At 40.0% G+C, this 378206-nt stretch carries 365 protein-coding genes, 6 tRNA genes, 1 other RNA gene and 1 pseudogene; 184 read left to right on the top strand and 189 right to left on the bottom strand.

The window, feature by feature from the left end; genetic code table 11:
• The 7 genes from EHS11_RS08520 to EHS11_RS08490 all read right to left on the bottom strand — a co-directional run.
• The coding region (locus tag EHS11_RS08520) for an IS4/Tn5 family transposase DNA-binding protein (protein ID WP_135763939.1) at positions 1 to 413 on the bottom strand (413 nt) is incomplete at its 3' end.
• Positions 414 to 745: 332 nt separating this feature from the next.
• Complete coding sequence (locus EHS11_RS08515) at positions 746 to 1672, bottom strand: CPBP family intramembrane glutamic endopeptidase (RefSeq protein WP_135763938.1); 927 nt, start codon at positions 1670 to 1672, stop codon at positions 746 to 748.
• A complete protein-coding gene (locus tag EHS11_RS08510) occupies positions 1673 to 2572 on the bottom strand; it encodes a lysophospholipid acyltransferase family protein (RefSeq protein ID WP_135763937.1) in 900 nt (299 codons plus the stop codon).
• Positions 2573 to 2590: 18 nt separating this feature from the next.
• A complete protein-coding gene (locus EHS11_RS08505) occupies positions 2591 to 3115 on the bottom strand; it encodes a phosphatase PAP2 family protein (RefSeq protein WP_135763936.1) in 525 nt (174 codons plus the stop codon).
• Entirely contained in the window at positions 3115 to 4425 is a 1311-nt protein-coding gene (hisS, locus tag EHS11_RS08500) for a histidine--tRNA ligase (protein ID WP_135763935.1), read from the bottom strand. Before hisS ends, EHS11_RS08505 begins: the two co-directional genes overlap by 1 nt.
• 31 nt (positions 4426 to 4456) lie before the next feature.
• Positions 4457 to 5584, bottom strand: coding sequence for a DUF1577 domain-containing protein (locus EHS11_RS08495; RefSeq protein WP_135763934.1), 1128 nt, complete (start codon positions 5582 to 5584; stop codon positions 4457 to 4459).
• 1 nt (position 5585) lies between these two features.
• Positions 5586 to 7604, bottom strand: coding sequence for an OmpA family protein (locus tag EHS11_RS08490; RefSeq protein WP_135763933.1), 2019 nt, complete (start codon positions 7602 to 7604; stop codon positions 5586 to 5588).
• Between the two features lie 97 nt (positions 7605 to 7701).
• Here EHS11_RS08490 and folP point away from each other — a divergent pair, with 97 nt between their 5' ends.
• Positions 7702 to 8511 carry a dihydropteroate synthase gene (folP, locus tag EHS11_RS08485; protein WP_135763932.1) on the top strand — a complete coding sequence of 270 codons (810 nt, stop codon included), beginning with the start codon at positions 7702 to 7704 and terminating at the stop codon, positions 8509 to 8511.
• 44 nt (positions 8512 to 8555) lie between these two features.
• Here the strand turns inward: folP and EHS11_RS08480 are convergent, their stop codons facing one another.
• The 3 genes from EHS11_RS08480 to EHS11_RS08470 all read right to left on the bottom strand — a co-directional run bounded on the left by EHS11_RS08480 (position 8556) and on the right by EHS11_RS08470 (position 11752).
• Positions 8556 to 9740 carry a Fic family protein gene (locus EHS11_RS08480; protein ID WP_425460563.1) on the bottom strand — a complete coding sequence of 395 codons (1185 nt, stop codon included), beginning with the start codon at positions 9738 to 9740 and terminating at the stop codon, positions 8556 to 8558.
• Positions 9741 to 9931: 191 nt separating this feature from the next.
• Positions 9932 to 10846, bottom strand: coding sequence for a tetratricopeptide repeat protein (locus EHS11_RS08475; RefSeq protein WP_246047700.1), 915 nt, complete (start codon positions 10844 to 10846; stop codon positions 9932 to 9934).
• 9 nt (positions 10847 to 10855) lie between these two features.
• Positions 10856 to 11752 carry a tetratricopeptide repeat protein gene (locus EHS11_RS08470; RefSeq protein ID WP_135763930.1) on the bottom strand — a complete coding sequence of 299 codons (897 nt, stop codon included), beginning with the start codon at positions 11750 to 11752 and terminating at the stop codon, positions 10856 to 10858.
• 108 nt (positions 11753 to 11860) lie between these two features.
• Here EHS11_RS08470 and mpl36 point away from each other — a divergent pair, with 108 nt between their 5' ends.
• From mpl36 to EHS11_RS08455, 3 genes are all read left to right on the top strand, one after another.
• Entirely contained in the window at positions 11861 to 12766 is a 906-nt protein-coding gene (mpl36, locus tag EHS11_RS08465) for an RlpA family plasminogen-binding lipoprotein MPL36 (protein WP_135763929.1), read from the top strand.
• A gap of 146 nt (positions 12767 to 12912) precedes the next feature.
• Complete coding sequence (locus EHS11_RS08460; RefSeq protein WP_135763928.1) at positions 12913 to 16140, top strand: SpoIIE family protein phosphatase; 3228 nt, start codon at positions 12913 to 12915, stop codon at positions 16138 to 16140.
• Between the two features lie 187 nt (positions 16141 to 16327).
• Positions 16328 to 16852, top strand: a complete 525-nt coding sequence (locus EHS11_RS08455) for a DUF2147 domain-containing protein (protein WP_135763927.1) — start codon at positions 16328 to 16330, stop codon at positions 16850 to 16852.
• Positions 16853 to 16891: 39 nt separating this feature from the next.
• On the opposite strand, the gene dcd is transcribed toward EHS11_RS08455, so the two are convergent.
• Complete coding sequence (gene dcd / locus EHS11_RS08450; RefSeq protein WP_135763926.1) at positions 16892 to 17416, bottom strand: dCTP deaminase; 525 nt, start codon at positions 17414 to 17416, stop codon at positions 16892 to 16894.
• Between the two features lie 3 nt (positions 17417 to 17419).
• Positions 17420 to 18193 (bottom strand): enoyl-CoA hydratase-related protein, encoded by a 774-nt coding sequence (locus EHS11_RS08445; RefSeq protein ID WP_135763925.1) that lies wholly within the window; start codon positions 18191 to 18193, stop codon positions 17420 to 17422.
• Between the two features lie 72 nt (positions 18194 to 18265).
• Here EHS11_RS08445 and EHS11_RS08440 point away from each other — a divergent pair, with 72 nt between their 5' ends.
• Entirely contained in the window at positions 18266 to 18958 is a 693-nt protein-coding gene (locus EHS11_RS08440; RefSeq protein ID WP_167884385.1) for an LIC10067 family putative lipoprotein, read from the top strand.
• Here the strand turns inward: EHS11_RS08440 and EHS11_RS08435 are convergent.
• Complete coding sequence (locus tag EHS11_RS08435) at positions 18955 to 20439, bottom strand: hypothetical protein (RefSeq protein ID WP_135763924.1); 1485 nt, start codon at positions 20437 to 20439, stop codon at positions 18955 to 18957. The two genes, EHS11_RS08440 and EHS11_RS08435, sit on opposite strands and share 4 nt — an antisense overlap.
• Before the next feature lie 44 nt (positions 20440 to 20483).
• The gene (locus EHS11_RS08430; protein ID WP_135763923.1) at positions 20484 to 20837 is read right to left on the bottom strand and encodes a VOC family protein; all 354 of its coding nucleotides are present in this window, start codon (positions 20835 to 20837) and stop codon (positions 20484 to 20486) included.
• A 148-nt stretch (positions 20838 to 20985) separates the two neighbouring features.
• Between EHS11_RS08430 and EHS11_RS08425 the strand changes: the two genes are divergently transcribed.
• A complete protein-coding gene (locus EHS11_RS08425; protein WP_135763922.1) occupies positions 20986 to 21450 on the top strand; it encodes a hypothetical protein in 465 nt (154 codons plus the stop codon).
• A 6-nt stretch (positions 21451 to 21456) separates the two neighbouring features.
• Complete coding sequence (locus EHS11_RS08420) at positions 21457 to 22431, top strand: hypothetical protein (protein WP_246047698.1); 975 nt, start codon at positions 21457 to 21459, stop codon at positions 22429 to 22431.
• A gap of 18 nt (positions 22432 to 22449) precedes the next feature.
• Here EHS11_RS08420 and EHS11_RS08415 read toward each other — a convergent pair whose 3' ends face one another.
• Positions 22450 to 23703: an MFS transporter gene (locus EHS11_RS08415; RefSeq protein WP_135763921.1), complete on the bottom strand. Its 1254-nt coding sequence runs from the start codon at positions 23701 to 23703 to the stop codon at positions 22450 to 22452.
• A 117-nt stretch (positions 23704 to 23820) separates the two neighbouring features.
• Here EHS11_RS08415 and EHS11_RS08410 point away from each other — a divergent pair, with 117 nt between their 5' ends.
• Together EHS11_RS08410 and EHS11_RS08405 are read left to right on the top strand one after the other, a co-directional pair.
• Positions 23821 to 24603, top strand: coding sequence for an SDR family NAD(P)-dependent oxidoreductase (locus tag EHS11_RS08410; protein WP_135763920.1), 783 nt, complete (start codon positions 23821 to 23823; stop codon positions 24601 to 24603).
• 5 nt (positions 24604 to 24608) lie between these two features.
• Entirely contained in the window at positions 24609 to 25844 is a 1236-nt protein-coding gene (locus EHS11_RS08405) for a pyridoxal phosphate-dependent aminotransferase (RefSeq protein WP_135763919.1), read from the top strand.
• Here the strand turns inward: EHS11_RS08405 and EHS11_RS08400 are convergent.
• Positions 25793 to 26782 (bottom strand): patatin-like phospholipase family protein, encoded by a 990-nt coding sequence (locus tag EHS11_RS08400; protein ID WP_135763918.1) that lies wholly within the window; start codon positions 26780 to 26782, stop codon positions 25793 to 25795. The genes EHS11_RS08405 and EHS11_RS08400 overlap by 52 nt on opposite strands.
• Positions 26758 to 27042 carry an LIC_11321 family protein gene (locus EHS11_RS08395; protein WP_135763917.1) on the bottom strand — a complete coding sequence of 95 codons (285 nt, stop codon included), beginning with the start codon at positions 27040 to 27042 and terminating at the stop codon, positions 26758 to 26760. The genes EHS11_RS08400 and EHS11_RS08395 overlap by 25 nt, the downstream gene beginning before the upstream one ends.
• A 348-nt stretch (positions 27043 to 27390) precedes the next feature.
• Here EHS11_RS08395 and EHS11_RS08390 point away from each other — a divergent pair, with 348 nt between their 5' ends.
• Together EHS11_RS08390 and EHS11_RS08385 are read left to right on the top strand one after the other, a co-directional pair.
• A complete protein-coding gene (locus EHS11_RS08390; protein WP_135763916.1) occupies positions 27391 to 28347 on the top strand; it encodes a YjgN family protein in 957 nt (318 codons plus the stop codon).
• A complete protein-coding gene (locus EHS11_RS08385; protein WP_135763915.1) occupies positions 28348 to 29529 on the top strand; it encodes a M48 family metallopeptidase in 1182 nt (393 codons plus the stop codon).
• Here EHS11_RS08385 and EHS11_RS08380 read toward each other — a convergent pair.
• Positions 29519 to 30424, bottom strand: a complete 906-nt coding sequence (locus EHS11_RS08380) for a GDP-mannose 4,6-dehydratase (RefSeq protein WP_210413660.1) — start codon at positions 30422 to 30424, stop codon at positions 29519 to 29521. The genes EHS11_RS08385 and EHS11_RS08380 overlap by 11 nt on opposite strands.
• A gap of 93 nt (positions 30425 to 30517) precedes the next feature.
• Between EHS11_RS08380 and EHS11_RS08375 the strand changes: the two genes are divergently transcribed.
• The 4 genes from EHS11_RS08375 to EHS11_RS08360 are packed head-to-tail and all read left to right on the top strand — an operon-like array spanning position 30518 to position 34844.
• Positions 30518 to 31537, top strand: coding sequence for an LIC_10202 family protein (locus tag EHS11_RS08375; protein WP_135763913.1), 1020 nt, complete (start codon positions 30518 to 30520; stop codon positions 31535 to 31537).
• A complete protein-coding gene (locus EHS11_RS08370; RefSeq protein WP_135763912.1) occupies positions 31537 to 32598 on the top strand; it encodes a glycosyltransferase family 4 protein in 1062 nt (353 codons plus the stop codon). The genes EHS11_RS08375 and EHS11_RS08370 overlap by 1 nt, the downstream gene beginning before the upstream one ends.
• The gene (locus EHS11_RS08365; RefSeq protein ID WP_135763911.1) at positions 32595 to 33647 is read left to right on the top strand and encodes a glycosyltransferase; all 1053 of its coding nucleotides are present in this window, start codon (positions 32595 to 32597) and stop codon (positions 33645 to 33647) included. The genes EHS11_RS08370 and EHS11_RS08365 overlap by 4 nt, the downstream gene beginning before the upstream one ends.
• Before the next feature lie 6 nt (positions 33648 to 33653).
• Positions 33654 to 34844, top strand: a complete 1191-nt coding sequence (locus EHS11_RS08360; protein ID WP_342775426.1) for a glycosyltransferase family 4 protein — start codon at positions 33654 to 33656, stop codon at positions 34842 to 34844.
• On the opposite strand, the gene EHS11_RS08355 is transcribed toward EHS11_RS08360, so the two are convergent.
• From EHS11_RS08355 to EHS11_RS08345, 3 genes are read right to left on the bottom strand one after another with little or no spacing between them, the layout of a single operon-like run.
• The gene (locus tag EHS11_RS08355; protein WP_135763910.1) at positions 34825 to 35637 is read right to left on the bottom strand and encodes an inositol monophosphatase family protein; all 813 of its coding nucleotides are present in this window, start codon (positions 35635 to 35637) and stop codon (positions 34825 to 34827) included. The genes EHS11_RS08360 and EHS11_RS08355 overlap by 20 nt on opposite strands.
• Positions 35637 to 36509, bottom strand: coding sequence for a magnetosome magnetite crystal formation protein family (locus EHS11_RS08350; RefSeq protein ID WP_135763909.1), 873 nt, complete (start codon positions 36507 to 36509; stop codon positions 35637 to 35639). Before EHS11_RS08350 ends, EHS11_RS08355 begins: the two co-directional genes overlap by 1 nt.
• Positions 36510 to 36511: 2 nt before the next feature.
• The gene (locus EHS11_RS08345; RefSeq protein WP_135763908.1) at positions 36512 to 37582 is read right to left on the bottom strand and encodes a toxic anion resistance protein; all 1071 of its coding nucleotides are present in this window, start codon (positions 37580 to 37582) and stop codon (positions 36512 to 36514) included.
• A gap of 204 nt (positions 37583 to 37786) precedes the next feature.
• Here EHS11_RS08345 and EHS11_RS08340 point away from each other — a divergent pair, with 204 nt between their 5' ends.
• The 4 genes from EHS11_RS08340 (at position 37787) to EHS11_RS08325 (ending at position 40920) form a co-directional block, all read left to right on the top strand.
• Entirely contained in the window at positions 37787 to 38410 is a 624-nt protein-coding gene (locus EHS11_RS08340; RefSeq protein ID WP_135763907.1) for a site-specific integrase, read from the top strand.
• Positions 38411 to 38464: 54 nt separating this feature from the next.
• Positions 38465 to 38803: an STAS domain-containing protein gene (locus EHS11_RS08335; RefSeq protein WP_135763906.1), complete on the top strand. Its 339-nt coding sequence runs from the start codon at positions 38465 to 38467 to the stop codon at positions 38801 to 38803.
• Positions 38804 to 38915: 112 nt separating this feature from the next.
• Positions 38916 to 40286, top strand: coding sequence for an ArnT family glycosyltransferase (locus tag EHS11_RS08330; protein WP_246047688.1), 1371 nt, complete (start codon positions 38916 to 38918; stop codon positions 40284 to 40286).
• Entirely contained in the window at positions 40267 to 40920 is a 654-nt protein-coding gene (locus tag EHS11_RS08325) for an SGNH/GDSL hydrolase family protein (protein ID WP_246047686.1), read from the top strand. Before EHS11_RS08330 ends, EHS11_RS08325 begins: the two co-directional genes overlap by 20 nt.
• Here EHS11_RS08325 and EHS11_RS08320 read toward each other — a convergent pair.
• Entirely contained in the window at positions 40906 to 41709 is an 804-nt protein-coding gene (locus EHS11_RS08320; RefSeq protein ID WP_135763903.1) for a type III pantothenate kinase, read from the bottom strand. The two genes, EHS11_RS08325 and EHS11_RS08320, sit on opposite strands and share 15 nt — an antisense overlap.
• Positions 41710 to 42465: a biotin--[acetyl-CoA-carboxylase] ligase gene (locus EHS11_RS08315; RefSeq protein WP_135763902.1), complete on the bottom strand. Its 756-nt coding sequence runs from the start codon at positions 42463 to 42465 to the stop codon at positions 41710 to 41712.
• A 61-nt stretch (positions 42466 to 42526) separates the two neighbouring features.
• Here EHS11_RS08315 and EHS11_RS08310 point away from each other — a divergent pair, with 61 nt between their 5' ends.
• Both EHS11_RS08310 and metF read left to right on the top strand, forming a co-directional pair.
• The gene (locus EHS11_RS08310; protein WP_135763901.1) at positions 42527 to 43342 is read left to right on the top strand and encodes an SDR family NAD(P)-dependent oxidoreductase; all 816 of its coding nucleotides are present in this window, start codon (positions 42527 to 42529) and stop codon (positions 43340 to 43342) included.
• A 12-nt stretch (positions 43343 to 43354) separates the two neighbouring features.
• Positions 43355 to 44242 (top strand): methylenetetrahydrofolate reductase [NAD(P)H], encoded by an 888-nt coding sequence (gene metF, locus EHS11_RS08305; protein WP_135763900.1) that lies wholly within the window; start codon positions 43355 to 43357, stop codon positions 44240 to 44242.
• A gap of 31 nt (positions 44243 to 44273) precedes the next feature.
• Here the strand turns inward: metF and EHS11_RS08300 are convergent, their stop codons facing one another.
• From EHS11_RS08300 to prfA, 6 genes are all read right to left on the bottom strand, one after another.
• Positions 44274 to 44909, bottom strand: a complete 636-nt coding sequence (locus EHS11_RS08300) for a hypothetical protein (RefSeq protein ID WP_135763899.1) — start codon at positions 44907 to 44909, stop codon at positions 44274 to 44276.
• A gap of 30 nt (positions 44910 to 44939) precedes the next feature.
• Positions 44940 to 46643: a S8 family serine peptidase gene (locus EHS11_RS08295; protein WP_135763898.1), complete on the bottom strand. Its 1704-nt coding sequence runs from the start codon at positions 46641 to 46643 to the stop codon at positions 44940 to 44942.
• A 435-nt stretch (positions 46644 to 47078) separates the two neighbouring features.
• Entirely contained in the window at positions 47079 to 47693 is a 615-nt protein-coding gene (locus tag EHS11_RS08285) for an MORN repeat-containing protein (protein WP_135763897.1), read from the bottom strand.
• A 29-nt stretch (positions 47694 to 47722) separates the two neighbouring features.
• Complete coding sequence (locus tag EHS11_RS08280) at positions 47723 to 48337, bottom strand: hypothetical protein (RefSeq protein WP_135763896.1); 615 nt, start codon at positions 48335 to 48337, stop codon at positions 47723 to 47725.
• A 20-nt stretch (positions 48338 to 48357) separates the two neighbouring features.
• Positions 48358 to 50091, bottom strand: coding sequence for a S8 family serine peptidase (locus tag EHS11_RS08275; RefSeq protein ID WP_135763895.1), 1734 nt, complete (start codon positions 50089 to 50091; stop codon positions 48358 to 48360).
• A 65-nt stretch (positions 50092 to 50156) separates the two neighbouring features.
• On the bottom strand, positions 50157 to 51218 hold the full coding sequence (gene prfA / locus EHS11_RS08270; RefSeq protein WP_135763894.1) for a peptide chain release factor 1: 1062 nt from the start codon (positions 51216 to 51218) through the stop codon (positions 50157 to 50159).
• Positions 51219 to 51284: 66 nt separating this feature from the next.
• Here prfA and EHS11_RS08265 point away from each other — a divergent pair, with 66 nt between their 5' ends.
• On the top strand, positions 51285 to 51905 hold the full coding sequence (locus tag EHS11_RS08265) for a hypothetical protein (RefSeq protein ID WP_135763972.1): 621 nt from the start codon (positions 51285 to 51287) through the stop codon (positions 51903 to 51905).
• Entirely contained in the window at positions 51902 to 53041 is a 1140-nt protein-coding gene (locus tag EHS11_RS08260) for a hypothetical protein (RefSeq protein ID WP_246047684.1), read from the top strand. The genes EHS11_RS08265 and EHS11_RS08260 overlap by 4 nt, the downstream gene beginning before the upstream one ends.
• On the opposite strand, the gene EHS11_RS08255 is transcribed toward EHS11_RS08260, so the two are convergent.
• From EHS11_RS08255 to EHS11_RS08225, 7 genes are all read right to left on the bottom strand, one after another.
• Positions 53038 to 53235 carry a hypothetical protein gene (locus tag EHS11_RS08255; RefSeq protein ID WP_135763893.1) on the bottom strand — a complete coding sequence of 66 codons (198 nt, stop codon included), beginning with the start codon at positions 53233 to 53235 and terminating at the stop codon, positions 53038 to 53040. The genes EHS11_RS08260 and EHS11_RS08255 overlap by 4 nt on opposite strands.
• Positions 53236 to 53333: 98 nt before the next feature.
• On the bottom strand, positions 53334 to 54407 hold the full coding sequence (locus tag EHS11_RS08250) for a carbon-nitrogen hydrolase family protein (protein ID WP_246047683.1): 1074 nt from the start codon (positions 54405 to 54407) through the stop codon (positions 53334 to 53336).
• A 94-nt stretch (positions 54408 to 54501) separates the two neighbouring features.
• Complete coding sequence (locus EHS11_RS08245) at positions 54502 to 54924, bottom strand: NUDIX domain-containing protein (protein WP_135763891.1); 423 nt, start codon at positions 54922 to 54924, stop codon at positions 54502 to 54504.
• Positions 54921 to 57374 (bottom strand): hypothetical protein, encoded by a 2454-nt coding sequence (locus EHS11_RS08240; protein ID WP_135763890.1) that lies wholly within the window; start codon positions 57372 to 57374, stop codon positions 54921 to 54923. Before EHS11_RS08240 ends, EHS11_RS08245 begins: the two co-directional genes overlap by 4 nt.
• 16 nt (positions 57375 to 57390) lie before the next feature.
• On the bottom strand, positions 57391 to 58833 hold the full coding sequence (locus EHS11_RS08235) for an MDR/zinc-dependent alcohol dehydrogenase-like family protein (protein WP_135763889.1): 1443 nt from the start codon (positions 58831 to 58833) through the stop codon (positions 57391 to 57393).
• Complete coding sequence (locus EHS11_RS08230) at positions 58833 to 59495, bottom strand: rhomboid family intramembrane serine protease (protein ID WP_135763888.1); 663 nt, start codon at positions 59493 to 59495, stop codon at positions 58833 to 58835. The genes EHS11_RS08235 and EHS11_RS08230 overlap by 1 nt, the downstream gene beginning before the upstream one ends.
• 6 nt (positions 59496 to 59501) lie before the next feature.
• Positions 59502 to 60338 (bottom strand): adhesin OmpL37 family surface protein, encoded by an 837-nt coding sequence (locus tag EHS11_RS08225; RefSeq protein ID WP_210413653.1) that lies wholly within the window; start codon positions 60336 to 60338, stop codon positions 59502 to 59504.
• A gap of 96 nt (positions 60339 to 60434) precedes the next feature.
• Between EHS11_RS08225 and EHS11_RS08220 the strand changes: the two genes are divergently transcribed.
• Together EHS11_RS08220 and EHS11_RS08215 are read left to right on the top strand one after the other, a co-directional pair.
• The gene (locus EHS11_RS08220) at positions 60435 to 61046 is read left to right on the top strand and encodes a hypothetical protein (protein WP_135763887.1); all 612 of its coding nucleotides are present in this window, start codon (positions 60435 to 60437) and stop codon (positions 61044 to 61046) included.
• A complete protein-coding gene (locus EHS11_RS08215) occupies positions 61046 to 62083 on the top strand; it encodes a zinc-binding dehydrogenase (RefSeq protein WP_135763886.1) in 1038 nt (345 codons plus the stop codon). The genes EHS11_RS08220 and EHS11_RS08215 overlap by 1 nt, the downstream gene beginning before the upstream one ends.
• Before the next feature lie 6 nt (positions 62084 to 62089).
• Here EHS11_RS08215 and EHS11_RS08210 read toward each other — a convergent pair whose 3' ends face one another.
• A complete protein-coding gene (locus EHS11_RS08210; protein WP_135763885.1) occupies positions 62090 to 64057 on the bottom strand; it encodes a PP2C family protein-serine/threonine phosphatase in 1968 nt (655 codons plus the stop codon).
• On the opposite strand from EHS11_RS08210, the gene EHS11_RS08205 reads away from it, so the two are divergent.
• Positions 64029 to 64394 carry a hypothetical protein gene (locus EHS11_RS08205; RefSeq protein WP_246047682.1) on the top strand — a complete coding sequence of 122 codons (366 nt, stop codon included), beginning with the start codon at positions 64029 to 64031 and terminating at the stop codon, positions 64392 to 64394. The genes EHS11_RS08210 and EHS11_RS08205 overlap by 29 nt on opposite strands.
• Positions 64391 to 65332 carry an NAD(P)H-dependent flavin oxidoreductase gene (locus EHS11_RS08200; protein WP_135763884.1) on the top strand — a complete coding sequence of 314 codons (942 nt, stop codon included), beginning with the start codon at positions 64391 to 64393 and terminating at the stop codon, positions 65330 to 65332. Before EHS11_RS08205 ends, EHS11_RS08200 begins: the two co-directional genes overlap by 4 nt.
• Before the next feature lie 453 nt (positions 65333 to 65785).
• On the opposite strand, the gene EHS11_RS08195 is transcribed toward EHS11_RS08200, so the two are convergent.
• The 4 genes from EHS11_RS08195 to thyX form a co-directional block, all read right to left on the bottom strand.
• Positions 65786 to 67069: a protein-disulfide reductase DsbD family protein gene (locus tag EHS11_RS08195; protein ID WP_135763883.1), complete on the bottom strand. Its 1284-nt coding sequence runs from the start codon at positions 67067 to 67069 to the stop codon at positions 65786 to 65788.
• Between the two features lie 4 nt (positions 67070 to 67073).
• Positions 67074 to 68474, bottom strand: a complete 1401-nt coding sequence (locus EHS11_RS08190; protein WP_135763882.1) for a hypothetical protein — start codon at positions 68472 to 68474, stop codon at positions 67074 to 67076.
• A complete protein-coding gene (locus EHS11_RS08185) occupies positions 68474 to 69181 on the bottom strand; it encodes a FecR family protein (protein WP_135763881.1) in 708 nt (235 codons plus the stop codon). The genes EHS11_RS08190 and EHS11_RS08185 overlap by 1 nt, the downstream gene beginning before the upstream one ends.
• Before the next feature lie 82 nt (positions 69182 to 69263).
• Positions 69264 to 70187, bottom strand: coding sequence for an FAD-dependent thymidylate synthase (gene thyX, locus EHS11_RS08180; protein ID WP_135763880.1), 924 nt, complete (start codon positions 70185 to 70187; stop codon positions 69264 to 69266).
• 80 nt (positions 70188 to 70267) lie between these two features.
• Here thyX and EHS11_RS08175 point away from each other — a divergent pair, with 80 nt between their 5' ends.
• A complete protein-coding gene (locus EHS11_RS08175) occupies positions 70268 to 72148 on the top strand; it encodes an alpha/beta fold hydrolase (protein ID WP_135763879.1) in 1881 nt (626 codons plus the stop codon).
• A gap of 2 nt (positions 72149 to 72150) precedes the next feature.
• Here EHS11_RS08175 and EHS11_RS08170 read toward each other — a convergent pair whose 3' ends face one another.
• Entirely contained in the window at positions 72151 to 72675 is a 525-nt protein-coding gene (locus tag EHS11_RS08170; RefSeq protein ID WP_135763878.1) for an SRPBCC family protein, read from the bottom strand.
• Between the two features lie 52 nt (positions 72676 to 72727).
• Here EHS11_RS08170 and EHS11_RS08165 point away from each other — a divergent pair, with 52 nt between their 5' ends.
• A complete protein-coding gene (locus EHS11_RS08165; protein WP_135763877.1) occupies positions 72728 to 73204 on the top strand; it encodes a nuclear transport factor 2 family protein in 477 nt (158 codons plus the stop codon).
• Here the strand turns inward: EHS11_RS08165 and EHS11_RS08160 are convergent.
• Genes EHS11_RS08160 through metG form a run of 4 tightly spaced genes read right to left on the bottom strand, consistent with a single transcriptional unit; the run spans position 73201 to position 77508 of the window.
• Positions 73201 to 73557: a rhodanese-like domain-containing protein gene (locus EHS11_RS08160; RefSeq protein ID WP_135763876.1), complete on the bottom strand. Its 357-nt coding sequence runs from the start codon at positions 73555 to 73557 to the stop codon at positions 73201 to 73203. The two genes, EHS11_RS08165 and EHS11_RS08160, sit on opposite strands and share 4 nt — an antisense overlap.
• A gap of 3 nt (positions 73558 to 73560) precedes the next feature.
• Positions 73561 to 74169, bottom strand: a complete 609-nt coding sequence (locus tag EHS11_RS08155; protein ID WP_135763875.1) for a phosphoribosyl-AMP cyclohydrolase — start codon at positions 74167 to 74169, stop codon at positions 73561 to 73563.
• Positions 74170 to 75459 (bottom strand): adenylate/guanylate cyclase domain-containing protein, encoded by a 1290-nt coding sequence (locus EHS11_RS08150; RefSeq protein ID WP_135763874.1) that lies wholly within the window; start codon positions 75457 to 75459, stop codon positions 74170 to 74172.
• An 18-nt stretch (positions 75460 to 75477) separates the two neighbouring features.
• Positions 75478 to 77508 (bottom strand): methionine--tRNA ligase, encoded by a 2031-nt coding sequence (metG, locus tag EHS11_RS08145; protein ID WP_135763873.1) that lies wholly within the window; start codon positions 77506 to 77508, stop codon positions 75478 to 75480.
• A gap of 121 nt (positions 77509 to 77629) precedes the next feature.
• Between metG and EHS11_RS08140 the strand changes: the two genes are divergently transcribed.
• The 4 genes from EHS11_RS08140 (at position 77630) to EHS11_RS20465 (ending at position 81740) form a co-directional block, all read left to right on the top strand.
• Positions 77630 to 78121, top strand: coding sequence for a TerB family tellurite resistance protein (locus EHS11_RS08140; protein ID WP_246047681.1), 492 nt, complete (start codon positions 77630 to 77632; stop codon positions 78119 to 78121).
• A 52-nt stretch (positions 78122 to 78173) separates the two neighbouring features.
• Complete coding sequence (locus EHS11_RS20010; protein WP_210413652.1) at positions 78174 to 80846, top strand: Tim44 domain-containing protein; 2673 nt, start codon at positions 78174 to 78176, stop codon at positions 80844 to 80846.
• Entirely contained in the window at positions 80843 to 81505 is a 663-nt protein-coding gene (locus EHS11_RS08130; protein WP_135763871.1) for an HAD family hydrolase, read from the top strand. The genes EHS11_RS20010 and EHS11_RS08130 overlap by 4 nt, the downstream gene beginning before the upstream one ends.
• Before the next feature lie 97 nt (positions 81506 to 81602).
• Positions 81603 to 81740, top strand: coding sequence for an IS4 family transposase (locus tag EHS11_RS20465; RefSeq protein ID WP_425460562.1), 138 nt, complete (start codon positions 81603 to 81605; stop codon positions 81738 to 81740).
• Positions 81741 to 81810: 70 nt separating this feature from the next.
• Here EHS11_RS20465 and EHS11_RS08120 read toward each other — a convergent pair whose 3' ends face one another.
• Complete coding sequence (locus tag EHS11_RS08120) at positions 81811 to 82494, bottom strand: class I SAM-dependent methyltransferase (RefSeq protein WP_135763870.1); 684 nt, start codon at positions 82492 to 82494, stop codon at positions 81811 to 81813.
• Between the two features lie 194 nt (positions 82495 to 82688).
• A complete protein-coding gene (locus EHS11_RS08115) occupies positions 82689 to 84365 on the bottom strand; it encodes an acyl-CoA dehydrogenase family protein (protein WP_135763869.1) in 1677 nt (558 codons plus the stop codon).
• Positions 84366 to 84483: 118 nt separating this feature from the next.
• Here EHS11_RS08115 and EHS11_RS08110 point away from each other — a divergent pair, with 118 nt between their 5' ends.
• The gene (locus EHS11_RS08110) at positions 84484 to 85014 is read left to right on the top strand and encodes a crossover junction endodeoxyribonuclease RuvC (RefSeq protein WP_135763868.1); all 531 of its coding nucleotides are present in this window, start codon (positions 84484 to 84486) and stop codon (positions 85012 to 85014) included.
• On the opposite strand, the gene EHS11_RS08105 is transcribed toward EHS11_RS08110, so the two are convergent.
• Complete coding sequence (locus EHS11_RS08105) at positions 84972 to 86006, bottom strand: arylesterase (RefSeq protein WP_135763968.1); 1035 nt, start codon at positions 86004 to 86006, stop codon at positions 84972 to 84974. The two genes, EHS11_RS08110 and EHS11_RS08105, sit on opposite strands and share 43 nt — an antisense overlap.
• A 105-nt stretch (positions 86007 to 86111) precedes the next feature.
• Here EHS11_RS08105 and EHS11_RS08100 point away from each other — a divergent pair, with 105 nt between their 5' ends.
• A complete protein-coding gene (locus EHS11_RS08100) occupies positions 86112 to 86405 on the top strand; it encodes an LIMLP_16025 family protein (RefSeq protein WP_135763867.1) in 294 nt (97 codons plus the stop codon).
• Between the two features lie 92 nt (positions 86406 to 86497).
• Here EHS11_RS08100 and EHS11_RS08095 read toward each other — a convergent pair.
• Both EHS11_RS08095 and sixA read right to left on the bottom strand, forming a co-directional pair.
• Positions 86498 to 86569, bottom strand: a tRNA-Pro gene (locus EHS11_RS08095).
• A gap of 84 nt (positions 86570 to 86653) precedes the next feature.
• The gene (gene sixA, locus EHS11_RS08090) at positions 86654 to 87142 is read right to left on the bottom strand and encodes a phosphohistidine phosphatase SixA (protein ID WP_135763866.1); all 489 of its coding nucleotides are present in this window, start codon (positions 87140 to 87142) and stop codon (positions 86654 to 86656) included.
• Positions 87143 to 87245: 103 nt separating this feature from the next.
• On the opposite strand from sixA, the gene EHS11_RS08085 reads away from it, so the two are divergent.
• The 4 genes from EHS11_RS08085 to EHS11_RS08070 are packed head-to-tail and all read left to right on the top strand — an operon-like array spanning position 87246 to position 89753.
• A complete protein-coding gene (locus EHS11_RS08085) occupies positions 87246 to 87731 on the top strand; it encodes an RNA pyrophosphohydrolase (RefSeq protein ID WP_135763865.1) in 486 nt (161 codons plus the stop codon).
• Between the two features lie 35 nt (positions 87732 to 87766).
• Complete coding sequence (locus EHS11_RS08080; protein ID WP_109021565.1) at positions 87767 to 88054, top strand: acylphosphatase; 288 nt, start codon at positions 87767 to 87769, stop codon at positions 88052 to 88054.
• Between the two features lie 9 nt (positions 88055 to 88063).
• Positions 88064 to 89080: an aldo/keto reductase gene (locus tag EHS11_RS08075; protein ID WP_135763864.1), complete on the top strand. Its 1017-nt coding sequence runs from the start codon at positions 88064 to 88066 to the stop codon at positions 89078 to 89080.
• A gap of 31 nt (positions 89081 to 89111) precedes the next feature.
• Complete coding sequence (locus EHS11_RS08070) at positions 89112 to 89753, top strand: hypothetical protein (protein WP_246047680.1); 642 nt, start codon at positions 89112 to 89114, stop codon at positions 89751 to 89753.
• Here the strand turns inward: EHS11_RS08070 and EHS11_RS08065 are convergent.
• From EHS11_RS08065 to EHS11_RS08045, 5 genes are read right to left on the bottom strand one after another with little or no spacing between them, the layout of a single operon-like run.
• Positions 89746 to 90462, bottom strand: a complete 717-nt coding sequence (locus tag EHS11_RS08065; protein WP_135763863.1) for a histidine phosphatase family protein — start codon at positions 90460 to 90462, stop codon at positions 89746 to 89748. The two genes, EHS11_RS08070 and EHS11_RS08065, sit on opposite strands and share 8 nt — an antisense overlap.
• Positions 90463 to 90873, bottom strand: a complete 411-nt coding sequence (locus tag EHS11_RS08060; RefSeq protein ID WP_135763862.1) for a DUF6285 domain-containing protein — start codon at positions 90871 to 90873, stop codon at positions 90463 to 90465.
• Positions 90863 to 91906 carry a phosphotransferase family protein gene (locus EHS11_RS08055; protein WP_135763861.1) on the bottom strand — a complete coding sequence of 348 codons (1044 nt, stop codon included), beginning with the start codon at positions 91904 to 91906 and terminating at the stop codon, positions 90863 to 90865. The genes EHS11_RS08060 and EHS11_RS08055 overlap by 11 nt, the downstream gene beginning before the upstream one ends.
• A complete protein-coding gene (locus EHS11_RS08050) occupies positions 91907 to 93082 on the bottom strand; it encodes an acyl-CoA dehydrogenase family protein (RefSeq protein WP_135763860.1) in 1176 nt (391 codons plus the stop codon). It abuts the gene before it with no gap.
• A 46-nt stretch (positions 93083 to 93128) separates the two neighbouring features.
• Positions 93129 to 94022, bottom strand: a complete 894-nt coding sequence (locus EHS11_RS08045) for a LysM peptidoglycan-binding domain-containing M23 family metallopeptidase (RefSeq protein WP_135763859.1) — start codon at positions 94020 to 94022, stop codon at positions 93129 to 93131.
• Positions 94023 to 94111: 89 nt separating this feature from the next.
• Between EHS11_RS08045 and EHS11_RS08040 the strand changes: the two genes are divergently transcribed.
• Both EHS11_RS08040 and EHS11_RS08035 read left to right on the top strand, forming a co-directional pair.
• On the top strand, positions 94112 to 95011 hold the full coding sequence (locus tag EHS11_RS08040; RefSeq protein WP_135763858.1) for a CPBP family intramembrane glutamic endopeptidase: 900 nt from the start codon (positions 94112 to 94114) through the stop codon (positions 95009 to 95011).
• Positions 95008 to 95751, top strand: coding sequence for a hypothetical protein (locus tag EHS11_RS08035; protein WP_135763857.1), 744 nt, complete (start codon positions 95008 to 95010; stop codon positions 95749 to 95751). The genes EHS11_RS08040 and EHS11_RS08035 overlap by 4 nt, the downstream gene beginning before the upstream one ends.
• Here the strand turns inward: EHS11_RS08035 and EHS11_RS08030 are convergent.
• Positions 95748 to 96083: a hypothetical protein gene (locus EHS11_RS08030; protein ID WP_135763856.1), complete on the bottom strand. Its 336-nt coding sequence runs from the start codon at positions 96081 to 96083 to the stop codon at positions 95748 to 95750. The genes EHS11_RS08035 and EHS11_RS08030 overlap by 4 nt on opposite strands.
• 21 nt (positions 96084 to 96104) lie before the next feature.
• Here EHS11_RS08030 and EHS11_RS08025 point away from each other — a divergent pair, with 21 nt between their 5' ends.
• A complete protein-coding gene (locus EHS11_RS08025; RefSeq protein ID WP_135763855.1) occupies positions 96105 to 96521 on the top strand; it encodes a DUF423 domain-containing protein in 417 nt (138 codons plus the stop codon).
• Here EHS11_RS08025 and EHS11_RS08020 read toward each other — a convergent pair.
• Together EHS11_RS08020 and EHS11_RS08015 are read right to left on the bottom strand one after the other, a co-directional pair.
• Entirely contained in the window at positions 96491 to 96820 is a 330-nt protein-coding gene (locus EHS11_RS08020) for a hypothetical protein (protein WP_135763854.1), read from the bottom strand. The genes EHS11_RS08025 and EHS11_RS08020 overlap by 31 nt on opposite strands.
• A 10-nt stretch (positions 96821 to 96830) precedes the next feature.
• Positions 96831 to 98339 (bottom strand): carboxypeptidase M32, encoded by a 1509-nt coding sequence (locus EHS11_RS08015; RefSeq protein ID WP_135763853.1) that lies wholly within the window; start codon positions 98337 to 98339, stop codon positions 96831 to 96833.
• Positions 98340 to 98422: 83 nt separating this feature from the next.
• Here EHS11_RS08015 and EHS11_RS08010 point away from each other — a divergent pair.
• Positions 98423 to 98493 (top strand) — tRNA-Gly (locus EHS11_RS08010).
• 155 nt (positions 98494 to 98648) lie between these two features.
• Here EHS11_RS08010 and queC read toward each other — a convergent pair.
• Genes queC through purF form a run of 3 tightly spaced genes read right to left on the bottom strand, consistent with a single transcriptional unit; the run spans position 98649 to position 101183 of the window.
• Entirely contained in the window at positions 98649 to 99365 is a 717-nt protein-coding gene (queC, locus tag EHS11_RS08005) for a 7-cyano-7-deazaguanine synthase QueC (protein WP_135763852.1), read from the bottom strand.
• Between the two features lie 13 nt (positions 99366 to 99378).
• Positions 99379 to 99753 (bottom strand): 6-carboxytetrahydropterin synthase QueD, encoded by a 375-nt coding sequence (gene queD, locus EHS11_RS08000; protein WP_135763851.1) that lies wholly within the window; start codon positions 99751 to 99753, stop codon positions 99379 to 99381.
• Between the two features lie 2 nt (positions 99754 to 99755).
• Positions 99756 to 101183 (bottom strand): amidophosphoribosyltransferase, encoded by a 1428-nt coding sequence (purF, locus tag EHS11_RS07995; protein ID WP_135763850.1) that lies wholly within the window; start codon positions 101181 to 101183, stop codon positions 99756 to 99758.
• Between the two features lie 41 nt (positions 101184 to 101224).
• Between purF and EHS11_RS07990 the strand changes: the two genes are divergently transcribed.
• From EHS11_RS07990 to EHS11_RS07965, 6 genes are all read left to right on the top strand, one after another.
• Positions 101225 to 102442: a ribonuclease D gene (locus EHS11_RS07990; RefSeq protein WP_135763849.1), complete on the top strand. Its 1218-nt coding sequence runs from the start codon at positions 101225 to 101227 to the stop codon at positions 102440 to 102442.
• Positions 102442 to 103068, top strand: coding sequence for an NUDIX hydrolase (locus EHS11_RS07985; RefSeq protein WP_135763848.1), 627 nt, complete (start codon positions 102442 to 102444; stop codon positions 103066 to 103068). The genes EHS11_RS07990 and EHS11_RS07985 overlap by 1 nt, the downstream gene beginning before the upstream one ends.
• 32 nt (positions 103069 to 103100) lie before the next feature.
• On the top strand, positions 103101 to 104156 hold the full coding sequence (locus EHS11_RS07980) for a vWA domain-containing protein (protein ID WP_246047679.1): 1056 nt from the start codon (positions 103101 to 103103) through the stop codon (positions 104154 to 104156).
• A 23-nt stretch (positions 104157 to 104179) separates the two neighbouring features.
• The gene (locus EHS11_RS07975) at positions 104180 to 104698 is read left to right on the top strand and encodes a tetratricopeptide repeat protein (protein ID WP_246047678.1); all 519 of its coding nucleotides are present in this window, start codon (positions 104180 to 104182) and stop codon (positions 104696 to 104698) included.
• Positions 104699 to 104779: 81 nt separating this feature from the next.
• On the top strand, positions 104780 to 105991 hold the full coding sequence (locus EHS11_RS07970; protein WP_135763847.1) for a Crp/Fnr family transcriptional regulator: 1212 nt from the start codon (positions 104780 to 104782) through the stop codon (positions 105989 to 105991).
• A 48-nt stretch (positions 105992 to 106039) separates the two neighbouring features.
• Positions 106040 to 106345: an STAS domain-containing protein gene (locus tag EHS11_RS07965; protein WP_135763846.1), complete on the top strand. Its 306-nt coding sequence runs from the start codon at positions 106040 to 106042 to the stop codon at positions 106343 to 106345.
• A gap of 46 nt (positions 106346 to 106391) precedes the next feature.
• On the opposite strand, the gene gmd is transcribed toward EHS11_RS07965, so the two are convergent.
• A complete protein-coding gene (gene gmd / locus EHS11_RS07960; protein ID WP_135763845.1) occupies positions 106392 to 107420 on the bottom strand; it encodes a GDP-mannose 4,6-dehydratase in 1029 nt (342 codons plus the stop codon).
• A gap of 237 nt (positions 107421 to 107657) precedes the next feature.
• Here gmd and EHS11_RS07955 point away from each other — a divergent pair, with 237 nt between their 5' ends.
• Complete coding sequence (locus EHS11_RS07955; RefSeq protein ID WP_135763844.1) at positions 107658 to 108920, top strand: porin; 1263 nt, start codon at positions 107658 to 107660, stop codon at positions 108918 to 108920.
• Positions 108917 to 110659 (top strand): PA14 domain-containing protein, encoded by a 1743-nt coding sequence (locus tag EHS11_RS07950; RefSeq protein ID WP_135763843.1) that lies wholly within the window; start codon positions 108917 to 108919, stop codon positions 110657 to 110659. The genes EHS11_RS07955 and EHS11_RS07950 overlap by 4 nt, the downstream gene beginning before the upstream one ends.
• A gap of 3 nt (positions 110660 to 110662) precedes the next feature.
• Here EHS11_RS07950 and EHS11_RS07945 read toward each other — a convergent pair whose 3' ends face one another.
• Together EHS11_RS07945 and EHS11_RS07940 are read right to left on the bottom strand one after the other, a co-directional pair.
• Complete coding sequence (locus tag EHS11_RS07945) at positions 110663 to 111982, bottom strand: DUF1501 domain-containing protein (protein ID WP_246047677.1); 1320 nt, start codon at positions 111980 to 111982, stop codon at positions 110663 to 110665.
• On the bottom strand, positions 111972 to 113765 hold the full coding sequence (locus EHS11_RS07940) for a DUF1553 domain-containing protein (RefSeq protein ID WP_342775424.1): 1794 nt from the start codon (positions 113763 to 113765) through the stop codon (positions 111972 to 111974). Before EHS11_RS07940 ends, EHS11_RS07945 begins: the two co-directional genes overlap by 11 nt.
• 145 nt (positions 113766 to 113910) lie before the next feature.
• Between EHS11_RS07940 and EHS11_RS07935 the strand changes: the two genes are divergently transcribed.
• The 3 genes from EHS11_RS07935 to EHS11_RS07925 are packed head-to-tail and all read left to right on the top strand — an operon-like array spanning position 113911 to position 116579.
• Positions 113911 to 115023: a zinc ribbon domain-containing protein gene (locus EHS11_RS07935; protein WP_135763841.1), complete on the top strand. Its 1113-nt coding sequence runs from the start codon at positions 113911 to 113913 to the stop codon at positions 115021 to 115023.
• 3 nt (positions 115024 to 115026) lie between these two features.
• A complete protein-coding gene (locus EHS11_RS07930) occupies positions 115027 to 115557 on the top strand; it encodes an LIMLP_15305 family protein (RefSeq protein WP_135763840.1) in 531 nt (176 codons plus the stop codon).
• A 23-nt stretch (positions 115558 to 115580) separates the two neighbouring features.
• Positions 115581 to 116579, top strand: coding sequence for an SPFH domain-containing protein (locus tag EHS11_RS07925; RefSeq protein ID WP_135763839.1), 999 nt, complete (start codon positions 115581 to 115583; stop codon positions 116577 to 116579).
• 175 nt (positions 116580 to 116754) lie between these two features.
• Here EHS11_RS07925 and EHS11_RS07920 read toward each other — a convergent pair whose 3' ends face one another.
• From EHS11_RS07920 to EHS11_RS07905, 4 genes are read right to left on the bottom strand one after another with little or no spacing between them, the layout of a single operon-like run.
• A complete protein-coding gene (locus EHS11_RS07920) occupies positions 116755 to 117771 on the bottom strand; it encodes an HD domain-containing phosphohydrolase (RefSeq protein WP_135763838.1) in 1017 nt (338 codons plus the stop codon).
• Between the two features lie 4 nt (positions 117772 to 117775).
• Entirely contained in the window at positions 117776 to 121120 is a 3345-nt protein-coding gene (locus EHS11_RS07915; protein ID WP_135763837.1) for an MHYT domain-containing protein, read from the bottom strand.
• Positions 121121 to 121155: 35 nt separating this feature from the next.
• Positions 121156 to 122910 carry a patatin-like phospholipase family protein gene (locus EHS11_RS07910; RefSeq protein ID WP_135763836.1) on the bottom strand — a complete coding sequence of 585 codons (1755 nt, stop codon included), beginning with the start codon at positions 122908 to 122910 and terminating at the stop codon, positions 121156 to 121158.
• 15 nt (positions 122911 to 122925) lie between these two features.
• The gene (locus EHS11_RS07905) at positions 122926 to 124221 is read right to left on the bottom strand and encodes an MATE family efflux transporter (protein WP_246047676.1); all 1296 of its coding nucleotides are present in this window, start codon (positions 124219 to 124221) and stop codon (positions 122926 to 122928) included.
• Between the two features lie 128 nt (positions 124222 to 124349).
• Between EHS11_RS07905 and EHS11_RS07900 the strand changes: the two genes are divergently transcribed.
• The 9 genes from EHS11_RS07900 (at position 124350) to EHS11_RS07860 (ending at position 132324) form a co-directional block, all read left to right on the top strand.
• The gene (locus tag EHS11_RS07900) at positions 124350 to 125633 is read left to right on the top strand and encodes an amidohydrolase family protein (RefSeq protein ID WP_425460560.1); all 1284 of its coding nucleotides are present in this window, start codon (positions 124350 to 124352) and stop codon (positions 125631 to 125633) included.
• Between the two features lie 13 nt (positions 125634 to 125646).
• A complete protein-coding gene (locus EHS11_RS07895; protein WP_135763833.1) occupies positions 125647 to 126342 on the top strand; it encodes a hypothetical protein in 696 nt (231 codons plus the stop codon).
• A gap of 44 nt (positions 126343 to 126386) precedes the next feature.
• The gene (locus EHS11_RS07890; protein ID WP_425460561.1) at positions 126387 to 128153 is read left to right on the top strand and encodes a TrkH family potassium uptake protein; all 1767 of its coding nucleotides are present in this window, start codon (positions 126387 to 126389) and stop codon (positions 128151 to 128153) included.
• Between the two features lie 2 nt (positions 128154 to 128155).
• A complete protein-coding gene (locus tag EHS11_RS07885) occupies positions 128156 to 128851 on the top strand; it encodes a potassium channel family protein (protein WP_135763831.1) in 696 nt (231 codons plus the stop codon).
• 2 nt (positions 128852 to 128853) lie between these two features.
• The gene (locus EHS11_RS07880; protein WP_135763830.1) at positions 128854 to 129633 is read left to right on the top strand and encodes a cobalamin-binding protein; all 780 of its coding nucleotides are present in this window, start codon (positions 128854 to 128856) and stop codon (positions 129631 to 129633) included.
• A 393-nt stretch (positions 129634 to 130026) separates the two neighbouring features.
• Complete coding sequence (locus EHS11_RS07875; protein ID WP_135763829.1) at positions 130027 to 130875, top strand: MotA/TolQ/ExbB proton channel family protein; 849 nt, start codon at positions 130027 to 130029, stop codon at positions 130873 to 130875.
• Between the two features lie 12 nt (positions 130876 to 130887).
• Positions 130888 to 131307 carry an ExbD/TolR family protein gene (locus EHS11_RS07870; RefSeq protein WP_135763828.1) on the top strand — a complete coding sequence of 140 codons (420 nt, stop codon included), beginning with the start codon at positions 130888 to 130890 and terminating at the stop codon, positions 131305 to 131307.
• Positions 131304 to 131729 carry an ExbD/TolR family protein gene (locus EHS11_RS07865; RefSeq protein ID WP_135763827.1) on the top strand — a complete coding sequence of 142 codons (426 nt, stop codon included), beginning with the start codon at positions 131304 to 131306 and terminating at the stop codon, positions 131727 to 131729. The genes EHS11_RS07870 and EHS11_RS07865 overlap by 4 nt, the downstream gene beginning before the upstream one ends.
• A gap of 1 nt (position 131730) precedes the next feature.
• A complete protein-coding gene (locus EHS11_RS07860; RefSeq protein WP_135763826.1) occupies positions 131731 to 132324 on the top strand; it encodes an energy transducer TonB in 594 nt (197 codons plus the stop codon).
• Between the two features lie 11 nt (positions 132325 to 132335).
• Here the strand turns inward: EHS11_RS07860 and EHS11_RS07855 are convergent, their stop codons facing one another.
• The 3 genes from EHS11_RS07855 to EHS11_RS07845 all read right to left on the bottom strand — a co-directional run bounded on the left by EHS11_RS07855 (position 132336) and on the right by EHS11_RS07845 (position 135051).
• The gene (locus EHS11_RS07855; RefSeq protein ID WP_135763825.1) at positions 132336 to 133169 is read right to left on the bottom strand and encodes an LBF_0142 family lipoprotein; all 834 of its coding nucleotides are present in this window, start codon (positions 133167 to 133169) and stop codon (positions 132336 to 132338) included.
• 100 nt (positions 133170 to 133269) lie between these two features.
• Positions 133270 to 133647, bottom strand: a complete 378-nt coding sequence (locus EHS11_RS07850) for a phasin-related domain-containing protein (protein WP_135763824.1) — start codon at positions 133645 to 133647, stop codon at positions 133270 to 133272.
• A gap of 111 nt (positions 133648 to 133758) precedes the next feature.
• Positions 133759 to 135051 carry a malic enzyme-like NAD(P)-binding protein gene (locus EHS11_RS07845; protein ID WP_135763823.1) on the bottom strand — a complete coding sequence of 431 codons (1293 nt, stop codon included), beginning with the start codon at positions 135049 to 135051 and terminating at the stop codon, positions 133759 to 133761.
• Positions 135052 to 135192: 141 nt separating this feature from the next.
• On the opposite strand from EHS11_RS07845, the gene EHS11_RS07840 reads away from it, so the two are divergent.
• The 6 genes from EHS11_RS07840 (at position 135193) to EHS11_RS07815 (ending at position 139552) form a co-directional block, all read left to right on the top strand.
• Positions 135193 to 135909: an MIP/aquaporin family protein gene (locus tag EHS11_RS07840; protein ID WP_135763822.1), complete on the top strand. Its 717-nt coding sequence runs from the start codon at positions 135193 to 135195 to the stop codon at positions 135907 to 135909.
• Positions 135910 to 135924: 15 nt separating this feature from the next.
• Positions 135925 to 136596, top strand: a complete 672-nt coding sequence (locus EHS11_RS07835) for a hypothetical protein (RefSeq protein ID WP_135763821.1) — start codon at positions 135925 to 135927, stop codon at positions 136594 to 136596.
• Between the two features lie 68 nt (positions 136597 to 136664).
• Complete coding sequence (locus EHS11_RS07830) at positions 136665 to 137516, top strand: methylated-DNA--[protein]-cysteine S-methyltransferase (RefSeq protein WP_135763820.1); 852 nt, start codon at positions 136665 to 136667, stop codon at positions 137514 to 137516.
• Between the two features lie 13 nt (positions 137517 to 137529).
• Entirely contained in the window at positions 137530 to 138243 is a 714-nt protein-coding gene (locus EHS11_RS07825; protein ID WP_135763819.1) for a 2OG-Fe(II) oxygenase, read from the top strand.
• A gap of 48 nt (positions 138244 to 138291) precedes the next feature.
• Positions 138292 to 138930, top strand: a complete 639-nt coding sequence (locus tag EHS11_RS07820; protein ID WP_135763818.1) for a M949_RS01915 family surface polysaccharide biosynthesis protein — start codon at positions 138292 to 138294, stop codon at positions 138928 to 138930.
• A gap of 16 nt (positions 138931 to 138946) precedes the next feature.
• Entirely contained in the window at positions 138947 to 139552 is a 606-nt protein-coding gene (locus EHS11_RS07815; protein WP_135763817.1) for an alpha-ketoglutarate-dependent dioxygenase AlkB family protein, read from the top strand.
• Between the two features lie 12 nt (positions 139553 to 139564).
• Here EHS11_RS07815 and EHS11_RS07810 read toward each other — a convergent pair whose 3' ends face one another.
• Genes EHS11_RS07810 through EHS11_RS07790 form a run of 5 tightly spaced genes read right to left on the bottom strand, consistent with a single transcriptional unit; the run spans position 139565 to position 143491 of the window.
• Positions 139565 to 140554 carry a M14 family zinc carboxypeptidase gene (locus tag EHS11_RS07810; RefSeq protein ID WP_135763816.1) on the bottom strand — a complete coding sequence of 330 codons (990 nt, stop codon included), beginning with the start codon at positions 140552 to 140554 and terminating at the stop codon, positions 139565 to 139567.
• A 5-nt stretch (positions 140555 to 140559) separates the two neighbouring features.
• A complete protein-coding gene (locus EHS11_RS07805; protein ID WP_246047675.1) occupies positions 140560 to 140982 on the bottom strand; it encodes an LA_2478/LA_2722/LA_4182 family protein in 423 nt (140 codons plus the stop codon).
• Positions 140979 to 141713 carry an OmpA/MotB family protein gene (locus tag EHS11_RS07800; RefSeq protein WP_135763815.1) on the bottom strand — a complete coding sequence of 245 codons (735 nt, stop codon included), beginning with the start codon at positions 141711 to 141713 and terminating at the stop codon, positions 140979 to 140981. The genes EHS11_RS07805 and EHS11_RS07800 overlap by 4 nt, the downstream gene beginning before the upstream one ends.
• The gene (locus EHS11_RS07795) at positions 141714 to 142361 is read right to left on the bottom strand and encodes an FFLEELY motif protein (RefSeq protein WP_135763814.1); all 648 of its coding nucleotides are present in this window, start codon (positions 142359 to 142361) and stop codon (positions 141714 to 141716) included. It lies immediately after the preceding gene.
• A complete protein-coding gene (locus EHS11_RS07790; protein ID WP_135763813.1) occupies positions 142358 to 143491 on the bottom strand; it encodes an LIC13341 family surface-exposed protein in 1134 nt (377 codons plus the stop codon). The genes EHS11_RS07795 and EHS11_RS07790 overlap by 4 nt, the downstream gene beginning before the upstream one ends.
• Before the next feature lie 94 nt (positions 143492 to 143585).
• Between EHS11_RS07790 and ssrA the strand changes: the two genes are divergently transcribed.
• Positions 143586 to 143935: a transfer-messenger RNA gene (gene ssrA / locus EHS11_RS07785) on the top strand.
• 454 nt (positions 143936 to 144389) lie between these two features.
• On the opposite strand, the gene EHS11_RS07780 is transcribed toward ssrA, so the two are convergent.
• Positions 144390 to 144971, bottom strand: coding sequence for a TetR/AcrR family transcriptional regulator (locus EHS11_RS07780; protein WP_135763812.1), 582 nt, complete (start codon positions 144969 to 144971; stop codon positions 144390 to 144392).
• Positions 144972 to 145072: 101 nt separating this feature from the next.
• On the opposite strand from EHS11_RS07780, the gene EHS11_RS07775 reads away from it, so the two are divergent.
• From EHS11_RS07775 to EHS11_RS19795, 5 genes are all read left to right on the top strand, one after another.
• Entirely contained in the window at positions 145073 to 146092 is a 1020-nt protein-coding gene (locus EHS11_RS07775) for an alpha/beta fold hydrolase (protein WP_210413651.1), read from the top strand.
• Between the two features lie 494 nt (positions 146093 to 146586).
• Positions 146587 to 148266 carry a peptidoglycan DD-metalloendopeptidase family protein gene (locus EHS11_RS07770; protein WP_135763811.1) on the top strand — a complete coding sequence of 560 codons (1680 nt, stop codon included), beginning with the start codon at positions 146587 to 146589 and terminating at the stop codon, positions 148264 to 148266.
• A gap of 134 nt (positions 148267 to 148400) precedes the next feature.
• On the top strand, positions 148401 to 150245 hold the full coding sequence (locus EHS11_RS07765) for a carbamoyltransferase family protein (protein ID WP_210413650.1): 1845 nt from the start codon (positions 148401 to 148403) through the stop codon (positions 150243 to 150245).
• Positions 150246 to 150251: 6 nt separating this feature from the next.
• Entirely contained in the window at positions 150252 to 150659 is a 408-nt protein-coding gene (locus EHS11_RS20105) for an SxtJ family membrane protein (RefSeq protein ID WP_135763810.1), read from the top strand.
• Positions 150660 to 150669: 10 nt separating this feature from the next.
• Entirely contained in the window at positions 150670 to 150822 is a 153-nt protein-coding gene (locus EHS11_RS19795; protein WP_167884383.1) for a DUF5989 family protein, read from the top strand.
• 16 nt (positions 150823 to 150838) lie between these two features.
• Here the strand turns inward: EHS11_RS19795 and EHS11_RS07755 are convergent, their stop codons facing one another.
• Both EHS11_RS07755 and EHS11_RS07750 read right to left on the bottom strand, forming a co-directional pair.
• Complete coding sequence (locus tag EHS11_RS07755) at positions 150839 to 151771, bottom strand: response regulator (protein WP_246047674.1); 933 nt, start codon at positions 151769 to 151771, stop codon at positions 150839 to 150841.
• Complete coding sequence (locus EHS11_RS07750) at positions 151768 to 153378, bottom strand: sensor histidine kinase (protein ID WP_135763809.1); 1611 nt, start codon at positions 153376 to 153378, stop codon at positions 151768 to 151770. Before EHS11_RS07750 ends, EHS11_RS07755 begins: the two co-directional genes overlap by 4 nt.
• A 105-nt stretch (positions 153379 to 153483) precedes the next feature.
• On the opposite strand from EHS11_RS07750, the gene EHS11_RS07745 reads away from it, so the two are divergent.
• Positions 153484 to 154560 carry a quinone-dependent dihydroorotate dehydrogenase gene (locus EHS11_RS07745; protein ID WP_135763808.1) on the top strand — a complete coding sequence of 359 codons (1077 nt, stop codon included), beginning with the start codon at positions 153484 to 153486 and terminating at the stop codon, positions 154558 to 154560.
• Positions 154560 to 155735, top strand: coding sequence for a 23S rRNA (uracil(1939)-C(5))-methyltransferase RlmD (gene rlmD / locus EHS11_RS07740; RefSeq protein ID WP_246047673.1), 1176 nt, complete (start codon positions 154560 to 154562; stop codon positions 155733 to 155735). Before EHS11_RS07745 ends, rlmD begins: the two co-directional genes overlap by 1 nt.
• A gap of 33 nt (positions 155736 to 155768) precedes the next feature.
• Here the strand turns inward: rlmD and vapC are convergent, their stop codons facing one another.
• The 5 genes from vapC to EHS11_RS07715 are packed head-to-tail and all read right to left on the bottom strand — an operon-like array spanning position 155769 to position 159700.
• Positions 155769 to 156197, bottom strand: a complete 429-nt coding sequence (gene vapC / locus EHS11_RS07735) for a type II toxin-antitoxin system VapC family toxin (RefSeq protein ID WP_135763806.1) — start codon at positions 156195 to 156197, stop codon at positions 155769 to 155771.
• Between the two features lie 23 nt (positions 156198 to 156220).
• Positions 156221 to 156415, bottom strand: coding sequence for a type II toxin-antitoxin system VapB family antitoxin (locus tag EHS11_RS07730; protein ID WP_135763805.1), 195 nt, complete (start codon positions 156413 to 156415; stop codon positions 156221 to 156223).
• Between the two features lie 56 nt (positions 156416 to 156471).
• On the bottom strand, positions 156472 to 158025 hold the full coding sequence (locus EHS11_RS07725) for an FAD-dependent oxidoreductase (RefSeq protein WP_135763804.1): 1554 nt from the start codon (positions 158023 to 158025) through the stop codon (positions 156472 to 156474).
• Entirely contained in the window at positions 158026 to 158580 is a 555-nt protein-coding gene (locus EHS11_RS07720) for a hypothetical protein (RefSeq protein ID WP_135763803.1), read from the bottom strand.
• A complete protein-coding gene (locus EHS11_RS07715) occupies positions 158564 to 159700 on the bottom strand; it encodes a carbon-nitrogen hydrolase family protein (RefSeq protein WP_246047672.1) in 1137 nt (378 codons plus the stop codon). Before EHS11_RS07715 ends, EHS11_RS07720 begins: the two co-directional genes overlap by 17 nt.
• 80 nt (positions 159701 to 159780) lie before the next feature.
• Here EHS11_RS07715 and EHS11_RS07710 point away from each other — a divergent pair, with 80 nt between their 5' ends.
• From EHS11_RS07710 to EHS11_RS07685, 6 genes are read left to right on the top strand one after another with little or no spacing between them, the layout of a single operon-like run.
• Positions 159781 to 160992 carry an argininosuccinate synthase gene (locus EHS11_RS07710; RefSeq protein ID WP_135763802.1) on the top strand — a complete coding sequence of 404 codons (1212 nt, stop codon included), beginning with the start codon at positions 159781 to 159783 and terminating at the stop codon, positions 160990 to 160992.
• Positions 160992 to 161474, top strand: coding sequence for a pantetheine-phosphate adenylyltransferase (coaD, locus tag EHS11_RS07705; RefSeq protein WP_135763801.1), 483 nt, complete (start codon positions 160992 to 160994; stop codon positions 161472 to 161474). Before EHS11_RS07710 ends, coaD begins: the two co-directional genes overlap by 1 nt.
• A 19-nt stretch (positions 161475 to 161493) precedes the next feature.
• Positions 161494 to 163602 (top strand): cation:proton antiporter domain-containing protein, encoded by a 2109-nt coding sequence (locus EHS11_RS07700; protein WP_135763800.1) that lies wholly within the window; start codon positions 161494 to 161496, stop codon positions 163600 to 163602.
• 42 nt (positions 163603 to 163644) lie between these two features.
• Complete coding sequence (locus EHS11_RS07695; protein WP_135763799.1) at positions 163645 to 164058, top strand: nucleoside-diphosphate kinase; 414 nt, start codon at positions 163645 to 163647, stop codon at positions 164056 to 164058.
• Positions 164059 to 164104: 46 nt separating this feature from the next.
• Complete coding sequence (locus tag EHS11_RS07690) at positions 164105 to 165049, top strand: polyprenyl synthetase family protein (RefSeq protein ID WP_135763798.1); 945 nt, start codon at positions 164105 to 164107, stop codon at positions 165047 to 165049.
• A complete protein-coding gene (locus tag EHS11_RS07685) occupies positions 165030 to 165809 on the top strand; it encodes a TlyA family RNA methyltransferase (RefSeq protein ID WP_135763797.1) in 780 nt (259 codons plus the stop codon). Before EHS11_RS07690 ends, EHS11_RS07685 begins: the two co-directional genes overlap by 20 nt.
• Here EHS11_RS07685 and EHS11_RS07680 read toward each other — a convergent pair.
• Together EHS11_RS07680 and EHS11_RS07675 are read right to left on the bottom strand one after the other, a co-directional pair.
• Positions 165802 to 166164 (bottom strand): response regulator, encoded by a 363-nt coding sequence (locus EHS11_RS07680; protein ID WP_109021758.1) that lies wholly within the window; start codon positions 166162 to 166164, stop codon positions 165802 to 165804. The genes EHS11_RS07685 and EHS11_RS07680 overlap by 8 nt on opposite strands.
• 46 nt (positions 166165 to 166210) lie before the next feature.
• Positions 166211 to 167080: an alpha/beta fold hydrolase gene (locus tag EHS11_RS07675; protein WP_246047671.1), complete on the bottom strand. Its 870-nt coding sequence runs from the start codon at positions 167078 to 167080 to the stop codon at positions 166211 to 166213.
• Between the two features lie 28 nt (positions 167081 to 167108).
• On the opposite strand from EHS11_RS07675, the gene EHS11_RS07670 reads away from it, so the two are divergent.
• The 4 genes from EHS11_RS07670 to EHS11_RS07655 are packed head-to-tail and all read left to right on the top strand — an operon-like array spanning position 167109 to position 172698.
• Positions 167109 to 169475, top strand: coding sequence for an ATP-binding protein (locus EHS11_RS07670; protein ID WP_135763796.1), 2367 nt, complete (start codon positions 167109 to 167111; stop codon positions 169473 to 169475).
• Positions 169468 to 170964, top strand: coding sequence for a hybrid sensor histidine kinase/response regulator (locus EHS11_RS07665; protein WP_135763795.1), 1497 nt, complete (start codon positions 169468 to 169470; stop codon positions 170962 to 170964). The genes EHS11_RS07670 and EHS11_RS07665 overlap by 8 nt, the downstream gene beginning before the upstream one ends.
• Before the next feature lie 22 nt (positions 170965 to 170986).
• A complete protein-coding gene (locus tag EHS11_RS07660) occupies positions 170987 to 171979 on the top strand; it encodes an aminoglycoside phosphotransferase family protein (protein ID WP_135763794.1) in 993 nt (330 codons plus the stop codon).
• Complete coding sequence (locus tag EHS11_RS07655) at positions 171976 to 172698, top strand: NTP transferase domain-containing protein (RefSeq protein WP_135763793.1); 723 nt, start codon at positions 171976 to 171978, stop codon at positions 172696 to 172698. The genes EHS11_RS07660 and EHS11_RS07655 overlap by 4 nt, the downstream gene beginning before the upstream one ends.
• A 23-nt stretch (positions 172699 to 172721) precedes the next feature.
• Here EHS11_RS07655 and EHS11_RS07650 read toward each other — a convergent pair whose 3' ends face one another.
• The gene (locus tag EHS11_RS07650; RefSeq protein WP_135763792.1) at positions 172722 to 174071 is read right to left on the bottom strand and encodes a glucose-6-phosphate isomerase; all 1350 of its coding nucleotides are present in this window, start codon (positions 174069 to 174071) and stop codon (positions 172722 to 172724) included.
• Positions 174072 to 174156: 85 nt separating this feature from the next.
• Here EHS11_RS07650 and galK point away from each other — a divergent pair, with 85 nt between their 5' ends.
• Both galK and EHS11_RS07640 read left to right on the top strand, forming a co-directional pair.
• Positions 174157 to 175323, top strand: coding sequence for a galactokinase (gene galK, locus EHS11_RS07645; RefSeq protein WP_135763791.1), 1167 nt, complete (start codon positions 174157 to 174159; stop codon positions 175321 to 175323).
• Positions 175320 to 175712, top strand: a complete 393-nt coding sequence (locus EHS11_RS07640) for an STAS domain-containing protein (protein WP_135763790.1) — start codon at positions 175320 to 175322, stop codon at positions 175710 to 175712. The genes galK and EHS11_RS07640 overlap by 4 nt, the downstream gene beginning before the upstream one ends.
• Here the strand turns inward: EHS11_RS07640 and mtnP are convergent, their stop codons facing one another.
• Positions 175713 to 176576: an S-methyl-5'-thioadenosine phosphorylase gene (mtnP, locus tag EHS11_RS07635; protein WP_135763789.1), complete on the bottom strand. Its 864-nt coding sequence runs from the start codon at positions 176574 to 176576 to the stop codon at positions 175713 to 175715. It abuts the gene before it with no gap.
• A 93-nt stretch (positions 176577 to 176669) separates the two neighbouring features.
• On the opposite strand from mtnP, the gene EHS11_RS07630 reads away from it, so the two are divergent.
• The 3 genes from EHS11_RS07630 (at position 176670) to EHS11_RS07620 (ending at position 179050) form a co-directional block, all read left to right on the top strand.
• Complete coding sequence (locus EHS11_RS07630; protein WP_135763788.1) at positions 176670 to 178109, top strand: DUF4139 domain-containing protein; 1440 nt, start codon at positions 176670 to 176672, stop codon at positions 178107 to 178109.
• A gap of 97 nt (positions 178110 to 178206) precedes the next feature.
• On the top strand, positions 178207 to 178665 hold the full coding sequence (locus EHS11_RS07625; RefSeq protein ID WP_135763787.1) for a MarR family winged helix-turn-helix transcriptional regulator: 459 nt from the start codon (positions 178207 to 178209) through the stop codon (positions 178663 to 178665).
• Positions 178658 to 179050, top strand: a complete 393-nt coding sequence (locus tag EHS11_RS07620; RefSeq protein ID WP_135763786.1) for a hypothetical protein — start codon at positions 178658 to 178660, stop codon at positions 179048 to 179050. The genes EHS11_RS07625 and EHS11_RS07620 overlap by 8 nt, the downstream gene beginning before the upstream one ends.
• Here the strand turns inward: EHS11_RS07620 and EHS11_RS07615 are convergent, their stop codons facing one another.
• Entirely contained in the window at positions 179051 to 180325 is a 1275-nt protein-coding gene (locus tag EHS11_RS07615; protein WP_135763785.1) for a formylglycine-generating enzyme family protein, read from the bottom strand. It lies immediately after the preceding gene.
• Between the two features lie 95 nt (positions 180326 to 180420).
• Here EHS11_RS07615 and EHS11_RS07610 point away from each other — a divergent pair, with 95 nt between their 5' ends.
• Complete coding sequence (locus EHS11_RS07610) at positions 180421 to 181032, top strand: hypothetical protein (protein WP_135763784.1); 612 nt, start codon at positions 180421 to 180423, stop codon at positions 181030 to 181032.
• On the opposite strand, the gene EHS11_RS07605 is transcribed toward EHS11_RS07610, so the two are convergent.
• Positions 181029 to 181691 (bottom strand): hypothetical protein, encoded by a 663-nt coding sequence (locus tag EHS11_RS07605; protein ID WP_135763783.1) that lies wholly within the window; start codon positions 181689 to 181691, stop codon positions 181029 to 181031. The genes EHS11_RS07610 and EHS11_RS07605 overlap by 4 nt on opposite strands.
• A gap of 145 nt (positions 181692 to 181836) precedes the next feature.
• Between EHS11_RS07605 and EHS11_RS07600 the strand changes: the two genes are divergently transcribed.
• Both EHS11_RS07600 and EHS11_RS07595 read left to right on the top strand, forming a co-directional pair.
• Positions 181837 to 183120 carry a homoserine dehydrogenase gene (locus EHS11_RS07600; protein WP_135763782.1) on the top strand — a complete coding sequence of 428 codons (1284 nt, stop codon included), beginning with the start codon at positions 181837 to 181839 and terminating at the stop codon, positions 183118 to 183120.
• Positions 183121 to 183139: 19 nt separating this feature from the next.
• On the top strand, positions 183140 to 183514 hold the full coding sequence (locus EHS11_RS07595; RefSeq protein ID WP_135763781.1) for an STAS domain-containing protein: 375 nt from the start codon (positions 183140 to 183142) through the stop codon (positions 183512 to 183514).
• Here EHS11_RS07595 and hflX read toward each other — a convergent pair.
• Positions 183511 to 185205, bottom strand: coding sequence for a GTPase HflX (gene hflX / locus EHS11_RS07590; RefSeq protein WP_246047704.1), 1695 nt, complete (start codon positions 185203 to 185205; stop codon positions 183511 to 183513). The genes EHS11_RS07595 and hflX overlap by 4 nt on opposite strands.
• On the opposite strand from hflX, the gene EHS11_RS07585 reads away from it, so the two are divergent.
• On the top strand, positions 185184 to 187106 hold the full coding sequence (locus EHS11_RS07585) for a HEAT repeat domain-containing protein (RefSeq protein WP_246047670.1): 1923 nt from the start codon (positions 185184 to 185186) through the stop codon (positions 187104 to 187106). The two genes, hflX and EHS11_RS07585, sit on opposite strands and share 22 nt — an antisense overlap.
• 3 nt (positions 187107 to 187109) lie before the next feature.
• Here the strand turns inward: EHS11_RS07585 and EHS11_RS07580 are convergent, their stop codons facing one another.
• The 4 genes from EHS11_RS07580 to EHS11_RS07565 all read right to left on the bottom strand — a co-directional run bounded on the left by EHS11_RS07580 (position 187110) and on the right by EHS11_RS07565 (position 191243).
• Positions 187110 to 187511: a response regulator gene (locus EHS11_RS07580; protein WP_135763779.1), complete on the bottom strand. Its 402-nt coding sequence runs from the start codon at positions 187509 to 187511 to the stop codon at positions 187110 to 187112.
• Positions 187508 to 189403, bottom strand: coding sequence for an ABC transporter ATP-binding protein (locus EHS11_RS07575; protein ID WP_135763778.1), 1896 nt, complete (start codon positions 189401 to 189403; stop codon positions 187508 to 187510). Before EHS11_RS07575 ends, EHS11_RS07580 begins: the two co-directional genes overlap by 4 nt.
• Positions 189400 to 189972 carry an anthranilate synthase component II gene (locus EHS11_RS07570; RefSeq protein ID WP_135763957.1) on the bottom strand — a complete coding sequence of 191 codons (573 nt, stop codon included), beginning with the start codon at positions 189970 to 189972 and terminating at the stop codon, positions 189400 to 189402. The genes EHS11_RS07575 and EHS11_RS07570 overlap by 4 nt, the downstream gene beginning before the upstream one ends.
• 104 nt (positions 189973 to 190076) lie before the next feature.
• The gene (locus EHS11_RS07565) at positions 190077 to 191243 is read right to left on the bottom strand and encodes an acyl-CoA dehydrogenase family protein (RefSeq protein WP_135763777.1); all 1167 of its coding nucleotides are present in this window, start codon (positions 191241 to 191243) and stop codon (positions 190077 to 190079) included.
• 126 nt (positions 191244 to 191369) lie between these two features.
• Between EHS11_RS07565 and EHS11_RS07560 the strand changes: the two genes are divergently transcribed.
• Positions 191370 to 192113: a YebC/PmpR family DNA-binding transcriptional regulator gene (locus EHS11_RS07560; RefSeq protein WP_135763776.1), complete on the top strand. Its 744-nt coding sequence runs from the start codon at positions 191370 to 191372 to the stop codon at positions 192111 to 192113.
• Positions 192114 to 192168: 55 nt separating this feature from the next.
• Here the strand turns inward: EHS11_RS07560 and EHS11_RS07555 are convergent, their stop codons facing one another.
• A complete protein-coding gene (locus tag EHS11_RS07555; protein WP_135763775.1) occupies positions 192169 to 192414 on the bottom strand; it encodes a GlsB/YeaQ/YmgE family stress response membrane protein in 246 nt (81 codons plus the stop codon).
• A gap of 130 nt (positions 192415 to 192544) precedes the next feature.
• Between EHS11_RS07555 and EHS11_RS07550 the strand changes: the two genes are divergently transcribed.
• The 4 genes from EHS11_RS07550 to EHS11_RS07535 all read left to right on the top strand — a co-directional run bounded on the left by EHS11_RS07550 (position 192545) and on the right by EHS11_RS07535 (position 197677).
• Positions 192545 to 193855: an EAL domain-containing protein gene (locus EHS11_RS07550; RefSeq protein ID WP_210413656.1), complete on the top strand. Its 1311-nt coding sequence runs from the start codon at positions 192545 to 192547 to the stop codon at positions 193853 to 193855.
• A gap of 27 nt (positions 193856 to 193882) precedes the next feature.
• Complete coding sequence (locus tag EHS11_RS07545; RefSeq protein WP_135763773.1) at positions 193883 to 194764, top strand: response regulator; 882 nt, start codon at positions 193883 to 193885, stop codon at positions 194762 to 194764.
• Positions 194761 to 195543, top strand: coding sequence for an enoyl-CoA hydratase/isomerase family protein (locus EHS11_RS07540; protein WP_135763772.1), 783 nt, complete (start codon positions 194761 to 194763; stop codon positions 195541 to 195543). Before EHS11_RS07545 ends, EHS11_RS07540 begins: the two co-directional genes overlap by 4 nt.
• 193 nt (positions 195544 to 195736) lie before the next feature.
• Positions 195737 to 197677: a M23 family metallopeptidase gene (locus tag EHS11_RS07535; protein ID WP_135763771.1), complete on the top strand. Its 1941-nt coding sequence runs from the start codon at positions 195737 to 195739 to the stop codon at positions 197675 to 197677.
• Here the strand turns inward: EHS11_RS07535 and EHS11_RS07530 are convergent.
• On the bottom strand, positions 197664 to 198431 hold the full coding sequence (locus tag EHS11_RS07530; RefSeq protein ID WP_135763770.1) for a glucose 1-dehydrogenase: 768 nt from the start codon (positions 198429 to 198431) through the stop codon (positions 197664 to 197666). The genes EHS11_RS07535 and EHS11_RS07530 overlap by 14 nt on opposite strands.
• 110 nt (positions 198432 to 198541) lie before the next feature.
• Here EHS11_RS07530 and purB point away from each other — a divergent pair, with 110 nt between their 5' ends.
• A complete protein-coding gene (gene purB / locus EHS11_RS07525; RefSeq protein WP_135763769.1) occupies positions 198542 to 199843 on the top strand; it encodes an adenylosuccinate lyase in 1302 nt (433 codons plus the stop codon).
• A gap of 279 nt (positions 199844 to 200122) precedes the next feature.
• On the opposite strand, the gene EHS11_RS07520 is transcribed toward purB, so the two are convergent.
• The 4 genes from EHS11_RS07520 to add all read right to left on the bottom strand — a co-directional run bounded on the left by EHS11_RS07520 (position 200123) and on the right by add (position 202780).
• Entirely contained in the window at positions 200123 to 200431 is a 309-nt protein-coding gene (locus EHS11_RS07520) for a HigA family addiction module antitoxin (RefSeq protein WP_135763768.1), read from the bottom strand.
• Between the two features lie 11 nt (positions 200432 to 200442).
• On the bottom strand, positions 200443 to 200724 hold the full coding sequence (locus tag EHS11_RS07515; RefSeq protein WP_135763956.1) for a type II toxin-antitoxin system RelE/ParE family toxin: 282 nt from the start codon (positions 200722 to 200724) through the stop codon (positions 200443 to 200445).
• A gap of 312 nt (positions 200725 to 201036) precedes the next feature.
• Positions 201037 to 201348, bottom strand: coding sequence for a hypothetical protein (locus EHS11_RS07510; protein ID WP_135763767.1), 312 nt, complete (start codon positions 201346 to 201348; stop codon positions 201037 to 201039).
• 76 nt (positions 201349 to 201424) lie between these two features.
• The gene (gene add, locus EHS11_RS07505; protein WP_135763766.1) at positions 201425 to 202780 is read right to left on the bottom strand and encodes an adenosine deaminase; all 1356 of its coding nucleotides are present in this window, start codon (positions 202778 to 202780) and stop codon (positions 201425 to 201427) included.
• A 154-nt stretch (positions 202781 to 202934) separates the two neighbouring features.
• Here add and EHS11_RS07500 point away from each other — a divergent pair, with 154 nt between their 5' ends.
• Positions 202935 to 204128, top strand: coding sequence for a DegT/DnrJ/EryC1/StrS family aminotransferase (locus EHS11_RS07500; RefSeq protein WP_135763955.1), 1194 nt, complete (start codon positions 202935 to 202937; stop codon positions 204126 to 204128).
• Here EHS11_RS07500 and EHS11_RS07495 read toward each other — a convergent pair.
• From EHS11_RS07495 to EHS11_RS07485, 3 genes are read right to left on the bottom strand one after another with little or no spacing between them, the layout of a single operon-like run.
• Positions 204117 to 204989 (bottom strand): hypothetical protein, encoded by an 873-nt coding sequence (locus EHS11_RS07495; RefSeq protein ID WP_246047668.1) that lies wholly within the window; start codon positions 204987 to 204989, stop codon positions 204117 to 204119. The genes EHS11_RS07500 and EHS11_RS07495 overlap by 12 nt on opposite strands.
• Positions 204934 to 206346: an NHL repeat-containing protein gene (locus EHS11_RS07490; RefSeq protein ID WP_246047667.1), complete on the bottom strand. Its 1413-nt coding sequence runs from the start codon at positions 206344 to 206346 to the stop codon at positions 204934 to 204936. Before EHS11_RS07490 ends, EHS11_RS07495 begins: the two co-directional genes overlap by 56 nt.
• Before the next feature lies 1 nt (position 206347).
• Complete coding sequence (locus tag EHS11_RS07485) at positions 206348 to 207274, bottom strand: site-2 protease family protein (protein WP_210413649.1); 927 nt, start codon at positions 207272 to 207274, stop codon at positions 206348 to 206350.
• Positions 207275 to 207364: 90 nt separating this feature from the next.
• Here EHS11_RS07485 and EHS11_RS07480 point away from each other — a divergent pair, with 90 nt between their 5' ends.
• Entirely contained in the window at positions 207365 to 209137 is a 1773-nt protein-coding gene (locus EHS11_RS07480) for a methyl-accepting chemotaxis protein (protein ID WP_135763765.1), read from the top strand.
• 5 nt (positions 209138 to 209142) lie between these two features.
• Complete coding sequence (gene cysE, locus EHS11_RS07475; RefSeq protein WP_135763764.1) at positions 209143 to 209868, top strand: serine O-acetyltransferase; 726 nt, start codon at positions 209143 to 209145, stop codon at positions 209866 to 209868.
• Here the strand turns inward: cysE and EHS11_RS07470 are convergent.
• Complete coding sequence (locus tag EHS11_RS07470; RefSeq protein WP_135763763.1) at positions 209865 to 210704, bottom strand: SHOCT domain-containing protein; 840 nt, start codon at positions 210702 to 210704, stop codon at positions 209865 to 209867. The genes cysE and EHS11_RS07470 overlap by 4 nt on opposite strands.
• 17 nt (positions 210705 to 210721) lie before the next feature.
• On the opposite strand from EHS11_RS07470, the gene EHS11_RS07465 reads away from it, so the two are divergent.
• Both EHS11_RS07465 and EHS11_RS07460 read left to right on the top strand, forming a co-directional pair.
• Positions 210722 to 211228, top strand: coding sequence for a TlpA family protein disulfide reductase (locus EHS11_RS07465; RefSeq protein WP_246047666.1), 507 nt, complete (start codon positions 210722 to 210724; stop codon positions 211226 to 211228).
• Positions 211203 to 212435 carry an LIC10025 family lipoprotein gene (locus EHS11_RS07460; RefSeq protein WP_135763762.1) on the top strand — a complete coding sequence of 411 codons (1233 nt, stop codon included), beginning with the start codon at positions 211203 to 211205 and terminating at the stop codon, positions 212433 to 212435. The genes EHS11_RS07465 and EHS11_RS07460 overlap by 26 nt, the downstream gene beginning before the upstream one ends.
• Here EHS11_RS07460 and EHS11_RS07455 read toward each other — a convergent pair.
• The 6 genes from EHS11_RS07455 to EHS11_RS07430 all read right to left on the bottom strand — a co-directional run bounded on the left by EHS11_RS07455 (position 212412) and on the right by EHS11_RS07430 (position 218942).
• Complete coding sequence (locus EHS11_RS07455; protein ID WP_135763761.1) at positions 212412 to 213029, bottom strand: anthranilate synthase component II; 618 nt, start codon at positions 213027 to 213029, stop codon at positions 212412 to 212414. The genes EHS11_RS07460 and EHS11_RS07455 overlap by 24 nt on opposite strands.
• Positions 213030 to 214415 (bottom strand): anthranilate synthase component I family protein, encoded by a 1386-nt coding sequence (locus tag EHS11_RS07450; protein WP_135763760.1) that lies wholly within the window; start codon positions 214413 to 214415, stop codon positions 213030 to 213032.
• A 117-nt stretch (positions 214416 to 214532) separates the two neighbouring features.
• Positions 214533 to 215108: a superoxide dismutase gene (locus tag EHS11_RS07445; protein ID WP_135763759.1), complete on the bottom strand. Its 576-nt coding sequence runs from the start codon at positions 215106 to 215108 to the stop codon at positions 214533 to 214535.
• A gap of 91 nt (positions 215109 to 215199) precedes the next feature.
• Positions 215200 to 216045, bottom strand: coding sequence for an inositol monophosphatase family protein (locus tag EHS11_RS07440; protein WP_135763758.1), 846 nt, complete (start codon positions 216043 to 216045; stop codon positions 215200 to 215202).
• Positions 216046 to 216053: 8 nt separating this feature from the next.
• On the bottom strand, positions 216054 to 216953 hold the full coding sequence (locus EHS11_RS07435; protein WP_135763757.1) for an LIC_10030 family protein: 900 nt from the start codon (positions 216951 to 216953) through the stop codon (positions 216054 to 216056).
• Entirely contained in the window at positions 216954 to 218942 is a 1989-nt protein-coding gene (locus EHS11_RS07430) for a beta-galactosidase (protein WP_135763756.1), read from the bottom strand.
• Positions 218943 to 219018: 76 nt separating this feature from the next.
• On the opposite strand from EHS11_RS07430, the gene hslO reads away from it, so the two are divergent.
• Genes hslO through EHS11_RS07410 form a run of 4 tightly spaced genes read left to right on the top strand, consistent with a single transcriptional unit; the run spans position 219019 to position 223155 of the window.
• Complete coding sequence (hslO, locus tag EHS11_RS07425) at positions 219019 to 219870, top strand: Hsp33 family molecular chaperone HslO (protein ID WP_135763755.1); 852 nt, start codon at positions 219019 to 219021, stop codon at positions 219868 to 219870.
• Positions 219867 to 220313, top strand: a complete 447-nt coding sequence (tsaE, locus tag EHS11_RS07420) for a tRNA (adenosine(37)-N6)-threonylcarbamoyltransferase complex ATPase subunit type 1 TsaE (RefSeq protein ID WP_135763754.1) — start codon at positions 219867 to 219869, stop codon at positions 220311 to 220313. Before hslO ends, tsaE begins: the two co-directional genes overlap by 4 nt.
• Positions 220310 to 220984 carry a tRNA (adenosine(37)-N6)-threonylcarbamoyltransferase complex dimerization subunit type 1 TsaB gene (gene tsaB / locus EHS11_RS07415; RefSeq protein WP_135763753.1) on the top strand — a complete coding sequence of 225 codons (675 nt, stop codon included), beginning with the start codon at positions 220310 to 220312 and terminating at the stop codon, positions 220982 to 220984. Before tsaE ends, tsaB begins: the two co-directional genes overlap by 4 nt.
• Entirely contained in the window at positions 220984 to 223155 is a 2172-nt protein-coding gene (locus tag EHS11_RS07410) for a ribonuclease R family protein (RefSeq protein ID WP_135763752.1), read from the top strand. The genes tsaB and EHS11_RS07410 overlap by 1 nt, the downstream gene beginning before the upstream one ends.
• A gap of 3 nt (positions 223156 to 223158) precedes the next feature.
• Here the strand turns inward: EHS11_RS07410 and EHS11_RS07405 are convergent, their stop codons facing one another.
• A complete protein-coding gene (locus EHS11_RS07405) occupies positions 223159 to 224832 on the bottom strand; it encodes an alkaline phosphatase family protein (protein WP_135763751.1) in 1674 nt (557 codons plus the stop codon).
• Here EHS11_RS07405 and EHS11_RS07400 point away from each other — a divergent pair.
• The gene (locus EHS11_RS07400) at positions 224789 to 225889 is read left to right on the top strand and encodes a CapA family protein (protein WP_135763750.1); all 1101 of its coding nucleotides are present in this window, start codon (positions 224789 to 224791) and stop codon (positions 225887 to 225889) included. The two genes, EHS11_RS07405 and EHS11_RS07400, sit on opposite strands and share 44 nt — an antisense overlap.
• Positions 225890 to 225910: 21 nt before the next feature.
• On the opposite strand, the gene EHS11_RS07395 is transcribed toward EHS11_RS07400, so the two are convergent.
• Genes EHS11_RS07395 through EHS11_RS07385 form a run of 3 tightly spaced genes read right to left on the bottom strand, consistent with a single transcriptional unit; the run spans position 225911 to position 227491 of the window.
• Positions 225911 to 226537, bottom strand: a complete 627-nt coding sequence (locus tag EHS11_RS07395; RefSeq protein ID WP_135763749.1) for an L-threonylcarbamoyladenylate synthase — start codon at positions 226535 to 226537, stop codon at positions 225911 to 225913.
• A 7-nt stretch (positions 226538 to 226544) separates the two neighbouring features.
• Positions 226545 to 227282, bottom strand: coding sequence for an SDR family NAD(P)-dependent oxidoreductase (locus EHS11_RS07390; protein WP_135763748.1), 738 nt, complete (start codon positions 227280 to 227282; stop codon positions 226545 to 226547).
• Positions 227279 to 227491, bottom strand: coding sequence for a hypothetical protein (locus EHS11_RS07385; protein WP_135763950.1), 213 nt, complete (start codon positions 227489 to 227491; stop codon positions 227279 to 227281). Before EHS11_RS07385 ends, EHS11_RS07390 begins: the two co-directional genes overlap by 4 nt.
• A gap of 69 nt (positions 227492 to 227560) precedes the next feature.
• Between EHS11_RS07385 and EHS11_RS07380 the strand changes: the two genes are divergently transcribed.
• The gene (locus tag EHS11_RS07380; RefSeq protein ID WP_135763747.1) at positions 227561 to 228136 is read left to right on the top strand and encodes a Maf family protein; all 576 of its coding nucleotides are present in this window, start codon (positions 227561 to 227563) and stop codon (positions 228134 to 228136) included.
• Between the two features lie 10 nt (positions 228137 to 228146).
• On the opposite strand, the gene EHS11_RS07375 is transcribed toward EHS11_RS07380, so the two are convergent.
• Positions 228147 to 228377, bottom strand: a complete 231-nt coding sequence (locus tag EHS11_RS07375) for a hypothetical protein (protein ID WP_135763746.1) — start codon at positions 228375 to 228377, stop codon at positions 228147 to 228149.
• Between the two features lie 51 nt (positions 228378 to 228428).
• Between EHS11_RS07375 and holA the strand changes: the two genes are divergently transcribed.
• Complete coding sequence (gene holA / locus EHS11_RS07370; RefSeq protein ID WP_135763745.1) at positions 228429 to 229535, top strand: DNA polymerase III subunit delta; 1107 nt, start codon at positions 228429 to 228431, stop codon at positions 229533 to 229535.
• Here holA and EHS11_RS07365 read toward each other — a convergent pair.
• Both EHS11_RS07365 and EHS11_RS07360 read right to left on the bottom strand, forming a co-directional pair.
• Positions 229514 to 230395, bottom strand: a complete 882-nt coding sequence (locus EHS11_RS07365) for a helix-turn-helix domain-containing protein (RefSeq protein WP_135763744.1) — start codon at positions 230393 to 230395, stop codon at positions 229514 to 229516. The genes holA and EHS11_RS07365 overlap by 22 nt on opposite strands.
• Positions 230376 to 231941, bottom strand: coding sequence for an LIC10012 family protein (locus EHS11_RS07360; protein WP_135763949.1), 1566 nt, complete (start codon positions 231939 to 231941; stop codon positions 230376 to 230378). Before EHS11_RS07360 ends, EHS11_RS07365 begins: the two co-directional genes overlap by 20 nt.
• Positions 231942 to 232092: 151 nt before the next feature.
• Here EHS11_RS07360 and EHS11_RS07355 point away from each other — a divergent pair, with 151 nt between their 5' ends.
• A complete protein-coding gene (locus EHS11_RS07355) occupies positions 232093 to 232671 on the top strand; it encodes a lipoprotein LipL21 (RefSeq protein WP_109021705.1) in 579 nt (192 codons plus the stop codon).
• Positions 232672 to 232760: 89 nt separating this feature from the next.
• Here EHS11_RS07355 and EHS11_RS07350 read toward each other — a convergent pair whose 3' ends face one another.
• The 10 genes from EHS11_RS07350 to EHS11_RS07305 form a co-directional block, all read right to left on the bottom strand.
• A complete protein-coding gene (locus EHS11_RS07350) occupies positions 232761 to 233144 on the bottom strand; it encodes a PilZ domain-containing protein (protein WP_135763743.1) in 384 nt (127 codons plus the stop codon).
• A 15-nt stretch (positions 233145 to 233159) separates the two neighbouring features.
• Positions 233160 to 234176 carry a tRNA dihydrouridine synthase gene (locus EHS11_RS07345; RefSeq protein ID WP_135763742.1) on the bottom strand — a complete coding sequence of 339 codons (1017 nt, stop codon included), beginning with the start codon at positions 234174 to 234176 and terminating at the stop codon, positions 233160 to 233162.
• A gap of 2 nt (positions 234177 to 234178) precedes the next feature.
• Entirely contained in the window at positions 234179 to 236701 is a 2523-nt protein-coding gene (gyrA, locus tag EHS11_RS07340) for a DNA gyrase subunit A (protein WP_135763741.1), read from the bottom strand.
• A 19-nt stretch (positions 236702 to 236720) separates the two neighbouring features.
• Entirely contained in the window at positions 236721 to 238640 is a 1920-nt protein-coding gene (gyrB, locus tag EHS11_RS07335) for a DNA topoisomerase (ATP-hydrolyzing) subunit B (RefSeq protein ID WP_135763740.1), read from the bottom strand.
• Positions 238641 to 238711: 71 nt separating this feature from the next.
• Positions 238712 to 239041 (bottom strand): DciA family protein, encoded by a 330-nt coding sequence (locus EHS11_RS07330; protein WP_135763739.1) that lies wholly within the window; start codon positions 239039 to 239041, stop codon positions 238712 to 238714.
• The gene (recF, locus tag EHS11_RS07325) at positions 239038 to 240141 is read right to left on the bottom strand and encodes a DNA replication/repair protein RecF (RefSeq protein WP_135763738.1); all 1104 of its coding nucleotides are present in this window, start codon (positions 240139 to 240141) and stop codon (positions 239038 to 239040) included. The genes EHS11_RS07330 and recF overlap by 4 nt, the downstream gene beginning before the upstream one ends.
• Positions 240141 to 241259: a DNA polymerase III subunit beta gene (gene dnaN / locus EHS11_RS07320; protein ID WP_135763737.1), complete on the bottom strand. Its 1119-nt coding sequence runs from the start codon at positions 241257 to 241259 to the stop codon at positions 240141 to 240143. Before dnaN ends, recF begins: the two co-directional genes overlap by 1 nt.
• A gap of 244 nt (positions 241260 to 241503) precedes the next feature.
• Positions 241504 to 242829: a chromosomal replication initiator protein DnaA gene (dnaA, locus tag EHS11_RS07315; protein WP_135763736.1), complete on the bottom strand. Its 1326-nt coding sequence runs from the start codon at positions 242827 to 242829 to the stop codon at positions 241504 to 241506.
• Positions 242830 to 242981: 152 nt separating this feature from the next.
• Positions 242982 to 243920: a hypothetical protein gene (locus EHS11_RS07310; RefSeq protein WP_135763735.1), complete on the bottom strand. Its 939-nt coding sequence runs from the start codon at positions 243918 to 243920 to the stop codon at positions 242982 to 242984.
• Between the two features lie 9 nt (positions 243921 to 243929).
• Positions 243930 to 244853 (bottom strand): branched-chain amino acid transaminase, encoded by a 924-nt coding sequence (locus tag EHS11_RS07305; protein WP_135763734.1) that lies wholly within the window; start codon positions 244851 to 244853, stop codon positions 243930 to 243932.
• A gap of 154 nt (positions 244854 to 245007) precedes the next feature.
• Between EHS11_RS07305 and mnmG the strand changes: the two genes are divergently transcribed.
• Both mnmG and EHS11_RS07295 read left to right on the top strand, forming a co-directional pair.
• Positions 245008 to 246882, top strand: a complete 1875-nt coding sequence (gene mnmG, locus EHS11_RS07300; RefSeq protein WP_135763733.1) for a tRNA uridine-5-carboxymethylaminomethyl(34) synthesis enzyme MnmG — start codon at positions 245008 to 245010, stop codon at positions 246880 to 246882.
• A 139-nt stretch (positions 246883 to 247021) separates the two neighbouring features.
• Positions 247022 to 247456, top strand: coding sequence for a hypothetical protein (locus EHS11_RS07295; protein WP_135763732.1), 435 nt, complete (start codon positions 247022 to 247024; stop codon positions 247454 to 247456).
• Between the two features lie 92 nt (positions 247457 to 247548).
• Here the strand turns inward: EHS11_RS07295 and EHS11_RS07290 are convergent, their stop codons facing one another.
• Positions 247549 to 248373, bottom strand: coding sequence for a hypothetical protein (locus EHS11_RS07290; protein ID WP_246047662.1), 825 nt, complete (start codon positions 248371 to 248373; stop codon positions 247549 to 247551).
• A gap of 56 nt (positions 248374 to 248429) precedes the next feature.
• Between EHS11_RS07290 and EHS11_RS07285 the strand changes: the two genes are divergently transcribed.
• Genes EHS11_RS07285 through EHS11_RS07275 form a run of 3 tightly spaced genes read left to right on the top strand, consistent with a single transcriptional unit; the run spans position 248430 to position 250825 of the window.
• The gene (locus EHS11_RS07285; RefSeq protein ID WP_135763731.1) at positions 248430 to 249173 is read left to right on the top strand and encodes an RsmG family class I SAM-dependent methyltransferase; all 744 of its coding nucleotides are present in this window, start codon (positions 248430 to 248432) and stop codon (positions 249171 to 249173) included.
• Entirely contained in the window at positions 249166 to 249927 is a 762-nt protein-coding gene (locus tag EHS11_RS07280; protein ID WP_109021691.1) for a ParA family protein, read from the top strand. Before EHS11_RS07285 ends, EHS11_RS07280 begins: the two co-directional genes overlap by 8 nt.
• A gap of 4 nt (positions 249928 to 249931) precedes the next feature.
• Entirely contained in the window at positions 249932 to 250825 is an 894-nt protein-coding gene (locus tag EHS11_RS07275; RefSeq protein ID WP_135763730.1) for a ParB/RepB/Spo0J family partition protein, read from the top strand.
• Here EHS11_RS07275 and EHS11_RS07270 read toward each other — a convergent pair.
• Genes EHS11_RS07270 through EHS11_RS07255 form a run of 4 tightly spaced genes read right to left on the bottom strand, consistent with a single transcriptional unit; the run spans position 250808 to position 254401 of the window.
• On the bottom strand, positions 250808 to 252571 hold the full coding sequence (locus EHS11_RS07270) for an ABC transporter transmembrane domain-containing protein (RefSeq protein WP_135763729.1): 1764 nt from the start codon (positions 252569 to 252571) through the stop codon (positions 250808 to 250810). The genes EHS11_RS07275 and EHS11_RS07270 overlap by 18 nt on opposite strands.
• Before the next feature lie 4 nt (positions 252572 to 252575).
• On the bottom strand, positions 252576 to 253043 hold the full coding sequence (locus EHS11_RS07265) for a YaaR family protein (protein WP_135763728.1): 468 nt from the start codon (positions 253041 to 253043) through the stop codon (positions 252576 to 252578).
• Positions 253044 to 253058: 15 nt separating this feature from the next.
• The gene (locus tag EHS11_RS07260; protein WP_135763727.1) at positions 253059 to 253406 is read right to left on the bottom strand and encodes a bactofilin family protein; all 348 of its coding nucleotides are present in this window, start codon (positions 253404 to 253406) and stop codon (positions 253059 to 253061) included.
• On the bottom strand, positions 253406 to 254401 hold the full coding sequence (locus EHS11_RS07255; protein WP_135763726.1) for a M23 family metallopeptidase: 996 nt from the start codon (positions 254399 to 254401) through the stop codon (positions 253406 to 253408). The genes EHS11_RS07260 and EHS11_RS07255 overlap by 1 nt, the downstream gene beginning before the upstream one ends.
• 104 nt (positions 254402 to 254505) lie before the next feature.
• Between EHS11_RS07255 and EHS11_RS07250 the strand changes: the two genes are divergently transcribed.
• The 5 genes from EHS11_RS07250 (at position 254506) to EHS11_RS07230 (ending at position 260309) form a co-directional block, all read left to right on the top strand.
• Positions 254506 to 255312 carry a TatD family hydrolase gene (locus EHS11_RS07250; protein ID WP_135763725.1) on the top strand — a complete coding sequence of 269 codons (807 nt, stop codon included), beginning with the start codon at positions 254506 to 254508 and terminating at the stop codon, positions 255310 to 255312.
• Entirely contained in the window at positions 255305 to 256561 is a 1257-nt protein-coding gene (serS, locus tag EHS11_RS07245; RefSeq protein WP_135763724.1) for a serine--tRNA ligase, read from the top strand. The genes EHS11_RS07250 and serS overlap by 8 nt, the downstream gene beginning before the upstream one ends.
• A 32-nt stretch (positions 256562 to 256593) precedes the next feature.
• Entirely contained in the window at positions 256594 to 257853 is a 1260-nt protein-coding gene (locus tag EHS11_RS07240; RefSeq protein ID WP_135763723.1) for an OmpA family protein, read from the top strand.
• An 86-nt stretch (positions 257854 to 257939) separates the two neighbouring features.
• A complete protein-coding gene (locus tag EHS11_RS07235) occupies positions 257940 to 258764 on the top strand; it encodes a substrate-binding periplasmic protein (RefSeq protein WP_135763722.1) in 825 nt (274 codons plus the stop codon).
• Between the two features lie 6 nt (positions 258765 to 258770).
• The gene (locus EHS11_RS07230; RefSeq protein ID WP_135763721.1) at positions 258771 to 260309 is read left to right on the top strand and encodes a hypothetical protein; all 1539 of its coding nucleotides are present in this window, start codon (positions 258771 to 258773) and stop codon (positions 260307 to 260309) included.
• 10 nt (positions 260310 to 260319) lie between these two features.
• On the opposite strand, the gene recR is transcribed toward EHS11_RS07230, so the two are convergent.
• The 8 genes from recR to EHS11_RS07190 form a co-directional block, all read right to left on the bottom strand.
• Positions 260320 to 260913, bottom strand: coding sequence for a recombination mediator RecR (gene recR, locus EHS11_RS07225; protein ID WP_167884386.1), 594 nt, complete (start codon positions 260911 to 260913; stop codon positions 260320 to 260322).
• Positions 260906 to 261250, bottom strand: coding sequence for a YbaB/EbfC family nucleoid-associated protein (locus EHS11_RS07220; RefSeq protein WP_246047659.1), 345 nt, complete (start codon positions 261248 to 261250; stop codon positions 260906 to 260908). Before EHS11_RS07220 ends, recR begins: the two co-directional genes overlap by 8 nt.
• Positions 261251 to 261295: 45 nt before the next feature.
• Positions 261296 to 262768 carry a DNA polymerase III subunit gamma/tau gene (gene dnaX, locus EHS11_RS07215; protein ID WP_135763718.1) on the bottom strand — a complete coding sequence of 491 codons (1473 nt, stop codon included), beginning with the start codon at positions 262766 to 262768 and terminating at the stop codon, positions 261296 to 261298.
• Positions 262769 to 262780: 12 nt separating this feature from the next.
• Positions 262781 to 262864, bottom strand: a tRNA-Ser gene (locus EHS11_RS07210).
• 45 nt (positions 262865 to 262909) lie between these two features.
• The gene (locus tag EHS11_RS07205; RefSeq protein ID WP_135763717.1) at positions 262910 to 263362 is read right to left on the bottom strand and encodes a nucleoside deaminase; all 453 of its coding nucleotides are present in this window, start codon (positions 263360 to 263362) and stop codon (positions 262910 to 262912) included.
• Positions 263354 to 263427 (bottom strand) — tRNA-Arg (locus EHS11_RS07200). Before EHS11_RS07200 ends, EHS11_RS07205 begins: the two co-directional genes overlap by 9 nt.
• A 392-nt stretch (positions 263428 to 263819) precedes the next feature.
• Positions 263820 to 263907 (bottom strand) — tRNA-Ser (locus EHS11_RS07195).
• 11 nt (positions 263908 to 263918) lie between these two features.
• Positions 263919 to 264002: transfer RNA gene (locus tag EHS11_RS07190), tRNA-Ser, on the bottom strand.
• A 70-nt stretch (positions 264003 to 264072) separates the two neighbouring features.
• On the opposite strand from EHS11_RS07190, the gene EHS11_RS07185 reads away from it, so the two are divergent.
• A complete protein-coding gene (locus EHS11_RS07185) occupies positions 264073 to 265215 on the top strand; it encodes a class I SAM-dependent RNA methyltransferase (RefSeq protein ID WP_135763716.1) in 1143 nt (380 codons plus the stop codon).
• Positions 265216 to 265261: 46 nt separating this feature from the next.
• On the opposite strand, the gene EHS11_RS07180 is transcribed toward EHS11_RS07185, so the two are convergent.
• The 4 genes from EHS11_RS07180 to EHS11_RS07165 are packed head-to-tail and all read right to left on the bottom strand — an operon-like array spanning position 265262 to position 267845.
• Positions 265262 to 265474 (bottom strand): YgaP family membrane protein, encoded by a 213-nt coding sequence (locus EHS11_RS07180; RefSeq protein ID WP_135763715.1) that lies wholly within the window; start codon positions 265472 to 265474, stop codon positions 265262 to 265264.
• 36 nt (positions 265475 to 265510) lie between these two features.
• A complete protein-coding gene (locus EHS11_RS07175; RefSeq protein ID WP_135763714.1) occupies positions 265511 to 266398 on the bottom strand; it encodes an alpha/beta fold hydrolase in 888 nt (295 codons plus the stop codon).
• Positions 266398 to 267348 (bottom strand): CE1 family esterase, encoded by a 951-nt coding sequence (locus EHS11_RS07170; RefSeq protein ID WP_246047657.1) that lies wholly within the window; start codon positions 267346 to 267348, stop codon positions 266398 to 266400. Before EHS11_RS07170 ends, EHS11_RS07175 begins: the two co-directional genes overlap by 1 nt.
• Positions 267349 to 267371: 23 nt before the next feature.
• Positions 267372 to 267845: a WbuC family cupin fold metalloprotein gene (locus EHS11_RS07165; protein ID WP_135763712.1), complete on the bottom strand. Its 474-nt coding sequence runs from the start codon at positions 267843 to 267845 to the stop codon at positions 267372 to 267374.
• A 316-nt stretch (positions 267846 to 268161) separates the two neighbouring features.
• Here EHS11_RS07165 and EHS11_RS07155 point away from each other — a divergent pair, with 316 nt between their 5' ends.
• Complete coding sequence (locus EHS11_RS07155) at positions 268162 to 268425, top strand: DoxX family protein (RefSeq protein WP_281282561.1); 264 nt, start codon at positions 268162 to 268164, stop codon at positions 268423 to 268425.
• 4 nt (positions 268426 to 268429) lie between these two features.
• Here EHS11_RS07155 and EHS11_RS07150 read toward each other — a convergent pair whose 3' ends face one another.
• Positions 268430 to 269527: a glycosyltransferase family 4 protein gene (locus EHS11_RS07150; protein WP_246047655.1), complete on the bottom strand. Its 1098-nt coding sequence runs from the start codon at positions 269525 to 269527 to the stop codon at positions 268430 to 268432.
• A gap of 154 nt (positions 269528 to 269681) precedes the next feature.
• Here EHS11_RS07150 and folE point away from each other — a divergent pair, with 154 nt between their 5' ends.
• On the top strand, positions 269682 to 270233 hold the full coding sequence (gene folE / locus EHS11_RS07145) for a GTP cyclohydrolase I FolE (RefSeq protein WP_135763709.1): 552 nt from the start codon (positions 269682 to 269684) through the stop codon (positions 270231 to 270233).
• 95 nt (positions 270234 to 270328) lie between these two features.
• Positions 270329 to 272296: an acetate--CoA ligase gene (gene acs / locus EHS11_RS07140; protein ID WP_135763708.1), complete on the top strand. Its 1968-nt coding sequence runs from the start codon at positions 270329 to 270331 to the stop codon at positions 272294 to 272296.
• Here the strand turns inward: acs and EHS11_RS07135 are convergent.
• Positions 272293 to 273456 (bottom strand): tetratricopeptide repeat protein, encoded by a 1164-nt coding sequence (locus EHS11_RS07135; protein ID WP_135763707.1) that lies wholly within the window; start codon positions 273454 to 273456, stop codon positions 272293 to 272295. The two genes, acs and EHS11_RS07135, sit on opposite strands and share 4 nt — an antisense overlap.
• A gap of 70 nt (positions 273457 to 273526) precedes the next feature.
• On the opposite strand from EHS11_RS07135, the gene EHS11_RS07130 reads away from it, so the two are divergent.
• The gene (locus tag EHS11_RS07130; protein ID WP_135763706.1) at positions 273527 to 275674 is read left to right on the top strand and encodes a sodium-translocating pyrophosphatase; all 2148 of its coding nucleotides are present in this window, start codon (positions 273527 to 273529) and stop codon (positions 275672 to 275674) included.
• 57 nt (positions 275675 to 275731) lie between these two features.
• Here the strand turns inward: EHS11_RS07130 and EHS11_RS07125 are convergent, their stop codons facing one another.
• From EHS11_RS07125 to EHS11_RS07085, 9 genes are all read right to left on the bottom strand, one after another.
• Positions 275732 to 276184, bottom strand: coding sequence for an Ig-like domain-containing domain (locus EHS11_RS07125; protein WP_135763705.1), 453 nt, complete (start codon positions 276182 to 276184; stop codon positions 275732 to 275734).
• A gap of 24 nt (positions 276185 to 276208) precedes the next feature.
• Positions 276209 to 276532: a TRL-like family protein gene (locus EHS11_RS07120; protein WP_135763704.1), complete on the bottom strand. Its 324-nt coding sequence runs from the start codon at positions 276530 to 276532 to the stop codon at positions 276209 to 276211.
• 3 nt (positions 276533 to 276535) lie between these two features.
• Positions 276536 to 276781, bottom strand: coding sequence for a hypothetical protein (locus tag EHS11_RS07115; RefSeq protein WP_135763703.1), 246 nt, complete (start codon positions 276779 to 276781; stop codon positions 276536 to 276538).
• Complete coding sequence (locus tag EHS11_RS07110; RefSeq protein WP_246047654.1) at positions 276778 to 277020, bottom strand: TRL-like family protein; 243 nt, start codon at positions 277018 to 277020, stop codon at positions 276778 to 276780. Before EHS11_RS07110 ends, EHS11_RS07115 begins: the two co-directional genes overlap by 4 nt.
• A gap of 68 nt (positions 277021 to 277088) precedes the next feature.
• A complete protein-coding gene (locus tag EHS11_RS07105; protein ID WP_246047653.1) occupies positions 277089 to 277967 on the bottom strand; it encodes a hypothetical protein in 879 nt (292 codons plus the stop codon).
• Between the two features lie 5 nt (positions 277968 to 277972).
• Positions 277973 to 278833 (bottom strand): SGNH/GDSL hydrolase family protein, encoded by an 861-nt coding sequence (locus EHS11_RS07100; RefSeq protein WP_135763701.1) that lies wholly within the window; start codon positions 278831 to 278833, stop codon positions 277973 to 277975.
• A 6-nt stretch (positions 278834 to 278839) separates the two neighbouring features.
• Entirely contained in the window at positions 278840 to 280087 is a 1248-nt protein-coding gene (locus tag EHS11_RS07095) for a dicarboxylate/amino acid:cation symporter (protein ID WP_135763700.1), read from the bottom strand.
• A 39-nt stretch (positions 280088 to 280126) separates the two neighbouring features.
• Entirely contained in the window at positions 280127 to 282970 is a 2844-nt protein-coding gene (locus EHS11_RS07090; RefSeq protein WP_135763699.1) for a DEAD/DEAH box helicase, read from the bottom strand.
• Positions 282970 to 283680, bottom strand: a complete 711-nt coding sequence (locus EHS11_RS07085; protein ID WP_135763698.1) for a 7-carboxy-7-deazaguanine synthase QueE — start codon at positions 283678 to 283680, stop codon at positions 282970 to 282972. Before EHS11_RS07085 ends, EHS11_RS07090 begins: the two co-directional genes overlap by 1 nt.
• Before the next feature lie 80 nt (positions 283681 to 283760).
• On the opposite strand from EHS11_RS07085, the gene EHS11_RS07080 reads away from it, so the two are divergent.
• A complete protein-coding gene (locus tag EHS11_RS07080; protein ID WP_135763697.1) occupies positions 283761 to 285407 on the top strand; it encodes an anti-sigma factor antagonist in 1647 nt (548 codons plus the stop codon).
• On the opposite strand, the gene EHS11_RS07075 is transcribed toward EHS11_RS07080, so the two are convergent.
• Together EHS11_RS07075 and EHS11_RS07070 are read right to left on the bottom strand one after the other, a co-directional pair.
• Positions 285404 to 285625 (bottom strand): transcriptional coactivator p15/PC4 family protein, encoded by a 222-nt coding sequence (locus EHS11_RS07075; protein WP_109021658.1) that lies wholly within the window; start codon positions 285623 to 285625, stop codon positions 285404 to 285406. The genes EHS11_RS07080 and EHS11_RS07075 overlap by 4 nt on opposite strands.
• Position 285626: 1 nt before the next feature.
• Positions 285627 to 286550: a ferredoxin reductase domain-containing protein gene (locus EHS11_RS07070; RefSeq protein ID WP_135763696.1), complete on the bottom strand. Its 924-nt coding sequence runs from the start codon at positions 286548 to 286550 to the stop codon at positions 285627 to 285629.
• Between the two features lie 190 nt (positions 286551 to 286740).
• On the opposite strand from EHS11_RS07070, the gene EHS11_RS07065 reads away from it, so the two are divergent.
• The 3 genes from EHS11_RS07065 to EHS11_RS07055 are packed head-to-tail and all read left to right on the top strand — an operon-like array spanning position 286741 to position 288249.
• Positions 286741 to 286968 carry a hypothetical protein gene (locus EHS11_RS07065; RefSeq protein ID WP_135763695.1) on the top strand — a complete coding sequence of 76 codons (228 nt, stop codon included), beginning with the start codon at positions 286741 to 286743 and terminating at the stop codon, positions 286966 to 286968.
• A 2-nt stretch (positions 286969 to 286970) separates the two neighbouring features.
• Entirely contained in the window at positions 286971 to 287462 is a 492-nt protein-coding gene (locus EHS11_RS07060) for a DUF3015 domain-containing protein (protein WP_246047651.1), read from the top strand.
• 7 nt (positions 287463 to 287469) lie between these two features.
• Entirely contained in the window at positions 287470 to 288249 is a 780-nt protein-coding gene (locus tag EHS11_RS07055) for a DUF7840 domain-containing protein (protein WP_167884382.1), read from the top strand.
• On the opposite strand, the gene EHS11_RS07050 is transcribed toward EHS11_RS07055, so the two are convergent.
• Complete coding sequence (locus EHS11_RS07050) at positions 288246 to 288914, bottom strand: hypothetical protein (protein ID WP_246047649.1); 669 nt, start codon at positions 288912 to 288914, stop codon at positions 288246 to 288248. The two genes, EHS11_RS07055 and EHS11_RS07050, sit on opposite strands and share 4 nt — an antisense overlap.
• Positions 288915 to 289142: 228 nt before the next feature.
• Here EHS11_RS07050 and EHS11_RS07045 point away from each other — a divergent pair, with 228 nt between their 5' ends.
• Complete coding sequence (locus EHS11_RS07045) at positions 289143 to 291572, top strand: sensor domain-containing protein (RefSeq protein WP_135763693.1); 2430 nt, start codon at positions 289143 to 289145, stop codon at positions 291570 to 291572.
• A gap of 30 nt (positions 291573 to 291602) precedes the next feature.
• On the top strand, positions 291603 to 292592 hold the full coding sequence (locus EHS11_RS07040; RefSeq protein WP_135763692.1) for a M23 family metallopeptidase: 990 nt from the start codon (positions 291603 to 291605) through the stop codon (positions 292590 to 292592).
• 3 nt (positions 292593 to 292595) lie between these two features.
• Here EHS11_RS07040 and EHS11_RS07035 read toward each other — a convergent pair whose 3' ends face one another.
• Positions 292596 to 293675: a hypothetical protein gene (locus EHS11_RS07035; RefSeq protein WP_246047647.1), complete on the bottom strand. Its 1080-nt coding sequence runs from the start codon at positions 293673 to 293675 to the stop codon at positions 292596 to 292598.
• On the opposite strand from EHS11_RS07035, the gene EHS11_RS07030 reads away from it, so the two are divergent.
• The 4 genes from EHS11_RS07030 to EHS11_RS07015 all read left to right on the top strand — a co-directional run bounded on the left by EHS11_RS07030 (position 293674) and on the right by EHS11_RS07015 (position 297356).
• Complete coding sequence (locus tag EHS11_RS07030; protein ID WP_135763691.1) at positions 293674 to 294246, top strand: hypothetical protein; 573 nt, start codon at positions 293674 to 293676, stop codon at positions 294244 to 294246. The genes EHS11_RS07035 and EHS11_RS07030 overlap by 2 nt on opposite strands.
• The gene (locus EHS11_RS07025; RefSeq protein WP_135763690.1) at positions 294243 to 294923 is read left to right on the top strand and encodes a response regulator; all 681 of its coding nucleotides are present in this window, start codon (positions 294243 to 294245) and stop codon (positions 294921 to 294923) included. Before EHS11_RS07030 ends, EHS11_RS07025 begins: the two co-directional genes overlap by 4 nt.
• Positions 294923 to 296764 (top strand): sensor histidine kinase, encoded by a 1842-nt coding sequence (locus EHS11_RS07020; protein ID WP_135763689.1) that lies wholly within the window; start codon positions 294923 to 294925, stop codon positions 296762 to 296764. The genes EHS11_RS07025 and EHS11_RS07020 overlap by 1 nt, the downstream gene beginning before the upstream one ends.
• 238 nt (positions 296765 to 297002) lie before the next feature.
• Positions 297003 to 297356 carry a hypothetical protein gene (locus EHS11_RS07015; RefSeq protein ID WP_135763688.1) on the top strand — a complete coding sequence of 118 codons (354 nt, stop codon included), beginning with the start codon at positions 297003 to 297005 and terminating at the stop codon, positions 297354 to 297356.
• Between the two features lie 170 nt (positions 297357 to 297526).
• Here EHS11_RS07015 and EHS11_RS07010 read toward each other — a convergent pair whose 3' ends face one another.
• The 3 genes from EHS11_RS07010 to EHS11_RS07000 form a co-directional block, all read right to left on the bottom strand.
• Complete coding sequence (locus EHS11_RS07010; RefSeq protein WP_135763687.1) at positions 297527 to 298480, bottom strand: MBL fold metallo-hydrolase; 954 nt, start codon at positions 298478 to 298480, stop codon at positions 297527 to 297529.
• A gap of 11 nt (positions 298481 to 298491) precedes the next feature.
• A complete protein-coding gene (locus EHS11_RS07005; RefSeq protein ID WP_135763686.1) occupies positions 298492 to 299082 on the bottom strand; it encodes a TetR/AcrR family transcriptional regulator in 591 nt (196 codons plus the stop codon).
• Between the two features lie 116 nt (positions 299083 to 299198).
• On the bottom strand, positions 299199 to 299720 hold the full coding sequence (locus tag EHS11_RS07000; protein ID WP_135763685.1) for a DUF1564 family protein: 522 nt from the start codon (positions 299718 to 299720) through the stop codon (positions 299199 to 299201).
• 101 nt (positions 299721 to 299821) lie between these two features.
• Between EHS11_RS07000 and fliG the strand changes: the two genes are divergently transcribed.
• Positions 299822 to 300835 (top strand): flagellar motor switch protein FliG, encoded by a 1014-nt coding sequence (gene fliG, locus EHS11_RS06995; protein WP_109021642.1) that lies wholly within the window; start codon positions 299822 to 299824, stop codon positions 300833 to 300835.
• 233 nt (positions 300836 to 301068) lie between these two features.
• Positions 301069 to 302025: a glycerophosphodiester phosphodiesterase gene (locus EHS11_RS06990; protein WP_135763684.1), complete on the top strand. Its 957-nt coding sequence runs from the start codon at positions 301069 to 301071 to the stop codon at positions 302023 to 302025.
• Here EHS11_RS06990 and EHS11_RS06985 read toward each other — a convergent pair.
• The 4 genes from EHS11_RS06985 to EHS11_RS06970 are packed head-to-tail and all read right to left on the bottom strand — an operon-like array spanning position 302012 to position 306590.
• Complete coding sequence (locus EHS11_RS06985) at positions 302012 to 302374, bottom strand: TRL-like family protein (protein WP_135763683.1); 363 nt, start codon at positions 302372 to 302374, stop codon at positions 302012 to 302014. The genes EHS11_RS06990 and EHS11_RS06985 overlap by 14 nt on opposite strands.
• A 9-nt stretch (positions 302375 to 302383) precedes the next feature.
• Complete coding sequence (locus EHS11_RS06980) at positions 302384 to 302746, bottom strand: TRL-like family protein (RefSeq protein ID WP_246047645.1); 363 nt, start codon at positions 302744 to 302746, stop codon at positions 302384 to 302386.
• Positions 302713 to 305349: an aminopeptidase N gene (pepN, locus tag EHS11_RS06975; protein WP_135763682.1), complete on the bottom strand. Its 2637-nt coding sequence runs from the start codon at positions 305347 to 305349 to the stop codon at positions 302713 to 302715. The genes EHS11_RS06980 and pepN overlap by 34 nt, the downstream gene beginning before the upstream one ends.
• A 14-nt stretch (positions 305350 to 305363) precedes the next feature.
• Complete coding sequence (locus EHS11_RS06970) at positions 305364 to 306590, bottom strand: peptidoglycan recognition protein family protein (protein ID WP_246047643.1); 1227 nt, start codon at positions 306588 to 306590, stop codon at positions 305364 to 305366.
• Positions 306591 to 306732: 142 nt separating this feature from the next.
• Between EHS11_RS06970 and EHS11_RS06965 the strand changes: the two genes are divergently transcribed.
• Genes EHS11_RS06965 through EHS11_RS06955 form a run of 3 tightly spaced genes read left to right on the top strand, consistent with a single transcriptional unit; the run spans position 306733 to position 310551 of the window.
• Positions 306733 to 307227, top strand: a complete 495-nt coding sequence (locus EHS11_RS06965; RefSeq protein ID WP_210413648.1) for a hypothetical protein — start codon at positions 306733 to 306735, stop codon at positions 307225 to 307227.
• A gap of 15 nt (positions 307228 to 307242) precedes the next feature.
• Positions 307243 to 308853 (top strand): GMC family oxidoreductase N-terminal domain-containing protein, encoded by a 1611-nt coding sequence (locus EHS11_RS06960; RefSeq protein WP_210413655.1) that lies wholly within the window; start codon positions 307243 to 307245, stop codon positions 308851 to 308853.
• A gap of 27 nt (positions 308854 to 308880) precedes the next feature.
• On the top strand, positions 308881 to 310551 hold the full coding sequence (locus EHS11_RS06955; protein ID WP_135763679.1) for a tetratricopeptide repeat protein: 1671 nt from the start codon (positions 308881 to 308883) through the stop codon (positions 310549 to 310551).
• On the opposite strand, the gene EHS11_RS06950 is transcribed toward EHS11_RS06955, so the two are convergent.
• Genes EHS11_RS06950 through EHS11_RS06935 form a run of 4 tightly spaced genes read right to left on the bottom strand, consistent with a single transcriptional unit; the run spans position 310505 to position 313233 of the window.
• Positions 310505 to 311227, bottom strand: a complete 723-nt coding sequence (locus EHS11_RS06950; RefSeq protein ID WP_135763678.1) for a type I 3-dehydroquinate dehydratase — start codon at positions 311225 to 311227, stop codon at positions 310505 to 310507. The genes EHS11_RS06955 and EHS11_RS06950 overlap by 47 nt on opposite strands.
• Positions 311228 to 311229: 2 nt before the next feature.
• A complete protein-coding gene (locus EHS11_RS06945) occupies positions 311230 to 312198 on the bottom strand; it encodes a KpsF/GutQ family sugar-phosphate isomerase (RefSeq protein WP_135763677.1) in 969 nt (322 codons plus the stop codon).
• A complete protein-coding gene (locus EHS11_RS06940; protein WP_135763676.1) occupies positions 312195 to 312734 on the bottom strand; it encodes a UpxY family transcription antiterminator in 540 nt (179 codons plus the stop codon). Before EHS11_RS06940 ends, EHS11_RS06945 begins: the two co-directional genes overlap by 4 nt.
• A complete protein-coding gene (locus tag EHS11_RS06935) occupies positions 312721 to 313233 on the bottom strand; it encodes an LIC_10042 family TonB-like protein (protein ID WP_135763675.1) in 513 nt (170 codons plus the stop codon). The genes EHS11_RS06940 and EHS11_RS06935 overlap by 14 nt, the downstream gene beginning before the upstream one ends.
• A gap of 76 nt (positions 313234 to 313309) precedes the next feature.
• Here EHS11_RS06935 and aroC point away from each other — a divergent pair, with 76 nt between their 5' ends.
• The 8 genes from aroC (at position 313310) to EHS11_RS06895 (ending at position 321825) form a co-directional block, all read left to right on the top strand.
• On the top strand, positions 313310 to 314446 hold the full coding sequence (gene aroC / locus EHS11_RS06930; protein ID WP_135763674.1) for a chorismate synthase: 1137 nt from the start codon (positions 313310 to 313312) through the stop codon (positions 314444 to 314446).
• Positions 314447 to 314453: 7 nt separating this feature from the next.
• Positions 314454 to 315188, top strand: a complete 735-nt coding sequence (locus tag EHS11_RS06925) for a response regulator transcription factor (protein ID WP_135763673.1) — start codon at positions 314454 to 314456, stop codon at positions 315186 to 315188.
• Positions 315189 to 315240: 52 nt separating this feature from the next.
• Positions 315241 to 316689: an NADH-quinone oxidoreductase subunit G gene (locus tag EHS11_RS06920; RefSeq protein ID WP_135763672.1), complete on the top strand. Its 1449-nt coding sequence runs from the start codon at positions 315241 to 315243 to the stop codon at positions 316687 to 316689.
• The gene (locus tag EHS11_RS06915; RefSeq protein ID WP_135763671.1) at positions 316676 to 317203 is read left to right on the top strand and encodes a NuoI/complex I 23 kDa subunit family protein; all 528 of its coding nucleotides are present in this window, start codon (positions 316676 to 316678) and stop codon (positions 317201 to 317203) included. The genes EHS11_RS06920 and EHS11_RS06915 overlap by 14 nt, the downstream gene beginning before the upstream one ends.
• 20 nt (positions 317204 to 317223) lie before the next feature.
• A complete protein-coding gene (locus tag EHS11_RS06910; RefSeq protein ID WP_246047642.1) occupies positions 317224 to 318264 on the top strand; it encodes a hypothetical protein in 1041 nt (346 codons plus the stop codon).
• Positions 318265 to 318332: 68 nt separating this feature from the next.
• Positions 318333 to 319550, top strand: a complete 1218-nt coding sequence (locus EHS11_RS06905) for an acetyl-CoA C-acetyltransferase (RefSeq protein ID WP_135763670.1) — start codon at positions 318333 to 318335, stop codon at positions 319548 to 319550.
• 69 nt (positions 319551 to 319619) lie between these two features.
• Positions 319620 to 319958 carry a Zn-ribbon domain-containing OB-fold protein gene (locus EHS11_RS06900; protein ID WP_135763669.1) on the top strand — a complete coding sequence of 113 codons (339 nt, stop codon included), beginning with the start codon at positions 319620 to 319622 and terminating at the stop codon, positions 319956 to 319958.
• A 421-nt stretch (positions 319959 to 320379) separates the two neighbouring features.
• Entirely contained in the window at positions 320380 to 321825 is a 1446-nt protein-coding gene (locus tag EHS11_RS06895) for an Ig-like domain-containing domain (protein ID WP_167884381.1), read from the top strand.
• A 6-nt stretch (positions 321826 to 321831) separates the two neighbouring features.
• Here the strand turns inward: EHS11_RS06895 and EHS11_RS06890 are convergent, their stop codons facing one another.
• A complete protein-coding gene (locus EHS11_RS06890; RefSeq protein ID WP_135763667.1) occupies positions 321832 to 323454 on the bottom strand; it encodes an alpha-glucosidase in 1623 nt (540 codons plus the stop codon).
• A 2-nt stretch (positions 323455 to 323456) separates the two neighbouring features.
• On the bottom strand, positions 323457 to 326006 hold the full coding sequence (locus EHS11_RS06885) for a [protein-PII] uridylyltransferase family protein (protein ID WP_135763666.1): 2550 nt from the start codon (positions 326004 to 326006) through the stop codon (positions 323457 to 323459).
• A 46-nt stretch (positions 326007 to 326052) separates the two neighbouring features.
• Here EHS11_RS06885 and EHS11_RS06880 point away from each other — a divergent pair, with 46 nt between their 5' ends.
• The 3 genes from EHS11_RS06880 to EHS11_RS06870 are packed head-to-tail and all read left to right on the top strand — an operon-like array spanning position 326053 to position 328659.
• A complete protein-coding gene (locus EHS11_RS06880; protein ID WP_135763665.1) occupies positions 326053 to 326538 on the top strand; it encodes a hypothetical protein in 486 nt (161 codons plus the stop codon).
• Complete coding sequence (locus tag EHS11_RS06875) at positions 326535 to 327734, top strand: glycoside hydrolase family 172 protein (protein ID WP_135763664.1); 1200 nt, start codon at positions 326535 to 326537, stop codon at positions 327732 to 327734. The genes EHS11_RS06880 and EHS11_RS06875 overlap by 4 nt, the downstream gene beginning before the upstream one ends.
• Positions 327727 to 328659 (top strand): sensor domain-containing diguanylate cyclase, encoded by a 933-nt coding sequence (locus EHS11_RS06870; protein ID WP_135763663.1) that lies wholly within the window; start codon positions 327727 to 327729, stop codon positions 328657 to 328659. The genes EHS11_RS06875 and EHS11_RS06870 overlap by 8 nt, the downstream gene beginning before the upstream one ends.
• Positions 328660 to 328677: 18 nt before the next feature.
• Here EHS11_RS06870 and EHS11_RS06865 read toward each other — a convergent pair whose 3' ends face one another.
• Complete coding sequence (locus EHS11_RS06865; protein ID WP_167884380.1) at positions 328678 to 329856, bottom strand: MFS transporter; 1179 nt, start codon at positions 329854 to 329856, stop codon at positions 328678 to 328680.
• Between the two features lie 73 nt (positions 329857 to 329929).
• Between EHS11_RS06865 and EHS11_RS06860 the strand changes: the two genes are divergently transcribed.
• Positions 329930 to 330397, top strand: a complete 468-nt coding sequence (locus tag EHS11_RS06860) for a MaoC family dehydratase (protein WP_135763661.1) — start codon at positions 329930 to 329932, stop codon at positions 330395 to 330397.
• On the opposite strand, the gene EHS11_RS06855 is transcribed toward EHS11_RS06860, so the two are convergent.
• The 4 genes from EHS11_RS06855 to EHS11_RS06840 all read right to left on the bottom strand — a co-directional run bounded on the left by EHS11_RS06855 (position 330371) and on the right by EHS11_RS06840 (position 333118).
• Positions 330371 to 330907: a winged helix-turn-helix transcriptional regulator gene (locus EHS11_RS06855; protein ID WP_135763660.1), complete on the bottom strand. Its 537-nt coding sequence runs from the start codon at positions 330905 to 330907 to the stop codon at positions 330371 to 330373. The two genes, EHS11_RS06860 and EHS11_RS06855, sit on opposite strands and share 27 nt — an antisense overlap.
• 39 nt (positions 330908 to 330946) lie before the next feature.
• The gene (locus tag EHS11_RS06850; protein WP_135763659.1) at positions 330947 to 332131 is read right to left on the bottom strand and encodes a thiolase family protein; all 1185 of its coding nucleotides are present in this window, start codon (positions 332129 to 332131) and stop codon (positions 330947 to 330949) included.
• Positions 332132 to 332196: 65 nt separating this feature from the next.
• Positions 332197 to 332661, bottom strand: coding sequence for a GNAT family N-acetyltransferase (locus EHS11_RS06845; RefSeq protein WP_167884379.1), 465 nt, complete (start codon positions 332659 to 332661; stop codon positions 332197 to 332199).
• Between the two features lie 7 nt (positions 332662 to 332668).
• Positions 332669 to 333118: a MarR family winged helix-turn-helix transcriptional regulator gene (locus tag EHS11_RS06840; protein ID WP_135763657.1), complete on the bottom strand. Its 450-nt coding sequence runs from the start codon at positions 333116 to 333118 to the stop codon at positions 332669 to 332671.
• Between the two features lie 215 nt (positions 333119 to 333333).
• Between EHS11_RS06840 and hrcA the strand changes: the two genes are divergently transcribed.
• From hrcA to EHS11_RS06780, 12 genes are all read left to right on the top strand, one after another.
• Entirely contained in the window at positions 333334 to 334365 is a 1032-nt protein-coding gene (gene hrcA / locus EHS11_RS06835; RefSeq protein WP_135763656.1) for a heat-inducible transcriptional repressor HrcA, read from the top strand.
• Positions 334366 to 334378: 13 nt separating this feature from the next.
• The gene (grpE, locus tag EHS11_RS06830; RefSeq protein ID WP_135763655.1) at positions 334379 to 334975 is read left to right on the top strand and encodes a nucleotide exchange factor GrpE; all 597 of its coding nucleotides are present in this window, start codon (positions 334379 to 334381) and stop codon (positions 334973 to 334975) included.
• Positions 334976 to 335003: 28 nt separating this feature from the next.
• Positions 335004 to 336935: a molecular chaperone DnaK gene (dnaK, locus tag EHS11_RS06825; protein WP_135763654.1), complete on the top strand. Its 1932-nt coding sequence runs from the start codon at positions 335004 to 335006 to the stop codon at positions 336933 to 336935.
• Positions 336936 to 336953: 18 nt separating this feature from the next.
• Positions 336954 to 338072, top strand: coding sequence for a molecular chaperone DnaJ (gene dnaJ / locus EHS11_RS06820; protein WP_135763653.1), 1119 nt, complete (start codon positions 336954 to 336956; stop codon positions 338070 to 338072).
• A 24-nt stretch (positions 338073 to 338096) separates the two neighbouring features.
• Positions 338097 to 339059 (top strand): Gfo/Idh/MocA family protein, encoded by a 963-nt coding sequence (locus EHS11_RS06815; protein WP_135763652.1) that lies wholly within the window; start codon positions 338097 to 338099, stop codon positions 339057 to 339059.
• On the top strand, positions 339059 to 339622 hold the full coding sequence (locus tag EHS11_RS06810) for a YqgE/AlgH family protein (protein ID WP_135763651.1): 564 nt from the start codon (positions 339059 to 339061) through the stop codon (positions 339620 to 339622). The genes EHS11_RS06815 and EHS11_RS06810 overlap by 1 nt, the downstream gene beginning before the upstream one ends.
• Positions 339623 to 339649: 27 nt before the next feature.
• Complete coding sequence (locus EHS11_RS06805) at positions 339650 to 340417, top strand: SDR family NAD(P)-dependent oxidoreductase (protein ID WP_135763650.1); 768 nt, start codon at positions 339650 to 339652, stop codon at positions 340415 to 340417.
• Positions 340418 to 340629: 212 nt separating this feature from the next.
• Complete coding sequence (locus EHS11_RS06800; protein WP_135763649.1) at positions 340630 to 342054, top strand: circularly permuted type 2 ATP-grasp protein; 1425 nt, start codon at positions 340630 to 340632, stop codon at positions 342052 to 342054.
• Positions 342055 to 342073: 19 nt separating this feature from the next.
• Complete coding sequence (locus tag EHS11_RS06795) at positions 342074 to 343042, top strand: alpha-E domain-containing protein (RefSeq protein ID WP_135763648.1); 969 nt, start codon at positions 342074 to 342076, stop codon at positions 343040 to 343042.
• Positions 343043 to 343046: 4 nt separating this feature from the next.
• A complete protein-coding gene (locus tag EHS11_RS06790) occupies positions 343047 to 346301 on the top strand; it encodes a transglutaminase family protein (RefSeq protein WP_135763647.1) in 3255 nt (1084 codons plus the stop codon).
• Positions 346302 to 346314: 13 nt separating this feature from the next.
• On the top strand, positions 346315 to 348849 hold the full coding sequence (locus EHS11_RS06785; protein WP_135763646.1) for a circularly permuted type 2 ATP-grasp protein: 2535 nt from the start codon (positions 346315 to 346317) through the stop codon (positions 348847 to 348849).
• The gene (locus tag EHS11_RS06780; protein ID WP_135763645.1) at positions 348842 to 349732 is read left to right on the top strand and encodes a transglutaminase family protein; all 891 of its coding nucleotides are present in this window, start codon (positions 348842 to 348844) and stop codon (positions 349730 to 349732) included. Before EHS11_RS06785 ends, EHS11_RS06780 begins: the two co-directional genes overlap by 8 nt.
• Before the next feature lie 13 nt (positions 349733 to 349745).
• Here the strand turns inward: EHS11_RS06780 and EHS11_RS06775 are convergent, their stop codons facing one another.
• Positions 349746 to 350102, bottom strand: a complete 357-nt coding sequence (locus EHS11_RS06775) for a Spx/MgsR family RNA polymerase-binding regulatory protein (protein WP_135763644.1) — start codon at positions 350100 to 350102, stop codon at positions 349746 to 349748.
• 50 nt (positions 350103 to 350152) lie between these two features.
• Here EHS11_RS06775 and EHS11_RS06770 point away from each other — a divergent pair, with 50 nt between their 5' ends.
• Both EHS11_RS06770 and EHS11_RS06765 read left to right on the top strand, forming a co-directional pair.
• The gene (locus EHS11_RS06770; RefSeq protein ID WP_135763643.1) at positions 350153 to 351235 is read left to right on the top strand and encodes a UDP-N-acetylmuramate dehydrogenase; all 1083 of its coding nucleotides are present in this window, start codon (positions 350153 to 350155) and stop codon (positions 351233 to 351235) included.
• Positions 351236 to 351377: 142 nt separating this feature from the next.
• Positions 351378 to 352490, top strand: a complete 1113-nt coding sequence (locus EHS11_RS06765; RefSeq protein WP_135763642.1) for a WD40/YVTN/BNR-like repeat-containing protein — start codon at positions 351378 to 351380, stop codon at positions 352488 to 352490.
• Here the strand turns inward: EHS11_RS06765 and EHS11_RS06760 are convergent.
• A complete protein-coding gene (locus EHS11_RS06760; RefSeq protein WP_342775428.1) occupies positions 352481 to 353032 on the bottom strand; it encodes a uracil-DNA glycosylase family protein in 552 nt (183 codons plus the stop codon). The genes EHS11_RS06765 and EHS11_RS06760 overlap by 10 nt on opposite strands.
• Positions 353033 to 353150: 118 nt before the next feature.
• Here EHS11_RS06760 and mltG point away from each other — a divergent pair, with 118 nt between their 5' ends.
• From mltG to EHS11_RS20000, 3 genes are all read left to right on the top strand, one after another.
• A complete protein-coding gene (gene mltG, locus EHS11_RS06755) occupies positions 353151 to 354173 on the top strand; it encodes an endolytic transglycosylase MltG (protein ID WP_135763640.1) in 1023 nt (340 codons plus the stop codon).
• Positions 354173 to 354427, top strand: a complete 255-nt coding sequence (locus EHS11_RS06750; RefSeq protein WP_135763639.1) for a hypothetical protein — start codon at positions 354173 to 354175, stop codon at positions 354425 to 354427. Before mltG ends, EHS11_RS06750 begins: the two co-directional genes overlap by 1 nt.
• A 180-nt stretch (positions 354428 to 354607) precedes the next feature.
• Positions 354608 to 354865, top strand: coding sequence for a hypothetical protein (locus EHS11_RS20000; RefSeq protein WP_210413647.1), 258 nt, complete (start codon positions 354608 to 354610; stop codon positions 354863 to 354865).
• A gap of 283 nt (positions 354866 to 355148) precedes the next feature.
• Here the strand turns inward: EHS11_RS20000 and EHS11_RS20100 are convergent, their stop codons facing one another.
• On the bottom strand, positions 355149 to 355265 hold the full coding sequence (locus EHS11_RS20100; RefSeq protein ID WP_246047702.1) for an AbrB/MazE/SpoVT family DNA-binding domain-containing protein: 117 nt from the start codon (positions 355263 to 355265) through the stop codon (positions 355149 to 355151).
• 332 nt (positions 355266 to 355597) lie between these two features.
• On the opposite strand from EHS11_RS20100, the gene EHS11_RS06735 reads away from it, so the two are divergent.
• The 3 genes from EHS11_RS06735 (at position 355598) to EHS11_RS06725 (ending at position 361137) form a co-directional block, all read left to right on the top strand.
• Entirely contained in the window at positions 355598 to 357379 is a 1782-nt protein-coding gene (locus EHS11_RS06735; RefSeq protein WP_135763638.1) for a hypothetical protein, read from the top strand.
• Positions 357380 to 357447: 68 nt separating this feature from the next.
• On the top strand, positions 357448 to 358026 hold the full coding sequence (locus tag EHS11_RS06730; RefSeq protein WP_135763637.1) for a hypothetical protein: 579 nt from the start codon (positions 357448 to 357450) through the stop codon (positions 358024 to 358026).
• A 120-nt stretch (positions 358027 to 358146) separates the two neighbouring features.
• A complete protein-coding gene (locus EHS11_RS06725) occupies positions 358147 to 361137 on the top strand; it encodes a TonB-dependent receptor domain-containing protein (RefSeq protein WP_135763636.1) in 2991 nt (996 codons plus the stop codon).
• Between the two features lie 83 nt (positions 361138 to 361220).
• Here EHS11_RS06725 and EHS11_RS06720 read toward each other — a convergent pair whose 3' ends face one another.
• Positions 361221 to 362036 (bottom strand): prohibitin family protein, encoded by an 816-nt coding sequence (locus EHS11_RS06720; RefSeq protein ID WP_135763635.1) that lies wholly within the window; start codon positions 362034 to 362036, stop codon positions 361221 to 361223.
• 125 nt (positions 362037 to 362161) lie between these two features.
• Here EHS11_RS06720 and EHS11_RS06715 point away from each other — a divergent pair, with 125 nt between their 5' ends.
• From EHS11_RS06715 to EHS11_RS06700, 4 genes are read left to right on the top strand one after another with little or no spacing between them, the layout of a single operon-like run.
• Positions 362162 to 362551, top strand: coding sequence for an ankyrin repeat domain-containing protein (locus tag EHS11_RS06715; protein WP_246047639.1), 390 nt, complete (start codon positions 362162 to 362164; stop codon positions 362549 to 362551).
• 47 nt (positions 362552 to 362598) lie between these two features.
• On the top strand, positions 362599 to 363201 hold the full coding sequence (locus tag EHS11_RS06710) for a tetratricopeptide repeat protein (protein ID WP_167884378.1): 603 nt from the start codon (positions 362599 to 362601) through the stop codon (positions 363199 to 363201).
• A complete protein-coding gene (locus tag EHS11_RS06705; RefSeq protein WP_135763633.1) occupies positions 363188 to 364246 on the top strand; it encodes an ABC transporter substrate-binding protein in 1059 nt (352 codons plus the stop codon). Before EHS11_RS06710 ends, EHS11_RS06705 begins: the two co-directional genes overlap by 14 nt.
• Positions 364243 to 367341 carry an ATP-binding protein gene (locus EHS11_RS06700; protein ID WP_135763632.1) on the top strand — a complete coding sequence of 1033 codons (3099 nt, stop codon included), beginning with the start codon at positions 364243 to 364245 and terminating at the stop codon, positions 367339 to 367341. The genes EHS11_RS06705 and EHS11_RS06700 overlap by 4 nt, the downstream gene beginning before the upstream one ends.
• A 10-nt stretch (positions 367342 to 367351) precedes the next feature.
• On the opposite strand, the gene EHS11_RS06695 is transcribed toward EHS11_RS06700, so the two are convergent.
• From EHS11_RS06695 to EHS11_RS06670, 6 genes are read right to left on the bottom strand one after another with little or no spacing between them, the layout of a single operon-like run.
• Positions 367352 to 368290 carry a Crp/Fnr family transcriptional regulator gene (locus EHS11_RS06695; protein WP_135763631.1) on the bottom strand — a complete coding sequence of 313 codons (939 nt, stop codon included), beginning with the start codon at positions 368288 to 368290 and terminating at the stop codon, positions 367352 to 367354.
• Positions 368291 to 368332: 42 nt separating this feature from the next.
• Positions 368333 to 369883 (bottom strand): tetratricopeptide repeat protein, encoded by a 1551-nt coding sequence (locus tag EHS11_RS06690; protein ID WP_135763630.1) that lies wholly within the window; start codon positions 369881 to 369883, stop codon positions 368333 to 368335.
• A complete protein-coding gene (locus tag EHS11_RS06685; RefSeq protein ID WP_135763629.1) occupies positions 369862 to 371964 on the bottom strand; it encodes an urea transporter in 2103 nt (700 codons plus the stop codon). The genes EHS11_RS06690 and EHS11_RS06685 overlap by 22 nt, the downstream gene beginning before the upstream one ends.
• Positions 371961 to 373295, bottom strand: a complete 1335-nt coding sequence (locus tag EHS11_RS06680) for an alanine racemase (protein WP_135763628.1) — start codon at positions 373293 to 373295, stop codon at positions 371961 to 371963. The genes EHS11_RS06685 and EHS11_RS06680 overlap by 4 nt, the downstream gene beginning before the upstream one ends.
• Positions 373288 to 374355, bottom strand: coding sequence for an ATP-grasp domain-containing protein (locus EHS11_RS06675; RefSeq protein WP_135763627.1), 1068 nt, complete (start codon positions 374353 to 374355; stop codon positions 373288 to 373290). Before EHS11_RS06675 ends, EHS11_RS06680 begins: the two co-directional genes overlap by 8 nt.
• Positions 374352 to 374597: an HPr-rel-A system PqqD family peptide chaperone gene (locus EHS11_RS06670; RefSeq protein WP_135763626.1), complete on the bottom strand. Its 246-nt coding sequence runs from the start codon at positions 374595 to 374597 to the stop codon at positions 374352 to 374354. The genes EHS11_RS06675 and EHS11_RS06670 overlap by 4 nt, the downstream gene beginning before the upstream one ends.
• 285 nt (positions 374598 to 374882) lie before the next feature.
• Between EHS11_RS06670 and EHS11_RS06665 the strand changes: the two genes are divergently transcribed.
• The 3 genes and pseudogenes from EHS11_RS06665 to EHS11_RS19790 all read left to right on the top strand — a co-directional run.
• A complete protein-coding gene (locus EHS11_RS06665) occupies positions 374883 to 375479 on the top strand; it encodes a hypothetical protein (protein WP_135763625.1) in 597 nt (198 codons plus the stop codon).
• A gap of 222 nt (positions 375480 to 375701) precedes the next feature.
• Entirely contained in the window at positions 375702 to 377411 is a 1710-nt protein-coding gene (locus EHS11_RS06660; RefSeq protein WP_135763624.1) for a methyl-accepting chemotaxis protein, read from the top strand.
• A 501-nt stretch (positions 377412 to 377912) separates the two neighbouring features.
• A pseudogene (locus EHS11_RS19790) lies at positions 377913 to 378206 on the top strand (transposase); the annotation flags it as partial.

Genomic DNA, 378206 nt, shown 5'->3' with positions numbered 1-378206 from the left:
ACTGCCAAAGTAGGATGATAGAAAAAACCTTTTACATGCTTTGAATCATTTATGTATCCAAGTCCCTCTATATCGTTACCATTCTGAAATGAGATGTCTGTGGTATCTTGAGGTGCCAGGATGATTTGTCTGTCCTCAAAACGTCCCACCGTTGCACTTCGATGAGAATCTAAAATCAATTGAGGTTCAGCTTTTTCATTTGAGAAAAAACGATACGCGCCTTTTGTCTTTGCCCAGGAGTTCATCGAAGTCGGGATAGAACTTTGCGGGTTTTTCATCTTTGAATCCAGAATCATACCCAATCGCTTACCCAGACGTTTGTCGCCTAGATACAAATCCAAAAATTCCTCTTCATACCAACTGACATCACCTGCCTGGAATGCCTTCAGTCGTTTCTCTTGCTCGTTTTCCATAACAACAGATCACTAAATGCTATACCACGTACAAGAACTTTATGGGTAACGGGATGGTTTCCACCCGCCACCCAATGCGCTCCATTTACCACACCACCTTCTCTTTGTAAAGCGAAGTGTTCGACTCTAAAAATTTTCTAAGAATAAGTTCGCCTTTTTACCTTTATTCTCCGGAAAATACCCGATCCTATCATCATTTTAGATGATTCCCCCGACCAGGGATACGAAGGGCCTGGTCGCAGGAGCGACCGAGCGGGAATCCGCGAGCCCGTAGTAGCCCGGTCCCGATCCAAAGGATCGGGAGGTCGCCTAATTCCGAAAAATAAATTAACTTATGTTATACGTAATAAAACTGGTATGATCTCCATAGCAAGTGCGATCCCTACATGGATGAGCACACCGCCTCGGATCTTACCTGTATAATAAGAATAAATTCCCAATGTAAATCCGCCGACCGAAGAGCTGATCGTTTCCAAGATTGGTTTTTCAAAATGGATCGCTACATAAAGAACCGTCATCAGTAACACTGCATTTTTTCCGAAGAAAGGATGTAGGATTCGGATCACAAAACCACGAAAAAACCATTCGGTGGCAACAAACGCAAGGGCATAAAAGATTTCGAATATAAGTATGATCGGCAAAGAAGTTTGAAAACCGATCATAGGCTGATCCCTGGGCGCCCTAGGATAATAATTTTGAAAGTCTTCCCCCAAGGCGGCCAAGAATACAACGATTACCATAGGTCCGAGCAAAAGCAAATAAGAAGTGATGGGAATCTCCGCCTTCCTTTCCAAATCCTCCAGCTCTCTCGAATTTTTTTTTAGAAAACGCAATACCGCATAACAAATCAATGGTGGTATTCCGTAAAAGATCCAGATCTTAAGTTGTATCGCAAATTTATATGCTGCGTATCGATTCTCTACGGCAACGGTGTCTCTAATCAATATCGTGATGATCTTTACATTTTCGCTGATCACAAGTGCAGTGATGATACAGAAAAAAATCGTCCAAAATCGAGACGATCCGAAAATCCAAAAACTTTTATTTCGGAACGAATGAAGAAGGATTAGTAAAAAAAAAGGAATGGAATAGTTTAGAGTAACACCTAATACAGGATAGGTGTTACCGATTTCGAAAGTATATTCGGCCGTTATCGATAAGGCGATGATAAAATAAGTAAATAGAATGAAAGGATAATCGGGATTTTCCTTTTTGTAGATACGAAACGGTTCGAGTAAAGTAGAAAGTTTTTCTTTCATCTATACATCGACTTTCGGTTGAGTTCTCCACCTGCGATGCACCCAAAAATACTGTTCCTGAAAAAGTTTCACTTCTCCTTCCAGGGTATGAGTCCAAAGTTCGGTGTAATGGCGAAGCACCTCGTCTTTAGTAGGAAATTTCTTTTTGTCTACAAAGCCCAGATCTTTCACCCGAACGATTACCTTTCCGTCTTCACCGGATAACACTGAATAGTATAACATCTTGGCACCAGTGAGATAAGCCATAAGAGCCGGACCTACAAAAGTCGAAGCCTGACGGTTCAAAAAAGGCACAAAGATTCCTGCATTCCCTGCGTTCTGGTCGGAACCGAATCCCACCCAATACCCTTGTTTCAACATCTTGATAACCTGCGTAGACTCTTCCACAGGGACAAGAACGATTCCGTTTTTAGATCGCATCTTTCGCAGCAGCCAGTCCACAAAAGGGTTACGGATTTTTTTATAAATCCCTCCGCCTTTCATTCGAATTCCCAAAAACTGAACCAAGACTTCCCAGGTTCCGAGGTGACCTGAAATCAGCACAACACCTACTCCTTGTTTTTTGGTCTCTTCTTCGATCCTTAGACTCTCTTCATCCAAAACCAAATATTTGTTCAACCATTCCTTTGTCATGCGAGGTGCCCAAAGAGTATGAGCCAACAGATGACCTAAATGCCTGAAATGTTTTTTAATTAAAATCTGAATCTCTTCTTCCGATTTTTCCGGGAAGGCGAATTTTAAATTTTCGGCTGCGATTTTTCTGTGCTTTTTTGCCAGAGGAAAAATCAGCTTTGTGAGAAAAACACCGTAAGACAAACAAATCTTGTAAGGTAGGATCTTAAACGGAAAATAAAAAATATAAACAAGACAGAATGACAATAGATGAGTGATTTTTTTCATCTCTTCCCTCCCCTTCTATTAAAGATACAATCGTAAAAATACTAACGCGCCGACGCCCAAGAGTCCAATCAAAAAACCGATGATCCAACCGCCTACGATATCGCTTAAAAAATGATGAAGTGTCAACAACCTTCCCACACCGGCAAATACGCTGAAAAAATAAAACCAAACTGTTTCCCCGAAACCGAATACAAGAATGGTTGCGACTACCGCAGAATTGGCGCTATGTGCCGAAGGAAAAGAATGTTTCATGTCTGGGTTGGAATCATTTTTGCCCATTACACTGACTAAGGGCCGTTTGCGGGAAAAGTATTTTTTTAAAGATAAAACCAACCGATCCGTTCCGTAAGTAAAAATCAAAACGACAGGAAGGGAGATATAAACCGGTTTGTACAAAGGGCTAATAAACATCAAAGGCACGAGAATCAACGCAAACATCTCTCCTTTATTGATTCTAGACAGTACCCAACTCAATCTTTGGCTATGCAGATATGTCTTTATCCAAATCGAAAACTTTTGATCAATGACGGATATAAAATTCATTAGGACAGTTCAGTTCGAACTTTTTGTAAAGCATCGTCCCATTTAAGTTCTTCCTGGGATCGATGAACCATATCCTTTAAAGTTACTGTTTGATTTTTGGTTTCTTCTTCACCTAGAATCAGAATCCATCGATACCCTTTTTTTTCAGCATAAGAAAGTTGTTTTCCCATCTTCTGGCTTTGCAAGGAAAGATCAACGGCAACACTTGCAGCTCTGAACTGTTTCGCCAAAGTCTGAGCGGCGAAAAAAGAAGTATCATCCAAGAGAGGGATATAAACCGTATTTGCGTTGGATAAATTCGGCAATAGTCCGTGTGTTTCCAAAAAGTTTTGCAAAGTGACATCACCCAGTCCGAAACCGATTCCGGAAAGCTCTTCATTGGAAAAAAGTCCGATCAAGTTATCATAACGGCCGCCACCGTATAACGAACGCTTGTTTTTTGGACTTGTATCAAAAATTTCAAATATAAATCCGGTATAATAGTCAAACCCACGTACTACGGACGGATCAAAGTCGACTATATCTGACAGTCCCAGATCCTTCAACCCCGAGAACAGATCGTTAATCTTTTGGATTGTTTCGCCGGTCAGACCCGGAATGGTTTGGATATTTTCCACAGTTGCCGCGAGGAACTGATCAATCTTTGATACGGCAGTAGCATCTTCGGGAATGGTTTTCGAAACAAGTGCAACGTATTCGTCCCCGGTGATTTTATTCTTTTTATCCAGGATCTTGGAAACTTCCTGTCCCTGTTCCGGTTTTAATTTCAATCCTGATTTGAAAAATTCATCCAGAAGAGAACGATGAGATACTTTGACCCGAAAGGAATTTCTGGAAGCGCCGAAAGCAAATAGAATGTCACAAGCTAAAGAAAAAATTTCAAGCTCAGCTCGGAAATGATTCACTCCGAACATATCCACATTGAGCTGCCAGTGTTCTCTTAAGCGTCCATGTCCAGGTTGCTCATATCTCCAAAGATTAGGAATGGAAAACCAGCGAATCGGTCTTGGCAAATCCCTGAGTTTGCTTGCCACCATACGAGCGACAGTTGGAGTCATCTCGGGACGTATGGCAACCTCACGGCCACCTTTATCAATAAAATTATATATCTGTTTGCCTACGATTTCTTCACCTGTTTTGGCACGGTAAAGATCCAAGGATTCGATCATGGGGCCGTCGTATTCTTCGTATCCGTAGGAAACAGCAACCTGTTTCATTACGGAAAACAGATAGTTGCGCAATCTCATATCTTCGGGAAAAAAATCCCGAGTGCCTTTGTAATTCGCAGTGGTTAATTTTTGTTCTTTCAAATCAGGACTTTGCCTTTAATATAATGTTTGTTTAGCGAAAAAATTCGATCAAACTCTCGTAAATTTCTTTGCCGCGTTTATCGCCACCACTCAATCCTATGATGCGGGTGCCTACAACATAGAAGTCATGAATCTCTTCCATATGTCGAAGCTCCATTGCCATACGAATGGGTGCCTGCATCTTAAAATTGATATCGATAGTCATCGAAGGTTTGATCATCAGGGATCTGATAATCTCGGGATCTCTCACTTCGATAGCAACTCCGCCTTTGGATACATTCAAAACATTTTGTTTCAAATTCAATATATGCGTGTTTGAATCCATGATTCTCTCTTGGAAGGTGATTTCAACTTCTTTAAATAGCTCGAAAACTGCAATGGGAATCGGGGACTTTTCATACTCCAAAGTAAGATATGCAAAAAAATGCAGATCGTTCATTTTGATAAAGATAGGGTAATATAGAAAAGAGCTCATTTTTTTTCTTTTGTATTCTGCAATCTTATCATCCAATAAAAAATCTTCTTCGAAGCCTTCCTTCGGATCGTAAACTTCCGGGAGAGGAGCCGATTCCATGACTTGCGTATTGATCAAATAGAGAGGCTTTTTATACAATTGCATCAATTCTACTTCATCATTCGCTCCGGAAGAAGAGATAAAAACGACCTTGGACTGAGGGTAATCCTTCAATAGATTTCTATGGATATCGGTAAGAATGACTTGAGAACTAACGCCCGTTAATTTAGAAAAATCTATATCGGTTTTTGCTACTAGAAAATTAGAAGCTAAAACGCTTCCGTATACCTTTTCATTTCTTGGGTCCTGTCGAACGGCAAAGGATTGTCTTTTTTCAATCAACTTACCCAATAAGAGATTGTCTTTTTGACTTAAGATCTGATAGTCCACTTCCACTTGGAAAGAAGGAGTAGTATAAACGGTAAAACGTTCGGTCGGAAAATCCGGTGTCGCTTCCATTTCAAAAATATGCGAACCGTCCGGACGTTCTCCCTTAAAACGCACTCTGATTTGAGTATCGTAACCTTTCAGGTAAAGTCCTTCCGCATTCATCATCTGCTTGTACAGATCTTGAATGTTAAGAGACTCTTCCATGGGAGCCCATTCCCTTTCGGTTTTGTAATGTGTCTTTGGGATACTAATCATATCAGTCTATTTTTTTGAAATTTACCCGTCTGTTTCTAGCCCGGCCTTCTTCTGTCTCATTATCAGAAATAGGTTGCGAATAATAATATGCTTGTATCTTCATTTTCTCTTTGGCTACGCCTTTGTCACGAAGATATTGATAAACCGAATTTGCTCTGTCTTCACTCAAAGTGATATTATATTCCCGTTTTCCCACATTATCCGTATGCCCGCCGATTTCCACTTTTTCATTTTTATGCTGAATCAGATAATCCGCAAACAAATCCAGTCTTTTCTTATCTTCAACACGCAACGATCGTTCGTTAAATGGAAAATAAATCACGGTATTGTACAGTTCGTCAAAATCGCTTAAATTTCTAAGATACAATACCGTCTCTTTGCCTACCATATCTTTGATCACTGTGTCAGGATATAAGAAGGTCTCTTCTTTATAACCTTTTGCCTTTGCTAAAATTTCAAATGCATACGTAGGTTCTTTTTCCAAATGGAAAGTATTATCTTTGGAAATAATCACCTTACCCTTTCGGGTCAAATCATCAAAGTAAATAATTTCCGCATTGGGAATCACCAGATCTGTTTTTCTATCTTTTACGACAAAACGAATTCCTTGGATGGTTTTATTCGGGCGATCGTCTTTTACAGGACGAATCGGTTGTAAAACGATACGAGAGTATTGTTCTTTATTTTTCCCCACATTCCCGCGTAGATCAATCAGTAGTTCTTGTGGATGAAATCCCGGCGAGGAAACTTCCACCCGATAAAGTTTGCCTGTTTTTAAAACCGTTCTGAAATTTTCCAAATCTTCACTGCTCAAATCTCCTCCGATCCGTTTGGAAGTAATGATTTGAATCGGCTTGGTTTCATCATAAATTTTTAAAGTGGCATCCAAACCGATCATGATTGCTTCCGATCCGTCCAGAACCAAACCACGAAATAAAAATTCATAAGACCTTCTCAGATCTTCCGGTACTTGCGTACGATAAATATCAAATTGACCTTCTCCTCCCGGACGGTTGGAAGAAAAATAAAACCAAAGATCATCATGAGTGACGGAAATCCCTTCATTATCACTTTCTTCCCATAAACTATAAGTGGAATAATCCGCAGGAGTATCGAAAGGATAACCGGTGGAATCCGCACTTAAACCTTGTTTGGTGTTAAAAGGAGAACCTAGAATTTCCGGTTTTTGAAACAACGCTGTTTCCAAATTCATTTCTGAAAAATAAAAACTGAATTTTTTATTTTTATCTTCCCTATTGGAACTAAAATAAATCCGATTTCCATCCCAATGGTAGGAAGGACTGATTTCATCATCCTTGGAATTGATAACATCACCCAAAGCAATAGGTTTTTGCCAAATTCCATCCCTGCAAAAAAGACTCGGCTTATCCAAGTTTGGTTGTTTTATTTCAGGAACGGTTAAGGGATTTCTTTTGGAAATCCAAAGATCGTAACCGCCTCTACCTCCCGGACGGTTGGAAGAAAATATCATTGAACAACCATCAGGTGATATCGCAGGCATTTTGTCTTCGAAACTGGAATTGATTTCGTTTAAAGCGACGGGGGCCGACCAAAGTCCGGTTCTATGATTGATTTTTGTATAATATATATTTAATCCGTCGTATCCTTCCCTATTTTTTTTAGGGTCGTTTGCATCTTTATTTCTTACGGAAGTAAAGTACAGTTCGTACGGTTTTTCGTCTTCATCGAAAAGTATCGAAAACATTCCTTCAAAATTCGGAGTATTCAATTCACGAAAATTTTTAGGTGCGTCCCATTCCGGGTATTTCATCCGGTCCGGAAAACTTTTATTTTCAGAAATCCAAATGTCCATACCGCCTTCCCCACCGGGACGATTGGATTGAAACACCAAATACTTTCCCGAAGGGGAGATAATGGGATTGTATTCCACATTTTGAGTATTCAGAGGTTGATTAAAGCGAACATCTTTCACTTTCGGGAGAGGTTGGGCCCAGAGAGCGAGACCAAAAAGGGGTAATAGAAAAAAGTATCGTTTCATTTGGCTCTTCCTTCATTCTATCGGTTTAAGGGAAATTTCTGCCAAGGTAAAAAAGAAGGATTTGTCACCTTCCGCCTTAGCATTTGAAATGAATCCAATGAGTCAAATCTTCGGAATTCTCAATATAACAACCGATTCCTTTTCGGATGGGGGCCAATTCTTAGATCCAGGATCAGCCATCAAACAAGGGCAGAAATTGCGAAATGACGGAGCCGATTATTTGGATATTTCCGGACAATCTTCCAATGTAAAATCCGCTCTCGTTTCAGAAGAATCCGAATGGGAAAGGATCGAACCTACACTTCGCCATTTTGTCTCATTGGGAGTGCCCACTAGCGTAGACAGTTTCCGTCCGAATGTACAGGCCAAGGCTTTGGAAGCAGGCACTCAGATACTGAACGACATCACAGGATTCACTCACCCGGATGCAAAACCCATCTTACGGGATGTTTTCCTTGCGCGAAGTGAAACAAAACTCATAGTGATGCACTCGCATACTCTTGGTATTGCGAAGGAAAAATCAGAACTCACACCTGAAAATGTGGTACCTACTATACTGAATTTCTTTCGGGACCGAAAATCCGAACTTACTTCCTGGGGAATTGCAGAAGAACGGATCTATTTTGATCCCGGGATGGGATTTTTCCTGGGAGAAGATCCCGAACTGTCCTTCACGGTGCTTCGTAACATCGACCAAATTTTATCCGAGTTTCCCCGATTGATGTTAGGCGTTTCCCGAAAATCCTTTTTAGGAAACGTGTTAGGCGGTTTACCTCCGAAGGAAAGGGAAATGCCTACTCTTACTACTGAGATCTATTTACTCCAAAAGAAAGTGCCCCTGATCCGAACTCATGACGTTTTGAAACTGACTCAGGCAAAAAAGATTTGGGGGATGTTGGAAAGATGAACACCTGACCACTCAAAACCGATTATGAGAGTAACTTTTGAAAATCATATAATATCTCTACCTTTTACGGAGGCAGGCAATGTTCCCGTTAGAATTTGAGAATTTGCTTTAAAACGATCATTCTCTGTTTTGGAAATCAGCTTCATATCAAGTAAGGACTCTATATCCCTTTGTAGGGTTCGTTTTGACTTGCCTACATAATGAAGTCTGATGGCATCGTTCGTTTCGGAAATTTCTTCAAGAGTATATTCATTTTCAAGTTCCATGGAAAGTATCAAGGATAAGCGTCTTTTATTTACTGGGTCGGATTTTCCGGAGTAAACACTAGTGTGAAAAACTTCATTTACGTAATTTTTCCAAGCCTGTTCTATTTGGCTCTGGTTTACAATATTAAATACTTCTTGTAGACCATCCTTAAAACCTTGCAAGGCGTAATTAATAAATTGTGTTAGATCACCTCCATTTTTCGAAGTTTCAGCTAACTGTCGATAGTATTCACTCCTAGTCGCATTATAAAAATTCGATAGTATATGAGCAGCAATATCAGGAACTCCTGCCCTTAACAAAAGATAAAATTCAAGCAAGCGAGCTGTTCGACCGTTACCATCTCCAAAAGGATGTATCCATGCGATATAGACATGGGAAACGATAGCTTGAATAATTGCTGTCGAAAATGTTTGTCCTCTTTCATAATGAAATTCGGTCTTGCTCCATTCACAAAATGAATTTATTAAACTTTCTATTTCACCATAATCAGGTGCCCTATAGACATGACCTACAGTAACATTGTGTCGACGAAACTCACCAGGAATCGCGGCAAAGTTTGTTCCTAGACCTGATCCTATTAATTGATGAAACTCTTTGATTAGATTTTGGTTTAAAAGTTGCGTATTACAATCTATGACAATCCTGTCTCGAAGTGTATTCAGCGCTGTTAAAACATTCCTTACTTCGATTTCCATATATTGTTTCGATGCTGACAAAGATCTCCCTTGATGAATCAATGCTATCTCTTCTTCCGATAAAGTATTTCCTTCAATTGCCGTCGTTGCAAGAGCGCCTTTAATCAAATTTACTGAATAGATTTTTGACCGGTACGACGGCATCAACGGTGTGCTGGAGATCGCTTTGATTAACGACTTGCTCTGCCCTAATTTAAACCAAGCATCATCATTGATTGACCACGTTTTTCTAAATGAAATGAATCTATGGGAATCAGAACGCGGCATGACAAATTTATCGTCAAATATCACATACTATTTGTCAATGTTTTTGTCATAAAGAACGATGCTGATTATGTCACAAGACCACTTGTCAGTTGTTAAGTACAAATGGCACGCGAGGTAAGTCCTTACAATACAAAACGATAACACAGATAATTTGTAGCCTAAAATCACGCCAATGCTCGAATCTTTGTCCACTATTCTCTTCCCGTTCGAATTGCTTTTCTCGCTTCCCGTCCCGAAGCATCCAAAGTAGGAAAAAAAACGGATTCCGGAACCGCATAACCTTCTGCGACCGCTTTTCGGTAATAAGGAAGAAGAGGATTCCAATTGGGTTTATCTTTGGAAAGCAGAAGCAAATCCCGCCAAACTTCTAAAAACGAGATTTGCGATTTTTCTTTGTCCGAGGCATTCTCAACCCATTTAAGCCCTTCCGCATAACGCCCCAATTCATAATTGGCTTTCAGTAAAAAATAATGAAAATCTTTATTTTTTTTAGCAGCGACTACCAAAGACTTTCCATAATCCAAAACGGAATACCATTTCTCATTATGAGTTTGAATTTCCGTCATCCCGAAAAGTGCGTCTTCATGGAACGGATTGATTTCCAATACTTGGTTGTAATAGGATTCGGCGAAGGGAAAATTTCCCTGATGGAGATAATAATTTGCCAATTCTTCATAAGAATACAATTCCCAACCTCTGACCCGGGAAAGAGCATCGAGGACAATGACCCTTTCTTCCCAACGCAAAGTATCGTATAACTCTTGTACTATTTTTGTATAAACCGGAGAATTCCTGGCAGGGGAATCCGATTCGATTTTTCTCTTAATAATTTCGTATTCTTCCAAAACATAATAAAACCTAAGCCTATTTAGGTGGATTTGGTAGCTCTGAAAAAATTCTTTTGCGCAACCGTCCCAAGCCAGCTCCGCCCGGTTCAGATCGCCTTTTCTAGCATAATGGAGAGACTCCTGATTGCAGCGGAAAGCAGGATCCGTTTCACTCAGTTTTATAAACTTCTGATCCGATTCCAAAGCCTCCTGGTTTCGGACGGAGTAAGAACAAAAACTGGAACTGAATAGAACGAAAAGAAGAAGGGTATTTTTCAAAAACAAACCTTAAGTTTCTGTATTTTCCTTCATCTTTTGAGCAAATACCAAATACTGCATCGCTTTTTCCGGATTTCCGTTAAATAGATAAAGCAAACTCAAATCCATAGCTTCCTGGGGGTCAGGAGGTAAAAATTCTTCCGGGTTTTCGCGGGAAAGTTCCAATTTGGTTTTGAATTCCTTTAGTTTCTTCTTAGCGTTCCCTTGAATTCGATGCAAACTTTCCTTTGCCAAAGCATCTTCTTCTCCCCATGCCTTTTCCAAGGTTTGGTTAAAAGAAACAAATCCGGAATCATGTGTTGCTATCTCCGTGAGAAGAGTGGCAGAGGCTTTGTAATTTCCCTGTTTCGCCAAAATATCAGATTGGATCAGTCTCAACTGCGAATTGCCCGGATAAAGCAAAAGATACCTTTCCAACATTTTCAAACTTTCCGGATAACGATTCCTTTCGTAATAGAACATAGCCAGCCCTCCTAATGCCGTTTTGTGGTTCGGATCAATCTTCACCACATTGGTAAGATACACTTCCGTCTTTTCATCATTTTCATTGATTTGATAAATCTGTGCTAGTAATAGATGCGCCAAAACGAACTTCTTTTCAAACTTTAACGCCTGTTTTAAGAAGTGAATTGATTTTTCCAATTCTTTCAAACGAAAGAAGGAAACGGCGATATTGTAACAATTTTTGAAATCGGGATGGATTTTAACCGCTTGGGAAAAAAACTGAGTCGCCCGCACATGATCATTCTCTTTCACATAAATCACGCCTAAATTTTGATAGGCGAGATAATAAGCGGAATCTTCCTGAATGATTTTTTCATACAAACGTTTCGCTTCCGCCGACTGACCTGATTTTTCCAGTCGAACCGCATCATTGAACCAAGATTGTAATCCTTCGGCGCCCATTATAGAATCTTATCGAATCAGAAAAACCATTACCAGCAAAGAAAAATGTAAAGGAGAATCGAAAAACTCTCCGAAACTTTCTATAGATTCCAAAAGAAGGGGATAGTTATGCAAAAACTGATATTCTTTTCAGTAGTATTATGCCTTATTTCGTGTTCTTCCACAGAAGCCACACGAAGAAATTACAGTGCTTCCGGCGATCCGGAAGATATATTTTTCGAAAGATCGCAGAAAAATAGATCCACAGCTTCCTCAGACGAAGCCGTCACCAAATCCATCCTGGATGATTTAGATTCTAAACCTAAATCTACGGGAGAAGGTTTGGCATTGCCTGAGAAAAAAGCAAATGCTTCGGGGAGTTTTGATGAAGTAGGACTCTCTTCCTGGTATGGTCAAAAGTTCCAGGGAAGACCGACTGCAAGTGGAGAACCTTTCGATCGAATGAAACTGACGGGAGCACACAGAACGTTGCCCATCGGTTCTCTGGTCAAGATTCAAAATTTAGAAAATAATAAAGAAGCTGTCGTTCGCATCAATGACCGAGGGCCCTTTGTAGATGAAAGAATCGTAGATGTTTCCGAAAAAACGGCAGAGCTTCTAGAATTCAAAGACAAAGGGATTACCAAAGTAGGAATCCGAGTTCTCAAAAAAGGAGAATCGGTGAGCGAAGATCTGGACGGTGCCGATTTGGATGATACGGAACTTTTAGATGATGTTCCCGCCAAACCGGAAAAATTGACTCCCGTGAAACCTGGAAATCTGACTTCCAAACCACCCGCTTCTTCACAAAACCCAAAAGGTTATACGGTGCAAGTCGGTGTGTTCAACGAACAGGAAAGAGCTCTCAAATATAAGGAAACTTTAAAAACGGATTATAAGCAGTCGGTTTTTGTTTATCCGCGAGAGGGCAAATACGTGGTCCAAGTAGGAGATTTTTCCGATCGAACTAAGGCGGAGTCTCTCAAAACACGTTTAAAATACGATGGGATTGATTGCTTTATTCCTAATAAGTAATCGAAGAAACATCCTATCCCTAGAATCCAACCAAGACATTTTGGTGCACTGCACCCAAATGTCTTTTCTATTGAAAATGTATTGCTTTACGATGTAATTTTGTTACGATTTTGCAGGATATCCCCCACTTATAGAAGTCCCCCATTATGACTGAAAATATTTTCTCCACTGAACACGTATTAACCAACTACTATACCTTCGGAAGTCTCATAGTCACCGTCCTGACAGGCATTTTAGCGACCTTCTTTCTCACCTTAAGAGACAAAACTCCCGCCACAAAACAGTTAGGCCTTGCCTGCGTTTACCTCTCTTTATTTCAGTTGGGTTACTTTGTCGCTGCATTTTACTACCATCCTATTGCAGCTTACCATCGCTGGTTGACGGGGGGACTGATTCTTTTCGGTATCGTACACTTCGGGCAGTTTTTCTTTCGGTTTCCGAATGATGCGGATAAGAAAATGGCGGATATGTTTCTGTACATTATGTACGCTGTGGCAAGTATCGTAGTTCTTTGGTTTTTCTATCAAACATTCATCAGCGAAAAGAAATACCACTTCACCGCACATCATTGGGACTTTAACGCGGAAGGCGCAAGTAAAATCCTAGGGATATTCATTGTAGGATTTTCCTTTATTACTTTCGTTTTTCTTCCGGGGTATCGCCTTTATAAAATGGAAAAAGGCAAAAGAAAAGCGCTTTTGGCAATGGTACTTGCGGGATTGATTGCCGCGATCGTTCCTAACGTAACGAATGTTATGAGCCGTGACGGAGCTATGGAAAGATCAACTTATCTGACAGCTCTCGTGTTACTTTTCACTTTGGCATTCTTTTCCATTACAATTGTGTTCATCAATACGAGCAATGAACGTACCACTTTCATGGTTAAAATCGTGGGGATCTCTTTTGTTACCATGCTTCTGGTCATGCAGACTTTCAGTTACTTGGTAGACCAGGAAAAAGAAGCTGCTTACGATAACGCAACAATTCAAAAAACATTGCGCGCTCTGGAAGGAGGGGAACAAGCAAAAGACATTGTATTTATTTTGGAATACGACGTCGCCTCCCAGAGCCTCAGAAAAAAACATTACCCGGAATCAATGAGTTTGGATTTACCTTTGGTCCAAGCCGACTTGTACAATACTTATCTTTATAAAGAAATTGCAAGTTTGGATTCTACAGGTTATCGCAAAGCTTTGATTGGGATTTTAAACAAAGCTCCTTCTTATTTTGAAGGTTATAAAAATTCAATCCTCGCCCACTTGGAAGAAAATGTTTCTTTGGACAACCAAGAGTTGAAAGAATCTGTCAATTTACTGGTCGAAAAGCTCAACAAAAGAACTTTTATCAATACCAATAAACTAACAGATATTAATGCTTCTAATTTCTGTGAAGAAGGAACTTCTTATATTCAAAAAGTAAAGAATGTGGATACGTTCCGTGACTCTATTTTAAAACATATAGACAATTGCCAATGGGACGGAAAAGAAATTTCAGGAAAAGATCTGAAACTTGAATTTTTGAAATACTTCCGTTATTTCAAACCTGACTTAACACGCCATTACCGCCAGGACTTGGACGGACTCTCTCATTATGTGGCCTATATCGCCTATGATGCGAAGAAAAAAATCAATTATGAAGTAGGATATTACTACAAAGATTACCGTGCTTACATGCACAAGTCCGCAAGATTGGAGTTAGTCATTCTTGCAATTGTTCTTGTTGTATTGCTCGTTATTTTCCCTCTTTTCTTCCGTGCAACACTTGTTAACCCATTATACAGTTTGCTTTCCGGTGTGGAAAAAGTAAACCAGGGAAATCTAGAAGTAGAAATCCCCATTCAGGTAAATGATGAGATCGGATACCTCGCAGAATCCTTCAACGGAATGGTGACATCTATCCGTGATGCAAGAAGAGAACTCCAGGATTATGCGGAAAACCTGGAAGCAAAAGTAAAAGAAAGAACCAAAGAACTCCAGGAAAAAATGGATGAGATCCATAAATTGAAAGTTCAGCAGGACGGGGACTATTTCCTTACTTCCCTTTTGGCAAAACCGCTTTTCTTCAACGCAAACAAATCTACCAATATCAAATCCGATTTCTTTGTTCACCAAAAGAAAACCTTCGAATTTAGGAACAAAACGGGAGACTTGGGGGGAGATATTTGTATCACAGGTAATCTAAAGCTGGGAAAACCGGATGACTTCAGACGTTTTACAATGGTGATGAACGGTGATGCCATGGGCAAGTCGATGCAGGGTGCCGGCGGATCGCTTGTTATGGGAGTCGTTATGAACTCTATCATCGCAAGGTCAGCGGGAAACAAACGTATCTTAAACAGAACTCCCGAAGAATGGCTAACTGATGTTTATGAAGAGGTGAATTCCGTATTCAAATCCTTCAGCGGAACAATGGTAATCTCTGCAACTGTAATGCTCATTGACGATGAAACCGGAAAAATCTGGTATTTCAATGCGGAACATCCTTTCAGCATTCTTTACAGAGACGGAAAAGCCAGCTTTATCGAAACCGAATTAAAATTAAGAAAACTAGGTTTGGATTCTGAGTATCCTTTCGAAGTTCAAACCTTCCAATTGTTAGCCGGTGACAACCTGATCATCGGTTCGGACGGACGTGACGATATCGATCTTACTCCTGACGAAGACGTTCGTACGATCAATGAAGATGAATTCCAAGTTTTAAAATACATAGAACAAGCAAACGGAGATATTTACAAAGTAGAAGCCCTTATCAAAGAATCAGGGGAAATTACAGATGATATTTCCATGATGAGTATCATATTCAAAGATGATAAAGCGGGAATCGCCAGACAAAACGATGACAACTCCATTATGGATGCTCCGGTTGACGAATACTTTGAACCACAATCGGAAGATTGGGACAAGACGCTTACCACTTCAGGTGCATTTGAAGAAGGCAAAAATTTCTACCAAAATGGAGAGATTGAACGTGCTATCAGTGTAATGAAAAAAGCCTTTCTTTCGGATTCCTCCAATCAAAAGCTGAACAAGTTTTTGGGACTCGTTAGTTACAAAGGCAAAGACTACGATGTCGCGGCGAAAGTACTGACAGAGTTCCTAAGAGAAAATGAAACTGTTTCCGAATATTGGTACTATCTTGCAATGTCTGAAAAAAAATTAGGAAATTATGAAGGAGCTTTGAAAGCAGCACAAGAAGCTTTGAAATTGGATCCTGAAAATTTTCAAAATCTGATCAATCTTGCGGATGTGAGTCGGTTGATGGGGAATGTAGATCGTGCACTAACATATGTGACACGTGCGCAAGGGATTGATCCTGACAACAAGAACGTTGTTAAACTGACAAAACTTTTGGACAAAGCAACTAGCTTAAACTAAACCCTCACTCTTAAATCCTCGGGAACTTTCCCGGGGATTTTCAAAACCCAATCCCGTCTCCACTACTTCTCTTCATTTTTTATTACGATTCGGTTTATATATTAATCATAATAAAAACAAAGCTTGCCATCTTTTTGGCTTTTTTATAAAATATGGGAATTAATTCTCTATAAGAATAAGGATGATTATGAATTACAGACATGCCCTATGTATTGGTTTAGTATCCATCGGAATCACCGCTTCTATTTCTGCACAAGAAGCTGATGCTGCTCTTGGCAAATATATTCCACCGGAAAAAGACGCGGTAATCGAAATTTTCAAATGTGGTGACAAGTACTGCGGAAAGACAATTTGTATCAAAGACAATGCTTATCCCGAAAAAGACAAAGACAAAGGTGTTCCCGGCACTCCTTATCTGGATCACAACAATGAAGATCCGAAACTTCGCACCCGCCCTAACTTAGGAATGCAATTTATTTCCGGATTCAATTATGAAGGAGAAGGTCTATATAAGAACGGAAAAATTTACAACCCACGTGACGGTAAAACCTACTGCGGTAAATTCACCGTGTTGGAAGGCGGCCAAAAACTGGATCTCAAAGGTACACTTTGTTCCCTTACATTTATCGGAAAAACAAATACTTGGACCAGACTTTCCGGTGTGAATTTGGACGACCCTAGATGGGATTGCGTAGACAAAAAGAAAAAATAACTTAATATATATTAGGGGGTTTTCGCCCCCTTTCTTTTTTTACTTCTTCTCAAAATCCTTATACAATAAAGAAGGCTGAATCCCCTGGTTGCCTTGGTATTTTCCCGATTTATATTCTTCAATCTCACCTGCAACAGTATGATAAAAAATCTGGCAAATCTGAACTCCGGAATACACCCGCAAAGGATGGATCACTTGGATTTCCAAAGTCCAAAAACCTTTGAATCCCACGTCGCCGAACCCAGCGGTGATATGAACAAACATCCCCAACCTTCCGATGGAAGATCTTCCTTCCAACATGGGAACCAAGTTATGAGTTTCCGTATATTCAATCGTTCTACCTAAGTACAACTTCCCCGGTTCCAAAAGTAATCCTTCTTCGGGAATGGTCAGTTTTTCCACAGGGTTAGGTTTTTTCATGTCCAAAGGAAATGAGGAATAAACCAACAAGTCTTTGTCCAAACAAAGGTTATATGAATTCGGGTTAAGCAAATCGGGATTGTATGGTTCGATTTTTATATCAGTTCCCAGTTTTTTTAATATTTCGCGTCCGGTTAAAATCACAGATCATTCTCCAATAAATTTCGGTTTTCTTTTTTCTTTAAATGCAAGTAAAGCTTCCACTCTATCCTTGGTGGGTAAAGTTTCCGCATAACAGAGTCTTTCCCAATCCAAAGCGGATTTGCCTTCATAAACAAGCGCACCGTTTACTGCTTTTTTGGCGGCTCTCACTGCAATAGGCGCGGATTCTGCAATATCCAATGCAATGTCAAAACAGGATTTGTCCAATTCGGAATCCGGAAAAATTTCCTGATACAAACCCTTTCTCAATCCTTCGGAAGCACTGATTCTTTTTGCCCGAGTGATCCATTCCAAGGCGGTAGACTTACCCAAAAGTTTGGTCAATCTTTGGGTTCCGCCGGCACCAGGAATGATTCCCAGTTTGGTTTCTGTAAGACCGACAACGGCGGATTCTCCCGCATAACGAATGTCGCAGGAAAGGGCAAGTTCCAGACCTCCTCCAAATGCAAACCCATTGATACATGCGATCGTAGGCTGAGGCAGATTTTCCAATTCTAAAAAACAATCCCTAATATCGTTTAGAAATTGTTTCACTGCCGTAGGAGACATAGTAATTCTTTCTTTTAAATCAGCGCCTGCTGAAAAGGAATCACCCGAACCTTTGACCAGCACAACCCTTGCGGAACTGTTCCTGATCTCTTTCATCTGGCTCCAAATGGAATCCAGTAGAGCCACAGAAAGTGCATTCTTAGACTCAGGGCGATTTAATTGTAAAATGGCAATCCCGTCGGGTGTAATCGTAAGTGTAGAAAAGCTCATGGAATTTTTATCCTAGGAAAAAATAGAAATGAAATCATGCAATGAATTCCGATAATGGAAGGGGTTATGGGAATGAAGAAACTTTACTTTTCCGTTTTTCAGGTAATTGCTTTTGCTTCGCTTTTCCAGTGCCAGGCAAAATCCAGCGTGGACCCCTTGTTGGCCGCTCTTGCGAGTCCTCCGTCCATTTTTACCGTTACCCCGCAAATCGGAACTCCCACCCAAAACAATCTCAATGCAGTCTACCCTGCCACGGAAGTGGTGATCAAAGGGGAAAATTTCGGCCTGGATGCCGTGGTTAGATTCAATGAAACCCAAGCAACTATCTCGGCCAATTTAGGAACAGAACTTTATGTGAGCGTTCCCGATGGCACCTACTCAGGAGTTGTCACTGTTTCCAAATCAGGCGGCTCCTGCTTGCCCGGTTTAAAAACAGGAACCAATTGCATTGGAACCGATTTTTTTATAGATTGTTATGCGGTGACGAACAAACAGTATGGCGACGAAATCGAAATCAAACAAGGCCAGAGCCAAAATATCAGTTTTGACGGAATCCAAACAAAAGCATTTCGTTCCAATGTGATTACCGGAGGCGCTTCCATTACCATTGGTTGCGACAGTATCGTCACTTTAAGGGTATTTAGTAGAAGTTGCCAAGCAACGGATTATGTACTTCAAAAAGATCCGACAGTTGCCATTCCTGCAAATATCTCCACTCAGTTTTATTTAACTGCGGGTTCTGCAACCTGTGGAATCTCCATCTAAAAAGATTTATTTTTTACAAACCGTTTGAATACAATGATGTTTGCCGCACCCATCCATTGATTCATATATTCCCTGAATAGTTGAACCCTTGGCTTGGAGGCTTTGATCTCTGACGGCAGATCTTCGTAACATTGGATGGTATGTGCGGAAACTTCTTTGTAACAATTTTCAACGACTTCGCTTAACCTTTTCAATATGGCAAGATTGTTCTTTTCTTCTCCCACATTCGGCAGTACAACCCGGTTCCAATAATCGATTACGTTTTTTTTAACTACTTCTGTAGGGATAACCCTGGAAACTTTTTTACCATCTAACGATCGAAGATGCAAAAACCCGGTATTTACTTCCGTTAAAAATTTCTTTGCAATCATATAAAAATGGGAAGGTCCGATATGAAATAAAAATACCCATTTCAATTGGCTGGGAATATTGATATTCATCATGATTATGTTTTCACAAAAATCGAAAAAACGATCTAAAAAATTAAGATAATCTTTTTCCAACTCTTCCGCCGATTTGGATTTTCTTTCCAGGCTCGTTAGGGAGCGAATCAATTCGGAACGTAAAATTTGTTCATCCGCTCCCATATGCAAGTCCATACTAATCGTTTGTTTGAAATAATCTTTTTCTTCCTTGTACTTATCCGTTTCAAAACGAAAAAAGTAATGCTGGTCCGAATTCCAGGAATACTTTCCATATGCTTGTATGTAATTGACTATGGATTCTTTTCTCGGAGTCGTTTTTTTCGATTCCGGAATTTCTTGGGATTTGGTTTCAGGTGGAGATTGTTTTTTCTCCAAAGGTTCTTCCGGAAAAGGAGAATGTGTCATCACTTCCTGGAACTCAGTCTGATATAGACTTTCCGAAAAGACAGAAGACAAACGATAAGTTACATTCTCCTTAAACTTCGGTTTGGTGGCCCTGGGCTCCCAGATGGTTTCCGGTTTTTCAATTTGAAGAACATGAGACATACGTTTCAAAAAAATAGATAAAGAAACCAATCGATCCAACGCAGGAATGACTCTGAATCCGAGAAGCGAGTCATTTCTAAATTCGTTTTCATGAAAATTGGCAGACTCAATTGCCTTTTTGATTTCTTCCCAGCTTACCTTGGATTCGATATAAAAATTCCGAAGCATTTCGAATATAATATGAAATTGAACGAATTCATTCCGGGCTTCATCCGCAAGTCCTGCGGGGAAATAACGATTGTATTCCTTTTTCATATAAGGATACAGGTGTTTCTCATCCAAGTTGATGATGATGTCTTTGATCTTTTTTTGGCTTTTGTTCAGCTCTGAGTCCAAGAGCTTTCGAAGAGGGAGCAAGTCCCTTTTATTTCCTTCCGAAATATTCCCGGAAGTCAGGAATTGAAGGAAGGCGCCGGAAAGGCTTTGCAAGCTGGAAAGGAAGTAGATGTATCCTTTTCGAAAATCTTGAATTTGGAGAAGTTCTCTTTCTTCCTCTTGGACGGCTGGCATACCAAGAGGAACGTTATGTTAAATAACGAACAAAATCAACTCAATTAGTTTTCGTAGTAAATCTCGATTAAATTTTGGTTGGGGTCGGCAAAAGTTAAGCTTTCTCCTGAATCGGTACCTTCTGGACCACGAACGATTTTTACGTTCTTTTCTTCCAATTCTGTGATCGCCTCAGTGAAATCATCCACATCCATTACAAAGCTAAGTGCTGCCAGAGTTTGATCCGGGGCGATGGTGGATTTAACCAGTCTAATTTTAAAAGAATCCAAGGAAAGAATGGCCTCAGCGTCTTTTTTGGTCTCGACTTCGAAATCGAAAATTTCCCGGTAGAACTCAATGGAAGCGTCTAGCTGGGTAACTGGAATGTTGACATGGCCGATGCCTTCTACGATGATCATACTATTTCTTAACCTTGATTGACTTTTCTGTCATCATGCTTGAAAAACTGGCTTTGTCGACAAAAAAGCAAGTGGAAAACTCTAACTAACCTTGTTTTAGTTAAAAATTTGAATCCGAGATTATCCCCAATTTGGAATGTATTAAAATATGAAGCTTTTTATTTCTCTCACACTCGTGAGCATTTTCTTCCTTGGTCAATGTAAGCCTGCCGAAGTGCCATATTCAGAGAAAGATATCTCTCTTGTTTCGAAATTATTCGAAGCAAATCAAAAATTGCATGAGGGATTGTTATTAGATTCCCCATCTCTTTCTTTGGTTGAATTCAAATCCGCTTTGGATTCTCTGGCAAGTTCAACTCACCCTCGTTTGCTGGAATGGAAGTCGAAAATAGAAGGAAATTTTCCTAAAAATCCCAAAGATTTGGATGCCTCTTTCGAAAATCTCTCTCAAATTGCACTGGTTCTTACCGATATAAAAAAAGCGATTCCGGCATTGGAAAATTTTAATCAGTTTTATTGTCCAATGGTGGAAAAGTACTGGGTCGCAAAAGGCAAATTAGTTCAAAATCCTTATGCACCTGAAATGAGAGCTTGTGGAGAAATGTTGCCCTAATTGTTCATGGATTCAAATATAAGAAAGTGTTTTTTGGATAGATCCGTTCATGAAGCCTGTCCAAATAACTGCAAACAGATTTACGGCGGAAATACTTTGCTTGGCCGGAGAGAAACAAATTGTCTCGCAAAAGAGAAGTTAGTTTTCTTTTCGGAAAACAAAGTAACATTCAATGTCGGAATTTCCGCCTTTTACCAAGCACATTATAAAATTCTGGAAGAGTTTCTTTCCGAATCACAACAGAATCAAGAGTTAGTCTCTTATTTTCTTTATATCAGCGAGCCCCAAGTTGTAAAAGAAATCATAGAGTCTTTTTCAGCCAAAACGCTTGCAAATCTGTTTAGAACGGATTATTATACTTTCCTTGCCATTCGGGAGAGTATGAATAAGGAAAAACGCGACAAAAATATATTTAAAGTCAAAAGTTATCGTTATTGGACTTATTTGAATTTTCAAAAGATATGCAATGTAATTGTTTATTTGGTTCGTGAATCTAATGAACCTGAACTCGCCTGTCAATTTTTAGTAATCCTTCCTTCCATCATCGTATCCGATATAAGAGATTATACAGGCTTTTCTCCTGAAGAAGAGAAAATTCTTTATCGGGCATTAGGTGATGCTATCTACGAATTGCCGATTCAATCTCCCAAAATCTACGATCATATGCTTGCTTTGTTTGCAGACGATATGGAGATCTCTATCGTTTTATCCACGATGGAAATTCTGATCAGAAGACAGGAACAGATCTTGGATCTTAGTGAAAGACTGATTGACTACATCAGCAAAAATAGAATCGATCTGAACATTCAGTACATTTATTCGGAATTAAACGGATTGGAACTGGGTTCTGCAAATGAAATACTCAACCAATTGCAAGAGAGACAGATGTTATCTGCCTCTCAAAAAGATTTGGTTTTGTCCTTTCTGGAAAAAGGAAATCTGGATATTCTGAAAGCCTTAAAAATCGAAATCATCAGGTAATGATAATCGATTTCAATCTTACCTTTTTACAGCATGTCCGTCGCTCGGAATCGTAATCTTCGAAGCCAGATAAACGCTAAATAACAAACAGAAAACCGCAATCATCCCTACGATTTCAAAATTTACAAGCTCTCCGCCTGTTTCTTCGGTTAAAATATAACCGGCAAGAATGGAAGCAAGAGCCGAAGCAAATTGTTGGATCGCGGAATTGAAGGACATAAAACTCCCTCTGATCTTCGGTTCTACTGAAGAAGTAACAAGAGCAAATGCAGGTACCATACGTCCGGAAACGATAATCATAAATACAGTTGTAATGGTCAATGTAACGGCTAAGGGAGTTTTACCTAAAGTCGTAATGATGGAAACAGGAATCACTGCAAGAATGGCAAGGACGGCGTACGTATTGTACTTTCCGTAACGGTCGGACAGGATTCCTATATAACGGCTTGTAAAAAAAGTAAATAACCCGCCGAAAAAATAAAGATAAGGAAGTTGTTCTTTTGTCATTCCCACGTTGGAAACCAAAAAGGGAGCAAGGAATGGAATGATAGTGAAGCCGCCGAACATAAGCATACTCATGAACGCAAAAGAAAAATAATGCGACTTTCGGGTAAAAACCGCACGAATGGATGCCCATTTGGATTCATCCAAGTTCTTATTGTCCAAATGCACCCGAATGTTCGGCAACACTTTGTAGGCAATCGGCAATAATAGAAAACTAAGAGCTGCAAGTCCTAAAAACGGACTATGCCATCCGAATTTATTGGCAAGAGACAAACCTATGGGAATTCCGATCACTGAAGCAAGTGAAAATGCAGACATCACGATTCCCGTTGCTTTCCCTCTGCGGAAAATAGGAATAATATCTCCGATGATGGATAATACCAAAGTTCCGATGGCACCTCCGAATCCTCCTGCCACAACCCGAGCAATGATCAGAGTATTGAAGGTAGGTGCAAATGCGCAAAGTAACGTACCTAATGCGAATCCGAAGTATACAATCAAAAGTGCGGGTTTGCGATCAAAACGATCTAAGAAGAAAGTCCCTATCAATCCGAAAAAACCTGCACTCAGTGTATAAGAGGCGACAAGTAGTCCGAATTGGGACGCGGTGATTTTGAAGCTTTCCTTAAATACGGGTCCAAGGGGCATCATAATAACAAAGTCCAGTATGTGTAAAAATTGAAGAGCGGCCAAGATAAAGATGATCGCTTTTTCTTTTTGGATAGTATGGAGAGGATGATGGTCAGGATTAAGAAGATCTTTTTCCATAAGATAATGCCATTCTGGACCAGGTAGTCAGAAAGAAACTTCATTTTCGGAATTAATTGCCCGAAACTTGTCTAAATTAAAATATAAACACGGGAACTTAACCCCGGGGAAAGAGAAATGAAAACAGTTTTAATCACTGGAGCGTCCACAGGTTTAGGAAAGGATTTTGCAGAACTTTTTGCAAAAGACGGATATTCTTTGATCCTTGTCGCTCGTAACAAAGGGAAATTGGAGTCCTTAAAAAATGAAATCAAAATCAAATACGGACAGGAATCCCATGTATCCGTAAAGGATCTTTCCCTTCCAGGTTCCGCGAAAGAGCTCTTCGGAGAAATCAAAAAGAAAAACCTAAACATAGATAGTTTGGTAAATAATGCAGGGATCGGGTTAAACGGTGCATTTGCTGAAAATGAACTTGTTAAAGAAACCGAGTTGCTTCAATTGAATGTGGTTACCTTGGTAGAACTCACTCATCTTGTTTTACCTGAGATGATCAAACGAAAGTCAGGCGAAATTCTGAACATTGCATCGACTGCTGCTTTCCAACCCGGACCTTACATGAGCGGATATTATGCGTCCAAGGCATATGTGCTTTCTTTTTCGGAAGGAATCGCGGAAGAAGTAAGCCAATACGGAATCAAGGTGTCAACGCTTTGTCCAGGTCCTACCAGAACGGAATTTTTCAATAGTGCGGATATGAATGAAAGCAAACTTGCCTCCAATCCCATCCTGACAATGGATTCCAAAACTGTTGCCAAACAAGGGTACAAGGCTTTGAAAAAGGGACAGGTGGTAAAGATTGCGGGACTCTTGAACTTTCTTTTGGCACAATCAATTCGTATTTCGCCCAGATTTATGATTCGTAAAATTGCAAAAGGTTTGAATTATATTAAAAAGTAACCGCCATGAAAGTTTCTTTTTCTAAAAAAATCAATGATCTGGGACTGGGAGAAGAAGAGAATCTTTTGTCCCGAATCAAAAAGGAAAAAGAAAAAAACAAAACCCATATCATCGATCTTACAATTTCCAATCCGACTCAGGTAGGATTGGATTTTCCTTCCGACGTTTTTTCCCATAGCTTGGAAAAAGAACCTTTTTCCATCTACGACCCCAATCCCCAAGGTCTTCTAACAGCACGTAATGCGATTGCAAAGGATTATCGAATAAGAGGATCGGAACTCAATCCGAATGATTTGGTTCTGACATCAAGTACATCCGAAGCCTATAGTTTTTTATTCAAACTGCTTTGCAATCCGGGAGATGAAATTTTAGTTCCGGCTCCCGGTTATCCGTTATTTCATTTTTTGGGAGAACTGGAAAACGTAGAAGTAAATGAATACGACCTTCTTTGGGATGAGTCCGAAAAGTCCTGGGAGTATTCCCTTGCTCTTATGCAAAAGAAATTGAAACCTTCCACAAAGGCAGTATTGCTTGTTTCTCCTTCCAACCCCACAGGTTCGATTTTGAAAGAAAGGGATTGGCAAGAATGGTTTTCATGGTCGGAACAGAAAGGAATCCCTTTGATTTTGGATGAAGTCTTTGCCTCCTATATCTTCGAAGAAAATAAAGTGCAGGAATTGAACTATTATCCCAATACTTCCAAAGCACCATTCTTTGTGCTAAATGGAATCTCTAAAATGTTGGCTTTGCCGCAAATGAAACTGAGTTGGATCCATGTACAAGGAGATGCCGATTTCAGGGAAAAATCCCTCAGCGGCTTGGAGATCATCGCAGATACGTTTCTTTCCGTAAATACTCCGATCCAATATACATTGAACGATTTATTTTCCTGGAAGTCAATGATCCAGAATAAAATATTAAGCAGAGTTAGGCGAAACTTGAAATTTGCGAAAAACTGTTTTGAGCCTGAGGAAAATAATACGGCAAACGGGCAGTCTGCTCATTGGACCCACGGGAAAGCTGGCTGGTATGGAATGGTTGAAATTAAAAATTCGAAATTGTCCGACGAAGAGTTCGCCGAACAAACTTTAAGCGAAAGTAATATTTACATGCATCCAGGAAACTGGTTCGGCTTTCCCGAAGATAGAACTGTTTTGGTTGTCAGTCTGATTGTTCCGGAAGACCAATTTCAAATCGGCATAAAGGAACTGGCATCTCTTTGCAAAAATTCCAAAATCTGATGTTTTTGCGCCCTGGCATCTGCTTTGCCCAATTCGAAAGTATCTCTTAAGCCAGCTGGATTCGTATAATCGAAGGAAGTGATTGTCAAAGGTCGGGAAGGCCGCATCAAATAAGTTTTTTTTAAAATCTCAGTATCTTTGTCTACTATGGTTGAAGACTCGTAGTGAATGCCTATGATCTTTGCTCCCGAAGAAAATTTTTCAATCACTAGATTGTTGGTGAGCCCTCCATCCAAATAGTATTCTCCGTTTACTGACTGAAAGTCCACAATCGGAGGTATAGAAGAAGAGTTTAGAATAAATTGTTCAATGACTTCCGGATTATGAAAATCTTTTTCCGTAAAATATACATCTTGCATTTTCCATTTTTTTACAATTTCCGAAATCCTATTTGCAGACTTGCCTTCACTGCGATCCCTATCATCCAGTAAAAACGCTCTTCCCGTTTCACTGATAAGCCTTGCTAGGCGAAATTTATTTTTAAGGGAATTTTCCTGAGGGTAAGCTCGAACCGTATGAATGAACACCTTTGCACCGGAAGCAAGAATACGATCAAATCGCAGCCCAAAACGAATGCCTCTTCGATACATTTCTTCATGAGGAAAAGTCGGTTCTCCTCTCAATAGATTGGAAAAATGAAAATTACTGGAATTGCGGCGCGTGATTTCTTCAAAATACTCAACTGTTTCATCTTCGGATTCGGAGAGAATACAAAGTGCCATTGCGGCTCCTGCCGAAACTCCGGATACTTCATTGAACCGAACTCCCCACTCTCGCAAAACTCTTCCTACTCCTAAACCGTAAAGAGCCTTGCAACCTCCACCCGCGATGGCCAAAGAAACCTCATATAAAGGAATAAAGCGATTGATGGTCTGTAGTAGCTGGTCCTTCACCTCAGTGAAGTTAGGCAAATCTAATCCTCTTCCCAACGAAGGCATAATGTATTGTTTTCTCCTAAATACCTATCAAAATATAAACTACTGCGACAAGCTTCCTCGGTAGCGAGAAAAAAATCGTAACCTCCCGCCGGATATTTTATTTTGCAACAGCCCTTCTTTTCTTTCCTCTCGGGAGGTTGGATGACGGAACGATCCTGTCCTTTTAAGTCCCCGGCTGTCGGAGGCAATTCTGACTGCGAAAATAAGGAAGCGGAAATCAGAAGGATAAATCCTAATGAGAAAAAAACTTTTGAAAACATATGTGGAAATCCTGACTCTCGGTCACTTAATTTAGACATCGAAAATCATCCGAAATCTGAAAATAAGTTATCTATTTTATAGTGCTGACACTAATTTAAAATCTCCCTTGAAAAGGGCAAACCCTTACTTATTTCTAGAAATTTAGCCTCACCTGAATCCCGTTCAGGAAGATTTTATTTTGAACCTAGTTCATTTCCCAATAGCATATTAGTAATTTATAAATCAGTGAATCTTCAACAAACTATAGTTAGCCAAAATATTTATTTATTTCAGTCAATATTTTTCTTTACCTTTTCAGGGACTTAGAGTTCAATTAGTCCCACAAGAATTCTATAGGCAGGTCACTGATGGACAATAAAAGATTTACTTATCATGCTACAGGGGGGGCGCTTTTTATGCTCTTGCTGAAGAATGGATTTCTGACTGTAGTCACCTTAGGTATTTATACTTTTTGGGCAAAGGCCAATACCCAAAAGTTTATGGCTGAAAACACCGAGTGGGCAGGAGAAAGGTTCTCTTTTCACGGAACAGGCAAGGAAAGATTCATCGGTTTTTTAAAAGCTTTGGCAATCCTGGTAGTTGGCGGAATCGTCCTTCAAATCCTTGGAAAAATTTTAGGTATGATCAGTCTTACACTCGCACAAATCATACCTCCCATCTTGCTCGCCGCATTTTTCCTCGGGGTCTTTCCATTCGTGATTGTCGGAAGTAGAAAATATCTCACTTCAAGAACCGGTTTCCGCAATCTTAGATTCGGATTTGACGGAAAAGGTTTGGAACTTGCAAAAATTTATCTAAAGGGTGGACTATTAACTATTGTTACTTTAGGAATTTATTATCCTTGGTTCTATGCTGAAAAAGAAGCCTACATAGCAAGCAAAACCCGTTACGGAAATGCAAACTTTGGATTCCAAGTAGACGGAAAAGAGATTTTCTTTATCTATTTGAAGGGTTTCTTTCTTTCTATCATCACTTTCGGAATTTATTCTTCCTGGTTTCTTGCCGATTTACAAAATTACATTTGGAATCATAGATCTTTTCAGGGAAAAAAGTTTCAATCCGACCTTACAGGCGGTAAAGTATTCCTCAACATTATCGTTGCTTATGCAATTGTACTTTTCACACTTGGATTCGGACTTGCTTGGGCAATTGTTCGCATATCCAAATTATTTTTAGAATCCATAAGTCTGGAAACGGAAGTGGATTTCGGAAGTATATCAGCTAAAGCAGACCCGACTGCTTCCGCAACAGCAGAAGGATTGGAAGCACTGGCTGAAACTTTAGAAGGCTTCCTTACTATTTAAGTGAATCAAAAATTAGAATTTAAAGCACGTTACTTTAACGGAAAGTCAGCGATCCCGGAATCCGGGGTCGCTTCTTTGCAAAACAATAGAATCAACTTTCAATCGGAAACATTGACTCAAAAATTTTCCATCGAAGGTCTGGCAAATTTCGAAACGACTCCTAATGGTTGTAAGTTTACGATTTTACCTGATGAAACGGCGGAAAGCCCGATCATCGAAATTTTTTGCACCAAAGAAGAAAAACAAAACATCGAATCTATCTGGTTTGAAAATAAGAAAAAGCAAGGTTTTTTTCAAAATCTTATCTATTCCTCCAAACAATTGGATCTGCGCACCGTATTTTTATTCGGTATTTTTTTTGCGGTAGTGATCGGTTCTTTTTATTATTTTATTTTATTAAAATTGTATGTGCTCTTCCCGACTCAGTTTGATGAAAAGCTGGGAAACGAAGTAAATAAACAGGTGGAATCCCAGTTTTCCATCTGTCATTCGGAAGAGGCTCAAAAGTTTTTAGAAGATGCTGTTAAAAATTTAAAGCCGAAAGATTCACCCTTTAACTACCAAATCAAAATCATAAACCGACCGGAATCGAACGCATTTGCATTGTCAGGCGGTAGAGTGTATTTCTTTTCCGGTCTCATCCGGAATGCAAGCACTCCCGAAGAAGTAGTCGGCGTCCTGGCACACGAACTTGCTCATGTGGAAAAAAGACACCATATTCGCAACCTAATCAAAGCAATGGGAACTGCTTTTGCCATCAGTGTAGTCGTAGGTCCCGGTTTAGGTGATTTTGAAATTATCGAAACAGTTTCCGAAATTGGAACTACCATCGCTGTTTTAAAATTTTCACGAGATTTTGAAGTAGAGGCGGATAGTTATTCCATTCAACTGCTTAAAAATGCGAATTACTCACCAGCGGGGCTTTATCTTTTTTTTCAGAGATTGGAAAAAGAAGAAAGTCTTGCGGAACATACTGAAAAAACGAAAAAGCCTGACAAAACGAGTGATTCCATTTCTAAGAAAATATTCGACTTTTCAAACTTTCTAAGCACTCATCCCCGTACGGAAGATAGAATGAAAGCATTCAAAGATATAGTTGCAAAGACGGATTCCCGAAAAACAAAAAAACTTGTATCTAAAGATAAATGGAAACGAATTCAAAAAGCATGTATCAATGACTGAATAAAGCTTTGTCATTTTCCATGGATGAATATATCTCTTTAAGAGTTTCAGGCAGATTGCATTTCGGAGCCCAACCTAGCTTCACGAGTTTATCATTATTTCCGAATACTCGGGAGGTCTCCGAAGCACGAACTCTATTTGCATCCACTCTATATTCCAATTGAACCCCGGAAATACTGATCAATTCCTCGACCATATAACGAATGCTTGTTTCTTTCCCAGAACAAATATTATAGATTTCTCCGGCTTCTCCCTTTTTCACTAGAGTCATATAACCGTTGACTATATCTTGCACATGGGAAAAATCCCTTGTAGGATTTAAATCTCCAACTTCTATAAAATCCCGTTTCTGAGTTTTTGCCTGGATGATCTGTTTGCAGAAATTAGGAATCACAAATTCCAATCTCTGGCCGATACCTATGTGATTGAATGGGCGGGCAATAACAACCGTCAGGTTTTTATCATAAGCGGAATATTGTCTGCAATAAGATTCGGCTGCTAGTTTGCTTCCCGAATAGGGATTGATCGGTTTTGGAATCAAAGTTTCCGACAAAGGAAGTGTTTCTTCTTTTTGAAAACCGTAAACATCGGCGGAAGAAACATAGAGCATCCTTACAGGCGTTCCCAAACGGTGAAGTGATTCCAGTAAATTCAAAGTACCTTTGACGTTGATTTCTTCGGTTTCCCAAGGATCTTCAATTGCGCGAGGAACAAACGGCTGGGCTGCCAAATGGAAAACGACGGAAGGTTTCGTTGAAAATACAACCCTTTCCGTTTCCGACTTGTCTCGAATATCCGCAGAAAAAAGAGAAATATCATATTCTCCACTCTGATTTAAGCTCGAAACGAGGTATTTTCCGACAAAACCCGTCCCACCAGTTATCAAAGCTTTTATTTTTTCCATATATAGGGGAATTTTCCGATCCAATTCTAAGATTTAGTTGCCATCATCCTAAAATTTCAAATCCTCTCAACAAGAAAGAATTCCGTGGAAAACGACCCTAGCTTAAGCCCCACGCCATTTTTGGAAATCAGAGACCCGCAAATTGATGTAAAAGAAATTATGCGCGAAATCGAATCCAAGATCCCCCTTCCTCCTCCGACAAAGCTCGAATTGGAAAGAATCTCCAAAATGCAATTCCAACCGGAATCTCCCGAAGGTTATAGAAAATTTGACCCTGCCGGAACTGCTCATTTATTCGAAAAGGGAATTGCGCCGCCCAAATTTACAAATCCGAAACTTTGGTTTGTAAAAGGACCGATTAAATTTTTATTCACACGATTCATCGAATTTTATGGGTTAGTCGACAAAAAATTATCTGAAAATAGAATCAAAGCTTTCTTTTCCGTATTACACGAGTTAATTCGACTGGCAAAAAGAATGCAAAACTTGGAAAAAAGATTCGAAAGCTTTTACAAGGATCATTTACTACAAGCTGATGTAAAAAAAATGAGCGGTGAACCTACGTTTGGTTGGGCGAACTACCAATTTATCGATGATGCGGGTTTGTCGGATGACTGGGATCTTGCAATTTCAGACATGAAAGAAAAGGGAAAGCTGGAAGTTATTTTTCCCGAATGGGGTTCCTTACTTAAAAAATTAACAATCGAATCCATTCCGTTTAATTCCTACACCGAAAGTAAAAACGAATTCGAATTTGTTCAAAAGAAAATCACATCCGATATCAAACTGGTGGATTCTTTATTTCCTCTAAAACATTTGGAAACAAATCACATCATCATCGGACTTTCTTTAAACAGATTTCCTTCCATTGTTTTGGAAAGGATATTTGCCGAAATTTCCGGTTGTTTGCAACCCGGGGGTTATCTCTACTTTTCCGTTCAATTGGAAAACGAAGACAACCATAGTCCGTTTCAAGACATTCAGTTGAGTAAAATCGATTTAAAAAAACTTCCGAATTATCTTAAAGCGTTCGGTCTTTCCGAAGAAAGAGATCTGACAAAATCTTCCTCCAAAAAAATCCTACGTTATAAAAAGATTTCCTAATGAACGTATTTCAGCACCTAGATGAGCTGAAAGATTCCGATGGAGTAGGCAATGATGCAAAAGGTCTAAGCAAGGAATTTAAAAACCTAGGCTGGAATTCTCATTTTGTGACAAGACTTCCTAAAAAAGGGGAAAAGGCGGAATCTTCACAATATCATCTTTGTCATTCGGATCTTCCTTTGACCAAAAACGATATTCATATCTTACATTATGCAGGGCAAGGATACCCTCTTGATTATTTCCAATCCCTTCCCGGAAAAAAAATTTTACGTTTTCATAATATAACACCTGCATTCTATTATAAAAATACGACGACTTCGGAAATTTACAACTCAATGGAACGTTTCGAATCCATTTCCTATTTGGAAATCGCTTCCTTGGCAATCTTTTGCGATGCTGCCTGGTGCGATTCACCATACAACGGATATACGATCGAAGAATACGGTTTTAAAAATATAATTACAATTCCCATTTGCAAATCCTATTATAGCTCCGACATTCATTTGGAAAATAATAATGACGGAGCCATTTGTTTTTTAGGCAGATTTTCGCCTCAAAAAAAATGGGAAGACCTGATTGATTTTTTTTTCGTCTGGGAGAAAACTCATCCGGATTCCAAGTTGTATTGTGTCGGTTCGGTGATTCATGCGTTCCATGGATATTTCGATTTGCTTTTAAAAAAAGTTTCAGATCTGAACCTGGAAGGAAAAGTTTTATTCCTACAAGGTCTTTCCGATGAAGAAGTATTGCAAGTCCTGTCCAAATCCGATGCTTTTGTTTCTATGAGCGAACATGAAGGATTTTGTTTGCCTGTTCTCGAAGCATTCGGAATGGGATTGCCTGTATTTGCTTACGAACAGGGTGCAATCGGATCGACAATGAGAGAAGGCGGAATCAAATTTCATTCCAAAGATTACAAGCGACTCGCTGAAAATATGGAGGATTGCCTTTCCGATTCTTCCAAACGCCTAATACTGATTCAAAACCAAAAAAAGGCTTTGAAATATTATAATTATTTCCCTTGGCAGAAACAACTTTCCGGTTTGGTATCCAATTTATGAGACCTCTCGTACATCAATTTTCCGCGGGCTTTCAAGTGGGAGATGCCATTTCCCAAGAAATGTTGGAAATCAAAAAACTTCTTCAAGTTCAAGGATACAGGGGAAATATATACTCGGAGAATGTAAACAAAGCGGATGATAAATATGCGGAAAAATATTTAAAGGCAAAAATATCACAGAACGATTGGCTTATCTATCACCACTCAATTCATTCCGGCATACTCCCTTTTCTACTCAAACAGCCGAATCCCAAAATTCTAATTTACCATAATGTTACTCCTCATGATTTTTTAGAGCCTTATGATCTTCATTTCACTTATTTACTAAGAGAAGGCAGACAGGATCTGCATACGATTAAAGAATATTTTCAAAATTATTTTGCAGTTTCAAATTTTAATAATTTGGAATTGTTGGAACTCGGTTTTCAAAATTCCAAAGTGATGCCTCTTCATCTGAATTTTGCAAAGTGGAACAAAAACAACATAGTTGTAGAAAAAAACAGACATCCGATTCAATTTTTATTCGTAGGAAGAATAGCACCAAACAAACGTCAGGATGACTTGATTCGATTTGCTAAAATCTGGAAGTTGAAAACAAATCGGGATTTCAGATTGAAGATGGTAGGCTTCTGCAATCCGAACCAACAGGCTTATCTGGACGAATTGCACTTGATGATCAAAACCTATGACTTGAGAAAAGAAGTTGAAATTGTTCCTTACGTAAACGAATCCATATTAACCAAATATTATCTCGAAAGTTCTTATTTTCTATCAATGAGCGAGCACGAAGGGTTTTGTGTTCCACTTTTGGAAGCGATGCATTTTGAATTGCCTGTAATAGCTTACGACGCGGGGGCAGTGTCTGAAACATTAAACGGGAACGGGTTATTGTTCGCCAAAAAGGATTTTGAAGTTTTGATCCAAAAAATAGAATCAATCGAATCTGATGAAAGCCTAAAAGCGGAAATCATTCAGAGACAATCGCAAAGATTGAAAGACTATATCAGTAAAATATCAATTGCTCCTTTGTTAGAAGTATTAGAAAAATAAAAACTGATGAACCTGAAAAAGATAGCAATCCTTGTTCCCAGATTCCATCCGAATATAGCGGGTGGTGCGGAAAAACTGGCATTGGATTATGCATTGATTCTAAAAGAGTCCCATCAAGTTCAAATTTTTACTACCTGCGCCAAAGACTATGTCAGTTGGAAAAACGAATTACGCGAAGGAGAAGAGGATTGGGATGATATAAAAATCCATAGATTCCCCGTAAAAAAAGAAAGAAATATAAACGTAATGAATCAAGTGCTGGAAAGTTGTTTGCGGAAAGGAAACAAAGTCAGTATTGAAGAAGAGGAAAATTTTCTAATTGAGCAAGGGCCATATTCTCCTAGTTTGGTGAGCCGGGTAATAGAAGTACAGAATCAATTTGATCTGATCATTTTAGTCGGATATCTGTATTACCCGATCGTCAAAGTTCTGCCTAATTTGAAAAAACCAACGCTTATCATTCCCACATTTCACGAAGAGCCTGCTTTTACATTGCCTCTTTATAAAAGAACCTTCTTACCTGATTATAGTTACTGTTTCAACGCTCCCGAAGAAGCGGATGTATACAAAAAACAAATTGGAGTTCTTCCTAAAAACTATTTCTATATAGGAACTTATGTGAGTTTGCCAAAGGAAGAAGTTCTGCAGCAAAATCCGATCTCGGTTGAAGAGGAGGGCATCAATCTTTTGACATTGGGAAGAATCGAACCGGCAAAAGGTTTTCCGGAACTGTATGCCCATTACGATTCCTGGAAACATTTTTTCCCAAAAGAAAAAATCCGGCTGGTCAGCATAGGAAACAATCATTTACCCAATGATCTGATTCCTATATCCGTTCATTTGCAAGGGTTTGTTACGCAAACGGAAAAAGAAAACCTACTTCAAAAATCACATTTGATTCTAAATCCGTCCGCTTTGGAAAGTTTTTCCATTGCCATTATGGAAGCTTGGTCTTTTGCAAAACCGGTTCTTGTCAATGGAAAGTCAGATGTTATGCGGGGGCACTGCCAAAGAAGCCAGGGAGGGCTTTATTACTCCGATGAGATTTCTTTTAGACGATCCCTCGAATATTTGATTCAAAATCCTGATATCAGGGAACGTTTGGGTAAAAACGGAAGAAAATACGTAGAGTTGAATTTTACAAAAGAAACGATAAAAAACAAATTAGAGTTAGTTGTTAGTAAACTACTCGATTGATCCCGCCTTCAAATTCATTCAAAAGAAAATCATGAAGTAGTCCGTTTGTTGCAAGCAAGCTGGGGATATATATGTTGAAATCATTACCGTCCATTGTAGACAATCTCCCTCCCGCTTCCTGTACAATCAAACCGGCAGCGGCCATATCCCAAGGCTTTAAGCCCAATTCATAATATCCGTCAAACTTACCTTCAGCAACCCAACAAAGATCCAAAGTAGCGGCACCTGTGCGATGAACTCCTCTCGATTTTTCCAAAATGGATTTATAATAAGCCATCAATACATCCAATGAATTTTTTCTGTCATAAGGAAAGCCTGTGACAAAGAGGGAGTCTTTCATCGATTTACGTTTGGAAACATGGATTTGTTTTTTTTCCCGGAAAGCCCCCTTTCCTTTGATTGCATAATAGAAAGTATTCAGCTCGGGAAAAAAAACCATACCAATTACAGGTTCTTTCGTCTCCTCCCATTCCAGGCCGACTGACACACCGTATAACGGTAATCCATGTGCATAATTCGTGGTCCCATCCAAAGGATCAATCACCCAACGGAATCCGCTTTTGCCTTGGTAGTCTCCGAACTCTTCCGACAAAAAACTATCTTGCGGATAAAACTTTCGAATCTCATCCAAAACCATTTTTTCAGAACCTAAGTCCGCTTCTGTTACCAAGTCATAAAGGCGTTTTTCATTGATCGAGAGATTCGGCGAATTGTGTTTTTCCGCCAGGAAGTTTCCAACCTGCGGTAAAAAATTTAAAAAATGATACGATCTATCTTTGAGTTCGGACTCCATCAATACCCACCGAAACCAATGTTTTTCTTCATGGCGGTGATTTCTACATCTAAATTTAAAGTTTCATCGGCCTTTAACTTTCCTCGAACCTGCTCTGTAGTTTTAATCACTTCTTGCAAAAGCTGGCTCAATTCCGTTTTTCGTTTTTCGTTGTCGCCGGCAAGAGACAAATCCCGACTAACATGATTGTACTGATTGAGTATCTTTGCAGTGGTTTCCGGAAAGTAATTCAAATACTGTTTTGCTTTTTTATAAGAAAGCGGATCTTCCGTCAACTTCACCCTCAGTTCACTTAAGGAATGCAAAAATTCATTTCCTAAAACTTGTAATCCGGCATCCGTCAACGATCTGACTTCCTTCTCAATGGAAAGTTTGAAAGAATCGAATTTTTCAATATAAGATTTGTATTCGTTGAACTCCACTTTGTCGGAAAATTGTTTTTTTAATGAATTCCAATTTTCCTTTGTGGATCTGGAAGCAAACAATAGAGGAAAAAAGCTAAATGGATAATGATGCGGTTTGCCAATGGTTGTGCGAAACACTCCAAATCCCAAAAGCAACAGATGCAAAAATCCTACAAACACGTAGGAAAACACAAACAAAACCCTATCTCCCGAAAAAGCATTGCCTAAACCTATATAACCGAAAGCCAATAAAGCCTGAAGGTACATCGCTTCCAACGCCTGCCCCGCCGAATAAGACGTCTTTTTTCTAGACAACCAAATGACGAAAGGGAAGACAAAAGTTCCCAAAACTTCCCAAGAAAATGAGAAAGGAAGTAGTGCCATAGGATAAGTAAGAAGCGTTGTTAAATGGACACGACGTGCCCATTTTTTTTCTTCTGCATCTATGATCTCCAGGTTGTTTTCCATATTTATTTTGCTTCCAGTAACTTCTGTTTGATATCGGATTCGATTTTAACCAACTCTTGCTCGGCAGCTTTTCTTTTTTGCCGTCCATCCTCTTGGATTTTAAGAGTTTCATTGATCGTGTCAATCAGCTGTTGGTTCACTTTTTTCAAAGTTTCGATCTCGATAATTCCTTTTTCCGATTCCTTTGCAATTTCCACTGTTCCTGTTTTTAACATTTCGGCATTCTTTTGCAGCAGATCATTTGTGGTTTTGCTGACTTCCTGTTGAGCCTGAAGCGCTTTCTTTTGTCGAAGCAACCCCAAGGCGATTACGATTTGATTTTTCCAAAGGGGAATCGTATTCAAAATGGAACTTTGGATCTTTTCAACTAACACCTGATTGCCATTTTGAATCAGCCGGATCTGAGGCCCCGTTTGAAGGGACAAAATCCTGCTGAGCTTCAAATCATAGATCTTCTTTTCAAAACGATCCGCCATCTGAACCATATCCTGGTATTTTTGAGAAGCCAGCGTATCGCCTTGCGCCTGTGCTTTTGCCAACATTTCAGGCAGGATTTTGTCTCTTACTTCCTTTACCTTTTGGTCGCCCGCAGCTATGTAGACCTGAATGTCTTTGAAATATTCCAAGTTTTTTTCATACAAGGCCTGGAGGAGAGTTATGTCCTTTGTTAGGTTGGTGCGGGCACTGTGGAGCTCTTCTACGATCTTTTCGATTTGCGAATGCAAATCCTCAAACTTGGCTAAAAACTTTTTAGCGCTGTTGAACAGCCCTCCGATGAGAGGGATCTTGGAAAGAGTTCCCCCTTCTCCCGTTAGGCTGTCCAAATCCAGGTCTTTTACCTTAAAAAGCAAATTATTGAGCAATTCGCCCGCATAACCGGCATCTTTCGTTTTTATTTCGGCAAGAACATTGTCCGCAAATTCGGAAACCCTGGCTTGGACGGAAGAACCATATTGAATAATATCGTTTGGATCGTTTAACTTGATTTGATCGGCAAGTTCCCGGACTTTTTTCAAGTCTTCGGGTGTTAGTTGCAACTCAGGGTCGTTCGTTTTTAACTCTAAAGAATCCATTTTTATTCTCTTCCTAATTCAGTTTTTATAAAATTTGAAATTTTTTCAAGATAGAATCAAGCAGAAAACAAAACGCAAAAAAAAGATGAACAAGTAAATTTATTTCAGATCATCTCTATCCGATAACTTAGAAACGCTAGGATCAAAACTTATGTTCTAACAGGAATTAAGGTTAGATCCTTTCGATAATTTGCGAGAAAGCTTATGAAAGATATAAAAATTCAGAAAATAATTTTTCCCTTCCTACCGCTGGATCTAGTGGTAAATTTACAAGAATTCGAGACTTGTTTGTTTACCAACGATGACCTACGGAAAATGTTCTTCTACTTGAGAAATAGTAATTATACTCATTATCTCATCCTTAAACTTTTGTTTTCTTCCGGAATGTCAATTCCGGATCTTATTTCTTTTAAAATCAAAAACTTTGAACCAAGTTCTGCCAACTTGAAGATTTCGGAACGTTGTAGATTGAAACATAGAAATATTCGTATATCCGATGATTTTGCCAAGGAACTTTATCGCTTCTGCCAAAGCGAAAATGAAGAAGTTCCTCTTTTTCCGGGGCAAAAAGGTTTCAGAGAGGAAAGATCCATTCAAAAAATCCTGCAAAAAGGATCGCAAATCATAAGGAAAGAAGTCTCCATTCCTTTGATCCGGGATTCGATCACCTTGTATTTTTTTAATCAGGGATTCCCAGCACGTGAAATCCAAACATTTTTAGGCCATCGCTCTCTGAAGTCGACAAAACAACGCATATCTCTCTATCCTAGTTTGGAAGAGATTTCAAATTCAGTGACTTTTGAGGATTTCGGAAGCGAAGCAGCGTAAAAATTTCTTGAATCCTATGATAATGCTTAGATCGTTGCTCTAAGTAGGCGCATTTTGGAAATCAAGACCAAAAAAATAGGCAAACACACTCTAGTTCATCTTAACGGACGCCTGGACATCACTCATTCCGATGAAGTCGAGGCGAAATTAGCTGACGATGTTCAAAGTGGAGAGGGTGATATCATCATCAATCTCGAGCTTATTTCCTATATCTCTTCTTCTGGAATCCGCATCTTCGTAGGTATGGTTCGAGAATTGGACAAACAAGGCCGTAAACTCAAGCTCTGTTGTATCACTCCTCCCGTGAAAAAAGTGTTCGATGTTGTGGAACTACTCGACCTTTTCGAAGTCTTTGAAACCGAACAAGAAGCCACCACTTCTCTTTCCAAGTAATCCAATCCTTACTAGACTTCCACAGGCTACCTTTTTAATCCTTTCTCTTTTTTTCTGGTTCTATTTCTTTACGCAAACAGCATCGATTCCTCCGATTTGGCCGGATGAAGTTTTGTTCTTTTCTCCCGCCCAGGCTTTTGCCAAGACAGGTCATCTAACAACGAATGTATTGGAAGGTTTGGTTCCGGGAATGGAATACAAAACACTTTGGATGCCTCCCGGATTTTTGATCTTATCTTCTCTATTTTTAAAAATCTTACCGGATACGATCTACAGTTTTAGATTTTTCAGCGCGCTTACCGTATTTTTATCCGCCTGGCTCTTTTACAAACTCCTGGTTCGGGAAAAGTTTTCCAAGTTCACAGCTATGATCGGTTTTGCGACAATCCTTTCCGAACCGCTTGTTTTTCGATTCGGAACTTCCGGAAGAATGGAAGGCTTGACCGCCCTTTTCTTTTTGACTAGCATATATGTCGCCGGTTCCAAGCGGGGAAATATATCAAAATCCTTTCTAACAGGTATCTTTTTGTCCTGTTCTGCCATGACACACCCGTTTGGTGCTTCATTCGGACTTGTGTCTTTGTTTTTCCTGGTAAGAGACAAGGATTCCACCTTACAAAAATTTTTTTTCTTTGTATTAGGAGGAATGATTCCCATCGGTTTGTGGGTTGCCTACATACATCCTGATTGGGATCTTTTAACGATTCAGTTCGGGGCACAGTTGATTCGAAAACAAATCCTATTCGGTAGTTTTACCGCCCTAACCAAATTAAAAGTTTTTTTATTCGGATTCGCATTTTCCAAGGTACGACTGATCATCATCATTACTCAAATCTTTACGCTTGTGCTTATTTCCATTTCACTGTATAAGAAAAAGCATGAATTGAATAGCAGACTGAATGTATATTGGATTTGGATTTTATCCGTTTCTTTTGCTTTATATTCGTCCTCGGAAGGATGGTACGTATTTCATTTTATATTTCCGTTCGCATGGGGAATGGCATTACTTGCGGAACAAAAATATTTCGGAAGAATTCTTTCTCTCGCAGGGGTCAGTTTGTCCTTTGTGGGATGGCTTCAAATCGTAAACATTCACTGGATTCAAACGGATTCCACTTCTATTTTAAATACGCAATTTCAAAAACTGGCAACCGTTCTAAAACCGCATAACAAGATATACTTACAGACCATCCCCGATCCTTATTTTTATTTGAGCGATATATATCCTAATAAAAAGTTTTTAGAATTCATTCCGGGAGAATTGGAATTCCCTTCCAATGAGTATACTCTGGTCATCGAATCGCAGGATGCATTTGTATTCTATAATGATTCCTTAAAAAATCAGGCAATCTCTTTGTTTTTATCCAGCCATCCCGAATGGATTCGGGAGGAATGGGACATCCCCGTTCCTAGCAATCATTGGTTGCATTTTAAAACTATCGTATATCATAAACCCACGGGGAATGAGCATGCGAGTCCATGATTTTTTTTTGAGACAAATTCCGATTTCTTTTGTTTTGCTTTTTATAGGATGTTATAGTTCCAAAAAAGACACACCGATCATACTCGCTTTGTTAAATCAGCCTACCAGTTCCTATCATATCACAATTGTCGGGGATTCACTTTCCCAATTATCCGACGGATTCGGTTTGAAATATAAATTACCAACCTCCTATTCGATCAGAGATATGTCGGTCGCCGGTTACGGGACGGAAGACTGGCTCGTGCAATCACCGGAGCTTGAGGCATTATCGACGGATATTTGGCTGATAGAGTTGGGAGTCAACGATGCCAATCTGTATGGAACGACAAATTTTTTAACAAGGTACAAAGAACTTTTGAGCCGTCTGGAAAAAAATTCGATTTCCCTATTTATATTAACAGCCGTTCCTCTAACCGACTATGTGGACTTACGTCCTTCCATCAAAACAAACAACCAGAGTATAAGAGATTTAGTTCAAACAAAGCCTAATTATAAATTAGCCGATATTGAAAAAGTATTTTCTACTTATTCAGGATTACCTCCTTTATATTCTCTAAATGACCCGGTACATCCGAATCAGCTGGGACTAGAAATTATGGGAAATGAATACCAACGGATTTTACTTGGGTTCTGAATTCAAATCAGCCAAAATTTTCAATCCCTTCAATGTCAACATGGGATCAATCAGATCAAAAACCTGATTTTGTGAAGAGGCGTGTATTGTGGAAACAAGTCCGCCTGTGCCGATCACAATGTAGTCTCCCGGCATCTCCCTCTTGATTTCCGATACTATCCCTTTTAAGAGACCGATCCATCCGTAATAAAACCCGGACTGGATAGATTCAATGGTTGAGCCGCCTAACACTTTTGATGGTGCCTCGAATACGATAGGAGGAAGCTGTGCCGTATTTTTTGTCAATGCGTCCATTGAGATTTTAAGACCTGGAGCGATAACACCGCCGATGTACTCGGGCTTTTCATTTAAAACGCAGAACGTAGTGGCGGTTCCCAAATCCACGAGGATTGTTTTTCTGCCGGGAAATGCCTTCACAGAATAAGCAGCATTCACCAATCGATCGGCACCGATTTCAAAAGGTCTTGGATAAGTGATTCCAAAGTTCAATTTCATCTGATAATGAACTCGTAAAGGATTTACACCGAACCAATCCTCTAACATCCGCTCGACGATCGGATTCAAGGAAGGGACAACGCTGGAATAAATTGCCGTTTTGATTCGATCCGATTTTACATTCTCCTGAGAAAGAAAACCTTTCAAAAAAAAACCGAGTTCGTCAGAAGTGCGTTCTCTGCGGGTTACGGTTCTTTTATGAAAATCGGGTATCTCTTGCCCTTCTTGGAATATCCCAAATACTGTGTTGGTATTTCCAACATCGACTACTAATAAAAGTGGCTTTTCATCCATTCATATCACCCGAAACGAAGGGGAGGTATCCATAAGCTCGATCTTTTCCCCTCTTTCGGTCAGTAAAATGAGAAATCCATATTCATCAAATCCCAAAACTTTCCCTCGAATCATTTTTGAATCCCATTCCGTCTCGATCGCCTTGTCTTTCAAAAAAGAATGATTTTCTATCCAAATGAGTTCTTTGAGTACTTGTCCTTGGTCCATAAGATGGATAAGATAAGAATTGATTTCTTGCATAAATTGAAATGTCAATCTTTCGGTCAGACCCTCCATCGGTTTCTCATCTAACAAATAACATGCTTTCGTATTTAAGTTTTGAGGCATCCCGTCTCCGAAAATATTCAAACCCATTCCGATGATGACGGTATAAATTCCGTTATGAAACTCGGACTCAATAAGTATTCCCGCAATTTTTTTTTCACCTTTGTAGATATCGTTCGGCCATTTGATTGAAATCTCTCCTTCCAAATCAGGAAAAAAAAACAAGATGGATTTTAATAATGCAGCGGATACAAACAGGGAAAATAAAGGCAAAGAAATATCATAAGAAGGCAGTTGGATTTTACCCGAAAAAATAATCCTTTCATCGCCTAACGAAATCCACTCATTGCTACCGCGACCTTTTCCTTTTGTTTGTTCATCCGCGATAACCCAGGAACCGGGTGCCCACTGGCTGTCTTTGATCCATTCATTTGTGGAATCCACACTAGCTAGATGATGACCAAGTTCCGGTTTTAAAAAATGATAAGACATAGATAACTTATCTTTTTCGAATTGGATTGACGAAAGTAAAAAATAAAGTCTTATCTGAACAATGGATATTTCCGGAAAAACAGTATTAATCACTGGCGCGGGTATGGGGATAGGTGCTTTGACTTGCATCGAACTGGCGAAGGCCGGAGCAAATATCATCGGAGTCGATGTCCAAAAAAAAGAAATGAACGAGACCAAAAAGCAGGTTGAAGCTTTAGGTCGCAAGTTTTTCCCCTATGCTTGTGATCTTTCCCGCCCTGACAATATCGATACTCTTGTCAGACAAATCGGTTACGACAAACTTACATTCCATATTTTGATCAATAATGCGGGGATTGCTCCTTCGGGACCTTACCTGTCTCAGAATTTTTCCACATGGGAAAAGGTTATCTCAATCAATATCAATGCTGTTGCCAAACTCACATATCTTTGTCTTCCGATTCTAAGTTCTCACCAAAAAGCACATATAGTCAATCTGGCAAGTATCGCTGGAAAATTCGGATCGGAAGGCACCGTGATCTATTCCGCTACCAAACATGCGGTGGTCGGATTTTCCCAGGCGCTTCGTATGGAGCTATATGATTCAAACGTCGGAGTCAGCTGGATTTGCCCGACTATGGTCAAAACCAGGATGATTGACGGAGTCAAGCCGTCAGCCTTTACCCCTATCATCGAACCTATCCAAGTGGTGAAGGCGATCCTAACCGCGATTCGAAAAAATCAAGGAGAAGTGATGGTTCCTTCCCGCCTCAGGTTTTCCATTGTGATTCTCCCGGCTCTTTTTCCGGGATTTTCTCTCTGGCTTGCGGTAAAGACGAAAGCTTCGAAAGGTTGGCTCTTGGCTAACAAGGGGCTTGAGAAAAATATTCCCAAATAAATATTTGTCCACATGCACATCTCTCAGGTTCTAGAACGTAAAAAGACTTCCATTAGTTTTGAATTTTTTCCTCCAAAAAACGAGGAAGCCGCAAGCGATCTATTTCAAACCATCCAGGATCTATCCTCTCTGAATCCCGCTTATGTCAGCGTTACTTACGGAGCGGGAGGTTCAACTAGAGACCTTACCCATGATTTGGTTGTTAAATTACAACAGCAAACAGGATTAATAATCGTTAGTCATTTGACTTGTGTAGGTGCGACCAAAGACGAAATCGGCCAGATTTTGAAACGGTATGAAACATCAGGAATTCATAATATTATGGCATTAAGGGGAGATCCTCCCAAAGGACAGACTGAGTTTCAAAAAATGGAAAATGGTTTCGAATATGCTGGCGAACTTGTCGCTTATATCAAATCCAATTTTCCCAAAATGGGAATCGGGATCGCAGGATTTCCGGAAGGGCACCCCGCCACTCCCAATCGTCTGAAAGAAATCGAATTTTTAAAATGGAAAGTGGACCAAGGCGCGGATTATATCTGTACTCAACTTTTTTTTGATAATAACGACTTTTATGATTTTGTAGAAAGATGTGAAATTGCCGGGATCAAAGTTCCGATCATCGCGGGGGTGATGCCGGTCAATTCCAGAAAAGGAATGGCGCGTATGGCAGAACTTGCTCTAGGTTCCCGTTTTCCTGCAAAATTACTCAAAGCGCTTTCCCGGGCAGAAGACGACAGTTATGCGGAGAACGTAGGGATTCATTGGGCTACCGAGCAAGTTAGGGGACTCTTGGATCATAAAGTGGCAGGGATTCACATGTACACACTTAACAAATCCAAGGCGACAAGAAAGATTTACGAATCTTTGGGAATTAGAAATTTCGATTCACTCAGTTAAATTTCTGTTTTCCCGCTTAAGTGTAAAAATACTACTTTGGCACAGCTTCTCTCCACCAATTAGGCGAAGAAGAGACTACGCCTTCTTGTCCAATTAATAAATTTGCAATGTTTAAAGACGCAATTCCTGCAGGAGTTTCTATTTCGTAAAAATTTCGTTCTGAAATATCCAGTTTTTTAATAGGTTTAAAGCCCTTTGTTGCCAGCCAATTTTCAATTTGATTATCGGACCAGTAAGAAAGAAATTCTATAACGATATTCCCGGGAAGAGCCATGATGAAACCGTTTTTTTTTGATCTAAAAACCGGAGAGTAGCGAATTTTTGGGGATTGAGTTTGATCTAGCAGTTTTAAAGCATCTGCGGATAGGCTATTTATATTTGTTTTCCAAATATTTGCCCGACCTTTCGATTTTACTAATTTTGCAGTATTGTCCAAAGACTGAAGGCCTAATTTCGATTCCGGAAAAGAATATTCTTTAGGAGCATCGAATTCAACAACCAAGCTCGAATCCAAATCCAAATCAATCCGTTTGTTTCCGTCATAATAATAAAATTTACTATGAGTTAAGTCTTGAGGGTAAATCAAATAGAGGATATCGACCGTAAAGAAAGTCAAAATCACTAAACTATGTTTGATTAAAGTTTTAAATTTACGTAGAATTTTCATAATTGTACTTCCTTCGGAATAATTTAATCATTACCGACCGTAGATTTTTAAAGACCAAGAATTCAAAGTGTGCGCATTGTTGTTAACTGAAAGCCTTGTAGAATTTATGGAATATCCTCCCCAAGTAGAACAAGAAGTGATTCCTCCAGAATAATTGCATAAATCGGATATCCTAAGACTCCAATTTCCATGAGCTGATTCATCAATGAATGTAGTAGCACCAAATCTCCAATTAGAATATGGGTTACACAATGAAAGTAATTCCAAAGAAAATGGTTCTCCACTACAGATATGGGGAACCGCAAGGATCGCTTTTGTTCCGCTAGGTGATATTAATTCAACAAGTAGGTCACCGGGATTTTCCGTCATAGAAGAAACATTTAAAGTCAACTCAACAAATTCCACTTTTGTAACGGAAGAAGATGAAAAAGCAGCAACATTGGTAATTCCTGTCGTATTATTGTTTGGAATCGAAGTTCCGTCTCCTATACCACCATTCACAGTTGCAGAAACTTGAATATTTCCAAAACTTCGCCAAGACCGAGCGGCTGTTACTGCAGAAGATGCGTCAACTGCTCCGAAACCATATTTATGATTAAAATGCAGCCCTGCTCCATTTATAATCCAACCAGGATCAGTAGGATCATTTTTTCTCGCCGTTCTGGCAAACAAAACTCTTACATCCCTCATCGTTAAATAAGGATTTGCCTCCAAAACCAAAGCTCCCACTCCGGCAGCCAGGGGAGTGGAGGAGGAAGTACCACTAAATGTATTCGTATAATTTGTATTAGTGTAATCGGACGAACTTTTACCTATATTGTATCCCCCGCCTCCAGTCACGTCTGTAGTAGTGATTCCAACTTCAGTATTGCCCAATGAATGAGCACTGACCAATAAATTTGCTCCATCTTCCGAATAAGAAGCTTTTTTTCCGTCATTGCCGATAGCAGCAATTGCAAAAGTACCATAATAATTTGCCTGCGAATCCTGATTGGAATTATCGAAATGGATCGGAGTGTCTACCCCGCCTTCTTGAACAGGGACTGCTCCGTTTCCCGCTGCCCAAAAATACAACGTACCTTTCCACGCTCGCCCCGTTTGAATACCTGAGTTTACTGCTGCTTGCCAAAGAAGCCCCCCAAAATAATCATCTGTTTTTCCAGTACCGTCGTCTGCCCCCCAACTATTGTTGGAAATCGAGATTCGACTGGAATTTTTCGACATTGCATCCGCATAGCTGACCATATCATTAACTAATAAAATATTTCTTGCACCGATCTTTACCAATGGGGCAACTCCTTTTCCTCCTCTTGCATTGTTTTCCACTGCACCCAAAACACCAGCAACAGAAGTGCCGTGACAACCATAACCGTCGCCATCTTCTTCAACGCAATTTTTATCAGTGGAATAAAATTTGTTTTGCCCGGTATAGTCGATAGTCAGAACCCTACTATGATTTCGTCTTAGATCCTCATGATTCAAATCCATACCATCATCATTAACAGTGGCCGTAATGCCCTTTCCTTTAATCCCCTGTGCCCAAACTGGTTCTACTTTTGCATCTTCACCGGCAAGAGCACCACTAGTATTTCCATGGTTTTTCAAATGCCATTGATATAGATAAAACGGGTCAGAACCAGTTGGTTCTGCAAATAACTGGTGGGCGAAATTAGTTTTACAATCCGAAAAAACTAAAGCAAGTGATGTAATTAAAACACCTTGAATTGTTTTCAAAATAAAGTCTCCTTATTGTATTGGTATCAATTCAATAAAAAACAGGCAAAACGGCTTTTGCGCCCCTCCTTATATAAAAAGAGCACTTCATTTCTTATGATGAGTCTTACGTTTTTCATGACAATAAATTAAATCTAACATAATAATAAAATAATCGAATATTCAAAAATACTAAATCACAATAAATACCGTCATTATTCTACTTAATTTAGAAAATCACTTAAAATATTTTGCTTGTAGTTGGTTAAACTTTCATTTTCAATCTAATGCTATGTGGAGAATGTAGGGATACATTGGACAACGGAACAAGTGAGAGGGCTACTCGATCATAGGATAGTGGGAATCCATATGTATACGGCTTAACAAACATAAGGCGACTAGAAAGTTTTACGAGTCACTTGGAATCAAAAATTTTGATTTATTATTTTAGTTAATTTAAAACGGATCAGTTGTTTCAGGGGGGTTGATTCCAAGGTACTCGTTGTTTTTCCAGTAACCTTCCAAGATCAACCAGCCTTTTGGATTTTTGATCGTGGCTTTGCCTTCCAGAAGATTGTCTTTCCAATTTCCTTCCAGGACATTCTTGTCTTTGAATGTGTATTTTCCGGGACCGTTTCGTTTCCCGTCCTTATAAAATCCATCAAACCGATCTCCATTGGCATAAAAATAAGATCCTTCTCCGTCCCGAACGCCTTCGGAATAATTTCCTTCAAAGATTTCCATTTCGGAATAGGTGTATTTTCCAGTACCATTGCGAACATCATTTACATATTGACCTTCGAATGTTTGTCCGTCTTTGTAATGATAAATTCCTAATCCGTTTTTCGAATCGTTTAAGAAAGATCCTTCAAATTCATCTTGATTCGGATAATTCAGTTTGCCCAGTCCTTCCCTGTTTCCGCCTGTGAAACTTCCTTCATAGACGGATTTAGACTCCATTTGCATTTTCCCGGAACCGTTTTCACATTCGCCTTCCATGCATCTGCCCTGTGCGCTTGCACAGCTAACAAATGCAAATGAAAGAACTAATAGAAACAATCTGATTTTCATAACCGCTCGTGCAAAAAGAAAAATGGATTCTATTTGGCTACTACGTCTCTCCACCAGTTAGGGGAAGAAGAAACAACTCCTTCCTGGCCATAGAGAGAATTTGCGATATTTAAAGAAGCGGCACCTGCAGGAGTTTCCACTTCATAATAATTATGACCCAACATTTCCAATTTGTTGATGATTCGTAATCCCTTCGAGGCTAGAAAATTTTCCACTTTGTCTCTGGACCAGGATGTTTGGAAATCAACAATGATATTGCCCGGCAGTGCCAAATAACTTGATCCCTGCATACTGGTAAATAAAGGAGAGTATTGAATGGAACCCGAGCCATTTAAGGCTTTTGATGCCGATACCGGGTTGCCTTTTGCTTTTGTTTTCCAGATACTTGCCGCTCCCGATTTTCTCAGGACGGTCGCAGTAGAATCCAAAGAACGAACGCCTAACGTAGATTTTGTTTCCGTGTATTCGGAAGGGGCACCGAATTCCGCAATCAGACCGTCATGAAGTTGCAACTCTATCCTTTTGTTTCCATCGTAATAATAAAGATCGCTTGGTTTCAAATCCTGAGAGTAAGCAGGTTGAGAAACGCAAGCGGATAAAAAAAGACCGATGAATATGATTTTAAATGTTTGAATTTTTTCCATAAATAGCTCCTGTTTCAATTTTAGTTAGCTCGTCCCCTGATGTTCATAGACCAGGAGGAAATCGTATGTGTTCCGTTATTCGTTAGACCCGGAGATACTTGCCCCCCCCATGCGGTGCAAGTACGCGTAGTTCCCGATGGCGCATTACACAAATCCGAAACTTTCAAAGACCAGGTTCCGTCTGCGGATTCATCCATAAAGGTAGTTACCCCGAAACGATATCCTGTAAAGTCCGTACATCTTGTAAAAGCAGGTGTTGAATTGATGCATGCCCTTGGGATCGACAGGATTGCCGTTTTTCCGGAAGGGGAAGTCAATTCTATCTGCAAATCACCAGGGTCATCGGTTGCACCGGTTGTAACCGTTAGAGTCAAATCTACGAATTCCACTTTTCCAATCCCTGACGAACTGACGGCCACCGTATTTGTCGCTCCGGTAGCGCTATTATTCGCAACGGATGCGTTAGTGGTCGAACCGGTCACGGCTTTTTGAACTTCCGAACCAATCAGTGCCCATGATTTAGCAAGTGTTACTGCTGCATTTGCGTCAGCGGCTCCGAAACCGTATTTATGATTGAATTTTAATCCGGCACCATTCGTAAACCATCCCGAATCGGAGGGATCATTTTGTCTTGCGGATCTGGCTAAAATCACCCGAACATCCCTCCAGGTTAGACTCGGATTGGCATCTACAACGAGTGCACCTACCCCGGCGGCAAGAGGAGAAGCTGCGGAAGTTCCGCTAAAGGAACTGGTATAGTTCAAATTTGTAGGTTCGGTGGAACTAGTTCCACGATTGTAACCACCGGTAGAAGATACATCGGTTGTAAAGATTCCGACACTGGTGTTTCCAAGCGAATGTGCGCAAACGAGAAGATTGGCACCGTCTTCCGAATAGGAAGCTTTTTTACCGTCATTTCCGACGGCACAAACGGCATTGACTCCGTAGTAGTTCGCCTGACCGTCGTAATTCGAATTGTCCGTATAGATATTCGTGCTATTGGCTAGGCCGTAATACGCGGTTAACGATCTGCCCCCGTTTCCTGCAGCCCAGAAGAAAACTGTTCCTTTCCCGTTTCTACCGGTGGACAATGCAGTGTCTATCCCCGATCTCCAAAAACTTCCGGAAGGAAACAACAATCCCATATTGTCCGCGGCTCCCCAACTATTATTTGAGATGAAGACTCCGACGGTATTTGTTGACATCGCATCACCGGAGTTTACATCCGTGGCATTAAAAAGGACGTTACGAGGACTTACTTTTGCTTTGGAAGCAATTCCGACGACACCCAAAGAATTTTGCTCTGCAGCCATAATTCCCGCGACGGCTGTTCCGTGACACCCCGTCGAAGAAGTGCAAGTGCCGGTACTATAAAAACTTCCCCCGTATAATTTTTGATAACTGGAAGTGTAATTGGATTTAAGATCCTCATGATTTGTATCCATACCGTCATCAACGACCACAATGTTTACACCGCCTCCTTTGCAACCTTGGGCCCATGCGCCAACTGCTTTGGCATCCTCTCCTGAAAGGGAACTGGCCGTAGAACCGGTATTTAAAAGATGCCATTGGCTTGAGTAAAAACTATCCGAAGGAGTATCGGTAGAATCCGCGCAAGGCGCGTCTTGACTTCCTAGTAAATTTTGCAAAAGCAAAAGTGTAAAAAGATCCTCGAAAGGATTTTTTTTATCCTTCTTGCAATGACTGAAAGAAAGAATAAAAAATAAAAGTATTATATATTTTAAGACCTGCAAAGTATCCTCCCGGAACTTACGTTGAAAAATCGTAGAATTCACGAAATATATTGCAAGCCACTTTTTTACGCTTTCGCCTCAGCTAACCTTTTTGCACGATCCTCTTGCACCAAAGCGTCAATCAATTCATCCAGATCTCCTTCCATAATGGCCGGTAGGTTATGGCTGGTAAAACCCACTCTATGGTCAGTGCATCTTCCTTGGGGAAAGTTGTAAGTTCGAATCCTTTCGGAACGATCTCCCGATCCTACTTGTGCTTTTTTCAAAGCATCTGCGCTAAGTTTGGCGGACTCCGCAAGCTGATCGGCAATTCTTGCACGAAGCATTCTCATCGCCTTATCTCTGTTTTTGATTTGCGATCTTTCTTCCTGAGAGGCTGAGACTATCCCGGTTGGGATATGTGTGATCCGAACCGCAGAGTCCGTAGTGTTGACGTGCTGACCACCCGCCCCCGAGGAACGGTAAACATCGATTCGAAGATCACTTTCCTTGATATCTATTTCTTTTTCTTCCGCTTCGGGAAGAACAGCAACCGTGACTGCAGAAGTATGAATACGTCCACCGGATTCCGTATCAGGTATCCTTTGAACCCGATGAGTACCTGATTCGAATTTGAACAAATCATAAGCACGATCATCATCCAAAGCAAAAACGATTTCTTTGAACCCGCCGATCCCTGTCGGGCTGGAATCAACGACTTCCACTTTCATCCCCACTTTATCCGCATACTTATTGTACATTCGGAAAAGATCTGCGCAAAACAATCCGGATTCTTCTCCTCCCGTTCCGGCACGGATTTCAACCAATATGTTTTTACCGGAATTGGGATCAGGGGAAAGCAGCATGATTTCCAGTTCTTTGGAAAGGGATTCCAATTTTGCTTCTCCTTCTTCCACTTCCGATTTCAACATGGAATGCATGTCTGAATCGTTTTCCGATATGAGAAGGGATTTTGCGTCTTCGATGTCTTGTGAAATTTTAAGATAATCGGCAGCTTTGCTATATACAGGCGTTAGGCGAGATCTTTCTTTGGAAAGACTCTTCAATTGGTCGGGTAAAGTCGCCCGTCCTAACTCATCTTCAATGCGAAGGTATTTTTCTTGTATTTTTTTCAATCTGTCTATCATGTCTATGGAAAGGCTATAGAATGCCTAATTTTGATAAACTAAAAACTATTACTTATTTTGCTTAAGGTGAACGAAAACAAATCCCCGATTCCATCCAATGGCTTTTTAGAGAGCCTGATCGACCTATTTGCAGGTTTGGAGCAATACAGAAGCCCTTATGCCCCGACAGTTCAGGCTCCCGATGAAATGGTAGAACAATTGGTGCAAAACGCCGCATTCAAAACCGGGCTGGTCAGCGCTACCTGCTCTCTTCCTCCGGGCCCCCTCGGGCTACTTAGCATTCTTCCGGAATTGTTGGTTATTTACCGTATCCAAGGCCATTTGGTTTTGGATATAGCAGCACTTCACGGAAAAGAAGTTCACGTGACCCGGGAGCTGCTTCTATATTGTTTGTTCAAACACGGAAGCGCGCATGTATTCAGAAAAGTAGTCGAAGAAACATCTTTAAAAATCCTGATTCGCCCGACCACGGTGTTGTTATTTCAATCCTTATTGGAAAAGATCGGATTATTGATCACCAAAACGGTTCTTCGCAAACAATTTGCTAGGTGGATACCTTTGGGAGGTGCCGTAGTCACGGGAACTTTTGCCTATTTTGATACAAAAAAAGTCGGAAAAACCGCCCATGCTCTTTTTTCCAAAGAAATAGAAACTTGGGATCATATAACAGATTTGGAAGCAGAGTGAATTTTTTTAGATTCGTTTTTATAATTAACCAACTATTATTCCTACTTACGATCTCTTGCAAGTCAGAACATGAAAATCTAGTCGCTGATATTGATGATTTGATCGCAAGAGAAAAGTATGAAAAAGCACTCAGTCTTTTGGAAGAAAGGCTTTCTGGCAACCGAAGTTCTGCGGAAGTTCTTTCCAATTCAAAACCGAACCAACCCCGATTATTTCAAGCTTCGGAAGACAGAACAAAAATCGTTTGGACGGAAAACAAAACCGTATTTTATAGAGATCTGATTTTAGACAAAAGCGAAGAGAGAGAATTGAAAATCCGCCCGGACAATTTCAAAATATCAGCTAATGGAGAATATGCGATCATGCAGTTTCCGTTAAAACAAAAAGGGGGTTGTGCGATTTTTGCCTATTCTTTGACAAACTCATCACTCGAATACGAATCAGGTGCTCATGTTCCTTGTAAAACGGGAATGGGAATCACATCCGATGGAAGCAAAATCTATTATTTCTTTGAGAACGATCTGTTTGAAGAAAAAACTTCCTTGCCGAAAAATCCTAAAAAATACATTTCAGGGGAAGAGTTTCCTACAACTTTTCCCAAATTGAAAGCAAACTACCAATTGGCATCCCTGGGAGACGATTGGTTGTTGTGGTCGGGAACAGGCGGATCGTATAACCTATATTATATTAACTCGTTTCATAAACGAATTTCCCTTTTTACAAGAGACATTGTTCTACCTAGGATTTTATACCATAACGGAACCACCGCTTACCTGGTAGGCGGTAAGATAGGAGATCTCTTCCTAAAAGAAGTCAATTATTTGGGAAACAAAAGTCCTTCTATTTCGAGAGGAACGCCCATCAACGCGAGAGAAGCCGTTTCCTACAGACTCACTGCAAAAGATGAATTTATATCTCCCAATCAGTCCGAACCTTTGCAACCGATGAAATGGAAAATCTTGGGAAAAAAAGAACATCTTCCTTTCTTTTTGGAAAGATTTTGGGGAGTTTCCGGGGACCGAATCGTTTACGAAAACAAAAAAGGAGAACTCGTAATAGACAATCTCCTATTTACAAAAGAAGACTGGAGTATGTGGAATTATTACAAAGAAGTGAAGAAAAAGAACGATGGTTAGGCGGCTTGTTCGTTGTCATTACGATTTACAAAGAAAGAACAGTTTTTGTATTCTTCAGTTATGCAATGAGATGTGAGCAAATTCACATCATCTGTCTGCAATCTGTCTTTAGAGCTAGGGCATACTTTCAACCCTTGCGTATAAAGAGGACATTTAACGTAAAACTCGTTGGCAGAAGATCCTATTTTTGACATAACTCCTCAAAATTCTTTTAAGTTTTCTTTCCATGTCAAATGGATTTTAATTTAAAATGCAAAAAAACTGATTTAGATTAAGTCTCTTAATTCTTTTTTTAGAAATATAAATTTAAGATCCTCGGTTGTGATTCCGAACCGGATTCATCTTTATTTACAAAGTCACGTATGTTAAATGTTTTCCCGTTTGTTTCTTCTTCGAAAAATTTTCCATGAAGAAACACTTGTACCGACTCTACGGCACGAGTGATTTTGATATGTTTTGAAAGACCGTGTTTGATCCAAATTTCATTTTCAGACAAAGAATCGATTTCAGGATCGTTGATGTAACTTTTCATTTTTTCAACATTCAATTTAGGAAAGGAAAAAGCCGGGGATACAAGCCCGTCCAGCGGCCTGCCTCTCAATCGTTCATAAAGTGCTGAATTAAAAACTTCATGCCCTAAAAATACGGCTACCTTCCAACCGGGAACTACCCAAGTTCGATCTTGCGCCACATCCCCCGGCTCCAAAATCATTTCTTCTTCTTCCGTAAGCAAAGTCTTTCTAACCAACGGATCCATCACACGACCATCGGCAGAAAATGAAACGGACACATTGTACAAAGGACCTTTTGGATCAACGGTCAGTTTGCCTCCGACAATTTTAGGAGACGGTAGAATAATAGATCCTGCAAGAATAGGAACTGAATACTGTTTTGCTAACCTAGCAAATGTTAATTGATATGTGTCCGCCATTAATTGGGATTGATATCGAAACGCAGCTTCCCATTTCGGTTTTATTTTTTTGGAAAATTCCAAATGAGGAGATAATTCGGCTTCATGTTGAATCACAAAAGTATCGATTGCCGATCTCCAATCAGGGCTGTTAAACACCCGTTCCGTTTGTCCTAAGAATACGAGCCCGGTACCAATATGCTCCGGAAATATAATGATTGTTTTACGGTCATAAATATTTGCGTCTTTTCCGGTTTCGAGCAGCTCCTCTATTCTTTCCGCCCACCACTCTTGTTTGGAAAAATCACTACTGTCAAAGTAAACCTGCATCGAAATGATGTTCCCGTATTTTCTATCGGCACCGTTGGTTTGAATGGGAATCGTAGTCCAGGATTTCTCCACTCTCGAAACCTCGTTTTCCTCATACGTAGGAATGGGAAGCGAAGGTACCGGCACGCTCACTCCCGTACTATGAAAAGAATGTGCTGCAAAAGAAGTGATGCCGACAAGAAGTAGAAAAAAAATAATTCGAGATTTAGAAACGTAGAAATTATGCATATTCTTTTAAGTAAACCTTTACTGCATCCAACATATATTCAGTAAACAAAGGGGATGGATCGTAATTTTTCACCGATACCCATTCCATAAAATCATGCTCATCGGAAATAACAATTTCACCGCCCAAAAATTTCGCCTGATAAGCGATGATAATACAAGGATAATTTCCTTCATTGACACGATGTTTATGAACGAAGATAGGTTTCGGATTAATTTCCACCCGGACAGATTCGCCTAACTCCTCTTTTACTTCCCGGTGAATACTCTTCATCCAGTCCTCAAAAAATTCGTCTTCGTTCATTCTTCCGCCGGGCAAATCCCCATAACCTGATTTGCTATCCCGCATGATGAGGAATTTATCACCGTCTCTTAAAAATAATTTTTGAGTGATTTGGAAAGAACCGTGTTTGCTCATAATGGATTTCCCCATTTATCGATTTGATGATCCACGGCATAAAGAGCAGGCGTAGGAAGAGAATTTGTTTTGTACAATGCAACCATGCCCAAAGCAACCGTTGTGAGTTGAGTGATGATAGGATCCATGGATTCCGTAGGAACTCCGTAAAACAAAAAATTGATCGGACTACCATCACTTAACAAGAAGAATGTTTTTTCAATCGGCTTATTCCCGGACTCGAATAGAAAGCTGACTTTTCCACCCAAATCCATTCCGGTTTGCGGATCGATGATCCGATCGATGACCAATTGGATGGGAATGCCTCCGACGGCAGGTGCTGCAGACTGATACAAATCACTCAACCATTCGATCAGATCCGTGAATTCCGCCGTTTTTGTAGAACCGGAAGCAACGTATAAATTAGGATTTTCACTGTTTAAAATCCAATTTTCCCAATCTTTTTGTTTGAGAACGGACTCGCCGGTGACACCTATGATCAAATCAATGCGAAGAAATTCTTCGGCGGGTAACTTGGAAAAACCGGAATATTGATGGCTTCCATCCTTTTCAAACTTAAGATCTATTTGTGAAATCACCCGATTGGATTCATGCAATCGACCGTCCACAAGGTACGTATTTAAAAATCCACCGATGTTTCCAAGAGAACCCAGAAGCAAAATTTTTCTTTTGGAAAGTACCTTACCCAAACCATGCAAACTGTTTTCTATGGCGTTTAATATGGAAAAGGCGACTTCTTTGGATTCCTCTTTTGTTTTCTCATTCGAAACGGCAATGGTAAATGCGGGAAGTGTAAGTTGGTTTTCAACACCCGCCGTTTTTTTCAACCGATCGAATCCGTTGCGAGTATGTTCCACTGTTCCGATTACGGTTTTGGAAATGAAAGAAGACAATTCTTCCGAAGAAAATTCCGACGGGCAATCCGCCCAAAATTCGGAAGCAATTTCACCGATTGTTTTATTTTCTTTGCAGCGTTGATTGATGATGGGAGCTACATATCCGCCGTCTTCCACGAGCAGAATCTTTTCTCCCGTCTTTCTCAATTTGAATAATTTGTTTAAAAACAAATTGGTTGCAAGATATTTCATCGCATCGAAAAATCCAAACTTTGCTTCTTCCAGTTTTGCTGCAAATTTTCTATGAGGAGAAGAATCGCTATAAAGAGGAGAAAGTCCGTAATAAGGACGATTGTTTTTTGTGAGTTTGAATTCCAAACCCGCCATAAAAAAGGATTCTGTGGGAATATCGAGCAGTATGTCCAGATAAACCGGAGGGATATTTCCTCCGTATTTTACAAATGCTACATCCAGCGACTTTATCTCCAATCTTCTCAATGTTTCTATCATGGAGATGATTTCCGAAGTGATATGATGGATTAAAAAAATATGCGTATTTTCAAAGTTATGCGAATGCTCTTTTTTATCCGCAATCGCTTCCAGAATGGGCATCCGTCTCAGATAAAAACCGGAATCGATTTGAGTTCTTTTTCTGTTGAAACTGAAATTAAGTACCCGATCCAATCTGGATAATTCCACATACACTTGTGCCCTTCCCAGTTTTGCCAATATGGTATGGCCTTCTTTGATGGTTTGAGAGATATCGGCATCTTCCAAAAGCAAAAATAATTTCTTCATCAAAGGTAGTGTATTCTGAGGATCTGTAGCCAGGATCATTGTACGGAAACTATCTTCCCAATAAAAATGAATATGAGTGAGTTTACCTACAGGTGTTTTTTCCAGTTGCTCGAACACTTTGCTGAAATGTCTGTTTTCCTCTTCGAAAAAAGTTTCCCCTTTCTGTGCTGCGCCTATGATACTGTTGTTGAGGGATTCGCTGATCTTGGAAGCACCTGCGATATAAGTTCTTTTACCGATTTCGTCCACCACCTCATGTTTGATACCATTCAGGTTCAGAACGGAAAAATCAATGGCATCTATTGTTATGCGGATGAAAAAATCCCCCACATTGATCTGACTGGTAACTCTTTCCATCAGAATTTGATATCTGCCGTCCGCATCACTACGGTTTTTATAAAAGGGAAAGAGTAAGGCGATAGAAGGATTTAATTTCGGATCTTCTCCGTAAAATTCGGGATGAAGTTTTTTGGCGATTGATTGTCTTTGAAAAGTCCCGAATACGGATCTTAAGTCTTCTTCAAACTGATCTCGAAACAAAAGCCAATCATTCAATATACCCGATCTTGCATGCACCTGAACATAAGAGATATGCATATCAATCAATTCATGATTGATATTGGGGTTTATCTTTTGAATGAAAGAAATATCACCTGGCAAACTGTGAAGATTATTTGTAATCTCTTCACTTAACGAACGGGATAAAATAGAAAGTCCGAAAAAAATTCTCAGATTGGATAAGTCGATCTCCCAAAGATGAGATTCTTTTTTGGTTAAAGTAGGTCCGATGGAAGTTGCGATTTCAGATGGAATCATTTTTTTCTATTCCCTCTTATGGAAAACTAACTACGACTTTTACGGAAGAAGGATCTTTTGCTTTTGCATAAGCGGATTCCAAATCTTTTGCAGGGAACATATGAGAAATCATATTTGTTTCCAATGCGGAAGCAACATCGGGATTTTCCTTTAGAAGTTTCAATGCATAATGAAAATCCCCGCAGCGGGAAGTGCGAATCACTTTGCCCTCTTGAAAGAACTCCTTTAAAAGTTTAGAATCATTTTGCCAACCGGATTCAGAAGAAGTATCCGCCAAAATCGCACTTCTGGGACGAACAAGGGATGTTTCCGATTTCGGATTGGGGCGAATGGCAAGCCCGACTTCTTCCGAAGTCCCTGCGATCACCAGATCAAATCGGGGAAGCCTGTCAGCAAATGCATCGGATAACAAAATGGCTTCGCCTTCGTAAGCACTCCCTTCAAAGACTTTGATATCGGGCGATATGAGTTTTTTCCATTTGTCCGCAACGGAAGAAAATAAAAATACAGTTTCATTTTTTCTATTTTCCCTTGGCCAATGAAAGGAAAGATTTTCCAAGGTTGCAGGTAGTATCGACAATTCGTCCACCACAAGTTCGGTTAGGTGAGAAAGTCCGCCCATAGCTTGTCCGTTAGTTGTTTTTAGATGCAGTTCTCTTTTGGAAAATCCTATGGCAGATTCAAATCCGCTGACTGTACTTGTAGTATCATAAACAATATCGAAAGATCTGCGCAAGGACCCAACATCCGTATTGCGAAGATCCACCACATCATCGGCACCCATTTTTTTGGAAAGTTCGATCAGATGATCATGTCTAGTAATCGCAGTTATGCGAAAGTTGATTTTCTGAAATTGTCGATGGGCTTTCAATGCGGCAAGAACCAAACTTCCCAACCGACGCGGACCCAGAACAGCAACATGATCCCCTTCCTTGGGTGGAGATGCAAGGATCGCTTGCAATGCCGCCGCAAACGGTTCCATAAGAACCGCTACTTTTTCGGAAATACCTTCCGCTTCAATGGCTGCATTTTGAGGAGCTAAAATATAAGAGCCGAATCCGCCGGGCAATCTATCGATTCCAAGTACTCTTCTTTCCGGGGAATGCGTAGGAAGTCCCACCGTGCAGAAAACATCGGTTTCTTTGTTTCCCCTCGCTTCGAAAGTGTCGTTGATCTCGACTACATATTGTTTTTTGGGATTTTCTTCAACGCTTTCGGCCACTAACTCATGTCCGATGATCTGCGGAAGAGGATGAGGTAAAAATCTGCGGTCGATATCCGTAGAACAAACTCCGCAGAATTTTGTTTTTAATAATTTATAACCGGGACCAAGGGTAAGATAATCGGCACCGTTGCGGCGGATTTTCCAACCAGCTTCCAAACTACCATCATACTCATATTCTGATGTTTCAAAACTGTCGTCAGCTTTGTAATCCAGAGCATTAAATCTAATTTGCATTACCTATTGTTGATAAAAAAGAGAAGAATCACAGTCAATGTAAAAAAGGTGAAGTTCACAAGAAAGCCTTTCCTGATCTCGGAACGCTCCTTTTGACTGAGCATATAGGCAGTTACAAAGACGGAAAAAAATCCGCCTATATGCGCCCAATGGGCAACATGATCACGTGCAAATAGATTTGTCATATCCGAATAAATCATAAACCAAGCGAATAAAAAAACTGGAAAAGGAATCGCCTGTTTTTTGGAAATGGGAAATCGAAACGGAGAAAGTAAGGCTGCAACCGATGCCAATCCCGAAATCGCACCGCTTGCTCCGAGCACAGGAGTTCTGTCTCCTATGAAAAAACCTCTCACAATCCAGTCACCTAATACGGATAAAAAACCGGCCATAAAATAAAACAAAAGCCACTTTGATCTACCGACTCTATATTCGACTACACGACCCAAGATCAGTAAAAAGAACATATTGGAAAACAAATGTGCAAATGATCCGTGAAAGAATGTGCTGAGTATCCAGTTGATAGGTTGCAATTCACCGGGAGTTGCTAAAAAATATTCATCAACTGCCGTTGGAAAAAAAACCATCACGGTAGGATATAAAATCACCATTCCTGAAACAAAGCATGCGGTTAAGGGAAATTCCCAGATAAAAGATCTCATTTGATTTTAAGGTTTTGTGGAATCCGCAGAAGTAGCCGGAGGACTTGCTTCTTTCGGATTGCGAACATAACTAGGATCAAAACTAGGGATACCTTGTGCAAGCTCAAACATATCCGGTTGTTTCCAAACCATTTCATAAAAATTAATCGCGTTGTAAGAATCAAACTGACTGTCGTATAAAAGTCTTAAATATTTTTCCGTATCATTTACTATGATACGATTCACTTCTGCAACCAAACCGGGAAAAGTTTTAGCTTCCGGGGCAAAATCGTCAATAGAATCATGCAGTAATCCAAGCAATACAATGTACTTTTCGGCCTGTTTTAAAGACTTAAGAGAGTAAGCCAATTCCTGTAGCTTCATCAAATAAAGATATGGGCGGATGTTTTTTCCTACCATAAGTCTTTGTTTGGCAACCGCGATTTCCCTATATCCCAAACGTAAATAGAGTTTGCTTTCTGTTTTTTCCTTTCCATTTGCCAGCCGAGCCAAACGACTCAATTCTATTTCCAGATCTTCCACTTCTTCATCCAGAATCAGAATGTACAGTTTAATCAGTAGACCTTGCGTTCTACGTAATTCTGCATAAGAACGACCGAGATCCATTTGAAGGTGAAGGATTTCCGATTCGATATGATGCTGAATGCATCTCTTATAATATTTTTTTTGATCTTCCGTTCCTCTGTTGGTAACAGTAGAATTTAGAATTCTTAAGAATTCGTAATTGTCCTTCAATCCATAACTAACTCTTATTAGCTGAGTTGCCTTGGAACTGGATTGGTCGGGGGACGACTCAGTCCAGGCAATTGCCATCAGGATGAAAAATGACAGTATTCGTAACATCTATGTCTCTATTCTCGGTTCAGCTTTCTAATCGGCAGGAAGATAAAAAAGAAAAGACAGCCTAGTATCTTTTCTAAAGATTATGTCTATAGTGTTATGGCTCCCACGTTAGATACATTGCCTTCTTCCCCTACGGAAACAATCGAGATCCTAAAGACCGAGATGGACACGCCCTTTTGGGAAAAAAGATTGATCCAATTGATGAAATCCGCCGCAGAAGGGGATAAAAATGTCTGGGCGCTGATCTATCAACTTGTTCGGGAAGCAGATTCGGGACGTTTGAGCTGGGGTTATCATAAATCCATTCTGAGTGGAATGGTTTACATACTTTCCTATGTCGGGGATAGCAAAAGTTACCGAATTCTTATGAATTATGTCAAATCTTTGGATCGAACCGTCCCGATCGGAGCCATCGAGCTCATAGCGGATATGATCGCAACTTTCAAAGAATTGGATGTGGAAGAAGTCTTTCAAATCGCAAATCATATTGATGAATTAAAATCCGCTTTCGGAGTGATGGCTCTCACCAAACTTGCATTAGAAAATCGACTTGCCGAAGAACAGAAAGTCCGAACAAGAGAATTTTTATCCACTTACAAAAATCGAAAATATTATTTGGACGGAATTATAGAAACGACTTTGGAATATTTGGAAGAGCCTAAAGAAGAATCTTCGGACCTATTGAGCCAACTGGACGGTATGTTTTAATGAAAGCTGCGATTTTGCATAGTGGCCAAAGGTCGCTCAAAATCGAAGAAGTGGAATTACCCGAACTTTCCCCTAACCAAGTAAAGGTGAAAATAAAAGCCTGTGGAATCTGCGGTTCCGATATTCATTTTGTTTTGCATGGTAAGATGAAATCCACATATTCTCCTTGCATCCCGGGCCATGAGATGTCCGGAGAAGTGATTCAATTAGGAGAAACTGTCACAAAATTCAAGCTAGGTGACCGCGTGGTCGTAGGTGCGGGAACCAGTTGCGGAAAATGTTCTTATTGTCTGGCAGGTAGGGAAAATCTTTGCGAAGAGATCGGAGTATTCGGATTCAACCGAAGCGGTGGTTTTGCGGAATTCATTCATGTAGAAGAAAGATACCTTCATAAACTTCCCGATTCCATTCCGTTTCCGCAAGGCGCAATTCTCGCCGATGCGGTTTCCACACCTTACCACGCCATCAAATACCAAGGTGAGCTAAAACCGGGCGAAACAGTAGTAGTCATAGGTTGCGGCGGTTTGGGGATTCACGCAGTCGCCATAGCAAAAGCGTTAGGTGCCGGTAGGATTTTTGCCGTGGACATAGACAGAGGTTCTCTTGACAATGCTTTGTCTTACGGTGCGGATGAAGTGATCCTACTTGAAAAGAATATGCAATTGGGAAAGATTTTAAAAGAGAAAGCAAAGGGAATCGATTTGATCGCAGACTTTTCCGGCTTTATGGCAAACATCGAAAGCAGCATCCGCAGTATGAACCGCGGAGGAAGGATCGTGCTTGTAGGAATAGGAAGAAACAAATTGGAAATCCCAATGCCTTTTTTTCTAATTGAAAGACAGATCCGGATTACAGGTTCTTACGGTTCCGACAGTCGTGCCATCCCCGAACTCATTCAGCTTTATACTGATAAAAAAATCGATCTAACCCGATCCATCAGCGGTGTTCATAAACTGGAAGACGTAAACGAATACCTCCATGCTTTAGAGGAAAAAAGAGAAAATCCGATTCGTTTTATCATCAATCCGGAACTATAATCATAATCAACCGTTTTTATATTCGATAATGATAAAGGAAACATCATCTTCCTGATGTTCCCAGGATTTGCAAAAATCGGATAAGGAATTCTGGACGGTCGTCTTTAGATTTTGAATCGGTAAGTTTTTATTTTCCCATAACAACTGTTTGAGTCTTTCTTCGTTGAATGACTCGTTTTTATCATTGTTTAGGTCCAATACACCGTCTGTGTAAAGAAAAATCTTATCTCCCGACAACAGTTGTGTGGATTCTTCCTTATATTCGCTTTCTCCAAAGACACCCAATGGTTTTCCTTTCGCACGATGTTCCAGCAAAGCGGCCGAATTATTGCGTAAGATGAAAAAACCCGGATGTCCTGCATTGGAATAAACCAGTTTGCCTGTCTCCGTATCTATAAATAAATAAGATGCTGTAATGAACAATCCTTTGGTTTTTCCGGAAAGATGTCTGTTCATGAAATTAAAAACTCTGGTCGGATATTGAATGTATGCCTTAGCACCGGTAAAAGCCATCTTGGACATTGCCGCAACTACCGCCGAAGAAATCCCATGACCTGCAACATCGCATAACAAGATCCCCCAATTACCGAGACTATCGCAATCATGATCGAAATAATCTCCACCAATGCTGTGTAAGGATTGTGTGAAAGCGACTAAGTTGATGTTTTCATCTTCTTTGATATGATCGGAAAGAAGAGATCTTTGCAATTCCTTTGCCAAAGCCATATCTTTATCAATGGCGAACAACCGTTCCAAGTCTTTATTTTTTTTCTGAAGTTCCTTATTGAAACTATCAATGGAATTGAGAATATTCCAATAATAGCGAAATACAAAAAAACCAAAAAGTAATATCATCATCCAAAAACCCTGATGGATAATCCTTTGCTTCCATGGAAATACATTCATATCCACAAGCGTGTCGTGAGAACCGGTGATTACAATGGCAAGCAAACCCCAAGTAACTAACTTGAGTTTGGAATCCCCACGAATCAAAACATAGATAGAAATTAAAATGGCGATGATCCCTTCCAAAATCACCCACCAGCTGTAATTCCATTCTGCGTTTAAAAAGGAAATCCCGCTATTCCAACTTGCCAGCAAACTGTATACATAAACAAGGACATGAACAAAAATCATAATCTCGAAAAGGTTTTTAAAAAAAACAGGATATATCTGTTTCAGAAATAACAATAACAGAATGGGATAAATTGCAAAATTAATATATATTAGGGGAATTGTAATTCTGGAATAATTAAACAACGAAAAAGCAATGAATCCGTTCATGACTTCAACGATTGCACTGCTCAAAAGTAAAATCGAGAAATACAAATAAATCCGCTCTTCCCATCTCAAAAAAAACAAACCTAAAAATAGGAGGGAAAGAACAACCAAAACCGGAGAAAGAAATGTACGTGCCGCATTATCACGCAATAACTGAATCCATGATTGAGAATATTCTTCCAATCTGACTTTTCCGTCCAGACCAATATAACCTTTGTAAGATGATTTACAATGAATGTAAATGTAACCGCCGGGTTCGCCCGAAAGCGGAATGATATGAGGAAACACATAATCCCTTTCACGAAAAGAATAAACTTTCTTATCGTTCTGATAAACGGTCGGCGATTCCAAAGCTATCTCGATAAATAAAGCAGGGTTCTTGTATCGAAAAAGCTGGTGGTCCGGAAAACGAATCCAAAGATCATTTCCCGGAATGGTTACCATTCCCATTCGATGGGTCTCAAATTGTTTCCAGGAATCTTTCGGCAGGGAAGACGGATTGATTTCCTGTAAATTGGCAGGAACAGTTAAATATTCCGCCTTTGACTCGGAAACGGAAAAAGAAGGAGGATCCTCAAAACCGTTTCCATATTGGGTATGGCAAGAAACAAAGAAGGCTAAAATGACCGAACAAAACCATTGAAAGAAAAAAATCTTTCTCTCATTGAATATTGTATTAGGTTTGACTTCCATTTGTTTCAAAATCCATTATGAAGAAGAAGGTTCAATGTACATGAATCCCAATCGTTTCCTAATCTTTTTTTGTTTGTTAGCGATCAGTTTTTCCCTATCAAAAAACATAAACGCGCAAACACCCGTAACCCCCCCGGAGCTGATCAACCAAGATAAGATGGAATGTTATTCTATTCCTACGGAGATTGATGGTTTGGAGTTTGAGAAAAGCTTGAAATGTATTACTAAAGATTCCATCTGTTACGTTTTAAGAGGTGTAGGTATCAGTTGCGTTCCTCGCAATGGAAAATACCCTCCCGAACTTCCCAATCTATCCCCAACAAAGACGTATCCATGAAAATAAATACCCCTATCACTGAAATGCTAAAGATCGATCTACCGATCATAGCAGCTCCCATGTTTTTAGTTTCTTACCCTGAACTAGTTGTCGCCGTTTCGGAAGCAGGAGGAATCGGATGTTTTCCTTCCCTCAATTATCGCACCCCCGAACAACTGAAAGACGGACTGCAGGAGATTCGGTCCAAAACCAAAAAGCCGATCGGTGTAAATATCATTCTCCATAAAGATCATAATCCGAATTGGGCAAAACAATTTGAAGTAGTAATGGAAATGAAAGTAGAACTGATCATTACAAGTCTCGGAACTCCCAGGACCATTGCAAAGGAAATCAAAGCCAACGGAGCGCACCTTTTTTGTGATGTTACCACTTTGAAACACGCAAACATTGTTGCCAAGTCCGGGGCTGATGCATTGATCACTGTTGCACAAGGTGCAGGCGGCCATGCGGGAAACATAACACCATTCGCACTCATTCCTTATCTCAAAAAAGAAACCGGACTTCCTGTCATCGCTGCGGGTGCAATCTCCGGTGGAGCACAAATGGCAGCAGCACTTGCATTAGGTGCTGATGCGGTCTATGTAGGAACAAAATTCATTGCTACCAATGAATCACGTGCCCAGAATGAATACAAACAAATGTTAATTGATTCTGTTCCCGAAGAAATCATCTATACTGAAAAAATTTCCGGGATTCCTGCAAACTGGCTGGAAAAATCGGTTAAAAAGTCGCCTGAGCTTATGGAGAGCAGTCCGAGAAAGATTGCCGAAGGCCATGCCGGAGGCGAACACGCGATGGAACAAGAATACAAACGCTGGAGAGACATCTGGTCTGCCGGCCAAGGTGTTGCACAAATTGAAAACGTGCGTCCTGCCAAAGATGTCATCGATGAAATGGTGAAAGAGTATTTGGAAATCGTAGGTAAATTACCAAGATAAAAATTAACAGCGGCCAGGTGCCAAAACACCTGACTCAAATCAGCCATTCCAATTTCATAGATTCCCCAAAATACATTCCGAATTTTAGCTTCCGATTCAATCGCAAAATGCGTAAAATCATGTAAAAGGAAACTTTTAGTTTCCAATTCCCTTTCTTCGGTCGTCCGATCGAAACGAGTGATTTTAAGTCGTGTTCGGTTTGTGTAAGTTTATGAAATTCGATTAACATCATGTTGTTGGATAAAAGGCGAACTTATTTGAAGAAAAATTTCAAGAATTGAACTAAGATTCGACGGAAAGGAAGATTTGTATTAGGTGGTTGATTGCAGCCCACGAGCCTCACCCCCCAACCCCTTTGAGCGCCAATAGAAGCGAAAAGTATTCGGAGAATCATCAGCGAAGCTGATCAACAGGGCGGGGGCTTTCAGGATTCCCGCGAAAATCTTATGTCGCTTACTTTTTCCCCTCAACTGCGCCAACCATTCCCTTAGTATCCAGATAGTCTGTGGTTTTGAATAGAACCGTTCCATTTTCATCCAGGACCAAAAAGAAAGGCAAACCGATCTTTAGCTCCGTAAATCTAGGATCAATTGCAAATGTTTCAAAGACAGGATCTGTATCGTATATTTTCCATAAGATGGCATTATTCTTTAAGGTTTGATTCAAAGTAACATCGGACAGAGAGAGTTTTTGAAATTCCTTACAATTGGTACACCAGTCTGCATAAAAATCCACAAAGATAGGTAGTTTTTCTTTTCGGGAAAGATCATAAACTTTTTTTTCAGTGCGATACCATCTTAGATTTTCATGATCTTCCCAGGAAGATTCGCTCAAAGATGGATTTTCACTCCACCCTTTCGACTTTGAAACAGCAACCAATAAGGAAATACTAACTATAATTAAACTGGAAAGTGCCAACGCAGATTTCATCCGAACCGGTAGATAGTCCGAAGGATTTTGCAAGAAGAAAGCAGCGGTTAAAAGCAAAGTCCATAAAACAAAAACTTCAAGTGTATTTGTTTCGTTCCATCCGAATCCGGCACCCGCTTTTAAAAGATAAGTATAAGAAAAGTAGAAAATCACAATAGCAAGCGCCCATTGCACGTAACGCATCCACTTGCCCGACTTTGGAAGAGAAAGACCGAAAACTCCTATTGCCAAAAAAGGAAGTCCCACACCTAAACCGAAAGCGAACATCTTGAACGATGTCACAACCAAAGTCAAAATTTCCAAAGAGCCGTTGCTTGCAGTTACAATTTGCAAAAGGACTGCGACCACGACAGGACCGACACAGGGAGAAGATAACAGACCTGCCCCCATTCCCAAAAGAAAACTGCCCGTATAACATGAATTTTGTGTTGATACGGCATTTTTTCCGAAAAAAGGAAGCTGAATGAACTCAATTGACGAGAGTCCCAGAATGAATAATAAATAAGCCAATACCAAATTGGTTTCGGGGAATCGCAAAAACTGATTGAATAGCCCTCCGGTAAATCCCGCAACAACACCAAATAACAAATAGATGAATGCAAGTCCAAAATAATATAATAACGGATGAATCCATTTGTTTTGCCCTTGTCGATTGCCAAGAATTCCTGCCGTAATCGGGTATAAAGGATATACACAAGGAAGTAGACTGGCAAGAAATCCGCCTAACGCCAACAAAAGGAAAATAGTGGGGTGAATGCCGTTGCCGGCTAACTGGGATTCTATATATAGTTGTAATTCTGAAATCATAAAATTAAAATTGAAGGGATGCTTTGACTAAAATATTACGATCCAATCTTCCATATTCTGAAATTTGTGCAAGTGAAGGTTTGCTAAATTGTTCTGTGTATTCGGAAGCGGTTCGTTCATTGGACAAGTTGTCAATGTACCATTTGTTAGGCGAACCTAATGTGTCATAGGAGCGAAGTTCCTGATATCCTATACCAAGCCTTGCCGACTCGGACCAGAAATATTCTAAATAGACTTGTTTGGAAATATAATAGGATTTATCCGAATAGGCAGGAGATTGTAAATTTCCAGTATTGGAGACCCTGACCCATGGTTCTTGGGAATTTGTTTCCGTAGCCCTAAGTCCTTGCGCAGCACCGCCTGTCGCCACTTCTCCACGAAATACAATCCGAAACATACCGTTTCCCAAACCAAACCAGACATAACTGCCGCGACCATATTTCTCCTGAACATATTTGGGAAATTCAGTAGGAATCATTGCATTGCTGTATTGACCGCCAAATTTCTTTTTAGCCATTCCACCCAGTCCCATATTCACATACTCTCTCCATATGAAGTTAGACTCCACAGCATAGGAATCTTCCTGAGAAAGTCGAACGTCACCACGAAGTGCCGTATTGGGATCATTGTCATTCGGAATACATTTTGATTTGCCTTCAAAGCACTCATTCCCTGCATATCCGAAGGCATTGGCGCGTCTACCTAGGAAATGTAAACCTGCTTTAAAATCATCCAGGAACTTTTGTTCCCAACTCAAACGAAGAATGGAATCATAACCGCTGCCGGTGGCATTTTGTATGCTTCTGTATCCTTCCCCATTAACAACTGCCAAATGAGCAGTCAAAGATTTCCATTGGGCAATATAGGAAAGTCCAAGGTCTACAGGATCGGGAGAAAATCCAAGCGATTCAAGAGGAGACCTCTCCATATAACGCCAGTCATAGTATCCTCCCCAAATAGAGTGCATGTGGGGAAGCTCTTGCATTCCGAAAACAAGTGTGTGTTTGGTATTTCCCAGCTCCCATTTTTTTTGAACGTTTGCTCTACGAATGGCAAACATCTGAGGATTGGATTTATTTCCGCCTGTTGTGGCGTTGGTATCATTGGAAAGAACGCTGCTTCGGATCACTTCCCCCCAAAATTCAACCTTGATCCCCTTATCATCCCACTCTTTCGAAATGGAAACAAGAGTCCAAGGCATGGAAAATCCCGTTTTTTCCGATTGAGTGGTATCTGAAACACCTGATGCGGCGTCTCTTACCCTATAACCGAAGGTAGGTGTAACAATAGCTCCCAGCTTCAAACCGAAATAGGCGTCAGGCTCTTCTTTTTTTGTAGTTACTAGTTCTTCTGCAAATAAAGAAGAGACACTGAATAAAGCCGATAAAAAAAATTTTCTAAGCACTAGTTACCATATTTTTGATCCGGGATGATTCCTTTAGCTTCCCAACCAACCGGTTTGTGGCAAGACAAACAACTCGTCAACAAAGGGGAATCCTTCAATTTCTTTTCGAATTGTACAGTTGCTCCTCCTGGAAATCCTTTTTTTTCAGATTTTACAATCAGGTCTTTGTAATCATTGGTTTCAATTTGATCGGATCCAAGTGCTACAGTGCCGCTTGTTCCTTGGGAAAAAACTTTACCGTTTACGTCGACCTTTCCCTCGCAAACGCAAGTGAGAGTTTTTTTGTCTTTTTCCTCATAGTAGACTCCGAAGGCGGTTCCACGAACACCTGCCGTGGTGGTCGGACTTCCAACTTCAAATCCCTTTTTGAAATCTTTTACCTTAAACCAAGCGGCACCTTTTTCCAGATAACCTTTTGAAATCTGTTCTTTGGGATTCCACTCTTTCAAGGTAAAACTAGAATTAGGTTGGATTCTAAATTCTGTTTCTTTAAAAACGAGGTCAACTTTAGACCCGTTTCCGGTTTGGATGGTATCTCCAGGCTTTAGAACATCATTAACTTTGAATGTTTTCCAAAGTTTGGCTGTGTCATCTGCAGAGAGGACACTGACCTTTCCCTTCACATAACCCGCAACGGCGAATTCGCCCGCATGAACCGAGAAGGTGAAGGCCAGTAGAAATAATATTTGTATAGTTAAGTGGCGCATGACCAAAACTATAGGATTTCCCCTAAGTCTTACAAGAAATATTTTTCCTAAGGGGAAAAACAAATCCGGGTTTAGAATTTATTTACCAAGGGATGGCGAAGCCCAAATCGGATAATTTTAATTCCAACTCATCACGTTCCCTACTCTTTTTGGAAGTTGTCCCGGATTCATCTAATAGCCCAAATTGAATGGCTAGCTTTTTTGCTTCTTCCTTTCCGGAACGATTGATTGCCGCAATGATATCTTTGTCATACTGTGTTAAAGAAAGAGAACGAACACGATAATCCAAAAATGCTTCCCAGGCATTAGGCACCCATTTGCTGACGATTTCTTCTCCGATCGTTTTGGCAAAAAGACGGATTTCAAGTTGAGCATGATCATCCATTCGAAGAGCCAGGAAATGCAATAAATTATGTAGATCTATTTTCCAATAAGCTTCCGTATAAGTGGAAAGCGGTAAATCTTTACGCGCTTGTTCGCGGGCAACTCCCAAATCCAATCTTTCTTGGTAAATGGAATTTGCCAAAGATTGAAGCTCTTTTTCTTTCTCTGTTAGGTGGTTCCCTTTTTCCAGATCAAGATAACCGCCACTGCCTTGTCTGTTTCCTACGGATTGGACTCTCCATTGACCCGGATCGGTAGCTTGGGCTGAATCGATTGCTACGGAGTAACGCGTAGAGTATTCGTTGACATTTGCCATTCTATGGCGAATCCATTGTCTCCAAGTATCCATAGGGACCCGAATGTGAAATTTCACTTCGCACATTTCGAAAGGAGTGCTATGTCTGTGTCTCATAAGATAACGAATCAATCCTCTGTCTTCGCTAACTTTTTTTGTTCCTTTTCCGTACGAAGTGCGTGCCGCTTGCACAATCGCCTCGTCAGATCCCATATAATCGACAAGTCTAACAAAGCCATCATCTAAAACTGGAAAGGGTTTCCCCAAAATAGAGTCTAGGGAAGGTACGGAAATCCGTGAAATCGGCTCAAAGTCAGATTGTTGCATATTTGCTTTATTTTTTAGTTCTCATGCATCTGAAAAGTCGAAAATAGGTCATAAGTATTTATACAAATAGAAGGATACTGATGGCGATCGAAGAAACACCTTACTGGGATGACCGGTTAATAAAGAATTCAGCAAGAGGCTCGAGCAAAAGCCTAATGGTGAATCCGGAAAAAATTTATATCTTTCCTGTACCCAAACCTACCTTTCAGTTTATCGAAAATATCTGGCAGTCTTTTACCAATAAAATGGTGTCTCTGATTCATTTTGATGATGAACCGGTTTTTAGCTTTTCCATCTTCGAAGTAATTGATAATGACCAGATGAAAATAGTTTCTACTGCTACTCATTTCAAACTAAAAGAGATCGCAGAGAGAAGAAGAATTCCAGGCTTTGATGAATACATCAAAAAGTCCAGACCTATCCCGCTAAGCGATCCACGAAACGAGTCCGCACGTTTCGTTCAAAAAGCAATCATTGATTTTAATAAAGGACTTCGACCAGAAATCCAAATCATAAATCTCAAAGAAGCCGAAATTCACCCTGAGAAGAAAGTACTTCTTTCCGATACAATGAACTACGCCGTAGGACTGACGTTATTCGTTAATGAAAATCCGATTGGGATTCTTTGGGGAATTACGAAAGATCCGCTCAGAGAGGATGAGATCCGTCCTCTTATGTTACAACTTTATTCGCTTTTCGATGTAATCAGTTTTGTCACTGCAAAGGAAATGGAAACCGGCAGTGATCCTTATATTGCTCAGAAGAATATTGAAAAAGCGGATACTGTTTCCAATTCCAGAAACTTATTCTATACGACTACGAAAGATCAGAAAGAGCCCGTTACTTCCATCATATTCAAATCGCATCAGTACAATATGGAATATAGGATGGATGCTTCCTTTATTATCCCAACTACTGAAGGTTATGCGGTTTCCTTAAAAAGTCTTATACCGGAAAAATTAAACAGCACTGGAAAAAACTTACTTCTGATTCCCGGGTTTTTTTGTCGCCGTTCCGTGCTGGACAAACTCGCCAAAGAACTGGCGCTAAAATACGGATATCGCGTTTTCCTAATGGATATGCGCGGGCGTTCCAGACAGACGATGCCCAAACACGGAAAGAAGGAAGGGTGGACTGTAGACAATTACATCCAAGACGATTTCCCGGAAGTACTCCGATGGATTCGTTGGCATTACCCGAGTGAAAGAACCGTTGTAGTAGGGCATAGTATGGGAGGAATGATTCCCCGCTTTTATGCATCTTCATATGATATTATCAAAGAGCTAAAGGAAGAATTCAATCTACCTCGCCCGGAAGAACATCTTGCAGGAGTCGTTTCCATCACCTCGCCGAATTATATCAGCTTAAAATCGAATTTTATCGGATTGGATACGATCAAAAAGGGATTCGGTCTTATGCCTCACCAAATGATCAGCGATATGATCTTGAGTATGGCTTCGTTTTCCATGCAAGCAACGATTCAAACAATCGACTTGAAAAAGTTTTTCAAATTCTTGTTGAATCTGCATTCCAGCTTACGAACGTTTAGTTATGATTTGGGAACAAAGGTTCTTACCATCAAGGACTTTGTCGGTTATAAAGAAATCACTCCGCCGGAATGGTATTTTTTAATGGAGGATGTATTCTGCGAAGAATCCGTTTCCGTAATCATGCAATTCTTTCAAAGCCAGATTTCCAATCACCGAAGCTTTTTGTCCCAAGATGGTAAGATCAACTATACTGAAAATTTTATTAAAAACTTCAATCTACCTATTTATAGTGTGATTGGAACTGTGGATCAAATTGTTCCCGAAGATTCTTTGGCGGATCTTCCCAAACTACCTTCGGAAAACAAAGTCATTACCAAGTATGACCAAGGCCATCTTGGTATCATCTTTCATCCTGAAACAGTCAGGAAAATGACAGAAGGAATCAATGACTGGATTACAAAACTACCTTAAGTTTACTTTCCGGATTGGAAATGATTTCTCACCATTTCCAATTCCTGTCTGAGTGTGCTGTCTCTTCCCGCAAGGAAGTAGGCGCCTCTCACAACAGGGCTACCTATTTCCGATTTTTCCGTAATGGATAATTTACTATAACCGTTTGCTTCGCTGATTTCATAAGTCCAAGATCCTTTCATTTTGAATGAAGAATCCGCCAAAATGATTTCTATCTTTTGGTTGGGGACGGTTTCTCCTCTTTCAAATGTCATATAGCCACCCATATCCGTATGTTCTTTCCAAAGCTTGGGGATGGTAGTATCGTCTTTTTTCAGAACTTCCACTTTCAAAACTTCCTTTCTACGATTGGGAAGATCGTTTATATCCGTGATGTATCTCCAAATTTCTTCTTTTGAAGCATTGATCGTTTCCGATTTAGTTCCTTCAAACTTCGGATTCTGAAAAAATCCAATCCCTAAAAAAAGTCCTACAAGCAGGACGAGAACCATGGAAAGCGCGATGGAAAATTTTAAAGTTCGACTCATATCATTTTCTTCTTGCAGATTCTCCGTTTAGGCAAGAAAATTTGTTCCCTATATGCACCCAAACGAAGAGTTAATTCAAAAATTTTATACTGCTTTCCAGTCCAAAGACGGAAGCACAATGGCGACATCTTACCATTCGGATGCGGAATTCTCCGATCCTGTTTTTAAAAACCTAAAAGGAAAAGAAGTGGGAGCAATGTGGCTAATGCTTGTGGAGCGCGGCCAAAACCTTACAGTTCGCTTTCAAAATGTAAAAGCCGACGACCAGAAAGGATCCGCCGATTGGGAAGCCGACTACAGTTTTAGCAAAACAGGTAGAATGGTTTATAATAAAATTCATGCGGAGTTTACCTTCCAAGATGGAAAGATCAAAACTCACAAAGACAGTTTCAATCTTTGGAAATGGGCAGGAATGGCTCTGGGCAATCCAGGGACTTTTCTAGGTTGGCTTCCTTCCCTTCAAAGTAAAATCCGTAAGGAAGCAGTTACAGGATTGCAAATGTACATGAAGAGGAAAAAAATCAGTTAATACTTCGGCATATTCGATAGCCCGCCGGCGTTGATGACTTCTTTGAATCCCATAGATTCCAAAACGGATTTTGCGCTGGCACTACGACCACCTGACGCACAGTAGATGACTATCGATCGGTCTTTTGCCCCAAACTCTACTAGTCGCATTTCCACCTGATCTACAGGTATATTGACTGCGCCTGGAAAATGAGTGACTTGAAATTCCTGAGGGGTGCGCACATCAACTACGAGAGCACCCTCGGCTATCCTTTGTTTGACTTTATTGGAATCGGCTGCAAATGAACTTCTGATTTTATAAAATAATAAAACAGCCACTGCAATCAATATGAACACTATAATATATTTATTCATAAATCATTCTCCAACCTTGTTATTGTACACTAATTTGACTTGATTCCCTTGTTCTAGCTTTCGAAAAAAACAAGAATAATATCCCGTATGGCAGGCAGCACCTTTCTGGTCCGTGCGATACATGATATAATAAGGATCCTGAGAAATATAAATTTCTTTCAAGTTTTGCAAATGACCGGATTCTTCGCCTTTGATCCAAGGTTTGTTACGGGACCGACTGAAATAAGTTCCAATTCCTGTTTGCAAGGCCTGTTCAAGAGAAACCCTCTTTCCCCAAGCTAACATCAGTTCTTGTCCGGATTCATCTACAGCAAGAAAAGGAAAAAGCTCAGGAGCAAGTGTCAGTAGCCGGTTTAGTTCCGAATCGGACACCAAAACTTTCCCTCCTTTCCAAATGGAAATATATTTATCCTTTGTTACGGCAAGTTCCGTTGATGCCAAAAAACAATCATCATCACAATCTACATACAATTGACAATCAGGATCGGCTTTATACTGGTTCAGCCAAAGGATGGTATTATCGTAATCGGAAATTTTCAAGTGATAAGAGAAAGATTCCGATTTTGTTTTTTCCAATAGAACGATATTTGCATTTTTAGGAGGAGAGATCATTCAAGTTTCCACAGATAAAATTTCAGTTGCTTTCGCTTTGCCACGGAGAGCAAAACTTCCCAAAGATTTGAACTTGGCATGAATGGAATTTGTGTCTTTCACCTGATCAAACAAATCTTTGGAAATCAGAAAAGATTTTTTCACTTCTTTTCCCATTGCTTCAATTCTACTGGCGGCATTCACTGCGTCACCTATCACAGTGTATTCGAGCCTTGTGGAAATTCCCACATTTCCCACAATGACTGCGCCGTAATGGATTCCAATCCGAATGGAAATCGGTTTTTCATTTATAATAATACGTTTTTCATTCCAATCCGCTACCTTTTTCTGCATGGCAAGTCCCGCAAGAATTGCATTCTTAGCGTCCTCCGGAGAAGGTTTGGGAGTTCCGAAGGTAACTAGCATTCCATCGCCTATGAACTTATCCAAGGTCCCTCTGTATTCGAAAATGGAACCCATCATCTGGGAATGGTATTCCGATAAGAAAGACATTGTTTTTTCAGGGCCGAGTTGTTCTGAAATTTGAGTGAACCCGACAATGTCGCAAAACATGACTGCTACGTTCATCTCCTTTCCACCCGGTTGGAAAAAACTCTCTTCCGCAGAAGCCATCTCTTGGATCACATTAGGAGAAAAATAACGGGAGAGCTGGCTGGATCTGACTTCATTGGATGCAGCAACTAACACTGTTTTGCGAATGCGGAAAGTCAAATAGGCAAGAATAAATCCCAAAATAGCTATGACTCCCATATTTGTGATGTAATTGTTCACATGGGCTGCACTTCCCAAAAACGCTTCTTTGAAACTCTCTGTGCTCAAAAACCTTGGATCCGCTTTGGCATATAACAGCATCCAAGCCTGGCTTATCACGACACCAAATGAATATAACAAAGGATAAATGGGTTGAAGAGTAAATGCATTTAAGATCAATGTGGAGACAATTATGTAATGGGTAGAAGTTTTAATCAGATAAGTCCTTGGAATCGATTCACCACCCACGGCATGGTACCAAACAAAAGGCAAAATAGTGATAATCAACAAATCAACCAAAATACAGAATAATCCGACATATACAACCGCTTTGTTTTTTTGAACAAGGCGAATCATAATGGACATAACGAATATTAGGCATAAATTGACCAAACTAATAATCATTACTTCATACAAAGTTTGAGTCACAAAAAAAGTAATGATAACAAGTAAAGTGGAAACAAAAATCTTTCCATATAGACTGAAAACAATGCCTTGGATTTCTTTTTCCTTTAAGATCTGTTCCGCTTGTGTTGCCATTCGATTGATCTATCTTCTTTATTTAAGAAGATCTCCCGGTTCTGCATTTCTATCTGGAACAAAAAGGGATAAAGTTTTGTCTTTTCCGGAAGCGAGTAACATAGCTTCGGAAAGTCCGAATTTCATTTGTCGTGGTTTCAAATTGGCTACTACGACTACCTTCTTTCCAATCAGATCCTCCGGTGCATAAGAAGCTTTGATGCCTGCAAATACATTTTTGATTCCTTTTTCCCCCAAATCCACTTTGACATTTAAAAGTTTATCGGCACCCTCCACATGATTTGCTTCCCGAATGAGTCCTACACGCAATTCAACTTTTGCAAGTTCATCGATGGTAATCGTTCCCGATTCAGTAACTTCTTTCGCCGGTTCTGTTTTTACTGTTTCCAATTTTGTTTCCTTTTGCGCTTTTTCATAAGCATCTTTCGTATCTTGGATCATCGCCTGAATGTTTTTTTCTTCCACTCTCTTGGATAACATTGCATAAGGAGCAAGCGTGATATTTTCCAAAGGTTTTCTAATGTTTGCAAAATCCAATTTGTCCAGATTATAAAGTTTTCGAACTTCGTCGCTGATCACAGGTGTAACGGGCGCTAAATAAGTGAATAATATCTTTGCACAATTGCTTGATACTGTTACCACTTCGCGCGCTTTTTCTGCATCCGTTTTGATTAAATTCCAAGGAGCGTAATCATTAACATATTTATTCACTTTATCACCCAGCGAGGTAATTTCTCTCATCACCTTTGAATAATTTCGATTTTGATATGCGTCTTTAATTTCATCTTCTTTTGCAAGTAGGTCTTCCAACAGAGATTTTCCTTCCGGCGTGAGAGATCCTAATTTGCGATCCAATTTGTCCAGGATGGAAGTGGAAACCCTGGAAACCAAATTCACCAAATTGCCGATCAGATCCGAATTCACACGGGAAACAAAATCATCAAAAGAAATATCCACATCTTCCATTCCGTTTCCCAAACGACATGCCATATAAAAACGGAAATGTTCCGGATCCAGATAACGGATGAAAGTTGATGCATTGATGAATGTTCCTCTGGATTTGGACATTTTTTCACCATTGACGGTTAAAAAACCGTGAACATTCAATTGTTCCGGCGTTTGAAAACCGGAACCCATAAGCATCGCAGGCCAAAAAAGCCCGTGGAAATAAAGGATGTCTTTTCCGATAAAGTGAACAATTTCCCCCTTGCCGTCTTTCCAAAACTCGTTAAACTTCTGTTCGCTTTTGAAAAAATTGGAAGATGATGCCATGTAACCGATAGGCGCATCCAACCAAACATAGAAAAATTTATTTTCTTCTTCCGGGATCGCGAAACCAAAGTAAGGACCATCACGACTGATATCCCATTCCTGAAGACCCGAGCCGAACCATTCTTGCAATTTTTTCTGAGCACCTTCCTGTAAACGATTCCCTGTTTCCATCCACGTTTTCAACTTATCCTGAAAGTCCTGGAGCTTGAAAAACAGATGTTTGGATTCTTTCAGTACGGGAGTATTTCCGCATAATGCACAATGGGAATCTTTTAGATCTTTGGGAGAATAACTTGTACCGCAAACTTCACATGAATCGCCATACTGATCTTTGGCGCCGCACTTAGGACAGGTTCCCTTGATAAATCTGTCGGGAAGAAACATATTGTCATGTTCACAAAACGATTGTTCTATGTTTCTTGAAGTAATATGCCCTTTTTTTTTGAGAGTCAAATAAATGGATTCGGAATAGGTTTTGTTTTCTTCCGAATTTGTCGTATAATAATTGTCATACTCTACATAAAAGGAAGTCAGATCCTTATAATGTTCTTTCTGCACTTCTCCAATCAATTCTTCGGGAGTTTTTCCCATTTTTTTTGCAGCGATCATAATAGGAGTGCCATGAGTGTCGTCGGCACAGAAGAAATAACATTCATTTCCAACTAACTTTTGAAAACGAACCCAGGTATCGGTTTGTATTGCTTCCAAAACATGACCCAGATGGATGGAGCCGTTTGCATACGGAAGTGCACTAGTAACAAGGATTTTTTTGCCCATAAGATAAGTTCCACTCTCCTGAAAGAAAGAAGCAATTCAGCCAATTTTTGGTAAATTTTAAGAAAACTTTCAAAAAATGAAGTTGAAGGGAAAAAAATCGAAATTAGGATCATCGGTTGCGATGCCTAAAAAAATTTTGCAAAATCTGAAAAGGGTAAAGGAACATAAGAATTCCCACCCGGAATCTCTAAATCACTCGGGAGATTTTGAGGGAGACCTACATATTGAATATGCAAAAATTTTACTTAGCCTCTGGTCCTATGCCTGCAACGTAGATGGCAAACTCAAATCCGGGGAAAGCGAGCTGGTTTCGGAAATGGTGAACGTTTTATTCGAACCGAATTGTCTTCTCAGCGAATACAAAGACAAACGTAAGGAAGTTTTACAAATTCTTTCCAAAACCTTTGACGAACCGCTTCCTATGAAAACGGTAACAAAGGCGGTAATCGACAATGATCAGTATGCTCTCAATTTTTTTGAAGACGCTGTTTGCATTGTTGCGTCCGACGGAACCATCAATCAGGAAGAACGTGAATTTTTAGACGAACTCGCACTTGAATTGCAGATTTCACTTATGGACAAACACCAGGTTGAAAAAAAATACATTTCTTAAACCGATTTTTTCCGCTTTCATAATCGTTTTCTTTCTGTTCCCGACTTTCCATTTGGAATCTCGTCCGGGAATGGGCGGCTCTTACCGATCTTCCTCTTCTTCCAGATCTTCTTTTCGCTCCAGCTCTAGTCATTCATCCTCATACCGTTCTAGTTATTCTTCTTCGACCAGATCTTCATCATCTAGTTCCAGTTATGCGTCTGGCAATTCATATATTTCTTCCCCGGAACCGACTGCATACTTTCGATCGGAAAATCATAAAATTTATATTCATTTCAAAGCAGATGGCGGAGCGACCGTAAGGGAAACAATGACTGTTCTTTCTAATACCGCAAAAGTAGGGATTGTTCGAAAGAAATTTCCGGTGCTTTCCAACTGGAAGGTCACCAAGTCCTCCGTTACACCGGAGACATACCAGCCATCTGCATTAGATTGGCAATTGGATGTAAGCTGGCCCGAAAAAACCAATAAAACCGCGACTCCTTTGGAATTGAATTACGAATTGGAAAAAGGAGCAGATTTCATAGGCAACCTATCGGTTGTTTATTGGGAAATCAATCAAAACTCGGTACCAACTGCAGGTTCCGAACTTGAAATCTCCTGGGACCCGGAAATCCGTTGGAAATCCTTTCAACTTACGGAGAAATACTACGACACTTCCGTCTCGGATTATCAGACCGGACCGATTGCACTTATAAAAACGGAAAATAAAGTTTCCGTCGATTTTTCTTCCGTTCGTCCCGAATATACTGCTTTGGTATTTACCGCATTCCCTGAAATATCAACTAATCTAAGTTTAGCGAATAAAAATCCAAGCCCAGGAGAGGAAAAAGATTTTTATACGGTCAAACAAACCACCTATATCCAAAAAAACGGAATCAACCGACACGAAGGTACTATCAAAGTATTCCAAAAATCTTTCTCGGAATGGGAAACTCCTCATCTCGAATTTGATACAATGGCATATTATCTCAGCTCTACCAAGAGAGGGTCTATTGTTTCCTGGTTTTTTCCTAAATACCAAATGATTTTCGGAATTGAAGGTGATTTGAAAACTTCTTTCTGGCATCTGTTCAGCGGACAATTACTGTCCGACCAATCGGAAACGGATGATCAAAATCGAAATTTGAAAATCAGCAATGTCACCTTTTTAAAATTAGGCGAAAATGCAAAATCTCCCGATGGAAAGAAAGAAATCATTCGCTTTTCCCCTTTCCACTTGGGAAGTTATTCTACAGCTAAACTTGCTTCTTTCTCTTTAGAAATCGTTCTTCCGGAAGAAACGGAAGGAAAAGCCGATATAAAGTTATTTTTGGCCCATCTTAATTCATATTATACTCCCATCGGAGTGGTAGAATTACCGTTAGAAATTGAAAAAAACAAAAATCATTTTATCATCAACTGGAAAGGTAGTTTTCCCGAAGGTTATTTACCTTTGATCCAAATCGAAACCGAGAGCGATACATTCCATACCAATCCTTTCCTCGTTTATTTTTCAGCTTTGCGATTCTTTTTTATTGCTCCCGGAAGCGGTAGCAACATTGAATATTTAGCTTTTTCCACTCTATTGCTGATTGCGCCGTTTTTGATTGTTTATTTCTTCAAAAACACAGCAAAGAAAAAATTTCAAGTTTTACAAGCGAGAACAATTACTGTAAGCCGAATCAAAATAAACGACCCCGATTTCAACGAAGCTGATTTTTTCGCCAAATCGAAGTTTATCGTGGAAAGAATCGTTGAGTCTTGGTCTGGCGGAAACATGGAACCGGCAAGACATTTCATTTCTGCCGGCGTGTTTCAAAGATTTCAAATTCAATTGAAACTTTTAAAAGAAGTGGATAAGAATCAAAATCTAATGAAGGACTTTAGAATTGATCGTCAGTCAATTGTGGGATTTGATTCCTTTTCAGATTACCAAACCGTTCATGTGATGTTAGATTGTTCTGCCAAAGATATTACAGTTCCCATTTCTATGGGCAGTTCGGATATCGAGAGAGAGTTTAAAAATACAAATAAAGGTTTTTATCGTGAAGTTTATTCTTTTTCCAGAAAAACTTCCGCAATAACGCAAATCGGAAAGGATCTGATTCATAACCAATGTCCTTCCTGCGGGAGTGATACAATTACCAGTCACATCACCACCAAATGCCAGTATTGTGGGAATATATTCAACTCGGGAGAATATGATTGGGTTTTATCCGAAATTACTCAAGAAGTGGAATGGAATCCGGATCGTTTTGTAAATAACGAATCCTTTTCGGGAAAATATCCTGATTGTCCCACGTCTGTACAATTATTGGAAGATAGAGCTTCTGCGCTGCTCTGGAAATGGATCTATGCCAAGTCTTTGGGTAACGAAAGTATTTTAAAAAGGGAAACTGCTAGCCCCATCATTCTCAAAAAATCAAAACAAAAAGAAGTGTTTTATATTCCGGTAATCGGTTCTGCGGAGATGCAAAATTTAAATAAACAAGGCGACTCATTTCAAGCGGACTGCCATTTCAGATGGAGTGCCGCGAGAAGTTATAATGCGCTTCCGGAACACAAAAGAAATATCGTAAAACTGATTTTGAATAGAACGAGAGATACCAAGCTCGGATTCGGAGAATCAGCTTGTAAAAACTGTGGTGCTCCTTATCCTGAATTGGATGCGACCCATTGTTCCTATTGTAATGAACCGATTCCAGAAACTGTAAACGATTGGTTGTTAGACGATATTGCATGATGGATTTAAAATCTATTAAAGCGATTGTATTTGATTATGATGATACGATTGCAAAGACAAGACAGATCAGATACAAAACATTGCAGACAATTGCAAATGAAACTTTTGATTTTAAACTTTCAAACGAGCAAATTGACTCCGCTTGGGGAATCCCGGGAAATGATTTTCTCTTAAAGATTTTTGGAAATCATTCCAAAGACTTGGATTTTCTTTGGAAAACTTATAACGACTACTGTGACAGGGATGATAATATTCCTTATCCAGGTGCAAAAGAATATATCTATCAATTTCAAAAACAATACCAGCTTGGTATACTCAGTTCTTCCAGTCATAAAAGAGTTTTTAAGGAATTGGAACTTATGTTATTCGACTTGGTTCTCTTTGTAAGCGTCCAAACGGCGGAAGATACACATGTTCATAAACCCGATCCGAAAGTGTTCGAACCGATGTTATCAAAACTAGAGATGTTCTCCATACGGAGAGAAGAAATTTTATATGTTGGAGACTCCATCAGTGACTACCTCTCATCGACAGGCTATGGATTGCAGTTTTTGGGAATGGCTCACGGTGAGAGGGAACAAATCGTTTTTGATCGGGAGAAGATCCCCTATGTCGAATCCTTTGCGGAATTGGACAAAGTGTTGAAGGAAGGTCGATAGAAGCGAACGTGAGGGAGGCGGTGATTGTACTCCCCGCCCTAATTTACCAGCATCCGTTTTATTTGAAGAACATGAATGGAAGGCACTTCACGCAAGGCTGTATATGTCCAAAGACGTTCCGAATGAAGTTCCGAAACTATCTTTAGTTATGCGCCAGATAGGGAAACTTGGCGGACATCTCGGTAGAAAAGGAGATGGACACCCTGGAGTTCCCCATACCACCTTTCTCTTGTAAAGCGATGATGGAATTTTTAAAAATTTTCTTCAAATAAGTTCGCTTTTTTGCCCGATTCATCGCTATTTAACTAAGGACTCAATCGGGAATAACAAATCCAATGACGGTCGCTGATTACTTCCAAATGAAGCTTTCCATTCAACCTAAGCTTGGACAACATTATTTGCAGCTCTTCCATTGTATATGCAGCACATAAACTATTATAAAAATCTTCTTTTAAAATCTGTTTTTCTTCCTTAGCATATTTCTGTGTTAAATGGTCCGCTTCCTCAAACGAATCCGGACGAAGCAAATCTGCAATAAAAATAAAACTTTCTTCATATGTGGATCTTTGAATCGCACTCCAAAAATCATAAGGATCTGTTAGATGGTGCAATAAAGAATTCGAAAAAATAAGATCAAAGCCCGATTCTGGAATCCAATCCTGGATTTTGTGATTTTCCCAAACTATATTCGCAGTAACGTTTTTCTTTTGAAAATAATTTCTGTTGGCATTTAACATCTCTTCCGAGCCGTCTATCGCATAAATCTTGCTAGTTGGGAATGCTTCATACAATCGGTAAGTCATATCTCCCGAACCGGCACCTAAATCCAGGACAAAACCAGGATGGAACCTTGAATTCAATTGATTCTTTAAAGCTTGGATGATCATTGAATGAGGAAGTGCAAAGTCTGCTTCCGCATAAGCAAGGACTTGTTCCTTGCTTTCCATCAACTCAGGCTCGGGAATCCGATTGTATTTCAATAAACTCATTCGATAAAAGCCTTAAATCCATCAATATAGGGGATAAAAAATCCCAAACTTCGCATGACAAAGAGCTTAAGGTTCTCGTCGAAATACGTAAATCAAAAACCGAAACCGGGACATCGACTTGCGCCGGGATTTATGCATAAAAAGACCCCACAAGAATTGGTCTTGTGGGGTCTTTCTTCAAACTTGAATTTGAATTAAGCGGAAAGTGCTTGGTCGAGTAAGTCTTTTGCAACCACTCTAAGTGCCATCACTTCTTCCGCACCTTCAAAGATCGAGAACACTCGAGCATCCACAAAGTAACGAGATACTGGATATTCTTCCGCATACCCCATACCACCGTGAATTTGCATCGCTTCGCGGGCAACCCACTCTGCAATCTTAGATGCATACAATTTTACTAGAGTAGCTTCCATTTGGCCTTTGTGGTTGTCCAAAAGTGTAGCTACATAGTTTGTATACTGTCTTGTTGCTTGGACGATCATCGCCATTTTTGCAATTTTGAATTTAGTAAGAGTATAATCGTAAATCGGCTTCGAGAATACTTTTCTTTCTTGCGCATAACGAAGAGCAGCTTCCAAAGAAGCCTGCATCACACCGTTGGCACGAGCTGCAGTTTGGATACGTCCGCCGGCAAATCCTTCCATTTGGAAATAGAATCCTTTTCCGCGTCCAGCTTCTCCTCCCAAAAGATTTTCTTTAGGAACAAGATAATCTTCGAAAGATACTTCGTAAGAATGCATTCCTCGGTATCCAATCGTTCCGATTGCTTTTCCTTGGATCACTCCGCCGCCTTCTTGTTTGTAATTGAATTCATGTCCGAGGAAACTCGGTTTTTCAGCAAGTAGGATGGAAAGGCCTTTGTGTTTAAGACTTGGATCCGATTCAGTTCTGCAAAGAATCAAAAGTAAATTTGCATAACCTGCGAATGTGCACCAGGTTTTTACACCATTGATCACAAATCCGCCTGCCACTTCTTTTGCAGTTACGGAAATGCCAGCAACATCGGAACCGTAATTCGGTTCAGTTACCATAATGCCTGCCATACGCTCGCCGGATGCAAGTAGAGGAAGCCATTTGTCTTTTTGTTCTTGGGTTCCTCCTTTGAGAAGCGCCTTGGACATGATTTCAGGTCTGGTGATGAGTGATCCCGCGGCACCGAGAGAACCTCGGGAAAGTTCTTCTGTTACAACTAACATGGATATGTTGTCAGGACGGTCATCCGGTTGGATACCACCGAATTTTTCAGGGATACAAAGACCGAAACAGCCCATGTCTTTCAATCCGTTGATGATTTCTTCCGGGATCAGATCATCATGGCGATGGACATGTTCCGCGCGGGGAACCACTACGTTTTCAGCAAAATCTTTGAAAATCTGTCTGAAATTTTCATGATCTTCGGAAAGACCGTAAGCACCGAAATGACCGAGGTCTACGATCTTGTCTACAATCTCAGTATAGTTGTCAATCTTTGCAGCCGCTTCCACGTAGGCATTGATTTCGTCGGTATATAGTTTGGAAAAAATTTCTTGGTAGGTAAGTTCGTATTCTGCGGGTCTTGCAGATAATTCCGAACGAATATTAGTAACGGTTTCTCCTGCAAAGGAAAGAGCCATCTTTTGTTCTAACTCGCCTGTTCCTTTGGATGAGTCCCATGCATAGACGATAAAGTTCTCAGCCACACGTTGTTGTGCGGTCATCCAAGCGAGTTGGTAGAAAACATGTTGGGTCTTGTCCATTTTACTGACGGAAACTTTTCCGTTGTCGGAATTTTTTTTCGCCAGACGTTGCGTTAGTTCTTTTAAGAGGGATGCTTGGGCTTGAAGAGCCTTTTCAGCTTGGGATTTTTCGAGTTTCACTGCCGTTGCGGTCATGCTAGTTTCATACCTGCGGGATGGTTTTATTCCAATATATAGAGGGAAAGTACCCTGTCATTTGCATTTTTTGACAATGCAGGTTGACGAATCAATTAGAGTGACATAACTAGATCTAGTGGAAGCGAAAGGATTAAGAATCATTGGAATCGATCCAGGCTCCCATCGTGTAGGTTATGCAGTCCTAGATTTCCCGGATTCCAACCGCTCCAAACCGAATTTGATCATCTACGGAACCATAGAAGTTCCTCCGAAAACTCCTTCGCCCGACAATTTGATTCAAATCAAAACGGAACTGGACCAAATCATAAATGAATTCAAACCGGAATTCGGTTCCGTAGAAGAACTTTTTTTCGTAACCAATGTGACGACAGGTATGAGGGTTTCCGAATCCAGGGGAGTCATCTTACTCAGCTTAGGTGAAAACAATATCCCTGTGGTCCAACCGACTGCCACTCAAGTGAAAAAAGGAATCTCCGCCAATGGAAATGCAAATAAAAAAGAAGTCCGGGCCGCGATCAAAATGATCTTAGGGTTCCATGACTTAAAAGGCCATGACGACTCTTGGGACGCCATTGCCGTAGCATTTGTGGGAAAATCTTTACTTCATGGTTTCGGACAGCTTAAAATAAAATCTTCAAAGACCTGAGAGATATAAAGTTTATTCTTAAAGGGAAGGCCTGTGCTGCTTGCGGAAATTTCTTCTCCTTCGTTCGCATACACTTCAAACGTCTCATTTGTTTTTCCATCTATGCGAAAAATCTGAGAAGGAGAAAGATTATCTTTGTCGGATGCGTGTTTCAAAAAACGCCAGGTGGAAATATGACTCGCCACCCATAAATCCCCTTTTTCATCTTGAATGATATTATCCGGGCCGCTTCCGATGGAAATTTTTTTCAAATACTTTAAATTGGGAAACCCGTTTTGATTTCGTTGAACCTCATAAACAAATAAAGCCTGCTCCCAAAATACGGATCTGTATAATTTTTCAATACCGGCTTCCTTTCGGATGAGAATTCCATTTCCCAATAACACCGGTTTATCCAAAGGATAAAACTTATTTCCATCATAATAAGCGATATCGGCGCGACCGTTTCGAATCAAAAGATCCCAGAACTGCCTTGTTTTGCCCGGACTGCCATGATCATTGGAAACAAAAATTTCTCCCGATTCGGTAAGAAACAAATCATTCGGGCTGGTCAGACTTTCGTCTTCCAGAGTTTTTTTATGAATCCAGACTTTACCATCATGTTCGAAAATTTCAACCGTATGGGGATTTACTTTTCTAAGAGTGTGGGAAATCACAGCTAAAGTATCCCTACCTTTCACTCTCGCATAACTAAATCCATGCGGCCTGAAGTTTTCCGGATAGTTTGTTTTAATAAGTGTTACAGCCTCCTCTTTTGAGGCACTGTTCGGATCAAAGATAAAAAGCCCGCCGATTGATTCCATATTACGCCTATCATGGCTTGATATGATGATGTTAGGTTTTCCGTTAGCCGAAACTAGCTCGATATCCTCCGGACCGGGAACCCCGGCGATTCGGAAACAGCCTTCGATTGGCTTTTTTTGCACCTGAGCACTGCAAGAGAATGCAAAACTAATAAAAATTGCTACAAAAATAAAATGAAATCGGAACATGTACTTAAGTTTAGCAGATTGTGGTATTTTCACTAGAAATTAATTTTTGACTTGCCATTTTTGTGCAGTGCAAAATAATGGAATCATATAAGGGAGCAAACTCCTATGAGCAATGTGGAAAACAAAATACATGGAATCGTAAACGCTAGTATCGGAGCAGTCAAAACTTCTAAAGAAGTTTGGGAAAAGCTCGTAGTTGATTTGAACGACAAAAGAAGTCAGTTCGAAACCAACTTCAAGAAACTCTCTGAGCAAGGTGAAAAAGATACAAGCGATGGAGCTCTGAAAGTAAAAATGGGCGTTGCCTGGGGAATCGTCCGTATCGACGAATTCAAAGACAGTGTCGTAAATTACTTTAATAAAGAAAGAGAAGCAAAAAAGCAAAAGCCCTCTTCTTAAAACTAAACTGTTCTCACTATCCTGAATTTGATTCCAGCAGGCGAAAGTCTGCTGGTTTTTTTGTTTTGAGAGGAAGAAAAAAAGCAAAACAATCGGAGTGACCGGATTTGAACCGGCGACCCCTTGCCCCCCAGACAAGTGCGCTACCGCTGCGCTACACCCCGTGTTTCTTAGTCAAAAAAACAAAACTAAGACGCTGGTCAAGCTTTACGAAATGCTACAAGGAATTTGAGAAAAACGGACTTTTATCAATCATCTAAAATGTCAGGTGACATTGCCCAGATGATTTGGCCGTGTGCGAATTTTTCACGAGCTACGTTGATTGCAACCGTCGAACCAGGCTGAAATACCAGGTTGTCCGTAAGACAGGTATTCCCCAAAAGTTGTGCTGCAAAATGTGTGATATCCGGATTATGTCCAACTAACAAGACAGTATCGGAATTGGTAAGTTTTAATAGATTGGGAAGAATGTGGGAACAACCGACTCCGGCGGCGAGTTCGTTTGCCTGAACCGGCGATCCTTTGAAATTGATTTCTTCGGAAAGGATTTCGGCTGTTAAACGGGTGCGAGTGTAGGGGCTATAGTAAACTTGACTCACGTTTAAAGATGAGTTGTTGATGAACCTACCGATTTTATGAATGTCTCTTACCCCTTTTTCCGTCAAGGTACGAGACTGATCCGATTTTACTGAAGCAGGATCTTCCGCTTCGCCATGCCGAACCAAAATGATCTTCATTCTTAAGATCTCCTAAGCCCAAGATTGAAAGTGTAGCTTTCGTAATAAACAAAAAATTAATGATTTTCTTGCGATTTTCTCTTTGGGCTGAATCCTAATCTATATGACGAACAAACCTTACAGAAAAAATGTAGGCATAGTTGTTTTTAATTCTCAAGGCAAAGCGATCGTCGGGGAAAGAGTTGAATTTCCTGGATCCTGGCAATTTCCACAGGGAGGGATTGATAATGGAGAAGATTATGTAGCTGCCGCCGAACGGGAACTCTATGAAGAAATCGGTGTAAAAGACGCTACCTATGTAGGGGAGTACAAAGACTGGCTCGACTACGATTTTCCCAACTTTCTCAATCTTCATACAGAACTGCAAAAATTCAGAGGGCAGACCCAAAAATGGATTCTGTACTATTGGAATCACCCGATAGAAGACTGTACTTTAGACCATTTTGAAAGGGAATTTCTTTCCGTAAAATATATGGATTTATTGGAAATTCCCAAAGTAGTCGTTGATTTTAAAAAACCTGCCTACGAAAAGTTTGTCCCATTTTTCTTTACGCTTGTTCAAAATTACATTGCAGACTTAAAAAAATAACATAATTTAGATAACAAAGCTAGGAGCAAAACCGTTTGGGAAAATCAGAAGAGAAAAGGGCACGAATCGTTGTTAGGGGAACGGTGCAAGGAGTAGGATTTCGTTATTATATTATGCAAAAAGCACAAGAAATGCGACTCAAAGGTTATACTCAAAATCTTCCCAATGGAGAGGTAGAAGCTGTGGTGGAAGGTGACAAACTTTTTATAGAAGACCTTTACCGCGCCATGCAGAGAGGCCCTACGAAAGCAAAAGTTACGGATCACGCGATCGATTGGGCGGATGCAAAAAATCAATTCAGAACATTTTCCATTAAAAGGTAATTCTATTTCATGAAAAAAAGACGTTTAGGTAGAACAGGTTTGGTCGTGTCCGAAATCTGTATGGGAACAATGACATTCGGTTCCTCATGCGATGAAGCGGAAGCATTCCGTATTTTAGATCGAGCTTATGATGCAGGAATTGATTTTTACGATACTGCAGAATTGTATCCTGTTCCTCCCCAAAAATCATGGGTCCACCGAACGGAAGAAATATTCGGCAAATGGCTAAAAACAAAACCAAGAGACGGGATTCTCATCGCAACCAAAGTTGCAGGACCCGGGCACGGCTGGTTCAGTCCTCCCGTAAGAGAAGGAAAAACATCCTTGGACAAATACCATATCCGACGTGCCATCGAAGGATCTCTGACTCGTATGGGAATCGAAACAGTCGATCTTTATCAAACTCATTGGCCTGACCCGGATATGCCTTATGATGAAACTATGGAAGCACTGACAGAGTTGAAAGAAGAAGGTAAGATCCGTTATGCGGGATGTTCCAACGAAACTTCCTTCGGATTGATGAAGAGTCTCTGGACTTCTGACAAATACAATCTTGTCCGTTACGAATCCATTCAAAACAATTTCAGTATTTTAAACAGAAGATTTGAAGACGAATTGGCGCAAGTATGCCGCAAAGAAGGGGTTTCCTTACTCCCCTACTCACCATTAGCCGGTGGGGTCTTGACGGGAAAATACAATGTAGAAGTTCCTCCCGAAGGATCCAGGTTCATCCGTTATACCAAAGAAGGAGACCGTCAGAAAAAAATGGCAAACCGATTTTTGAATGACGCGACACTTGCTTCGACTGCGGAGATTCTAGTCATTGCGGAAAGAGCGGGAATCACCGCGACTGCGCTATCAGTTGCATGGAGCAAACAACATGACTTTGTGGCTTCCACCATCATCGGTGCCAATACGGTAGCACAATTGGAAGAATCATTGAAAGCTGCCGATTTGATTTTATCAGATGATGTATTGAACGAACTCAATGTTCTTTCGAAAAAAATTCAATATCCTATGGGATAATTTACGAATAAAATAAAGTAGGATATGGGAAATGACAATTAAGATTCAAAAAGGAATCGATTTTTTACTTAGGAAAGGGCTTATACTTTTTGTACTCTTTCTGTTATTTCCCGAATGTTCGACCTTCGGACCCAGAAATGCGCAAAGTTCATTGATCATTGTTCAAATGACTTTGCAAAAAGACGAACTCTTGTTAGATGAGCTGATTGACCCGCGTTTCCAAAAAGTAACCCTCCGAAAAGGAGATTTTGTTTACGAGTATTCCGAAAACTCAGAACATTATTACTACTTTCAAAACCTGAAAGAAGGCCAGTATGAAATTTACGACGCAGTTCATCTTCTGAATCGCGGTGCATCCGATTTCCCTTACGGTTCCACCAAACAACCTTCCAAAATAGACATTGATTTTGACAAAAAAGAAATCGAATCGTCCCGATTGAATTTAGAGCCAGGTACGGTTGTATTTCTAGGCACCTTTCATGTAAGGGTCAGTTTCAAATTTCAGGATGAACCTGTAATCACAATCAGACAATCCAAAACAGTAGAAGAAGAAAGACTGGCATTGGAACATCTATACAAAAACTATCCGCGAAACGCTTGGGGTCAAAAAGCAAAAGCAAGATTAAAATTTTTAAATTCTTTTGCGCCTGAAGAACGTACATGGATCAGATAATCGTATGTAGCTCAGGATTTTTATACAAATGAGGAACAGAATTCCAACTAACTGGCTCTAGACTATTTCCATCTCGCTTGAAAATACTCAATGATGAGTTCAGAATGGATTTCATAAAAACGGGAAATTTTCTTTTTTCCATTCCGCAGGCAAGTCCCATGGCAATGGCAACTGGAGTGCTGGAAGAAACGACCAAACTGCTTTTTACATCTTTGGGGATGGACTCGAATCCTGATACAATTCTGTTCACGTATTCACTGAAACTATAAGGCTCCACCGGATCCCAAATTTCATTTACCCAATCATCTAACACCCGCTGAATGAGTTCCTGAAAATAATCTCTGGTTTTGGTATCTCCATTCTCCCAAGCAGTTTTGTAATTTTCATACAATTTTGCAAAATCGGAATCTTCGTTTCTGATTTTTGCAGCAAGAGAAAGCCATAAGCGGGGATCAAATTCATTCCAGTTTTCATTTTCAATCGCCTTCGGCGTACAGAACTCTTCACTTTGAAAGGATTCCAAAATTCCCGATGCAGTTTGTTTTTGCCTTTGCAGGTTTCCTGTAAAAACAGAATCAAATTCGATTCTTTGTTGGATAAAATACCGTCCCAGCAATCTTGCTTGGGTTTTGCCCAAGTCAGTGAGAGTGTCGTAATCTTTTCCCAGTCTGTCTGCCTGGCCATGGCGAACAAGATAAATCAATCCCATCTATGCGTTGAACCTCGGATTGGAAACGGAAAGATTGTTTTTAAGACCCGATTTGATTTGATTCCAGGTTTCCGATCCTACTTCCGCATTCTTTGTCTCTCGCAGTTGTTTGGCGAGAAGAGAATTCCAATCTTTCAATCGGTTTAGTTTTTCCTTTCGAGAAAGTGCTTTGAATTGATCAACGGTAAGAGCGTCTTTTAGAATCGATCCGAGTTTCAATAAGGACAGAAATTCTTCCAGACTTTGTTCATCTTCCTTTTCCGATTCCCTTATGATCACTCCCAGCATATTCCAACTAACAAGAGTTTTGTACGATAAAAACTCATCAGATTCGATTTTCGGCAAAATTTCTTTGATGAGTAAATCCTGGATGGTGGATAATAATTCTTTGGCCTCTGGTCTATACTGCATTTTCAGCCTCTTCTATCAGTCGCATTGCTTCCCATTCCATTTCTGCAGTTCTTCTTCCGATGGCGGCAAGTTCTATACCTTTGTCTTTTCCGGAAAGATGACGTTCCGCCTGTTGTGCCGATCCTATTGCCCAGCGTAAATTACCCATTATCTCCCAGTAACGAACCTTAGTTGCCAAAATTGGAATTTTATTATAATCGGAATAAGCATTATAAAAATCGGCTCGATCTCCGAACCCGCCGACTTCCTTATTCAGTTTGCCGAACCTCCAGTCTCGCATACAAAGCCAAGCCACATCTTCATGTCTGTCTCCCCAATGGGCAAATTCATAATCCAGGATACCTTGCAAACCTTCTTTGGTGATCATAAAATTTCCTGTTCGATAATCTCCATGAACCAGTACGATCGCATCCACGTCCGGTTTGTTTTTATCCAACCAATTGAGAGAAATTTCAATCGCAGGATGAGACTCGGGAAGTTCATCCAAAGATTTGCGTAAATCGTCAATAGACGTTTGAACGTAAGTTTCACGAGTAGTGACTTTCAATTTTTGTTTGAGCTCTGCGTCTTTTACCGACTCGAGGATTACGGAATGCAAACGGGCAAGATTTTCGCTTAAGTCAGTTACCATTCTTGTTTTTCTGTATTCGTTTAGCTCTGCGTCTTTTATAATGTATCTGCCTGTTGCTTTTCCGGAAATTTTTTCCATTAGGAAAAAAGGAGCACCGATGATATTTGCATTCTCTTCGAGATAAATCGGCTCGGGGGTTTTAACTCCTGCGGCATAAGCAAGACCCGCAACCTTATACTCGTCTTTTTTAGAAAGAGAAGATAAAAGAGATCCCCCCTTGTCCGTTCGAAGCACTATATTTTTTTCAGTGTTTCCGGGAGAACTATCAACTGACAATCGTATGGCGAAATTGTCCTGACAAGCCCCACCGCTCAAATGAACGATGTCTTGGATTTGGACGGGACTCTTCCATATTCCTGTTAGATGAGATTCTAACGCCGGTTTTAATTCTGCGATTTCCATTTATGCATCCCATTTCCCGGAAACATAATTTCGTCCGATCACCATTTTATGAACTTCCGACGGACCGTCCGCAATTCTTGCAGCTCTTGCATCTCTATAAAACAATTCCAGAGGAAGATCTCTGGAATAACCTTTTCCTCCGCAAATTTGAATTGCGGTATCAACGGTTTTGCAAAGGGATTCGCTCACTTTCCATTTCGCCATGGAGATTTCCTGGCGAGCATCCTGGCCTGTTTGCAAAAGCCAACCGGCCTTTAAAGTTAACAAAAATCCCATTTCAATTTCAGTGGCGCATTCTGCAAAAAGCCATTGGATTCCCTGATGTTCCGCGATCTTGGAACTGAATACTTCTCTTTCTTTTGCATACTCGCGTGCAATGGATAAAGCTCTGCGTGCAAGACCAGTCCAGCGCATACAATGCGTTAAGCGAGCAGGGCCCAGCCTTTCCTGGGAAAGGCGAAATCCTTCTCCTACCCGACCAAGCACCATATCCTCAGGAACTTCCACGTTTTCAAAATTAAGTTCGCAATGTCCCCCCGGTCCGTGAGAACCCATAAGTCCGATCTCCCTTATCATCGTATAACCTTTGGCAGTTGTGGGAACAAGGAACATTGTGGTCTTTCGGAAACTTCCGTTTACCTTCGCCATAACGATAATGTATTTTGCTCCGTTGGCGCCTGTGCAATACCACTTTCTACCATTTAACACGAATTTATCGCCAATCTTTTCCGCATTGGTTTGCAGACTGGTCGGGTCGGAACCTGCACCGGGAGAAGGCTCCGTCATTGCAAAGCCGGTTCTTAAAGAACCCTCGCAAAGAGGATGCAGAATCAATTCCTTTTGTTTGTCTGTAGCAGCGAGAGCAAGAAGATGCATATTACCTTCGTCAGGTGCATCGCAATTGAATATATAAGGAGCAATAGGAGAACGACCCAATTCGCTGAATATGATACAAGTTCCCAATTGATCCAATCCCAAGCCGCCTTCCTTTTTGGAAAGATGCGGAGTCCAAAAACCAGCTGCCCTTACTTTAGCACGAGCTTGTTGGTTGATATCTTCCGGCATACGACCGGTTTCGTAATTATAATGTTTTTCCAGAGGGATGATTTCCGACTGAACAAATTCTCGGATTTGTTTACGGAGTGATTCTACGGATTCAGGTATTTGAAAGTCCATTGAATCACAGATTTAGCTTTTGAAACTTAGAAAGTAAAACTTAATTTTAAATATGAGTTTGGAAAACCGGTTTTTGACGCTTGGAATTTCTTCTCACTTCGAAATGCAAATGTGGACCGGTCGCTCTACCTGTTTTGCCTACTTCCCCTATCTTTTGGCCTTTACGGACTTTGTCACCGTGTTTTACCTGATAGCGGCTCAAATGTCCATAACGGGTTTCATAACCCATTTCATGTTTTAGGATGATTAGATTTCCATACCCGCCGTTTTCGCCGCGAAAATCGACGATCCCGTCCTGGGAAGCAAGAACATCTGATCCTTGTTCGGCGGCAAGGTCCACTCCCCCGTGGAAAGTTTGTTTTTTTGTAAAAGGATCGTTTCTTTTTCCATAACCTGATGTGAGGAGTGCACCTTCCAAAGGAGAAAGAAATCCAAATCCGTAAAAGAATGATTTTTCCCTTTTTCCCATCATAACACCCGGGATAAACCATTTTCCCCGAGATTCGTCAAATTGCAATTTGTCTCGGGAGATATTGTATTTTTTTGATATTTCTTCTTTCGCCTGATTTGTATTAGGTGTGCTTTCCGGATGGAAAACACCTCTCATATTCGGAATTTCCAAAATCATACCTTCTGCCAAATCATGAGGGGAACTTAACTCATTGGCAGAAGACAAAGTTTCCAAATCCATCCCGGTACGAGCCATAATTTTAAAAAACGAATCATCCTTTTTTACCTTGTATTGAAAGTATTTGAGAGGAATGAGTTTGTCATCGGACACGGAAGATCGGGACAGTCGCAAGTTTTCTTTGACCTGATTACGAAGGTCTTTGAGGCGGGGATTCGAATAATCCAGATTTGCAAGTGTAATCGGTGTGGCAAAAAGGTTGATTGCTGATAAAAAAGCCAAAGGAAAAACAAATTTACTGTACCTTCTCAACTCTTGCACTGCCTCTCTTCTAAAGAGAAGATCGGCTGATTAGAAAAAAACGATGACGATAATCCCTCAAAACCGAATCTGGGAAGCAGATGCAGAGTCGTTTTTTTGAGATTTTTCGCCTGACCACATATTCTCTGGGTCTTATCTTTGTTTGCAATTTGCTATTTTCCCTATTTTATCATCAGTTCGTTTACTCCGTAGTTCTCAATGACCGCATTCCCGAGGAATTGTTAGAACCGATTTTGGAGGACCAAGCCGACCAAAAGATAGGTTTTATGGAAACTGTCGGTAAACTTACCGAATCCATCAAAACAATCGAAGAAAATTTCAAAACCGAATTCAAAGACAACCCGCAGAAATCGTTCGAGTCCTTTTACGACATTATGCTAAAAAAGAAACAATACCTTCTTTTTTTCCAATCGGTCATTTGGTTTGTTTCTTTTGTCGGTGTGGGTTACTTGGTTTTGGTAAAAATCCTCAAAATCGAAATCACCAATTTGCAAGAAGATCTTTCCTTTAAGGTGATACTAACAGGTGTTTCTAACGGATTCGTAGTTTTTTTATCCGTGATGATCATTGGAATTATCTTCCAAGCTCTGGGAGTAGATGCAAACCCGGGTGTTTTTCCTCAGAAATTATTCAAAGAATTAAGCGGCAACAGTTATCTCCTTGCTTGGGCGGTTTATACCGTAGGCATCATAACCGGTATCGTGGAAGAATTGTTTTTTCGCGGTTTTTTGTTAAAAGCATTTATGGACAAAGGACTCGCTCAAGAAGGATTGATGATCATTTCCATCATCTTCGGGTGGTTGCACTACGGTCCGGGCACGACAGTTGCAGTTCCTTTTCTGATTGCGTTTGTGGGAATGTATTTCGGTTATTTATATTTGAAAACAAAAAATCTATGGGTATCTATGGCCTGTCATGCGACGTACAATACCCTCGGATTATTGATTGCTTATTTCGGTGTGGATGGTATGAATCCGTGAACCTAACAAAGATATATCGCTTTATTCCAATCGCTTTTATTTATTTGAGTCTCTCTTTTTCATTAAAAGCCGCTGAAACTGTGGAAATTTCCGGCTCACCGGATGATCTGAATCTAAAGCTAGTTGCTCTTTTGAATCAATTGGATCCGAATTATTATAGCGATGATAAAACGAAAGGTTTTGTTTATCGGTACAAACATACATGGAAAAATCCTTATGATTTTGACATTTATATAGGTAAGGTCGGCAAAAATTCTCCTGATTCAGTGCTAAGGATAGAATCTACCAAGGTCGGCCAGGAAAGAATGTGGAAACAAATCTTCGAACAAGAATTGCTCAGAAATCCTCCCAAAGAAGACGCAGTCGCTTTGTCCAAAAAATATAATATCATCTCACAAGGATTAAATTTGATTTCTCCTATCGCTTCCGTCGGTTATAATTCCTGGAAATCTCCTCTTTACACATCCAGAGACACTTTATTAAGTTCCGCCATCTATTTTCTAGCAGATCTGGTATTAGTTGGTGGAGCTTATTATTATGCTCAGGAAAAATTACCTAATAAGAATATCTGGGAAAATATGATGAATGAGAAAGGGCCGGGGAATGTTTGGAATAGTCCCGACTCCATAGGGATATTTGCGGCACTTGCAATCACGAGAGGAATACGAGCCTTTGACGCCTGGGAAGATACTTCCGCTCATAACAAAACAGCTCAATATTCCTGGACATTCCGGTTTTAGGATTTGAACAGATCCCTCGCCGCGTCCTGGGCGCTGGATCTTTCGAAATCAGCACGTTCAATTAAAGTCAGATCCAATCCTTCTTTCTGAATTCTGCTGAGTATCTTTCCAATCTCTCCAGGTTGAGTGAGTTTGGTGGCCAAGTATTTAAAGACCGATCCGCAATCAGGACAGTTTTTATCTTTGAGATAATTTAATCCCAGCTTTTTGCAACTACCGCAAGTTCCGTAAAGATCATCAATGTACAAAAGTTGTTTCTTCACTTCTTCAACGTCCAATTGACGCCATACTCGAACAAATTTTGTTTTATTTCCTGAGGAATCTTGGTTCATATGAAAAAAGAAAGGTGTTTTATGAATCCTGTCAAGAATCAATCAATTCGAATCTATGTAATTACTACCACTATCTTGGGTCTTTTCGCAGTGGCCATCGGTGCCTTTGGAGCTCATGGTCTCAAAGATACCATCGGAGAAAGATTACCCGTATTTGAAACTGGAAGTCGGTATCATTTTTACCATTTACTTGTCTGTTTGGTGATCACTGCTTTGTATTTGGTAAAACCCGAAAGCATTGCAAAATCCGTGTCCGTTTCCTTTTGGTTGTTTATAACCGGAATCCTTTTTTTTTCCGGAAGCCTGTATGTTTATGCAATCACCGGACTTAAAATCTTAGGCGCCGTCACTCCGTTCGGAGGAATTCTCTTTATGATCGGATGGATCTTGTTAGGTGTCGGGATAAATCAGTCTTTTTTATCGCCGAAAAAAAACTGACCTTTTTTTTGGATTAGATTTCTGGAAATCAAACCATCGGCGATCAAAAGTAATCCGTCGATGGCGGCTTTTTTATCTTCCAAAGGAACGTTTTGTTGGATTGCCATCAGTTCATGAACGTATTTTCTCCGTTTCACTTCCAAAACACCAAGCATGGAACCGCAGATTTTCTTATCCATTTCAAGAAAAGCAAGTGCCAGAGTTTGAGGAGGAGTTTCGTTGCAAAGGTAATAGAGAGCAAGGTTGTCAAAATAGGACAACTGCTCGATCTTTTCTAAAATTTGTTCTGAGCCTGACATTGATTTTTCCTTAAACGTTTTGAATTTCCAAAACTTTGTTTTTTAAATATTGAATTAGATATTTGGAATTGGGAGCTTCACCGGTGGCTTTTCCAATCAACTCCTTCACTTCCAATTTTTTGCCCTGATGGTGAACATTTTTTCGCAACCAGTTAAGCAAAGATGAATAATCCCCGTTTTCACTAAAATCGTTCGCATAACCAGGATTTGCTTTTTCAAATGCCGCAAAAAACTGCGAAGAAAAAATATTCCCCAGAGTGTAAGTGGGAAAATAACCGAAGCCTCCCATGGACCAGTGAATATCCTGCAAAACACCTTCTGCATCATTTTCAATTTTCAAACCAAGATATTCTTTTACCTTGGAATTCCAAATTTCGGGAAGATCTTTCACTTTGATTTTGCCATTGATCAATTCTCTTTCAATTTCGAAACGCAAAATGATATGTAGGTTGTAAGTTACCTGATCCGCTTCCACTCTGATTTTGCTTTTTTGTGTGGAATTGATCGAACGGTAAAGTGCCTCAAACGGAAGCTCGGATTCGGTCAATTGAAAATCGGATAAAAGGATGGGGTATAAAAACTTCCAAAATGGCAAAGAACGTCCCACTTGGTTTTCCCAAAGGCGGCTTTGGGACTCATGGATTCCCAGACTTAAAAAATCAGTGAGAGGATTCGGGCCATCTTCGATTTCGGATAAACCCGCTTCATACAAAGAATGCCCTGTTTCATGTAACACACCAAAGATGGAAGAAAGCGGATCCGTTTCAGAATAACGAGTGGTAATTCTTTTATCAAATGTTCCAAGGCTTGTGGAAAAAGGATGATGACTCACATCCAAACGTGAAATATCAGTCGAAAGCCCGAGCAAAGGAGAAAGACGTTTGCAAAGTTTTTCCTGATTTTCTTTTGATATTTTTTTGGAAAAAGGATCAGGATAATGAGGGGCTGTCTCCACAATTGGAACCAGTTCTTTTTTTAAATCCTGAAATAGGGAGTCTATCTCCGTTGCCTTCGCCCCTTTTTCATAAGAATCCAAAAGCGCGTCGTACGGTTCATTCGCATAACCAAGATAATTCGCTTGTTTCAGAGATAACCCGACGATCTTACCTAAAATCGTCTCGAAATCGGAAAATTTATTGTTCTTCTTTGCATCGGCCCAAATCGCATGAGCCAAGTTAGTTGTCTCGGAAAACTCTGCGACAAATTCGGCAGGAATCTTTTCCGCCTTTTGTCTCTCTTCTTCCAAAACGGAAAATTCTCTCTCCCAAAGCGGGCGGGCTTCCAGAGGAAGATTTGGTACAGTCGCCATTGCCTTCCGAATCAGTTCTTTGAATTCGGAACCCACAGTCCACTCATGGGTCAATTGAGAAATCTCAGAGATTTGTTTCGCTCTGTATTCCCTGCCTTGGGGAGGCATCATCACTTCCGAATCCCAGTGCAAAACCGAGCCGATATCTTGGAAGGTTTTGATTTTGCGGTAAAATTGGCGGTAGTTTTGAAGATCTTCAGGAAAGCTCATACCCCCATTCTTTAAAGCCCTGCAAATCGGGAACCAAAAATCATTGACCACAAAGTTTCCTGAAAAACTATGTATTTACCATTGCGGGTGTGGTGTAACGGTAGCACAGCAGCCTTCCAAGCTTCTGGCGAGGGTTCGAGCCCCTTCGCCCGCAAAAGTCCTTTTTCCAAAAATTTTTAACGATACATGTTCGGGGACTCGCTCACATAACAAATATAAAGAAGAGTTTCAACTAACGCAACGAAGTCGAATTGGCAATTCTTCCTCGCATTTATCAGAAAATTTTAGGGAAAAGTTCGCCTTTCTTATCTATAAGGCTGGATCCACGAGCCCAGCTTCTTTAAAACCTTTGACCCGAAGCAAACAAGAATCACATTTTCCACAAGGCTTTCCACGCACAGGATCATAACAAGAATGCGTTAGGTGGAAAGGTGCACCTAAAGAGATTCCAAGCTCTATGATCTCCTTTTTGTTCAAAGAAATCAAGGGGGTTTTGATTTTGATCCCATTTTCCTGTCGGCTGGTAACTCCTTTTTTTGTACCTAGATTTGCCATGTTTTGATACGCTTCGATAAAATCCGGGCGACAGTCAGGGTAACCCGAATAGTCCAAAGCATTTACGCCGATATAGATCGAATCAAATCCATGACCCTCCGCCAGAGAAAGTGCAAAGGATAGAAACAAAATATTACGTCCGGGAACATATGTATTGGGAATCGTTTTATCCGCTTCAATTCGTGAAACACTTGTTTGTTTGCGAACTTTTAATTTTTTTTCAGTAAGCGAACTTCCCAAAAAAAAGCCTGGGTCCAATTTTTGTGTAAAATGGGGAATTCCCAACAATTTGCTGATTTTTTTACTTTTGGTCAGTTCAATCTTATGTTTTTGGGAATAATCGAAAGATAAAGCGACAAGAGGCAATTTTTTGGATTTAGGATAACCGTATTCTTTTGCCGCATAATACAGGCAAGTGGTAGAATCCAACCCACCGGAAAGAAGGACGACAGCCCCTTTTGAGTTCGACATGATCTTTTCCTGTTTATTTTTTAGGACCAGAGTAAACGCAAGAACTTGAACACGTCTCGTAAACTGTGATCTTATCTAAAAGCGGTAGGTTCGGTTTCAGATGATTCCAGAGCCAAACCGCCAAATTCTCGCTAGTTGGATTTTCCAATCCGGGAACGTCATTCAATACATAGTGATCCAGAGATTCGGTGATGATCGGTTTTACAATCCCTTTCAGTTCTCCAAAATCCATGATCCAACCCGTATGCGGATCGATCTTACCTTTCAAACTGACTGAAAATCTGAAACTATGACCATGCATGCGTTTGCATTTATGTCCTTCAGGGACATTGGGAAGAAAATGGGCTGCTTCGAATCCGAAGGTTTTGGAGAGTTCGATTTCCTCCATGGTCACTCTTCTACTGCATATTCCGTAAACAAAGACTTTTGATTACCGACGTGTTCTTGGAATTCGACAGGATACTTGGTAGTAAAACAAGCATCACAGAAACCGCCGCCTTTATGACCTTCCACCGCTTTGTTCATTCTATCCAAAGACAGATAAGCAATGGAATCCACTCGTAAATATTTTTGAATTTCGTCGATCGTATGGGTTGCTGCTATGAGTTCCTTATGAGTGGGAATATCAATTCCGTAGTAACAAGGAGATATCGTAGGAGGTGCCGAAACTCGAAAATGCACTTCTTTGGCACCTGCATTACGCAACATCTTGATAATCTTTCTACTGGTAGTTCCTCGCATAACAGAGTCATCTATGACGATCACTCTTTTGCCATTCACGACTTCTTTCACTACATTGTATTTGATTTTGGCACCGAAATCCCGAATCTTTTGGTCCGGCTCGATAAATGTTCTTCCCACATAATGGGAACGGATGAGTCCGCTTTGATAAGGGATCCCGGATTCTTCACTGTAGCCCAAAGCGGCAATGGTAGCGGAATCGGGAACGGGAATTACTACATCCGCTTCCACCGGCATAACGTGTGCTAATTGACGGCCGAGCTCTTTTCTGACCTTATAAACGGATTCTCCGAAAATATAGGAATCAGGCCTTGCAAAATATATATATTCGAAAATACAAAGACTAGGCTGCGCTTTTGCAAACGGATAAAGCGATCTCACCCCGGTATGGTCGACTACCACCATTTCCCCCGGTTCCACATCGCGAACATATTCCGTTTCAGTGATATCAAAAGCACAGGTCTCGGAAGCAAATACGATCGCTCCATCCGGTCTTTTTCCCATCACGAGCGGACGGAATCCATTTGGATCCCGGACTGCGATCAAATATCTGGGAGTCAAAACCAAAAGGGAATAAGCACCGCGCACCTGATTCAAAGATTCGCATAATGCCTGCAATAGATCCGTTTGATGGCTTCTCGCCATAAGATGAACAATGACTTCGGAATCAATGGTAGTCTGGAAAATGGACCCGTCTTTTTCCAAACGGTTGCGAATGTCCCAGGAATTGACTAAGTTGCCGTTATGCGCAAGAGAAATCGGACCAAGGTGGGATTCCACCCGAACCGGTTGTGCATTTCGGAGAAAACTGGCTCCAGTCGTAGAATAACGGTTATGGCCGATCGCAGCTTCTCCGATCAGTTCCTTTATTTTGGACTGCGTGAAGATATTGGCAACCAGTCCCATATTCGCATAGCGATAGAGATGATTTCCATCGGTGGAAACGATCCCACTCGATTCTTGCCCTCGGTGTTGGAGAGAATATAGCCCTAGGTAAGTAAAATTGGCTGCTTCTTTACTATTGTAGATGCCAAATATGGCACACTCTTCTTTTGGTTTGTCAGATTGAAGAATCATTGGTAGAATGACAATTGCAGTATTTCTACGAACACGATTAGATGCAAATCAATTCCAACTATATTCTTGTTGATACGGCAAAAGCTTTGGAGCTTGCCCTCATCAACCTAAAACAGTCGAAAATCCTTTCTATTGACACAGAATCCTCGGGATATTACACGTACTTCCCCAGAGTCTGCCTCATTCAAATCAATTCCAACGGAAAAAACTATCTGGTAGATCCGCTCAAAATCACAAATTTGAAGGGTTTGGCACCATTATTTGCCGACCCGAACATTTTGAAAATTTTTCATTCTGCTCAAGATGATATCAAAGCGTTAAAACGGGACTTCGGATTTCAGTTCACAAACGTTGCCGATACAATGATCAGTTCCAGACTACTTTCCATGGAACAAAGTTCTCTTGCTTTTGTTGTGGAACATTATCATAAAGTTTCCCTTTCCAAAGTGGAACAAAAATCAAATTGGGAAATCCGTCCTTTACAAACGCAGCAACTACGTTATGCGGCGTTGGACACAGCCTATCTGGAAACGATTTGGCTCAAGATGGAAGAAGAATTAAAACGCAGAAATCTATACGATGAAGCAAGATCGGAATTCGAATTTACAGCTTCCGAAGATTATGTGGAAAAAGGTGGAGAAGGATTTTCATTAGCAAAATTTCCCGACATTATAAATTTCACTCCTCTCGAACGAAGAAAGATTTTGGAACTACTTCGTTATCGGGATGAAAAAGCAAAAAAAATAAACAAAGCCCCTTTTCGGGTCTTTAATAACGACCGTTTGTCGCAAGCAGTCAAAGAACAACCGAATGAAGAAAAATGTATGGAATGGTTCGGCAAAAAAGACGGTAGTGAAATTTACAAATTGTTGATAGCCGAGTACAGCGATCCGATCGAGACTTCCGAATTGTCAAAACGACATGGAGAAGATCTGAACGAAGAAGAGGACAAAAAATTTCAAAATGCCAAAAAATGGCGTCTCCGTGTCATGCGAATCAGACGGATGGAGCATTCTCTTCTTCCTTCCAACAAACAATTGATTGCGATTCTTAGAGCCAATCCGCAAAACATAGAAGAACTCAAAGCCCTTCATGTATTTTCCGATTGGAAAGTGGAACATTACGGACCTTCTCTACTTACCGCGCTCGGTGGAGTTCATAACGATTCCATGTTGAGTAAGCTAGTATCTGTTCGTTCCAAAGAAGCCTTCCTCGCCAAAAAAAGAAAAAAAGAAAATCACTCTCAAAAAGAGGAGTGATGTTAGATCTTCCCAATCTTCCTAGATTTCTCTCGCAGGATTGGGAAAAAAAACCAAACACGAACGAGATCATTTCCTGCGTGGTCGTTCCTTTGTTCGAAGATCCAGTTCATGGACAAGGAATCATTCTGACCCAAAGAGCACTTCATCTGAAATCCCACCCGGGACAAATATCCTTTCCAGGAGGGGTTCACGAAGAATCCGACCCGAACCTTCTGGAATGTGCTCTCCGGGAATGGGAAGAAGAAATGGGCGTTTCCAAAAATTCTCTCACTCCTCTGGGCAGACACACCGGGCTAAGTACCAGAACTGGTTTTCACATCACACCTTTTGTATGTTTGTATTCCGGAGATTTTCAATTTTCACTTAACAAAGACGAGGTGGAAAAAACGATCTTGCTTCCCCTATCCCAGTTGCAGACTTCTCCCTTTTATGCAATGTCAGTTCCCAAAAGAATTCCTTTGGATTATATCAGCTACTTTGATCTGGAAGAAGGCCTGTTGTGGGGAGCTACTTGCGAAATGATCCTTCGTTTTTTAAAAGAATTCGGCAATTTCGATCGCAAACCGAAATTCGTGGAACCGAATCTTCCTTACCCTCCTTTTTTAAACCCGCGACTGCTCTAAGGTAATTTTCGATTCTCACCGAAATACAATAAGTGAGTTTCTTTTCTTTGCATAAAAAATCCAAGCTTACTTTCTTATGTCTCTTTTATGTATTATATATCTCTGCGAGTCCTCTCGCCCCCATTTCACCTAACAGTAAACGATATGTTTTTATTCTCGATGCCAGCGGATCCATGACGGAAAAACTGAATGGTGTTACCAGGATGGCGATCGCAAAAGATCAAATGATTCAATTTCTTTCCAAACTTCCGAGAGACAATGAAGTGGGGCTTGTCGCCTATGGAAATCGAATTGCCGGTTGCAACTCCGCAAGACTCTATCATCCCATCCAAAGAGGAGGCGCGAGTGCGGTTATCAACAAACTAACAGGAATTATTCCGGCAGGTTCCACACCTATCGCTGCAACGATTGATTTGGTAGGCGAATTTCTTTTGCAAACGGAGAATGAAACTGAAATTATTTTTATCAGTGACGGGATAGAAAGTTGTGAAGGAGATCCTTTGCATTCTTTGCGTATATTGAAAGATAAAGGTAAAAAATTCAATCTACAGATCATCGGAATCGATTTGGATAAAAAAGCAGAAGATGATCTGACACGACTTGCCCTTTTAGGAAGCGGGAAGTATTTTTCAGTAAAAAAAAGAGAGGATATTGAAGACGCATTTCAGTCCATATTTTCTCCCGGCGCACCCCACTTTCCGCCAAAGGTTGCGGAATCGGAAACCGGACCGGCAAATATCAGAATCATCAGCATTCTCCCCTATTCGAGTCATTCCGGTTTACAGACATTCATACTTCATTATGAGTATGATGGAATATTACCAATTACGGATTATATGGTTCATTTGAATGTTTTTTCCAAAAAGGAAGTTCATCTTACCAAGGAGCTTCCTCCCATAAGGGAAAAAAGGATCGCTGATATGGGTCAAACAGATGTTCAATTCAAAGAAGGTAGAAACGGTAAGGGAAAGCTGATTTTTACCGTTGATCCGAAATCCGACTGGGAAACTTCCCTGGAACTTTGGGCTGTAGATGATATTCCGAAAATTCTTGCCAAATCCGAAACAAAACTTCTTCAGAGAGATTAACAAACCAGCCGACATTGAAACTAATGAGACAGAATTCGACGGTTTTGGTTTTCTATTTTTCGGTTTTGGTTCTATTTTTAAACTTTCCCGCTCCTGCTGCGGAACCGAAAAAACTTTCCGAAGTCTATAAGGCTGAGGAAATCAAACAAGGAAACCTGTTATTTCAAAAGGCGAACGAGTTTTTTCAGGACAGAAATTATACGAAATCCATTGAGGAATTAAAACTTTTTCTAGTGCTTTACTTACGGCATCCAAAAGAGTGGGAAGCTAGGAAATTGCTTTCCAGTGCCTACAGAAAAACAAGGGATACCGTGGCTCTTGCTCAAAACGAACTGATGATGTACAAAGATTACCCAAATACGGAAGAAGGGCTTGATGCTTATCTCGAATCCGCGCGGGCTTTTGTAAGAATGGGAAGAGAAGAAAAAGCCATCGCCATACTTAAGGATATAACAGCAAATACTTATTCTTCCAAGATCGCTCAAGAAGCGGAGATGGAACTCTCACAATTGGAAATTTTATCAGAAGGTAAAAATAAATGAATTTTGGGAAAATATTGCCTCCCTGCTTTCCGATAATAAAATGGGCACGTCGACAAGAAAAAGCCTTAGAGTAATCCAAAGATGTCATTTTTTCAAATGGTAACCTTCCCAGCAAACTCCTACATCATTGTAGAAGGGAAGAAAGATGCGAACAATTTCTATATCATACGTGAGGGGAAAGTACGCGTTACTCGGGAGACTGCCGTGGTCGGAGAAGATCCGAACCAAGTCCTTGGACCTGGTGATTTTTTCGGAGTAGTGGCGGCGATGAGCCAACATGCTCAAATTGAATCCGCCACTTCACTTACAAATGTTTCCTTAATCTCGGTTAGTTATGACCAATTCGGCACGTTGATCCAAAAATCAACCGCAGTTGCCATGAACATCATTCGATTCTTTTCGATGAAATTGCGCCAATTCGATACTACAATCACCCGCCTTTCTTTTCGAAACGCAGTAGAGGAAGATCCGAACGAACTATTCAAAATCGGCGAATATTATTTCCAACAGCAAAATGTTCCTCATGCTACTTTTGCCTATCAAAGCTATTTAAAACATCTTCCTAACGGACAATTTGTCCCCCAATCGAAATTACGTTTGCAATCGAGCAACCAAGCTTTCGCAGCAGCAGCGATCGACTATACCAAGTTCAATCGTAACTACAGAGACAATGAAATGATTTTCTGCGAGCATGAACCGGGCAAAGAGCTATTCATCCTCCAACAAGGCAAAGTTAAAATTTCCAAGATTGTTAACCAAAACGAAGTTATGTTGGCTGTTCTCCAGGCAGGTGATATTTTCGGAGAGATGGCCATTCTGGACAATAAACCCCGTTCTGCTTCCGCAATTGCATCGGGTGATGTGGAACTACTTGCCATCAACAAAGCCAACTTCGAAGGAATGGTAAAGGCGCAACCGCAACTTGCCACAAGGCTCATTACGTTATTGTCCGAAAGAATCTGGACTGCTTACAAACAACTTGCCAATCTATTGCTCAAAGATTCTCAAGCACGCATTGTAGACACATTAATGACTCTGGTGGAAAAAAACAGAGTGAAAGTCGCTCCCAAACAAGCGATCAATTTTGAATTGGGCGCCAAAGATCTTTTGAAAATGATCGGACTTACCGATCCAAAGGATGAATTGCTGATCGCGGAACTTATCAAACAAAACAAATTTATTCGTCTGGATCTTGGAAAAATTGTATGTTCCGACACTGCTGAGCTGGAAAAACTCGTCCAATTTTATCATAAGAAAGCACAGATGGAAAATAAACTTAAAAAGCTGAAATAAATTTCAGTTGCTTAGTTTCCAATTTGCGCACACTAGATGCGAGAGAACATGAACGAAAAAATACTAATTGAAGAAAAAGCTAATACGATCAGCGTTCGCTTTATGGATCAGATCCTAGACGGAAATTCGCCCGAACTTAGGGAAACACTGAGCAGTATCTTGGACAAAGATGTGACTGAAGTTTATTTAGATATGGAAAAAGTTGTGATTGTTAGTTCTCTCGGAATTTCAAGACTTCTTTCCTTTAAGAACAAAGCTGATGAGAAAAAAATTACAGTCAAAATCGTGAACATTCAGGAAAAGTTAAAAGAAACTCTGAAAAAATTGATGTTGGACCAATTTTTTGGTCTTTGAAATAATATTCCCCGAACGCCCGCTACATGATAAAGTTTGATTTGGTTTATGCTTCCGGTTTCAAACCGTAAGATGCCAAATCGGCTTCAGTCATAATCTTAACCAATTCTTTGAATTTTACCTTAGGAACCCAGCCTAACTTTTGTTTTGCTTTTTCGGGGTTGCCAATCAGCAATTCCACTTCGGCAGGTCGGTAGTATTTAGGATCGATTTTAACTAAAACTTTGCCGGTTTTTTTATCTTTACCGACTTCTTTGTCTTCTTTTCCTTCCCAGAGCACTTCATAGCCTGCAATTCGGTAAGACTCTTCGATAAATTCACGAACCGTATGCATTTCATTTGTAGCTACAACGTAATCGTCCGGTTTGTCTTGCTGTAACATCATCCACATCATTTGCACATAGTCCGGTGCGTATCCCCAATCGCGTTTGGAATCAATATTTCCCATAGTGATATGAGGCAATTGTCCGGCTTTTACCGCAGCAACACCAAGTGTGACTTTTCTGGTTACAAATGCTTCTCCACGTCTGGGAGATTCATGATTGAATAGAATCCCATTGGAAGCATGAAGCCCATACGCTTCCCTATAATTTACCACCGCCCAATACGCGTATAATTTTGCTACGGCATAAGGAGAACGGGGATAAAACGGGGTTTTTTCGGTTTGAGGGATTTCCTGTACCAAACCGTAAAGCTCGGATGTGGATGCTTGGTAAAATCTGGATTTGATTCCGGTTTGTTTGATTGCATCTAAGATCCGTAAGGTTCCCACCCCGTCTACTTCGGCAGTGTATTCAGGAACTTCAAAAGAAACCTGAACATGCGATTGTGCCGCTAAGTTGTAAATCTCTTCCGGCTGGGTTTTTTCTAAAATTCGGTTTAAGTTGGAGGAATCGGTCATATCCCCGTAATGTAAAATTAAATTGGAATTTCCATGGAGGTGTTCGATACGATTTCGGTTGAATAAACTTGTTCGTCTTACGATTCCATGTACTTGGTATCCTTTTTCCAAGAGAAGTTCCGCCAAGTAAGAGCCATCTTGCCCTGTGATTCCAGTGATCAGTGCTTTTTTCATAGATAATGGGAACAGTCTTTGGAACTAAGTTTTTTGGAAAAGGAAAAATGATTTCTGGTTTACGAGATTTTACCGGCTTAGATTGGAGATGAGGGTCTGAAAACCACTGTCGGAGGTACCACAAAATGGACTTTGAGGGTAAAGCGGATGACCTAAATTTACGACAGGAAAACATGTAATTAATTTGTAATTATCTCGACCGTGGAAATCTCCGGAAAGCGCGGAACGGCCTCCGAAATGCTTAAAAACCAAGATAAATACCTCACACTCCTCACTTTCCTGCTGCTTTATCTTCCTATATCGAAAATCCACTCTCAAACCGGTGAACCTTCCCCTCTTCCTACGAAAGCCGATCCGAAAAAGACGATCGTAGCCAAAGAAGAGAAACTAAATCCTGAAAAACCGGCAAAAGTCCGTATGGCATTTGGAAAAGGTTTGGATTTTGAATCTCCCGACGAAGACGCATCTCTCAATCTCCGTTTGCGCTTTCAGGGAAGATACACCCAAGGAAATTCCACAAACCCGGACGGCGGTCCGACGGAATTGCAACTGAGAAGGGCAAGGATTGCACTACGAGGTTATGTCATGAACAAAGATTGGCAGTATTATATGCAGTTGGGTTTTTCCGACCAAGATATGGAAAAAGACAGGCCGGTCCCTTTGAGGGATGCAGTTCTAACATACGCTAAATATAGGGATTTCAATATATCCGGTGGACAGATGAAAGTTCCCTTCAATCGGGAAAGAGTGATCTCCGACGGCATACAGGAGTTTGTTGATCGAACCATTTCGAACGGGGAATTAAATTTGGATCGGGATGTAGGTATTCAGGCATTTTCCAATAATTTTTTAGGTTTAAATCATTTCGGCTATAATGTGGGAGTATTCGGAGGTGACGGAAGAAATAAAACATCCCGCTCTCCAGGAGTCTTAAGCATCGCCAAACTAACCTATTACCCTTTGGGTTGTTATACGGATGCGGGCGAACCTGATCTGGATTATTCCACAACTCCCAAACTTTCTTTTTCCGTCTTCGGAGCGAAAAATGTAAATTCAAACAGAACACTCTCTACCTTCGGCGATACATATGATTTTGCCCGGTTTACCTACAATCATTCCGGCGCCGAGTTTGTACTGAAGTGGCTGGGATTTTCTCTTTCAGCAGAATACTTGGTTCGTGATGCGGATGCTCCTTATCGGGAAAAGGAAATAGGCAGTCAATTGAAACGGGAATACTCAAGATCCGCCCGCGGAGAAATGATTCAACTTGGATATTTACTGACGCAAAAATTGGGAGTAGCATTTCGTTTTTCAGAATACTATCCTATTGCAAAAACAGATCCGACCCTTACCTACAGCCGAGAAAGAGGAATTGCTTTTTCTTATTATATCCAAGATCATAATTTAAAAATTCAAGCTGACTACTCTCACCAAGACGGTGAAGTGAGTCAAAATTACGGCTCGGAACAATTTCGAATTCAGATGCAAATTTATTTATGATCATAACCAAACAAATATTAAATTTATTTTTCGGCATACAAACAAATCGGAAAAAAATTCTATCCTTAATTTGTATTGTTCTCTCTTTATTGAGTCTGTCCCTTCTTTCCCAGACCAAATTCAAACTTGTTTCTCAATTCCGTATTGAAAACGGATTCGATGATCTGACTTTATGGGAAACCAAAGATGATTTGCCGGTTATCGCAGGAATACAATATCAAACGGGGTTGTTGTATTTTTTAAGTCCCAGAGAACAAGGATTTGTTGGCAATATTGAAGCACATTATTTTTCAGAACCGGAGCTAAAAAAGGAAATTTTAACAGGAAAGGAATCCGCCATTTATTTTCCTTACGGAGGAGATTCTTTTTCTCCCGACTATACTGGTGATTCGTTTGGTGCTAGGTGGATTGGCAAAATCAAACCTTCCCATTCTGAAAAATATAAATTTATCACAAGAACGGACGATGGAGCAAGACTTTGGGTGGATGGAAAACTCATCGTTGATCAGTGGAAAGATATGGGTACCTCCGAATTTTCAGGAGAACTCGTTTTAGTTTCGGGTAAAGAATACAATGTTAAAATGGAATACTATGACAGTGGCGGGGATGCTTATGCGGAGCTCCTTTGGGAGAGCCCATCCTCTTCCAAGTCCACCATCCGAAAGATCGGGTCTTTGGATTACGGGTATTCCTTAATCAATCCATTCGGAACGGAAACAAATTGGGATGCAAATTATTTCAAAGGAAGGGAATTCAAAGAATCTATTTTAAAAAACAAAATCGATCTTTTGAATTTTACATCAAGCACTGAACCGTTTTCAAAAGCAGTACCACTGGAAAATTTTTGCGCAAGGTTTTCTTCCTCTTTGCAAGTTCCCACGAGCGGAGATTATTCCTTTTTTGTTACAAGTGATGACGGAGTTCGTGTTAAAGTTGGTAACCAGATTCTAATTGACCAATGGACTTGGATGGGCCCGACCGAATTTTCAGAAACCACCAAACTAAAAGAAGGTGATATTATACCGATTGAAATTGAATACTTTCAGGGAGGAGGAGGCAAATATTTGAAACTGGAATGGCAAGGACCGGGATTTCAAAGAACTCTGCTGGGAACCAAAGGAAAAAAAGAAAGACCTGCATCGGCCATCTCCCTCCCTCTGTATCCCGGGAAAGTATTTTCTTATGATTTGAATTCGGATAATAAAAAAGATCTGATTTTCACTCATCCAACTTACTCTGGTAAGGTTTCGATCGTGTTTCAAAATCAATTTGGATTTTTAAAAAATCCGAGCGAGTTGAAAGTAGGAAAAGATCCGAGCGACATTCTATTTTTGGATTTGGACACAGATTTGGATATTGATATGATCGTCCGTTCCAAATCGGAATCGCAATTTTATATCCTTTGGAACGAAGGAAATTCATTTCGTACGGAACAGGGTCCAAAATGGAAAGAACCCATTCAAAGTATGAACATACTACCTTCTTATTCAAAGCCCAACCCGAATGAATCTGCATACATTGTAATAGGAGCAAAAAATGACAATTATGCGAAGCTCAAATGGAAAAAACCGAATGTATGGGCCGAGTTTGAACCACTCTCCCCTCCGGAACTGAATGAAATCAAAGAATTGATTTCGAAAGACTCTGTTTTACTATCTTCCGAAAAAAAATGTATTTCATATCAAAAACAGGAAATCTGTTACAACAAAACCAAACAAGAAATTCAAATTTTTGAATAAAGGTTACAAAGAGATTATCTCCTCGATCACCTTCGCCGAACGAGGAGAAAGTGGAAACGGTCTACCGAAAGAATTCGGAAGCGAAGCATCCGGGTCTACTCCAGAGGCATAATGAATGCTTGAAATCAAATCCCGCAGATGGTAGGCATCCTTTGACTTGGAAGGTCTTTCTCCTTTTTCATCGGATTCTCCCAATACAAATCCTTTTTGAAAAGGACCTCCACCGAGAAGACTCGTCCAAACTCTAGGATGGTGGTCCCTTCCGTCCCGACTTCCCACATCGGGTGTTCGTCCGAATTCAGTACTCAAAAAGAATACTGTTTGGGATAGTAAACCGCTAGTTGCCAAATCTTCAATTAATGCCGAAATTCCCTGATCCGTCTCACTCATGATTTTTGCAATTTGCACCTTGTTATTGTTATGTGTATCCCAGCCGCCGACGGAAATTTGAATAAAAGGAACTTCTTTTTCGGCCAGCCTTTTCGCCATGAGCAAAGCCTTGCCTTGCCAGCTTGTACCATAACGTGCCTTAGTTGCCTCAGATTCTTTGGTAAGATCAAAACTGGCAAGTCGGGAAGAATTTCTAAATTCATCTGCGGCTTTTACCATCTCGGACCAAAGTTTCAATTGAGGAGAATTGTTTCTAAGCCCAAATTCGGAATTTATCATTTCTAAAATATCTTTTCTTCGAACCAGCCTTTCGTCTTTGTACTTTCCATAGGATGGAACCAAATGATTTACAGGATTATCCAAATTGCCGATATGAAATCCCGCATAGGGAACACCTAAAAAACCGGAATTTCCAATGCGTCCGCTACGACTTCCCATTGTAACATAGGAAGGAAAATAAGGACCTTTTTCATTTCTCTTCTTGGAATAAGCAAACACCGATCCGAAATGAGGAATATCGGGAAAACCCATTCCCTCCGGCATCCGATAACCTGTGTTTAACAGGTATTGTCCGAATCCATGATCACCGTCTTCGCTCCAAGTACTCCTAACAACACCTAGGTGCTTTAATTGTTTTGCCGTTTTCGCAAACGGTTCCAATAAGCTGATTCCCGAAATGGTAGATGCCACTTTGGAAAAGGCACTATTGGCTTTCGGATCCAAAGTATCCACATGACTCATACCGCCTTCCATATTGATGAATATGATGGACTTGACTGGAGAACTATGAGTGAATTCTTCCTGGTCGGTATCCTCGGCGTCTTTTGAAAACAGGGAATGTGCCGGTAAGGAAGCTATAAAAGCACCGGCAAGAATTCCCATACTTTTTTTTAGAAACAATTTCCTTTCGTATGAACTCATATTAGTTGACATGCAGAAACTCCTGACTATTCAAAATCGCCCAGGAAAGATCCTGCAATATCTCCCGGTCGTACACATTGTCCGGCTTGGTTAATTTTTTTATCAATATGTCCTGTTCCAATTTATAGATATGCCTTCCGAGAAGAGTAAAATAAATATGATCCATCGTTTTTGCCATGGATTTGGTTTCGTCGAATTTTTTCTTGGGGAAAGAATCATTTCCTCCGAAATCCCAAATGATCTTTCCGGTAACCCGTCCGTTTAGTAAAGTTAATACCTGTTCAATTGTGATTTCCGAAAAATCATCGTCAATGTCCGTTCTGGAACCTGATCCGAATACTGCTAAAAAACTATGATAGGGTGCAGGCCGTTCCACTTCGATGGCAGTTGCGATATCTTTGGGTTGATCTTTCGGAGTACGAACCGTACCCATTCCCGATAGATCGATGGATTCCAAATTTCCCAAATCATCCAAAGGAATGATTTTTCTTTCCCAAATTCCGCTGAGAGACAATGTATTCGATGCCTTGATCAAAGAATTTAACAATTGATCCGGGTTCAATCGTTGGGATGCAAAATAACGGACCGAATCCTCGGGATCGGGATCATTGGGTACAGGATAAGAACGTGCGTAAGCATCGGAGGAAACAATATATAAAATCAAATCTTTGATTCTATATTCCTGTTTTACGAAAACCTGATCCAAATGATTCAATATTTCTTCGCCTTGTAATTTTGTATCCGCATTCCAATCGTCTAACGGAGTAAAGAAGCTCCATCCCATTAGTTCAGTCCAAATACGATTGATGATTACTTTTCGAAAACGATCGTTTTTTTTATCGGTAAGCCAACTCGAAAAAACCTTTCTTCTATCATCACCCGGCTTTAATTTTGGTTCCGTCCCGTCCAAAAATTTAGGCCGAACCAAATCTCCTCCAGGAGCATCATCCGTATGAGGAAAACGCAAACCCAGTTTCGGTTGGGTGTAAAGAGTGACATACTTGAGTTCATGTTTTTTCTGATATGACTTTCTCTCCTCTTCCGACCACTTGTTCCAATTTTCCCGATACCATTCATTGTTTTTATCTTGAAGGTTTTTTAAATCGGCTGTAGGCAAATGTTCTTCCAATTCCCTGGGAACATAAGCTACATCCTGACCTTTGAATTTATCCGCGTCAAAAGACCAATCCTGGACAAACTGTTGACTGAAAAATGCGGCCACTGCATAATAATCCCTTCTGGTAAAATCTTTGATAAAGGGATGATCATGGCATCTCGCACATCCTACCCGTTTAGCATAGAATAGGCGTCCAACATACTCGGCGACTTGCAAAGGATCGGCATTGTCCCTGATATAAAACCCGGTAGCAGGATTTTCCGCAAGCGTACCTTGCGAATTGATCATCTCCGTAACCAACACATCGTAGGATTTGTTCGAGTGAAGGGAATCCGCCAAATACTTGTAAAATGCTCCTGTAGGCGCCTTTCTTGTTTTCGTTTTGTCTCTGAACAAAGATGCGAACTTCATTCCCCAGTATTCCGCAAACCCAGGATCACGCAAATAATTGATCGAGTAATTTATAGCTCTGGCCTCGGGATCGGAAGCAGCGAAATCACCCAACTCTGCCGGGGAAGGAATAGTTCCTTTCAAATGAAGAGCTAACCTACGCAATATGACAGAATCTTCCGCAAGCTTTATTTTCGGAGATAGTTTTTTATAAAGAGCATCCAACGGATGTGAAGAAGACGAAGCTCTTATTTTTGCAGATACAATGTACGTTATTGAAAATATCAAAACCAATAAGGTTAAAATTTTGGGTAATAAATTCTTTCCATTATTTTTAAAATAGGGCATAGGATGATTCTACCTATCAAGAGAGAGACGGGAAATAAAATATTTTTCTTGCAAAACATTATTTTTGCATCATAAAGCATTGGCGATGGCTGAAGAAAAAATTTATGAGATGCTTTGGGATTGCGAGTTTTGCAGTTCTAAAAAACTTTTGGGGAAAACACATAGGCATTGCCCTAATTGCGGTGCTACACAAGATCCCGCTCGAAGATATTTTCCTTCGGATTCTGAAAAAGTTGCAGTCCAAGATCATGTATATTTCGGAGCTGATAAGGTTTGTACCTTTTGCAGCACACCCAACGGTGCAAAAGCAGTTTTCTGCGGAAATTGCGGAGGCTCTCTCGAAGGAGCAAAGGATGTTGCACGTCGTGCAGACCAAGGTGTTGGTGTTGAAGACAATGTTCAAGCAGCCAAACAAGATCTTGAAAATCAGAAAATTTTAAGCGAAGGTGGAACTCCTCCGCCTGCAAAGGAAGATCTTGCTTTTAAAGATTCAAAGTTCATCAAACCGCATCCTAAAACTCCGAAATGGGTTCTATGGATGTTGGGCAGCATCCTATTCGGAACAATAGGATTTATTTGCGTGGGAGTTCTTTGGACCGAAAGGGTAACCTTGAAAGTTGCCAAACATGAGTGGTCGCGTTCGATCGACATAGAAAGGTTCAAACCTGTTTCGGATTCTTCCTGGTGCGACTCAATGCCGAGTAATGCGTACAGTGTTAGTCGACGTTCCGAAGTACGTAGCCATAGACAGGTTGCCGATGGACAGGAATGCCATACAGTCCGTTCTGATAAGGGAGACGGAACATATTCGGAAAGCGAAAGCTGTTCGACCAAATACAGAAGCGAACCTGTCTATGATAGTAGATGTTATTATACTATAGACAAATGGGCATTTGAAAGAGCCTCGACTGCAAAAGGAATCGGTGTCACTGAAGACCCTTATTGGCCGAACCCTCAGTACCAGTCCTGTTCCGGTTCTATCGGCTGTGAAAGGTTAGGTGCAAAAAAAGAATCTTATGTAGTTCATTTTGAAGAAGATTCGGGTGAAACCAAAGGAGAAAAACACGATTGCGATCTTGATCAGGCAAAATGGAAACAGTACAATCCTAAAACATTATACCAGTCGGACAAGAGCGTCATTTTTAATTATATAACATGCGATTCCATCGTGGAATCGGAATCAATTCAGGAGTACTAAGTTATGGACCAAGCATGGTTACAATCAACGCTCGAACGTTTCCAATCGGAAGAAGGACCCGTTCGTAAATTTTTAAAAGAGACTTCCCTATTCGCGGAAGCATTTGCCAATCAGGAATTCGATAAAACAAACGAATTGGTTAGAAAAGAAATCACAGGTAAACTTTCCAGCTTCAAAGAATCTTTTCGCAAACTGGAAGAGGCTTTTGTAGTAAAGGCGCAAATCCAAAACATCGGTAAAACAACACCTGCTCTGAATACCTTAGAACGGGTGTTAATGAAAATTTCATCCGCAGGTTTCGGATTGAACGGATTGGGAAGCGGATTCAAGGCAACCACTGCTGAATTGGAATCTTTATTAAAACATGATTTTGGAATTTTGGAAAAATTAGGACAATTGGAATTGGACGTTACGCAGAAACTTTCCACATGGTTTTCCGAAAACCCCGAATCGGCGATTCAAAATGTAGTTACTTCCATCGAAGGAATCGAAAAAGAATTCGAAGCAAGAAACAACATTTTTCTAAAGAAATAATACCAACTAATAAGGAAAATAACATGGCATTGATAGATAGGATAAAATTTGAAGGAAAACCAAATGAAATCGTTTGGAAATACCCCTCGGATGAAATCAGTACTGCGGGACAATTGATCGTAGACGAAGGATTGGAAGCGGTATTTTTTAAAGAAGGAAAGGCGCTCGATACATTCGGCTCCGGAACACATACTTTAAAAACAGGGAATATACCTATACTTGAAGCTTTGGTCAATCTTCCTTTCGGAGGAAAAACTCCATTCACAGCAGAAGTATATTATATTAACAAAGGTATTTTTGCAATGAAATGGGGAACAAACACCCCCATTCCTTTGGAAGACCCGAAGTATAAAATCGTTTTAAACATACGGGCATTTGGAGACTACAAATTCAGGATCAAGGATTCCAAACCTTTTTTAATCAATGTGGTCAAAGCCGGGAATCGAACTACAAACGAAGCAATTGATGAATTCCTAAAGCCGAATATCGTTCGTAGCATCGGTGATTTTATTTCGGAAGTCATTTTAAACAACAACACTTCCGTTGTGGAGATCAATAAGTACCGGGATGAAAGTTCCACAGCGGGACGAGTAAAACTTTCTCCCGAATTCGAAAAATACGGAATCGAACTTACGGAATTCAACGTATCTTCCGTCAATTTTGATCAACAAGATCCGAATTATCAAAGAATTCAAAAAATCATTACAGACAAATTCGAAATTGACATGTTAGGTGATAAATATCAGCAGAAAAAAATGTTCGATATCGGTCAGGCTTCTGCGGAAAATCAAGGCCAGGCTGGCGGTGCAATGGGCGCTGGTATGGGAATGGGCATGGGGATGAATATGGGCCAGATGATGGGAAATATGATGAACCAAAACTCGCAAAACCAAGGTCAGTCAGCTCCGGCAGCAAACGATCCTGCTGTCCGAATTGCAAAGTTAAAAGGTTTATTGGATCAGGGGCTGATTTCTGCCGAGGAATTTGAAACCAAAAAGAAGGAAATCCTTTCATCAATATGATTACATTCGGTCTTTTGGTAGTGGCGATCCTGCCCGGATTTGTAATAGTCCAACGCTACTATTCAAAAGACCATCTGTTATTATTTGGAACGAAAATGGAAGAGGGGCGCGGAGGCAGGGGCAAAAAACTTTGAGTTGTTTACGGATAAAATCCAAAACAGGAATGAAAGATCGATTAAGATAAACTTGTCATCTCTTCGGGCCATTTATTTCGAATTTCCAAAATCTCAGGCATCACCTTGATAAAAAGTTCGGTCAATTCCGGATCAAAATGAGTTCCGGATTCCTTTCGTAAAAAGCCAATAGCATCCGGAATTTCCCAGGCCTTTTTATATGGTCGAACCGTTGTTAAAGCATCAAATACATCGGCTACTGCAATGATTCTTCCCTCTAGCGGGATTTTTTCTCCCTTTAAACAGTAAGGGTAACCCGTTCCGTCGAATTTTTCGTGGTGAGTGAGTGCAATCGTTCTAGCAAGTTTAAGAATACTTGATTTATGATCTCCGATAATCTCTGCACCGATTTCAGGATGTTTTTTCATAACTTCCCATTCTTCCGGAGAAAGCCTTCCCGGTTTTTGAATGATATTATCGGGAATGCCTATTTTTCCCACATCGTGCATGGGAGCGGCGTTTAATATATCTTCGGCGGCCTCTGCCGTATAACCAAATGCTAACGCAAGAACCTGTGAATAATGACTCATACGGATGACGTGCATTCCTGTTTCATTGTCTTTATATTCCGACGCCATTCCCAATCTTTGGACAATTTGCAGACGGGTCGCTTTCACTTCATTGATATCCACAAGCGATAAATGAGTCCTAACTCTTGCTTTTACAATCGGTGGACTGACCGGCTTGGTAATATAATCCACTGCGCCTAAATTAAATCCGATTTCTTCGTCTTCTACTTCCGACATGGCAGTCACGAAGATAATAGGAATTGATTTGGTAACAAGTTTTGATTTTAAAGTTTTGCAAACTTCATGACCTGTCAAATCAGGCATCATCACATCAAGCAAGATAAGATCGGGCTCTTCCTGAAGAGCCAGCTCAATCGCCCTGGCTCCGTCTTTTGCAAACAATAATTCATATTCATCTTGAAGAATTTGTTTTAATACCTGTAAGTTGGCAGGTTCATCATCGACAATTAATACTTTCGGAACGGAATGATTCTGCGATTTTTCTTTCATTGCTTTACCCTAAGTAGATTTCTTTAATGGAATTTAATTCACTGATAGTTGATTCAAAATCAAATTGAGAAATTCTTTCTTCCAAATACTGAATCGAGTCGTAATGTTTGGTTTTCGAAATCAATCCGATCAAATCGTTCCATTGTCTTTCACTGATAGATCCCCTTGCCAAAGAGAAAATGTTTGCTTCCAAAGCTTCTAAAAATAACCTATGTTCTCCTTCCGAAAGGACTTTATCCGATTTGTTTTCGTAATTTATCTTCGTATCTGATTGATATTTGGCGTGTTCGGTAAAATTTAAAAACGAATCATCGAATTCTTTAATAAGATGATTCAAATCTTCCAATTGTATTTCATCGGTTATAAGTTTTTTCTCCAAATTTGTTAAAGAATTCATGATTTTTGAAATTCCTAAATTTGAAGAAACCCCTTTTAATTTGTGCAGCAAGGAAGTTAATTCTTGTTTGTTGGTATATAGGGAAACGCTAGAATTGATTTCCGATTTATAATCTTCAAAATAACCTTCTAACATTTTCAAATATTTTGATTCCGATCCGAACAATTTAATACCCCGTTGGAATTGAAAATATTCTTCAGCTGCGGAATTTGGCTGTTCTTCTTTTTCCGAAATAACCTCCAAATTCAAATTTAATGTTCTTGCAATTTCCCGAAATAAGATTTCCGTTTCTATCGGTTTGGTGACAAATCCGTCCATACCAGCATTTTTAGCTGAAATTTTATCTTCTTCGAATACGCTTGCTGATAAAGCAATGATGGGAACCCGTTCCAAAGAATTTGTTTTTTCATATTCTCTGATCTTCTGAGTCGCTTCCAAACCGTCCATCTCGGGCATTTGAATGTCCATTAATATCAAATCAAATTCAGAACTCAGATAGATTTTTACTGCTTCTTTTCCGTTTCTTGCAACGCCAACAGTATGTTTGTTAGACGACAATATCAAACTGATCAATTCGACATTCTGGTAAAGATCGTCGACAATTAGTACTTTCAAACGAGGAAGTTTGAATTTTTCAATGTCAGGTTTGTCGTGAACCACATTCCCTTTTGTCAAAGGCAATGTGAAATGGAAAATACTTCCGACACCTAACTCGCTTTCCACCCAAATTCTTCCATGCATCAACTCCACCAATTGTTTGGAGATTGTTGTACCGAGTCCCGTTCCACCATATTTTCTACTCATCGAAACATCTGCTTGTGTGAAAGGATCGAAAATCTTTTCCAATCTGTCTTTGGAAATACCGATACCGGAATCTCTGATTAAAAAATGTAAAACCTCTCCATCCAATAATACGCTTAGTTTGACAAAACCTTTGTCCGTGAACTTAATCGCATTGCCCAGTAGATTGGTAATAATTTGTCTGATGCGAAGAGAATCCCCTTTATAAAACTCACCCAACTTCGGATCGAAATTGATGATAAACTCCAAGCCTTTGTTTTTTGCTTCAATACTTATTACCGATTTGATCTGATCGATCAAACGAATCAAAGAGAAATCAATCTCTTCCAATTCAACGGCACCTTTCTCAAGTTTTGCGGAATTCAGAATATCATTCAGAAGTCTTAACAAAGACTTTGCGGAATTGCGAACCGTATCCAAATGTTTTTTTTGTTGGTCCAATAATTCGCCGGATAATAACACCTCGGTAAAACCAATGATAGCGTTCATTGGTGTTCGGATTTCATGACTCATATTCGCAAGAAATGTGGTCTTGATCATCGAAGCCATCTCTGCTTTTTCCTTTGAATCAATCAAAGCCTCTTCAATAATTTTGCGATCCGTATTGTCTAAAATGACTCCATCCAAACATTTAATATTTCCTTGGTCGTCTAAAATAACTCCTCCGTAATCCAAAACCCAACGAATATTCCCGTTTTTATGTATGATTCTGTAATTCAATACAAACGTATCTTTTGTATAGATTGCATTCTGAATCATATTCGCCACATGACCTTTATCGTCAGGATGCATAATATCCGAGAAAGCCCTGATACGGTTCGGCTGCAAAAAATCGGATGCGTGGTAACCTGCGAGTGTTTCAATGGCGTCACTCATGAAAATAGTCGTCCAATCCTCATCCACCAAACAACGATAAGCTACTCCTGGAATATTTTCAATAAACGATCTCAATCTTTCTTCATTTTGTTTGAGTGCGTCTTCAATGAGTTTTCGCTCCGTAATATCACTGATAAATCCGACGAATAAATCATCCTGAGGAAGCTTCGTATGCCCGATTGCCAGTCGGATCGGAAACAAAGAACCGTCTTTCTTGATTCCATGTGCTTCTCTACCCGTACCGATTATTTTTGCATCTCCTGTTGTTAAATAATTGAAGAGATAATTGTCATACTCCGTTTGATGCGGGTTAGGCATTAACATATTGATTTTTTGACCGATAACTTCGTTTGAATTCCAACCGAACATCTTTTCTGCGGATTCATTGAATTCTTGGATCACACCTTTGGTATTGATCATCACTACGGCGTCTGGCGCGGTCTCGATGATTGCGCGTAATCTGGATTCGCTGGTTTGCAGATTTTGAACTAAGTCTTTGTACCGGATGAATATATTTGTAAGAACAACCGATCCGATAAAGAGAAGAATACCGATACTAACGCTGATTGCCAAGAAAAACTGATCGGATTCATGGCTTTGAATGAGCTGACCTTTCGGCGAAACAAAACGTGCGGCTGCCATACCGGTATAATGCATGCCCGAAATGGCAATTCCCATAACAATCCCGCTGATCAAAATCACAACCGGGTCACTTAGTTGGAACCTTATATCTTTCAAACCGAAACGAATATAAAGCGCAAGGATAGCAAGAGTAATGGCAACTACCAAAGATAATAAAAACAGATACGGATCGTAAAGCAACTTTGGACTCATATCCATCGCTGCCATACCCATATAATGCATAGCTCCGATTCCGGAACCCACAATCGTACCACCTAATGCAAGTTCCTTGAAAGAGATTTTATCTTTGCTTATATATGAAAGTGCAAAAGAAGATGCAACAAAACTCGGCAATATGGACAAAATCGTCCAAACCTCGTTATAATCCACTTTTGTGCATAGATCGAAAGACAACATCCCGATGAAATGCATAGACCAAACCGCACTCCCCAATGCCAAACTAGCAGTTATTAAAAGTAGGTATCGGGAAGATTTGATATGAACCAAAGAAATTTGATTCAGTACGTACAAAGATATACAGGAAGCGACGATGGCTATAAAAACGGAAAGAGAAACGAGCCAATAATTATAGCTCCCTTCTACGAACACAACTTGGTTTGTTTCGAAAAGAAAAAATTTCTCTAGAACGCCCATAGATATATCTAGAGAAAGAAACCACTGATTTTATTTTATGCGAAGAGTCGTTTGATCTCTACGATATTGTCCTCAGCTTCCTTCTCACCTTTATCAATAATTTCTTGGTAGCGAACGAAATCAAACAATTGAAACTCTTCCAAGTGGAAATGTACAAATAAATCCATTCTCGGTCGTTTTAACCTAGTAATTTCCCTACCTTCCAAAGTGATTGTACGCGTCATAATCTGCAAAATCGGCGGATACTTTAAAGTATCCCAAATATAACGAAAAAAACCTTTTTCTGTAGTGTTTCTATCTTCAAATAATTTTACAGGTACCATCTCTTGCAAAGGAGATACATTCACACCCAAAACCACATCGGCACCTTTCGAACGGATCAGACTTTCAGGAACATTATTGATCATTCCCCCATCTACCAAAATCTTTTCCCCCAATCGATAAGGAGGAAATGCTCCGGGCAAACTCATCGCGCTGGTCAATGCTTCCGTAATCGGGCCTTGATCGAAAATATGTTCCTTTCCCGTTTGTAAATCCACAGCCGAAGTAGCGAAAGGCAAAGGAAGCTCTTCAATCCTTTGATCTAGAAAAGCTTCCTTTAACATACGTTTCATTCGTTTGCCTTTAAAAAAAGCAACGATGGGCAAAGTAGGATCGAACGCACTCTCCAATCCACCGAAGAAAGTTTTGATGAGCTCTTCGATCTTTTCAGGCGGTTCTTTTCTGGCATACAATGCGGCAATCACTGCACCCATGGAAGCGCCCGAGATAAAATCAAAATGAATCCCTTCCCGGTGTAAAACTTTCAGTAACCCCACATGAGCGAGCGCTCTTGCTCCACCGCCACCTAACGCCAAACCTCTTGTTTTGGAAACTAGAAAGCGGGCAAGAGTATCTTTTTGGTAGAATGTTCTTAGATTTTCATCACTGGGAAGATAGCTTTTTTTCACAACTTCGTCTTCCATCAGGCGAATGGCTCTTCCTTGAAAGTTTCGAATCCTCCCTTTCCAGAAATTAACAATCTCTTCTTTTTCTTTATAAAATCTTTCAGGATCCTGTTCCCAAAAAACCAGGAAGTCGGACTGCACTACCAAGAATGCAAAATCCTGTCTGGTGACTCCTTCGTCAAAGTAAAGATGAACCAAGGGAGTTTTTCGCCTAATATCGGTAAGGTATTCTGAAATTTTAGTAGGATCCATCCCGATGAATTTGGAAACAGGAATGGCTATGGAAAGCGCTTTGGTAGCCTCTCCATAGTTTTCCAAAAATGCGGTTATCTTGGTGCCGAAATGATATTCCGGCTCCAGAGGAACATGACAACATAACCTACGTAAGCCGGAAAATACATCTTTCTTGGGAGTGCGATCCAGGTGTTCTCTCATACGAGAGCCCATCATATAAATGATATTTTGTGCTAAAACTTTTTCTTGTGCGGCAAGCTGCAAAAACAGTTTTCCATTTAATACATAAACCAATGTGTCTATGACCGCAATGGCCGAGGTAGAATGATTGGAGGCGGAGATAAGTGAATTTTCAGCGAGAACCTGGCCGGCACCGATGTATACTATACCATGATCGGATAGATTCTCCAGTAGGATTTCTCCGTAACGAACGATGTAAATACTCTCCGAAGATTCACCTTTATAATACAAGGCTTCGTGGCTTCGGATGAGTTTTTCCTGGACATTATTTGCGATACGAGCAAGAACAATGGGGGGGAGTTTTTTAAATAAATCCACCGACTTCAAAAAATTTTGGATCGCTGTGCGTTCCTTCTCTGTTCGTTTCATATTATCCTCTACGTATTAAATTCGAATATTCACCCACTCCTTCTTGCGAAATTTTTGAATAAAAAGAATCGCTAAGATCAAAATCCAAATAAAAAACGAAAACCAGATTCCAATCGTCCCGCCTTTCAGTACAATCCCGAACAAATACGCCAAAGGTAACATAATCCCGAAAGAAACGAGCACGTAAGCAATCAAAACCCAATACATAAGACCGGCACTCCGGAGAGCGGATCCCACTACCATATGGTAAGCATCTCCCACTTGAATGAAAGCAACCACCACGAGCGCGGGATAAGCTTCCGTGACGACCAGGCTTTCCGACGTGAAAAAGGTTAATAAAAACTTTCCAAAGAGAATGAATACCAGTCCCATGGAACCCATCATTATTGCCGAAAAAGTTGCGGAACGCATGGTTCCTTGGTAAGCGAGGCGAACCTTACCCGCTCCCATCGCCTGTCCCAAAATGGTCGTAGCGGAAATTCCAAAAGCGAACCCAGGCATAAAAGAAAGACTGAGACATGCAAGCACAACATTGGAAGCTGCAAGTGAAATCGTGCTGATCATGCCGGAAATTTTCATAAATCCCACAAAGGATAAATTGGTAAGAGTTCCTTCAACGGCGGGTGCAAACCCAACAACACCTAACTCTTGTATAATTTGAATGCTAGGAACCCAAACTTTCTTATTAAAATATTTTTTTACGTCTTTCCGCAAAAAGAAAAGCAGCACTACTACCAAGGAAGGTATTCCGGCCAATGCGGAAGCAATTGCAGCGCCTTTCACTCCCCACTCCGGAAATCCCCAATTTCCATAGATAAGCAACCAGTTGAAAAATATGTTTGTAACCGCAGCAGTGATCGAAGAGATCATACCCGCTTCCATAATTCCGATTCCATCGAAAAATCCGCGTAAGGCGAATCCCATAAAAAAGAAAACCGTTCCCAAAAAACGATAGGAAAGATATTCTCCTGAAAGAAAGATCACTTCCCTGTCATCACCGAGCAATCCCATCATGGAATGGCCGTAATAATAACCAGCAAGAGAAAGGATGATTCCGATCACACTGGAAAGATAAAGGGAATTGGTTAAAGTAATTCCCACTCCCAAATCATTCTTTTCCCCTACACGACGTGCCACAACAATCTGCACTGCCATAGAACCGCCCATAAGAAATGATAATATTGTAAAATATACAATTCCTCCGAATCCTGCTGCTGCTTGAGACGTAGCTCCCAATTTTCCTACCATCGCAGTGTCTGCAATCATGATGGCAGTATAACTGAGCATCCCGAAAAAAACAGGGATTGCCATTGTTAAGATTTTCTGATTCAATCGAGTAAGAGATAATACTCGTTGTACTTTATGGAGCATAGTTAGGACATTTTTTTATGTATTGCGATCTGCACAACCACCTTTATGGCTGTTTACCCGCGGAAACATTGTTTCGAATTGGAAAAGAAAATTCATCACCCAGATGGCATCTCTATTTGGATGCATTCGAATCGGCTTATGGAATCAAAGTGAATCCGAAAACATTTTTTGACGATTATAAGGACATTGAGAAATTCAAAAAGCTCTATTACTTTAAGGAAAAATCACCATTTTTGCATTTTCAGGCAAAATTCAATTTAATCATTGCTCTCGTGCAATTTCATGACAAGGAAATTACCGAAGTAACGAAAGATATTATCGTTTCACATGCGCTAAATGAAGTAAGTTACGCCGAATACAGACTGATGTTTGCCAAAGAAGAAACCAAAGATGTCTTCTTTCAAAAACTAATGGCCGCATGCGAAGGTATGATAGAAGGAGAGTCACTCGCAAAAAAAAACGGATTTCCGATGGAGGCCAAATTGGTTATGTCGATTCATCGGGATTTGAATTTCGAAAAGCACTATGATTGGATGAAGAACTGGATGGAAAAAGAATCCATTATCAAAGACTATTTGGTAGGAATCGACTTCTGCCATATAGAAGAAGGTTTTCCTCCGAAAGATAAAAAAGTTTTTTTTGAAAATCTTCTGAAAGACAACAAAGCGGAAAACTCAACTGCGCTTTCTATTTTATATCATGTAGGCGAAAGTTTCAGAGACAAAACTCCATTCTCCGCATCCAGATGGGTATTGGAATCTGCGAAGAATGGTGCTCATAGATTGGGACATGCATTGGCAGTAGGTGTTGCACCTGATATGTTTTTGAGCGAAGAAAGAACGGAATCATTATCGGAAAGATTGGACCAATTGGAACTGGAATTGGAAAATTACGATTCGATAGGAGAATTCGGTCCCTACTTTTCCAAAAAGGAAATCGACAAAGAAAGAAAAACATTATTGAACGCCGATCCCTCTCATACAGTTCGCATGTTGATGGACTCTGAAAAAATTCAATTCTTAAATACATTCCAAAACTACTGTTTGGCGAATATTGCAAAAACGAATGCAATCATCGAATCTTGTCCCAGCTCGAATCATTATATAGGTATGTTGGAAAATTTATCCGATCATCCGATTCCCCGTTTTTATGACCACAAAATCAAACTTACCATCGGCTCCGATGATCCCGGTTTATTTCATACCAATTTGCGGGAGGAATACGATCTGGCTTTGGAATCCGGGATTTCGGAAAAAAGTTTAGAAGAGATCAGAGAACAGTCTTTTCGTTATAAATCGACTCTATTGAGCGGCCGTGAAAGCGTTGACCTATTCCCCTCATCCGTAAACTAGATTTGAAGCTGAAATGAAATCGATTCGAGCCTTGATCTGTCTTATTTGTTTGGTTCCGTACATTGCCATGCCCGGAATTCTTATGTCCCAAACAAAAGAAGGCTTTCAAGATACGAATAATTATGATCTGAGAAATCTTCCCGGCTCGGATCCGGAAGGAAATGTGCTCCGCGATGTGGATCAACCGCCTCAGTTTGACAGACCTGCCTTGGCTGCTCCGAAGGATGTCCGAACCAAATACGATCCTATTCTATCTATCCCGGGAGCGGGAGCGCTGATGCAAAATCAAACGCTCAATCAAAATGCGGCAAACACACAAAACAGTACTTCCAAATCCAGAACCCCCGCCATCAATCCTCTCACTGGGGAAGTTAATCCGAGCGCCTTACAGGATCAAGGTGATCGAAGCAGAATCAGAAAAGAAGCGCAAAAGAAATTAAGAGAAGAGTTTGATGATGAAGCGGTTTACGAAGAAACAAAGTTCCGACGGGGATATATTATCTTTTTTCTTACCTTACCGTTTGCTTTGGGAGTTTCGGCAGGACTTGCAGGACTCATCTCGGTAGAAAAAACAATTGTCGGAAGTTTTATAATGATTACCGGAACTGCAGGGCTTTCCGGCACAAATGTTTACTTGGATCAAAAACGTTTGGAAGAAAATAGAGAAAAAAAGAAAACGGTGCCCAATCCGACAGCACCTAACCCGTGAAAACAAAACGACTTTTTTATTTCTGGATTTTATTTTTAGGTCATGTGCAATCATGGAAACACCAAACCCGGAAATTCTATTTGGAATATCTGCGTTCCCTAGGTAGAATCATCTACACAACGACTGGAGTCATTTCCATTGCCATATTGATCTTGGAATACGGATTTTATTATCCCGAAGAATGGAAACCGATCGTAAGGTTGATCGTACATTCCATGGTTCATTTTTTTCTGATTTATGAAATCACTGGATTTTTATTTTGTAACAGTCCTTGGGATTATTTAAAAGCTCACAAATTGGAATTTGTAATCGTACTTCTACTCTTGGTTGAAAACTTTTATGAAGAAGACATCATTTTATATTTAAGGCAATTCCATCTAACAGGAGATGATGCGACTTTGATTTTTCTGTCTACCAATCAGATCCTGTTTATTTTTGCAAACCTGGCCCATTTTTTCCGGCTTTCCCGGTTTTATGACGCTAAAAATATAAATCCTTCGTTTGTGTTTGTCGGTTCTTTTGCAACAATCATTCTGCTTGGTACTGTATTTCTTCATTTTCCCAAAGCGACTTATAAACAGATCCCAACCATTGATTTGGTTTTCACAACCGTTTCGGCTACCTGTGTAACAGGTCTTTCCACTATTTCCATTGCCGACTCTTTTACTCTAACGGGAAAAATCATCATTCTGTTTTTGATTCAGGTCGGCGGACTCGGCTTGATGACTCTAACCAGTTTTTTCTCCATGTTTCTGGCAGGGCAAGCTTCGGTAACGGACAAACTTTTATTGAAGGATTTACTTTCCGAAGAAGCGATGGGAAAAGTAAAAGGTTTGCTTAGGCAAATTGCCTATCAGACCTTCTTTATCGAGTTAGTTGGCGCTGTATTATTGTATGTTAGCTTTCCAAAATCCTATCCGATGTCGGAATTCAATAAGATTTTTTTCGCAATATTCCATTCCATATCGGCTTTCTGTAATGCAGGTTTTAGTCTGTTGCCCGCAGGTCTTGCCGATCCTAGCTTTATGCAAACGGAAAGTTTTCTTTCCACGATCATGTTGCTCATTGTTTTAGGAGGTCTGGGCTTTCCCGTTTTAAGCCAGATCCACAGACGTTTGACACATCCCAAAGATGTTTATTTCCGTTGGTCTGTCACTTCCAAACTTGTTTTCATTACCACATCGGTTTTACTTCTGCTTGGTACTCTGGCTTATTATTTTTTGGAAAAAAATCTAACTTTAGAATCTCTAAGTACTATGGATAAGATCTTTCATTCTTTGTTTTATTCCGTTACTGCAAGAACCGCAGGTTTCAATACTTTGGATTTGACAAAAATGGGAATCCCCATCACATTCTTTTCTTTGTTTTTGATGTGGGTGGGTGCCTCTCCCGTATCCACAGGCGGCGGGATCAAAACAACCACGCTTGCCATCTCCGTATTCAACATAATCAATCAAATTCGGGGAAAATCCGATTTGGAAGTTTATCATCGTTCCATCGCTCCTTCTACCATCAATCGTGCCGGAGCAACGATCGTACTTTCTCTGTTTATAATTTTTATGGCAATCTTCGGGCTGGTTGTATTCGAATCTTTTTCTTTTTTGGATATCTCCTATGAAGTGGTGTCCGCGTTTGGAACCGTGGGTTTGACTCGGGGAATCACACCTTACTTATCTGTTTATAGCAAAGCCATTTTATGTATCGTTATGTTTGTCGGTAGAGTAGGGATCTTAACGTTGTTAGTTGCTTTGTCCAAAAAAGCAATTTCATTCTCGTATAAGTATCCGGTAGAATATGTTGTAGTAGGATAATCATGCAAAAGAAAAAAATTGCAGTCATAGGAATCGGTAGTTTCGGGAAACTTTTAGCCCGTTATCTTTTTGCAGAAGGTCACGAAGTACTTGCCATTGATAAAAAAGAAGATGTCATCCAGGAAATCAAAGACCATTGCACGGTTGCTGTGACTTTGGATGCGACGGATGAATCCGCACTTCGTTCCCAAGGGATCGAAGATCTGGACATAGTGGTATTAGCAATTGCAGATGATTTTGAAACTTCAACTATCTGCGCGGATCTTCTCAAAAAAATGGGTGCCAAAAATATTTACGCACGCTATCAAACTGATTTGCAAATTCGTATTTTTCATCTTTTGGGAATCAAAAATATCTTCAATCCTGAAGAACAAGCTGCCCGGAGTATGGCGGAGATACTCGGTTTTTCGGGAATGAAAGCAAACTTTCTTCTCTCGGACGAATACAGTGTTTCCGAAGTAGTAGTTCCCAAACGATATATCAATAAGACCGTTGGTGAAATCGACTTAAGGCAAAAATACGAGATCAATATAATTACGATTAAACGACCGATTCAGGAGAAAGATAAAAAAAGATCATCCGATAGTACACATGGTAGAATCTTAGGTATTCCCGAAGGAGATATGATCTTGAAAGAAAACGATACTCTTGTCATTTTCGCATCTCAAAAAAATATAAATCGTTTTTTGGAAGGTTAATTTTGTCAGCGCCCGAAAGAATCATCTGCCTTACGGAAGAACCTACGGAACTTCTTTATTTGCTGGGGGAAGAAGATCGAATCGTAGGAATCTCGGCTTATACCGTCAGACCTCCTCACGCAAAAAAAGAAAAACCGAAAGTATCAGCATTTATCAGCGGAAATATCAAAAAGATAGAGAGCCTAAAACCCGATCTCATCATCGGATTCTCGGACATACAGGGCCAACTTGCCAAGGACCTCATCCAACGAGGGTTAAACGTTCTTATCTTCAATCAAAGATCGATTGCAGAAATTTTTTCTAACATGATCATTCTGGGAAACATCGTAGGAAAAAATAAAGAAGTCACAGCACTCGTAGATTCCTGGAAAAGAGAAGTGGACTCACTGCAAGAATCGGCTAACAGGCTTTCAGACAAACCGGGAGTATTTTTCCAGGAATGGGATGAACCGATTATCACGGGAATCAAATGGGTAAGCGAAGCCATTGAGATCGCCGGAGGAAGAGATGTGTTCTCTCATCTGCAAGATGAGAAGTTAGCCAAAAACAGAATCATCCAAGCGAACGATGTAGCTGAAAAAAACCCGGATATGATCGTGGGATGTTGGTGTGGCAAACCGATGAATTGGGATTGGGTTCGCAACAAACCGGAATGGCAATCCACAACCGCCATCCAAAAAGATAAAATTTTCGAATTGGATCCGAGCATCATCCTCCAACCAGGCCCCGCTCTTTTTTTAGAAGGAATCCCAAAACTCAAAGAGATCATCACTTCCAGGTAACAAATATTATTCTGTTAATTTGGGCGCCATCTCCGGCTCTCCCTCGTCGAGGGCGCTCGGTCGATCCGGGGCGGGGATCCGTTCCAATTTAAAAATCGATATGAAGTAGCCAGCAAGTTTATCCAGGAGAAAACACGAACTGATTCGGGCAAAAAGGCGAACTTATTTCAAAAATATTATTCAAATCAGGAATTCTGTTTTTCAAAAACGCTGCGGCGTGCTAAAGGAAGCCATTGGGTGGCGGGTGGTTCTCCCCTCCCAGTCTCATTAGGGCGGGGATTGTATACCTAACGATCCCCCTCGACTAAATGAATTCTTTGTAACCAGCCTGTCATTTATTTGTAACAAAATCCATTTAGGATTGAAACATATCAATCTGATATGGAGACATTCATGAACTTTCCATTCAAAAAGACTGTAGCGAAAGGCTCAGTATCTTTTGCCATTGCGATAATCGCAATTTTTTCCCTAGTAGAAACCATTCAAGCACAAGCGAATCCAACACCTAATGCGGAAACAACGAATGCAGCTACAACGGAATCAACACCTGCCGCACCTGTAGTTGAAAAACCGGCACCTGAGGCCGAGGCTCCGAAAAAAGCAGAGTCAGAAATCGGACTCATCTCCTTATTTGTAACCGGTGGATGGTCCATGTGGCCCCTATTACTCTCTTCCATCGTCGGATTTGGAGTGATTTTCGAAAGATTGTATTTTTTCTTCACTTCCAAATTAGTTCGTAAAGGATTCAATCAAGACTTACAAGATGCGATCGACGCTTCAGGTTTGAAAGGCGCACAAGATTTCTTAGAACAAAACAAAGGTCAAAAGATTACGGGCGTACTTGCAAACGGTATGGAAGTATCTCAGGAAGATCCTGAAATTTTTGCCTCCGGTGTGGAAAGAGAAGCGAGTGAAGTCATTACCTTACTCGAAAAAGGTTTAACCGTTTTATCCGCCGTATCTACAATTGCTCCTCTAGTAGGATTCCTCGGAACCGTATCCGGTATGATCAACGCATTCGATGCGATTGCAAATGCGGATCAAGTCAATGCAAAGGTAGTTGCAGGTGGTATCAAAGAGGCTCTTATCACTACAGCGGCCGGTTTGATCGTTGCGATCCCCGCAATGACATTCTACCAGTATTTACAAGGTAAAGTCGGATTTTTTACTTCCGAAGTAGAAGAAGCAGCGAACAAAATCTATAAAGAATACCTTAAACTCAAAGCCGGAAAAAAAGCATAATAGGCTCACACCATGATTAAGCTTAAGAAGAAACAAGAGTTAGAAGAAATCTCTGCGGCATCCATGTCGGATATCGCATTTTTACTCTTGGTATTTTTTATGGTTACGGCAGTGTTTTTTGTAAAGGAAGGATTGAATATCAGCCTTCCCCGCAAACAGTCTGAAGCCCAACCTTTCCTTCGAAAGAATGTATATGAAATTTTAGTCACACAAGATCGTTTTAAAATGAGAAATTCTTCTTTTGGAACCAGAGAATATACGGATCTAAAGGAGTTTCGGGATGATCTTAATAAGATGGAAATCCCCGATCTACCCAATAAACTAGCGTTAATTGTTACTACGGGAGACACAAAGTATGCCAAAATGTTGGATGCTTTATCTGCGGTGCAATTGCGCGGATTTGAAAAAATCTCAGTGAGAAAAAAACAATAATGTTACGCAAGAAAAAAGTCCCTCCTTCCGTACCAGTGAGTTCGATGGCCGATATCGCATTTCTATTGCTCGTATTTTTTATGGTTACGTCCGTGCTCGACTCCGATCCGGATCTTCCTATCAGTCTTCCTGATGTACCGGGTGGAGAACAATTAAACAAAAAGATTGCAAACCTTTATCTGAGTGCGGACACAAAAAGAACTGTATATTTTAATTCGGTGGAACGCCCATTAAACGAAGCGTTAAGTGAAATCAGAGCGAAACTTATGGTGACACCTGATATGAAAGTCCTTATCCATGCGGATGAAAATCTTACTTATGCTGAGATTGATTCGGTATTTGAATCTTTGAAAGAGATTGGAGCTTTGAAAATCTCTCTTGTAACCAAGACCACACAAGGTGGCGGTCTCAAAGGTAAATAACGTGAATACAGTAGCTTTACCAAAAAGATCCAAAAGACAGCTCATTCATAGATACCTAGATCGTTATAGGATCGAAACAGGCATTGGTCTTTCTGCAGTTCTGCAATTACTTATACTTCTGTTTTGGTTCACTCCTAAATTTGAAGGGGATAGTTTGGACAGTCTGATCGAAGAAGTGGCATTTATCGACAATGTGCAAATCCAAGAACCTGTTTCGGAATCAAAACCGACAGACGGCGATTTTGATCTGACCGACAAAGAAAAACTGGAAAAGAAAGAAGATCCCCGTATCGCAGGTGCCTCAGATCCTATCGTATCGGGAGCTACTTCACCAGTGGACCTAACACCGAATGCACGACCGGAATATACTACGGAAGCGAAATCCGCAGGTGTAACGGGAACTCTCACTTTAGAAGTCGTGATTTCAGATTCCGGAGAAGTCCTTCGGGTTCGTTCCGTAGGGAAAACCTTAGGATCGGGGCTTGAGCAAGCCGCAATCGCAACTTACCGAAGTAAAAGATTTTCTCCTTCCCGGTTGGAAGGAAAAGCGATTACAGTAAAAGTATTAGTTCCTATTCGGTTTACTTTGAACTAGAGATAAACAGATCAATTCTGTTCTTGGATGATCTGTTCCTCAGTTAACGGTTTTTTGGGAAGTTCGATCCTTTCAATCCGAATCTCATGAACAAAGTCCACATCAGCGAATTTATCCAAGATGGTGATCCTTCTTGGATAAAGTTTCCCGTTCCAATCTTCATAATATCCGAATTTGATAACTCCCCGGTACCAGCTGAATAATTCCCGATAGGTGAATTCGACCCATTCTACAGCACCTGTTTCACGTTCATAGTAAGCAAGGTATTGATCTGTGTCGGGAGTTGCTTCCGCTTGAACGGTGGTGGCATAAACAGTTTCATAATTTTTTCCCAGTCTCTCCGCCTCACCGGAATAAAGAAGAATTTCATAATCCCTGATTTTCCAAGCGAGTAAAAGATACAATCGTAAAGATTCCAAATAAATACGAACTTCATCGTCCCCAGTAAAAACCTTTCCGGTATCGGGAGCGATTTGGTATGCGTCTTTTTTTACCAACCCGTAAACAATTCCTTTGTTTTGACCATTTAACATTTCTACTTCGATCGTATCTTTTTCAAAGTCGATATGAACTTTCATCCTTTGTTCATTTTCTTTGATCGGTGTGAAAAATTTTACGAGTTTGGAATGCCAAACATCTTTCAAAGTGAATTGGATTTGTTTGTATTTTGTCCAATCCTCCGGTACTAATTTTATATCCGAAGGATTATTGATAAGTAAGACGGCTTTTTTTTGTAGATCGGGATTTTTCCCGGCGGTTGCAATGATAACAGGACGAAGATCAGCTAACTTGCATGAGAATGCAAATACGATGATAGATAGAAAAAAAATCGGATTTTTTTGCATCGACTCCAGTTTCTTTGTATTTTGGAAACTGTCAATGTGTATAAAAAAAGAAAAGGCTGGGGAAACCAGCCTTAAGTTGACTTGGAGTAGTATCTAAAACTTAAGCTTTCGCTGAAGTTGTTCCCGCTTTTTTAATTGATTCAGCAACTTCATTGATTTTTGCTTTTACTGATTCAATTTTACCTTCTGGCATTCTTGATTTAATCTCGTCAGAAATTTTGTTATAGTTTTCAACGATTTTCACACGAGTCTCTTCGTAGTTTTTTCCGGCAACGCTAGAAAATTCTTTAATGTCTGTTAGGATTTTGTCAACGGACTGACGAATTTTTACAGAACCTTCAGTATTGTCCAAAGCACCTTTAGAAACAAGTTCGTTGTAAGATGTTTCTAGTTGAGTTTTAGCTTTGTCTAAACCTTCTTTTCCAGATTGAAAAAGTCCGATTCCTGCGTTCAAAATGTCTGTTATTTGTTTTTCCATTGTTTAGCTCCTGGTTTTCACCTGTTGTGCACCGCACAACCTAATCTTGTGCATCGCACAATTTATGTAAACACTTTTTTTCGTCTAATTACCGATTTTTTGAAAAAAAGTCTAAACGGTCTGACCGACTAATTTTTCTCTTTGGTGGGCCATGATATTCGCAAGGAACGCTTTGTATTCTTCCCTGCCCGGATAAGCGATTTGTGCTACTCCGGTTTTCACTGCTGCTTCCGCCACTGCCGGTGCAACGCTGTAAAGAACCCGTGCATCCAATGGTTTTGGAATGATGTAATCATTATTAAATTCAATATGATCCAGTTCGTATGCTTCCGCTACTTCTTTAGGAACCGGTTCTTTGGTAAGTTCAGCTAACGCGTATGCAGCGGCAAGCTTCATTTCCATATTCACTACTTTGGAACGAACATCCAATGCTCCTCGAAAGATAAATGGAAATCCCAATACGTTATTTACTTGGTTAGGATAATCGCTTCTACCTGTTGCCATGATCAAATCATTGCGTGCAGCCTTTGCATCCGGATAAGAAATCTCAGGATCAGGATTGGCAAGCGCATAAACCATAGGATTGTTTGCCATAGACCTTACCATCGCCTGTGTTACAACATTTGCAACGGAAACCCCTACAAACAAATCCGTCCCGGGAAAAATCTCTTCTAAACTGTTTGCGGAAGTTTTGCGGATAAAAGGAAGTTTGGAAGAATGCAAGCCGGTACGTTTATCATTGATGACTCCGCGGGAATCCACCATGAAAATATTTTCATGTTCGACTCCGATCTTAGTCAGCATCTCTGCTATCGAAATCGCAGCAGCACCGGCACCATTGATCACTACTTTTAAATTTTGTGCTTTTTTGTTTGTCAGTTCCAGTGAATTGATCAGTGCCGCAGTACATATAATGGCTGTTCCATGTTGATCGTCATGAAAAACGGGAATCGACATCTGTGCATCCAAAGATCTTTCGATTTCAAAACATTCCGGGGCACGGATGTCTTCCAAATTGATTCCACCGAATGTAGGTTCTAATGATTTTACTATAGTAATAAACTTTTCAGGATCGGTTTCGTTGATTTCAATATCGAATACGTCGATTCCTGCAAACTTCTTGAAAAGAACTGCCTTTCCTTCCATCACCGGTTTCCCGGCAGAAGCACCAATATTTCCCAATCCAAGGACTGCGGTGCCGTTGGTAATGATTCCGACTAAATTTCCCCGGTTCGTATATTCATAAACAAGTTCGGGAGACTTTTCAATTTCCAGACAAGGGTAGGCAACACCCGGAGAATAGGCTAAAGATAGATCATAACTGGTTTCTGTCGGTTTTGTAGGTACGACTTTCGTTTTTCCTTTGGGAAATCGCGAGTGGTACTCGAGTGCCTTGTTTTTCATGGTCGATTTTCCCAAAATTTCTGATTCGCAGTAAAATCCTAGAATAAAATCATACAAACCAGAGCTTAAATATGATTGCTATTATGTTCCAACATTCAAAGGTTTCTTACTTTATTAAGAAACCTTCTATTGGGAGAAAGAATGAGCGAATTCATCGGTGAATTTTTAGGTACGTTCGTTTTGATACTATTGGGAAACGGAGTGGTTGCAGGAGCTCTCCTGGAACATTCCAAAGCGAAAAACGGCGGCTGGATTGTGATCACCGCGGGTTGGGCATTTGCAGTTATTTTCGGAATTTTCGTGGCAAAAACTTTTGGAAGTCCCGGAGCTCACTTAAATCCGGCTGTAACTTTATCCGTTGCCATCCAATCGGGAAATTTTGAAAATCTAATTCCCTTTGCAGTCGCGCAAATCTCTGGTGCCTTTCTCGGTTCCGTATTTGTATACTTGCATTACCTTCCCCACTGGAAAAAAACCACCGACCAGTCCGCTATCCTTGCGATCTTTTCAACGGAACCCGCTATCTCCCATTCGTTTTCTAATTTTATCAGTGAAGCGCTGGGAGCTGCCGTCCTAATCTTGGGAATTCATTCCATATTTTCAGAAGCTAACTCCGGACTGACTCCAGCTTTCGGAGCTTTTTTAGTAGGGATTCTTGTCTGGGCCATCGGTCTCTCTATGGGAGGTACCACAGGTTATGCGATCAATCCGGCAAGAGATTTCGGCCCGAGGCTTGCTCATTGGATTTTACCCATAACGAACAAAGGAAAATCCGGTTGGAAGTATGCTTGGATTCCCATCATTGCACCTTTTACGGGCGCGGGAATTGCTGCTTTGCTGTTGAGGTGGTTCGGATAAAATGAGTTAGGTGTTATGGCAAAAAAGGCAATTGGCTTGAGAACTTATTTGATGATGACTATTGTTTTTACTTTTCTATCTTGCAGTCTGCAATATTACAGTATAAAAGATACGGATAATAGTCGTGAAATCAAAATTGATAGAAACCGAGAGCGGATTAAAGCGCATCTGATTCGCAAATTCGAATCTATAAGAAAGACCGCTTATAACTCTCAACTGATAGAATTTGAATTCGCAGATTCAAAAATTTTCGACAGTAAGGAAAATTCCGCATTGGCGATCACTTATTCGACCATATCTCAATACAACGGGCCAGTGGCTACAGGTCTATGGTGGCTCTTGTCTTTAGGAATTCTCCCGGCAATCGGTGATTCCGCATCGATTGCCTCCTTTGAAATCAGTGATATTAAAACGGGAAAAATAATACGTGATTATAAATATAGAACCGACGGCTGGTTTATCAACTCCTGGACAATCATCCCGCTTGCTTTTACGATTCCTTTGATTAAAAAAAATTTTACCCAAGAATATGGAATCAATTTTTCAGAACACCCTCAACTTCTTGTCATGGAAAGATTCCAAAATGATATCTTAAGAGATTTCGAAAAAGATCCAGGATTTTATAATGAACTTCTCCGTACTAGTCTGCAACCTATGGAAGAAGAAAATAAACAATACAATCTTTGAAACTGACTCTTGAACATTTCGCAAGATTCGGGTTTCTGATTTTTTCTTCCTTATATATAATGAAATCCATGAAAGAGAAAGAAAATATCCACTTTGATCAAATCAAAAAAGCAATCGCTTATATCAAAGACAACTTCAAAGAACAACCCAGTTTGGAAAAGGTTGCCGAACAGATTCATATAAGCCCGTTTCATTTTCAGAAACTGTTTACGGATTGGGCCGGGGTCAGCCCGAAAAAATTCCTTCAATACATAACTCTGGAACATGCAAAAAAGATGTTAAAGGAAAACCAGGCATCCTTGTTTGATACCGCTTTCGAATCGGGACTTTCCGGAACGAGCAGACTTCATGATTTGTTTATGAACATTGAAGGCATGACCCCCGGAGAATACAAAAACGGAGGAGAAAATTTAGCGATAAATTATAGTTATGCGGAAAGCCCCTTCGGTAATCTTTTAGTTGCTTCCACTACGAAAGGAATCTGTTATATAGCTTTTGCCGATGACGAAAAACTAGCATTATCCGAATTGAAGCGGATTTTTCCCAATGCGGTTTACAAACAAATGGTGGACTTGATCCAACAAAATGCCCTGTCGATTTTTTCACAAGACTGGAAAAAAATAGAACAAATCAAACTTCATCTCAAAGGAACCGAGTTTCAATTGAAGGTATGGGAAACGTTATTGAAAATCCCAATGGGCGAACTTGCCACTTATGGAAAAATAGCCGGTGCCATCCAACGTCCCACAGCTTCCAGAGCGGTCGGAACGGCAATCGGCGACAATCCTGTAGCTTTTCTAATTCCTTGCCATCGCGTCATTCAATCTACGGGAATGATCGGACAATATCATTGGGGAAGCGCCCGCAAAACAGCCATGATAGGATGGGAAGCCGCCCAAACAGACAACCATCGGGCATAGATGGAAGATTTGAATGAAAGATATAAATGAAAAAATCGGCCTGTTGGATTGGAGACAAGTCGGCTCCGATCTGAATGAGAAAGGTTACGCACTGGTGGATGGGTTTGTTTCCCGGGAGATCTGCAAAGAGTTGATAGCTCTGTATCAGGAAGAAAGTCTATTTCGCAAAACCGTCGTTATGGAAAGATATCGGTTCGGATTGGGAGAGTATAAATATTTCAATTATCCTCTTCCACCTATCATTCAAACCATAAGAGAAACCATCTACCCTCATCTGGCTACGATTGCAAACGAATGGATGAATCTACTCTGTATCGACACTCGGTTTCCAAATCACTGGAAGGAACTTCAAATTGTATGCAGGAAGAACGAACAGACCAAACCTACTGTTTTGATTTTAAAATATGGAAAGGGAGGATTCAATACTTTGCACCAAGATCTGTACGGAGATATTTTTTTCCCGTTGCAGTTGGTATTGTTTTTGAACAAACCGGAAGTGGATTATACCGGCGGTGAATTTGTATTGACCCAAAGTATCCCGAGAGCACAATCAAAAGCGATTGTTTTAAAGCCAAACCAAGGGGATATGTTGATCTTCACTACCAATTTCAAACCACAGAAGGGCATCAAAGGATATTATAGAGTGCAAATGAAACACGGTGTGAGCGAATTGCATACCGGAGAAAGGCACACTCTGGGAATTATCTTTCATGATGCCGTCACTTAACAAATATTAAACATTAAAAAATTACAATTCAAAACAAGGATTTTATTCATGAAAAAAAGAGAGATACTTTCTTTATTAGCGATTTTGATTTTAGGATTTTCAATCCATTCCGAAGGGATTCTGTTAACGACTAAAGTAGCTGCAAATCAATTGCCAAAAAACATCACCTATTCCGGCAAATTGATAGAAGCCAGAAATTGGAAAGATTCCCAAGGAGAACATCTCCTTCTGTTAACAGAAACAGGTGTGGTCCCTTCTCCCAAAGGCATGGATGAATCCGCAAGAGACGCGGAACTTTTCGCATTCCATTACCTCGGAACAAAAGGATCGTTTCAACAAACCTGGAAGATATATGATTTTATAAAAGACTGTCCGGTAGATTTGGAAGCAAATTTTCTAAAAGACGAATTCATCGTAACGGATCTCAACAAAGACCAGATCAGTGAGGTTTGGCTTACCTATGTGACTTCTTGTCGTGGTGATGTAAGTCCTTCGACCATGAAGGTAATTATGTACGAATCCGGGAAAAAATTCGCAATGAGAGGAAGAACACGTGTTAAAGTTTCTGAAACGGATTGGGATGGGGGTGATTTTATTTTTGATAAAGCTTTCGGAGACGGACCTGCGAGCTTTCGCAATTTTGGCGCTGACCTATGGCATAAATTGACAAGCGAATCTCCCAAGTAATATCCAAAACAAAATCATGAATCTTTTTCCATCGGAAACCATTACGAATTTATTACCTTATGAAGGCATCGTCCATTATTATGGAAAGGTTTTGGATTCGGATCAGGCAAATGGCTATTTTGACAAGCTACTCAAAACCATAGAATGGAAAAACGATGAAGCGGTTATTTTCGGAAAACATCTCATTACAAAAAGAAAAGCTGCCTGGTATGGAGATTTGGATTATCAATATACCTATTCCGGTACCACCAAACAAGCGCTCCGTTGGACGAAAGAACTTTTGGAACTCAGGCAGATAGTGGAAGATATTTCAGAAACAAAATTCAATTCCTGTTTGTTGAATTTATACCATGACGGAGAGGAAAGTATGTCCTGGCATAGTGATGATGAAAAATCACTGGGTCTCAATACTGTGATTGTTTCCCTCAGTTTGGGAGCGGAACGGAAATTTTCATTCAAACACAAGAATACGAAGGAATCTTTGTCGATTTATCTTGAAAGCGGAAGCCTACTTGTGATGAAGGGAAGCACTCAAACCAATTGGTATCATTCTCTACCGAAATCAAAAAAGATCCTCCAGCCCAGAATCAATTTAACATTCAGAACGATTATTGATTTTTAGATAAAGAATCGATTAAGTCCAGTCCTTCAAATCGGATTGTCCAAGTAATACAAAATCTCTTAAAAAATCCCTGTAAGTCGTAATCGTTTCGAATTTGTTTTCTTTAGCGGGATTGAAGATTCCTCGTTTCCTAAATAATTTCGAAGGGTTGTCTTTGATATCGGACCAAGTTCCCACTTCCAAAGTAAGAGGCAAAAAACGGGAATTGGATTTCGGACTGGCAGGTAGAACTTTTTCTATATAATGGTCATAGAACAAATCCCAAAGATCGCCATGCGTCGTATAAGTCTCGCTTTGCGGTCCAAACTTAAAACGTGTATGTTTTTTCCCCTTCGCTAAAAACTCTGCCATTCTTTCATAAATCGGAGTGTCGATGCAGGGAGTTTTTGTACCGGCATACGGCCACCAAACATGATCAATCGTACCAAATCCCGAATGTAGATCCAGTACGGGCATAATTGCATTTTTTACAGGATAAAAATATTGGTGGATGAAACGATACAATGCTCTTGATTCCGGCTCGAGAGAATTGCCACGGAAATAAGGAAGTTTTGAAGTCCATTTCTGACCACCAAACAGAATTGGTGCGGACTCGGCTTCTACACCGGAGTTCCGCATCAAATCCACTCCGGCAGGATTGGATCTGAATTTTTTAGCAACTCCACCAGGATTTACAATGGGAATGACTACGAGTCCGACTTTTCCTTTCGCCAGCTCTTCCATATAGCCATCACTTTTTTTGTGTAAGATATATTCCAAAAAATCGAGCAATATGCGAATCCCGACTGTTTCCAATCCATGTACACCAGCTACAATTCCGACCGGTCTTTGCCTAATGGCTTTTTCAGTTCCTATCTCCAATGCATGAATGGGAAATCGAAATCCTTCTTCCGATTTTCTGGAAAATCCAAACTGCTGCAAACGAACTAGTTTGCCGCCGATCTTAACAATATCCAAGATGCGTTTTTCGTAACGGTTTAATCTGCGCAGTCCTCGAAGCATATTTGTTAGTTGCCAGACTGAATTTTTTTGAAACGATCACATTCCGATAAGGAACTTATCTTATCCTGTTTCAATTCTTCACAGGATGCGGAAAGAATTTTTTTAGAACATTCCCTATATAAGAGTTTTATATTTTCAGGATTTTCACCAATCAACTTATAAGCGTTACTGTCCCGAAATGTTCTTTGGCAATTGGTTTCATCCAATCTCGACTTTGTAAAATCTTTAAGTTTGTCAGGAACGGATTTCCAATCGGAATCGGAACATTTTCTATATTTTTCACAAAGGAATGCGGTGATTTTTAAAGATTCTTCCTTCCATTCGTTCGAATCGATTCCCTTGTTTTTTTTGCAAGAACTAAGAAAGAAACAAAAACTTATAATCAATATATAAAGGGGGAAATGTTTAAAAAATTTTGAGATCTTCATGGAGCCTGTTCCTTTTTTCTTATAATCACTTCGATTCTTTCTTCTTTCGCTTTTTTTTCAGGTGTATCACTGTCTGCAGATTTCTGAAATGTCGCATAACCTTGTACAGACACTTGTTCTTTTGGAATTCCATAATCAGTTACTAGTTTTTCGGCAATGATGGAAGCCCTGTGAGAGTGATAGTCCCAGGAGTTCTGAAATTTGGATTTGTCGATTGTCGCTTCATACGGTATCTGCACCCGAACGACTACATCTATATCCAATCCTTTCGAAAGTTCCGCTAATTGTTTGAATGCAAACTCCAAATCAGGGTCTTCCTCTAATGTGACACCTGAAGAAAGATCCGATGTCAAAAAAGTTAATTTTAGTTCTTCCGTTTCCGCAAGCCCCAATTTCAATTTCGCTTTTTCCTTTAAGGAACGCAAAGCGAATCCAACCTTTTCCCACAGTCGGTAAACTTGCGACTTCGGTTCCATCAGATCTTCCTGCAAAATCCTCGAACCGCCTTCAACGATCAAACCCATAGCGGAGGCATTCAATCCGAAACCTCTTTTGATATCGGTCGCCACTTCGGATAATTTTTTGGAGTCTACTTTACTGATTGCATAGAGTATGATAAAAAGTCCGAGAAGTAACGTAATCATATCCGCATAGGTCAAGAGCCATCTTTCCTGGTTATGTGATGTTTCCTCTTCCTCTACACTCGACTTTCTGAACCTGGACCGTCTCATCTATTTTTCAAGTTCCGGAAATGCCCGGAACAAAAACTCCCATTCTCTTTTTTCCACTTCATCAAAAAACGAATTAAAAATTTCCTGTGAAACGGGAAGTGTACCGTAATATCCTTGTTCCACTTTTTTAAATAAAGGATAGACACCTAACATACGTGCCATGACAGCAGCCGGCTTCATGATATAGGAGTTGATAGGTCTGTGAGCAAGATCGTAAAATTTTCTCAAATTGAACAAAACCACTTCCAATTGTTTTTTACGACTTTGAGATTCTCCCAATTCCCGGAATCTTTCGAAATATTCTTCTTCGGTGATTTTGGTTCCGGTTTTCCAGCCATGCTCCAAAAGCAATTTTCCGAGTTTTATATCCAGCTCATCAGTGATTGTATTGAGTTCGATAAGACGTTCTACACTTTCCCTGGTTCCTTCTTTCATCATATGTTTTACTTTTGCATATGTATTGAACGCCAAAGTTTCCCATTCTTCCTTTCCTTCCAAATTATATACCGTTTCGAAAAAAAACTTTGCCATTGCAATGGTCTCCTTTCTATTGAAATAAGAAGAATAAAAATTCTGAAACCGTTCGACCTGTGCTCTTACAACTTCTTCGCGGGCGGCTTTCAATTCAAAAGACATGTTTTCTTTCATTTAACATCCATTAACATTGGATATGTATGAAATCCTTGTTGATCGATTTCCGTTTTATTGATGGAAAATCGATTTGGTATGGAAACAATCTCCTTATAAAACTTGAAAGAGGAACGAAATAAAAATCTCTGATTTTCTTTTGTCATAGGGGTATAATAAAAACTGATTCCGTATTTATAATTGGATCCCCAACCTTCTTTGGTCGCCTCCAATAACAATTGTGTGGATGAAATCTGTTTGTTCTGCACTATATTATATACCGTAGCACCCTTGTTGTAAAAACGAAGTCCCTTTGTATTTTCGTCCAAACGAATCCGAGCATCTCCCGGAAAAGAAAGAGAAAGATAAGTAACTGTAGTATAATTTCCCCTGTTTTTCAATTGCAAAGTGACTTTCGACTCTTTACCAATTTCCAATTTCGGCTCTACTTCGAGTGATACAAACGAAGGAACCGGTTGCATGGGCAGATTGGGAATCATTTCCCAACCGTTGAATATAAATTCCTGCGAATAATTCGGATTAGTTGGAAAAATACGAACGGATTTTTCTTTGGGAGAGTATTCAAATTCAAGTCTTTTGGTGCGAACCAATTCCTCGTGTTCTTTCAATTGCAAACCGTCCAGGATCTTAACTCCTTTTCTGTATCCGAAAGGAATCGAAAAAAGTCCCATAGGAGGTTCTTCCGATAAAACTTCCACAAAAACGGAGTTAAACGAATCGCCCGCAAGTTCCGCCAAAACTACCCGGCGAATACAATCTCCTTCCAGAATTTTTTTCTCTCTGCCGGGAATCGTCCCCGATTCCCAGGAAAGTTTTTTCAAATCATAATAAAAGCTACCGAGCGTTAGCTGATTAAATTCCTGTTTCCAGAGAAATTTCCAAGTCCTTCCTTCCTTTTTATAAGCGGAAATCGCTTCGGTTTGCCCGGACTGGGAAAGAACGATTGCTTCCAAATCGGGATTTTCATCCAAATTGATGACTTTGGCACCAATCACCCTAACGACTTGTTCCGTGTTTTCTCCATAAAGAGAGCGAGTTACCAAATCATCGCTCGGAACCTCGGAACCTTGGCAATGTAAGAGCAAAAAAAGGGATAATAGGAGTAAAATACCACGAAGATAATGAGACATAATTACCTAATTCATTGGAGATTGAATTCTTTTTGGATTCAATTCTTTTTTTCATTGAACCTTTCCAGCTTATACCGTCTATTAAATATAGAACGGGGACGACATTGGTTTCGACTGTTGTTGGCTTGGGTTCAGTGGCACGTAGAGGTGAGGGTCCTGCTTAATAACCTTCAAAACAATAACTGCAAATAACGAATTTGCTCTAGCAGCTTAATTTAAGCTCTACGGTTTCATTGGCTGTTTCTTCTGGTGGCCAAGAAACCGACACCTCTCAGAAGACTATCGCAAGTTGTTTTCGGCTTCGACCGCGGTAGAACTTTAAGCTGGATAGGAAGGATTCCCCCGATTGCAGGGCAAGGCCGTCCGAATTTTATATGCAATCTAAACGTGTAGAAGCTGCATTTGAGGGCGATAGGACCCGGGTTCGACTCCCGGCGTCTCCAAGAAATTTTTTCTATAATACAAATGACACTAGCGCTCAAAAAGATTCCCGCTGGGAGTCGAACGACCGCGAATGTAAGATGCAGTAGCGACCCATAGGGAGCGTGGAGCTGCATCTCCCGAGCACACGATGTGCGAGGGCATGAAGCGGGACGGGTCGGAGTGTGTTCGACCCGGAAGGGAGAACCACGGAGACCGACTCCCGGCGTCTCCATACGTTCGATGTTTCAAAGCTCTTACTCGCGTGACCTCCTGTCACGACTCGTAAGCTTCGGCCGTCCTTGGCCTCGCCACCGCGAGAAACATCTCTCTTGGTTAGTGTACAATAACAACCAGGTTTCTATTGGACGCTTTTCGCAAAACACATCTCCACAAAAGATTACCTGGAAGAGTTCTTATACCAACACATTACATTTGTTAAATTAGATTTACGACCTTCGCTAACACTGATCCTGGATCACCCTTTTGGGGTAGCCCACCCCTGGACACTAACATCCGCTAGCGCCTCGAATATCACCGACGTGCGTTCCAGGCGGGCGATCGTTCGCGCTCCCTCGACGGCGGCTACTAACGCCGCTGCGGCAGAAGATGCGCGTGCGGAAGTAAAACCGCACCCTCTAAAATGCTCCGCAACAATCTCTGTCGAATCAACAAATCCGTGCGCTATCCGTTTGGTCAGCTCAGGGTCGAGCGCGGGCAGCTCATTCGCCAGATTTTGCATTAAACATCCATACTGGAAATCAGAGGCAACCATTTCGGCCGCGAATGCTCCGAAAATCTGATGAACAAAATTCAGAGCATCACCCGCTGTATTGGCTGAGATATTTCGTAATACAGCAATTCGACTAGCAAGGTATTGATCAATCGCTTCTTCTGCGAGCTGAGCCTTGCCGCGCGGAAAGTGAAAATAGAACGATCCTTTAGGCGAGCCGCTTTCTTCAATGATCTGTTTCAATCCAGTCGCAGTGTAGCCTTGGATGCGAAACAGTCTCTCGGCGGTGGCAATGGCCCAGTCACGGGCGTCAGTTTTACGGGGCATATCTTAAGTATATCACACTGACTTGACAACTATATGGCGATTGCTATATTATGGCAATCGCCATATTAAAATGAGCGCCATAATGCCGAAGGAGAGCTTAAATGAGTTCAAAAACCTGCTTGATGATGCTTTTGGGAGCCGCCATGTTCACACCTGCTGCGTCCGGGGAGACCCCAGACAGTGCCATTTGGCACAACAAAACCCCGCCTGCGTTGAGCGAGCTTGCCGTTGATATCGATAAGGATCCGAAGCTTCTACACAAGTATGCGGACAATGCTGGAACGAAAATCCACTACGTCACCATCGGATCTGACAAGCAGCCGCTTATGGTGTTCGTGCACGGATTTCCCGACTTCTGGTATTCTTGGCGAAATCAGATCCAAGCATTCTCAAAAGATTATCAGGTGGTCGCGCTTGATCTGCGCGGGTATGATTTAAGCGATCGACCAGAAGGTATTGAGAACTACAAGACTCCGGTTCTTCTGGGTGATATCCGCGCCGTGATCAACGCAGAGAGCAACGGACGCAAGGTCATCTTGATCGGCCACGACTGGGGTGCCGCCTTGTCATGGCTATTCACGGGACAAAACCCAGATCTGATCCAAAGACTTGTGGTTCTCAGCGTTCCTCATCCGGGCGCCATTACCAAGGAATTGCTCCCATGGAACCATCCTATTGCGCAGACCGGAGCCAGCGCTTACGCCACGCGGTTCTTCGCTAAAGGCAAAGGCGATCATCTGACGGCGGAAGATTTGGCATACTGGATTGTAAATCCACAGATTAAGAGCCGTTACATCGAGGCTTTCAATAGATCATCCATCCCGTCTATGATGAGTTACTACAAAGCTAACTATACATTCTCTCAGTTTGCGCTCAACCTTTTTGATCCGACCATGAGGAAAATCTATGGTGCTGCGATCAAATGCCCGGTCTTACATGTGCATGGAATCGAAGAGACCCATGCTTTGCTGAGCACTCTTGATCTGGAAAAGTCATGGATGGAAAATCCCGACCATCTCACGATCAAAATCGTTCCTGGAGTTGGCCACTTCATTCAAGCCGAAGTGCCCGACTATCTTAACCAGACGATTTCCTCCTGGTTAAAAGATTCAGGAAACTAAACCCAGCCGAGCAGAAAAAATTTACCGGATTTGTCATTGGGATCTAAAAGAGGATTAAAGAGCTATCTTGATTGACACAGACTCGGGTTCCGACAATCGAAACTTCGTCTCCAAGTTCAATGTGCATTGCTCGCGCCCGTGTCCTTCCGTGGACGCTTTTCGCAATACAAATCTCCACTCAAGGTTACTTCGAAGAATCTATTAATCATCATCTTATTCTGATTAGGCTGAATTCACAAAAAAGTAAAATGATCGCGAAGTTAGGCGCCTTTTCCGGCTCTCCCTAAGGCGAGAGCGCTCGGTCGATCCGGTGGTATACCTTACGATCTCTCCACACACTCAAATACCAAGAAAAACACTTCTCGCGGTGGCGTAGGCCTAGGATGGCCGAAGCGCCACATAACAAATCATAAATCCTAATTTTCTAAGAAATTTATTTCTCTCCCGAAAAAATAAGAGTTCTTAAATTCTATCTATTCCTATAAAAAAGGTTTATGTTATTAAGATCGCTGATTTTTTTCTTTCTTATCGCAAGTCATGGTTTTGCAGAGAGCATTTCGGAACATTGGTCGAAGATTGAGAAAAAAACCAAGGCGGAAGATTGGGAAGGTGCGAAAACACCCGTTGCGGATGCAATTTCGGAATATCCGAATGAACGCGATTTTCGCATAACGGAAGCTTGGGTATGGAGAAGTTCCGGCAATCCCGAAGAAAGTTTGAAAAGAATCAGAAAGGCTATTTCCCAATGGCAGAAGGATGAACTTCTCAAAGAACAATTATCTTATTCGCTATGCAGTGTATTCGATTCCTTATATCGAAAGGCCGGCTACAAACGGGAGCAATTGCCCAAAGAAGCTCTCTCGATCGCAGAAGAAGCTTACCAAGCCAAAGATACGGAATGGAGTACAAATATTTACGGAATTTCCTTACGTATGCAAAAACGTTTCAAAGAGTCCGTTCAACATTATCAAAAAGGTATCAAAAAATATCCGAATGCAAAATATTACCCTGAAGAATTAGCATATTCTTATTTGGAACCTGCGGACGAAGAATTAAAAAAAGAAAATCCGAAGCTGGCAATCGAACTTGCAAACAAAGCCATTCTCTTATTGCCAGAAAACGAATGGGCCAACTTGATTCTCGCCTACTCCTGGCAAAAATTAAATCCGGAAAAAGCGATTCCGTATTTTGAAAAAGCGGCAAAACTCAATCCGACCAACGAACATACAATCCCTAACATGGGATACAGCTATCAACTGTTAATTGAATATTGGATCAAAAACAAAGAGAATACGAAAATAACAAAGAACTTTCCAATAATCAAAAACTACTCTGAACTGCCCGCAAAACAGGGAATGAGTTTTTTGAGAGCTTGGGTTCCGATTGCGGATGCAACGGAAGAATTCGAGTCTTTGGTTGAATTTTTAAAAAAGAAAATCATAAAATATCCTGATGATATCGAATTAAAAATTCTTTGCGGTTCCGTTTTGAATAAACTCAACATGAAACAAAGAAGATCCGATTCTTCTCTTGCTGATTCCACTCAAAGAGAAAGCAATCGGTATCTACGGGAAGGCATGGAATTATTTGAAAAACAAAACCCGAATCGATTGAGTTTTAAGGGCATACAACTGCCGTTAAATGGTAAAATCATAATTGCGGCTGCATTTGACGGAGGGGGAACACATAGCGGGTTTGAAAAATACAGCTACGACTTTCTCCATGTAGATGAAAGTCATTCCACACTCAGACCAAACACGAAAGGCACCGAAAATTCGGACTATTATACTTTCGGTGAATCCATTTATGCAATCGAAGGAGGCGTGGTTTTAGATACAAAAGACGGATTTTCGGACAATGTGGTCCCTGGGGAAATTTCCTTCGGTCCGGGAAACGACCTTCAAATCCTTCACGATAACGGACTTATCTCCCATTATGCACATATCAAAAAAGGAAGCATCAGAGTAAAAAAAGGACAACGAGTGAACCGGGGAGAAAAAATTGCCGAAGTGGGAAATTCGGGAATGTCCTACGGACCCCATTTGCATTTCACCGTCGTTACCAAAGATTGGATATCCACTTATTATGAGTGGGAAAGATTGAAAATCAAAACTCCCGATCAAATTATATTTGGTTCCCAACCATTAGAAAAAAATTGGGTGATAGAAAAATAAAGAAAAAGTTTTTCATAGTTTCCAACCGAATTTCAAAAATTTATTTATGACTCTTATCTCAAACTTTTAGAAAACTAAATAGTGGAAAGCATAAGATTATAGACAAAGAGCTTTGTCCGACGAACCTTCAAAGAATGATGTCTGACGAGTACATTCTTGGAATTTCCGCTTATTATCACGATAGCGCGGCGTGCCTATTGAAAAACGGAGAGATCCTTGCTGCAGCCCAAGAAGAACGATTCACAAGAAAAAAACACGATTCCAATTTTCCCAAAAGTGCAATTCAATATTGTTTGGAAGAAGCCGCGATTAATGTCGACCAACTTGCCAACGTAGTTTTCTACGACAAACCTCTTCTAAAATTCGAAAGGCTATTGGAAACTTATTTAGCCTATGCTCCCCGCGGTTTGATTTCTTTCTTCTCCGCAATGCCGGTTTGGTTGAAAGAAAAATTGTTTTTAAAAAGCACTCTTAAAAAAGAATTTGCGGGTCTTTCTCCGACCAAGTCCTCCCCAAAACTTTTGTTTACCGAACACCACCAGGCACATGCGGCTTCCACTTTCTTTGTCAGCCCTTTTGAAAAATCAATTGTACTTTGTTTGGATGGAGTTGGCGAATGGGCGACTACTTCAGCGTGGATTGGAGAAGGAAATACTCTCAAACCTTTATGGGAAATTGATTTTCCCCACTCAATCGGATTATTGTATTCGGCTTTCACATATTACACGGGTTTTAAAGTAAACTCGGGAGAATACAAAGTCATGGGACTTGCTCCTTACGGAGAACCGAAGTATACGGACCTTATTTACAAATACCTAATCGATTTAAAAGAAGACGGAACTTTCCGCTTGAACATGGATTATTTCAATTTTGCCGTTGGCCTTACCATGACCAATGGCAAATTTCATAAACTCTTCGGCGGTCCTCCTCGTAAAAGCGAATCCACTCCAACGCAAAAAGAAATGGATTTGGCACGTTCCGTTCAGGAAGTCACGGAAGAAGTTATGTTACGATTGGCTCGTTCCGCAAGAAAAGAAACAGGCATCACCAACTTATGCTTATCAGGCGGCGTCGCACTCAATTGTGTTGCTAACGGTAAAATTTTAAAAGCTGGCATTTTCGACGAAGTATTCATTCAACCTGCTTCGGGCGATGCCGGTGGAGCTTTAGGCGCGGCGTTATCCGCTCATTACGAATACAAAGGTCATCTCAGAAAAGTGATGCCTCTTGATTCGATGAAAGGATCATATCTTGGCCCGAAATATTCCAATGATACGGTCAAAACCACCTTAGATAAATTAGGTGCAAGATACACTCAACTGGATGACGGGAAAATCGAAGAAAGACTGGCTAAAATTCTGGAAGAAGGAAATGTAATCGGCTACTTCCAAGGAAGAATGGAATTCGGACCACGCGCCCTAGGAGGACGATCCATCATTGGAGACCCTCGTAATCAAAAAATGCAATCCGTGATGAATTTAAAAATCAAATACAGGGAAAGTTTCAGGCCTTTCGCTCCGGCGGTACTTGCCGAAAAAGTATCCGAGTATTTTGACATCAAAAGTAAAAGTCCTTATATGTTGATCGTTGCCGACGTTCTGGAAAAACATCGCATCCAAATGACTCCCGACCAGGAAAAGTTATTCGGAATCGAAAAACTAAACGTGCCTAGATCTTCCTTACCGGCGATCACTCATGTGGATTACTCTGCGCGAATCCAAACAGTTCATCCGGAAACTAACCAAAAATTTTACAGACTCTTGAAAGAATTTGATAAACTCACCGGTTGCCCGGTGCTTGTGAACACTTCCTTTAACGTTCGCGGGGAACCGATTGTTTCCACACCGGAGGACGCATATCGCTGTTTTATGCGAACAGAGATGGATTATCTTGTAGTGGAAAACTTTGTTCTGGATAAAAAAGACCAACCCATCATTGAAAAAGACGATTCTTGGAAACAAGAGTTTGAATTGGATTAAATAAATATGTCCTCAAAAAAAATTGAACCTACTCCTTCCGATTTACGAAAGTTTGCTTATATAGTCGGAGGAGTTGTAACATTGGTATTCGGTCTTGCCATTCCCTATTTGAATCACGGGTCATGGAATCAAAATTTGGTGGGAATAGGCTTAGTGCTTGTTTTGTTTGGTACAGTTCTTCCCAAAATTCTTTATTGGCCTTACCATCTCTGGATGTTGATCGGAGAAGTTTTAGGTTGGATCAACACTCGCATCATATTGTCAGTTATCTTTTTCCTATTATTTACTCCGATCGGCCTTATAAAAAGATTATTTGGTAGTGATTCGTTAAAAAGAAAATTAGATGCAGATGCAACCAGTTATCGGATAATTCCTCCGGAAAGAACTACCAATCATATGGAAAGACCGTTTTAAAGGATAATAAATGTTAGAATTATTAAAAGACCTCTGGGATTTTCTAAGAATCAGAAAAAAAATTTGGTTAGCACCCATAATCGTTATTTTATTATTATTAGGTGCTTTACTTGTGTTAACGCAAGGATCTGCGATAGCTCCTTTTATTTATACTCTGTTTTAGATTATTAGGACTATGGTTACTCTTGAAAATTCGTTAGTAGTTTACTGGAATTTTGATTGAGTAGTATGGTAATTTGAGCTTTTGAACCTCCGTCAAAATAAGTCAAATCATCAAACGAAAGTCTTTTGGCCATAAAGATTCCGCGCCCGTGGGTTTTGAAGGCGTTTCTGGTCATAGCCTGTAAAGAAAGGTACCTCTGCCAATCAAACCCTTTGCCTTGATCTTTGATAATAATGATGATCTTATCTTGCAATTTTTGAAAATGAATTTCAACATGTTTGTCTTTGTATTCCGGAGCTTCCAAACGACGTAAGATTTCTTCCATTAGCTTATCATTATTATGTAATTCTGTTTTTTCCTGGTATGTAATTCCGAGATTACCGTGTTCGATCGCATTGTTTAAAATCTCCATAATTCCGGTAAGTACTCTTTCCGGATCAGGGCATGCATTTGCCAGGATAGGTGCAAGTTCATGCGATTCTTTGATTGTACGGATTCTAAACTCTCCATTCACAAGATGGCGTAAGGCACCCATCCCTTTGTGCAAATCTTCTTTTGCGCGTAATAATTTTACATAATGTTCGACCGCAGTACGAACGATGGTAACGAGCACCGCTCTGGAATAAGGTTTTGTCAGATAATAAAATGCACCTGAATCCAAACCTTCCGTCATATCTGAAATACCGCTCATTGCAGTTTGAAATATAACCGGTATATCTCTCCACTTTTCGGACCTTTTGATTTTTTTTAAAAGTTCAATCCCATCCATATTGGGCATCAATCGATCCAAAATGATGGCAAAAAATGAATATTCATCCGAATTTAAAATTGCTAATGCTTCTTCTCCGTCTTTCGCCTTTACAATCATAAACCCTTTTTCAGAAAGAGATTCTTCAATGATCATCAAATTGATTGATTCATCATCAACTGCGAGCAATGTCATCGTCATTTCAGATCCCTCCTATTTTGCGGTAAAAGCAAACTGAACACGGCACCGCCTTCCGGGTGGTTTTCCGCATAAAGCAAACCGTCGTGATCATTCAAAATCTCTCTTGAAATCGAAAGTCCAAGTCCTGTACCTTTCGTACCTGCCTTAACCTGCTTAGACTGAATGAATTTCTCAAAAATCTTATCTAAATCCTCCGGAGGTATTCCTGGTCCATAGTCCCTTATTTGTAAACCGATACCTCGAACATAATTCTTAGTCATTTTAGGAATAAATTCCCTTTCAATCTTGGTTATTTCAATATTCGTCTTATCTGGTATGAATTTTAATGCATTTGCAAAGATATTTCGCAATACTTGCTGAATTCTTTCGTAATCAAACTCAGCCTCCCATCTCTCTCCCGACTGATCGAAGATAATTTGAATGGATCGTTTTTCCAAAATAGCTTTCATTTCACTAATCACGTGTTTGATGGTATCTTTCAAAGAATGTCTCTCGAAAATATACCGCATCTTTCCCGCTTCAAGTTTAGCAATATCCAAAAGATTTTCAAGCAAACCAAGCAATCGTTTTCCCGAAGAATCGATAATCTGGAAATACTCTTTTAGCTTTTCAGGACTGGACAGTCCGCTTTTTTCTTCACCTAATTCGGCATAACTCAGAATTGCATGGATCGGTGTTTTGAGTTCATGGGAAATATTCGCCAAAAAAAGAGATTTGGCGTAAGATGCTTCTTCCGCCACTTCCTTTGCAATCTTCAATGCCATAGTTTGTTCTTCTACAAGATCTTCCAAATGATTGCGATATTTGTACAATTCGGCTTCCTGCATTTTGCGATGGCTGATATCCCTGATGATTCCAGTGAACATATGGCCGTCTTCTGTCTTGAATTCGCCTATTGAAAGTTCGCAGGGAAATTTTTCTCCTGACTTTCGAACCGCGACCAATTCACTTCCGATTCCTATGGAAGAACTCGGGCTTCTCTCCATATAGTCATGTAAATTTTCTTTTCCTTCCGAATTGGAAGGTATTATGATCTCAATGTTTTCTCCCAATACTTCTTCTTGGGTGTATCCGAAAATCCGTTCGGCTGCCTGATTGAAAAACTGGATCGAACCTTCGGAACTGATAATCAAAATGGAATCCGCAGCATTTTGAGCCATAGATAAAAAACGGGATTCACTTTCCAAAAATGCGGCTTCCAATCGCTTTCTCTCTGTTATATCACGATGGGTTGACATGACATGCCCGTCATAGAGCACAACAAATCTCACTTCCGCATAACGGACATCCTCACCGACACTATATTCGTATTCTTTCCAAAAAACCTGGTTTCTCCTTTCGTTTAAATATTCAATCGCTTCCGTTGCAATTTCTGTCAGATAGTCCGGCAAACCGTCTGACAGGTATTTGCCGATAAAATCTTTCGGATCTTTGCTGATAGATAAATATTTGGAAGGTTTGTAATCGACGATCCTTCCGTCGATCGTGAATTTAAGCCAAAAATCCGGATTGGAACGAAGTAAATTTTCCAATTCCCTGAGAACCTCGTCCGGGGAAAAAGAGTTGGGGTTTTGCCAAATTCTATCTGTAGGTTTAAATGGATTCATTCTTTGGAAAAAGGATTCTATATAGGACGATACATTCTATCGCCATTTTAGGAAAGAAATTGTAAGAAATGACAAATAAAAAAGGCTGAACGAAAGGATCTTCCATTGCTCTATCAGAACCTACTCAAACCTATTTTATTCCAGTTTGACCCGGAATCAGCACATCATTTGGTTTCTTCGTTTTTTCATTTATCCCAAAAAATACCTTTCTTAAACCAAACCTTATCTTCTGTTTTTAATTACGACTCTCCCCGGCTCTCACAGAAAGTGGCCGGCATTCATTTTCCAAATCCAGTGGGACTTGCCGCCGGATTTGATAAAACCGCTGAATTATTTCCTTCTCTTATCCATATGGGCTTCGGTTCCGTAGAAGTAGGTACCGTCACTGCAAAAGAGCAACCTGGAAATGAAAAACCCAGACTTTTCCGTTATGGAAAAGAAAAAGCACTGATCAACCGAATGGGTTTTAATAATCCGGGGGCAGATCGGGTTGCAGAACTTTTGAAGGTTCAAAAAAAATCGGGAGTCCGAGGTATCAACGCGGGAAAATCCAAAGTTACTCCTCTGGAAGAATCCGTCTCCGATTATGTGTACAGTTTTCAAAAATTGGTTCCTTATGCGGACTATGCGGTTGTCAATGTAAGTTCGCCTAATACACCAGGACTTCGTTCCCTTCAATCAAAGGAAGCTCTGACAGAATTGATCACCGGAATCAAAAAAGGTTTTGATGGAAATTTCCCTGTTCCTCTTTTTTTGAAACTCGCGCCCGATCTTTCCTTACAAGAGTTAAGCGAAAATCTGGAACTTTGTCTGAGTTTGAAAACGGACGGAGTGATTCTTACCAATACCACTTTGGACAAAAAAAATCTCGGACCTGGTGCTCATCCGGAAGGCGGTTTGTCGGGTAATCCGCTCTTTGAAAAATCTTTGGATTTTGTTTCGAGAGCTTATCAAATATTGAAAGGTAGAATTCCCATCATCGGAGTCGGAGGAATCGATTCAGGAGCCAAAGCATTGCAGATGTTCGAAGCTGGCGCCAATCTCATTCAGATTTATACCGGTTACATCTATGAAGGTCCGTTTTTGCCCAAGACTATCAATACATACCTGGATCGTTATATGCTCAAAAACAATATTAAAAACATAGCGGAAATTGTCGGAAACAATAGTAGAGTAAAATAGTGAAATCTTCCTGCGGTCATTTCGGTATTTGCGGCGGTTGTACTAATCTTTCCATGGATTATGGAAAGGAGCTGAACAAAAAGGAACAGTTTCTGAAAGAAACATTTTCCGCTTTCCGCCATGTGGAAATAAGACCGATTCTTGCAAGTCCGACTTCCGAACTCTATCGTCATAAATTACAATTGCCCTTCGGTCGCAGAGTCATCGGCAAAAAAGTAATCACTACTTTAGGTTTATTCAACAGAGAATCCACTTTTATCGTGGACCAGAACGAGTGTTTGATCCAAGAACAGGCGTTAACCGAAATTACGTTGGCAGTTAAACTTTGGGCCCGCAAAGAAGGTCTCCCTCCTTATAACGAAAAATCCAAACGTGGGATTCTAAAATACCTCGTTGCCAGAAAATCATTCACAACAAAAGAAATTTTAGTGGGAATTGTAACGGCCCAAGAGCATATCCCTCACCCCAAAGATTTATCCAAAAGATTGCACAATCACATAACAGATCGTATTGGCAAATCGGGCAAGTATGGAAAATTAGTCGGCATCATTCAAAATATCAATACACGCCATACCTCCATGGCACTCGGTAGAGAAGAAAATCTTCTCTGGGGTCGTCCTTATATCAATGAATCCATTGGAAAATACCGCTTTCGAGTCGGACTTTCCACATTTCTGCAAGTCAATCCTTCGCAAACTCCAAGTTTGTACAATTTGATACTGGATGAAATAGAAAAAGGCAGCCGGGTCATTGATGCCTATTCCGGAATCGGAACAATTTCTCTTTGGTTGTCCGGCGTGGCAAAAGAAGTGATCGGTTTGGAAGAAAATCCGAATTCCCACAAAACAGCGATCGAAGCACTGAAAAACAATCATGTTTCCAACGTAAAATTCAGAAAAGGAAGAGTTTCTGAAACCTTACCTATGTTACTTGCTCAAGACTATTCAACCGTTGTTCTCGATCCTCCGAGATCAGGCTTAGGCGAAGAAGTAGCATTGGAACTCGCAAATTCCAGAATACAAAAAATCATCTACGTATCTTGCGACCCGATCAGCCTTAGAGATGACGTTAGGATCTTAAGCAAAAATTATTATCTAAGTTCTTTGCAGCCAGTGGATATGTTTCCCAAAACGGACCATTTGGAAACGGTTGCAGTTTTAAATCGAAAAGCGTAATAGAGACGCGAGCATCAAAATTTAGAGAGTATTCTATCTTTTTCTCTTTTTATAATCTTCGAAATTGATAATCTGTAATTTTGAATTATTTGCAATCTTAGTAAAATCAGAATCATAAGTAGCCAAAATCAAGTCATTGGATATCGCAATTTGTGCAATTAGAACGTCAATAGTAGCAACAGTAATGCCTTTTTTCGCTAAATCGTTTCGAAGTTTTGCTGCAAAAATATGATCTTGATTGCTCGGAACAAGATAATTGAAAAATCTTAAATGTTCTTTAATATCTTCAAAAAGTTTTGGGTTTTTTATACCAGTAAGAATTTCTTGTAAAATAATTCCCGTTAGGAAAATTTCATCTTCGTTCCGGATGATATGAAATAAAAAAGTGTCCTCAGACTTTATGGATTTGGTTTTTCTTCTAAAGGCCTCGGACCAGACTGAACTATCGAGAAATAGATTCATTAATGAATAAAAATAATTCCGTATTAATTTCTAAGTTTTTTATAATTAACAGAAGAATCATAATCGATAGCATTGATAAACTTAATTATATCTTTTTGCTTATGTTTTTTAATAAATTCAATTAACGCAATATTTACGGTTTCTTTTTTGGTTTTAAGACCACCGACAGAAAACGCTTCTTCCAGCAAATTAGGATCAATATTTAAGTTTGTTGCCATATTAGAATTCCAAAATAAATTCTACACATTCGAATGTGTAGGTCAAATCATTTTTTTCAAACCTCACCCACTACCTGTTTTGCGGCAATTTTACTGAATGCCATAATGGTAAAACTGGGATCCACACTTACCCCGGTAGGAAATACGGAAGAATCGGAAACAAACAGGTTTTTGAATCCATGCACTCTGTGAGTGGAATCTACAACCGAATTATGAACATTCGTTCCCATACGGCATCCACCCGCAGGATGAGGCGCTGCCATAGGAAATTCCCCCGCTCTCCATTCCAATGATTGAATCTCTTCCCATTTTGGTAGTTTGGAAAACCGATGGGTTTTGAAACCGGGCAGAAATACTTCCTTTGCTCCCGCTTCAAAATTTAAAATCATTTGTTTGTATGTAAGATCGTTAAAGATCTGTTTTGTGATCCTTCCGAAAGGATAATGAATTTTTCTTTTTCCGGACCGATCCACTTCAATGCGTCCCAGTTCGGTTTCCACATCATCAATCCAACCGATGGTTCCCCCCAATCTTGGCATCTGTTCCATAAATTCGGAATGTTCTTTTCCAAATCCGGGAATGAGTGCTGCAAGAGTTGCCGGTTGCAATTGGTTCGGCATGAGCATATACCCACCTTGCCTGTAATCTCCGTTTCTATATTCGGCTAACCGGAATGCTTCGACCCCATAGGCCGCAGGAATATTTCTCCATTGAATGATCGGTTCTTCAAACAAAGCATGAACCATAGGAGATGGATTGATGGCAAGGTGTTCCCCGAGCATGGGCAACCGATCCTTAAATCCGTTACGAAGTAAAAACGTAGAACTTCCAAATCCGCCTGCCGCAACACAAACCGCTTTCGCCTTAAATATTATTTTTTTGGATTCGGGACGAAGCGTTGCCCTATCAATCGAAATGGTTTCCAATCCTACGACTTTTTGCCCTTGGATCAGCAATTTTTCAGCACGAAGATCCGTATACACATCGGTTCCCAGTGACACTGCACGCGGAATATGAGTTACCAGCTGCGACTGTTTGGCGCCAAACATACAACCTTGCATGCAATGCCCGGACTTTTGACAATTTTTCCGTGCTTGCGGGACTGCATGTCCTTCCCAGCCTAATGTTTGCGAGGAACCGCGAAAGAGCTGGTTCATTCGATTGAAGTAAGGTTCACTCGCAGGGTTTACATTCAAATTTTCTTCCAACTCATTCCAATAAGGAAACAAATCTTCCGGAAGATGGCCCAAGACACCGTATTTGCGATTCCAAAGTTTCAGCCTGTCGTCAGGTGTTCTATAGCTGTCTGCCCAGTAATGTACAGAGGCCCCGCCCAAATTGTTTCCATACACCAGAGAAACACTTCCATCGGAAGTAGTATGAAAATTTCTTTCGGCGGAAATTTTTCCAGCCATATTCAATTCGTTATTATCGAAAGTCCCGGTATGATAATTGCCTCCTTGTTCGATTAATGCAACATTCACTCCCTTTTTGGCAAGTTCGTAGGCAAGAGTCGCACCTCCGCATCCTGACCCGATCACAACCACATCAGCATGAATTTCTTCTCCGTGAGAATATGATTTCCAGTTTCTGTAATTTCCCACTTTCATTTAACTAACGTTCACCGATTTTTTATAATGAATTCTGGACTCGCTCCATTTTTCAGGAGGGTTGCCAAAAGGACCGTCGTATCCGACTTGCATCCATGTACTTTGATGACCGTAGTAAACAAGAAAGGTGACTAATTTTAGATTTCCAATAATGGCCCGTACAGTATCCGAATCCGTATCTTTTGTTTTATCCAAAAAGGAAATCCTATCTTCTACCGGCAGTTTATGAAATCTGGAAAAGGAGCCGTAGAAAAAAGGCAAATAATCAAGTCCTAGAATTGCCATATGAAATTCCTCTTGAATCTCCTCGGATACGAAATAAAATTCCTCATCCAAACGGCGAATTACTTCCGCCTGGCGAAAATCAGGCAGATTTTTTTCACTCGGGAGCAAAACAACCGACCATGCCTCCATGATTTTCAATTCATAATCGGAAAAGAAAAGATACTTTTCCTTTTTGTCTTCGGCACAAGCCCAACTAACAAATAACAAGCCGGCGAGACTCACCCGATTCAAAAAACCTTTTCTAGAAAATTTTTCAGATTCCCAGTGCATAAACTCTTCCTAAATTTTTAAGATTTTTCCGTTTTACCGCAACAGGCTTTCCATTTTGCAAAAGGAACGCGTCCCCCGTTGCAATGATATCCCAAACTTGCCCTCGAAAAAAAACATTCATACCATTCTTAATTTGATGTGCTTCCGCTCTTCCCAAGAGTGAATACTTTTTCCACGCCTGCCATTCTGTGATTTGATTTATATCTTTCAGGTTCACATCCTTCGGTATTTTTCCTCCGTTATACCCATTCCATTTTTTATCCCACGCATCGGCCGGAGCAAGCAAGGAAGGTATCGCGAGCAAAGTTGCCGATTGATTCGAAGCATTTTGGTAGGCTTCAGGGTACCAGGAATCCGCACAGACCAAAGTGGCAAGAGTTCCCAAAGAAGTAAGAATCGATGGGTTTGATCCGGGATCAAATCCGGAAATAAAACTTTTTTCGTCTTCGATAGGAAATGATTTTCGGGTGACGCGCTCATCTACTTCTCCGTCCGAGCGAAAATAAAAACTTACATTTTGCAAAGGCCCGTCGGTAACGGTGATCTTTCCTTCAACGACTTTCGGTTCCGGCAAAATAATGGAACCTGCAACAATGGCGATTCTGTATTCTTTCGCCAAACGGGAAAATACGGTTTGATAAGAATGAGCCATTTGCCAAGCCTTCATCCGAAACAAAGTTTCTTTCAAACTATCCGTGGAAGAATTATTTCCGAATAAATAAAACCAAACAAATCTACCTAGATTTTTTAAAACCACGATTTCCATAGCATCGCTCACTGTGTTTTTTTCAAAAAGGGATTTGTCTTCACCGCTTGCTACAAGCCAGGTTCCGATGTATTCCGGCAAAACCACCACGGTTCTTTCCACAGGTAGAACTTCTTCTCTTTTCGCATAATCAAAGTAAACTTTCAAACTCTGATAGAATGCTTCGTCGGTCGAATAGGAAGATTGAATCAAATAAGGCTCGATTCCAACCAAATACCCTTTTTGCGGTCTGCCTTCGGTTTGAATCTCTATTTCCGACTTTGGCTGTTTTGCCAAAGCAGTTTGTAGATCCAACTCGGTTTTGGAACAGTTTGTAAGTAGAATAACTAAGAAAGAAAAACAAATCCAACGCATTCGTATATTTTACACTGAATCCAAACTAGAACAATATTTTATTGTCTTCCTCCATTTTTCTCATAGAGTGACCCTAATCTATGAAAGAGAAAGTTTCTCCGAAAAAAATCGTACTCGCATACTCCGGCGGTTTGGACACCTCCGTGATTTTAGCATGGTTGAAAGATACCTATGGTTGCGAAGTCATCGCATTTTGTGCCGATGTAGGCCAAAAAGAAGAGCTCACTGGCCTGGAAGAAAAAGGCAAAAGCACAGGTGCATCCAAAGTTTATATCCAAGACTTAAGATTGGAATTTGCCCGTGATTTTATTTATCCTGCGATTCGCGGATCTGCTATTTATGAAATGCGGTATCTTTTAGGAACATCTCTTGCTCGTCCCTTGATTGCCAAAGCGATGGCGGAAGTTGCCGAAAAAGAAGGTGCAGATGCATTTGCTCACGGTGCCACAGGTAAAGGAAACGACCAGGTTCGTTTCGAACTTACTTTCAAAGCACTTTCTCCCAACTTACAGATCATAGCTCCATGGAGAACTTGGGAATTCGGCGGAAGAGCGGATCTCATCGAGTATGCAAAAAAGAAAGGAATCCCTGTTCCTGTAACAGCCGCTAAGCCATACTCGATGGACAGAAATCTAATGCATATTTCCTTCGAAGGCGGAATATTAGAAGATCCTTATAATGAACCGAAAGAAGATATGTTTGTTCTTTCCGTTTCTCCCGAAAAGGCTCCTGACAAACCTACCTACATTGAGCTTGGTTTTGAAAAAGGAGACTGCGTTTCCATCGACGGTAAAAAACTAAATCCTTTGGAAGTTTTGGAAACACTCAATGACTTGGGTGGAAAAAACGGAATCGGGAGAGTGGATATCGTTGAAAACAGGTTAGTTGGTATTAAGTCAAGAGGAGTATACGAAACTCCCGGCGGAACAATTCTTCACATTGCTCACCGCGATTTGGAATCCATCACTTTGGATCGGGATACCCAACACAAAAAAGACGAGCTTTCTCAAGAATTTGCACGTTATATTTATAACGGCCAATGGTATTCCAACCAAATGAATGCTCTTCGAGCCTATATAGATTATACCCAACAATTCGTTGCCGGTACAGTAAAAGTAAAACTATACAAAGGCAATTGTACAGTTGTTGGGCGAAAATCCGACAAATCTTTATACAACGCCGGTCTTTCTACTTTCGAAAAAGAAGAATTGTACAACCAGTATGATGCGGAAGGATTTATAAATCTTTACGGACTTCCTATGAAAGAATGGGCAAGAGTTAGAAAATCATAATGAGAGCAGTTGCAGTCTATCCTGGCTCCTTTGATCCATTTACGAATGGACACCTCGATATCATTCGGCGTGCCCATCCGTTGTTCGATAAGATCATCATTGGAATTGCAAACAATTCAAATAAATCGTCTCTTTTCTCAGCAGAGGAAAGAACCCAGTTGATAGAAAAAGTTCTTCATGGTTGGGAAAATATTGAAATCGATACGTTCCAAGGATTGACTGTCGACTATTGTCGAAAAAAAAATTCAAGAGTCATTTTAAGAGGATTGCGCGCTGTCACAGACTTCGATTATGAATATGCAATTTCCTTAATGAACAAAAAATTGGCCCCTGAAATCGAAACTTTTTTTCTGATGGCGGATAATGAGTATTCTTTTGTATCGTCTACCATCGTCAAAGAAGTAGCACGGCACGGCAGAGCGGTTTCCAATCAGGTCCCCGATGTAGTGAATGAAGCTCTTTTGAAAAAGTTTCACGGATAAAATTTAAGTCCTAAGAAATATGGCAAAAACCAAATCTACTATATTCTATGCTATTACCCTTTTCGGGTTTGGCTTGTTTGCTTACTACCTGATTCAATTAGGTACAGACTTGGAAACTCATGCGATTATCATAAAGAAAGATGATCCTGAAACTTTGGTACAAGGTATCCTTGCTCAAATCAAACACCCTCTTGCTCTTTTGTTTTTACAAATCATTATCGTAGCGTCTTTTGCCAGGTTTGTAGGATATATATTCTCCAGAAAATTAAATCAACCCAGCGTAATCGGAGAGATTGTTGCAGGTATTTTGCTCGGACCTTCGTTACTTGGGTTCTTCTTTCCTGAGACGATGGGATTTCTTTTCCCTAAAGCAAGTTTGCCTACTCTGGGAACATTCAGTCAGATCGGATTGGTTCTGTTTATGTTCATAATAGGTATGGAACTGGATATAAAAGTTTTAAAGAACAAAGCACATACTGCCGTTATCATCAGTCATGCGAGTATCATTTTTCCTTTTTTTCTAGGAATGATTTTGGCATATTATCTGTACCAGGATTACGCTCCCGACAATATCTCATTTGTATCTTTCTCTTTATTTCTAGGAATTGCGATGAGTATCACCGCTTTCCCTGTGTTAGCTCGCATTTTACAGGAAAGAAATCTAACACGAACTCCGTTAGGTGCCCTTGTGCTTACTTGTGCTGCCGCAGATGATATCACTGCCTGGATTCTACTTGCAATCATCGTCACGATTTCCAAAGCAGGAAGCCTGAATACCGCTCTATTTACAATAGGGCTTTCCTTTGCTTACCTATTGGCAATGTTATTTTTCGTGGCACCTTTTCTCAAAAGATTAGGATCCATCTATATCTCCAGAGAAAATCTTACGAAAACCGCCGTATCGATTATTCTACTGATACTATTTACCTCTTCCTTCTCCACAGAAGTGATAGGAATTCACGCATTATTCGGCGCCTTCCTCGCGGGAGTGGTCATGCCTTCGGAAGGAAACTTAAAAAAGCTGATCGCAGAGAAGATAGAAGATCTTTCCGTAGTTTTATTTCTTCCTATCTTCTTCGCAGTCACAGGACTTCGAACTCAGATCGCACTTCTAAATGACCCAAAACTTTGGGGAGTGCTCGGACTTGTCATTTTGATTGCTGTGATCGGAAAATTTGTAGGAAGTGCGATTGCCGCTCGTATAGCAGGGTCTACTTGGGAAGATTCCTTATCCGTAGGAGCCTTGATGAATACCCGAGGTCTTATGGAACTAGTAGTTTTGAATATCGGATATGATTTAGGAATTTTAAGCCCTGAAATTTTCGCCGTGTTTGTTTTGATGGCTTTGGTTACAACAACGTCTACGGGACCTGCACTGGACGGAATCCAAAGATGGTTTTCCGCGAATAAAAAACTCACTGAAATCAAAAAACCGGAAGAAAACAAGCTCCACGTTGTGGTTGCTTTTGCTCAGGAAAAAATGGGAAAAAGCCTGGTACGATTGGCATATGCATTGTCCGGAAACCAGAAAAAAAACCTGGATATCACCGCGTTGCATATTTCTCCGAACGATTCTTTGACCAACGAACAGTTGACAAATTACAGAGAAGCAAGTTTTGAATCCATCCGAAATACCGGTGCAGAACTCGGAATGGAAGTGAAAACGGAATATAGAACAACGGATAATATCACTTACGAAATCGTAAATTTTGCCAAACAAAATCATTCCAATCTATTACTGATTGGTGCCGCAAAATCTCTTTTTTCCAGAAGCTATACCGGTGGAAAAATCAAAGGAATTTTAAATTATACTCCGGCAACTGTGGGAGTGTTGATCGACAATGGTTTGGAGTCTTACGACAAAGTGGGAATCATTTACCATTCCCCGAATGACCCGATTCTCAAATTTGCGGAAAAATTACTAACCCTTAAAGGCATGAAATCCGCCAAACTCAAGCTAGAGGACATACTTCAACCGGAAACAGACATCAATCCTTACCCTATTTCGGTTTCGAAATTATCCTCTTTTTCAGTTGTGATCATTGACTTGGATACTTGGGATGAGGTAGGTTTCGAAAAAATAGAAGAGTTGCCTACTTCTTTTCTTTTGGTTCGTTTTCATTCCTAAAGATTCGGTTGCTTTTTTGGGTTTTTATGAGGTTCTGGACTTATGGAAAGAACTTTCATCATGCTCAAGCCGGATGCCGTTAAAAATATGCATATCGGCGATATCCTTCAAAGAATCGAAAAAGAAGGATTTAAAATCCTAGGACTTAAGTCCTTAAAACTCAGCCTCGAAGACGCAAAACAGTTTTACAAAGTGCACTCCGCTCGCCCATTCTACAATGACCTTTGCAATTATATGGCATCAGGTCCGATCGTGGCAGCTGCACTGGAAAGACAAAATGCTGTATTGCATTGGAGAGATGTAATCGGTGCTACTGATCCGAAAGAAGCGGCACCGGGAACAATTCGCGCACTATTTGCAGAAAGTAAAGAAGCAAATGCGGTGCATGGTTCTGACTCCGTAGAAAATGCTCTCCAAGAGATTGCTTTTTTCTTCAAAGGTTACGAGCTCAATTAACCCTCATTAGCCGGCTTGTGAAAATCAAGTCGGTATTTGTTCCCAAGTGAGTTCTTTTTTATATCATTTAGAATCCGCAAAATCACTATTCGAGCCTTTCTTTATCCCGACCATTCAAACCATCCTAAAAGGATTTTCTCCCTCACGGGTCAGTGATGCCGCTATTTACAGTTTGCAAGCAGGTGGGAAAAGAATTCGTCCCGCAATAGCAATTAATAGCTATTATGCGAATGATAATTATCCGAAACCGACAAACGATACACATCTAAATAACCTACTTTATCTGTCTGCCGCAATAGAAAGTATACACACTTATTCTTTAATTCATGATGACCTTCCTTCCATGGATAATGATGATATGCGAAGGGGAATGCTGACTTGCCATAAAAAATTCGACGTACCTACAGCAATCCTTGCCGGAGATGCATTGAATTCTCTCGGTTTTTATCTGATCCGTTTTCTCGATTCAGGTGATGCTGACCTTCTGAAAGATTGTTTGAATTATTTACATGAAGGCGCTGGCATTCCCGGGATGATCACCGGTCAAATGGAAGATTTGGAAGAGGAAGGAAAATCCGAAATTTCGGAATATAGAAAAAGCATGTCCGGGGAAGAAAGGCTTCTTTCCATCCACGGAAAGAAAACAGGAGCACTTATTATTGCAAGTTTCCTGTTAGGCAATCGCCTTCGCTCTGATTTCAGAGAAAGAGAAGTAAAGATCAAAGAGTATGCCAAAGAGATCGGAATTCTATTTCAAATCACGGATGATATTTTAGATGTGGAAGGAAGCGCGGAATCTTTGGGGAAAACTCCTGGCAAGGATGCAAATTCGGGAAAACTCACTTACCCCTCTCTTTATGGAATGGAAACGGCAAAAAAAATGCGTGATGATTCCAAAGACAAAGCTTATTCTTATGCAATCAAACTGGAATCGGAAACAAACCAATTCTTCAAAGGATTGCCAAACTACATTGCAGAAAGAAAAAATTAGACTGGATGACAGATTAGTTTCACTGGGGTTATGCAAAGATAAAAAGGAAGCTCTTTCTTTTATTTTATCCGGCTCGGTGCTTGTAAATGACGAACCGGTCACAAAAATCGGATTTCATATTCGCATAACGGACAATATCCGAGTTAGGGAAATCATCAAACAATATGTTTCTCGTGGAGCAAAAAAACTCCTAGGTGCCCTGGAAGCTTTTCCGAAAGCAAATCCCAAAAATAAAATCTGCTGGGATTGGGGAGCCTCGACAGGCGGTTTTACCCAAGTTCTCCTAGAGAAAGAAGCCAAACATGTTTACTCCGTTGACGTAGGTTACGGACAATTGGCTCAGAAGCTGGCCAATCACAAATCGGTTACGGTCTTAGACAGAACTCATATCAAAGAACTAAATTGGGAACTATTGGGTGGCAAATCCGATTCCATCTTTATCACAATGGATCTCAGTTTTATATCTCTGCTATCCGTATTTCCAACAATCACTCGTTTGGCGAAAGAATCTTCGGATACAAATTGGGAAGGAATCAGCCTGCTAAAGCCGCAGTTTGAAGCAAAGGAAAAAGATCTTACCGAGGGAATTGTCAAGGATCCGTTGGTAATTGGTAAAATCATCCGGCAGGTTTGGAGAGAGATTCGAAAACAGGATCATTCCATTAAAATTTTAAGGATCGTGGAATCTCCCATCAAAGGAACGGAAGGAAATAGAGAGTTTTTATTTTGGTGGAGAAAAGAAGGAAAAAATCTTAAGTAAAAACGGAGACTGCTTCTCTCAATTGATCGGTTGTAAAAGGCTTCATTAAATATCCATAGGACGGGTCTTTGGATATTTTTCTTTTATGATCATCATCCAAAAATCCGGTTAAGAATAAAATCGGAACTGAGAATTGATTTTTCAAAGATTCCGCAGTTTCCATTCCGCTGAGAGAACCTTCCAGATTGATATCCATAAGAATCAAATCAGGAACTTTTTCAGAAACAATTTGAAATGCTTCGTCCCCCGAAGGAACTACAGCAATCACGTTGAATCCGAAAGACTCGATCTTCTGTTTGATATTGAGCCCTAGGAACGGTTCATCCTCAACGACAAGGATGTTCTTTTTCATCATATATGCACGATTTTCAACAAGGCTCTCCCTTAAAAGTAAAAATAGCTCAGTGTTTATTAAATACTTTGATTTCCCTGGCTATGTCACTTGACCTTTCCAAATGAATCGCATGTTTCGCGCCTTTCAACCAAACCAACTTACTCCCTGTTATATAGGACTTCATTTTCTTCATCATAGCGATAGGTGTGATTTCATCATTTTCACCTGCGATGATTAGGGTGGGAATTTTTATTCCGCGAATTTTGTCGCCGTGAAAAATATGGTGTTCTTTTTTGAGAGTGTTCTCTTGTAAAAATTGGTTTTCCCAACCGTTCCAAACTGTAACCAAAGTTTTTCGTAATAAAAAGTTCGGTTCAGGACTATCCGACCCATAAAGATGACTAAGAAGTTCTACCACTTGGTTTTCCGTTTTAGGAAATAGCAACTTCTGCATTCTTTCTCTTTCAGGATGAGGAATGCCTCCTGGCGAAAGCAAAATTAATTTTTTAATACATTTGGACTTGTCTGCCAGAACCATATGTTGTGCAATCAAACCACCCATAGAATGACCGACCAAAGTCACATTCTGAAGGTTCAGTTTTTCCAAAGCTTCCAAAAGTAGATCCGCCCAGACGTCAATTTGGAATAGATATTTTATCTTCGGAAGTCTGCTATTTCCATAACCGGGATGGTCAAAAGAAATAATCCTCTTTTTGTCGCCTAATAAATCTTTGATGATTCTTCTAAAGCCGAAACTATGATCCAAAAGTCCGTGTAAAAAAACAACACAGTCCTTCTCATCGGTTTGGAAGTCCCAAAAAAATAGAGAATGCCCTCCCAGATCTACGTATCTCGGAATGCCTTCCATATTTTTCATTGATTTGCTTCGTTGAAATTGATAATTTCGGTAGATGATTCTATAGATAAAAGAAAACATACTTTTTAAGAGATCCGACCGTCATATTATGATTGAACAAACGAATTCATTACTTCCGCTGATTCAAAGTCTTTTCTTACCATCCTATGAAGGCTTTCTATTAGTCGATTCTAAAAGTTATCGAATTCTAATCGCAAACCCTAGCATTGAAAAACTTTTGGGATTTTCTGCCGCGGAGTTACCCGGACTCAAACTGGAAAGAATTCTTCCTCAAAACGGTCTGTTTGTACGAATGATCAATGTTTTAAACGAACATGAAATTAATAAAAAAGTCCTTTGGCAATTGAGGAAAAAAAACGATGAATTGATTCATATTGAATTTATGTTACAGCGGCAAACTTTGCCTGATGATTCTTTGGAATGCATTGCCATCTACGTAGAAGATAAATCCGCCATTAAAGATTTGGAAGTTCAGATCAACTTTACACAAAATCTATTTCAAGCCATCCGCGAAGTCAAACAAACCATTCAGGAAGATAAAGAACCGAATTTAATTCTTCAAACCGCATGTATTTTTCTACAAAAAGCAAAACAATATGATTTCGTCTGGGGAGTCTTAACAAATGAATTTGAAAACCATATTGAATTTTTTGAAAAACAGTCATTAGGCTTAATTCATAAATCCGTAGTGGACTTTTTTAATACGCCCGAAACCTCAATGCCTATGAAAACTTTATTGGAAAAAACCAATAGTAGTCCGTTCTCATATTCAAACAAAGAAGATAAGTATAAAGATTGGTGCAAAGAATTCAAATATTCCGGCGTCATGTACGGATTCTGTTTTCCGATTTCTTGGAACAATTTAATATATGGTGGTCTGGAAATCATATCCTTTCAGGAAAATCCGTTCACCCCCGATGAAATCAGTATTATCAATGAAATAGCAGTCGATATCGGATTCGCGATATTTTCCAAAATCAATGAAGAAGAAAGATACAAAGTACTAAAGAAAACCAGATACCAAGGGAAATTATTAGATACGATCGAAATTCCTATTTTTACTTTAGATCAGTATCTTAGATTGGAATATGCAAATGATACCGCCATAAAAACTCTGGGAATTTCATTCCAAGAATTAAAAACAAAAGATCTGCTAGGTTTATTTCATTTGGAAGATGAGATTGTTTCTTCCATACTTCAGGAATCAGTCAATAAACAGATCATTGTTAAAAACTACAACAATGAAGAAATTTCGATGATGTTTCAGTCATCCATTATCCGAGATGATAATGGTGATTTTCAAGGACTCATGGTTATTTTATTCAATCTTACCGAACTGGCACATGCGGAAGAGGCGCTTAGAAATTCCGAGGAAAGACTAAGAACTATTTTTGCAACGATGAACAACGGTATTGTGGTGGTAAATGATGAAGGCATTATCCTTGATATTGCGCCGATTTTTAAATTTTTACTATTTCAAGTTGTTCCCATCGAAGCGGGAGATTTTGTATTTTCCTTTTTGGATAAAGTACATCAGGACTTATTTAAAAACACGATTCAGCAAGCGCAAAGAAGTTTAACCATTCAAACCAGAGATTTTTTCTACACAATTCTAAACGAAGAATATTCCTTCCAAGTAAGATTCATACCGATCAAACGGTTTTCCAATCTGGAAAGAGTTGTCATGCTGGTTTTTACAGATACGACGGAAGCAAAAAGACTTGATCGCCAATTGATCGAATCCATGAAATTCGTAAGTATCGGAGAGATAGCGGCGGGACTCGCTCATGAAATCAATAATCCGTTACAAAGCGCCTTACTTTATTTAGACGACTTAATTGTTGTCGAAGAAGAAGATCCGGCAGAAAGAAAATTAATCTTAAAAAAGATCGAGTCTGCGAATTTACGAATTCGGGATTTGGTGAGGGCACTTTTGGATTTAGGTCGTGTCGAAAGTCCCAACCGGGATTTGGTTTCTCCTTATTATATTTTAGTAAGAGCGAGCGAGCTAGTCGAAGTAAGTTGTAAAAAAAAGGGAATTGAATTTACCCGTCATGCAGGTCCGAATTTACCCGGAATCTTTGTTCGCTGGCAAGAGATAGAACAAGTACTAATTAATTGCGTTGTAAACTCAATCAACGCTATTTCCGAAATGGAAAACCCGGTTCCGAATCCGAAAATAGAAATTGGAATTGATCTTGTAAGGATTAGTAAAAAAGATTGGGTAGTGTTTTCTATTGAAGACAATGGTCCCGGTATGAGTGAAAATGTAATCGAGCGCGCCTTTCTACCCTTATTCACAACAAGAAGAGAGAAACAAGGTACCGGACTAGGGCTTTCCATCTCAAAAAAAATTATCAATGACCATGAAGGTGATATTTCCATTAAATCAAAATTAGGAGAAGGAACTAAGATCGAGATATTACTTCCTGCGCATGTAGAAACCAATGAGTAAAATTCTAGTCATCGACGATGAAGAAGAAATACGCATCGCCTTAAAGCGTGTATTAACCCGTGAAGGGTATGAAGTCGTATTATCCGCATCGGTTTTAGATGCGATAGAAAAGGTAGATTCGAATAAAGACTTCAGTTTAGTAATTTCTGATATTATGATGAAAGGAAAAAACGGAATTGACTTCATTCAATACGTCTCGGAATCGAACAAAAATCTTCCCGTTATTCTAATTACGGGAAATCCCAATCTAGCTACTGCCGAATCCGCAGTCAGATTCAAAGCATTCGAATATATCTCAAAACCGGTAGATCGATTTCAGATTCTTTCCGTTGTAAAACGTGCGATCGATTCCAAAACAAAGATAGATGTAGATGCGGAAAAATTACACCAATCCGAGATCATGGAGAAAGTACTACGGTCTCAGTATCTTGATCTTAACAGGCAAAATGCGGCGATTTTAAACGCAACTTCAGATGCAGTAATTACAATTGATTTTAATAAAACCATCGTTTTCGCAAATTTCGCGGCTTTTGAAATGTTCCATTATCCTTCTCCTGCAGATTTGATCGGCCAAACGGTTCAAGTATTGTTCACAGAAAACAAAATGGATAAATACATAGATAGAATCCAGGAAGTGATGGGCAAAAATCAAAAAAAACAAGCATACCAACAAGCGGACGTTACATTAAAAAGATCCGATGAAACTACTTTTGTTGCCGATGTGGCGATCTGTACTTATATTCTAGACGGCGAATCTTACTTTACAGGCGTTATTCGAGATGTTACTCAGAAAAAAATGATGGTAGAGCAGTTAATTGATTCTGAAAGAAGGGCTTTTTTATCTACCGTAGCTGCGAGCATAGGCCACGAAATTAACAATTCACTAACCGCCATACAAGGATTTGTTGAAATGGCAACGAAGGAAACAGCTGAAGCCAGCTTGAAAGATAGAGCTTTGCAAGTAACATTAAATCAAACGCAAAAATTGCAAACTTTGACTTCCAATTTACTACAACTGGGAAAATCTTCGAAAACACGTTCGGAAACAATCGAATCCATAGATGTAAACAAAGTAGTCTCTCATGTTTTGGAAGTATTCAAAGAGACTGCCCGTTTGAAATACTGCCAAATCAATTGGGAACCAGGAGAAAAACTTTCAATCAAAATCAATCCTGATCAATTCAGTTTGTTATTATCAAATATTTTATTAAACGCGGCAGATGCGACCAAGAATACCGGAACCATTTCCATTCAGGCTTTCAAAGAAAGAGGATCTGTTCACCTATCCATTACAGACGACGGATACGGAATGACGGAAGAGGTCATTTCAAAAATTTATGAACCTTACTTTACTACAAAAGAATTGGGTAGAGGAACAGGACTTGGAATGTTTGTAGTGAAGCAAATTATCGACTCCTTCGGAATTAAATTGACCATCAGCTCTGAACCGGAAAAAGGTTCCGTATTTACTTTTATTTTCTCCAACTAAAATCATTTTTAAACAGATAGCTATGACCAATATTCTTTCGAATGAAATATCAGATTATTTGGATTCCTTATACCATGAAAAGTATAAGATCCTACCTTTACAGGAAGAAGCGTCCACAAGAAAGTATTTTCTAATCGAAACGAGAGATGCGAAAGAAGTACTTTGTGTTGATCAGAAATTAAATCGGGACTTTATTGAGATTACAAAATTTCTACGCGCCAATCAAGTTCGTACCCCCGAAGTGATTCGAACGAATGAGGAATTAAATTTAACATTTATTAGCTGGGAAGGAAAGAATGATCTGAGTAATTTAAGCCTGGATCAATATAAAAAGCGACTCCCTGAAGCATTGAATTTAATTTTAAAACTCCAAACCCTGGAACCGCCTCAAATTGTTGCAGAGCGACGATTTGATCTGGAAAAGCTTATGTTCGAAATCAACCTCACCGTTGAAAAATTTCATGCTATAAAAACAATTTACGGTTTAGAAACGGAAATCACCGACGAAGCTAAGTATTTTTTAGAGGAAACAGCAGGCTATTTGGACAAACACCCTGTGAACGTTTTCACTCATAGAGACTTTCATTGTAGAAATATTCTTTTGAATGAGGAAAACGGTTTAACCTTGATTGATTTCCAGGATGCAAGAATGGGAATTCCCCAATATGATCTGGTTAGTTTGATCTATGACGCCTATTACCCACTAACAAAGGAATATCGCTCCGAATTGATCGATTATTTCCGAAAACGCACCATAGGAAGCGATAAAAAATTCAGAGAAAGTCTGTATCTGCAAGCTTTACAAAGATCTTTCAAAGCATTAGGAACTTACTTCAGAATGGTGGCTGATGAAAAAAAAATGAAATTTAAACCATCGGTTCTTTCCTGTTTGCAACAACTGGAAGAAATAGTTCAAATAGGAATGTTCGCCGATTCCATTTATGTTTTTATTCGTTCTTTGAGAAACGAATTAGCAAAACATCCCGAATTCAGATCTATACCAAATTTCTTATGAAAGTTTTCTTTTTAGCGGCAGGTTTTGGGAAAAGAATGGGAGATTGGACCAATGATACTCCGAAACCATTATTAAAAATAGACGGTATTTCCTTTTTGGACTATTCTTTTTATCTGGCAAACCAATGGAAGCTCAAGGACGGTTGGATCAACGTACATTACTTAGGTGAAAAAATCATAGATCATTTGAAAAATTTCAAAGGATTGAAATTACAAATCTCTTTTGAAAAAAAGGAAATTTTGGGAACAGCGGGAGGAATTAAAACTGCATTTCATAAGAATATTCCGAACGAACCGATTTTGCTGATGAATCCTGATACTCTTTTATTTCCGGAGTCCGATTTCAAAATCCGAAAAAATCTTCCCGTTCACTCGAAAATCCATCTTTATTTACAGAAATTGAAACCTAACGAAAATTATACTAAAATTCATTTAACCTATGACGGAAAAATTGAGTTTGGATCGGGAGATTATTATTATATCGGACTTTCCATTCTTGATCCGAGTGTATTCGATGAAGTTCCCGTAAATACCCATTACAATTTGTCCGCCATATTTAAGGATCTCGCAAAAACAAATCAAATCACCGGAGAAGTATTCAAAGGAACAAGTTTGGATCTAGGGGAACGAAAATTATACGAAGATTCTATAAATCAAAATATTTTCGGAGAAAAAAAAACATCCATTTTAACATTTATCGAAGATTCTTTTACGAATTGATTCTTATATTTTAAGTAATACGATTAATTCCCGAAATTGTCCAAGATTTCCTTTCTTCTCGCTTCATATCCCTTCTTTCCAAGCAAAGCAAACATATTGTTTTTGTAATCTTCTACACCAGGCTGATCAAAAGGATTTACACCTAACATATAACCAGAAATCCCACAAGCGAATTCATAAAAATACATAAGTTCTCCCAAAATCTCTTCGCTCAATCTGGGAATTTTAATCTGCAAACAAGGAACCTCTCCGTCAGAATGGGCAATCAAAGTTCCAAGCACTGCTTGGTCGGACACTTCGGATAATTTTTTTCCGGCCAAATAATTCAATCCGTCCAGGTCTTCCGTTTTTTCTGTCATATAAAGATCATACTTGGGAGTTTCGATCTGGATAACGGTTTCAAATAAATTACGTTCCCCCTCTTGCAAATATTGTCCCATCGAATGTAAATCGGTTGTGAACAGAACTCCTGCAGGAAAAATTCCTTTTTTATCTTTGCCTTCACTTTCTCCGTATAATTGTTTCCACCATTCTATAAAATACGCAAGTGAAGGAGAGTAACTTACCATTACTTCCGTTTTTTTACCTAGTGAATAAAGTGCGTTTCGATAACTGGCATAAACACAGGCTGGATTTTCCTTTGGTAAAGAATCTTTTGAAAGCTCTGCTTCCATATTTTTTGCTCCTTCCACAAGTTTATTGATGGAAAAACCGGCGGCAGCAATCGGCAATAACCCAACAGGCGTTAAAATAGAATACCTCCCGCCTACATCATCTGGAATAGTAAATGTTGGAAAATGATAATCGTCTGATAATTTTTTTAAAGCACCTTTGGATGCGTCCGTTGTGGAAAATACCCGGTTTTTAACTCCTTCTTTGCCATATTTACGCTCCAAAAGAGAAAGTAACAAACGAAAGGCGATCGCTGGTTCGGTAGTTGTCCCCGATTTGGAAATTACATTTACTGAAAATTCTTTTGTCTCCAGAAAGGCAAGTAGCTGAGCATGATAATCGGAATCCAAATGATGACCGGCGTACAAAATCCTAACCCCTTTTTTCGGTACTTCTAAATTTTGAAATGGTGAAGACAAAGCCTCAATGACGGCACGTGCCCCTAAGTAAGAACCTCCTATTCCTACTACCACAAGAAACTGCGAATGACTTTGGATGATTTCCGCTGCCTCTCGAATTTTTGTTAACTCGGAAGAACTGATGGAAGAAGGAAGTTTTACCCAACCCAAATATTCATTCCCTTTTCCGGTCATGGAGAGAAGCGTATCTTTTGCCTTTGATGCATTTGAAAACTGAGTATTTATTAGCGAATCAGATATAAATTTGTCTGTAAATTGAGTTGATAGTTTTAAATTCGCCATTTGTAAATAACCTCGAAAAGAGAAAAAAATCCTTAGTAAAAATAGAGTGAATAAGTAACTGTGTAAACAAAATTTGGAAATTCCGATGCCATCGCAACCAGATCTTTTTCTAGAATTTTTAAATCAATTCGAAGGCAATCAAGATACGATCCGCCATTTCCAGGCACCTGCGCGTATCAATATCATCGGCGAACATGTGGATTACCTAGGCGGAATCGTACTCCCCGCAGCCATTGATTTTTCCATAGAGTGTTTGATTCGCCCCAAAGATAACAATTCGATTATATTATACTCTAGTGACTTTGATCGCAAAACAGAAATAAACCGACCTTTTCGAAACTCAAAAGAAAATCCATGGGCAGATTACATTGCAGGCGTAATATTGGAATTGGAATCCTTAGGCCATCCCATTTCGGGATTCGAAATGCTCATCAAAGGAAACATTCCTCAAGGTGCAGGACTATCCTCTTCGGCTGCGCTGGAAGTTTTGATCGGATATTCACTTTCCACAGTTTTTCAAATCAAATTGACCAGACCCGAAATTGCCCTTATCGGACAAAAGGCCGAAAACAATTTGGTTGGAATGAAGTGCGGGATCATGGATCAATTTGTCATTGCCAATGGAAAAAAAGATCATTGTCTGTCTTTGAATACGGATTCTCTCGAATTCAATTATCACCATTTCGATTTGGGAGAAAATGAATTTTATCTCATCAATTCGAACGTAAAACACAGTTTAAAAGACAGCGAATACAATACCCGCAGAAAAGAATGCGAATCGGCATTGTCCAAAATTACCAGGATCAATTCTCAAATCACAAATTTGTATTCGTTTAGCATAGATAAGGCGGAATGGGGAAAATTCGATTTTACCGAAAATGAAGCGAAGCGAGTCATGCATGTGACATCAGAAAGAGAGAGGACAAAATCAGTTATCTTGGCTCTTTCATCGGGAAATTACGTCGAAGTAGGTAAATCTTTGTACGAATGCCATTGGTCTTTGTCTCAAAACTTTGAAGTTTCTTGTGAAGAAATCGATGCGATCGTAACTTTATTACGCGATCAGGGAGCAATTGGGGCTAGAATGATAGGTGGGGGCTTCGGAGGATGCGTACTTGTTCTGGATAAAGCTGTAAATTTTTTCAAAACTAGCTTCGAATTAGAAAAAAGTTATCAACAAAAGTTTGGGTATTCGGTAGAGTTCTACAAGTTTAGGATTTCTGACGGCGTTAAAGAGATTACACATTCATGAGCGAAAATTGGAACGATTATGCGATAGAAGCAGGTGACTTTAAAATGGAAGTCATAGAAAAGAACAGAGTTCTACTCCCTCAGACGGCAATTGTTTTTGAAGTTTCCGGGGAAATCAACTTGTACAATTCCCAAGCCATCAAAGAAAACCTGGAAAGACTGATCGAAAAAGGAATCGTACATATTTTTTTATATTTGGAATTGGTCTCCTATATAGATTCCTCCGGGCTTGGTGCATTTTTAGGAATCCATTCCAAATTATCGAAAGTGAACGGATTCATTCGTCTGGTTTCCCCTTCCGAAAAAGTCCGTTATGTGTTAGAGTTAACAAAACTGAAAAGCCTTCTCCAAATTTTTCCTACTTTAGAAGCAGCTTCGGAAGTTTTTTAATTAAAAGTAATTAGGAAAAAGATAACTTAATTTTTTCATCTGCTCTGGATTTCTTTTTTCCGGCGCGGTAATGATAGAGTATTTCGTACTTTCCTTGAGAGACTGATCATCGCTCAAACCTATTTGATCAATCAAAACGGATAAAAGCTTTTTAGATGCTTCCGCATTTTTTAATAAGTTTTGAATCACCATCTCAACAGTCACATGTGCTTCATCTTCTTTCCAACAATCATAATCCGTAGCAGTACATACCATCTGATAAACAATCTCCGCCTCACGGGCCAATTTTGCTTCGGGAAGCACGGACATATTGATGATATCTCCCCCGAGAGAACGATACATATGTGATTCGGCTCTTGTGGAAAAAAGAGGTCCTTCCATACAAACAAGTGTTTTGCCAATATGAACGTTTAACCCCAATGATTTGGCAGCGGATTCCGCTTTTTTGGCGAGGCTTGCAGAAAAAGGATCTGCAAAAGGGGCATGCGCCACAATTCCGTTTTCAAAAAAAGTGGCATGTCTAAGTTTTGTTCTATCAATGATCTGAGAAGGTATAATAAAATCCAAAGGATGAATCTCCTCTCTTAAACTTCCTACAGCACTGAACGCGATAATTTCTTCAACACCTAAGTTCTTTAAGGCGGCGATATTCGCTCTTGCAGGAACCTCAGTAGGACTTAAAAAATGTCCTCGCCCATGTCTCGGTAAAAATGCGATTTCTTTTCCCTTAAATACTCCAATCGTAATTGTGTCCGATGGTTTTCCCCAAGGAGTTTCCGGTTGAACCTCTCCCTTGATTTCCATACCTTCTAAAGAATACAATCCGCTCCCGCCGATGACACCTATCTTTACTGTCCCACTCATAAGATTACCTCTCGAAAGCATGTTGAAATTTATCTTTTTAGTTGCATTCGTTTTTTTAAGAATCAAATTAGAGTTTGCCGAAAAGGAGAATTCATGAGCCTAAAGAAAAAACTTACTACCGTTTGTATTACATCCATCATCCTTCTATGTTTTGGAACCGACGCCGATCCTAGTTTTGATTCTTCAACGGAAGAAGACCGCAAAAACGTCAGTGTTACTATTTATAACGGCGGAGTAGGACTGGTCAGAGAAACAAGAAATATAGATCTTCCCAAAGGAATTCGCATTTTAAGATTCGAAGATGTTCCTTCGCAAATCATCCCTCAAACCGTTCGGGTCAAAGCCACCGATCCGAAAAAACTCACAGTATTCGAACAAAATTATGAATACGATCTTATTTCTCAAGAAAGACTCTTGGAGAAATATATAGGCAAAGAAGTTACCATTTATAGAGATTCCTATGAAAAAGGGAAAGAAATTCCGACCAAGGCAACTCTCATTGCAAATAACGGAAGCCCTGTTTATAAAATCGGAAATGAAATCTCCCTTGGATACTACGGAAGAGTCACCGTTCCCACAATCCCGGACAATTTATTCGCCAAACCAACATTAGTTTGGAAATTAAAAAACGACACTGAAAAAGAACAGGAATTGGAAGTATCCTACCAAACACACGGAATGAGTTGGTCCGCCGATTATATCCTGGTTTTGGAAAAAAACGAAGAAGAAGCAGGACTGAATTCCTGGGTCACTTTGAACAATACTTCGGGAACCAGATTTTCCAATGCAACGTTGCAATTGGTTGCCGGAAAAGTGCAATTGGTGTCCAATCGTCCTCAACATGCACCTGCTATGCGAACAACAAAAAAGTCGATGGAAAGCGAGGCATACAGCGATGCGGCTCCGGAATTCCAACAGGAAAATCTTTCCGAATACTATTTATACACTTTAGACCAACCGACAACGATCGGTTACAATCAGACCAAACAAGTTCAGCTTTTCCAAACAGACAATGTAGGAATCAAAAAATATTTTGTTTTCGAAAATCTCCCGATGTATGAAGGAAATGAAAAAAATTTCAACAACGCAGATGTGAAATACATTTTCAAAAATTCCAAAAACAACAACTTAGGACGCCCTCTTCCGTCCGGTACAATTCGGGTCTTTAAGGCGGATTCGAAAGGCAGACAACAGTTATTAGGCGAAGACACAATTGACCACACTCCTGAAAACGAAGAAGTCAGAATCAAAACCGGTCAGGCATTCGATGTAGTTGCCAATGGAAAGAGAACCTCTTTCGAAAACTTTAAAATTTCCGACGGAAACAAAGCATCCTATTCCGTAGAAATTAGAAACAGAAAAAAAGAAAATATCGAGGTGCGCTTTTATGCTTCCCTTTGGGGAGATTGGACAATGACCAAGTCTTCTCATAAATTTATCAAAGAATCTTCTACAAAAACCTATTCCGATGTTCCGATCAAAGCGGGGGAAACGGTTAAAGTCGATTATACGATCGAGACAAAATACTGGTAAACTCAAATGATTGATGAAAGAAGTTTTCTTAAAAAACAGTTCTCAATAAGAACACCTTGACAAATAATTTAATCTTAGATAATTTGATATTAAACTAATGGGAACAAAATTCAAAGGCTCCAAAAAAGAGATCCATGCTCTAGATGCTTTTATTAAGCTGAAAAGAGCCGCTGAATCCGTATCTTCCCGTCTCATTGCGGATTTTGCAAAGAGCAATGTAACCGAAAGTCAATTCGGTGTGTTGGAGACTTTGCATCATCTAGGTCCTCTTTGTCAAAAAAGCTTAGGTGACAAAATCCTAAAGAGCACGGGCAATATCACCTTGGTGATAGACAACTTGGAAAAAAGAGGGCTGGTAGATCGGGTTCGAGACACTCAGGATCGTCGTTACATTACAATTCATCTTACCATCGAAGGTAAAAAGTTAATTGAATCCATGTTTCCCGATCATGTAAAACGAGTTACCGAAGAATTTTCCGTACTATCTATTGACGAACAGGAAACTTTGGGTAATATCTGTAGGAAGTTAGGAAAAAAGGATCATCACAATGAATAAAGCAGCGATTGTAGTTCGTTACATCTTAGGAACCATTTTCTTCGTATTCGGATTAAACGGTTTTTTTCAATTTTTACCCACACCCCCTATGCCGGAAGCAGCAGGAACATTTATCGGAGGAATGATCAGCTCAGGTTATTTGTTCCCTCTTCTCAAAGGCACCGAAGTGTTGGCCGGAGCGGCCTTACTTGCAAATTATTACGCTCGTTTGGCGCTAGTCATATTAGCTCCGATCACGATCAACATCTTTCTATTTCATGCCTTCTTAGCACCGGAAGGATTGCCGGTTGCAGTTATTTTAATTGCCGGTAATATCTTTTTAGCATACTTTCATAGAGACGCATTTGCATCGGTCCTTGTTGCAAGACCCAGACCGAAAAGTTAATCAATCTCTATAGTCCATAACCAAACGGAACCCCGCTCTTCTATCTTCCGATAGATTCGGGATTCCGCCGTAAGAACGTGCAATCGAACTTGAATTTTTTGCATTTTCAGAGAAAGAACCACCTCTCACTACTTTGTAGATTTTCCCGAAGGAAAAACTTTTCAAATGATGTCCTGGATAAAGCTCATACCAGCTGGAAGTCCATTCGGGAGCATTCCCACACATTCCTATGGCTCCATAAGGACTACTCCCTTCCGTAGACAATTCGTAAACAGACATTGTTTTTCCCCATTTGGATTCCCGGCAATTGCATAATAAAGAATCGAATTCATCACCAAATGGATATTTTGTGGTAATGATCTGATAGGATATTGTTTCATCCCTATTTGTATACTCTATGACTCCCGGACCTCGGGATGCTTTTTCCCATTCCCATTCGCTGGGAATTCTTTTGCCTACCCAGATGGCATATTTTTCCACTTCCCTGTAAGTCAGATTTACAACGGGGTGGTCTTCTTCTCCGGCCGGAAATTTGCCACCTAACCAATTTGTGGGCGATCTGCCGTTTGTCTGTTTCAGAAAATACATATATTCGGCATTGGTAACTTCGTATTTATCAATATAGAAAGACGGAATTTCTTTCAAATTGCCGAGCTTAGGATCATTATAATAAGGGTTGAAATTATCCGAACCGGAATCGGTTCCTTGTCCATATAAAAACAATCCGCGAGTTACAAGAACCATTTCCTTTCTATCTTTGGGATGGATGACCGATTTGCGGGGAGGAGTGTATCTTCCTTTGAAATATCCGCCCGGTTCAACATAAAAATCCTCTTCCACATAACTTGCAATATACGAATCTGTAGTAATTGCGGAGATTTTGGAGTTTGCATCGGGAGAATAATCTCCTACGAGAACTACTTCGAAATATTTGTCCTTCGGATGTATGTTCTTTTCTTCCCAGATGGTTTCTCTCAAAAGAAAAGTTCCGATGGGGAGGTTGGTTTCTTTTTGATAAACAGGGTAATCCTTTTTTGTTTCAAAAAGTGATTTCAGTTCGGTATTGGAATATTTTGCAATTTTTTGATTTCTATAAATGCGTATTTTGATCCAAAGCCGGTTTTTGTAGACTCCGGTCACATCTCCTTTCCAAAGTTGGACCTTTTTCTTTGTCGTAGCAAAAGGAGAAACTTCCTCGTCTTCCACATTCTCTTGAGAATAAAACGAAACGGGAAAATACAGCAAAATCAAAATTAAAATGAATAAGCGATTCATAAGCTCTGTCCCTATTATCGACCACTTTCGTCGAAAGCTTTTGATTGAATTTTTTTGACAATGTGTACAATGGCTTTCGAAGGAAATCAAACGAAGTGATTCAATTTCAATATAAACGGGAAAAAAACAACATCCTGATTTCCTTAAAAACGGATTCTACCCAATACGGCACATTCCATCGCATAGCGACTATTATTTATGCCCTAAAACTAGACATTTTATCGGGGGAATTGGGCACAATTGAGGAAAACGGGGTACAATTTACCGTAGATTCCTTCATTCTGCAGGCAGAAGACAATAATACAACCCAAGCGGCATTTCAACTGGGTGTGATGATGGATTCTCTTTTTTCCCAAAATGCCAAATTCGAAGAGATTTTGGAAAAACTGCAAATTCCCGAACCCGCCATAGGAACTTTTTTCAAAGAAAGTCCTGAATTTATTTTCACGGACTTAACAGAAAAGAATCAAACTTGTTTGTATTTGGAATCGAGTGCAGGGCGGGGGCTTTTGTATTATGTTTCCCGGATTTTGATGGAAAACAAAATCAATATTATCTCCGCAACGATTGAGACGGATCAACAATCCGGACGCGCCAAAGATAGTTTTTACTTAACAAGTGCAGGCGGTGCTATGTTCGCTTCAACTCCTCTTTCCGAAAAAATCAGAAACGAAATTTTAGCACCGCTGCAAACCAAAACAGTTTAGTTTTTACAAAGCACCTTGTTTTTGTTAGTTTTTGGTTCTGCGAAATTCGCACCAGTTTCCAACTTAACCGCAATTGCTTTGCTCTTTGATTTTACCGATTCATTTCCGGACCAGTATTTATCATCATTCTTTAACTCTTTAGGAGCATTTTTTGCAAAATCAGCAAGCTCTCCCTTGGAAGGAAGATTTGCACCGATTCCTTTGCAATAGGAAGAAGCATCAGACCAAACTTTCTTTTCGATTTTATCTACTAAAAAATTGGATGTCGCCGCTTTTGCTGCTTCTTCCGGAGCGGTAGGAGCTTCCGTAATCGCTTCAGTTTTTTTCTCTTCCACTTTTGGTGCTTCCACTTTCGCTGGTCCAGCTACAGGGGTTTGATTCTTCTTTGCAGAATATTTCGCATAACCTAGATAACCGATTGCTACTACACCTGCTAAAACTAGAAATAGATATACTCCATTTCCTGTTTCTGATTTTTCACTAGTTTCTGAAGTCGATTTAACTGCAGATTGCAATGACGTATGAGCGGATTCATCGCTCGCAAAAAGAGAACCAGACTCTTCTCTTACCGATTGTTTTTTTACCGAATTCTTCTTTGCGGCCGGCTTTTTAGCGGCTGCTTTTTTCTTAGCGGCAGAAGATGATTTTTTCGTTGCCATATAGAATATCCTTATTGCCGAGACAATTGTTATATTAGTTATCACATAAATTTAAAAAAAGCTGAAGAATATCTTTTCATTTTTGATTTTTTTTTAAATTTTTTTAAGTGTATTCCGCTTTCTCATCCAGAAACTAGCTTTTTAGATGAAGCAAATTCGAATTGGTTTGGTAGGTGTAGGTACTGTCGGTTCCGGACTCCTTCAGCTCCTGGAAAAAAATCGGGAGATTATCAAAGAAAGAAACAATCTGGATGTCCAACTGGTTGCCATTGCGACCCGTACACCGGAACGTGCAAAAGCGTATACCTCTCTCCCTGTTTCAAATGATGTGATCTCCATTACCACCCGACCTGATGTGGATATCGTCGTCGAATTGATAGGTGGAACCACTACGGCATTCGATGTAGTACATTCTGCACTGAGACACGGCAAAACAGTGATCACAGCCAATAAAGCGCTCCTTTCCGAAAAAGGAGACGAACTATTTTCCCAAGCTTGGAAAACCGGGGTCGAATTAGGATTCGAAGCCGCTGTCGCAGGCTCTATCCCTATCATCCGTACTCTCAGAGACGGACTCTCCTCTTGCGAATTCGAAGTACTTTGCGGAATATTAAACGGAACCACCAATTTTATCTTAACAAAAATGGAAGAAGAGAATTGGGACTATTCCGCTGCTTTGAAAAAAGCCCAAGACTTAGGATTTGCGGAAACGGATCCTACCTTTGATGTGGAAGGGATTGATGCAGGTCATAAAATTTCGCTGCTCTCCTCTCTAGCCTTTCGGGAAAAGGTTCCTTTCGGAGACTTACAAGTAGAGGGAATTAGTAAATTAAAATCTATTGATATTCTATCCAGCAAGTCTTTGGGCTATAGAATCAAATTATTGGGTATTTCCAAAAAAACTTCAGGCGGGATTTTAACAAAAGTTCATCCTACACTCGTTCCTTTAAATCACCCTCTTGCCAACGTGATGAACGAATTCAATGCAGTGTATTATAAAACTGTTGAATCCGGTGCGGGAATGGTGACAGGAAAAGGTGCAGGTGCACTTCCTACTGCGAGCGCCGTACTTGCCGATTTGATTTTTTATGCGTCCAAATTCGGGGTCAAAGATTCCATCATTGAAAATAATATTTTTCCAAAATCGGAAAAAGCTGAGGAAAAGGAAAATGCAGCCCGCTACTATTTACGCTTTTCCACATTGGACAAACCGGGGGTTCTTGCCGAAATTGCAAAAGTATTAGGCAAAAACAATATTTCTATAGCATCTGTTCAACAAAAGGAAGCAGACAAGGAGCCAGTCCACGTAATTGTTCTCACTCATTCTGCAACAGAAGGTGATTTCAAAAAATCAATCGAAGAAATTGATGAAATGTCTTCCATCATAAAAGAAAAAACAGTAGCCATTCGTTTGCTTGAAAACTTATAATTAAAACTGCCACCCTTTCATGGAAACTTTAGAATTTTCCTCTCTCACTTTAAGCATCGAAACCTTTGAAATCAAAGAAGATAAAGTCTTACTTGTCTCTTTCAACGGTCAAATCACAAATACAAATGCTTATGAAATCAACCAGAGTATTTCTCAAATTTTCAAAGGAAATATATTCAATCTGATTTTGGATCTGACCAATCTGCAGTACATCAATAGTATCGGTGTCGCAACTTTACTTGGAATGATCAAAACCGTTGAACAAAACGGAGGTGTGATGTTGCTCGGAGGTCTAAATCACTTTTTGGAAAACGTGATCAAATTGATGGATCTGCCGAAGCATGTGAAAATCCATCAAAGTAAGGAAGAAGCAATCAAAAACTGGCCAAATTAAGAGGCCAAAACCTTTTCCTGTTTTCCCATCCAAAGTCTTGATTCAATCAAACTCAATAGTTCGCTCAAACCTAATTTAGTAATAGCTGAGACTAAAATTTCCTCATCATTTTTTAATTTCTCAAAAAACTCAGGATCCAAATTATCTGCTTTGTTATAAATCACAAGCCTTGGAATTTCGTGCAAGTTAAGGCCGTTTAGGATTCCGTCCACTGCTTCCATTTGCTCTGTATAGTTCGGATTGGAAATATCAACCACGTGCATAAGCAAATCAGCATCTCCTAATTCTTCTAAAGTGGCTTTGAAGGCCTGAGAAAGATCTGGGGGAAGGTCGTGAATGAATCCAACCGTATCGGAAATAATGATTTCTCTTTCCTCCGGAAAACGAATCCGCCTTGTTGTCGGATCAAGAGTAGCAAATAGTTTATCTTCTGCGATCACTTCCGAATTGGTAAGCGCATTGAGAAGAGTGGACTTTCCCGCATTTGTATAACCGACAATCGCAACGATAGGAACTTCATTTCTGGTACGTGCTTTTCGATTGAGTTCACGTCTTTTTTTCAAAGATTCCAATTCAATTTCAAGCCTTGTGATCTTTTCCTCTACCCTTCGTTTTCCGATTTCCAGTTTCGTTTCACCCGGTCCTCTTCCACCAATACCACCAGTTAGGCGAGACATATTGTCGTCCAACTCGGAAAGACGGTTTTTTAGGTACTTCAATTGGGCAAGTTCCACTTGGAGTTTACCATCTCTGGATTTTGCATTTTTGGAAAAGATATCCAAAATGAGTTGAGTCCTATCTATGATTTTTAAATCCGTAGCATCAGAAATTTTTTTTGCCTGTGCAGGAGCAAGTTCCAAATCAAAAATCAAAAGTTCAATGTCTTTGTGGACGGATTTTAAAATGATCTCTTGCAATTTTCCTTTTCCAACAACTGTGGAAGGATCGGCCGCTTTTTTTTGGATATAAACATCAACTACATGAATATCAGCGGTTTTACAAAGCTCCCGTAACTCGTCCATGGAATGTTCCGGTGTACGTCGCATCTTTCTTGCATCATAAACTCCCACAAGGAAAGCCCGATTGAATTTTTGCGATTCTTTGAGATTTGAATTTTTTTTAGTGAATTCCGTTTCTAGCGCTTGCACTTCATCAGCATAACCTTCTATTAGCTGGCCTGGAAATCTTCGTTTTTCCAAAACCCAAGGATCCGCAGCATCGGGATCAGGGTTAATATATGCAGAATAAAAATACTTGGGAATTCCTTCGGAATCCACAACGGCAGCGGTGATGGAATCAAAACGATTCAATACCAAGTCCATCAGATCTTCCTGATTGAGTGCTTCGTCCTTGAGATGGCTATGGAAGAGTCGGAGGCCGCGCAAACGGGAGTGAGCTACACGGTAGCGATCCAAATGAGGGATTTCGATAGAATGATCGCTGCCCACGATGAGATGGGTGACATAACCGGATCTATCGATCAAGGTTCCGATTTGTCTTCTGATTTCAACGGAAAGCTCTCCTACACTGCGAGCAAAGTCCAGTGTGATGATGGAATCGCTTCGAAGTCGCTTTTCCGAGAGAGATTTTAACTTTTTTAGGTGGTTTGGCTTAAGTCCACCCAGATTGCCGCTAATTTTACTTATGGTCAGATACCGATATAGATAGTATGGAAGTAGGCTACCACAAATATACCATGGGTCAAGACATAATTTTCAAATGGAGCATCGGATGTCTTATCCTTCTTAGTTTGAACTGTTCCTCGGCGAGACCTTTCCGATTAACGAACGTTTCACCTAAGTTTAAAGATTTTCAAGGAACCGATTTGGACCCTTATAGGGAAAAAAAGGAATCGATTGTTATTACAAGTAAACCTAAATACGACGAACATATTTTAAGTGCAAAACGAAGTATCTCCACTCTTAAGTTTGCTGAAAAAGTAGCCCTAAAAGCGGAATTAAAAAAATCCGAAGGACAAAGCATCCAAGCGGAAATGTCGGCGGCCTCCTATTTGGAAGAAGATCTTCCCCCTGTTATCGCAGGTCTTGAGAATCTAAAAAGAAAGAATATAGAATTATTAGATGATGCTCCGAATGATTTTGACGGCCCTAGCATAGGGGAAGCAAGCGGTGCTCTGGAAGAAATTCAGGAAAATTTAAATCTTTATATTCCTAAAGCAGATAAAATATTTCAGTCGATAAAAAACATTCGAGCAGATAGCAATAATTATGCGGAAAAAAAAGAAATTCCCGTAAAAGAAGTAGAAGAACCCAAGGAAGTAAAAAAAGACCCTGAGATCAAACAGGAAGAAAAACCGAAAGAGCCTGAGAAAAAAAATAAATTCGGGAAAAGAGATATAAAAGACATCTCTATACCTAAAGAGAAAATACAAATCAATCGGGTTACAAAAAAAAATAAAGTCACAGGGTCTGCAAATGAACTGATTGCCGAACAAGTTTCCAAAGAAGATACAAATCTTACTGATGACGAAAAAAAAGAAAAAGAATACACGGAAAAAATCCGCAAAGGGTTAGTGGAAGTATTCACCTACGAATATTATAAAAAAGCAAAAAGTTTGGAAAAGCTTTTACTCTCACATCCTATCCCGCGGATTCGTTCTGCGGCTGCGCTTGCTTTAGGAAGATTAAAAGCCGGTAGAGCAACTTTACAAAATGCTATCGACAAAGACGGCTACCAAGTACGGCCGGCTGCATACAAAGCCCTCTCCGATATCGGTGACAAACGTTCTCTTGCCTATTTTTTCTCCGGAACAAAAGCAGAAGACCCCGAAGTAATCGCTGTTAGTTTTGAAGGACTGGGAAAAACAAAAGATCCTGCAGGAAGGGAATTGATCCTGAACCAAGGATTGAGTTCCGAATATGTAATCATAGTCGGAGGTTCGCTTCGAGGACTTGCTTACCATAAAATTCCGGCAGATGTAGAGATCATTGAAAAATTCATCCGATCGGAAGACAAAGAAATCAAAGAAGCCGCCATTGAGGCATTGTCCATTCACGGAAGCCGGGAAAGTTTGCGAATTCTGGAGCAAAATGTAAAAGAACAACCTGATCTTGCTTCAAAAATCTTGGATGAAATCGGCAAAAGTCCGAGTCTTGCCGCTACCTTCTCTTTAATTCGATTGAATGAGTCTATTGAAAATGAGAACCTCACGAAAAGAATCGGAGAACTTCTTTTAAAGAGAAAGGCATTTGGAAAATATGCAATCATACTGATAGAAGATGATTTCATCCGAATGGAACCAAACGAAAGATCGAGACCTCTGTCGTATATCAAAGCTAAAGAAGTAGGTTTGGTGTTAGGTGAAACGAAGAAAGAATTTTCCGCTCGCATCGAAGATGATATCGTCACTGATAAATACATTCAAATCAAGATCGAATCCACGTTGCCGGGCAGCAGCAATCAATTTGTGATAGGATGGGTATTTTATCCCAAACTGGAAATCATCGAAGTAAAAAAACTCAGCGGGAATTCATCATCAAAAGGCAAATATTCAAATTTCAGTAAAGGAAAACATCAAAATCTGTTCAATCCTACCGACAAAGAAAAAGCGGAAGCCCCTTCCGAAGAATAAACCTTAGTAAGGCTTTGGATTTTTATTAGAAAGTCGGGTGGGTACCCACTCGACGACTCCTTTTTTCAAAGGAACCTTGGGGATCATCCAATGCAAACCGCAAAACAAAGGTAAAAACCATCTGGAAAAAGACATTACACCTAACACGTCAAATCCGGTAGAAGCGATCACTTTCACTCCAGCATATCCGTCTTTATGAATTTTCCGCATCATCCATAAGCCTGAAGTTTGTGTTTCCATCGTCACATCGGAGATGATCATTTGATATTGTTTATGATTTGAATATAATTTCCAACCTTCTGCCGCATCTACTGCCCGATCAGAGGAAATTCCTTTGGAGGAAAAATAAGAAATTAAATTATTTGCATACTTATCGTTGTCATCAACGATCAAAATTCGATTCATATCTGTATTTCCGCATCTAAAAATTGACTATCGTGTAACTTGCGATAAATTCCGTTCCGGGCAAGCAAAGTATCATGATCTCCTTGCTCCTTGATCTCACCGTCTTCCACTACAACGATATTGGGAACTCGGCGAATCGTAGAAAGTCTATGAGCAATGATAAAAGTAGTTCTATTTTTAAATAACCTTTCCAAGGCCCGACTCACAAGTCTCTCTGATTCCGCATCCAAAGCACTGGTGGCTTCGTCCAGGATCATAATTTCCGGGTTACGTAAAAGCGCCCTGGCAATTACCAAACGTTGTCTTTGCCCGCCGCTTAGATTGAGTCCTCGAACTCCGAGCACAGTATCGTATCCGAATTCCATTTCACTGATAAAATCATGGGCATTTGCCAAACGAGCAGCACGAATCACATCCTTTCGACCGACCCCCGCAGTTCCATAGGCTATGTTATCCGCTACGGTTCCGTGAAATAAAAATATTTCTTGAGTAACGATTCCCATTTTGCTTCTCAATGACTTAAGCGAAATCTCCTGGATATCAATTCCATCAATGGCAATTCTACCTTGAGTCGGTTCAAAGAATCTGGGGATCAAATCCATAAGAGTGGATTTTCCGCTTCCGCTGGTTCCCACAAAGGCATAGGTTTCACCTAACTTCACATCCAGGTTGATTCCTTTTAAAACTTCCTGGTTTGTGCCCGGATAGGCAAAGTGAATGTTTTCAAAACGAATTCCTTCACGGATGGATTCTATTTTTTTATCAGTCAGATTTTCTTCAACTTCTGCCTCACGGTCTATGATTTCAAAAATCCTTTTTCCCGCTGAATTGGCTTGGGTGATTTTACCCACCATTTGGGAAAGTTGGGTCAGAGGTCTGAGTAGAAATAATAAAGTCAAAAGAAACGCCATAAATTCACCTTGTGTGAATTTACCGGAATAAATGAATCTTGCACCTAACGCAAAATAACCCAGCACCACGATGGAAGAAGTCAATTCGACAAGACTCGGTGCCATTTGGAGGTAAAATTGACCCTTAAAGGTTCTGCGATAGACTTTGTGATTGATGTTTTTGAATTTTTCCACATCGGCTTTTTCTTGGCGAAAAGTACGAATCACCTTAATGCCCGAAATAAATTCCTGGATATGGCTATTTAGATCCGCCACTTTTTCTTGAAATCTTGTGGTGGAACTGGATATCTTTCTGGTAAACAAAGTCACCGGGAGGATTACCACAGGGATTGTGAGGCAAGCCATCACGAGCAATTCGGAATTGAGATAAATCAAAATCATCAAATGGGTTAGCACGTAAAAAAAATTGATTACCGCATCACGTAAGTTACTCGAAATGACCGCAGCAACAATTTCCGCATCGTTGATCACACGACTCATGATAAGTCCGGTCTTTTCTTTATAAAAATACGTCAAAGGCAATCTTTGGATTTTTCGGAACAATTCCTGGCGGATATCTCTCACTCCTCGATATCCTGCGGTGGCAATACAGAAGACCGAAATTAAATAAGTAACTACCTTAAAAAGATAAAGCGGAAAAACGGCAAAACAAACCGCCCAAACCACTTCTTTCGGTTCCATATCTTTGGTCAGGTCGTTGATCTGTAGTTTGGCGGAAATGATGAGTCGCTTGGCTCTTTCCAATCCATCCAAAGAATCTTCCCCCAGTAATACTTCCTGAAGTAGGATAGTTTTTTCCGGCAATGTCAGATCCAAATGAAAACGGTTTGTGCTATCTCCACCTAACGAATCAAATAGCGGAATAAGTGCGGAAAGGGAAATACCATTCAGTATGGCGGTTAATAAGGCAAATAATAGTCCGAGAAAAAAACGATTTTTATATCGCAAAGAATAAGATAATAATCTTAAGAAATACTTCATCTATTCTTTCCAATCTCACAAAAATTCTGAATTAATTTTTTTCCAAACTGAGTCAGAATGGATTCGGGATGAAATTGAACTCCAAACAAATTTTGATGATCCTTATGCCTGATTCCCATAATCACACCATCTTTTGTTTTAGCTGTCACTTCCAATTCGGCGGGAAGTTCTTCTTCAGATACCACCCAAGAATGGTATCGGTTTGCTAAAAAAGGCGATGTAATTTGAGAAAAGACTCCTTGTCCATCATGATAGACCTCGGACACACGTCCATGGAAGATTTCGGGTGCTTTGACCAGTTTGGAACCGAAAAATTCCGCTAATGCCTGATGCCCCAAACACACTCCTAAGATCGGTTTTTTTAAAACAAGTTCCGAGATATGTCCCATAAGTTTTCCCGAAGTCTTCGGCAAACCGGGACCAGGTGATAAAACTACTCCTGTAATCAAATCCATTGATTCTAATGGAAGATCTTCCGTATTTTGTATGACCTTAACCTCATCCCATTCCCTTAAGTACTGGTATAGGATATAAGTAAAGGAATCATAATTGTCGATTAACAGTAACATGGTTTTTGAAGAATTACCAACGAAGATAATCTCTATGACACTGTGATTGCCATAGGGAGAGTTTTGAGAAAACAAGACTAATCTCTCAAAACTCTTTGTATCGGTTAAAGATTCGGACTTTCGATTCCTACGCCGTCATTTAGAAACTTCGAAATGATTACCCTTTGGATTTGAGAAGTACCTTCGTAAATTTGAAAGATTTTAACATCACGCATCAATTTTTCTACCGGGTATTCTTCATTGAATCCGTATCCGCCGAAAACCTGAACCGCATCTGTACAAACTCGCATTGCCATATCCGCACAAAAAACCTTTGCGATAGAAGCTTGGTAAGTATTTCTATAACCATTGTCAATCAACCAACCGGCTTGGTAACAAAGCAATCTACCCGCTTCAATGTCACGAGCCATTTCTGCAATCGGGAAACTTACACCTTGGTTGACTGAAATCGGTTTTCCGAATGCGTTTCTTGTGTTCGCATAACGAATGGAATGATCCATTGCAGCGCGGGCAACACCAACCGCTCCGATCGCCACAGTAGGACGAGTGTGATCGAACGCACCCATTGCAATTTTGAATCCGTCCCCTTCTTTGCCTACCATTTGCCATTTTGGAACTTTCAAATCTTCAAATGTCACCGAACGCGTGTCAGAACATCTTTGTCCCATATTTTTTTCTTTTTTGCCTAGAATGATTCCGGGAGTTTTTGCATCTACGATGAACCCGCTCATTCCTTTATGGCCTGCATTTGAATCCGTCTTTGCTAAAATAAAAAACCAATCCGCAAAACCCGCATTGGTGATCCACATTTTGGAACCATTGATGATATAATCATCTCCGACCCGTTTAGCAGTTGTTCGTATGCCAGCAACATCGGAACCGGCACCCGGCTCTGTTACTGCATAGGCCGCCATAGTGAGCTGATCCGCCATAGGTTGGATGAATTTTTTCAAAATTTCATCACTTGCACCAAGTAGAACCGGTGCCAAGGCAAGATTGTTTGCAAGGATCGCAGTGGAAACTCCGGAACATGCGTAAAATAATTCTTCGAATGTGATAATTTCGTCCATAACAGTCATTCCTGCACCGTTGTATTCGGTGGGGATATGTAAGTTCATGAGCCCGACGTCATGGGCTTTTTTAAGGATTTCTTTGGGAAACTCACCTGTATGATCATGATGTTCTGCATTGGGTGCAATTTCATTTTTTGCAAAATCACGGGCTAAATCCCGGAGAGCTTTTTGTTCGTCAGTTAGTGAGAAATCAATCATGACAGGCCTTTGTTCAGTTTTTTTACAGTACTTTGGAAATTTCTTCTACCGTCAAGAAACATGGACAAAAGGGAAATCTGTTGAAAAATCCTATAATTTAAAAAAAGGTGCTAGTGGGAGACAACTATGTCAGGACATTCGAAGTGGGCTACGATCCGAAGGAAGAAAGGGGCTATTGACGCAAAACGCGGTGCTATCTTTACAAGAATTGCACGGGAAATTTCCGTAGCGGCCAAAGAGGGAGGAGGTGACCAAGATGCCAATCCCAGACTTCGCATGGCAGTTACCAAAGCCAAAGCTTCGAATATGCCAAAAGACAATATCGAACGCGCCATTAAGAAAGGAGCGGGCGGTTTGGAAGGGATGGTTTACGAAGAATGTCTCTATGAATGTTACGCACCTGGCGGAGTCGCCATCATGGTGGATGTTCTAACGGATAAAAAATCCAGAACCACGCCGGAAATTAAAAGCATTCTTACCAAACTAGGCGGTTCCCTGGCCAATTCGGGAGCAGTGTCCAGATTATTCGATAGAAAAGGGCAATTGGTTTTAAAATCCGAACAGATTTCGGAAGAGGCTTTATTTGATTTGGCCCTCGGCGCAGGGGCGGAAGACATTCAGGCTGCGGACGGAGTTTATACCGTTTTGACTCCTCCCAATGAATACGAAGCAGTTCAATCCGCTCTTACTGCAAAAGGTCTTAGCATGGAAGAAACGGAAATCAAATACATTCCTATGACTACGGTCGAAGTGAATGATAAAGACACTGCAGAAAAAATCATGAAACTCATTGAAAATCTGGAAGCAAACGATGATGTACAAGGTGTAAGTTCCAACTTTGAGCCGGGAGAAGGAATCGATCTGGATTGAAATCCTCGATTAACCAACGTAAGTTTATGTCTCCTTACGTTGGTTTGATTTGGACTTATCTTTTTTTGATATAACCTGCGATTACTACGAGTAGTATCGAACCGGCAACTGCAACGATCAATTCAGCGATGAGTCCGTAACTTCCAAACCCGAGTAAGCCGAATACAAATCTTCCTAAAAACGAACCTATGACCCCGATGACAAGATTAGCAATAAGTCCAAATCCCCTACCACGTAGAATTCTGCCTGTCAGCCAGCCTGCGGCCAAACCAATCAATAAAAAGTAAATTAAACTAAACATAGTGTTGCTATCCTTCTTGATTTCTTCTTTTAATTCCCTTAGAATAGACTAATTCGTTTTCCTAATCAAACCAATAACGAAGGCAAACTTCTTGAAAGACCAAATTTTCTCAGGCCCCTATTACTACGGAATGAAAGACCTGGATGTTTTCAAAAAAACATTCATCAATGAAAATAGGGGAAAACCGCTATTTCTAATACGCTTTGAGAATATTACAGGAATCGAAATTACCGGTTTTCTGGATTTATTAAGAGGAGATTTTTACAACTGCCTGGATTTGGAAGATATATCCTTTGGATTTCATTACTTTGAAAAAAAGGGAATTCTGCTTATGGGAATTTCTCCTTTATTTGAGTGGAATATTGAAAAATTTCCAAATATAGAAAATGCTGTCGGTAAATTCCAGCAGGAATGTTTGAAAAACAAACAAGCCTCCTTTCATTTCGGTGTATCCAGAACACAGTCTAACTTTATTTCAACGAACGACGAGATTTTTGATGAGTTGCTCGGCTCCTCTGAAAAAAACCTGAACGACAACTTGGTTCGTTGGAGTTGGACATATTACAACAAAGCAAATACGTATATATCCGGATCAGTGCATGAAGCAATGATCCAACCTACGGTTATATTCAATCCGAAGACCAAAACCTTTTCCGTAAAAGGAGGAGAAGTTTTTGTGGGAGGGGGAGCTTATGTCGGTTACAAAGACCTAATCAATGATATACCAGCCGATCAAGATCTCAATCGAATCGAGCTCTTGATTTTGGAAAAACTAATCATCGCTTGCGACGGTGCGCCGGGGTTACTAAAGTTCAATATTTCCCCCCAGTCTTTGATAGATACCTTTTCCAACAAAGAGAAAGTGGATCGTTTGAAAAAATTGATTTCGGCAAAAAATCTAAACCCGGATAATGTCAGGTTTGAATTGGTGGAAAAGCCTTACGACGAATCCGATTATCCGTTAAGAGACGTCTGCCAAGCTTTTTATGATCATGGAATGAGTTTTGCCGCAGACGACTTCGGAGTCAAAAGCCAATCCCATCAAATTGTTTTGGACCTGGGAATTATGATCAAAGAGTTCAAACTGGATCCGATCAGTTTTAAGTTTAAAATCGAAGAAGATCAAATCAAATTTTTGGACAATCTCGCATTCATAGATTATTGCAAGCGCCTTGCAGACAACAGGGAAGCGGTGATTACCGCGGAGGCCGTCGAGGACTACGATACATTCCGGTTTTTGATGGAACACCAAATCTATCAGTTCCAGGCGAACATTCTTTTTGGAAAAATGTCAATCAGTGATTATAAACGCGATTTTGATTCATTCCATTCCCTTTCCGAGGAGGTCATCAAGGAAGTATTAACGGATAAAATTTTGGCGGAAAAACAAAAAAGAATCGGAAATGTTTTCCGCGTTGCCACGGAAGCGGGACTTCTTTAAACATAAAAGACGACCATGCATTTCATAATGGCTATCGAAAATGATCTTTTTGCTTCCCAGGAGTTGGAGAATATTTTCCAAGGACTTCGGCAGCGTGTCGTCATCACGAAGTTTACCCAAACGGTAAAAGAATATGTGAAGTCTTCCAATCCGGACATCATTCTTTTGGGTCTGTCTTTTCGTGACAAAAAAGAATTGGAGTTCGTGATCGAGCTTCGAAAAGACGTGATCACTCAAGGAATTCCCATCCTTGCTATGATCCCGAAAGAAGATGAAAACTTCGTTTTCAATCATAAGATTTTAGGTTTTACGGATTATATGGTAAAGCCTCTATCCAAACAAGCTCTACTGGATCGAATTCAATCGCTTATCGAAGATTATAAATCAGCGGAAAGTACCAAAACAAGGGATAGTATGTCCTTTGTCGCAGTGGACCGAAGCCATGGAAAAGTTCTGTTCCAATGTCGCGCCAATTTAAAAAGATTCGTCTTCCCCGAATTCAAACGTATTTTTACTCCTAACTTTCTTAAATCAATTCAGGGCGAACATATCTGCTTCGATATCAGAGGTGTTCCCGAAGTAGGAAAGGAAGAGGTCGAAGTTTTCGAGCGGGTTACAAAAGTATTTATCGGCCAGGAAAAAATTACATTCATAGCAGGACGTCACATGGGAGCCATCATCGAACATGCAGTAGATGAGGAAAGACTTTTGGTCTTCATGGCACCGAATGAATTTGAAGATTATCTGAAAGTGGAAGAACAAAAAAAAGAAGATCTCCGCAAAAAAGAAAGAAAAGACAAAGCACACCCGATGTCTGATGTACTAAGTCCAACAACCGATCCTGCACCTCCTACCCCCACAGAACCGAATAAAGATATATCAACTAAGGAAAATAATAAAGAAACATGAATTATAATAGAGAAGAAATCACCGTTAGTGGTGGAAAAGCGGAAATCATTCATCTTCAAATGAATGATCAGAATTCACTCACCGGCTCCAATATGAAAGAACTTGCAGTCATCTTAAAAGAAATCCGGAACGATTCGTCAAAAAAGGGAGTCATTCTCACTTCGGACCATGAAAAGTTTTTTTGCAATGGTTTGGATGCTGATAATTTACTCTCCACTCCGAAAGAAAAACTATTGGATGAAGTAGGCGGAATCGTAGTTTTATTCGGCGAACTGATTCTTTTTGACAAACCATTGATCACTGAAGTTACAGGTTATGCGATGGGCGGCGGAGCCGTAATCACGGTAGCAAGTGATTACAAATATATGTATGACGGAAAAGGTAGAATCGGATTTACGGAAGTAAACGTAGGACTACCCCTACCGGGAAGTTTTATCGATAGAATCAAAATGTGCGTAGAACCCAGATATTGGTCCGAAGTTTGTTTGGAAGGAACCGTTTACAAAGCTGTAGAAGCAAAAAAAATCGGACTCATTGACGAGATTGCAGCTACAAAAGAAGAACTAAGAAAGATCTCCCTTAAAAAACTAGATTCCCTTTCCAAAATCCCGATGAGCGCATACCGTTCCACCAAAAATATGTTAAACGGCGGACTCATAGCCAAATTGGAACAATACCAAAAGGAAACTGCGTATGCATTCCAACAACCCGGGGTGATAGACAATCTCCTTGAGGCGATGACCGCACTGAAAGAAAAACGCAGACCCAATTTGAAATAAGTATTCCCCCTTTGCATCCCCTTGGCTCAGAAATTATCTCTCTGCCAAGGAGAATCGCCCCATAAACACTTTCTACCGCAGCTTGTAGAACATATCCTAAACTTAAGCAAGCTTTCACAATATTAGTCGGAATCAAAGACGCTCCTTTCGATTAGTCTTGCAGAAACAGAACCCCAAATAATTCTGAAATTGAATGTCTCGGCTAATATTCGTTTTTATATTTTTAGCTATTTCCGGTTTCAGCCGGACATTCGGATCTGACCTACCACCCGGATTTGTATTAAAAGAACCTTATGTTTGGCCGGTAAAAGGGCAATCTGCGATCACGGGAACCTTCGGCGAGTTCAGAACAGGGCATTTTCATATGGGCCAGGATTTTTCCACAGCGGGGAAAATAGGAATTCCCATTCTTGCCGTTGCAAAAGGGAAAGTCACCAGAGTACAAAGAAGATGGTCAAGCATCGGTTATGCGGTATTTGTCCAACATGATGACGGAATGACTTCCCGTTACGGGCATTTGCATAAGTTCGCTCCGAAAGTTGTAAAACAAATTTTAAAATCAAAACAAGCAAGACGATTCAAAGATCGTGTTGATTTTGATATTGCACTTTCCGAAGAAGTTCCTGTGGAAAAAGGAGATATGATTGCTTACTCCGGAGATACGGGGGTAGGACCGCCTCATTTGCATTTTGAACTTTTTATGGACAATGTATATTACAACCCGATGCATTTCGGGCTAGGCTATACGGAAGCCGAGTCCATTGTATTTGATTCTTTAAGAATCACTCCCCAAACTTCCCGTACATTCATCAATGGAAAAAATGAAACTGTAGATATTCCCTTTTCCCTGGTAGGAGGAAACAAGTATCAACTTTCCGAGTCTACAGTTTCCATCCAAGGCAAAGTGGGATTACAAATTGCAACCCACCAAAAGTCAAATAATCATCGGCTCGGAATTTTTACATTAGATGTTTCATTAGGCGAACAATTATTACAAGGTTTTCAATTGTCTAGAATTCTAAAAAACCATTCCAGAAAAAATGTAATCTTATATGACAGTTCCATTAGCAAAGCAAATGGAAATCCGTTTTCTTACTTTTTGCACACGAAAGACGGCAATGATCTTTTGGGAATGCTGAGACCTGAACGGGAACAGGGCCTGATCAATAGTGAAAACTTAAAATCGGGAGAACCGAAAGAAATCACAATTCGCGCAACCGGGCAAGGTGGCCAGGAAGGTCTTGCTTCTTTTTTTATACTCCGCGACCAAAGAGATTATAAAGATGTAATCACCAAAGAATGGATATATAATGTATTTTACGACCGTTATACGACATTCAAATCCAAAGACACAAGAGTGGAATTATTCTTTCCGGTAAATGCAGTTTATTCAAAGGCATTTTTTGATATTGAAGCACAGGAAGAAATCAAAATCAAAACGGACGGACTAAATCAATTGTCTTCCGTATATAAAATCGGTCCTGATTTTAAAGATTTTAATTTAGGTTATGATCTTTATGTGAAAGTTCCCAAAACAAAAGATATCAACTCAGCGGATCTTTACGAAGTGATGCCTGATCGAACAGTCAAAAAAATAAAAGGTTCTTCTTTTAGCGCTTGGGGTCAGTTTTTTAAAGTTAGGTTACGCAAAACCGGCTTATTCGTAGTATTATCCGACCAAACACCTCCTTCCATCTATTTGCACGAATCGATGACCAAACCACTTTATCCGAGAGAAGATTTCACTTTGTTATTAAAGGCAGTCGATATAGGATCGGGGATTTTACCGGAAGGTTTTGATATCACAGTGGATGGAATCCGAGGCAAGGCGGAATTTTCCCCGAAAGACGGAAGAGTGGAGATTTTCGAACCGGAAAGTCTCTACCAACCCGGAAAACATACCCTGTTAGCAAGCGTTAGGGATTATGCGGGTAACTGGAGTCAGACGGTAAGATACGATTATGAAATCGAAAGCCCTCCTGCACCAATGGAAGAAAAACCTGTGATCATCGCTGAACCGAAGATCACAACTCCGATCAAAACCGAAACGAAAGCTAAAAAAAAAGAACAACCAAAGGCGGCCAAAACAAAATCCAAACCGCCTCAAGTTAAAAAGAAATCTACATCCCGATAGCGGCTCCGCCGTCAACTCGCAGATAAGTTCCCGTAATATAAGATGCGTCTTCGCTTAAGAAAAACTTAACAGCCGAAGCGATCTCAGATTGTTTTCCCGGACGTTTGAGTGGAATCACTGCAGCATCGGTTAATTTATCTTGTACTTCTTTTGAAAGTGAACCTGTCATCTCCGTTTGCACATAACCCGGACATACTGCATTTACCAAAACGTTTCTACCCGAAAATTCACGAGCAGTTACTTTTGTAAGAGCGATGACACCGGCCTTGGATGTGGAATAATTTGCCTGTCCCGGTTGTCCGGTAAGTCCGGATACGGAAGAAATATTTACGATACGACCCCCATCGGACTTTAACAATAGTTTGCTTGCAGATTTTGTCATAAGAAATACGCCTTTGCAATTTACATCCATAACAAAATCGAATTCTTGTTCCGTCATACGAATGAGGAGATTGTCTTTTATTACTCCTGCATTATTCACCAAGAAATCCAATTTTCCGAATGTTTCTTTTATCTTTGTAATCGTTGCATCACAATCTTCCGGTTTGGTAACGTTTGCTGCGATTCCGATTGCTTTTACACCGTAAGCTGCCGCTAATTCTTTTGCTGCTTCATCAATTTTCTCTTGGTTCAAATCCACCAGAACCAATGTAGCTCCGTGAGATGCAATTCGGTTGGCAATCGCACGACCGAGTCCGATAGGAGATGCCGCTCCCGTTACCAGCGCTACTTTGCCTTCAAATTCTTTGGACATAAATTCCTCTTCCTCAATCAATCTTTGCATCTATGTAAGAAGTTTGAACATCGTTCTGCAACCGTAAAATTCACAGTTGAAACGAATGTTTGGGATGAAACTCTGCCCTTATGATCGATCGTTACAGCCACCCCGAAATATCAGCAATTTGGGAATTAGAGAACAAATTTAGAATTTGGACTGATATAGAAATTTATGCCTGCGAAGCACGTGCAAATCGCGGGGAAGTTCCTAAAGAAGATCTTGAAACAATCAAAGCAAAAGCAAAATTCAATGTAGAAGAAATCCTGGAAATCGAATCCAAAGTTCACCACGATGTGATCGCTTATCTTACCAATTTGAATTCCTATATCGGACCTGCGGGACGTCATGTCCATTTCGGGCTTACTTCTTCCGACGTAGGTGATACTGCTCTTTGCGTGCAAATGGTCCAAGCAATGAATTTGCTCATAAAAAGAGCCAAAGAACTTTTAGAGACAACCAAACAAAAAGCAGTCGAATACAAAGACCTTCCTTGTATCGGTCGCTCTCACGGAATTCATGCGGAGCCGATGACTCTCGGGCTCAAGTTTGCATTATTTTATGCGGAAATGCAAAGAAACATCGAACGAATGGAAGATGCACGGTCCCAAATCGCAGTCGGAAAATTATCCGGGGCAGTCGGAACTTATTCCAATATTGATTTGGAAATCGAAGAGTATGTACTCACAAAACTAGGGTTAGCTGTTGATCCGATTGCCACCCAAGTAATCTCAAGAGACAGACACGCGTATTATTTATCCGTATTGGGAATCGTAGCAGCCAGCTTGGACCGAATGGCAACCGAAGTGCGACTTCTTCAAAAAACGGAAGGGCGTGAAGTGGAAGAACCGTTTGCCAAAGGGCAAAAAGGATCTTCGGCAATGCCTCATAAACGAAATCCAGTTGTCTGCGAAAGAATCAGCGGTATTTCCAGAGTCATTCGCGCCAATGTGAATGTGGGATTGCAAAACGTAGGCTTATGGCATGAAAGAGATATTTCCCATTCTTCGGCGGAAAGAATTGTGCTACCGGATTCGACCATTGGTCTGGATTATATTTTGGAAAAGATGAATTTTGTTTTGAAAGGAATTCATGTTTATCCGGATGCCACAGAACGTACGCTAAACGTAACTCGCGGTTTGATATTCTCACAGAAAGTTCTACTTTGGTTGATTGAAAAAGGCGGAATTACCAGGGAAGATGCTTATTTGATCGTTCAGGAAAATGCGATGGCGGTTTGGGCAGACCAAAACCAAAACTTAAGAGACAGATTGAAGGCGGACTCGAGATGTTCTTCGATTTTAAAAGACAAAGATTTGGATGAAATCTTTCAAATTGCACCTTATTTGGAACGCATTCCTTTGATTTTCAAAAGGTTGGGACTGACTTAAAAATATCCCGTTAATAACCGACGAGCTTTGGCAAAAATGCGAACTTTTTGGAAAAATTTTTGTGAAAATGAATACTCAGCTAGCCGAAATTTTGGATTTATGTTAGGTGGTTTGCTGCAGCCCACGAGCCTCACCCCCAACCCCTTTGAGCGCCAATAGAAGCGAAAAGTATTCGGAGAATCATCAGCGAAGCTGATCAACAGGGCGGGGATTTCAAGATTCTGGTTTAAAAACTATGTCACATTACTATTCCGCCGAAAAGAATATGGTCTATCTAAACTAACTTGCCTTCTCAATTGGAATAAACCTTCTAATTTCTTTTAATTCTTTTTTAAGCTCTTTCTTCTTTTGTTCCAGATCGAAGTGATTTTGAATGTTTAACCAAAACTCAGCTGAGTTCCCAAAGTATTGGGAAAACCTTAAAGCCGTATCAACGGATATAGCTCTACGTCCATGAACAATATCGCTAATCCTTTTAGGATCGATTTTTGTATCCTTTGCAAGTTTATAAGCAGATAGGTTCATTGGTTTTAGAAAATCTTCAAAAAGAATTTCGCCCGGATGAATGTCTGCAAGTTCTTTATCCATAAATATACCTCTTAGTGATAATCAACAATTTCAAGGTCAAAAGCATTATGGTTATTGAAACGAAAACAAATTCGGTATTTCATATTAATGCTAATACTCCATTGTCCGCTCCTGTCACCGGAAAGTGAATGCAATCTATTTCCTGGCGGAATTTTTAAATCATTGATATCTGTTGCCCCATCAATTTGAATCATTTTTCTTCTTGCGGTTCTTTGAATATCTTTAGGAAATCTCTTCGATAGAGTGCCTTTCCAAATTTCCTCTGATTCGGAATCGGCAAAAGAAATAATCACATCTTTATGATAGCGTAATACACCATTGGTGTCAATCGCCAATAGGCAAAAATGCGAACTTAATTTTGAAATTTTTTACGGTATAGGAAAAGAGCTTGGCGATTTGATAATTTTATGTTAGGTGGTTTGCTGCAGCCCACGAGCCTCACCCCCCAACTCCTTTGAGCGCCAATAGAAGCGAAAAGTATTCGGAGAATCATCAGCGAAGCTGATCAACAGGGCGGGGGATTTCAAGATTACCGGGCACATTATGTCACTTTTTGATTCTTTCCCATCTGTATGAAAATTTTGGCGTTGCTGAATCGGATAGACTTAAAATCCACCTTGTAAAAACGAACCGCTCCAAATCGTTTTGGGTTTCAGCTTACATTCCAAGGTTTCGGAATTGCACGGAGTGATCAGTATATTATCCGTACATGTCTTCACATCCTTTTCCGAATAATAGTCCGCAGGATATTGTTTTTCTATACTGTTTGCAGCATCATTTACGAAGTAAATCTGCACATCCGTATAACGCCCGCAGGCTGCCAGTCTTCCCAGTTTGGCGTTCCGAATCCTTTGAATCGTTTCTTTTCCAGTGAGGACATCTCCTCCGTTGATTCCCACATTCGAACAGGAAATCATAAATAAGATTCCAAACCAAACGTATAAAGCCAACTTTGAAGCAGAGAACAAAGATAAATGTAAAATATATCCTGTTTTAAACAAGAGCAGGCTGCGGTGCTAAATTGTATTTAACTTTGATCGCTTCAATTTTTTCTTCCATCTGCTTCCAGAGAGTCTCTTTCTGAGGATGGAAAGTACAATAGACGCTTTGTTTCACCAAGTCGATGATTTCATCAATTGAAAAGTCCAAAAAGCGGTAGAGTTTGAAGTATTCGTACGTTAAATTTACGTTAAAAATTTCAGGATCGTCCGTATTGATACAAAGGGTAAGACCCTGATCATAATAATAACGTACAGGGTGATTTTGTTCTTTGCGAACATATTTTGCAGTAAAAACATTCGAAGTCACACAGATCTCAATCGGGATCTTATTGTCTTTCATGTACTTGACAAGCTCAGGATCTTGAATCGCAGAAGTTCCGTGACCTATCCTTTCCGCCTTACAAAGGCTAACTGCATCCCAGATAGCCCAAGGGCCATCGTCTTCACCGGAATGGGCCACCGTACGAAGACCGGAATCACGAGCAACTTTGAATACTTCCGCATAATCCTTCGCAGGTCCCATAAGTTCCGCGCCACCAAGTCCGATTCCTATAATCTCTTTGTGTTTGATTCCAAGAACACGTTTGAGATTGTTCATCGCATTTTCCGGACCGAATGAACGAGATACGTCCACAAGCAACCGAATGGTAACTCCGTCTTTCGTCTCGATTTGGCGAATTCGATTTACCATCACTTCCACCATTTCATCAAAATCCAATCCATTCTGAATGAATTTGGACGGGGCAAAAAATGTTTCACAATAGATAATATTGTTTGAGCGCATGTAATCTGCTAAACTATCTATGAAATAACCCAGGTCGCTCGCTTCTTTCACGGCACCTTGTACAAAAAAGAATACCTGAATAAATCCCATGAGATCTTTGAAATTATACTTATCTTCAAACTCTTTGTCAGTAATTTCGACACCGTTCTTTTTATACAAAAATTTGAGTGTTTCTTTGTTTACGCACGCTTCGAGATGCAAATGAATTTCCGATTTCGGAATCTCCCGGATAAAATTGATCACGTCCTGTTCATTCGGATGAGGGATTGACAAGTCCCCAGCAAGGAGAGACTTTCTCTCTTTGAGAATAGATGTTTCTTCCGTCGCTCTTTGACCTTGGACTGTCTCTTTGGGGAATAACCAAAGGGGAGGATTGAGAACGGGAAGTTCCATAATAGAAACTCGTTCGTTCAATAAGGTGTTGATTTGTTTATCGAATGTTAATTGTAAAGAGGGAGAATAAGGTCTGTCTTCTGGCAGTCGGCTTTTCAGTCGATTGAGCTCAGCAATATCCCGGTCGATGACCAAAATACGATTTAATATTTCTGAAAATTGAACTTCCATGTTCCAGGAAATTCTTTTTCGTGATTCGGCTCCCTACAAGAAGATTTTTCCCAAAGGAAAGAAATTCCTATTTAGTTCATAAAAATGATTCCGATTATCTTTGTGGGAGCGGAAAAGACTGGAAAATTTTCCGAATTATGTCGTTTAGATGAATATGCTTACCACTCGCAAAACCTTTCTTCCATTTGCACTGCCTTCCATCTCTGAAGATGCCATTGAAGAAGTAGCGCAAGTGTTACGTTCCGGCTGGGTGACTTCAGGACCGAAAGTCAAACAGTTCGAAATGGAATTTGCTGACTTTGTGGGTTCTCCTAATGCCATCGCAGTCAATTCTGCGACTGCCGGTTTGCACCTGGCATTGGAGGCGATCGGACTTACGGAAAAAGATGCAGTTATCACAAGCTCGATTACATTCACTGCAACTACAGAAGTTATTTGTTATTTTCACGCGGAGCCTATTTTAACCGATGTAGATCCGGCCAATAACCTGCTTACGCCCGAACTACTGCAGGCTACTATTGATATTCGTTGTGTTTGGGATGGTAAGGTTTTAAAAACGAAATCCACAGGCAAACAAGTGAAAGCTGTTATGCCTGTTCATCTTGCCGGTCATACTTGCGATATGGAAGGGATTCAAAAAATCGCAAAAAAATACAAATTGATCATTATCGAAGATGCTGCACATGCATTTCCGGCAGTTCACAAAAATAAAATGATCGGAACCTGGGGAGATTATACCGTTTTCAGTTTTTATGCTACTAAGGGAATTACTACCGGTGAAGGCGGAATGATCGCTACAGCTAACGCATCTTCTGCGGATCGAATACGAAAAATGAGACTCCATGGAATCAATCGGGATGCATTCAACCGTCCGGGCTGGTATTATGAAGTAGTGGATGCCGGTTATAAATACAATATGACGGACATCCAAGCTGCACTTGGTGTCGTGCAGTTAAAAGAGTCCCATGCTTTTTGGGAAAGAAGAACTGAGATTGCAAAACATTATAACGAAGAATTTAAAAACCTAAAAGGTCTCGTCCTTCCCAAAGATGACGCCAATGGCCAACATAGCTGGCATCTGTACAGAGTCGAACTGGATACAAAGCTCGCAAAAATGGGAAGAGATAGCTTTGTTGAAGAACTAAAAGATAGAAACATCGGAACAAGTCTGCATTTCATTCCTATCTTTGAACATCCTTACTATAAAAAAACATTCGGTTTTAATCGCGCAGAATACCCGAACGCGTGTAAAATGTATGATCGCGCGGTATCTTTACCTTTGTTTGCGGGCATGACGAAAACTGATGAAAAAGATGTGATCGATGCGGTGAAAGATCTACTTGGCTGAAGGATCTTTTTCCTTCATTCTGGTTTCATAAAAATCAAAATCGTATAACTTTAATAAATCGGTCAAACCGAGATAAAATTGCGGTTCTGTTCCGTCGATTCTTCTTCGAATCCAAAACCCTACTGTTTCTCTTACCAGAACAGCAGGGTAAATATCATCACCTTCCCAACTTACAAATTTGCTACCGTCTGATTCCTCTTCCGCATCCGTAAAATCAGGGACTAAAAATAAATCATACTTATCCAAATAATAAGGATCCAATCTTTTTTCAGATACCAAATCGATGTATCTATTCGTTTCTTTATCAAAGTAATCCTGGTTGGATTCCAGCTTGCGGTGAACAACAAAGAATGCCCGAGCGGTTTTTCGAATGTAATCATCATAGATTTTCTGAGTGGCTTTTTGAAAACCCGGGTTCTTTTTACCCGGCAAAAAATAAGATCTCAAACGAATGGGAAATTCAGGATGATAAAATCCAAAACGCGAAGAATGGTTTGTCACCAATTCACCGCCCTCATGCGGACCGCTGATGAAAATCGGAATGCCCAAAAGTTCCGAAATCTGTTTCGGGCTTGCGAATGATCTCAGATAACAAAAGTAATTCGAATATCCGTTGTTTTCCATGGGAATCGGATTTAAGCTGGAGCAATATGATGTAGCTTTAGGGAGTGAAGTCCAAGCGGACTCCACAAGTAAATTCAAACGGTTTGCATTTTCACTTGTTACCGGAAGAACCGCAATCTTATTCCACTCTTCTTTGTATTGAGTTATACAACTAAGAGTGACTATAAGAAAAATCGGAACATTACTTAATCTTATAAGTAATCTCAGCAGGTAAATTTTCCCATTCGGAGTTTGCATCTTTTCTGAAATATACGGGAGAAACCGATTGTTTATAATTCAAACTTTGGTAAAGGATGAGGTCAGTTTCTTTTTTTTCAAAATACCTTTTATCTTGGGCACCGGCCGGGGAAATGTCTCCGATCGGCAGCCAGCCAAAACCTAACAAGAATATGGAAAGGGAATCTTGAACGGATTTTGCTTTGCCTTTTTCAAAACGGACAGTTCTATAAGGTAAAATGGGAACACCTGAGTCGATCATCTTGTTTTTGAAATCCTGGTAAGAAGAAGATTGTTGTCTTGCAGTATAAATCAATTCCAAATAATCACGGGCAAAAAGTTGTGAATTCTCTTTTCCTTTTTCATAATAATTGGCAATATCGAAAGGATACGTTACGTCCTTATCCAAATAATCATCCGTAACGAAATATTTAATCAATTGGTTGCGTGATGTGAATTTATATTTTAAAACTTGTTCTCCGGCAGAATCCTCGATGGAAAGTTTTTTGATATGAACACGATTTCTTTGGATAAAAGTCGATGTAAAACTCGGATCCGTGAATTTAACTGAGCGTATTCTCTGTTGTTCGTTAGACGGTGGATGAACAACTGCAATTTGCGCTTTGGAAAGGGAAACTGTATCTATTTTGAATTTTAAAGTAACTTCAAGATTGTATTCCTCTTCTCCCGAAGCGATGAATCTCTCCGTTTCCAAGAAGGGTATGTTTTTGATTTCATGATTTTCCCTGTCGACTACCCAAAGTTTGGATCCACTCAATAGAACTCCTCGAATGGATTTCATATTGGTTTTGATGGAACCAGTGATTTTGCCGGATTTTGCATCGTATCTATAAATCGTATTATCCGAAGAATCGGAAATCCAAAGAGAATCCCTTCCAAAACAAATATCTCTCGGACGATTTCGATCTGTGAAAAAACCTCCAACCAAAATCCCACTCACTTGATCGAAAATCTGCACCTTTGCGTTGTCCAAATCCAATATATAATAGAAATTTCCTACGCTTGCAATCCCGGCGATATTTTGTACGGGAACGTTTACCTTATCCGTAACCCCACCGGAGTTGGGATCGATCTTTAAAATCTGTTTGGGAGCAACGACTAAAATCTTACCTTCTCTCGAATCAAAACTAATTCCACGTAAATTGGCGAGGCCGAGATTGAAGATTTCCTGTTCGCCGATTTCGTTGATTTTAACCAATGCACGACGATTGGTATCTATAAACCAAAAATTCACACCATCCCAAGCAACACCGTAGGCTTTGTCAGTAAGTTTGTATTCCTTGCTTTCTTGCGAATTAACACTTGTTATGCTAATAAAAAATACGCAAACAGAAATATAATATTTAATCTTTTTCACTTTAAACACCGCCGATCGTATTTTTTAAGATGGTTAGAATATCACGAAGTAGAGTCGGAGAATCTATTTCATTTCCCATCATGATTGGACGAGGGACAAAGATAAATGCCAACGCGATCAGCATAAAATACCCTAAAAACCTCCTAACGCCGCGCAATTCAACTTGCGAATCGGGAACAAATGGATGTTCGACCTTTAATAAATAAAAGATAAGGAAAGACCAAATCAACCACGTAAAATTCAAAAGAGTAAAAAATATAAAACCCAAAAACAACCAATGGATCCAATTCCGATATCGTTCACCAAACAGAGCATAAATGACATGTCCTCCGTCCAACTGACCGAATGGCAAAAGATTGATTGCTGTGATAAGCAATCCGACCCAACCTGCTTTCGCAAGAGGATGAATACTTATGTCAAAAAGGTTTGTATCATAGGGCCCAAGTATCAATTGCCCCGACCAATATGTAAACAGACTGTCTCCGAAGAATAAAAACTGTGATTTGTCCATTCCTTCCGGAATCACCATCAGCTTTGAAAGAAAGATTCCAATAACCCAAGCAATGATCGAAAGTAAAAAGCTCGCGATAGGACCACCGATTCCGATATCGAAAAGCTTTAATTTATCAGGAATACGTTCCTTGATCTGAATCACGGCTCCCATAGTTCCGATCGGTCCCAAAGGAAAAGGAATAAAATAAGGCAAAGTTGCCTTCACCCCGTAGTATCTCGCAGGTAAATAATGTCCCATTTCATGAAAAAACAAAATCACAATGAGTCCAACCGAGTAAGGCCATTCAGATGAAAGAATCGTGATATATGTCTCCCAATCTAAAGTAAAAAGACCGACAAACAAAAATTCACGATAAGTGACGGATAAGAATGTTAAAACCAAAAGTAAAAGGTGTAATGAATATTTCTGTTTCAAGGTAAGATCGGCATAATTTTGAAATTTGCTATTCTGAATGCTGTCTAAAAAATACTATGGAATCAATCCAATTTTCTAATAAAAAAATTTATGAATCAATTTCTAACTAAATTCAGTGTCAAACTCAAAATTTACGGAACGAATGCGATTTATCAATTGCTCGTTCTCGTGATCACCATTCTTGGCATCTACGGATTAACAAAATTGGAACAAGAGCTGGTATCCCTTAAGAGCATTTATGAAGAATCATTTGAAAAATCAGTAAAAATAGGATACAATCTTGCAAAAATCAGAAATCTCACAGTGGTCGCTATCGACTCCGAAGACCTTGATGAATTTTTATCCGTAAGTAAAGAAATAGATTCAACTATCAAAGACACACAACGAATGTTAGTTGAAATTGAAAATTTTCTCAACCTGGCTGGTTATGAAAACCAGATCGAGTTCGGTGAAAGTATCAAAGCACTGGAGGAAAATACAAAGATCCAGGTGGACTTTGAAAAATCACTTGCTTTGCTTTCCAGTTTTCGGGAAAAAAAAGAAACCTACTTTAGGACGAAATCAAAGCCTGCTCTTCAGGAATCCTTTGTGCTTCAAAAGCAACTGACTCCTATCAATAAACAACTCTTGGAAAAAATCAGCAATTTCGATTCTTTCATGGCTGTTTTGATCAAACTGCGAAAAGACCAGTTGGAAGCAACTGCCGAAAATGTTAAAATCACCCTGATTGTCGGTTATATTCTCTCTTTTATCATTGTTGTCATCCTCTCCTATTTTATGGGAAGAAGCATCGCTACTCCTATCATCAAAGCGGAGTTAATTGCAAATAGATTCGCCGAAGGTGATCTAACTGCGGAAGAAAGTTTCCATTCTAACGATGAAATTGGACGTTTGATCAATGCATTGAACCAAGCTTCCCTCAATTTGCGTGCCTTAATCAGCCAAATTAACAAAACATCAGATATGGTAGCATCTTCCGCAGAAGAAATCTCAACAACAGCAGGTTCCCTCGCAGAAGGATCTACCAATCAAGCCGCATCTTTGGAAGAGACTGCCGCTGCCATATCCGAAATGACCGAATCCATCAACCAGGTAGCCAAAACGGCAAAAGACCAATCAGAAGAAACAAATTCCACAATCCGCGAAATGGCTTCTCTGTCCGATGCCATTCTTTCCGTTACCAACAAAGCAAAGTTAGTAAATGACGGCTCACAGGCGGTCTTGAAAGAAGCGGAATCGGGACAGTCCAGAGTGGATGAAGCAGTTTTACGAATGGGAGCGATTGAAGAAAGTTCAGCCCAAATCAAAGATATTATTACGGTAATTAACGAAATTTCCGATCAGACCAACTTACTAGCGCTAAATGCTGCAATCGAAGCGGCAAGAGCAGGCGATTCCGGTAGAGGATTTGCGGTTGTCGCGGAAGAAATTTCAAAACTTGCAAGCAGGTCACAGGGCGCAACCAAACAGATCGAAGACCTCATCATGGATTCCATTAAAAAAGTAAGTGATGGTAAATCTATTATCGAACTTTTAGTAGATGGATTCAAAAGAATTTTGGAAAAATCAAGAGAAGCCGCAACATTGACGGAAGAAATCTCACATTCCACTCTGACGCAAAATCAACAAAGCCAAAGAGTGATGTTATCCATTACCAATCTTACAAACTTGGCCAATTTCATTGCTGAAGCGACAAATGAACAGGAAATATCTTCGAATGAAATCGCTTCGGCCATCGAACAAGTAAATACAATCTCTCAATCCAGTGCGGCATCGGCAGAAGAACTTGCGAGTTCGACTATCAACTTAGCACAGTTATCCGAACAATTGAACAACCTTATTTCCAACTTTAGGACCAAATAACTCAGATGTTTGAAAATATTCGCGCAATACGAAAATTTGACCCTGCCGCAAAATCATATATTGAAATTGTCTTATGTTACCCCGGATTACATGCTATCTGGTTGCATAAGCTATCCCATTGCCTTTATCAAATCAAAGTGCCTTTACTTCCCAGGATGATAAATTATTTTTCCAGATTTCTTACAGGCATTGACATTCATCCAGGTGCAAAAATCTCAAAAGGTGTATTCATCGACCACGGGACAGGGGTTGTGATCGGAGAAACCGCCGAAGTAGGTACGGGAAGTTTGATTTTCCAAGGAGTGACCCTCGGTGGAACAGGGAAGGAATCCGGCAAAAGACATCCCACAATCGGAAAGAATGTAGTCATCGGTGCTGGCGCAAAAATTTTGGGAAATATTCTGATCGAAGATAATGTAAGGGTCGGCGCCGGGTCAGTTGTTATGCGAAATGTACCCAGCGGAAGCACTGTCGTGGGAATACCAGGTAAAGTTGTAAAATCAGGTGGCGGCACTGACACAGTAGAACAAATGTTAGAGCACAATCAAATGCCCGATCCGATTGCCAAAGTATTTTCCGTCTTACTTGAAAAATTGGAAACCCAACAACAGTTACTGAATCAATTATCAGAAAAACAAAAATCGCTGGAAAAACAGCAACCGGAAAACTCGGAAAATTTCGAAGAAAATGAAAGATTCATTCAGGAATTCATTCACGGAGACGGAATTTAAAGTTCATCCAATAATTGTTTTTTCTTATTTTGGTATTCTTCTTCGTTGATTAGTTTTTTCTTTCGGAGATCGTCCAGAATTTTGATTCGATCAGGGACGGATTGCCAATCCGATTTAATTGTATTTATCTCTTCTTCATCGGGTACCCGAAGCAAGATAGGTTTGGGAAGTAATTCTATTTCTTTATGAATGATCACTCTGCCATAAACTGAAATCTTATCCGCAGATTTCTCAATATAAAAACTCATTGGAGTTCCTTTACTTTTAACCCGCAAATCCTGTTTATAAGAAGTTTTCACCTTTTCCAAAGTATAAATACTCCAGTCGTCGAATTTATACTGTGAGGCAAATGTAATATTTTGTCGTAAATCGGGAATTATAATCACTTCTCCGTTTACTGTTTTAATGTATAGAATGCTGGTTCGCAAAATTTTTGTTAAAGGAGAAAGAGGATCATCTTTTTTTACAAGAATCAGATAAGCCCCGGAAGGATTTTTCTGAATCGATTCGGACAACATTTCATCTAATTTGGCCAATGTATTCGGCTCCAATAAAGCATTCCAGTCCTCACTTGATAGAATGCTCAAACGATAATCCACTCTTTTCAAGATAGGACTAATTTCTATCTGTTCGGAAAAGATGGAATTCAACAAATATATATTATGCGGAAGAATGGAAGAAAGGACTTCGTTGGAAACGGAAAAGATGGCAATGTCTTCCGATGAATTTGCGAGAATCAGATGTTCTTTCCGAACTTCTGTGGTTCGACAAGAAAGAACAACCGAAGAAAGATTGAAAGCAAAAATCAAAAATAAACTTGCAGAAGCAAATCTCATAGGTAAATCTTTTCTTTGTGTTCGCAAAACTCAGAGTACTTTTTTATTTTCTCTGCATATTTTTCATATCTTTCGGTTTTACTTACGCGAACACTCTTCCCCATTTCCAAATGGCGGATCAGTATGGAAAACAGTACAATCATGATACCATCAAAGGAAAGCCTTCCTTACTTTTAGGTTGCGAAATCAAAGATGTGGAATTGTGCCGAAAGGTAGGTCGTAAAATCTACTGGAAGATGCAAAACCTTCTTTGGAAAGATGCAGACAAGATCGTATTCCTATCTTATTTGAATCTGAAAGAAACAAATCATCTCGTTGAAAAATACATTGAGGAATCCAAATCAAAACAGTTTGAAGCCGTACTTCTGGATAGAAAAGGAGAATTAATCCAAGGTCTGGAACCGGAAAAAGCCTTTTTAAGAATTTTTGACAGGAAAGGAAAAGAAATTCATCGAGAATATTTGAAAACTGCGAATGATGAAAAAGTCAAAGAATTGTATGTTATTCTCAAAACTACTTTATAATCGAATTTTATTATTTTCTTTAGTCCTACTCTTTTTGTTTTCCTGCAGTAGACCTAACGAAAGCCATTATCAATTTTGGAAAGATTATGATTCCATGCAAAGAGCAATCAAATCTTCCACAACGAATGAAACCTTTTTAACTGCACAGTTCGGCGGTTTTTCCCAAGGGAAAGAAAAAGATTTAAAAAAAACAAATTCGGGAATATTTTATTTAGAGTTAGGTGGTAAGCTTTCAGATTCTGACAAATGGTCGATTGATTGGTATCCGGAAACAACAAACGGCTCGGATTATTTTGCTAAGACGGAATACACTCCCAAACTCTGGGGACAAAAGGAAATATATACTGTACAAAGATCACAAACTTCCCATTGGAACGGGTATTTACCACGCGACTTCTTTGCCTGGCTGAATGAATTTGCTTTTATTGCAAGTGATGAACCATCTTACCAAAAATTAAAAAAAGATTCTGCCAACTTACAATTCTTATGTGAAACTATGCAATGCCATATTTACGATGAAACGGATTGGGTCGTTTTAGAGTTCGTTCTGAATGAAGAAACTCAGAAAAGATTTCCAGGTTTTTACAATCGAACGGGAAGCAGGTTGGAAAAAAGCAAATTGAATCTGGAAATTTGGGACAAAGCAAATCCGGAAGACCGAATTCATCTTTCCAATCAAGGCAAAACCTTACAATTCCGACTTCCTGCGCAACCACGAAAACAATTCTTTCAAAAGCCGATTGAAATTCATTTTTTAGCGGACATTGAAATTCGTTCTTACGGAACCATTGCAAAGATCCAAAATCTGGAATACGTTCTCCAATACTATAGTCTTGCCAATGAAGATCGACTGAAGGGCAAATTTATAAAAGTCGGTAAAAAGGAAATTTCAGGAAATGTACTCTACTTTATTCCAACTGGCATTATCGATTTTTTCATTCCTGGAAATATGAACGAATATTTTTCAGATATGCTGACTTTGTTGGTAAATGGCACTCAAGGGAAAGGAGGCTCTCAACTGGAAGCTGTTTATCAGAAAAAAGTGAACCTGCAAACCAACAAAATCACCACCTATGGTGAGATTATGCGAAAGAAATTTTCACTCTTTGGAAATGACAACTCCCAAGATGCGGCACAGGATTTTGATTTTTATGCTTCTTGGGAATCTGCTATGCTCAAAGACTTAAAGGGAGCTACTTCCCATTAGAAAATTTTTCAACAAAAGTTTCCCCTCTTCCGAACCGAAAGATTCAGGATGAAACTGAACTCCTTCTATATCCAATTTCGTATGTCTCAAACCCATGATTTCCCCTTTTAGATCGGGACTTGCTACACGAGCAGTGATTTCCAATTCTTTCGGTAAACTGGATTCTTTCGCGACAAGGGAATGGTAACGCATGATTTCGATATTTTGTGTTAAATTTTTAAAAACACCTTTTCCATCATGCACGATGGGAGAAAGTTTTCCATGCATTGCAATCTCCGCACGTACTACTTCACCTCCGAATGTGGTCGCCATTCCTTGCATTCCGAGACAAATTCCAAGGATGGAAGTTTTGCCGCCTAAGTTCAATAAGATGTCACTTGAAATTCCGAAGTATTCCTTATCAGCGGGATGACCAGGTCCCGGAGAAATGATAATCCTATCATAATTTGCAGATTCGATTTCCTTAAATTCCTTTTCATCATTTCGGAACACATCCAACTGAAATGGGTTGCCTATTTCTTCCAAGATCTCGCCTACCAATTGATAGAGATTGAATGTGAAGGAATCGTAATTGTCCAAGATTAAAACTTTCATCTACTTTCCTTCTTCCAAATGATCTTGCAAGGCTCGTTTGACAGAAGCCATCTTATTGATAATCTCCTGATATTCTCCTTCCGCAAAAGAATCGTAAACAATTCCACCGGAAGCCCGAGCAAACCCTCGGTTTTCACAGACAAAAAAACTCCGAATGGGAATGGCAAAAGTGCAATCTCCGTTGAATCCGAAAGAACCTACAGCTCCTCCGTAAGGACCTCGAGGACTCTTTTCAATTCTTTCAATGATCTTCATTGATTCGATTTTAGGCGCCCCTGACAAAGTCCCTGCAGGAAAAGAAGCTGCTAAGCCTGAGAACATATCTTCCTTTGCCTTTAAAATTCCTACTACCTCACTGGAAATGTGTTGAACATGGCTGAACCTTTTGACATCAAAACGGCGTCTTACTTTCACCGTTCCGAATTTCGCCACCCTACCCACGTCATTTCGATGTAAGTCGATGAGCATGTTGTGTTCCGCAATTTCTTTAGGATCGGTTAAAAGTTTTCTGGCAAGATCTATATCTTCCTCCGGACTGCTTCCTCTCTTAGTTGTACCTGCAAGAGGAAAGGATTCCATTTCGCCTTGTCTGAGTCGGAATAACAATTCAGGGCTAGCGCCCAAAATCACTCTTTTCTTGAATTTCACATAATACATATGAGGTGAAGGATTGATTTTTCTAAGAGTTTCGTAGATAGCGAGAGGATTTCCATTTACGGTGAATTTTTCTTCAAAGCCAATTTGGCATTGAAATGTATTTCCTGCTTTGACCTCTTCCAAAGTTTCATCTACCATTTCTTTGTGAGTATCTTTTGAGAAAAAAAAACCTTCCGCTTTTACACTGACCTTGGGTTTTAATAAATCTTTTTCCAAACTTACCCGGTTCAATATGGAAGATACTTCCTTAGATCTATCTTTTCCGTTATTAAAATAAATCAGTTCACCGGTAAATTTATCATATATCAAACCATCCAAATACATTCCGAATTCCATAGCTGGAAAATCAGGATGCGGCTGTATTTTAAGTTTTGGCTCTAAAAATTGCATCGAATTATAACTCAGGTATCCGACAAGTCCACCCGCATAACTTATGCTTAACGAATTATAATCCGTCAATTCCCTAAGGGAATAATAAGGATTTGTAACTTCGTAATCTTTTCCGTCGATATTGAGATTGCCGGGGGTTCCAATGATCGTATGCCCCGGGTCAAATCCGATCACCGAATAACGGGAATCATATTGGTTGTCTCCTGCGGACTCCAATAAAAAACAAGTATCATAGGATTTTTCGAAAAAACGAAATAACTCCCAAAATTCAATCTCTCTCGGTAATTCCAGATTTATGTATTTTGGTTTTTTTGGGATTTCAATTTTAGGAAGACTCATTTGACACCTTTGCTTGGTTACGAATACCAAGATTCTAAATTCCTTTGTTTCTGAAATAAAAAAGGCAGGCTTGCTTTCGCTTACCTGCCTTTTGCTTTGCATGATTCCAGCGAATGCTTATTTGAAGTTTTGGTTTGCAAACTCCCAGTTCACTAGATTCCAGAAAGCTTCCAAATACTTCGGACGAGCATTTCTAAAATCAATATAGTAAGCATGTTCCCAAACATCAACTGTGATAAGAGATTGAATTCCGTCTTTCAAAGGGGAACCAGCATTGCTCGTATTCACGATCTCTACGGAATCTCCTTTTTTCACAAGCCAAGTCCAACCGGAACCGAAATTGGTAACAGCGGACGTGGTGAATTTTTCTTTGAAAGCATCAAAGGAACCGAATGCTTTATTGATCGCATCGCCGACTGCACCGGTAGCTGGTCCGCCGCCTTTCGGAGAAAGCGAATGCCAGTAAAAAGTGTGGTTCCAAATTTGCGCCGCATTGTTAAAAATTCCCGCACTTGATTTTTTCACAATATCTTCGAGTGAAGAATTTTCAAATTCGGTTCCCTTTATCAGATTGTTCAAATTAGTAACATAGGTTTGGTGGTGTTTCCCGTAATGAAAGTCTAATGTTTCGGGGGAAATATGCGGTAAAAGTGCATCTTTTGCGTATGGTAGTTCGGGAAGTTTATGTTCCATTGGAAGTCTCCTAGATGGTAAAGTGTATCTCTATTTTCTTTATAGTTAATATTAGAATAATTCTAGTAAACCAATAATCATTCTATTTTGATTAGTTTCTACTCACCGAAGAACGAACTGTCTTCAATAAATTCAAAATTTCATCGTGAATGATTCCGTTGGAAGCAATTAACTCGGGAAGACCTGTATAATAATGTTTACCATTCAGATCGGTCATCTTCCCGCCTGCTTCCCCGAGAATGACAGAAACAGCGGAAATATCCCAGTGTTTTACGGATTTTTCCCAAATAGCATCCATCAAACCCTCTGCAATCCAACAAGAGTCCAATACAAAGGAGCCTGTCCTGCGAAAGGAACGTGCGTAAGTTAAAAATCCTGAAAGATCCGCCATAATCTCTTGGATCATATGGGCTCTTTTTGTAGGAAGGTTCGGACTGAAAATCGCTCTGTTGAGTTCAGATACGGAAGAGGTAAAAATTGTTTCACCGTTTTTTACCGCGCCTTCCCCCAATACTGCGGAATAAACAGCATCCTGCGGCGGAACAATCACGACTCCCCCAACAGGCGTTTCACGGTGTTCCAGCCCAAATGAAATCGCATAAAGAGGAAGTCCTCTCACAAAATTCATTGATCCGTCTACAGGATCCAAAACCCAACGAAAATCATTGGTTCCGTCGATCGGTTCCTTATCTTCCGATAAAATGCCGTCCTTTGGAAAAGCCTTTTGCAAAAATTTGATGAAGATATCACCTAATACCCGATCGGCGGCGTGTATTCTTTCTCTTTCATCCGCATCTGTCTTGGAACGAATGCCGGACATTTCTTTCTGAATCTTTTTTGCTTCATGGATGATTCCACTCGCATTGGATTTGATGAATTCGATTCGTTTGATGGTTTCCTCGACGGGAAAACTAATGGTAGGAGAAGAAATGCTCATGGCTTACCTTATTGCGGAGTATGGTCTTTTTCAGTAAAGTTGATTTTCCACAACATATTTCCCGAACGAGACTGGGCTCTTTCCGCAGCAAATTGTTTTAGGTAGAAATGATAAGCCGTTCTCTCCCCGTCTTGCACTCCATTTTCTCCGGGATCTAAAACCGAATAAAAATTTCTAAACTCTTTGATGATCTTAGGAAGAGAAGGAGTTAAAAAACGCAAACTTAAAGCCAAATAATCGATTCCGATGGGACTATAAACCCGGCCTAGCTGCCAGACTTCAGAATTGATTCCCAATTCTTCCCTGATTTTTAATTCGATATCAGAAAAATCAATCTCATCAAAAATTTCCGAAAATCTTCGGATTGGGTGGTCATGTGTTCGGTCCGACTCAACACGAAACACTCCTCCTTGAAATCTTTGAGACTTAAAATCAATAATATGATCTCCGTCTTCTTTTAGCGATTCTATAGGAAAAATCTTAACTTGAAAATAAATGCGATCGGTGATGATGCTGGGGGTTAAATTTTGCGCTCCAGGCTTTTTAATCTCTTCACCGGAGGCACCACCCAAATACTGCATGTCGGTAGCGAAGACATAAAGAAATTGTTTGTTACTGAATACAATCGGTCTTACAAAAAATAATTTTCCGGTTTCTCGTTTTGGTCTTGGTTCCGGCAAAAGACAAGTTCCTTCTATTGCTTCCGGAAGATACTTGGAAAGTATGGAAACAAAATCTTTGACCGAGGAAAATTCAGGGTGAGTGATCGAAGAAGCGGGTATTACGAATGTTTCCTCAAAACGAATATAAGGAGAATGCAGGTTGTCCACATAGATATCTCCAGGATGATTTTTTCCGGATATATCGTTTAACATTTTATTGACGGATTTGAAATCTTTAATTAACATTTATTTTTTATTAATCTTTGTTATGCGAGTTTCAAATGATTGTAATCTTTTGAGTCCGGCCCAGGTAGGCTTCCAAGAATGATTCATAATGATTTCATAATTATACTTTCGACCGATACGGTATTGTTTCTCAACGGTAGATCCTAAAAATCCGAATTTAACACCGGCACCGAGCAGAACCTTACGGTAGAATAAGACCATAGTTTCCGGGCTAAGGGAAGTTCCTACATAATAAACTTTTCCCTTTCCATACTGATTTAAGGTAATCGCCGGTTTCCCTTTGTAAAATTTGCGGCTGTCAGAATAGTAGGCGATCGGTTTTGCCGTAATCGGCTCCAATAGTTCGCAAAATTTAGTTCCCCGCAAAGGAAAAAGTCCCATTCGGATGGAAACTTTCTCTCCTTCGCCCATAGCCTCAAACTGATATGTTTCCACTCCAGCCATCTCCCGGAATCGTCCAGGTACCGGTTCTTCCACCATCCAATGATTTTGGTCCTTGATACCTGCACGGTAGCCAAGGACCAATGTTCCGCCTTCTTTTACGTAGGCTTCCAGTTTTTGGATCACAGAGTCTTCAAACATTGTGTAGAGAGGAAGAGTGATGACTTTATAATTTTTAAAATCAATCTCCGTTCGTGCCGGTAAAGAATGCGTGTTTGCGTTCAGCACATTAGTTCCCGCAAACCAAGTTGCGATTTCTATGTCGTAGCCCACTTGAGCAAAAGACACGGGAGAAAATTTCAATCCGTCACTCAAAGGCTGATGTTTGTAACTGCGTGCATTTTCAATATCATGCAAGATGGCTACCTCAGCCGGATAAGGAACATCTGCAATGTCTTCCGCATATTCTTTGATCTCTTGGATTTTCTTTTGCAGCTCGAAATATTTATGCGTGAGCTTTTTGCCGTGATCCAAAATCCCGTAACATAATTGTTCTTGTCCGAAACGAGCGGTACGGTAACGAAAAAAATAAATCTGATTAGCACCGTTGGTAATGGCTTGGGTCAACCACAAACCTATCTGGCCCGGAGGAGGAAGATATCCCAAAGTATCATGGCCCTGAACGCCCGAAATTTGTTCCATAACTGTGAATGCTTTGTTTTTCAATCCACGACAATACTGTTGTGTTGCAGATACAAGAGGGTGTGGAAAAGGATCTTTTTGATTTCCCCAAACCGGGTAATTGTCCCAGGAAACATAGTCAAATTCACCGAATAACTTGTGCATATCGGTGATTGGCAAAAAAGGAGAAGGATAAAGATTTACGGTAAGTGGCCTTCCCTTCGAATATTTTCGAACGATATTTGCCTGAAGACTGAGATAAGAGATCAGTTCATCCGATTGAAACCGGTAATAGTCCTGGATCATAGAAGGATTGAAATTGCTAGCAACATGAGATGCAGGAAGGGGAATTTCATCCCAGTCATTGTACATCATTCCCCAAAATACACTCCCCCAACTCTTGTTACAGTTTGCGACGGTTTTGTATTTTGTTTTCAACCATTTTCGAAAACTGGTGAGCGCCAAGTGCGAATAATCCAAATCCGATCCTTCGTGACCAGGTTCGTTATCAATCTGCCAACCCACTACCGCAGGATGATTTCCAAAATGTTTTGCCATCGCCGTTACAATTCTTTCCGTCGCCTTCCGATATGCTGGAGAAGAAAAACAGGCCTGTCGCCTAGTACCGATTGTGCGTAGAATTCCTTCTTTGGAAATTTGAACGATCTCCGGATGTTTTTTGTACAGCCAAGGTGGAAAGGTAGCTGTCGGAGTTCCCAAGATAGCAGTCATTCCTGCTCTATGGATTTTTTCCAATATTTCATCGAATAAGGAAAAATCAAATTTTCCTTCCTTTGGTTCCATAAGAGCCCAAGCGAATTCCGCCAATCGAACCGAAGTGAGACCCATATTTTTCATAATGGAAAGGTCTTCATCCCAATCTTTTTTTTCCCATTGTTCCGGGTAATAATCCACTCCAAAGATCATGATTTTTCCTTTTTACGATTGCAGAATCCGTCTTGCAGCATAAACTGAATTAGAAATCACCCCTTTCAATCAAATAATGACAGATTCAGTTATTTTAGGAATCATTCCCAATTACCATTTTAGGTTTTCCATCGTTGATCTAACCAAAACAGCAAAAGAAATCATCTTATTGCACGAACTTAACTCGGAGATGAGCGTCTTTCTATCTAAGACTCTGATGGGTGCTCTCTTTCTTGCAGAGATGACAAAGGACCAACAAAGAGTCAGTATCCAATGGAAGGACGATACGAACAAATCCGTCCTTGCTTATAGCAACCGTTATGGGGTAATGAAAGCTGTCGCATACCCGGGCGAATTTGCCGTCGGAGATATCCGTAATGAGTTCATCCTGGGTCAAGGAATCATGAAAGTCATTCGTTGGGAGATGAACGCCGATTTTTACCAATCCTTTACAAATTTAGTAGAAGATACTTTCGAAGTAAATTTTTTGAAATACTTAACGGAATCCGATCAAGTGAGAGCGATCGTAGGAATGGACGTGGAACCATTGAAAATAGACGGGAATTTCCGGGCAAAAGCAATTATGTTCCAGGCATTGCCGGAAGCAAGTGAAGCCGATTTTAAATACTTAAATGAAAAAATTTCTCCCATCATCAACAAAGAATCATTTTGGGACTTGGGATTTGAGGAGATGCGAACGGAACTAATGATCACAATCGAATCGGAACTAGTAGTTTTATCCACGGAAGAACCTGAGTTTTTATGCGATTGTTCCCGTTACAAAGTTTCCGAAATCATAGTCTCCTTGGGAAAAAAAGAAGCCGAGTCAATCCTGACGGATGTAGGACAGATCGAAATTACTTGTGAATTTTGCAGAAAAGCATACCAGTACAATCAAGAAGATGTAGCGCATCTATTTAAAGAATGATAAAAAATTTCGTATCCGTTCCTTTGGGTAAAATCAAACCTATTCTTTCCGCTCTCAACCAAAACATAGACAACTTACTTTCGGAAAAAAAGTTTCCCTGTATTTTATTCTCAGGTGACTTAGGTGCAGGAAAAACAACCTTTATTCGAAAATGGATGGATTCCAGGGATTCGGGAGAATTAGTAAATTCTCCCACATTCGCATTACACAACTTATATGATCTTAATGACATTCCTGTTCATCATTTTGATCTCTATCGGATTAAAGATATAAGTGAATTGTTTGAACTTGGTTTCGATGAAATTTGGGGAAAGGAAGGTATTTCTCTTATCGAGTGGTGGGAAATAGCTGAAAGCATGCTTCCGAAAGAAGGGCGGCTTTATCTGAACATCGAACACGATACTTTGGAAACCCGAAATTATACATTGGAAACGAGTGCATGAAGGTTTTATTTTTTGATGCTACTCAGGATTGGATTCATGTTTCCGCAACGATCTTGAGTTCTGAAAAACCTGGTGAAAGCATATACGAATTCAAAGAATACTGTCCGAAAGAATCTTCGTTTCGTTTGGTGGAAGAAATCCAGAAGGCGTTACAATCTACAGGATGGGGAAAGCCCGATCGGATTTTTGTACTAACAGGTCCCGGTTCTTTCACCGGAATCCGAATCACAGTCACCACCGCCAGAAACCTATCTCAATTATGGCAAATTCCGTGCCTAGGAATGGATACCATAGAAGCTTATTGCAAATATTTTTCTCAAACAAAAAACAAAAAATCAACGTTTGTATGTTTGGATGGAAAACAGAAAAAACATTATTTCGGTCATTTAACAGAAGGTAATTATTCCGGGACTTTCGATTGGACATCCGCAAAAATCGAAGAATATTTAAAAAATCTGCAAAAGGAAGATGTCTGTTTTGTTTATTCAGGAGAAACGAACGTCCAATTTTATAAGGAAATGATTAAAATTGAAGAGACTTTACCGGAAAGTATGCCAATTTTAGAAACTAAGAAAGATACAATCTTACGTGCCGACTTAAAAACTTCCAATTATTCCCTTCTTCTCCCCAATTATATTCGCGGCACTTATTTAGAAACTAACACAGCGTAATGGATACATATAAAATTCAAAAAAAAATCATAGACTATTTAGAAGCGAAGGCCGGTAAAGAAGTCACTAAACAAGAGTTAAAAAATAAATTTTTAGACATAACGGAAAAACCGAAAAAAGCTCCTACAAAGAAAAAATCAGCGCCGAAAGAAAGAAAACAAAATTCGAATAAAGAGCTGATGATTGCAATGGACAATCTGCTTTTATCTTTGGAAAACGAAAACCTGCTTGTGATGGATGGAAAAAGAATTCTAATCGCAAACCCCTTTCGTTTTTACGGAAGAGTCTCCGTTTCCAGAAGAGGAGACGGATTCTTAAGCCTACCGAGTAAAAATGAAGTATTTATTCCCGGCTCGATGATAGGCACTGCGATCTCGGGGGACAAAGTTGAAGTACTACCACTGGGCATCGGCAGAAAAGACAGATTTGAAGGCGAAGTAACCGCAATTGTCAAACGAGGTCGTACACTTTATCGTTTGAGAGTCACTGAAAAAAACAATAGATTTGTTTTTGGAAAATTCCTCGATATGTTAGGTGACGAGAAAGAAGGTGTGATTCATGCGAAAACTCTTCTTAAAGATATATTGGATAAAATTCAAATTGATGATGTCCTGGTTGTCAAATTCAAAGAAGGTGTAACGCCTGAGGATAATTTATACGATGTTTCTTTTTTAAGATTCGAATCCGATACCAAAGAAGATCCTGATTTTCAAAGGATTCTGATGAAGTACAATTTCGACGTACAACATCCCGACAATATCAAACTCGATCTTACCGAAGAAGTTGAACCATCCAACGTAAGCGATTGGAATTCCCGTACTGACCTTCGGGAACTTTATGCAGTTACAATCGATGGGATCACCGCCAAAGATTTTGACGATGCCATTAGTTTCCAGGAAGAAGGAAACCGGGTCCGTTTTTGGGTTCATATTGCAGATGTTTCGCATTATGTTAAGGTGGGCACTCCTTTGGATGACGAGGCCTACCAAAGGGCCACTTCCGTTTATTTGGCCAATAAAGTTGTGCCAATGTTACCACCCGTTTTATCGGAAAATCTTTGTAGTCTTGTGGCAAACAAGAATCGGTTGGCATTTACAGTCGAAATGGAAGCGAGCAAAGAAGGTGAGATTTACAATGCCAAATTTTACAAGTCTGTGATCAAAGTGAATCAACGTTACACTTATGAGATGGCGGAAGATGAAATTAAAGCTGCCAATCCCGAGTCATGGATTTATAAAATATCCAAATTCACCGATAACATGCGTAAAAAACGCATTCAAAAAGGTAGAGTCGATTTAAATATCAAAGAAACCACCATTCAATGGGATAAAGATCAAAAACCGATTGGAATCGAAATCAGAGAAAGATTGAACAGTCATATGTTGATCGAAGAACTAATGTTATCTGCAAATACAAAAGTGGATGAATTTCTTCGCAAGAAAAATGCGCCTACTTTGCATAGAATTCATGAAACTATGGATGAAGAAAAATTGGAAATGTTGAATCAATTTCTTCAACTAAACGGATTTCATATTCAAATCAAAGATACCAGCTATCCCGAGATCACCGCGGCAGTAAATGCTATCGGAAACAACTCAGTAGCTAAGATTTTCAACTATCTATTGTTAAGGAGTTTTATGCAGGCATACTATGGTGCAGAAACTCTAGGTCACTGGGGGCTTGGCTTCCAAGACTATTGTCATTTTACTTCACCAATTCGCCGTTATCCGGATTTGATAGTACATAGAGTTTTGCATGCTGTGATTCTGGGAACCAAGCTTCCTTACGACAAACCCGGTATCGCTATGATGGGAAAACACTGCTCCGACGAAGAAAGAAGAGCGGCTGATGCGGAGAGAGATATTATTAAAATCAAATCCTTCCGTTACCTGGAATCCACTGGTAAAAAGGAATTTAAAGGTTTTATCGTAGGAATCCGACCGGCTCAAGTATTTGTTGAACTGGAAGAATCAAGTCTGGAAGGAGTGCTCGATAAACAACAGTTTACCGACGAATTCGAAATCATGATTAAAAATGATTTTTCCTTTTATTCGAAAAAGCATACTAAAATCTTTTTTATCGGAGACCCGGTGACTGTTTCTTTAGATCGAATCGACTACGAAGAGATCAAAGTGTTTTTAACTTTAAAGGATTTTAAAAAAGCGACTTAAAAATCAAAGATCGCTTCGTTTCCATATCCTTCGAAAGAACGGTTTACCATCGACAAGAATATTTTCCAGTTTTTCTATCACCTGATCTTCAGTGATAGAATACTCTTTCATCACTTCCCGATTCAAACTAAGTTGGGAGTGGGTTACCCATTGAACGATTGATTTTTCCGTCCGAACTTCTTTCGGTAAAAACCGGGAGAGTTCTTCAAAGAATTGATCATGAGTTAGGAAACTGGCATTGGATACTTCCGGCATTGGTGCGGCACCATGGTCTGCAGTCACTACCAGGATAAAATCGTCTCCATAGTTTTCTTTTAAAAAGTTAAATATCGTTTCGATTTCTTTGTCTGTCGCGGAAAGAATTTTGCGGGCTTCTTCCGATTCCCAACCGGATAAATGACCGACTGCATCCGTTGCCTTCAAGGTCACATAAACAAAATCCGTCTTTCCATCCAGGTGTTTTTTCTTTTCCAAAATCTCTTTCTGAATCGCAGTTCGGATTGATTCACCATCTAACAATACTTGGTATTCGGATGCCTGAAAAAAATGAATCTTTTGTAAAAATTCCAAACGATCTTTTACTTTGAAAGAACTAGTTGTTGTTTTTTCCTTTTCTTTGTAAAAATCATAGAGATTGAATCGTTTCAGCGCATCTGGGACAAGGTAAGCATTGGAATATGTATCCCATTTTAAATCTTTCGTATTTTCCCAATAAACAAAATCCGAATCCGAAACTTGGCCGCTTTTCGAATGAAAATCCTTGCCATGCCCTGCCATTCCGATACTTGCCCTTGCCGCATAACATTGACTAATAACTACAGGTTCGTTGTTTAGATAAAGATCCCATTCGTCAGCAAGACTTGCCGCTTTTAATTCGTTTAAATCTATAGTATCACCTAAGCCTTGGTAGACCTGATGAACATCGATTTTTCCCTTGGACCAGGAATAGATTTCGTTTGAGAATGCTTGTGTTTGGGACGGGTAAGCGCCGGTTCCGATCGCTGCGTGTCCCACAGCAGTATGTGCTTCCAGATGTCCCACTTTTCCGTTTTTGAAATATGCGGATTTGGATTTTAAATCTTTCAGAAATGGAAACGCGTTGGGATGAGCAGAATACAACTGTTGTCCGCCCTGGTCCACTACAATGGTAATGATGAGTTTCGGTTTTTCAGAATTGGTTTTGAAAATTTTAGTTAAGAACTGTACGTCGAGCAGGTTTGAAAAAGAAAAATCCAATACTTTCGAAAGTATCGAAGCAAGATGCTGTTGGTGAATTTTGTCTGCGTAGTTGCCGTTATAAAACCACTTTGGTCCGTAGATCCAAACCGGAATGTTCGTGTCATAGGAATATTGAGTATAATGAGAGGTATAGTTGACTTCTTTTTCAAACGATTGCTCTTTTTCATTCCATTTCCAGCTATCTTTCAATTCATCCCAAGATAGATCGTATTCTTTCAGAATATTTTTAATTTCATCCTGGGTATAATGAGAAAGAGTGATTGATTCCCTTGAATGTTTATCAAAAATATTGAAAGGATATGGCACAAGGATCAGATCCGTATTTGGTTGTAAGGATCTCTTTGCAGCTTCTTTATAATCTGATTCCCAACCGCAGGAAGTACATAAGCTAAAAATGGATAAGATAATATATAGATATCTTATAATAAATACGTTCATTAGTGTTTTATTCCTACTCAATCAATGTTCTAGTTTTCCTTCCAAGATAGGAAAAAAGCAAGTTAGAATTGCAATCGTCGGTGACATTATGTGTCACAATTCGCAGTTAGGAACATATTGGAATGCAAAAACAAAATCCTACTCTGCTGATTCCAGTTTCGAATATGTAAAACCTATCTTACAAAATTATGACATCGTTTTCGGAAACCTGGAGACTACCATTACCAAGGATCAAGCAGATCATAGCGGTTATCCCAGATTCGGTTCTCCTCCCGGATTTGTTCAAAGTATTGCAAAAGCAGGGTTTCATGTACTTTCAACAGCAAACAATCATTCTGCGGACAAAGGAGCGGTAGCAATTGATCTGACGATTGAAACAGTGCTCGCCGAAGGAATGATTCCTTTGGGGACTTATTCTTCCGAATCGGATTATCAAAGCAGAAGACATTTTATTTTAGAAAAAAACGGAATTCGCATAGCTGTTTATAATTATACTTATTCTACAAACGGAATCAAAGTTCCGGGGGAAAAGATTGTTCGTTTAATCGAAGAGAAAAAAATCAGAGAAGACATTCGGTTTTCCAAAACCCGGAATGTCGATTTTACACTTGTTTGGTTCCATTTCGGAACAGAATACAAAACCGAGCCGGATAAAGATCAAATCAAATGGGTTGATATCGCATTGGAAGAAGGTGCCGACCTCATTATAGGAGGCCATCCTCACGTAGTGCAAAACTTTAAAAAAATTGAAACTACTTCAAACGAGAGTATATCGAAACAACAGTTAGTTGCTTATTCATTGGGAAATTTTCTATCCGCACAGAACGCACCCTTTACGGACGGTGGAATCATTTTAAATTTCGATCTTGTTGTAAATGGAAAGAGTTCGAAAGAAATTATGAATATAAATTACGAACCGGTTTGGGTATATCCGTCCGGATACAGGATCATTCCTATCGATAAGTATTTGAATCAGGAAATAGATTTAAAACTACCGAAACACTCCGAGGCCAAGATGAAAGCTTATAAGACACAGCTACTTAAAGTTTTAAAATGAGCTGTTTTCAAAATACTTGATTCACTCTTCAGATTGAAGATTTAGATCGGAAAATCCTTTTCCTTCCCGGATCACTTTGATCTTATCTTCCGTACAATCCAAGATCGTCGAAGGTTCTACTTTAACGATTCCTCCGTCAATGATTGCTGCCACATGATTTCCATAAACCGCTTCTAAATCATCTATATCGATCAAAAACTCGTCATTTGTAAAAGCTGATGTGGAAGTCAGGGTAGAGTCATGAATTTTTAACAGCTCTTCCAGAAAGTTATGACCGGGGATTCTAATTCCAATATGTCTGTCTTTGTTATATGCGATGGAAGGTTTGGGAAGATTTTTATTTGCCTTTAAAATAAACGTAAAAGGTCCCGGTGTGATCTTTTTCATCAATTTGTAAGTAGGATTAGGAAGGTATTCTATCATATGTGAAGCCATGGAGATGTCTTTACAAAGCAAAGAAAGCGGTTTGTCTTTTGGGAGTTTTCGTAGACTATAAATGGCTTCAACACCTTTTTTGGAATGCGAATCGGCAATGATCGCATAAACAGTGTCAGTTGGAAAGATAAAAATTTCTCCATTCTTCAATCGTTCCGAAATTTGTTTTAGTTTTCGGACTTCCGGATTGATAGGATGGAGATAATCTATCATATTCTACCTACTGTGCTATGAGCCCGCCGTCTACAACGAGTGTTTGACCTGTAACGTACTTTGACGCGTCCGATGCCAGATAAATGGCGGCGCCCAAAATATCTTCCGGATCTCCCAACCGACCCATGGGAATCCCTGCAAGGACCTGATTCAAAATATACTCTTTGTCTTTAATCATGTCAGTCATGTCCGTATCAATCAGTCCCGGACAGATCACATTCACTCTATAACCAGAGTTACACCATTCAATTGCCAACGCTTTCGATAAACTAATGACAGCACCTTTTGTTCCTGAATAGACAGAAGCAAGCTTTGATCCGACCATACCCAGAACGGAAGCAACATTAATGATGTTTCCTCCGTCTTTTTTATGATGTTTGTAATAAGCCTGACAATTTCTAAACACTCCTGTATAATTGGTTTGAATCATATTCTGGAGTTCTTCTTCTTTGAACCCCGATGCAGGAGTGTTTGTCGCAATACCCGCGTTATTGATGAGACAGTTTAATTTTCCGTGTTTTTCGCGGATTTTCCCGATCACATTGAATGCATCTTTTTCGGAACGGACATCAACTACAACACCGTTGATTCCTTCTTTGTCCATCCATTCGATTGATTCGGGCCTTGATCCGGCACCATAAACAATGGCACCGGCATCTCTGAATCCAAGTGCAATGGATTTTCCAATTCCCCGGCTTGCGCCGGTAATCAGTACGGTTTTTCCAGTTATATCGAAAAGTTTCATTTCACCTCATGATTGGCAGGATAACACTCGCTATTCTGCGGTTTTGAATCTTCTAATAATTTTTTATAATCTAAAGTTCCGTCGTCCCGCACAAGATCCCTGCGAATATAATGCGCGCCTCTTTCATAATAATCTGCGATCGGATTACAATCTTCAATATCTTCTACATGTCCGAATTTACACCCGATGGATAAATTTAAGATTAACATCAGAAAAAGGATGGGAGTCTTCTGCTTCACAGAATTTACTGTGACTAACATTGACAGAAAGGCAAGAACTTGTTCATTCTAAAAAGTAGATCTCCCCGAAGAATTGAGATTTTAAAAACTTTGGGGATTCAATTTGAAATCCAACCTTCCGACATAGATGAAAGGGAAATCCCTGGCGAACTTCCGCTTTCCTATTTGGAGCGGATCGCCAAAGCAAAGATTGGTTCTCCTGGTTCCCTTGATTTGAATTCCAGTTACTTGTCTTGCGATACAATCGTCGTGCAGAACAATCGGATTTTGCATAAACCAGAAAACTTCGAGGACGCAGTCCGAATTCTGAGCAATTTGAACGGAAAATCCCATTCTGTTTTTTCCGGGGCTTGTCTGTATTCTGTCGGCCAATCCGATTTTTTTTATGAAGAGACCGAGATTGCTTTTAAAAAATGGAGTATTTCAGAAATTGAATCTTACATTCATAGAGCTCAACCTTTTGATAAAGCTGGCTCCTACGGAATTCAAGATTCGGGCGGTCCCGTTCGGGAATGGCGTGGTAGGTACCACAATGTGGTCGGCTTTCCGCTTTTTTCGTTTTTAGGAAGATCGAAAATTTGGAAGGAATACTGGGGAAATGAAAATTCCCCATAAAGAAAAGGTTTTAGGCGTAAACGTTGACCAAATCGCCAGGAGTATAACTGGCTTTTTTACCAGAATCCCCTTGGATCGAACTTGCCTGACTTGCCGTATCTTCGGAAGGATATTTGGGTTTATAGTCTCTCGACTGAACCGCATCCACCTTTTCGATGGCCTTTGTATTGTATGTGGGCATCACATACGTAAGTGGTTCCCCTAATCCTGAAACTCTTGCCACACCGCTTGCTATATCCATACTGTGATTATCGCTCTTTCTCTCTTACGAGATTAGACCATTCTTAAAAAAATGGAAACAAAAAAAACAGGTAAAGAATATACTTCGCTATTCCAGTTGTTCAAAACACCGACAAAGGAAATGCCCCAGATTTTTACTTTTGTAGGAGAAGATTCCTATGAATTCGAATTAATCACTGATTTTTACAAGGAAGCCCTGAACAAACAGGGAGAAACTTTCGAAATCATCGTGATTGTGGCAGAAGGTGGTGATCAAAACAAACTTTTTGCAGAATTATTCACTCCTGATATGTTTTTTCCGAAAAAACTGATCATTGTAAAACATGGAACTGCTTTTTTCAAGCCGATCCTGGACCCAAAAGCTTCCACTGAATACAGAGACTTCAATGTGGGTTTTAAAAAAAATATCACTTCCGTTTCGGATAAAATTTTCTTTCTGGTACATTACGATTCCAAAGACCTACCTGCGAGTTTCAATACCCTTTTCCAAAGCCAGCATTCTTATTATAAACCTAAAATTTTATACCAAAGCGATATTACCAAAACCTTGCGTGAAGTTTTGGAACAAGAACATGTTCAATTGGAAAATGATGCTTGGGATGAATTTGTGCATAAGATTCCTGCAAATATAGGAGCTTATTTAAAAAGCATTCGCAAATTAAAACAGTATTTGAATAAAACTAAATTCACTTTGGATGATATCAATGCGATCCTATTCAACCAAACACAGATTAACCCGTCAACTCTCGTAGATTATCTGGTCCAAGGTAGAAAGACGGAATTCTTTAAAGAATTTACAAAGTTCACTGATGATAACGGGGATATTTTATCTTTTTTAACCAGGTTGCTTTATAAACTGGATGAGATTCGAAAATTTAGAATCATCAGAACCAAACACAACGGAGAAGTTCCCATTCCCGTTATGGATGAATTGCTAAAGACAGGACATTTTTCAGAAGGTAGAAAAAACTTTATGAGAAAACAATTGGCAACCGAATCCAAACATTTTACGGAAAAGTCGCTGAACGATTTCTACGAACTCTTGATTGAAATGAATATTAAATTCAAATCCGGTCTTAGAAACGAAGAAGGCAGAATTTATTTTTCACAAAAGATGATGGATGCTTTTAGAATTCTTCAACAAACTTCTTCCAATTGATATTCCTTTAACTTCCGATACAAATTCCGTTCAGAGATGCCTAAGATTTTTGCGGTTTTTTCACGGTTTCCATTGGTAAGAATCAAATTGGATTTGATGATTTCTTTTTCATAATCACTTATGGAAACACCTGTTTGGATATGTAGTTTTTCCGCTTCCGAGGTAAAATAATGTAAAGGAAGGGATTTTAATAAAACATGTTTTGTGGAAGTAAATGCCACCATGGAAAATACGAGATCCCTTAATTCATGTAAGTTGGTCTTGTAAATACGGTTCAAAAAAAAGGGAATGAATTTTTCCTCAAAAGACAAAACTTTCTTTTTCAAATCCGCATTTGCCATCTCCAGAAAATTCTGTAAAAACAATGCTATATCGGGTTTTCTTTTTGAAAGAGGAGGTAATTCGAAACGAAATGATCTGAGTTGCTCGAAAAAATCCTGAGCCAAAGGTTTTTCTTGCAGTAATGAAACTTCCTCCTTGGCCAATTCCCAATAAAGATAGTATATCGGATCTTTATTGTACTTCTCTTCCTTCCACCAATTCAACCAGTCCTTAACGGTTTCAGTTTCGGCATAAGCCAGATTTTTTAACCAGATAACCTTTGTTTTTTGGCTTTTGAGAAGTAGATTTATTTCCGCAAGCGAAATAGGATGGGAATTAAAGTCCACTACCTTCACCTCATTTGTAAGAATCTTTCTGATTTGAATCGACTGTTCGATCCAAAAAGATTTGCCTACTCCCGATTCACCGATGACTAGTAAGGGAATTTTTGTTTGGGAAGAATTGATCCATTGTTCTTTGAGTTTTTTTATATCAGAAGAAGCTGTGATCCAATTCTCTTCATTTCTTTTTGACGACACTGATCACACCTTGTAAGTATCCGGAAAATTGTTTGATCTTGTTGGATTCCAAAAATTTTTTCGATTGGGAAGGAAGAATGAGCAAGGATCTGGGATAAGAGCTACTTGTTCTTAACAAACTTGTTTCATTTGGTAGATTTTTCACACCCCATGTGGAAAGTGAATCTCCGTAGAATGTAGTCTGTACAATATATTCTTTTCCCGGAATCACATTCAATTCTATAGGAAGTTTGATCCAGATGGCTTCTCCTTTTGTTTCCAAGAGTGCATTTTGGTATCTTCCCGTATCCGATTCTTCGCGGATCATTTCTGAACCAAGTAAAGTTTCGATGTCGGTTTTCACTTCCGATTTTTCCAAAACTCTTTTTTCTGAAATTTTTTCATAAGCTTGGAACATATTATAAGGAGTGATCACATCTACGGCAGCACGAACAATCGAAGCGTCCCATTTTTTATAATTGGAAGCTACGAAATCAAAAGGAGGAGGAGCATCGAGAACGGAAGTATAAAGATTGAATTGATTCAAATACAAATTGGAATATCCGTCTTCGTTCCCTATCTTTTGGTAATCCGTAATTCCCAATATCTTTGCGGAGCTGGAACGTCCGATCCTTTGCAATTCCCGGATCACAGTCAATTCCGAATGATTCGGAATCACTATATGAATTTGAAATCCCAATTGTCTGATCTCATTCAATGCAAGTATGATCGCGTTTGATTTGTCTTTAGAGGCACCTGATAAAAGTAAAAATAGTTTTCTGGATTCTTTTTTGCCACCGGTGAATCTCAACTTCAAAGATTGAATGGATTGCAAAATGACATCAGGTGAATTGTTACCCGACCATGTTACATCTTCTATAACTTTTTTTACTTCCGCATGTTCCAAAGAAGATGCGATATTCAGGATTTTATCCTTACGAACAAGAGTTAGCCCTAAGAAGAGATTCGGCATGTCGATTAAAGAAGAAACCGATTTTACAAAGTCTTTTCTATAATAAGCATACGAAGCATTCGTATCGAATAAAAAATAAACTTCGTTATAAATATTATCCCGTTTTTGTCTATTATCATGAATCTTCGGAGGTAGAAACCGAAAACTTTTCTCTATGTGTTTTTCAATCGCTAGAATAAAATTCGATATCAGCTTTGATTGGACCTGTTGAAGAGATTTGCTTTTGCAATTGTATATCTCCGTCTGAATCAAAACAGGATTTCCGAAATCTATGGAATCTTTGGAAATGAAATTGCTATCCCATTCAATGCATAACAAATTCAAATTTTGTTCTGTTAGTTTCGTATCTGCATTGAAACCTTCCGAAGATAGAAAATTTTCAACACTCTTTGCATCTGTAATTTCCGTAAAAAAATTTCTTTTTAGATAATGCCTCGAAATTTTTGCGAGCTCAACGGACGCTTCTTCCTTGGTTCCCAAAAAGGATGGAACTTCTCCGCTTAAGGACGCAGGTAGAATACTTATTTCTTTAGCAAAGATTTCAAAAAATGGAATAACGGAAAATAGAAGCGTTATAATTAGAACATTGTTCATTCTATGATAACGAAATATATTGATTAGAATAATTCTAGTTTTTTTCACTAATTTTAATATTTCCCAATTCTCTCTGAATCTATTCGTAGAGAAAAGATTGACAATCAGATTTCCAACCTATCTAATCTATCGGAAAGGAGTTAGATTCTTTATGAAGAAATCGCTTATCGTAATGGCTTCTCTAGTAGCCTTCATAGTATCATGTGGTGGTGGGGATTCCAGAAGAGATGCCACAACTGTTGGAAAGAACGGTTGGATTTTTGAAGGCTGGGCTTGCGCTCCGGATGCTGCAGCTGGGAAAGAAGGCAAAAGTCCTGCTGAATATTGCAAAGGCAAAGAGAAAGAATTCGAATATCTGTACATGAAATTTTCCGCTCGCGCTTCTGCAAAAGCAATTAATGAAAAATCAATTGCAATGAAGAAGTCAACTTGCCGTGAAGCGGCTCGCCTACAAGTAGCAGGCGATGGTTTGAAAAAGATCCTTGGTGAATACCTAGAACAAGCTTCCGGTGTTTCCGATGGTCAATCTACTGGTTCTGTCATCGTCTCCGAATCAAAAGGTAAAATCAGTGGTTTAGGAATTTATGACTGTTGCTCACTTAACAAAGATACAGGTGCTTGTGCCGAAGTCGGTGAACAAGAATCCTGGGAAGAGTGTGATTGCGTTGGTTACATGAGATATGCCGGCGGACAAAAAGCTCTTGAAACTAAAGCAAAAGAAGTTCAATAATCCAGCTTTTTTACTTTAGAATTCCGAACCTCCTTTGTGGAAACACCTAGGAGGTTTTTTTATATCCTGACGATTTTGAATGATTGCATTTAAAGCTTTGCTTTGGGGTCAAAATAATGTTTATGAATGAATTCTTGAATCCTTGCATGAACATCCGACGGAAGTTCTGAAAAAACCACAGTTGTCGTTTTTCCTGCAATCCGGTTGACAGTTCCTTGAATAAACGTTTTCACCTTATTCAGTATGAAACTAATCGTCACAACATCCCCTTCATAAAATAAAGAAGTGGTTTGCAATGACAAACCGCCTGTTCCGAGGTCTGTCAGTTGAGCGGTAACGGGAGTTCCTTTCCCACTGGACAAACTGATTTCGCATGGAATGTCCAGTTTCACCCTGGCTTTTTTTCTTTTTTGTTTTACTCCACCATACATGGAATACGAATCGGAAAAAATCGATTTTTGAGAATCTGCCATTTATAAGTTCCTTTTCTATACATCGACCAAATAGGTTTCGCAATTGAGAATATCATTCAGTTCAATCGTTTCCAATTTGGCATTCGTTTCTGTTTCCTCGTAATTCGAGAATAATTGTAAAAACATGTTGAGTGACTCTGTCTGTAACATTTGATTTTTTAAATCTTTAGGAAAGTTCGTTCCTTCCACGTATTTTGCAAAATGTTTACGAAATAATATCAACCCGTAATCGTCAGTGTTTGGATAAAAATCGAGCATTGCTAACAAATGTTCGATGACAACTTTTTTAATTTCGGCAAAAGAAGCGGATGATTTGTCTCTTTCCGAAAAAATCCAAGGATTCCCTATTGCTTTTCTCCCTATTAAAACAAGATCTACTTCATATTTTTTGATTTTGTCTTTGGCTTCTTCAAAGCTTGCAACGTCTCCATTACCAAAGATCGGCACCTTTGCAAAAGACTTGATATCTCCGATCGAATTCCAATCGGCCTTGCCAGTATAAGCCATCGATTTTGTTCTTCCGTGAACGGAGATGGCTGAAACTCCGGATTCCTGCAGAATATGAACGGATTCTTTATAATTCAGATTCTTTTCATCCCAACCTAACCTAATTTTGGCGGTTACGGGAACGGATACAGATTTTCTGATTCCTTCGATCATTTGACCTGCCAAAGGAAGATTACGCAAAAGGCCTGCACCTGAGCCGTGATGAGATACTTTGGCAACGGAACATCCCATATTCAAATCAATGATATCCGGCTTTAAAGGCGCGATTCGTTTTGCTGCTTCTACAACAGTATTCAAATCAGATCCGAAGATCTGAAAGGAAATCGGCCTTTCCATTTCTTGGAAACGAAACATATCAATGGATTTTCGATTTCCAAGTAAGATCTGCTCGGTGGATACGAATTCGGTGTAGGAAAATGCAGAGCCATACCGTCTTGTAATACGACGATAAGGACTATCGGAAATCCCTGCCATTGGAGATAAAGCGACATCTCCTTTAATCTCTACATTCCCTACTTTAATCATAATTACACGGTCTCTTCCGTATCCCTAACTATTGCAAAGTCTTTTACAAAATCATCGTCTTTCGTATTTACTACTTTGACACCCATAGCAGTTCTTCCTACCATCGAAATCCCTTTGGCTTCCACTCGAATTGCCATTCCTGATTGAGTGATGATTAATAATTCATCTTCTTCTCTAATCGTTGCAATCCCTACGGAGCGACCGTTCTTTTCTCCGATTTTCAGATAGGTCATACCTTTTCCACCGCGACCTTTCGTAGAAAATTCTTCAAAGTCGGTTCTCTTTCCAAAACCATTTTCGGATATACAGAACAAATGAGTGTTAGGTTCCACTTTTGTGATACCGGCGATCTGATCTTTTTCATCCAATCTCATTGCGGTCACACCGGATGCTGTTCTTCCTTGTGATCGCAGTTCATTGAGGTTCATACGAATAGCAAGACCGTCTTTACTAGCGATAAATACATCGTAGTTTTCAGGATTCGAAAGTACATCAATGAGTTCATCCCCATCCCGAAGTCCGATTGCAATTAAACCTGATTTTTTAGCGTTTGAAAACTCATCCAATTGGATTTTTTTCACAAATCCGTCTCTGGTCACCATCAATAGATATGACTCGTCAAACTCTCTGAATGTGAACAATGAGGTAATGATTTCATCTTCCGTCAGATTGATAATTGCTTTCAACGATTTTCCACGAGCTTCCTTCGTTCCGATCGGCAACTCGTAAACTTTCATAAGAAAAGCACGACCTTTGTTGGAAAAAAGCATCAGATTATCATGAGTCATCGCTGTACTTAGTTTTTTAACAAAGTCTTCTCTCTTGGAAGAAATACCCTGAATGCCTTTTCCTCCCCGTTTCTGGCGACGAAACGTATCCATAGGCAATCGTTTGATAAACATATCTTCCGAAATTTGAACGACAACTTCTTCATCTGCGATCAAATCTTCCGCATTGAAAGAAGATGATTCGAGAGATTCTAAACTAATTTCCGTAGTTCTGGTAGCACCAAAAGACTCGGTTACTTTCGAAAGCTCATCACAAACAATTTGTTTCACTCGTTCCGGTTTCGCTAAAATATCTTCAAGATCAAGTATGATCAGGCGAACTTGCTCTAACTCATCTATAATTTTTTGAACTTCCAAAGAAGTTAATCTTTGCAGACGCATTTCCAGAATCGCATCTGTTTGTGCTTCCGATAGACTAAAAGTACTGATCAATTTTGCTTGTGCTTCTTTAGGATCTTTGGAAGCACGAATGATTTTGATCACTTCATCGATATTATCCAAAGCAATTCTCAATCCCTCTAAGATATGAGCCCGCTTTTGCGCCTTATCCAAATCAAACTGAGTTCTTTTAACAACGACTTGATTACGATGTGTCGCATATGATTGTAAAATTTCTTTTAGCGAAAAAATCTTAGGCCGTTTGTCAAGAATCGCAAGCATCGTAATACCGAAGCTGACTTGCAATTGGGTAAGTTTGAAAAGTTGATTTAGAATGACTTGCGCATTGAAATCTTTTTTGATATGAAGTTCAACACGAATCCCCTTCCTATCCGAAAGATCTAAAATCTCGGTGATACCTTCGATGATCTTTTCATTTACCAGTTCACCGATTTTCTCAAGCAAATGTTTTTTATTTACCTGGTAAGGAATCTCAGTAATAACAATGATTTCACGACCTTTCGCATTTTCAATGATATCCACTTTAGAACGGATTCGAATGGAACCGCGACCGGTTGAATAGGCTTGGTACAAACCTTCACCGCCAATAATCGTTCCACCTGTAGGGAAATCAGGACCAGGTAAAATCTTCATCAACTCATAAAGAGAGATGTCCGGATTTTGAATGAGAGCAATCACAGCATTGATTGATTCTTTTAAATTGTGTGGAGGAATGTTCGTCGCCATCCCTACCGCAATACCTGTAGATCCGTTGACTAAAATGTTTGGGAAATTGGCAGGTAATACGTCAGGTTGTTGTCTCGTATCATCAAAATTTGGTGAAAATGCAACGGTGTTCTTCTCAATATCTTTGAGCAATTCTTCCGCTAACTTGGTAAGACGAGCTTCCGTATAACGATAGTGAGCCGCGTTGTCACCGTCGACTGATCCGTAGTTTCCTTGGCCATCTACAAGAGGTTCCCGCATGGAAAACTTTTGTACCATACGAACCATTGTTTCGTAAACAGGTGCGTCACCGTGCGGGTGAAAGTTACCGATTACTTCCCCGACAATTTTCGCAGATTTTACATAAGGTCTGTCACTCCTCCATGCCCTTTCGTTCATCGCATGGAGAATCCTTCTATGAACAGGTTTCAATCCGTCTCTTACGTCCGGCAATGCCCTACCTACGATTACGCTCATCGCATAATCCAAGTAAGCTTCTTTCATCTGATCTTCAATTTCAACAGGAATGACTCGCACCCCTGCTTTCAATGCCCCGGCTACGTCGGGTCTTCCTGATAAGTTTAAGGCTAAGGTTTTTGTAGATTCGTTTTCTTGGCCGTTTGTTTCGGTCATTTTATTATTCCGTATTAAATTATAAATCCAGGTTCGCTACTTTGTAAGAGTTCTCTTCGATAAACTTTCTGCGAGGTGATACATCATCTCCCATCAAAATATTAAAGGTATCTTCCGCTTCCACAAAGTCGTCGAGTTTCACTTGCAACATAACTCGTTCTTTCGGATCCATTGTTGTTTCCCAAAGTTGTTCCGGGTTCATCTCTCCCAAACCTTTGTATCTTTGAATAACAACTTTATCTCCAGAACGAGCTTTTAAAATTTCTTCCTTTTCTTTATCCGAATAAACATAAATTGCCTCACGACCAAACTTAAGTTGATAAAGAGGAGGTTGCGCCACATACAAAGAACCACGGGAAATCACGGCTTTCATATAGCGGAAAAAGAATGTTAATAATAAAGTCCGAATATGGGATCCATCCACATCGGCATCCGTCATAATGATGATTTTACGATATCTAAGCTTCTCCGCATTAAATTCATCATCCCCGATTCCCGTTCCCATAACAGTGATTAGATTTCTTACTTCTTCGTTTGCTAAAATTTTATCCAATCTTGATTTCTCAACATTTAAAATTTTACCTTTCAGCGGTAATATTGCCTGAATATTACGATCCCTACCCTGCTTTGCCGATCCACCCGCAGAATCACCCTCTACAAGAAACAGTTCACATAAATCAGGATCTTTCTCGGAACAATCGGCAAGTTTTCCCGGCAGACCGCCACCTTCCAAAACCGTTTTTCTACGAGTGAGGTCTCTTGCCCGTCTTGCCGCCTCACGTGCCTTAGATGCTAAGATACATTTTTCTAAAATCTTTTTGATGACGGAGGGATTTTCTTCGAAGAAAAGATTTAAACCTTCTCCCGAAATTGTCTGCATCAGACCTTTCACTTCGGCATTGACCAATTTTTCTTTGGTTTGCGAATTAAACTGAGGTTGAGGAATCTTTACCGAGATGACTGCACAAAGTCCTTCTTTTACATCATCACCAGTTAGTCCGTTAGGTTGTTTCTTTAAAAGAACCTGATCTTTTTTTAGATGATCGTTCAGGGTTCTGGTAAGTGCGGTTCTAAAACCTTCCAAGTGTGTTCCACCCAGATTGTTATTGATTGCATTGGTAAAACAAAACACGCTTTCCGAATAGGTATCACAATATTGTAGGGCAATCTCCGCCCAAACGGTTTCTTTCTCTCCTACAAAGTGTAAAACCTTATGAAGCGGATGTTTCGAATCTGTCAAATATTCAACGAAAGAAACAATTCCTCCGTCGAATTTGAATTCATGCTGAGCGATCTCTTCTTTTCTAAGATCTTCTATTTTCAAAAGAAGGCCTTTGTTTAAAAAGGCGATCTCTCTAAAACGTGCGGAAAGTGTATCAAAGAAAAATTCGGTAGTGGTAAAAATGGATTTATCCGGCAAAAACCGAACAGTTGTTCCCTGGCGATCCGTATCTCCGATGATTTTTACATCTTCAACAGGAATCCCCGTTTGGTATTTTTGGTAATGTATCTTCCCTGATTGGTGAACTTCTACTTCCAGCCATGTGGACAATGCGTTCACAACGGAAACACCCACACCATGAAGACCGCCTGATACTTTGTAGGCGTCGTTTTCGAACTTACCACCTGCGTGAAGTATGGTTAATACTACTTCGATCGTAGATTTGCCTTTGTCCGGATGAATCCCGACAGGAATTCCCCTTCCGTTATCTTTAACTTCAATTATATTTTCAGGTAATATTTTGACATCGATCTGAGTGCAATGCCCCGCCATCGCTTCGTCGACCGAGTTGTCCACAACTTCATAGACCATCTTATGGAGACCCGATTCATCTTGGGTTCCAATGTACATCCCAGGCCGTTTTCGAACGGCTTCCAGACCCTCTAAAATCTTAATTTGCGAGGCTGCATAGGGGTTTTGAGAGGCTTCATTTGTCATAGAGTAAACTTGTATCCTATAGGAACTATCCCAGGAGAAGCCCACTAGGGCAAGTGAAAAGACGTACTGGTTTAGGAACTTGTCCTTTTGGAATTGGGGACTATGCCGGTTTTTAGAACGATTTTTGAAATGGTGGTAGGTAGTTTTTTATCAGTTAATTTTTGCAAAATTGCCATCTTTTGAAACTCCATTTCCTGCGAAATAAGGGAGTGTTTGCACATAACAATCAGTCGGTTTTCTTTCAATTCTGCGGGATAAGACTGGTCTCCGAAAAAGTCCCCTACAATTTCCTTCCAATCTCTTTGGATGATTTTGATCGTTTGGGTGGAGAAAATTTCATTTTGATCGAATCCAAGCTTTTCGAGACTTTTGAACAATTCTCCGATCTCTATTTTTTTCATTTTTCAAAACCTTGGGATACTTTTCCATTTTGAATCACAAAAATTTCTTTGTCAATCTCCAGGTTTCCCACATACTCTTTGATTCCTTCCAAATCCGTGGTTGTGAAAAATGCCTGTCCGCATTCCAAAATCAGATTCAGGAAATATTCACGCCTTTTGACGTCTAACTCCCTTATAATATCATCGATCAACAAGACGGGAGCTTCCCCTGTGTCTTCCAAAATCATCTGAAAGGAAGCAGTCTTCAGGGCAATGACTGCACTTCTCTTTTGTCCTTGAGACCCGAAGGAACTGAGATCCTTATCATCAAAACCGATAGGAATATCATCTCTATGTCCTCCGCAACTGGTATAACCGATGGCTCTATCTTTTTTTAAATTTCCAACGAGTCTTTCTCTATGATTTTCTTCCGACAGTACATTCGGTTTGTAAGTGATGTGAAACGGGTCTTTCCCTTGGCTGAGTAAATTCAAGTTTTTTTCAAAAAACACATTCAGTCTGGAAATTGTTTGCGATCGTATTTTACGAATTTCAGAATCTCTTTCTATCAATGGCTCATTCCAGATTTCTATTTCTTTATCAGTAGCCGTTTCTTTTTTTAAAGCATGATTTCTTTGTTTCAAGAGCCGATTGTATTCTATCAAATGATGCAAATAATTTTTGTTTGTGGAAGAAATGAACGAATCTAAAAATCTTCGCCTTTCCACATTTCCCGATTCTATGATTTGAATATCAGGTGGACTCAATATAACGGAACGAAAGTATCCTACGGAATCGGAAATTTTTTTAATCACTTCACCGTTGATCTTTATTTTTTTACGTTTGAACTGACCTTTTTCAATTCCATACTCAAATACAAAATCTTCACCCCCGGCTTCAAACTCCGCTCTGACAAAAGTAAAAGGTGAATCCCATTTCAATAACTGATTTTCATCTGTTTCTCTAAAACTTTTCAAATAGGATAAAAGGGAAATGGATTCGAGTAGGTTTGTCTTACCTTCTCCGTTATTGCCGATAAAGAAGATAAGACGGGATTTAAAATCTAGAGTGGTTTGTTCGTGGTTACGAAAATTTTGAAGTGCAATTCGCCTAAGATACATTAAAGCTTCATCGGCATAATTACTGATACGAAATCACTATCAGACGGATCTTTAAACAGCACAGGAGCGCTGGAAGATGAAAATTCAAAGATCACTTCTGGATCATCTACAGCTTTCACTACATCGTTCAAATAATCCCCTTTGAAAGCGATTGTAACTGGTTCTCCGCTATATTCAACAGACATATTGTGATCGAACATCATTGTTCCGGGATTGGATGAGCTGATGTTAACGTTTCCTTTGGAAAAACTCAACCGAACTTGTTTGGAAGGTTCTTCTGCAGAAATCAAAGCTTGTTTTAAAAAAGTAAGAAAATCTGTTTTTGTAATTCGAACCGATTCGGCCGCTTGTTTCGGAATCACTTGTTCGTAATCGGGAAAATTACCATCAATCAGTTTGAACAACAATTCTATATTTCCAGAAGACACATAAATCTGTTCGTCTATAAAACCGATCTTTGCAGTTTCTTTTCCTTCCATCATCTTCAACATTTCTCGAACTGCTTTGTGAGGAATGATCGCTCCGTTTTTAAATGGAAACTGTTTTGGAAACTTGCGAACGATTTTAGAAAGTCTTCTTCCATCCGTTCCGACTACAACTAGGTCGGTATCTTCCGGTTTTAAAAACAAACCGTTGAATACGAATCGTGTCTCTTCAATTGCCATAGCATAGGAAGTTTTACGAAACATCTCACGAATTGTCTGGCATGGAAATTCAACTACATTGGATTCATCTACAACAGGAATGGTTTTGATATCTTCCGAATCAATTCCGTTCACTTTGAATTTTGTATCCATCTTTCCAGAAGCATCGGTAATTGAAGTTTCCGACGAATCATTGTTATCGCTTGTAGAAAGTAATGTCGAATCGAAATTCAAATTTTTGAAAATATTTGACAGTTGTTTTGCGGGAAGAGATGCATTTCCCTTTTGTCCAACAACAGAGGCTACCGAAGTTTTGATCGCGATTTCCAAATCTGTTGCTGAAAGATAAACGATATTGTCTTCTGCCTGGATTTTTAAATTGGATAGGGCGGACTTAATTTCTCTAACAGAGATTACACCATCTACGGAGTTGATTGCTTTTAGAAAGTCTGTAGTATTGACAGTGAATTTCATTTTCTTCCTCTTTTCTTATATATATAATTTATTAAATATATTATGTCGTCTTCGTTGTATCTGTCAGTATGTGCATAAACCCTCTAAACATCAATTTTTATTGGATTATGTCTGATAAAATCATTTTCTAAACCGTTCATATTTATGTCACTTATCTCTTTCTTTCTACAATTCTTTCCTTTTAAAAATGTCTTATGTCTTATAAACAACTTACTTACAGCTAATTAACAGACTTTTGAACAGATTACTGAAAGGATATTTGATGTTTTACCGACTGGTATAAATCAGCAAGATTTTGGTCTTCATTGAACCGTTCTTTGATTTTATTGATCCCGTGGATGACAGTTGTATGCTGAGCGGAAAAAATCCTTCCAATTTGCGACTTGGGAAGCCCTAAAATCTCATGGAGGAGTAACATAGACAGGTGGCGCGGGAGAATATAATCAGCCTTTCTGCTTTTCCCTAAAAGATCTTTTCTTGCCACGTTCATCCTTTCACAGATCAAATCTATGACCTGATCGGGATTGAAGCCGATTCGCTTTCGGTTGGTCTGAAGCCTGGAGTTGGCGATCTCTTTGATTTTGTCTTCCGGCAAAAGAAAGAACTGATACGCTTTTTTATACAAAACCAAGTCGTTGATAATTCCGATCAATGCTCGGGAATCTCCTTCGCAATTGACTGCGAGCCAATCCAGAGTCTCTTCCGATATAGGGATGTTGTATTGGACCGAATAAGTACGGAGCAGTTCTTTTCGCAAAGTTTGGTCGTGTTCTTTGATGTCCGCCTGGAGACCATGAACAAATCTGGACTTGAGTCTGTCGTGTAACGGTAGTTCGTAACTAGGTCTGTCGGACGCAATGACGATCTGTCTTTTTCTTTCGTAAAGAAAATTGAATAGGGCAAAAAACTCTTCCTGAGTTTTTTCAGCGCCGCCGTTTAAAAATTGAATGTCATCGAATAAAAGAACATTATAAGATTGGTATCTCATCTTGAAAGATTCCAAAGAATCTCTGTTGTTTTGTCTTACAGTAAATATGAATTCATTTAAAAAGGAAATACTGTCTACGTAACGAACTGTCTTCCAAGGATCTTTCTTTTTAATCTCCGATCCTATGGCATGAAGTAAATGTGTCTTTCCTACGCCTACAGGTCCGAACAAATAGAGGGGATTGTACTTACCCGGATTTTCGGAAATACTCTTTGCAGCGGTAAAAGCAAGTTTGTTGCAATCGGATACTATATAAGTTTCGAAATTATACTCGGAATTTAGCTCCGGTTCATCCGTTTGGAATTTATTTTCAATGGCACTCTTCATTTGAAGAGTGGATTCTTCTTTGTCTGTGAGTAAAACGAGTCGAAAGGAGTCGCCTTTGACTTGATAGGCGGCTGTTTCTATAAAATTGATGTATTTTGCTTCTACGTGGCTTTTGATGATTTGTGAAGGTGCTGATACTACGAGATCATTTCCTTCCCAACGTACAAAGTGCAACGGTGCGATAAAGTTTCTAAAATACTTTGGAGGGATTTGTTTCGATACCTCTTCTAAAATTTCTTCCCAAACTGCTTCCAATCTAATGTAAATCCTTTATCAAACCGGGTACTATACTTCTATTCAGTAGGTAGAATTCAAATGAAAATTCAAGGTACCCTCCCGATTTGAAAAAATCTGGATGATGAATAAGAAAATTATGTCCCTTAAGGAATTTGCCTGAATTTAATCACCTAACGAGGTGAACTACTTAATTTGAGAAAAAGTTGAGATAATAGAAAATATTCTAAAGCCGGTATGTTGTAATGCAGCTTTGATTTGAATTCCAGGATTGCATGAATCTTTCTGATATTGTTTTCGAAATTTTCCCTACGATATTCATATAACAAAAGTAAGGAGATCATTTCTAAAAAATCTATATTCGGAATTTTTTCTTTTCCTTTTGAATCCGACATTTTTTCCCGAATCCAATTTTCCAATTTCAAAACCAGGATGGGATCTTGGCAGAGATTTTTTACAGTTTCGTGCCACTCTTCAATTTGTTCGTCGGAAATATCGAAAGGATTGAGAGAGCCTCCGTAATATTCTTTGATCGTCTTGTCCAGATTCCTTGCGATGGAATAAACTTTTGTCTGAGGAAGATATTGGAAGGGAATACATACGGATCGGGAAACGATTGTTTTTTTCAACTTACTCAAATCATTAACAATCAAAATGAATTTCGTATGAGGAGGAGGTTCTTCCAAAGTTTTGAGAAGAGTTGTCTCCGCTTCATTGTTGATTCTATGCGCTTCCGGAAATAGTACGATTCTTTTCTGGGAAATATGAGGTTTGTAAATGATCCGACTTCCGAGCAGCCATCGAATGGTAAAATCTTCAGGATCTTTATCTTTGCCGATGGCGATGTTTTTGTTTTTGGGAAACTGGATAAAGTCGGGGTGTTCCCCTTTCATAAAAAGCCGACAGGAATCACAAACTCCACAGGAGTTCTCATTCAAACAAAGCAGGTGGCGCGCAAATCTTTCCGCAGCAAACCACTTCCCCACTCCATCCGGCCCGTGAAAAATAAGTACGCCGGGAATTCTATCTTTCTCCTTTAGAAAGGAATGTAAGAATGTAAGAGCTGTATCTTGCCCAATCAATTCATCGACTTGAAAGAAAGAATCGTTCATAAAATTAAATCAATAAACCGGCGTTAACCAATCTTCGTATTTTGCCTCTTCTCCGCGAACAGTGTTGAAGAACAAAGATTGAATCTTTTTGGTGACAGGTCCGATTTTCCCGTCTCCTACTTTTCTTCTATCCACTTCTTTCAACCAAGCAACTTGCACACCGGTCCCTGAAAAAAAGATTTCATCGGAGATATAGAGTTCAGAACGAGCAATGTCTCTTTCCACTACTTTGATACCTAAGTCGGCAGCAATTTTGAAAATGGATCTTCTTGTAATTCCTTCCAAGATGGAAGAAGGAACACTGGGAGTGTGAATCTCTCCGTTACGAACCAGAAAAATATTTTCTGCAGATCCTTCCGAAACAAATCCGCGTGCATCCAAAAAGATCGCTTCATCCATTCCATTTTGAACTGCTTCCGATTTGGCAAGAGCGGAGTTTACATATCCGCCACTCACTTTGGAAAGAGTGGGAATTTGATTATCGGAAAAACGAGCCCAACTAGATACCATCGTGCGAAGTCCGTTTTGAGTATCCAGGTAATCATCCAATTTCAAAACATAAATGGCGATCTCCGTCTTCACGTCATGGAAACGAGGAGAGAGCTGGAGTGCTGAAGTATAAACGATCGGTCTTACATAAACATTTTGTTTTAAGTTTGAATCCCGAATCAATTTCAAAGTGATCTCAGCCAGCTCTTCCGGAGTTTTATCGAACTGTAATTGCATGATTTTTGTCGAATTCACCAAACGCTTGTAATGATCTAAAATCCTGAAAACAAAAACATTTTTTCTCGTCTCATTATGATAGCCTCGGATTCCGCCGAAGACTGCAGTCCCGTACTGAAAAGCATGAGTTTGGATACTGATCTTGGCATCCTCTGAAGGAATGATTTTTCCTTCGAAATAAGAAAGGTCTTTGGTTTCGTCTGGCATATAAAATCCTATGCTTCCAAAATTTCTGAGAATCGTTTTTAGAAAATGAATTTTATCTTTTTTTATCTCGAAGCATTCGATGCCGAATTTGTTATCGTTCTAGAAGGAAGTTTTACTTTCCATTCTTAGATTAAGAATTGTTAGAAGACATAATATGAATCAGTCGTTTTATCCAAACCAATTTGATTGTATCGTTGTGGGTGCAGGGCACGCAGGATCCGAAGCTGCATACATTCCTGCCAAAGCAGGTTTTCGAACTCTACTCATCACTATGAACTTAGATACGATCGGTCAGATGAGTTGCAATCCTGCGATCGGTGGAATTGCAAAAGGACATATGGTAAGGGAAGTGGATGCTTTGGGCGGACTTATGGGAAAAACCATTGATGCCACTGGAATTCAATTCAAAATGTTGAACACTTCCAAAGGTCCGTCCGTTTGGGCTCCCCGCGCTCAGGCAGAAAAAAAACAATATCAGCTTACGATCAAACATCAGTTGGAACATACCGCCAACTTATCCATCCGACAAGATACTGTAGAAGATTTGATTGTAGAAGGAAATCAGATCGTTGGTTTGCGAACCGGTCGTGGATTCGAATTTAAAACCAATCATTTGATTTTAACGACAGGAACTTTTCTTTCCAGTGTGATTCATATCGGTACTTACCAAAAAGAATCAGGGAGAATCGGTGAACCAACTACGAAAGGATTATCCCGTTCTCTTTCCGGATTTCAATTTCGATTGGGCCGATTGAAAACAGGAACTCCCGCTCGCGTTCATAAGAACTCTATCGATATCAAAAGTTTGGAAGAGCAACATGGTGATGAAAACCCGAAAGGTTTTTCTTTCTCTTCAGGTAAAATCGAAAGAAGACAAATTCCTTGTTACATCACTTATACAAATCAGAACACTCATGATCTGATCCGACAAAATTTGGAATTCTCTCCGATGTATTCGGGACAGATCCAAAGCATCGGTCCACGTTATTGCCCATCCATTGAAGACAAAGTAGTCCGTTTTGCAGAAAGAGATCGTCATCAAATTTTTATCGAACCGGAAGGATATGATACGAATGAAATGTATCTTAACGGAGTGTCCACAAGTCTTCCAGAAGAATTGCAATGGAAGTTTCTCCGAACGATCAAAGGTCTGGAAGAAGTGGAACTTATGCGTCCAGGTTATGCAGTGGAATACGACTTTGTTGATCCGACGGAACTTCACCCGACTTTGGAAACGAAAAAAATCAAAGGTCTTTTCCATGCAGGACAAATCAACGGGACTACCGGGTATGAAGAAGCAGCCGCACAAGGTTTGGTTGCCGCTTATAATGTAGTTCGTTCTTTGAAAAAAGAAAAGCCTATGTTATTTCCCAGAAGTGAATCATACATCGGAGTGCTTGTGGATGATTTGGTTCACAAAGGAGTGGAAGATCCGTATAGAATGTTCACGAGTCGGGCTGAGTACAGACTGCTTCTCAGACAAGACAACGCGGATCAAAGGTTGATGAAGTACGGTTACGAGATGGGACTTGTCTCGAAAGAAGATTATGATTCCATGTTGGACCGTTATGGAAGAATCGATGCTCTTCGTTCCAAAATGTATTCCTTGTCTATGAAACCCACTGTTGAACTGAGCGGAGTTTTGGAACGCAAAGGAATTGAAAATTATAAATTCGGTCACACGGTGGCTTCGTTTTTAAAACGTGCGGATATTAAAATCGGAGATATCGAACCTTTTGTTTCCGAGCTTTCTACTTTGAATGAAGAAGAGAAAGCAGTGCTTGAGATGGAAGTTAAGTACGAAGGTTATTTGAAACGTGAACTCGAATCAATTGAGTATAGAAAAAAATACGCAAGCTTTGAAATTCCTTCCGACTTTGATTATCTTTCGGTGAAAGGATTGAAGACGGAAGCCGCTACCAAATTGAATAAACATCGTCCGATGAATTTGGAAAAGGCAGCTCACATTTCAGGAGTGGATCCTTCCGATATCGACTTACTTCTCTTCCATCTCGTAGAGAAAAAATAGAATTCATCCGGCGTGCGCCGGGTGGTCTTGTTTGTATTTATTTTTCCAATTCGTTTTTTTTTAGAACCACTCGTATCAGTTTTTTACCTCTTCTTACGCGCGGCAGATCATCTTTCTTTCTGTCCGCTTGGATGGTATCATGACAACAATCACTTCAATCTTAACGAAACATTCTTTCTCTGAATCCGAAGCTGATGCTTTTGAAACGGCGATCGATAAAAAACTTTCCGACGCTTTGGCAAGTAGCGAGCTGAAATTTGACAAAGAAGTACTGAGACCTATGCAGTATGAACAAGTAGGTATCAGAGTTGAGATCCGCCTCTTGGCGGGGAGGATTGATTTGCTTGTTGGAAAAATAGATCTTCTCGCCGAACGAATGCATCAGACAAACCAAATCATGAATGCAAGTTTTGATGTGGCAGATGAACGATTCGAATCCATGCAAAAACAAATGGTTTCAAGATTTGAATCTTTAGAAAAAATCATTCGAACACAATCCCGTGTTGCGAACTTAATCAATGGAACAATTTTAGCTGCGATCTCGTGTGGGTTGATGAAGTTGTTTTTGGGTTAAGTAGAAAGTTTGGATTTCAATCCGTTACAAGATTCAAACTTGCGCCTAAGAAAAGGGTAAGAAGTTTTTAGAAACCACTTACCCTTTTGATTTTAATGTTCTAGAGGAGGATTGTTTCCGTTCGTAAGGAATTCTTCTTTCTTATCTTGTTTGGAGACTTTGCTTTTGGAGTTCTCATCATAGACAAGGAAGTGAGTTTTCTCTAAAACCCAATTGTCTCCTTGTTTCACGTGAAACGAAAAAGACTCCAGACTTCCGTCTGCTTTGTATTTCAATTTATTCACTCTATGAAACTCAGCTTGGAAGAATTCACGTTCTACCAGATTTCCTTTAGCATCATACTTAAAGTGGATCTCCCCATGTTTGATTTTTTTATCATCCAAAAGGAATTGAATTTGAACGTTTAGTTTTTTAGGATCCGGAATGATACGAAAAGATTCTATGTCTTTTGATTCTGAATTTTTACCTTCGCCACTTACAAGCATCCCGTCTTTGTTTGTTTCCAAACTGTAGCTGATCAGGTTTTTTCCTTCAAAGTTTTTGATGATTAATCTTTTGAGAATCTTACCTTTATAGACGAAGTCTTTTCTTTCTACAAGAGTATCATTTTGGCCATATACTTCCTCAGAAGTTACAAGTCCTTCCGTGTATCGAAAGATGGTTTTGCCATCCGACTTACCTTCTTTGTCTGAATAAGTTTCTTGGACGAGATGACCATCCGCATCATAAATATATTCTGCTACATAGATGACTTGCCCTTCAGAGTTGCGAACGATCTCCTTCGAAGGACCTTTCTTTCCTTTGAAAAAAACAAACTGATCTTTATGAGACCATTTCCCGGGAGTGAATGCAAACGAGGGAAGTGTAAATAGTACAGAAGCAATAAGTGTAATTGTTAAGATTAAAAATCGTTTCATGGAAAAGAATTCTCCTATTAGAACCATCGACGATTTTTAGAAATTAAGTAACAATTATGGCAGAAAATTTAGCGCGTGAAAAAGTTTCGTCTTTGCTTCCTCAGATCTTCGAAAGTTTGGATGCACAATTTGATTGGAAGAAGGTAGATCTTTATCATGAATTTTTGATTCGTGAAAATGAGAAAGGAGGCTTTTTTTCTAAGAATGATTCCGCGTTGATTCTGGATCGGCATATCATCGATTGCCTGGTTTTTGTTTTTAAATTGAAAGAGTCCGGATTTGTTTCACGTGAAACAAATCTGGCGGATGTGGGAACAGGTCCTGGTCTTCCCGGATTTCTCTTTTTATGTCTCAAAGAGTCTCCAAAGCTTACACTCATCGATTCTCAAAAAAGAAAACTTTTTCTTTTAGAAGAAGAAATCGGCAAAGGAAATTTGTCCGGGGCAAATGATAGAATCTCTTTTGAATATATGAGAGCAGAAGAAGAGAAAAGAAAATTTGATTTGGTAACTTCCCGCGCGGTAGTCCCCTACCCTTTTATGGTCGAGGTGGTTTCCAATCTAGTAAAGAAGAATGGGTATTTTTGTCCTTTCCTTGGTCAGAGAAATTTTGATGAAAAGGTTGAAACAAAAGTTTTGAAATACAGTGGCTTTCGAATTAAAAAAGAAATCGAACTTAGGGAATTAGAGTTTGTGGGAAAGCGACATATTAAAATATTGCAAAAGGATTCCGAACCAAGTCCGGGTTACCCCAGACTTTGGAAAGACATCAGCAAGGAGAGTAAGGAAGGCAATGGGTAAAATAGTTTCGATTAGCAACCAGAAAGGTGGAGTGGGAAAAACCACCACAGCGATCAATTTAGCGTCGAACCTAGTTGAGCTCGGAAAAAAAATTTTACTCTTGGACATTGATCCTCAAGGAAACTCAGGTTCCGGTTTGGGTTTGGAAGTGCAGTCACTCAACAAAACAACGTATGAAGTTTTGATCGGAGAACTTTCCGCAAGAGAAGCGATCCAAAAATCTTTTATCGCAAACCTTGATATCATTCCAGCCAACATCAATTTGTCAGGATTGGAAGTGGACTTCCTTGGAATTGAAAAAAAAGAATTCAAACTCAAAGACGCACTCGCAAGTGTGCAAGCAGACTATGATTACATTTTAATCGATTGTCCACCTTCACTTGGTGTACTTACCATCAATGCACTTTGTGCATCTCAGTCTGTGATGATCACTTTGCAAACAGAGTATTTTGCTTTGGAAGGTTTATCACAATTGATGAGAATCATTTCTTTGGTTCAATCGCAATGGAATAAAAGTTTGGAATTGGAAGGTGTGCTTCTTACGATGTATGACAAAAGAACAAACCTTGCCAACCAAGTGGCGGAAGATGTTCGTAATTACTTCAAAGAAAAAGTTTATAATACAATCATTCCCCGAAATATAAAATTATCGGAAGCTCCTTCTTTTGGAAAACCAATCAACTACTACGACCCGGAAGGGATCGGAGCAAAAAGTTATAAAAGTCTAGCAGAAGAAATCGTCGGTCAGGGTTAGGAAGATGGCACTGGGCAAAGGAAAAGTTTTAGGAAGAGGGCTTGGCAACCTAATTCCCGTTAACGAAAAGAACGTTGAGTTAAATTCAGATGATATTTCCGGGTTAAGAGAAATTAGAATTTCAGAAATTGTCCCCAATCCTCACCAACCTAGAAAACATTTTTCGGAAACAGCGATCCAAGAACTTTCGCAAACCATCCAACAACATGGAGTGATCCAACCGATCGTTGTCCAAAAAAATCAAACAGGTTCCGGTTTTATTTTAATCGCAGGGGAGAGAAGGTTACGGGCGTGCAAGCTTGCAGGTTTTCAAAAAATTCCAGCCATTGTCAAAGATGTCTCCGATGCGGATATGATGGAACTTGCTTTGATTGAAAATTTACAAAGAGAAGATTTAAATCCGATTGAAGAAGCGCAAGCTTATCAAAATCTAATTGAAAAAAGATCTTTAAAGGTGACAGATCTTGCCACTCGTGTTGGAAAAAACAGATCCACAATTGCCAACCTGATTCGTCTTTTGGGGCTTCCTTCTCAAGTTCAGGATTTGATTAAGGAAGGCAAATTATCGGAAGGTCAGACTAGACCGTTACTCTCTCTTCCGGAAACCAAAAAGCAAATCGAAGTTGCGAACAAAATCATCACTGAGAATTGGACTGCCCGCGAAGTGGAAAATTATGTTTCTTCCATTTTGAACCCTGACAAAAAACAAAAGAGTTCTGGTTCAGAATCTGAGAAAGACGCAAGCATCGTAAAGATCGAAGGAAAACTTAGAAACAAGTTCAGCGCCAAAGTGGAAATCTCTCATAACGATAATACTGGAAAAGGAAAGATCACATTCAGTTATGCAAATCTTTCCGACATGGAACGAATCCTAGAACAACTAGGTTTGAAATTGTAATTTCGAGAGTCGCGCGTAAAGTTCACTTTGATTCTGCAACTCTTCATGAGTTCCGATAGAATCAATCCTACCTTGTTGAATCACAACAATCTGATCGGAGCGAACGATCGTTGCAAGTCTATGTGCAATCATCAGAGTTGTTCTATCTTTCATCAAAGAATCCAAAGCTTTCTGAACCATTCTTTCCGACTCCGAATCCAACGCAGAAGTTGCTTCGTCCAAAAGTAAAATTTTAGGATTTCTTAAAATCGCCCGAGCGATTGCGATCCTTTGTTTTTGTCCTCCGGAAAGCCGGACACCCATATGACCTAGATCCGTATTGTATCCGTCTTTCAAATGATCCATAAACTCAGTAACATACGCTTGTTCTGCGGCGCGTTCGATTTCTTCGAGGGTTGCGTCCGGTCTTCCGTATGCTATGTTTTCCCGAAGTGTTCCTGAAAATAAAATCGGTTGTTGAGGAACAAATCCTATAAGGGAACGAAGATCTTTCAAAGTAAGAGTTCGAATGTCAATTCCGTCGATTGTGATCCTTCCTAGTTGCGGATCGTAAAAGCGTAAAATGAGTTCGAAAAGTGTGGACTTTCCTCCTCCCGAAGGACCGACAAGTGCTGTAGATTTTTGCGCAGGCAAATTCAAACTGAAAGAGTCGATCGCGTTTCTGTCAGGGCGGGACGGGTAATGAAAGGAAAGATTTTCAAATCGAATTTCTCCGATTGCATCAATCGGCAAATGAATCGGTATCAGAGGATCTTTGATATTGGATTCCGAATCTAAAAGTTCCATCAGTCTTTCCGTAGCGCCGGCAGCTCTTTGTAAATCGCCGATGACTTCGGAAATAGCTCCGACGGAATTTGCCACCATGATTGCATAAAATGAAAATGCAATCAGCTCCCCTCCTGTGATCCTTCCTTCCAAAACATCCAATCCTCCGATCCATAACATAAAACTGATTCCTGCTAATATAAGTAAAATGACGGTAGCTATTAGCATGGATCTTTGTCGGATGCGAAGCACGGAAACCTCAAAAGCATCTTCCACCGTTTCATGGAATTTTTGTTTGTCTATTTCCTGATGGAAAAAGCTCTGAACAATCTTGATATTGAAAAGAGATTCGCTTACATAAGATCCTACGTTTGCGATTTTATCTTGGGTATCGCGGGAAAGTTTGCGGACCTTTCGCCCGTAAAATAGAATGGGAAACAATACGAACGGAACACTCAAGAGAACGATCGCGGTCAATTTCACGTTGGTGACGAAAAGAAAAATCATTCCTCCGATGAACAATAGAAAGTTGCGAAGTGCGATCGACGCTGAAGAACCGATGACAGTTTGCAGGAGTGTGGTGTCCGTTGTGATTCTGGACTGAATTTCCCCCGGTGAATTGGTTTCAAAAAAATGAGGATGCAGATCCACAACATGACGAAACACATCCGTTCGGATATCGGAAGAAACTCTTTCCCCGATCCATGAGACCAGATAGTGTCTCATATAAGTTCCCCCAGCTAACAAAAAACCAATGAAGATCAATATGAATAGGGAGTATGTAAGCTCTTCTTTTGATCTTGCTGTAAAGCCTGCATCTACCAGATGTTTCAATCCCTGACCTAAGGAAAGAGTGATAGCAGCGGTGAAGAGTAAGGCAAAAGAGGAAAGGGAAATTTGCAATCGGTAGGGCTTTATGTAAGCCATGGTTTTGCTCAGAACCTTTAGGTTCTTGCTGATGGGGCGGTTTGAATCTTTCAAAAAATTATCCTTTTAGATCAATCAATAGACCTCTGATTTCATCTAATTGTTTTAAAATTGCAAAGGCCGAGTTATTGGGGGAAAACATGGTTTTTGCCAAAAGATCCAATTTCTCATCTATAATTTTGACGTAACGAATGTCTTTATTATCGTTTCGACCTCGGGAAGGAGCTTGCATGACTTTGTGATTTTTTTTCAAAATCAATTGAGCAATGTTTTTAATATGTTCTTTGTAATCTTTAAGATTGGAATGGTTTGGGTTGCCAATGAGAGCTTTTTCCAAATCGGGAAGATCTTTCCAGAGTTCGTTTAATTCTTTTGTGTTTTCTCCGTCGGAAGGGACAATGGATTCCAGAATTTCCAAAAAAGTTAGATTTTTAGATTCGGAAGTTTCTTGGAGTTTGTCTTTTTCTCCGGGTTTGCGTTTCGGTGAATTTGAGACAGGCTTGTTATTTGTATTCTGTACGAACATGGATCCCCCGAAACTTTACGTAGGGTTGATCGTACACTTACCGTGAAAAACCACACCCTCTTCCACAATCAGCCTAGGAGTTACTACATCTCCCTCCAATCGACAGCTGGAAAGTAGAGTCACCCTTTCTGTTGCAAAGATATTGCCCCGGATTTCTCCACCGGCAACTACTACTTTGGCTCTGATATCAGTATCGACGATTCCGGTTTTTCCTATAAGGACTTTCCCGTCTGTTTCCAAAACGCCACGGAATCTTCCGTCGATACGGATTAGACCGGAAAATTTGAATTCACCGTTGAACTCGGCACCTTCTCCGATGACGCTATTGACTAAAAACTCTTCTTCTATTTCAGGTGAGGGCATTATTCTTGAATTTGGTTGAGAAAGGAAAATGGATTGAGCGGTTGTGTTCCGACATGGACTTCATAATGTAAATGGTAGATTGGATTTTCAGGAGTTTTTCCCACATAACCAATCACATCCGACTTGGATATACGCTCTCCTTTTTTCACTTTGACCCGGTCAAGATTGGAGTAAATCGTTTTCCATCCGAATTTGTGTGCGAGTTTGATATAATATCCGGTAGCTGGAGAAAATCCTGTATCAAACACCAGGCCAGGCGCAGTAGCAACTACTTCCGCACCCGGAAAAGATCCGATGTCGAGTCCTTTGTTCAACTCCTCTTTTCCAGTGATAGGAGAAAGATACTTTCCGAAAGGAAACAAAACATATCCTTTGGTAGGCCAAATGGAAGGAGTGTTGCGAATGATGCTTTTTCTTTTTTTGATGAGTTTGATGATCTCATCGGATAGTTCGGAAGACAATTTTAAATTATGAATGTCCTCTTTGATGCGAAAAGATTCGTCAGTGATATCTGTTTGCGGAGTGCCTTGCAATGATGCGAACTGGTTTAAGTTTGCCGCGCCACCCATTCCTTTGGAAACACGAGCCGGGTCTCCGCCCAGTTTGATATATAGACTGGAAATCTTTTCATAATAGTATTGGATCGTTTCGTGCAAAGATCCCACTTCTTCCTTCATCTTGGAAGACTGACGGATAAAATCTTTGTTTGTGAGATTAAGTTCTGTTAGTTGATGAACGGAACCGCTATGAGAAAGTACATTCACGGCGCTGATAACAAGTAGGATAACTACAATGCCGATAAAAACGGAGATGGCTTTGTAAGAAATGATGAAATTGATCGTTCTTCGATCCGTGTGAGGGATGACCATAATGGTCAGTCTTTCCCGACCTTTTTTGTCTAAATCTTCGTAACGCTGGGAAAGGCGTAACTTCCACTCCTGGAATTTATACCGAAGACGGTAAAAAATTAGATTTAGGCGGCTCTTGAAATTCACTTTAGCTTTTGCTTATCCCGTCGTTTAATAAAACATTACGTTCTTCTTTAACTTTCGATGGAATTTTCATTTTCAGTCAATCTAATTTGCAAAACCTGAGCTATATGGCCTATTCTTTAATCGATACACATTGCCATTTAGACATAATTCAGGAACAAGGACAAGATATAGCCGAATCCTTACAAAAATCTGCATTGGCAGGTGTGAAAAAAATTGTACAGATCGGAATCGACTTACCAAGTTCATTGAAGGCTAGGGAAATTGCTGACAATTTTTCTACAGAGGACTTGGGAATTCACTACACAGTAGGTTGTCATCCTACAGAGACTCATGAGTTTCCGAACGCGGATCAGATTCTTAAATTTGCCGAGGAACAATTGGATCATCCCCGATTCACAGGGATTGGCGAAATCGGAATGGATTTATATCATGATGCTTCCACTAAAAAATTGCAGAGAGAAATCTTTTCCAAATTTTTGGACTTTTCCGCAAAACATCAATTGCCTGTAGTCATTCATTCCAGAGATGCTTTTGAAGAGACATACGAAGTACTTTCCGAATACAAAGGAAAGGCATTCGGTGTGATCCATTGTTTTACTTATGATTATGAGGCCGGGAAAAAATTCGTGGATCTGGGTTATTACGTTTCCTTTTCAGGGATTGTTGCTTTTAAAAATGCAACTGACATTCATGAGGCGGCAAAGAAACTTCCTCTGCAGTCTTTGCTCATCGAAACGGATTCTCCTTTCCTCGCACCACCTCCTCATAGAGGAAAAAGAAACGATTCATCTAACATGCCTTATATATTAGAAAGGATGTTTTCTTTGCGGGAAGAAACCAATGCAGTCGTTACGGAACAATTATATTCCAATTCGGAAAAATTTATAAACAGAAAGGCTTACCATGCTTGATATCAATCGAATTTTACAAGATCCGGAAGAACTGATTTTCTCTTTGAAAAAACGCGGAGCTTATAGCGCGGACATCGAAACGAAAATCAAAGATGTTGCCACCAAACAAAAATCTTTAAAACAAGAAGCTGAAAACCTTCGCGCCGAAAGAAACAAAGTTTCAAAAGAAATAGGAATTTTAAAAGCGCAAGGGAAAGATATCACTGAAGTTTCCAATTCGGTAAAAGGTGTAGGTGATAGAATTAAAGAAATTGAAGAAGAACTTAGCAAACAAGAGGAATCTCTTCATGATTTGAATATAGGTCTTCCCAATATCTTGGATGAATCCGTTCCCGAAGGAAAAAGCGAAGAAGACAACGTGCTAGTTCGTAGTTGGGGAGAGATTCCAAATTTCAAATTTTCACCTAAGGCGCATTATGACATAGGAGAAGCGCTGAAAATTTTTGATTTTGAAAGAGGAGTGAAACTCTCCGGCGCTCGCTTTTATACTTATCGCGGTCTGGGTGCTAAAATGGAAAGAGCACTGATGAATTTGATGTTAGACACTCATACAGGCTTCAATGGTTATGAAGAGATGTGGGTTCCTGTGCTTGTGAACGATGAATCAATGACTGCAACGGGACAACTTCCCAAATTTGCGGAAGATTTTTATCGTTTAGAAAAAGACGGACTCAATTTGATTCCGACTGCGGAAGTTCCCCTTACCAATTACTACCGTGATGAAATCTTAAATGAAAAGGATCTTCCCATTTCCGTTTGTGCTCATACTCCTTGCTTTCGAAGAGAGGCTGGTTCTTATGGAAGGGATACAAGAGGACTTGTTCGGGTTCATCAATTTCAAAAAGTGGAATTGGTAAAGTTTACAAGCCAGGAATCTTCCAAAGAAGAACACGAAAAAATGCTCTCTGATGCAGAATCTATTTTGCAAAAACTAAATCTGCCCTACAGAGTGATGCTTCTTTGCAGTAAGGACATTTCCAGTGCATCTTCAAAAACATATGATATTGAAGTTTGGATGCCCGGTTTGAACCGTTTTATGGAAATTTCCTCCGTTTCTAATTTCAAAGACTATCAAGCAAGAAGGGGAAAAATTCGATACAAATCGAAGGAAGGTAAAAACTTACTTGTCCACACTCTAAACGGTTCGGGGCTTGCGATTGGAAGAACGCTTGCGGCCGTGATTGAAAATTATCAATTAGAGGATGGTACTTTCCAAATTCCGGAGGCATTGAAAAAATACCTTCCGTGATTCTATAAAATGCGGATACCAGGGAGGTCTCCATGTTGAAATCAACTTTCTTGGTATTTGCGCTTTGTTTTGCGGGAATCTCGGTCTTTTCGCAAAACAAAGAAACTTCTCCCATCATCGTAGAACCCATCAAAGGTAAAATCAACACCAATTTTCAGGAGTTTGCACCTACTCTTACTCCCGATGCCAAAACTCTTTATTTTTACTCCAAAAGAAGTAATACGAGTTATACGGATATATTCAAGAGTAATCTCGAGAAAGATGGTCAATGGTCCTTTCCTGAAGAAGTGGAGGAACTCAACTCGGAGTTTGACGATCAAAGTCCTTTTATTTCAAGGGATGGAAAAACATTGTTACTCTCTTCCAACCGGGATGGAGCTGTGGAAGTGGAATTGCCGACGGGCAAAGTAGGAATATCCAGAGATATCTATATTTCTCAGTGGCAGGGAAAAGAATGGGGCAAGCCCCAAGCTCTGCCCTCTTCTATCAATACCGAGGAGATAGAAGAAAATCCCCATCTATTAGGTGATACTTTATTATTTACGCGTTACCCGTTCGGACAGCCAGATAAGGCAAAAATTTTTATATCCAAACGAAACGGAAATTCTTGGGCCAAACCTACTCCTTTGCCAGATCCTATCAATGATTCCAATTCAACGATCGCAGCTGCGTGGAACGATGAAGGAACGATTTTATTCTTTGCCTCCAATCGTGCAGGAGGTTTCGGAGGATATGATCTTTATATGATAAAACATGACTCCGGCAAATTTTCCGACCTGGAAAATTTAGGAGAAGGAATCAACTCGGAAGCGGATGAAGCCTATATCGTTTATCAGCAAGTTAAGAAAACATTTGTATTTTGCAGAAGGGTTGAAAACAGATCTTTTGATATTTATACCGCCTCTATTCCAAAGAAAGAAAACGTCATTGAAGAAATGTTAGTGGAAAAGAAACGGATTTCCTTGGATAACATTTACTTTGAAAGAGCTTCTGCAAAATTAAAAAATGAATCCACTCCACCTTTGGATTCAATCGTTGATTATCTTCATGAAAATAAATCAGTTCGTATGAAAATCATCGGCCATACGGATATCACTGGAACATTTGAAGATAATATGGTCCTTTCCAAGGATAGGGCAAAATCAGTGAAAGATTATCTTATTTCCAAAGGTGTGGATGTGAAACGTTTGGAAACGGATGGAAAGGGGCCAACTGAACCATTGATTAACAAATCAGACGAAGAATCTTCTCGCAAGAACCGCCGAACGGAATTTGTATTGATAGAGAATTAATTTTTCCTTGATTCCTTTTCCAATTTAGAAGGGAATCAAGGAAAGTGGTTTTTACGAATTTCAAATACGTAGCGAGCGAAAAAACAATGTTAGTTTCGCTCATTCTGTTGTTAAGTTCTCCTATTTTTGCCCAGGCAAGTCCTACCTTGGACAAAATTAAAAAAACGAAACTTCTTACAGTTTCCGTAAGTGAATTTTACGATCCTTTCTATATTGAAAATCCATTGCCGGATTATCCCGGTTTGGATGTGGAACTTGCACAAGAATATGCTAAATTCTTGGATGCGGATCTGCGCATCATTCCTTTACGAACTTTTGATCAACATGCCCGCACTTTGGAAAAAGGAGATACCCAGGTTGCTCTGGGGGGATTTTCTTCTTCCATTGCCCGGCTCAAAGATGTATATTTTACAGATCCTTATTTGATATCCACACCCGCTGGTTTGGTTAGTCGATCTAGTTTGCCACCGGAGCCGGAAGGACAGATTGTAACCGTACAACTCTTTCGAACCTTGCGTGATTTGCAAAACGTAGCGGGTATATCCTACTCAGTACTGTCCAATAGTTCAAACCATCACTATTTAAAAGAAACATTTCCCAAAGCGCAAGTGTATTCTTACTTCACCAGCGAAGCCGCATTGAACGAGTTAAAGAAAAACAATGTTAATTGTTTTGTTGCGGATTCTTTTTATATACAAGCATTATTGCAAAAAGAACCTTCGCTTCGTGCTTCGTATCTTCCTATTTTAGGAGTAGTTCAGGAAGATCATATCAGCATGGCAGTGGCGAAGAAAGATTTGGAATTCATTTATCATTTGAATTTTTTCATCAAAGAATACAAACGAACCGGAAATATGCAAAAGTTAGTTAGTAAATATTTCAAATCTAACCAGTGGGTAAAACAAGAATAATCGGAAATGAAAAGATTATTTTTATTTTTTGTTTTGGTTCTATCTGCTTCCGCTTTGTTTGCACAAGAGGAAGAGTCGCAGAAATCTTCTTTGAACTTTAACGGATCCTTCCGGGTAAGAGCTACAAACGTGGGAAGGGATGTTCTTTTGAATCGTACAACGCCTATTACTCTCGTAAAAGATCCTGAAAAAGAACACAATGATAGAGTCCAATCGGATGCCACAGCGATTGCACAAGATCTGGAAAGAAGAAAGCTGGGGCAGCCTTCTCAACTAACACCGCGTAAAGAAGATGTAAGTTATTATGACACCCGGTTCCTTTACAATATGAGCTTTTCCTCGGGGAAATATGTGGAAGGAATTTGGGGAATGCAAGTGGGAGACATTCCTTTCGGAGGAAAAGGTCTTCAATCTACCGGCCCTGACGGATTTGATCCTGGTGTGATCGGTCCTGGTTCCGGAGGCGAAAGAGGAAGGACTTCTGCAGTAAACGTACAAACAAACTTTCTGTATTTGAATTTCAGAATCCCCGAATCGGCCTTATTTATCAAAGTGGGGCAACAATTGTTTTCCAGTGCCCAAGGCAGGGTTTTGTTTTCAACGGGAACCGGGGTAAGCGTATTGAAAAATTTTCAATTTCTTCGACTTTCCTGGGAAGGTGGAATTCTAAGAGCAAAAGACCAAAGTTTTTTGGATGTGGATAAGAACGGATTTGCGGATAAAAATTATCAGAGTTCCAATATCTTTTATAATAAAATGCGAATTGAATATTTCCGCAATGTAAGAAATGAAATCTACAGTTATTACTTGGATGATAATGACAAAACGGATGGTGAGACCTCACGTTTGTTCTGGCATGGTTTTCATAACGAATTCAATTTCCAAACTTTTTCCTTTGTCGTTCACGGAATCTATAACGCCGGTATTGTGAAAAAACTCACTCCTCTTGTGGATGATAACCAAATTACTTATTATAACACGACAAGAAGACATGCCATCAAAGGTGGTATGTATGATTTTCAATTTACCTATAGATGGAACGAATCTTTGAATTTCAACCTGATTGCATTGGGGACTACGGGTCGGCCAGGCTATGATAAGAACGGAGAAGAAGCAAATTTGAAAGGAAACGGATATAGAACGTTGGCACCGGGATTTTCCATTTCGAATATCGCTACTGACTTTACAGGTGGTTATGCGTTGTTCAACGGTTCCAGTTTTTCCGGTTTGAATGAATATGGTTTTTTTACCAACATCATCGCTTTCGGCCCTTACCAATTCACTTTAGGATACTATCAACTTTGGGCTACAAAATCTCCTGAGATTAAAATCAATCGGGAGTTTAACGAATGGGCCGGTTACAAAACATCAACTTATATGGGAATGGAATACAACTTGAATGTTCGTTATAATGTTACATCCGACTTTCAGATTATATTTCGATCGGGCTATTACGTTGCGGGCGATGCGCTTTTTGTGTTATTGGATTCGAAATATGGTAGGGTGCTTCGGGAAGCGTTCGTAACATTCGAACATAGATTTTAAAATAAGAATTTTAAAGAGTCAGTCTGGACTTGATCGCTTTTCCAAGGGTGTATTGGTCCGAATATTCGATTGTTCCACCGATTGTGATTCCATGCGCAATCCTAGTCACTTTGATTTCTCTTTCTTTGATCAAATGCGATAAATAGGAAGCAGTTGCATCTCCCTCTAACGTAGGATTGGTGGCAACTAGGACTTCTTTGATGTCCGATTCTTCCAATCTTTCCATCAAAGGTTTGATTCTGAGTTGATCGGGACCGATTCCGTCCAAAGGTGAAATCGAACCGTTCAGAACATGGTATGTTCCGAAAAATTCCTTCGTATTTTCTATAAAAAAAATATCTTCAGGCTGCTCTACAACGCATAGAATCGTCTTGTCTCTCTTAGGCGAATCACAAATATCGCAAATTGTTTCTTCCGTCAAACCACCGCAGATTTGACAAAAATGCAGCCTTTCCCGTGCTTCCTTAAGTCCGTTCAACCAGGATTGAAATGTAGAGTCTTCCATTCGGAGGACATGAAATCCTATACGAGTGGCACTTTTTTTTCCGATTCCGGGCAAAATGGAAAAGGAGGAGACTAATTTCTGGAATTGATTTTCAGACAGAAGGATTTCCTCCCGAGGGATTCATCTGATTCATCATTTCTTCTATATCCTTGGGATTGAAACCAAGAACATTTTTCACTTCATGAGCCATTACATCTTTTGATTTGCGAAGTACTTCGTTAGTCGCCGAAATGATCAAGTCTTCCAACATCTTTGCGTCTTCCGCATTGAACATGATAGGATTGATCTTCAAATCGGTAATGGATCCGTCGGCGGTCGCGGTAATTTCCACCATACCCGCTCCTGCAGAAGCGGTAACACGGATTCCCGACAAACGTTTTTGCAATTCCGCTTGTTTCTCTTGCATATTTCCCAATTGAGAAAATGCATCTTTCATTTGTTTGACTTGATCAAATATTCCCATGGCGCCTATCTATTAGATCTATAAATTTTTAAATTGGCCGGGATCAACTTCCATACCGGCAAACTTTTCTTTGAGTAATTTTTCCATTTCATTGGGGTCAGCAGAAGTTTTCGGTTTTGTCTCCGCTTCCGGTGTGGGACTGGCTGCTTTTGGAGTCTCTTGCGGAGAAGGTAAAAGTTTTTCATCAAGGGCTGCTGAAGCAGAAGTCGGTTTGTTTATGTTTGTGGGAATCTGAGGTGACGGTCTTTTGGCTTCGGGAATTAAAGGTTTTCTGGTCTCCGTTTCTTTTTCCCCTCCTTCCGGAAGATTTCCGATATCGGATTGGATCTGTTTCGTTAGATCCGCTAGTTTAGCAAGTAGTCCTGAAACCGACGGTTTTTCTCTTTCGAGGATTAGCTTTCTAAATTGAATCTCCAAATAAACTTTCACTTCGTAAGAACTACGAAGTTTCATTTGGTTCATTTTTTCATGGATGAGGAATAAATTTTCAGCGAGCAAGATCAAAACTTCGCGGTCCAATTCCCTAAACTGAAGTTTGAGTTTTTGCAAATCTTCCACAGGGATGTTTAAAGATTCACGATCCGCAAGATTGTCTTTTATCAATAAAAGGGAATTTAAAAATTCCAAAAAATCCCAAGTGAATTTGATCAGATCCATTCCTTCTTGAAAGAATGTTTCCAGCTTTTCGAAAATTTTAGCGGAACGTGCGGGATCAAGAATATCTTCTAATAGTTCGATGAAAGTATCAATTCCATGATAACCGATCATCTTTCTTAATTTTACACCCGTTAGGTTGCCATCGGTAAAAACGACGGCTTGTTCCATAAAAGAGAGAGTATCTCTGACGGAACCGTCTCCCTTCTTAGCAATCCAGAAGAGACCTTCCGAATCGAATTTAAAATTTTCTTTAACACAAAGTGTTTCTACGTACTGCTGAAGTACGGCAACAGGTACTTTTCTAAAATGAAAATCCTGGCAACGGGATAGAATGGTTTCGGGAATTTTATGATATTCCGTCGTGGCTAAGATAAAAACCACATGAGGTGGAGGCTCTTCCAGAGTTTTTAGAAGTGCATTGAATGCCGCGCTGCTAAGCATATGAACCTCATCTAGAATATAAACTCTGTATTTTCCTCCCATTGCGTTGAACTTTACATTTTCACGCAAATCACGAATATTATCCACGCCGCTATTCGAAGCGGCATCGATTTCCATTACATCATTGGAATTTCCCTTTGTAATTTCCGTGCAAGACAAACATTTGTTACATGGCTCTACACCATCCGGATTTTCACAGTTCAGACGTTTGGCAAGAATGCGTGCAATTGTAGTCTTGCCGACTCCGCGAGGTCCGATAAAAATATAGGCATGCCCTATTTTTTTGGTTTTAAATGCGTTTTGAAGGGAACCTACAGCCAGGTCTTGGTAAATTACGTCTTTAAAGAACTGAGGGCGGTATTTGCGGAATAAGACTTGGTGGTTTTCGTTCATTTAGGAACCATTCGGAGAAGCCGGGATTCGAACCCGGGGTGCTTTTGGCACACATGCTTTCCAAGCATGCACAATAGACCGCTCTGACACTTCTCCAATGGATTCTACGAACTTCCATAAAAAGAAACGGTCAATAGAATTCTACCTTTTCTCTTTGAAAAATTCCAGAAATTCATTTTTTATCACGGAATTTTCAATCAACCTGATGGTTGGGAAATGATTTAGCAGATAAATGGATTCTGTAGAGTAAGAAGAGATACCTTCGCCCGGCTTTGCAGGCAAAAGATAATATATCTTTGGTAATTTAACACGGAGTATAGCTCCAGCACATTGCAAACAAGGCTCTAATGCAGTGATCAAGATCGCATCAGTTAAATATTTTTCGTTTAATTGTTTGGTAGCGGCTTCTATGGCGATAATTTCGCTGTGAAGGGTCGCGTTTTTTTCCGATTCGACATGATTGAATGATTCGGAAATAAGTTCTTGGTTTGGTTCAGAGTAAATTTGTGTGAAGGAAGGAATCTCGGCCGGGAAATTTTTTCTGATCTCGGACCAGCGATGCAAAAACGCATCGAAGAAATTTCGTGCGCCCAAGAGGACTTGAACCTCTAACCTTCTGATCCGTAGTCAGATACTCTATCCAATTGAGCTATGGGCGCAAATAAGCTCGAAAGCTTTTTTTCCCAGTCTGAAAGAATGGGTATATCAATGGTTTTTTTCAAGCGGAGAGAGTAAATCAAAAATCCCGACAATCCAAGATAAAGTAGAATTGATACAAGATGCACAAAATTAGATAAAAAAGATCCTACGAAGAGAAGAAGGGAAAAAATCTGAGCTATGAAAAGCAGCGTAAAAAATAAACCGGTGTTAATTGCTGAATAAAGGCATAATTTACGGATTTTTAAAATCTGATCGTTGAAGCTTAAAATAGGAACCCAGGAAAAATACAAAGGCAAAGCGGCAAAGAGGAGTTTCGCCTCTTCCGTTTTGAGAAATCTGGTGAGTCGATCGAGTATTTCTTTGATCCGGGGTGACATCTGGGTTAGTATCTCGGAGACGCAGGGATTCGAACCCTGGGTACACTTTAGGCGTACGACGGTTTAGCAAACCGCTCCTTTCGGCCACTCAGGCACGTCTCCATTTGTACTTTCGGAGAAGGTAGGATTCGAACCCACGGTGGGATTACCACGACGGTTTTCAAGACCGCTGCTTTAGACCACTCAGCCACTTCTCCAGTAGTACCTATCCGTTATGGTAAATACGAGTGCGGTGTCAATGGAATTATCAATCCATGGATTAAACCAATGAAAAAGATTCGATTAAAATTAGAAAAATGGGCTCACGGTGGCTATACTCTGTCTCATCACGAAGGCCATCCTGTTTTTGTAACGGGAGGAATTCCCGGCGAAGAAGTAGAATTGGAGATTGAAAAGGATGGGAAAAAGGAATGGTTCGGTCGTGTAATGGAAGTTCACGAATTTTCTCCCCAGAGAATCAAGATCGATTGTGAGGCGTTTGGTGAATGCGGCGGATGTTCTTACCGTCATATTTCTTATGAAAAGGAGTTAGAACTCAAACTTACTCTTTTAAAAGAATTGTTTCCAAATTTTAAAAAACAAATTTCTCTTATCTCCGGTTCTCCGTCACATTACAGAAATAATGTGCAATGGCAGATTGTAGATGGCAATCCCGGTTTTTACGAAAGATTTTCCCATGATTTGGTAGAATCTTCTGCGAAAGAATGTATGAATTTGGACCCGAAACTCCAATGGAAAAATCTGTCGAACGAAATCAAAAAGCCGAAACAAAACATAAATCCAAAATCTAAATCGAATTCCATCCAAGCACGCATATCTTTGGACAAAGTGGTTCCTTACGAAAAGGAAAATACTTTGTTTTTAATCAAAGGAAAAACCATTTATGCTCCACCTAACGGCTTTTTTCAAATCAACCAGTTTCTAATTGAGCCATGGATCGATCGGATCGGATCTTGGTTGTCTAATTCGGAAAAGGTGTTGGAACTTTTCTGCGGATCAGGCTCTATCGGGATTTGTTTAAATGACAAAATCGAATCTCTTTTGGGGTATGAAAGTCATCCCAAGAGCATTCAATTTGCAAAGAAGAACGCTTCCAAGAATGGAATAGATCATTACTTATATGAAGTGAAAGATTTATACACTCAGAAAATGGAGCCGGCACCGAAAGGATATCCGACCTGGATCATAAATCCGCCTCGTGCTGGTTTGAATCCTTTGCTATTGGAACAAATGGAAAGATATAAACCGAAGAAATTGATCTATTCCAGTTGCAACGCGAGCACTTTGAGAAGGGATGCGATTGGATTGGAAAAGATCGGTTATGAAATCAAAGAAATCGTTTTAGTAGACTTTTTTCCCAGAACAGCACATTATGAAGTGCTTACTTTGTTTGAAAGCGTTCAAAGGTAAAAACTCGTCTTGGATCGCTGATTCTATAACTGACGATTTTTGCCGACTACACTACCGGCTTTCTTGTTTTAGTGGAAAGATTTCTTTGAAAATAAATAGGACAAAATCCGACTACGGAAGTTCCGATTAAAAACAGTCCGATGGGCGCGAAAACAATTGCTGTAAAGCCTTGGATGGAGCCTGTTAAGTAGACAACTGCGATTACAATTCCAACTAATGCACGTAATAAGCGATCAAGTATCCCTAGGTTTATATTCATCTTCGGCTCCATGTCCAAAGTAGACGATGGAGAATCTCAAAATTTATATTTGTTTTTTTTAACCCAAGATAAAATTTCTTCAGCAACTGTTTCAGGCTCTTCCCAATGTAGGAAATGTCCGCAATTTTCGAACCCACTTTTTTTCAGACCTTGGGGAAAATCCGAATCTTTTAATAATTGTTCAAATAAATTTCTATGAAAACAGCCGTCTTCTTCCCCATACAATACTTGTGTTGGGGTTCCTACAACCGCATCCAGGATTCCCAAAATACTTTCTCTTCCTGTTTCCGTAAGTAGGTCGTTCAGATTTCTATAATAGGAAAGAGCAGAAGATAGAACTCCCGGGTTCTGAAAATTGTTTTTAATCTCTGCTAGGTGATCTTGGTTTGGCAATAATTCGGGTGACCAATCTTTCCAAAGATAATCAATCATTGCAAAATGATTGGAACGAATGGTAAGTTCGGCAAGAAAGGGAATTTGGAATAAAAGGAGATACCAGGAATGAAAGGATTGTTGAGGTGCCCAGATCAAAGTTTCCTGATAGTTTTTTAAAAGTGGAACTCCGATGGCTGTAATGGAAGAAATCCGCATTGGATAATAAATCCCTGCGGCATAAGCAATGACTGCCCCCCAATTATGCCCTACCAGATGGACATGATCCCAACCCCGATCGTCCATCCACCCCAGTATATCCAAGACCAAATCATTGATATGAAGTTTTGACCAATGGGAGATTGTTTTCGGTTCGTAACCGCGCATAATTGGCGCTACACAATGATAACCTTGTCTGGCAATCGGTTCCATAATTTGGGAGAAGGTTTTATTATTATCTGGAAATCCGTGTAGGAAGAGGATGGGTTCTCCCGATCCCGTTTCCAGAGTAGAGAATGTTGTTTGTTTGTTTCGAATTTCGGAATAAAACATTAATTGCCACCCAGGTAGTTTGTCTTAGGAGTTTCTTTAAAAAAATCCAATACGGCAGAAGATGCATCCAAATCTTCAGAAAGATATCCGTATTTTTTATCATTATGATAAAAGAATCCGTGAGGCCAAATATGGCCTCCGTTTTCCAAAAGAAAGGCTCTTAATTTTAAGGAAGGATTTGCGGATTCGAAATCGTAACGTACAATATCCTTATTGATTTTCTGTTTGAGTCCTTGGATATAACGTTTGTTTTCCGAAGTGCATTGCAATTTTTCCGACCAGAATTTCAAACTGTCCTGAAAGGAGATGCTTTCCCCAGCACCGATTCTATCTTTATCATTCAATGGATTTTTGGGGATATAAATGGTTCCTCCGTTATAAGGAACGATATCATCCTTTTTTCCGAATATAAATCCCATGGACAATGGGCCGTTTAAACTGCAATTTTGGAAAATGAATTTGGATGTGGTTGCCGCAACGGAAAAGGACGAAGCGAAAATATCCGGTGCTTCGCACGCCAATCTTTGTGCCATGAAACCGCCGTTAGACAAGCCAACTACATGAATCCGGCTTTCATCTATCATATAGTTTTTTTTGAAATAAGCGACCATATCCCGAAAAAACAAAACATCTTCCGTATTTTTCTGATCCGTGATGGAATGCTTTATTCCTCTTCCATCGTTCCATCTATTGGCAAAACCTTCGGGGTAAACTACGATAAACCGATCCTGGTCAACTCTTTCGGAAAGTCTGGTCAGGTAAATCATCGCTTCACTGTTTCCACCTCCTCCGTGTAATACGAAGATCAGTGGAAGGGTATTTGTTTTGTAGTTCGGAGGAAGTAAATACCGGAAACTTCGTTCTATTCCATTGCTTGTAATGTGTGAAGATTTGTGGCTTTGAACCGGTATGAACTTCGGTAATGTTTTACAGCTGAAAAAAGAAAACATGAATATAAAAAATAGAACCCGCATCATTGAAATAGTTTTTTCCAAGATTCATTTGTCTTAGCACATTCCGGATCGCCTTCGTTTGGATATTTGGAATGAAACTCTTTGTCCGTTCTTTCTATATAGGGTCCGGATTTTCCTTCAAAACAAACGGCTACGGGACTTAGACAAACCAAGTTATGCCAAACTCCGGGTTGAATGTCTATTCCGTATACAGGGCCTTCCGAAGAAAGCAGATGTTTTTCTTTTATATTTCCTTCTTCATCGTAAATGAGAAAACCTACCTTTCCTTGGAGAATTAAAAAGGTTTCGTGCTTCGGATCGGAAAGATGTCTGTGAACGGAGACAAAAGTATCTTCCGTCAGGACATTCAGAAATCTTTGGTAAACTTCCGTTAATTGGTGAAAATTGTGATTGGTGCGTTTTCGCGGAGAGGAACCCGCTTTAGAAATGACTGTACGGATTAAATGATTATCTATAAGTTGAATGTCCTGCAAGTTCTAGCCCCTCTAGTTCATTTTGAATGAATTGGAGCATGTCACCTACACAAGCAGTGCAGGTATCGGCAGCTCCCATTTCTTTCGCTACTTCTAGTATAGGGCGATTTGTTTCTTTGACAACATTTAAGATCTCTTCAAAGAAAACTTCTGCGCAGTGACATTTGATCATGGTGCTATTGAGAATCAATCTCGTTCTTGGGGGTACCTTGACAAGTTTTTTTTCGGATAAATCTTGCGATATAAAAGCTATTTTTTGGGGAAATTGGCTGAATTTAACTTTTTTCTGTGATCTGCGCCCTAATTCCTCAATTCATTGGGAATCATATCAGCACTTATGCTTTTCAGTGCTTCCGGTTATTTTGCAAATCCGCAAGTAGCGAAGGGTTTCAAACACTTGGGCTTTCCCGATTATTTTCGAGTTGAATTGGCTATCGCAAAAATCTTCGGGGCAATCGTTCTCGTAATTCCACAAATATCGGGAAGAATCAAAGAATGGGCGTACGCCGGACCAGGAATCACATTCATTTCTGCAGCGAACGCTCATTTTCAAAGTTCCGATCCTATTATCGCAAACTAACTTGTCATTCGATTTCGGATCGGTATAACGAATTTAGATTCTCGATCGCATCTTTCCAGAGAAACCGTTTCGAATTGGTTTCTCCTAGTTTGCTAAGTTGTTTTTGTTTTTTCTGATTCTTTAGGACTTCCGATAGTTTGATCTTAAGATCATCTTTATCGGAAGGATCAAAATATTCGGCTGTATCTTTTAAAATTTCTGACAGAACGCTTGCAGAAGAAGATAATACCGGAGTTCCCAGAGCTTGCGCTTCCAAAACAGGAAATCCAAACCCTTCGTACATAGATGGATAAATAAATAATCTTGCAGCCTGATAGGCTAACGGTAGTTTATTGTAAGGCAAATGAGGAAGAAAATAAATCAGAGTTTTATGTTTTTTCTGAAATTCCAAAAGTTCGTTCGGAACTTTTTTGCTGATTCCTCCGATCACCAAAGGTAATTTCAAAGATTTGTCCTGCCACATCTCTTCTAATGTTTCCAATAAGAATGGAAAATTTTTATGCGCCTTTCCGATCCCTACTGTGAAAATATAATCCTTTGGTAGTTTGTATTTCTTTTGAAAGGAAGATAGTTCTGCCGCTTTTCCTTTGGAAAACAATTCAGTATCAATTCCATTGTAGATTACGAAAACCCGTGCGGCTTGGTAATGAAATTCCTTGGTCAGATCTTTTTTTGTAAATTCGGATACTGCAATGATCTTAAAGGCAAACCACTTGATCCAACGGAAGATAAATTGAATGTAGATCCTTTTGACGAGAGAACCGTGCGCTGTTTTAAAATGATAAGGAATCAGATCGTGAATGGTAACGATACATTTTCTTATATAAAAAATCGGAACGTTGAAATGAGGGATGTCCAGGATATCCATCTTTTTCATGGAAGGATGACCTAACCATTCTTTGATGGAATATATTTTTGCCGTATAAGGAATGATTTTGGAATGTGAAGGTAGATTGTGTTTGGAAAGAAGACTTGGGTCACCAAATATATGTAATTCGGCATCTTTTTCAGAAAGGGGCCAAAACTTTAAAATATGTTGAATGCGAATTCCAATTCCGGAATTTTCAATCATCCTTGCGTCAAAGCCGACTTTGATAGGCATCGTATTATTAGATTATGTCCTAAAGAATTTGAAAAAAGGAAATGTGCCTATCTAATTCTGAATAAAACTAGTCAAATTGATAGTAATTTCTCTGAATTCAGATTTTAGAATCAGAGCAGGCAAGCAATACTATTTCTTGGAAAGGGAAACACGAATGGAAGATTTAATCGAGGGAATCATCAAACAAATCGGCGAAGATCCGCATCGGGAAGGACTTCTCAAAACTCCAAGCCGTGTGAAAAAGGCTTATGAATTCCTAACGAGCGGCTATAAAGCTGATCTTGATTCCCTTGTCAACGGTGCTATCTTTGAAGAAAATACCACAGGCATGGTTCTTGTCCGGGACGTCGAAATGTATTCTCTGTGCGAACATCATCTCCTTCCCTTTTATGGCCGTGCCCATGTTGCTTATATCCCGAATAAAAAAATTATAGGAATCAGCAAAATTCCGCGCATTGTAGATGTGTTTGCCCGAAGACTTCAGGTTCAGGAAAGACTTACAGATCAAATTGCACAAGCGATTCAGGAGACTTTGGATCCTTTGGGTGTAGGTGTTGTTATCAAAGCAAAACATCTTTGCATGATGATGAGAGGTGTGGAAAAACAAAATTCGGAATTGTTCACATCCAGTCTTTTAGGTCTTTTCAAATCAGATCCTACTACTCGAAGCGAATTTCTGGATTTGATTCGAACCGGATCGCACTAGACCTTAGTCTGATATCATTTATCATTCAGAAAGTTTCGAAACTTTCTGGACAACTCTTGGATCTTGTTGTTTAATTTTCCCCTGAGAGGGAAGAGATGGCTAAGGAAAGAGTTGTTCCACCAAATAAAGAATTTGTTAAACAGACAAATATCGATTTAAAAAATTACAAAAAATTATACAAACAATCCATCGAAAAACCTGAAAAATTTTGGGCGGAACAGGCCACCCGCCTAACGTGGTTTAAAAAATGGAAAAAAGTCTTAAGCCATGATTTTAAAAACGCAAAAGTCAAATGGTTTGAAGGTGGAAAATTAAACGTATCTTATAATTGTTTGGATCGCCATTTGGATTCTCCTCATAAAAACAAAGCAGCAATCATTTGGGAGGGTGACAACCCCGATGAATCGAAAGTCCTCACGTATCACGATCTGTATCGTGAAGTTAACAAACTCGCCAATATTCTAATAAATCTAAAAGTCAAAAAAGGGGACCGGGTTCTCATTTATCTTCCTATGATTCCCGAACTTGCCATCTCCACTTTGGCTTGTACTAGGATCGGCGCGGTTCATTCCGTTGTGTTCGGAGGATTTTCTCCCGAAGCACTTTTGAGCCGAATTGAAGATTGCAAGCCGAGTTTGGTGATTACAGCTGACGGCGGTTACCGGGGAGGTAAACCGATCGAGTTGAAAAAAAACATAGATGCCGCCCTTGAAGAGACGAAAGTTCAGATCAACGATGTCATCGTAGTCAGAAGAACCGGGGATGAAACCAATCTCAATTGGAAGGAAGGACGTGATCATTGGTATCACTTCCTGATGAAGGACAAAGACGTAAGAGCTTATTGCCCTCCTGCCGAAATGGATGCCGAAGATCCTCTTTTCATTCTATACACTTCCGGTTCCACCGGAAAACCGAAAGGAGTTTTACATACCACTGCCGGTTACCTTCTCGGTGCCAATTTTACTTTCAATACGGTTTTCGATTATAAGGAAACAGACACATATTGGTGTACTGCCGATGTAGGTTGGATTACTGGGCATAGTTATATTGTTTACGGACCTCTTTCCAACGGTGCCACCTCACTCATGTTTGAGGGTGTGCCCAGTTATCCTGATGCAGGAAGGTTTTGGGATGTGATCGACAAATACGGTGTGACGGTATTTTATACGGCCCCCACCGCGATTCGTGCATTGATGCGGGAAGGATTGGAACCGATTCAATCCAGATCTTTGAAATCACTCCGTTTGCTCGGCTCAGTAGGGGAACCGATCAATCCCGAAGCATGGGAATGGTATTATAAAAACATCGGAAAATCCGAATGCCCTGTTGTGGATACTTGGTGGCAAACGGAAACAGGATCTATTATGATTACTTCTTTGCCGGGAGCTGCTCCGCAAAAACCGGGATCAGCCGGACTTCCTTTTTTTGGAATCAAACCTGTATTAGTTGATAATGACGGGAAGGAAATCACATCCAAAGGAGAAACTTCGGGAAATCTATGTTTGAGTTCTCCTTGGCCTTCGATCATGAGAGGAGTATACGGAGATTCCAAAAGATTTTACGATACGTATTTTTCACAGTTCAAAGGTTATTACTTCACTGGAGACGGTGCGAATCGGGACAAAGACGGATATATTACCATCACCGGTAGAGTCGATGATGTGTTGAATGTTTCGGGACATAGAATCGGTTCCGCTGAAGTGGAGAGTGCGATTGTAGAACATAAATCCATTGCGGAAGCCGCAGTCGTGGGATTTCCTCATGATATCAAAGGGCAGGCGATCTATGCTTATGTTACGGTCAAACAAGGCGTAAATTCAAACGACGATTTGAAGAAAGAATTGATTGCAATGGTGGAGAAGATGATCGGAAAAATCGCAAGACCGGATGTGATCCATTGGGCGTCAGGATTGCCAAAGACCAGGTCGGGTAAAATCATGAGAAGGATATTGAGAAAGATCGCCTGTGGTGAATTTGATTCGTTAGGTGATATTTCTACTCTTGCCGATCCTGGTGTGGTACAAACTTTAATCGAAGATAAAAAGAAATACCATACGAATTAAAGTTCCAAATTTTCCAAAGCAAAGGGACCAATGACGAATAGAAATTCTCTCACCTCGTTCTCTTGGTCCCTTTCCCGAAGTAATCCTCGATATAAATTTATTTTGTTTTCGTTTTTGCCTTTGAACCAGTAAACGGCAAATTGCATATATTCTCTGTTCTTTCTATGTGTTTGGATATGATTTTCCAATTCTTCGTCTTTTAATGATTCTCTTCGTTTGATATCTTTTACCAAAAGATCGATCGCCAATGTTTCTTTTTCCCAACCTAAGTTTGCATAACTTTGTCTTAGCAAAAATAAGATTTCATCCCAATCCCCTTTTGTTTCAAATTTTAAAGCGTTGAATAACGCTCGCCTGAAAACGGAAAGAGCTTCTAAATATCTGCCGTTCTCTTGCAGATAAACTCCGTATCTTACAAAGTATCTTGTTTCTTCTTTGAAAGTAACACATGCTAAAATATAAGCTTCTTCCAAAAGAGGAGATTTTTTTCCCCTTCTGGAAAGGATTAAGTTTTCATACATTCCTTCCGTGCGGGGAAAAAAAGGAATGTATCGAATTGTAAGTTCTTCCGCTTCTTTCCATTTTTTATTTTTTATATGTTTGGATAAACTGGATTGAAGTGCATCTCCTTCCGCAGCAAACGAAGTATCACTTTCTAATAATTTAATATACTTTTGATAAGATTCTTCTTTTCCGATCCGACGGGAAAGTATGGCCGCTTTATAAATCCGATTTTTGTCCGTCGGAACGAGTAAAAGGTATTTTTCCGTGAAGGAAAGCGCCCTGTCCGGCTTTCTGTTGTTTTCGTAATAATCTGAAATTCTTAAAAACAGAGGAAACTGATTCGAATTTAATTCTACGGATTTTTCGAATGCCTCCATAGCTTCGTTCTCTTGCCCAAGCTTTGAATGTGCTTCGCCTAAAATATTATAATAACGATAATCCGGCTCGGGACGGAGTTCTTTTGCTTTTGCTAAAAAATTAAATGCCTTTGTAGGAGTGTAAGTAGTGATCTTTTCTTCTGCAACGTGCAAAAGATGGTCATAAGTATAGAATACTTTTACCGGATCAGGGGATTCTGCCCAAATTCTGACGCAGAAAAGAAATAGAGTTGTAGCCAAAACCCTTAACTGCCATTTTCTCCTTGACCGTGATGCCATCTATAGATTCTCATCGGTCATCTTCTAAATTTTCTTAGAAAATCAAATATTCAATCCAAAAGAGGACTTCATGAATGCAGAGCTGATCATTATCGTCATGGGCTTACTTTCTATAGCCACGGCGATTTTCTACGCTGGACGAGTCGTAAGGATTCAAGTCGGTGCAGAAGGCGGCAACGTCGAACAAAACAACCGCTTGAAAGAAATAGCGGCGGCCATCTCGGAAGGCGCTATGGCCTTCCTACTCCGCGAATACCGCGTCATTTTACTTTTTATTAGTTTCATGACTGTGCTTATTTTCCTTCTTCTGGATAATCCTAAAACCGATTTCAACGAAGGAATTTACACATCAATCGCTTTCGTCAGTGGTGCATTGATTTCCTGTCTTTCCGGTTTTGTGGGAATGAGCATTGCCACAAAAGGAAACGTTAGAACTGCGCAAGCTGCAAAAACTTCCCTTTCCAAAGCATTCCGGGTGGCTTATGACTCCGGTGCGGTAATGGGATTCGGTTTGGTTGGCCTTGCCGTTTTAGGGTTAGTTACCTTATTTATCCTATTTACAGTTTTCAATGTGGATGTTCCCAAACATATCCTTATGGAATCTCTTGCAGGTTTCGGTTTAGGTGGCTCCTCAGTGGCGCTCTTCGGCCGTGTAGGCGGTGGTATTTATACCAAAGCTGCGGATGTTGGTGCTGACTTAGTAGGTAAAGTGGAAAAAGGAATTCCCGAAGATGATCCTCGTAACCCTGCAACCATTGCGGACAACGTGGGAGACAACGTAGGCGATATCGCAGGAATGGGTGCCGACCTTTTCGGTTCCGCTGCAGAAGCAACTTGCGCTGCTCTCGTAATCGGTGCCACTGCATCTGCGTTAGCTGACAATAACACTGCTCTACTTTATCCGTTGCTCATTCTTGCCATCGGGATTCCTGCTTCTCTTATCACTTCTTTCTTTGCGAGAGTGAAAGAAACAGGCAACGTAGAATTTGCACTTAAACTTCAACTTTGGATTTCTACTGCGATCGTTGCAGTTGCCCTTTATTTTGTAACGGACTTGTTTATGGTAGATAGTTTCCAAATCGCTGAAAAGACGATTACGAAATGGAATGTATTCACTGCCGTAGCTTTAGGACTTTTTGCGGGAATGCTCATCGGTTGGGTTACGGAATATTACACTTCGCATTCCTACAAACCGGTCAGAGAAGTTGTCGAGTCCTGCGAGACGGGTGCCGCAACTAACATTATTTACGGTTTGGCGCTAGGTTACCATTCTTCGGTTGTTCCGGTAGTATTGCTAGTGATCGTGATTGTTATCTCCAATTTACTTGCCGGAATGTACGGGATTGCTCTTGCTGCGATCGGAATGATTTCCACAATCGCAATCGGATTGACAATTGATGCTTACGGACCTGTTTCCGATAACGCAGGTGGTATCGCAGAGATGGCGGAATTAGGAAAAGAAGTTCGTGATAGAACAGACAACCTGGACGCTGCCGGAAATACAACCGCTGCCGTAGGAAAAGGATTTGCGATCGGATCTGCTGCGCTTACTTCTCTTGCACTTTTTGCAGCGTTCATTACCAGAACCCAACTCGCATCAAAAGAATTAGGCGAAGGTGCCGTTGATCTTACCTCAATCGAATTACTTGATCCTTGGGTTTTCGGCGGTCTTTTGTTCGGCGCTATGTTGCCGTTTATCTTTTCTGCGATGACAATGAAATCCGTAGGTAAAGCCGCTTTGGATATGGTAAAGGAAGTAAGACGCCAATTCAAAGAGATTCCAGGACTTATGGAAGGAACAGCGAAACCTGAGTATGCAAAATGTGTGGATATTTCCACTTCGGCAGCTCTTCGTGAAATGATCCCTCCCGGTCTTTTGGTTTTACTTAGCCCGATCGTTGTAGGTTATTTATTCGGTGTGAAGTCTCTTGCAGGATTACTTGCAGGAGCTCTTGTCTCCGGTGTGGTTCTTGCGATCTCTTCTGCAAACTCAGGCGGAGCTTGGGACAACGCTAAAAAATACATCGAAAAGAAAGCCGGTGGAAAAGGTTCTGATATGCACAAAGCTGCAGTTGTGGGAGATACGGTAGGAGATCCTTTGAAAGATACTTCCGGACCTGCCATCAATATTCTGATCAAACTTATGGCGATCACATCACTCGTGTTTGCTGAATTTTTTGTTCTGAAAGGCGGAGTGATTTTGCAACTTTTCAAATAAGATAAAACTTACTGAATGATTGTATGAAAAGCCTGAGTGGAAACACTCGGGCTTTTTTTATTGGGTAGTGAAACCAAAAGTATAAGCTTCGGTCAAAGCGGTTCCAGTAGTATCTTTGATTCCCGTTTTTAAAGTAAAAGTATAAGTAGATTGCGGATCGAATGTAGTGTTCGGTCTGAGAGTGACTATTTTGTTATTTGTACTGGCGGAGAGACTTGTGATTCGATTGGAAGCAGGTTGTGTGAGAGTTATATTTCCGGCAACGCTGGATTGATCCACATTCTTGGAAAATGTGATCGTTATATTTACATTTGTAGGAACGGCTGTCTCGTCCTTTGCAGGATTTGTCGTTTCTACTTTGAAAGTGGCGGATGTATCAGAACTTCCCGAAGGAAGTGCCAATAACCCTAAAAGATAAGGTTCGGGCTTCGGAGGTCCGCATTGAATGGAAAATAAGACCGATCCAAACAGGAGGAAGTAGCTTAAAGATTTTTTGGATTTGAAAAACATGAAGAACTCTATACTATTTAACGACTAATTTCCCTTCGTTACAATGCAAACTTTAGCATAGATTCCCAAAATACTAAAAGAATTTTGTTCGATCAGGTTGATTTTAGTTAGCAAACCATTCTCTCTCGCCTTTCCAATACTCGCATCTCCCCAGGCTAAAAGCCCCAGGACTGAAAAAGCACAGGCAGAGCCTTCCTTTTGGGAATCGATTTGATTGGCGTAAAGTCCGATCGAGTGATTTGTAAATAGTAACCCGTGCGGTCCGTAACCGACGGAAGCACAGTTCTGACCGAGTGTTAAAAAGATCAGAACTGTCAGAGGTTTGAGAAAGTTAGAGAGAAAAATCATGACTTAAGAATTGAGTTCTTTATCAAGTAATGAGGAGAGTTGATTTTGTAAATGAATGATTTCGCCGATTAGCTTTTGAATTTCAATTTCTTTGGATTCAATTTTTTTCTGAAAAGATTCTATGGATTTGTCTTTCCTACCGGATTTCTTTTTTTGATAAGTCAGTAGTTTGGATTGGAGATTTTCGTACAACTCTCCCGATTTGATCTGTTTTGAAAATTCTTTAAGATTTTCTAGATCTTCATTCATTTGCCAAGTAAGACAATGCAGAATTCCTGTAAAAAAAGATACTGTGTTTTTGTAACATGGTTGATGGAATAAATTTCCTTTAATTTTGCCATTCTTGCTGCGGATTCCGCACTTGCGTCTCCCCAGGAAAATAGTCCGAAATAGGACGTAATGCAACTCTCTCCTATCACAAAATCATCTTTTGCAGCAACCGAAGTTCCTGCGAAACCGTTTGTTCCCCGATTATAAAGTAAAGTCAAAGAAGGATTTCCTTGTTGGATGCTAATACACCCAACGAAGAAAATAGACAGTAGTAATGGAAAAAATCTCATTCGCGCGTTGTATCGAAGAAATAAATATAAGAGAATCGTATTCCCCGATCGACTGCATTTTCATTTTTGGCAAGAATAGGGAATAACAAGGATAAGCTGAAAGTGCCCGCTTTTTCAGTCGCATAAGATACTCCCGGATAAAAATTGAAAAACCTGGTTTTTGTATCAATATCCTTGGAGAAAGGTTCCCTATATTCCAATTCCGTGAAAACCCGAAGTGATGGTGAAACTGCATAAGAAGGTGCAATTCCAAACTGGTAATAGCGGCGAAATTCCTGGATGTTTGATTCTTTCAATTTGGAATTGGTCTCCGTTTGAAATCGGAGTTCCGTCATAATTTCGAATGCTCCGTTTTTATACCCCATTCCGATGTTCGGTCTGACAAGATATAGTTCGGGATTTTCCTTTTCTTTCAGTTCTGCACTTCTTTTCCTATCATACAATCGAAGGCCTGCACCAATTAACCACTGTGAGGTTCCATTGTCCCATACTTTTCCGTATTTCAAACCTGCATTCCATCTGTCCCAGGTCTTTTCCGTTTCCGAGTCTGTAAAAGAATATTGATTTCTACCTAGGGAGGAAGTGACGGAAAGTGATTTTGTAAAGGCATACTCTCCTTCTATATTTATGTTTTTGTTTTCTTCATAAGCACCGAGATACTTCCTATCCCAATAGATGGCATTGACACGTACTTTTGTATAAATGGCCACGGGTTCGATTTGAATCGGGTGAGCGAACTTTGTCGATGTAGGCACCGCTGCTGCTGTAGTCGTCGTCGTAGTGGTAGCCGTGACGGCAGTAGTTGTTTCTCCTTCTGCTTGTAAGATAGAAACTGGAATTGCAATCAGTAGTAATAGTATGATATAAAAACGCATTTCGATTAATTTCCTTCTTTGGTGATGGGTGCGATGAGTGGAGCCAGTTTTCCTGCAAGAAGGGAAAAACCCAAACTGTTCGGATGAATGCAGTCAAGCATCAAATCCGGGTTGGATATGTTAGGTCCGCCTAAGGTTTTTCTTAAATCCACATAATAGAAGTAAGGTTCTTCTTTTGTGAAACTTCTCAGCATTTCATTGAATCCGTCCAATTGTTTTGCCGAGAATACAGGAACCTCGGAATCAGTAAGAACAATCCCTGCACTCGCAAAAGCGGATTTGCAACCTTCATCGGAATTTAGAATGACAGGAGTTTTGAACGGGTTTGAATAATCGTACCCGTGTATGATCCAGCGAATTGGCTGCCCGCCGTATTTGGAAATTTTATAAGCATTGCCGGATTGAATCATGGTTCGCAATTGTGATTTGATTGTAGAAAGTCTTTCTGCTTGAACCGAATCGGGATTGGAGCTGTATTCGCTTAGGCGGGCTTGGATGTCATTTCCGCCTAGGGAAAGTATGATGGAATGGATGTCCGCGCCTGCCTGGTCGATTACCTGGAAATGGAGTCCTAAGTTTAAAGCGGCATTTAAAGTCTGTCCACCCAATGTAGCACCAGTTATCTGATATCCGTGGTTTTTTTCCAACTGGACTCTCAGCGCGTCAACTGCCGGAAAACCTAATAATAAATCCGTCCAGCTATCTCCAATCATTCCTACTTTGGAGGGATTGGATTTGTTACATGCCGCGAGGGTATAACAAAGCATATTTGCAGTTATGTCATTGGTATATTCTTTCTTTGTATCGCAGTTTGAAACGAGTCCGAAGAATCCGATTACAAGAATTAGTTTGTGAAGATGACTCATTTTCATTTAATCCTTCCACCAGTGATCCATTATGACTGTTGCTGTCAAATCTCCACTGAGATTTACAGATGTTCGACACATATCTAAAAATCGGTCAACGCCAAAAAGGATTGCGATGCCCTCAATCGGTATATGAAACGAATGTAAAATCGAACCTAGGATAACAATTCCAACACCCGGTGTCGCAGCAGTTCCAATTGATGCTCCGGTCACGGTAAATACCAGAAGGATCAACTCCATGATGCTGAAATCAATTTGGTAAACCTGACTGAGAAAAATCGTCGCCACTCCTTGGTACAAAGCTGTTCCATCCATGTTCACTGTGGCACCTAAAGGAAGTACAAAATCGGCGATCTTTTCTCTGATTTTCATCTTCTCCTTTGCAATTTTCAAAGAAAAGGGTAATACGGAACTGGAACTTGATGTGGAAAATCCGAGGATTTGAATTTCTCTGATTTCATTTAAAAATTGAATCGGCTTTCTATTTCCAAATAAGTAGGCAAAAAGAACATACATCAATAATACCAAAAACAAACCGACTAACACAGTAAGAACGTAATAAAATAATCCGGTGAGCAATGCTACTCCTATCTGGGTTAATGCGAATGCCATAAGACCAAAGACTGCGAACGGAGCTATCTTCATTGCCTGCTCCACAACCCAGATGGAAAAACCTTCAATGGAAAGAAGCAGGTTCCTCAGAGGTGCCACTTTGATGGAATCTGCAGACAAGAAGAAAATGCCGAGAAAAATTCCAAAAACCACTAGAGATAACATTTGTTTTTCTGCAATCGCTTTGACCACATTATTGGGAATGATATCGGCAATGATTTTAGGAATGGGTTCTTTTTTTTCCGATTTCGAAATGTCTTTGTCTATTTTAGATAAAGATACTTCGGCTTGGTTGATTTTGTTCCCAGGTTTGACGAGTAAAGCCAATGAGATTCCGATGGAAATGGAAAGAATAGTGGTAATGATAAAATATAAAAATACTCTCGTTCCCAATTTATAAAGATCGGACAAGTTGGAAAGACTGGAAACACCTAAGGCAACCGATGCGATTACCAAAGGAATCATTATCATCTGCAGAAGATTTAAAAAAACATCCCCGGGAAATCTTAGCCAGGGAAGGAACGTAGATGCGGTTTCTTCGGAAATGAAATTTCTATCCGGATGAAAACAAATTCCGGCAATGACACCAAATACCAGACCTATAAAAATCTTTAACCAAAAAGGGATCTTGTCTGTTTGCATGAACAAATAAGATAAGATTGTAACGGATTGTAAATGAATTTAATATGCTATATAAGTTTGGAACAATTCGATTTTGTGAGTGATCTTCGATCCGTTTCTAACTTTTCGAATTTCGATTTCAAATTCTTCTTTGACACGTTGGATTTCTTTCATTGTTCTATGCAAAACTGCTTTTTTTTCAGGACGAGCGTCCCATTTATAAGCAGCCTCCTGCCGCATTAATTTTTCTTCCAACTGTCGGATCGTTTTTTGATGAGATAGTTCGATTTTATATTCTTCTTTTTGGAAAATCGAAAGAGTTTCCTTTCTTAGGGTTTCTTTTCTTATTTCCACATTGTTTTCAATATAAGGAAAGGATTGAATGAATGCTTGTTCCAAAACCGACATGGAAAGTTCTTTGTCCGCAACATACGTAGTGGCTTTTTCCCATTCAGGAGTTTTTTCGGAGAGAACTTTGATTTCTTTTTTATTCAAATCATATTCTAAAAAGCTAATCTCCATCCGTTTTAGTGAGAATTGAAATTCTACAAGGAAAACAAAAAGGATTTTGTTTTTAATGGTATCCGAATGTACATATTTCTTTCTCGTGCCTACTTGAGATGCTGTTAGTAGTTCAGTGACCTTTTCCACAAAAGGATGACCGAACGCCAAGAACTCAACGGAATCGTTTGTGAGCGCATATTCCGAATCAAAGGTTGCGGTCTTTACTTTTCCATCCGGATGAGTGTAATTGTATTTCCCTTTACCGGTTTGTGCCAGGCTACCGGGCAATTGGTTATAAAAAAAATTAGAACCGAGAGTCACTACCTCTTCCAAGTGTTGATTGTTCCAATCTCTTTCATCTTGCGTATGATCATAATAATCTTTCAAATTGAAATCAAGCAATTTGGGAGTGACTAATGAATTCAATTTTTGAAAACCTTTCTGCGCTACTTGAATACGCAGATCAAATTCGGTTTCCAATTCTTCTTTCGATTTTGTTCCGGTGATAAACTTCATAAAACTGGAGTTAAAGTCCAACTCCCCTTCAATGGTGCCAAGTAGTTCGTCGGAAGCGCCGATGGATTCTTCAAATAGTTTGATTTTGTTGGAAAGTACTTCTAAAATTCTTTCTGCAACCGTGTCCTTGGAAGCGAAGTTAAAAATATAAACGTTATCTTTTTGACCGAATCTATGAATCCTTCCTATCCTTTGTTCTATCTTTAGAGGACTCCAAGGAAGATCGTAATTGAAAAGAATATTTGCAAATTGTAAATTTCTTCCTTCACCACCGGCTTCCGTACAAATAATGATTTCATACTCTTCTTTGAATTTTTGAATCGCTCTTTCTTTATCATCCATGCTAAGGGAACCATGGAAAGATACGATTTTGAAATCGGGTTCGAGCAACGCATGGATATGATCTTGAGTGGTTCTGAATTGAGTGAAGATGATGAATTTTTTATGGCCTTCTTTTTTCAATTTGGCCAAAGTCTCTTTCAATTTTTGAGACTTGCGGTCTTCTTTGATTTGTTTTCCCAGATGGATGAGCCGATTCAAAGTAAATAGTTCCCGTTTCACTCTTTGGAAGTTTGACATTTCGGATTCATCCAATACGCTTAGGAAATCCTCTACACCTTCCGTTTCATCCAAGTCCCAATCATCCACACTCACTTCCTGTTCTTTCATATAATGGAATTTTGATTCCAACATGAATTTTCTTTTTTGGAGTGCTGACAATAAAGCGATTACGGAGCTATCCAAGAGCTTTTGGAATACGATCATCACAAAACCGACGGCACGGTTTTTTGTTCCCATTGCAAGGTTGTATTCGCGCTTTACATAATCCGTAGTTTCTTCATAAAACTGGCGTTCAATGGGAGAAAGATCAATCTGCACTGTCTTTGCAAATCGTTTTGTAAATCCGCCTACTTCCACCTTTCTTCGACGAAGCAGCACTTTGGAGATTTTTTCTTTCAAATCGGTTTTTCCACCGATCACATAATCGTTTACGAACGTATGATAAGGCCCTAAAATATTCGGATCAACCAAATGGAGTAAATAAAACAATTCTTCCAATTTTCCGCGGAATGGGGTTGCCGTCAGTAGCAACAAACACTCTGTTTTGCGGGATATTTTTTCTGCAAAAAGATAACCTCTTGTGATTTTGGAATAATCCCGTCGGAGTCTGTGAGCTTCATCGAAAATAACAATATCCCATTTTACTTTCAGGATTTCTTCCGCATAAATCGGGTTTTTAATAAAATCAATGGAAGTGATCACTTTATTAAAATTGCGCCAGTGGTCTTCTCCGTTGGTGATAAAATTTCTTCTACGGACAATGGCAAAATCCTCATTGAATTTGTTTCGCATTTCCTGTTGCCACTGAATTAGAAGAGGAGAAGGTGCTACAACTAACACTCGTTTAAGTCCACGGCGAAACATCAACTCTTTCATCGCGAGTCCTGCTTCGATGGTTTTTCCGAGTCCTACTTCATCCGCCAAAATAAACCTGGGTCGAAGGCTGTTTGCGACGATGAAGGTAGATTCAATTTGGTGAGGGAGAAGTCTTGTTCGGGAATTGGATAAAGAAGAAAGTTTATCGAAACTATGAGTTAATTTGAGTTGGTAGGCCTGGAGCGCGACTTCCATAGCGCGTGGAAATTCTTCCCATTCCCGGAGAGAATTCGGATATTTTTTTAAATAATAAAGTTTTGGATTTCTTTTGGAGATGGTTTTGAAGATTTCTTTGGACTCAAAAAGTAATTCGAGAGATGTGTTGGTTTCGTTTAAAATTTTGCCGAAACCTAATTCCGGTTCATCGGTTAAAAATGCATATTCATAAGTTTGTTTTGTTTCATGAACGGATTCAAAATCTAAACTTAGCTGTGTTGGGATTTCCATCAAACTCCTTTTTTATTACCCCATAATACTTTGTGTATTTGTAGCGACAAGCGTGCCTTAGGCGGATTTTCTTTTTTAATCCATTCTACAAGTTCGTTTGCATCCATCTCTCCAAAAACCGGTGAATAAAGTATATTCGTATCGGGGGAAAATTCGCGGAGAACTTCTAAACTTCTTTCAAAATCGTATCTATCACGCACCACGAACTTGATTTCGTCAAGAATATTATGTCTCTTTCTCAAAACGGAAAAATTTTCTTTTTCCATCCGTTCTTCCATTCCCGACCCGGGTAATTTATAATCCATTGTATAAACCCGATCGGTTTCATCAGTGATTGTTTCTTTTCCGTTTGTTTCGATCCTGGGCGCAGGATAGGGTTTGTTTGTATGGATTCGTGTTTGGAAAATATATTTGCAAATCAGAGAACTCATCTCTCCGTTTTTACCTTCCAGAGGTTCCCCACCTGTTAGTAAAATTTGCGAAGTACCAAAAGGATCGATTGTTTCCACTTCCTTGATAATGGAATCCAGATCCATGGAATTTCCTTGGTTGGGGCCAAGTGCGTACGGTGTGTCACACCATAATTTTTTATTTTCGGTTTTTCCACAACGAAGGGAACAACCTGCAAAACGAATAAAGATTGTCGGGATTCCTTGCGAAATGCCTTCTCCCGAGACAGAATGATATATTTCGTGAACATTACCCAACATAGAATTGAAAAACCATTAGATGACAATAAATCATAAATTGTTCTTGCGGAAAGTTAAAATAGATAAATCTTCATAGCGTCATGCAGATTGAGGCAAAATTCGAATACCCGAACGTAGTGCCGGGTGTTCCCCAAGAAAATCATCTTTTGCTTAGGCTAAGAACTCCCGCTAATCCCAGTTTAACACAAAGACAACCCATTGTCATCGGCCTTGCCATTGATAAAAGTTGGTCTATGAAAGGCGACAAGATAGAAGCAGTGATTGAAGCTTCCTGTGCATTGGTCAATTGGCTCACTCGTCATGATTTACTTGCCATTATCGCTTATTCCGCTGATGTGCAAATCATTCAGGCAGTGACTCATCTTACTGAAAAAATTTCCGTATCAGACAGGCTTCGTAGCATTCAAGTGGGCACCTCTACCAATTTAAGCGGTGGTTGGCTTTCTGCGCTTCGTGCCGTTGAAGCCGCTTCGGTTCCGAATGCATACAAACGGGTGATTTTGCTTACGGATGGAAATCCTACTTCGGGAATTAAAGAGCCGGCTCCGTTCATTCAAATTGCGAAAGATCATTTTGCGAGAGGGATTTCCACAACTACAATCGGCGTGGGAAATGACTTCAATGAATCTATGTTAGTTGATATTGCCAAAGCGGGCGGGGGGAATTTTTACTTCGTAGACAATCCCGAAGGTGCATCGGATATTTTCTTTCAGGAATTCGGAGATATAGGTGCTCTCTATGCACAGGCTATTGATTTGGAACTCACACTTGCCCCGGGTGTCCATTTCAAAGAACTATTGAACGATTTTTCTCATCAGGTATCGGAAGAAATTGCGGAGTTCCAAGGCGATGCCAAAAGTCTGGGACGACAAAAGATCAATATCCAAACAGGTGATATCCGTTCCGATGATATTCGAAACATTGTTGTAAAATTGGAAATCGACGAATCCATTCGTAAAATCGAGGAACCTGTCTTTCATTCCAAAGTGACTTATTATAATTTAGTCAACCAGATGAAATTGGAATCCCAAGAGATGGATTTTCCCATTCAGTACGGAGACGTAAAAGGAAAACAAGATCCCGATGTGTTGGTAGAGATGCTAGTTGCCAATGCAGGTAAAGGGATTTCTAAAATCAGCGAACTTGTCAAACAGGGCAACCTGGAAGACGCAAGATTGATTTTGTTGGGATTGATTCAAGACATTGAAGCGAACAAACAATTTTCTCCGAACGCGCTGGGATCTTTGGTGCACAGACTCCAATTGATGGATGCAAAAATTCAGGAAAAATCCAACAATCTCACCAAACATATATTTGCCGGGTCTTCTTTTATCGCCAGAGGTCCGGAAAAAATAGATATGAAAGGGGTCCAAGTTCATGATGAAATTTTCGAATTCAAAACGAAAGGTGATATCGATCTCTACAAATGCCCTGAAATCAAAACCATGGTTGAGAAAAAACTGGAAGAAGGATTTCGTTATGTGGTTTTTGACTTTTCAGATACGGCTCATATTGATTCGTCCGCGATAGGAACTTTGATTCAGATTGTGGGATGGTTGCGAAGAAGAGGCGGGGAATTCATCGCTGCAAATATCCGTGATTCCGTTAAAAAGGTTTTTGAAATCACTCGTCTCTACAACCACATTCGGGTCGCAGAGACGTTGCCTTTGGCAAGAGAAACTCTACAAAGAATTATATTTGCAAACCAAGGCGAAGTGGAAAGTTAAGCTAACCAGCGTTCCGCTTCTTCGATCGCTTCTTTCAATTCGCCAATTACACTGGGAGAAAGAGCGACCCCTTTTTGAGTGGGCTTAAATTCTCCGGTAGCATCTTGGTACCAAACCCGGATGTTGAAGAAAGTTTGTCCTTTGTATTCGGAAATTTCCACCCGGATCACTTCACCTCTTCCTTTATCTATATCTTTGATAATTCCTAGTTTCGCCATCTTAGTAAGTCTCCACAAATAGTTGGTCTTTTGACTCTAGATCTTTCTTAAATTCTTCATAAGACAAAGTACTTTTTGCGGCTTTGAACATTTCTTCGATGACCCCTTTTTCCATTCCTTTGGGTCCACCGCAAATATAGAAACGCCCGTTATTGGAAATTGCGTTGGAAACTTCATTTGCGAGTTCGCGAACTCTGTGACTGATGTATAATTTTCCACCGTCGAATGAGTTTTTTTCTTCACGGCTAACCGCTGTGATGAATTTGAAATTGGAATGTTTTTTTTCCATTGTCTCGAAATATTCCCGCAGAACGATTTCATCCGAGTAAGGTGCGCCGTAGATCAGATATACATTTCCTTTGAATTGGATGAGTTTGTGTTCCAAAATCTCTTCCACCATCCCAAAATAAGGAGCTACTCCCGTTCCTGTAGCCAGGAAAAAAAGATCCCCTGTATAATCCGAGAGAGGGAGAAGAAATTTTTTACCGGCAGGACCGGTCAGAATCACTTCTGCTCCTTCCTTTAGATCGCAGATATAATTGGAACAAGCTCCCTTATGGAGGAGGTTTCCATTTTCATCATACACATCATCCCGCTTGATTACAAATTCGATATTGTCTTGAGTTTTCCCGAAGCTAAAGGAGGGAGAAGCAATGGAATACAATCGAACTGCATACGTTGTGTCCGGTAGGCCTTTCTCTACCTTGACCGGGTCCAGACCGGGGGGAATGACACCTGCACTTTGTCCGATCAGGTAGGGATAAGCGCTATGATCGAGAGAAAGTGTAATTCTATATATGGCAGACTCACCTTCGTTTGCCGGTCTTTTGCCTTTCCCTTTCTCCGGGGTTAGCCTTTCCTTCCGAATGAGCTTGGCTTTGATAGGATTTGATTTTTTAAAAAGATTAATCTGTGGAGTGCGCAAAGTCTTCCTCTGAAGTTAGCGTTTTTCGTCAAGCCCGCTCCGTCAATGAAAGCTGGAAAAGTGAGCGGTTTGGTTTTCTCTTTTCTTATTCAGAATTATGTCTCTTGATTGACTGGATTTTTCCAGTTTTTAGGCTTTAGTCATTCTGGTGACTCTGCCGATTTTAAAGTTAACAGGATAAATAATAACCATGCTATCTTACGACTCGCAGAATTACGAAACCAGTCCTTCTTTCCCGCCTGTTACCCAATTGTCTAAAAAATTAGAAATTTTTACGAACAATCTTTTACAATGCATGCAAGAGAAAGCGAAAGAAGAAAGCACTTGGGCTGTGATCAGTTTGCAAGGAGAGATTCTGGCGAAAGGATCTTATGCGTATCCTGTGGAAAGTTCCGATCTTTTGTTTCGTGAAGGATAGTCATGTTTCGAGATTTTATATTAATCGGCATATCATTTCTTAGTATATTTAGTGTTAGTTTATCTGCAGTCAACTATGGTATGGCAGGTTGCGGACTCGGTTCAATGATACCTGCTTGGAAAAATGATATTTCCCAAGTGATCGCTGCAACTACAAACGGAAGCTCCTCCAACCAGACATTTGGGATCACCTCAGGAACTTCCAATTGTACAAATGATGGAATTGTAAAAGCCGAAAAAGCCCAGGAAGTATTTGTTCATTACAACCAAGCGGGTTTGGAATCTGAAATGGCGGCAGGACGTGGCGAACGTCTCGATGCATTTGCACAGTTGTTAGGTTGTCCTACTCATTCGCAACAATTAGGCAATCTTGTCAAAAAAAATTATTCTAAAATCCTAACTACAGATACAAGAAAGGATTCCAAACTATTGCTTGCATCTTTAAAGAAAGAAATAGGATCCGACCTTGAATTGAGCGAAGCCTGTCAGTTTTGATTAAATTGTGCGGGCTAAGTTAGTTTTCCTTTATTTACTTTTAATATTTTTATTTTTTTCTTTCCCGATATTTTCCCAAACAAACGAAGAAGGTCACGGACCCAAGAGAGTTTCCGGCAGTATAGGTTACTCCAATTTGGGAGCTTTTGCTGAAATTCAGTTCCGACCGGCTTACCATGATTTGTTGAACACCGACAAAGGGTTCGTTCCCAATTCGGAAACTCAAGTAATGAACGGTGCAGTCCGCTATTATGAAAGTTCCAAAAAGTTGGAACTAACACGATTGAACGTCCTTAAGATGTACTCTCTCAATCCTTATAATAGTATTTCCGAGTCAAAAACTTACGCTTTGGATTTGGGAGCGGAAACAGTAACGGTTAAAACCAAACACCAGCCAGTTTGGAAAAATAAAGAAGAGTATTCCAGAATCACTCCGGTCAACGCCGAAGCATCATACGGTTACACATTTCAGAATGAATTTTCCAGAGAAAATTCTTCCTTTTTGTTTACTGTAATGGCCGGTGTAAAAGCGCAATCACACGGGTATTTTAAAAACGATGCAAGAATTGCTCCGCAAGGAGTTTTGAATTTTTTATACAATATAGGTCCCTGGAAAATCCAAGCCTACTATGCATATCATTATTATAATATTTCACAAAATGAGAACGATTATACTGCCAATATAAAACTACGTTATGCGGTTCAAAGGAATCATGAAGTTCGATTCGAATTTTCCAAGCATACTTATTATCAGGATGTTTCGTTTTCTTACCATTATTTGTTTTAATCGGAGGAAGCGAGGATTCTGGAAATTTCAGAATTGTATCTGTGAGCAGTTTCCGATTGAGATAAAAATCCGTAAGATCCCAATTCAAATAAAAATGATGCAGTTAATCCGTATCCGCCGTCTAACGTAGCGTCACAGCCCTTTTTACCGGAAGGAACAATGTTTAAATCCCTTGCATTTAGAAAACGAAAATTGTCGGGACAAGGAACATGGGAATATTCTTTCCCGTCTGCATGTCTTGCTTCATGCAAAAGAATCAGAGCCCGATCCAGTTTTGTTAATTGGAAGAAAGATTTTCCAAGCACTACTTCTCCTTCATGAAAGTAAGCGATAAAATCTCCAGTCGATCCTTTCGAATAATTTTTAATCCTAGATTGAATCCATCTACTCAGTTTTTTACCGGAATAGTTGAAATGAAAGAATGATTCGAAATTGGAATAACGGCTGTAAGTTTGTTTGCTGATTTTCAAACGGGTTGGTTCTAAGGATTCGATATAACGAAATGTTTCTTTTAATGTTTTGGAGTCTTTATTGGAAAGTTTGGATTCTTGGGCTAGAAGAGGAGAGACAAAAAAAGTTATTAAGTTTAGTAGTAGTACGAAATAGGGAATTTGAATCCAAAAGGGAGTTCCCCATCCTATCCTGAGCATTTTCTCTCGTTCCACCTAGATGAGATAAGGACAAATCTATGTAGCAGAATGTCCACATCTAAATCTTACGGTGGTGAAAACCGCTTATCCGTTTTGGGAGGAAAATTGGTTTGTTGCGGGGCAAAAAAAGGGCAAACAATGTCTGGAAACTCGAAAAATCGGAAAGAAAACCTTTGGATCTTCAAGTAAGTAAAAAAAATCTATTGTAAGAAACGCATTTTCTCGTCTTCTTATTTCTAGTTTATGTCCTCCAAAAATCTTACAGTCTATATAGAGAAAAAGGACTCCGATTTTTACTTAACCCTCCTTAGCGACATAGAGAAAAATTTCGAAGTGGAAACAAAGGTTTTTTCCGAATTTACGGAACTGGATTCTTTATCACCTGACTCGCGAAATGTGCTTTTCTTCTGGCAAGACCAGAAATTTTCAGAAAAACAAAAATTTCTTTTTGAACGTTTCCCAAACCTTCCTTCCATACTCGTTTTTGAAAATTCAATTCCGAAAGAAAATTTATCTCATCCTACTCAGCTCAATCTTTCCAGGGATTTTTACTCTTTTGAACTTTTATCAATTACTCTTAATTTTGCAGAGAGATTGATCCTGGATCAAAAAAGAGCCAGTGAACTCGAAGAAATCAAAGAGAGGATGGCTGTACTTGAAAATGTATTCGAAGAATCATTGGACATCCTAATCCAAATTGACCCTCAATCCAAAGAAATCATAGGAATAAACAAACAGGCGTTAAATGTTTTAAATTATAAAGAAGGAGATCTAAAAGGAAAAGATTTTTCCATTTTGTTGCCAAAGGTAGCAAGTGATGAAGCCGAATTTCAGGGGAGTTTGATCGAAGGCGGATCGTTAATTACAAAAGACGATAAGTTGATTTCGACCGAGTCCTCCTTTCGCTTATATCCTGTGAATGGTAAGATGGTAATCTGGGCTACGTTTCGGGATATTTCTGAAAGGAAAAAAGCCCAGGAACAGGTAAAGAGACAGAAAGCATTTTATGAATTCATTTTAGACAATATCGACTCCGATATATCAGTATTAGGCGACGATTTCAAGTATGAATACTCAAATCCTGTTTTAGTGCCGAATATTGAAATTCGATCATGGCTTTATGGGAAGACCGATGCGGAACTTTCCAAAAGATTGAATTTGCTTCCCGGGTTTGCGGAAAAAAGGCAAAAATTCCTGAGTGTAGCTTTAAATAAAAACGATATAGTTCAGTTTGAAGAATTGCTTCCCGATGAGCAGGACGGGAAAAAATATCTGTTAAGAAAATACATTCCTATTGAAGATCCGGATTCCAAAACAAGGAAAGTCATCAGTTACGGGATTGAAATCACCGAAAGAAAGTTAGCTGAGGAGAGGATTTCCTATTTGGCTTACTATGATTCTTTGACCGGCCTTTCCAACCGTACTTTATTTATCGATCATACAAATCAGGCTATTAAAAATCATAAATCTACGGAGACTTTGATCGCTTGCTACTTTTTCGATATCGATAATTTTAAATTTATCAATGATAGTTTGGGACATGCAAAAGGAGACATGCTTTTGCAGATGGTAGCTGCCCGTTTGAAACGAATTATGACTGAGGTGGATACTGTTGCCCGTTTCGGCGGAGATGAATTTGCCATATTGAAAGTTGACATTCTCAACAGAGGACAAGCGTCCGAATTTGCTTCCCGCGTGCTTGATATACTCAGCCAACCTTTCCATGTGATGGGTAGGGATTTATATACTACAATTAGCATGGGAATTGCACTTTCACCTAATGATGGTATAACGACACAGGAATTGCTGAAAAATGCCGATATGGCAATGTATAAGGCAAAGGAAGTCGGTAGAAATAATTTTCGATTTTATACTAATGAGCTGATTCTTCGTTCGGAAAAACGATTGTACATTGAAAGTTCGCTTAGAAAAGCTTTGCAAAACAATGAACTTAGCCTATTTTTCCAGCCTCAGATTTCCATGAAATCAAATCGGGTTTGCGGAGCGGAAGCTTTGATTCGTTGGAGACATCCTGAACGCGGTTGGGTGCCTCCTATTGAATTTATTCCGGTGGCCGAAGACTCTGGGCTGATTGAAAGAATCGGAGATTGGGTTTTGGAAGAAGCATGCCGCTTGAAAAAAAGTTGGTGTGACGATAATATAAACGGATTCAACGTAAGTATCAATGTGAGCGGTAAACAATTGAAAAGAAACAATTGGGCTCATAAAGTTCATGCGACGCTTGAACACTTTAAAATTAATGCGCATGAAATCGAACTGGAACTGACGGAAAGTTCCATTATGGAAAATCCCGAAAAAAGTATCGAAGCGTTTCGTTACCTCTCTGATCTCGGAGTGAAAGTTTCCATTGATGATTTTGGAACCGGTTATTCTTCCTTAAGTTATTTGAAAAAAATTAATGCGGATATTTTAAAAATCGATCGATCCTTTGTAATTGATTTGGATAAAAACGAAGATGATCAAGCTATTTGCAGAGCGATTATCAATATGGCTGTTTCTCTCGGTATGGAAGTAATTGCGGAAGGGGTGGAAACCGAGGTTCAACGAAATATTTTGAAAAATTTCGGATGCCATATCATTCAGGGGTACTTCTATAGCAAGCCTCTCCCTGCCGAAGATTTTATATCCTATGTTAAAAAAATTAACCATTAAAGAAGGGGAATCCGACCGATTCTTTATCTAATGAAAGAACAAATTTTAGCTTTCAGCCTGTTATTTTTTAGTTTTTCACTTTTGGCAGAGGGGAAGAAATTACATCAACCTAATGGAATAAAAAATTCATCCAATTACTTTGTAAAAAAAGAAGAGAAAAACTTTTTCCTTCTTTTGGAAGCTAGGAAATTCGGAAGAGGCGAAGCGATTCTTTTTCGACTAACACCTAAAAATAAAAAGTGGATTCACGAAAACTTCAAAGTCTTTTGGATGGGTAAGGAAGTTATCTTATCCAAACAGGGAAGTAGCCAGATTGGTTTTTTGGCAATTTCTCCGGATGCTGCTCCGGGATCGATGAATTTGGAAATCCAATCGAAGATCTTTTTTGTAAAGCGCGGAACAAAACAATATCAAATTCAACTTGAACCTACTAAATTTCAAGTGATCCAAAAAAATCAAACGATCAAAGTTGATGAGAAATTCGTAACTCAGGAACTCTCAAAGGAGACGTTGGAATTTATCAAAGAATGTTCGAAAGCAAAAGAAGTTGCTTTTGCAAAAGAATCAGGTTTGCAATTCAGCGACAATTTCAAATTGCCTTTGGATCGTATTCACATTACCAGCAAATTCTATGTTAGGCGGGATTATAATAAGAAAAAGGGAAAACCCCATGGCGGTGTGGATTTTCGAGGAAAATCGGGGACTCCTATCCTGTCGATTCAAGATGGAACCGTGGTTCTTGCACGACCTATGTACTATGAAGGTAATTTTACAGTTCTGGATCACGGAAATAAGATCTTCACTTTCTACATGCACCAAAGTGAAATGTTGGTGAAGGTAGGTGATAAGGTTAAAAAAGGACAGGTAATCGGAAAGGTGGGTTCTACGGGAATGTCTACCGGTCCTCATTTGCACTTAGGTGCAAAAATTGCCAATACTCTGATAGATCCTTTATCTTTGATTTCTATTGCAGGAATTATGGAAGAGTCGGGCGAAGAACTCGCTAGTTCTAAAAAATAAAAACTATTTTTGCTCCAGGTCCTCAGGAACCGGTGTTTCATTTTCACTAAATCGAACTGATTTTAAAATAGATTCGATGCCCGGTTCATGGGCTTGTCCTTTTTCAAGGTTCTCCGTGATATGAAGCAGGATCTTATCATGATTCATATTTTCAATCAGTATGAACCCCGATTTAGCATAACGCGGTCTAAGTGAATCATAAAATGTCCAAAACTTGCTTCCTAAGTTCGGAAGCAGATTTTCTACGGCGGAAATTTCCTGCAAATCTTCTATCTCTTGTTTGCTGATCTGCATGTTCAAATAGGAAGACACTTCCGATGCGGCTTGGTGTAATTCAAAACTTACATATGAAGGAAAATAAAACATTCGGATGAAAGGATAACGATTTGCATCCGTATCGCTTGATGCGATAAGTCCTGCTATTTGCCCGGCTCCGGTTTTCTGTTCCAGGTTCAAATCTTGGGGTTTGAAAAAATAAAAATCTTCGGGAATTGTAAATCCGATTTTCAATTCTTCATTCCAGTAACTGTTTTCGGTTTCGGATTTTGTCCAGGAATTTAGATCTACTTCTTCAAACTTAAACTTGTTTTTAAAAAGAACATAGGAAGATAAGATCTCAACTGTTTGCAAGGCGCGGAAAGACAGCAATCCGTTGCCAACAAGTAGAATCGTTGCCAAAGAAATTTTAACATAAAAATCCATCCGCAAAACACGGATTAGTATGATAACGAATGATAAAATAAAAAAGAATACTTTACCTGCTCTGAAATGGAATACTTCGGAAAGCCAGAGGGAAAGAATGAAAGCTAAGATGGCGATGATCTCGATTAGCGGATGATAAGGGTTGATCCAGTACTCTCGGATCGCATATAGAGTGCCGAATAGTAAAATTGACCCGCATATTAATGCTGCCAGACTCAACAAGGTGATATAATGCCAAGGAAGATGCCATTCATGATAGACAAAGAACGGAAGCGCTATCAAAGTATATGCTATTAAAAGATTTAAGAGGGTGGATCCCTTCGTAAATTTATATAAGAAATCTCTTGCCTGATTGAATAATTTATTCGTAAATTGGCTCATGTCTGCCGTATTTGAATTCTTTCAAAAAATCCAAAAACAAATCCTCGACCTTCAAAATTCCATTCGTGAATTTCAAGAAAGTTGGGATCGTTTCCAAAAATTTTGGGATCTGTTCTTTCAAATAGTTCCTTGGGAAGTTCTCCTTTTACTTGTGTTTTCTGTCATTCTCCTTTCGTTATTTAATTCGATTTCTCCTGCAACTCCTAAGACAAATTTGACAGTTTCGATTTTGCTACTTTGCGGGATTTGGGGTTATTTGTGGAGTCTGTTTAGTGAAACGCCGGATTACGGTAAGATTCTTTGGATTTGTTTGTACATTCTGCTTCCTTTGCATGCATTTGGGTTGGGTAAATTCGCTTACGAAAAAATTCGAAAGAAAATTCTCGCTAAAAAAAGAATCAAACCGAGAGACTGGGAAGAAAGTCTGAGTCAAGTTTCAAAAGATTACAACGGTTTGATGGCTCTTGCTCATTCCAAAGCCGATTCGGCACATGAGAACAAATTGGAAATTCTGGCTAAAATTTCCGATTTGGAAAAATCCATTTCCGGAATCAAAAGTTTGCTTCAATGAAATCCAAGACAGCTTTTACAGTGTCGATCGTTGAAGATAATATTCACACTGCAAAAAATCTAAAAGACCTACTGGCAAAGGACAAACAGTTCAAATTTTTAAAACATTATGCAAATGCCGATCAGGCGATTGAAGAAATTCCCAAAGAACCCGCTGATATTACCATTTTGGATATCGGATTGCCCGGAAAAAGCGGATTGGATTGCCTGCGGGTTTTGAAACCAATCACACATAACACAAAGTATGTGATCTATACGGTTTTTGAAGACGAGGACAAAATCATCAACGCCATTCAAAACGGAGCATCGGGTTATTTATTAAAGGATACCACCCCCGATCTTTTGCTGGCGGAATTGAATGTAATCGTTCTTGGAGGGGCGCCATTGACTCCTCGAATTGCAGACAAGATCATTCTTGAATTTGCAAAACGGGGAGAATTGTATTCCAATCCGGTACCGAACAATTCCGGATTGACTGCCCGTGAATTGCAAATTCTGAACTTTGTGGCTTTGGGTATGATTTTTCCCGATATTGCGGAAGAGCTTGATATTTCCTCGCATACAGTAAGCCGCCATATAGAGAAAATATATAAAAAACTGGAAGTCCATTCCAAATCGGAGGCAATCATTCGAGGTCGACGAATGGGAATTATACGGAATATTCCCGGTTATCCTTGATGAAGAAGATTTCGTTACTTCTCTTTTTTTTTCCTTATCTATATCAATGTTCCGATTTGACCAAACCGAAATCATTTCCTGTATCTTCGTCGGGAAAAATTTCAATACATAAAGAAGATCTTTTAGCTAGAGGGTTGCCTTTGGCGGGGGATTGGGAATTTTATTGGAATCATTCTTTGCAAGATTTGAAAAAAGAAAATTCCAATCCTGTCTTTGTTCCGGTTCCGGGAATTTGGAGGGAATATCCTGTCAGCTTATACTTGTTAAAAGGATATGGCGTTTACAGATTGAATGTTCGAGTGGAAGATGAAATTTCCGGAATAAAATTAAAGATTCCGCGATTGCCGGGAATCTATGAAGTTTATCTGAATGATACCAAAGTTTTTTCAAACGGACATCCGGGAAAAAACAGTTCCGATAGCTATTTAATTGCACATCCGTTTCAAACGATTCTCTCGGTGCCTGAAAAGGATTTTTCTCTTACCGTAGCTGTTTCCAATTTTCACGGGAATATTCTGAAAGCCGGAATCAGAAAACCATTTTTGCTTAGTCAGGGAGAATTGTTGGAAAAAGAAGAAAAGAAAACGGAATGGCTGGAAATATTTTTAATCACTGTTATATTTTCATTCGGTTTATACCATTTTGTTTTTTATCTTTCATACAGAAAAGATCTTACTCCTTTTTATTTTTCCTTATTTTGTGTTATTGTTTCCTCCTATAGTTTCATCACTTCCGAAATCCAGTATAGGATGATTCCTCATCTTACATTAGATTTAAGAATTAGAGCTGAATTTTTTTGCGAAGTTGCGTTTGTTCCGATCGTATATTTGCTTTTTAGTAAAATGTTTCCCAATCAATATCGATCCAAATGGATATCTTATCCGATAATGACTACTATTGTATTTTTCTCAGGGATTATATTTTTTTCCGAAGCTGGCGTTCTCGAGCTCTATCAATATTATTTATATTTTCCTCCTTTGTACGCCATTCCTATTCTGGGAGGTATTGTCCAGGCGATTAAAGAGAAACAACCGAAAGCAATAACGATTTTTCTGACCGGATTGATACTCGCAATTACGATGTTAAATGATGTAATCTACGGTTTGTATGAAGTATATATTTTATTTCCTTATAGTTTTCCGATCGGACTGGTCGGTTTTGTTGCTTTAAATTCCTATATTATTTCCTACCGTTTTACGGATGATTTGGAGAGAACAAAAGAATTTGCCCAATTGCAATTGAGATATAACGAACAACTTAAATTTCAGACGGAAGAAAGAAGTCGCATCGCTTCTGATATACATGATTCCATTGGTTCTGAGTTGACCGCAATTCTGTTTGAACTGGAAGCAAATGGGAAAAAGGATCAAACTCTTTTGAAATTAAAGAAAGAGATGAGCCAATTGATTTCAAATGTAAGAGATATCGTATTTTTGATGCACCACCAGGGAAGTAAAAATGAATTGGTGGAAGAAGTTATCATCCGTTATTGCAAGAGAATTCATGAAACAGGTAGAATTCAAGTTCATTCAATGATAGGAGATTTTTCCGGAGCTTTAAAGATTGATGAATGTCTTCACGTTCAGAAAATTTTTTTAGAAGTTATGTCCAATATCCTCCGTCATGGGGAAGCCGAGTCTATTCATGTATTTTGGCGTAAAGAAGTTCAGGGGCTTATTTTGAAAATTTCGAATGATGGAAAAAAATTCGAGAATCCCTATCTGGAAACAAAGGGAATTGGTTTGGAAAATATCAAAATGCGGGCTTTTAAACTGGAAAGCAATGTCCGATTTTATTATGAAAAATCGAAATCTCATTTTGAACTGCTGATCCCTCGCTAGTAGTTCTCCTATAGGGTAAAACATCCTATAGAAATCTACTCTAATTTTCTATACGGAAAGGCTACTCCTTAATATACAAATAGTAGAATGAGTGTCAGTATTCGGTTTTTAAGAACCGGATGCGAAGATCTAAGCTTTCAATGCTTTTTGCGGGAAAGGGACCTTGGTTTGTTATTACAAATTCGGGACTCCTCCCGCCTTTTTCTTCTATCGCATAATTTCAATTAAAGGATTAACAATGAACTCGAAGAAACCCATATTTATTTTTACAATCATCGCTATTTTATTTTATAACTCATGTTTTGGTGAGAAAGAGAAAGCATGGGTAGAGCGTTTTGCCAAAGGATATGGAGAAAGCATTTGTCAAGTAACAGCTTTGAATAAGGCAGGTTATGGACAAGATAGTGATAAGATGGTTCTTGCTTTGAGTGAAAAAATAGAAAACAGAATAAAGTTTCAGGCAACGATTGATACCGGAATTACTTATAAAGAATATGGGAAAAAAGTTCTAAACAATTATATAAGCCAAAATTGCAAGGCCGAGACCTATATTGACGGAGAAGATTTTATATTTCTGTCGACTAACATTTAAAATTTTATTTAAATTATTAGGCTGCAAACTAGCTTATGAAGCTTTGCTATCCGAACTATGGGAGGAAATCATCCTTGATTGCGGTAAGTGTCCGTTTGGAATAATTGATTGAATCGCGGCGCCGAAGGGCACCGAGGCGCCCGTTGGAAATCTATATATAAACGAAGCAGTTATTCCACCCAGTTTGGAAATAGTCCGAGTTTTTCTTGTACTCCTAAATCATGGGCTGGGATTAGTTTTAAGTTAGGATAGGTTTTTAATAGTCGATGAACTTTTGTTAACTCTTTTCCTAGATCCTCCGGATCTTTATCTACGATAGAACGAGAACCCCTGGGTCTATGGGCGGGAAAAAGGAATCCTTTTTCGGACCAGGTTGTATCTCCCGTAAAAAAATATCGCCTTCCATCGGGGAAATTCAGAAACATTCCCAAAGATCCTGCGCTATGACCTGCCATAGGCACAAAAATCACGCTTCCGTCGCCAAACCAATCTTTACTGGTTGTGAAGTTTTCATAAGGAATGGAATCGAACTCCAAAAATTTCCAGCGAATGGAATCCCCGTCAAATTGTCTTTTGATATAACCCGATTTTTCGAATGCAGAATGATATTCTTCTTTTGTAGTTATAAATTCAGTATTAGGAAAATCTTTGATCCCACTTGCATGATCCCAATGCAGGTGGGATAGAAATGCAGTTTTGATTGTTTCCAGTGGAATATTTTGTCTAAATAGTTGTTGAACGGCAGGGTTATGGTTTTTGAATTTCATTAGGATTCTGAGAAATAATGAATGTTCTGCGAATTCTTCTGCAACATGAGTCCCGAGGCCAGTATCAAATAAGAATCTATCTTTGGAATGTTCTATCAGAATAGCCGAATGAGAGATTCGGCCTTTTTGAAAAGGATTTCCTCCTTCCACAACAAATGCTTCTGAAGTGATTGCTTCGCCGGTTTTGATGATGGTAAATCTTAATTTTTCGAATGGGATCTTGTACTGGCTCTTGGAAATCATCGTAGTATCTTGTTCCGGGGTAAGGCGAGGATAACCTAATCTCCATAAGATGAGTAGAAAAATACTGAAAATAACAAGTAGTGCAATAGAAAGGTATCGTTTTGTTTTTACCATGATTAAGTTTCCTACGTAAGTTTAGCTAGTTCCGATTGGATTAAGAATTCAGCCGTTTTGGCTGCCGCTTTCAATGGTTCGATGGTTCGATTCGTCTTAGATAGCAAGACAGCCCCTTCCCATAAGGAAAGAATAGATAAAGAAAGTTCTTTTGCCTGTTTCGCCTGTATTTTATTATACTGTAGGTATAGCGAAAGTTTATCGGACCAAGATGTAAAAATTGTAGAACAAGCTTTGTTTACTAAATTACTTTCTGAAGCGCTTTCCAGAGCTGTCGTTGCAATCGGGCAACCTTTGGTAAAATTGCTTTTTAAAATTCTGTCTTCTAAAGCTTGAAAGATTTTAGAAATTCCTTGGGCTGCAGATTTTGAAGATTCTAGTAATTCCGTAAATTCTCTTCCCATTTCTTCGCCTGTATGTGTTAAAGCCTGAGAAGCAAGGTCTTCCTTTCCCCCTGGAAAATGAAAGTACAAAGACCCTTTTGGAGAATCTGTTACTTTTACGATTTCGTTCATCCCTGTTCCGGAGTAGCCAATAGTTTCCAAGGATTCAGCCATCGCTTTGATCATTTTTAATTTGGTTTGGTTCCCTTTTGTACTCATTGGGCTATATTAATTTTAATAAATAGACCGGTCAATATAATTTTGAGATCTAGCAAATCCATCTACGTTTGGTTTAATTTATAAAAATGGAAAGCTCTCGGATGAAGGGAAAGGATTTAGAGCAAATAGGTCATTTTGGTCTTGTATTTATGTTGGATTGGGTATGGCAGGAGTTGGGACTTGAGTGAGAGGAAAGGGAGGGATGCGATAGGTCTAACAAATCCCGCCTCACCCAACTTCGCCCCCCATCCCAACAAATCCAACTCCAGTAACTTTGCAAAAAGGCAACACCTCGAAACTCCTAAAAACTCAGCTAAAAGGCTTAACTCCACCCAGTCCCTTTCCCGCACCCGAGCACCCAGTCTTTGCAATTCCAAACCTTCCTCTTGGTATAGAATTACCGATCCACCTTTTGCTCCCCGCCCTATCCCTTTCGATACCATCTCGGAATATCGACTCAAAAGAACGCTCAAGGCACGAGAAATCCCGCCAAACTTTCGCAAAATAGAAAGATGGGGCATAAGCTCGCAAGGAACCAAAAACATAACCCCTATTTTCTCAAGAGAGCGAAAGCTGGATCTGTTTCGAGCAGAAACAAACCGACTGGAATACATCGGATTCTTAATAAAGTTCTTCATTACCAAGGAAGGCTCAAAAACAATCGGTTTGGCCCTAAATCTTATTGTTTTTTCGAACTCCCGCCGATAAATTTAGTAATCGGGATTCTCAGTCAAAGTTTATGCTCAATAAGAAGCCATCACTCACAGGTCGCCAAAAAGCCGCAATCTTCCTAGTAGCAGTAGGAAACGATGTAGCTTCTGAGATTTTTAAACATCTCCGCGAAGATGAAATTGAACAAATCACTTTCGAAATCGCTCGTTTAGATAAGATCACTCCGGAAGACAAAGAAAAAGTTTTAGTCGAGTTCAATGAACTTATGATGGCACAGGAGTTTATCACCAATGGTGGTATCGACTTCGCCCGCGGACTTTTAGAAAAAGCATTAGGTAACCAAAAAGCGATCGATATCATCAATCGATTGACTTCGTCTCTCCAAGTTAGGCCATTTGATTTTATCCGAAGGACTGACCCGGCGCACCTTCTCAACTTTATCCAGGGGGAACACCCTCAAACCATAGCCTTAATTTTATCTTACCTCGATCCTCAAAAAGCATCGAACATCCTTTCCAATCTCCCGCACCAAATCCAAGCGGAAGTGGCAAAAAGAATCGCAACCATGGACCGTGTATCTCCGGATGTACTCCGCGAAGTAGAACGCGTGTTAGAGAGAAAACTTTCCACCCTCGCATCGGAAGATTATACCTCTGCGGGTGGTATCGATTCCGTGGTTGAAATTCTTAACCTTGTGGATAGGGGAACGGAAAAAACAATCATCGAAGCCTTGGAAGAAGAAGATCCGGAACTCGCGGAAGAAATCAAAAAACGGATGTTCGTATTCGAAGATATCGTACTATTGGATGACCGTGCAATTCAAAAAGTAATGCGTGAAGTAGATAACACTGATTTGGCGAAAGCACTCAAGTCAGTAGATTCCGAAGTACAAGACAAAATTTTCAAAAACATGTCCAAACGCGCCGCCAACCTCCTTCGGGAGGATATGGACTTTATGGGTCCCGTTAGACTCAAAGACGTGGAAGACGCGCAGCAAAAAATCGTAAACATCATTCGTAAACTCGAAGAAGCGGGCGAGATCGTTGTTGCACGTGCCGGAGAAGACGAACTCGTCGTATAATTTTTCGCTGCTAAATTCGTTTTATTTTTTTGGCGACTTTCGCACCTTAGGCGGTGCGAAACCGTGCTCTTCCGCGACTCCGCCTATCGGCTTCGGTCCTACGGACGGCGCCTTCGGCGCCCCGCTCCGATCCCTGCCGCATCAAACCCAAAACTACCACACACTCCCTACAAAAAATCCTTTCTTTTCCCGGTGGATTTCCTATTTTATCATCCAATTCAAATGGAGTTTTTATGAAATTTCGATTCTTCTTTAGTTATCTTAGTTTGTTTTTTCTTTCCTTTCTATTGATAGATTGTGCCTCTTCTGTAATTAAAAATACACCCTTAAATGGTAAGGTAGATTGGCAAGGGCATCGTGGAGCAAGGGGCTTAAAACCAGAAAATACATGGCCTGCTTTCGAAGAAGCCATTCAATACAAAATGACTACTTTGGAATTGGATACGGTTCTGACAAAAGATAAACGAATCGTGATTCACCATGATTCGGAAACCAATCCGGTGATCTGTCAAAACCAGGATGGATCATCCATCAAAAAAACTTCTCTTTATGATCTGACATTTGCCGAGTTACAAGTATTAGATTGCGGATCGAAAAAAAATCCATCTTTTCCTGAACAAGTTGCTGTTCCCGGGACCAAACTTATCACGATAGAAGACTTTTTTCAGAAAGTATTGGAAGCGGAAAAAAAAGCGAAACAAAAGTTCTTCTTCAATATTGAAACCAAATTTCCTGACGATGGATCCGCCTCCGATTCGATTGTTGAAGAACATACAAATCTGCTTGTTTCTGCAATTGAAAAGGCAAAGGCTATAGATCGAACTACAATCCAGTCTTTCGATATGAGAACGCTCCCCTTCGTACAAAAAAAGAATCCCAAAATCAAAACCAGTGCTTTATTTGCCCCCACTTATACTCAAGGATTTCTCATGACAATCGGTTTTGGAAACGGCTATAGACAAGATATCATAGAGACGGCAAAATCCTTGAAAGCAAATGTCATTTCGCCTTATTTTCTATATGTGACTCCTGAGTTTGTAAAACAAGCACATGATTCCAAAATCGAAGTGATTCCATGGACAGTAAACAATGAAAAGGAAGTTAATCGTTTGTTAGGTTGTGGGGTAGATGGAGTGATTTCCGATTATCCTAATTTACTTAGAAAGGTAGCGGATTCTAATTCCCGGTAACGATCGTACACAAAGAGGAATATACTGACAAAATGTTAAACGCCTCTTTGTTTATTGATTTGATACTTACAATTTGTCCGTTCTTTGCCGCCGCTTCCAGACTTGCATCTCCGGCAACATAAAGAAAAGCATATCGTTTTAGACATGCTTTTCCCATTTTGGAAGCGGCCTCTATTTCCTTATTTTCCGAAACACCGATTCGATACGAACTATAAAGACTTCCTGTCGGTCCTAGACCTTGCGGGTTTCCCAAATTTACACAGTTTAAGTGAAGGATAAAAAAAAGAAAAACCGACAAATTGGAACTACTAAAGTAACGAAACAGTTTATAATTGGAAAATAAATTCATCAATCTTAGTTATTTTCCACCCGCTTCTACACATAACGAAGAATAAATGCCAAAAAGGGAGATGGTTTCCCAATTGATTTCTTCTACAATATTGATATTCGCTTTTCGTTTTGCATTCTCAATGGAACCGTCTCCGTAAGCAAATAGTCCTAATAGGGAAAACACACATGCCTTTCCGAATTTTTGGCTTTTTTCTCCCGTCCCGAAAATACCGATTTTGGTTTGGGTTACCAAAAACCCATTCGGACCAAATCCCGGAGAAGCACAAGCCAGCTCCAAAACACTAAAAAATAAAATCAATAATCCCTTTGTTTTCATTTGAAAATAATCAATCTCATCTATTGAAAATGTTTCTTCTTCATTGCTAAACATTTCGTTTCCAAATCAATCTGCTTTAATAATGTTTTTTGAATGGATACAGGCAATCGGGGATGATTGGAAACAAACTTTTTCAAAATCAACTTTGTTTCATCCGCGCAAAAATTCGGAGCAAGACTTTTTGCAAAACCATCCAGATAATTTTCATCTTCACCTGGAGTGAAATTTTCCAACGCGTCCAGATAATCATCCAAATAGAGAAATTGTAAATCCTTTTGATTCACAGGAAACAAATGATAGGCAACCGTTCTTAAACTGGAAGAAGAAAGCCCCGATTTTTTAGGATTACGAAGCAAATCCATCCATTTCGTTTTTGTTTCTTTGTCAGGAAACGAAGCTTCGATCGCCAAACTGGAGTTTACTCCTCTCAAGGAAGGATCGGCCTTTTTCTCCTTTTCCAGGGCAACAGTAATGAGTTCTTTCTGATAATTCAAACTGGCAAGTTTGGTAAGCAAAGACCATTTGATATCTTGATCAATTTTCAATCCAGGTACGATGAATCTACCGTTATAAATTTCCCAAATTTTGTCTATGGAAGTTTTCGTATAAGAAGATTCCAAATAGGCGAAGAACCAATATTTTTGTTCATCCGATCCTATTGTTGCCCGATTCAATCCTTCCCAAAAAAAATCTTCTAATTTTGTTAATTGTTTGTTTCTCAAATCTTCAGGATACCAGAACTGGCTTGTAAAATAAGTAAAACCCCGGTCGGAAGATAATTTTGATAGAACCCATTTTTTGATTTTGAGATTTTCTTCCTTGGGCAATACTACTTTTGCCAATTCCAGAAAAGAATCGAATTTGGCTTTGCCGGAAGTGATTTGGTTGTAAAACGAAGTCCAAAGAATCAACTTTCGAAAGGAATCCTTGTCTTGAGAAAGAACCAGTTTCAATTCTTCCAAATTGACTTCATTCCAAATCCAAACTACAAAATCATGGTCTTCGCCATTCACCAAAACAAAATTGGGACAGGATGAAACAGATGTTATACCGGAAATGGATCTACCTCTGTAAAGAACTGGAATGGACTTGTATTTGAGTTCTTTTTCTTCCAAGAAATACAAACCGATATTGATTTTATGATCTCTTAGTTTGTTTGCATTGCCGGGCGCGCTTTGAATGAGTTTCCAACCCAAATGATTTCCTTCACAAATTGTTAAAAATTCGATCTCGTTTGTGCCTTTTGTTTCCAGCCAATCTTTGGACCATTTCTTCAACGGGAACCCGCTTGCAAATTCCAACTCGGAAAGAAAACCGCCTAACGTCGCATTGGAATAGGAATATTTTTTCAAATAAGATTGGACTCCCTTTTGAAAGGAAGTTTCTCCTATAAAGAAAACCAATTGTTTGAGGACTGAGGCACCTTTTCCGTAAGTGATTCCGTCAAATTGAGTGAATGCTTCTTCCGTATTGTTCACCTTTGCTTCTACAGGATGGTTTGTCACAAAGGAATCTTCATCGTAAGCCCATTGTTTCATCTTTTCAAAGAAGGATTCCCAGGTTTCTACAAATTCAGAATTTTTTTCCTGAGCGAGACTTGCCATGTAAGTCGCAAAACTTTCGTTCAACCAAAGTCCGTTCCACCATTTCATTGTTACAAGATTTCCAAACCACATATGGGCCATTTCATGCAAGATAACATCGGATAGATTTTCTCTTTGCGCTCTTGTCATCGCACTTCGGCTTACAAATCTTTCCGAAAAAGTGACTGCACCTACATTTTCCATAGCACCGAAATTGAATTCGGGAACAATGATTTGATCGTATTTTAAAAACGGATAAACTATCCCGAAATATCCGTCAAAAAACTCAAATCCTTGTTTGGTGAATAAAAACCAATCTTTCGGATCCACATGTTTTGCCAGTGATTTGCGCACGAAAAGCCGTAGAGGGATGGTATTGTATTTATCTTCCCAAACCTGATAAGACCCTGCATGCAAAGAAAAAACATAGGTGGAGATTTTGGAAGTTTCGGGAAAAACATGCAAACTATTCTCAAGGTCGGAAGGATTCGGTGCAATCGAACTGGCGAGAGTAGTGGAAATCACTTTCCAAGTTTTAGGAGCATTGACGGACAAAGTGAATTTTGCTTTTAGATCCGGTTGGTCAAAACAGGGAAACATTTTGTTCGCATGGAATGCCTCAAACTGCGAGTAGATATAGGTTTCCTTGTCATCAGGATCAACAAACTTGTGTAATCCGTTCCCGGTTCTGGAATAAGGAGTTTCAAATTCGATAGAAACAATGTTTTCGCCTAAGACGATTCCTTCCGCAGGAAGAAAAAAGAAACCGCCTTTTTTCAAAATGGAATCCGTAACCGTTTTGGAATTTAAAATAACATTTGTCAGCCTTCCGGAAAAATAATCTACTCTCAGGTTCTCTTTTTCTTTGGCCAAAAAACGAATCTCTACTTTTCCGGTGAAAGTTTCCTGCTTTGTTAAACTGATATTCAGTTTGTAAGAAACATTTTCAACGAGCTCCGATCTTATTTCTGCATCCCTTTGTGTTAAATGGTATAAATCCGATTGGTCCGAGCACGAGATCGCCAAAAAAATAAAACTATATGCAATTAATTTAAGTAACGTACTGAATTTCATGATTCCTTTCCTTCTTACGGTTGAAAATTCCGATATAAAATAGCCCAATCCGAATCTTTTCTTTTTTTCCAATCCGGTTCTGAAAAGTATTTTCCGTCAATCGACTTCAAAATCAATTCCATATACTCTTCTCCTGGATCAAAGTCTTTTGCATTTAGGAAAATAGAACCACCCCATTTTTTCTTTGCTTGGGTGTGACTAAAGATGCCTGAAAAAGATGCAATATCCTCATTAGTAAAAGGGATTTTGTATTTTTTGCAAAGTTCAGTCACCAGTAATTTTATCTTTTCTATCTGATCCGTTTGAACGAGAAGTTCCGCCGTGTCCAAGGCTACGATTTCGATCTGAATGCAGTTGTCATTGGTACCCGTCGCGGCGGCGGCGCGGTCTTCCAAAACATCCACCAACTGGTATGCTTTTCCGTCTTTATCTACCATGATCGACGCGGTAAGGTTTCGATTTTCCAGAGTTTTCAAGGATCGGAAATAATCGGGGATCGCAGTGTAATGCAATACTATGCAAGTAGGATTGATCTTTCCCCTGTGCGTATAACGAACTCTATACGATTCCAAAGGAAAGTCGGACTCGTCTTTTTCCAGACTGGGAATGGCAATTTTCGCCGCTTTTGTAATTCCCCGTCCGTTGGTAGGATGAAAGGATTCCTGTAGCTTTTGTTTGCTTTCTTTTTTCAAAGACCAGCCCGATTCAAAACGATCCACCCAGTTGTCTTCTTCAAAGAATTGACCGCCTAGGTTTTTAAGAATGCTCTGCATCGCTAATTCCCCCCCGCAGGCGGAAAAATCAACGAAACCCCCGAATCTTCTCTTTGTTTGGTTATGGGAAAAAATTCCTTTTTTAGTGATAACATTCTGATTCGTTTTCGGGATATCCAGTTCTTCCGAAAGAGTATCGATTATAGAGATAAGTTTTGTTAGTTGAATCGGGTTTGCTAAAAGCGATTCTTGGGTGCCTTCATAGGCAATATGAATGCTTTCCCTGTCGATTCCCGGTGCAGCGATAAAAATTTTAGTTAGAAACAAAGGTTCTGCATAAACCTTACCCGACTTATCAACTAACAAATGAATCATGAATCCGTTCTCAATGGATAGTCTGAGATAATCTGAAGGATTCCTTCTGTCCGTGGAATGCAGAACGAGTGCAGTCACATCATTCGGTGTTCTAGGAGTGAATTCTATTTTTTCCAGAACCTTTTCCTTGGGTAAGATTGTGGAAAAAGGCAAGAGATCTCTCTGAAACGATTGAGGAATCGATCTTTTGTTTCGAAAAACCGCACAGGCTTCAAAGAAAATAAGGAAAATGAGTGATATTTTTAAGGAATTATGCCATACTACTCGGAAAAATAAAGAACTTCGGGGGAAAGACTTGGAACCCTTTACACTTTCTAGAAATCGTTTTTTTAAATTTACGCTCAAATGTTTTGCCTTAACCGCAGTTTCTTTAAAAGGGATCAATTGTGGATCGGGACTTCCCTTGCCCTCTTTACGCGGAATCTCAGAGGAAGAATATCACAATTTCCGATCTTTGCAAGAGGTCTTCCTGCAAGACTGTCCCATTGCCAATTTTGATTTAGGTCTTGCCTTAGACAATTACGTTTATGGTCATCCCTATCCGATTGATACGGAGAGCGTTATACAACTGTTAGCTAGCATTCCTTCTTCCTTCCTTGCCGCAATCTTTTTGGATTTTTCCTTTACTCCTTTGGTGAAACTTCCTCCGAAAGAAAGACTGGAACGTCTGATAGCCTGGAAAACATCTGCTCTGGGACTGAAACGAGGTGTCTATCTGATCCTCAGGCAGACTTCCTTTTTTCTATTAAGCTCTGATAAAGAGTATCAAAAATTTGTCGGCTATCTCTAGTAAGGCGGTTTAATTATAATGGGCATTCCTTTACATAACGAAAAAATCATTACACCAAAAAAACATGCACAAATCATCAAAGACAATCAGATCAAAAACGGAAAGTGGAATTTAACTGCCGACGTAGTTGTGATCGGTTCGGGAGCAGGCGGAGCTGTTGCGGCAGCCGAACTTGCCAAGAACGGTTGGAAGGTGGTCCTCATCGAAGAGGGCGGTTACTTCACACCCGCACAATTCAATTCGGATGAATTTCTTTCTCAATCAAGGCTTTATCGGGATGCCGGATTCATCATCGCGGAAGAACAAACCATTTCTATTTTGCAAGGACGTTCTATCGGCGGATCTACCACTGTCAATTGGCAGACCTCCCTTTACCCTCCTGAGTACGTCACAACCGAATGGGAAAATCGTTTTGGTTGGAAAGGTTATTCCAGAGAAGATATGGATCCGTACATCAATGAAGTACATACCCGACTCGGTGTACACGACGTTCCGGACAATCTGGTCAACGCGAACAATAACGTACTGCGTGTCGGAGGGGAAAAACTAGGTCTCAAACCCCTCGTTCTCAAAAACAATAATAACGGATGTATCGGTTTGGGCAGATGCGGATTGGGTTGTCCGATTAACGCAAAACAGTCGGCTTTTCTCACATGGATTCCCGATGCCATAGAACATGGCGCTACGGTCGTGTCGAATATGAGAGCGGTAAAAATCAAAGACGGGTCTGTTAAAACCGTGATTGCAGAATTTACAGTCGATCCTTACCAAAAATCCCCTGCAGAAATCATTGAATCCATGGAAATCAAAGCTCCCGTTGTGATTGTAAGTGCTGGTGCCATCGAAGGTCCCGCTTTATTGCAAAGAAGCGGAATTGGAAACGACTGGGTGGGCCGAAACTTAAAAGTCCATCCTACTTCCACGATCTTCGGAAAATTCAATTCCGACATCAAAATGTTCCAGGGCCCTCCGCAATCCATTGTGATCAAAGACGGTCACAATCAAAATGGAACAGGTTACGGATATTGGTTGGAAGCAGCGCCTTATCGGCCGACTCTTGCTTCTTCCCTATTGCCATTTTACGGAAAACAACAATTCGGCGTTATGAAGGATTATAACAAGTACAATGCGGGGATTGTTTTGGTTCGGGACGGGGCAGACGGTGAAGCAAATGCAAAAGTGGAATGGAGTTTCGGTCGTAGAAAAGTTTATTTTGAACTAACACCTACCGACGGATTGAATATGTTACGCGGTCTGAAATCTCTTGCAGAAATTACTGTCGCTGCCGGAGCAACCGAACTTGTTTTTCCTTTCACACGATTTACGGAGCCTGTTAAAGTAGATGTCACAACCAATTTCGATTGGGTATTGAAAGAAAGTATCCGATCGGGGGATTTGAGTGTCGGTTCGGCCCATCCCCATGGTTCTATCCAGTCTGCTAAGGAAGAAACTCTGGGTGCCGTTGATTTAAATTTGGAAATCTATGGTCATAAGAACATCTTTGTTATGGATGCTTCCGTATATCCCACAGGACTTTCTGTGAATCCGCAGATCACTACAATGAGTGTCGTATTGCGAGCCTCTCGCAATTTGGCGAAGCAAAAAGAAGAAAGAACAAAGATCTAATTTTTTTAAAAATTCCCTTTCATTCCCATGAGTTTCATACATACTGGACTTGTGGGAAAATTTATTTCCTTAATTCTAACTCTATCTTTCGTCTTTAGTATTATCCCTAGTGAAGACGCCGTTCTGAAAGAAGCAAAACAAGCGTTTTCTAGAAAAGCTTATTCGGAAGCGATCAAAAAGTTTTCAAAGTATTCCGATCTCCATCCTTCAGAAGGAGTCGGGAATATGTACATGGGTTATATCTATGAGTACAAAAAAGATTATCCCAAGTCGATTCAGAACTTTCGCAAAGCCGCCGAACTCAATCTCGACAAAGAGCAAAGAAAAACCGTCCTTCTTAAATTGGCCTTGTTCTTCAATTACCATCAGGATTGGAATCTAGCTGCAGCTTACTCTTCCCGTTATTTGAAATACGATTCCAAAAATGAAGAGATGCAAAAAATTTACAACCGTGCCGTAGGCAATCGGGGTAATCCCGGTTCAAACACAGGTTATGTGCATGTAATCAAACCTCAAGATACTAAAAAAGACGATAAGATAAAAGACGACCGTCAGGACAAAAAGGACAATCCCAAACAGCAGACGCAAAATTCGTTGGAAGAAAATTCCGAAGCGCAAAAGTCGAGTACTGATTTGGAAAAGTCCGTTGCAGCCAATCCTAACAACGAAGAGTTGCGTTGGGAATACTCTTTGGCGTTATTTGATGAAAAAAAATACGACCTCGCCGAAGAAAATATAAAAATACTGATAGAAAAAGATCCTTCCCGCACCCGTTACCATTATAAAATGGGGATCGTAAAACTTCGTAAAGACGATCCTAAGGCCGCTATCGAATCTTTTGAAAAGGCCAGAAAAAACCCGTTCTCAAAAGAAACAAATGTGTTTTTCTATTATGTTTATCTGAACGAAGGACTTGCTTATCAAAAACTAAACCAGCTGGAACAGGCTGAAGAATCTTACAAAGCCGCCTTCAAACAAGTTCAAAAAGATCCTCCTTTACTAGCCTTGGCAAGATTGAATCATCAAAAATCGGAATGGGTTGCTTGCAGCGAACATGCTGACAATGCGGTTGCCATTGCAGGGCAAACGGAATCTCACATGTTTCGGTTTGTATGTCTTGGAGAACTGGGAAAGTCCGGTACAAAATTTCAAAATAGTTTTGATAAATACCGTCAGTTTTTAGAATCCAATTTCCCTGATCCGAAAAACTCACCTGACAAATACAAGGTTGGATTTCTTCGACTGGCCCGTCATTTGACAACTCTGGGTAAAGAGGCCAATGCGGAAAAATATTTCGCTTCCTTGGAAAGCGAACCGGATGTAAATACAACAAGAGAGTATTTGTTTTATCGCGGTAAAAATTTATTTTACTTGGGAAAATCGGATGATGCGATTTCTCTTTTGCAAAAAGTTTCCAGTTCTTCTGCCGCCTATTTTTTGTTAGCTAGAATTTATGCAAAGAAAGGCGATTTGAATTCTACAAAAACAAACTTAAAACTTGCCGGTGAGTTGAAGGATGAGTATTGGTCGATGGCAAATAAGGAAACTGACTTTGCCGAATTTCGAAAAGATCCCAAGTTCGTTCTGTTTATAAGTAGAAAAGGTTCGGATGATGTGGCTCCAAAAGAGCCACCTGCGGGAAATTCTAAAGCTATTCCTCTTCCTTCTGTTCCTTTGCAGTCGTCGAAGAACCTTTAAATAAGTCCGATCTCAATTTTCTAAATGTATCAATCGAAATCTGGCCTGGTGCCTTTGGCGTACCGAGAGTGATATATGTATAAGACGATTTGAAATAATCACCAAACACGCGTGATAAGATACCTGTTTCGCCCATACAAATTCCGATCATAGTATTCGTTTTGGAAAGAATTTTAATATCATTCATGAACTCTGCGGTTTCTTCAATGTCTTCCGGAGTGATCGCAAATTTAAAAACAGGATTTTTCTTTTTAACCGGCTTTGCGTTTTGAATGAAATCTCTCATTTCTTTAGCATAGATTGATTTTTTAAAGGAATGATAAGAGTATATGATTCTGAAATTGAGCTGATCATAGTTTCGAAAGATAGTATCATCCCGATTCAGTTCAATATCAAGATAGTTCGAATTATCATTAAAATCTTTTAGGATACCTTCCACATCTTCGGGAAATAATTTCACATAGGATTTCACACTGCTGTCTTCCGCACGTCGGTATGTAAAAAGTGCCGGTAGACCGAGAGATTTGATCTTTTTTTTCATCTCTTTCTGGATATAATTTCTAGAAAACAAATCCAAACGAACTTCAAGTACATCAATGTCCTTTGTATCTTTCTTTTGAAGATGACGAATATCATCTTCTCCAAGAGTGGCAACGATCTTAAACGATTCCGGCATTTTTATAATCCTTTTTGCAATAAGTCATGTAGTGAAACCATACCTACGAATTTTTTGTCTTTTGTTACTACCGGAGCGACGGAAATGGGGCGTTCACGATTTTCCATTTTTGTCAATACATCGTAAGCTTTTTCTTCCGGTGAAAAGAATGAAGGAGAAACATTCATCATTTCCTTTGCAGTAACGCCTTCGATCAGCTTTTTATTGGTAAGCGCTTTTCTGATATCAAAATCGGTGATCAATCCGAGTAAGATTCCGTTTGAATCGACTACACCGGTTGCCCCAAGTCCTTTTCTGGTGATCTCTTTCAGAATTTCATCGAGACCGGCAGTTTCGGATACAAATGCGTTTTTGTCGTCTTTGCGCATAACATCAGATATATGGAGAGAAAGTCTTTTTCCCAACCTTCCCGCCGGGTGATAAAGTGCAAAGTCATCGGCTTGGAAGTTTTTCAATTCCATAAGGGCCATCGCAATAGCATCACCTAGCATGAGTGCAATTGTTGTTGAAGAAGTAGGAGCAAGCTCCAACAGACAAGCTTCCCGTAACACGGGAGTAAGAATTAGAATATCGGAAAGTTCGGCGAGTTTGGACTTGGGGTTGGCCGTCATGCCTACTACCTTTGCACCTAGATTTTTCAAAGTAGGTAAAATGTAATTTAACTCTTCCGATTCACCACTTTTTCCGATGGCAAGAACCACGTCGTCTTTTCCTACGACACCAGAATCTCCATGTGCCGCGTCAGTCGGATGTAAAAATATGGCGGCCGTACCGGTAGACGACATTGTATGGGAAATTTTTTGTGCAATATCTCCGGACTTGCCCACGCCTGTAACTACGACTTTCCCTTTGCTATTTAAGATCAGCTCTATGCATTCGGAAATGCGTTCGTCCAGGTTGTCTCTAAAATGTCGGATGGAAGCGATTTCATCGTCAAGCGCCCGTTCTACGATTTTCAGTATATCCTTCAATTTTCAGTTTCCTCCCATGAAATTTTATCAATGTTCATCTCTGCAATGATCGCCTGGTCGATGCTTGGGAACCGAAGGATCAAAGTGACTTCATTTTTTCTTTTTATGATTTCCATCTGTCTGCCTGTGAAAGGTCCTTCCGTGATTTTTACTATTTTACCCGGTTGCAGCGCTTCATTTTTCATTACTTCTGTTTGTGCGCCGTAATTTTCCACAAGATCTTTTAATTTTTCCATCTCTTCATCTTCCAATATGGCAGGCACTCCTTTGGCGAAAACGAAATGATGTGCGCCGGGTAGTTGGAGAACGGTGACTTTATCTTTCCAAAAGATGATATTTACAAAGATATAAGATTTGAGTCTGGGAGTTTCAATGATTTTGAAACGGTCACTCCATTTTTTCCTTTCTTTGATCAAAGGAAGGTAGTGATCTATTTTGTATTTTTTAAATAAACGAGAAAGACTTTTTTCAGCACGAGGGTTTGTGTATAGAGCAAACCAATGTTTTTTAGTATTGAGGGGATCATTCTCTTGCATGGATGCGAAACCGAATTGGAAGAGTAATTTCTTTCCCCTTTGAAGAATTGAATTTCCAACCTTGGATTTGGTTGCGAAATTGTTGGTCAAAGACGCTATAGCGACAGGGAACCAGCACACCCACCTTTTCAACCGACCCATTTTCTGCAACAGTTACTCGGAAACTACAGTCGTCTTCCAGCCGTTGTTCCAATGCAAGGACCGGATAACTGAGAGAATTTCGAAACCGGTTCATTTCTTCTTCGGGGTCGATCGTTCCTTCCAAGTCCGCATTTGCAGGATTTTGACTGGAAAGAGTACCGTTCCCGGAATTGGATTGAGAGTTGGGGACGAAAAGTCGAATCGTACTACCTTTTGTTAGGTGAACTTCTTCCGTGTTCGAATTTTGCCGAAATTTTCCAAAAAGTGCTATAAAAAGAAGTCCATGTAAAACTGCGGAAAGGATCCAAAAATACAGGAGGCTTTTGGTTCGAAAAAATATAATTTGGCCAGCTGACATAAGTCCCGAAAATTGATCCTCTTGCAGAGGAAAAACTTTATGGATAGATTGCAAACCTGATTTTAAATGACAGCATATGCCTTCCACTTGGGGAAAGATTTTTAAAGTATCCACTTACGGAGAATCTCACGGTGTCTCCGTCGGAGTCGTTGTAGAGGGAGTACCTGCCGGTCTTCCTTTTCCGGAAGAAGAGATCCAAAAGGATTTAACGCGCAGAAGACCGGGTCAAAACGACCTAACCACTCCTCGCGATGAAGAAGACAAAGTTGTAGTCGAGTCCGGAGTTTTTCAGGGAAAAACAACGGGAAGTCCTATTCTTTTAAAAGTTAATAATAAAAATACGATCGGTAGTGATTACGATGAAATGGCTCATATTTTTCGGCCGTCTCACGCGGATTATACGTATTCGGAAAAATACGGTCATCGTGCCCATGTTGGCGGAGGTAGATCTTCCGTTCGGGAAACGATAGGACGGGTTGCAGCAGCAGGACTCGCCCGAGTGATTTTGGAACGTGAACTGGGGATTCAAACTATAGCATGGGTGGATTCTGTCGGGGGAATCGACTCGTTGATTTCCGAATCGGAATATCCGGTTTCGCGCGATTTTGTAGATCAATTTCCAACACGTTGCCCTAAAAAAACAACCAATGACGAAATGGAAACTCTGATTCGTAAATTGAGAGATGAAGGGGATTCCGTCGGTGGAACTGTAAAAGCAATTGTTAAAAATCTTCCTCCCGGTCTTGGCGATCCCGTTTATGATAAGTTAGATGCCGATCTCGCAAAGGCATTATTGTCCATATCGGCATGCAAAGGCTTTGAAGTCGGATCAGGATTCGGTGGTACCCGCCAAACGGGAAGCGTTCACAATGATGAATTTTACATAGAAGAAAAAACCGGTAAGGTCAAAACGAGGACAAATAATTCGGGAGGTATTCAAGGCGGCATCTCCAACGGAATGGATCTTGTTATACGGGCGGCATTCAAGCCGACTTCCACGATTAAAAAAGAACAGAAAACTGTTGACGATAAAAATAAAGAAACTATTTTGCAAGCGAAAGGCAGACATGACCCGTGCGTACTTCCTCGTGCAATACCGATCGTTGAAGCTGTCATTAATTTGGTGTTAGTGGATGCTTACTTTTATCAACGCGCCCTTCAACCCAAGTGGTTCTTAAAATATGCCAATTTAGATTCTATTCCGAATCAGTAAGGAAATCATGAAAAAGGTTTATAAAGTTTTGCTGGCCGAAGACGATGATAGTTCCGCAAAACTACTCATCCATACGTTGGAACGATACAATTTCCAAGTGGTCCATGTAGCGGATGGTATGGCAGGACTGACAAAAATCCGTAACCAGACATTTGATTTGGTAATCAGTGATATTATGATGCCTTATCTGGATGGTTTGTCTTTTGTGGAAAAGGGAAAGGATTTTTTAAAAAATACTCCTGTGATCATGCTTACTTCCGTTGGGGATAAAGATCAGATTGTTCGTGCGGCCCAAAGTAGAGTGAGTGCTTACCTTTTGAAGCCTATCACTACTGCTTCCCTTATGGAAAAAATCCAAGCAGTCTTAATGCTCGGACCGGATATGATTGTAGACAAAAAGACACTTCCTTATGTGATCAAAGTAGTCGAGTTATCCATATCCGAAATCTTAATCGAGCTGACAGGAGTTCCTTCTAAAAAAGGAGCCGAAGAAATATATGAAAAATTTCATCATTACTTAGCGGGCAGAAGCAGTTTTACTAATTTGAGAATCAATATCAATACGGAATTTTTTTATGAGAATTCTTCCTTGCAGGCTTTGGATGATTTGATCGGAAAAATAGTAAAAAGCACAAACATTCGAGCCAATTTTGTATTCATCAATTCAGATTATTTTGCAGAAACAGTAATCGATCTGGCAAAGTATTCCAACTTAACTGCAATCAACATTATTTCCAAATGAAGGTTTGACAGAATAACAAAGCTCAGTTCTAATATAGAAGAGGGCTCATTCTTTGGTAAAAATAAAGATCGATGGCGTCGAATTTGAAGTCGACGAAAAGAAAAACCTAATTGATGCCGCAAAAGAAGTCGGCGTAGATATCCCTTATTTTTGTTATCATCCAGCTCTATCCGTCGTTGGTATGTGCCGTATGTGTCTGATTGAGATTGAAGGTGTTCCCCGTCTCCAAGCAGCATGTAACACTCCCGTAAAAGAAAATATGGGAATCATTACAAAGTCTGATCGGGTGAAAGAAGCTCGCGCCGGCACAATGGAATTCCTTCTCGCAAATCACCCGTTAGATTGTCCTGTTTGCGATAAAGCCGGGGAATGCCGTTTGCAAGACAATGCATTCGGTTCGGGCCAAGGTCATTCCCGTTTTGAATTTCAAAAACGAAATGTTCCCCAGGAAGAAATCGGAAGCAATCTGATCATCAATCACAATCGTTGCATTGTATGTTATCGGTGTGTCCGTTTCGAAGAAGAAAAAGTCGGAGAATCTAACCTTGGTTTGTTTGAAAGGGGAAATGATTCTTTGATTGGGCTTGCCAATAACGAGCCTATCAACCATAACTTTCAAGGTGCACTTGCCGATATTTGTCCCGTGGGCGCATTGCTTAACAATAAGACTTTATTCAAATCAAGAGTGTGGTGGTACAAATCCCATTCTTCCGTATGTCATGGATGTTCCACAGGTTGCAATGTAACAACGAATGTACGGGACAATAAAATGTATCGTTATATGGTTAAGGAAAACCATGAAAAAAACATGTTCTTTCTTTGTGACAAAGGTCGTTTTGATTTGGATTGGATGAATGAAAACAGACTGTTTTCCTATATGGAAAACGGAATTCCATCCACTTCCGTAAATGTGATTCCAAAGGTTGTAAATGCTTTGCGTTCTACCAACGGAATTGCAGTGATCGGCGGAGCACATGAATCCAACGAAAATCTTTCCCGAATCAAATCCGCACTCGCCGAACTTTCAAAGGAATTGAGCAAACCGATTCAATTTGAAGCAAGAGTGACCGAACCTCAGTACAAAGAAACCGAACAAGTAGACTTTTTATTAACCAAAGACTATCACCCGAATACAAAGGGAGCTTTGGATTTGGGAATTTCCACACCGCAAGGACTCGCCGGAATTGTTTCCGAAATTTTATCCGGTGCCATTGACTTGGTTTTTGTTTTGAAAGAGGAAATTCCTTCGTCTATCTTGGGTAAGGCGACGATCGTTCAATTGGATACAAATGTCACTTCTTCCGTAAAGGCAGCAAACTTTGCAGCTCCGATCAAACTTTTTGCGGATGAAGCGGGAAGTTTCACAAACAAAAACGGTCTGAAACAAGACTTCGAAAAATCAATGGAGGCTCCGAAAGGACTTCCGTCTTCGGCCGAATTTTTTGAGAGAGTTTTGTCTGAAATTCGTACGAAAGAGGAGGCACTCCTTGGCAACCGTTAATGTAGTCAACGTAGCAAAGCGCCACCAATTCTCCTGGTATGAGCAGTTTTATTTTTGGTCTATCGGAAAAGGTTTATGGATCACTCTCAAACATTTTGTAAAAGTGGCATTCTTTAACAAACAAAAGACGATTGAATACCCTGAGAAAAAAAGACAATATTCATCACGTTTTCGGGGAATGCATTCCATGAAACGGGATGAACAAGGCCGGGAAAGATGCACTGCTTGTTTTTGCTGTATGTGGATCTGTCCTGCCAATGCGATCTTAATTCAGGCTGCTGAAGTTCCGGCGGACAGACAACATCTTCATCCGGAAGACAAATACGCACAAAAATTTGAAATTGATCTATTGCGCTGCATCTTCTGCGGGTTATGTGAAGAAGCTTGTCCCAAAGGTGCAATTTATCTGGATGGAACAGGCGAAATGGCTGCTGACAACCGTGAGGATCTCGTTTTAACCAAAGAGAGAATGATGGAAAAATTGGGCGGCCCTATTCTCGGTCAAAGAATCTAATCGTTTCGAAAATCAAATCAGTGTCGGGAAAAAGTAGAATATCCAAAAAGGGAATTTGTTTTTTCCTGATCCTTTTCCCGATATTCAATTTTACGTATCTGTTTTCTTTCCAAAGTCTTTTCGCAGAAGGGACTACGATTGTAGAAGATGAAGAAGATGAAAAACGTCTTTTGGAAAATCACGCAGTCGAAAAACTTCGATTCGGATTGGCCAACCACATTCATTATTACAAAATAAAAAAAACAAAAAACACAGTCGTTGAACAAAGGTCAGGTCGTAAACGATTGTATGATCATAATTTGTTATTACGCGCACTTTTTCGTGATAAGCTGATTCATAAAAAATACGGATCTCTCGGAGCTATGTTTGAAGGAGCCACGTTTATTGATTTCGGAAGTGCGATTCTTTATGAAGAAGGAGCTGTTACTGTTCGTGATTTGTATGAAGATAAATTGCTCCAAGACCATTTGAGTAAAATCGTCGCGACAGACATCAATGATACCGAATACGATCACACCCGTTATATAGAAATTCATATCAAAGAAAGGGAGCCGTTCCCTTTTGCATTCAATGAAATCCCCGTTCTTATAGATGATCCTGAATACATTCGGATTTTAACAAAAATCTATGCAAAGAGTGAATTTTCTCCGATTATCTTTCGATCTACCAATTCAGGTCCCGATCTTTTTTATACGGTGGAAGAAATGAAAGATCATTTCCTATCCATACTGACTGCAAATCCGAACCGAAACATTCTCTACTTTTTCAATCGTTTCATATTCTTTCGGTCAGCCTGCGCCACCCAATTCCAACTGATCGGAACCATTGATGAAAGGATTGGCGTGAATCATAGCTTCAGCGCCTGGCGTTATGTAGACTGGAACAAACGAAGTTTGGAAGAAGCATTTCGTCCCAATCTAAGATACATTCGCCTTGTGGACGAATCCAGACTTTCGATCGCGGATCGTCTGGATGCTTCCTTTCTGAACCAAACCTGTTTTTTATCCAAAACTTTGCGTTTTTATGGGAACAAAATTAAGAAATCTATTACAAAATCATGATTTTTTGTATTCAATAGAACCGAACTCTGTACGTTTTTACTAAGTCCATCCCAGAGAGAGGTTAACCAATGGGTAACGCCTATATTATCGATGCAGTCAGAACTCCTAGAGGAAAAGGGAAAAAAAGGGGAACTTTAGCGAGTGTCCACCCCCAAGAACTTTCTGCTGCTACTCTAAAAGCCATTCAAGAAAGAAATGGTATTGATCCTAAAACTGTTGAAGAAGTTGTAATGGGATGTGTGTCCCAAGTAGCCGACCAGGCTGCATGTATTGCTCGTTATGCGGTAATGGCTGCACATTGGCCGAAAGAAGTACCAGGTTATACTGTAAACCGTTTTTGCGGATCAGGATTGCAAGCTGTGAATAACATAGCGAACCACGTTGCTTCCGGAGCAATGGAGCTTGGAGTTGGTGGCGGTGTCGAGTCTATGAGTCGCGTAAAAATGGGCGATGATATGATTGGCCGTGATTTCAATGTGGGCAATGATAAAATTGCGCAACATTATAATCTGGTTCCGCAAGGGATTTCCGCTGATTTGATTGCTACGAAATATGATATTTCCAGAGAAGAAGCGGATCGTTTTGCCGAATCTTCCCAAATCAAAGCTCATAATGCGATCCAAAACGGATACTTTAAAAAATCAATCGTTCCTATCAAATTGGATGATGGAACAATTGTTAGTGAGGAAGAGAATCCGCGTATTGAATCAAACTATGCCTTCCTTTCCGGTCTTGGTCCGGTTTTCAAAACGATCGGTGAACAAGAATTAGATGCGATTGCACTTCGTTCTTATCCTGAAATCAAAAAAATCAATCATATCCATACTCTTGGAAACTCTTCCGGAATCGTGGATGGAGCCGCTTCTCTTTTGATCGCAAATGACGATGGATTGAAAAAATACGGCTTAAAACCAAGAGCGAAAATCCTTGCTACTGTTTCAACAGGTGAAGACCCTACGATCATGCTAACAGGACCTGTTTCCGCTTCTCAAAAAGCTTTGAAGATGGCGGGACTGTCCGTAAAAGACATCGACCTTTGGGAAATCAATGAAGCTTTCGCTTCTGTAGTTCTTTATGCTAAAAAAACATTAGGAATCGATGAAGCAAAGATCAATGTAAACGGTGGGGCGATGGCACTTGGTCATCCACTCGGAGCAACCGGAGCAATTCTTGCAGGTACCGTTTTGGACGAACTTGAAAGAAGAGATCTTAGATACGGGTTGATTACCCTTTGTATCGGTGGTGGCATGGGAATCGCTACAATCATCGAAAGATTAAAAAATTAATTACTATCAATCCAGGTTAGTCATTCGCTAACCTGGATTTTATCTCTCTTTAAAATCAATGGACCAATCATGACAATAGCTTCCGGACTAGAAGGAATTCAGTGCAAAGACTGCGGATTTAGGGTAATCGAATTGTCCATTTCTTGCCCGAGTTGCGGTAGTGATCATATTGAACCTGTTCTTTTGAAAGAAACCGGCACTATCTATACATTCACGATCGTTCATGTCGGCTTCGGCCATATGGCGGAACGTGCTCCTTATGTTTTGGCAATTATCAAAACGGACGATGATCTAAAACTAACAACCATTCTTGAAGATCTTTCCGATTTTGATTCCGTAGCAATCGGCAAAAAGGTAAGGTACAAAAGAACCGATGAAAAAATCGGTCCTATCTTTCAACTGGTGTAAAACCTGCAAAGATTGAATCACAAATAACTATTATCATAAATATAGTTACAACTTTTATCATTAATAGTATTTTTTATAAGTTTTGAAAAGCTTGCAGTATGAAATTTTAGTATGATTTTAAAAATTAAGACAAAGTGGATTTTATTTTTAAACACAATCATCCTGAATTTTAAACCATGATCTCTCCTTCCAAATCCTGAATAAAACCTCACATTTTTTTTTCTTTCAGTGAAATGAATTTATTCCGCTCTTGTTATATAGAGTAAGTAAATTTATAAATAAACTTACTTGCTTTTCCCGCATGAACTCAGTCCTAAAATATTACAACTGGTTATGTCGTTCTAATAAGAAGTTGGTTTTTCTCTCTTCTTTATTTTGGTTGATGACCTGCGCCCCCAGTCTGGATCAATCTACTTTGGATATGGTTTCACAATTGCAATTTTTACAATGTTCTGCAGGCCAAGCTACTGCTTGCAGAACCAAAGCAAGTCTATCTATTGTTTCCATTGAGCCCCAAGACAAAGCCATTCAGGTGAGTGTAGATGTATCCATTCGGATTAGTTTCAGTGAAAAAATTTTATCGGAATCCATCACGATGCAGTCCTCCTCGGGAGCTTGTACTCAATCCATTCAGTTAGGAGATTCCGGTTTTGAAAATTGTGTGGGATTGAATTTAATCTCTAATACAGATCAGACGATCACAGTTAAGCCGATTGCAAGCTTGGATATTAATCGGATTTACAAAGTTAAAGTAAAAAGCACTGTCTTTTCTGTGAGCGGTTTGAAACTGGCTACGGATTATGTACATGAAACCGGTTTTCAAACTGCTGTGATTGGCGATTCAACACCTCCTATCACCGGGGGTACATTGAGTTTTTCGGGAGTAACTGCAACGGGTTTAACGGTAAACTGGCCTGTTTCGGTTGATAATGCTACTGAAGCTGCGAATTTACAGTATAAGCTGGTAAAGGACGATACCTCTATATCCAATATAAATACCATTGCATTGGCGAATTCCAAATCAGGAACAGATTTGATCTTAGATTGGACAAACAATGTTTTGAGCCAATCCGTTGGTTCTCTTTCTGCTTCAACTAATTATAGTTTTACTGTATTGGTAAGGGATTCTTCCGGAAATATTTCCCAATACACACCTGCCGCACAAACAACTTCTGCGGTACCTGATACGACTGCACCGACTACAGGCACTGCCATATCTTTCAATTCCGTACTACCGACCAAAATCACAGTGCAGTGGGGTGCAGGGACGGATGCAATAACTTTGGCTAGTGGGTTGGAATACAAATTAGTAAAGGATAATGTTTCCTCTTCGAATATAAATACAATCGCATTGGCGAATGCAAAGATTGGCTCGGATTTGCTAATGGATTGGTCTGCAAATGTCCTTTCAAAGACTGCTACTGGCCTCGTCGCTTCGACTACCTATCATTTTGCCGTTTTGATCCGGGATGCAGCTGGTAACATGAATTTGTATTCCCCTTCCTCACAAATGACAGCGGTTCCGGACGTTATAGCTCCTTTGTTTTTGGGAGTAACGGCCGTTAATGATGCTGGTACGGGAAGTCTGACGATTTTATGGACACAGGGAACGGATTTGGTCTCTGCGCAAGCTGACTTGGTCTATGAAATTTGTTATTCAACAACCATCGGTGTTTGCACAGGGGGATTTACTGCTAACGGAGGGACAACTTCTGCCGGTGTTTCCGGATGGATTATTACCGGTCTGATAGACGGGACCTATTACGTTGTTGTCCGATGCAAGGACGAATCAGGAAATATTAGCACTGGTTTGGTGGAAATGTCCGGAATCACTTCCGGCTGTCCAGGCCCTGCAAGCTGTTCCTAATCCGAATTAATTTCCAAAGACAATCGCTTCATTGGGAAATAGGTGCAAAAATCCATCGTCTAAATCCTGTTTTAGATAAGCAGGTCTCGGTGCCGTGCTGAACAATATATTTTTCAAATTCCATTTTCTAGGATAAGAAACTTCCGCATCTTGGTTGCTAAAGTTAAGAAAAATATAAGTTTCTTCTTTGCCTTCTTTCCTTTTATAAAAAAGAACATTCTTATCTTTACTCAAATGGATTTTTAAATTTCCTTTTCGAAGAGACTTGCGATCTTTTCTGATGGATATGAGCTTTTTATAAGTGTAAAACAAGGAAGATTTGTCTTCTTTCTGAACTTCCACATTCACTTCGTTCGATTTTGCATAGATAGGCAACCAAGGTTTGCCGGTAGTGAATCCCGACTTTTCCGAACTGTCCCAAGCCATGGGAATTCTTTCCGGATCTCTTCCCGGATGGAAAGGCCAGTATTTTTTACCGACAGGATCCTGGATTTCCTTGCGGGAAACTTTTTGTCTTTCCATTCCGATTTCTTCACCATAATAGAGAAAGGGCGTTCCCCGAAGAGTTAACATCATAACAGCGGCAATTCTGGCCCGAGGAATGGTTTCCTTTCCTTTCATATAACGGGTGATATGTCTTGGAAAATCATGATTGGAAAGAGTGTAGTTCGGCCAATTATCCTCGCCTAAAGCGGATTCGAAATCTTTTACAATCTGGAAAAACTTTTCCGCCTTCCAAGGACTGAAAAGAAACATAAAATTAAATGCAAGATGCAATTCATCGTTACGTCCGCAATAGGTTGCAGGCAAAGAAACATTTCCCGGGAAATCCTGCATAACTTCTCCTACCGACATTCTTGTCGGCTCGTAAGAATCCAGAAGCTTGCGAAGACGTCGTAAGATGCCGTGCATCTCCGGACGATCCCGATCATAGGTATGAACTTGCTTATCATAAGGACGGGGTCCTTTCATAAAATAAGAAATATTGTCTCTTAAAAATTCGTCTTTCACATATAAATTAACAACGTCTAGACGAAATCCGTCGACTCCCATTTCCAGCCAAAAACGGATCATTGTAAAAATAGCTTCTTCTACCTCAGGGTTTCTCCAATTGAGATCGGGTTGTTCTTTCAGAAAGGAGTGGTAGTAATATTCTCCCGTTCTTTTGTCAAACTCCCAACCAATCCCTCCGAAAGTGCCCAACCAGTTATTGGGAGGTTTGCCATGGACCGGTTCTTTCCAAATATACCAATCTCTCTTGGGACTATTTTTGGAAGACCTCGATTCGATGAACCAAGGATGCAAATGGGAAGTATGATTTACCACAAGATCCATTATGATTTTGATATCGCGCTTATGCGCTTCCTTCAGTAATCGCCTAAATGTTGTTAAATCTCCAAAGTCCGGATCAATTTGCTCATAATCGGAAATATCATAACCAAAATCCATCATAGGCGAAGGATAAACCGGAGATAGCCAAATGGCATCTATTCCCAAAGAGTCCTTTGTGCCCGCAAGGTAATCCAATCGGTCGATGATTCCTTGCAAATCCCCGATTCCATCTCCATTCGAGTCCTGGAAACTTCTGGGATAAATTTGATAAATTACTGCTTCTTTCCACCAAACCATAGTTAAAAACTAATTTCGAATATGCCTTGATTTTGTTTCATCCGGGCGACTTCTAAAATTTTCTCCTTTAATGAAAATAAGATTTCCGAATCTTCCAATTTTTGACCTGTACTTGTCTGGATATAAAACGAATCATATGCAAAGTCGGCACTGGTCGAGATACGAACGAATATAACATCCAGATCAAAATCCAAAAGCGTTTTTAAAATTCGATACACAAGACCGATCGAATCGGGGACTCTAATCTCCAAAACGGAATAGGAATCGGATTGGTCATTGGAAAATTTTACCAACTCTTCTACCATTCCATCCGGAATTTTGGGAGGAGATGACCATATATGTTCTGTTAAAGATTCTTCTTCTATATTGACTTTTCCCGAAACACAATCGGCTATCATCTTTTCGATATTTTGAATTTGTTCAGGAGCGATTGCACCGCTCCCGAACTGATCTGTAATTTGAGATTGAATGATTATAATATCATTTTCCGATCGGAAGAGTCGCATTCCCACCAGGTTCAAACCGAGAGATGAAATCGTTCCGCTTACAAAAAGTAATAATTGCCTGTTTACTTCGCTGAATATGGTTACAGTAATAAATGCAGGTTCCGATTCGGAGATAAATCGGAACGGGATTTGCATATTTTTCCATTCCACTATATTTACAAAATGTTGGAATACCCGACGGGGAGTGTTGTAATTCAGATAAGATGAAGGTTTGATCTCTGCTGCAAAATTTACAATTTTGGCGGCAATCTCCGGCTCCAATCCTTCTTTTTCCTGAAGGTAGACTTCCAAGGTTTGTTCGATTCTTTCATTGGAATCGATCAGGTTCGTAGCTTTTTCCAAAACTTTCAAAGTCGCGCTGAATAGAAAAAATAATATTTCTTTTTTCCAATTTGTCAAAACACCTTTACCGACTGATTTTGTATCGATGATTGTCATAACATATAACAATCGTAATGTGTTTGCATCGGTAAACATCTGCGAAAAACTCTGAATCAATTTTGGATCATAAATATCCCTTTTGGAAGAGAGATCGGACATGATGATATGTTCAGCTACTAAAAATCTAAGTAACTCAGTATCTTCTTCGCTGAATCGAAATCGCTCCGCAATGATGAGGGCGAGTTCTGCCCCGTATTGACAATGGTCTCCTTCTTTGACCTTACCTGCATCGTGGATAAGAATGGCAAGAACGAGAATATCGATTTTTTGACAGTCGTTGAAGACCGCTTGCACTTGCGGATCTTCCCAAACTTTTTCTTCCAATTTGTCGAGTTCTCTGAGTATAAGTAACGTATGTTCGTCGACAGTATATTCGTGATGATAACTAAAAAGAGGAAAATTGGAACAAGCCCCGAATTCAGGAATTAATTTTCCGAGTATGTTGCACTCATGCATAAGAGTGAGCAGGTGACCGACTCTTTTTCGGTTCCGTACAAATTGCAAAAAAGTATCGATCACCGGACCGGAATTTTTGAAATCATCGTCAATAAAATGGGAAGCAAACCGCAGATCGTTTAAAATGATGCGGGAAGGTTCGATTTCTTTCAATTGGCATTCCAGAAAAAAATGCATGATATCGTCATAGAAAGTATCCGGATTGGAAAAATGGCGGGTATAATGGTCCAAACTAGGCGAGGTTTTTTTTTCCAAATACATTCCCAAATAGAAATACACATCTTTTTGGTGTTTGTACAATACACTCATGAACTTTTCGATGGAGCTCAATTCCACTTTGGATCCGAAGCCCAAAAACTCAGCGACTTCCGATTGGTAATTCAAATCCAATCTATCGTTTTTTCTACCAGATAATATATGTAATGCGGTGCGGGATCGTAATAGAAAATCGTAGGCAGTGACTATAGGAAGCGTATCGCCGTTCAAAAAATAATCGAATACACCGCCTTCTCTCTGTGAGGGTGAAGTATATGTTTTTTCGATCCAATACATCAATTGAATGTCCCGAAGACCGAGTGAATCGTTTTTTAAATTCGGTTCGGAAAGTAGAAGCGGATTGTAGGAATTGATGATCCTTTCTTTTAGAAAATCCAATTTCCATTCATTGTATTCTTTGATTCTATCTTTGGGAAGTTTGTCTAAAAATTGATTTTTATAATCTTGATAAAGAGCCTTGGAACCGATCAAAAACCGGGAATCCAAGATGGCATGATAGGACTGTATATTGTCCATTGACAAAAAGGACTCTTTGATTGTTCTGCAAGCATGTCCTACTTCCCGTTCGTTATTATAAAGATAGGTATTGATTCTTGCGATAATTTCCGTTAAGTCGTAATTGCTTAACTTTCCATCATGAAGATAGAGCAGATCTATATCGGAATAAGGTGCCAATTCCATCCTGCCGTACCCTCCGATGGGAACCAAAGCAAGATGTTTCATCATCGGTATTTCCTGATCGATGTTTTGATACAAACTAATAAGCGAAGAGTCGACCAGATAACTCAATTGGCGTGTGAAAAGCCTGCCCGAACCGATTGTTTTGGCTTTTGGGAAAGTTCTTAGAAGTTTTGCCTTGAGTTCTAGTTTCATGGAATAAAATCTTGGTAAGAAATATTATATATAGGACAGATTAAACATGAAAGCCTGGATTAAAATAACATTTCGATTGGTTCTCTGTCATTTATTTTCATATCTCTTAGTTTCGGTCTCCTATTACAATTTGGTCATGAAAAGTTATTACGAAGGTGACAATCCCGTATTTGCTACCTTTCTCATTACGGAAAAAAATCCGACCGAATGGGCGATAGCTATGACTTGGCTCCTTCCATTCCAGATATTGCATGCGCTGGTTTTTGTTTTTTTTCTGATTCTTATCTGGGATTGGTTTGCGGCCCAAAATTTTACCAAACGATTTCTCACTGTGTTTTGGTTGAAGGGCCTCGTTGGAGGGATTGCAAGCATCGGACCCTCTCCCGGAAACCTGGAAGGATTTCTTTTTTTTCTATCGTCTGTCACAACGTCTATTCACTTGCTGGTTGCTTTTGAAGTACTATTACAATCTGCCTTAACCGCATTCGTCTTTGTTTTTTGGACTAAAAATTTTAAAACCGACTCCCCATGAAATTAATCATCTTCCCTCGATTTTCCTTTTTTAGATTTTTTACAATCATCGCTGCATTTTCCATCTTTAGCGTGATAGGCGCCCAGTCTTGGGAAAATCAAATCTGGCTACCGAAGAATTACAAATCCGAAAGAGTGTCCAGTTATGATCGGTCCGGCGGAAATGATGATTTTATCGTCATTCCTAAAAATTCAAAAGTAACAATCGCAAACATTTCCGGTGCAGGTGTTATCAAACATATTTGGTTTACTTTGGCATCCAAAGATCCTATGATTCGCAGAAATGTGATATTGAGAATCTACTGGGATAAAAATATTCATCCTTCCGTAGAAGTTCCATTAGGTGATTTTTTCGGACAAGGTTGGGGGGAAGAATACATTCTCAATTCTCTTCCCCTTGTTGCCGCACCTAAAAAAGGGAAAGCGCTGAATTCTTTTATCCCTATGCCGTTTTCTTCCGAGGCAAGGATCGAAATAGAAAATCAGTCGGATTTGGAGATCCCTAGTTTTTATTTTTATATAGATTACGAATCCATGAAATTGGAGCCAGCTTCCAAGCTGAGATTCCATGCCTGGTGGAACAAATCCGTTACCGAACCTGCAACAAGCTCAGGCAGGGAAAACGAATGGTCTTTGTTAGGTGAAACTGAAAAGGCGCCTATGCATACGGAGAACAATTATACAATTCTCAAAACCAAAGGAAAAGGTCATTTTATCGGCCTTAATCTTTACGTTGATTCACCAACACCCATGTGGTATGGAGAAGGGGACGATGCCATTCAGATTGACGGAGAGGTCCTGTCGTCGCGATTGCACGGAACCGGAACGGAAGACCTGTTTAATACAGCCTGGTGCCCGAAAGAGATTTTTATGCATCCCTATTTCGGATATCCCCGCATCTCGGAAAGTACGGGTTGGCTTGGACGAACGCATCTTTATCGGTTTTGGATTGAGTCTCCGCTCGCTTTTGAAAGAAATTTCCAATTTACAATTGAACACGGACATGCAAATTCCTTGACCCTGGATCTGGTCAGTGTAGCTTATTGGTATCAAGAAATAATTGACGAGCCTATGCCAGTTTTGCCAAAAAAAGATTTACGGCAAAATCAACCTGAAATTAATTTTCGTCATATTCATAAGTGGCGGGACTCGTTTAGAAGTGAAAAAGGAAAAGGGTTAATCTGGGGTCATGAGTGAATTTTTAGTCGCGGACATTTCGCAAAAAATCGTAGAACATTCTATCGATGCTATCATAGTTTTGGATTCGGAAAACAAGATCAATCTTGTAAATCCCGCCTTAGAAGTATTAAGCGGGTTTCATTTTGACGAGTTGAAAGACAAATCTTTGGATTATTTATTTCCCAAAGAAACTTATCCGGAAGAAAACAAAACAGCACAAATCACAAATTACATTTCGAAAGAAGAAAGCCATTATGCTACAGGGCACTTGCGCGAACTGGAGCTAAATACCAAGTTAGGTGCTTCGATTCCGGTGGAGATCAGAGCTTTTGAAATCAGCCCTGCAACGGACGGAACCAAACTTTTTGCAACGATCATTCGTGACATCCGCGAAAGAAAAAGAATGGAAGACCAAAGAACACTTCTGATCAACAGCTTGAAACTTTTGGCTTATATGGATGAGCTGACTCTTTTGCCAAATAGACGTTCGTTTTACGATTCTGTTCAAAAAACAATCGCAATCGTAAAACGCAGAAGTAGGGATTCTGTTTTGGCAGTAATGGATATCGATCTTTTTAAAACGATAAACGATTCCTACGGCCATGATATCGGAGATATGGTATTGAAAGGGATTTCCAAAATTTTTACCGATTGCCTTCGGGAAGAAGATACGATCGGAAGAATTGGCGGAGAAGAATTCGGTTGTATCCTGCCGGATACGGATGTTGAAAGTGCCGCATTGGTTTTGGATCGGATCAGAGAGTCGGTAAAAGCGCATCGGTTTTTTATCTTTGATAATTTTTACCTTAATGTGACAATTAGCATGGGTTATACGAAAGTACATCCCAGCCAACAAGCTGAAGAGATCATCAAATTTGCCGACATTGCCCTATATCAGGCAAAAAATTCAGGAAGAGATCGAATTCAAGTTTATCCCGTATAAACTTGAATTCTGTTTTTATTAAATTACAGGCTGTGAGGATTCGTTTTTGGTTTGCGATCCTGCAAGTAACAACAGAGAGATGACCACAATTCCTGAAGCGACCATTCCCAGACTACTATAGCCTGTTAAATGAATGACTTTTCCTCCCACCAGCGCACCCAATGACGTACCAACATAAATAGAGGCGGAATGAAGCGCCAATAGAACAGGAGCTCTTTTGGAATCAAGCGCAGTCAATCTTGCTTGTTGCGCTACTTGAGAAGACCAACCGAACACGCTCCAGACAAAAATCAAAATCCCTATGGCATATAGGGGCATTTGAACTAAGGTTAAAACGGGTAAAATCACTATCTGTGCCGTGCAAACCATTACAAGTGTTCGAACAGCTCCGATCTTGTCCGTTAAAAATCCGCCTAACTTATTTCCGAAAATGGCTCCGAGTCCGAATATCAAAAGTATACTTGTTACTCCTATTTTTTGAATTCCGTACCTTATTTCCAAAAAGGGTGTGAGATAGGTGTAAAAGGTAAAAATTCCTCCCATAAACAGAACGATAAAAAATACTGCGATCGTAAGTCTCGGGCTGAGGACCACCTCTTTTAAAGTGGAAAGAGAATTTGGTTGTGCAACAATTCCGCGTTGTATTGATTTATACAATATTACTAAACAAACAAATGCTAGCAGGGCAACCACACCGAATGTAAAACGCCAGCCGAATGCGTATCCGATCCATGCTCCCGCAGGAATTCCAAAAGCTTGTGCCATAGTCAGACCACCGAAAACTGTAGCAAGTGCACGTCCTCTATGTTCGGGATTTACGGAAGCAGCACCAATGGCTGAGGCAACAGGAGTGACTACTCCGCTACCGATTGCCATAAAAACGCGGGCCACTAACAACACTGAAAAATCGGGAGAAAAAATTGCTAAGGTGGAACCAAGTATAAGTAAAATTAAACCTGCAAACAATACATAGGCCCGATCCTTACTGCCTGTGATGGCAACAAGGAAGGGAGAGGAAATAGCATATGTGATTGCATAAATCGTCATCAACCAACCCGCTTCGGAAGGAGTGATTTGGAAGGAAGCCGCAACCGGGCTTAAAACTCCAATAACGACAAATGCTCCCAAACCTACCGCAAAATTGGCCAGGGCGAGTAATAAATGCAATCTCCGAACGGATGTTTCAAATTGATTCAAGACGGATTCCTCTCTTTTTATTGACTTCTTTTTCCATACTAACTATCATTATGAAAGTTACAAGGGAGATTTTATGACAAGCGGTAAAATAGCGGAAGAAGGGTTGTATTTGGAAGATTTGTCTTTAGGCAGAAAATTATTAAGCGAGTCCTACATAGTCACGGAAGAAGAAATTAAGGAATTTGCCGGCAAATACGATCCTCAGGATTTTCATTTGAACGATTCTTTGGCGAAAGAATCTTTGTTTGGAGGTCTTGCAGCCAGTGGATGGCATACCGCTTCCATCACAATGCGTTTGTTAGTTGGATCTGGGAAATTGATCAAAGGCGGGATTGTAGGGATGGGTGGCGAAATCAGTTGGCCGCGTCCCACTCGCCCGGGAGATACTTTGCAGGTAGAAAGTGAAGTAATAGAGGTCATTCCTTCCGGCGCCCGGTCCGATCAGGGAATTGTAAAGCTTCGCAGTAAAACCAAAAATCAAAACGGGAAAGTGGTTCAGTTATTTATTGCAAAACTATATGTTCCCAGAAGACCCGTTTAATTTTCTTTTTGCTTTTTTGGATTTTCTATCATTTGCAAAATTGATCCTGGCGATCGTATCATGATTTGCCACAGGTCCCGGCACAAATCTGGAACTAATTCTCGTTAGTGGCTTTTTGGTATGTTTGTCTATAAGGATAGGTTCGATGACTGCATCCGAATCGGAATCTACCAAAAGCACAGCTTTTCCTTCGGGTGCTAAGTACTGATTGCCCCAAGCAAGCAAGGCCACTAGCACCGGCCGGAAGTCTTTGCCTTTTTTTGTAAGAATGTATTCGTAACGGGGAGGATTGGACTGGTATTGTTTCCGTTCCAATAATCCGGAACTTACGAGAGCTGTTAAACGTCTTGCGAGCATATTAGGTGCGATTTCCAAACTCTTTTCAAATTCATCGAAGCGGGTGAGTCCGTGCATAGCATCCCTTAAAATCAAAATGCTCCACCACTCACCCACCAATTCCAAACTGCGAGCCACAGGGCACTGCATATTCCCAAAACTTTTACGCTTCATAGTTCAATTTTATCGGAATAACTATCATAATACAAGTAACTATTCGGGTGTTACCTCTCCGTTTTCAATTACGATTGCAATTCCCTGTCCGCCGCCGATGCAGAGAGAAGCAACTCCGTATTTTAAGTTTTTTCTTCTCAATTCATAAGCGAGGGTCAACGTAACTCTGGTTCCGCTGGCACCCAGAGGATGACCGATGGCAACCGCTCCACCGTTTACATTCGTTTTACTCTTATCCAAAGCCAGTTCTCTCATGATCGCCAAAGCTTGTACACTGTAGGCTTCATTGATTTCAAAAAGATCAATGTCTTTCTGTTCGAGTCCCGCATGTTTTAGCGCTTTGGGAATTGCGTAGATAGGACCCAATCCCATCATCTTCGGATCACAACCTACGACCGCATAACCTAGAATTTTTGCCAAAGGCTTCAAATGCAAAGTTTTTGCATAAGAATCGGAAGCCAAAATCACCGATCCGGCACCATCATTGATTCCGGAAGCATTTCCAGCGGTAACGGTTCCATTTTCGATAAAAGCCGGACGAAGTGATTTCAGTTGGCTCACACAAGATTCCCCCCGGATATGTTCATCGTGAGAAAACAGTTCCGCTTTTTTGGATTTTAAGGTAACAGGAATTATTTCTTCTCCAAGAATTCCATTGTTCTTTGCCGCTTCCGCGCGGATCTGGGAAATACCTGCCCATTCATCTTGTTCTTCCCGGGAAATTTTATAATGGGAAGAGATATTTTCCGCAGTCATCCCCATGGGAGATTGATACAAACTATCAATTAAGCTGTGTGCCAGATAATCTTCCAGAACACTATCTCCGTACTTGCCTCCCCACCTTGCATTCTTTGCTACCATAGGAGCATTGCTCATGGATTCCACTCCTCCGGCCAAGATCAGAGAACTTTCCCCCGCGCTAATCTTTCTTGCACCGGAGACAATCGCTTCCAGTCCCGATCCGCACAATCGATTTACCACCAAAGCGGAAGAGTTCTCCGCCAAACCTACATTCAACGCAACATGTCTTGCCAGATATGCGGAATTGGAATAATCTTGAATCACATTTCCATAAATGGACTCTTCTATTTCTTTTGCATCTACCCCGGATCGTTCGATTGCTTTTTTTGCAGATATAACGGCCAGCTCAGCGGATGTGAAATCTTTCAAAACTCCTCCGAATTTTCCAAAAGGAGTTCTTGCTCCTTCGACAATTACTACCATATAGTCTCCTTTATAGTGTATATACACTATTTAACGAAATTTTTATCTTTTCACTTGATTTAATACTAAATGATTTCCTTTTCCATAAGATAATTGGTAAGTTCTACTTCACCGATCTTGACAATATTGGGTGAAACAACTTTATATCCTAATGTTTCAAACAAAGGTCTGGCCGTTTTACTCACATGAGACTTCATTGATTTTCCGCCTAATGATTGGACATGATCTCTCAATGTATTGAGTAATAATTTTCCGATTCCCTTTCTTTGATTTTTGTGATGAACAAATAAAAGATCTACATAATCGTCATCTTTTAAAGAAGCAAATCCCAGCAGATCGTTTTCTTCATAACAAAGTATTAAGTATTGTTCCGAGATTCTGCGAAGCCATAACTCTTTGGAATCGGATATCCTTGCCCAAGCGGATAATTGTTCGGAACTATAATCGTTTCTGCTGATATTCAAAACCGTTTCTTGAAACATTGTCATGATCCCTTCCAGGTTTTCTTTTTTGGCGAATCGTATTTCCATTGATGCTTTACTCCGCCGGTACAGCCTTTCTAATTTCATGTAACAGTCGTAAACCGGTTGTCAGCTTTTCTTTTCCAAGTTCCTTTTCCATATGGGTTTGTGCTTTTTTCCAAAGATCGATGCCATCTTCCAATTTTTTTTCACCCTTTTTTGTGAGAGAAACAGAGCGAACATTTCCGGACTCCGCTTTTTCAATTTGCACAAGACCGTCTCTACGAAGAATTTCGAGACTTCTTTGTAAAGTAGTTCTATCGATGTCCGTGATTCCGTTTAAGTCGGTGATGCTGCATTTCACTTGGTGGGCAATGCTTAAGAGTATGGTAAATTGAGTGATTCTGATCCCGCTCGGTTTGAGGTGCAGGTCATAATAAGAGGTAATGAGCCTAGTGGTTTTTCTTAAATTGAAGTTAAGGCAAACCCGGCCCATTGCTTCTAAATCCTGTTTTGAGACATTCATAGGAACTCCCTTTGCACCAAGCGTGTATATACACTTTCCTTCGTCTAGCCCATTTTCCGGATGAAAAAGGAGAATTTTCCAGAAAATAGCACTGAATGAAGGAGACTGCTCCATTTTTTTAGTACTTGCTTGACCAAAAACATAGGTTTCCATAAACTTTTAGTATATTTTAGCACTCTAATGAACAGAGTGCTAAAAAGTAATAGAAACAAAGTATGGATCTTTCACCGAGACATAGAGTCATTTTGAAAGCCCTCGTTGAGGAGTTTGTTTCGGACAATCGGGCCGTTGGTTCGAAAACCCTTTCCGAAAAATATGACATCGGACTTTCACCCGCTACCATTCGTTCCTCTCTGGCAGAGTTGGAAGATATGGGTTTTGTGGTGGCACGTCATACTTCGGGGGGACGGGTTCCTACTGAACGAGGTTACAGGTTCTATGTAGATAGCCTTGTGACTCTTTTTGAACTCACGATTAAGGAAAAACAAAGGATCCAGGAAGAGTATCTTAAGATGCAGTTCCGCTTGGATCAGGTTTTGATAGCTACCTCCAAGGTGCTTGCGTCGCTTTCACAAAGTGCGAGTGTCGTGCTTGGACCGGAAGGGTCGCTGGATACTTTGAAACATATCGAGCTGATCCATGTGAATGGAAACGAAGTTCTTATGATTCTTGTTATGCGGTCTGGAACCGTATTGAACAGAAATATTTTCTTCGATCATCATATTTCGCAGGAAACTCTTTATCAGATTTCGCGTTATATGAATGATAATGTGAAAGGTTTTGACGTTCACGAAGTTCAAAACAATCTCATCCCGCAAATGATGATGAGAAAAGACGGACCTGAAGATTTTGTGCAACTGGCACCTTCCATTGCCCGCGCCATGGGTGCGGAAAGTATGGTCGGCGATAATCTCTATATAGACGGATTGAAAAATCTATATGAGAATTTCAAGGATGAGGAAGACCATTTGGAAAATATTCTTCATCTGTTTGATGAAAAACATTTTTTAAGGAATTTTTTCACAGAACATGTTCCGATGGACGGAGTTTATACCATCATCGGTCAGGAAGGTGATACGAAGTTAGGTGGTGTGACGATTATCACGACCAATTACCGTATGGGTGAAAAAAGAATCGGTTCCATGGGAATCATAGGACCGCAAAGGATGAATTATAACAAGACCTTACCACTCTTGGAATTCACATCCAAATTAGTATCTGAAATGATTACAAAATTAAGTCGTTAAATTAGGAGGAGAAATGGCAGAAACCAATGAAACATTAGAACAGGAAGGTTTCCAACCGGAAACAAACGGACAGGCCGTCTCCGACGATGCGAAAGCAGAGTTGAATGAGGAAACACAATCCGCTCAAGGAACAGTTGCGGATTTGGAATTGGAAAAGGCAAAGAAAGAGATCGATACTTTGAAAGATTCCTGGCTCAGAGAAAGAGCGGAATTTCAAAACTACAAACGCAGAACTGCGAATGATCTTTTAAACGCCCGCAAAGATTCGATTAAAAAATTTGCGGAAGGTTTTCTCGGAGCATTGGACAATCTGGAGCGAGTAACAAACGTTACCAATCCAACGCCTGAAGTAAAAGCGTTTGTTGACGGGATTCTTATGGTACAAAAGGAATTTATCTCCGTTTTGGATCGTGAAGGAATCAAAAGACTGGACCCTAAAGGGACTCCTTTCGATCCGATGTTTATGGAAGCAATCGTATCTGAGGAGAGTGCGGAATATACGGAAGAAATCGTGATAGAAACCTATCAAATGGGTTATTATCAGGAAGATGGCGAGTCCAAACAACCCATCCGTCCCGCCAGAGTAAAAGTGGGAAAACCACAAAGTTAATATTAATAGGAATTAAGGAGAGAAGATCATGTCCAAAGAAAAAATCATAGGAATCGATTTAGGAACAACTAACTCATGTGTTGCTGTAATGGAGGGTGGAGATCCTGTTGTGATCCAAAACTCCGAAGGTGCGAGAACGACTCCTTCCATCGTTGCTTATACGGCAAAGGGTGAAACCATTGTAGGTCAATTTGCAAAGAACCAATCCATAACAAATGCAGTGAATACGATTCGTTCCGCAAAAAGATTCATCGGTCGCAGATTCAATGAAACAAATGATGAAGCAAAGATGGTATCTTACAAAATCATCCGTGCCGGTAATGACGGAGTTAAATTCGAAACTGTATCCGGTGAATTCACACCTCAAGAAATCTCAGCACGTATCCTTCAAAAAATGAAGAAAACTGCCGAAGACTTTCTCGGTCATGAAGTAAAGAAGGCTGTTGTAACCGTTCCGGCATATTTCAATGACGAACAAAGACAAGCTACGAAAGATGCGGGTCGTATTGCAGGATTGGAAGTAGAAAGGATCATCAACGAACCTACTGCTGCCGCACTTGCATACGGTTTCGATAAGAAAAAGACCAATGCAAAGATCGCAGTTTATGACTTAGGTGGTGGAACTTTCGACGTATCCATCCTCGAACTTGGGGACGGAGTCTTTGAAGTAAAATCCACAAACGGTGACACACACCTGGGTGGAGACGACTTTGATAACGTAGTTATGCAGTGGTTGATTGACGAGTTCAAGAAACAAACTGGCATTGATATCTCCGGCGATAAAAATACCGTACAACGTTTGAAAGAAGCGGCTGAAAAAGCAAAGATTGAACTTTCCGGAACAACTTCCACTCAGATCAATCTTCCTTTTATCACGGCCGATGCTTCCGGTCCGAAACATTTGGACATGACGCTCACCAAAGCAAAGTTTGATGATATTACAAAAGCGCTTGTTGAAAAGACCCGTAATCCTTGTGTGAGTGCTCTTCGTGATGCAGGTTTAAGTGCCAGCGAAATTGACGAAGTGATTCTTGTAGGAGGTTCTACGCGAATTCCTGCAGTTCAAGCATTGGTAAAAGAGATTTTCGGAAAAGATCCCAACAAATCCGTAAACCCGGATGAAGTAGTGGCAGTAGGTGCTGCTATCCAAGGCGGCGTTCTTGCAGGGGATGTAACAGATGTTCTTCTACTTGACGTGACTCCGCTTTCACTCGGTATCGAAACTCTCGGCGGAGTAATGACAAAGTTGATCGAAAGAAACACTACCATTCCTACGAGAAAGTCTCAAGTGTTCTCCACGGCAGCGGACAGCCAAACAACTGTTTCGGTTCACGTATTGCAAGGGGAAAGAGAGATGGCGAGCTACAACCGAACACTCGGTAGATTCGATCTAGTAGGTATTCCATCCGCTCCAAGAGGAGTTCCTCAAATCGAAGTTACTTTTGATATTGATGCGAACGGTATTGTTCATGTTTCTGCGAAGGATTTGGGAACAGGTAAAGAACAAAAGATTCGTATTGAATCTTCTTCCGGACTATCCGAAGAAGAAATCAAGAAGATGGTAAAAGACGCGGAAGCTCATGCGGAAGAAGACAAAAAAGCGAGAGAATCTGCCGACACCAAGAACGAACTTGAGTCTATCGTTTACCAACTGGAAAAAACAGTAGCTGAGTCCGCTGATAAATTGGATGAGTCCGAAAAACAACGTGCCACTGATGAAGTGAAACGGGGACGCGAAGCAATGGAATCCGGAGATCTCGAACGTATGAAAGCGGCTCGTGATTCCATCCAACAAATTGCAATGCAAATAGGCCAGAAAATCTATTCGCAAGGCGCGGAAGCGGGAGCTGGGCCGAATGCGGGCGGACCTGAACAACCGGAATCAAATAACGGTAGTTCAGCGGGTGGAGAAAAAGTAGTCGATGCCGATTATACGGTTGTGGACGACGATAAAAAATAAATAGAGCGAAGTAGAGATATGAGCGACCGTAGTTACTACGAAGTATTAGGCGTTGCAAAAGGCGCTTCTGATGATGAAATCAAGAGCGCCTATCGCAAACTAGCCATAAAATATCACCCTGACAAAAACAAGGGTGATAAAGAAGCTGAAGAAAAATTCAAAGAAGCTACGGAAGCCTATGAAGTGTTACGTGAGCCGCAGAAACGTGCGGCTTACGACCAATATGGAAAAGCGGCTGTAGGTGCGGGTGGTCCCGGTTTCGGGCAAGGCGCTTACACGGATTTTTCAGACATCTTTGGAGACTTCGGTGATATATTCAGCGAATTTTTCGGTGGTGCTGGTGGTGCCCGGGGCGGTTCCAGAAGATCAGGTCCGCAAAGAGGATCCGATCTTCGTTACAACTTAGAAGTGAGCTTGGAAGATGCAGCTCTCGGCAAAGAATATAAAATTGAAATTCCCAGACTCGAAACTTGCGTGGATTGCAGCGGAAGCGGAGCTACGAAAGGATCTTCTCCTACAGTCTGTCCGGATTGCAGTGGAGCGGGTCAAGTTCGAAGGACCCAAGGTTTTTTCAGTGTAACAACCACTTGCCCTCGTTGCAAGGGAAAAGGAAAAATCATTTCCAATCCTTGTAAAACCTGCAAAGGTGAAGGCCTAACAGAAAAAAGACGAACCATTCACATAAAGATTCCTGCAGGTGTTGAATCCGGTAGCAGATTAAAAGTTTCGGGAGAAGGAGAGTCCGGCCCTAACGGTGGACCTCACGGTGATTTGTATGTAGTCACTCATATAAAAAAACATCTCGTTTTTGAAAGACAAGGAAACGACTTAATCGTACAAAAATCCATTTCTCTATCCTTAGCATGCTTAGGCGGAGAAATCGAAGTGCCTTCCATCGACGGAAAAACCATCCAATTGAAAATTCCCGAAGGAACGGAAAGCGGACAGGTTTTCCGACTCAAAGGGCATGGAGTACCTTACCTCGGTTCCTATGGAAAAGGGGACCAACATGTAATCATTCGAGTGGAAATTCCTAAAAAATTGACAAAAAAACAAAAGGAACTTCTGGAAGAATTTGCACGTGAATCCGGGGAAAAGGTAGGCAGTGGCGGAAAATCTAAGTTGTTTTTCCAGTAAGACATTGGAGAACTGAAATCATCTATGGATAAAAAAGTCCGCTTAGGAGTCATTGGTACGGGCCATATGGGTCAGTACCACGTCAATGTTGCTAAAATGTTATCTGATGCCGAACTGATCGGTATCTTTGATGCAAGTATGGAAAGAGCAACTCAAATTGCAGAGAAACACAAAACGAAAGCTTTTGCAAGCGAAGCGGATTTGTTTAAAGAAGTGGATGCCGTAATAATCGCGGCACCGACTTTTTTACATCACAAGATCGCCAAAGATGCATTAGCTGAAAAAATACATGTGTTGGTTGAAAAACCGATTTCTCAAACGGTGGAAGAAGCCAAAGAACTCGTTGATCTTGCCAATGCAAATAAACTGATTTTGCAAGTAGGTCACGTAGAAAGATTCAACGGTGCCGTCTTGGAACTTGGTAAAATTGCAGAACATCCACTTATGATCGAGTCACGTAGGATCGCTCCTTTCAATACCAGGATCTCCGATGTGGGAGTTGTTCTGGATATGATGATCCATGATATCGATATTGTTTTAAACTTGGTGAAATCGGATGTGGTGGACGTGAAGGCCGTCGGTTCTTCCATCGTTTCGAAACATGAAGACGTAGCAAGTGTCGTACTCCGTTTTGCAAATGGTTGTGTGGCCAGCTTGAATGCTTCACGAGCTTCCCAGGCAAAAATAAGAACCTTGAATATTTCTCAAAAAGATTCCTACTTGTTTTTGGATTTTACAAACCAGGAAATCGAAATTCACCGCCAGGCAAGTTCCACTACGCAGTTGGGAAAAGGGGAAATCCGTTATAAGCAAGAATCCATAGTTGAAAAGATTTTTGTTCACAAAGACAATCCTTTGAAACAGGAACACGAACATTTCGTTTCTTGCATCCAAGGAAATGCCGAACCAATGGTGAAAGGCGAATCCGACATTCGTACTTTGGAAGTTGCTTATCGTATCCTCCAACAGATCGGAGAAAAAAAGTAATGCTTGAAGTTCCAGGTTCTACCCGCGGAAAAATTCTAATTTCTAATTCCAGTGTCATTCAGGATTATTTTCATAAATCCATCATATTAATGGTGGATCATGATAAGGACGGAGCTTTCGGTCTTACTTTAAACAAACCGACAAATCAAACGATGGAATCGTTGATTAAAAATCTTCCCGATACAAAACATTCAAATAAACGAATTTATAGCGGCGGACCTGTGGACAATATGTTTGTAACAATTGTTCACAATCAAAAAGATTCAAATGATCCGGGTGTGGAAATCATTCCCGGAATTTATATGGCGCGAAGTTTCGATACGATGATTGAAATTTTACAATCCAAAACTACAAACTTTCGTGTATTTCAGGGATATGCAGGTTGGGCTGCAGGCCAATTGGAAAATGAATTCGAAAAACTTTCTTGGGTAGTGAATGAAATCACGGAAGAACAGATTTTTCGGGAAGATGAGTCGGAAGAAATCTGGAAAGATGCCCTGAGAAGTAAGGGTGGAATTTATAAATATTTTGTTGAACATACTAAGGATCCTCTTTTAAATTAGCATTCGTTTTCAAAAATATAACAAATCATGAAACTAGAATCCAAAAAAGTCGTGATCACCGGTGCCTCCTCAGGAATAGGCAAAGAGATTCTATCTCTTCTTTTGGCGGAAGGAGCTTTGGTGGTTGTGGGGGATTTGAATCCTGAAACCATTTCCGATCATCCTAATCTCCGCAAATACAAAATTGATGTGAGCAAAACTTCCGATATTGACAGGCTCTTGGAAGAATCCATTGAGATTTTGGATAAAATCGACGTATTCATTGCAAATGCCGGTTTTGCTTACTACGAAAAGATCCAAAAAGAAGATTGGAGCCGTATTAAAAATATATTTTCAGTGAATGTATTTGCCCCTATCTATACAATTCAAAAATTGATCAACTTACAACCGAAAGGTGTTCATATCATCATAACCGCTTCAGGTATGGCGCATCTACCTTTACCCGGTTATGCACTTTACTCCGCGACAAAATCTGCAGTTCATTCTTTTGCAGAAGCATTCCGTTATGAAATGAACAAAAATTTCAAACTAACGGTTGTTTATCCTATTGCAACAAAGACAAAGTTTTTCGAACAAGCCGGAAATTCGGTTCCCATTCCCTGGCCAGCCCAGGAACCGTCGCAGGTGGCGAAAAAAATCGTAAAAGTGATTCTGCGACCTAGGAGGACAGTTTATCCTTCCTTTCGATTCAAATGTTTGTTGGTATTAAATCGTTTTTTTCCGTTTTTATTTCCAATTTACCGGCTTTGGCAGAATATTCTCTTCCAAAAATGGCAAAAAAGAAAAGAATCCTAAATTTAAATTTCGCTTTTAAAATCAAAAACAAACAAACTGCTCAAATAGTGAGCAGCCGATGACTAGGAACTTCTCCGATGCTACGTTATTAAGCATTATTTTTTCTGAAAATCGTAATGATTATGTCTAGTACCGCTTTTCTTCTTATCTCAGCGAAATGTGTAGATTGGTACGGAAATTGCTCTTAAAATAAGCAAAAGGAAGTATGCGCCATGTTTATCGCAGACTATGACACTAAGAACGGATATGACGAGATGTTTTCCCATGAAGGAAGCGCTCGTAAGAGTTATCATTTTTTAAAAAATAAAATGGAAAGTTTGGGCGGGATCGAACTGATCAAACGAAGTTCTTCCGCAGAAAAAGCTCTATTATCTTTAGGAATCACCTTTACCTTGTATGGTGATGGGGAACAACAGGAGCGAATCATGCCGTTTGACGTGATTCCCCGAATCGTTCCCAGTGAAGAATGGGAAAAAATGGAAAAGGGACTCAAACAGAGAATCCTTGCTCTCAATCTTTTTCTCCAAGATATTTATAATGAACAAAAAATCATAAAAGACGGAATCATTCCACGGGACATCATTGAATCGAGTACCGGATATTTAAAAGAATGTATCGGCTTGAAACCACCGCAAGGAATTTGGATTCATATCACCGGAACCGATTTGGTTCGGGACGGAGAAGGAACTTTTCACGTGTTGGAAGACAATCTGCGATGTCCGTCCGGGGTTTCTTATGTTTTGGAAAACCGTGAAGTGATGAAACGCACCTTTCCCGAGTTATTCGACAAGTTGAATATCCGCCAAGTATACGATTATCCTTATCGCCTTCGCTCCACTTTGGAAAATCTTACTTATGAAAGCAATCCTGTGATTGCGGTTTGGACTCCGGGAGTTTACAACTCGGCCTATTATGAGCACTCGTTTCTTGCACAAAAGATGGGAGTTTATCTTGTAGAAGGTTCCGACTTGCTTGTTGAAAACGATATAGTCTATATGAAGACGACAAAGGGTCTTAAAAAAATAGATGTGATCTATCGCAGAATCGATGATACTTTTATGGATCCAAATACATTCAGAGCGGATTCGTTATTAGGTGTGAAAGGGATTTTTCAAGCATTCAAAAAAGGAAATGTTGCTCTGGCAAATGCTCCCGGAACGGGTATTGCCGATGATAAAGTGATCTATTCTTTTGTTCCCGAGATCATTAAATACTACTTAGGCGAAGAGGCGATTATTCCGAACGTGCCTACGTATCTTTGTTCCGTTGAAAAAGATCTCAAATATGTTTTGGAAAATATTCACAATCTGGTAGTGAAACCAGCAAACGGAGCGGGCGGTTACGGAATGATCATCGGACCCAAAGCTTCCAAACAAGAACAGGAAGATTTTAAAAAATTGATTTTAGAAGACGCAAGAAATTATATAGCTCAACCGGTTTTGAATTTATCAACAGTCCCTACATTGATTGCGGACAAAATCGAAGCAAGGCATGTGGATCTCCGACCGTTCATTTTGTTCGGCAAGGAAGTGTACGTAATGCCGGGCGGACTCACTCGCGTAGCTCTCAGAAAAGGTTCTTTGGTTGTGAATTCTTCCCAGGGAGGCGGTTCAAAAGATACCTGGGTTCTAGGATAAGAGGAGACTAGCCAATAATATGTTAAGTCGCGTAGCTGAATCCGTATTCTGGATGAATCGTTATATAGAGAGAGCGGAAAATTATGCTCGATTTATAGATGTGAACCATCAACTTTCCCTTGATTTGAACGAGGATTTCCCCAACCAGTGGATGCCTTTGGTTTATACTACAGGTGATGCAGAGGTGTTCGAAAAAAAATACGAGTCACCTACACCGGCAAGCGTCATTCAGTTCATGACCTTTGATGATGAGAACCCGAGCTCCATTTACAACTGCGTGCAAAGAGCGCGCGAGAATGCGAGAAGCATTCGTGAAAATATTTCCACTCCGATGTGGGAAGTTTTGAATGAATTCTACCTATTCATCAAAGACTATCGCAAACAGTATTTGGAGCATCCCGAGAGCAGGGGAGAAGGACTTTCTTTAGGTCTATCCGAATTTTTAAGTTATGTGAGAAAGAGTTGCCAGACTTTTTACGGAACTTCGGATTCCACGATTTCCCATGATGAGGTTTGGAGTTTTTCCTTATTGGGAAGATTTTTGGAAAGAGCCGACAAAACGACCAGGATTCTGGATATGAAGTATTTCATATTGCTTCCTTCAATTCAGGACGTAGGTTCCACCTTAGATCTGTTACAGTGGATGTCTTTACTCAAGTCAACATCAGCACATGAAATGTACAATCGTAAGTACAAAAAAGTACATCCTATCGAAATTGCTGAATTTTTAGTTTTAGATCCTGCATTTCCAAGATCCATCGTGTTTTGTTTGCATGAGATAGAAGAGAGTTTGGAAAAGGTTTCCGGAAACAAAGAAGGATTGCCCCGCAATTTGGCGCAAGATGCGGTGACTACTTATTTGAACAGACTGAGATCGGAAAACGTACATTCTGTTTTTGACAAAGGTTTACATGAGTATTTGGATGATATCCAAATCGAATTGAATCGTATCGGAGCCAAAATCCTAGAGAGATTTTTTAAAAGCTAAAACTATGAGTATAAGAGTCGCACTAACACATATCACAACGTACAATTATGACAAACGGATCGAATTATCCCCGCATGTGATTCGTTTAAGACCGGCACCGCATACGAAGAACAATATTGTTTCGTATTCGTTGAATATCCTACCGGAAGAAAAGTTTCTAAACTGGCAACAAGATCCATTCGGAAATTATCTCGCAAGACTCGTATTCAACGAAAAAACGAATATTTTCCAGGTCGCTGTGGATCTGGTTGTGGATATGAAAGTGATCAATCCATTCGACTTTTTTGTCGAAGAAAAAGCGGAAAAAGTACCTTTCGAATACGATCGGATTTTAAAAAAGGAATTAGCTCCTTATTTAAAACCGAAAAAACCTACAAAACTTTTGGACGATTATTTAAAAACAATTGATAAAACACCTCGCAGAACCATTGATTTTCTCGTTGGTTTAAATCAGAAAGTATATACTGACATCGGTTATATCATTCGAATGGAACCTGGCGTACAGGCTCCCGAAGACACTCTGAAAAAAAGAATGGGTTCTTGTCGGGACAGTTCCTATTTGCTAGTTCAGCTTTTACGTAATCTTGGTTTGGCGGCACGATTTGTTTCAGGCTATTTGATTCAGCTGAAAGCAGATGTAAAATCTTTGGACGGGCCGTCAGGCGCCGAACAGGATTTTACTGATTTGCATGCTTGGGCGGAAGTATATTTACCCGGCGCGGGTTGGGTGGGGCTTGATCCTACATCTGGACTTTTTACGGGAGAAGGGCATATCCCACTTGCAGCGACTCCTGAACCCGAATCGGCAGGTCCTATCTCCGGTGCCGCCGAACGTGCGAAAACGGAATTTTCCTTTCATATGGGTGTGGAAAGGATCAAAGAAACTCCGAGAGTGACGCTTCCTTATGCGGAAGAAGATTGGAAACGGATTCAAAACTTAGGTGAGTCGATTGACAAAAGAATCAAAAAAAATGACATTCGTTTGACGATAGGTGGTGAGCCTACCTTTGTTTCTACGGAAAACAAAGATGCTCCCGAATGGAATTTTGACGCACTGGGTTTTGAAAAATATTCCCGTTCCGAACAATTGATGAAACGTTTGAAAAGTCATTATGCAAAAGGCGGAGTGATTCAATACGGACAAGGGAAATGGTATCCGGGAGAACCGCTTCCCCGTTGGGCGATGATTGCCTATTGGAGATTGGACGGAGAAAAAATCTGGGAATCTGAACATTTACTTGCTGACGACCGCTATGTTGGATCAAGTACAACGAATGATGCCCGCAGATTTTCAAGCGTTCTCGCTGAAAATTTGAGACTGTCCCAAGATACGATTCATCCGAGCTATGAGGACAATTTGTATTATCTTTGGCAAGAAGGTAGTTTGCCAGACGCTGAAGAAGATTTATTAAAAGACTTGGATCAGTACAATAAACTGGAACGCCAAAGGATTCTTTCTTTGTTGGAAAAAGGAATCAACCGGGAAGTCGGTTATATGATTCCGTTGGAATACAATGCATTCGATCACAATTGGGTGAGTCAAAAATGGAATTTTAAAAGAAAAAAATTATATCTGGTTCCAGGAGATTCTGCCATGGGATACAGACTTCCTCTCAATTCTTTGACAGGTTCGAAAGTATATCCTTATCAGGAAGATCCTGCATTCATTAGGCCTCCACTTCCCAAAAGAAAAGATCTGGAACAAGTCCGCGCCGCAAAAGCAATGGATGCTTCGTATAATGTACCTTATACGGATTATACCAGAACTGCGATTTGCATCGAGCCTAGAAATGGAAATCTTCGTGTTTTTCTACCTCCTGTGTCCACATTGGAAGGTTGGTTGGATCTGATCTTACAAATTGAAAAAACTGCGGAAATGACAGATTTACCGATCGTATTGGAAGGATACGAAGCTCCTGTTGATTCGAGACTCAATCGTTTCAAAATCACACCCGACCCCGGTGTAATCGAAGTTAACATGCACCCGTCTTATAATTTCGGAGAGATTGTAGAAAAAACAAAAACTCTCTATGAGGAAGCGGAACAGATCAAATTGACCGCCGAAAAATTTATGTTAGACGGTAGGCATTCCGGAACCGGCGGAGGAAATCATATCACTGTCGGAGGAGCATCTGTTCAAGACAGTCCGTTCTTACGCAAGCCGAGTCTGCTCCGAAGTATGATTGCTTTTTGGCAGAATCATCCGGGACTATCGTATTTGTTTTCCGGTCTTTTTATCGGTCCTACGTCCCAGTCTCCGCGCATTGATGAAGCGCGTAACGACAGTTTGCATGAATTGAAAATCGCATTCCAGCAAATTGACTCGAGCCGGTTTACACCTCCCTGGTTGATCGATAGATTGTTTAGAAATATTTTAGTCGATCTCACGGGGAATACCCACAGAACCGAGATTTCTATCGATAAACTTTTTGATCCGGGATCTTATACGGGAAGGCTCGGACTTGTAGAGATGAGAGCCTTTGAAATGCCGCCTCATTACCAAATGAGTGTGGTGCAACAAGCCTTTGTGATGGCAATCTTATGCAAATTTTGGGAGTCGCCTTATTACGGTCAGCCGATCAATTGGGGAACAGAGCTCCATGACAGGTTTATGTTGCCTTACTTTGTTTACAAAGATTTTAAAGAAGTCATTCGCGGTTTACAAAATTCCGGATTTGCATTTATAGAAAAAGACTTTGATCCTTTCTTCGAATTCAGGTTTCCTCAATACGGAGTTTCTTTTCTGGATGGAATGCAGATTGAACTGCGAATGGCATTGGAGCCTTGGAATGTTCTGGGGGAAGAAAATACCTCGCAAGGAACTTCGAGAGGAGTGGATTCCGCTGTGGAAAGGTTGCAAGTAAAAGTGACCGGTTTTCATCCGGATCGTTACGTAATGAGCTGTAATGGATATGAAGTGCCTCTCCAGCCTACGGGATCTACGGGAGAGTACGTAGCGGGTGTCCGATTTAAGGCATGGGCAACAGTCTTCACTTTACATCCACATTTACCTGCGCAACAGTCACTTGTGTTTGACATATATGACAAATGGAATGATAGATCTTTAGGGGGATGCACATACCATGTTTCCCATCCGGGCGGATTGTCTTACGGAAATTTTCCAGTAAATGGATATGAGGCAGAATCCAGAAGGATATCCAGGTTTTGGACCCATGGTCATAAAGTGGGAAAATCCCTTCCTCCGGTTCGGTTGGAGAATAAGGCTTTCCCTTCTACTTTGGATTTAAGATTGGTATAACTAGTATTCATAGATGATGACTCAGGATCCGTACGTACTCACAAATAACTATCGCCCATTGCAAGGCGTCTATGACGAGTTAATGGATGAAGACGGCAATGTTCGTAAAAAATACAAATTCATTGTTAAGTCATTTCAAGAGCTTGGTCCCGGAGAGCTGATCAACCGTAGAAGAGATGCGGATCGTATTTTGCGGGAAAACGGCGTAACATACAATACCTATCAGTCGAATTCTCCCGAGGCAAAAGAAAGACCCTGGAATTTGGATCTGTTTCCTTTGGTGATGGAAAGTGATGAATGGCGTTTGTTAGAAAGGGGCTTGAATCAAAGAGCAGATCTACTCGATAGTTTTTTACGTGACATTTATTCCAAAAGACGGGTGTTATTCGAAAAAAAAATCCCCGCAGAGATATTAATGAACTCTTCGTCTTTCCTTCGCGCTTGCGATGGAATGTACGAATCCAATCATTTTTTAGCAAAAAATCCGGCACTTTTGTTTTTCGTATGCGATATGATTCGCGGAGCCGATGGAAATTTTTATGTATTAAACGACCGGGTACAAGCACCGTCGGGCTCCGGTTATTCGCTCGAAAATAGGATCGTATTATCCCGTATTTTCCCCAGTATGTACAGAGATGCGATGGTACATCGCGTGGCTATTTACTTCCGTTCTCTCCGTAAATCATTAAATCAACTAGCAGGTGTTTCCGGGAGAGAGCCGGTTGTGGTTTTATTAACTCCCGGTCCGGGAAACGAAACTTATTTCGAACATGCATATTTGTCGGGTTACCTGGGTTATACTCTGGTCCAAGGCGAAGACCTGACTGTCAGAAAAAACAAAGTATATATGAAAACGGTGGAAGGATTGCAACAAGTGGATCTGATCCTCAGGCGGGTGGATGATTTGTTTATGGATCCTCTCGAATTGAAAGGAGATTCCCTTTTGGGAGTGCCGGGACTTTTGGAATCAATCCGTTCCGGAAACGTAAAGATCGCAAATCCGATAGGGTCTTCCTTTTTGGAAAACAGAGCATTACTTCCTTTTTATAACGATCTATGTAAATTTTATCTGGGAGAGGATTTGATTCTGCCTATGGCACCAACCTATTGGTTGGGGGACAAGCAACATGAATCCTTGGTTATGCAATCTCCTGAAAAGTACGTTTTCAAAACGGTTTCCAGAGATGATGAAGAAGAGCCGGTTACCTTTCTTGAATTGAGCGGAGAGAGAAAGGATAATTTTTTAACAAAAATAAAACACAATCCTAAACGTTTTATCGCTCAGGAAATGATTGCTTCGGCGACAGTTCCCATACTTTCCGAAAACGGATTCCGCCCGGGTAGGGCGATTATGAGAACATTTGTTACTTCTTCGGATAACGGATATCAGACGATGGCAGGTGGTTTGGTTCGGGTTTCACAGTCTTTGGATGATTTTTTTGTAACCAGTCAAAGAGGAGCTTGGAGCAAGGACTTATGGGTGCTTGCTTCCGAAACCCAAAAAGAAGAAACCCTTCTTGTTCCGAAATCGGATCAGGTTTCCATTTCCAGAAAAAGTTCGGGAGTTCCCAGTCGTGTTGCAGACAGTTTGTTCTGGCTTGCCCGTTATATGGAACGTTCCGAAAACCAGGCCCGTATTTTCAGAGAAGCGACTTTCAAAGTGCTTCAGATCGAAGAGAATTATGAAAAAGAAGCTATATTCAATGTTTTGCGCCTTGTAACGCATGTTACAAATTCATTCCCTGGATTTTTGGGAGATGATGCTGAAGATCTGTTTGCACAACCATTCGGGGAGTTACAAAAATTGGCTTCTGACAAATCTGTAGTCGGCGGCCTTGCTTTTAATATTAAAAGTTTGGTTCAGGCGTCCAAGTCAGTGCGTGATCGGCTTTCCGAGGACATGAAGAAAAACATGCTCAACTTGGAAGACAATCTGATTCAGCAAATTCAAACTTATGATTCCCTGATAGACTTTCTTCATAAAGTGATTCTGAATCTATCATCCCTTACCGGTTTGTCTTTTGAAAATATGAGCCGCGAAGCGGGATGGTATTTCTTGGAACTCGGTCGTCGATTGGAAAGATCCGTAAATCTGATCATTACATTGCAGGGAATGATCCGTTGGGAAGGTTATGATAATAAATCTTCCTTCGAAAACCTGCTCAGTATCAATGATATTCGTATTACATACAATAGACGGTATCGCGGTAGAATCGATCAGGAATCGGTTTTGGACATTTTACTTTTTGATACTACAAACCCGAGATCCTTTGCTTATCAGTTGGAACAGATCAATCTTTGTTTGAAGTATCTTCCCGGAAAAGAAGAAAAACAAACCTATTCGGAAGACAGAGCGGCACTTCAGCTTTATACTGAATTCAAAATGAAAGACATATCTATTCTATTCGGATCTGCGGAACCTCTTACAAACATCACTGTCTGGTTGGAAGAACTGCACAAACATCTAAGACATTTGTCAGATGCGATTACTGCACGTTACTTTAGTTATGCGGAAGAACAAACCCGAATCGGAGATGGAAATGGCTGATTATCGGGTCATTCACAAAACCAAGTATGTGTATGAGGATTTCGTATCCTATTGCCATAACATGGCGCATATGTATCCTTTGACTTCCAGACATCAGGATTGTTTCCGCACTCATGTGACGGTGAATCCGAAACCGATCGTATCTTCCTTTCGAAGGGATTATTTTGGAAACCAGGTTTTTTTATTTTCAGTGGAAGATCCTCATAAGGCATTGGAAGTTACTGTGGAATCCACAATTCGCACACACGCTTCGATGGGATACGATCATTCGAGATCCACGGCTTGGGAGTTGATCTCAAAAATGATAAACGAATCCGGTTTGGAACAGGATATTTCCTCGCTCGAATATTTGCATCCTTCTCCTTTTATCAAGATCAAACCGGAGTTTGGTGAATATGGGAAACAGTTTTTTACACCTGGCAAGCCTGTTTTTTTAGGCGCTCTCGAAATGTCGGAGAGCATATTCAGAAATTTCAAATATGATGTAAAGGCGACTACGATCAATACTCCACCCGAACAAGTATTAGCTGAAAAGAAAGGTGTCTGCCAGGATTTCAGTCATCTCGCTATTTCCAGTCTGAGGTCTTTGGGTATTCCGGCAAGATACGTGAGTGGGTATTTGGAAACACAACCACCTCCGGGCGTTCCGAAACTACAAGGATCGGATGCAACTCATGCTTGGATATCCGTGTATTGTCCCGATATGGGGTGGCAGGATTTTGATCCTACGAATGGAAAATTGATCACGGAAGAATATATCATTACTGCAATCGGAAGAGACTATTCAGATGTATCCCCACTGAAGGGGATTTTATTCGGAGGCGGCAAACATAAGTTAGTTGTAGAAGTGGATGTTTTGCGGGAAGCGATTCTAGAAAAATAGGATCAGATTTCGATTAAATATGATTCCATTCTTCTTCTTTGAATCCTACTAGAACCATTTTGTCAGAAATAACAAAAGGTCTTTTGATCAGGTTTCCGTTTTTGGAAAGTGCTTTCAGAGCTTCTTCTTCGGAAATTTTCGTCAACTTTTCTTTCCAATTTCCTTCTCTATAATCTTTTCCGGAAACATTGAATAGTTTGCGAATGTCACCAATGACTTGTTTTGCTTTCTTTAATTCCGCAATACTGGGCGGAGTTTCCCGGATGGGGAAGGATTCGTAAGCGATTCCTTGCTTTTTTAGAAATCCAAGTGCTTTCCGACAGGTGCTACAGCCGGAATATTCATAAACTTTTAGATTTGAATTTTTCATAAAACCTATTTTCTTACTTACTGGATTCTCTGCATCTGATTCTTAGAACTATGCTCATTGAAGAAAACATTCTTCTCTCCGGTTTTACCACGATGCAGTTGGGTGGAAGTGCAAAGTACTTCACCCGCATCTCCTCTCGGGAAGTTTTGTTGGAAGCCTTAGAATTTGCCAAATCCAAAAGCTTTCCGTATTTCATACTTGGTGGCGGTTCCAATACGATTGTTTCGGATTCCGGATTTTCGGGATTGGTAATCAAAATCGAATCATCAAAGATAGAGATCCTTTCGGAAGATTCCGATTCCGGTCTTGTTACCATTTCCGCAGAAGCGGGTGTGGCTTGGGATGAATTTGTAAAATTTTCCATCGCGCAGGGATTTTCAGGAATCGAATGTTTGTCTGGAATCCCAGGAACTGTAGGAGCGACTCCTATCCAAAATGTCGGCGCCTACGGACAAGAAGTATCTGAAACGATTTTGTCTTTGGTTGCCGTTCATCCTAACGGAGAAACAAAAACATTCTTCAAGGAAGAGTGCGGATTTTCCTATCGGAATAGCAAATTCAAATCGGGGGATCTTAAGGATTGGATTGTTATTTCCGTATTATTTCAGTTTTCAGCAAAGAATCCGATTCAGATCAAATACCCCGAATTGCAAAAAGCATGGGAATCCAAACTTTCACTTTTTTCCCCTTCCGGCCAACCGAAAGACAGGGTCCACGAATTACAAGAGTTACGCGAAATAGTTCTTTCTCTCAGAAGAAAAAAATCAATGGTCATTGATCCCATTGATCCCGATTCCATTTCGGCGGGATCTTTTTTTACAAACCCGATTTTAAACTCTTCTCAATTGCAAAATTTTTTAGAGAGGCTGCAAAGAATGAATTTAAATTTTCCTTCTTTGTTTTTAGAACCTATAGGCAGAACAAAAATTTCAGCGGCATGGCTGATAGAGAATGCCGGTTTTCAAAAAGGATATACTGTCGAAGGAATCGGTATTTCCAAAGCTCATTCTCTTGCTTTGGTCAACAGAGGAGGAAATACAAATCAACTTTTGTCTTTGATGAATCGAATCGTTTCGGAAGTGGAATCAAAATTCGGAATTCATTTGGAAAGAGAACCTGTCCTGCTTGGCTAACCGTGTAAACGAATTTATGACAAAAGTAGAAAATCATAGAAGGTGAATTGGAAAGAATAATTCAATAAATTCTTGACTCATATTAAAAATCGGAACAAAATTTGCCTTAGTTTTTGCCCAAGTCCGTCACCCGATTTTTAACATGAATCTTAGATATTTCGAAAATTCCATTTTACTTATATTCTTTTGTTTCGGCCTTCGCTGTCATTTGGATTTAAACAATGCAGGAGATACGAGATCGGAAGCTTATCGAATGCAATCTTTGCTGCAATGTTTGTTTTCGAACTGTTTTGAAGGTCATCCAGGAAATAATGCCGGCGGAAGTTCTTCTTCCGGCAATTCCGGTGGTTCTGCAGGAGCCGCAGGTTTTACTGTAACAGGTCCGTTTTTATTGGTTGGTACTGCAGCAGGACTGTCCATATCTACGGACGGAGGCAATACTTTTACAAATAAAACGACAGCGAACGGATTGGGAAACGATCTGATCAACGGAATTTCCTTTGTGAACGGAGTCATCTATGCGGCAACTAACTCTGGTTTGTCAATTTCAACCGATGGCGGAAACAGTTTTACCAACCGTGCCTGCGGTCCAGCCACTTTTTGTTTCGGAGTGTACGTTTATAACGGTATCATTTATGTGGCATCTGACTCCGGTTTGGTGATTTCTACGGACGGGGGAAATAGTTTTATCATTAAAACCGCAGCGAACGGATTAGGGAATGATTATTCCTATGGAGTCAGTGTCGATAGTACGGGAAACATATACGTGGGAACTGATGGCGGCTTGTCGATTTCTACCAACGGTGGAACAAGCTTTGTAAATAAAACTACGGCAAACGGATTGGGAATTAATACGGTATACGGGGTTTATGAAAAAAATCCGAATGTATACGCTTCCACTCCTTCGGGTATAGCAGTTTCGATTGATAGTGGAACGAGTTTTTCAAATAAAACCACAGTGAACGGATTGCCAATCAATAATACCAACGGAGCATACTTGGCAAATACAACGCTTTATGTTGCTACAGGAGGCGGTGTTGCCATATCCACGGACAACGGAAGTTCATTTACCAATAATACAAACGGACTGGTAAACACTGCTGTCAGCGAAGTTTTTGCCTTGGGATCAAAAGTGTTTGCGGCAACCGGTGGGGGACTCGGAATTTCTACCGATGGGGGAGTGAATTATGTTAATAAAACAACTGCTAACGGATTGGGACACAATAGCATCTATTGGGTCTACTATCAGGAATAACCGAATGTTTCTTTCCATGTTTTGTGGGAACGAATCAATTCCAATGCTTCTCCGATTCTTTTTTTTCCAATCTCGGTATGATTCCATACATTCAGTCCGGAAGGATGGGGCAAAGCGATCCAATCAAAGGTAACGCCGAACCATTCTTTTTTTTGGATGGTTCCTACTATGTCTTCCAATTTGAATTTTTCGGTGCCAATGAGTTCTGCGATTGCCAATTTCCCGATGGGCAAAATCAGTTTCGGTTTATGAAATTGAATTTCAAATCCGAGCCAAGGCCTGCAATTTTCTATTTCGGGTTTGGAAGGTTTTCTATCACCCGATTTTGCTTTGCCCGGAAAACACCGACAAACAGCTGCCATGTTGACTTTTTTGCGATAAACATCTTCCTCCACACCTATGCGGGAAAACCATTGGAACAGAGTTTTTCCTGCGGTATAAGCGAAAGGTCTTCCCAATCTTTCCTCATGGACTCCGGGCGCCTGGCCGATGCTAATGATTTTTGTTTTAGGAATGCAACCATGGACAGGCTTTCCCTGCATGTCGGGGCATTTGCGACAGTCTAAAAGAGTGTGAATGTGTTCGTTTAGGGTTAACATTCTCTAAAAAAGATTTGGTGTTTATAGATACTAAGCACAGAGTGTTTTCGAAGAAGGTCTTATGACTACAAAAAAAAACCGAATTTTTATTCTTTCTCTGATCGGGCTTGCTTTCCTTTTCGTGACCGCAGTCATATCTGTTTTCGTGATCGATGAAATAAAAGGAGGCGCGGTAGGAGACGGTCAAAACAAATTCGACCTGATCATTGATGCAGGAGAACCTTCTTCCGCCGTTGTCAAAGAGCTCTCCCAATCGGGGATGATCAAATCTTCCGTCTATTTTAATTATCTAATCAAATTTACCCGCGCTGGAAACAAAATCAAACAAGGCGTTTACGAAATCAACGACGGGATGAGTTCCCGAAAGATATTGGATGTAATCATTTCGGGGAAGGTAAAACTCATTACCTTTACAGTTCCAGAAGGATATAACAACCGTCAGATTGGAGATTTGCTTGTTTCCAAAAAACTGACAAAGTCCAGAGAAGAATTTCTGACAGCAGCATCTAACCAGGCTTTGTTGGACAAGCACAAAATCCCCGCAAAAACCACGGAAGGATATTTGTTTCCCGAAACATATTCCGTTCCTATCAATTTTCCGCCTGATCGGATTGCGGATATGATGATCAAAAGGTTTTTTAAAAAATTGGAAACCATTCCTGAAGCAAAAGGAATCAACTCCGCCGCATTGCATGCGAAGGTGGTTCTCGCTTCCATTGTGGAAAGGGAAGCTGTTCGTAAAGAAGAAAGACCGATGATGGCCGGAGTGTTTCTCACTCGCATTGATAAAAATATCAATCTGGAATCCTGCGCTACTATCCAGTATCTGTTTGATAAACCGAAAAAAAGACTTTTTGATTCCGATTTGAAAATCATTTCTCCGTATAACACCTACATTAACGGAGGTTGGCCTCCCGGTCCTATTTCCAACCCGGGACTTCCTGCGTTGATTGCCGCATTCAAGCCGGAAAAATCCGACAAATTGTTTTTCCTTTTGAAACCGGACGGGTCTCATTATTTTTCCGCCACTTTCAAAGAACATTTGGAAGCCAAAAAGAAATACATAGACGCGTTTTATCAATAATGAACGAAGATATCATCGGTCTCAATGTGGTTATCGGATCCGTATCACAAGAGTTAATTGATGTTCAGAAATCCCTCGACCGTTACCGCGAAAAACAAGCTCGTAAGGAAGCCGTCGACGACGAAGCCGCCGTATTCGTTCAAAAAGCCGAACTCGTGATTGAAAAGGCGGAGCGGGGCGACCTGGTTCTCACAGAAGATCAAAAAAGAAGAATCAAAAGCAATTTAATAAAGATTTTAAACAAAATCAACTAACCTCAGAATCATTTAATAAAGGTTTGGCGTCCTCCCTGCGGGATCGGGCTGCTGCGGGCTCGCGGATTTCCGCTCGGTCGCTTTCCGCGACCAAGCCCTTCACATCCCTGGCCGGAATCCAACGAAAAGTAAGATATAATCTATATTAGCTGGCACCATGCGGCAAAAAGGCGAATATATTTGAAGAAAATTTCTGATCGGGAAGGTTTTGCTTGCGGTAGCGGTGAAGATGTGTTAGAGGGAACGTATTGGGTGGCTTTGTGGTTTCACCCCACCCAGGAGATCAGCTTTGCTGATGATCCTTCGGATATTTCTCGCTTCAATTGGCGCGAGGGAGGGGCGGCGAGATCCGTCCTAAACCAAGAACCCGTCCCCCACTTTTTTCCGAAAATGATGCAAATAACTTTAAACCAAGCCTATTCATCTGGTAACCGTTAGTTGGTTATAAAATATACCTCTCTCAAAACTGAAATACATTCATATTCAATTTTTCAAAGATTTTAAAAAGTCCTGTCAAATGTTGCTATTTGCGATCCTAGAGATTGACTTGCTGCAGCTAAAACAGCATCTCCATAATCTTTTACATGCTTTGGCTAAAGTTGAAAAATCAATTCCGGGTAATAAGCAGATTCATAATTCACGCCTGGGTTTTCCAAAAGATCTTTAATAATTTGATTGATGTCTTTTTGAACGTTCTTCCCATGCTTTTTTGATATCGGATTTAATATCGATCGAACCGGTGTTCAGATACCCTTTGTATTTTAAGAAAGGTTTTTTGGCAGATTCGATATGAATCCCTGATTTCTTTCGGAATCGTAATCTGGTATTTTGAAGTAATTTTAGACCTTAATTTTATTCCCTTATAATAATATAAAACATATGAAGAAGTAAGTTCGAAAATTCACCATTGATAATTATTTTCTTCCAAATCTAAGATAAATTTTTCTCGCGGAGGCGAAGGCAGGATGCCGAAGCTCGCCCGTTGTGACAGGACGTCATACAGGCAGGAGCGTGGAACATTTATCTTTTTACGAAACCTTCACCTGCCTGTCATGTTTTTGTAACAGAAAAGATGCATATTGGAATCCGAGCTAGGGGGAAATACGTTCGTTTTCCCATACGGGAATACCCGCTGGCTTGCAAATTCGATTTATTCGAAAGAGGATTAACATGAATCAATTATTAAAAAAAGGAGTAGTGTTGGCAACCATCAGCTTGTTTGCTTTCGCTGCGACCAATTGTAAACCGAAAGAAAAAGATGACAACCTAGGGTTGTTGCTTGCTGCTTTATACTTAAGCCAAGGATACGAGGCGACCGTTACTTTGACTGCAACTCTTGCCGACGCAAGCAGTATTGCAACCAGAGATGGTAAAGTAACGATCACGAATGGAACAACAAACACATTGACAGACGGACAAGGAACCGTTTCCGACTTTACTGCTTGCCAAACTGCTACAGCGTTAAGTGTAGGAAGCCCGGGAACCGGACTAGACGGAGAATTTGTTCTTAACTTCAAAGTGAACCAATCCACCGGAAACTATACGTTGACTGCTGTGGGATCCACTGGAGCTAACAACGCAACTACGGGTGCTTGTGATTTGATCGCCGCATTAGATGCTTCTACCTATACAGAAGCAATCGGAACCGCATCAATGGATGTAAACATCAATGCTGCGGACCTTACGAACACAAACCAAGTGGCAATCACTGCAAATGGTTTCAAAATCACTGTAAAATCAGTAACTGTAGTGATCAAAGGTCAATACAACTTGGTTTCCCCTACGGTTGGAGAAAATATTTGTGATGGTAAGAATGTATCCGGATCACCTGAAGTGCTCAGTGGAGACATTACTACTACGAAAACTATTTCCAATTCTGCGATTTTAAGCGGAACTGTTACTGTTAAGAACGGTGGAAAATTAGTTGTTTCTCCTGGTGCTACGATCTTTGGTAACCGCGGATCTTCTCTCTTTATCCAAGACAATGGAACTTTGGATGCACAAGGTACAGCTGCTAGTCCAATCTGTTTCACTTCTTCACAAAATCCGGGATCCAGATATCCGAGCGACTGGGGTGGTATTGTGATCATTGGAAACGGAATTCCTACAAGAACTTCCAACACGGAAGGTACAACCCCTCAATCTTATCCAAGAACTCTCAGCTCAACTGCTACTTTGAAGTACGTGATTGTTGAGTTCGCTGGAAATGAGGTAGCTCCTGGGGATGAATTGAATGGTATCTCTTCCTATGCAGTGACAAATAGCTCAAATTACAGTTATGTGCAAATTCACCGTGGATTGGATGATTCATTTGAGTGGTGGGGCGGAACTGTTACTGGAGACCACTTATTATCAACGGGTGGATTGGATGATGACTTTGATATGGATGAAGGATTTACTGGAACACTCAATACTTTAATTGGTGTTAAATACCCAAGTGCTTGCGGTGGTTCTGCTTCTACGGACCCACATGGTATGGAAATGGACGGATCTCATAGCCTTGGAGTTGCTCCGGTTCTAGCAGGATCAACTTACACCAACCCAGGTGTGTCTAACTTTACTCTGATCGGATCGGAAGTTTCCGGTGGATGGGGACAAAGATATAGAGAAGGCATGGTCGGAACTTTTTCGAACGGATTGGTTTACGGTTTTGCTGCTGGTAATTTCCTTTGCAATACCAACGCAGGTGGTGGCGCTGCCACAAATCCTACTGGTAGTAATCTTTTGGGCCAAAGTGGAAAAACTAATACTGTCGGCCCATGTGCGAGCTTAGGCCCTGTAAGTACTCTTACTGCAACTCCGATCACTTCCCTTGGAAACATTGCTGGAACAGATTGTGGATTCTCTGCAACTAAACCTGATTTTACAACTATTTCCGGACTTGCCGCCACAGGTGGTGGTGCTTCCGGTAACAAATGGTGGGACTCTTGGACGGTTTACCGCGCAAGATAATCTTCCAATCAATTTGATGGAACTTAAAAGACCCTGGCTTTTCGCTAGGGTCTTTTTATTTTAAACTTATGAAAAAAATCTTACTTATTACGACCTTATCACTTTTAGCCTTCCAATGCGAATCCAAACAGGATTGGCGTGCAGAATTGGAAAAAGCAAACAAACAAGAAGAACTTCGAATGGCTGAGTCAAGGGCAAAGATCCAGGCAAATATAAAAGGTTCCTATAAAATAGAAAATGGCTTTTCCTCTAAAGAAGAGGCGCTGATCGCTTTTTTAAAAGAAGTACAAGCTGGCTCAAAATCAAATTATAAATCTATTTTTACTCCTCTCGAACAAGAGACGGTTGTATTTCCCAATACACTGGGATCCGGAACTTCTTTAGATAGTACTCCCTTGGAAGATTACAAAAAATTGATCCAAAGTCGACAAGACCAGGGAATTGAACGTTTACGAGAGGTTTTAAAAGGAAATCGACTCTCAATCAAAGATGTGATTTGGGAAACTCCCAGAACTTATAAAAAGATCGTTGGTCACAAACCCGGTTCCTTGGAGGTTTTGGTAAATGGAAAACCGATGAACATAGATCAGATTAAGATGATCTTTGAAGTGAATGGAAAGTTCAAAGTTGGTGTTGTCGCTCCCTGAACTTTTATTACATTTTCATTACAATAAATTAAACGAACTGTAATGTTTCTCTCCTCCTTTACATTTACTCGAAACACATTCACTAAATCTTTGTAACAAATAAAAAACAAGATAGTCTATATGAAAAATGTTATTCTCTCAATCATCATAATTCTTCTTTTTCCTATTACTTTGTTCGCACAAGGCGCAGGTAATTTGAGGGGAACCATCATTGATTCCGAAAATGGGGAAGCGGTATTCGGAGCGACCATTGTAGTTCGTTCTGAAAAGAAATTTGCGAAAACCGACTTTGACGGAAAATACGATCTTTCCCTGCCACCCGGAAGTTACGAGGTGGAATACCAAATGTACGGTTATGCTCCTCAAAAACGAACCATCAATATAATTGCAGGCAAGACTCAGTCCATGAATGTCACTTTCGGAGCACAAACTCTCGAAACCGTAGAAGTCAAAGACAGAGCGATTAACAATACGGAAGCTTCCATGCTTGCGTTACAAAGAAAATCAGCCACGGTATCGGACGGGATTTCGCAGGAAGCGATCAAAAAATCTCCCGACTCTTCCGCAGGAGATGTGGTTCGTCGTGTAACTGGTATTACACTGATAGGCGGAAAGTATGTATTTGTTCGTGGATTGGGAGAACGTTACTCCAATACTCTATTGAACGATTCCATTATTCCTTCCACAGAGCCGGACAAAAGAGTGGTTCCTCTGGATATTTTTCCTGCAGGTCTCATCAAAAATATCCGGGTCATCAAAACATTCCAACCGGAAGACATCGGAGAATTTTCCGGTGGTTTGGTGAAAATCGAAACTCAAGAGTATCCTGATCAGTTTCAAATGAGTCTTTCGTTAGGTGTAGGAAGAAATATGAACACCACAGGAAAGGAATTCAAAACTTTCAACGGTGGAGATTTTCTTGGTCGGGCAAATCCTGATATGCAGATGCCTAAAATCATCAGCGGTTTGCCGAATGAAGTAGTTTATGAACCTGGAAACCGTTTTGGTGGTTTGCCTGCCACGTTAACAAACATTACTCCTGTTTTTTTCAACGGTCAATGGACTCCTAAAACCGAAACGGGATCTTATGATAAAAACTTTAGTTTTTCCATAGGTAATACTTTTAAAATAACCGAGTCAGGACAAAGACTGGGGGTTTTAGTCGGTATCACAAGAAGTGAAGAGTATCGCTTCAGAGAAGAAAAATCAAGAAGATACAATCCTTCCAACCCTGTCAATTCCCAAGTGAAAGAAACGACTCAGTTGAATAAAGTCCAAGAACAAGATGCGGATATTTACAATAAGGAAACTAACTTCGGTTCCAACGTAAACTTAGCTTATGAATTTACAAAAGGTCAATCAATCCATTTCAAAAACCTCTATACCATCAACTCGGATACGAATGTAAGACAGTCCAGTGGTGTGAACTACATTGACAACTTCCAATTCTTAGCAGATACAAATACATTCACTTCCCGTTCTCTCTTGAATAGTACGTTTGGTGGAGACCATGCGATCCAATTGGGAACTATGGCAAGACCTCATAAATTGGATTGGAACTTATCTTTTTCCGAAGCAACCAGGGATGAACCGAACTTAACCCAACAAGTTTGGAGAAGATCGGATCCTCCTTCGTCTCCTACACAAGCTTATTTGCGATTGGGAAATAACCCGGACGGATCCAGATTTTTCTCCGTGTCCAAAGACCAAGTCAAACAAATCAATGTGAAATATGAAATTCCTTTCGAGCAGTGGAACGGTTTAAAATCTTCATTGAAAGTCGGTGGTCTTGCGATGGATCGTTATAAAGACTTCCGCTTCAGAGAGTTTGGTGTTAAATACAATTCCGCGATAGGAAACAACATCGCTGACTATTGGCCGGCTCCGGGTGAACTTACTTATAATGCTTCCGAGTTTCTTGTTACAAGAGACAATCCTTCCGGTAAAAAAACTTTCTCCGAAAGACAAATTGAACCTAACGCATACGATGCGATGCAGAAATTACAAGCGTCTTTTGCACAGTTTGACTTGCCTTTGATGCCTAAATTGAGATTCGTCGGAGGGGTTCGTTTTGAAGACAGCTACCAAAAGGTAAAAACCTTCCGATTGAGAGACAGCTCTTCTATTGCCAATTTGGATTATGGCTGCGGTGATACGAATAATGAAGATGTAAGAGTCGCTCTCGTAAATAGCAATATATGCAGACAAGACAATAATGGTGTAGGTGAGATCCGAACTAAGGACAGACTGCCATCTGCCAACTTCGTTTATGAGGTTCACAAAGATATGAACCTTCGTTTGGGTTATACGCAAACCATCACTCGTCCCGATCTGAGAGAATTGTCTCCTTTCGGATTCACTCCTTACTTCGGTGCCGATCGTATTTTCGGTAATCCTAACTTAAATAGAACTTATATTCACAACTATGACCTTCGTTGGGAATACTATCTGACTCAACTTGATTATATTGGAGTCGGAGTTTTCTACAAACAGATGTCAGATCCGATTGAGATGATCGGTCGTCCAGTGGCAGGTTCCATTTCCGCTCAGTTCACTTACACAAATGCGCAACAAGCATATATCCGAGGAATCGAGTTTGATTATAGAAAGGAATTTTTGGATCGTTTCCGATTTGAAACCAACTTCTTTTTTATCAAATCCAGAGTCGATGTTTTGCCTTGGAGCACTTACGCACTTGCAAAGATGGGTCTTTTGGATTCGAACAACCGTGCCTTCACATATGACCCTACAAACTTATCCCGTGCACTCCAAGGTCAATCCGACTTCGTTTATAATCTAAAATTCGATTGGTTTATCACTCAAAAGAAAAACCAAACCATCGGAGTTTATTATAACTATTTTGGAAATCGTATCTACGCAGTGGGTGCCAACGGAACCCCGGATGCGATTGAAAGGGGTGTCGGTCTAACGGATATTGTTTATTCTTACAAACATGACGAACGTTTGGATCTGAAAGCAGCGGCAAAAAATATCATGGACACTCGATTCAAAGTTTATCAAAGATCCGAACTAACGGGCCAGGATGAACTCTTTCTTTCTTATAGAATGGGTGTAACATTCACCGTTGCGGCAACGTATAAGTTTAACTAAACAACAATTTTATCCAAGAGGAATGATTTCCTCTTGGGATACTTTTTTCTCATTCCTTTAGATCGTATTCCTTCTGTTATCCCTCATTTTCCCTGATCGGTATTTACTATAATCGGCAAACCGTCTTTCCCATTCGGGACAAAGATCAATTTATTATTAGGGTTGTCCAAAGCTTTCCATTGAATGTATTTGGGTGTCAAAGATTCTCCGATTGCTTTCTGTGCTTTGGCCTGTGCTTCTGCTTCAATCAAAATGGCTTTTGCTTTTCCTTCCGCAGCGATGGCTTGGATCTCCGCATCTCTTTTCGCAATATTGATTTCAAACTTCATCTGTTCCTGTTCTTGCTGTTTGGTGAGTTTTGTTTCAATCGCTTTCAGGATGGAAGGACTGTATTCCACGTCGTCAATAATGACATCATCTATATCGACATGTTTATCCTTTAGTTTTTCCTGTAAGGATTTTTTGATTTGAATGGAAACATTCGGCGTTTCTTTGGAAATGGAAACCATGTTATATGCCGATAAAATATTTCTGATAGCGGTTCTGAATTGGGGTTTTACCACCTTATCATAGTAATCCGTTCCGATTTCCATTTGCAATTCATAAAGTTCTAGTTCTTTGGCGCGGATGATCAATTCTGCGGTAACGTTAATCGTTAGGTCATCTCTTGTTAAAACTTCCACTTTTTCCTGATAGGATCTCCATTGGATGGAGTAAATATAAACACTGTTCCAGGGAAGATAAAACTGAACTCTGGATTCTAGCGGTTTTTTGCCAAGGCCTGTAGCGTAAGGCCTCCACATCAATCCCACTTCTCCGGGATCTATAATTGTAATGCAACTCGTCTGAATTAGGATCAGAGACAGAGCTACTAGTTTAAAAAATTGTCGACACAACATATATTTTTACCTATCCTAAAGGAATGAGACTTTCTTTTATTTTGGACAGCCTAATTTCTATTTCACGCCTTTTATTATTCTCTTTTTTGCTCTTAGGACAACAAAATTGTTTGGAAGATGAAAATGTGAAGCGTCCGGGTCCAAGCCTAGAGGCTCGTTTTTTTCATGCAGTTCATGACAGCAACGAAGAGCGGATAGAAGCTTGTTTGAAAGAAGGAATTAACATAGATAAAAAAGATTCTTTGGGAAATTCCGCGATCATACTTGCTGCGGACAAAGAAGACAAGTCACTCGTTCAATTTTTAATTGGAAAAGGGGCAAATGTAAATTTAAGAAATATTGCCGGAGAGACTGCGGTTTTTCGTTCCGTTTTCCGGGGAAATATGGAAATTCTAAAGCTCTTGGTTTCTGCTGGAGCGGAACATAAAATCAAAAATGCAGAAGGATTGAGTGCGATGGATTTGGCGGAAGATAGAGGTGAAGAAAAGATTCTACTTTACTTGAAAAAGCTTTAATTGCAAAAATTGATCATTCTAGCAAGAAATTTCTTTCAGGAATGATCATGAAAAAATTCTCCCTACTTCTCCTTATTTTAACTTTACCCATTAGTTCTTTGTTAGCTGATCCTATCACTGATTCTTACCAACTGGAAGCCAAAAGAGATTACGCCAAGGCTTTGGATCTTTTGGAAAATCTTAGCAAAGAAAATCCCGGAGATTATTTTTTACAACTTAGAACCGGTTGGGTTGCCCTTTTGAAAGGTGATTATACAAAATCCAGTTCCTATTATCAAAAAGCTACTTTGATCGAACCGAATGCAATTGAACCCAGATTGGGTAGCATTCGTGCCAATCTTGCACTCGGCCAACACAAACAGGTTGAGGTAATATGCAAAACGGTTCTCAAGCAGGATAGTAAGAACTATTTTGCCCGCAGTACACTTGCTTATTCCTATTATGTGATGGCAAATTTCAAAGAAGCGGAAAAGTATTATGAATCCATTGTAGATGATTATCCTGCCGATACCGAGATGCTGATCGGTCTTGGTTGGTCCCACCTAAAACAGGGAAAAAAAGCAAAAGCCAAAGAAGTATTTGCTTTTCTTACAAAAATCATTCCGAACGAGGAGAGAGTGAGTTCCGGCGCATACTATGCGAACAATTAAAATCTTCGTTTTATTCCTATTTATAGCAGGCTGCAGCGAGAAGAATTTAGATTCAAACAGAATTCGACTGGGAGTTCCTCCTCAGTCGGGATTTTCTCCCGTTTTTATCGCTTCGGAAAAAGGATTTTTCAAAAAACAGGGATTAAACGTTGATTTGGTGATCAGCGACAATGCAGCGAATCTCTATTTGGAAAAAAAAGTAGATGCTATCTGTTCCGGTTTAACGGAATCCATTTTGTTTTTTTCGGAAGGTCATCCCACACAAATCATCTATCGTTTCAGCTATTCCCTTTCGAATGATTTGATCGTATCATCGCCAAAAATCAAAACGATCGCGGAGCTTAGTGGCAAAACAATTGGATTCAGCGGAGTCAATACTTCCTCTCATATCTTCGTTATGCAGTTGTTAAATAAGAATGGAATCAAGGAAGGGGAATATTTGTCTTCGAATCTTCCTTTTTCCAAAGTCTGGGAAGAGTTGCAGAAAGGCAATATCCAGGCAGGCCATATTCGGGGAATGGATGTTGCTGAAATCGGGAAACAAGGATTTAACATCATCGGTAGATCTGCGGACGTGCCCGATTTACTTTCCGATACTTTAAGCGTCGATAGCAAATACTTAAAGAATCATTCTGCCTCCATCCAAAAGCTCGTTTTTGCCATTTCGGAAGCAAGAGAATTTTATTATAAGAATCGCGAAGAAAGTTTATCCATCCTTTCCAAACAAATTTCAAAATCGGACGCTGAGATTTCAGAAGAATTGAAGTCCGTTCGATTTTTAACATTAAAAGAAAATAGCCAATCTTTGTTAAACCCTGATTCGAAAGCTGTGCAAACTTTTTATCCCGGAGGAGGAGGTTCCGGTTTTCCGCAAGGTCAAACTGGTTCCATGATGAATTTCAGTTCCATGGAAAAGAGAGGAGCTCTTTTCATCGCAGGAGAATCAATCATCGAGTTCCTAAGGGAACGGGGACAATTGTACCGAATTCCCGATCTGAAAAATATTTTTGATGATCGTTTTGTTCAAGATAAAGAACCCAAATGAAACTTTCCCATAAATTATTTTTAGTATATCTGTCTTTTACTTTAGCAATCCTTCTGCCTATCGGGATCTTTATTTACTTTTCCGCAATCAGCTTGGTGGAAAAACAAATTCAATCTTCTTTGAATGAAAAAGCAAAACATATGTTAGATAAAATGGATCGTGTTTTGTTTGAACGTTATTCTGATATGCAGACAATTGTTTCCGATCCTATCTTTACTAAAAACAATTTTAATGCTCCCGAAATCACGCAAAAACTTATCTCTTATCGCAACCAACGAAAAGTATATATTTCTCTGTCTTATTACGATAAAAATTGCATTCGAAGAGCGGATACGATCGGATTTTCCATCGGAGAAAAATGTTCGGAATCCTTATGGACCAAAGAAGTTTTTTCAGACAACAAGATCAGCATTGCAAGTGATATTCATTATTCGGAAGAGCTTGGCAAGAAAGTGATTGTTTTTGCCGCCCCCGTTCTTAATGGAACTGGCACCTTGCAAGGAGCAGTTGCCGCTTATATCTCCATCGGAAGATTGCACCAAATCATCAGTAGTGATTTGGAAGAAGAAGAAAATCTATTCATCGATTTGATCGATCATGATTCCCATTTCATATACTCTAATCATGCGGCTTCTCAGGAAAAAACCAATTTCAAAAGAAAAGAAGAAAATATTTTAAGAGAAGATAAGGATACGATCTTTGCCGTTGCCGATGAAGAAGGATTTTTGGATTTTACCGGAAACAGATGGAGCCTTTTTTTGCAGTATCCGAAAGAGAAAGCATTCGAGCCGATCAGACTCATTCGCAATCAAGGTTTGCAAATCGGATTTTTGATTATAATGATTTCTTTTTTTCTGATTTATTATATTTCAAAAAAATCCATCAAACCGCTTCTTGTTTTAAAAAATGCTGCCTTTCGTTTGGGACAAGGTGATCTGCAATTGAGAGTTCCCGTATTATCCAAAGATGAAATCGGAGAATTATCCCATTCGTTTAACAGAATGGCAGACGATCTAAACCGGAGTTTGGATGAATTGGAAAAGCAAAATCTGGAATTGGAAAAACTGGACAAATTGAAAGATGAATTTCTTTCCAATACTTCCCATGAATTGAGAACTCCCTTGAATGGAATCATCGGGATTGCAGAGTCTATGATGGACGGTGCCTCGGGGGAATTGCCGATTCAAGTAAAATCAAATCTGAGAATGATCACTTCCAGCGGGAAACGATTGGCGAGTTTGGTAAATGATATCTTGGATTTTTCCAAACTGAAAAACGGAGAGCTTATTCTTCAGAAAAAAGCGATTGATTTGAAATCTTTGGTAGAGATGGCTTTATTATTAACCTCTCATCTTTCTACAAACAAACAAGTTGCGTTTTTAAATGAGATCCCTGACAATATTCCTCCTGTCTTCGGTGATGAAAACAGACTTCAGCAGATTTTATTGAATTTGATTGGAAACGCTGTAAAATTTACCAACCAGGGACACATCAGTATTTCTATCTTACCGCAAATCGAAGATCAAATGACAATTGTTATATCGGATACCGGAATTGGAATTCCTGAAGATAAATTTTCATCCATATTTCAATCTTTTGAACAGGTAGACGCATCCATTTCCAGAGAGTATGGTGGAACGGGCTTGGGTCTGAGTATCACCAAACAATTAATAGAGTTACAAGGAGGAAAGATATGGCTTTCTTCCTTTTTGGGAAAAGGAAGTCAGTTTTATTTTACCATTCCTGTTTCAAACCTACCCGTGCAGGAAGATTCCGGCCCGTCTCTTTCTCGTTTCCATGAGCTTTCTAATTCCGGGGCAAATATCAAAGAGATATCCCATATTCTTCCAAAGGAACAGATCAATATTTTGATTGTAGATGATGAGCCGGTCAATTTGCAAGTGCTGGAAAATTATCTTAGCCTGGCGCATTACGGAGTTTTAAAGGCGAACAATGGAGAAGAAGCTTTGAGAATTCTTGAAGAGGAAGAAGTAAATCTGGTTCTTTTGGATATTATGATGCCCAAGTTGTCCGGTTATGATGTTTGCAAGACGGTTCGATTGACTCATACAAGCGGTAGTCTTCCCATCATTATGCTGACTGCAAAAAATCTGGTAAACGATCTTGTTTACGGATTTGAATGCGGAGCCAACGACTATATCGCAAAACCGTTTCAAAAAGAAGAATTGCTTACGCGCATTCGAACTCATATTCAAATTTCCACCTTAAACAAGTCATACGGTAGATTTGTTCCCCATGATTATCTTCAATTTCTTTCGAAAGAGAGTATCATAGATGTGAATCTTGGGGACAATGTTGCTACGGAAATGTCGGTTATTTTTTCAGATATCCGATCCTTTGCCACATTATCGGAAGGGATGACCCCTCAGGAAAATTTCAATTTTATTAATGCTTATTTCAAGCGTATCTCTCCGAAGGTAAGGGAATACGGCGGTATCATTGTAAAGTATGTCGGAGATGCGATTATGTCCGTTTATAAAAATGAAACGGAACAAGCGGTGGATTCGGTGATCGCTCAATTGAAGGAATTGGAAATATATAACAAATCCAGGATTCAAAAAGGGTATTTACCGATTAAGACCGGTTATGGGATACATACTGGTTTTATGATGTTGGGTATGATCGGAGAATCTCATCGTATGCAGGGGGATGCATTTTCGGATCATGTAAACCTTGCTTCCCGCTTGGAGGGACTCACCAAACATTACGGTGTGAATGTGATTTTGAGTGCGGATCTGGTGGCAAAAATCCAAGATATCTCCCGTTATTCGATTCGGTATTTGGATCGGGTGCGGGTGAAAGGTAGAAGGCAAGCGATTGAAATTTATGAATTGATGGATGCCGACGAACCGATATTCCGTGATAAGAAAATGAATATGCTAAGTGACTTCAAAAAAGCGATTAACTTTTATATGGCGGGAGATATGAATTCTGCAATAAAAATTTTTGAATCTTTGAGCGGACAAATCCCTGAAGATAAGGTTTTTCAGGTTTATTTGGAACGTTCCAAGGAATTTTCCATCTTTGGAATTCCCGAGGATTGGGATGGGGTTTATGATATGAAGAGTAAATGAATTTGTATTTTTAATGCAAATTCATTTCCAGGATCGCCACAATTTCCTTTTCTATTTTATCAAAACTTTCCAAACTCTGATTGGCTTTTTCTTCGGGAGCTTTTTCATTTTTCTTCATCTCGGTGATTGCATCCACTTGCAGATCTAAAAACAATTCATTGATAGCCAAAGTTCTTTCTGCAAGTTTTTCAGCGATGGACAATGCGATCTCCGGAGAATGATGCAAAAAACCTTCCACTTTATCCAGTTTGATTTCAACCAATTTTGTATCGGTTTTTGTAATCACAGTTGCATTGGAGGGTTTGTTTCGTAAAATCGCTACGTCACCCAAATAATAACCTTCTTCGTTTTCGACTGCGATCGTTTTCCCGTTTTTAACAATATCTAAGGTTCCGCTTACTAAAATATACAAGGCAGTAGGAAAATGATTTTGAGTGAGTATTTGTGTTCCTGCTTTGCACTCGATCATGTAAGGTTTTAAAAGATCTAAATTTAAAACTACGGAAGTAGGTTGAGCTTGTTTTGTTTTTTGGTGCTCTTGGAAACGTTTTACAAGTTCAGGTCGATAAGATTTGTCTAACAAATACGAGAATGTGGAATTCAACTCGGCCAATCGGTCTGCCATCTTGCGAGCCAAAGCTATCGCCATACCGGGGCTATGCGAAAAGAGTCTGACTACATTGGCGGATTCGATTTCTATTACGACTACATCCGTTTCCGTTCTTGTAGTAGCACTTGCGGGAGTTTTAAGCAAGATACCGATTTCTCCGATATAATCGCCGCGTTTTTTGATTTCGGAAACTTTTACACTATGGCGGAATACACTGAGTCGACCGCTTAACAATATGAATAGCGAAGTGGATGTTTGGCCTTGGACGATTAGATCCAGTCCTGCTCGACATGTTCTTTGAAGGGATTGTAATTTACCCCAATCTGTTTGATCGTTCATTCTCTCTTCCTAAAAATGATTTTATACTACTGTCAAGCTTATCTAAAATATCCAAGTGAGACTCAATCTAACACTATCAGATACGGGCTTGTTATTTTGAGAGTCAAGCCAATAATCACGATAGTATTGCACTTGAGCACTCATGCCTTTGTATTTTGCTCCGATAAAGCCGTAACCGCCATTCAACATATCCATTCCGGTGTATACCCAAGCCTCTCCCATCATCGGAGTTCTCGCGCTACCGACTCTTCCTCCGATTCCCGTAAAAAAATATCTGCCTTTATAACCCAACTCCTGTTGGAAAAACCCGTATCCTTTTGATTCCTTCGTTGTTTGGTATGTGGTATACAAAGGGTTCAAAGACAGATAAACGGTTTCATAATCTTTAACAGACATTTGTTGTCCCGTAGCGGTCGAGTTTGAATAGAAACCGTCTAAAAATGGAATATAAAATGCCAAACTTGTCTGTCCTCCTTTGCTTGTAGGATGGGAAATTCCTGTTCCGGAAAATGAAATTGTATAATAATCGGTATAACTGATGCCTGCTTGAGTCGAAGTTCCTCCATCCAGATAAGAAGTATTGGATTGCAAAACATGAGTGGAGGCGAACGTATAAAAATGTTCGGACAGTCTGTAAGTAATTCCTCCGGAATATTTTTGAGTTTGGTAATCTTTTGCGCTTAATAGCTGATCCAAATAATACAGATTAAGTGGAAGTATCAGATAATCTCTAACCGTGGATTGGGGAAGCGCAGCTTTATATTGATTGTAACTAATCAGACTGAGCGGGTCAAATAAATAATTTTGAACACCTGTTGAGGAATTCAAATTCTGAGTTTGTTCCGTGGAAGCGCCGATTCGAAAATTCCAATCGTCATTGGGGCTGTATGTTATATTGATTCCTCCCTTTTGCCCGTTTCCTAAAAAATCAGAACCTCTGAATTGAAATCCAGCTGCTTCAGGAGTGATCGCAATAAATGGCGTTAAACGGGTGTTTGTAATGGAATATTGGATACCAGGATGGTTTGGCAATAATTTGTCCGCTTCTTTGAAAAGAGAAACAGACTCAACGATATTTCCCAAATAATATTCGCAGAGTCCTTTTTTCCAAACGGAATAACCGTCTTTTTCGTGTTCTTTATGCAATGAATTGTAATGATCATAAGCTTCGGAATATTCCTGCATGGTATAATATGCTTCTGCAGTTCGAAGTGTAGCATAATAGTTATTTGGCGAATCCTTTAGGATGGTTGCACCCGTTTCAATACTTTCCTTATATTTTCCCATGGCGAGAAGTGCCCATTGGATTCCGGATAAGGAATCCAAGTTCGGATGAATGCGATAGGATGTTTGATAATCGGTGAGAGCAAAGTCATAATGGCCTAACATCATATTCGCATAACCTTTGTACATCCATGCAACGGAATCGTTCGGGTTTTGTCTGACTAACGTATCTAAAACGAAAGTCGATTTTTGATATTCCGATTTCTCCATCAATTGAATCGCATCTGTGATTGACTCGGCAGATAAGGAAGGTAAAAAAACAATTTCTATCATCAGAAAAACAAAAATTATTTGTTTTTTAAAGTCCATTCTCTTCCCTCCTGATCTTTGATTCGAATTGTACCAGGTGCATTTGTGCCGGGTATCAGTTCCAATTCATATAAAGAGGCATTTGATCTTCCGGTGATTAAGGTATTCAGAATCAATTGAGAATCTTTTTCTATCAGTTTGCCCGTCCATGTATGACCGAATGTATCGCTGAAAGGATTTACCAAATCTTTGATCACTCGCGCGAGAGCAGTTGAAAAATGTTTATAAGAGATCCGATCTTCCCAATGGCTCTGATTCCGAATGAAAGGAACCCGGTATGTGGAAAGATAAAAGAAAAAAAGTCCGGTATGTTTTTTGCCGATGTAATCCAGACAAGTGAATGAATCAACCGATGTAAAAAAATACAATCGGTTGTTGTTGTCATCTTCCAGGTAACGGTTTCCCAATAAATCCAAATGAACTTTCCAATTTTCTAAAACCGTTTTTCGATGATTGTTTGTTAGTTGGACTGAGATCAATCCTCCCGGAGGAAACGTGAAAAAATTTCTAAGATTGAAATCCGTCAGAAGATTGCTGATAGTTTCACCTTCTTTGGGAATCGAATTGAATCGGATCTTTAACCCGGGAACCGTTTCTTCCTGGTAATGAGTGAAAGAGACGGGAACTGTAGGACTACCGATTTCAGGATTGTTTTGAAAATGCAAATGGATATGAGGTTCGGAACTTCTGCCTGAATTTCCGGCGAGACCTATCTTCGCACCGGCAGAAACAATATCTCCTTCTTTCACGGAAATGGAATTCTTTTGCAAATGGGAAATCTGCGAATAGAGAAAGTTTGTATGTTCTATCAGAACCAGATTTCCCCAATTGTTTTCGGTATCTACGGTGCCGGGCGGATTATCTTCAAGATGATGAATCACTTTCACCACTCTGCCTGAAGAAGGGGCAAGCACGGTCAATCCGAACGTATAATAATCATTAAGTGTAGATCCTTTTCCTTTTTTCGTATTTCCACTCTGATCTACGGCAGTAAAATCGAGACTTTCCTTCCAGGAATCCTTATGTGTAAATTTTCCGTCATAACCTTGTGTGACTTTCCACCTGCCTGTAAATGGAAGCCGAATGAGCAGTCCGCTAGATCCGAAACGTTTTCTTCTTGTTTTGTAATAATCCAAATTCTTTTCGGGGGAACCAGGGTGAAAGTCAACTAGTACGAATTTTTCATTTTTCAAAAGCCTGGAAACATAAACGAACAACAGTGTAACAGTTGTAAAAGGAAGTGCAAAAACGGGTATATTGAACTGGACTAAAAAAATTTTTGTAAAAGAAGTAACCAATACACTTACCAATGCGGCAAGTCCCCCCAATACGAATGTCGAAAGATTCGGTATCAGAAAATATCCACCCACGGCAATGGATGTTAGTATATAATTAAAGCCGATATTTCCAAGAGAAAGATCATTCGTATTTCCGCTTAAAGCGGTATGAAAGAGTAACCCGATGGCAAATCCGATTACTGATAAAAAGAAAGAAATCCTACTGGAGATAAACAGTATTACTGCGATGAAAAGCCCTGACCAAGGACTGGTTTGGAAAAATATTCCTCCTAAACTTTTCAGATAATACAATATATAAAAAGGAATTTCAGGAAAGAACTTATCATAAGGAAAAAGATAGGCCTGCTTTTCATTTAGATTTTTATAATCGTAAAATGCCAAGTATAGGATGATACTTACGATTACAAAGGGAATGGATAAAACGGGAAGTCCGTAAAAATAGGAAAGAATGTATTCCAGAGCAAGCGTGATAAAAACCAACAGTACAATCGCTGCAAACAATAATAATATCAAATTTATATCTATGGAATGATACAAACTTACGGATAGTCCTACGAGCAGTCCGTTGAATCCGTACAAACCTTTTTTGATTCTTTCCTGATAAACACCGAGTAACAATGCAGTGGCGTTTGAAAATAAAATTCCCAAAAGTCCTGTGATGGCAGCGTCCAGATTGAAGAGAGTGGAAAAAAATATAGCAAGACCCAGATAAGGGCGACCGCTGAATAAAACGGTAGAGTAAGCGCTTAAAGTGGAAGTAAAAAAAGTGCGAATCAAATTCATGAGTCTACTTCCATTGCGTTGATATCATCGGTTGTTTCCCTTCGTCGTATCTGTTTTACTTGTCCGTTGGTTTGAATGAGCACTACGGCAGGTCTCATTTCTATAAATTGCATCCATTGGGTTACGTTATATGCCCCGACAGGGTGGATGAGCAGACTTTCTCCGCGGGCCATATTGGGAAGAATACAAGTCTCTCTTACGATATCGATATTCATACATAAAGGTCCGTATAAGATCACCTCTTCAAAATCTTTCGAATACTCTTTGATAGGTGATACATTCAAATCATACCAAGTGGAAGTATAAAGCAGATTGACTCCTGCATCCAAAATCAAAGCTCTTTTTCCCGTAGGCAAGGTCTTTGTTCCTACTACTGTACTTGCCAAAAATCCCGACTCATCTACCAGAGCACGACCGGATTCCAGAAATAAGGTAGGCGGTTCTTCCGGTGAAAATGCGTCGTAAAGTGCGGAACAAATCTCTTCCGCATATTGATCGAAAGAAGGAAGTAAAGATGCACCGGATAGATAAATATTTTTCAGTTTATTTGCAGAAACAAACCCGCCTCCTAAATCTATGTACTGCATGGGTTGTCTGAGATCGTCTCTTAGTACTTTATAAAATTTAGAAATTTGAAGGGCTGCTTTTTTATATGCGGACGGTTCCAACATAAAAGTTCCGATATGAGAATGAACGCCTGTTAAATTCAACTTGCCTCCGCTTTCTGCTATTTTTGTTGCAGCCTCCATTGCATGTCCTGATTCCAAATTGAATCCGAACCGACTCCAGGTAGGATAACTTCCCGTATCCATGGAAATGCGAATGGATACATCCACTTTGCGTCCCAATTCATCTGCAATTTTCATTAGATCCTTGACTTCATCCAAATGATCCGCATGAATTCTTGCACCTTCGGAGACTGCGAGTTTCAAAGCTTCATAGGGTTTATAAGGTCCGTTGAATATGATTCTGTTTCCGGGGATTCCGTTCTTTCTCGCTTTTTCATATTCGAAAGCGGAAACCGTTTCCGCCCAAAAACCTTCTTTATGAAATACCTTGCAGATATCGTTCAGATAATTGGTCTTATACGACCAAGTGGGCTGGAACATGGGGTATCTGGATTCGAAAGCCTGTTTGTAAGCTGCGATTTTTTTTCGAATTGTAGTTTCGGAAAAAATAAACAAAGGAGAACCGTATTTGTTCAACAAATCTTCCACAGCCATTCCATCAATGGAAGAAATCGTTTCGGGAGGATGAAAGCCTGCAAATTTATTTGCCGCGCCTAAATGCTGTTTTTTGATGGAAGGGCGTAAGTAAACTTTTTTACTCATGAGAACTTTCCTTTTTTACATCAACTAACTGTCCGTAGACTGTTAATGTTTCTATTTGTTTCATAGGAATGATCTCATCCCAACTGTGCCGCACAAATACCTTGCCGATTTCATAGGAAGAAAAGGAAGGAACTGGTTCCCCCAAAGCCATCTTTACCAGAGCATCCGGTAGATTTTGTCCGGAGGCAGTAGCAAGGTATATCCAAGCGGGAAAACGGGGGTTTATTTCCAGAAGATACATTTTTCCCGTTTTGGTTTCTATAATGAATTCCAGTTCGCATCCTCCGTGCCAACCGATGAACTTTAAGATGGAGGTGGAGATCTTTTTGACTTCTTCATTTCCAATCGTAACTCCTGCCCAAGCCTTTCCTTTATCCGTCAGGAAAAGTTTTTTCATCACTACTCCGCCTATGAGTTCCCCCCGGTTTGCCAAAGCACAGACATTGCATTCTTCCCCTGATATATATTTTTGAACAATAACCGGTACTCCCCATTTCGCAGAGATGGAATAAAAATAACCGGCTGCTTCTTCGTAATTGCGGGCATAAAAAGCTTCGTAAAAAATTCCTTTCATAAACAAAGGAAACCCGATCTCTTCGGTTGCTTGCCGGAGCGAAGTGATGTCTTGGATGGTTCTTGTTTCGGGAAGTAGCACTTCCGTATTTTTTAAGGATTCGTTGAGATAGGTTTTGTCTCTGGTATGCAATTCCTTTTTTCCGGGAAGTACCATTTTGATTCCTATCTGCTTTAACTCATGTTCAATGGAGATATAATTGTCCAATTCCGAATCGAGAGTAGGTATGATGACGTCAATTTGATAATCGGAATGGATTTTTCTGATCCGATCCAAAAGAACCCCAGGTCCCGCATTGGGGTAGGGAAACAAAAAGGAATTTTCCAAAAGATCGGTCATAAAATTCCCAGGTTCCAAAGTTCCATACGCAAAACCTATGAGTCTTGGACGGAGATCGGATTCTTTCAGGGAACGAAGTACGGGAACCCCCGGGCCAGGGCTATCCACAGCATTCATCCCGCTTACGGCAATGAGAGGATGTTTCATTGATACAGGCCGAGTTCCTTTAGGTGAATCATTGTATCGGAATAGTCTCTTTCCAATTCTTCGGCGGCTACTTCATATTCGGCCAACATGGATCTGATGATTTCCTCTTTTGATTTTTCTTGAATGAGGCACCGAACAATAGTTAAAGCAGTTTCATTGAAAATAAACGTATTCCCGGTAGTGGGATCGAAAACAAATCCATTATCACTTAATGCTAGGTTTTTCAGTGAACCGATGCTCATTCCTTTTTCCTGTCGTATTGAAGGTACCAACGGTGCTAAATTGAATCAAAGTCTAAAAGATGACAGTCAATTTTTTGCGAAAACAATGTTCCTCGATGTCCATTCGGTCTGATTTTGCCGTAAAGCGGCACGAGCCAATAGGCTTGGACGAGTCGAATCGGGATTGACAAACAATTAAGAAAGCCTTAATCTTCTGATTCGGATGTCTTCCCTTATTCTTACATTGATCTTCTTTTATATTTTGGGAATCGTTCTAATTCACCGAATCGTTACCAAAGGTAAATTATGATACTCGGTCATTATGCCACTGCATTACTGCCTTACAGTAGATTCAAACAATTCCCTTTTTGGGTTTTTTTGGTAGCGGCTAATGTCCCCGAATTTCTTTGGCTGATACTTGCGTTGACCGGCGTGGAAGTAACAACTCCCTCTTCTTTATTGGATGCTACTTTTCAAGGTCTGAAAGTTCAAATGACCTACAGTCATAATTTAATTCCCGGAATTTTACAAGCATTGGTCTTTGGGGGAGTGGTTTTTGCCGTTTTTCGCAATCGGGGATTTGCGTTATGGTGTGGATTTTTAGTCGTATTGCATATATTATGCGATCTTTTGGTCGGTTTCGAACATCAGATTTTGGATTCGAATTCTCCCGTAGTTTCCTTAAACTCTTATTTGTATTTTCCGCATCTTGCGATTCTATTCGAATTTTTATTCAGCTTGGTTTGTATTTTTTACTATTTCCGGACGGAAAAAAGGTCCGGCAATCCGGTTTCCAAACAAAAAGCAATTCTACTGATTTCAGTGTTCTCTATAGGTATTTTGATGTGGTTACCTTCCGCCACCATTCCCTTAAAGGATTTACTTTCGTTTATTGTTCCTTAAGAGTTCAGTTTGTACGATTCTATGTCGCCGGTTGGGACATAATTTTATAAAATGAGAAAAAATAGAAAATAAATTTACGGTAAAGCCTCAAAAAAAACGTATACATTTATAGATAAGACCTTCGAATCAAAGTTTTCTTTCGTTCGAATTCATGTTAAAATAATCCGATTAATAAATTATTGAATCGAATCATTTCCGTTCAATCAAAGGTATACGACTTCCATGAAAACTAAATTGAGATTTTACTATTTCATTTCATATTTCCTATTCGGATTTGTTCTTCTTTTAGGGAACGGTTTACTATTTCATAATCTTCTTCCGCCCAGTGAACAGTCAATAGCTCTTCCCATGAGTTTGTCTTTCGCTTTTATGACTTTCGCATGTATGGTTTTTGCCTATTATTCGGGAGGCTCTCTTTCCAATACTTTCACTACCATTGAAAACGCGTTTCGGGAAGCAAGCAAAGGCAATTTACAAATTCACATTCCTTATAAGCCCAAAGAGTTACTTGCCGAGTTTTACGAAAATTTTCATAGAATGCTGCAAGGCCAAAGTGAGCTGATCCAACATTTGAGAAATTCCGTGACTCATCTGGCGGACGATTCCGAAAAAATGAAAAGAGTAGTGATTGAGTTTTCATCAAATCTTCAATCCCAATCTTCTGCCACCGAACAAGTGTCAGCCTCTATGGAAGAAATTTCCGGGGCCGCTACTTCTATTTCCAGTTTCTCGGGAGAAAATTCGAACAGTATGTCCAATCTGGTAGACGAAGTGGAAAAACTTTCCGAAGCTATGGACAAAACCGGTTCGAACGTGGAAGGGACTCTTGCTTCTTTCAAACAAATTACTGCAAAAGCCCAAGCGGGAAAAAGTTCCCTTCAGGAGATGAATGCGGCTATGGACAATCTGTCCAATAGTTCCAAAGAAATTACCAAGATGGTAAAGACCATCGCGGATGTGAGCGAGCAGATCAATATGCTTGCGTTAAATGCCGCCATTGAGGCGGCAAGAGCGGGAGATTCCGGAAGAGGATTTGCCGTTGTTGCGGAAGCCGTTTCGAAGCTGGCGGAACGAACTGCGAGTTCGGTAAAAGGTGTAAACGAACTGGTTAAAAAGAATCAAAACGATATGCTGCTCGGTATGGAAAGGATTGAAAAAACAACGGGGCAGATCCAGGAAATCATCGGAACTATTGATATAGTTTCCCATCAAATGGAAGAAGTTCACCAAGCTTCCAATGCTCAAAAAGAATTGAGACAAGCTGTTCTAAAAGAAGCTGATTTTGTTCGCAAACGTTCTGATGAAATCAGATATGCCGTTTCGGAACACAATGCGGCAACAAATGAAGTTGTAACTTCCGTTACATCTATTACCCAGTTGTCGATCAACAATTCGGAAAGTAGCGATTTGCTTACTGCTAACATTTCAGGTATTTCCAATACAGCCAACCAGCTGCGATCCATGGTAGAGCTTTTTAAAACTCTTAGTACAACTAGTACTGCGACTAAATCAAAGATTGGCAGTGAAAGAGACAGCTCCACTCATCACCTCGAATTCCGTTCCAATATAGGTAGTCTTTATTATGTAAAAGACAAAAATCTATTAGAAGTTGTTTGGACTCCTGATTTTACTGAAGAAGCTTATAAGGAAATTTTAATCGAAGGTCTCGAAGTCATTAAAAAATATAATATCAGCAAATGGATGGCAGACACACGAAAGATGGGAGTTGTTACCGCCGGAGCTCAAACCTGGGTGAATGAAGTGTGGTTTCCGCAAGCAATCGGTTGTTCTTTGCGTAAAATCGCAATTGTCATTCCTGACTCCGCATTAGCAGCTATGTCCATAGATGATAGCACTCTTAAGACTGGCAATGTGGAACTCAAAACATTACCTTCCGTTGAGACGGCGATGGAATGGTTGTTGAAACCCTAAAAGTTCGATGATTCTCGCTCAGCCTCGCGTAACTTCCGTGTTACGACGCATCGAGTTTCGGCCGTCCTGGTCATCCGCAGCCGACCCATAGGGAGAGAGAATGTGAACTGGACGGCAAGCGAATGCAATAGTCCGGATTCACAAACTTGCTTGAAAGTCGAATCAATGGGTGCATGTATCTTTAAGCAACTGACTTTTAAAAGTCACATCAATCCTGAGATATGCTTCTGCCACCGAAGGGGAACATTTCTCTTGCTTTTAAGTGAAGAGGGCTTTATCTATGTTTGTTTGGGCGTCTCGCATCTTTTCCAATTTCCAACTTCCTTTTGTTAACCGACCGTGCTCTTCGTTTCAATCTTCGTTTCACGAAGGATTTCCACTGCGATCACTGACGCAGGGGTTGATTTTTATATAATCAAATGAAATTTATCTTCTCTTGAATATTGTTTTTTGTAATTTATATTTTTTATAAGTCTTAAAACTCACTTCTTTTATGTTTAATTGAATTATATACAGATGCTTACCATTGATTTCCTAATTTGTTTTTCATTGCTTCTTTTTCATCTCATTTTGAGTTTACGATATAAAGAACTCATTCTGGAAAACCTGATTCTCAAAACCCAGCTTGCCGCATACAAAAGAAAACACAAAGTCTTTCCTACGACTCCCTGGGAACGATGTAAGTTGGTTATGCTTTCTTATCTAGGCCCGGATTGGAAATCTTCTCTTATACTCGTTACTCCGGATACTCTCATTTCCTGGAGAAAGAAAAAATGGAAACTTTTTTGGAATCTC

The sequence above is a fragment of the Leptospira ilyithenensis genome (assembly GCF_004771005.1).
Taxonomy (GTDB): domain Bacteria; phylum Spirochaetota; class Leptospiria; order Leptospirales; family Leptospiraceae; genus Leptospira_A; species Leptospira_A ilyithenensis.
This window is presented reverse-complemented; position numbering and strand designations above follow the sequence as displayed.

Coding starts and splice junctions, on each gene's coding strand:
- EHS11_RS06770 (WP_135763643.1), top strand. CDS start 350,153: ATGCTCATTGAAGAAAACATTCTTCTCTCCGGTTTTACCACGATGCAG.
- EHS11_RS08185 (WP_135763881.1), bottom strand. CDS start 69,181: ATGCGCCACTTAACTATACAAATATTATTTCTACTGGCCTTCACCTTC.
- EHS11_RS07105 (WP_246047653.1), bottom strand. CDS start 277,967: ATGCGTTTTTATATCATACTATTACTACTGATTGCAATTCCAGTTTCT.
- EHS11_RS08025 (WP_135763855.1), top strand. CDS start 96,105: ATGAATCCTGTCAAGAATCAATCAATTCGAATCTATGTAATTACTACC.
- EHS11_RS07755 (WP_246047674.1), bottom strand. CDS start 151,771: ATGACGATGACATTGCTCGCAGTTGATGATGAATCAATCAATTTGATG.
- EHS11_RS08365 (WP_135763911.1), top strand. CDS start 32,595: ATGAGACCTCTCGTACATCAATTTTCCGCGGGCTTTCAAGTGGGAGAT.
- EHS11_RS06775 (WP_135763644.1), bottom strand. CDS start 350,102: ATGAAAAATTCAAATCTAAAAGTTTATGAATATTCCGGCTGTAGCACC.
- pepN (WP_135763682.1), bottom strand. CDS start 305,349: ATGAAATTCAGTACGTTACTTAAATTAATTGCATATAGTTTTATTTTT.
- EHS11_RS07580 (WP_135763779.1), bottom strand. CDS start 187,511: ATGAATCGAATTTTGATCGTTGATGACAACGATAAGTATGCAAATAAT.
- EHS11_RS08320 (WP_135763903.1), bottom strand. CDS start 41,709: ATGGATGAAAAGCCACTTTTATTAGTAGTCGATGTTGGAAATACCAAC.
- EHS11_RS07665 (WP_135763795.1), top strand. CDS start 169,468: ATGAGTAAAATTCTAGTCATCGACGATGAAGAAGAAATACGCATCGCC.
- EHS11_RS07675 (WP_246047671.1), bottom strand. CDS start 167,080: ATGTTTTCTTTTATCTATAGAATCATCTACCGAAATTATCAATTTCAA.
- tsaB (WP_135763753.1), top strand. CDS start 220,310: ATGAAGGTTTTATTTTTTGATGCTACTCAGGATTGGATTCATGTTTCC.
- EHS11_RS06675 (WP_135763627.1), bottom strand. CDS start 374,355: ATGAAACATCCTCTCATTGCCGTAAGCGGGATGAATGCTGTGGATAGC.
- EHS11_RS08415 (WP_135763921.1), bottom strand. CDS start 23,703: ATGGAAAAAGATCTTCTTAATCCTGACCATCATCCTCTCCATACTATC.
- EHS11_RS07330 (WP_135763739.1), bottom strand. CDS start 239,041: ATGAAAAAAATAGAGATCGGAGAATTGTTCAAAAGTCTCGAAAAGCTT.
- EHS11_RS07725 (WP_135763804.1), bottom strand. CDS start 158,025: ATGAAAGTGGGAAATTACAGAAACTGGAAATCATATTCTCACGGAGAA.
- EHS11_RS07915 (WP_135763837.1), bottom strand. CDS start 121,120: ATGGGCGTTCTAGAGAAATTTTTTCTTTTCGAAACAAACCAAGTTGTG.
- EHS11_RS07695 (WP_135763799.1), top strand. CDS start 163,645: ATGGAAAGAACTTTCATCATGCTCAAGCCGGATGCCGTTAAAAATATG.
- sixA (WP_135763866.1), bottom strand. CDS start 87,142: ATGAAGATCATTTTGGTTCGGCATGGCGAAGCGGAAGATCCTGCTTCA.
- EHS11_RS07405 (WP_135763751.1), bottom strand. CDS start 224,832: ATGAACGTATTTATTATAAGATATCTATATATTATCTTATCCATTTTT.
- EHS11_RS07875 (WP_135763829.1), top strand. CDS start 130,027: ATGAACTTTCCATTCAAAAAGACTGTAGCGAAAGGCTCAGTATCTTTT.
- EHS11_RS07240 (WP_135763723.1), top strand. CDS start 256,594: ATGTTGAAATCAACTTTCTTGGTATTTGCGCTTTGTTTTGCGGGAATC.
- EHS11_RS06905 (WP_135763670.1), top strand. CDS start 318,333: ATGGGTAACGCCTATATTATCGATGCAGTCAGAACTCCTAGAGGAAAA.
- EHS11_RS07520 (WP_135763768.1), bottom strand. CDS start 200,431: ATGGATAAAGAACTTGCAGACATTCATCCGGGCGAAATTCTTTTTGAA.
- EHS11_RS06845 (WP_167884379.1), bottom strand. CDS start 332,661: ATGGAAATACGATTCGCCAAAAAAGAAAACCTGGAAGGGATCATGACA.
- EHS11_RS07035 (WP_246047647.1), bottom strand. CDS start 293,675: ATGAGCCAATTTACGAATAAATTATTCAATCAGGCAAGAGATTTCTTA.
- EHS11_RS06850 (WP_135763659.1), bottom strand. CDS start 332,131: ATGGTAGTAATTGTCGAAGGAGCAAGAACTCCTTTTGGAAAATTCGGA.
- gyrB (WP_135763740.1), bottom strand. CDS start 238,640: ATGACAAATGAAGCCTCTCAAAACCCCTATGCAGCCTCGCAAATTAAG.
- EHS11_RS08150 (WP_135763874.1), bottom strand. CDS start 75,459: ATGGCAACACAAGCGGAACAGATCTTAAAGGAAAAAGAAATCCAAGGC.
- EHS11_RS06980 (WP_246047645.1), bottom strand. CDS start 302,746: ATGTTTAGCAATGAAGAAGAAACATTTTCAATAGATGAGATTGATTAT.
- EHS11_RS08425 (WP_135763922.1), top strand. CDS start 20,986: ATGAAGCTTTTTATTTCTCTCACACTCGTGAGCATTTTCTTCCTTGGT.
- EHS11_RS07085 (WP_135763698.1), bottom strand. CDS start 283,680: ATGTTGGGTAATGTTCACGAAATATATCATTCTGTCTCGGGAGAAGGC.
- EHS11_RS07905 (WP_246047676.1), bottom strand. CDS start 124,221: ATGGCAATCCCTGTTTTTTTCGGGATGCTCAGTTATACTGCCATCATG.
- EHS11_RS07850 (WP_135763824.1), bottom strand. CDS start 133,647: ATGGAAAAACAAATAACAGACATTTTGAACGCAGGAATCGGACTTTTT.
- EHS11_RS07410 (WP_135763752.1), top strand. CDS start 220,984: ATGGATACATATAAAATTCAAAAAAAAATCATAGACTATTTAGAAGCG.
- EHS11_RS06985 (WP_135763683.1), bottom strand. CDS start 302,374: ATGAATTTATTTTCCAATTATAAACTGTTTCGTTACTTTAGTAGTTCC.
- EHS11_RS07605 (WP_135763783.1), bottom strand. CDS start 181,691: ATGGCAACGAAAAAATCATCTTCTGCCGCTAAGAAAAAAGCAGCCGCT.
- EHS11_RS07400 (WP_135763750.1), top strand. CDS start 224,789: ATGGATAAGATAATATATAGATATCTTATAATAAATACGTTCATTAGT.
- EHS11_RS06750 (WP_135763639.1), top strand. CDS start 354,173: ATGAACGAAGATATCATCGGTCTCAATGTGGTTATCGGATCCGTATCA.
- EHS11_RS07630 (WP_135763788.1), top strand. CDS start 176,670: ATGAGCCTAAAGAAAAAACTTACTACCGTTTGTATTACATCCATCATC.
- EHS11_RS08105 (WP_135763968.1), bottom strand. CDS start 86,006: ATGTTCCGATTTCATTTTATTTTTGTAGCAATTTTTATTAGTTTTGCA.
- EHS11_RS08200 (WP_135763884.1), top strand. CDS start 64,391: ATGAAAATAAATACCCCTATCACTGAAATGCTAAAGATCGATCTACCG.
- EHS11_RS07970 (WP_135763847.1), top strand. CDS start 104,780: ATGTCATTTTTTCAAATGGTAACCTTCCCAGCAAACTCCTACATCATT.
- queD (WP_135763851.1), bottom strand. CDS start 99,753: ATGGAGGAAATCGAACTCTCCAAAACCTTCGGATTCGAAGCAGCCCAT.
- EHS11_RS07555 (WP_135763775.1), bottom strand. CDS start 192,414: ATGTTTAGTTTAATTTACTTTTTATTGATTGGTTTGGCCGCAGGCTGG.
- EHS11_RS06785 (WP_135763646.1), top strand. CDS start 346,315: ATGATGACTCAGGATCCGTACGTACTCACAAATAACTATCGCCCATTG.
- EHS11_RS08055 (WP_135763861.1), bottom strand. CDS start 91,906: ATGGAAATCGCAGAATTAAAACCGGCGTTAGAATCTCATCTAACAGGA.
- EHS11_RS07430 (WP_135763756.1), bottom strand. CDS start 218,942: ATGATCTTTGGAGTGGATTATTACCCGGAACAATGGGAAAAAAAAGAT.
- EHS11_RS06760 (WP_342775428.1), bottom strand. CDS start 353,032: ATGCAGGGAAAGCCTGTCCATGGTTGCATTCCTAAAACAAAAATCATT.
- EHS11_RS07535 (WP_135763771.1), top strand. CDS start 195,737: ATGTCTCGGCTAATATTCGTTTTTATATTTTTAGCTATTTCCGGTTTC.
- EHS11_RS20105 (WP_135763810.1), top strand. CDS start 150,252: ATGTCCTCAAAAAAAATTGAACCTACTCCTTCCGATTTACGAAAGTTT.
- EHS11_RS07345 (WP_135763742.1), bottom strand. CDS start 234,176: ATGATTAAAGTAGGGAATGTAGAGATTAAAGGAGATGTCGCTTTATCT.
- EHS11_RS07470 (WP_135763763.1), bottom strand. CDS start 210,704: ATGAGATTTGCTTCTGCAAGTTTATTTTTGATTTTTGCTTTCAATCTT.
- EHS11_RS07595 (WP_135763781.1), top strand. CDS start 183,140: ATGGAAACTTTAGAATTTTCCTCTCTCACTTTAAGCATCGAAACCTTT.
- EHS11_RS08430 (WP_135763923.1), bottom strand. CDS start 20,837: ATGATCATCGTAGAAGGCATCGGCCATGTCAACATTCCAGTTACCCAG.
- EHS11_RS07455 (WP_135763761.1), bottom strand. CDS start 213,029: ATGAAAGTTTTAATCTTGGACAATTACGATTCCTTCACATTCAATCTC.
- EHS11_RS07290 (WP_246047662.1), bottom strand. CDS start 248,373: ATGAAACGATTTTTAATCTTAACAATTACACTTATTGCTTCTGTACTA.
- EHS11_RS08050 (WP_135763860.1), bottom strand. CDS start 93,082: ATGGACTTTCAAATACCTGAATCCGTAGAATCACTCCGTAAACAAATC.
- EHS11_RS07130 (WP_135763706.1), top strand. CDS start 273,527: ATGAATGCAGAGCTGATCATTATCGTCATGGGCTTACTTTCTATAGCC.
- EHS11_RS06665 (WP_135763625.1), top strand. CDS start 374,883: ATGATACTCGGTCATTATGCCACTGCATTACTGCCTTACAGTAGATTC.
- EHS11_RS08360 (WP_342775426.1), top strand. CDS start 33,654: ATGAACCTGAAAAAGATAGCAATCCTTGTTCCCAGATTCCATCCGAAT.
- EHS11_RS07150 (WP_246047655.1), bottom strand. CDS start 269,527: ATGCCTATCAAAGTCGGCTTTGACGCAAGGATGATTGAAAATTCCGGA.
- EHS11_RS06725 (WP_135763636.1), top strand. CDS start 358,147: ATGAAAAATGTTATTCTCTCAATCATCATAATTCTTCTTTTTCCTATT.
- EHS11_RS07395 (WP_135763749.1), bottom strand. CDS start 226,537: ATGATAGATTATCTCCATCCTATCAATCCGGAAGTCCGAAAACTAAAA.
- EHS11_RS07805 (WP_246047675.1), bottom strand. CDS start 140,982: ATGAAGATCTCAAAATTTTTTAAACATTTCCCCCTTTATATATTGATT.
- EHS11_RS07910 (WP_135763836.1), bottom strand. CDS start 122,910: ATGAAACGAACAGAGAAGGAACGCACAGCGATCCAAAATTTTTTGAAG.
- acs (WP_135763708.1), top strand. CDS start 270,329: ATGGCTAAGGAAAGAGTTGTTCCACCAAATAAAGAATTTGTTAAACAG.
- EHS11_RS08395 (WP_135763917.1), bottom strand. CDS start 27,042: ATGTTTTCAAAAGTTTTTTTCTCATTAGGATTTATCCTTCTGATTTCC.
- EHS11_RS08160 (WP_135763876.1), bottom strand. CDS start 73,557: ATGAATAAATATATTATAGTGTTCATATTGATTGCAGTGGCTGTTTTA.
- EHS11_RS07795 (WP_135763814.1), bottom strand. CDS start 142,361: ATGAAAGAAAACATGTCTTTTGAATTGAAAGCCGCCCGCGAAGAAGTT.
- add (WP_135763766.1), bottom strand. CDS start 202,780: ATGGAAGTTCAATTTTCAGAAATATTAAATCGTATTTTGGTCATCGAC.
- EHS11_RS07765 (WP_210413650.1), top strand. CDS start 148,401: ATGATGTCTGACGAGTACATTCTTGGAATTTCCGCTTATTATCACGAT.
- EHS11_RS07625 (WP_135763787.1), top strand. CDS start 178,207: ATGGGAACAAAATTCAAAGGCTCCAAAAAAGAGATCCATGCTCTAGAT.
- EHS11_RS06955 (WP_135763679.1), top strand. CDS start 308,881: ATGAGTTTCATACATACTGGACTTGTGGGAAAATTTATTTCCTTAATT.
- EHS11_RS07180 (WP_135763715.1), bottom strand. CDS start 265,474: ATGAATATAAACCTAGGGATACTTGATCGCTTATTACGTGCATTAGTT.
- EHS11_RS06720 (WP_135763635.1), bottom strand. CDS start 362,036: ATGTTGTGTCGACAATTTTTTAAACTAGTAGCTCTGTCTCTGATCCTA.
- EHS11_RS07065 (WP_135763695.1), top strand. CDS start 286,741: ATGCTATCTTACGACTCGCAGAATTACGAAACCAGTCCTTCTTTCCCG.
- EHS11_RS08355 (WP_135763910.1), bottom strand. CDS start 35,637: ATGGAGTCCGAACTCAAAGATAGATCGTATCATTTTTTAAATTTTTTA.
- EHS11_RS08195 (WP_135763883.1), bottom strand. CDS start 67,069: ATGATTTCAGAATTACAACTATATATAGAATCCCAGTTAGCCGGCAAC.
- EHS11_RS07375 (WP_135763746.1), bottom strand. CDS start 228,377: ATGGATATAGCAAGCGGTGTGGCAAGAGTTTCAGGATTAGGGGAACCA.
- EHS11_RS06705 (WP_135763633.1), top strand. CDS start 363,188: ATGCGAACAATTAAAATCTTCGTTTTATTCCTATTTATAGCAGGCTGC.
- EHS11_RS06870 (WP_135763663.1), top strand. CDS start 327,727: ATGAGTGAATTTTTAGTCGCGGACATTTCGCAAAAAATCGTAGAACAT.
- EHS11_RS07010 (WP_135763687.1), bottom strand. CDS start 298,480: ATGGTAAAAACAAAACGATACCTTTCTATTGCACTACTTGTTATTTTC.
- EHS11_RS06700 (WP_135763632.1), top strand. CDS start 364,243: ATGAAACTTTCCCATAAATTATTTTTAGTATATCTGTCTTTTACTTTA.
- EHS11_RS08440 (WP_167884385.1), top strand. CDS start 18,266: ATGAAGAAACTTTACTTTTCCGTTTTTCAGGTAATTGCTTTTGCTTCG.
- EHS11_RS07730 (WP_135763805.1), bottom strand. CDS start 156,415: ATGGCAACAAACTTAAATATTGATCCTAATTTGCTGGAAGAAGCGTTT.
- EHS11_RS07835 (WP_135763821.1), top strand. CDS start 135,925: ATGGCAAAAAAGGCAATTGGCTTGAGAACTTATTTGATGATGACTATT.
- EHS11_RS07060 (WP_246047651.1), top strand. CDS start 286,971: ATGTTTCGAGATTTTATATTAATCGGCATATCATTTCTTAGTATATTT.
- EHS11_RS08510 (WP_135763937.1), bottom strand. CDS start 2,572: ATGAAAAAAATCACTCATCTATTGTCATTCTGTCTTGTTTATATTTTT.
- hrcA (WP_135763656.1), top strand. CDS start 333,334: ATGGATCTTTCACCGAGACATAGAGTCATTTTGAAAGCCCTCGTTGAG.
- EHS11_RS07620 (WP_135763786.1), top strand. CDS start 178,658: ATGAATAAAGCAGCGATTGTAGTTCGTTACATCTTAGGAACCATTTTC.
- EHS11_RS07500 (WP_135763955.1), top strand. CDS start 202,935: ATGCTTACCACTCGCAAAACCTTTCTTCCATTTGCACTGCCTTCCATC.
- EHS11_RS06840 (WP_135763657.1), bottom strand. CDS start 333,118: ATGAATGTCTCAAAACAGGATTTAGAAGCAATGGGCCGGGTTTGCCTT.
- EHS11_RS08015 (WP_135763853.1), bottom strand. CDS start 98,339: ATGAGCTTTCCTGAAGATCTTCAAAACTACCGCCAATTTTACCGCAAA.
- EHS11_RS07175 (WP_135763714.1), bottom strand. CDS start 266,398: ATGTTTTATTCCGAAATTCGAAACAAACAAACAACATTCTCTACTCTG.
- EHS11_RS08130 (WP_135763871.1), top strand. CDS start 80,843: ATGATGGATTTAAAATCTATTAAAGCGATTGTATTTGATTATGATGAT.
- EHS11_RS07510 (WP_135763767.1), bottom strand. CDS start 201,348: ATGATTTCCTGTTCGAATGTGGGAATCAACGGAGGAGATGTCCTCACT.
- EHS11_RS07090 (WP_135763699.1), bottom strand. CDS start 282,970: ATGGAAATCCCAACACAGCTAAGTTTAGATTTTGAATCCGTTCATGAA.
- EHS11_RS06695 (WP_135763631.1), bottom strand. CDS start 368,290: ATGAACGATCAAACAGATTGGGGTAAATTACAATCCCTTCAAAGAACA.
- EHS11_RS06710 (WP_167884378.1), top strand. CDS start 362,599: ATGAAAAAATTCTCCCTACTTCTCCTTATTTTAACTTTACCCATTAGT.
- EHS11_RS07285 (WP_135763731.1), top strand. CDS start 248,430: ATGGCAGAAAATTTAGCGCGTGAAAAAGTTTCGTCTTTGCTTCCTCAG.
- EHS11_RS07295 (WP_135763732.1), top strand. CDS start 247,022: ATGACAACAATCACTTCAATCTTAACGAAACATTCTTTCTCTGAATCC.
- EHS11_RS06780 (WP_135763645.1), top strand. CDS start 348,842: ATGGCTGATTATCGGGTCATTCACAAAACCAAGTATGTGTATGAGGAT.
- EHS11_RS07945 (WP_246047677.1), bottom strand. CDS start 111,982: ATGTCAACTAATATGAGTTCATACGAAAGGAAATTGTTTCTAAAAAAA.
- EHS11_RS08410 (WP_135763920.1), top strand. CDS start 23,821: ATGAAAACAGTTTTAATCACTGGAGCGTCCACAGGTTTAGGAAAGGAT.
- EHS11_RS07720 (WP_135763803.1), bottom strand. CDS start 158,580: ATGCACTGGGAATCTGAAAAATTTTCTAGAAAAGGTTTTTTGAATCGG.
- EHS11_RS08235 (WP_135763889.1), bottom strand. CDS start 58,833: ATGCAAATTAGATTTAATGCTCTGGATTACAAAGCTGACGACAGTTTT.
- EHS11_RS07495 (WP_246047668.1), bottom strand. CDS start 204,989: ATGCAAACTCCGAATGGGAAAATTTACCTGCTGAGATTACTTATAAGA.
- EHS11_RS07310 (WP_135763735.1), bottom strand. CDS start 243,920: ATGAACGATTCTTTCTTTCAAGTCGATGAATTGATTGGGCAAGATACA.
- EHS11_RS08170 (WP_135763878.1), bottom strand. CDS start 72,675: ATGAGTCGAACTTTAAAATTTTCCATCGCGCTTTCCATGGTTCTCGTC.
- EHS11_RS06685 (WP_135763629.1), bottom strand. CDS start 371,964: ATGAATTTGATTCGCACTTTTTTTACTTCCACTTTAAGCGCTTACTCT.
- EHS11_RS07385 (WP_135763950.1), bottom strand. CDS start 227,491: ATGTTAATCTTAAATTTATCCATCGGGTGTAAATTCGGACATGTAGAA.
- EHS11_RS07030 (WP_135763691.1), top strand. CDS start 293,674: ATGTCTGCCGTATTTGAATTCTTTCAAAAAATCCAAAAACAAATCCTC.
- queC (WP_135763852.1), bottom strand. CDS start 99,365: ATGTCGAACTCAAAAGGGGCTGTCGTCCTTCTTTCCGGTGGGTTGGAT.
- EHS11_RS07115 (WP_135763703.1), bottom strand. CDS start 276,781: ATGAATGAAGATCTAGAAAATCTTAAAGAATTTTCAAAACAGATCAAA.
- EHS11_RS07550 (WP_210413656.1), top strand. CDS start 192,545: ATGAAAGACCTGGATGTTTTCAAAAAAACATTCATCAATGAAAATAGG.
- EHS11_RS06880 (WP_135763665.1), top strand. CDS start 326,053: ATGAAAGCCTGGATTAAAATAACATTTCGATTGGTTCTCTGTCATTTA.
- EHS11_RS07615 (WP_135763785.1), bottom strand. CDS start 180,325: ATGAATCGCTTATTCATTTTAATTTTGATTTTGCTGTATTTTCCCGTT.
- EHS11_RS07275 (WP_135763730.1), top strand. CDS start 249,932: ATGGCACTGGGCAAAGGAAAAGTTTTAGGAAGAGGGCTTGGCAACCTA.
- EHS11_RS07565 (WP_135763777.1), bottom strand. CDS start 191,243: ATGATTGATTTCTCACTAACTGACGAACAAAAAGCTCTCCGGGATTTA.
- EHS11_RS07040 (WP_135763692.1), top strand. CDS start 291,603: ATGAAAGAACAAATTTTAGCTTTCAGCCTGTTATTTTTTAGTTTTTCA.
- EHS11_RS08400 (WP_135763918.1), bottom strand. CDS start 26,782: ATGCCTTCGTTGGGAAGAGGATTAGATTTGCCTAACTTCACTGAGGTG.
- EHS11_RS06815 (WP_135763652.1), top strand. CDS start 338,097: ATGGATAAAAAAGTCCGCTTAGGAGTCATTGGTACGGGCCATATGGGT.
- EHS11_RS06810 (WP_135763651.1), top strand. CDS start 339,059: ATGCTTGAAGTTCCAGGTTCTACCCGCGGAAAAATTCTAATTTCTAAT.
- EHS11_RS06990 (WP_135763684.1), top strand. CDS start 301,069: ATGAAATTTCGATTCTTCTTTAGTTATCTTAGTTTGTTTTTTCTTTCC.
- EHS11_RS07770 (WP_135763811.1), top strand. CDS start 146,587: ATGTTATTAAGATCGCTGATTTTTTTCTTTCTTATCGCAAGTCATGGT.
- EHS11_RS07000 (WP_135763685.1), bottom strand. CDS start 299,720: ATGAAGAACTTTATTAAGAATCCGATGTATTCCAGTCGGTTTGTTTCT.
- EHS11_RS08020 (WP_135763854.1), bottom strand. CDS start 96,820: ATGTCAGGCTCAGAACAAATTTTAGAAAAGATCGAGCAGTTGTCCTAT.
- EHS11_RS07600 (WP_135763782.1), top strand. CDS start 181,837: ATGAAGCAAATTCGAATTGGTTTGGTAGGTGTAGGTACTGTCGGTTCC.
- EHS11_RS07260 (WP_135763727.1), bottom strand. CDS start 253,406: ATGCCCTCACCTGAAATAGAAGAAGAGTTTTTAGTCAATAGCGTCATC.
- EHS11_RS08070 (WP_246047680.1), top strand. CDS start 89,112: ATGACAATTAAGATTCAAAAAGGAATCGATTTTTTACTTAGGAAAGGG.
- EHS11_RS07650 (WP_135763792.1), bottom strand. CDS start 174,071: ATGGCGAATTTAAAACTATCAACTCAATTTACAGACAAATTTATATCT.
- EHS11_RS07815 (WP_135763817.1), top strand. CDS start 138,947: ATGAATCTTTTTCCATCGGAAACCATTACGAATTTATTACCTTATGAA.
- EHS11_RS07235 (WP_135763722.1), top strand. CDS start 257,940: ATGTTAGTTTCGCTCATTCTGTTGTTAAGTTCTCCTATTTTTGCCCAG.
- EHS11_RS06805 (WP_135763650.1), top strand. CDS start 339,650: ATGAAACTAGAATCCAAAAAAGTCGTGATCACCGGTGCCTCCTCAGGA.
- EHS11_RS07680 (WP_109021758.1), bottom strand. CDS start 166,164: ATGATGAAAAAGAACATCCTTGTCGTTGAGGATGAACCGTTCCTAGGG.
- EHS11_RS08350 (WP_135763909.1), bottom strand. CDS start 36,509: ATGGAAAACAACCTGGAGATCATAGATGCAGAAGAAAAAAAATGGGCA.
- EHS11_RS07830 (WP_135763820.1), top strand. CDS start 136,665: ATGAAAGAGAAAGAAAATATCCACTTTGATCAAATCAAAAAAGCAATC.
- folE (WP_135763709.1), top strand. CDS start 269,682: ATGGAAGATTTAATCGAGGGAATCATCAAACAAATCGGCGAAGATCCG.
- EHS11_RS07790 (WP_135763813.1), bottom strand. CDS start 143,491: ATGTCTCATTATCTTCGTGGTATTTTACTCCTATTATCCCTTTTTTTG.
- EHS11_RS06735 (WP_135763638.1), top strand. CDS start 355,598: ATGAATCAATTATTAAAAAAAGGAGTAGTGTTGGCAACCATCAGCTTG.
- EHS11_RS06925 (WP_135763673.1), top strand. CDS start 314,454: ATGAAAAAGGTTTATAAAGTTTTGCTGGCCGAAGACGATGATAGTTCC.
- EHS11_RS08255 (WP_135763893.1), bottom strand. CDS start 53,235: ATGTCAAAAATAGGATCTTCTGCCAACGAGTTTTACGTTAAATGTCCT.
- EHS11_RS06875 (WP_135763664.1), top strand. CDS start 326,535: ATGAAATTAATCATCTTCCCTCGATTTTCCTTTTTTAGATTTTTTACA.
- aroC (WP_135763674.1), top strand. CDS start 313,310: ATGCCTTCCACTTGGGGAAAGATTTTTAAAGTATCCACTTACGGAGAA.
- EHS11_RS07540 (WP_135763772.1), top strand. CDS start 194,761: ATGAATTATAATAGAGAAGAAATCACCGTTAGTGGTGGAAAAGCGGAA.
- EHS11_RS07975 (WP_246047678.1), top strand. CDS start 104,180: ATGAGACAGAATTCGACGGTTTTGGTTTTCTATTTTTCGGTTTTGGTT.
- EHS11_RS08480 (WP_425460563.1), bottom strand. CDS start 9,740: ATGCCGCGTTCTGATTCCCATAGATTCATTTCATTTAGAAAAACGTGG.
- vapC (WP_135763806.1), bottom strand. CDS start 156,197: ATGAATCTATTTCTCGATAGTTCAGTCTGGTCCGAGGCCTTTAGAAGA.
- EHS11_RS07655 (WP_135763793.1), top strand. CDS start 171,976: ATGAAAGTTTTCTTTTTAGCGGCAGGTTTTGGGAAAAGAATGGGAGAT.
- EHS11_RS06950 (WP_135763678.1), bottom strand. CDS start 311,227: ATGCCGGAATCGTTTAAGATCGTTGCCACTCTTGGAGAAGATGATATT.
- gyrA (WP_135763741.1), bottom strand. CDS start 236,701: ATGACCGAAACAAACGGCCAAGAAAACGAATCTACAAAAACCTTAGCC.
- prfA (WP_135763894.1), bottom strand. CDS start 51,218: ATGATAGACAGATTGAAAAAAATACAAGAAAAATACCTTCGCATTGAA.
- dnaN (WP_135763737.1), bottom strand. CDS start 241,259: ATGAAATTCACTGTCAATACTACAGACTTTCTAAAAGCAATCAACTCC.
- EHS11_RS07700 (WP_135763800.1), top strand. CDS start 161,494: ATGGCAAAAACCAAATCTACTATATTCTATGCTATTACCCTTTTCGGG.
- EHS11_RS07855 (WP_135763825.1), bottom strand. CDS start 133,169: ATGCAAAAAAATCCGATTTTTTTTCTATCTATCATCGTATTTGCATTC.
- EHS11_RS07840 (WP_135763822.1), top strand. CDS start 135,193: ATGAGCGAATTCATCGGTGAATTTTTAGGTACGTTCGTTTTGATACTA.
- purB (WP_135763769.1), top strand. CDS start 198,542: ATGATCGATCGTTACAGCCACCCCGAAATATCAGCAATTTGGGAATTA.
- EHS11_RS08300 (WP_135763899.1), bottom strand. CDS start 44,909: ATGAAAATTCTACGTAAATTTAAAACTTTAATCAAACATAGTTTAGTG.
- EHS11_RS07100 (WP_135763701.1), bottom strand. CDS start 278,833: ATGAGTCATCTTCACAAACTAATTCTTGTAATCGGATTCTTCGGACTC.
- EHS11_RS07005 (WP_135763686.1), bottom strand. CDS start 299,082: ATGAGTACAAAAGGGAACCAAACCAAATTAAAAATGATCAAAGCGATG.
- gmd (WP_135763845.1), bottom strand. CDS start 107,420: ATGAAAAAAGCACTGATCACTGGAATCACAGGGCAAGATGGCTCTTAC.
- EHS11_RS07460 (WP_135763762.1), top strand. CDS start 211,203: ATGTTATTCTCAAAACTACTTTATAATCGAATTTTATTATTTTCTTTA.
- EHS11_RS07570 (WP_135763957.1), bottom strand. CDS start 189,972: ATGTTACTGTTAATCGACAATTATGATTCCTTTACTTATATCCTATAC.
- EHS11_RS06800 (WP_135763649.1), top strand. CDS start 340,630: ATGTTTATCGCAGACTATGACACTAAGAACGGATATGACGAGATGTTT.
- EHS11_RS07080 (WP_135763697.1), top strand. CDS start 283,761: ATGCAGATTGAGGCAAAATTCGAATACCCGAACGTAGTGCCGGGTGTT.
- EHS11_RS07985 (WP_135763848.1), top strand. CDS start 102,442: ATGTTAGATCTTCCCAATCTTCCTAGATTTCTCTCGCAGGATTGGGAA.
- EHS11_RS08155 (WP_135763875.1), bottom strand. CDS start 74,169: ATGATCTCTCCTCCTAAAAATGCAAATATCGTTCTATTGGAAAAAACA.
- EHS11_RS07955 (WP_135763844.1), top strand. CDS start 107,658: ATGCTTAAAAACCAAGATAAATACCTCACACTCCTCACTTTCCTGCTG.
- EHS11_RS07015 (WP_135763688.1), top strand. CDS start 297,003: ATGAACTCGAAGAAACCCATATTTATTTTTACAATCATCGCTATTTTA.
- EHS11_RS07250 (WP_135763725.1), top strand. CDS start 254,506: ATGGCCTATTCTTTAATCGATACACATTGCCATTTAGACATAATTCAG.
- EHS11_RS07075 (WP_109021658.1), bottom strand. CDS start 285,625: ATGGCGAAACTAGGAATTATCAAAGATATAGATAAAGGAAGAGGTGAA.
- EHS11_RS07560 (WP_135763776.1), top strand. CDS start 191,370: ATGTCAGGACATTCGAAGTGGGCTACGATCCGAAGGAAGAAAGGGGCT.
- EHS11_RS07390 (WP_135763748.1), bottom strand. CDS start 227,282: ATGAAACTTTTCGATATAACTGGAAAAACCGTACTGATTACCGGCGCA.
- EHS11_RS07545 (WP_135763773.1), top strand. CDS start 193,883: ATGGCTATCGAAAATGATCTTTTTGCTTCCCAGGAGTTGGAGAATATT.
- EHS11_RS08460 (WP_135763928.1), top strand. CDS start 12,913: ATGACTGAAAATATTTTCTCCACTGAACACGTATTAACCAACTACTAT.
- EHS11_RS07660 (WP_135763794.1), top strand. CDS start 170,987: ATGACCAATATTCTTTCGAATGAAATATCAGATTATTTGGATTCCTTA.
- EHS11_RS07095 (WP_135763700.1), bottom strand. CDS start 280,087: ATGCAAACAGACAAGATCCCTTTTTGGTTAAAGATTTTTATAGGTCTG.
- EHS11_RS08245 (WP_135763891.1), bottom strand. CDS start 54,924: ATGAGCAAACACGGTTCTTTCCAAATCACTCAAAAATTATTTTTAAGA.
- EHS11_RS07825 (WP_135763819.1), top strand. CDS start 137,530: ATGAAAGATATAAATGAAAAAATCGGCCTGTTGGATTGGAGACAAGTC.
- EHS11_RS08310 (WP_135763901.1), top strand. CDS start 42,527: ATGGATATTTCCGGAAAAACAGTATTAATCACTGGCGCGGGTATGGGG.
- EHS11_RS07355 (WP_109021705.1), top strand. CDS start 232,093: ATGAAGAAATCGCTTATCGTAATGGCTTCTCTAGTAGCCTTCATAGTA.
- metG (WP_135763873.1), bottom strand. CDS start 77,508: ATGGGCAAAAAAATCCTTGTTACTAGTGCACTTCCGTATGCAAACGGC.
- EHS11_RS07120 (WP_135763704.1), bottom strand. CDS start 276,532: ATGATTTTTCTCTCTAACTTTCTCAAACCTCTGACAGTTCTGATCTTT.
- EHS11_RS07125 (WP_135763705.1), bottom strand. CDS start 276,184: ATGTTTTTCAAATCCAAAAAATCTTTAAGCTACTTCCTCCTGTTTGGA.
- EHS11_RS08115 (WP_135763869.1), bottom strand. CDS start 84,365: ATGACCGCAACGGCAGTGAAACTCGAAAAATCCCAAGCTGAAAAGGCT.
- EHS11_RS06890 (WP_135763667.1), bottom strand. CDS start 323,454: ATGGTTTGGTGGAAAGAAGCAGTAATTTATCAAATTTATCCCAGAAGT.
- dnaX (WP_135763718.1), bottom strand. CDS start 262,768: ATGAACGAAAACCACCAAGTCTTATTCCGCAAATACCGCCCTCAGTTC.
- EHS11_RS07950 (WP_135763843.1), top strand. CDS start 108,917: ATGATCATAACCAAACAAATATTAAATTTATTTTTCGGCATACAAACA.
- EHS11_RS08285 (WP_135763897.1), bottom strand. CDS start 47,693: ATGAAAATCAGATTGTTTCTATTAGTTCTTTCATTTGCATTTGTTAGC.
- EHS11_RS06730 (WP_135763637.1), top strand. CDS start 357,448: ATGAAAAAAATCTTACTTATTACGACCTTATCACTTTTAGCCTTCCAA.
- EHS11_RS07715 (WP_246047672.1), bottom strand. CDS start 159,700: ATGCGTTGGATTTGTTTTTCTTTCTTAGTTATTCTACTTACAAACTGT.
- EHS11_RS07810 (WP_135763816.1), bottom strand. CDS start 140,554: ATGCTTCGAGGACTGCGCAGATTAAACCGTTACGAAAAACGCATCTTG.
- EHS11_RS08210 (WP_135763885.1), bottom strand. CDS start 64,057: ATGGAAGTCAAACCTAATACAATATTCAATGAGAGAAAGATTTTTTTC.
- EHS11_RS08085 (WP_135763865.1), top strand. CDS start 87,246: ATGACGAACAAACCTTACAGAAAAAATGTAGGCATAGTTGTTTTTAAT.
- EHS11_RS08165 (WP_135763877.1), top strand. CDS start 72,728: ATGCACCCAAACGAAGAGTTAATTCAAAAATTTTATACTGCTTTCCAG.
- EHS11_RS08435 (WP_135763924.1), bottom strand. CDS start 20,439: ATGCCAGCCGTCCAAGAGGAAGAAAGAGAACTTCTCCAAATTCAAGAT.
- EHS11_RS07185 (WP_135763716.1), top strand. CDS start 264,073: ATGAAAAAGATTCGATTAAAATTAGAAAAATGGGCTCACGGTGGCTAT.
- EHS11_RS07640 (WP_135763790.1), top strand. CDS start 175,320: ATGAGCGAAAATTGGAACGATTATGCGATAGAAGCAGGTGACTTTAAA.
- EHS11_RS07220 (WP_246047659.1), bottom strand. CDS start 261,250: ATGAAAGATGCATTTTCTCAATTGGGAAATATGCAAGAGAAACAAGCG.
- mltG (WP_135763640.1), top strand. CDS start 353,151: ATGACTACAAAAAAAAACCGAATTTTTATTCTTTCTCTGATCGGGCTT.
- EHS11_RS07230 (WP_135763721.1), top strand. CDS start 258,771: ATGAAAAGATTATTTTTATTTTTTGTTTTGGTTCTATCTGCTTCCGCT.
- EHS11_RS07170 (WP_246047657.1), bottom strand. CDS start 267,348: ATGTTTTCTTTTTTCAGCTGTAAAACATTACCGAAGTTCATACCGGTT.
- EHS11_RS07530 (WP_135763770.1), bottom strand. CDS start 198,431: ATGTCCAAAGAATTTGAAGGCAAAGTAGCGCTGGTAACGGGAGCGGCA.
- EHS11_RS08240 (WP_135763890.1), bottom strand. CDS start 57,374: ATGATTCCATCTGAAATCGCAACTTCCATCGGACCTACTTTAACCAAA.
- EHS11_RS06940 (WP_135763676.1), bottom strand. CDS start 312,734: ATGCAAGAGAATGATCCCCTCAATACTAAAAAACATTGGTTTGCTCTA.
- EHS11_RS08280 (WP_135763896.1), bottom strand. CDS start 48,337: ATGGAAAAAATTCAAACATTTAAAATCATATTCATCGGTCTTTTTTTA.
- EHS11_RS07480 (WP_135763765.1), top strand. CDS start 207,365: ATGAATCAATTTCTAACTAAATTCAGTGTCAAACTCAAAATTTACGGA.
- EHS11_RS06795 (WP_135763648.1), top strand. CDS start 342,074: ATGTTAAGTCGCGTAGCTGAATCCGTATTCTGGATGAATCGTTATATA.
- EHS11_RS06660 (WP_135763624.1), top strand. CDS start 375,702: ATGAAAACTAAATTGAGATTTTACTATTTCATTTCATATTTCCTATTC.
- EHS11_RS08345 (WP_135763908.1), bottom strand. CDS start 37,582: ATGGATTCTTTAGAGTTAAAAACGAACGACCCTGAGTTGCAACTAACA.
- EHS11_RS08445 (WP_135763925.1), bottom strand. CDS start 18,193: ATGAGCTTTTCTACACTTACGATTACACCCGACGGGATTGCCATTTTA.
- EHS11_RS08515 (WP_135763938.1), bottom strand. CDS start 1,672: ATGAAAGAAAAACTTTCTACTTTACTCGAACCGTTTCGTATCTACAAA.
- EHS11_RS07820 (WP_135763818.1), top strand. CDS start 138,292: ATGAAAAAAAGAGAGATACTTTCTTTATTAGCGATTTTGATTTTAGGA.
- EHS11_RS07350 (WP_135763743.1), bottom strand. CDS start 233,144: ATGGCAGATTCTCAAAAATCGATTTTTTCCGATTCGTATTCCATGTAT.
- EHS11_RS08420 (WP_246047698.1), top strand. CDS start 21,457: ATGGATTCAAATATAAGAAAGTGTTTTTTGGATAGATCCGTTCATGAA.
- EHS11_RS06855 (WP_135763660.1), bottom strand. CDS start 330,907: ATGAAGCGTAAAAGTTTTGGGAATATGCAGTGCCCTGTGGCTCGCAGT.
- EHS11_RS08140 (WP_246047681.1), top strand. CDS start 77,630: ATGCCTAAAAAAATTTTGCAAAATCTGAAAAGGGTAAAGGAACATAAG.
- EHS11_RS08370 (WP_135763912.1), top strand. CDS start 31,537: ATGAACGTATTTCAGCACCTAGATGAGCTGAAAGATTCCGATGGAGTA.
- EHS11_RS07710 (WP_135763802.1), top strand. CDS start 159,781: ATGAAAGAGAAAGTTTCTCCGAAAAAAATCGTACTCGCATACTCCGGC.
- EHS11_RS06790 (WP_135763647.1), top strand. CDS start 343,047: ATGAGTATAAGAGTCGCACTAACACATATCACAACGTACAATTATGAC.
- EHS11_RS06895 (WP_167884381.1), top strand. CDS start 320,380: ATGGTTTCACAATTGCAATTTTTACAATGTTCTGCAGGCCAAGCTACT.
- EHS11_RS08100 (WP_135763867.1), top strand. CDS start 86,112: ATGAGCAATGTGGAAAACAAAATACATGGAATCGTAAACGCTAGTATC.
- fliG (WP_109021642.1), top strand. CDS start 299,822: ATGCTCAATAAGAAGCCATCACTCACAGGTCGCCAAAAAGCCGCAATC.
- EHS11_RS08225 (WP_210413653.1), bottom strand. CDS start 60,338: ATGTTACGAATACTGTCATTTTTCATCCTGATGGCAATTGCCTGGACT.
- EHS11_RS06885 (WP_135763666.1), bottom strand. CDS start 326,006: ATGAAACTAGAACTCAAGGCAAAACTTCTAAGAACTTTCCCAAAAGCC.
- EHS11_RS08065 (WP_135763863.1), bottom strand. CDS start 90,462: ATGGGATTGATTTATCTTGTTCGCCATGGCCAGGCAGACAGACTGGGA.
- EHS11_RS08220 (WP_135763887.1), top strand. CDS start 60,435: ATGGCTCCCACGTTAGATACATTGCCTTCTTCCCCTACGGAAACAATC.
- grpE (WP_135763655.1), top strand. CDS start 334,379: ATGGCAGAAACCAATGAAACATTAGAACAGGAAGGTTTCCAACCGGAA.
- dnaK (WP_135763654.1), top strand. CDS start 335,004: ATGTCCAAAGAAAAAATCATAGGAATCGATTTAGGAACAACTAACTCA.
- mpl36 (WP_135763929.1), top strand. CDS start 11,861: ATGCAAAAACTGATATTCTTTTCAGTAGTATTATGCCTTATTTCGTGT.
- EHS11_RS08230 (WP_135763888.1), bottom strand. CDS start 59,495: ATGAGATCTTTTATCTGGGAATTTCCCTTAACCGCATGCTTTGTTTCA.
- EHS11_RS07885 (WP_135763831.1), top strand. CDS start 128,156: ATGCAAAAGAAAAAAATTGCAGTCATAGGAATCGGTAGTTTCGGGAAA.
- EHS11_RS07450 (WP_135763760.1), bottom strand. CDS start 214,415: ATGAGTCTTCCTAAAATTGAAATCCCAAAAAAACCAAAATACATAAAT.
- EHS11_RS08490 (WP_135763933.1), bottom strand. CDS start 7,604: ATGAAACGATACTTTTTTCTATTACCCCTTTTTGGTCTCGCTCTCTGG.
- EHS11_RS08040 (WP_135763858.1), top strand. CDS start 94,112: ATGCAGAGTCGTTTTTTTGAGATTTTTCGCCTGACCACATATTCTCTG.
- EHS11_RS08325 (WP_246047686.1), top strand. CDS start 40,267: ATGAGCATGCGAGTCCATGATTTTTTTTTGAGACAAATTCCGATTTCT.
- mtnP (WP_135763789.1), bottom strand. CDS start 176,576: ATGAGTGGGACAGTAAAGATAGGTGTCATCGGCGGGAGCGGATTGTAT.
- EHS11_RS06900 (WP_135763669.1), top strand. CDS start 319,620: ATGACAATAGCTTCCGGACTAGAAGGAATTCAGTGCAAAGACTGCGGA.
- EHS11_RS08315 (WP_135763902.1), bottom strand. CDS start 42,465: ATGTCTTATCATTTTTTAAAACCGGAACTTGGTCATCATCTAGCTAGT.
- EHS11_RS08405 (WP_135763919.1), top strand. CDS start 24,609: ATGAAAGTTTCTTTTTCTAAAAAAATCAATGATCTGGGACTGGGAGAA.
- galK (WP_135763791.1), top strand. CDS start 174,157: ATGCCATCGCAACCAGATCTTTTTCTAGAATTTTTAAATCAATTCGAA.
- EHS11_RS08390 (WP_135763916.1), top strand. CDS start 27,391: ATGGACAATAAAAGATTTACTTATCATGCTACAGGGGGGGCGCTTTTT.
- EHS11_RS07435 (WP_135763757.1), bottom strand. CDS start 216,953: ATGTTAATTAAAGATTTCAAATCCGTCAATAAAATGTTAAACGATATA.
- recF (WP_135763738.1), bottom strand. CDS start 240,141: ATGTATCTTAGGCGAATTGCACTTCAAAATTTTCGTAACCACGAACAA.
- EHS11_RS06935 (WP_135763675.1), bottom strand. CDS start 313,233: ATGTCAGCTGGCCAAATTATATTTTTTCGAACCAAAAGCCTCCTGTAT.
- folP (WP_135763932.1), top strand. CDS start 7,702: ATGAGTCAAATCTTCGGAATTCTCAATATAACAACCGATTCCTTTTCG.
- EHS11_RS08075 (WP_135763864.1), top strand. CDS start 88,064: ATGAAAAAAAGACGTTTAGGTAGAACAGGTTTGGTCGTGTCCGAAATC.
- EHS11_RS07045 (WP_135763693.1), top strand. CDS start 289,143: ATGTCCTCCAAAAATCTTACAGTCTATATAGAGAAAAAGGACTCCGAT.
- purF (WP_135763850.1), bottom strand. CDS start 101,183: ATGATTCTTCAATCTGACAAACCAAAAGAAGAGTGTGCCATATTTGGC.
- EHS11_RS08120 (WP_135763870.1), bottom strand. CDS start 82,494: ATGAGTTTATTGAAATACAATCGGATTCCCGAGCCTGAGTTGATGGAA.
- EHS11_RS06680 (WP_135763628.1), bottom strand. CDS start 373,295: ATGAGTAAAAAAGTTTACTTACGCCCTTCCATCAAAAAACAGCATTTA.
- EHS11_RS08175 (WP_135763879.1), top strand. CDS start 70,268: ATGGCGATCGAAGAAACACCTTACTGGGATGACCGGTTAATAAAGAAT.
- EHS11_RS07775 (WP_210413651.1), top strand. CDS start 145,073: ATGAGTTCAAAAACCTGCTTGATGATGCTTTTGGGAGCCGCCATGTTC.
- EHS11_RS08495 (WP_135763934.1), bottom strand. CDS start 5,584: ATGATTAGTATCCCAAAGACACATTACAAAACCGAAAGGGAATGGGCT.
- hslO (WP_135763755.1), top strand. CDS start 219,019: ATGACAGATTCAGTTATTTTAGGAATCATTCCCAATTACCATTTTAGG.
- EHS11_RS07360 (WP_135763949.1), bottom strand. CDS start 231,941: ATGAACAATGTTCTAATTATAACGCTTCTATTTTCCGTTATTCCATTT.
- serS (WP_135763724.1), top strand. CDS start 255,305: ATGCTTGATATCAATCGAATTTTACAAGATCCGGAAGAACTGATTTTC.
- EHS11_RS19795 (WP_167884383.1), top strand. CDS start 150,670: ATGTTAGAATTATTAAAAGACCTCTGGGATTTTCTAAGAATCAGAAAA.
- EHS11_RS08030 (WP_135763856.1), bottom strand. CDS start 96,083: ATGAACCAAGATTCCTCAGGAAATAAAACAAAATTTGTTCGAGTATGG.
- EHS11_RS07870 (WP_135763828.1), top strand. CDS start 130,888: ATGATTAAGCTTAAGAAGAAACAAGAGTTAGAAGAAATCTCTGCGGCA.
- EHS11_RS06670 (WP_135763626.1), bottom strand. CDS start 374,597: ATGAGCATCGGTTCACTGAAAAACCTAGCATTAAGTGATAATGGATTT.
- tsaE (WP_135763754.1), top strand. CDS start 219,867: ATGATAAAAAATTTCGTATCCGTTCCTTTGGGTAAAATCAAACCTATT.
- EHS11_RS07575 (WP_135763778.1), bottom strand. CDS start 189,403: ATGAAGTATTTCTTAAGATTATTATCTTATTCTTTGCGATATAAAAAT.
- EHS11_RS06860 (WP_135763661.1), top strand. CDS start 329,930: ATGACAAGCGGTAAAATAGCGGAAGAAGGGTTGTATTTGGAAGATTTG.
- metF (WP_135763900.1), top strand. CDS start 43,355: ATGCACATCTCTCAGGTTCTAGAACGTAAAAAGACTTCCATTAGTTTT.
- EHS11_RS08340 (WP_135763907.1), top strand. CDS start 37,787: ATGAAAGATATAAAAATTCAGAAAATAATTTTTCCCTTCCTACCGCTG.
- EHS11_RS07585 (WP_246047670.1), top strand. CDS start 185,184: ATGGAAGTAGGCTACCACAAATATACCATGGGTCAAGACATAATTTTC.
- EHS11_RS07990 (WP_135763849.1), top strand. CDS start 101,225: ATGCAAATCAATTCCAACTATATTCTTGTTGATACGGCAAAAGCTTTG.
- holA (WP_135763745.1), top strand. CDS start 228,429: ATGGAAACAAAAAAAACAGGTAAAGAATATACTTCGCTATTCCAGTTG.
- EHS11_RS07020 (WP_135763689.1), top strand. CDS start 294,923: ATGAAGAAGATTTCGTTACTTCTCTTTTTTTTTCCTTATCTATATCAA.
- dnaJ (WP_135763653.1), top strand. CDS start 336,954: ATGAGCGACCGTAGTTACTACGAAGTATTAGGCGTTGCAAAAGGCGCT.
- EHS11_RS07780 (WP_135763812.1), bottom strand. CDS start 144,971: ATGCCCCGTAAAACTGACGCCCGTGACTGGGCCATTGCCACCGCCGAG.
- EHS11_RS07965 (WP_135763846.1), top strand. CDS start 106,040: ATGAACGAAAAAATACTAATTGAAGAAAAAGCTAATACGATCAGCGTT.
- EHS11_RS07845 (WP_135763823.1), bottom strand. CDS start 135,051: ATGAAAAACAAGGCACTCGAGTACCACTCGCGATTTCCCAAAGGAAAA.
- EHS11_RS07305 (WP_135763734.1), bottom strand. CDS start 244,853: ATGCCAGACGAAACCAAAGACCTTTCTTATTTCGAAGGAAAAATCATT.
- mnmG (WP_135763733.1), top strand. CDS start 245,008: ATGAATCAGTCGTTTTATCCAAACCAATTTGATTGTATCGTTGTGGGT.
- thyX (WP_135763880.1), bottom strand. CDS start 70,187: ATGCAACAATCTGACTTTGAGCCGATTTCACGGATTTCCGTACCTTCC.
- EHS11_RS07750 (WP_135763809.1), bottom strand. CDS start 153,378: ATGAATCCATTTAAACCTACAGATAGAATTTGGCAAAACCCCAACTCT.
- EHS11_RS07920 (WP_135763838.1), bottom strand. CDS start 117,771: ATGAAAGAAAAATCGCAGAATCATTCCGTTCCGAAAGTATTAATTGTC.
- EHS11_RS06765 (WP_135763642.1), top strand. CDS start 351,378: ATGAATCTTAGATATTTCGAAAATTCCATTTTACTTATATTCTTTTGT.
- EHS11_RS06690 (WP_135763630.1), bottom strand. CDS start 369,883: ATGGACTTTAAAAAACAAATAATTTTTGTTTTTCTGATGATAGAAATT.
- EHS11_RS08505 (WP_135763936.1), bottom strand. CDS start 3,115: ATGAATTTTATATCCGTCATTGATCAAAAGTTTTCGATTTGGATAAAG.
- EHS11_RS08215 (WP_135763886.1), top strand. CDS start 61,046: ATGAAAGCTGCGATTTTGCATAGTGGCCAAAGGTCGCTCAAAATCGAA.
- EHS11_RS07280 (WP_109021691.1), top strand. CDS start 249,166: ATGGGTAAAATAGTTTCGATTAGCAACCAGAAAGGTGGAGTGGGAAAA.
- EHS11_RS08060 (WP_135763862.1), bottom strand. CDS start 90,873: ATGCAGTATAGACCAGAGGCCAAAGAATTATTATCCACCATCCAGGAT.
- EHS11_RS08455 (WP_135763927.1), top strand. CDS start 16,328: ATGAATTACAGACATGCCCTATGTATTGGTTTAGTATCCATCGGAATC.
- EHS11_RS07895 (WP_135763833.1), top strand. CDS start 125,647: ATGAAATCGATTCGAGCCTTGATCTGTCTTATTTGTTTGGTTCCGTAC.
- EHS11_RS07445 (WP_135763759.1), bottom strand. CDS start 215,108: ATGGAACATAAACTTCCCGAACTACCATACGCAAAAGATGCACTTTTA.
- EHS11_RS07930 (WP_135763840.1), top strand. CDS start 115,027: ATGGACCAAGCATGGTTACAATCAACGCTCGAACGTTTCCAATCGGAA.
- EHS11_RS07935 (WP_135763841.1), top strand. CDS start 113,911: ATGGCTGAAGAAAAAATTTATGAGATGCTTTGGGATTGCGAGTTTTGC.
- coaD (WP_135763801.1), top strand. CDS start 160,992: ATGAGAGCAGTTGCAGTCTATCCTGGCTCCTTTGATCCATTTACGAAT.
- EHS11_RS07925 (WP_135763839.1), top strand. CDS start 115,581: ATGGCATTGATAGATAGGATAAAATTTGAAGGAAAACCAAATGAAATC.
- EHS11_RS07265 (WP_135763728.1), bottom strand. CDS start 253,043: ATGTTCGTACAGAATACAAATAACAAGCCTGTCTCAAATTCACCGAAA.
- EHS11_RS07135 (WP_135763707.1), bottom strand. CDS start 273,456: ATGGCATCACGGTCAAGGAGAAAATGGCAGTTAAGGGTTTTGGCTACA.
- EHS11_RS07670 (WP_135763796.1), top strand. CDS start 167,109: ATGATTGAACAAACGAATTCATTACTTCCGCTGATTCAAAGTCTTTTC.
- EHS11_RS07025 (WP_135763690.1), top strand. CDS start 294,243: ATGAAATCCAAGACAGCTTTTACAGTGTCGATCGTTGAAGATAATATT.
- EHS11_RS07440 (WP_135763758.1), bottom strand. CDS start 216,045: ATGAGCATTTCTTCTCCTACCATTAGTTTTCCCGTCGAGGAAACCATC.
- EHS11_RS08470 (WP_135763930.1), bottom strand. CDS start 11,752: ATGGGCGCCGAAGGATTACAATCTTGGTTCAATGATGCGGTTCGACTG.
- cysE (WP_135763764.1), top strand. CDS start 209,143: ATGTTTGAAAATATTCGCGCAATACGAAAATTTGACCCTGCCGCAAAA.
- EHS11_RS07800 (WP_135763815.1), bottom strand. CDS start 141,713: ATGAGACGGTCCAGGTTCAGAAAGTCGAGTGTAGAGGAAGAGGAAACA.